General features: G+C 65.9%; 379 protein-coding genes, 4 tRNA genes, 5 pseudogenes and 3 riboswitches (1 of these 391 only partly in view). Of the genes and pseudogenes, 182 read left to right on the forward strand and 206 right to left on the reverse strand.

What is annotated here, in order from left to right:
• Positions 1-131 precede the first annotated feature (131 nt).
• Complete coding sequence (locus EV672_RS06305; protein WP_133607432.1) at positions 132-410, forward strand: hypothetical protein; 279 nt, start codon at positions 132-134, stop codon at positions 408-410.
• Between the two features lie 277 nt (positions 411-687).
• On the opposite strand, the gene EV672_RS06310 is transcribed toward EV672_RS06305, so the two are convergent.
• Positions 688-3,627, reverse strand: coding sequence for a Tn3 family transposase (locus EV672_RS06310; protein ID WP_133607434.1), 2,940 nt, complete (start codon positions 3,625-3,627; stop codon positions 688-690).
• A 149-nt stretch (positions 3,628-3,776) separates the two neighbouring features.
• On the opposite strand from EV672_RS06310, the gene EV672_RS19220 reads away from it, so the two are divergent.
• Positions 3,777-3,908 (forward strand): hypothetical protein, encoded by a 132-nt coding sequence (locus tag EV672_RS19220; RefSeq protein WP_279536171.1) that lies wholly within the window; start codon positions 3,777-3,779, stop codon positions 3,906-3,908.
• On the opposite strand, the gene EV672_RS06315 is transcribed toward EV672_RS19220, so the two are convergent.
• Positions 3,902-4,270, reverse strand: a complete 369-nt coding sequence (locus EV672_RS06315) for a hypothetical protein (protein WP_133607436.1) — start codon at positions 4,268-4,270, stop codon at positions 3,902-3,904. The two genes, EV672_RS19220 and EV672_RS06315, sit on opposite strands and share 7 nt — an antisense overlap.
• A gap of 297 nt (positions 4,271-4,567) precedes the next feature.
• Between EV672_RS06315 and phaR the strand changes: the two genes are divergently transcribed.
• Complete coding sequence (phaR, locus tag EV672_RS06320) at positions 4,568-5,167, forward strand: polyhydroxyalkanoate synthesis repressor PhaR (RefSeq protein WP_133607438.1); 600 nt, start codon at positions 4,568-4,570, stop codon at positions 5,165-5,167.
• A gap of 30 nt (positions 5,168-5,197) precedes the next feature.
• On the opposite strand, the gene EV672_RS06325 is transcribed toward phaR, so the two are convergent.
• Positions 5,198-5,863 (reverse strand): arylesterase, encoded by a 666-nt coding sequence (locus EV672_RS06325; RefSeq protein WP_133607440.1) that lies wholly within the window; start codon positions 5,861-5,863, stop codon positions 5,198-5,200.
• A gap of 10 nt (positions 5,864-5,873) precedes the next feature.
• Here EV672_RS06325 and EV672_RS06330 point away from each other — a divergent pair, with 10 nt between their 5' ends.
• Positions 5,874-6,608 (forward strand): ABC transporter ATP-binding protein, encoded by a 735-nt coding sequence (locus tag EV672_RS06330; RefSeq protein WP_133607442.1) that lies wholly within the window; start codon positions 5,874-5,876, stop codon positions 6,606-6,608.
• A gap of 53 nt (positions 6,609-6,661) precedes the next feature.
• The gene (rlmB, locus tag EV672_RS06335; RefSeq protein WP_133607444.1) at positions 6,662-7,396 is read left to right on the forward strand and encodes a 23S rRNA (guanosine(2251)-2'-O)-methyltransferase RlmB; all 735 of its coding nucleotides are present in this window, start codon (positions 6,662-6,664) and stop codon (positions 7,394-7,396) included.
• 20 nt (positions 7,397-7,416) lie between these two features.
• On the opposite strand, the gene EV672_RS06340 is transcribed toward rlmB, so the two are convergent.
• The 5 genes from EV672_RS06340 to bfr form a co-directional block, all read right to left on the reverse strand.
• On the reverse strand, positions 7,417-8,625 hold the full coding sequence (locus EV672_RS06340; protein WP_243738560.1) for an MFS transporter: 1,209 nt from the start codon (positions 8,623-8,625) through the stop codon (positions 7,417-7,419).
• A 12-nt stretch (positions 8,626-8,637) separates the two neighbouring features.
• Positions 8,638-9,645: a D-2-hydroxyacid dehydrogenase family protein gene (locus EV672_RS06345; RefSeq protein ID WP_133607446.1), complete on the reverse strand. Its 1,008-nt coding sequence runs from the start codon at positions 9,643-9,645 to the stop codon at positions 8,638-8,640.
• Positions 9,646-9,772: 127 nt separating this feature from the next.
• Entirely contained in the window at positions 9,773-10,297 is a 525-nt protein-coding gene (locus EV672_RS06350) for a hypothetical protein (protein ID WP_133607448.1), read from the reverse strand.
• A gap of 133 nt (positions 10,298-10,430) precedes the next feature.
• Entirely contained in the window at positions 10,431-10,667 is a 237-nt protein-coding gene (locus EV672_RS06355) for a (2Fe-2S)-binding protein (protein ID WP_133607450.1), read from the reverse strand.
• 135 nt (positions 10,668-10,802) lie between these two features.
• Complete coding sequence (bfr, locus tag EV672_RS06360; protein ID WP_133607452.1) at positions 10,803-11,282, reverse strand: bacterioferritin; 480 nt, start codon at positions 11,280-11,282, stop codon at positions 10,803-10,805.
• Positions 11,283-11,545: 263 nt separating this feature from the next.
• On the opposite strand from bfr, the gene carA reads away from it, so the two are divergent.
• From carA to EV672_RS06380, 4 genes are all read left to right on the forward strand, one after another.
• Positions 11,546-12,739 (forward strand): glutamine-hydrolyzing carbamoyl-phosphate synthase small subunit, encoded by a 1,194-nt coding sequence (gene carA, locus EV672_RS06365; protein WP_133607454.1) that lies wholly within the window; start codon positions 11,546-11,548, stop codon positions 12,737-12,739.
• Positions 12,732-16,007, forward strand: a complete 3,276-nt coding sequence (gene carB / locus EV672_RS06370) for a carbamoyl-phosphate synthase large subunit (RefSeq protein WP_133607456.1) — start codon at positions 12,732-12,734, stop codon at positions 16,005-16,007. Before carA ends, carB begins: the two co-directional genes overlap by 8 nt.
• Positions 16,008-16,130: 123 nt before the next feature.
• Entirely contained in the window at positions 16,131-16,607 is a 477-nt protein-coding gene (greA, locus tag EV672_RS06375; protein WP_133607458.1) for a transcription elongation factor GreA, read from the forward strand.
• Between the two features lie 17 nt (positions 16,608-16,624).
• Positions 16,625-17,068 (forward strand): DUF4149 domain-containing protein, encoded by a 444-nt coding sequence (locus EV672_RS06380; RefSeq protein WP_133607460.1) that lies wholly within the window; start codon positions 16,625-16,627, stop codon positions 17,066-17,068.
• Positions 17,069-17,167: 99 nt separating this feature from the next.
• Here EV672_RS06380 and EV672_RS06385 read toward each other — a convergent pair whose 3' ends face one another.
• Positions 17,168-17,638 carry a YhbY family RNA-binding protein gene (locus tag EV672_RS06385; protein WP_133607462.1) on the reverse strand — a complete coding sequence of 157 codons (471 nt, stop codon included), beginning with the start codon at positions 17,636-17,638 and terminating at the stop codon, positions 17,168-17,170.
• Between the two features lie 17 nt (positions 17,639-17,655).
• Here EV672_RS06385 and EV672_RS06390 point away from each other — a divergent pair, with 17 nt between their 5' ends.
• From EV672_RS06390 to glmM, 4 genes are all read left to right on the forward strand, one after another.
• Positions 17,656-18,330, forward strand: a complete 675-nt coding sequence (locus tag EV672_RS06390; protein ID WP_133607463.1) for an RlmE family RNA methyltransferase — start codon at positions 17,656-17,658, stop codon at positions 18,328-18,330.
• 229 nt (positions 18,331-18,559) lie between these two features.
• Positions 18,560-20,464 (forward strand): ATP-dependent zinc metalloprotease FtsH, encoded by a 1,905-nt coding sequence (gene ftsH, locus EV672_RS06395; protein WP_133607465.1) that lies wholly within the window; start codon positions 18,560-18,562, stop codon positions 20,462-20,464.
• A 125-nt stretch (positions 20,465-20,589) separates the two neighbouring features.
• The gene (gene folP, locus EV672_RS06400; RefSeq protein WP_133607467.1) at positions 20,590-21,447 is read left to right on the forward strand and encodes a dihydropteroate synthase; all 858 of its coding nucleotides are present in this window, start codon (positions 20,590-20,592) and stop codon (positions 21,445-21,447) included.
• Positions 21,448-21,472: 25 nt separating this feature from the next.
• The gene (gene glmM, locus EV672_RS06405) at positions 21,473-22,810 is read left to right on the forward strand and encodes a phosphoglucosamine mutase (RefSeq protein ID WP_133607469.1); all 1,338 of its coding nucleotides are present in this window, start codon (positions 21,473-21,475) and stop codon (positions 22,808-22,810) included.
• Positions 22,811-22,903: 93 nt separating this feature from the next.
• Here the strand turns inward: glmM and EV672_RS06410 are convergent, their stop codons facing one another.
• A complete protein-coding gene (locus EV672_RS06410) occupies positions 22,904-23,413 on the reverse strand; it encodes a fasciclin domain-containing protein (protein WP_133607471.1) in 510 nt (169 codons plus the stop codon).
• Positions 23,414-23,645: 232 nt separating this feature from the next.
• Between EV672_RS06410 and pstS the strand changes: the two genes are divergently transcribed.
• From pstS to phoR, 7 genes are all read left to right on the forward strand, one after another.
• Positions 23,646-24,680 (forward strand): phosphate ABC transporter substrate-binding protein PstS, encoded by a 1,035-nt coding sequence (gene pstS, locus EV672_RS06415; protein ID WP_133607473.1) that lies wholly within the window; start codon positions 23,646-23,648, stop codon positions 24,678-24,680.
• A gap of 126 nt (positions 24,681-24,806) precedes the next feature.
• Positions 24,807-25,814, forward strand: coding sequence for a phosphate ABC transporter permease PstC (pstC, locus tag EV672_RS06420; protein WP_133608175.1), 1,008 nt, complete (start codon positions 24,807-24,809; stop codon positions 25,812-25,814).
• A complete protein-coding gene (gene pstA / locus EV672_RS06425; protein ID WP_133607475.1) occupies positions 25,811-26,668 on the forward strand; it encodes a phosphate ABC transporter permease PstA in 858 nt (285 codons plus the stop codon). The genes pstC and pstA overlap by 4 nt, the downstream gene beginning before the upstream one ends.
• 34 nt (positions 26,669-26,702) lie before the next feature.
• Positions 26,703-27,488 carry a phosphate ABC transporter ATP-binding protein PstB gene (pstB, locus tag EV672_RS06430; protein ID WP_133607477.1) on the forward strand — a complete coding sequence of 262 codons (786 nt, stop codon included), beginning with the start codon at positions 26,703-26,705 and terminating at the stop codon, positions 27,486-27,488.
• Between the two features lie 51 nt (positions 27,489-27,539).
• On the forward strand, positions 27,540-28,247 hold the full coding sequence (gene phoU / locus EV672_RS06435; RefSeq protein ID WP_133607479.1) for a phosphate signaling complex protein PhoU: 708 nt from the start codon (positions 27,540-27,542) through the stop codon (positions 28,245-28,247).
• Between the two features lie 15 nt (positions 28,248-28,262).
• Positions 28,263-28,964: a phosphate regulon transcriptional regulator PhoB gene (gene phoB / locus EV672_RS06440; RefSeq protein ID WP_133607481.1), complete on the forward strand. Its 702-nt coding sequence runs from the start codon at positions 28,263-28,265 to the stop codon at positions 28,962-28,964.
• Positions 28,965-28,973: 9 nt separating this feature from the next.
• Positions 28,974-30,305, forward strand: coding sequence for a phosphate regulon sensor histidine kinase PhoR (phoR, locus tag EV672_RS06445; RefSeq protein WP_133607483.1), 1,332 nt, complete (start codon positions 28,974-28,976; stop codon positions 30,303-30,305).
• Positions 30,306-30,344: 39 nt separating this feature from the next.
• On the opposite strand, the gene EV672_RS06450 is transcribed toward phoR, so the two are convergent.
• The 4 genes from EV672_RS06450 to trxA form a co-directional block, all read right to left on the reverse strand.
• A complete protein-coding gene (locus EV672_RS06450) occupies positions 30,345-32,039 on the reverse strand; it encodes an ArnT family glycosyltransferase (protein WP_243738562.1) in 1,695 nt (564 codons plus the stop codon).
• Positions 32,040-32,213: 174 nt separating this feature from the next.
• On the reverse strand, positions 32,214-32,471 hold the full coding sequence (locus tag EV672_RS06455) for a type B 50S ribosomal protein L31 (protein WP_133607485.1): 258 nt from the start codon (positions 32,469-32,471) through the stop codon (positions 32,214-32,216).
• A gap of 162 nt (positions 32,472-32,633) precedes the next feature.
• On the reverse strand, positions 32,634-33,899 hold the full coding sequence (gene rho, locus EV672_RS06460) for a transcription termination factor Rho (RefSeq protein ID WP_133607487.1): 1,266 nt from the start codon (positions 33,897-33,899) through the stop codon (positions 32,634-32,636).
• A 292-nt stretch (positions 33,900-34,191) separates the two neighbouring features.
• Positions 34,192-34,521, reverse strand: a complete 330-nt coding sequence (trxA, locus tag EV672_RS06465; protein ID WP_133607489.1) for a thioredoxin TrxA — start codon at positions 34,519-34,521, stop codon at positions 34,192-34,194.
• 169 nt (positions 34,522-34,690) lie between these two features.
• On the opposite strand from trxA, the gene EV672_RS06470 reads away from it, so the two are divergent.
• From EV672_RS06470 to EV672_RS06480, 3 genes are all read left to right on the forward strand, one after another.
• Positions 34,691-37,711 (forward strand): PD-(D/E)XK nuclease family protein, encoded by a 3,021-nt coding sequence (locus EV672_RS06470; protein WP_166643482.1) that lies wholly within the window; start codon positions 34,691-34,693, stop codon positions 37,709-37,711.
• Complete coding sequence (locus EV672_RS06475) at positions 37,701-41,138, forward strand: UvrD-helicase domain-containing protein (protein ID WP_166643483.1); 3,438 nt, start codon at positions 37,701-37,703, stop codon at positions 41,136-41,138. The genes EV672_RS06470 and EV672_RS06475 overlap by 11 nt, the downstream gene beginning before the upstream one ends.
• 174 nt (positions 41,139-41,312) lie before the next feature.
• Positions 41,313-43,103, forward strand: coding sequence for a serine/threonine protein kinase (locus tag EV672_RS06480; protein ID WP_133607495.1), 1,791 nt, complete (start codon positions 41,313-41,315; stop codon positions 43,101-43,103).
• 20 nt (positions 43,104-43,123) lie between these two features.
• On the opposite strand, the gene EV672_RS06485 is transcribed toward EV672_RS06480, so the two are convergent.
• Positions 43,124-44,161: a quinone-dependent dihydroorotate dehydrogenase gene (locus tag EV672_RS06485; RefSeq protein WP_133607497.1), complete on the reverse strand. Its 1,038-nt coding sequence runs from the start codon at positions 44,159-44,161 to the stop codon at positions 43,124-43,126.
• Positions 44,162-44,263: 102 nt separating this feature from the next.
• Between EV672_RS06485 and EV672_RS06490 the strand changes: the two genes are divergently transcribed.
• From EV672_RS06490 to EV672_RS19355, 3 genes are read left to right on the forward strand one after another with little or no spacing between them, the layout of a single operon-like run.
• Positions 44,264-46,687 carry a Tex family protein gene (locus tag EV672_RS06490; RefSeq protein ID WP_133607499.1) on the forward strand — a complete coding sequence of 808 codons (2,424 nt, stop codon included), beginning with the start codon at positions 44,264-44,266 and terminating at the stop codon, positions 46,685-46,687.
• Between the two features lie 33 nt (positions 46,688-46,720).
• A complete protein-coding gene (locus EV672_RS06495) occupies positions 46,721-46,993 on the forward strand; it encodes a DUF2281 domain-containing protein (protein ID WP_243738563.1) in 273 nt (90 codons plus the stop codon).
• Positions 46,994-47,013: 20 nt separating this feature from the next.
• On the forward strand, positions 47,014-47,379 hold the full coding sequence (locus EV672_RS19355) for a putative toxin-antitoxin system toxin component, PIN family (RefSeq protein ID WP_166643484.1): 366 nt from the start codon (positions 47,014-47,016) through the stop codon (positions 47,377-47,379).
• On the opposite strand, the gene EV672_RS06505 is transcribed toward EV672_RS19355, so the two are convergent.
• The 3 genes from EV672_RS06505 to EV672_RS06515 form a co-directional block, all read right to left on the reverse strand.
• Positions 47,315-48,499, reverse strand: coding sequence for a calcium:cation antiporter (locus EV672_RS06505; RefSeq protein ID WP_133607504.1), 1,185 nt, complete (start codon positions 48,497-48,499; stop codon positions 47,315-47,317). The two genes, EV672_RS19355 and EV672_RS06505, sit on opposite strands and share 65 nt — an antisense overlap.
• Positions 48,500-48,528: 29 nt before the next feature.
• Positions 48,529-50,925 (reverse strand): heavy metal translocating P-type ATPase, encoded by a 2,397-nt coding sequence (locus EV672_RS06510; protein WP_133607506.1) that lies wholly within the window; start codon positions 50,923-50,925, stop codon positions 48,529-48,531.
• A 419-nt stretch (positions 50,926-51,344) separates the two neighbouring features.
• Positions 51,345-55,127 (reverse strand): class I SAM-dependent DNA methyltransferase, encoded by a 3,783-nt coding sequence (locus EV672_RS06515; RefSeq protein WP_243738564.1) that lies wholly within the window; start codon positions 55,125-55,127, stop codon positions 51,345-51,347.
• 109 nt (positions 55,128-55,236) lie between these two features.
• Here EV672_RS06515 and EV672_RS06520 point away from each other — a divergent pair, with 109 nt between their 5' ends.
• Genes EV672_RS06520 through paeA form a run of 4 tightly spaced genes read left to right on the forward strand, consistent with a single transcriptional unit; the run spans position 55,237 to position 59,423 of the window.
• Positions 55,237-56,424 carry an AAA family ATPase gene (locus EV672_RS06520; RefSeq protein WP_133607508.1) on the forward strand — a complete coding sequence of 396 codons (1,188 nt, stop codon included), beginning with the start codon at positions 55,237-55,239 and terminating at the stop codon, positions 56,422-56,424.
• Positions 56,421-57,011, forward strand: coding sequence for a DUF4276 family protein (locus EV672_RS06525; RefSeq protein ID WP_133607509.1), 591 nt, complete (start codon positions 56,421-56,423; stop codon positions 57,009-57,011). Before EV672_RS06520 ends, EV672_RS06525 begins: the two co-directional genes overlap by 4 nt.
• Positions 57,008-58,078, forward strand: coding sequence for a patatin-like phospholipase domain-containing protein (locus EV672_RS06530; protein WP_133607511.1), 1,071 nt, complete (start codon positions 57,008-57,010; stop codon positions 58,076-58,078). The genes EV672_RS06525 and EV672_RS06530 overlap by 4 nt, the downstream gene beginning before the upstream one ends.
• Positions 58,079-58,100: 22 nt before the next feature.
• Positions 58,101-59,423 carry a polyamine export protein PaeA gene (gene paeA, locus EV672_RS06535; RefSeq protein WP_133607513.1) on the forward strand — a complete coding sequence of 441 codons (1,323 nt, stop codon included), beginning with the start codon at positions 58,101-58,103 and terminating at the stop codon, positions 59,421-59,423.
• 3 nt (positions 59,424-59,426) lie between these two features.
• Here the strand turns inward: paeA and gbd are convergent, their stop codons facing one another.
• Positions 59,427-60,563, reverse strand: a complete 1,137-nt coding sequence (gene gbd / locus EV672_RS06540; RefSeq protein WP_133607515.1) for a 4-hydroxybutyrate dehydrogenase — start codon at positions 60,561-60,563, stop codon at positions 59,427-59,429.
• 235 nt (positions 60,564-60,798) lie between these two features.
• Between gbd and EV672_RS06545 the strand changes: the two genes are divergently transcribed.
• The 6 genes from EV672_RS06545 (at position 60,799) to EV672_RS06570 (ending at position 67,983) form a co-directional block, all read left to right on the forward strand.
• Entirely contained in the window at positions 60,799-61,542 is a 744-nt protein-coding gene (locus EV672_RS06545) for a TetR/AcrR family transcriptional regulator (protein WP_133607517.1), read from the forward strand.
• Between the two features lie 97 nt (positions 61,543-61,639).
• Positions 61,640-63,049, forward strand: a complete 1,410-nt coding sequence (locus tag EV672_RS06550; RefSeq protein WP_133607519.1) for a 3-oxoacyl-ACP reductase — start codon at positions 61,640-61,642, stop codon at positions 63,047-63,049.
• A gap of 42 nt (positions 63,050-63,091) precedes the next feature.
• Positions 63,092-63,952 carry a MaoC/PaaZ C-terminal domain-containing protein gene (locus EV672_RS06555; RefSeq protein ID WP_133607521.1) on the forward strand — a complete coding sequence of 287 codons (861 nt, stop codon included), beginning with the start codon at positions 63,092-63,094 and terminating at the stop codon, positions 63,950-63,952.
• Positions 63,953-63,983: 31 nt separating this feature from the next.
• Positions 63,984-65,276, forward strand: coding sequence for an acetyl-CoA C-acetyltransferase (locus EV672_RS06560; RefSeq protein ID WP_133607523.1), 1,293 nt, complete (start codon positions 63,984-63,986; stop codon positions 65,274-65,276).
• Between the two features lie 75 nt (positions 65,277-65,351).
• Positions 65,352-67,091 (forward strand): AMP-binding protein, encoded by a 1,740-nt coding sequence (locus EV672_RS06565; RefSeq protein WP_133607525.1) that lies wholly within the window; start codon positions 65,352-65,354, stop codon positions 67,089-67,091.
• A gap of 28 nt (positions 67,092-67,119) precedes the next feature.
• Positions 67,120-67,983: a YbgC/FadM family acyl-CoA thioesterase gene (locus tag EV672_RS06570; protein WP_133607527.1), complete on the forward strand. Its 864-nt coding sequence runs from the start codon at positions 67,120-67,122 to the stop codon at positions 67,981-67,983.
• Positions 67,984-67,998: 15 nt separating this feature from the next.
• On the opposite strand, the gene EV672_RS06575 is transcribed toward EV672_RS06570, so the two are convergent.
• From EV672_RS06575 to ygfZ, 3 genes are all read right to left on the reverse strand, one after another.
• Positions 67,999-68,997 (reverse strand): NRDE family protein, encoded by a 999-nt coding sequence (locus tag EV672_RS06575; protein WP_133607529.1) that lies wholly within the window; start codon positions 68,995-68,997, stop codon positions 67,999-68,001.
• Positions 68,998-69,006: 9 nt separating this feature from the next.
• Entirely contained in the window at positions 69,007-69,390 is a 384-nt protein-coding gene (locus tag EV672_RS06580; protein ID WP_133607531.1) for a DUF4936 family protein, read from the reverse strand.
• Between the two features lie 113 nt (positions 69,391-69,503).
• Positions 69,504-70,574 (reverse strand): CAF17-like 4Fe-4S cluster assembly/insertion protein YgfZ, encoded by a 1,071-nt coding sequence (gene ygfZ, locus EV672_RS06585; protein WP_166643485.1) that lies wholly within the window; start codon positions 70,572-70,574, stop codon positions 69,504-69,506.
• 135 nt (positions 70,575-70,709) lie between these two features.
• Between ygfZ and mltG the strand changes: the two genes are divergently transcribed.
• From mltG to EV672_RS06615, 6 genes are all read left to right on the forward strand, one after another.
• Entirely contained in the window at positions 70,710-71,726 is a 1,017-nt protein-coding gene (gene mltG / locus EV672_RS06590; RefSeq protein ID WP_424923126.1) for an endolytic transglycosylase MltG, read from the forward strand.
• Positions 71,723-72,340, forward strand: a complete 618-nt coding sequence (tmk, locus tag EV672_RS06595; protein WP_133607535.1) for a dTMP kinase — start codon at positions 71,723-71,725, stop codon at positions 72,338-72,340. The genes mltG and tmk overlap by 4 nt, the downstream gene beginning before the upstream one ends.
• 8 nt (positions 72,341-72,348) lie before the next feature.
• On the forward strand, positions 72,349-73,479 hold the full coding sequence (holB, locus tag EV672_RS06600) for a DNA polymerase III subunit delta' (protein ID WP_133607537.1): 1,131 nt from the start codon (positions 72,349-72,351) through the stop codon (positions 73,477-73,479).
• 208 nt (positions 73,480-73,687) lie between these two features.
• Positions 73,688-74,029, forward strand: a complete 342-nt coding sequence (locus EV672_RS06605; protein WP_133608184.1) for a PilZ domain-containing protein — start codon at positions 73,688-73,690, stop codon at positions 74,027-74,029.
• A gap of 48 nt (positions 74,030-74,077) precedes the next feature.
• The gene (locus EV672_RS06610; RefSeq protein ID WP_133607539.1) at positions 74,078-74,863 is read left to right on the forward strand and encodes a TatD family hydrolase; all 786 of its coding nucleotides are present in this window, start codon (positions 74,078-74,080) and stop codon (positions 74,861-74,863) included.
• A gap of 141 nt (positions 74,864-75,004) precedes the next feature.
• Positions 75,005-75,220 carry a hypothetical protein gene (locus tag EV672_RS06615; RefSeq protein WP_133607541.1) on the forward strand — a complete coding sequence of 72 codons (216 nt, stop codon included), beginning with the start codon at positions 75,005-75,007 and terminating at the stop codon, positions 75,218-75,220.
• Between the two features lie 37 nt (positions 75,221-75,257).
• On the opposite strand, the gene EV672_RS06620 is transcribed toward EV672_RS06615, so the two are convergent.
• From EV672_RS06620 to asnB, 8 genes are all read right to left on the reverse strand, one after another.
• Complete coding sequence (locus tag EV672_RS06620) at positions 75,258-76,127, reverse strand: amino acid ABC transporter permease (RefSeq protein WP_133607543.1); 870 nt, start codon at positions 76,125-76,127, stop codon at positions 75,258-75,260.
• Positions 76,124-76,987 carry an ABC transporter permease subunit gene (locus EV672_RS06625; RefSeq protein ID WP_133607544.1) on the reverse strand — a complete coding sequence of 288 codons (864 nt, stop codon included), beginning with the start codon at positions 76,985-76,987 and terminating at the stop codon, positions 76,124-76,126. The genes EV672_RS06620 and EV672_RS06625 overlap by 4 nt, the downstream gene beginning before the upstream one ends.
• 23 nt (positions 76,988-77,010) lie before the next feature.
• The gene (locus EV672_RS06630) at positions 77,011-78,081 is read right to left on the reverse strand and encodes an amino acid ABC transporter substrate-binding protein (protein WP_133607546.1); all 1,071 of its coding nucleotides are present in this window, start codon (positions 78,079-78,081) and stop codon (positions 77,011-77,013) included.
• A gap of 81 nt (positions 78,082-78,162) precedes the next feature.
• Positions 78,163-79,098, reverse strand: a complete 936-nt coding sequence (locus EV672_RS06635; protein WP_243738565.1) for a N5-glutamine methyltransferase family protein — start codon at positions 79,096-79,098, stop codon at positions 78,163-78,165.
• On the reverse strand, positions 79,095-80,117 hold the full coding sequence (gene nadE, locus EV672_RS06640; RefSeq protein WP_133607548.1) for an NAD(+) synthase: 1,023 nt from the start codon (positions 80,115-80,117) through the stop codon (positions 79,095-79,097). The genes EV672_RS06635 and nadE overlap by 4 nt, the downstream gene beginning before the upstream one ends.
• A gap of 1 nt (position 80,118) precedes the next feature.
• Positions 80,119-80,373, reverse strand: coding sequence for an acyl carrier protein (locus EV672_RS06645; protein ID WP_133607550.1), 255 nt, complete (start codon positions 80,371-80,373; stop codon positions 80,119-80,121).
• A gap of 47 nt (positions 80,374-80,420) precedes the next feature.
• Positions 80,421-81,995 carry a class I adenylate-forming enzyme family protein gene (locus tag EV672_RS06650; RefSeq protein ID WP_133607552.1) on the reverse strand — a complete coding sequence of 525 codons (1,575 nt, stop codon included), beginning with the start codon at positions 81,993-81,995 and terminating at the stop codon, positions 80,421-80,423.
• Positions 81,996-82,007: 12 nt separating this feature from the next.
• Positions 82,008-83,960, reverse strand: a complete 1,953-nt coding sequence (asnB, locus tag EV672_RS06655; RefSeq protein WP_133607554.1) for an asparagine synthase (glutamine-hydrolyzing) — start codon at positions 83,958-83,960, stop codon at positions 82,008-82,010.
• Between the two features lie 193 nt (positions 83,961-84,153).
• Between asnB and EV672_RS06660 the strand changes: the two genes are divergently transcribed.
• Positions 84,154-84,609 (forward strand): hypothetical protein, encoded by a 456-nt coding sequence (locus EV672_RS06660; protein ID WP_133607556.1) that lies wholly within the window; start codon positions 84,154-84,156, stop codon positions 84,607-84,609.
• Between the two features lie 30 nt (positions 84,610-84,639).
• On the opposite strand, the gene EV672_RS06665 is transcribed toward EV672_RS06660, so the two are convergent.
• Positions 84,640-85,098, reverse strand: a complete 459-nt coding sequence (locus tag EV672_RS06665; protein WP_133607558.1) for a YeeE/YedE family protein — start codon at positions 85,096-85,098, stop codon at positions 84,640-84,642.
• Between the two features lie 14 nt (positions 85,099-85,112).
• Complete coding sequence (locus tag EV672_RS06670) at positions 85,113-85,544, reverse strand: YeeE/YedE family protein (protein WP_133608188.1); 432 nt, start codon at positions 85,542-85,544, stop codon at positions 85,113-85,115.
• A 278-nt stretch (positions 85,545-85,822) separates the two neighbouring features.
• On the opposite strand from EV672_RS06670, the gene EV672_RS06675 reads away from it, so the two are divergent.
• Positions 85,823-87,094 (forward strand): GGDEF domain-containing protein, encoded by a 1,272-nt coding sequence (locus tag EV672_RS06675; protein ID WP_166643486.1) that lies wholly within the window; start codon positions 85,823-85,825, stop codon positions 87,092-87,094.
• A 2-nt stretch (positions 87,095-87,096) separates the two neighbouring features.
• On the forward strand, positions 87,097-88,371 hold the full coding sequence (locus EV672_RS06680) for a GGDEF domain-containing protein (protein ID WP_133607562.1): 1,275 nt from the start codon (positions 87,097-87,099) through the stop codon (positions 88,369-88,371).
• Here EV672_RS06680 and EV672_RS06685 read toward each other — a convergent pair.
• On the reverse strand, positions 88,361-89,293 hold the full coding sequence (locus EV672_RS06685) for a cation diffusion facilitator family transporter (RefSeq protein WP_133607564.1): 933 nt from the start codon (positions 89,291-89,293) through the stop codon (positions 88,361-88,363). The genes EV672_RS06680 and EV672_RS06685 overlap by 11 nt on opposite strands.
• A gap of 3 nt (positions 89,294-89,296) precedes the next feature.
• Positions 89,297-89,959: a GTP cyclohydrolase II gene (gene ribA / locus EV672_RS06690; RefSeq protein ID WP_133607566.1), complete on the reverse strand. Its 663-nt coding sequence runs from the start codon at positions 89,957-89,959 to the stop codon at positions 89,297-89,299.
• A 130-nt stretch (positions 89,960-90,089) separates the two neighbouring features.
• Between ribA and imuA the strand changes: the two genes are divergently transcribed.
• The 4 genes from imuA to EV672_RS06710 all read left to right on the forward strand — a co-directional run bounded on the left by imuA (position 90,090) and on the right by EV672_RS06710 (position 96,086).
• Positions 90,090-90,878: a translesion DNA synthesis-associated protein ImuA gene (imuA, locus tag EV672_RS06695; protein WP_166643487.1), complete on the forward strand. Its 789-nt coding sequence runs from the start codon at positions 90,090-90,092 to the stop codon at positions 90,876-90,878.
• Positions 90,838-92,244 carry a Y-family DNA polymerase gene (locus tag EV672_RS06700; protein WP_133607570.1) on the forward strand — a complete coding sequence of 469 codons (1,407 nt, stop codon included), beginning with the start codon at positions 90,838-90,840 and terminating at the stop codon, positions 92,242-92,244. The genes imuA and EV672_RS06700 overlap by 41 nt, the downstream gene beginning before the upstream one ends.
• An 11-nt stretch (positions 92,245-92,255) precedes the next feature.
• Complete coding sequence (locus tag EV672_RS06705) at positions 92,256-95,507, forward strand: error-prone DNA polymerase (RefSeq protein ID WP_133607571.1); 3,252 nt, start codon at positions 92,256-92,258, stop codon at positions 95,505-95,507.
• 171 nt (positions 95,508-95,678) lie between these two features.
• Positions 95,679-96,086, forward strand: coding sequence for an MAPEG family protein (locus tag EV672_RS06710; protein WP_133607573.1), 408 nt, complete (start codon positions 95,679-95,681; stop codon positions 96,084-96,086).
• Positions 96,087-96,204: 118 nt separating this feature from the next.
• On the opposite strand, the gene lpdA (EV672_RS06715) is transcribed toward EV672_RS06710, so the two are convergent.
• The 3 genes and pseudogenes from lpdA (EV672_RS06715) to aceE all read right to left on the reverse strand — a co-directional run bounded on the left by lpdA (EV672_RS06715) (position 96,205) and on the right by aceE (position 102,151).
• Positions 96,205-98,070 carry a dihydrolipoyl dehydrogenase gene (lpdA, locus tag EV672_RS06715; protein WP_133607575.1) on the reverse strand — a complete coding sequence of 622 codons (1,866 nt, stop codon included), beginning with the start codon at positions 98,068-98,070 and terminating at the stop codon, positions 96,205-96,207.
• Positions 98,071-98,079: 9 nt separating this feature from the next.
• A pseudogene (gene aceF / locus EV672_RS06720) lies at positions 98,080-99,498 on the reverse strand (dihydrolipoyllysine-residue acetyltransferase); the annotation flags it as partial.
• Complete coding sequence (gene aceE / locus EV672_RS06725; protein ID WP_133607579.1) at positions 99,437-102,151, reverse strand: pyruvate dehydrogenase (acetyl-transferring), homodimeric type; 2,715 nt, start codon at positions 102,149-102,151, stop codon at positions 99,437-99,439. The gene aceE and the pseudogene aceF, both read right to left, overlap by 62 nt.
• 191 nt (positions 102,152-102,342) lie before the next feature.
• Between aceE and EV672_RS06730 the strand changes: the two genes are divergently transcribed.
• From EV672_RS06730 to EV672_RS06760, 7 genes are all read left to right on the forward strand, one after another.
• Positions 102,343-104,928 (forward strand): PAS domain-containing sensor histidine kinase, encoded by a 2,586-nt coding sequence (locus tag EV672_RS06730; RefSeq protein WP_133607581.1) that lies wholly within the window; start codon positions 102,343-102,345, stop codon positions 104,926-104,928.
• Positions 104,925-105,563 (forward strand): response regulator transcription factor, encoded by a 639-nt coding sequence (locus EV672_RS06735; protein ID WP_133607583.1) that lies wholly within the window; start codon positions 104,925-104,927, stop codon positions 105,561-105,563. Before EV672_RS06730 ends, EV672_RS06735 begins: the two co-directional genes overlap by 4 nt.
• Before the next feature lie 97 nt (positions 105,564-105,660).
• Positions 105,661-106,521 (forward strand): bifunctional methylenetetrahydrofolate dehydrogenase/methenyltetrahydrofolate cyclohydrolase FolD, encoded by an 861-nt coding sequence (gene folD / locus EV672_RS06740; protein ID WP_133607585.1) that lies wholly within the window; start codon positions 105,661-105,663, stop codon positions 106,519-106,521.
• Positions 106,518-108,572, forward strand: a complete 2,055-nt coding sequence (locus EV672_RS06745) for a M3 family metallopeptidase (protein WP_133607587.1) — start codon at positions 106,518-106,520, stop codon at positions 108,570-108,572. The genes folD and EV672_RS06745 overlap by 4 nt, the downstream gene beginning before the upstream one ends.
• Before the next feature lie 26 nt (positions 108,573-108,598).
• Complete coding sequence (locus EV672_RS06750) at positions 108,599-109,267, forward strand: glutaredoxin family protein (RefSeq protein WP_133607589.1); 669 nt, start codon at positions 108,599-108,601, stop codon at positions 109,265-109,267.
• A gap of 1 nt (position 109,268) precedes the next feature.
• Positions 109,269-110,585 carry a TIGR03862 family flavoprotein gene (locus EV672_RS06755; protein ID WP_279536173.1) on the forward strand — a complete coding sequence of 439 codons (1,317 nt, stop codon included), beginning with the start codon at positions 109,269-109,271 and terminating at the stop codon, positions 110,583-110,585.
• 91 nt (positions 110,586-110,676) lie between these two features.
• Positions 110,677-111,651, forward strand: a complete 975-nt coding sequence (locus EV672_RS06760; RefSeq protein WP_133607593.1) for an SGNH/GDSL hydrolase family protein — start codon at positions 110,677-110,679, stop codon at positions 111,649-111,651.
• On the opposite strand, the gene rpiA is transcribed toward EV672_RS06760, so the two are convergent.
• Entirely contained in the window at positions 111,652-112,323 is a 672-nt protein-coding gene (gene rpiA, locus EV672_RS06765; RefSeq protein ID WP_133607595.1) for a ribose-5-phosphate isomerase RpiA, read from the reverse strand. It abuts the gene before it with no gap.
• A gap of 44 nt (positions 112,324-112,367) precedes the next feature.
• Positions 112,368-113,231 carry an acetyltransferase domain-containing protein gene (locus tag EV672_RS06770; protein ID WP_133607597.1) on the reverse strand — a complete coding sequence of 288 codons (864 nt, stop codon included), beginning with the start codon at positions 113,229-113,231 and terminating at the stop codon, positions 112,368-112,370.
• An 85-nt stretch (positions 113,232-113,316) separates the two neighbouring features.
• Between EV672_RS06770 and EV672_RS06775 the strand changes: the two genes are divergently transcribed.
• The 3 genes from EV672_RS06775 (at position 113,317) to EV672_RS06785 (ending at position 116,707) form a co-directional block, all read left to right on the forward strand.
• A complete protein-coding gene (locus EV672_RS06775; RefSeq protein ID WP_133607599.1) occupies positions 113,317-115,290 on the forward strand; it encodes a peptidase U32 family protein in 1,974 nt (657 codons plus the stop codon).
• A gap of 85 nt (positions 115,291-115,375) precedes the next feature.
• Entirely contained in the window at positions 115,376-116,272 is an 897-nt protein-coding gene (locus EV672_RS06780) for a UDP-2,3-diacylglucosamine diphosphatase (RefSeq protein ID WP_133607601.1), read from the forward strand.
• Between the two features lie 120 nt (positions 116,273-116,392).
• Positions 116,393-116,707, forward strand: a complete 315-nt coding sequence (locus EV672_RS06785) for a DUF2322 family protein (protein ID WP_133607602.1) — start codon at positions 116,393-116,395, stop codon at positions 116,705-116,707.
• Positions 116,708-116,738: 31 nt separating this feature from the next.
• Here EV672_RS06785 and EV672_RS06790 read toward each other — a convergent pair whose 3' ends face one another.
• Complete coding sequence (locus EV672_RS06790; protein WP_133607604.1) at positions 116,739-117,659, reverse strand: LysR substrate-binding domain-containing protein; 921 nt, start codon at positions 117,657-117,659, stop codon at positions 116,739-116,741.
• Between the two features lie 88 nt (positions 117,660-117,747).
• Here EV672_RS06790 and EV672_RS06795 point away from each other — a divergent pair, with 88 nt between their 5' ends.
• The 3 genes from EV672_RS06795 (at position 117,748) to EV672_RS06805 (ending at position 122,151) form a co-directional block, all read left to right on the forward strand.
• A complete protein-coding gene (locus tag EV672_RS06795; RefSeq protein WP_133607605.1) occupies positions 117,748-118,920 on the forward strand; it encodes an acyl-CoA dehydrogenase family protein in 1,173 nt (390 codons plus the stop codon).
• Positions 118,921-118,932: 12 nt separating this feature from the next.
• Positions 118,933-120,549, forward strand: a complete 1,617-nt coding sequence (locus tag EV672_RS06800; protein WP_133607606.1) for an acyl CoA:acetate/3-ketoacid CoA transferase — start codon at positions 118,933-118,935, stop codon at positions 120,547-120,549.
• A gap of 132 nt (positions 120,550-120,681) precedes the next feature.
• Positions 120,682-122,151, forward strand: coding sequence for a DUF945 family protein (locus EV672_RS06805; protein ID WP_133607608.1), 1,470 nt, complete (start codon positions 120,682-120,684; stop codon positions 122,149-122,151).
• 84 nt (positions 122,152-122,235) lie between these two features.
• On the opposite strand, the gene purL is transcribed toward EV672_RS06805, so the two are convergent.
• Entirely contained in the window at positions 122,236-126,282 is a 4,047-nt protein-coding gene (purL, locus tag EV672_RS06810; protein WP_133607609.1) for a phosphoribosylformylglycinamidine synthase, read from the reverse strand.
• Between the two features lie 168 nt (positions 126,283-126,450).
• Here purL and map point away from each other — a divergent pair, with 168 nt between their 5' ends.
• Positions 126,451-127,296 (forward strand): type I methionyl aminopeptidase, encoded by an 846-nt coding sequence (gene map / locus EV672_RS06815; RefSeq protein ID WP_133607611.1) that lies wholly within the window; start codon positions 126,451-126,453, stop codon positions 127,294-127,296.
• Positions 127,296-129,890 (forward strand): [protein-PII] uridylyltransferase, encoded by a 2,595-nt coding sequence (locus EV672_RS06820; RefSeq protein WP_133607612.1) that lies wholly within the window; start codon positions 127,296-127,298, stop codon positions 129,888-129,890. The genes map and EV672_RS06820 overlap by 1 nt, the downstream gene beginning before the upstream one ends.
• A gap of 19 nt (positions 129,891-129,909) precedes the next feature.
• Here EV672_RS06820 and EV672_RS06825 read toward each other — a convergent pair whose 3' ends face one another.
• Positions 129,910-130,113 (reverse strand): YdcH family protein, encoded by a 204-nt coding sequence (locus EV672_RS06825; protein WP_133607614.1) that lies wholly within the window; start codon positions 130,111-130,113, stop codon positions 129,910-129,912.
• Between the two features lie 119 nt (positions 130,114-130,232).
• Here EV672_RS06825 and EV672_RS06830 point away from each other — a divergent pair, with 119 nt between their 5' ends.
• Entirely contained in the window at positions 130,233-131,000 is a 768-nt protein-coding gene (locus EV672_RS06830; protein ID WP_133607616.1) for a PP2C family protein-serine/threonine phosphatase, read from the forward strand.
• A 25-nt stretch (positions 131,001-131,025) separates the two neighbouring features.
• Here EV672_RS06830 and zapE read toward each other — a convergent pair whose 3' ends face one another.
• From zapE to xseA, 7 genes are all read right to left on the reverse strand, one after another.
• Positions 131,026-132,138, reverse strand: a complete 1,113-nt coding sequence (gene zapE / locus EV672_RS06835; RefSeq protein ID WP_133607618.1) for a cell division protein ZapE — start codon at positions 132,136-132,138, stop codon at positions 131,026-131,028.
• Positions 132,139-132,226: 88 nt separating this feature from the next.
• Entirely contained in the window at positions 132,227-133,666 is a 1,440-nt protein-coding gene (gene lpdA / locus EV672_RS06840) for a dihydrolipoyl dehydrogenase (RefSeq protein ID WP_133607620.1), read from the reverse strand.
• Positions 133,667-133,690: 24 nt separating this feature from the next.
• Positions 133,691-134,017, reverse strand: a complete 327-nt coding sequence (locus tag EV672_RS06845) for a PspC domain-containing protein (RefSeq protein ID WP_133607621.1) — start codon at positions 134,015-134,017, stop codon at positions 133,691-133,693.
• A 78-nt stretch (positions 134,018-134,095) separates the two neighbouring features.
• Entirely contained in the window at positions 134,096-135,364 is a 1,269-nt protein-coding gene (gene odhB, locus EV672_RS06850) for a 2-oxoglutarate dehydrogenase complex dihydrolipoyllysine-residue succinyltransferase (protein ID WP_133607623.1), read from the reverse strand.
• A 107-nt stretch (positions 135,365-135,471) separates the two neighbouring features.
• On the reverse strand, positions 135,472-138,330 hold the full coding sequence (locus tag EV672_RS06855; RefSeq protein WP_133607625.1) for a 2-oxoglutarate dehydrogenase E1 component: 2,859 nt from the start codon (positions 138,328-138,330) through the stop codon (positions 135,472-135,474).
• 391 nt (positions 138,331-138,721) lie between these two features.
• On the reverse strand, positions 138,722-139,303 hold the full coding sequence (locus tag EV672_RS18995; RefSeq protein WP_243738567.1) for a superoxide dismutase: 582 nt from the start codon (positions 139,301-139,303) through the stop codon (positions 138,722-138,724).
• Positions 139,304-139,465: 162 nt separating this feature from the next.
• The gene (gene xseA, locus EV672_RS19000; protein ID WP_243738568.1) at positions 139,466-140,806 is read right to left on the reverse strand and encodes an exodeoxyribonuclease VII large subunit; all 1,341 of its coding nucleotides are present in this window, start codon (positions 140,804-140,806) and stop codon (positions 139,466-139,468) included.
• Between the two features lie 401 nt (positions 140,807-141,207).
• Between xseA and EV672_RS06865 the strand changes: the two genes are divergently transcribed.
• The 11 genes from EV672_RS06865 to hemH all read left to right on the forward strand — a co-directional run bounded on the left by EV672_RS06865 (position 141,208) and on the right by hemH (position 156,026).
• Positions 141,208-141,843 carry a MotA/TolQ/ExbB proton channel family protein gene (locus EV672_RS06865; protein ID WP_133607627.1) on the forward strand — a complete coding sequence of 212 codons (636 nt, stop codon included), beginning with the start codon at positions 141,208-141,210 and terminating at the stop codon, positions 141,841-141,843.
• A 25-nt stretch (positions 141,844-141,868) separates the two neighbouring features.
• Complete coding sequence (locus tag EV672_RS06870; RefSeq protein ID WP_133608190.1) at positions 141,869-142,330, forward strand: ExbD/TolR family protein; 462 nt, start codon at positions 141,869-141,871, stop codon at positions 142,328-142,330.
• The gene (gene lpxK / locus EV672_RS06875; protein ID WP_133607629.1) at positions 142,327-143,424 is read left to right on the forward strand and encodes a tetraacyldisaccharide 4'-kinase; all 1,098 of its coding nucleotides are present in this window, start codon (positions 142,327-142,329) and stop codon (positions 143,422-143,424) included. The genes EV672_RS06870 and lpxK overlap by 4 nt, the downstream gene beginning before the upstream one ends.
• A 21-nt stretch (positions 143,425-143,445) precedes the next feature.
• A complete protein-coding gene (locus tag EV672_RS06880; RefSeq protein WP_133607631.1) occupies positions 143,446-143,673 on the forward strand; it encodes a Trm112 family protein in 228 nt (75 codons plus the stop codon).
• Between the two features lie 3 nt (positions 143,674-143,676).
• Positions 143,677-144,435 (forward strand): 3-deoxy-manno-octulosonate cytidylyltransferase, encoded by a 759-nt coding sequence (gene kdsB, locus EV672_RS06885; RefSeq protein WP_133607633.1) that lies wholly within the window; start codon positions 143,677-143,679, stop codon positions 144,433-144,435.
• A 177-nt stretch (positions 144,436-144,612) separates the two neighbouring features.
• Positions 144,613-145,266 (forward strand): adenylate kinase, encoded by a 654-nt coding sequence (gene adk, locus EV672_RS06890; protein ID WP_133607635.1) that lies wholly within the window; start codon positions 144,613-144,615, stop codon positions 145,264-145,266.
• Positions 145,267-145,401: 135 nt separating this feature from the next.
• The gene (dnaG, locus tag EV672_RS06895) at positions 145,402-147,567 is read left to right on the forward strand and encodes a DNA primase (protein ID WP_133607637.1); all 2,166 of its coding nucleotides are present in this window, start codon (positions 145,402-145,404) and stop codon (positions 147,565-147,567) included.
• A 289-nt stretch (positions 147,568-147,856) separates the two neighbouring features.
• Positions 147,857-150,106, forward strand: a complete 2,250-nt coding sequence (rpoD, locus tag EV672_RS06900; RefSeq protein WP_133607639.1) for an RNA polymerase sigma factor RpoD — start codon at positions 147,857-147,859, stop codon at positions 150,104-150,106.
• A 142-nt stretch (positions 150,107-150,248) separates the two neighbouring features.
• On the forward strand, positions 150,249-151,184 hold the full coding sequence (locus EV672_RS06905) for an adenylate/guanylate cyclase domain-containing protein (protein WP_133607641.1): 936 nt from the start codon (positions 150,249-150,251) through the stop codon (positions 151,182-151,184).
• A 70-nt stretch (positions 151,185-151,254) separates the two neighbouring features.
• A complete protein-coding gene (locus EV672_RS06910; protein WP_133607643.1) occupies positions 151,255-154,932 on the forward strand; it encodes a PAS domain S-box protein in 3,678 nt (1,225 codons plus the stop codon).
• On the forward strand, positions 154,929-156,026 hold the full coding sequence (hemH, locus tag EV672_RS06915; protein WP_133607645.1) for a ferrochelatase: 1,098 nt from the start codon (positions 154,929-154,931) through the stop codon (positions 156,024-156,026). Before EV672_RS06910 ends, hemH begins: the two co-directional genes overlap by 4 nt.
• 33 nt (positions 156,027-156,059) lie before the next feature.
• On the opposite strand, the gene EV672_RS06920 is transcribed toward hemH, so the two are convergent.
• The 5 genes from EV672_RS06920 to EV672_RS06940 form a co-directional block, all read right to left on the reverse strand.
• A complete protein-coding gene (locus EV672_RS06920; RefSeq protein WP_133607647.1) occupies positions 156,060-157,583 on the reverse strand; it encodes a DNA recombination protein RmuC in 1,524 nt (507 codons plus the stop codon).
• An 82-nt stretch (positions 157,584-157,665) separates the two neighbouring features.
• On the reverse strand, positions 157,666-158,298 hold the full coding sequence (locus EV672_RS06925; RefSeq protein WP_133607649.1) for a CoA transferase subunit B: 633 nt from the start codon (positions 158,296-158,298) through the stop codon (positions 157,666-157,668).
• A 3-nt stretch (positions 158,299-158,301) separates the two neighbouring features.
• Complete coding sequence (locus EV672_RS06930; protein ID WP_133607651.1) at positions 158,302-159,012, reverse strand: CoA transferase subunit A; 711 nt, start codon at positions 159,010-159,012, stop codon at positions 158,302-158,304.
• A gap of 180 nt (positions 159,013-159,192) precedes the next feature.
• Entirely contained in the window at positions 159,193-159,663 is a 471-nt protein-coding gene (locus EV672_RS06935) for an acyl-CoA thioesterase (protein ID WP_133607653.1), read from the reverse strand.
• A 13-nt stretch (positions 159,664-159,676) separates the two neighbouring features.
• Positions 159,677-160,462, reverse strand: a complete 786-nt coding sequence (locus EV672_RS06940; protein ID WP_133607655.1) for an SDR family oxidoreductase — start codon at positions 160,460-160,462, stop codon at positions 159,677-159,679.
• Between the two features lie 200 nt (positions 160,463-160,662).
• Between EV672_RS06940 and EV672_RS06945 the strand changes: the two genes are divergently transcribed.
• The gene (locus EV672_RS06945; protein ID WP_133607657.1) at positions 160,663-162,348 is read left to right on the forward strand and encodes an electron transfer flavoprotein-ubiquinone oxidoreductase; all 1,686 of its coding nucleotides are present in this window, start codon (positions 160,663-160,665) and stop codon (positions 162,346-162,348) included.
• 88 nt (positions 162,349-162,436) lie between these two features.
• Here EV672_RS06945 and EV672_RS06950 read toward each other — a convergent pair whose 3' ends face one another.
• Both EV672_RS06950 and tadA read right to left on the reverse strand, forming a co-directional pair.
• On the reverse strand, positions 162,437-165,310 hold the full coding sequence (locus EV672_RS06950) for a C1 family peptidase (protein ID WP_243738569.1): 2,874 nt from the start codon (positions 165,308-165,310) through the stop codon (positions 162,437-162,439).
• A 122-nt stretch (positions 165,311-165,432) separates the two neighbouring features.
• Positions 165,433-166,035 carry a tRNA adenosine(34) deaminase TadA gene (gene tadA / locus EV672_RS06955; RefSeq protein WP_133607661.1) on the reverse strand — a complete coding sequence of 201 codons (603 nt, stop codon included), beginning with the start codon at positions 166,033-166,035 and terminating at the stop codon, positions 165,433-165,435.
• A gap of 101 nt (positions 166,036-166,136) precedes the next feature.
• Between tadA and EV672_RS06960 the strand changes: the two genes are divergently transcribed.
• The 6 genes from EV672_RS06960 to EV672_RS19225 all read left to right on the forward strand — a co-directional run bounded on the left by EV672_RS06960 (position 166,137) and on the right by EV672_RS19225 (position 169,619).
• Entirely contained in the window at positions 166,137-166,595 is a 459-nt protein-coding gene (locus EV672_RS06960) for a ribonuclease HI family protein (protein WP_133607663.1), read from the forward strand.
• Positions 166,596-166,734: 139 nt separating this feature from the next.
• Positions 166,735-167,040: a BufA1 family periplasmic bufferin-type metallophore gene (locus EV672_RS06965; RefSeq protein ID WP_133608192.1), complete on the forward strand. Its 306-nt coding sequence runs from the start codon at positions 166,735-166,737 to the stop codon at positions 167,038-167,040.
• A 7-nt stretch (positions 167,041-167,047) separates the two neighbouring features.
• On the forward strand, positions 167,048-167,905 hold the full coding sequence (gene bufB, locus EV672_RS06970) for an MNIO family bufferin maturase (RefSeq protein WP_133607665.1): 858 nt from the start codon (positions 167,048-167,050) through the stop codon (positions 167,903-167,905).
• The gene (locus EV672_RS06975) at positions 167,902-168,684 is read left to right on the forward strand and encodes an HvfC/BufC N-terminal domain-containing protein (protein ID WP_133607667.1); all 783 of its coding nucleotides are present in this window, start codon (positions 167,902-167,904) and stop codon (positions 168,682-168,684) included. The genes bufB and EV672_RS06975 overlap by 4 nt, the downstream gene beginning before the upstream one ends.
• On the forward strand, positions 168,681-169,214 hold the full coding sequence (locus tag EV672_RS06980; RefSeq protein WP_133607669.1) for a DoxX family protein: 534 nt from the start codon (positions 168,681-168,683) through the stop codon (positions 169,212-169,214). The genes EV672_RS06975 and EV672_RS06980 overlap by 4 nt, the downstream gene beginning before the upstream one ends.
• A 270-nt stretch (positions 169,215-169,484) precedes the next feature.
• Complete coding sequence (locus EV672_RS19225; RefSeq protein WP_279536174.1) at positions 169,485-169,619, forward strand: hypothetical protein; 135 nt, start codon at positions 169,485-169,487, stop codon at positions 169,617-169,619.
• A 92-nt stretch (positions 169,620-169,711) separates the two neighbouring features.
• Here EV672_RS19225 and guaA read toward each other — a convergent pair whose 3' ends face one another.
• The 3 genes from guaA to guaB form a co-directional block, all read right to left on the reverse strand.
• A complete protein-coding gene (gene guaA, locus EV672_RS06985; protein WP_133607671.1) occupies positions 169,712-171,322 on the reverse strand; it encodes a glutamine-hydrolyzing GMP synthase in 1,611 nt (536 codons plus the stop codon).
• A gap of 47 nt (positions 171,323-171,369) precedes the next feature.
• Positions 171,370-172,611, reverse strand: coding sequence for an MFS transporter (locus tag EV672_RS06990; protein ID WP_133607672.1), 1,242 nt, complete (start codon positions 172,609-172,611; stop codon positions 171,370-171,372).
• A gap of 124 nt (positions 172,612-172,735) precedes the next feature.
• Positions 172,736-174,208 carry an IMP dehydrogenase gene (gene guaB, locus EV672_RS06995; RefSeq protein ID WP_133607674.1) on the reverse strand — a complete coding sequence of 491 codons (1,473 nt, stop codon included), beginning with the start codon at positions 174,206-174,208 and terminating at the stop codon, positions 172,736-172,738.
• Between the two features lie 127 nt (positions 174,209-174,335).
• On the opposite strand from guaB, the gene EV672_RS07000 reads away from it, so the two are divergent.
• On the forward strand, positions 174,336-174,866 hold the full coding sequence (locus EV672_RS07000) for a DUF4124 domain-containing protein (RefSeq protein ID WP_133607676.1): 531 nt from the start codon (positions 174,336-174,338) through the stop codon (positions 174,864-174,866).
• Between the two features lie 28 nt (positions 174,867-174,894).
• Here the strand turns inward: EV672_RS07000 and EV672_RS07005 are convergent, their stop codons facing one another.
• The gene (locus tag EV672_RS07005) at positions 174,895-175,260 is read right to left on the reverse strand and encodes an RnfH family protein (protein WP_133607678.1); all 366 of its coding nucleotides are present in this window, start codon (positions 175,258-175,260) and stop codon (positions 174,895-174,897) included.
• The gene (locus EV672_RS07010; RefSeq protein WP_133607680.1) at positions 175,247-175,726 is read right to left on the reverse strand and encodes a type II toxin-antitoxin system RatA family toxin; all 480 of its coding nucleotides are present in this window, start codon (positions 175,724-175,726) and stop codon (positions 175,247-175,249) included. Before EV672_RS07010 ends, EV672_RS07005 begins: the two co-directional genes overlap by 14 nt.
• Before the next feature lie 75 nt (positions 175,727-175,801).
• On the opposite strand from EV672_RS07010, the gene smpB reads away from it, so the two are divergent.
• Positions 175,802-176,266, forward strand: coding sequence for an SsrA-binding protein SmpB (smpB, locus tag EV672_RS07015; protein ID WP_133607682.1), 465 nt, complete (start codon positions 175,802-175,804; stop codon positions 176,264-176,266).
• Here the strand turns inward: smpB and pbpC are convergent.
• The 4 genes from pbpC to rimO form a co-directional block, all read right to left on the reverse strand.
• Complete coding sequence (gene pbpC / locus EV672_RS07020) at positions 176,193-178,472, reverse strand: penicillin-binding protein 1C (RefSeq protein ID WP_133607684.1); 2,280 nt, start codon at positions 178,470-178,472, stop codon at positions 176,193-176,195. The genes smpB and pbpC overlap by 74 nt on opposite strands.
• Positions 178,473-178,519: 47 nt before the next feature.
• The gene (locus EV672_RS07025) at positions 178,520-184,606 is read right to left on the reverse strand and encodes an alpha-2-macroglobulin family protein (RefSeq protein ID WP_133607686.1); all 6,087 of its coding nucleotides are present in this window, start codon (positions 184,604-184,606) and stop codon (positions 178,520-178,522) included.
• 105 nt (positions 184,607-184,711) lie between these two features.
• Entirely contained in the window at positions 184,712-185,923 is a 1,212-nt protein-coding gene (locus EV672_RS07030) for a PLP-dependent transferase (protein ID WP_133607688.1), read from the reverse strand.
• 15 nt (positions 185,924-185,938) lie between these two features.
• Positions 185,939-187,357, reverse strand: coding sequence for a 30S ribosomal protein S12 methylthiotransferase RimO (gene rimO, locus EV672_RS07035; protein WP_133607690.1), 1,419 nt, complete (start codon positions 187,355-187,357; stop codon positions 185,939-185,941).
• Positions 187,358-187,772: 415 nt separating this feature from the next.
• On the opposite strand from rimO, the gene EV672_RS07040 reads away from it, so the two are divergent.
• From EV672_RS07040 to EV672_RS07060, 5 genes are all read left to right on the forward strand, one after another.
• Positions 187,773-188,537: an SIR2 family NAD-dependent protein deacylase gene (locus EV672_RS07040; protein WP_133607692.1), complete on the forward strand. Its 765-nt coding sequence runs from the start codon at positions 187,773-187,775 to the stop codon at positions 188,535-188,537.
• 57 nt (positions 188,538-188,594) lie between these two features.
• Positions 188,595-190,034 carry an alpha/beta fold hydrolase gene (locus EV672_RS07045; RefSeq protein WP_133607694.1) on the forward strand — a complete coding sequence of 480 codons (1,440 nt, stop codon included), beginning with the start codon at positions 188,595-188,597 and terminating at the stop codon, positions 190,032-190,034.
• Between the two features lie 13 nt (positions 190,035-190,047).
• Positions 190,048-190,563 (forward strand): opioid growth factor receptor-related protein, encoded by a 516-nt coding sequence (locus EV672_RS07050; RefSeq protein ID WP_166643489.1) that lies wholly within the window; start codon positions 190,048-190,050, stop codon positions 190,561-190,563.
• Positions 190,564-190,913: 350 nt separating this feature from the next.
• Positions 190,914-192,311 carry a hypothetical protein gene (locus EV672_RS07055; RefSeq protein WP_133607698.1) on the forward strand — a complete coding sequence of 466 codons (1,398 nt, stop codon included), beginning with the start codon at positions 190,914-190,916 and terminating at the stop codon, positions 192,309-192,311.
• Positions 192,312-192,320: 9 nt separating this feature from the next.
• Positions 192,321-192,923 (forward strand): hypothetical protein, encoded by a 603-nt coding sequence (locus EV672_RS07060; RefSeq protein WP_133607700.1) that lies wholly within the window; start codon positions 192,321-192,323, stop codon positions 192,921-192,923.
• 450 nt (positions 192,924-193,373) lie between these two features.
• On the opposite strand, the gene EV672_RS07065 is transcribed toward EV672_RS07060, so the two are convergent.
• On the reverse strand, positions 193,374-194,600 hold the full coding sequence (locus EV672_RS07065) for a serine hydrolase domain-containing protein (protein WP_133607702.1): 1,227 nt from the start codon (positions 194,598-194,600) through the stop codon (positions 193,374-193,376).
• Between the two features lie 89 nt (positions 194,601-194,689).
• The gene (locus tag EV672_RS07070) at positions 194,690-195,400 is read right to left on the reverse strand and encodes an alpha/beta fold hydrolase (RefSeq protein ID WP_166643490.1); all 711 of its coding nucleotides are present in this window, start codon (positions 195,398-195,400) and stop codon (positions 194,690-194,692) included.
• A gap of 248 nt (positions 195,401-195,648) precedes the next feature.
• On the opposite strand from EV672_RS07070, the gene EV672_RS07075 reads away from it, so the two are divergent.
• A complete protein-coding gene (locus tag EV672_RS07075) occupies positions 195,649-196,302 on the forward strand; it encodes a response regulator (RefSeq protein WP_133607706.1) in 654 nt (217 codons plus the stop codon).
• The gene (locus tag EV672_RS07080) at positions 196,299-197,702 is read left to right on the forward strand and encodes an ATP-binding protein (RefSeq protein ID WP_133607708.1); all 1,404 of its coding nucleotides are present in this window, start codon (positions 196,299-196,301) and stop codon (positions 197,700-197,702) included. Before EV672_RS07075 ends, EV672_RS07080 begins: the two co-directional genes overlap by 4 nt.
• A gap of 22 nt (positions 197,703-197,724) precedes the next feature.
• On the opposite strand, the gene EV672_RS07085 is transcribed toward EV672_RS07080, so the two are convergent.
• Positions 197,725-198,567 (reverse strand): PA4780 family RIO1-like protein kinase, encoded by an 843-nt coding sequence (locus EV672_RS07085; RefSeq protein WP_133607710.1) that lies wholly within the window; start codon positions 198,565-198,567, stop codon positions 197,725-197,727.
• A 422-nt stretch (positions 198,568-198,989) separates the two neighbouring features.
• Between EV672_RS07085 and arfB the strand changes: the two genes are divergently transcribed.
• Positions 198,990-199,403, forward strand: a complete 414-nt coding sequence (gene arfB / locus EV672_RS07090; protein ID WP_133607712.1) for an alternative ribosome rescue aminoacyl-tRNA hydrolase ArfB — start codon at positions 198,990-198,992, stop codon at positions 199,401-199,403.
• A gap of 3 nt (positions 199,404-199,406) precedes the next feature.
• Here the strand turns inward: arfB and EV672_RS07095 are convergent, their stop codons facing one another.
• Both EV672_RS07095 and EV672_RS07100 read right to left on the reverse strand, forming a co-directional pair.
• The gene (locus EV672_RS07095) at positions 199,407-200,021 is read right to left on the reverse strand and encodes a response regulator transcription factor (RefSeq protein WP_133607713.1); all 615 of its coding nucleotides are present in this window, start codon (positions 200,019-200,021) and stop codon (positions 199,407-199,409) included.
• Positions 200,018-201,991, reverse strand: coding sequence for a sensor histidine kinase (locus EV672_RS07100; RefSeq protein WP_166643491.1), 1,974 nt, complete (start codon positions 201,989-201,991; stop codon positions 200,018-200,020). Before EV672_RS07100 ends, EV672_RS07095 begins: the two co-directional genes overlap by 4 nt.
• Positions 201,992-202,231: 240 nt before the next feature.
• On the opposite strand from EV672_RS07100, the gene EV672_RS07105 reads away from it, so the two are divergent.
• The 7 genes from EV672_RS07105 (at position 202,232) to EV672_RS07135 (ending at position 213,350) form a co-directional block, all read left to right on the forward strand.
• On the forward strand, positions 202,232-203,272 hold the full coding sequence (locus tag EV672_RS07105; RefSeq protein ID WP_133607717.1) for a TRAP transporter substrate-binding protein: 1,041 nt from the start codon (positions 202,232-202,234) through the stop codon (positions 203,270-203,272).
• 98 nt (positions 203,273-203,370) lie between these two features.
• Positions 203,371-203,976 (forward strand): TRAP transporter small permease, encoded by a 606-nt coding sequence (locus tag EV672_RS07110; protein WP_133607719.1) that lies wholly within the window; start codon positions 203,371-203,373, stop codon positions 203,974-203,976.
• 11 nt (positions 203,977-203,987) lie between these two features.
• Positions 203,988-205,268: a TRAP transporter large permease gene (locus EV672_RS07115; protein WP_133607721.1), complete on the forward strand. Its 1,281-nt coding sequence runs from the start codon at positions 203,988-203,990 to the stop codon at positions 205,266-205,268.
• A gap of 106 nt (positions 205,269-205,374) precedes the next feature.
• A riboswitch (glycine riboswitch) is annotated at positions 205,375-205,516 on the forward strand.
• A gap of 13 nt (positions 205,517-205,529) precedes the next feature.
• A riboswitch (glycine riboswitch) is annotated at positions 205,530-205,664 on the forward strand.
• A gap of 80 nt (positions 205,665-205,744) precedes the next feature.
• Positions 205,745-206,887 (forward strand): glycine cleavage system aminomethyltransferase GcvT, encoded by a 1,143-nt coding sequence (gcvT, locus tag EV672_RS07120; RefSeq protein ID WP_133607723.1) that lies wholly within the window; start codon positions 205,745-205,747, stop codon positions 206,885-206,887.
• Positions 206,888-206,967: 80 nt separating this feature from the next.
• Positions 206,968-207,342 carry a glycine cleavage system protein GcvH gene (gcvH, locus tag EV672_RS07125; RefSeq protein ID WP_133607725.1) on the forward strand — a complete coding sequence of 125 codons (375 nt, stop codon included), beginning with the start codon at positions 206,968-206,970 and terminating at the stop codon, positions 207,340-207,342.
• A 73-nt stretch (positions 207,343-207,415) separates the two neighbouring features.
• Complete coding sequence (gene gcvP / locus EV672_RS07130; protein WP_133607727.1) at positions 207,416-210,337, forward strand: aminomethyl-transferring glycine dehydrogenase; 2,922 nt, start codon at positions 207,416-207,418, stop codon at positions 210,335-210,337.
• Between the two features lie 268 nt (positions 210,338-210,605).
• A complete protein-coding gene (locus tag EV672_RS07135) occupies positions 210,606-213,350 on the forward strand; it encodes a PAS domain-containing hybrid sensor histidine kinase/response regulator (RefSeq protein ID WP_166643493.1) in 2,745 nt (914 codons plus the stop codon).
• Here EV672_RS07135 and ppsR read toward each other — a convergent pair.
• Entirely contained in the window at positions 213,273-214,091 is an 819-nt protein-coding gene (ppsR, locus tag EV672_RS07140) for a posphoenolpyruvate synthetase regulatory kinase/phosphorylase PpsR (protein ID WP_133607731.1), read from the reverse strand. The two genes, EV672_RS07135 and ppsR, sit on opposite strands and share 78 nt — an antisense overlap.
• A gap of 230 nt (positions 214,092-214,321) precedes the next feature.
• Here ppsR and ppsA point away from each other — a divergent pair, with 230 nt between their 5' ends.
• The 6 genes from ppsA (at position 214,322) to dnaB (ending at position 220,132) form a co-directional block, all read left to right on the forward strand.
• Complete coding sequence (ppsA, locus tag EV672_RS07145) at positions 214,322-216,730, forward strand: phosphoenolpyruvate synthase (RefSeq protein ID WP_133607733.1); 2,409 nt, start codon at positions 214,322-214,324, stop codon at positions 216,728-216,730.
• 246 nt (positions 216,731-216,976) lie between these two features.
• Positions 216,977-217,342, forward strand: coding sequence for a 30S ribosomal protein S6 (gene rpsF, locus EV672_RS07150; RefSeq protein WP_133607735.1), 366 nt, complete (start codon positions 216,977-216,979; stop codon positions 217,340-217,342).
• Positions 217,343-217,408: 66 nt separating this feature from the next.
• Positions 217,409-217,720 carry a primosomal replication protein N gene (priB, locus tag EV672_RS07155; protein ID WP_133607737.1) on the forward strand — a complete coding sequence of 104 codons (312 nt, stop codon included), beginning with the start codon at positions 217,409-217,411 and terminating at the stop codon, positions 217,718-217,720.
• A 9-nt stretch (positions 217,721-217,729) separates the two neighbouring features.
• Positions 217,730-218,023 carry a 30S ribosomal protein S18 gene (rpsR, locus tag EV672_RS07160; protein ID WP_133607739.1) on the forward strand — a complete coding sequence of 98 codons (294 nt, stop codon included), beginning with the start codon at positions 217,730-217,732 and terminating at the stop codon, positions 218,021-218,023.
• A 12-nt stretch (positions 218,024-218,035) separates the two neighbouring features.
• A complete protein-coding gene (gene rplI, locus EV672_RS07165) occupies positions 218,036-218,488 on the forward strand; it encodes a 50S ribosomal protein L9 (RefSeq protein WP_133607741.1) in 453 nt (150 codons plus the stop codon).
• Between the two features lie 213 nt (positions 218,489-218,701).
• Positions 218,702-220,132 (forward strand): replicative DNA helicase, encoded by a 1,431-nt coding sequence (gene dnaB / locus EV672_RS07170; RefSeq protein ID WP_133607743.1) that lies wholly within the window; start codon positions 218,702-218,704, stop codon positions 220,130-220,132.
• Between the two features lie 127 nt (positions 220,133-220,259).
• Here the strand turns inward: dnaB and EV672_RS07175 are convergent, their stop codons facing one another.
• From EV672_RS07175 to rnr, 18 genes are all read right to left on the reverse strand, one after another.
• Complete coding sequence (locus EV672_RS07175) at positions 220,260-220,958, reverse strand: Bax inhibitor-1/YccA family protein (RefSeq protein WP_133607745.1); 699 nt, start codon at positions 220,956-220,958, stop codon at positions 220,260-220,262.
• Between the two features lie 54 nt (positions 220,959-221,012).
• The gene (locus EV672_RS07180) at positions 221,013-221,855 is read right to left on the reverse strand and encodes a TrmH family RNA methyltransferase (RefSeq protein ID WP_133607747.1); all 843 of its coding nucleotides are present in this window, start codon (positions 221,853-221,855) and stop codon (positions 221,013-221,015) included.
• Between the two features lie 22 nt (positions 221,856-221,877).
• Entirely contained in the window at positions 221,878-222,483 is a 606-nt protein-coding gene (gene rnhB, locus EV672_RS07185; protein WP_424923127.1) for a ribonuclease HII, read from the reverse strand.
• A gap of 73 nt (positions 222,484-222,556) precedes the next feature.
• Positions 222,557-223,708 (reverse strand): lipid-A-disaccharide synthase, encoded by a 1,152-nt coding sequence (gene lpxB, locus EV672_RS07190; protein ID WP_133607751.1) that lies wholly within the window; start codon positions 223,706-223,708, stop codon positions 222,557-222,559.
• 29 nt (positions 223,709-223,737) lie between these two features.
• Positions 223,738-224,538 carry an acyl-ACP--UDP-N-acetylglucosamine O-acyltransferase gene (lpxA, locus tag EV672_RS07195; protein WP_133607753.1) on the reverse strand — a complete coding sequence of 267 codons (801 nt, stop codon included), beginning with the start codon at positions 224,536-224,538 and terminating at the stop codon, positions 223,738-223,740.
• A 6-nt stretch (positions 224,539-224,544) separates the two neighbouring features.
• On the reverse strand, positions 224,545-224,985 hold the full coding sequence (gene fabZ, locus EV672_RS07200; RefSeq protein WP_133607755.1) for a 3-hydroxyacyl-ACP dehydratase FabZ: 441 nt from the start codon (positions 224,983-224,985) through the stop codon (positions 224,545-224,547).
• A complete protein-coding gene (gene lpxD / locus EV672_RS07205) occupies positions 224,982-226,034 on the reverse strand; it encodes a UDP-3-O-(3-hydroxymyristoyl)glucosamine N-acyltransferase (RefSeq protein ID WP_424923128.1) in 1,053 nt (350 codons plus the stop codon). The genes fabZ and lpxD overlap by 4 nt, the downstream gene beginning before the upstream one ends.
• Before the next feature lie 72 nt (positions 226,035-226,106).
• Positions 226,107-226,616 (reverse strand): OmpH/Skp family outer membrane protein, encoded by a 510-nt coding sequence (locus EV672_RS07210; RefSeq protein WP_422187447.1) that lies wholly within the window; start codon positions 226,614-226,616, stop codon positions 226,107-226,109.
• 2 nt (positions 226,617-226,618) lie between these two features.
• Entirely contained in the window at positions 226,619-228,919 is a 2,301-nt protein-coding gene (gene bamA / locus EV672_RS07215; RefSeq protein ID WP_243738570.1) for an outer membrane protein assembly factor BamA, read from the reverse strand.
• Between the two features lie 8 nt (positions 228,920-228,927).
• Positions 228,928-230,304, reverse strand: a complete 1,377-nt coding sequence (rseP, locus tag EV672_RS07220) for an RIP metalloprotease RseP (protein ID WP_133607761.1) — start codon at positions 230,302-230,304, stop codon at positions 228,928-228,930.
• Positions 230,305-230,368: 64 nt separating this feature from the next.
• On the reverse strand, positions 230,369-231,580 hold the full coding sequence (ispC, locus tag EV672_RS07225) for a 1-deoxy-D-xylulose-5-phosphate reductoisomerase (RefSeq protein WP_133607763.1): 1,212 nt from the start codon (positions 231,578-231,580) through the stop codon (positions 230,369-230,371).
• Positions 231,581-231,602: 22 nt separating this feature from the next.
• Entirely contained in the window at positions 231,603-232,517 is a 915-nt protein-coding gene (locus tag EV672_RS07230; protein WP_133607765.1) for a phosphatidate cytidylyltransferase, read from the reverse strand.
• 1 nt (position 232,518) lies between these two features.
• Positions 232,519-233,280 carry a polyprenyl diphosphate synthase gene (gene uppS / locus EV672_RS07235; protein WP_133607767.1) on the reverse strand — a complete coding sequence of 254 codons (762 nt, stop codon included), beginning with the start codon at positions 233,278-233,280 and terminating at the stop codon, positions 232,519-232,521.
• A 101-nt stretch (positions 233,281-233,381) separates the two neighbouring features.
• Entirely contained in the window at positions 233,382-233,942 is a 561-nt protein-coding gene (gene frr / locus EV672_RS07240; protein ID WP_133607769.1) for a ribosome recycling factor, read from the reverse strand.
• Positions 233,943-234,020: 78 nt separating this feature from the next.
• Complete coding sequence (pyrH, locus tag EV672_RS07245; RefSeq protein WP_133607771.1) at positions 234,021-234,731, reverse strand: UMP kinase; 711 nt, start codon at positions 234,729-234,731, stop codon at positions 234,021-234,023.
• A gap of 135 nt (positions 234,732-234,866) precedes the next feature.
• A complete protein-coding gene (gene tsf / locus EV672_RS07250) occupies positions 234,867-235,751 on the reverse strand; it encodes a translation elongation factor Ts (RefSeq protein WP_133607773.1) in 885 nt (294 codons plus the stop codon).
• Positions 235,752-235,854: 103 nt separating this feature from the next.
• Positions 235,855-236,607: a 30S ribosomal protein S2 gene (rpsB, locus tag EV672_RS07255; protein WP_133607775.1), complete on the reverse strand. Its 753-nt coding sequence runs from the start codon at positions 236,605-236,607 to the stop codon at positions 235,855-235,857.
• Positions 236,608-236,861: 254 nt separating this feature from the next.
• Entirely contained in the window at positions 236,862-239,195 is a 2,334-nt protein-coding gene (rnr, locus tag EV672_RS07260) for a ribonuclease R (protein ID WP_133607777.1), read from the reverse strand.
• 132 nt (positions 239,196-239,327) lie between these two features.
• On the opposite strand from rnr, the gene EV672_RS07265 reads away from it, so the two are divergent.
• A tRNA-Leu gene (locus EV672_RS07265) sits at positions 239,328-239,412 on the forward strand.
• Positions 239,413-239,823: 411 nt separating this feature from the next.
• Positions 239,824-239,908, forward strand: a tRNA-Leu gene (locus EV672_RS07270).
• A gap of 215 nt (positions 239,909-240,123) precedes the next feature.
• Here EV672_RS07270 and EV672_RS07275 read toward each other — a convergent pair.
• The 20 genes from EV672_RS07275 to EV672_RS07370 form a co-directional block, all read right to left on the reverse strand.
• Complete coding sequence (locus tag EV672_RS07275; protein ID WP_133607779.1) at positions 240,124-240,645, reverse strand: phosphoribosyltransferase; 522 nt, start codon at positions 240,643-240,645, stop codon at positions 240,124-240,126.
• A gap of 29 nt (positions 240,646-240,674) precedes the next feature.
• On the reverse strand, positions 240,675-242,039 hold the full coding sequence (locus tag EV672_RS07280; protein ID WP_133607781.1) for an adenylosuccinate synthase: 1,365 nt from the start codon (positions 242,037-242,039) through the stop codon (positions 240,675-240,677).
• Positions 242,040-242,074: 35 nt separating this feature from the next.
• On the reverse strand, positions 242,075-243,292 hold the full coding sequence (locus EV672_RS07285) for an ATP phosphoribosyltransferase regulatory subunit (RefSeq protein WP_133607783.1): 1,218 nt from the start codon (positions 243,290-243,292) through the stop codon (positions 242,075-242,077).
• Between the two features lie 85 nt (positions 243,293-243,377).
• Entirely contained in the window at positions 243,378-243,569 is a 192-nt protein-coding gene (locus EV672_RS07290; RefSeq protein WP_133607785.1) for a DUF2065 domain-containing protein, read from the reverse strand.
• Positions 243,570-243,584: 15 nt separating this feature from the next.
• Positions 243,585-244,478 carry a protease modulator HflC gene (gene hflC, locus EV672_RS07295; protein ID WP_133607787.1) on the reverse strand — a complete coding sequence of 298 codons (894 nt, stop codon included), beginning with the start codon at positions 244,476-244,478 and terminating at the stop codon, positions 243,585-243,587.
• Positions 244,479-244,490: 12 nt separating this feature from the next.
• Positions 244,491-245,837: an FtsH protease activity modulator HflK gene (gene hflK, locus EV672_RS07300; RefSeq protein ID WP_133607789.1), complete on the reverse strand. Its 1,347-nt coding sequence runs from the start codon at positions 245,835-245,837 to the stop codon at positions 244,491-244,493.
• Entirely contained in the window at positions 245,834-247,072 is a 1,239-nt protein-coding gene (gene hflX / locus EV672_RS07305) for a GTPase HflX (protein WP_133608196.1), read from the reverse strand. The genes hflK and hflX overlap by 4 nt, the downstream gene beginning before the upstream one ends.
• A 100-nt stretch (positions 247,073-247,172) precedes the next feature.
• The gene (gene hfq, locus EV672_RS07310) at positions 247,173-247,412 is read right to left on the reverse strand and encodes an RNA chaperone Hfq (protein ID WP_133607791.1); all 240 of its coding nucleotides are present in this window, start codon (positions 247,410-247,412) and stop codon (positions 247,173-247,175) included.
• A gap of 140 nt (positions 247,413-247,552) precedes the next feature.
• A complete protein-coding gene (gene der, locus EV672_RS07315; protein ID WP_133607793.1) occupies positions 247,553-248,890 on the reverse strand; it encodes a ribosome biogenesis GTPase Der in 1,338 nt (445 codons plus the stop codon).
• A 66-nt stretch (positions 248,891-248,956) separates the two neighbouring features.
• Entirely contained in the window at positions 248,957-250,096 is a 1,140-nt protein-coding gene (locus EV672_RS07320) for an outer membrane protein assembly factor BamB (RefSeq protein ID WP_133607795.1), read from the reverse strand.
• Positions 250,097-250,148: 52 nt separating this feature from the next.
• Entirely contained in the window at positions 250,149-250,841 is a 693-nt protein-coding gene (locus EV672_RS07325) for a YfgM family protein (RefSeq protein ID WP_133607797.1), read from the reverse strand.
• Between the two features lie 51 nt (positions 250,842-250,892).
• Positions 250,893-252,185, reverse strand: a complete 1,293-nt coding sequence (hisS, locus tag EV672_RS07330) for a histidine--tRNA ligase (protein ID WP_133607798.1) — start codon at positions 252,183-252,185, stop codon at positions 250,893-250,895.
• A gap of 61 nt (positions 252,186-252,246) precedes the next feature.
• The gene (gene ispG, locus EV672_RS07335) at positions 252,247-253,527 is read right to left on the reverse strand and encodes a flavodoxin-dependent (E)-4-hydroxy-3-methylbut-2-enyl-diphosphate synthase (RefSeq protein WP_133607800.1); all 1,281 of its coding nucleotides are present in this window, start codon (positions 253,525-253,527) and stop codon (positions 252,247-252,249) included.
• Positions 253,524-254,555, reverse strand: a complete 1,032-nt coding sequence (locus EV672_RS07340) for a helix-turn-helix domain-containing protein (RefSeq protein WP_133607802.1) — start codon at positions 254,553-254,555, stop codon at positions 253,524-253,526. Before EV672_RS07340 ends, ispG begins: the two co-directional genes overlap by 4 nt.
• Positions 254,548-255,426 (reverse strand): type IV pilus biogenesis/stability protein PilW, encoded by an 879-nt coding sequence (gene pilW, locus EV672_RS07345; protein WP_243738571.1) that lies wholly within the window; start codon positions 255,424-255,426, stop codon positions 254,548-254,550. The genes EV672_RS07340 and pilW overlap by 8 nt, the downstream gene beginning before the upstream one ends.
• Positions 255,427-255,489: 63 nt before the next feature.
• Positions 255,490-256,623: a dual-specificity RNA methyltransferase RlmN gene (gene rlmN, locus EV672_RS07350; RefSeq protein WP_133607804.1), complete on the reverse strand. Its 1,134-nt coding sequence runs from the start codon at positions 256,621-256,623 to the stop codon at positions 255,490-255,492.
• A gap of 36 nt (positions 256,624-256,659) precedes the next feature.
• The gene (gene ndk, locus EV672_RS07355) at positions 256,660-257,085 is read right to left on the reverse strand and encodes a nucleoside-diphosphate kinase (protein ID WP_133607806.1); all 426 of its coding nucleotides are present in this window, start codon (positions 257,083-257,085) and stop codon (positions 256,660-256,662) included.
• Positions 257,086-257,159: 74 nt separating this feature from the next.
• Positions 257,160-259,298 (reverse strand): 23S rRNA pseudouridine(2605) synthase RluB, encoded by a 2,139-nt coding sequence (rluB, locus tag EV672_RS07360; protein WP_133607808.1) that lies wholly within the window; start codon positions 259,296-259,298, stop codon positions 257,160-257,162.
• Positions 259,295-259,975 carry an SMC-Scp complex subunit ScpB gene (scpB, locus tag EV672_RS07365; protein ID WP_133607810.1) on the reverse strand — a complete coding sequence of 227 codons (681 nt, stop codon included), beginning with the start codon at positions 259,973-259,975 and terminating at the stop codon, positions 259,295-259,297. The genes rluB and scpB overlap by 4 nt, the downstream gene beginning before the upstream one ends.
• Positions 259,976-260,221: 246 nt before the next feature.
• Positions 260,222-261,280, reverse strand: a complete 1,059-nt coding sequence (locus tag EV672_RS07370; protein WP_133607812.1) for an RluA family pseudouridine synthase — start codon at positions 261,278-261,280, stop codon at positions 260,222-260,224.
• Positions 261,281-261,503: 223 nt separating this feature from the next.
• On the opposite strand from EV672_RS07370, the gene EV672_RS07375 reads away from it, so the two are divergent.
• Entirely contained in the window at positions 261,504-262,304 is an 801-nt protein-coding gene (locus EV672_RS07375; RefSeq protein WP_133608200.1) for an outer membrane protein assembly factor BamD, read from the forward strand.
• A gap of 37 nt (positions 262,305-262,341) precedes the next feature.
• Here the strand turns inward: EV672_RS07375 and aceK are convergent, their stop codons facing one another.
• Complete coding sequence (gene aceK, locus EV672_RS07380; protein WP_208110736.1) at positions 262,342-264,237, reverse strand: bifunctional isocitrate dehydrogenase kinase/phosphatase; 1,896 nt, start codon at positions 264,235-264,237, stop codon at positions 262,342-262,344.
• A 2-nt stretch (positions 264,238-264,239) separates the two neighbouring features.
• On the reverse strand, positions 264,240-264,929 hold the full coding sequence (gene can / locus EV672_RS07385; protein WP_133607816.1) for a carbonate dehydratase: 690 nt from the start codon (positions 264,927-264,929) through the stop codon (positions 264,240-264,242).
• Between the two features lie 66 nt (positions 264,930-264,995).
• On the opposite strand from can, the gene EV672_RS07390 reads away from it, so the two are divergent.
• A complete protein-coding gene (locus EV672_RS07390; RefSeq protein WP_133607818.1) occupies positions 264,996-266,099 on the forward strand; it encodes an MBL fold metallo-hydrolase in 1,104 nt (367 codons plus the stop codon).
• Here the strand turns inward: EV672_RS07390 and EV672_RS07395 are convergent.
• The 6 genes from EV672_RS07395 to EV672_RS07420 form a co-directional block, all read right to left on the reverse strand.
• Positions 266,086-267,015, reverse strand: a complete 930-nt coding sequence (locus EV672_RS07395) for a M48 family metallopeptidase (RefSeq protein ID WP_243738572.1) — start codon at positions 267,013-267,015, stop codon at positions 266,086-266,088. The genes EV672_RS07390 and EV672_RS07395 overlap by 14 nt on opposite strands.
• The gene (gene gmhB, locus EV672_RS07400) at positions 267,012-267,620 is read right to left on the reverse strand and encodes a D-glycero-beta-D-manno-heptose 1,7-bisphosphate 7-phosphatase (RefSeq protein WP_133607820.1); all 609 of its coding nucleotides are present in this window, start codon (positions 267,618-267,620) and stop codon (positions 267,012-267,014) included. The genes EV672_RS07395 and gmhB overlap by 4 nt, the downstream gene beginning before the upstream one ends.
• Positions 267,621-267,654: 34 nt before the next feature.
• Positions 267,655-269,883 (reverse strand): glycine--tRNA ligase subunit beta, encoded by a 2,229-nt coding sequence (gene glyS / locus EV672_RS07405; protein ID WP_133607822.1) that lies wholly within the window; start codon positions 269,881-269,883, stop codon positions 267,655-267,657.
• Between the two features lie 3 nt (positions 269,884-269,886).
• Entirely contained in the window at positions 269,887-270,807 is a 921-nt protein-coding gene (glyQ, locus tag EV672_RS07410) for a glycine--tRNA ligase subunit alpha (protein WP_133607824.1), read from the reverse strand.
• A gap of 74 nt (positions 270,808-270,881) precedes the next feature.
• Positions 270,882-272,420, reverse strand: a complete 1,539-nt coding sequence (gene lnt / locus EV672_RS07415) for an apolipoprotein N-acyltransferase (RefSeq protein ID WP_133607826.1) — start codon at positions 272,418-272,420, stop codon at positions 270,882-270,884.
• Between the two features lie 52 nt (positions 272,421-272,472).
• A complete protein-coding gene (locus tag EV672_RS07420) occupies positions 272,473-273,294 on the reverse strand; it encodes a CorC family transporter (protein WP_133608204.1) in 822 nt (273 codons plus the stop codon).
• 260 nt (positions 273,295-273,554) lie between these two features.
• Between EV672_RS07420 and EV672_RS07425 the strand changes: the two genes are divergently transcribed.
• The 3 genes from EV672_RS07425 (at position 273,555) to EV672_RS07435 (ending at position 277,290) form a co-directional block, all read left to right on the forward strand.
• Positions 273,555-274,628: a CobW family GTP-binding protein gene (locus tag EV672_RS07425; RefSeq protein ID WP_133607828.1), complete on the forward strand. Its 1,074-nt coding sequence runs from the start codon at positions 273,555-273,557 to the stop codon at positions 274,626-274,628.
• Positions 274,629-274,812: 184 nt separating this feature from the next.
• Complete coding sequence (gene dksA / locus EV672_RS07430; protein ID WP_166643494.1) at positions 274,813-275,529, forward strand: RNA polymerase-binding protein DksA; 717 nt, start codon at positions 274,813-274,815, stop codon at positions 275,527-275,529.
• A gap of 21 nt (positions 275,530-275,550) precedes the next feature.
• On the forward strand, positions 275,551-277,290 hold the full coding sequence (locus tag EV672_RS07435; protein ID WP_133607830.1) for an STAS domain-containing protein: 1,740 nt from the start codon (positions 275,551-275,553) through the stop codon (positions 277,288-277,290).
• Here EV672_RS07435 and EV672_RS07440 read toward each other — a convergent pair.
• On the reverse strand, positions 277,271-278,059 hold the full coding sequence (locus tag EV672_RS07440; protein WP_133607832.1) for a type III pantothenate kinase: 789 nt from the start codon (positions 278,057-278,059) through the stop codon (positions 277,271-277,273). The two genes, EV672_RS07435 and EV672_RS07440, sit on opposite strands and share 20 nt — an antisense overlap.
• Before the next feature lie 234 nt (positions 278,060-278,293).
• Here EV672_RS07440 and EV672_RS07445 point away from each other — a divergent pair, with 234 nt between their 5' ends.
• Both EV672_RS07445 and EV672_RS07450 read left to right on the forward strand, forming a co-directional pair.
• Entirely contained in the window at positions 278,294-278,884 is a 591-nt protein-coding gene (locus EV672_RS07445) for a chalcone isomerase family protein (protein ID WP_166643495.1), read from the forward strand.
• 118 nt (positions 278,885-279,002) lie between these two features.
• On the forward strand, positions 279,003-279,845 hold the full coding sequence (locus tag EV672_RS07450; RefSeq protein ID WP_133607836.1) for an HDOD domain-containing protein: 843 nt from the start codon (positions 279,003-279,005) through the stop codon (positions 279,843-279,845).
• A gap of 41 nt (positions 279,846-279,886) precedes the next feature.
• Here the strand turns inward: EV672_RS07450 and EV672_RS07455 are convergent, their stop codons facing one another.
• The 4 genes from EV672_RS07455 to EV672_RS07470 all read right to left on the reverse strand — a co-directional run bounded on the left by EV672_RS07455 (position 279,887) and on the right by EV672_RS07470 (position 283,039).
• Positions 279,887-280,846, reverse strand: coding sequence for a S49 family peptidase (locus EV672_RS07455; RefSeq protein WP_133607838.1), 960 nt, complete (start codon positions 280,844-280,846; stop codon positions 279,887-279,889).
• A 17-nt stretch (positions 280,847-280,863) separates the two neighbouring features.
• On the reverse strand, positions 280,864-281,241 hold the full coding sequence (locus EV672_RS07460; RefSeq protein WP_133607840.1) for a Rieske (2Fe-2S) protein: 378 nt from the start codon (positions 281,239-281,241) through the stop codon (positions 280,864-280,866).
• Positions 281,234-281,908, reverse strand: a complete 675-nt coding sequence (locus EV672_RS07465) for an HAD-IA family hydrolase (RefSeq protein WP_133607842.1) — start codon at positions 281,906-281,908, stop codon at positions 281,234-281,236. The genes EV672_RS07460 and EV672_RS07465 overlap by 8 nt, the downstream gene beginning before the upstream one ends.
• A gap of 144 nt (positions 281,909-282,052) precedes the next feature.
• Entirely contained in the window at positions 282,053-283,039 is a 987-nt protein-coding gene (locus EV672_RS07470; protein WP_133608208.1) for an RluA family pseudouridine synthase, read from the reverse strand.
• A gap of 864 nt (positions 283,040-283,903) precedes the next feature.
• On the opposite strand from EV672_RS07470, the gene EV672_RS07475 reads away from it, so the two are divergent.
• Complete coding sequence (locus tag EV672_RS07475) at positions 283,904-286,903, forward strand: Rne/Rng family ribonuclease (protein WP_133607844.1); 3,000 nt, start codon at positions 283,904-283,906, stop codon at positions 286,901-286,903.
• 196 nt (positions 286,904-287,099) lie between these two features.
• A complete protein-coding gene (locus EV672_RS07480) occupies positions 287,100-288,968 on the forward strand; it encodes an AMP-dependent synthetase/ligase (RefSeq protein ID WP_166643496.1) in 1,869 nt (622 codons plus the stop codon).
• A gap of 44 nt (positions 288,969-289,012) precedes the next feature.
• On the opposite strand, the gene nagZ is transcribed toward EV672_RS07480, so the two are convergent.
• The 21 genes from nagZ to EV672_RS07585 form a co-directional block, all read right to left on the reverse strand.
• Entirely contained in the window at positions 289,013-290,131 is a 1,119-nt protein-coding gene (gene nagZ, locus EV672_RS07485) for a beta-N-acetylhexosaminidase (RefSeq protein WP_133607848.1), read from the reverse strand.
• Positions 290,132-290,168: 37 nt separating this feature from the next.
• A complete protein-coding gene (gene acpS / locus EV672_RS07490; protein ID WP_133607850.1) occupies positions 290,169-290,600 on the reverse strand; it encodes a holo-ACP synthase in 432 nt (143 codons plus the stop codon).
• Positions 290,597-291,412: a pyridoxine 5'-phosphate synthase gene (locus EV672_RS07495; protein ID WP_133607852.1), complete on the reverse strand. Its 816-nt coding sequence runs from the start codon at positions 291,410-291,412 to the stop codon at positions 290,597-290,599. The genes acpS and EV672_RS07495 overlap by 4 nt, the downstream gene beginning before the upstream one ends.
• Positions 291,409-292,197: a DNA repair protein RecO gene (recO, locus tag EV672_RS07500; RefSeq protein ID WP_133608210.1), complete on the reverse strand. Its 789-nt coding sequence runs from the start codon at positions 292,195-292,197 to the stop codon at positions 291,409-291,411. Before recO ends, EV672_RS07495 begins: the two co-directional genes overlap by 4 nt.
• 98 nt (positions 292,198-292,295) lie before the next feature.
• On the reverse strand, positions 292,296-293,324 hold the full coding sequence (gene era, locus EV672_RS07505; protein ID WP_133607854.1) for a GTPase Era: 1,029 nt from the start codon (positions 293,322-293,324) through the stop codon (positions 292,296-292,298).
• Positions 293,325-293,389: 65 nt separating this feature from the next.
• The gene (gene rnc, locus EV672_RS07510) at positions 293,390-294,157 is read right to left on the reverse strand and encodes a ribonuclease III (protein ID WP_133608212.1); all 768 of its coding nucleotides are present in this window, start codon (positions 294,155-294,157) and stop codon (positions 293,390-293,392) included.
• 47 nt (positions 294,158-294,204) lie between these two features.
• Positions 294,205-294,588 (reverse strand): DUF4845 domain-containing protein, encoded by a 384-nt coding sequence (locus EV672_RS07515; RefSeq protein WP_243738573.1) that lies wholly within the window; start codon positions 294,586-294,588, stop codon positions 294,205-294,207.
• A gap of 15 nt (positions 294,589-294,603) precedes the next feature.
• On the reverse strand, positions 294,604-295,575 hold the full coding sequence (gene lepB / locus EV672_RS07520) for a signal peptidase I (protein ID WP_133607856.1): 972 nt from the start codon (positions 295,573-295,575) through the stop codon (positions 294,604-294,606).
• A gap of 15 nt (positions 295,576-295,590) precedes the next feature.
• On the reverse strand, positions 295,591-297,399 hold the full coding sequence (gene lepA, locus EV672_RS07525; protein WP_133607858.1) for a translation elongation factor 4: 1,809 nt from the start codon (positions 297,397-297,399) through the stop codon (positions 295,591-295,593).
• 416 nt (positions 297,400-297,815) lie between these two features.
• Complete coding sequence (locus tag EV672_RS07530; RefSeq protein ID WP_424923129.1) at positions 297,816-299,291, reverse strand: DegQ family serine endoprotease; 1,476 nt, start codon at positions 299,289-299,291, stop codon at positions 297,816-297,818.
• A gap of 387 nt (positions 299,292-299,678) precedes the next feature.
• On the reverse strand, positions 299,679-300,383 hold the full coding sequence (locus tag EV672_RS07535; protein ID WP_133607860.1) for a sigma-E factor negative regulatory protein: 705 nt from the start codon (positions 300,381-300,383) through the stop codon (positions 299,679-299,681).
• A 110-nt stretch (positions 300,384-300,493) separates the two neighbouring features.
• A complete protein-coding gene (rpoE, locus tag EV672_RS07540) occupies positions 300,494-301,231 on the reverse strand; it encodes an RNA polymerase sigma factor RpoE (protein WP_133608225.1) in 738 nt (245 codons plus the stop codon).
• Between the two features lie 108 nt (positions 301,232-301,339).
• Complete coding sequence (locus EV672_RS07545; RefSeq protein WP_133607862.1) at positions 301,340-301,867, reverse strand: hypothetical protein; 528 nt, start codon at positions 301,865-301,867, stop codon at positions 301,340-301,342.
• A gap of 38 nt (positions 301,868-301,905) precedes the next feature.
• Positions 301,906-303,150, reverse strand: a complete 1,245-nt coding sequence (fabF, locus tag EV672_RS07550) for a beta-ketoacyl-ACP synthase II (protein ID WP_133607864.1) — start codon at positions 303,148-303,150, stop codon at positions 301,906-301,908.
• A gap of 72 nt (positions 303,151-303,222) precedes the next feature.
• Complete coding sequence (gene acpP / locus EV672_RS07555) at positions 303,223-303,462, reverse strand: acyl carrier protein (RefSeq protein ID WP_133607866.1); 240 nt, start codon at positions 303,460-303,462, stop codon at positions 303,223-303,225.
• A 105-nt stretch (positions 303,463-303,567) separates the two neighbouring features.
• The gene (gene fabG / locus EV672_RS07560) at positions 303,568-304,338 is read right to left on the reverse strand and encodes a 3-oxoacyl-ACP reductase FabG (protein ID WP_133607868.1); all 771 of its coding nucleotides are present in this window, start codon (positions 304,336-304,338) and stop codon (positions 303,568-303,570) included.
• A 34-nt stretch (positions 304,339-304,372) separates the two neighbouring features.
• Positions 304,373-305,311 carry an ACP S-malonyltransferase gene (gene fabD, locus EV672_RS07565; RefSeq protein ID WP_208110737.1) on the reverse strand — a complete coding sequence of 313 codons (939 nt, stop codon included), beginning with the start codon at positions 305,309-305,311 and terminating at the stop codon, positions 304,373-304,375.
• A 78-nt stretch (positions 305,312-305,389) separates the two neighbouring features.
• Complete coding sequence (locus EV672_RS07570; protein ID WP_133607872.1) at positions 305,390-306,466, reverse strand: beta-ketoacyl-ACP synthase III; 1,077 nt, start codon at positions 306,464-306,466, stop codon at positions 305,390-305,392.
• 11 nt (positions 306,467-306,477) lie between these two features.
• The gene (gene plsX, locus EV672_RS07575; protein ID WP_424923130.1) at positions 306,478-307,545 is read right to left on the reverse strand and encodes a phosphate acyltransferase PlsX; all 1,068 of its coding nucleotides are present in this window, start codon (positions 307,543-307,545) and stop codon (positions 306,478-306,480) included.
• A 262-nt stretch (positions 307,546-307,807) separates the two neighbouring features.
• Entirely contained in the window at positions 307,808-307,993 is a 186-nt protein-coding gene (rpmF, locus tag EV672_RS07580) for a 50S ribosomal protein L32 (RefSeq protein ID WP_133607876.1), read from the reverse strand.
• Positions 307,994-308,205: 212 nt separating this feature from the next.
• Positions 308,206-308,823: a YceD family protein gene (locus EV672_RS07585; protein WP_133607878.1), complete on the reverse strand. Its 618-nt coding sequence runs from the start codon at positions 308,821-308,823 to the stop codon at positions 308,206-308,208.
• Between the two features lie 187 nt (positions 308,824-309,010).
• Between EV672_RS07585 and EV672_RS07590 the strand changes: the two genes are divergently transcribed.
• From EV672_RS07590 to EV672_RS07610, 5 genes are all read left to right on the forward strand, one after another.
• Complete coding sequence (locus tag EV672_RS07590; protein WP_133608227.1) at positions 309,011-309,700, forward strand: Maf family nucleotide pyrophosphatase; 690 nt, start codon at positions 309,011-309,013, stop codon at positions 309,698-309,700.
• 91 nt (positions 309,701-309,791) lie between these two features.
• On the forward strand, positions 309,792-310,631 hold the full coding sequence (locus EV672_RS07595; RefSeq protein WP_133607880.1) for an SAM-dependent methyltransferase: 840 nt from the start codon (positions 309,792-309,794) through the stop codon (positions 310,629-310,631).
• Positions 310,632-310,699: 68 nt separating this feature from the next.
• Entirely contained in the window at positions 310,700-311,233 is a 534-nt protein-coding gene (locus EV672_RS07600; RefSeq protein WP_243738574.1) for a DUF3429 domain-containing protein, read from the forward strand.
• A 38-nt stretch (positions 311,234-311,271) separates the two neighbouring features.
• Positions 311,272-313,110 (forward strand): M61 family metallopeptidase, encoded by a 1,839-nt coding sequence (locus tag EV672_RS07605; protein ID WP_133607884.1) that lies wholly within the window; start codon positions 311,272-311,274, stop codon positions 313,108-313,110.
• Positions 313,107-314,321 carry a DUF3108 domain-containing protein gene (locus EV672_RS07610; protein WP_133607886.1) on the forward strand — a complete coding sequence of 405 codons (1,215 nt, stop codon included), beginning with the start codon at positions 313,107-313,109 and terminating at the stop codon, positions 314,319-314,321. The genes EV672_RS07605 and EV672_RS07610 overlap by 4 nt, the downstream gene beginning before the upstream one ends.
• A 15-nt stretch (positions 314,322-314,336) precedes the next feature.
• Here the strand turns inward: EV672_RS07610 and EV672_RS07615 are convergent, their stop codons facing one another.
• Positions 314,337-315,092: a DsbC family protein gene (locus EV672_RS07615; protein WP_133607888.1), complete on the reverse strand. Its 756-nt coding sequence runs from the start codon at positions 315,090-315,092 to the stop codon at positions 314,337-314,339.
• Positions 315,093-315,151: 59 nt separating this feature from the next.
• Entirely contained in the window at positions 315,152-316,420 is a 1,269-nt protein-coding gene (locus EV672_RS07620; RefSeq protein WP_243738575.1) for an FAD-dependent monooxygenase, read from the reverse strand.
• Positions 316,421-317,061: 641 nt separating this feature from the next.
• Here EV672_RS07620 and ychF point away from each other — a divergent pair.
• Positions 317,062-318,156 (forward strand): redox-regulated ATPase YchF, encoded by a 1,095-nt coding sequence (gene ychF / locus EV672_RS07625; RefSeq protein WP_133607890.1) that lies wholly within the window; start codon positions 317,062-317,064, stop codon positions 318,154-318,156.
• Between the two features lie 212 nt (positions 318,157-318,368).
• Positions 318,369-318,884, forward strand: a complete 516-nt coding sequence (locus EV672_RS07630) for a chemotaxis protein CheW (protein WP_243738590.1) — start codon at positions 318,369-318,371, stop codon at positions 318,882-318,884.
• A gap of 50 nt (positions 318,885-318,934) precedes the next feature.
• Here EV672_RS07630 and EV672_RS07635 read toward each other — a convergent pair whose 3' ends face one another.
• Positions 318,935-321,544: an ABC transporter permease gene (locus EV672_RS07635; protein ID WP_133607894.1), complete on the reverse strand. Its 2,610-nt coding sequence runs from the start codon at positions 321,542-321,544 to the stop codon at positions 318,935-318,937.
• A 69-nt stretch (positions 321,545-321,613) separates the two neighbouring features.
• Here EV672_RS07635 and EV672_RS07640 point away from each other — a divergent pair, with 69 nt between their 5' ends.
• Complete coding sequence (locus EV672_RS07640; RefSeq protein WP_133607896.1) at positions 321,614-322,471, forward strand: DODA-type extradiol aromatic ring-opening family dioxygenase; 858 nt, start codon at positions 321,614-321,616, stop codon at positions 322,469-322,471.
• Here the strand turns inward: EV672_RS07640 and EV672_RS07645 are convergent.
• Positions 322,453-323,547 carry an adenosine deaminase gene (locus EV672_RS07645; protein WP_133607898.1) on the reverse strand — a complete coding sequence of 365 codons (1,095 nt, stop codon included), beginning with the start codon at positions 323,545-323,547 and terminating at the stop codon, positions 322,453-322,455. The genes EV672_RS07640 and EV672_RS07645 overlap by 19 nt on opposite strands.
• A 37-nt stretch (positions 323,548-323,584) precedes the next feature.
• A complete protein-coding gene (gene dusA / locus EV672_RS07650; RefSeq protein ID WP_279536177.1) occupies positions 323,585-324,646 on the reverse strand; it encodes a tRNA dihydrouridine(20/20a) synthase DusA in 1,062 nt (353 codons plus the stop codon).
• Positions 324,647-325,036: 390 nt separating this feature from the next.
• Here dusA and EV672_RS07655 point away from each other — a divergent pair, with 390 nt between their 5' ends.
• From EV672_RS07655 to EV672_RS07670, 4 genes are read left to right on the forward strand one after another with little or no spacing between them, the layout of a single operon-like run.
• A complete protein-coding gene (locus EV672_RS07655; protein ID WP_166643497.1) occupies positions 325,037-339,871 on the forward strand; it encodes a non-ribosomal peptide synthetase/type I polyketide synthase in 14,835 nt (4,944 codons plus the stop codon).
• Positions 339,872-339,882: 11 nt separating this feature from the next.
• Complete coding sequence (locus EV672_RS07660; RefSeq protein ID WP_166643498.1) at positions 339,883-340,680, forward strand: serine aminopeptidase domain-containing protein; 798 nt, start codon at positions 339,883-339,885, stop codon at positions 340,678-340,680.
• Positions 340,677-341,516: an alpha/beta hydrolase gene (locus EV672_RS07665; RefSeq protein WP_133607906.1), complete on the forward strand. Its 840-nt coding sequence runs from the start codon at positions 340,677-340,679 to the stop codon at positions 341,514-341,516. Before EV672_RS07660 ends, EV672_RS07665 begins: the two co-directional genes overlap by 4 nt.
• A 12-nt stretch (positions 341,517-341,528) precedes the next feature.
• A complete protein-coding gene (locus tag EV672_RS07670; RefSeq protein ID WP_133607908.1) occupies positions 341,529-342,398 on the forward strand; it encodes a cupin-like domain-containing protein in 870 nt (289 codons plus the stop codon).
• A gap of 9 nt (positions 342,399-342,407) precedes the next feature.
• Here EV672_RS07670 and EV672_RS07675 read toward each other — a convergent pair whose 3' ends face one another.
• A complete protein-coding gene (locus EV672_RS07675) occupies positions 342,408-343,502 on the reverse strand; it encodes an SGNH/GDSL hydrolase family protein (RefSeq protein ID WP_133607910.1) in 1,095 nt (364 codons plus the stop codon).
• Between the two features lie 114 nt (positions 343,503-343,616).
• Here EV672_RS07675 and EV672_RS07680 point away from each other — a divergent pair, with 114 nt between their 5' ends.
• Together EV672_RS07680 and EV672_RS07685 are read left to right on the forward strand one after the other, a co-directional pair.
• Positions 343,617-344,414, forward strand: a complete 798-nt coding sequence (locus EV672_RS07680) for a methyltransferase, TIGR04325 family (protein ID WP_133607912.1) — start codon at positions 343,617-343,619, stop codon at positions 344,412-344,414.
• Positions 344,415-344,461: 47 nt separating this feature from the next.
• Positions 344,462-345,109 carry a 4'-phosphopantetheinyl transferase family protein gene (locus EV672_RS07685; RefSeq protein WP_166643499.1) on the forward strand — a complete coding sequence of 216 codons (648 nt, stop codon included), beginning with the start codon at positions 344,462-344,464 and terminating at the stop codon, positions 345,107-345,109.
• A gap of 20 nt (positions 345,110-345,129) precedes the next feature.
• On the opposite strand, the gene EV672_RS07690 is transcribed toward EV672_RS07685, so the two are convergent.
• The 7 genes from EV672_RS07690 to EV672_RS07720 form a co-directional block, all read right to left on the reverse strand.
• A complete protein-coding gene (locus EV672_RS07690; RefSeq protein ID WP_133607916.1) occupies positions 345,130-346,272 on the reverse strand; it encodes a 3-hydroxyisobutyryl-CoA hydrolase in 1,143 nt (380 codons plus the stop codon).
• 92 nt (positions 346,273-346,364) lie between these two features.
• Positions 346,365-348,191: a translational GTPase TypA gene (gene typA / locus EV672_RS07695; RefSeq protein WP_133607918.1), complete on the reverse strand. Its 1,827-nt coding sequence runs from the start codon at positions 348,189-348,191 to the stop codon at positions 346,365-346,367.
• 21 nt (positions 348,192-348,212) lie between these two features.
• Entirely contained in the window at positions 348,213-349,178 is a 966-nt protein-coding gene (gene truB, locus EV672_RS07700) for a tRNA pseudouridine(55) synthase TruB (protein WP_133608231.1), read from the reverse strand.
• Positions 349,179-349,258: 80 nt separating this feature from the next.
• Positions 349,259-349,654: a 30S ribosome-binding factor RbfA gene (rbfA, locus tag EV672_RS07705; protein WP_133607920.1), complete on the reverse strand. Its 396-nt coding sequence runs from the start codon at positions 349,652-349,654 to the stop codon at positions 349,259-349,261.
• Between the two features lie 116 nt (positions 349,655-349,770).
• Entirely contained in the window at positions 349,771-352,836 is a 3,066-nt protein-coding gene (infB, locus tag EV672_RS07710; RefSeq protein WP_133607921.1) for a translation initiation factor IF-2, read from the reverse strand.
• Positions 352,837-352,905: 69 nt separating this feature from the next.
• Positions 352,906-354,381, reverse strand: a complete 1,476-nt coding sequence (gene nusA, locus EV672_RS07715; protein ID WP_133607923.1) for a transcription termination factor NusA — start codon at positions 354,379-354,381, stop codon at positions 352,906-352,908.
• The gene (locus tag EV672_RS07720; RefSeq protein WP_133607925.1) at positions 354,378-355,031 is read right to left on the reverse strand and encodes an LSm family protein; all 654 of its coding nucleotides are present in this window, start codon (positions 355,029-355,031) and stop codon (positions 354,378-354,380) included. The genes nusA and EV672_RS07720 overlap by 4 nt, the downstream gene beginning before the upstream one ends.
• 368 nt (positions 355,032-355,399) lie before the next feature.
• On the opposite strand from EV672_RS07720, the gene fabI reads away from it, so the two are divergent.
• Positions 355,400-356,191 carry an enoyl-ACP reductase FabI gene (gene fabI, locus EV672_RS07725; RefSeq protein WP_133607927.1) on the forward strand — a complete coding sequence of 264 codons (792 nt, stop codon included), beginning with the start codon at positions 355,400-355,402 and terminating at the stop codon, positions 356,189-356,191.
• Between the two features lie 45 nt (positions 356,192-356,236).
• On the opposite strand, the gene EV672_RS07730 is transcribed toward fabI, so the two are convergent.
• Positions 356,237-357,274, reverse strand: a complete 1,038-nt coding sequence (locus EV672_RS07730) for a GlxA family transcriptional regulator (protein ID WP_133607929.1) — start codon at positions 357,272-357,274, stop codon at positions 356,237-356,239.
• 92 nt (positions 357,275-357,366) lie between these two features.
• Between EV672_RS07730 and EV672_RS07735 the strand changes: the two genes are divergently transcribed.
• The 3 genes from EV672_RS07735 (at position 357,367) to EV672_RS07745 (ending at position 359,437) form a co-directional block, all read left to right on the forward strand.
• Positions 357,367-358,293 carry a glutathione S-transferase family protein gene (locus EV672_RS07735; protein ID WP_133607931.1) on the forward strand — a complete coding sequence of 309 codons (927 nt, stop codon included), beginning with the start codon at positions 357,367-357,369 and terminating at the stop codon, positions 358,291-358,293.
• A 3-nt stretch (positions 358,294-358,296) separates the two neighbouring features.
• Entirely contained in the window at positions 358,297-359,073 is a 777-nt protein-coding gene (locus tag EV672_RS07740) for a glutathione S-transferase family protein (protein ID WP_133607933.1), read from the forward strand.
• Positions 359,074-359,134: 61 nt separating this feature from the next.
• Entirely contained in the window at positions 359,135-359,437 is a 303-nt protein-coding gene (locus tag EV672_RS07745; protein ID WP_166643500.1) for a DUF4404 family protein, read from the forward strand.
• Between the two features lie 27 nt (positions 359,438-359,464).
• On the opposite strand, the gene EV672_RS07750 is transcribed toward EV672_RS07745, so the two are convergent.
• Genes EV672_RS07750 through EV672_RS19230 form a run of 6 tightly spaced genes read right to left on the reverse strand, consistent with a single transcriptional unit; the run spans position 359,465 to position 366,305 of the window.
• Positions 359,465-361,117 carry an ABC transporter ATP-binding protein gene (locus EV672_RS07750; RefSeq protein ID WP_133607937.1) on the reverse strand — a complete coding sequence of 551 codons (1,653 nt, stop codon included), beginning with the start codon at positions 361,115-361,117 and terminating at the stop codon, positions 359,465-359,467.
• Positions 361,114-362,193, reverse strand: coding sequence for an ABC transporter permease (locus EV672_RS07755; protein ID WP_243738576.1), 1,080 nt, complete (start codon positions 362,191-362,193; stop codon positions 361,114-361,116). The genes EV672_RS07750 and EV672_RS07755 overlap by 4 nt, the downstream gene beginning before the upstream one ends.
• Positions 362,194-362,201: 8 nt before the next feature.
• The gene (locus tag EV672_RS07760) at positions 362,202-363,242 is read right to left on the reverse strand and encodes a microcin C ABC transporter permease YejB (protein ID WP_133607941.1); all 1,041 of its coding nucleotides are present in this window, start codon (positions 363,240-363,242) and stop codon (positions 362,202-362,204) included.
• A gap of 1 nt (position 363,243) precedes the next feature.
• Positions 363,244-365,091, reverse strand: coding sequence for an extracellular solute-binding protein (locus EV672_RS07765; RefSeq protein ID WP_133607943.1), 1,848 nt, complete (start codon positions 365,089-365,091; stop codon positions 363,244-363,246).
• Between the two features lie 52 nt (positions 365,092-365,143).
• Positions 365,144-366,163 carry an LD-carboxypeptidase gene (locus EV672_RS07770; RefSeq protein WP_341770460.1) on the reverse strand — a complete coding sequence of 340 codons (1,020 nt, stop codon included), beginning with the start codon at positions 366,161-366,163 and terminating at the stop codon, positions 365,144-365,146.
• A gap of 13 nt (positions 366,164-366,176) precedes the next feature.
• Positions 366,177-366,305 (reverse strand): hypothetical protein, encoded by a 129-nt coding sequence (locus EV672_RS19230; RefSeq protein ID WP_279536175.1) that lies wholly within the window; start codon positions 366,303-366,305, stop codon positions 366,177-366,179.
• Positions 366,306-366,525: 220 nt separating this feature from the next.
• Here EV672_RS19230 and EV672_RS07775 point away from each other — a divergent pair, with 220 nt between their 5' ends.
• A complete protein-coding gene (locus EV672_RS07775) occupies positions 366,526-367,527 on the forward strand; it encodes a M14 family zinc carboxypeptidase (RefSeq protein ID WP_133608235.1) in 1,002 nt (333 codons plus the stop codon).
• An 8-nt stretch (positions 367,528-367,535) separates the two neighbouring features.
• Positions 367,536-368,207: pseudogene (locus EV672_RS07780) on the forward strand (alpha/beta fold hydrolase); the annotation flags it as partial.
• Between the two features lie 22 nt (positions 368,208-368,229).
• Here the strand turns inward: EV672_RS07780 and EV672_RS07785 are convergent.
• The 7 genes from EV672_RS07785 to cysS form a co-directional block, all read right to left on the reverse strand.
• Complete coding sequence (locus EV672_RS07785) at positions 368,230-369,297, reverse strand: recombination-associated protein RdgC (RefSeq protein ID WP_133607944.1); 1,068 nt, start codon at positions 369,295-369,297, stop codon at positions 368,230-368,232.
• 77 nt (positions 369,298-369,374) lie between these two features.
• Positions 369,375-369,465, reverse strand: a tRNA-Ser gene (locus tag EV672_RS07790).
• Positions 369,466-369,559: 94 nt separating this feature from the next.
• Positions 369,560-370,816: an aspartate kinase gene (locus EV672_RS07795; RefSeq protein ID WP_133607946.1), complete on the reverse strand. Its 1,257-nt coding sequence runs from the start codon at positions 370,814-370,816 to the stop codon at positions 369,560-369,562.
• Positions 370,817-370,936: 120 nt separating this feature from the next.
• Complete coding sequence (gene tilS / locus EV672_RS07800; RefSeq protein WP_133607948.1) at positions 370,937-372,373, reverse strand: tRNA lysidine(34) synthetase TilS; 1,437 nt, start codon at positions 372,371-372,373, stop codon at positions 370,937-370,939.
• A gap of 10 nt (positions 372,374-372,383) precedes the next feature.
• The gene (locus tag EV672_RS07805) at positions 372,384-373,355 is read right to left on the reverse strand and encodes an acetyl-CoA carboxylase carboxyltransferase subunit alpha (protein ID WP_133607950.1); all 972 of its coding nucleotides are present in this window, start codon (positions 373,353-373,355) and stop codon (positions 372,384-372,386) included.
• A gap of 72 nt (positions 373,356-373,427) precedes the next feature.
• On the reverse strand, positions 373,428-374,030 hold the full coding sequence (locus EV672_RS07810; protein ID WP_424923131.1) for a DNA-3-methyladenine glycosylase family protein: 603 nt from the start codon (positions 374,028-374,030) through the stop codon (positions 373,428-373,430).
• 125 nt (positions 374,031-374,155) lie between these two features.
• A complete protein-coding gene (gene cysS / locus EV672_RS07815) occupies positions 374,156-375,559 on the reverse strand; it encodes a cysteine--tRNA ligase (protein WP_133607954.1) in 1,404 nt (467 codons plus the stop codon).
• A gap of 274 nt (positions 375,560-375,833) precedes the next feature.
• On the opposite strand from cysS, the gene EV672_RS07820 reads away from it, so the two are divergent.
• Genes EV672_RS07820 through EV672_RS07840 form a run of 5 tightly spaced genes read left to right on the forward strand, consistent with a single transcriptional unit; the run spans position 375,834 to position 380,111 of the window.
• Entirely contained in the window at positions 375,834-376,943 is a 1,110-nt protein-coding gene (locus EV672_RS07820; RefSeq protein WP_133607956.1) for a L,D-transpeptidase Cds6 family protein, read from the forward strand.
• A 5-nt stretch (positions 376,944-376,948) separates the two neighbouring features.
• Positions 376,949-378,253 (forward strand): L,D-transpeptidase family protein, encoded by a 1,305-nt coding sequence (locus tag EV672_RS07825; RefSeq protein ID WP_133607958.1) that lies wholly within the window; start codon positions 376,949-376,951, stop codon positions 378,251-378,253.
• Positions 378,253-378,816, forward strand: coding sequence for a peptidylprolyl isomerase (locus EV672_RS07830; protein WP_133608237.1), 564 nt, complete (start codon positions 378,253-378,255; stop codon positions 378,814-378,816). Before EV672_RS07825 ends, EV672_RS07830 begins: the two co-directional genes overlap by 1 nt.
• A 3-nt stretch (positions 378,817-378,819) precedes the next feature.
• Positions 378,820-379,320: a peptidylprolyl isomerase gene (locus EV672_RS07835; protein ID WP_133607960.1), complete on the forward strand. Its 501-nt coding sequence runs from the start codon at positions 378,820-378,822 to the stop codon at positions 379,318-379,320.
• The gene (locus EV672_RS07840; RefSeq protein WP_133607962.1) at positions 379,320-380,111 is read left to right on the forward strand and encodes a UDP-2,3-diacylglucosamine diphosphatase; all 792 of its coding nucleotides are present in this window, start codon (positions 379,320-379,322) and stop codon (positions 380,109-380,111) included. Before EV672_RS07835 ends, EV672_RS07840 begins: the two co-directional genes overlap by 1 nt.
• Positions 380,112-380,205: 94 nt before the next feature.
• On the opposite strand, the gene clpA is transcribed toward EV672_RS07840, so the two are convergent.
• Positions 380,206-382,524, reverse strand: coding sequence for an ATP-dependent Clp protease ATP-binding subunit ClpA (gene clpA / locus EV672_RS07845; protein WP_133607964.1), 2,319 nt, complete (start codon positions 382,522-382,524; stop codon positions 380,206-380,208).
• The gene (gene clpS, locus EV672_RS07850; protein WP_133607966.1) at positions 382,521-382,874 is read right to left on the reverse strand and encodes an ATP-dependent Clp protease adapter ClpS; all 354 of its coding nucleotides are present in this window, start codon (positions 382,872-382,874) and stop codon (positions 382,521-382,523) included. Before clpS ends, clpA begins: the two co-directional genes overlap by 4 nt.
• A gap of 413 nt (positions 382,875-383,287) precedes the next feature.
• Here clpS and EV672_RS19295 point away from each other — a divergent pair.
• Positions 383,288-383,482, forward strand: a pseudogene (locus EV672_RS19295) (cold-shock protein); the annotation flags it as partial.
• Positions 383,483-383,757: 275 nt separating this feature from the next.
• On the opposite strand, the gene icd reads toward EV672_RS19295, so the two are convergent.
• From icd to hemN, 3 genes are all read right to left on the reverse strand, one after another.
• Positions 383,758-385,011, reverse strand: a complete 1,254-nt coding sequence (gene icd, locus EV672_RS07860) for an NADP-dependent isocitrate dehydrogenase (protein WP_133607970.1) — start codon at positions 385,009-385,011, stop codon at positions 383,758-383,760.
• 163 nt (positions 385,012-385,174) lie between these two features.
• Positions 385,175-386,056 carry a sulfite exporter TauE/SafE family protein gene (locus EV672_RS07865; RefSeq protein WP_133607972.1) on the reverse strand — a complete coding sequence of 294 codons (882 nt, stop codon included), beginning with the start codon at positions 386,054-386,056 and terminating at the stop codon, positions 385,175-385,177.
• A 51-nt stretch (positions 386,057-386,107) separates the two neighbouring features.
• On the reverse strand, positions 386,108-387,547 hold the full coding sequence (hemN, locus tag EV672_RS07870; protein WP_133607974.1) for an oxygen-independent coproporphyrinogen III oxidase: 1,440 nt from the start codon (positions 387,545-387,547) through the stop codon (positions 386,108-386,110).
• A gap of 184 nt (positions 387,548-387,731) precedes the next feature.
• Between hemN and fnr the strand changes: the two genes are divergently transcribed.
• Entirely contained in the window at positions 387,732-388,448 is a 717-nt protein-coding gene (fnr, locus tag EV672_RS07875) for a fumarate/nitrate reduction transcriptional regulator Fnr (protein ID WP_133608239.1), read from the forward strand.
• A 12-nt stretch (positions 388,449-388,460) separates the two neighbouring features.
• Here fnr and EV672_RS18815 read toward each other — a convergent pair whose 3' ends face one another.
• The 9 genes from EV672_RS18815 to EV672_RS07920 all read right to left on the reverse strand — a co-directional run bounded on the left by EV672_RS18815 (position 388,461) and on the right by EV672_RS07920 (position 396,650).
• Positions 388,461-388,811 carry a hypothetical protein gene (locus EV672_RS18815; RefSeq protein ID WP_208110731.1) on the reverse strand — a complete coding sequence of 117 codons (351 nt, stop codon included), beginning with the start codon at positions 388,809-388,811 and terminating at the stop codon, positions 388,461-388,463.
• A gap of 105 nt (positions 388,812-388,916) precedes the next feature.
• On the reverse strand, positions 388,917-389,165 hold the full coding sequence (locus tag EV672_RS07885) for a hypothetical protein (protein WP_133607976.1): 249 nt from the start codon (positions 389,163-389,165) through the stop codon (positions 388,917-388,919).
• Positions 389,166-389,207: 42 nt separating this feature from the next.
• Entirely contained in the window at positions 389,208-390,674 is a 1,467-nt protein-coding gene (ccoG, locus tag EV672_RS07890; protein WP_133607978.1) for a cytochrome c oxidase accessory protein CcoG, read from the reverse strand.
• A 149-nt stretch (positions 390,675-390,823) separates the two neighbouring features.
• The gene (gene ccoP, locus EV672_RS07895; RefSeq protein WP_133607980.1) at positions 390,824-391,759 is read right to left on the reverse strand and encodes a cytochrome-c oxidase, cbb3-type subunit III; all 936 of its coding nucleotides are present in this window, start codon (positions 391,757-391,759) and stop codon (positions 390,824-390,826) included.
• A 14-nt stretch (positions 391,760-391,773) separates the two neighbouring features.
• Positions 391,774-391,911, reverse strand: coding sequence for a cbb3-type cytochrome oxidase subunit 3 (locus EV672_RS07900; RefSeq protein ID WP_133607982.1), 138 nt, complete (start codon positions 391,909-391,911; stop codon positions 391,774-391,776).
• A 12-nt stretch (positions 391,912-391,923) separates the two neighbouring features.
• On the reverse strand, positions 391,924-392,553 hold the full coding sequence (gene ccoO / locus EV672_RS07905) for a cytochrome-c oxidase, cbb3-type subunit II (protein ID WP_133607984.1): 630 nt from the start codon (positions 392,551-392,553) through the stop codon (positions 391,924-391,926).
• A gap of 18 nt (positions 392,554-392,571) precedes the next feature.
• The gene (gene ccoN / locus EV672_RS07910; RefSeq protein WP_133607986.1) at positions 392,572-394,026 is read right to left on the reverse strand and encodes a cytochrome-c oxidase, cbb3-type subunit I; all 1,455 of its coding nucleotides are present in this window, start codon (positions 394,024-394,026) and stop codon (positions 392,572-392,574) included.
• Positions 394,027-394,074: 48 nt separating this feature from the next.
• Positions 394,075-394,251 carry a cbb3-type cytochrome oxidase assembly protein CcoS gene (gene ccoS / locus EV672_RS07915; RefSeq protein WP_133607988.1) on the reverse strand — a complete coding sequence of 59 codons (177 nt, stop codon included), beginning with the start codon at positions 394,249-394,251 and terminating at the stop codon, positions 394,075-394,077.
• Complete coding sequence (locus EV672_RS07920) at positions 394,230-396,650, reverse strand: heavy metal translocating P-type ATPase (protein ID WP_133607990.1); 2,421 nt, start codon at positions 396,648-396,650, stop codon at positions 394,230-394,232. The genes ccoS and EV672_RS07920 overlap by 22 nt, the downstream gene beginning before the upstream one ends.
• Before the next feature lie 92 nt (positions 396,651-396,742).
• Between EV672_RS07920 and EV672_RS07925 the strand changes: the two genes are divergently transcribed.
• A complete protein-coding gene (locus EV672_RS07925; protein WP_243738577.1) occupies positions 396,743-397,195 on the forward strand; it encodes a DUF192 domain-containing protein in 453 nt (150 codons plus the stop codon).
• Between the two features lie 45 nt (positions 397,196-397,240).
• On the opposite strand, the gene EV672_RS07930 is transcribed toward EV672_RS07925, so the two are convergent.
• The gene (locus EV672_RS07930) at positions 397,241-398,191 is read right to left on the reverse strand and encodes a patatin-like phospholipase family protein (protein ID WP_133607994.1); all 951 of its coding nucleotides are present in this window, start codon (positions 398,189-398,191) and stop codon (positions 397,241-397,243) included.
• A gap of 86 nt (positions 398,192-398,277) precedes the next feature.
• Between EV672_RS07930 and EV672_RS07935 the strand changes: the two genes are divergently transcribed.
• The 11 genes from EV672_RS07935 to EV672_RS07985 all read left to right on the forward strand — a co-directional run bounded on the left by EV672_RS07935 (position 398,278) and on the right by EV672_RS07985 (position 409,750).
• Positions 398,278-399,252: a sulfite exporter TauE/SafE family protein gene (locus EV672_RS07935; RefSeq protein ID WP_133607995.1), complete on the forward strand. Its 975-nt coding sequence runs from the start codon at positions 398,278-398,280 to the stop codon at positions 399,250-399,252.
• Positions 399,253-399,318: 66 nt separating this feature from the next.
• Complete coding sequence (locus tag EV672_RS07940; RefSeq protein ID WP_133607997.1) at positions 399,319-401,028, forward strand: nitrite/sulfite reductase; 1,710 nt, start codon at positions 399,319-399,321, stop codon at positions 401,026-401,028.
• Positions 401,029-401,057: 29 nt separating this feature from the next.
• The gene (locus EV672_RS07945) at positions 401,058-401,564 is read left to right on the forward strand and encodes a DUF934 domain-containing protein (protein WP_133607999.1); all 507 of its coding nucleotides are present in this window, start codon (positions 401,058-401,060) and stop codon (positions 401,562-401,564) included.
• Positions 401,565-401,586: 22 nt separating this feature from the next.
• Positions 401,587-402,351 carry a phosphoadenylyl-sulfate reductase gene (locus EV672_RS07950; RefSeq protein ID WP_133608001.1) on the forward strand — a complete coding sequence of 255 codons (765 nt, stop codon included), beginning with the start codon at positions 401,587-401,589 and terminating at the stop codon, positions 402,349-402,351.
• Between the two features lie 19 nt (positions 402,352-402,370).
• On the forward strand, positions 402,371-403,321 hold the full coding sequence (gene cysD / locus EV672_RS07955; RefSeq protein WP_133608003.1) for a sulfate adenylyltransferase subunit CysD: 951 nt from the start codon (positions 402,371-402,373) through the stop codon (positions 403,319-403,321).
• Positions 403,321-404,679, forward strand: coding sequence for a sulfate adenylyltransferase subunit 1 (locus EV672_RS07960; protein ID WP_133608005.1), 1,359 nt, complete (start codon positions 403,321-403,323; stop codon positions 404,677-404,679). Before cysD ends, EV672_RS07960 begins: the two co-directional genes overlap by 1 nt.
• Before the next feature lie 9 nt (positions 404,680-404,688).
• Positions 404,689-405,513, forward strand: coding sequence for a uroporphyrinogen-III C-methyltransferase (cobA, locus tag EV672_RS07965; protein ID WP_133608007.1), 825 nt, complete (start codon positions 404,689-404,691; stop codon positions 405,511-405,513).
• A gap of 55 nt (positions 405,514-405,568) precedes the next feature.
• The gene (gene fdxA / locus EV672_RS07970; protein WP_133608009.1) at positions 405,569-405,892 is read left to right on the forward strand and encodes a ferredoxin FdxA; all 324 of its coding nucleotides are present in this window, start codon (positions 405,569-405,571) and stop codon (positions 405,890-405,892) included.
• A gap of 4 nt (positions 405,893-405,896) precedes the next feature.
• Positions 405,897-406,982 (forward strand): NAD(P)/FAD-dependent oxidoreductase, encoded by a 1,086-nt coding sequence (locus EV672_RS07975; RefSeq protein ID WP_133608011.1) that lies wholly within the window; start codon positions 405,897-405,899, stop codon positions 406,980-406,982.
• A 45-nt stretch (positions 406,983-407,027) separates the two neighbouring features.
• Positions 407,028-407,136, forward strand: a riboswitch (TPP riboswitch).
• A gap of 109 nt (positions 407,137-407,245) precedes the next feature.
• Positions 407,246-409,483 carry a TonB-dependent siderophore receptor gene (locus tag EV672_RS07980; RefSeq protein WP_133608013.1) on the forward strand — a complete coding sequence of 746 codons (2,238 nt, stop codon included), beginning with the start codon at positions 407,246-407,248 and terminating at the stop codon, positions 409,481-409,483.
• A gap of 191 nt (positions 409,484-409,674) precedes the next feature.
• A tRNA-Asn gene (locus EV672_RS07985) sits at positions 409,675-409,750 on the forward strand.
• A 186-nt stretch (positions 409,751-409,936) separates the two neighbouring features.
• Here the strand turns inward: EV672_RS07985 and EV672_RS07990 are convergent.
• Positions 409,937-410,284, reverse strand: coding sequence for a hypothetical protein (locus tag EV672_RS07990; RefSeq protein WP_133608015.1), 348 nt, complete (start codon positions 410,282-410,284; stop codon positions 409,937-409,939).
• Here EV672_RS07990 and EV672_RS07995 point away from each other — a divergent pair.
• A complete protein-coding gene (locus EV672_RS07995; protein WP_133608016.1) occupies positions 410,283-411,740 on the forward strand; it encodes a tyrosine-type recombinase/integrase in 1,458 nt (485 codons plus the stop codon). The genes EV672_RS07990 and EV672_RS07995 overlap by 2 nt on opposite strands.
• A 461-nt stretch (positions 411,741-412,201) precedes the next feature.
• Here EV672_RS07995 and EV672_RS19360 read toward each other — a convergent pair whose 3' ends face one another.
• The 3 genes from EV672_RS19360 to EV672_RS08005 form a co-directional block, all read right to left on the reverse strand.
• Positions 412,202-412,444 (reverse strand): helix-turn-helix transcriptional regulator, encoded by a 243-nt coding sequence (locus EV672_RS19360; protein WP_424923124.1) that lies wholly within the window; start codon positions 412,442-412,444, stop codon positions 412,202-412,204.
• A 297-nt stretch (positions 412,445-412,741) separates the two neighbouring features.
• Entirely contained in the window at positions 412,742-413,074 is a 333-nt protein-coding gene (locus EV672_RS08000) for a hypothetical protein (protein WP_133608017.1), read from the reverse strand.
• Between the two features lie 241 nt (positions 413,075-413,315).
• On the reverse strand, positions 413,316-413,840 hold the full coding sequence (locus EV672_RS08005; protein ID WP_133608018.1) for a hypothetical protein: 525 nt from the start codon (positions 413,838-413,840) through the stop codon (positions 413,316-413,318).
• A gap of 1,215 nt (positions 413,841-415,055) precedes the next feature.
• On the opposite strand from EV672_RS08005, the gene EV672_RS08010 reads away from it, so the two are divergent.
• Positions 415,056-415,541, forward strand: a complete 486-nt coding sequence (locus EV672_RS08010) for a hypothetical protein (RefSeq protein WP_133608019.1) — start codon at positions 415,056-415,058, stop codon at positions 415,539-415,541.
• Positions 415,542-415,632: 91 nt separating this feature from the next.
• Here the strand turns inward: EV672_RS08010 and EV672_RS08015 are convergent, their stop codons facing one another.
• Both EV672_RS08015 and EV672_RS08020 read right to left on the reverse strand, forming a co-directional pair.
• The gene (locus EV672_RS08015; protein WP_243738578.1) at positions 415,633-416,472 is read right to left on the reverse strand and encodes a hypothetical protein; all 840 of its coding nucleotides are present in this window, start codon (positions 416,470-416,472) and stop codon (positions 415,633-415,635) included.
• Entirely contained in the window at positions 416,469-417,224 is a 756-nt protein-coding gene (locus tag EV672_RS08020) for an SOS response-associated peptidase (protein ID WP_133608021.1), read from the reverse strand. Before EV672_RS08020 ends, EV672_RS08015 begins: the two co-directional genes overlap by 4 nt.
• Positions 417,225-417,288: 64 nt before the next feature.
• Here EV672_RS08020 and EV672_RS08025 point away from each other — a divergent pair, with 64 nt between their 5' ends.
• Both EV672_RS08025 and EV672_RS08030 read left to right on the forward strand, forming a co-directional pair.
• Positions 417,289-417,729, forward strand: a complete 441-nt coding sequence (locus EV672_RS08025) for a LexA family protein (protein WP_133608023.1) — start codon at positions 417,289-417,291, stop codon at positions 417,727-417,729.
• Between the two features lie 26 nt (positions 417,730-417,755).
• A pseudogene (locus tag EV672_RS08030) lies at positions 417,756-418,073 on the forward strand (Y-family DNA polymerase); the annotation flags it as partial.
• A gap of 418 nt (positions 418,074-418,491) precedes the next feature.
• Here EV672_RS08030 and EV672_RS08035 read toward each other — a convergent pair.
• Positions 418,492-419,181 carry a hypothetical protein gene (locus EV672_RS08035; RefSeq protein ID WP_133608025.1) on the reverse strand — a complete coding sequence of 230 codons (690 nt, stop codon included), beginning with the start codon at positions 419,179-419,181 and terminating at the stop codon, positions 418,492-418,494.
• Positions 419,182-419,225: 44 nt separating this feature from the next.
• Positions 419,226-420,017, reverse strand: coding sequence for a helix-turn-helix domain-containing protein (locus tag EV672_RS08040; protein ID WP_166643502.1), 792 nt, complete (start codon positions 420,015-420,017; stop codon positions 419,226-419,228).
• A 154-nt stretch (positions 420,018-420,171) separates the two neighbouring features.
• Here EV672_RS08040 and EV672_RS08045 point away from each other — a divergent pair, with 154 nt between their 5' ends.
• The 5 genes from EV672_RS08045 to EV672_RS08065 all read left to right on the forward strand — a co-directional run bounded on the left by EV672_RS08045 (position 420,172) and on the right by EV672_RS08065 (position 424,466).
• The gene (locus EV672_RS08045; RefSeq protein ID WP_133608029.1) at positions 420,172-420,483 is read left to right on the forward strand and encodes a helix-turn-helix domain-containing protein; all 312 of its coding nucleotides are present in this window, start codon (positions 420,172-420,174) and stop codon (positions 420,481-420,483) included.
• A gap of 243 nt (positions 420,484-420,726) precedes the next feature.
• Positions 420,727-422,247 (forward strand): IS21 family transposase, encoded by a 1,521-nt coding sequence (gene istA, locus EV672_RS08050; RefSeq protein ID WP_133608031.1) that lies wholly within the window; start codon positions 420,727-420,729, stop codon positions 422,245-422,247.
• Between the two features lie 76 nt (positions 422,248-422,323).
• Positions 422,324-423,070, forward strand: coding sequence for an IS21-like element helper ATPase IstB (gene istB / locus EV672_RS08055; RefSeq protein WP_133608033.1), 747 nt, complete (start codon positions 422,324-422,326; stop codon positions 423,068-423,070).
• 92 nt (positions 423,071-423,162) lie between these two features.
• Positions 423,163-423,753 (forward strand): archaeosortase/exosortase family protein, encoded by a 591-nt coding sequence (locus EV672_RS08060; RefSeq protein WP_166643504.1) that lies wholly within the window; start codon positions 423,163-423,165, stop codon positions 423,751-423,753.
• The gene (locus EV672_RS08065) at positions 423,750-424,466 is read left to right on the forward strand and encodes a hypothetical protein (protein ID WP_133608037.1); all 717 of its coding nucleotides are present in this window, start codon (positions 423,750-423,752) and stop codon (positions 424,464-424,466) included. Before EV672_RS08060 ends, EV672_RS08065 begins: the two co-directional genes overlap by 4 nt.
• On the opposite strand, the gene EV672_RS08070 is transcribed toward EV672_RS08065, so the two are convergent.
• The gene (locus EV672_RS08070) at positions 424,394-424,933 is read right to left on the reverse strand and encodes a helix-turn-helix transcriptional regulator (protein ID WP_133608039.1); all 540 of its coding nucleotides are present in this window, start codon (positions 424,931-424,933) and stop codon (positions 424,394-424,396) included. The two genes, EV672_RS08065 and EV672_RS08070, sit on opposite strands and share 73 nt — an antisense overlap.
• A gap of 320 nt (positions 424,934-425,253) precedes the next feature.
• Between EV672_RS08070 and EV672_RS08075 the strand changes: the two genes are divergently transcribed.
• The 11 genes from EV672_RS08075 (at position 425,254) to EV672_RS08125 (ending at position 441,803) form a co-directional block, all read left to right on the forward strand.
• Positions 425,254-426,606 carry a hypothetical protein gene (locus EV672_RS08075; RefSeq protein WP_133608041.1) on the forward strand — a complete coding sequence of 451 codons (1,353 nt, stop codon included), beginning with the start codon at positions 425,254-425,256 and terminating at the stop codon, positions 426,604-426,606.
• A gap of 13 nt (positions 426,607-426,619) precedes the next feature.
• Positions 426,620-427,345, forward strand: coding sequence for a hypothetical protein (locus EV672_RS08080; RefSeq protein WP_133608043.1), 726 nt, complete (start codon positions 426,620-426,622; stop codon positions 427,343-427,345).
• A gap of 11 nt (positions 427,346-427,356) precedes the next feature.
• Positions 427,357-430,092 (forward strand): transglutaminase-like domain-containing protein, encoded by a 2,736-nt coding sequence (locus EV672_RS08085; RefSeq protein WP_133608045.1) that lies wholly within the window; start codon positions 427,357-427,359, stop codon positions 430,090-430,092.
• A gap of 4 nt (positions 430,093-430,096) precedes the next feature.
• Entirely contained in the window at positions 430,097-434,809 is a 4,713-nt protein-coding gene (locus EV672_RS08090) for an RHS repeat-associated core domain-containing protein (RefSeq protein ID WP_133608047.1), read from the forward strand.
• A 21-nt stretch (positions 434,810-434,830) separates the two neighbouring features.
• Positions 434,831-435,655 carry a hypothetical protein gene (locus EV672_RS08095; protein ID WP_133608049.1) on the forward strand — a complete coding sequence of 275 codons (825 nt, stop codon included), beginning with the start codon at positions 434,831-434,833 and terminating at the stop codon, positions 435,653-435,655.
• 194 nt (positions 435,656-435,849) lie between these two features.
• Positions 435,850-436,587 (forward strand): SMI1/KNR4 family protein, encoded by a 738-nt coding sequence (locus EV672_RS08100; RefSeq protein ID WP_133608051.1) that lies wholly within the window; start codon positions 435,850-435,852, stop codon positions 436,585-436,587.
• An 808-nt stretch (positions 436,588-437,395) separates the two neighbouring features.
• Entirely contained in the window at positions 437,396-438,181 is a 786-nt protein-coding gene (gene phnC, locus EV672_RS08105; protein ID WP_133608243.1) for a phosphonate ABC transporter ATP-binding protein, read from the forward strand.
• A gap of 35 nt (positions 438,182-438,216) precedes the next feature.
• Positions 438,217-439,077: a phosphate/phosphite/phosphonate ABC transporter substrate-binding protein gene (phnD, locus tag EV672_RS08110; protein ID WP_004629229.1), complete on the forward strand. Its 861-nt coding sequence runs from the start codon at positions 438,217-438,219 to the stop codon at positions 439,075-439,077.
• Positions 439,078-439,089: 12 nt separating this feature from the next.
• The gene (gene phnE, locus EV672_RS08115; protein WP_009238668.1) at positions 439,090-439,887 is read left to right on the forward strand and encodes a phosphonate ABC transporter, permease protein PhnE; all 798 of its coding nucleotides are present in this window, start codon (positions 439,090-439,092) and stop codon (positions 439,885-439,887) included.
• 24 nt (positions 439,888-439,911) lie between these two features.
• The gene (locus EV672_RS08120) at positions 439,912-440,922 is read left to right on the forward strand and encodes a phosphonate dehydrogenase (protein ID WP_009238667.1); all 1,011 of its coding nucleotides are present in this window, start codon (positions 439,912-439,914) and stop codon (positions 440,920-440,922) included.
• 14 nt (positions 440,923-440,936) lie between these two features.
• Positions 440,937-441,803 carry a LysR family transcriptional regulator gene (locus EV672_RS08125; RefSeq protein WP_231108837.1) on the forward strand — a complete coding sequence of 289 codons (867 nt, stop codon included), beginning with the start codon at positions 440,937-440,939 and terminating at the stop codon, positions 441,801-441,803.
• Between the two features lie 217 nt (positions 441,804-442,020).
• Here EV672_RS08125 and EV672_RS08130 read toward each other — a convergent pair whose 3' ends face one another.
• Genes EV672_RS08130 through EV672_RS08140 form a run of 3 tightly spaced genes read right to left on the reverse strand, consistent with a single transcriptional unit; the run spans position 442,021 to position 445,381 of the window.
• Complete coding sequence (locus EV672_RS08130) at positions 442,021-442,503, reverse strand: hypothetical protein (protein WP_094478839.1); 483 nt, start codon at positions 442,501-442,503, stop codon at positions 442,021-442,023.
• Positions 442,500-444,428 carry a hypothetical protein gene (locus EV672_RS08135; RefSeq protein WP_094478837.1) on the reverse strand — a complete coding sequence of 643 codons (1,929 nt, stop codon included), beginning with the start codon at positions 444,426-444,428 and terminating at the stop codon, positions 442,500-442,502. The genes EV672_RS08130 and EV672_RS08135 overlap by 4 nt, the downstream gene beginning before the upstream one ends.
• Positions 444,425-445,381: a tyrosine-type recombinase/integrase gene (locus EV672_RS08140; protein WP_166643505.1), complete on the reverse strand. Its 957-nt coding sequence runs from the start codon at positions 445,379-445,381 to the stop codon at positions 444,425-444,427. Before EV672_RS08140 ends, EV672_RS08135 begins: the two co-directional genes overlap by 4 nt.
• A gap of 140 nt (positions 445,382-445,521) precedes the next feature.
• Between EV672_RS08140 and EV672_RS08145 the strand changes: the two genes are divergently transcribed.
• Positions 445,522-446,235: a UPF0149 family protein gene (locus tag EV672_RS08145; RefSeq protein WP_133608056.1), complete on the forward strand. Its 714-nt coding sequence runs from the start codon at positions 445,522-445,524 to the stop codon at positions 446,233-446,235.
• A 7-nt stretch (positions 446,236-446,242) separates the two neighbouring features.
• On the opposite strand, the gene tnpC is transcribed toward EV672_RS08145, so the two are convergent.
• The 5 genes from tnpC to EV672_RS08170 all read right to left on the reverse strand — a co-directional run bounded on the left by tnpC (position 446,243) and on the right by EV672_RS08170 (position 450,107).
• Positions 446,243-447,862: an IS66 family transposase gene (gene tnpC / locus EV672_RS08150; RefSeq protein WP_133608058.1), complete on the reverse strand. Its 1,620-nt coding sequence runs from the start codon at positions 447,860-447,862 to the stop codon at positions 446,243-446,245.
• Between the two features lie 80 nt (positions 447,863-447,942).
• A complete protein-coding gene (gene tnpB, locus EV672_RS08155; RefSeq protein WP_133608060.1) occupies positions 447,943-448,293 on the reverse strand; it encodes an IS66 family insertion sequence element accessory protein TnpB in 351 nt (116 codons plus the stop codon).
• Positions 448,269-448,709 carry an IS66-like element accessory protein TnpA gene (tnpA, locus tag EV672_RS08160; RefSeq protein WP_133608062.1) on the reverse strand — a complete coding sequence of 147 codons (441 nt, stop codon included), beginning with the start codon at positions 448,707-448,709 and terminating at the stop codon, positions 448,269-448,271. Before tnpA ends, tnpB begins: the two co-directional genes overlap by 25 nt.
• 85 nt (positions 448,710-448,794) lie before the next feature.
• The gene (locus tag EV672_RS08165) at positions 448,795-449,316 is read right to left on the reverse strand and encodes a hypothetical protein (RefSeq protein ID WP_133608064.1); all 522 of its coding nucleotides are present in this window, start codon (positions 449,314-449,316) and stop codon (positions 448,795-448,797) included.
• Entirely contained in the window at positions 449,313-450,107 is a 795-nt protein-coding gene (locus tag EV672_RS08170) for a tyrosine-type recombinase/integrase (RefSeq protein ID WP_208110732.1), read from the reverse strand. The genes EV672_RS08165 and EV672_RS08170 overlap by 4 nt, the downstream gene beginning before the upstream one ends.
• Before the next feature lie 506 nt (positions 450,108-450,613).
• On the opposite strand from EV672_RS08170, the pseudogene EV672_RS19365 reads away from it, so the two are divergent.
• Positions 450,614-450,658 (forward strand): annotated as a pseudogene (locus EV672_RS19365) (hypothetical protein); the annotation flags it as partial.
• 117 nt (positions 450,659-450,775) lie between these two features.
• Positions 450,776-451,585: a DinB/UmuC family translesion DNA polymerase gene (locus tag EV672_RS08175; protein WP_341770461.1), complete on the forward strand. Its 810-nt coding sequence runs from the start codon at positions 450,776-450,778 to the stop codon at positions 451,583-451,585.
• 299 nt (positions 451,586-451,884) lie between these two features.
• Here the strand turns inward: EV672_RS08175 and EV672_RS08180 are convergent, their stop codons facing one another.
• Positions 451,885-452,754, reverse strand: a complete 870-nt coding sequence (locus tag EV672_RS08180; protein ID WP_133608068.1) for a hypothetical protein — start codon at positions 452,752-452,754, stop codon at positions 451,885-451,887.
• A gap of 501 nt (positions 452,755-453,255) precedes the next feature.
• Between EV672_RS08180 and EV672_RS08185 the strand changes: the two genes are divergently transcribed.
• Positions 453,256-453,717, forward strand: a complete 462-nt coding sequence (locus EV672_RS08185) for a hypothetical protein (RefSeq protein ID WP_133608070.1) — start codon at positions 453,256-453,258, stop codon at positions 453,715-453,717.
• A 211-nt stretch (positions 453,718-453,928) separates the two neighbouring features.
• Here the strand turns inward: EV672_RS08185 and EV672_RS08190 are convergent, their stop codons facing one another.
• From EV672_RS08190 to hsdR, 3 genes are read right to left on the reverse strand one after another with little or no spacing between them, the layout of a single operon-like run.
• Positions 453,929-455,272, reverse strand: a complete 1,344-nt coding sequence (locus EV672_RS08190) for a restriction endonuclease subunit S (RefSeq protein WP_166643506.1) — start codon at positions 455,270-455,272, stop codon at positions 453,929-453,931.
• Positions 455,265-456,716, reverse strand: coding sequence for a class I SAM-dependent DNA methyltransferase (locus EV672_RS08195; protein WP_133608074.1), 1,452 nt, complete (start codon positions 456,714-456,716; stop codon positions 455,265-455,267). The genes EV672_RS08190 and EV672_RS08195 overlap by 8 nt, the downstream gene beginning before the upstream one ends.
• 36 nt (positions 456,717-456,752) lie before the next feature.
• Positions 456,753-460,232, reverse strand: a complete 3,480-nt coding sequence (hsdR, locus tag EV672_RS08200; protein ID WP_133608076.1) for a type I restriction-modification system endonuclease — start codon at positions 460,230-460,232, stop codon at positions 456,753-456,755.
• 335 nt (positions 460,233-460,567) lie between these two features.
• On the opposite strand from hsdR, the gene EV672_RS08205 reads away from it, so the two are divergent.
• Both EV672_RS08205 and EV672_RS08210 read left to right on the forward strand, forming a co-directional pair.
• Positions 460,568-461,071, forward strand: coding sequence for a hypothetical protein (locus EV672_RS08205; protein ID WP_166643507.1), 504 nt, complete (start codon positions 460,568-460,570; stop codon positions 461,069-461,071).
• Between the two features lie 138 nt (positions 461,072-461,209).
• Positions 461,210-461,373, forward strand: partial view of a hypothetical protein gene (locus EV672_RS08210; protein ID WP_133608080.1) — the beginning only. It continues 472 nt past the right edge of the window; 164 of the gene's 636 nt are visible here — the first part of the coding sequence; it begins with the start codon at positions 461,210-461,212; its stop codon lies off the right edge, out of view.

Below are 461,373 nucleotides of genomic sequence, written 5' to 3' on the forward strand. Positions count from 1 at the left end.
TCTTGCGTTCAAATCCAGTGGTGCTCAGGCTCATCTGCTTCATGCTGATACTGTCTCACATTCAGGGCTGCATGCGAAGGTTTTGCAGACCTTCCCTAGGGCTTCCATCAACAAGCGAACGGTAGTTCAGCATGAAAACGCCCCTTACCAATACCTGCGATTTGCAGCGAGCCCTTGCTCAATACATCGCCCAGAGGCCGCGCCAGGCGGACAGCCTGGTTCATTTGCCCAGTTTTTTCCATTGCTTCGCCGATGCCATCGCAGGCACATCTGAGCAGGAACTGCGTGACGTGTTTGACGCATTTGTCCGGGATGGCTGGCTCACAGCCGACACGGCGGGCTACCGCATCACACCGGAGGGTTGTCATTGGGCTCGATCTGGCCATCTGCCACCGATACGGCGTACATGACGGCAGCGTTTCTGACGCGTGATCAGCGCTTGTAGCGGGCTTGGCCATGCCCAAGAGTGGTCAGCCAGGCTGCCGTTTCCCGTCCGAGAAACGGCTCTCATCACCAGCAGCCACAACCGGACACCCTCACGGGGATTGGTGCAAAAAACCCCGCTTTCTCCGTGATGGTTCCATATGAATCAACAACTTAGCAAGTTGCAAAAATTGAGCACTCACGGGGATTTGTGCAGAAACTCCCGGTTTCCCATGTTTGCAACACCGCGCACTACGTCCAGCCTCAAGCCCGCTTGAGATCGGCCTGGCGCTTTTGCAGCAAGGTGGCGGCATGCCTGTCGATCCCGAAAGACATGGTGCCCCGGAAGTTGATGTTGCCAAAGTGGACTGGGCCCATCCGCCGGAGCCAGGCATCATCGACAGGGGTCTTGGCCTTTTTCCAGCGGTCCACCACCTCCTGCATTTTCATGGTGTTCCAGGCGATCACGATGTTCGTCAGCAAGGCGTGTGATCCGGAGATGGCGCGCATCTCGTCGCTGCGCCGCCCGCGCTCGGGCATCACTCGACCATGAAACACCGCCCGCTGAAGTTGGTGAACGGATTCACCTCGGTTGAGCAGGGTGTGAATTTCGCGCCGGAAGTCCTCGTTGCTGAAGAAATCACAGAGATACAGGCTGCGCAGCAGCTTGCCCAGGTGATCGGCGGCCTTGTGAAGGGGGTCGCCCTGAGCAGCGCTGCCCATCTTCTCCAGCACGAACTTCGGTGACACCCGTCCAATTCGGATTGAGGCGATCAGGCGCAGCAACTCGTCCCAACCTTTGATGATGGCGCGCTCGGAAATCTCATCCACCGTGGCCACAGCCAAAGCGTCAGGTACTTCCATGCGCCGGGGGACAAACAGACGCCGCTCAGACAGGTTGCGCAACTGCGGGCACAGGTCGAAGCCCAGGAGCTTGGCCACAGCCATGGCGACGTTGGTGTAGCCATGGGTGTCAACGGCCAGCAAAGACAGCCTGATGCCATCTTCCACCGTGGCGTTGTAGCGCTCGACACCCTCGACCGCCGCCCCTGCTTGTCGCTCGTTCAAAACGATGGGCTGATCGTAGATGACGCCGTAGGTGCTCAACACATGGGTGTAGATGCCCACGGCGTAGGTTCTGCGGCGTGGGTCAATCCGGGCATTGAAGAGATGCTTGGATGCATCAAGGGACATCATGTCGGCAGAGGCCTTGTCGCCTTTGCCCCAGTGCTCGGCAATCGGAAAGCGCTTCTGGAAGGCGACGACCCGGTCATTGGCCTTTCGCAGCCGATCCGCTGCCTCCAGTGCCCGCATCGCCGAGGTGACATGCGCCACCTCCAGCCCCGGCACCATGGCGGCAACACCTTTGGCGTCGTTCTCTGTGCCGTGGGCCAGCAGTGCCCCGTAGCAGCCAAGCAGTTCCTGCACGGAGTTGGCTTTGCGGCCAAGCAGCGTTTCGGTGAGGCCGACGTGAACATCAACCTCCACAATCATGTCGCTGAACTGGCACTCCCCGATCACATTGAACATGGCGTCCCGTGCTCGGCGGACTTGATCGTCGCCTTCCAGCGGAAGCAAGGCCGGCAACCGGAACTGGGCCTGATCGTCAATCTCAACCTTGCCGGTTTTCAATGCCTCGGCCAGGCCCGCTAGACCGGCATCTAGGTTGGCTCTGATGACGTCCAGGAGTTTGCGCGGATCCATGACCAGGTTCAAAGCACTGATGAACTGACCGCGTTCCTTCTTCCATTGTTCAGGAGGGATCAGCAGGCCTTCCCGGTTGCGGTAGTCCAGGCTGTGCTCGATCCATAGCCTGCCGCCACGCAGGTCTTTGCGCACAGACATCAATGTGCATGCACGCAGCGCAGCGTGCGCCTTGACACGGTCCTCATCGCGTAACAGGTCATGCCAGACCGGATCTGTGATCGCCAGGTCAAAGTCCGTCGGTAGTTCTTTGACGCCCCTCGCTTTCAAATCGCGCAACACGTCGATCTGCTTGAGCGATGGGACGTTGGCTCGGCCCTGTAGGTCTAGGCCGGTGAGTCCGTTGAGCAGAGCCTGCACGCGGTTGCTGTCCTCCACCAATGCTTGGCGTACCAGGGCGGCGCGACTGTAGCGGGGCTCGACATCGTCCTTGGGCACAAGCTGCTTGAGTGCTTCCAGCTTCTGTTCGGGATCGGGCCCTTCCTCATGAAGAACCTGCCGGATCTGTTCTTGCTTTTCCCGGTAATGAGTCAGGCCACGGGTTTGCTTGCTTTGCACCTTCGTTGACGCTCGCCGCACCAGGTCGCAGACCCGGCGCGCTGCGATGTACAGCGCCACGTCTGTGAGCTCCAGAAGGTTCATGCGCAGGAAACAGATCACTTCAACGGACTGGGTTTCGTGCTTGAGGCGCTTGGTGTCGCTGGGTGGGCGATGCACCACCGCCTGACCATAGGAGCGCAGCCGTGCATTGGGGATGGCATCGAGCGTCCACCGGTCCACGCCAAGATCTTTGAGAAAGGTGATCTTGTCCGTCACCTCGGTCAAGCCCGATGGCCCGTGCTTCCCGGGGGAGCCTTTGAGCCATTCGAGCACGGTGCCACCCGTGCGCCCTCGACGCATCGAGAACATAGCCTTGATGGCTTTGCCGACACCGGGCTCGCCCACCTGTTCTCGAATGGTGTTCAGTGCGGCTTCATCGATGGCAAGGTAGGCTTGCCGAGCCAGATCGCGGAGCACACGATCACCAGGCAGCACCCGGCCTTGATCGAACAACCAGATTTCGGCTTGCTTGACCAGGTCACCAACCGAGGAGGCAGTGCCTGCCAGCCTGCCGAGCGTCTGCGCGCACATGGCAAGCACGTCCGCGTCGACCTCTGTAAAACCACTGGCTTGGCGGGCCCACGCTTGATGCTCGTAGAGGGTGGATTGACGGCTGTAGAGCGCCTTGAGCGATGCGACTGAGGTTTCTTGAATGCCAAGGGCGGCACACAGTGAACGCAACAATGCTCGCGGGACATTGGTCAACCGATCCAGGGGACGGCCTGTCGTCCTGATGACCGTCAATTGAATGGCGGCGGCAAGGCGCCCAGTCGTGCGGAACCGTTTGCGGATTGCGTCCAAGTCGTCCTTGCTCAACTGGAACGACTGCTCCACGTCGAACTCAGTGAGCGACTTTGGCAACTCTGTGGCACCGACGAAGCGCTGACGGAACGTGGTCACGATGCCCCCATGTGGTTGACCGTTGGATGGACTCCAACTATAGGGGATCAGACAGGCTGGATTGACAGTTCACGCCGAACGCCTTCAATCAAGGGTTAACGCCTGGTCGAAGCCGGGAGTTTTTGCACCGGAACCGAGATCACCCCGTGATGGACTCGACCACGCTGACCGATGCCGAGAAGAACGCCAGCCTGCGGCAGTGGGATGGCGAGCGGCAGAAGGTCTATGACCGGGTCAACAAGGCGTGGGCCCAGGCCATCCAGGAGGATGCCGGTCAGTAGTCTGGGCCAGGTCCTGCAGCGATGCAGGACCACACCAGCCACCACCAAAGCAGGGTAACGGCCATGGATGTCCCGATGAATGGCCAGGCCCAGGCATCGGGAATCTTTTCCGCCAGCGATGACAGGGGCCAGGCGGGGGCGAGCAGGACGACCAAGGTGCAGGCGCCCCCGGCGATCAGCGTCAGCGGCGCCATGAGCACCGCCCCGACGTCGCCGATCAGCTCGCTGCCCACCACCCGGCCAGCGATGACCAGCACCACGCCGGCGGCGCACGCCATGGCCAGGCGGGGGAGAATGGTGTCGAACGGGCGCGCGCGCATGGCCGCCAGATTATCAGGATCACCGCATTTGTCATCCGGCACGGCGCCCCGACAAAATGGCATTGGCCGAGCCATTTCGGGTGCGCTGGAATACTTCCCAGGGAAGAATCCGGGGAAAATTCGCACCTTTCAGCACCTCTCAGCACCACCGAATTGAGCAGCATTCCCAGTGCGCCCTGGTGTCCTGCAGGCATTTTGATTGGTTCGAATCCAATAGCGCCTACCAAACACGAAGCCCCAGGTTCTCACGAGCCTGGGGCTTTTCTCGTTGGTGGATCAAGGCGCGCCCACATCCCGCTGGCTGCTCCTACAATGGTTCGAGCAACAGGAGAGTCCAGGATGAGTGCCGCCCCCCGCAAGCCCGCCGCCCAAGCCGCCAGCGACCACACCGAAGGCGCAGAAGACGCCAGCCAAGCTGCCGCACCGGACGCTGAAGCGCCGGCCAAGGTGCCGCCCGGCGTGCGCGCCATCAAGAAGTACCCCAACCGGCGCCTGTACGACACGCGCACCAGCAGCTACATCACGCTGTCTGACGTGAAGGACATGGTCATGTCCTGCGAGCCGTTTGCGGTCGTGGACGCCAAGACCGGCGACGACATCACGCGCAGCATCCTTCTCCAGATCATCCTGGAGGAAGAATCGGCGGGCATGCCCATGTTCACCACCCACGCACTGGCCCAGATCATCCGTTTCTACGGCCACACCATGCAGGGGCTGATGGGCAACTACCTGGAAAAGAACATCCAGTCCTTCATCGACCTGCAAGCCAGCCTGACCGAGAACTCGGTGCTGAAGATGCAGCAGCCGCTGATGCAGAACTTCATGGGTGGCTACATGGAGCAGTCGCGCCAGATGTTCTCGCAGATGCAGGAGCAGATGGCCAAGCAGACCGAGACCCTGATGGGCAACCTCGGCGCCGGCCTCACGCCCAAGAAGTGACGCGGCTGGCTGCGGCTTGGGCGGTTGCACTCACAGCATCGGCTTGAGCCCCGCCCAGATGTGCTCCAGCATGAGCGGATGGGCCTTGGCCAGCGGGTGGATGCGGTCGGCCTGGAACCAGTCCACGGCGTCGGGCCGGTCGGCCACGTCCTTGAGCAGGAAGGGCACCAGGCCGCTGCGCGTGTCACGCGCCACCGCGGCGAACAGCTGGGCAAAGTCTTCCGTGTACTTGCGCCCGTAGTTGGGCGGCACGCGCATGCCCACCACCAGGACCTTGGCACCGGCGTCCTGACAGGCCTTGACCATCGCGCGCAGGTTGTCTTCGGTGCTGCGCAGCGGGAAGCCGCGCAAGGCGTCGTTGGCGCCGAGCTCGATCACCACGTGCGTGGGCTTCTGGCTTTGCAGCAATGCGGGCAGTCGGCTGCGGCCGCCCGAGGTGGTCTCGCCGCTGATGCTGGCGTTGAACACCTGCACCTTGCGGCCCTGCTGGGCCAGCCGCGCCTCCAGCAAAGCGACCCAGCCGGTGCCGCGCGCCAAGCCGTACTCGGCTGAGAGGCTGTCGCCCAGCACGAGCAGGGTGGCAGGGCGATGGGCGCTGGCGGGTGCGCCATGGGCTGCGCCGGCCAAAACGATGGCGCATCCGCTCAAAGCCCATCGCAACACACCGCGCCGCGCGTTGTGGAAAACTTCTGTCATGCTGTCTGCCATGTCGTCTGAATTGCCTGTCTCTGTGCCTGCGGCTTCGTCCGCATCGGCCCCTGTGGTCGCCGCTGCTGCTCCCGCCATCGTTGTGCGAGGGCTCAGCAAGCTGGTGGACGATGCGTCCGGCCCCTTGACCATTCTGAACCACATCAACCTCAGTGTGGCGGCTGGGGACACCCTGGCCATCGTCGGGGCCTCGGGATCGGGCAAGAGCACCTTGCTGTCTCTGCTGGCGGGCCTGGACGTGCCCAGCTCCGGCGAGGTGTGGCTGTGCGGGCAGGGCCTGTTCGAGATGAGCGAAGACGAACGCGCCGCCCACCGCGCCCGCCACGTCGGCTTCGTCTTCCAGAGCTTCCAGCTGATCGCCCACCTCAGCGCGCTGGAAAACGTCATGCTGCCGCTGGAGTTGCGCGGTGTCCGCGACGCCCGCGACCGCGCCACGGCCATGCTCGAGCGCGTCGGTCTGGGCGCCCGCCTGAACCACAAGCCGGTGCTGCTGTCCGGTGGCGAGCAACAGCGTGTGGCATTGGCGCGGGCCTTTGTTGTGCGTCCGGACATCCTCATGGCCGACGAACCCACGGGCAGCCTCGACCATGCCACCGGCCAGGCCGTCATGGACCTGATGTTCGAGCTCAACCGCGAAATCGGCACGACACTCATCCTCGTCACCCACGACGCGCAGATTGCCCAGCGCTGCGCCCACAGCGTGCGCATCCAGGCCGGTCAGATCGCTGCCTGACCACGTAGCCTGACCACGCCGCTTCAGGCACCGCCAGCGGTTACGATGCCGGCATGAGTCAGAAACTGCTGTTCGGCTTCCACGCCGTGTCCGTCCGCCTGAAAGTGGCGCCCAATTCGGTCCGCGAAATCCACGTGGACGCCACCCGGCGCGACCAGCGCATGAAGCAATTCCTGGCCAAGGTCGAGGAAGCGGGCATGCGCGCCATCGACAGCGACGACGATCGCCTGCAGCAGATGGCTGGCACGCACCGCCACCAGGGCGTCGTGGCCCGCGTGGACGCCGTGCAACTGGCGCGCTCGCTCGATGACTTGCTCGACAGCCTCGCCGAGCCGCCCTTGTTGCTCGTCTTGGATGGTGTGACCGACCCGCACAACCTGGGCGCCTGCCTGCGCGTGGCCGATGGCGCCGGCGCGCATGCCGTCATTGCCCCGAAGGACCACGCCGTCGGCATCAACGCCACGGTGGCCAAGGTGGCGAGCGGCGCGGCCGAGACCATGCCGTACTTCATGGTGACCAACCTGGCGCGCACGCTCACCGAACTCAAGGAGCGCGACATCTGGGTCATCGGCACCGCCGACGACGCCCCCCGCAGCCTGTACCAGGCCGATTTCAAGGTGGCCAGCGCGCTGGTGCTGGGCGCCGAAGGCAGCGGCATGCGCCAGCTGACGCGCAAGCATTGCGACGAGCTGGTCAGCATCCCGATGATGGGCGGGGTGTCCAGCCTCAACGTGTCGGTGGCCAGCGGCGTGTGCCTGTACGAGGCGCGCCGCCAGCGCATGGCTTGAGCGCAACAGCCCAGCGCTGTTCAGTCCAGCCCGAGCACTTGCGCTCGGCGCTCTTCCTGGCGCTTCTGAACCCGCTGCGCCCACAGGCTCAGTGCCAGGGCCAGCAGCATCCAGGCCAGCCCTGGCCAGTGCAGCGATGCGTATCCCTGGTGCGCAATCACCCAGCCACCGCCCGATGCGCCCAGCGCATGCCCCATGTAGATGGCCGAGGTGTTGAGGGCCATCAAGGCCGGGGCCAGCCGTGGCGACAGTCCACCCAGCCGAGCCTGCTGGCCTGAGTTCGTGGCAAAACCACTGAGCGCCCAGGGCAACATCACCAGGGCCAGCGCAGGCAGGCTGCCAGCCAGCGGCCACAGCAGCAGGCTCAGCGCCATCATGCCCAGTGTGAGGCTCACGGCGGGCGCGGCGCCAACGCGGTCCACCATGCGGTTGAGCACCACATTGCCCGTCAGGGCCAGGGCGCCGAACCAGCCAAACATCAGGCTGATCTGCTCGGGGCTGGCACCGAAGACCTGGCGGTAGTAGGGTGCGGCGTAGGCCAGCAAGGTGAACTGTCCGGCACTCTGGCAGGCCGTGACCAGCACCAGCGCCATCAACAGCGGCGATTTGAACACCTTGCCCCACAGCCGCAACGACAGCGCTGGCGGCCGGATGCCATGGGGCAGAGACCGGTTCACCAGCACAGCGGCCAGCAAGGCGCCTGCCGCCACGCAGGCCATGGCCACGCGCCAGCCCATGCGCTCACCGATCCAGGCAGACATCGGCATGCCGGCCACCGAGGCGATGGACCAGCCCATGAAAACGAAAGTGATGGCGCGCCCGCGCCGTGCAGGCGTGCTCATGAAGGCGGCGGTGGCCGCGGCCTGAGGCGTGAACACCGCGGCCGACAGCACTGTCAGCGCGCGGATGGGCATCAGCCAGTGGTAATCGGGCGCCAGCGCCGACAACAGGTGGCCTGCCGCGTACCAGAGCATCGCCCAGGTCAGCAGCTTGCGGCGGTCCATCTGGGCCACACGCCAGGCCAGGATGGGGGCGCCGACACCCATCATCATGGCGGCCACGGCAATCAGGCGTCCACCCTCGGTGACGCTCACCTGCAGGTCATGGGTGATGTCGTTGAGCGTGCCGGCCGTGACCATCACGCCACAGCCGATGATGAAATTGCCGAACAGCAGCGACCAACTGGCCGATCTGAGGCTCTGGCGTGACAGCGCGCGTTCCAACTCCATCGCGCGTCTGGCTCAGTGCTGCACGCGCAAGGCTTCGGGGTTGACGATGTGGGTCGGCTGGCCCGCCATGAAATTCAGCAGGTTGTCGAACGCCACGCTGAAGTTCTGCTCGTAACTGTCTTGCTCGACGAAGCCGATGTGCGGGGTGCACACCGCGTTCTCCAGGCGCAGCAGGGGGTGGCCTTGCAAGATGGGCTCGCTCTCGAACACGTCGATCGCCGCCAGGCCTGGGCGGCCGCGGTTGAGTGCCATCACCAGGGCGTTGTCATGGAGGAGCTCTGCGCGCGAGGTGTTGACGAACAGCGCGGTCGGCTTCATGCGGCTGAGGTCTTCCAGCGTGATCATGCCGCGGGTGGTGTCGCTGAGCCGCAGGTGCAGGCTCAACACATCACACGCTTCGAAAAAAGCTTCACGCGAGGGCGCGGGGATGCAGCCGTCGGCTTGGGCCTTGGCGCGCGAGGCCTCGCTGCCCCACACCGTCACGTGCATGCCAAAGGCCTTGCCGTAGCCGGCCACCAACTGGCCCACCTGGCCGTAGCCCCAGATGCCCAGCGTCTTGCCATGCAGTTGCACGCCGAGCCCGAAATTGCTGGGCATGGACGCCGACTTCAAGCCGGACTGCTGCCAGGCGCCATGCTTGAGGTTGCCGATGTACTGTGGCAGGCGCCGCATGGCGGCCATCACGAGGGCCCAGGTCAGCTCGGCCGGTGCCACGGGCGGGCCTTCGCAGTGCGCGACGGCGATGCCCAGGCGGGTGCAGGTGTCGATGTCGATGTGCGGACCCAGGGGGCCGATCTGACAGATCAGGCGCAGCTTGGGCAACTTCTCCAGCAAAGCTTTGGGGAACTGCGTGCGTTCGCGGATGGCGACCAGCACTTCGGCGTCGCGCAGGCGGACGGCCAGCTGGCCGGTGCCTTTGACGGTGTTGGTGAAGACTTTGGCGGACAGGCCGTCGAGCTTGGCGGCGCAGCGCAACTTGCGCACTGCGTCCTGATAGTCGTCCAGGATGATGATGTTCATGGGGCTGTGTGCGATCCAGCTGCCCATTGTGCAACGCTTGCGTGGCCGAACGTGTGCGCCGTGTTGCGCGATGTGAGAATCGGTGTCTGAGCGCCGTGGCCGCGTCGTGCGGCCAGGCCTTCAACGCTCACCAGGTGGTGACCTTGCCGCGCTGGTCGTCGCTGCGCCGCGAGGCGCGCACGGGGAAATGGCTGTCCAGCGCGTCCAGGCGCAACTGGGCCTCCATTTGCCCGCGGTGCACCGAGATGACCTTGAAGACGTCGGCGCGCAGGTGCCACAGCTCCCGCAGCGAGCGGGCCGTGCCAATCTGGTCGCGCACATGGTTGGCGCGCAGCGATTGCAGATCCCACAGCGCAGCGATGAATTCGGACTGGATGCCACGCAGGCCCGAGACGGGTGCCAGCTCACGCGGCGACTCGTCCATGTCCCACAGCCAGCGCCAGAAGCGCTGCACCCAGACCACGCCGACCGGCGCGCTGCGCGCAAAGCGGGAGGGTGGGGTGACTTCATGGCGGCGGGGCGTGGCATCGAGCGCGCCATGGGCGGAGACCGCGTCCGCCGCGTCGTGCTTGACGGACGTCAGCACCGCACGCTTGTGGGCGTGGGTGTCGATGTGCGCGGACTCGTCGTTGGAGAAAAAGAAGGAAGCCATGTCACCCTCGCTGCGCGGTGAGGCCCGCGCTGTCAGCTCTGTCTTGTGGACATCGGCCATCCTAGGCCGAGCTTGAGGGCGCGATCTGCCGAAGAGAGGGGGAAACAGCCAAGGAACGGCTGTCAGCGCAAGCTCAGGCCGTCAGGGCGGGGTGCGAGTGCACGGGATGCGCATCGGTCCTGGCGCTGCCAGAGCGGGCATCCGCCACAACCTGCGCGGCGGCCATCACCTGGCGCGCGCAGTCTTCGCAGCATCCGCAGCACGTGGCCACGCGGGTGGCATCCTGCAGGGCTTCGAAGGAGGTGCAGCCGCCCTGGACTTGGGCGACGATGGCGCGGTCAGAAACGCCGTGGCAAACACACACGATCATGGCGGCACGCGGGGCGGCGGGGCGCCCATGGAACTCACATGCTGCGCATTATGTAATGAGAATGATTCGCATGCAAGTGCCGTCTGAACGCCATGCCACCCCCGTCCCGTGAACAGGGTGCAAGGCTGGCATCCCTCAGCTCGCCACGTCGCCCATGATGGACTGCAGGTAGTTCGCCTCGCCCACCTTGCCCAGCAGGTCGATCTGGGTTTCGAGGAAGTCGATGTGCTCCTCGGTGTCGTCGAGGATGTGCTGCAGCAGGTCGCGCGAAACGTAGTCGCGCACCGATTCACAGTGGGCGATGCCGTCCTTCACCGGGGCTTGCGCAGCGGTTTCCAGTTGCAGGTCGCAGGCCAGGATTTCGGGCACGCTCTCGCCGATCAGCAGCTTGCCCAGCGCCTGCAGGTTGGGCAGGCCGTCGAGCGTGAAGATGCGCTCCATGAGCTTGTCGGCGTGCTTCATCTCGCCGATGGACTCTTCGTACTCTTTCTTGGCCAGCTTGGCGAAACCCCAGTGCTTGAGCATGCGGTAGTGCAGGAAGTACTGGTTGGTGGCGGTCAGCTCGTTCTTCAGCTGGGCATTGAGCAGTTCGATGACCTTGGCGTCGCCTTGCATGGGAGTCCTTCTGTTCGGTGAAACTTGCAACAATTGTGGACCAGCATGACCCGATTGTGAACACCATGACGGTGACAGGACACACGGGCGTAGGCCACATCGGCTATACTCCTAAGGTTTACCCGCAACCACCCCCCGCCCGGTCACACCCCTCGTTTCCTTCACTGGAGTCGATCCTGTCACGCCCCTGCCACGCCTTCGTGCGTCGCGGTTCAGGCTGACAGCAAAGAGCCGGGCGCGCACAACAAACGGAGAATGAACCCGTGCTGCCCGTCCTGCCCCAAGCTCTTCTGGCCCTCGCAGACGGCACGGTCTTTCCAGGCACCTCGATCGGCGCTGCCGGTCACACCGTCGGCGAAGTGGTGTTCAACACCTCGCTCACCGGCTACCAGGAAATCCTCACCGACCCGAGCTACTGCCGTCAGATCGTGACCCTCACGTATCCGCACATCGGCAACTACGGTGTCAACGGTGAAGACGTCGAAGCCTCGAAAGTCCATGCCGCTGGTCTGATCATCAAAGATCTGCCCATCCGCACTTCCAATTTCCGCCAGACGCGCACCCTCTCGCAGTACCTGCAGGACGAAGGCACGGTTGGCATCGCCAACATCGACACCCGCAAGCTGACCCGCCTGCTGCGCAGCAAGGGCGCGCAAAACGGCTGCATCGTGGCCCTGCCGGTGGGCGAGGCCATCACCGATGCCGTGATCGCCGATGCCGTGGCCCGCGCCCAGGCCGCGCCGAGCATGGCGGGCCAGGACCTGGCCCAGGTCGTCACCCGCGCCGACGTCGGCCAGTGGGACGAGACCGAATGGAAGCTGGCCAACGCCGAACTCGGCGGCAAGCCTGGCTTCGGCAAGCAGACCGCCCCGAAGTTCCACGTCGTGGCCTATGACTTCGGCGTCAAGCGCAACATCCTGCGCATGCTGGCCGAGCGCGGCTGCAAGGTCACCGTGGTGCCCGCCAAGACGTCCGCGTCTGAAGTGCTCAAGCACAAGCCCGATGGCATCTTCCTGTCCAACGGCCCAGGCGACCCGGAGCCTTGTGACTACGCCATCGCTGCGGCGAAAGAGCTGATCGAAACCGGCATCCCGACCTTCGGCATTTGCCTGGGTCACCAGATCATGGCCCTGGCCTCGGGCGCCAAGACCTTCAAGATGAAGTTCGGCCACCACGGCGGCAACCACCCCGTCAAGGACCTGGACACCGGCCGCGTCAGCATCACCAGCCAGAACCACGGTTTCGCGGTCGATGAGCAGACGCTGCCGGCCAACCTGCGCGCCACGCACATCTCGCTGTTCGACGGCACGCTGCAAGGCCTGGCCCGCACCGACAAGCCCGCTTTCTGCTTCCAGGGTCACCCGGAAGCCTCGCCCGGTCCGCATGACATCAGCTATTTGTTTGATCGTTTCACCGCGCTCATGACCACTGCCCAGGTGGAGAAGAACAATGCCTAAGCGCACAGACATCAAGAGCATCCTCATCATCGGCGCCGGCCCGATCATCATCGGCCAGGCCTGCGAATTCGACTACTCCGGCGCCCAGGCCTGCAAGGCCCTGCGCGAAGAGGGCTACAAGGTCATCCTGGTCAACAGCAACCCGGCGACCATCATGACGGACCCGAACACGGCGGACGTCACCTACATCGAACCCATCACCTGGCAAGTGGTCGAGCGCATCATCGCCAAGGAGCGTCCTGACGCCATCCTGCCGACCATGGGCGGCCAGACCGCGCTGAACTGCGCGCTCGATCTGCACAAGCACGGCGTGCTGGACAAGTACAAGGTCGAGATGATCGGTGCCAACGAGCACGCCATCGAGAAGGCCGAAGACCGCCTGAAGTTCAAGGACGCGATGACCTCCATCGGCCTGGGCTCGGCCAAGTCGGGCATCGCCCACACGCTGGAAGAGGCCTGGGCGGTGCAAAAGCGCATCCAGGCCGAGATCGGTGGCGCAGGCTTCCCCATGGTGATCCGCCCCAGCTTCACGCTGGGCGGCACGGGTGGTGGCATCGCGTACAACCCCGAAGAGTTCGAAGAGATCTGCAAGCGCGGCATCGACCTGTCGCCCACCAATGAGCTGCTCATTGAAGAGTCGCTGATCGGCTGGAAGGAATACGAGATGGAAGTGGTCCGCGACAAGGCGGACAACTGCATCATCGTGTGCTCCATCGAGAACCTGGACCCGATGGGCATCCACACCGGTGACTCGATCACCGTGGCCCCGGCTCAAACCCTCACCGACCGCGAATACCAGCTGCTGCGCAACGCCTCCATCGCCATCCTGCGCGAAATCGGCGTGGAAACCGGCGGCTCCAACGTGCAGTTCTCGATCAACCCCGTTGACGGCCGCATGGTCGTCATCGAGATGAACCCGCGCGTGTCGCGCTCCAGTGCGCTGGCGTCGAAGGCCACCGGCTTCCCGATCGCCAAGATCGCGGCCAAGCTGTCGGTGGGCTACACGCTCGACGAGCTGAAGAACGACATCACCGGCGGCGCCACGCCCGCATCGTTCGAACCCTCGATCGACTACGTGGTCACCAAGATCCCGCGTTTCGCCTTCGAGAAGTTCCCCGCTGCCGACAGCCGCCTGACCACGCAGATGAAATCCGTGGGCGAGGTGATGGCCATGGGCCGCACGTTCCAGGAGTCCTTCCAGAAGGCCCTGCGTGGCCTGGAAACCGGCATCGACGGCCTGACCGAGCGCAGCACCGACCGCGAGGAGATCGTGCAGGAAATCGGCGAAGCCGGCCCCGAGCGCATCCTCTTCCTGGGTGACGCCTTCCGCATCGGCATGAGCCTGGACGAGGTGTTTGACGAGACCAAGGTTGACCCCTGGTTCCTGGCCCAGATCGAAGACATCGTCAAAACCGAAGCAGACGTCAAGGCCCGCAAGCTGGAAACGCTCACCGCTGCCGAAATGCGCTACCTGAAGCAAAAAGGCTTCTCGGACCGCCGCCTGGCCAAGCTGATGGGCACCAACCAGCACGACGTGCGTCGCACGCGCCACGCCCTGAACGTGCGCCCGGTCTACAAGCGCGTGGACACCTGCGCCGCCGAGTTCGCCACGCAAACCGCCTACATGTACTCGTGCTACGAGACCGAAGGCGGCGAGTGCGAAGCCGAACCCACGGACAAGAAGAAGATCATGGTGCTGGGCGGTGGCCCGAACCGCATCGGCCAGGGCATCGAGTTCGACTACTGCTGCGTCCACGCCGCCCTCGCCATGCGCGAAGACGGCTACGAGACCATCATGGTCAACTGCAACCCCGAGACCGTCTCCACCGACTACGACACCTCCGACCGCCTGTATTTCGAGCCCGTGACGCTGGAAGACGTGCTCGAGATCGTGGACAAGGAAAAGCCGGTCGGCGTGATCGTGCAGTACGGCGGCCAGACCCCATTGAAGCTGGCGCTGGACCTCGAAGCCAACGGCGTGCCCATCATCGGCACCTCGCCCGACAGCATCGACGTCGCCGAAGACCGCGAGCGCTTCCAGGCCCTGCTGCACAAACTGGGCTTGAAGCAGCCTCCCAACCGCACGGCGCGCACCGAAGAAGCGGCCCTGGAACTCGCGCAAGAGATCGGCTACCCGCTGGTCGTGCGCCCCAGCTACGTGCTGGGTGGCCGCGCCATGGAAATCGTCCACGGTGACAAGGACCTGGAACGCTACATGCGCGAAGCCGTGCGCGTGTCCGACAAGTCGCCCGTGCTGCTCGACCGCTTCCTGAACGATGCCGTCGAAGTCGATGTGGACTGCATCTCCGATGGCACCGACGTCATGATCGGCGGCATCATGGAGCACATTGAGCAAGCCGGCGTGCACTCCGGTGACTCCGCCTGCTCTCTGCCGCCTTACACGCTGTCGCAAGAGATCCAGGAAGAGCTGCGTCGCCAGACCGCTCAGATGGCCCTGGCGCTCAACGTGGTCGGCCTGATGAACGTGCAGTTCGCCATCCAGGGCGACGTGACCCAGGGCTTGGCCGATGCCACGGTCTATGTGCTCGAAGTCAACCCGCGTGCCTCGCGCACGGTGCCTTACGTGTCGAAGGCGACCGGTCAGCCCCTGGCCAAGATCGCCGCGCGCTGCATGGCCGGCCAGAAGCTGAACACGCAGAAGTCGCCCGACGGCAAGGCGCCGCGCGAAGTGGTGCCGCCTTACTTCACCGTCAAGGAAGCCGTCTTCCCGTTCAACAAGTTCCCGGGTGTGGACCCCGTCCTCGGCCCTGAAATGCGTTCGACCGGCGAAGTCATGGGCGTGGGCGAGACCTTCGGCGAAGCCATGCTCAAGTCGCAGCTGGGTGCGGGTTCGCGCCTGCCGACCAAGGGCACGGTGTGCATCTCCGTCAAGGACGGCGACAAGCTGCGCGCAGTGGCCGTCGCCCGTGAACTGGTCGCGCTGGGCTTCAGCGTGGTCGCCACCAAGGGCACGGCGGCGGCCATCGCAGCCGCTGGCGTGCCGGTCAAGCCGGTCAACAAGGTCAAGGACGGCCGCCCGCACATCGCGGACGCCATCAAGGCCGGCGAGATCCAGCTGGTGTTCACCACGGTGGACGAAACCCGCACGGCCATCGCCGACTCGCGCAGCATCCGCACGGCCGCCCTGGCCAACCGCATCACCTACTACACCACCATGGCTGGCTGTGAAGCCGCCGTGGAAGCCATGAAGCACCAGGACGACCTGGTGGTGTACTCGGTGCAAGAGCTGCACGCGAAACTGCACTAAACTGGCACGTTCCGGGGCGCATCCAACCGCCCTGGCTTGCTGCACACACGTGGGCCGCACCCGGCCACCCTCAGGGGATGGTCATGGGATGCGGCTCACGTTCATTTCGGAAGACACACAGCCATGTCCACCATCCCCATCACGAAGAACGGCGCAGAAAAGCTCAAAGAAGAACTGCACCGCCTCAAGCACGTTGAGCGTCCTGCCGTCGTGGTTGCCATCGCCGAGGCGCGCGCCCAGGGCGACCTGTCGGAAAACGCCGAGTACGACGCCGCCAAGGACAAGCAGGGCTTCATCGAAGGCCGCATCCAGGAAATCGAAGGCAAGCTGTCGGCCGCCCAGATCATCGACCCGTCCTCGCTGGACGCGGGCGGTCGCGTGGTGTTCGGCGCCACGGTCGAAATGGAGATCGAAGCCACGGGTGACGTCGTGACCTACCAGATCGTCGGCGACGACGAGGCCGACCTCAAGGAAGGCAAGATCTCGATCGGCTCACCCATTTCCCGCGCACTCATCGGCAAAGAAGCCGGTGACGTCGTCACGGTGCAGGCACCGGGTGGTGCGCGCAACTATGAAATCATCGAAGTCCGCTACGTCTGAGCGCTGAGGGCATTGGCATGAACGTCGTGCGTGTGCAATCGCTGCTGTCAGGGCTATGGGCCGGTCTGTTGCTGGCGGTGGGCGGCGTGTCTGCGCCCAGCCTGTTTGCTGTGCTGGAGCGCCAGGCTGCGGGCGCCGGGGCAGGGCAGATCTTCCAGATGGAAGCCCGCATCAGCTTGGGCATGGCCGTTGTGCTGTTCGTGCTCGAACGTCGCCGTGTGCGTGACCTTGTCGAAGAAGGCCAGAGCACCTCGGCCATGAGCGCCACCTTGCTGATGGCCCTGGGTGCGCTGTTCCTGACGGTGTTTGGCGGCTTCGTGCTGCACCCGATGATCCAGGCGGCCAAGGCCGGCCAGCCCACGGCGCTGTCTTTCGGGGCCCTGCATGGCATTTCCGCAGGGCTGTATTGGGCCAAGACGCTGCTGGTGCTGGTCCTGGCCTGGCGCCTTTCCGCGCGCTGAACTTGCACGCTGCACCATAGAAAACGGCACCCGAAGGTGCCGTCATGGAGCAGGGAGCGCTGACGCGCCGAAGGCCAAGAATTCGCGTCAGTCCGGCGATCAGTCCGGCTTTTTGCTGGCCACGCGCTTCTTGGCGCGCTTGATCAGGCCACCTGCGGTCACGCGCTGGTTGCCCATCACCATGACCTTCTTCACCTCGGGGCGACGCAGGCCGCTCTTGGAGAACTTCAAGATCTTGACTTCGCGCGGCGCGGCGCCACGCTTGTCGTCGTCCACGCGTTCGGAGACTTTCTCCGGGATCGGGCGCCAGATCACCAGCAACTTGCCGATGTGCTGGATGGGCGCGGCGTTGAGTTGCTCGCAAATCTGAGCGAGGATGGCTTCGCGCGCGGCGCGGTCATCTCCCAGCACGCGCACCTTGATCAGGCCATGGGCCTTGAGGGCGGAGTCGGTTTCCTTCAGGACGGGTTCGGTCAGGCCGTCGCCACCGATCATCACGACGGGATCCAGGTGGTGTGCGTCGGCGCGAAGTGCGCGACGCTCGGCAGTGTTCAGTTCAATTGCAGGCATCCCTCTATTATCGAGCCATGAAACTCAAAACCAAAAGCAAAAAGATCAACAAGGCTTGGTTGAACGAACATGTGCACGATCCCTACGTGCGCCAGGCCCAAAAAGATGGGTTTCGTTCCCGTGCGGCGTACAAGCTCAAGGAAATCGACGAAGCCTTGAACCTGATCCGCCCTGGTCAGCTGGTGGTGGACCTCGGCGCAGCGCCGGGCGCCTGGAGCCAGTACGTGCGCCGCAAGTTCGCACCGAAGGACACTGGGGCCGGTGGTGCGGCCGTGGGCGAACTCAACGGCACCATCATCGCGCTGGACCTGCTGGAATTCGAGCCCATCGAGGGCGTGCAGTACATCCAAGGGGACTTCCGCGAAGACGAGGTCCTGGCCAAGCTGCAGGAGGCCGTGGGTGGCCGCCCGGTGGACGTCGTGATTTCCGACATGGCGCCCAACCTCAGCGGCATCGACGTCACCGACAGCGCCCGCATCGCCCACCTGATTGAGCTGGCCATCGATTTTTCGCAAAACCACCTGAAAAAGGACGGCGCCCTGGTTTGCAAAGTTTTTCACGGGGCCGGCTACAGCCAGCTGGTGGAATTGTTCAAAGCGCATTTCAGGGTGTGCAAACCCATCAAGCCCAAGGCGTCCCGGGACAAATCCTCTGAGACTTTCCTGGTCGGCATCGGCCTGAAACAGGCGTGACGTTGAACTGACGCGGCCCTGACGCCACAGGAAGCACCGATTTTCCGGCTTTCATGGGGGATCGGGTGCCGGCACAGGGGACTTGACTCGTCTAGAATCATCCCCATGTACCGCGAAGACCGCGCCAATGTTTCACACTGTTGAAACGGTGCCGTTTTTGAACTGCTTTCGGTGTTTGGGTGCATCCAGCACCCGCTGAAGGTGGCGTGTAAGGGTTGAAGGAGCCGCGGTGAACAATCAATGGTTCTCTAAGATTGCAGTCTGGCTGGTTGTTGCCATGGTGTTGTTCACCGTGTTCAAGCAGTTCGACCGCGCCAGCAGTGTGGGCAGCCAGATGGCTTACTCGGAATTCCTGGAGGAAGTCCGTGCCAAGCGCATCCGCAGCGTCACCCTGCAAGAAGGCATGGGCGGCACGGAGATCCTGGCCGTCAGCACCGACGACAAGCGCATCCGCTCCACCGCCACCATCATGGACCGCGGCTTGGTGGGCGACCTGATCAACAACGGCATCAAGTTCGACGTCAAGCCGCGCGAGGAGCAGTCGCTCATCGTCAGCCTCTTGTTGTCCTGGGGCCCCATGCTGCTGCTGATCGGCGTCTGGATCTACTTCATGCGCCAGATGCAAGGCGGCGGCAAGGGCGGTGCTTTCAGCTTCGGCAAGAGCAAGGCCCGCATGCTGGACGAGGCCAACAACAACGTCACCTTCGCCGATGTGGCGGGCTGTGACGAGGCCAAGGAAGAAGTCAAGGAACTGGTGGATTTCCTGCGCGACCCGCAGAAATTCCAGAAACTCGGTGGCCGCATCCCCCGCGGCGTGCTGCTGGTTGGCCCCCCGGGCACCGGCAAGACGCTGCTGGCCAAGTCCATCGCGGGCGAAGCCAAGGTGCCGTTCTTCACCATTTCCGGTTCTGACTTCGTGGAAATGTTCGTCGGCGTGGGCGCAGCCCGTGTGCGCGACATGTTCGACCAGGCCAAGAAAAACGCCCCCTGCATCATCTTCGTGGACGAAATCGACGCCGTCGGTCGCCACCGCGGCGCTGGCTTGGGTGGTGGCAACGACGAGCGCGAGCAGACCCTCAACCAGATGCTGGTCGAGATGGACGGTTTCGAGACCAACCTGGGTGTGATCGTGATCGCCGCGACCAACCGCCCTGACATCCTGGACCCGGCGCTGCTGCGTCCCGGTCGTTTCGACCGCCAGGTCTATGTCACGCTGCCCGACGTCCGTGGCCGCGAGCAGATCCTGAACGTGCACATCCGCAAAGTGCCTGTGAGCCAGGACATCCGCGCCGACATCCTGGCCCGCGGCACGCCTGGTTTCTCCGGTGCCGACCTGGCCAACCTGGTCAATGAAGCCGCGCTGTTCGCCGCCCGCCGCAGTGGCCGCGTCGTCGAGATGCAGGACTTCGAGAAGGCCAAGGACAAGATCATGATGGGCCCTGAGCGCAAGTCCATGGTGATGCCCGAGGAAGAGCGCAAGAACACCGCCTACCATGAGGCGGGCCACGCCCTGGTCGCGCGCATGCTGCCCAAGACCGACCCCGTGCACAAGGTCACCATCATCCCGCGCGGTCGTGCGCTGGGTGTGACGATGCAGCTGCCTGAAGGCGATCGTTACAGCATGGACAAGCTGCGCATGCTGGACACCATCTCGGTGCTGTTCGGTGGCCGCATCGCCGAAGAGGTCTTCATGAACCAGATGACCACAGGCGCGTCGAACGACTTCGAGCGCGCCACGGCCATCGCCCGCGACATGGTCACCCGCTACGGCATGACCGACGAGCTGGGCCCCATGGTCTATGCGGACAACGAGGGTGAAGTCTTCTTGGGGCGCTCGATCACCAAGACCACCAACATGTCCGAAGAGACCATGCAGAAGGTGGACAAGCAGATCCGCAAGATCATCGACGAGCAGTACGCCACCGCGCGCAAGCTCATCGAGGACAACCAGGACAAGATGCACGCCATGGCCAAGGCCCTGCTGGAGTGGGAAACCATCGATGCAGAGCAGATCAACGACATCATGGAAGGCCGCGAGCCCCGTCCTCCGAAGGACTGGAACCCTCCGACCAACAAGCCCAACGGTGGCGCCAAGCCGCCGGTGAGCACAGACGGCGCGCCGGCCGCCGTCTGATCCGCGACCCTTGCGCTCACACACAACGGGGCTTCGGCCCCGTTTGCTTTTTGGGCCCACCCAGGGCGACCTGCACTGCCACGACACCGCCACAACACCGCAACCGCGCGTCACCTCACAGCCCCATGCATCACTGGCAGACCACCCGATTCAGCATCGACCTCAGCCGCCCGCAGATCATGGGCATCGTCAACGTCACGCCCGACTCGTTTTCCGATGGCGGTCAACACGCGAGCACCACGTCGGCCTTGCGCCACGCGGAGCAACTGGTTGCCGAAGGTGCCCACGTCCTGGACATTGGCGGAGAGTCCACGCGCCCCGGTGCTCCCACGGTGCCACCCGCTGAAGAGTGGGCGCGCATCGAAGGCACGGTCAAGGGCGCGTTGGCGCTGGGCGTGCCGGTGTCGGTGGACACGTGCAAAACAGAAGTGATGCAGCGTGCGCTGGACGCCGGCGTGGACATCGTCAACGACATCCGCGCATTGCAGGCTCCCGGCGCACTGGACGTGGTGCGCGACCATGGACGCTGCGGCGTTTGCCTCATGCACATGCAAGGCGCTCCTGACACGATGCAGCAAGCACCGGTCTATGAAGACGTGATGGACGAGGTGCGGCACTTCCTGCTGGCGCGGCTGGCCGCTGTGCGCCAGGCGGGAGTGGCCGATGCGCGCATCACGCTCGACCCCGGCATCGGCTTTGGCAAAACACCTGCGCACAATCTCGCGTTGCTGCGTCGCCAGCGCGAACTCCTGGACCTGGGCTTGCCGCTGCTGCTGGGCTGGTCGCGCAAGTCCACCTTGGGGCAATTGACGGGCCGTCCTGTGGGCGAGCGCCTGGTGGCCAGCGTGACGGCAGCCCTGGCAGCGGTGCAGCACGGCGCCCGCATCGTGCGCGTCCATGACGTTGGCGCAACAGCCGATGCGCTGAGGGTGTGGGAAGCTGCAGGATTGCTCGACGTCGCACAAAACTCGGTCACAATCTGAGCGCCCTTCATTCAGCATCGCAGCCATGTCACGACAATTCTTCGGCACAGACGGCATCCGCGGCACGGTTGGCCAGGACCCCATCACCCCCGATTTCGTGCTCCGCCTGGGGCATGCCGTGGGGCAGGTCTTGCGACGCCACACCCTGGGCCGCCGCCCGACCGTGCTGATTGGCAAGGACACCCGGATCTCGGGCTACATGCTGGAGTCGGCGCTGGAGGCTGGTTTCGCCTCGGCAGGGGTGGACGTGCTGCTGACTGGCCCGCTGCCCACGCCCGGTGTGGCCTACCTGACGCGCGCCCTGCGCCTGAGCCTGGGTGTGGTCATCAGTGCTTCGCACAACCCCTTTGCCGACAACGGCATCAAGTTTTTCTCGGCACGTGGCGAGAAGCTGCCCGATGAGTGGGAGCTCGCCGTGGAGGCCGCCCTGCGCGAACCGCCGCAGTGGGTGGACTCGCCCAACCTGGGCAAGGCCCGCCGCCTGGAAGATGCGCGCGGCCGCTACATCGAGTTCTGCAAAAGCACCTTCTCCTCCAACCTGTCGCTCAAGGGCCTCAAGCTCGTGATCGACGCCGCCCATGGTGCGGCCTACCAGGTGGCGCCCGAGGTGTTCCATGAACTGGGCGCCGAGGTGATCTCGATTGGCTGCTCGCCGGATGGCCTGAACATCAACGATGGCGTGGGTGCCACCCACCCAGAGGCCTTGGTCGAGGCTGTCAAGGCACACCGTGCCGACTACGGCATTGCTCTGGATGGTGATGCCGACCGCTTGCAGTTCGTGGACGCCAAGGGCCGCCTGTTCAATGGCGATGAACTGCTCTACGTGATGGTCGCCGATCGCCTGGACCAAGGCGAAGACATCCAGGGGGCCGTGGGCACGCTCATGACCAACATGGCCGTCGAGCTGGCCCTGCAGAAGCGGGGCATCGAGTTCGTCCGCGCCAAGGTGGGCGACCGCTATGTGCTGGAAGAGCTGGTGCGCAGGGGTTGGCACCTGGGTGGCGAAGGCTCTGGTCATCTCATCGCGCTGGACCGCCACACCACCGGCGACGGCATTGTCAGTGCGCTGCAGGTGTTGAAGGCCGTGGTGCGCAGCGCCTGCACGGTGGGGCAGTGGTTGGAAGGCGTTGAGCTCTTCCCGCAGCGGCTCATCAATGTGCGGCTGCAAGCAGGGCAGGATTGGAAGAGCAACGCAACCCTGCAGACCGTGCAGCAGGAGGTTGAAGGCGAGTTGCTTGGGCGTGGCCGCGTGCTGATCCGTGCCTCGGGCACCGAGCCACTGCTGCGTGTCATGGTGGAAGCGCAGGATCAGGCCTTGGCCGATCGGTGTGCGCAACGTTTGGCGGATGCTGTGAACGCCTGAGACAGCTTACCTGTTGTTGTACCGTGAAAAAGGGCGCCCTCGGGCGCCCTTTGCATTGATGGCGACGGCGGTACTGCGGTTGCCGCCGGCGAATCACTTCTTGGGAGGCGTCAAGACCCGGTCGATGATGTGGACCGCGCCATTGGGGGCGAACAGATCGGCCTTGGTCACCAGGGACTCGTCCACGGTGACAAAACCACCCGCCTTGGAAGCGGTGATCTTGCCGCCGCCCAGCGTGGCCAGGGGTGCGCCACCGGCCAAGATGTCAGAGGACCTGACGGTGCCAGCCACCATGTGGTGCTGCAGCAGGGCCTTGAGTGCTGCGGGGTCCTTGGCCAACTTGTCCAGCGTGGCGGCAGGCACGGCCTTGAAAGCCTCGTCACTGGGGGCGAAGACGGTGACAGGGTTGCTGCCAGACAGCACGTCGCCCAGGCCGGCGCTGGTCACAAGCTTGTTGAACGTGCTCAGCTCGGCCGTGCTGCCCACCACGGATTGCACCGTTGCCGGGCCCATGTTGCCGGTCGTGGCGCAACCAGCGAACTGGAGGAGGGCGCCCAGGGTGGCGGCGGTCAGAACCAGGCGACGGGTGGGGCGAAAAGTCATGAGGAATCTCCAACGGTAGGTGTGCGCCGCAACAATGGCGCTGCCGGCAAGATAGGTGTCAAATGTGACAAATGCATGAATAAAATGTGAAGGCTCGCATGTGTGACATAGGCCAAGCGCATCAATCGTTTGATGACAATCGTGAGTGGATGTGTCACGGTTGCGTCACAGAGGCTCGGTAAAGTGCGCAAGGTAAAAATTCGTTTGTCACATGACAAGGAAAGGCACACACATGAGCTTCAAGATGATTCGGACCGCTGTGGCTGTTTCGCTGGCCCTGATTTCGGGCAGCGTGCTGGCCAATGACGTGACTGGCGCGGGTGCCAGCTTCCCGGCACCCCTGTACTCCAAGTGGGCTGCTGCTTACAGCACCGCCACCAAGGTGCAGGTCAACTACCAGTCCGTCGGCTCCGGCGCCGGCATCAAGCAGATCAAGGCCAAGACGGTGGACTTCGGTGCCTCCGACATGCCCCTGACCGACGAAGAGCTGGCCAAGGACGGCCTGCTGCAGTTCCCCACCGTGATCGGTGGTGTGGTGCCTGTGGTCAACATCAAGGGCATCAACCCTGGCCAGCTGAAGCTGACGGGCGAGTTGCTGGGCAACATCTACTTGGGCAAGATCACCAAGTGGAACGACCCGGCCATCGCCGCCCTGAACCCGGGCGTCCCTTTGCCTGACGCAGCCATCGCACCCGTGCGTCGCGCTGACGGCTCCGGCACCAGCTTCATCTTCACGAACTATCTGTCGAAGGTGAACGCCGAGTGGAAGTCCAAGGTGGGTGAAGGCACCGCCGTGAACTGGCCCACCGGTGCAGGTGGCAAGGGCAACGAGGGCGTGTCGTCTTTCGTGCAGCGCCTGCCGAATTCGATCGGCTACGTGGAATACGCCTACGCCAAGCAGAACAAGATGTCGCACGTTGCCCTGAAGAACGCTGCTGGCAACTTCGTCGAGCCTGACGACCTGACCTTCAAGGCCGCTGCCGCTGCTGCCGAGTGGAACAAGTCGTTCTACCAGGTGCTGACCAATCAGGCTGGCAAGGATGCTTGGCCCCTGACGGGCGCCACTTTCATCCTGATCCACAAGTCGCAGGACAAGCCCGTTCAAGGCGCTGCTGCCCTGAAGTTCTTCGACTGGGCTTACTCTGGCGGTGACAAGGCTGCGGCCGAGTTGGAATACGTGCCGCTGCCCAGCAGCGTCAAGGACCTGGTCCGCAAGCAGTGGGGTTCCGTGGTGGACACCGCTGGCAAGACCGTGTCGTACAAGTGATCGTTTGATCCTTGTCTGAAAAGGCCGGGCGCGTGCGCAGAGCAAGCGCCCGGTTTGTTGTTGAAGAGACTTCGCTTCAGCTGTCTCTGCGATGGAGTTCGCATGACCGCCATTTTGCCCACTGACATGGACGACGCTGGTGCACAGCCGTCCCGTCAAGAAAAGCGCCACCCCATGACCAATCCGCCCTCACGGCGTGTCAATGCCCCGTGGGCAGACGCCGTTTTCGAATGGGCCGCGCGCGCCGCCGCCGTCCTGACCCTGAGCTTGCTGCTGGGCATCATCGGTTCGCTGGTCGTGGGCGCTTGGCCTGCCATCCAGGAATACGGTCTGGGCTTCCTGGTCAGCACGGACTGGGACCCGGTGCAAAACAAATTCGGTGGCCTGGTGATGATCTACGGCACGCTGATGACCTCGTTCATCGCGTTGTTGATCGCCGTGCCCGTGAGCTTCGGCATCGCCGTGTTCCTGACCGAGCTGTCGCCTTCCTGGCTGAAGCGCCCGCTGGGCATCGCCATCGAATTGCTCGCCGCCGTGCCCTCGATCGTGTACGGCATGTGGGGCCTGCTGGTGTTCGGGCCGATCCTGGCCGAGTACGTGCAACAGCCGCTGCAATCCCTCACGCAAGGCATCCCTTACGTGGGCGCCTTCTTCTCCGGTCCTCCTGTGGGCATCGGCATCTTGTCGGCCGGCATCATCCTGGCCATCATGATCATCCCCTTCATCGCGTCGGTGATGCGTGACGTGTTCGAAGTCACGCCGCCCATGCTGAAGGAGTCGGCCTATGGTCTCGGTTCGACCACCTGGGAGGTCGTGTCCAAGGTGGTGTTGCCCTACACCAAGACCGGTGTGGTCGGTGGCGTCATGCTGGGTCTGGGCCGTGCGCTCGGCGAGACCATGGCCGTGACCTTCGTCATCGGCAACATGAACCAGCTGAACTCGCTGTCGGTGTTCGAGGCGGCTAACAGCATCACCTCGGCGCTGGCCAACGAATTTGCGGAAGCCGGCGAAGGCCTGCACCAAGCCTCGCTGATCTACCTGGGTCTGATCCTGTTTTTCATCACCTTCGTGGTACTGGCCTTCTCCAAGGTGTTGCTGGCCCGTCTGAAGAAGTCTGAAGGAGCGCGTTCATGAGCGCAGAACTGCACGCCATCCGCGCCCGCCGACATGCGGGTCGCAAGCGCACCAATTTCATCGCCCTGACCCTGTCGCTGAGCGCCATGCTGTTCGGCCTCGTCTGGCTGGTCTGGATCCTGGTCGAGACGGTGCACCTGGGCCTGGGTGGTCTGGCCCTGGCCACGTTCACCGAGATGACGCCCCCTCCGATGGAGGCCGGCGGCTTGGCCAACGCCTTGATGGGCTCACTCTTGATGGTGGGTCTGGCCACACTGATCGGCACGCCCGTCGGCATCCTGGCAGGCATCTACCTGGCCGAGTACGGTCAGAGCACCTGGCTGGGCAGCGTGACCCGCTTCATCAACGACATCCTGCTGTCGGCGCCTTCCATCGTGGTCGGTCTGTTCATCTACTCGGCCGTGGTGGCACCCACCAAGACCTTCTCGGGTGGTGCCGGTGTGCTGGCTTTGGCGCTGATCGTGGTGCCGGTGGTCATCCGCACCACCGAGAACATGCTGTCGCTGGTGCCAGGTGCGTTGCGTGAGGCGGCTTACGCTCTGGGCACGCCGAAGTGGCGCGTCATCATGACGATCACGCTGAAATCGGCCCGCGCTGGCGTCATCACCGGCATCCTACTGGCCATTGCCCGCGTGTCCGGAGAAACCGCACCGCTGCTGTTCACGGCCCTGTCCAACCAGTTCTGGACGACGGACCTGGGTTCGCCCATGGCCAGCCTGCCGGTGACGATTTTCAAATTCGCGATGAGCCCTTATGAGAACTGGCAGAAGCTTGCCTGGGCAGGCGTCTTCATCATCACCATCGGTGTGCTGGTGCTCAACATCGTCGCTCGAACCTTGTTCCGCCAGCGTTGATCGCTTGGCCCACTGAATTTCGGAGAACCTGATCATGGATGCCAAGGTGCAAACCCAATCTCCCGCGAAGGCCAAACTGGCCGTCAAGAACCTGAACTTTTACTACGGCAAGTTCCACGCGTTGAAGAACGTGAACATGGAGTTGCCCGAGAACAAAGTCACCGCTTTCATTGGCCCGTCGGGCTGCGGCAAGTCCACGCTGCTGCGCACCTTCAACCGCATGTTCGAGCTCTACCCCGAGCAGCGCGCCGAAGGCCAGATTCTGCTGGACGGCCAGGACATCCTGACCACCAAGGAAGACGTGTCGCTGATCCGTGCCAAGGTCGGCATGGTGTTCCAGAAGCCGACGCCGTTCCCGATGTCGATCTACGAGAACATCTCGTTCGGCGTCAAGCTGTTCGAGAACCTCTCGCGCTCCGAAATGGACGAGCGCGTGGAGTGGGCCTTGAAAAAGGCCGCGCTGTGGAACGAAGTCAAGGACAAGCTCAACCAGAGCGGCTCCGGCCTGTCCGGCGGTCAGCAGCAACGTCTGTGCATCGCCCGTGGCATCGCCATCAAGCCCGAAGTGCTGCTGCTGGACGAGCCGTGCTCGGCGCTGGACCCGATCTCCACCGGCAAGATCGAAGAGCTGATCCATGAGCTCAAGGACGACTACACCGTCCTGATCGTGACGCACAACATGCAGCAGGCTGCCCGCTGCTCCGACTTCACGGCCTACATGTACCTGGGCGAGCTGATTGAATTCGGTGCCACCACCGACATCTTCATGAAGCCCAAGCGCACGGAAACCGAGGACTACATCACCGGCCGTTTCGGCTGATGTGTTTTCCTTTGCTTTCGCGCCCAACAGATACACACAAGGAGTCGTCTCATGACGGAAAAACACCTGTCCAGCCAGTTTGACAACGAACTCAGCGGCATTTCCACGCGCGTGCTGGAAATGGGCGGCCTGGTCGAATCCCAGGTGGCCTTGGCCATTGACGCCCTCACGCACTTCAATGGCGAAGTCGCCAGCCAGGTGCTGACCCACGAAGAGCGCGTCAATGCCATGGAAATGTCCATCGATGCGGACCTGTCGGCCATCATCGCGCGCCGCCAGCCGACCGCCCGCGACCTGCGCCTGCTGATCGCCATCTCCAAAACGATTGGCAACCTGGAACGTGTGGGTGACGAAGCCGCGCGCGTGGCCCGCACGGTCCAGCGCCTGATCAACACCGGCGTGTCCAGCCGCCTGCGCCTGCCGGTGAGCGACGTGTCGTTCGAAGCCGGTCTGGCAACGGCCTCGCTGCGCAAGGCCCTGGACGCTTTTGCCCGTCTGGACACCACGACCGCGCTGGAAGTCATCAAGGCCGACAACGAAATCGACGCCGAGTTCGATGGCCTGATGCGCAAGCTGATCACCTACATGATGGAAGACCCGCGCACCATCTCGGCATCGATCGACCTGGTGTTCGTGGCCAAGGCCATCGAGCGCGTGGGCGACCATGCCAAGAACCTGGCCGAGCAGGTGATCTACATCGTCAAGGGCACCGACGTGCGGCATAACACGCCGGAAGCCGTTGAGTCCATCATCAAATAACAGAGGAGCAGCGCGATGAGCCGTGTGCTGGTGGTTGAGGACGAGTTGGCGATCGCGGAGTTGATCGCATTGAACTTGCGTCATTCCGGTTTCGAAGTGGTGCTGGCCCGCGATGGCGACGAGGCACAGCTGGAGATCGACAAGGTGCTGCCCGACCTCGTGCTGCTGGACTGGATGCTGCCAGGCCAGTCGGGCTTGTCGTTGGCCAAGCGCTGGCGCGGTGTGGCGCGCACGCGCGACCTGCCCATCATCATGCTGACCGCCCGTGCGGAAGAGGTGGACAAGGTCGCTGGCCTGGACGCGGGGGCCGACGACTACCTGACCAAGCCTTTTTCGACGCACGAGCTGATGGCCCGTGTGCGTGCGGTGTTGCGTCGCAAGGCACCTCAGGCACTGGATTCGGCCGTGGAGATCGCCGGCCTGCGCCTGGACCCGGCCACCCGCCGTGTCTGCCGTGGCGAGCAGGAAGTGAAGATCGGTCCGACCGAGTTCAAATTGCTGCACTTCTTCATGACCCACCCGGAGCGCGTGCACAGCCGTGCGCAACTGCTGGACCGTGTCTGGGGTGACCATGTCTTCATCGAAGAGCGCACGGTCGATGTGCACGTGAAGCGTCTGCGCGAGGCCTTGTCGCCGGTGCACCGCTCCCAGTTGATCGAGACCGTGCGTGGCGCGGGCTACCGCTTGACCCAACAGGTCGTTGACGCCGCAGCCTGACGGAGCCCTGTGGATTCAAGCAACTCTTGGCTGCTGTCGCGCATCCTGGTCCGTGTGGTGGCCGGCGTGCTGGGCGGCGTGGTGGGCTATTGGCTGGGCTTTCACCTGGGTTACCCGGTGGCTTTGGGCATCTCCCTCGGTGCGGCTTCTGTGCTGGCCTTGTCTGTCAGCGACACGCTCAAAGGCAGCGAGCTGCTGGACTGGCTGCGCACGCCGGAGCAGGCCTCGCCGCACCTGGCGGGTGTCTGGGCAGAGGTCGCGCACCGGGTGCAGCGCTTGGTCCGCACGCACCGGGATGAGGTGGAGGCCGAGCGTGCCCGACTGGACCAGTTCCTGTCGGCCATCGAGGCCTCGCCCAATGGCGTGCTGCTGCTGGACGACACCGACCACATCACCTGGGTGAGTGCAGCTGCGGCCGACCACTTCGGGCTCAACCGCCAGCGCGACCTGCAGCAGCGCGTGACCAACCTGATCCGCCAGCCCGCCTTTGTGCAGTACCTGGCCGTGGGGGACTTCCGGGTGCCGGTCAAGGTGCCGGTGAGCCGTGGATCGCTGACTTGGTTGCAAATCCAGATCCAGGAGTACGGCGAGGGGCTGAAGCTGGTGCTGTCTCAGGACATCACCGAGCGCGAACGCGCCGACACCATGCGCCGGGACTTCGTGGCCAACGTGTCACACGAGATCCGCACGCCACTGACGGTGCTCAATGGCTTCATCGAGACCTTGGGTTCCTTGCCACTGACCGAGGTGGAGCGCAAGCGCGTCATCGCCTTGATGGCGCAGCAGGCAGACCGCATGCAGAGCCTGGTGGCCGATTTGCTGACGCTGGCCCAGATCGAGGGCAGCCCGCGGCCGGCTTCTGACCGATGGATCAGGGCCTCGGCGTTGATGCAGCGCATCGAGAGCGATGCCAGGGGCTTGTCGCGTGAGCGGCATCCCATCACCGTGTTCCTGGACCCGAGCGATCAGGCGGTGGAGGTTTCAGGCATCGAAAGCGAGTGGCTGAGCGCCATGGGCAATTTGGTGTCCAACGCCGTGCGTTACACCCCTGCGGGTCAGCCCATCGAGGTGCGTTGGCAGACCTTGCCGGACGGCACAGGCGAGTTCAGCGTGCGCGACCATGGTGCCGGCATTGACGCTGAGCACATCCCACGCCTCACCGAGCGCTTTTACCGGGTGGACGGCAGCCGTTCGCGGGACACGGGCGGCACAGGCCTGGGCCTGTCCATCGTCAAGCACGTGGTGCAGCGGCACGGCGGTGAGTTGAAAATCACCAGCGAAAAGGGCAAGGGCTCGGTCTTCACACTGCAGATCCCCGCGGTGCGGGTGCGCAAGGCCTGACAGCGAAGTGACGGATCCCCGACCTGGGACTCAGAGCGTTCAAGGTGCCGCGGCGTTGCGGCGGTACACCACGATGAGTTCCGAGTTGCGCGTGCGCTGGTTGTACTGCGCCACCGTGTGCCAGCCTGCCACGCGGGGTGCGCGTGATTTGGGCTGGATGCGCAGCACGAGCGTGCCACAACGCGCGGAAGAGGCGCCATGGCGGCCATCGACGCGGTAGTCGCCGAAGTACTCCATGCCGGTCAACAGGCCGACCGATGCGCCAGGTGCGCACACCAGTTCGCTGCGGGGCATGTGGGGCGCGATGCGGCTCATCAGCAGGCGGTAGCTGCGGGCTTGATCGAGCAAGGGCAGCCACAAGCTCATGAGCAGCAACCAGCACAGGGCCACGCCGCCAGCCGGCAGCACCAGGCTTTTCCACAGGGCATGGCTGCGGCGCGCCGTGCGCCAGCGCACCAGCCACAGCCACAGCAGCGTGCCTGCGGTGCCCACAGCCAAGGTCACCCAAGAGAAGTTCACTTGGGCTCCGGGCACCAGCTTGAGCACGTTGGCTGCGGTTCGTGCCGGCTCACCCGTTTGCACAGCGACGTAACCCAGCCAGATGGCCGCGGCGCACACCGTGAAGAAGCACACCGAGAACCAGTCGATGGCCGCGCCCAGGCTGCGTTGCAGGATGGGCAGACAGAACGCCGCCAGCACGGCCAAAGGGGGCAGGGCGATCAACAGGGCGCGGTCGTTGCCACCCATGGCGATGGCCGACGCCATGCCGACGCTGGCCAGCAGCAGGGGCACGGCGATGTGCCGGCGACGCAGGTGCTGGCGCCAGTGCCAGCAGGTCAGTGCGGCCAGAGGCAAGGTGGGCCAGGTGAACCACACCATCAGCTGCAGGATGGCCGATGGGCGCCACTCCTGGGCGATGCGCCATCCCCAGCCGGGCAGCCCAGCGGCGCTCAAAGCGCCAGCCATGCCCGCGGCCAGGGCCGTGCTGATCAGCACCCAGCGCAGGTGTTCGCGCATGTCGCCTTGCTGGGAGCGCAGGCAGACCAGCACGGCCGCAGCGCCCAACAACATGGCCACCGCCGGGCTGCCACTGGCCGCCAGGATGGGCAGACTGAGCAGCGTGGCAGCGCGGGCTGCGCCGCGGCGGTGCCCCACAGCAGACAAGCCGAACAGCAACAAGACGCTGCCGCTGAGTTGCAGCAACTCGGGCGTGGTTTCATGCCCCAGTTGCAGCAGCCCCAGGGATGCGATCAGCGCGAGCAGCGCACCGTCGGCCACCGCTCTGGCGTAATCCTGCGGGCGGGCTTCGCCACCGAAGGCCAAAGGCAGGGGTTGGGCCGCGTCCGTGCGGGCCAATTCGTAGGTGGCGTACCAGGTCAGGGCCAGGACGCCGGTGAGCAGAGCTGCAAAGGGCAGCCGCGCGGCCACGGCCGGGTCCACCCAGGGGCTCAGCAGGGCGATGGCGCCACCACCCAGCCAGTAAGGCAGGATGCCGCCCGATTGGGGCACAACGCCGCCGACGTGCGGGTGCCACCACGAAGCCTGTCCGAGCGCCAGGCTCCACATGTGGCCGAAGGCGGCGATGTCTTCGTTCTTCCAGGGGTCCCGGCCGAGCAGCCCGGGCAGGACGTAAGCCGCGCAGAACAGCAGCAGCGCCACGCGGGGCAGGCGCTGAGCGGCCCGCTGGGTGACGAGGGCGGGGGAGGCCGGGGGCAGGTGGGAGGCTGGCTTCATGGGCGCGTCACAGCGGATGAGGCGGACCGACGGGTGCCACGGCCGCCAAGGCAGCGAAGGCCTGGCGTGGCTTGGCAATGAAAAAGGGCAGCCTGGGCTGCCCTTTCAACGCTGCGTTGCAACGCATGCGATGAACACGTCCGGACGGCGCACAGGCGCGTCCGGAGGCGGGCATCACTTGCGGAACTGAGCGAACTTGTTGCGGAACTTCTCGACGCGACCGCCCAACGAGTCCACAGACTTCTGCGTGCCGGTGTAAAAAGCGTGCGACTCAGAGGAGGTTTCCAGCTTGAACAGGGGCAGTTCACGGCCGTCTTCCAGCGTGATCTTGTCCTTGGCGGGAGCGCAGGAGCGGGTGACGAACTGGAAGCCGTTGGACTGGTCCAGGAACACGACTTCGCGGTAGTTGGGATGGATACCTTGCTTGGGCATGGGAAACCTCTTGCTGTTTGCAAATTGCATGTTCGGGAGCCACCTGACACCATGCCAGACACTTTCCGACAGCTGGAAAACCGCAGATTATAGCACCACAAACGCAAAACGGCCCAGCGCGGGGCGCGGGGCCGTTGGAAGTCCAGGTTGCCTGCGGGCGGATCAACCGCCGCGACGCATCATGTCGAAGAAATCGTGGTTGTTCTTCGTGGACTTCATCTTGTCGAGCACGAACTCCATCGCCTCGATCTCGTCCATCGGGTAGAGCAGCTTGCGCAGGATCCAGCTCTTTTGCAGGATTTCCGCCTTCAGCAGCAACTCCTCACGGCGCGTGCCCGACTTGTTGATCAGGATGGACGGATAGACGCGCTTTTCGGCCATGCGGCGGTCCAGGTGGACTTCGCAGTTGCCGGTGCCCTTGAACTCTTCGTAGATGACTTCGTCCATGCGGCTGCCGGTGTCAACCAGCGCGGTGCCGATGATGGTCAGCGAGCCGCCTTCTTCGATGTTGCGCGCCGCGCCGAAGAAGCGCTTGGGGCGCTGCAGGGCGTTGGCATCCACACCGCCCGACAGCACCTTGCCCGAGGACGGCAGCACGTTGTTGTACGCGCGGGCCAGTCGGGTGATGGAGTCCAGCAGGATGACCACGTCCTTCTTGAGCTCGACCAGGCGCTTGGCGCGCTCGATCACCATTTCGGCGACCTGCACGTGGCGCTGGGCCGGCTCGTCGAAGGTCGAGCTGATGACTTCGCCGCGCACGGTGCGCTGCATCTCGGTCACTTCCTCGGGGCGCTCGTCCACCAGCAGCACGATGAGGTGCACGTCCGGGTGGTTGGCAACCAGGGCGTGGGCCAGGTTCTTCATCAGCACCGTCTTGCCGCTCTTGGGCGGGGCGACGATCAGGGCGCGCTGGCCTTTGCCGATGGGGGCGATCAGGTCGATGATGCGGCTGCTGACGTTGTCGTCGCTGCGCACGCCGTCGCTTTCGAGCTTGAACTGCTCGTCAGGGAAGAGCGGCGTGAGGTTCTCGAACATCAGCTTGTTCTTGTTCACCTCGGGCGACATGCCGTTGACGCGGTCCACCTTGACCAGCGCGAAGTAGCGTTCGCCATCTTTCGGCACGCGGACTTCGCCTTCGACGAGGTCACCGGTGTGCAGGTTGAAGCGGCGCACCTGGCTGGGCGACAGGTAGATGTCGTCCGTGCTGGCAAGGAAGCTCATGTCGAGGGCGCGCAGGAAGCCGAAGCCGTCTGGCAGGACTTCGAGGACGCCGTCGCCGAAGACTTGCTCGCCGGCTTTGGCGCGCTTCTTCATGATGGCGAACATCAGCTCCTGCTTGCGCATGCGAGAGACGTTTTCGATCTCGAGGCTTTCGGCCATCTCCACGAGTTTGGAGATGTGCAGTGCCTTCAATTCGGAAAGGTGCATGGATGGTGACCCTGAACGAGGCCGCCCGGGCAGGACATGCTCAAGGGCATGCCGTCAGGCAGACAAGATAGTCGTGGGCAAAGGGGGTGGGGGGACGAAGCCTGCAGCGAAGCAGGTCATCGAGCCTGCGCGTTCCGGCAGACACGCCGAGACGGTGCGAGCGGGTGGCGACGTCAACCGACGGCAACCACCACGAAAATCATTATAGGCCTGTTTGCGACAGCATGGCTTGCTGCGCGCCAAGGCGTTCAGGTCGCGCACGGTCTGCCCGTTGCGCGACCCGATGGAGCGCTCAGATGTTCTCGTTGACGAAGGCCGTGAGTTGGGCCTTGGACAGCGCGCCGACCTTGGTGGCAGCCAGTTGGCCGCCCTTGAAGATCATCAGCGTGGGGATGCCACGGATGCCGAACTTGGCCGGGACTTCGCGGTTCTGGTCCACGTTCATCTTGGCGACGTTCAGGCGGCCGTCGTAGTCCTTGGCCACTTCGTCGAGAATCGGGGCGATCATTTTGCAAGGGCCGCACCATTCGGCCCAATAATCCACCAGCACCGGCTGTGTGGCCTTCAGGACGTCGGCATCGAAAGATGCATCGGTGATGTGTTTGATCAGGTCGCTGCTCATGAAACTGTCCTCGTGAGGGCTGGGGAATCCAGGGATTGCGGAACCACGCCAGCCAGGTTGTCGTGATTCTGACACAGAAGGTGCGGGCGCTCAGGCCAGCCGGAAATCATCAAACTCAATCATGCCGATAGTCAGCGCCTTGGGCGATCCTGTGTCCGGAGGTTCTCATGTGGATGTGGCCAATCTGCTGCCCGGCTTGACGCAGCCCTGGGTTTGGGCCCCGGGTGTGGCGCCGCAGCAGGCGTGGCGCGATTGGGCTTTGCAAACGTCGGCCTGGTTGCAGGGGCAGGGCGTTGAGGCGCGCGACGCCTGTGTGGTGCTGCCCGTGGGCGCGGTGCTGTCGCAGGCGCGCCAGGCTTGGGCGCAGGCCGTGGGCGGCTGGTTGCCGCGCATCGACACCATCGCGGGGCTGATCGATGGCCTGGCCTGGTCGCACACGCCGCCGGTCTGGGGCGGGGCCTTGGCCGAGGTGTTCGCGGGGCCGGTGACGCTGGACAGCGTGTGGGACCGGTTGCACGCACGCCACAGTCTGCAGGCGCAGGCATGGGCCAAGCAGTGGTCCCGGCGCGATCCGCGGGGTTTCGAGTTCGCGCTGGACCAGGTGGTGGACGCCGCCCAAGCCTGGACGCGCGCTTTGCAAGGCTGTGCGCCCGAAGCCCGATCGGCGCGGGTGGAGGCCTGGCGGGCGCTGATGTCTGAGGCCCAGGGGCAGGGCGGTGCGTCCCACGGGCCTGGCCACCGCGAGGCCTTGTTGCTGGCCTGGGCCCTGGAATGGGCGGCCGCATCGGCGCAACAGGGCTTTGCCTCTGACGCGGTGTTCGCCTGCGCGGTGGACCGTGCGGGCCCGGCGGCCTGGGTGGCGGTGAATGCCGGCGACACGGTGGCGCCTGGCAGCGAGGGCGCCTTGACCCTGGCCGTGCTGGCCCATGCCGCGGCGCATGGCAAGCCGGTGAGGCGGGTCGTGGCGCGGCCGTCTGCGTTGGCGCCGGCCGATGCCGTGGACGGGGCCTTGGCGGACAGCTCGTTTGATCACTCGTTCGATCGCTCATCCGGCAAGCCGCCCAGCCCGAGCGTGACCCTGCTGGCTTGCGCCGACACGCTGGACGAGGCCCGCCAGGCCGCCGCGGCTGCTTTGCAGGCCGTCAACGCGGTGCGTGCGAACGCCTGTAACGGCGCGGCGCATCCGGTGGCCTTGATCGCGCTGGACCGCGGCGTGGTGCGCCACGCGCGGGCCTTGCTGGAAGAGATGGGCGTGTCCCTGGCTGATGAGACCGGCTGGCGGCTGTCCACGACGCGCGCGGCCACCGTGTGTTCGCGCCTGCTGGCGGCATCGAACCCGCGGGCATCGACCGACGAGGTGTTGGACTGGTTGAAGTCGGGCTGGTTGCGCTGGGATGCTGCACAAGGTGCCACGCAGGGCGGCCCTCACACCCACCTGGACGATGCCGTCGGGCAGCTGGAAGCCTGGTGCCGCCAGCACGGGCTGGTGCAGGCCTGGGGGCTGGGTGCTGTCATGGCGTCGCCTTCGGACCTGGCGCGCTCGCTGCCGGTGGACGGTGCGGCCGTGTGGCGTTGGGCGCAGGCTGCTGTGGCCCCTTTGCAGGCCATGTGGCGCGACCGCCGCGGCAACCTGGCGGGCTGGCTGCAGGCCTTGCACGCGACCATGGCCGCCTGTGGCGCCCAGGCGTCGTTGTGCGAAGACGCGGCGGGCTTGCTGGTCTGGGAGGCGTTGCGCCTCGGCGAGTTCGAAGCCGCACCAGCATCGACGGGGGATGCGTCGGCAGAGGCTGCGCAGGGCAGGGCTCCCGCGTCGGGGTGGCTGGCCGTGTGCCAGCGCACGCGCATGGATGGCGCCGCGCTGCAGCGCTGGGTCCGCGAGGTGCTGGAAGAGGTGACCTTTCGGCCCGCACCGCCTGAAGGCGCGCCCGATGTGGTCATCACGACCCTGGCACGTGCGGTGCTGCGGCCTTTCTCGGCCGTGGTCATGCCCGGTGCCGACGAGCGCCAGCTGGGCGCTTTGCCCAACAGCCCGGGCTGGCTGGGCCAGCGCTTGCGCGAGGCCATGGGTTTGTCCACCGCGGTGCAGTTGCGCGAAGCCCAGTGGGAGGCCCTGGGGTTGCTGCTGACCCAGCCGGAGGTGACTTGCCTGCACCGACGGGCGCAAGGCAGCGAGACGCTGGAGCCCAGCCCCTGGCTGACCCGCTGGGCACAAGGCCGTCCCGACGCCGTGCTGCACGGCACCGACCCCCGCGAAGCCCTGGCCGTGGCGGCCACGCCCGTGGCCATGCCCGCACCCAGCCTGATGGGGGCGCCCGTGGGTTTGCCGGCGCGGGTGTCGGCCACCAGCTACGAGCAATTGCGCCAGTGTCCCTACCGCTTCTTTGCCGCCACGGTGCTGGGTTTGCGCCAGGCGGACGAGCTGGAGGAAGGTCTGGAGGCGTCCGACTACGGCATCTGGCTGCACGAGGTGCTCAGGCGCTTCCACGAAGCGCGCTCGCAGGCGCTGGCTTTCAGTCAGGCTGACGAGGACGTGGCCCAGTGGCTGGCCGTGGCGCGCGAGGTGTCGGTCGATCTGGGCATGGGTGGCGAAGGCCAGCGCGCCCATTTCCTGCCTTTCGCCGCGGCCTTGCCGGCCCTGGCCCGGGCCTACGTGGGCTGGTTGCGCACGCACGAGGCCGACGGTTGGGCCGTGCGCGCCACCGAGCAGTCCATCACCCGGGCCTTGGCCTTGCACGATGGCAGTGCGTTGCAGCTCTACGGGCAGCTGGACCGCATCGACGTGCGCCACGAGCCAGCCGGTGATGGCCAGGCCCGGCGCGAAGTGCGCTGGGTGCTCGATTACAAAACCGGCAACGCCGAGAGCCTGCGCCTGCGCGCCCAGTCGGGCAGCGAAGACACCCAACTCGCTTTCTACGCGGCCCTGGGCGCCGATGCACAGGGTCACACAGGCGATCAGGTCCGCGCAGGCTACGTCCACCTGGACCCCAAGGCCGTGAAGATGCTGGAGCACCCCGATGTGGCCGACAGCGCCGAAGCCCTGCTGCAAGGCCTGGCCAGCGATTGGCAGCGCCTGCGAGAAGGCAGCCCCTTGCCGGCCCTGGGCGAAGGCCCGGTGTGCGGCCACTGCCATGCGCGCGGCCTGTGCCGGCGCGACCACTGGACACCCGAGGAGGCCCACGATGGCCCATGAAGCCTACCAACTCGACGGCCAATGGGTGGACCCCGCTCGTTTCTACGCCGTGGCCTGCGACCCGCAGCGCAGCGTGGTCGTGGAAGCCTGCGCTGGCGCAGGCAAGACGTGGATGCTGGTGTCGCGCATCCTGCGGGCCATGCTCGATGGTGTGCCGCCGCAGCAGGTGCTGGCCATCACGTTCACGCGCAAGGCCGCGGGCGAAATGCGCGAGCGCCTGCACCGCTGGCTGGCCGATTTCGCCCAGGCCTCACCGGCGCAGCGCGAGACCGAATTGCGCCTGCGCGGCGTGCCCGAAGCGCGCTTGGCCGAGCTTTCGCCGCGCCTCGGGGCATTGCACGGGGAGTGGCTGGCCGGTGGCCGCGGCGTGGAAATCCACACCATCCACGGTTGGTTCTCCCGCCTGGTCAAGGCCGCGCCGCTGGACCTGCTGGCCGAGCTGAACCTGCCGCCCGAGCTGCAATTGCTGGAAGACACCGAAGCCATCTGGCCCGAGCTGTGGGCGCGTTGCCTGCGGCGCATCGATGCGCTGGCGGGCGGTCGCCAGCCCGAGGCGTCGGCACCCAAGCAAGATGGGTCGCAGGGCGCCTCCCTCGATGACCCTCTCGACGATGCCTGGCTGGCCTTCCACGCCGTCATCCGCGCAGCCGGCCGCCACAACGCCCAGGCCTGGTTGCTGCAAGCCCTGCACAACCGCCTGGAGGTGTTCCTGGCAGAGCAGGGCGGTGTGCTCGCCGACAGCGTGCCTTCTGCAGCCGATTGGGACGCACAGTGGGCAGGCTTGGACCACCCTCACCAGGCGCTGGCGCGCACATCGGTGAACGACGGCTTCTGGGCGCTGGCACGAGCCCAGGCCACGGCCAAGCCGGGCAGCAAGGCGGTCAAGGCCGGCGAAGCCGTGGCGCTGGCGCTGGCCGAGACCGATCTGGCCCAGCGCATGGACGCCCTCCTGCAAGCCCTGTTCACCAAAGACGGCAAGGGCGACGCGCGCAAGCAGCTCGGCGATGCCCCCGAGCTGGCCTGGGCCCAAGCCTGGCTCCACGACCTGCGCCAGGCCTGTGCCCAGCAAGACGCCCACGCCTTGCACCGCCAGATGGTCACGCTCAGCCGCCTGATGATGGACGAGTACGCCGCCTTCAAGCGCGAACGCGGCCTGGCCGACATGGCCGACTTGGAACTGGCCGCGGCCCGCCTGCTCAGCGACGAGGCCCTGGCCGGCTGGGTGCAGCAACGCCTGGACAGCCAGGTGCGCCAGGTCCTGATGGACGAGTTCCAGGACACCAGCCCGCTGCAGTGGCAGGCCCTGCGCGCCTGGCTGTCGGCCTATGCCGGTGCGGGCGGTGGCGGCAGCGGCCGCGAGCCCTTGCAGGTCTTCCTGGTGGGCGACCCCAAGCAAAGCATCTACCGCTTCCGCCGGGCCGATCCCCGCGTCTTCGAAGCGGCCAAGGACTTCGTCATCGAGGGCCTGGGCGGCCACCTGCTGGCCTGCGACCACACCCGCCGCAACGCCCCTGGCGTGCTGGACTGCCTCAACCGCGTCATGGGCCAGGCCCACGCCGAGGGCGCCTTCCCCGGCTGGCGCACGCACACCACGACCTCGCAGGACGCCGCGCGCATCCGCGTGCTGCCCAGCGTGTCCAAAGACAGTGCTGACAGCACAGGTGTCAACGGTGCCGATGACGGCCAGGCAGATGACACCGGCGAGTCCAGCACCCCCTGGCGCGACACCCTGCGCACCCCGCGCCTGCAGGCCCGCACCACCGTCAAGGCGGTGGAGGCGGCGCAGTTGGCCCAGGCCGTCGCCCACGCCGTGCGCCACGAAGGCGTGCCCGCCGATGAGGTTTTCGTGCTCAGCCGCACCCGCGCGACCCTGGCCCTGGTGGCCGAAGCGCTCGACGCGCTGGGCGTGCCCCACGTGGCGCCCGACAACACCCCGCTGATCGACACCCCCGAGGTGCGCGACCTGGTCGCCGTGGTCGAGGCGCTGGTGTCGCCCCGCCAGAACCTGGCGCTGGCGCATGCGCTCAAGAGCCCGGTGTTCGGCGTGGATGACGCCGGCCTGATGGCCCTGGCGGCGTGGGCCACCAAGCCCCAAGCGTCCACCCCCTGGTGGGACGCCCTGCAAGCCTGGGCCGCCTCCGGCGAAGCCATGCCCGAAGCCCTCGCCCGCGCTGCGCATCTGCTGTCGGCCTGGCGGGGTCTGGCCGCGCAATTGCCCCCGCACGACTTGCTCACGCGCATCGTCACCCAGGGCGAGGTGCGCGAGCGCGTGCTGGCCTGCGTGCCGACCAGCCAGCGCGCCCAGGCGCTGTGGCACATCGACGCCTTGCTGGCCCACACCCTGGAGATGGACGCCGGCCGCGACGCCACGCCTTACCGCTGGATCCGCGCGCTGCGCCAGCAGTCGCCGACCTTGCCGGCGCGTGCCCAGGCCGGCGCCGTGCAGCTGCTGACCATCCACGGCGCCAAGGGCCTGGAGGCCCAGGTCGTGTTCATGCTCGACACCGACCCGCTGCCACCCAAACGCGCCAGCTATGCCCTGTTGGTGGACTGGCCCGACAACGCACCGCACCCCGCCCGCGTGGCCTTCGTCCAGGCTGAAAGCGCGCCGCCGCCCAGCCTGGCCGCGCCGTTGGAGGCCGAGCGCCTGGCCGCCCAGCGCGAGGAGCTCAACGCCCTCTACGTGGCCCTCACCCGGGCGCGCGAACAGCTCGTTTTCAGCCGCAGCGTGCCCAGCCGGGCATCGTCGTCGGGGGCGATGAGCTGGTGGCAGCGCCTGGTGGCGTCCGAAGCCATCGACCCGCAAGGCGAAGCCATGGCAGGGCAGGGCAATGCGCCGGGCCTGCAAACCCCGCGTGCCGCGATGGCCGAACTTGCCGTCCTGCCAGCGCTGCGGCCCAAGCCAGCCGACGACAACCTCGCCGCTGATGCTGAAGCCGACGACCCCCACACCCGCCTGCTGGGCCAGGCCGTGCACCGCGCGCTGGAGGTGCTCACCGTGCAGCCCGTGTCGGCGCGCAGCGAAGCCCTGGTGCGGCAAGCGGTGGTGTCGGCGCTGCGCAGCGTCGGGCTGCCCACCCGATGGCAAGGGGATGCCGAAGCGCGCACCCGCGCCATCCTGTTCGCGCCGGAGTTGCAGCCCTGGCTGGACCCGCAGCGCCTCTTGTGGGCCGGCAACGAGGTGGCGCTGTGCCACGAGGGGCAGACCCTGCGCCTGGACCGCCTGGTCGCTCGCCAGACGGATGCCGGCCGCGAGTGGTGGGTGATCGACTACAAGCTCAACGCCCAGCCCGACGCGCTGCTGTCTCACCGGCAGCAACTGCGGCGCTACATCGCGGCGGTCAGCCACCTGCAGCCGGGCGAGCCGGTGCGGGCGGCTTTCGTCTCCGGCAAGGGGCAGTGGTTGCCGGTGGACGCGCTGGGTTGAGCGCTCCGGTCTGCGCTCTTGAATGCGCGCTTGGATGTGGACCAGACCGTGACAAATGCACGAGGCTGGGAACAAGACGCTGAATCCGTGGCTTTACAGGGTTTTGCCTGACGGCCGGGTGTAGTGCAATCGTCGGTAACAAAGGGACACAGACCCTTCCCCCAAGGATCCGCCTTGCCCCCGCCCACCATGGCCGCTGCCACGCCCCCTCCCACCGCTGCGCCTCGCCTGTTCGGCCGATTCGAGCTGCGACAGATGCTGGGCCGCAGCATGGCCTCCAGCACCTGGCTGGCCTGGGACCCGCGCGCCCAGCAAGACATGCTCTTGTGCGTGCCCCGCGCCCAGCCGGCCAACGCAACCGAGCGGGAAGAGTGGACGCAGGACGTGCTGTCGGCGGCCCGCCTCAAACACCCCCACCTGGCCGAAGCACTGGAAGTTGGCAGCCACGACGGCTGGCCCTTCCTGACAGCGGCCCGCAACGGCGGCATGACCCTGCTGGAGCGCCTGCAGACCAGCCCGCCGCCCACCCCCCTGGAAGTGGCCCACTGGACCTGCGAGCTGCTCGAAGGCCTGGCCTACGCCCACGAAGCCGGCGTGGCCCACCAGGACATCGGCCTGCACACGGTGCTCATCGACAAGGCCGGCCATGCGCTGCTGGTCAGCCTGGGCGCCGGTCTCGTGCCACTGCAGCCGGGCCAGGCGCAACGCACGCCGCGCGGCCGCCAGGAAATCCGCAAAACGACCGAGCGCGACGTGCTGATGGTCGGCCTCTTGCTGCACCGCCTGCTGGCCAACCACCCTGCGCTCGACGACGCCGACATCTACAGCGCCGCCAACCGCGTGGGCGCGGAAATCGTGCGCCTGCCCTGGACCACGCCCCACCCGGTGCCCGAAACGCTGCGCGCCATCGTCAACCGCGCCACCGACCGCCAGCACCGCCAGCGCTACCTCAACGCCCGCACGCTGCTGAGCGCCTTGCAGGGCTGGGTCAAGACCAACGCCACCGACTCCGGCGGGCCGCTGGCCTTGCTGCTCGACCGCCTCAACAGCGTCGGTTCCCTGCCAGGGCGGCCCGACACCGAGCGCGGCTTCATCGCCGCCTTGTCGGCCGATTCCCTGCGCGTGGACGATTTTGTCGATGTGATGGTGAAGAACCCCGCCCTGGTCTGGGAGCTGATGCGCGCGGTCAACACCGCCGGCTACAGCAGCACCTCCAGCGACGATGGCGTCACCACGCTGTCGCGTGCCGTGCTGCTGCTCGGGCAGAAGGGGCTGCGCCAGGTGCAGGCTGCGGTGCGCAGCTGGCCCGGTGTGCTCGCGGCCATGGCCAGCATGTCGGCCGAAGCAGGCCAGGCGGCCATGAAGGCGCTGGAAGATGAGTTGCGCAACACCTGCCTGGCCGGCCACATCGCCCGGCTGATGGCGCCGTTCTCCATCCATGACGAAGAGGCCAGCATCGCGGCCATGTCGCAGCGCCTGAGCTGGTTGCTGGTGCTCTACCACTTCCCCGATGAAGCCTTGCAGATCCAGCGCCTGACGCAGGCCGCACCGCCCAGCGAGCCCGGCGCGCAGCCCACACCCGGCATGAGCCTGGAGGCGGCCGCCGGTGCGGTGCTGGGCATCAACCTCGACGACCTGACGGCCGCGGTCATGCGCCACTGGGGCCTGCACGAGCGCCTGGTCCAGGCGGCTCGGCCCGTGGGCTTGCAACGCGGCGTGCGCCACCCGGCCAACCCCGAAGACATCTTGCGCACCGTGGCCAGCATGGCCAACGAGGTGGTCAACGCCACCGCGCTGCAAGGCCCCAAGTTCCTGGCGGCCATGCAGCAGGTGCATGCGCGCTATGCCCGTCCGCTGGAGCTGGGCCCCAAGGAATGCGGCCAGGCCTTGGAGCGCGCCATCCGATTGGTGGACAACCTGCCCTTGGCCGACGCACCGGTCAGCGGGATGATGTCGCTGGGTTGATGTCGCTGGGTTGAAGGCGCTCAGCCGTGGCGCAGCGCCTCGGCACAGTCCTTCACCAGGCCCGGGCCTTCGTAGATGAGGCCGGTGTAGATCTGCACCAAGTCGGCGCCCGCATCGCGCTTGGCGCGGGCATCGGCGGCGCTCATCACGCCACCCACCCCGATGATTGGGTAACGCGGGCCGAGCGCCGCACGCAGCTGGCGGATCACCTGGTTGCTGGCCTCCAGCACGGGCGCGCCGCTCAGGCCGCCGGTCTCAAGCGCGTGCGGCAGGCCTTGCACGGCCTCGCGGGACACCGTCGTGTTCGTGGCGATCACGCCGTCGATGCCGTTTTTCTGCAGCGTGGCCGCGATCACGCCCACCTGGGTTTCGTCCAGATCGGGGGCGATTTTCACGAACATGGGCACCGTGCGGCCGTGCCGCGCGATCAGCTGCTGGCGGCGTTCCTGCAGGCGGCCCAGCAGCGCGTCCAGGGCCTCGTCGCTTTGCAGCGCGCGCAGGTTCTGCGTGTTCGGGCTGGAGATGTTGACGGTGACGTAGTCGGCGTGCGGGAAGACACCGTCCAGGCCGATCAGGTAGTCATCGACCGCGCTTTCGATGGGCGTGGCCGCGTTCTTGCCGATGTTCAGGCCCAGGATGCCGCCGTTGCGGCGAAAGCTCGCACGCTTGACGTTGGCCAGGAAGCTGTCGAGGCCTTCGTTGTTGAAGCCCAGGCGGTTGATCAGCGCGTTCGCCTCGGGCAGGCGGAACATGCGGGGCTTGGGATTGCCCGGCTGGCCCTTGGGCGTCACGGTGCCCACCTCCACGAAGCCGAAGCCCATGGCGCCCAGGCCGTCGATCACGCGGCCGTTCTTGTCCAGGCCGGCGGCCATGCCCACGCGGTTGGGGAAGGTGATGCCGGCCAGGGTGACCGGGTCCTGCACCCGCTGCTCGGCCCACAGGCAGGCCAGGGGCGTGTTCTGGAAGCGGGCCAGCGCAGCGATGGTCAGGTCGTGGGCGACCTCGGGGTCCAGCTTGAACAGGACGGTTTTCGGGAGGAAGTAGGGGATCAGAGCCATGCCGTGATTGTCCCCGATCCGCGGGTGCCCTGTGGCAAACTGCCCCGCTTCCGACGCCCGCCCCTCTGACGCCCAACCCTCCCAAGCCCAAAGAGAACTGCCTTGGACAAGATCCTGCTGCAACTGGCCGCCGAACTGAAGGTTCGCCCCTCCCAAGTCAAATCCGCCGTGGACCTGCTGGATGGCGGCGCCACCGTGCCCTTCATCGCGCGTTACCGCAAGGAGGCCACCGACGGCCTCGACGACATCCAGCTGCGTGAGCTCGAAGCCCGCCTGGCCTACCTGCGCGAGCTGGAAGACCGCCGCGCCGCCGTGCTCAAAAGCATCGAGGAGCAAGGCAAGCTCACGCCCGAATTGCGCACCGCCATCGAGGCCGCGCCCACGAAGCAGGAGCTGGAAGACCTCTACCTGCCCTACAAGCAAAAGCGCCGCACCAAGGGCATGATCGCCCGCGAAGCCGGCATCGAGCCACTGGCTGAACGGCTCTTCGCCGACCCGACGCTCGACCCACTGGCCGAGGCCACCGCCTTCCACGCTGCCCAGGCAAGCGAAGCTGGCGCCACTTTCACCGACGCCTTCGCCGATGCCTTCGCGGTGCTCGACGGCGTGCGCGACATCCTCTCCGAGCGCTGGGCCGAAGACGCCGAGCTCATCGGCAAGCTGCGCGACTGGCTCTGGGCCGAAGGCCTGTTCCAGTCCAAGCTGATGTCGGGCAAGGACGAGCTCAACGCCGACGTCGCCAAGTTCCGCGACTACTTCGACTACGACGAGCCCATCCGCACCGTGCCCTCGCACCGCGCCCTGGCCGTGTTCCGTGGCCGTGCCAACGAGATCCTCGACGCCAAGCTGGTGCTGGCCGAAGACCTGGACGCGGCGCAAGCCCAGGCCGCTGGTGCCGTGAAAGACGCCAAGGCGCCACGCCCCGTGTCCGCCGCCGAAGCCCGCATTGCCATGCACCTGGGCTGGTCGCACAAGAAGCGCCCGGGCGACGACCTGCTGCGCAAGACCGTGGCCTGGACCTGGAAGGTCAAGCTCTCGCTCAGCCTGGAGCGCGACCTCTTCACCCGCCTGCGTGAATCGGCCGAAGCCACCGCCATCAAGGTGTTCGCCGAGAACCTGCGCGACCTGCTGCTGGCCGCGCCGGCAGGCAAGCGCGTGGTCATGGGCCTGGACCCGGGCATCCGCACCGGCGTGAAGGTGGCCGTGGTGTCCGACACCGGCAAGGTGCTCGACACCAGCACGGTCTATCCGCACGAGCCGCGCAAGGACTGGGAGGGCAGCATCCACACCCTGGCCAAGCTCTGCGCCACGCACGGCGTGAACCTGATCGCCATCGGCAATGGCACGGCCAGCCGCGAAACCGACAAGCTGGCCGCCGACCTCATCAAGCGCCTGCAGCAACTCGCACCCGGTGCCGTCATCGACAAGGTGGTGGTGTCCGAGGCCGGTGCTTCGGTTTATTCGGCGTCTGAGTTCGCCAGCAAGGAACTGCCCGATCTGGACGTGAGCATCCGCGGCGCCGTGTCGATCGCCCGCCGCCTGCAAGACCCGCTGGCCGAGCTCGTGAAGATCGACCCCAAGAGCATTGGCGTGGGCCAGTACCAGCACGACGTCAACCAAAGCGAGCTGGCCAAGACGCTGGACGCCGTGGTGGAAGACTGCGTCAACGGCGTGGGCGTGGACCTCAACACGGCCTCGGCGCCGCTGCTGTCGCGCGTGTCGGGCCTGAGCGCCACCGTGGCCAACAGCATCGTGCGCTGGCGCGACGCCAATGGCGCGTTCAAGAACCGCAAGCAACTCATGGACGTGGCCGGCCTGGGCGCCAAGACCTTCGAGCAGGCCGCGGGCTTTTTGCGCATCCGCGACGGCGACAACCCGCTCGATGTGTCGGGCGTGCACCCCGAAACCTACCCCGTGGTGCAGAAGATGCTGGCCCACACCGGCAAGGCCGCGGCCGAACTGGTGGGCAAGAGCGACGTGCTGCGCACGCTCAAACCCGAGCTGTTCGCCGACGAGAAGTTCGGCGTCATCACGGTGCGCGACATCCTCACCGAGCTGGAAAAGCCAGGCCGCGACCCACGCCCCGACTTCAAGGTGGCCCGCTTCAACGACGGCGTGGACGACATCAAAGACCTGCAAGAAGGCATGGTGCTGGAGGGCACGGTCTCCAACGTGGCGCAGTTCGGCGCCTTCGTGGACCTGGGCGTGCACCAGGACGGCCTGGTGCATGTGAGCCAGCTGGCCAACAAGTTCGTCAGCGACGCGCGCGAGGTGGTCAAGACCGGCGACATCGTCAAGGTGCGCGTGCTGGAAGTGGACATGGCCCGCAAGCGCATCTCACTCACCATGAAGCTGGACAGCGCGCCGGCGCCCAGAGCTTCCGGTGCTGGCGCAGGCAAGGACAACAGCTTCCGCCCGGCCGCGCGCAACGAGCGCATGGGCGGTGGCGGCGGGCGTGGTGCACCTGCACCGGCCAGCCCGGCCAACTCCGCCATGGCCGCGGCGTTCGCCAAGCTCAAGCGCTGAGTTCTCCGCAGGGCGGGGCCTCGTGGAAGTATCATGAAACCCGCCTTGAGAAGGAGTTCTGCAATGACGGCAATCGAACTGCAACTGATGGAACGCCTCAAGAAGCTGTCACCCAGCCGAGTGGCCGAGGTTTTTGACTTCGTGGAGTTTCTGGCCTCGCGTGAAGAGCGCGCCGCAGCCGCCCAGAGGCTCACCGAAGGCATGGCCAGGCTTGACGCCTTGAACCTGCCGCCGGTCTCTGAAGATGAGGTCGAAGCCGAGGTGCAGGCCGCACGGCTGGCGCGCCGCGCTCAGCAGGGCGCTTGAGCCCAAGGCCCGAGCGAACAGTGCGCATCGTCATCGACACCAACTTGCTGGTGTCCGGCGTGATTTCCGACGGGCCACCCCGCCAGTTGCTCAACTCCGCCAAAGCCGGGGAGTTTGAGTTCTGCACCAGCGAGACACTGCTGACCGAACTGCTCGATGTGCTCTCACGCGGCAAGTTCGCGGCGCGGCTCGCCCAGGCCGGGCTGACCTCATCGCCTCGGGCGACAAGCGCGATTTGCTGCCACTTGGCAGCCATCAGGGCATGCCCATCGTCACGGCTGTCGAGGCTTTGCAGCGGATCCAAGGGCACTGAACCAGGGCTCAAGGCACCACGGTCAAGAACAAGAACGCCGCGAACAGCACCAGGTGCACCGCGCCCTGCATGACGGTGGCGCGGCCGCTGCCCAGGGTCAGGGTGGCGGTGATGAGGGTCAGGGCCAGCAGCACGATCTGCATGGGCGGCAGGCCCAGCACGATGGCAAACGGGAACCAGGGCGACAGGCCGGCCACGACCGGGATGGTCAGGCCGATGCTGGCCAGGCCCGAGCCCAGCGCCAGGTTCAGGCTGCTCTGCATGCGGTTGCCTTTGGCCGCGCGGATGGCGGCGCCGGTCTCGGGCAGCAGCACGATGAGGGCGATGACGACGCCGGCCACCGCGTGCGGCAGGCCAGCGGCATCGACACCGGCTTCCAGCGCTGGGGCCAGGGCCTTGGCCAGGCCGACCACGCCCACCAGGGACAACATCAGCAGGCCCAGGCTGGTCCAGGCCACGGCGTTGGAGGGCGGCTCGGCGTGGTGGTGTTCGTCGGGGTGCGCATCGGCGCGTGCGTCCGTGAGGTCGCCGCCCTGGCCGCCCACCGGCAGGAAGTAGTCGCGGTGGCGCACGGTCTGCACGAACACGAACACGCCGTACAAGGCCAGCGAGGCCACGCCGGCGAAGGCCAGTTGCGAGCCGCTGTAGGTCGGGCCTGGCGTGGTCTGGGTGAAGCTGGGCAGCACCAGCGAGAGGCCGGCCATGGCGCCGAGCGCGGCCAATGCCGGGCTCGTGCCCTCGACGCGGTAGGCCAGCACGCCATGGCGCAGGCCGCCCAGCACCAGGCACAGGCCGACGATGCCATTGCTGGCGATCATGACCGCGGCGAACACCGTGTCACGCGCCAGCGAGTTGGCGCTTTCGCCGCCGGCCAGCATCAGCGAGACGATCAAGGCCACCTCGATGATGGTGACGGCCACGGCCAGCACCAGCGTGCCGAAGGGCTCGCCGACGCGGTGGGCCACGACCTCGGCGTGGTGGATGGCGGCCATCACGGCGGCGAACAGGGCCGCGGTCAGCACGGCGCCCAGCCCCAAGCCCAGCGGCCGACCCCAGGCGGCGGCCAGCAGGCCCAAGGCCAGCACTGGCACGGCCAGGCACCATGGGGGCAGGGCGGGGTTGCGCAGCCAGTGGGTGGGCGCGGCAGGGCTGTGGGCGGTGGCGTCGGTGGGGGCGGTGGGGTCCAGGGGCATGGCCTGATCCTAAATGATCCGGCCCGAGGTCATGGCCGCCATCGCAGCAGCCTGAGCCCATTGAAGACGACCAGCAGGCTGGCGCCCATGTCGGCGAACACCGCCATCCACAGCGTGGCCTGGCCGGTGAAGGCCAGCGCGAAGAAGACCACCTTGATGCCCAAGGCGAGTGCGATGTTCTGCCAGAGGATGGCGCCGGTGGCCTGGCTCAGGCGGATGAAGCTGGCCAGCTTGCGGGGGTCGTCGTCCATGATGGCCACGTCGGCGGTTTCCAGCGCGGTGGCGGTGCCGGCCGCGCCCATGGCCAGGCCGATGTCGGCGCGGGCCAGGGCAGGGGCGTCGTTGACGCCGTCGCCCACCATGGCGACGCGGCCATGCGCGGCTTTCAGGGCCTCGATGGCGCTGAGCTTGTCCTGCGGCAGCAGGCCGCCGCGGGCGTCTGCCACACCGAGTTGCGCGGCCACGTGCCGCACGGCCTGGGCGTTGTCGCCGCTCAGCACGGCGGTGTGCACGCCGAGGGCCTGCAGTTCCTGGATGGCCTGGGCCGAGGTGGGCCGCAGCGTGTCGGCCACGCCCAGCACGGCGGCCGGGCCATCGGCGTTGAACAGCACGAAGGCCGTGCGGCCCTGCGCTTCCAGCGCCTGCAGGCGGGCCACGGCCTGGCCCAACTGGCCCAGGTGCGCGCCGCCAGCCTGCTCGGCGGTTTTCTCCTGCAGCCAGCGCGCGTGGCCGAGGCACCAGGCCTGACCATCGACCGTGCCTTGCACGCCGCGGCCCGCTTGCAGGGTGAAGTCATGCACCGGGCTGAGGGTCGCCCCTGCCGTGGCCACCCGCTCGCGCCAGCCGGCCGCCACCGCGCGGGCCACCGGGTGGGTGCTGGCCGCGTCCAGGCTGGCGGCGATGCGCAGGGCCTCGGCGTCGCTCAACGCGGCACCGTGCACCTGCACGCCGGGCAGGGCCTGGCAATCGGTCAGGGCGGGGCGGCCTTCGGTGAGCGTGCCGGTTTTGTCCAGCGCGATGGCGCGCAGGTGGCGCCCGGCCTCCAGGTGCACGCCGCCTTTGACGAGGATGCCCAGGCGCGCCGCCGCGGCCAGGCCACTCACCACCGTCACCGGGGTGGACACCACCAGCGCGCAGGGGCAGGCGATCACCAGCAGCACCAGGGCCTGGTAAGCCCAGGGCTGCCACCCCTCGGAAGGCGTGGCGCTCAGCCAGGGCCCCAGCAGCGCCACACCGAGGGCCAGCAGCACCACGGCGGGCGTGTACCAGCGCGCGAAGGCATCGACAAAGCGCTGCGTGGGCGCGCGCTGCGCCTGGGCTTGCTGGATGGCCGCGGCCATGCGCGCCAGCGTGCCGCCGCTGGCCGTGGCCGTGGTGCGTGCTTCGATCAGGCCGTCGGCCAGCACGCTGCCGGCGAACAGGGCGTCGCCCACGGCCTTGTCCACGGGCAGGCCCTCGCCGGTGATGGCGGCCTCGTTGAGCGCACCCTGGCCCTGCGTGATGTCGGCGTCCAAGGGCACGCGCTCGCCGGCGCGCACGCGGATGCGGCTGCCCACGGCGACCTCGGCCACCGGGCGCTCGGCCCAATCACCCGAACCGTTCGCCTTGGCAGACCACACCCAGGCCACCTCGGGCGCCAGCGCCGACAGCGCCTGCACCGCCTTGCGCGCCCGCTCCAGCGACAGCGCCTCGATGGCTTCGGCCACGGCGAACAGGAACAGCACCATCGCCGCCTCGGACCATTTGCCAATCACCAGCGCACCCAGCACCGCCAGCGACATCAGAAAGTAGATGTTCAGCGTGGCGTGGCGCAGCGCAATCCAGCCTTTCTGAGCGGTCGGGCCGCCCGCCAGGCCCATCGACAGCGCGGCCAGTGCCATCACCGGGAGCGACACCTCCACGCCCGTCGCCCAGGCGGCGGCCTCTGCGCCCACCGCGGCCAGGCCAGAGGCGGCCAGCAGCCAGCGCTGGCGCGTGGGCACAGCCGGCGGCAGGGGCTGCACGGTTTGCCCGGCGGCCAGCACGCGCGGCGCCATGCCGATGTCGGCCAGGGCGGCTTCCAGCGGCAAGGTCGCGTCCAGGGTGTGGTGCACGGTCAGTTCGCGCGACAGCAGGTTGAAATCCAGGCGCGCCACACCGGCCATGGGCGCCAGCTTCTGGCGGATCAGGCCTTCCTCGGTCGGGCAGTCCATCTGCTCGATGCGAAAGCGCACGGGCCGGGTGCCGGGCGGCGCGTCCGCGGCGGCGGGCGGCGGCGTGAGCGTGGAGGTGCAGCAGTCGCCATGGTCGTGGCTGTGGTCGTGGCTGCCTTCGCTGTGACCGCCGTGCTCGCCGTGCGGGTGGCCGTGATCGGCGCTCAGTGCTTCGGGCGGCGCACTCGCCACGCGGATGGGGATGACGGGATGGCGGCGTGGCGGGGTGCTCATGGCGCCCATTGTCCCGCGCTTGCGGCCTTCCTGGCGGCGTGTGGGGGCTTGCGTGCTGCACGTGCCGAGCTTTGTGCTCGGGTCACGCACCTCGGAGGTGCGCGCGCCGAGCTCAGAGCTGCAGTGACGCACCTTTTTGCTGCGTGAGCCGAGCAAAAAGCTCGGCGCGCGGAGATGCGCAGCTCGGCACGCCGAGCTCAGAGCTCCGTGCATGCACCTCAAAGGTGCGCAAGCCGAGCTCTGAGCTCCGCGTGTGTCGTGATTTGCTCGGGCGGTGCAGCAAAAAGCTCGGCGCATGCACCTCGGAGGTGTGCGGGCCGAGCTCAGAGCAGGAAGGCTGGGGAAAAACGCTCAGGCGGCGGTGTGCGCAAGCCGCAAGCGGAGGTGGCCCGCGAAAGGCGGGCAGTTCCGGGCGCGGCTCATGCCCCCCGCCACGCCGCGGCAGCGCCCTGCTGGGTGGCCTGCGCGCGGCCCAGGGCCGTGAGGGTGTCGAGGATCTGCGGCAGGCGCTTTTTCCAGGGGCCGCGCCCGGTGAAGCGGTCGGCGAGCTGGGCTTCGCTCAGCGGCGAGGGGCTGGTTTGCAGGGCGTCGGCCACGGCGCGCATTTGCTCTGGCAGTTCGGCGGGCCAGGGCTGGCGGGCGCGTTGGGCGCCTGCACCTTGCGATGAGGCCGCTGCATCTGTGGCCTCCGCGGCCTCCGACCCTTCCGATGCCTCCAACGCTGCCCCGCCATCGGGCGCGTCGCGGCCGGCGGCATCGCTGCCCGAGCCAGCGGCAGATGGGGCCACGGTGGCCAAGGGCAGAGCGCTTTGCGTGGCCGCTGCGGCGCGCTGCGCCGGGTCCTGGAAGGCGGGGCGCAGCCAGCGCACGGTGCCGTTGGCTTCTTCGGCGGCGCGGCGGGCGTTCAGGGCGACGAGGCGGCCGAGCAGGGCGTCCGTCCAGGCCTGGCGGGCGCTCAACTGGCCCTCGCTGCTGTCGCCGCCCGTGCTGCCCGCGCCGTGGCCCCAGGGCACCTCGCCCAGGTCGGCCCAGCCGTAGGCCTGCAGCACGGCGGCGTCGAGCTCGGTGTGCAGGCTCAGCAGCACGCCGGCCAGGCCGGCATCGTGGTGCTGCTTTTCCTTGGCGCTGAGGGGGCGGCCGGCGCGCAGGGCTTCGAGCACGTTGTAGAGCCCGGTCAGCGTCAGGCCCGCGGCCTGGCCTTCGGTGGATGCGAGCACGCGCTTGCGGTGGGCGTCGATGGCTTCGGCGCGGGCGCGCAGGGTGTTGGCGAGGGGGCTGGCGGGGGCGAAGCCGGTGTCGTCGGCGGGGAAGGGGAAGGTTTCGAAGCAGCGGGTTTTGTTGTAGCGCGGGTCGTTGCCCACGCCGAGGCGGCTGCCGGTGGCCAGGGCCCATTCGCCGTGCACGGTGCTGGACAGCACGGCCAGGGGCAGGGCGTCGTCCAGGGCGATGGCGATCAGCATGTTGTCAGGCAGCACATCGGCATCGAGGAACTGGAAGACGCGGTGCTTGGTGGTTTCGACGGTGGCGATGTAGCGGGGGAGGTTGGCCAGTTGCTGGCGCATGTCTCCACGAAGTCTGCGATGAAGCCACCAACTTTCGCGGACGGATGCCATGCGGTTCACGTCGCGCTCCGGCTTCACCCGGTCGTGCAGCCACTGGTAAATGGCGGGGTAGCGGTTGCGCACGGCATCGGCGTCCAGGCCGAACAGGTCGATCACCATCGACCCGCGCGGCGTGGCTGTCAGGTCTCGGCCATTGCGGTAGGCGCGGATATGGCGCTCCAGCCCCGGCTCGCGGCCCAGGCCCAGCGCAGCGGCCTCGTCCGGCGTGACGATGAAGCCGGCGCTACCCAGTTCATGCCCGCGGTTTGAAATGCCCATGTTGGCCCGCAAGGCCACGGCCCCGGCCACGTTGGCGCCCACGCGCAGGTCGGCATGGACCACACCGGTTTGGCCGGTCAGGGCCACGGCCACCTCGTCGTGCTCGCCGGCGGTTTCGCTGCTCACGCTCAGCAGGCGGCCTTCGCCGGTGCCTGCGGCGCCCACGGTCATGGCAATGCGCACGGCGGCCCCGGCGGCGCTGTCCACCCAGGGGTGGTCGGGCACGGCAAAGCGCAGGTGCAGCGGGGCTTTGCCATCTGACAGGTGGGCCTCGATGACGCGGCGGTTGAAGGTCTGGCGCAGGCTGTTGGTGGTGATGAGGCCAAACTGCCGCACGGCGCCCTGGCGGGTCAGGGTGGCGGCGTGGTCCCACCAGTGCATGACGAAATCGGCGCTGTCGGGCACGCCGGGCCAGGCGGCGCGCAGGGCCTCCACATAGCCATCGCCCAGCGCAGCCCGCATCGTGCTGGCACCAATGAACGGCGGGTTGCCCACGATGTAGTCGGCCTGCGGCCAGGCGGCCGGGCGCGGGTTCAGGTAGCGCCACTGCGGCGTTTGCGCGGCCTCGTCGGGCACGGGCAGGCCCGTCACGGGGTGGGGCTTGTGGGTGACGCCGTCCCAGCGGGTCAGGGCGTGGCCTTGGGCATCGAGGGCGGGCTCCTGGCCATCGCAGGCCAGCACGGCGTCGCGGTGCGCGATGTTGCCGAAGTCGTGCACCACGGGCTCGGCCACGCTGGCGGCGCCCTGGGTGCGGATGTGCCACTGCAAATGCCCGATCCACAGCACCAGCTCGGCCAGGGCGGCGGCGCGCTGGTTGAGCTCGATGCCCAGCAGCTGCTTGGGCGTGACGGTTTCGCCCTCCAGGCCGAGCTTGCTTTGGGTGTCGCCCAGGTCGTGCAGCTGGTTGAGCACCTCGCCTTCCAGGCGCTTGAGGTGTTCCAGCGTCACGTACAGGAAGTTGCCGCTGCCGCAGGCCGGGTCCAGCACGCGCACGGTGCACAGCTGGTGGTGGAACTGGCGCACGGTGGCGCGCGCCTCGTTCATGGCCTTGGCGGCCTGGCTCACCTGCTTGGCCGTGGGGGCCTTCGGCTTGCCTTTGGCATCGAGCGGGTGCTGCAGGGCCTGTGCTTCGCTGGCCAGCAGCAGGGCGGCGGCCTGGGCGTCGGCCCACTGGGCGCGCAAGGGCTCGATCACGGTGGGCAGCACCAGGCGCTCCACGTAGGCGCGCGGCGTGTAGTGGGCGCCGAGGGCGTGGCGCTCGGTGGGGTTGAGGGCGCGCTCCAGCAGGGTGCCGAAGATGGCGGGTTCCACGGCGGTCCAGTCGGCCTGGGCGGCGCGCAGCAGCAGCCTGATCTGCGGCTTGCTCAGGGGCAGCACGTAGCCGTCTTGCGCATGGCCTTTGAAGATCTTGCCGTTGAAGCGCAGCAGTTGCGCGTTGAGCGCGCCGTTGTAGTCGCCCGTGTCCATGTCGCGCCAGAGCACGCGCAACTGGCGCTGCAGCGCGTCGGGCTCGTCGATGTGGCGCTCCAGCAGGGTGCGGAAGCTGTCGCGCGGCAGCAGGGCCACGTCTTCGGCGAACATGCAAAACAGCGCACGCGTCAGGAAGGCCGCGACCTGCTCGGAGGGGTGGCCGGCGTCTTCCAGCGAGCGCGCCACCTCGGCGAGCTTGGCGGCCACATCGCGCGTGACCTCGGCGCTCAAGCGCGCCGGGTCCAGCGACATCGGTGCCATCCAGACCTTGCGCAGGCGCTCGCGCACCTGGGGCTGGGCCAGATCGACCAGCGCGATGCGGTGGCTGCGCGTGTCGGGGAAGGGCGTGTAGGTGCCGCCGCTGCGCGAGAACTCGGCGTAGAGCTCGATGACGTGGCCGACGTCGATGACGATCAGGAAAGGCGGGCGGCCCTCGCTTTGCGGCAGGGCGCGGGCGTAGTTTTCCGCTTGCTGGCGCGCACCGAGCATGGCCGTCTGGAAGCCCTGGGTGTGCGGCGCGGTGCGGATCTTTTTGGCCTCCAGCACGAAGGCATCGCGGCGGTAGCAGTCGAGGAAGCAGCTGGTGTCGTTGCCATCGCCAAAGGCCATGCGCACGCGGCGCTCGAACACATAGGGGTTCTCGCGCTGGTCGTGGTGGGCGGGCTCGGGGCGGGGCACGCCGAGCACGTCGCACAGCTCGGTGATGAACATCTGGTAGTTGGCGCGCTCGCTGCCATCCTTGCCTTGCCATTTGGCGATGAGCGCGAGTGCGGCGGCCTGTGCCTGGGCTTGGGCTTGGGTCTGAGCTTCGGCGCTGGCCGGGTTTCCCTGGGTGTGTGCTTGTGTCGTCATGCGGGGGATTCTGCCAAAGGGGTGTGGCGGCTTGGCGCTGCCCATCCGATACAGTTCGGCAAAGCCCAAGACCACACCACCAACACCCCAGCCTTTGAGAGGGCGTGCCGTGAGAATCGAATCCATCCGACTGAAGAACTACAAGGTGTTCCGCGATGTGCACCTGACCGACATCCCGAACTTCCTGGTCGTGGTGGGCGCCAATGGGGCCGGCAAGTCCACCCTGTTCGATGTGTTCGGCTTCTTGCACGACTGCCTCAAGGGCAATGTGCGGCAGGCCCTGGATGCGCGGGGCCGCTTTCGCGAAGTGTTGAGCCGCGACGCCACCGACCCGACCATCCTCATCGAGATCCAGTACCGCATGCAGATCACGGGTGTGGAGCGGCTGGTGACCTACTCGCTGGAAATCGCGGAGCGTGCGGGCCAACCCATCGTTCAGCGCGAAATCCTGCGCTACAAGCGGGGGCGTTATGGCAGCCCTTACCGCTTCCTGGACTTCACCAACGGCGAGGGCTTTGCCATCACCAACGAGGAAGACTTCCAGAAGGGCGACGAGGAGCTGGATCGGGAGTCGCAGAAGGTGGCGCCCGACACCCTGGCCATCAAGGGCCTGGGGCAGTTTGAGCGCTTCAAGGCGGCCACGGCGTTCAGGCAGCTGATCGAGTCCTGGCACGTGTCGGACTTCCACATCAACGCCGCACGGGGCCGCAAGGAGGCGTCGGGCGAGTCGGAGCACCTGTCCGAAACGGGGGACAACCTGCCGCTGGTGGCGCGCTACCTGTTCGAGCAGCACCCCGAGGCTTTCAAGGAGATGTTGGACGTGATGGCGCGCCGCGTGCCGGGCATCGCGTCGGTCACGCCCGAGTTGATGGCCGATGGCTACCTGACCCTGCGCTTTCAAGATGGCACCTTCAAAACGCCGTTCCTGGACCGCTATGTGTCCGACGGCACGATCAAGATGTTCGCCTACCTCGTGCTGCTGCACGACCCGAAGCCGCACCCGCTGCTGTGTGTGGAGGAGCCGGAAAACCAGCTCTACCCCAAGCTGATGGGCGAGTTGGCCGAGGAGTTCCGGCTGTACGCACAGCGGGGTGGGCAGGTGCTGGTGTCCACGCACTCGCCGGACTTCCTGAACGCGGTCAACCTGGAGGAGGTGTGCTGGCTGGTCAAGCGCGAAGGCGCCACCGAGATCAGGCGTGCCCGCGACGATGCCCAGATCGCTGCCTACATGGCCGAAGGTGACCAGATGGGCTACCTGTGGAAGCAGGGCTTTTTCGAGGGCGCCGACCCGGTATGAAAGAGCTGGTTTTTTTCCTGGAAGAGCCTTCGGCACAGGCCATGTTGCAGGGGCTGTTGCCGCGCATGCTGGCCCCTGACATCCATGTCCGCCTGATTCCTTTCGAGGGCAAGCAGGACCTGGAGAAACAGCTGACCCGGCGCTTGCGTGGCTACCTCAACCCACAGGCCCGTTTCATCGTCTTGCGGGACCAGGACAGCGCGCCTGATTGCACCGTCGTCAAGCACAAGCTGCTGAGGCTTTGCGCAGACGCAGGGCGCGGTGCGGTGTCGCTGGTGCGGGTGGCGTGCAAGGAGCTGGAAACCATTTACTTGGCTGACCTCGCTGCTGTGGAGCGTGCGCTGGGCGTGACTGGGCTGAGCAAGCATCAAGCCAGTGCCAAGTTCAGACAGCCTGACCACCTGGGCAGCCCAAGCGATGAGCTGCGCAAGCTGACGCAAGGGGCTTACCAGAAGGTGGGTGCGTCGCGCTTGATCGGGCCGCACCTGGACCTGGCCAACGAACGCTCGCCCACTTTCAAAAATCTGGTGAAGGGCATCAGGCGCCTGGAAGCCGAGTTGTTGGCCTTGCCTGCCGAAGCGCCATGAAAGCACTGCACATCCACGTCGGCGAGCGCGCCCGCCAGCACATCGCCACCCAGGGCCTGCGCCCGCAGGACATCCGCGTGGTGCCCGCCGCCGCCGGTGGCCCCAAGGGGCTGATGCTCACCCACCTCGACCAGCAGATCTTCGGCCGCTGGCTGCCCATGGGCGGCCACACGGTGCACCTCGTGGGCGCGTCGATTGGCGCCTGGCGCATGGCCACGGCCGCCATGCCCGACCCCATCCGCGCCTTCGCCGAGCTGTCGCACGGCTACATCCACCAGCACATCGAGCCCGAGGCGGGGCGCACATTCCCCTCGGCGGCGCGCATCACCGCCGGCTTCACGCAGACCCTGCAGGACTTCTTCGGCCGCGACACCGCCGCCTTGCTCAACCACCCGCGCTGGCGCCTGCACGTGCTGACCTCCAAGGGCCGGCAGATCCTGCGGCAGAACACCCCGGCGCGCACGGCGGCGGGCTTCGCCGGCCTGGCGCTGACGAATGCGCTCTCGCGCAAGGCCGTGGGCCTGTTCCTGGAGCGCCACGTGTTCTCCTCGCCCGGCGAGCCGCTGCCCGTGCCCCTGCGCGACCTGCCCACGCAGCACGTGGCGCTGACCGAAGCCAACTTCATCCCGGCCATGCTGGCGTCCTGCAGCATCCCCTTCATGCTGGAAGGCGTGCCGCACATCCCCGGCGCGCGGCCCGGCACCCACTGGGACGGCGGCCTGGTGGACTACCACGTGCACTGGCCCTACAACCAGATGAAGCCCGGCCTGGTGCTCTACCCGCACTTCCAGCAACAGGTCGTGCCCGGCTGGCTGGACAAGGGCCTGCGCTGGCGCCACCGCGCCACGCCGGCCTTGAGCAACATGGTGCTGCTGTGCCCCAACCCCGAGTGGGTGCGCACGCTGCCCGGCGGCAAGCTGCCCGACCGCACCGACTTCAAAAGCCTGCCGCCGCAGCAGCGCATGAAGGTCTGGACCGAGGCGGTGGTGCGCTCCGAGCAAATGGCGCAGGAGTGGCAGGCATGGCTGGACGGTGGGTGCCCGGTGGATGTGTTGAGGGCGTTGTGAGGCTGTCGTTACACTCCAAATCATGTCCTCAGACCCGATCGTCGCGCTGTTGCTGATCGCGGCCCTGATTGCCGCCAGCGCTTTCTTCTCCCTGACCGAACTGGCCGTGGCCGCGTCGCGCCGCGTGCGCCTGCGCCAACTGGCCGACCACGGTGACTGGCGCGCCCAGCGCGTGCTGGCTGTCCAGGACGAGCCCGGCGACTTCTTCACCGCCTTGCAGATCGGCATGAACGCCGTGGCCATCCTGGGCGGCGTGGTGGGCGAGGGCGCTTTCTCGCCCATGGCCACGCGCCTGCTGCAGGCCTTGCAGCTCGACGCCGGCTACATCGAGACCAGCGCCTCGGTGCTGTCCTTCGTGCTGGTCACCAGCCTGTTCATCTTGCTGGCCGACCTCTTCCCCAAGCGCCTGGGCATGGTCGCGCCCGAGCAGGTCGCGGTGCGCGTGGTCGGGCCCATGCTGCTGGTGCTGGCGGCGTTCCGCCCGCTGGTGTGGTGCTTCAAGCGCCTGACCGACCTGCTGTTCAAGCTGCTGGGCCTGCCCGAGCGCCGCGACGAGGCCGTCACCTCCGACGACATCCTGGCGATGGCGCAGGCCGGTGCCGATGCCGGCGTGCTGGCGCTGACCGGGCAGCAGGTCATCGAGAACGTGTTCGAGCTCGACACCCGCCTCGTCACCAGCGCCATGACCTCGCGCGACCGCATCGTTCACCTGCTGCTCGACGACAGCGAGGCCCTGATCCGCGCGCGCATCGAGCAGTTCCCGCACTCGACCTACCTGGTCTGCGACGGCGACATCGACCACGTGGTCGGCTATGTCGATTCGAAAGACCTGCTCAGCCGCGTCTTCAACGGCCAGCCGATTTCGCTGCAGGCGCCGGGCCTGATCAAGAAGGTGCTGATCGTGCCGGAGCGCATCAGCCTCTCGGAGGTGCTGCAGCAGTTCCGCCAGGCCTTCGAGGACTTCGCCGTCATCCTCAACGAGTACAGCCTGGTCGTGGGCATCATCACCATCAACGACGTGATGAGCACGGTGATGGGCAGCCTGGTGGCGCCCATGGACGACGACCAGATCGTGCAGCGCGACGCCGATTCCTGGCTGATCGACGGCGCCACGCCCATTCCGGACGTGCTGCGCGCGCTCGACCTCGATCACCTGCCGCAGCAGGACGAGTACGAGACCCTGGCGGGTTTCATGATGGTGATGCTGCGCCGCATCCCGCGCAAGACCGACAAGGTCAGCTGGGGCGGCTGGCGCTTCGAGGTGCTCGACGTGGACAGCTACCGCATCGACCAGGTGATGGTGGCGCGCGAGGTGCCGAGCAGCACCCCGCTGGCGGACGGCTGAAGCTCACATCGACGCTTCGAGCAAGGCGCGGTACTGCTCGGGCGTGGCCACGCGCGGGTTGGTCTTGTGGCAGTGGTCGGCCATCGCGCCGGTGATGACCTTGTCGAACCATTCGCGCTGAACGCCGAGCGCGGCCAGGCCCGTGGGCAGGCCCAGGCGGGCGTTCATGTCCTTGATCGCCGCGGGGATGTCACCCTGCGAGCCCAGGCCCATGGCGTGGGCCATGCGGGCCAGGCGGCGGTCCTTCTGCATGGACTCGGCCTCCGCATTGAAGGCCACCACGGCGGGCAGGAACATGGCGTTCAAGGTGCCGTGGTGCAGCTTGGGGTTCACGCCGCCCAGGCTGTGGCTGAGGCTGTGCACCGCGCCCAGCCCTTTCTGGAAGGCCATGGCGCCCTGCATGGAGGCGCTCATCATGTTCAGGCGGGCCTCGCGGTCGCTGCCGTCTTTCGTGGCGCGCTCGATGTGGGCCCAGGCGCGCTCCAGGCCATCGAGCGCGATGCCATCGGCCGGTGGGTTGAACGCCGCCGACATGAAGGTTTCCATGCAGTGCGCGATGGCGTCCATGCCGGTGGCGGCGGTCAGCATCGGGGGCAGGCCGAGCGTGAGTTCCGGGTCGAGGATGGCGGCCTTGGGCATCAGGTTCCAGGAGTGGAAGCCCAGCTTGCGGCCGTCGTCCACGATGACGATGGCGCCGCGCGCCACCTCCGAGCCCGTGCCCGCGGTGGTCGGCACGGCGATCAGCGGCGCGGCCTGCGGCGTGATCTTGGGCGAACCGCCTTCGATGGTCGCGTAGGTGGTCAGCGGGCCCGGGTGCGTGGCCATGATGGCCAGGCCTTTGGCCAGGTCGATGCTGGAGCCACCGCCCACGGCGATCAGGCCGTCGCAGCCCGAGGCTTGCCACACCTCGTGCGCCGCGCGCACCGAGGCCTCGGTCGGGTTGGGCGGCGTCTGATCGAAGACGGTGACGGGCAGGTCGGCCAGCGCGTCCAGCGCCTTCTGCAGGACGCCGGCGGCGCGCACGCCCGCATCGGTCACGACCAGCGGACGGCGGATGCCGACGCGCTCGCACTCGCTGGCCAGCAGGCGCACGGCGCCGAACTCGAACTGGATCTGGGTCAGGTACAGGATGGTGGACATGGGGGCCTCGCTCTGGATGCCCGGGATCATAGCGAGCGCCGCGCCGGCCCGTCCCTCAGGAAGATCCGCCTTGCACGGCCCCCGTTCACCCCGGACTTGTGGGGAGTGACCCATTTTGTGGGGTCAAAGCGGTGTCAACCGCGGTCGGCTCGACTACCATACGCCCCTGACGATAAAACGGACGTTTGAAACGTCTGTACTGTTGGCCCACCGACAGACACCTGGAGACACCCTCATGGCCACGGCCGCGCCCCGCCTTTCCCCGGCAGACACCAAGACCCGCATCCTGGACGCGGCGGAGGCCCTGTTCATCGGTGGCGGCTTCGATTCCATGTCGATGCGCCAGATCACCAGCACGGCCGGCGTCAACCTGGCCGCGGTGAACTACCACTTCGGCTCCAAGGACGCGCTCATCCACGCCGTGCTGGCACGCCGCCTGGACCCGCTGGACGGCCAGCGCCTGGCCATGCTGGACGCCTTCGAGGCGGCTTACGGCGAGCGCATGAGCTGCGAGCACGTGCTGGTGGCGCTGTTCCTGCCCGCGGTGCGGATTTTCCGCAGCGAGTCGCCCATGGCCGACAGCTTCCTGCACTTCATCGGCCGGGCCTACACCGACCCCTCGCCCGTGGTGCGCGACTTCATCCAGACCAATTACATCCAGACGCTGGGCCGCTTCTTCTTTGCCTTCCAGCGCACCTTGCCCGAGCTCAGTCGCGAAGACCTGGGCTTTCGCCTGAACTTCGCCATGGGCGCGCTGTCCGGCATCCTGGCCGGCGGCAACACCCAGCGCCTGATCCGCGAATTCACCCAGCAGCAAGGTGACCACGAAGCCGTGATCCTGTCGCGCCTGGCCTCCCTGATGGTCGCCGCCCTGAAAGCCCCGCTGCCTGGGCCGGAAGACGCCACCCTGTTCGGCGCCATGGCCAGCATCCCCGGCGTGGCGCAAATCGGCATCGCCCCGCCAGCCAACGCGCCCTGATTCCCCGACGTGGCCTGCCGATGGGGCGGGCCTTTTTGACAACCTGGCCACACCGGACTGTGCACGTCCACCGGCCTTCAGCAATGCGAGCCTCTCCATGAAAGACGGATACATCGATTTCGCCAACTCCAACGTCGGGGCCAAGCTGGTCAATGCTTTGGGCCTGCCCAAGCCGATGCCGCTGGAGCGTTACCAGGCCGGCCAGCCCGTGGTCAAGGGCACGGTGTTGGTGGGCGGCGGCGGTGAACCGCAAATGCTGGAGGCCCTGGCCGGCGTGTTCCAGCGCATCGGTGTGCAGACCCTGGCCCACGAGCGCCTGCCGCAGTGGGTGGCCGTGGCCAACAAGGCCGGCCTGACCACCGGCCGCTGGGGCAACAACGGCCAGCCCGGCGAGAAGGTCAAGGCCCTGGTGTTCGACGCCACCGGCCTGACCGACTCCACCCAGTCCGACGCGCTGTACTGGTTCTTCCACGATGCCGCCCGCTCGCTGCTGCCTTGCGGTCGCGTCGTCGTGCTGGGCCGTCCGCCTGAGGCCTGCACCTCGCCGCGCCAGGCCACCATCCAGCGCGGCCTGGAAGGCCTGACGCGCTCGCTGGGCAAGGAGCTCAAGAAGGGCAGCAACGCCCAGCTGGTCTATGTGGCCGAAGGCGCCGAAAGCCAGGTCGAATCCACCCTGCGCTTCCTGCTGTCGCCGCGCTCGGCCTATGTGTCGGCGCAGGTCATCCGCATCGGCGCGCCAGTGGGCGACAACGTCGCGCCCGCCAACTGGGACCAGCCCCTGGCCGGCAAGAAGGTGCTGGTGACGGGCGCCTCGCGCGGCATCGGTGCCGCCATTGCCGAGTGCATGGCCCGCGACGGTGCCCACGTCATCGCCCTGGACGTGCCCCAGGCCCAGGAAGGCCTCAACGAGGTCGCCAAGCAGATCGGTGGCACGGCGCTGGCGCTGGACATCGGTTCGCCCGAAGCGCCGCAAAAGCTGGTGGATGCCGCCAAGGCCGACGGCGGCTGGGACGTGGTCGTGCACAACGCCGGCATCACCCGCGACAAGACCATCGCCAACATGAAGGAGCACCTCTGGCAGCTCGTCATGAACGTCAACCTGTCCACCCAAGAGCGCATCAACGAGGCCCTCGTTGAAAGTGGCGCGCTGAAGACCGGTGGCCGCATCGTCTGCGTGTCGTCCATTTCGGGCGTCGCCGGCAACATGGGCCAGACCAACTACGCCGTCTCCAAGGCCGGTGTGGTCGGCATGGTGCAGGCCAGCGCGCCGATCTTTGCCGAGAAGGGCATCACCATCAACGCCGTGGCCCCGGGCTTCATCGAAACGGCCATGACGGCCGCCATCCCGTTTGCCATCCGCGAAGCCGGCCGCCGCATGAACTCCATGAGCCAGGGCGGCCAGCCCATCGACGTGGCCGAGGCCATCGGCTGGTTCGCCAGCCCCGCATCGGCCGGCATCACGGGCAACGTGATCCGCGTGTGCGGCCAGAGCCTGATCGGCGCCTGAGTTGCGCACCGACACCACCGGCACTTCACTGGCACAACGCCCATGAAAATCATCGAAGTCAACAAGCTGCCCAGCGCGCTGTCGCTCAACCTGGGCGCCTTGCGCTCCAGCAGCAAGCGTCCCGGCGTGGTCGAGGCCCTGCCCGAGGTGACCTATGTGCGCCCGCGCGTGGTTGTCGATGCCAAGCGCGTGGCGGCCTATGCCAAGGTGTGTGGCTTCAGCAAGGCGCACGGTGTGCCCATGCTGTTCCCGCACCTGGACGCCTTCCCGCTGGCCATGATGCTGTTCGGTTCGCGGCGCTTTCCCTGGCCTGCGATGGGGCTGGTGCACCTGGCCAACAGCGCCCGGCTGCTGCAGCGCATCCATGTGGAAGACGTGCTGCGCATCGAGATGCGCACGGGCGAGCTGATCGCGCACGACAAGGGCCAGGCCTTCACACTGCACGCCCGCGCCCTGCGCGGTGGCGAGGTGGTGTGGGAGAGCACCTGGACGCTGCTGCGCCTGGGCGTGCGCCAGCCCAAGGGCGAGCCCTACACCAGCCAGTTGGTCGATGAGCGTCCGCTGTCGCACCAGGCCGACTTCTTCGCCGGCGCCAGCATCGGCCGCAGCTATGGCCGCGTCTCGGGCGACATCAACCCCATCCACCTCTCGGCGCTCACCGCCAAGTTCCTCGGTTTTCGCAAAGCGATTGCCCACGGCATGTGGACCAAGGCCCGCGCCCTGGCCACGCTGATGCCGCGCGAGGCGGTGGCGCAGGCGGAGGTCATCGTCGAGTTCAAAACCCCGCTGTTCCTGCCCGCGCGCGCTTCTCTGTGGGCCATCCGCAGCGAAGACGGCGCTCTTTTCGAAGTTCGCAACGCCAAGGGCGACAAGCCCCACCTGCGCGGCCGCGTCACCTACTGAACATCCCTGAATCCTTGAAAGGCACCTGCCCATGAACACCACCGTCCGTCGCGTTGCCATCATCGGTGGCAACCGCATCCCGTTTGCTCGCTCCAACTCCGTCTATTCCAACGTCTCCAACCAGGAGATGCTGACCGCCACCCTGCAGGGCCTGGTCGATCGCTTCAACCTGCATGGCAAGCGCCTGGGCGATGTCGCCGCTGGCGCCGTGATGAAGCACAGCCGTGACTTCAACCTGGTGCGCGAGTGCGTGCTGTCCACGACCCTGGCGCCCGAGACCCCCGCCTACGACCTGCAACAGGCCTGCGGCACCGGCCTGGAAGCCATCATGCTGGTGGCCAACAAGATCGCCCTGGGCCACATCGAGTGCGGCATTGGCGGCGGTGTGGACACCACCTCTGATGCGCCCATCGGCATCAACGAAAAGATGCGCAAGATCCTGATGGAGGCCAACCGCGCCAAGGGCACGATGGCCCAGCTCAAGGTGATGTCCCAGATCCGCCCGAGCATGCTGATGAAGCCGGCCATCCCGAAGAACGGCGAGCCGCGCACCGGCTTCTCGATGGGCGAGCACGCCGAGCTGATGGCGCGCGAATGGGGCATCCCCCGCGAGGAGCAGGACCAACTCGCCGTGGCCAGCCACGCCAACCTGGCGCGTGCCTACAAGGACGGTTTCTTCGCCGACCTCATCACCCCCTTCAAGGGCGTGAGCAAGGACAACAACCTGCGCGAAGGCCTGAGCATCGAGAAGCTGCGCTCGCTCAAGCCTTGCTTTGACAAGAAGGTCGCGCCCGGCCAGGGCACGCTGACCCCGGGCAACTCCACGCCCCTGACCGACGGCGCCTCGGCCGTGCTGCTGGGCAGCGAGGCGTGGGCCCAGGCCAACAACCTGCCCGTGCTGGCCTACATCACCTTCAGCGAAGTCGCTGCGGTGGACTTCTTCAACAAGAAGGAAGGCCTGCTGATGGCCCCGGCCTACGCCGTGCCCCGCATGCTGGAGCGCGCCGGCATCAAGCTGCAGGACTTCGATTTCTATGAAATCCACGAAGCCTTCGCCGCGCAGGTGCTGTGCACGCTGAAGGCCTGGGAAGATGGCAAGTACTGCAAGGAACGCCTGGGCCTGGACCAGCCCCTGGGGAGCATCGACCGCAGCAAGCTCAACATCAACGGTTCTTCGCTGGCCGCGGGCCATCCCTTCGCCGCCACCGGTGGCCGCATCGTGGCCTCGCTGGCCAAGATGCTGGCGCAAAAGGGTTCGGGCCGCGGCCTGATCTCGATTTGCGCCGCCGGCGGCCAGGGCGTCGTTGCCATCTTGGAGCGCTGAGCCTGAGCCCTTAAACTGGGCTTTCAAAACCAAGACCAGCCGCGCCCACCGAGGCGACGGCACGAGGAGACACCGATGAGCCAAACCGCAGCCGCCGCCCAGCCTGGGCAGTCCATCGTCAACCCGGACGGTTCCACCAACCGCATCTGGTTGTCGTCGTATGTGAAGGGCGTGGCCCACGACATCGACGTCCACAAGTACCAGTCGCTGACGCAGTACTTCGACGAGTGCGTGGCCAAGTTCCGCGACCGCCCGGGCTTCGTGAGCATCGGCACGGAGATGTCGTTTGCGCGCCTGGACCGCCTGGTCAAGTCCTTCGCGGCCTACCTGCAAAGCCAGGGCGTGAAGAAGGGCGACCGGGTGGCCATCATGCTGCCCAACACCTTCCAGTACCCCGTGTGCCTGTTCGCGGTGCTGCGCATCGGCGCCATCGTGGTCAACGTCAACCCGCTGTACACGGCGCGCGAGCTGAACCACCAGCTCAAGGACTCTGGCGCCGAAACCATCATCGTGATGGAGACCTTCGCCAAGACCCTGCAAGACGCCATGGCGGGCACCCAGGTCAAGCGCGTGGTGCTGACGCAAATTGGCGATTTGCTCTCCGACGGCTTCGTCAACCTCAAGGGCCGCTTGCTGAACTTCGTGCTGCGCAAGGTGCAGAAGATGGTGCCGGCCTACAGCCTGCCCGGCGCCGTGTGGATGCGCGATGCGATCAAGGCCGGTGCCGCCCACAAACTGCAGCCCGTGAAGGTGCAGCCCGACGAACTCGCCTTCCTGCAGTACACCGGTGGCACCACCGGCGTGGCCAAGGGCGCCATGCTGACCCACCGCAATGTGCTGGCCAATTGCCAGCAGGCGCTGGCCTTTGCCGAGGGCCAGCTGACCGGCGAAACCGAGACCGTGGTCACGCTCATCCCGATGTACCACATCTTCTCGCTGACGGTGAACGGCCTGATCTTCATGGGCCTGGGCGGACGCAACATCCTGATCGCCAACCCGCGCGACACCAAGCGCGTGATGATGATGCTCAAGAACGAAAAGTTCTCCGGCATCAGCGGCGTCAACACCTTGTTCGCGTCCTTCCTGGACGATCCGGCCTTCCGCAAGCTGGACTTCTCCAAGCTCAAGCTGCCCATCGCCGGCGGCATGGCCCTGCAACGCAGCGTGGCCGAGCGCTGGAAAGAGGTCACCGGCCAGGCCATCGTCGAGGGCTACGGCCTGACCGAGTGCTCGCCCATCGTGTCGCAAGCCCCGGTGGACATCAGCAAGCCGCGCCCGACCTTCACCGGCTCCATCGGCGTGCCCGTGCCTTCCACCGAGGTGCGCAACCGCCGCGAGGACGGCTCATGGGCCGACATCGGCGAGCCGGGCGAGCTGTGCGTGCGCGGCCCGCAGGTCATGAAGGGCTACTGGAACCGCCCGGACGAAACCGCCAAGGTCATTGACAGCGAAGGCTGGCTGGCCACGGGCGACATCGCCGTGATGGACGAGCAGGGCTTCCTCAAGATCGTGGACCGCAAGAAGGACATGATCCTGGTGTCGGGCTTCAACGTCTATCCGAACGAGATCGAAGACGTGGTCGCCATGCACCCCGACGTCAAGGAAGTGGCGGCCGTGGGCGTGCCCGACGAGGTGGCCGGCGAACGCGTGAAGATCATCGTGGTGCCGCGCAACCCGGGTCTGACCAAGGAAGCCTTGCTGGAGCATTGCCGCAAGAACCTGACGGGCTACAAGATGCCGCGCATCGTCGAGTTCCGCAATGAAGAGTTGCCCAAGACGCCGGTGGGCAAGATCCTGCGCCGCGAATTGCGCTGATCACTGCCTGCCCGTTGGCCCAGCCCGCATGACCCAGCCTGCCGACTTTCGCTTCCACCACCGCCTGCGTGTGCGCTGGGTGGAGGTGGACGCGCAGCAGGTGGTGTTCAACGGCCACTACCTGACTTATCTGGACGTGGCCGTCACCGAGTTCTGGCGGACGGTCGGCCTGCCCTACCCGGACGCGATGCGGCACGTCGGTGGCGACATCTTCGTGCGCCGCAACACGCTGCAATACCACGCGCCGGCGCGCCTGGACGACTGGCTGGACATCGGCATGCGCTGCGAGCGCATCGGCACCTCGTCCATCACCTTGAACTGGGCGGTGTGGTCGCAAGGCCGCTTGCTGGTCACGGGCGAGGTGGTCTATGTGTTCACCGACCTGGCCTCGGGGCGATCGGCCCCGGTGCCCGAGGCGTTGCGCGACCAGTTGGACGCCCACATGCAAGGCGCGCCCGTCACCCAGCTGGTGTGCGGCCCTTGGGACGCGCTGGCCGAGGCGGCGAGGGCCGTGCGCCTGGCCGTGTTCGTCGGTGAGCAGGGCATCCCGGAGTCCGACGAGTGGGATGAAGACGACGCCACCGCGGTGCACGCCGTGGTGCGTAACTTGGCGGGCCTGCCGCTGGCCACGGGGCGCTTGATTTTGTCTGTCGATGCCGGTCACGCCCGCATCGGGCGCATGGCGGTGCTGCGCAGCGCGCGCGGCGTCGGCCTGGGGCGCGAGGTGCTGCAGGCGCTGATCGCTCAGGCGCGTGAGCGGGGTGTGCAGCACATCGGCATCCACGCGCAGTGCAGCGCCATGCCGCTGTACGCCCAGGCGGGCTTCGTGCCCGTGGGCGAGGTGTTCGACGAGGTGGGCATCCCGCACCAGGGCATGACGCTGGCGCTGTGAGGGCTCAGCCCAGGCTCAGGCCTTCACGACGAAGCCCGGTGCGGCCTTGATCAGGCTGCGTGCGCGCTGGCGCCGCTCCTGAACCTCGGCCATGACCTGCTGGTCGTCGTGCTCCGAGATGTCGCTGGCCTCGAAGGCCTCATCGCTGCGCATGTTGGGCGGCGGCAGGGTGGCGTCCAGCCGGGCCACTTCGGCCTGCGCCATGGTGTGGCGCGGCGGCCAGTTTTTCAAGCTCACGCGGCGCAGCAAGGCCAGGCTGGATTGCGCGGCGAAGGTGCGCTCCATCACGTGGGTCACCAGGCGTTTGTTGACGCGCTCGGTGATGACGACGGTGGAACAGCGCGTGCCGTACAGGCGATTGCCCGAGCGGATGAAAGCCGAGGACAGCATCTTCTCCCATTCGGGCGAGACGCCGGTGCGCGGCAAGTGCTCGTCGGGTGCCTGGGCAGGGTCGGCCAGGGCTTCGAAGAGGCTGTGCGCCAGTTCCTCAGCGTCCTGGCTCTCGGGGATGGCGGTTTTCAGGCGGCCCTTGAGCGCCTGCACCTTGGGCCATGGCGTGTTGAGCAAGGCGTTCGACAGGCCGAAGATGCCGCGCTGCAGCCGCTCCGGATAGACGCGTCGGTTGTTGATCCAGTAGCACTCGCCCTGGGCAAAATCCAGCGCGATCATGTTGAAGCCGTTGTGGCCCGACATGGCCAGGCGCGGCCAGAGCATGGACATGTGCAGATCGCCCTTGAGCCATTGCGGCACGATCTGGCCGCGCGAGGGGGCTTGCGGGTCCATGTCGTGGGGGTCGCGGATGTTGGTGACCATGCCAAGGCGCCCCAGGGCGGTGAGGCCCAGCCAGGTGCCACCGGCTTGGAGGTCGCGCCCGCCCAGGATGGCCGGGCCGCCGGCCTCTGGCTCCCACCAGCCCAGGCGCGCGGCGGGCCGGTCGAAGAACTCGTCTCGGTTGGCCGCCATCACGAAGGGGAAGCGGCTGCTTTGGTCAAGGGCGAAGGCAATGAGGCACATGCGGGCTCCTCACGCGGTGGGCGTGGTCAAAGGTGGGTGCAGCGGCAGGGTCAGAGGCTCGAAGGTTTCGACATGACGGACGCCGATCAAGCTGCTGGGCAGCGCACTGGCCTGGGCCGCGATGGCCTGTGCGAGCGCTGCAGAGACCCCCGCGGGATGCGCGTAGGTTTCCATCCAGGTGTCCTCTGCAGCCTCTGTGTGCGCGGTGGCATCGGCACGGCGCATCAGCGTGGCTTGGAGGCCCGGCCACTGCTGCGTCAGCGCCGCTTGCATGGCCTGGACGGCCAGGGCCGCAGCGTGCCTGTTGGCGTGAGGCACCCGGTAGTACACGAATTGGGCGGGCAGGGCGGTGGGACTGGGCATGGGCGTCGGGGTGTCCGGCAGGTCAGACATGCCGATGAGACTGTGCAAAGCGTACCCCAGGCGTCAAGGCCTGACGCCAGCCTGGCGCGTCAGGTGAACCCAAACGCGGCCGAATGCCGTTAAGGATTTGACAGGGCGCGCATTCATGCCGATGGCGCCTCCTGGGGCAGCGCGTAAGGCAGATCCGCCCACTGCAGCAACGGGCCTTCGGCCGAGCCAGCGTGCACCGGCGTTTGCCAGGCCGCGAGCTTGATCTCCACCAGGGCCGAGTGCGCCTCGCTGAGCGCACTGCCGTCGCCGGTCGGGATGGCGGCGGACTGGATCACCAGGCCCGCGGGCTGGCTCGGGTCGCTCTCGGCGAACAGCTCCTGGCCAGGCTGCAAGGCCGCGTCGCTGTGGGCCAGCACGGCCCGGCGTTTGATGGTGCCGCGGTACTGGCTGCGCGCCACGATCTCCTGGCCGGGGTAGCAGCCCTTCTGGAAGTTGACGCCGCCCAGCAGCTCGAAGTTGACCATCTGGGGCACGAACTGGTCGGCCGTGGCGGCCTGGATGCGGGGCACCGCGCTCATCACGTCCAGCCAGGCCCAGGCGGGCGCGGGCAGCACAGGCAAACGGGCTTGCAGGGCGTCGGCCTCGGCGTGTGGGCCGACCCACAGCCAGCGCGGCACGCCCAGCACGGCCGGCAGGCTCACGAGCTGACCACCGTGGCAGGCGCGAACGGGCCAGGGCGCGTCGGGAGGTGGCATGTCGGCAGATGGCGCGTCGGCGGTGGCGGGTGCCGCACTGCCGGACCCGGCGGGGGCCTCATCGGCCAGGAGGGCATGCACCGCGTCGCCGGCCAGGCCCAGCACGCGCAGGGCGGACTGGCCATCGACCAGGCGGGTCTTGGCGCGAAGCACGAACATCGACAGGCGCTTGAGCAAGGGCGGCAACACGCTGGCATCGCACAGCAGCCAGACGGTGTCGGCATCAGGGCGCAGGGCGATGGCGCTGGCCAGCATGCGCCCCTTGGCGGAGCAGTAGGCGGCCAGGCGGGCCTGGGTGGCGTCCAGGTGCTGGATGTCCTGGCTGAGCTGGCCGTGCAGGAAGCTCGCGGTGTCGGGGCCCGTGGCCTGCAGCACGGCGATGTCTTGCAGCGGCAAAGCGCCGCACCAAGCCGCAGGGGAAGGCAGCTGCGGATGCGGAAGGGACGAGGGCGTGAGGAGCGATGTCATGCGGGTCATTATGATCACGCCCTGATGCACCCGCAAAACACTCGGAGGACGACCCTCCAACCAGGCGTCTTTCTCGGCGCCACCCACGTCGCCTGGCCCGACGCTGCCAAGCGCGCCGTGCCCCCGTCCGCTCGCATGAACCGGGCGCGCGGTGGTTTGGTGACGGCTGCGCTGATGCTGGTGGCCGCGCTGGCCCTGGCGGTGTCAGCGGGCGTGTGGTGGTGGCTCAACCAGCCGCTGCGTCTGAACGCACCCACGGTGGAGTTGTCGGTCGAGGCGGGCAGCACGCCGCGCGATGTGGCACGGGCCTGGGCGGCCGCCGGCGTCGAGGCGCCTTCCTGGATGCTGTACGAGTGGTTCCGCTGGTCGGGGCAGTCGCGCCAGATCCGCGCCGGCAGCTACGAGCTGGAAACGGGCGCCACACCGCGCGACCTGCTGCGCATGATGGTGCGGGGCGACGAGCGCCTGACCACGGTCAAGCTCATCGAGGGCTGGACCTTCAAGCGCTTCCGCGCCGAACTGGCGCAAGCCGATGGCCTCAAACCCCTGACCCAGGGCATGGGCGAGGCCGAGCTGATGGCCCAACTCGGTGCCCCTGGCGTGCCAGCCGAAGGCCAGTTCTTCCCCGACACCTACGCCTACGCCAAGGGCAGCACCGACCTGGCCGTGCTGCAGCGTGCCCACCGGGCCTTGCGCAAGCAGCTCGATGCCGTCTGGGCCCAGCGGGCCGCGGGCAGCATGCTGGCCTCGCCGCAGGATGCGCTCGTGCTGGCGTCCATCGTCGAGAAGGAAACCGGCCGCGAGTCCGACCGCCCGATGATCTCGTCGGTGTTCCACAACCGCTTGCGCATCCGCATGCCCCTGCAGACCGACCCCACCGTCATTTACGGCCTGGGCGACGCCTTCGATGGCAACCTGCGGCGCGTGCACCTGCAAACCGACACGCCCTTCAACACCTACACCCGCCCCGGCCTGCCGCCCACGCCCATCGCCATGCCAGGCAAGGCCGCCTTGATGGCCGCGGTGCAGCCGGCCACGTCCAAGGCGCTGTATTTCGTGGCACGCGGCGACGGCAGCAGTGTCTTCAGCGCGACACTGGCTGAGCATAATCGCGCAGTGAACCAGTACCAACGCGCCAGAAAGGGTCCATGAGCACAGGCCGATTCATCTCCTTCGAAGGCATCGACGGGGCGGGCAAAACCACCCACATCGACGCCGTCGAGCAGGCCTGGCGCGCGGCCGGTCACGAAGTTGTGCGCACGCGCGAACCTGGTGGCACGGCCTTGGCCGAGTCGCTGCGCGAACTCGTGCTGCACCAGCCCATGGACGCGCTGACCGAGGCCTTGCTGGTGTTCGCTGCGCGGCGGGACCACGTCCAGCAAGTGATCGCGCCGGCGCTGGCCCGTGGCGCCTGGGTGCTGTGCGACCGCTTCACCGACGCCACCTTCGCCTACCAGGGCGCCGGCCGGGGTTTTGATCTGCAGGTGCTGGCGCAGCTGGAAGGCTGGGTGCAGCAAGGCTTGCAGCCCGAGCTGACCCTGTTGTTCGACCTGCCGCCCGCTGTGGCCGCAGCCCGCCTGCGCGATGCCCGCCAGCCCGACCGCTTCGAGTCCCTGGACGAAGCCTTCTTCGAGCGCGTGCGCGGCGGCTACCTGGCCCGCCAGGCCGCGGACCCGCAGCGCTTCGCCCTGGTCCAGGCCGACGCCGCACCGCAGGCCGTGGCCGCGCAGGTGCGGGCCGCTTTACAGTCACGGGGCCTGGCATGAAGGGGCGCATGCAAGCGGATGAAGGCTGTGCGTCAGAGGCCGCGCCAGACACGCTTTGGCCCTGGCTGCACGCCCCCTTGGCGCAGGCCTTGCAGCAGTTGCACAGCCATGCGGTGCTCCTGCACGGCCCGCAAGGCGTCGGGCAGTTCGAGTTCTCGTTGGCGCTCGCGCGCGCCTGGCTGTGCGAGCAGCCCGTTGGCGATGACGCTGGTAGCGCACCCGTTTTGAAGCCCGCTTGCGGCCAATGCGTGTCTTGCAAGCTGATGAACGCAGGCTCCCACCCTGATTTCCACCTGGTGCTGCCCGAGGCCTTGCAGGGCAGCCTGGGCTTGGGCGGCAGCGAGGGCGGCGCAGACGACGGTGCCGATGGGGGCAACGACGGCGGCAGCGATAAAAGTGGCGAGAAGGGTGGCAAGTCCCGCAAGCCCAGCCAGGAGATCAAGGTCGATGCCATCCGCGCGGTCGTGCAATTCTCTCAAAGCACGGCCTCGCGCGGTCGGGCCAAGGTCGTGATGGTCCACCCGGTGGAGCGCATGAACATGGTCGCGGCCAACACCTTGCTCAAGACGCTGGAAGAGCCGCCCGGTCGGGTGCGCTTCGTGCTGTCGGGTTCGGCCCTGGAGCAGCTGCTGCCCACCGTGCGCAGCCGTTGCCAGGCCTGGCGCCTGAGCCTGCCCGATGCCGATGTGGCCGCCGACTGGCTGGCGCGGCAGTTGAAGCTGAGCCCGGAAGACGCCCGCGTGCTGCTGGCCGCCGCCGGTGGCCAGGCCCTCAATGCCCGCGACCGTTTCGCGCAAGGCCTGGACGCCCGCAGCTGGATGAGCCTGCCCCGTGAGCTGCAGCAAGGCCAGGCGGGCACCCTGTCGCAGTGGCCCTTGCCCTGGATGGTCGAGAGCCTCCAAAAGCTCTGCCACGACCTCGCCCGCACGGCCGTGGGCGCCCAGCCACGCTATTTCCCGGCCGATTGCCTGCCCCCGCCGCCCGAGATGTCGCGCCTGCAGCAATGGTCGCAGGAACTGTCTCGCCTGGCCCGGCATGCCGACCACCCCTGGAACCTGCCCCTGAAGGTCGAGACCCTGGTGCTGCAGGCTCGGGCTGTCATGCGCGTCAAAGCGGTGCGGGGAAGCCCTCAGGCCTGAGCCCGCACAAGCTGTGTCAGAAGGTAAAGCCAGCCGTGTCCCGGGCGGATTTCACGAGTGAGCTTTCAGGCACGGCGCTACACTTCAGCCGATGAGCGAGTTTCATACCACCGCCATGCCCTCGGCGTTCGTGCCCATGATCGGCAAGGCCTCCAGCAGCACCGGCGCCGGCCTGGCAGCGGGTGGTGTTGCGCCCACCACGGGTGCGATGGCCCGCCCCAGCGTCATCCAGCTGGTGTTCCGCGAAAAGGGCGCGCTTTACGCCGCCTACATGCCGGCCTTCACCGACGGCGGTTTGTTCGTGCCCACCACGCGCGACTACACCCTGGGCGACGACATCTACCTGCTGCTGTCCCTGCCCGAAGATCCCCAGCGCTACCCCGTGGCCGGCAAGATCGCCTGGATCACCCCTGCCAACGCCTCCGGCGGCCGCACCCAGGGCGTCGGCGTGCGCTTCCCGGCAGACGACAAAACCCGCCTGCTGCGCGTCAAGATCGAACAGATCCTGGGCACCAACATCTCGTCGAGCAAGCCGACCCAGACCATCTGAGGCATGATCGCAGGTTGCGCATCTGGCGCATCACACCTGCTTTGCATCATGTTCGTTGACTCGCACTGCCACCTCAACTTCCCCGATTACGCCCAGACCCTGGACCAAGTCCGTGCCGACATGGCCGAGGCCCGCGTTGATCGGGCGCTGTGCATCAGCACCACCCTGGAAGAGTTTCCGCAAGTGCAGGCCCTGGCCGCGCGCTTCGACAATTTCTGGGCCACGGTGGGCGTCCATCCCGACAACGAGGGCGTGCAAGAGCCCACGCTCCAAGACCTGGTCGAGCGCAGCCGCCTGCCGCGCGTGGTCGGCATCGGCGAGACAGGGCTCGACTACTACCGCCTGGGCGAGCGCACCGTGGCCGACATGGCCTGGCAGCGCGAGCGCTTCCGCGTGCACATCCGCGCCGCGCGCCAGACCGGCCTGCCATTGGTGATCCACACCCGCGAAGCCAGCGCCGACACCCTGGCCATCCTGCGCGAAGAGGGCGAGGGCCAGGTGCGTGGTGTCTTCCACTGCTTCACCGAAAGCGAGGCCGTGGCCCGTGCCGCCCTGGACCTGGGCTTCTACATTTCGTTCTCCGGCATCCTGACCTTCAAGAACGCCGTCGAGCTGCGCGAGGTGGCCAGCTTCGTGCCGCTCAAGCGCTGCCTGATCGAGACCGACAGCCCCTACCTGGCGCCCACACCGCACCGCGGCAAGACCAACTCCCCGGCCTATGTGGCCTTGGTGGCCCGCCAGCTCGCCGCCATCAAAGGCTGTGACGAAGCCGAAGTGGGGCGCGTCACCAGCGAGAATTTCGAGGATTTGTTCTCGTTGGTGCGCCGCAGCTGAGGGTTTGGCCACGCTGTTTGCCTGACGGCCTGTCAGACAATTTCTGACAGGCGGTATGGTTGTTGGGTGACTACCACCAACCGCCTCTGATCCCTACAGTGAGTCCCATCGCAACGGACATATTTCACGCAGAGGCACCCCATGCAAAAGCAAAGCTTGTACGCCAACCCCTTCGCCCTGATGATGGACCCCCAGGCTGTGTTGGAGGCCATGGAGCGTTCGGAGCGCCTGAACCGCCTGCAAAGCCGCGTGTGCCGTCCGCTGGACAAGCCGCTGATCCCGATGGTGGGCTCGGACGATCAGGAGATCGACGCCAGCGACATCGAGTTGCCGGAAGAAAGCGTCTCGGCCCAGTGAGCCAGACAGCGCGTCGGACGCCCGACGCAGGCGCGGCTCACAGCGCCTGAGGCCAGCGTGCCTCCAGATGTCGCCCCAGGCGCGCCAGCGCCAGGCACATGAGGGCATAGACCAGCCCCACGAACAGGTAGGCCTCGAAGTAGAAGGCCCGCCAGACCGGGTCCCCGCTCAGGCTGAGCGAGAGGCCGCCGGTCAGCTCGTGCAGGCCGATCACCATCACCAGCGAGCTGTCCTTGAGCAGCCCGATGGCATGGCTGGTCAGCGCCGGCAACACGGCCCTCAGGGCCTGTGGCAGCACGATGCGACCTTGTGTCGCCCACCACCCCAAGCCCAGCGTGTGAGCGGCTTCGCTCTGCTCTTTCGGCACCGTCTGCAGGCCGCCTCTGACGATTTCCGCAAGATAGACCGCCGAAAACACGCTGAGCACGGCCGTGGCCCGCCACAACAGCGCGGGGGCTTCGCCCTGTGGCCACAGCAGCGGCAGCAAGAACGCCGCCATGAAGAGCAGGGTGACCACTGGCACGCCGCGCACGCCTTCGATGAAGGCCACGGCCGGCCAGTGCAGCCAGCGCATGCGCGAACGACGCGCCAGCGCCAGGCCGATGGCCAGCGGCCAGGACAGCAGCCAGCTCAGGCCGAACAGCATCAGCGTCAAGGGCAGGCCGGCGGGCTGCCAGGGCTGACCGGGTGCCGACTCGATGACCCGCCCGAGCAGCCACTGCGGCCCTTTTTCGGCCACCACGCCCCAGCATGCGCCCTGGTGCTGCAAGGCCTGGCAGGCGACGGCATCGGCGCGGAACTCGGCCCGCCAGACGGCCCAGCCCAACGCTTGCCACAGCAGCCATGCGACCACGCACAGCCCCAAGCCGCTGGAGACGGCTTTCACCACACGTGCGGCGGACGTCAAGCCTGACCTCCCTGCGCAGCCTGTCGTGCGTTGAAGGCGTTCATGGCGGCCGACGTCAGCAGCGACATCGCCAGGTACAGGGCCATCATCACCGCCACGCACTCCACCGCACGCCCGGTCTGGTTGAGCGTGGTGTTGCCCACCGAGACGAGGTCCGGGTAGCCCACCGCCACGGCCAGGGACGAGTTCTTCACCAGGTTGAGGTACTGGTTGGTGGTGGCCGGCAAGATGGTGCGCAGCGCCTGCGGCAACAGCACCCGGCGGATGACTTGCCAGCGCGTGGCGCCCAGGGTCTCGGCGGCTTCGAGCAGGCTGGCCGACACGGCCTCGATGCCGCTGCGGAACACCTCGGCCAGGAAGGCACCGGTATAGACGCTCAGTGCGAGCATGACGGCCAGGAACTCGGGCGTGACCGCACCACCGCCCTGGACGTTGAAAGCTTCCTGCACCGGCCAGGACCACGCCCATCCCCCATCGGCCATGGCGGGCCAGGGAAAGGCCAGGCCGCCCTTGCTCAGCCACACGCCCGGCAGCAGGGAAAGCGCCGCGTTGGCGTCCGGCAGCCATTCCACCAGCAGCAGGTACCAGATCAGCAGTTGCAGCAGCAGGGGCACGAGGCGCACCGTGTCCACGACGACGCTGCTCAGCAAGCGCCAACTGCGCGAAGACGAGCCACGGCCCAGCGCCAGCAAGAGCCCCAGCACGGTGGCCAGCAGCAGGGCGGGCAGGCTCACGCGCAGGGTGTTGCCCAGGCCGACCATCAAGGCACGCCACACGGGCTGCGTGGCCTCGAAGGCGAACAGCCCGGTTTCGCCGATGTCAAAGCCCGCGGGCTGGAGGAGGAAGTCCCAGGTGGACACGTTGGCGGGGGCTTGCAGTGGGCTCAGCGCACCGGCGGCGCGAAGACCAGGCCGCCCTGGTTCCAGGGTCGGTTGACGCCGCGTGGCAGCTTGAGCGGCGACTGCGCACCGACGTTGCGCTCGAAGATTTCACCGTAATGGCCCACCGCCTTGATCGCGCGCAGCGACCAGGCCTTGTCCAGACCCAGCAGCTTGCCCATGTCTTCGCCCGTGCCCAGCAGGCGCTGGATGGCCGGGTCGTCGGAGGGCTTGGCTGCGGCGGCCTGGGCCTGGGTGATGCCCAGCTCTTCGGCTTCCTGCAGCGCGAACACCGTCCATTTGACGATGGCGAACCACTCGTCGTCGCCACGGCGCACCACGGGGCCCAGCGGCTCTTTGGAGATGAGGTCGGGCAGCACGGCATAGTCGGCGGGGTTGGGGGACTCCTTGCTGCGGATGCTGGCCAGCGCCGACGCGTCGGCCGAGTAGGCCTGGCAACGGCCGGCGAACAAAGCCTTGAAGCCGGCCTCGTAGGTGTCGAACACGATGGGCTTGATGGCCAGCTTGTGGGCGCGGGAGAAGTCCGCGAGGTTCTTCTCGGTGGTGGTGCCCGACTGCACGCACACCTGGGCGCCCTTGAGCTGGTTCGCGCGCGTGACCTTGAGCTTGGTGGGCACGAGGAAGCCCTGGCCGTCGATGTAGGTGATGGCGGTGAAGTGGAAGCCCAGCGAGGCGTCGCGCGTCAGCGTCCAGGAGGTGTTGCGCGAGAGCACGTCGATCTGGCCCGACTGCAGCGCCGCGAAGCGCTGTTGCGCATTCAGCGGCACGAAGTGGACCTTGTCGCCATCGCCCAGCACGGCGGCGGCCACGGCGCGGCAGATGTCCACGTCCAGGCCCGTCCAGCGGCCTTTGGCATCGGGTGCAGAAAAGCCTGCCACGCCGGTGCTGACGCCGCAGTTGATTTGGCCGCGCTGGCGGATGCCATCGAGCGTCTTGCCGGCATGGGCCTGATCGGCTGCGCTCAACGCCAGTGCAGCAAGGATCCACACAGGCAGGATCGCGCGCCAGGCATGCAGGGGGCGGAGCAGACGCAACAGGTGGGGCAGGATGGGCATGGCGCAGGTCACGGGGTTGGCGGCAGGGGCTGTGGGGCCCCAGCGGGCCACGCGCCGCCATTGTGGGTCAAAGCGCGTGGTTCACAGGCGCTGTGCCAGCAAAGACCGCACCTGGCCGTGGTCGTCGAGCACCGTTTGTGGCGCGCCGAACTGGCCCGTGCGCGCCAGCCACTGTTGCACCGCCGGGCCCTGGCCCAGGCCGACTTCCAGCCCCAGCCAGCCGCCCGAGCGCAGGAAACGGGGCGCGTCCTTCATCAGCCTTTGCAGGATGCGGATGCCGAAAGGGCCGCCGTCAAACGCCAGGCTGGGCTCGTGCTGGACGATCTCGGCGGGCATGCTGTCGAGCTTGCCGCTGGAGATGTAGGGCGGGTTGCACAACAGCAGGTCGGTGTGACCGAGGAAGTCGGCAGCATCGCCATGGACGGCGTTGGCCTCGCCGGCGTCAAAAGGCGCGAGCAGGTCGCCGCAGCGCCATTGCACGCGCTCGCTCAGGCCCAGGTGGCGGGCGTTGGCCTCGGCCAGGGCCACGGCCTCGGGCGAGAGGTCCGCACCCCAGACGCGCGCCGTGGGCACGCCCTGGGCCATGGCCAGGGCCAGGTTGCCCGAGCCCGTGCACACGTCGATGACGCGGGGTGAGGCCATCTCGCGCAGGTGCGCCAGGGCGGCGCGGGCCAGCAGCTCGGTCTCGCGGCGGGGGATCAGGGCTTGCGGTCCGGCGAGCATTTCCAGCCCCATGAAGGCCTGCCGGCCGCTCAGGTGCGCCAGGGGGATGCCCGCCAGGCGCTGGGCGATGAGCGCACCGAGTTGGGCGTCCTGCGCGGCGTCCAGCGTGGGCAGGGCCTCATTGGCCAGGTGGCCGGCCGCGTCTGCTGACATCGGCTTTCCAGCGGCCAGGCACCACAGCGCGCGCAAGGTGGCTTCCGGCGTCTCTTCGGGCTTGTCGGGCAGGGTCTGCATGGCCGATCGCAACACGGCCAGGCGTTCGGCGAAGCCTTCTGTGCGCATGCCTGCGCTCATGCCCGCACCTCCAGCACCTCATCGACCAGCGCGGGGCGGGCGTGCAGGTAGGCGGTGGCGCGACGCTTGGCCTCGATGTCCAGGTACACCGCCTGGGCGTGGGCCTCGGTGATGCCCAGGGCCTGGGCCAGTTCGTGCGCCGGACGCCCCTGGTTGTGGGCCCACAGCGCCAGGTCCATCTGCTGGTGGGGCAGGCTGAAGTAGAACTCGTCCTGGCCTTGCGGCAGGCTGTAGGTGTCGGTCGTGGGCGGCGCGCTGCACACCGATTCGGGCAAGCCCAGATGCCGCGCCAGCAGATAGACCTGCGTCTTGTAGAGGTGGGCGATGGGCTTGATGTCGGCCGCACCGTCGCCGTTCTTCACGAAGAAGCCCTGGTCGTACTCCAGGCGGTTGGGCGTGCCGATCACGGCGCGGTTGAGTCGGTCGGCGTGGAAGTACTCGACCGTCTTGCGGATGCGCTGCTTGTGGTTGGTGGCGGCCACGATCTGCAGGTAGGCCTTCAGCGGCAGGCGCGCCTCGTGCATCTGCCCGTCAGGCGACTGCACGATGAGCTTGAAGTAGCTGATGCGGCCTTGTGCTGGCGCTGCGCCCGGCTCACCGGCCTGCGCGATGGCGATCTTGCTTTTCCAGTCCGGGCCGTAGGCAGGGAAGACACTGCGCATGGCCTCGTCGCGCCAGCGGTAGCAACCAATGGCCTCGACCGTCGCACCGATGGGCTCCAGCATCGCCTCGACACCGAGTTGCTCGGCCACTTCGCGGCCCTTGTCTTCGCTGGACAGGCTGGAATCTTTCTCGGGCATGAGCAGGCCCAGCACCTTGTCGGCACCCAGCGCACGCACGGCCAGCGCGGCGCACACGGAGCTGTCCACACCGCCCGACATGCCCAGCACCACGCCACGCTTGTTGAAGCGACGCAGCGAGGCGACCATGTGCTGGCCGATGCGTTGCACCTCGGCTTCGCCGTCGAGCGCGAAAACGTCGGGCGTGATGGGGGGCGTGAGGGAGGGCGCGGTGCTCATGTCAGGCTGCCTTCTTGCGCTGGACGTAAGCCTCGATGGCGCTCAGGCAGTCGAGGTTGTCGGGCACCATCTCGTCCTCCGTGACCTCGATGCCATAGGTTTCCTCCAGGAACATGATCAGCTCCAGGAAGCCGGTGGAGTCAACGATGTGGTGCTCCAGGAAGGAGTCGCCATCGGCGAAACCGGCTTGCTCGCCGCCCATGAGGAAGCTGTCGGTGATGAAGGCGCGGACGGTGTCTTTGATGGCTGCGGTCATGGTGGATCCGTGAGGTTTCTTGTGGGGTCTGTGAAGGGCTTGCGTGTTCAGGCCAGACCGGTTTTCTTGATCTTGCCCGTGTCGGTTTTGGGCAGGGCGTCAACGAACTCGACGTGCTTGGGCGCCATGAAGCTCTCCAGGCGTGCCAGGCATTGTCGGATGACCTCGCGCTCGGTCAGCGTCACCCCGGGCTGGCAGACGACGAAGGCTTTGACGGCCTGGCCCAGCAAATCATCGGGCACGCCGATGACAGCGGCTTCGAACACGCCCTCGATGGCGTACAGCGCGTTCTCGACTTCCTTGGGGCTGACCTTTTCGCCACGGCTTTTGATGATGTCGTCCTTGCGGGCCACGAAGTAGAGGTAGCCCTCGCTGTCGGTGCGGAAGAGGTCGCCGGTGTGAAGCACGGGCGCACCTGCCTGGCCACCGATAGCCGGTCCTGGCCGCAAACGCTGGGCCGTGGCCTCGGGCTTGTCCCAGTAGCCCAGCATGACGTTGCTGCCGCGCACGACCAGCTCGCCCGTGCTGCCATTCGGCAGGCGTTGCCCCGCCTCATCGACCAGCCAGACTTCCTCGTTGGGCATGCCTCGGCCGACGCTGGTGGGGCGCACGTCGAGCTGCTCGGGCGGCAGGTAGGTCACGCGCTTGCACTCGGTCAGGCCGTACATGGAAAACAGCGTGGCCTGCGGGAAGAGCGCACGCAGGCGCTGGATGTGGGCCTCCGACAAGGCCGCGGCGGTGTTGGTGATCATGCGCAGGTGGCCCAGGGCGAAGCTGGGCAAGGTCTGCAGGTTCATCAGCATGGCGAACATGGTCGGTACACCGGGGAAGACGGTGACCCGCTCGCGCACCATCACCTCCAGCACCTTGACGGGGAAGGTGAAGCTGCGCTCCAGCACCAGGGTGGCGCCGACGCGTGCGCACATCAGCAGCTGGTAGAGGCCGTAGTCGAAAGCCAGGGGCAGGGCGCACAGCACGGTGTCGTCGGCACGCAGGCCCAGGTAGGTGCTCACCGAGGTGCAGGCCGAGACCATGTTCAGGTGGCTGAGCATCACGCCCTTCGGGTCACCGGTGGAGCCCGAGGTGTAGATGATGGCGGCGAGGTCCTGGTCGATCAGGCCCCCGTCGATCACACCGACGTGGGCCATGCGGGTGCTGGCGTCGGGCATGAATGCGGGCAGGGCGCGTTCACGGCCGGTGCTGCTGCCATCGTCATGGCCACCGGCACCCTGCAGCCCGCACACCCAGGCCACATCGACCGAGGTGTTCTGCGCCAGCGCCGCATGCCACACGCCACGCAGGTTGTCTTGCGTGATCAGCACGCGGGCGCGCGCGTCGTTGAGCATGTAAGCCAGCTTGTCGGCCTTGGTCAGCGGGTTGATCGGCATGAAGGCCCCACCGGCCTGCAGCACGGCCCACACGGCCACCGCCATCTCGACGCGGTTGTCCAGGAACAGGGCGACCCGGTCACCGCGCTGCAGCCCGATGCCTTGCAGGGCCGATGCCAGTTGCTGCGACCGCTGCAGCAGCTCACCGAAGCTGTGGCGCTGCCCGTCGCTGACCAGGGCGATGTGGTCGGGGCTCTGGGTGGCGCTGTGGACGAAGAAATCGTGGAGGAGCATGGGTGTGATCGGTCAATGTGAACGCACAAAACGCGCGTGCAACAGCATGGTGGACAGCACGCCGACGAGGGCCATGTTGTCGCCGAAACCGATGGCCCGGCCTTGCGCGCACTTGGCCATCAACTTGCCCACGGCCTGAGGCTCGAACAAACCGGCATCGGCCAGGCGCGTGGGGCTGAGCAGCTCGGCCACCCAATCCAGCGCACGCCCCTGATCGAAGAAGCAGGCGCTGTCGGGCGCGCGGTAGGGCTGCTTGGTGCGGGTGCGGATGCCTTCGGGCAGCAGGCCACTCACCGAGCGCTTGAGCAGGTATTTTTCGGTCAGGCCCATGAGCTTGTAGCGCGGCGGCAGGCGGTTGCCGAACTCGATGACGCGGTGGTCCAGGAAGGGGAAACGCCCCTCGATGGACGCGGCCATGGCCATGCGGTCGCCTTGTGAGCTCAGCAGGTAGCCCGACATCAGCGTGTGCGCCTCGATGTACTGGTCGCGCTGCAGCGGTTGCCAGCCCGCGTGCGAGGCCGGCAGGTGGGCTTCGAGCGCGGCCAGGTGGTTCCAGCCCGCCAGCTGCGCGCGCACATCGGGCGAGAAAAACTGCCAGATGCGCTGGGTGGTCTGCCAGCGCGGGTGGTGGCCAAAGTGGGGCTGGTGGGCGTGCTCGGCGCCTTCGGCGAAAAAGCGCTGGGCCAGCACCCGGGCGGCCGCGGGCGAGTGGCGCAGGTAGGGGTAGAGCCGGTCGATGAGCTGCGGCCGCGCCTTCGACTGCGGCTGGCGCGCCATGAAGCGGCGGATGCGCGCTTCTTTGAAGATGTCGTAGCCGCCGAAGACCTCGTCTGCGCCTTCGCCCGTCAGCACGACCTTGAAGCCGGATGCGCGCACATGGCGGGCCAGCAGCATCATCGGCGTGGGAGCCGTGCGCAGCACCGGGGCCTCGGTGTGCCAGACGGTGTCGGCAAAGGCCTCGGCGATGTCGGCGCGGCTGCAGCGCAGGCTGCTGTGCGCGGTGCCCAGGTGCGCAACCAGCTCGGCCTGTTGCGCGCTTTCGTCGAACTCGGCGTCGTCGAAGGTCAGCGAGAAAGTGCGCAGCGGCGTGTCGGTGAAGTGCTTGATGAGCGTGGTGACGATGGACGAGTCCAGGCCACCGCTCAGGTAAGCGCCCACGGGCACGTCGGCGCGCAATTGCAGGCGCACGGCATCGACCAGCAACTCGCGCAGCTCTTCGGCCAAATCTGCACCATCGCGGTGGGCATGGTGGCTGGCAGCGCCATCGCCAAAATCCCAATCCCAGTAGCGCTGCGTGCGTGCGCTGGCGCGCAGGTCGGGCGCTTGCGCGTCCACCACCATCAGGGTGCCAGGGGGCAGGGCGTCGATGCCCTGGAACACGGTGCGGCCGGGCAGGGGGGCCCAGTAGGTGAAGGTTTCGCCGATAGCGCCCACATCCAGCGCACGCGGCACCTCGGGCAGAGCGAACAGCGCTTTGACCTCGGAAGCGAAGGCCAGACCTTCTGGTGTCCAGGTGAAGAACAGGGGGCGGATGCCGGTGCGGTCGCGCGCCAGCACCAGCCTGCGCTGGCGGTCGTCCCACAGGGCGATGGCGAACTGGCCGTTGAGGCGGTCCACGAAGGCCTCGCCGACCTGCTCGTACAGGTGGACGATCACTTCGGTGTCGGAGTGCGTGCGGAAGGTGTGGCCCTGGGCGATCAGCTCGGCACGCAACTCGATGTGGTTGAAAATTTCTCCATTGAAAACGACCTGGATGGCGCCGTCTTCGTTGCCCATCGGCTGGTGGCCACCGGCCAGGTCGATGATGCTCAGGCGGCTGTGGGCCAGGCCGATGCGGCCGTCGGGTCCACCGGCCCAGACGCCTTGACCATCGGGGCCGCGGTGGGCCAGGCGTTGGATCATGGCGGTCAGCAAGCCAGGTTCAACCCGCCTTGCCCGATTCAACAACCCTGCAATGCCGCACATGCCATCCCGTCCCGTGTGATGTCGCCTGCCCGACCGCTTGGGGCTTCGCACATGCGCAGAGTGTAAAAGCCCCGCCATGACAGCCGAGCGGCAACATCTCCAGAATGTCCCCCATCATACTGAGGTCATTGAGCTGATCGCGGACAATGTTGCTCTGCAGCAAAACATGCGGCTCTTTTGACGCAACCGACCGATGCCCATCACCTCCACGCGACGCATCAACGTCGTACAGCAATTCGTTCGCCTGGGGTTCGCCGACCACCTCGACCCCGATGCGCCCTTTTACTCGGGTGATTTCCTCACCCAGGAGCTCACGACGACCGAAGTCCAGGCCGCCATGAGCGTGCTGCCGCGCATCAACACCTTCGTGGGTGTTCAGGTGGCCGGCAGCCTGGACCGTTTTCGCGGCGAGGTGAGGGCGTGGAAATTCGGCCGCTCGGGCACGCCCGTGTTGCACGTGTTGCTGCCGTTCTGGACGCACCAAGTGGAAGAGCGCCACGTGGCCAGCCCGGTGGGCGCGCCTGTCCAAGACGCCGAGCACCGCGCCCTCATCGAACGCCTGCAGCACTGCCTGGTGGACGAGCTGGATGCCTTTGATTTCACCCGGGTGGACGAAACAGACCACGTCTGGCGCGCCCGCTGGCGCTGAGCCTGCGTCGCTTGCCAGTGCCGGTGGATGTCAGTGCCGGTTCGTCTGGCGCTGCAGCCAGGCGCCTGCCAGCATCGCAGGCACGAACACCCAGACTTCGGCATTGCCTGCCAGCAGCGATGTCAGCGCAGGTCCGGGGCAATAGCCTGACAGCCCCCAGCCGATGCCGAACAGCGCGGCGCCCAGCAGCAGGCGCGCATCGATCGCCTTGTTCTGAGGCACGTGGAAAACCGTGCCGCACACCGGCGCCTGGCGGCGCTTGAGCAGCCACTGGAAGCCCAGCAGGCTGACCGCGACCGCCCCGCCCATCACGAAAGCCAGGCTGGGGTCCCAGTGGCCCGCCACGTCCAGGAAGGCTTGCACGGTCAGCGGGTTGCTCATGCCCGACAGCGTCAGCCCCCAGCCAAAGAAGAGCCCGCATCCCAGGGCGATGACGAACCCGTGCCAGGGCGAGCCGGTGCTAGCAGCATTCACATTGCTTTTTGTCATGTCGATGTGCTCCTTCAAAGCGCCAGCAGGTGCCGGCTCACATACACCGTGATGGCGCCGGTCGCCATGAAAGTGAGCACCGCGGCCAGCGATCGCAGCGACAAGCGGCCCAGCCCGCACACGCCATGGCCGCTGGTGCAGCCGCTGCCCAGAGACGTGCCCCAGCCAACAAGCAGCCCGCTGACCACCAGCAGCGGGACGTTTTCGACGCGAGCCGGCGCCAGTGGGGTGTGGGCCGCCTGCGTCCAGAGCCAACCCGCCAGCACGAGGCCGAGCACAAAGCCCACGCGCCAAAGGTTGGCGGCGTTCCAGTTGGGTCGATCCATCAGGCCGAAAGTGATGCCGCTGATGCCAGCGATGCGGCCGAGCCCGATCAGCAGCAGCACGCTGGCGGCGCCGATCATGAGCCCGCCCAGCAGTGGCGGCAGAAACGCTTGGAAGTTCATCACAGACCTCGCTTGTGTGGCGACTTGATACCCTGGGGAGTATATGAAATTCTGGCGATGTGTGCGCGGACCGGCGTCCAGCACCATCGACATCATGAAAACACATTTGCCACGATGTATATTATGTCAACCAAACGATCAGAAAAGACACCGAACTTGGTGTCCGTGGCTTCAGGGTAAGCCATGGGACACGCCCTCCGAGCAGTTAGAGTCTTTCCTTTACGATGGATCGGTGCGACATTGAGCGCTGCGTTAAAGGTGACCCGTTAAGGCCAGGCGTGAGAAAGTTCGAAGCATCCTCCTCATCGCCCATGGTGCCGCCGCCTGCGCCATGGGGGCGGCCGGTGGTGGCCGTGCGTGAATTGCGCCCGCTGATGGTTGACCCGGTCGAGTCACAGGTGCTCGAAGATGTGTTGCGCACGGGCCTGCGGGGGCTGCGCTTCCCGCCCGAACTGGAGACCCGCTTCCAGGAGGAAACCGGCCCGCAGCGCCTGCGCACCTTGCTCGTCAGCAGCGCGCTGGTCAGTGTGCTGTTCAACTGGCTGTTGCTGTCCGACTGGATGATGATCCCGGACGTGTTTGACACGGCCCTTCAATGGCGACTGTTCATTTACACGCCGGCCACCTTGGCGGGGCTTTTCGTCCTCATGCACATGCCCAGCCCGCGGCTGCGCGAAGCCATGATCGTGGTGGCAGGCTGTTGTGCCGCGGCGCTCAACACCTGGTTGTGCATGCGCAGCCAGGACGCTTTGGCGGGGCCTTACCTGGTCAGCGTCACGGTCGTCGTTGTGTACTGCAACACGGTGGCGCGCCTGCGGTTTCGCCCTGCGCTGGTGCTCGACAGCCTGGTCGTGGCGATGTACTTCTACGGATGGTGGCATCTGCCCAACGCGCCCGTCACCATCATGGCGCCGGGAGCGCTGACCCTGATCTCGGCCGTGGTGTTCACTTTGTATGGCGCCTATTCCCAAGAGCACGATGTCCGCGAAAACTGGCTGCGCCTGATGCGCGACCGCGTGTTGCAAGACGAGCTGCGCCAGGCCAACGCCCGACTGGAGGCCGCATCGCGCAGTGACATGCTGACCGAACTGGCCAGCCGGCGGCATTTCGACGCGTCTTTGCTGTCGATGTGGGCCCAGGCCCGCGAAGATGGCCATGAGATATCGCTCATGCTCATCGACATCGACGACTTCAAGGCCTACAACGGGCGGCAAGGCCATCTGCGGGGCGACGCCTGCCTCAAGGCGGTGGCCGGCATCCTCAAGCACCGCTTGCGTCGCCCGGAGGACATGGTCGCCCGCTTCGGCGGCGAGGAGTTCATCGTGGCCATGAGCGACACCTCGCTGCAAACGGCGGTGGGTGCGGCCGAGCGCGTGCGCAAGGGCGTGGAGACGCTGGGCGATGTCACCGTGAGCGTGGGCGTGTCCTGCATGCGGCCCAACTCACCGCACGCGAACATGGCGCAACTGCTGGCCGCGGCCGACGAGGCCTTGCATCTGGCCAAAAAGCGTGGCCGCAACCGCGTCATCGCATTCGGGACCCAGGATTGACCATGAGCACCGCGGCGCAGCCTCCTCTGCAGTCCTTGCCGGAAAGCGACTTCGGCGCTTTCCGCCATCGCACGTCCATGGACCGCATCCACGAATTGCTGGAGCACGGTTTTCCGTGGATGTCCTTTCCCTCTGACATGGAGCAGCAGTTCCAGCGGGATGGTGCAGCGGCCCGTGCGCGGCACTTCCTGATCAGTGGCCTGATTTCGCTGTTCATCTACAACGGTTTTCTGCTGGCCGACTACCTGATGGCCCGCGATGTTTTCTGGCTGGCTGTGGAGCTGCGGCTGCTGGTGTTCACGCCCGTTTCACTGTTGGCGCTTTACAGCTTCCACAGAGGCGCCCTGCCCTGGTTGCGCCAGGCACCGCCCAGCATCGTGGATGTGCTGGCTTTGCTGGGCGGCATCGGTGCAGCCTTCAGTCTGGCCATCATCCTGATGCTGTCACGCAGCCCGTTGATCTATTTCTACCCGGTGGGCTTCATGGTGGTCATCACCTACGGCAACGTGGTGCAGCGGCTGCGGTTCTGGTTCGCGGTGGTGTTCACGGTGGTGTTGCTGGGCACTTTCGTGGTGGGCGTGATGGCCACGCCTGAATACCCTGCCCGCCTGCTGTGGCCCATCAGCTCGATGGTGCTGTCCGTGGCCATGTTCACCCTCAGTGCGAACTACTTCCTGGAGCGCGATGAGCGCCGACGCTACCTCCTGACGCAGCGCGAACGCGGCTTGGTCAGCGAGCTCAGCCTGGCCCACACGCGCTTGCGCGAGGTGTCTGACATCGATGCGCTGACGGGCATGCACAACCGCAGCCACATCCAGGAGCACCTGTCCCTGCTGTGGGAGCGTGCGCGGCGCGATGGCGATCACCTCAGCCTGCTGCTGGTGGACATCGACCACTTCAAGAAATTCAACGAGCGCTATGGCAACCCGGCCGGCGATGTCTGTTTGCAAAAAGTGGCGCGCGTGCTGCAGGACAGCCAACGCCGCACCGGTGACACCGTGGCGCGTTACGGCGGCGAGGAGTTCATGGTGGTGCTGCCACGCACCGATGCCTCATTCGCCGTGGGGGCTGCCGAGCGCATCCGCCAGGCGGTGGAGGCCCTGCAGATCCGCCACGAAAGCTCGACCACAGCCCTGCACCTGACGGCCAGCGTGGGCGTGGTGTCCTGCCAGGCGGGACCGCAGCTGACGGTGGAGCAGGTCATGGCGGTGGCAGAGCAGGCGCTGCAGCAGGCCAAGCTCGAAGGCCGCAACCGGGTGTGTGGTCTCAGCCTCTGAGCGCAAGTGGGTCCAGCTCGACCGGGTCCAGGTGCGTGAGCACGTCCAGCACCGGCAAGGCCTGCATCACACGCTGGCGGGCTTGCACGGCGATGTCATGGCCTTGCTGCACGGTGAGTTGGCCATCGACCTCCAGGTGGGCGTCCACCAGGATCATGTCGCCCATCTTGCGGGTGCGCAGGTCGTGCAGCCCTTGCACGCCAGGCGTCTCGCGGATGAGGTTGCCGATCTGCGCGATCTGGTCTTGCGAGGCTGAGCGGTCCATCAGGTCGTGCAAGGCCTCCCAGCCGAACTCCCAGCCCATCTTGCTGACCATGAAGCCGACGATGAGCGCGGCCACGGGGTCCAGCAGCGGGTAGCCCGCGAGGTTGCCGACGATGCCCAGCGCCACCACCAGCGATGAGGCGGCATCAGAGCGCGCATGCCAGGCGTTGGCCACGAGCATGCTGGAGCGCACGCGCTCGGCCGCGGCCAGCATGTAGCGAAACAGCAATTCCTTGGCAGCGAGCGCGCCGAGCGCGACGTACAGCGCCATCGCCTGCACCTTGGGGATGGTGTCCGGGTCGCTGAGCTTGTGCACGGCGCTCCAGAGCATGCCCACGCCCACCGTGAGCAACAGCATGCCCAGCACCAGGGAGGCTGCCGTTTCGTAGCGTTGGTGGCCGTAGTGGTGGTCTTCGTCGGCCTCCTTGTGGCTGTGCCGGTTGGCCAGCAGCACGACGAAATCGGCGATCAGGTCAGACAGGGAATGGATGCCATCGGCGATCAAGGCCTGGGAGTGCGCGATCACGCCCACCGTCACCTGAACGGCAGTCAGCACCAGGTTCACCACGACGCTGACCAGGGTGCTGCGCTGGGCCACCTGGTGGCGTTCGGGCGAGTCCTGTTCGGGGTCGTCGTGGGGAGCAAGGTCGATGGCCATGCTTCAGCCCAGCCAGTCGATGTGGTGGCCGAGCTTGCGGGCCTTGGTGTCCAGGTAACGCTCGTTTTCGGGCTGGACGTCGCTGCGCACGGGCACGCGTTCTTCGACGGCCACGCCGTGTTCGCGCAGCGTGTCCACCTTGCGCGGGTTGTTGGTCATGAGCTTGACCGAGGAGATGCCCAGCGCGGAGAGGATTTCGACCGCGGCGTCGAACTTGCGCAGGTCAGCCGCAAAGCCCAAGTGTTGGTTGGCCTCGACGGTGTCCATGCCCTGGTCTTGCAACTGGTAGGCACGCAGCTTGTTGGCCAGGCCAATGCCCCGCCCTTCCTGACGCAAGTAAACCACCACGCCGCTGCCGCGCTTGCCGATTTCGTTCATGGCGAAATGGAGCTGCGGGCCGCAGTCGCAGCGCAACGAGCCGAAGACATCGCCGGTCATGCATTCGGAATGCACGCGCACCAGGGCGCTGCCGCGGACGTCGCCCATGACCATGGCCACATGCTCCAGGCCCGTGGCTTTTTCGCGGAACAGCTTCATGGTGAAGCTGCCGTGTTCGGTGGGCACCCGGGCTTCGGCCAGGAACTCGACCAAGGCGTTGGCCACGGGGGTCAGGGGCTCGGCGGGTTGCGGATCGGCAGGTGGGAGGGCGGTGTCTGGGCTGGACATTCAATTTCCTTAGAGGGCCTATTTTGCCAAAGAGCACAGGCTCAGGCCGTCGCAAGGCCAAAGATGGGGTGGCAGCTCATGGACATGGGGTGCTGCCCGGACTATGATGCTGTATATAAACACAGTGATCATGCTTGCCGCCCCCCCTCCCCATCCGAGCCCGCAACCCAAGGCGCAGGCCCTGAACTTGCCGCCGCACCTGGCACAGGCCGTGTGGTCAGGACAGGCTTTGGGGGGCGGGCAAAGCCCCGTGCTGCCCAGTGGCCACGCCGCCTTGGACGCCCATCTGCCCGGCGGTGGCTGGCCGTGCCAGGCCCTGACCGAAGTGCTGCAGGCCCAGGCGGGCCTGGCGGAGTGGCGCCTGCTGCTGCCAGCCCTGGTGCGCCTGGTTCAGCGGGGCGGCCAGGTGCTGCTGGTGGGCGCGCCTTGGCGTCCGCAGCTCACGGCCCTGGCGCGCGAGGGGCTGCCCGAAGACCGCCTGGTCTGCATCGACGCCCGCAGTCCGCTGGAGCGCTTGTGGGCGACCGAGCAGGCCTTGAAAGCCGGTTGCCTGTCGGCCGTGCTCGCCTGGTTGCCGCAGGTGCGCGCCGAGGCCTTGCGGCGCCTGCAAGCCTGTGCGGCCCGGCATGCGGGGCCGGTGTTCATTTTTCGCCCGGAGCATGCGGGGCAAGGGGCTTCGCCCGCGCCTTTGCGCCTGCACCTGGGCCTGGGGCCTTGCCCCCACCCGCTGCAGGTGCGCTTGCTCAAGCGGCGCGGTCCGCAGCACGTGCCAGCCATCGTGCTGCCGCACTGGCCGGTGGGCCTGGCCACACTGTTGCCTGCGGCTGCGCTGCCGGCCACTCATCTTGCTCATCCTGGTTTGTCAGAGGTCGATCGCCATGTGGCACTGGATCGCACTGCTGCCCCCACCGGCGCCTGAGCCAGACATCACTGCGCCCGCCCTGCCCTCGCTGCAACGGCAACTGGGGTGGTGGGCCCTGCAGTTCACACCGCGCGTGGCCTGGCTGGAAGATGCCGTGCTGCTCGAGGTGGCGGCCAGCGAGCGCCTGTTCGGCGGGGCGCAGGCCCTGCGCGAGCGCATCCAGCGCGAGGCTCGCCAGATGGCTTCCGCACAGGGGGAGGCGGATGTGCGCAGCGCGCACGCGCCGACGGCCTTGGGCGCGCTGGCAATGGCACGCGCGCTTGACCATGAGGCACCTTGCACGCTGGATCGCCTGCCTTTGCAGACCGTGAGCGCGGTGGCCCGGCACGCCAGCACCCTGGCGCAACTGGGCTGTCGCACGCTGGGCGATGTGCGCGCCCTGCCGCGAGGCGGACTGAGCCGGCGTTTCGGGGCGGCCTTGCTGCAGGCGCTGGACCAGGCCTGGGGCGAGCAGCCCGAGGTCTTCGAGTGGCTCACCTTGCCGCCCACCTTCGATGAGCAGCTGGAGTTGCCCGCGCGCACCGACACCACCGCGGGACTGCAGCCAGCGTTCGTCCACCTGCTGCGCGCCTTATGCGCCTGGATGAGTGGGCACCAGTCTGGCACCGAGGCGTTGGTGCTGCGCTGGTGCCATGAGTGGTCCCGCCAGGGCCATGCGCCCTGGCAGGGCTGGCCCGTGCGCCTGGCCAGCCCGGTGTGCGATGTCACCAGGCTGGAGCGTCTGGTGGGCGAGCACCTGCAACGCATCACCTTGGCGTCGCCCGTGACCGACATCGGCTTGCAGGTCCACACGCTGGTGCCACGCTCGCCCGACAGCGCCGAGCTGTTCCCATCCGACGCGACCACGGCGCTGGATAACCCCAACGTGGCCGGTTCTCCCGCTGCGCAGCGCGCCCAGCACGAGGCCTGGCTGACCCTGCTGGAGCGCCTCAGCGTGCGCCTGGGGCCGGAGCGCGTGCAACAAGCCCGACGTTGCGCTGACCACCGCCTGTCGCAGTCCCAGCTTTGGGTGCCTGCGCTGTCGGTGCTGAACGCGGCTCGTCGGCCAGACCCTGGTCAGGTGGCGCCCATGCCAGGCGACATCCCCCAACCCACCTGGCTGCTGCCCGAGCCCTTGCCCCTGGCGCTGGACACCCGCAGCGGCCCGCGCGAGCAGCCGCTCTACCAGGGGCCGCTGCAGTTGCTGGCCGGCCCGCACCGCATCGAAGCCGGCTGGTGGGACACCCGAGACAGCGCCGCTGCCGAAGCACGTGACCACTACCTGGCCAGCAGTCCGGGCGCCGGCCTGTTGTGGGTGTTCCGCACCCGCCATGCCCCGCCAGATGCGCGCAGCGCCTGGTTCCTGCTGGGCTTTTTTGCCTGAGTGCCAGGGCCATGTCCACCCCCGAGCGATGGCCGCTGCCCGACGTGGTCGAGTTGCATGCCGTGTCCAACTTCAGCTTCCTGCGCGGCGCCTCGCACCCGGAGGAGCTGGTGCAACGCGCCTTGACCCTGGGCTACCGCGGCCTGGCCCTGACGGACGACTGCAGTCTCGCTGGCGTGGTGCGCGCCCACCTGGCCTTGACGCAAGCCCAGCAGGCGGGTGTGCCTGGCGCCGACACGTTCAAGCTCCTCATCGGCAGCGAATTCGCTGTGCACGAGGGGCCTGATCCGCACGCACCTCCTGCCTTCGAGCTCATCGTCCTGGCTTGCCACCGCCTGGGCTACGGCTTGTTGTGCGAGTTCATCACGCGCTTGCGCCGTGGGGTGGTGGGCAAAGGCCAGGCTCGGCTGCAACGCGCCGAAATCCACCCCGCCGCGCTGGGCGATTGCGTGCTCCTGCTGAGGCCCCGGCGTGGCACCCCCTGGGGCAGCTTGCTGGCCCAGGCTCGGTGGCTCAGGCGGCGCTTTCCCGGGCGCAGCTGGCTGGTGGTGGAGTTGCACCACAGCCTGGACGACGCCCTTTGGCTGCGCACCTTGCGCGCGCTCAGCGAGGCCACCGAGGTGCCTCTGGTGGCCGCGGGCGATGTGCACATGCACGTGCGTTCGCGCCAGCCCTTGCAGGATGTGCTCACGGCCATCCGCCTGGGCCGCCCCCTGAGCGAATGTGGCCTGAACCTGGCCCGTCACGCCGAACGCCACCTGCGCAGCCGCTTGCGCCTGGCCCAACGCTACCCCGCTGATCTGCTGGCCGAAACCCTGCGCGTGGCATCGCACTGTGACTTCAGCCTGAGCGAGCTGCGTTACGAATACCCTGAAGAAATCGTGCCCGCAGGCCACACCCCGATCGACCACCTGCGCCAGCTGACCCTGCAGGGCGCGGTAGATCGCTTCCCCCTGGGCGTGCCCCCCGATGTCCAGGCGCAGATCCACAAGGAACTGGCGCTCATCGCGGAGCTGGACTACGCCAAGTACTTCCTCACCGTCCACGACATCGTCCACTTCGCGCGCTCACGCGGCATCCTATGCCAGGGGCGCGGCAGCGCGGCCAACTCGGCCGTGTGCTACTGCCTGGGCATCACCGAGGTGGACCCGTCGCAAAGCACCTTGCTGTTCGAGCGCTTCATCTCGCGCGAGCGCAAAGAGCCGCCCGACATCGACGTGGACTTCGAGCACGAGCGCCGCGAAGAGGTCATCCAGTACCTCTACGCCAAGTACGGGCGCGACCGCACCGCGCTCACGGCCACCGTCATCAGCTACCGCACCCGCAGCGCCCTGCGCGATGTCGGCAAGGCGCTCGGGTTTTCCGCAGACTGCATCGCGCAGGTCAGCGGCAACCACCAGTGGTGGGACGGCCAGGGCATCCGCCGCGAGTGGCTGATCGAACTGGGTCTGGACCCCGATGAACGCCGCATGCGCCTGTGGCAGGAGCTCAGCCTGACACTGATGGGCTTCCCGCGGCACCTCAGCCAGCACACCGGCGGCTTCGTCATTGCCAAAGGCGCGCTGTGCCGCATGGTGCCCATCGAGAACGCCGCCATGCCCGAGCGCAGCATCATCCAGTGGGACAAGGACGACCTCGACGCCCTCGGCCTGCTCAAGGTCGATGTGCTGGCGCTCGGCATGCTCACGGCCTTGCGCAAAGCGATGGCGTTCATCAGCTTGCGCCGCGGCCATCCTCCTGAGCGGCCTTTCCGCCTGCAGGACATCCCGCGCGAAGACCCCGCCACCTACGACATGGCCTGCGACGCCGACACCATCGGCGTCTTCCAGATCGAAAGCCGCGCGCAGATGAGCATGCTGCCGCGCTTGCGACCGCGCTGCTTTTACGACCTGGTCGTCGAGGTGGCGCTGGTGCGGCCTGGGCCCATCCAGGGCGGCATGGTCCACCCCTACCTGCAACGGCGCGAGCTGCATCGCACCAATCCGAACGCCATCACCTGCCCGCCACGGCTGGAAGCGGCGCTCAAGCGCACCCTGGGCGTGCCCATTTTTCAGGAGCAGGTGATGCAGATCGTGGTGCTCGCCGCCGGCTTCACGGCAGGTGAGGCCGACGAGCTGCGCCGTTCCATGGCCGCCTGGCGACGCAAAGGCGGCGTGCACAAATTCAAGCGCAAGGTGATCGATGGCATGACGGCCAACGGCCACGACCTCGGCTTTGCCGAACAGATCTTCCAGCAGATCGAAGGCTTTGGCGAATACGGTTTCCCGGAATCCCACGCGGCCAGCTTCGCCTTGCTCGTCTATGCCAGCGCCTGGGTCAAGCGCCACGAGCCAGCGGCCTTCCTGGCGGGGCTGCTCAACGCCCAGCCCTTGGGCTTTTACTCGCCCAGCCAGCTCGTGCAAGACGCCCGCCGCCACGGCGTGGTGGTGCTGCCCCCCGATGTGACGCACAGTGGCTGGGATTGCCGCCTGGTGCCGCCCCCTGCCGACCCGGCAGATGCGCTCACGCCCATCGCCGGGCGCATCTCCCAGCATCGCCCACCGGCGGACAGCCCCCAGCCCGCGGTGCGCCTGGGCTTGCGGCTCGTGGCAGGGTTGGGGCTCGACGCCGCGCTGCGCATCGAGAACGCTTTGGCGCAACAGCCTTTCGCCGATGTCGATGACCTGGCCCGCCGCGCGCACCTGGCACAAGACGAACTGCGCGCCCTGGCCGCGGGCGATGCGCTGCGCAGCCTGGCAGGCCACCGCCGCCAGCAGGTCTGGGAAGCCGCGGCCCGCCACCGTGCCCCTGCCCTGCTGCGCGATGCGCCCACCGAAGAAGCTCTGCTCACGCTGCCTGCCGCACCGGAGGGCGAGGCCATCGTCTTCGACCACGCCGCGCTGGGCCTGACCTTGCGCCGCCACCCCCTCGCGCTGCTTCGGCCGCAGTTGTCCGCCCAACGCCTGCTGAGCGCCATGGAACTGCACGAATTCCCCAACGGCCGCCTGGCCCGCGCCTGCGGCATCGTCACCGTGCGACAGCAACCGGGCACGGCCTCGGGCGTGGTCTTCGTCACCCTGGAAGACGAAACCGGCACGGTCAACGTCATCGTCTGGGCGGCCCTCAAGGAGCGCCAGCGGCGCGAACTCGTGCACGCGCGTCTGCTGGCGGTGTACGGCGTGTGGCAGCGCGAAGGCGAGGTCCGCCACCTCATCGCCCACCACCTGCGTGACCTCAGCCCCCTGCTCGGAGGCCTCAGCACGTCCAGCCGCGACTTCCATTGAAAGCGCACATGCCGGCAGGGAAGCCGGGTTTGCCCGGGTCAGACCATGGCGTCCACGCAACGCCAGGCGGCGTCACGCAACAGCATTCAATTCGACAATGCCCATTGTCAAACTTAGAATGCCCCGATGCCAGCACGCCGTTCGCGTGCGGCCCACACCAAGGAGACCTCCATGAGCATCGCCAACACCTGCGTCCTGATCGCCGCCGTCATGCCCATCGTGACCATGGGCCTGGCCAAAGGCGCCACCGCTGGCAAACGCCGCAGCGACGGTGGCTACGACAACAACAACCCGCGCGATTGGGCCGCCCGCCAGGAAGGCTGGAAGGGCCGCGCCGCCGCCGCCCACAGCAACGGCTTCGAGATCCTGCCGATCTTCGTTTTCGCCGTGCTGGCCGCCCAAAGCGCCGGTCTGGAACAAGGTCGCACCGACCAACTGGCCATGGCCTTCATCGCCTCCCGCCTGGTCTATACCGGCCTGTACCTGGCCAACATCGCTGCCCTGCGCAGCGTGATCTGGGCCGTGGGCCTGGGCTGCGCCATCGCCATGTTCTCGCCGACGCTGAACCTGCCTTTCTGACGCCAGCTCGTCGGGCCGCGGCCTGACACCAGCGACAGCCAGACAGCACAACGCCCGACCCGCGGTGTCGCCACCGCAGCGTCGGGCGTTGCCGTGCGTGAGTTGCCTTGCGTGAGCCTCAGCGCTTGCGAACGGGCGGCAAGTCGGTGCAGCTGCCGTGAGCGGCCTCGGCCGCCAGGCCGACACTCTCGCCCAGCGTCGGGTGCGGGTGGATGGACTTGCCGATGTCGATCTCGTCGGCGCCCATCTCGATGGCCAGCACCACTTCACCGATCAGGTCACCCGCGTGCGTGCCCACGATGCCACCGCCGACGATGCGCCCGGTCTCAGCGTCGAACAGCAGCTTGGTGAAACCTTCCGATCGGCCGTTGGCCAGCGCGCGCCCTGAAGCCGCCCAAGGGAACAGCCCCTTGGTGACGGACTTGCCCTGCGCCTTGGCCTGCTCTTCGGTCAGGCCCACCCAGGCGATTTCCGGGTCGGTGTAGGCCACGCTCGGGATGACTGTCGCGTCGAACGAGGCGGACGCCAACTTGGCATCGCCCAGCAACTCGCCAGCCACCACCTCGGCCGCCACGTGGCCCTCGTGCACGGCCTTGTGCGCCAGCATGGGCTGGCCGACCAGGTCGCCGATGGCGAACAGGCTGGGCACGTTGGTGCGCATCTGGCGGTCCACCGGAACGAAGCCGCGCTCGTTGACGTTCAGGCCGGCCTTGTCCCCGCCGAACTTGCGGCCGTTGGGGCTGCGGCCCACGGCTTGCAGCACCAGGTCATAAACGCCGGGCTCGGGTGCGGGCTGACCTTCCTTGGCCGACGCGAAGGACACCTTGATGCCCTCCGGCGTGGCCTCGGCCGCCACGGTCTTGGTGCCCAGCATGACGCGGTCGAAGCGCGGCGCGTTGAGCTTGTCCCAGACCTTGACCAGGTCGCGGTCGGCGCCGGGCATGAGCGTGTCGCTCATCTCGACGACGTCGATCTTCGTGCCCGTTTGCGCGCCCAGCGTCGAGTACACCGTGCCCATCTCCAGGCCGATGATGCCGCCGCCGATGACCAGCATCTTCTGGGGCACATGCGGCAGTTGCAGCGCGCCGGTGGAATCCACCACACGCGGGTCATCGGGCAGGAAAGGCAGGTGCACCGCTTGCGAGCCCGCGGCCAGGATGGCGCGCTTGAACTTCAGCGTGCGGGTTTCGCCAGACTTGTCCTGCGCCGTGCCGGTGGTCAGCTCGACCTGCAGCGTGTGCGCATCGATCAGGCTGCCGTAGCCACGCACCACCTCGACCTTGCGCATCTTGGCCATGCCGGCCAGGCCTTGCGTGAGCTTGCCGGTCACGCCCGATTTGTGGGCGCGCAGCTTGGCCAGGTCCAGCGCCGGTGCACCAAAGCTCACGCCGAGTGCGTCGAAGTGCTTGACCTCGTCCATGACGGCGGCCACGTGCAGCAGCGCCTTCGACGGGATGCAACCCACGTTCAGGCACACGCCACCCAGCTCGGCATAGCGCTCCACCAGGATGACCTTGAGCCCCAGGTCGGCAGCGCGGAATGCGGCGCTGTAGCCACCGGGGCCACCGCCGAGCACGAGGACATCGCAGTCGGTGTCGGTGGGGATGGGGCCCGCGGCGACAGCAGCAGCGGGGGCCGCTGCGGCCGGTACAGGCGATGCCGCAGCGGCTGGTGCCTGCGCAGATGGCGCAGAGGCGGCCGCCGCAGGTGCAGCCACCGCAGCGCCCTCACCTGCCACGTCCAGCGTCAGGATCAGGTGCCCCTGCCCCACGCGGTCGCCCAGCTTGACCAGGATGTCCTTGACCACACCGGCTTGCGGCGTGGGCACTTCCATCGAGGCTTTGTCAGACTCCAGCGTGATCAGGCTTTGCTCGGCCGTCACAGACTGCCCCGGCTTGACCAGGATCTCGATGATGACCGCGTCGGCGATGTCGCCCAGGTCGGGCACGGGGATGTTCACAGTGCGGGTGTGGTTGGTTGTCATGTCAGCCCCTTACACCAACGCACGGCGGAAATCGGCCAGCAAGCTGGCGAGGTAGGCGTTGAACTTCGCCGCCGAGGCGCCGTCGATGACGCGGTGGTCGTAGCTCAAGCTCAGCGGCACCATCAAACGCGGCTGGAAGGCTTGGCCGTCCCACACCGGCTTCATGGCCGAGCGGCACACGCCCAGGATGGCCACTTCCGGCGCGTTGATGATGGGCGTGAAGGTCGTGCCGCCGAAGCCACCCAGCGAGCTGATCGAGAAGCACCCCCCCTGCATGTCGGCCGGCGAGAGCTTGCCGTCGCGGGCCTTGGCGGCCAGCGACGCGGTCTCCAGCGCCAGCTGCGACAGGCTCTTTTGGTCCACGTCGCGGATGACGGGCACCACCAGGCCGTTGGGCGTGTCGGCCGCGAAGCCGATGTGCACGTAGTTCTTCAGCACCAGGTCGTCGCCATCCAGCGAGGCGTTGAACTGCGGGAACTTGCGCAGCGCCACCGCACAGGCTTTCAGCAGGAAGGCCAGCAGCGTGAACTTGGTGCCGGCCTTGGCGTGCTCGCCATTGAGCTGCACGCGGAAGGCCTCCAGCTCGGTGATGTCGGCTTCTTCGTTGTTGGTGACGTGCGGGATGCGCACCCAGTTGCGGTGCAGGTTCGCGCCCGAGATCTTCTGGATGCGCGACAGCGGCTTGCGCTCCACCGGGCCGAACTTGGTGAAGTCCACCGAGGGCCAGGGCAACAGGGTCATGCCGCCCAGGTCAGCGCTGCCCGCGCCTGAAGACGCGGCAGCCGCCGGCGAGGAGGCCTTGGCGATCACGCCCTTGACGAAGTTCTGCACGTCGCCCTGGGTGATGCGGCCTTTGGGTCCGGTGCCGGGCACCTTGGCCACGTCCACGCCCAGCTCGCGCGCGAAACGGCGCACCGAGGGCGAGGCATGGGCCAGCGCGCCGATGACGGCGGGTTCGGCCGGCGGCAGGGCCGCGGTCGGGCTGGTGCGCGGCTGGTCGGCCACCGTGGCGGCCACAGCTGCGGCAGCCGGTGCCACAGCGGGCGCGGCAGCCGCAGGCGCAGGGCTCACCGATGATGCAGCAGGCGCTGCGGCCGGGGATGCCGTCGCGGCACCCTCGGCCGTCTCCAGCACGCCCACGATGCTGCCCTGGCTCACCTTGTCGCCCAGCTTCAGTCGCAGCTCTTTCAGCACACCGCCCACCGAGGCGGGCACCTCCATCGAGGCCTTGTCCGACTCGATGGTGATGAGGCTTTGTTCGGGGCGGATGGTGTCGCCCGGCTTGACGAGCAGTTCGATGACCGCAGCGTCGCTCACGTCCCCGATGTCCGGGACGGTCAGTTCAATCAGTGCCATGTCCAGGTCCTCAGGCGTACAGGGGGTTGATCTTGTCGGCGTCGATGCCGTACTTCTTGATCGCTTCGGCGACCTTGGACACAGGCACCGCACCCTCGTCTGCCAGCGACTTCAAGGCCGCCACCACGATGTAGTGGCGGTTGATCTCGAAGTGCTCACGCAGGCGGAAGCGGAAGTCGCTGCGGCCAAAGCCGTCGGTGCCCAGCACCTTGAAGCTCCTGCCCCTGGGGATGTACGCCCGGATCTGCTCGGGCAAGGCTTTGACATAGTCGGTGGACGCCACGACCGGGCCGCTGGTGCGGTCCAGCTGTTGGGTGACGAAAGACACGCGCGGTGCGTCGGTCGGGTGCAGCAGGTTCCAGCGCTCGACGTCCTGGCCATCGCGGGCCAGCAGGTTGAAGCTAGGGCAGCTCCAGACGTTGGCGCCCACGCCCCACTCGGCTTCCAGCAGTTCCTTGGCGGCCATCGACTCGCGCAGGATGGAGCCCGAACCCAGCAGGTTGACCTGGAGTTTGTGCTTGGCCACCACGCCGGAATCTGCATCCTGCAGCAGGTACATGCCCCGGATGATCTCGGCCTCGGTGCCTTGCTTCAGACCCGGCTGTGCGTAGTTCTCGTTGAGCAGCGTCAGGTAGTAGAAGACGTTTTCTTGGCGTTCGACCATGCGCTTGAGGCCATCCTGGATGATGACGCCCACTTCGTGCGCGAAGCTCGGGTCGTAGCTCAGGCAGTTCGGGATGGTGCCCGCCACCAGCTGGCTGTGGCCGTCTTCGTGCTGCAGGCCTTCGCCGTTCAGCGTGGTGCGCCCGGAGGTGCCGCCCAGCAGGAAGCCGCGCGCCTGCATGTCACCGGCCGCCCAGGCCAGATCGCCAATGCGCTGCAGCCCGAACATCGAGTAGTAGATGTAGAACGGGATCATCACGCGGTTGTTCGTCGAGTACGACGTGGCCGCTGCGATCCACGAGCTCATGCCGCCCGCTTCGTTGATGCCTTCCTGCAGGATCTGGCCGGCCTTGTCTTCGCGGTAGTACATGACCTGGTCCTTGTCCACCGGGGTGTACTTCTGGCCTTCCGGCGCGTAGATGCCGATCTGTCGGAACAGGCCTTCCATGCCGAAGGTGCGGGCCTCGTCCACCAGGATGGGCACCACGCGCGGGCCCAGGTTGGCGTCGCGCAGCAGCGGGGTCAGGCAGCGCACGAAGGCCTGCGTCGTCGAGATCTCACGGCCTTCGGCGGTCGGCTCCAGCACGCTCTGGAAGGCGTCCAGGCCGGGCACGGTCAGCGTCTCTTCGGCCTTGGGGCGGCGCTTGGGCAGGTAGCCGCCCAGGGCCTGGCGGCGCTCATGCAGGTACTTCATTTCCGGCGTGTTTTCGGCCGGTTTGATGAAGGGCAGGTTCGGCAGGTCCTCGTCCGTGACGGGGATGTTGAAGCGGTCGCGGAACAGCTTGATGTCCTCGTCCGTCAGCTTCTTGGTCTGGTGGGCGGTGTTCTTGCCTTCGCCGCTCTTGCCCATGCCGAAGCCCTTGACCGTCTTGATCAACAGCACGGTCGGCTGGCCTTCGTGGTTCACGGCCGCGTTGTAGGCCGCATAGACCTTCTGCGGGTCGTGGCCACCGCGTTGCAGGCGCCAGATGTCGTCGTCGGACAGACGCGCCACCATCTCCAGGGCGCGTGGGTCACGGCCGAAGAAGTGCTGGCGCACAAAGGCGCCGTCGTTGGCCTTGCAGGCCTGGTAGTCGCCGTCCACCATCTCCATCATGATCTTGCGCAGGATGCCGTCCTTGTCGCGCGCCAGCAGCGGGTCCCAGTAGGAGCCCCACAGCAGCTTGATCACGTTCCAGCCGGATCCGCGGAACTCGCCTTCGAGCTCCTGCACGATCTTGCCGTTGCCACGCACCGGGCCGTCCAGGCGCTGCAGGTTGCAGTTCACCACGAAGATCAGGTTGTCGAGCTTTTCGCGCGCGGCCAGACCGATGGCGCCCAGCGATTCGGGCTCGTCCATCTCGCCGTCGCCGCAGAACACCCAGACCTTGCGCTTGGACGTGTCGGCCAGGCCACGGGCATGCAGGTACTTCAGGAAGCGGGCCTGGTAGATGGCCATGATGGGGCCCAGGCCCATCGACACGGTCGGGAACTGCCAGAACTCCGGCATCAGCTTGGGATGCGGGTAGCTGGACAGGCCCTTGCCACCGACTTCCTGGCGGAAGTTGTCGAGCTGTTCGGCGGTGATGCGGCCTTCCAGGAAGGCGCGGGCGTAAATGCCGGGGGCCGAGTGGCCCTGGATGTAGAGCAGGTCACCGCCGTGGTCGGGCGAATCACCGTGCCAGAAATGGTTGAAGCCGATGCCCAGCATCGTGGCCAGCGAGGCAAACGACGAAATGTGGCCGCCCAGGTCGCCGCCATCCGGAGGGTTGTGGCGATTGGCCTTGACCACCATGGCCATGGCGTTCCAGCGCATGTAGGTGCGCAGGCGCTCTTCGATTTCCAGGTTGCCCGGGCAGTGCGCTTCGTCTTCGACCGCGATGGTGTTGACGTAGGCCGTGGTGGCCGAGAAGGGCATGTCGATGCCCGATTGTCGGGCATGGTCGAGCAGCGTTTCGAGCAGATCGTGGGCGCGTCCGCGGCCCTCGGTCTCGATGACCCCGGACAAGGCGTCGAGCCATTCGCGGGTTTCCTGGGGATCCTGGTCCTGCAGGGAGGACAGCACGGGATCGTTTGCAGACATGGGTTCAGTCTCCATTGGATTTGGCATGTGGTCTGAGTGTGACCACTGCCGCCAATCGCTTGCCGTGGATAAACGGGGCGATTTCGGTTGCAACGAGGTGTGCGCGCAACAGGGTGGCGCTGCGGCACCCGCGCACTATAACCAAATCAACCGGGCCTCCAGATGTGGAATCCCGCACCGATAATCCGAGGATGCCTTTTTCCGCTTCCACGCCAACACCCAGCCCGGTGCCGCCACCGCCTCCGGGACAAACCAGCCGCCTGTTCTGGCGCTGGTGGCGCAAACAAACGCCCAGCCAGCAGGACCGCTACGCCACGCTGGGCCCGCTGGTGTCCGTGCTGCTGTTCCTCGTGGCCATCATTGCGGCCTTCTGGTACCTGCGCAACGAGGAAATCGAACGCGAGCAGGAATCCGTCAAACGCGACACCGAAGTCGTGCAGCAGCAAATTCGGATGCGGCTGGTGGAAAACCAGGAGCAATTGCTGCGCATGGCCCGCGAAATTGCCATGAAACCGGCCAGCACCGAGGCATTCACCCGCCAAGCCGGTGATTTTGTGCGGGCACGTCCAGAGGTCACCAGCGTGACCTGGGTGCAGGCCGATGCACGCGTGCGGGCCTACCGCAGCGCCCTGAGTTTGTCCATGGACCCAGACGCCCCTGGCGACGACACCAGCACAGACACCCGGCTGGACTGGCGCGAGCAATTCCCCGGCGGCGAGCCCATGCAGGCCTTCCAGCAGACCCGTGAGCGTGGCTCAGCGGTGTACTCGCGCCCCTACATCAACGCCCAGGGCGCGCGGACCATCCAGCTGCACATGCCCCTGGTGGACCGCCAGGGCTTTGCCGGCACGCTGGTGACCGAGTACGCGCTGGAATCGCTGATGCGCTACCTGGTGCCCCGCGAGATCGCCAGCCGCCACGCCATGAGCCTGGTCGAGGTCAGCGGCGTGGTGCTGACCAGCACGGTGGGTGGGGTCAATGAGCGTTCGGCCAAACCCACCTTCGTGCACGACGTGGTGGTCACCCCGGTGGGCAACGGCCTGATTTTGCGCGGCATGGGCTTTCGCACCTCGTCCAACCTGATCGGCAACACCCTGTTCTGGATGGTCGTGGCGCTTTCGGGCTTCACGCTCTGGACGCTCATGGGCACGCTGCGCCACATGCGCCGCCGCTCGCAGATCCAGAAAACCCTGGTGCAGGAAACCAACTTCCGCCGGGCCATGGAAAATTCCATGCTCACCGGCATGCGCACCATCGACCTCGAAGGCCGCATCACCTACGTGAACCCGGCTTTCTGCGCGATGTCAGGCTTCTCGGAAGAAGAGTTGATCGGCTGCGTGCCGCCCTACCCTTATTGGCCCAAAGACCGCCTCGAAGAATTCAACCGAATGTTCCAGCAGGAATTGCTGGGCCGCAGCCCGATGGGCGGCATCGAGGTCGTCATGCAACGCCGCGACGGCAGCCAGTTCGACGCCCGCATGTACGTTTCGCCGCTGATCGACGCCCAGGGCGACCAGACCGGCTGGATGACCTCGGTCACCAACATCACGGAAGCCAAGCGCGTGCGCGACCAGCTCACGGCAGCGCATGAACGCTTCACCACCGTGCTGGAAGGCCTGGACGCGGCCGTGTCCGTGGTGTCGGTGCAGCGCGGCGAACTGCTGTTCGCCAACCGTTCCTACCGCCTGTGGTTCGGTGCCAACCCCGACGCCCACGTGCAGCTGACCGGGGGCCAGGTCATGCCCGACGAGGTGATCGACGGCGACGAGTCGGTCGATGATTTCGGCGGTCTGCCTGCCCATTCGCTGACCAATGCCGGCAGCGACACCCGCGAAGTCTTCATGGAAGGCGTGCAGAAGTGGTTCGACGTGCGCGCCCGCTACGTGCAATGGACCGACGGCAACCTCGCCCAGATGCTGATCGCCACCGACGTCACCGTGCGCCGCCAGAGCGAAGAGGCCGCCGCCCGTCAGGCCGAGAAGTCCCAGTTCACCAGCCGCCTCATCACCATGGGCGAAATGGCCTCGACCGTGGCCCACGAGCTCAACCAGCCGCTGGCGGCCATCTCCAACTACTGCAGCGGCATGATCAGTCGCGTGCAGGCCGGCAGCATAGACAACGAACAACTCGTCGGCGCGCTGGAAAAGACCTCGCGCCAGGCGCAGCGGGCTGGACAGATCATCCACCGCATCCGCCAGTTCGTGAAGCGCTCCGAGCCGCAACGCCAGCCCTGCCGCGTGCGCGACATCACCGACGCCGTGCTGGAACTCGCCGTTTTCGAGATGAAGCGCCGCCGCGTCACGCTCAACACGGCCGTGGCCAACCGCCTGCCGCAGCTGTCGGCCGACCCCATCCTGATCGAGCAGGTGCTGCTGAACTTGCTGAAAAATGCGGCAGAAGCCATCGATTCGGCACAGATGCCACAGTCGCGTCGCCTGATCGACCTCCGCGTGCAGCTGCGCAAAACCGAGGAGCAAGGCCAGGTCGTCGAGTTCTCCGTGACCGACGGCGGCCCGGGCATGAAAGAGGAGATGCTGGCCCGCTTGTTCGAGGCTTTCCACTCGACCAAGGCCGAGGGCCTAGGGATAGGCCTGAGCCTTTGCCGGTCCATCATCGAGTCCCACCATGGCCGAATCAAGGCAGAGAACATCTACAATGGACCATCGGTGACAGGGTGTCGTTTCACATTCACCCTGCCCGTTGACAACGGCGCCGTGGCCGACTTCGCCGACTCGGGCCTGCCTCCCTCCAACGATTTGCTTGCCGACAACCCATGAGCTTGATCCCCAAAAAAGGCACTGTGTATGTGGTGGATGACGACGAGGCCGTGCGCGACTCGTTGCAATGGCTGCTGGAGGGCAAGGACTACCGCGTGCGCTGCTTCGAATCGGCCGAGTCCTTCCTCGCCCGCTTCGACCCCCGCGAAGTCGCCTGCCTGATCGCCGACATCCGCATGGACGGCATGAGCGGCCTGGAGCTGCAAGACAAGCTGCTGGAGCGCAAGTCCCCGCTGCCCATCGTCTTCATCACCGGTCACGGCGACGTGCCCATGGCCGTGAACACGATGAAGAAAGGCGCAATGGACTTCATCGAGAAGCCTTTCAAGGAAGACGCCCTGGTCGCCCTGGTCGAGCGCATGCTCGATCAAGCCCGCAGCGCCTTCTCGCAATCGCAGGAAGCCGCCAGCCGCGAAGCCCTGCTGTCGCGCCTGACCACCCGCGAAGCCCAGGTGCTGGAGCGCATCGTCGCCGGACGCCTGAACAAGCAGATCGCGGATGACTTGGGCATCTCCATCAAGACGGTGGAAGCCCACCGCGCCAACGTGATGGAAAAGCTCAACGCCAACACCGTGGCCGACCTGCTGAAAATCGCCCTCGGTGCCAACGCCCCGGCGGCCGGCGCCACCAAGTGAATCTGGGTCAGCGCCCTCGGCGCTGCGCACGATGGAAGGCCGCCCACCCGCGGCCTTTTTCCATTCCTGAACCTCAAGCCCCCACGGAGCCCACCCCATGACCGCCCAACTCATCGACGGCAACGCCCTGTCCAAGCAACTGCGTGGCGAAGTCGCCCAGCGCGCCGCCGCGCTCACGGCCAAGGGCACGAAGCCTGGCCTGGCCGTCGTCCTGGTGGGCGACAACCCGGCCAGCCAGGTCTATGTGCGCAACAAGGTCAAGGCCTGCGAGGACGCCGGCTTCAAGTCGGTGCTGGAGAAGTACGAGGCCGGCTTGAGCGAGGCCGAGCTGCTGGCCCGCGTCGAGGCGCTCAACAACGACCCGAGCATCCACGGCATCCTGGTGCAGTTGCCCCTGCCCAAGCACATCGACGACCACAAGGTGATCGAAGCCATCTCGCCGCTGAAGGACGTGGACGGTTTCCACGTCGCCAGCGCCGGCGCCCTGATGGTCGGCGAAGTCGGCTTCAAGGCCTGCACGCCCTACGGCTGCATGAAGATGCTCGAATCCATCGGCATGAAAGACCTGCGCGGCAAGCACGCGGTGGTGATCGGGCGCTCCAACATCGTCGGCAAGCCCATGGCGATGATGCTGCTGGCCGCCAACGCCACCGTCACCGTCACCCACAGCGGCACGGCCGACCTGGGCGCCATGACCCGCCAGGCCGACATCGTGGTCGCCGCCGTGGGCAGGCGCAATGTGCTGACGGCCGACATGGTCAAGCCCGGCGCCGTGGTCATCGACGTGGGCATGAACCGCGACGACGAAGGCAAGCTCTGCGGCGACGTGGACTTCGCTGGCGTGAAGGAAGTGGCAGGCCACATCACCCCCGTGCCCGGCGGGGTCGGCCCCATGACGATTACCATGTTGCTGGTCAACACCATGGAAGCGGCCGAACGTGCCGCTGCCGCAGCATGAGCACCAACCCCCTCCTCGACACCGCCGGCCTGCCTTTGTTCGACCAGATCCAGCCGGCGCACGTCAGCCCGGCCATGGATGCGCTGCTGGCCGAGTCGGAAGCCGCCCTGGCCAAGGTCACCTCGCCCGACGTGGCGGCCAACTACGATGCGCTGTCCCTGCTGCTGGACGTGCCCACCGAGCGCCTGGGCCGTGCCTGGGGCGCCGTGGGGCACCTCAACGCCGTGGCCGACACGCCCGAGTTGCGCGCCGCCTTCAACGAGAACATCCCGCGCCTGACCGAGTTCTACACGCGCCTGGGTGCCGACGAGCAGCTGTACGCCAAGTACAAGGCCATCGACGTGCAAGACCGCGCTGAGGGCGTCCAGCAGCGCAAGCTGACGCCGGCCCGCCGGCGCGCCCTGGACAACGCCCTGCGCGGCTTCGTGCTGGGTGGCGCCGAGTTGCAAGGCGAGGCCAAACAGCGCTTCGCCGAGATCCAGGAGTTGCAGGCGGCCAAGTCGCAGGCCTTTTCCGAGCACGTGATGGACGCCACCGACGCCTTCGCCCACTTCGCGTCCACCGGTGAGCTCGATGGCGTGCCAGACGACGTGAAGGCCGCCACCCGCGCCGCGGCCGAAACCGACGGCAAAGAAGGCCACAAGCTCACCCTGCACATGCCCAGCTACCTGCCGGTCATGCAGTACGCCACGAACCGCGCGCTGCGCGAGGCGATGTACCGCGCCTACGCCACCCGCGCCAGCGAGCTGGGCGCCTCCGAGCGCGACAACACCGTGCTGATGCAGGAAATCGTCGCGCTGCGCCAGGAAGAGGCCCGCCTGCTGGGCTACGCCAACTTCGCCGACGTCTCCCTGGTGCCCAAGATGGCCCAGTCGCACCAGCAGGTCACCGACTTCCTGCGCGACCTGGCCCAACGCGCCCGTCCCTACGCCGAAAAAGACATGGCCGAGCTGCGCGACTTCGCGCGCACCGAATGCGACCTGACCGACCTGCAAGCCTGGGACGTGGCCTTCGTGAGCGAAAAGCTCAAGGAAGCGCGCTACGCTTTCAGCGACCAGGAGGTCAAGCAGTACTTCACCGAGCCGACCGTGCTGCAGGGCCTGTTCGGCCTGATCGAAAAGCTGTTCGACGTCACCATCTCGCCCGACACGGCGCCCGTGTGGCACGCGTCGGTGCGCTTCTTCCGCATCGAGCGCGCCGGCAAGCTGGTGGGCCAGTTCTACCTGGACCCCTACGCCCGCGCCGGCAAGCGCCCCGGCGCCTGGATGGACGACGTGCGCGGCCGCTGGGCCCGCCCTGACAACGGCCAGACGCAAACACCCGTGGCCCACCTCGTGTGCAACTACGCCAAGGGCGTGGGCGACAAGCCCGCCCTGCTCACGCACGACGACGTCACCACCCTCTTCCACGAGTTCGGCCACGGCCTGCACCACATGCTCACCCAGGTCGATGACATCGGCGTGGCCGGCATCAGCGGTGTCGAATGGGACGCGGTCGAGCTGCCCAGCCAGTTCATGGAGAACTTCTGCTGGGAATGGGACGTGGTTCAGAAGCTGACCTCGCACGTGGACACCGGCGCCCACCTGCCGCGTGCCTTGTTCGACAAGATGGTCGCGGCCAAGAACTTCCAGAGCGGCATGCAGACCCTGCGCCAGATCGAGTTCTCGCTCTTCGACATGCGCCTGCACGCCGAGCCGGGCGCTGAAGGCAACATCCAGGCCCTGGTCGATGCCGTCCGCCAGGAAGTGGCCGTGAACATCCCGCCGGCCTTCAACCGTTTCCAGCACAGCTTCTCGCACATCTTCGCGGGCGGCTACGCGGCCGGCTACTACAGCTACAAGTGGGCCGAGGTGCTGTCCGCAGACGCCTACGCCGCCTTCGAAGAAGCCGCCACGCCGCAGGCCGGCGTGCTGAACGCCGAGGTCGGTCGCCGCTACCGCGAGGCCATCCTGGAAGCCGGTGGCAGCCGCTCGGCCATGGAGAACTTCAAGGCCTTCCGTGGCCGCGAACCCAGCATCGACGCCCTGCTGCGCCACCAGGGCATGGCTTGAGCACACGACACCACCGGAGCCCGACCATGCGCCTGCCCCTGTTTCGCCCTGAAACCGTCAACGCACGCCGCGTCGGCGCGGGCGCGCTGCTGGCCCTGCCCGCGTTGTTGGCCGGGTTGCTGGCTTCACTGAGCGGCCCGGCCTGGGCGCTCTACAAGGTCGTAGGGCCCGACGGCCGCGTCACCTACACCGACCGTGCACCGGTGGACAAACCCGCCAAGGCGATCAAGGCCAATGGCGCAAGCGCCCCGGCCGACGCCCTGCCTTACGAGCTGCAGAAGGTCGTCAGCCGCTTCCCGGTCACGCTCTACACAGGCAACAACTGCACGCCCTGCGACACCGCGCGCCAGTTGCTCAAGGCCCGCGGTGTGCCCTTCACCGAAAAAACCGTGACCAGCTCGGAAGACATCCGCCAGTTCCGCAGCCAGGAAGCCACCGACCAACTGCCCACCGTGCGCATCGGTCAAAAGCAGCTGTCCGGCCTGCAGCACAGCGACTGGAACGCCTACCTCGACGCCGCGGGCTACCCTGCGACCTCCGCCTTGCCGCCGGGCTACCAGCACAGCCCACCCACGCCGCTGGTGCCCATCGAACCGAAGCCCGGCAACGCGCCCGGCGCCTCCGATGCGACGCCAGGCACCCCGACCACGCCCGTGGCACCTGCCGGCAACACGCCGGCCGGCATCCGTTTCTGAAGTGAGCCTCCCCCTGCCCTCCTCCCCTGCCCCTTTGACCACCCAGGTCGCCATCGTCGGTGGCGGTCCCGCCGGCCTGATGGCTGCCGAGTGGCTGTCCCAGTCCGGCGTCCAGGTGGACCTGTTCGACACCAAGCCCTCGGTGGGCCGCAAATTCCTGCTGGCAGGCCGTGGCGGCCTCAACCTGACCCACTCCGAGCCCCTGCCGCGCTTCCAGGCGCGTTTCGCCGAGCGCAGCGAGTGGCTGTCGCCGCTGCTGGAGGACTTCAGCCCCGACGCCTTGCGCGCATGGGCCCAGGGCCTGGGCATCGAGACCTTCGTGGGCAGCTCCGGCCGCGTCTTCCCCACAGACCTGAAAGCCGCGCCGCTGCTGCGCGCCTGGCTGCACCGCCTGCGCCAGCAAGGCGTGCGCTTCCACATGCGCCACCGCTGGCTCGGCTGGGCCGATGCGGCCGCCGAAGGTCACAGCCCCGCGCTGCGCATGGCCACGCCGGACGGCGAGCGCCTCGTCCAGGCCCGGGCCACGGTGCTGGCCCTGGGCGGTGGCAGCTGGTCTCGGCTGGGCTCCGACGGCGCCTGGCTGCCCTGGCTGCAGGCCAAGGGCGTCGATGTGGCCCCCTTGCGCGCGGCCAATTGCGGCTTCGACGTGGCACCCACAGGCCTCGACCACACGCATTGGAGCGAGCACCTGCGCAGCCGCTTTGCCGGCCAGCCGGTCAAGCCGGTCAGCCTGAGCTTCACCGACCTGCAAGGCCACACCCGGCAGCAGCAAGGTGAATTCGTGCTGACGGACACCGGCGTCGAAGGCAGCCTGATTTACGCCTTTTCGGCGGCCATCCGCGACCGCATCGCCGCCGAAGGCAGCGCCACCGTGCACCTCAACCTGCTGCCCTCGCACAGCGCCGAGACGGTGCTGACCGAAACCCGCCGCGCCCGTGGCCCGCGCAGCCTGAGCACCCACCTCAAGAGCCGCCTGGGCCTGCAAGGCCTGAAGATGGCGCTGTTGCACGAGCTGCTGACGCCCGAGCAGCTCAACGACCCGCATGCGCTGGCGCTGGCCCTGCAGGCCTTGCCGATCACGCTGTCGGCTGCCCGCCCCATGGACGAGGCCATCAGCACCGCCGGCGGCGTGCGCTTCGAGGCGCTCGACACGCAGCTCATGCTGCGCGCCCTGCCCGGCGTGTTCTGCGCTGGCGAGATGCTCGACTGGGAAGCCCCCACTGGCGGCTACCTGCTCACGGCCAGCCTGGCCACAGGCCGACAAGCGGCCCTGGGTGCGCTGGCCCATCTGAAACTGGCCGAGCCCAAGCACACCTGAACAAGGGGGTTGGCCCCCTCTCCTGAAGATTGCAGTTGTCTTGGCAACGTTCTAAGGTTGCCACTCAATCACATCAAACCAGGAGAGTTCCATGACCCACCGCCACGCCGTGCGGCGCTTGCCCCTGCTCGCCGCTTGCCTGAGCCTGTTCGGCGCCAGCGCCGCATCCGCCCAGTACTCGAAGATGGTCGTGCTCAGCGACAGCATGTCGGACACGCACCGCTATTACGACTTCACCAAAGCCCTTTTCGGCACCGGTGACCCGCGCCCTCCCGCCTTCGACGGCCGCTTCTGCAATGGCCCCGTGGGCGTCGAGGTGCTGGCCAAGGGCATGGACGTGGAGATCGAGAATTACGCGTTCTCGGGCGCACTCAGTGGCTACCTCACACTCATCCCCGGCATCCCGCTGGGTGTGCTGAGCCAGGTCACCGAGCACCTCAACCGCCAATCCCTGGTGCCCTCCCTGCCCACCGTGCCTTTGGTGGGAGGCATCTTCAGCGTGCTGCCCGGCACCGGCCGCGCCGACCCCAAGGCGCTCTACGTGATCTGGACCGGGCCTGACGACTACTACTTCCCCGGTGGCATGAACGCCCTGACCGCCTACAAGGCTGCGGCCAACATCCAGCAGGCCATCACCAGCCTGTACAACACCGGTGCGCGCTACTTTTTCGTACCCACCATGCCGGACCTGGGCATCACGCCACGGGCCCTCCAGCTGGAGAAATCACGGCCCGGCTACATCGCCAACGCCAGCAAATACAGCGTGCAGTTCTCGGACGTGCTGGGCAAAGCCCTGCAAGCCTCCGCACGGCGTTACCCGAAGGCGCACATCATGAGCTTCGACACCCTGGCCTTCCTGAAAACAGAGATGGACAAGGGCCGCGCCGAAGGCAAGAACCTCACGGACGCCTGCCACCCAGGCGGGCTGAACCTGACGCAGTTCGAAACCCGGCCCGTGTGTGCCGACCCGGACAATCACCTGTTCTGGGACGACAACCACCCCACCGCCGAAGCCAACCGGCGTCTGGGCAGCGCCTGGCTGAAGGCGATCACCGCCAAGCCGTGATCAGAAGCTCAGGGTCTTGACGCCCTGGGCCGTGCCCAGCAGGCAGACATCGGCCTTGTTGCGGGCGAACACGCCCACCGTGACAACGCCGGGCCACTGGTTGACATCGGCCTCGAACTGGGCCGGCTGTGTGATCTGCAGACCCTTCACATCGACGATGACGTTGCCATTGTCGGTCGTGACACCTGCGCGCACCTGGGCTTGCCCACCGAGGGCGGCAAAGGCGCGGATGACCTGGGCCGCGGCCATGGGGATGACCTCCACCGGCAGCGGGAAGCGGCCCAGCGCCTCGACCAGCTTGGAGTCGTCGGCGATGCAGACAAAGCGCTCGGCCAGTTCGGCCACGATCTTCTCGCGAGTGAGCGCTGCGCCGCCGCCCTTGACCATGTTCCCGGCGTGATCGATTTCATCGGCGCCGTCGATGTACACGCCCAGGCCGGTCACGGCCTCGGCTTCCAGCACCGGCACGCCGAGGGCTTGCAGGCGTTGCGTGCTGCGCACCGAGCTGGAGACAACCCCGGCCACACGCTGCGGGTTGGCCTTGAGGGCCTCGCCCAGGGCGTCGATGAACTTGTCCACCGTGGAGCCGGTGCCCACGCCCACGATGCTGCCCTCGGGCACGTATTGCAGGGCGGCTTGGCCCACCAGGGTCTTGAGTTCGTCTTGGGTCATGGTCGTCAGGAGGATGGGGGTTCGGGCAGGGGTGTCAGGAGATGCTAAGGGCGGGCATGGCCACTGAGCTGCACCCAGGCCATCAGGCCGCCGATCAGCACCGGCTGGTGCACCATGTAAAACGTCAGGCTCCAGCGGCCCAGGGTGGTCAGCAGCCGCCACACCCGAGGGGAAGGCATCGCCGCACGGGCGACATTGTGGCCCGAAGTGGCGCCCGCGGTGTGCGGCAAACTGCCGCTGCTCAGCCAGTGCCTGCGGTGCGCCAGCAACCAGCGCGTGCCGGCCAGGCCCCACCACATCACGCCCAGCCAGGGCAGCACGGGCACGAAATCTTCGGTGATGGGTTTGTGCGTGACCAGGCCCACCCAGTTGGTGAGCCGCGTGTCGAACAGCGGGTCCGCCACGAGCTGTGGCAGCAACAGCGCCAGCCCGCCCAGCGGCCACAGCCACGCGCCCCAGCCGGCCGTCAGACGCGCGACGATGAGCATCACCGCCATGCCATGCAGCACGCCGAAGGAAATCCAGCTCTGCGGGAACATGAAGGCGCTGCCGGCGCTCACCAGCGCGGCGCAGCCCACGATCTGCGCCCAGCGCCGCCAAAAGCGCGCCCAGCTCTGACCCTGGTCGGTGGCCACGGCCTGACCGGCACCCGCGCACAGCAGGAACAGCGACAGGATGCAGGTGCGCTGCGTGGTCCACAGCAGGTCGGTGTAGAAATTCGCGTCGATCAGGCGCTCGTTGGCCAGGTCGAAGCAGAAATGGAAGGTGGCCATCCAGACCAGGGCGAAGCCGCGCAGGGCGTCGAGCCGGTCCAGACGTGCCTGGAGCGGCTGAGGTGTCCCGCGCGCTTGCCGGGCCGCGCCAAAGTCACCGCTGGGAGAAATTGCCTTGCCATTTCCGGGTCGCATGGCGATAGTATCGGCGCTTTGCCGGCTCGCTCGCGCAACCTTGCCGCGCCCAAGCCGTCTGCCATCGCTCTTGACCTCTGCTGCCATGACCCTGCCCCGTCCCCACCTCGAACTGCTCGCGCCCGCCCGCACCGCCGACATCGGCATCGAAGCGGTTAACCACGGGGCCGATGCCGTGTACATCGGCGGGCCATCTTTCGGCGCGCGCAGCAACGCCAGCAACGAGGTGTCGGACATCGCGCGGCTGGTCCAGCACGCCCACCGCTACCACGCCAAGGTCTTCCCCACGCTCAACACCATCTTGCGTGACGACGAGCTGGAGCCGGCCCGCAAGATGATCTGGGAGCTCTACGACGCCGGCGCCGACGCCCTCATCGTGCAGGACATGGCCTTGCTGGAGATGGACCTGCCCCCCATCCAGCTGCACGCGTCCACCCAGACCGACATCCGCACCGTCGAGAAAGCCAGATTCCTGCAAGACGTCGGCTTCAGCCAGATCGTGCTGGCGCGTGAGCTGACGCTGGAACAAATCAAAGCGATTTCCGATGCCACCGACGTGGCCATCGAGTTCTTCGTGCACGGCGCGCTGTGCGTGGCCTACAGCGGCCAGTGCTTCATCAGCCATGCCCACACCGGCCGCAGCGCCAACCGTGGCGACTGCTCGCAAGCCTGCCGCCTGCCCTACAACGTGCTGGACGGCACGGGCCAGGTCGTGGCCTTTGAGCAGCACGTGCTGTCGATGAAGGACAACGATCAGAGCGCCAACCTCAACGCCCTGATCGACGCCGGCGTGCGCTCCTTCAAAATCGAAGGTCGCTACAAGGACATGGGCTATGTGAAGAACCTCACCGCCCACTACCGTCTGCTGCTCGACGAGGTCCTGGAACAGCGCCCCGAGCTCGCGCGTGCCTCGTCCGGCGAGTGCACCTTCTACTTCCAGCCCGAGCCGGACCGCAACTTCAACCGCGGCAGCACGGACTACTTCGTCAACGGCCGCAAGGAAGACATCGGCGCGTTCGAGTCGCCGAAGCACCTGGGCCTGCCGTTGGGCGAGGTGGCCAAGGTCGGTGACACCTGGTTCGACGTCGCCATCGACGACGTGGCCACGCGCGAAGCCGGCGGCATCCACAACGGCGACGGCCTCAACTACCTGACCCTGACCAAGGACGTGGTCGGCGTGCAGGTCAACACGGCCGAGCCCATCGGCAAGTCCGGCCGCATCTGGCGCGTGCACCCCAACGAGGGCATCGAGGCGCTCAAGGACCTGCAACCCGGCCTGGCCATCAACCGCAACCGCGACCGCGCCTGGGAAAACCTGCTGGGCAAGAAATCGTCCGACCGCCGCATCGGCATGTGGGCCGCTTTGAGCGACACCGCCGACGGTCTGGCGCTGCAGCTGTCCGACGACGACGGCTTCGTGGGCGAGGCCCAGGTGGTGTGCGACAAACAAGCCCCGCAAGACGCCGAACGCGCCGAGGCCACGCTGCGCGAGCAGGTCGGCAAGCTGGGCACGACCATTTTCGAGCCCCGCGAGGTCACGCTGAGCCTGGCCCAGCCCTGGTTCGTGCCGGCCTCGGCGCTCAAGGCCCTGCGCCGCGACGCCGTGGTCGCGCTGGAAGCCGCCCGCGAGGCCGGCCGCGAGCGCCTGCAACGCGCCGCCGCCGTCGAGCCGCCCGTGGCCTATCCGGAAGATGCCTTGAGCTACCTGGCCAACGTCTTCAACCACAAGGCCCGCGATTTCTACGCCAAGCACGGCGTGAAGGTGATCGAGCCGGCCTACGAGAGCCACGAGGAGCTCGGCGAGGTCAGCCTGATGATCACCAAGCACTGCGTGCGCTTCTCCCTGAGCCTGTGCCCCAAGCAGGCCAAGGGCGTGCAAGGCGTGCAGGGCCAAGTCAAAGCCGAGCCGCTGCAGCTCATCAACGGCAAGGAAAAGCTGACCCTGCGCTTCGACTGCAAGCCCTGCGAAATGCACGTGGTGGGCAAGATGAAGAAGTCGGTGCTCAACCAGGTGCCCGCCGCACCGGTGCAGTTCTACAAAACGCGCCCGACAGCCTGAGCCAGATCCCACGCTTTCCCGGGGGTGAGCGAAACCGTCACCCCACCGTCGCGCCGTTGTCACGCGCACTGGCGACCATCGGCGCATGCGGAACTGGATCAACGCCCCACTGCTCAAGGCCTTGACCTCGCCCGCCGGCTTCACCGCCGGCCTGGGGCGCGAACCAGGCCCTTCCAACGCCGACGACCGCGAGGGCCAGTTCAAGGTTCGCACGGCCTGGATTTCCGACGTCCACCTGGGCACGCCGGGCTGCCAGGCCGATGCCTTGCTGGATTTCCTCAAGCGCGTCGAGTGCGACACCCTCTACCTCGTGGGCGACATCATCGACGGCTGGCAGCTGCGCCGCAGCTGGTACTGGCCTCAGGCCCACAACGACGTCGTCCAGAAGCTGCTGCGCAAGGCACGCAAGGGCACACGCGTCATCTTCATCCCGGGCAACCACGATGAGTTCGGCCGCAAGTTCCTCGACCACTCCTTCGGTGGCATCGAGGTGGCCGAGGAATGGATCCACACCACCGCCGACGGCAAGCGCCTGTGGGTCACCCACGGCGACCTCTACGACGGCGTCATCCAGTGCGCGCGCTGGCTGGCCCTGCTGGGCGACTCGCTCTACGAGTTCACGCTCAAGCTCAACCGCCACCTGAATTCTTTCCGCGCCCGCGCCGGCCTGCCGTATTGGTCGCTCTCGAAGTACCTCAAGCTCAAGGTCAAGCGCGCTGTGAGCTACATGGGCGATTTCGAGTCCGCCCTGGCCCGCGAGGCCCGCAAGCGCGGCGTCGATGGCCTGGTCTGCGGCCACATCCACCACGCCGAGATGCGCATGGTGGAAGACATCCTGTACTGCAACGACGGCGATTGGGTGGAGAGCCTGACGGCACTGGTCGAGCACGCCGACGGCCGCCTGGCCATCGTGGACTGGGGCCAGGTCATGGCCGGCCAGGACATGCCTTTCGATGCGCCGTTGGACGTGCAGCCGGTCTGAGCGGTTGGGCACGTGGGTGCAGCGTCTGAGGCAGCACCTGAGCCAGCATCTGAGGCATCGGGCAGGCCAAGCGCCTGGGGCACAATGCGGCCCCTGCAACCCACCTCTGGAGCCCGCCGCATGGCCTTCGCCGACAACCTCAAAGCCCTGCCCGCTGTGGCCCACCTGGCCGCGCTCGAACTGAGCGACGCCACCGGCCAGATCACGGCCCGCATCGAGAACAAACCGGGCCAGGCGGGCTCGCTGGCGGTTTACGCCGCCCTGGCCGCCAAGCACGGCAGCATCAACCCGGCCGCCGCTGCCGAAGGCCTGGCGATCTACGCCGAGCACACGGCCGACGCCCGAGCCAACCCCGGCAAGCACCCCAACATCGACCGCCTGATCGGCATCACCACGCCGGCGCAGACGCTCAGCGTCCGCCTGATCGCGGCCTGATCACGCCCCTTCCCAAGGCTTCAGGCCGGCGTCAGACCGGCTGAAGCAAGGCAAAGGGCCCCTCGGCCAGCTGCTCCTGCAGGTAGCGCACGGCCACGCGCACCTTGGCCGACTGGCTCAGGCGCACCGTGCTGACGGCCCAGATGTCGGCCGGCTGTGACCAGGTCGGCATCAGCGTGCACAAGCGCCCGGCCTGCAGGTCGGCCTCGACGTCCCAGCGCGCCGTCAGCAGGATGCCGTGGCCGTCCATGGCCCAGCCCCGCACGATTTCCGAGTTGTTCGACGACAGCCGCCCGGTCACCTTGACCTTCTCCGGGCCCGCCGGGCCACTGAGCGTCCACACGCCAAAGGGCTGGTAGCGGTCGCGCAGCACCAGGCACTCGTGGCGGCCGAGCTCGGCCACCGTCGCGGGTGTGCCTGCATGCGCCAGGTAGGCCGGCGCGGCGCACAGCACGCGCGGGCTGGCCGCGATCGGGTGGGCCACCAGGTGGGGCTCGTGGACCTCGCCGATGCGCACGTCCAGATCGATGTTCTCGTCGAGCAAATCCACCCGCCGGTCCACCACGTCCAGGGTGATGTCCAGGCCGGGATGGCGCTGAGCCAGCAGCGACAGGATGGGCCCGATGTGCTTGCGCCCCAGGCGGAAGCTGGTCGTCACGCGCAGGGCACCGCGCGGCTCGGCGCGGCCGTCGGTGACGGTGTCGGCCATGTCGTCCACGCCCTGGAAGATCCGCTGCGCCGAGGCATAGACCCGCTCGCCCTCGGCCGTGATGGTGACGCGCCGCGCCGTGCGGTGGAACAGCGTCACGCCCAGCGCGCCCTCCAGCACCGCGATGCGCTTGCTGACGTAGGCCGGTGACATGCCCAGCTCGGCCGCCGTGGCCACGAAACTGGCTTTGCGGGCGGCCATGCAGAACACCTGGAGGTCGTCGAGCTGGAATTTGAGCTTCATGATCCGTGAATCATAAGACCACAGACAGGCCGTTGATCTCCGTTTCGTTCATCCGTAAATTGCCGGCATTCCCTCTGGAGACATGCCCATGGCCATCGCCCTGAACGACGAACAGAAGATGATGATCGAGACCGTGCGTCGCTTCATCCAGACCGAGCTGCAGCCGCTGGAGGAGCGCATCGAGACGGATGGCCAGCTCGACACCGACACGGCCCGCACCGTCTTCGCCAAATCCAGCGCCCTCGGCCTCTACGCCCTGAACATGCCCGCCGAGCACGGCGGCGGCGGCCTCAGCGCGGTGGACCGCATCCTTTGCGAGGAGCAGTTCGGCCACACCAGCGACATCCTCATCCGCCGCGCCTTTGGCAACGTCTACGAGCCGCTGCTGGAGTGCCACGGCGATCAAATCGAGCGCTGGCTGCGGCCCACGGTGCGGGGCGAGCGCACCTGCTCCATCGCCATCACCGAACCCGGCGCGGGCTCGGACGCCCAGGGCATCCGCACCACGGCACGCAGGACCGACAGCGGCTGGGTGCTCAACGGCGGCAAGCACTTCATCAGCGATGGCCTGTGGAGCGACTTCTTCCTGGTCTCCGCCAAAACGGGTGAGCAAGCCGGCAGCAAAGAGATCTCGATGTTCCTGGTGGACAAGGCCCTGCCCGGCCTGACCGTGGGCAAGGACCAGGCCATGATGGGCCTGCGCGGCACGCCCCACGTCGAGCTGTTCTTCGACAACGTGGTGCTGGAGCCCATCGCCCTGCTCGGCCAGGCAGGACAGGGTTTCAAGCTGGCCATGGGCGCGCTCAACGTGGTGCGCCTGGCCCAGGTGGGCGCTCGCGCGGTGGGCAAGGCCTGCCATGTGCTGGAGTTGATGACGGCTTACGCGGCCGAGCGCAAGCAGTTCGGCCAACCCATCGGTGACTTCCAGATGGTGCAGCAGATGCTGGCCGACAGCGTCATCGACATCAACGCGGCGCGCCTGATGGTGCTGCACGCGGCCGAGATGATCGACGCCGGCCAGGACGCTCGCGACTGGATCGCCATGGTCAAGGTGCACGCCTCGGAGATGCTGGGCCGCGTGGTGGACCGCGCCGTGCAGGTCTTCGGGGGCATGGGCTTTTGCAAGGAGCTGCCCATCGAGCGCTACTACCGGGATGCGCGCATCTACCGCATCTTCGACGGCACCTCGGAGATCCACCGCACGGTGATCGCGCGCAGCGTGCTCAAGCGCGGCGCGGCCCTGTTCGACGTGAACCGCTGAGAGGGGCTGGCGATGGCAAACGCGACGAAGCCCTCGGCGGCCTCCAAGTTCATGTCGGCCGACGAAGCCGCGGCGCTGATCCGCAATGGCGACACCGTGGCCCTGATGGGCGGCGGTGGCGGCCTGATGGAAGCCACCTGCCTGTTCCAGGCCGTGGAGCGCCGCTTCCTGGCCACGCAGGCGCCGCGTGACCTGACCGTGGTGCACGCGCTGGGCATCGGCGACAAGGGCTACCGCGGCATGAACTGCTTCGCCCACGAGGGCCTGGTGCGCAAGGTGGTGGGCGGGCACTGGGTGTGGTCGCCGCGCATGCAGCAGCTGGCCCGCGAGGAAAAAATCGCGGCTTACATCCTGCCCGGTGGGGTGTCCTCGCAGCTGCTGCGCGAGATCGGCGGCGCCCGCCCCGGCCTGATCACGCACGTGGGCCTGGGCACGGTCTGCGACCCGCGCCACGGCGGCGGGCGCATGAACGCCAGCGCCACCGAAGACCTCGCCGAGGTCATCACGCTCGATGGCCGCGAGTACCTGCGCTACAAGCCCTACCCTGTGCATGTGGCCCTGGTGCGGGCGTCGGCCGCCGACGAGGACGGCAACATCAGCTTCGAGCACGAGGCCGCCAACCTCGACGCCACGGCCATCGCCCTGGCGGCGCGCAGCAGCGGTGGCCAGGTCATCGTGCAGGTGAAAGAGCGCCTGCCGCGCGGCGCGCTGAAAGCCCGCGAGGTGCGCCTCCCTGCGGCCTGGGTCAGCGCCATCGTGGTGGACCCGACGCAAAGCACCAGCTACGACATCCCCTTCGACGCCAGCCTGTCGGGCGAGCTGACCGGGTCGGATCGCCTGGCCATCGATGCGCAGGAAGCCTGTGCCACCACGGAGGAGCCCATCAACGCGCCGTTCGGCGAGCGCCAGGCCGTGGCCCGCCGCGCCGCCTGCGAGCTGTTCAAGGGCGCGGTGGTGAACTACGGCGTGGGCGTGCCCGACGCGGTGGCCAAGCTGGTGGTGCGCCGCGACGAGCTGGGCCTCATCCACCAGACCATCGAGCACGGCACCTATGGCGGCAGCCTGCTCGACGGCGTGCTGTTCGGCTACGCCCGCAACGCCACGGCCATGCTGGACGCGCCCACCCAGTTCGACTTCTACGCCGGCGGCGGCCTGGACATCGCCTTCCTCGGCTTCGGCGAATTCGACGCCCAGGGCAACGTCAACGTCTCTCGCCTGGGTGGGCTGACGGTGGGCCCGGGAGGCTTCATCGACATCGCCCAGAACGCGCGCAAGGTGGTGTTTTGCGGCACCTTCGCGGCCAAGGGCGTGCAGTTGCACACGGGCGATGGCGAGTTGCGCGTGGCCCGGCAAGGCAGCGTGCGCAAGCTGGTGCAGGCCGTCGAGCAGATCACCTTCAGCGGCCCGCAGGCGCTGGTGCGCGGCCAGCAGGCGCTGTATTTGACCGAGCGAGCGAACTTCCGCCTGACGCCCGAAGGCGTGGAGCTGTTCGAGATCGCCCCGGGCGTGGACCTGCAGCGCGACGTGCTCGACCAGATGGGCTTTGCGCCCCGGCTGGCGCCTGACATCCGCGTGATGCCGCGCTCGCACTTCCTGCGCGAAGACGACAGGTTCGGTGCTTTGTCCTGACGCAAACCGGGCGGAAATGCACGGAGTCCGTGCATTTGCATCGCTCTGCCCGAGTCTGACCCTTTGGCCGATTGATTCCCGGGCGTGCGGGCCCTAGCCTTGCCGCCGGATCCATTGTTTCGGAGTGTGAAGATGTCAGCGGCCGTCAAATACAGCGCCATCGCGCTGGGAGTCATCGCCATCGCCGGGGTCGGCGCCTTGCCTTGGTACAGCTCACGTGCCATGGACCAGCGCCTGGCTGAGATGGCCCAGCAATCCTCACCGCACGAGGACGTCATGCTGCGCAACCTGCAGCACCAGGCGGGCTACCTCACGTCCAAGGGCAGCGTCGATGTCGTGCTGCGCGACCGTTGCCAAACTGGCGGCCAGGGCGGCGGTGAGTCTGCCGACACCACCTTCCACGTCACCTACGAGGCCCAGCACTTCCCCACACCGAGCGCGGCCAACCGCTTCGGCTGGCGCCTGCAGCCCACCGGCGACACCGCCCCCGTGTTCAAGAAGCTGTTCGGCAGCGACACGGCCCTCAGCGGCCAGGGCCAGGTCAGTTGGTCGGGCCTGGTGAGCTCTGATTTGAAGCTGCCCGCCATGGCCTATGCCGCTTCCGGTGGCCGCTTCGAGGCCGACCCCTCGCAAGGCCGCATCGCCATGGGCGGCAAGGCCCTGCAGTTCGACTGGCAGCTGGAGCGCGCCGTGCTGCGCGGTGCCAGCCACGCCATGGAGCTCAAGCAACTCGGCGTCAACCTGAACCTCAGCAACCGCCAGAAGGGCATCGGCGAAGTCGCCTTGCGCATGGGCGCCTTCAGCACGCCGGAAGCATCGGCCGAGGGCTATGTGCTGAAGTCGGTGACGAGCGAGCGCGGCGACAGGCTGGACTCGGTCGTGTCGCAGACGCTGACGCGCGCGCAGTTCGGCGACCAGGAGGTCAAAGACATGGTGCTGGAGGCCTCGTTCAAGGGCCTGCACGCACAGAGCGTGGAAACGCTGACCACGGTGATGGGCTCTTCGTGTGGCCTGGAGACGCTGACCCGCGACGAATCGGCCAAGGTGCGCCAGGCCGTGCAGACGCTGCTGGCCTCCGGCATGAGCGGCGGCATCACCAAGCTCAGCGGCAAGGGCAAGCAAGGCGCCATCGACGGCAAGTTCACGCTGGAGCTGGCCGCCGTGGGCGCAGGCCAGGCCATCAGCTTCGCGCGGCAACTCAGCGCCTCGGGTGAGTTGAACGTGCAGGGCGAGTTGCTGCCCCCGATGCCCCGCCAGATGGCCATCAACAGCGGCTTCGTGCGCGAAGTGGCCAACGGCCTCCAGTCCAGCGCCGTCTTCGAGAAGGGCCTGTTCAAGGTGAACGGCAAGACCATCGACGCCACCGGCGTGCAGAACGCCCTGGCCGCGATGGACGTGGCCGTGATGGCCTACATCAACGACGAGCGCCCGCAGCGCGTGGCCCAAGAAGAGGAAGCCACGGCGCCTTTCGAGATGCCCGAAGCCGAAGCGGTGGCCGAGGCACCCGCCGAAGCCCCGGCCGCAGACGCGCCCTTGTCGCCCGCCATGCCGATGCCCTCACCGGCCCAGGCCATCGCCCCGGCGCAGGCACCGCAGAGGTGATCGCGCTGCGGCTGCAGCCCATCGTGTTCGTGTCATGGAAAAGCCCCGCATGCGGGGCTTTTTGCTTTGTGCCTCAGCCGCTGATCAGCCCACCCACTTGCGCGCGTTGCGGAACATGCGCAGCCAGGGGCTGGCGTCGCCCGCGTTGCCGCTGGTCCAGCTCATCTGGACGTTGCGGAAGACGCGCTCGGGGTGCGGCATCATGGCCGTGAAGCGGCCGTCGGCCGTGGTCACGCCGGTCAGGCCATCCGGTGAGCCGTTCGGGTTGAGCGGATAGACCTCGGTGGGCGCGCCGGTGTGATCGACAAAGCGGACGGCGCGGTGCACCTTGGCGGCATCGCCGCGCTGCGAGAAGTTGGCAAAGCCCTCCCCGTGCGACACGGCGATCGGCATGCGGCTGCCGGCCATCCCCTGGAAGAAGATGGAGGGGCTGTCCAGCACCTCGACCTGGCTCAGGCGCGCCTCGAAGCGCGTGCTCTGGTTGGTGGTGAACTTCGGCCAGTCCTGCGCGCCCGGGATGATGGGGCTCAGCGCGGCCAGCATCTGGCAGCCGTTGCACACGCCCAGGCCAAAGGTGTCCTGGCGCTGCATGAAGGCGGCGAACTGCTCGGCCAGTTGCGGGTTGAACAGGATGGAGCGCGCCCAGCCCTCGCCGGCACCCAGGGTGTCGCCGTAGGAGAAGCCACCGCAGGCCACGAAGCCCTGGAACTGGTCCAGGCGGGCGCGGCCGGCGATCAGGTCGCTCATGTGCACGTCGAAGGTGTCGAAGCCGCCCAGGTGCATGGCGTAGGCCATTTCCACGTGCGAGTTCACGCCCTGCTCGCGCAGGATGGCGACCTTGGGACGCGTCTTGCCGATGAAGGGCGCGGCCACGTCTTCCAACGGGTCGAAGCCCAGCTGCACATGCAGGCCTGTGTTCTCGGGCACGCCGATGGTGGCGTGTTCGCTGTCGGCGCAGGCCGGGTTGTCGCGCAGCTGGGCGATGCGCCAGCTGACCTCGTCCCAGGTCTGGTGCAGCTGTTGCAGCGGGGCCTTGAAGATGTCCTTGGCGTCGCGCCACACCTGCATTTCGCCACGGTTGTTGGGCTTGCCGATGACGTGGCTGTGCTTGCTCAGGCCGTGCTCGCGCAGGGTCTGCATGACGGCGTCGCGCTCGGTGGTGCGCACCTGCAGCACCACGCCCAGCTCTTCGTTGAACAAGGCCTTGAGCGTCAGCTCGTTGCGGCGCTCCCCCACCTGGCCGGCCCAGTTCTTCGAGTCGCCGGTGTCGGCGCGGCTGTCGCTGATGCCATCGCCTTCGGTGACCAGCATGTCCACGTTCAGGCTCACGCCGGTGTGGCCGGCAAAGGCCATCTCGCACACCGTGGCCCACAGGCCGCCGTCGCCGCGGTCGTGGTAGGCCAGCAGCTTGCCTTGGGCGCGCAGGGCGTTCACGGCCTCGACCGTGGCCTTGAGCATGGCGGGGTTGTCCACGTCCGGCACTTCATTGCCGAACTGGTTCAGCACCTGGGCCAGCATGGAGCCGGCCATGCGGCGCTGGCCTTCGCCCAGGTCGATCAGGATCAGGCTGGTGTCCAGCGGCTGGCCGTGCTCGGTGGTGACGAGCTGCGGCGTCAGCGTGGGGCGCACATCGGCGATGGACGCAAAGGCCGTCACGATCAGGGACACGGGTGCCGTGACTTGCTTCGTGGTGCCGTTGTCTTGCCCACCTTCTTTCCATTTCGTGCGCATGGACAGCGAGTCCTTGCCCACGGGGATCGACACGCCGAGCGCCGGGCACAGTTCCATGCCCACGGCGCGCACCGTGTCGTACAGGGCGGCGTCTTCACCGGCTTCGCCGCACGCGGCCATCCAGTTGGCCGACAGCTTCACACGGGAGAGCTCAATCGGAGCTGCCAGCAAGTTGGTGATGGCCTCACCCACGGCCATGCGGCCCGAGGCGGGCGCGTTGACCGAAGCCAGCGGCGTGCGCTCACCCATGGCCATGGCTTCGCCGGCGAAGCCTTGGAAGTCGGCCAGGGTCACGGCCACGTCGGCCACGGGCACCTGCCAGGGGCCGACCATCTGGTCGCGGCTGTTCAAGCCACCCACGGTGCGGTCGCCGATGGTGATGAGGAAGCGCTTGCTGGCCACGGTCGGGTGACGCAGCACGTCGAAGGCGACCTTGTCCAGGGCCACGCCGGTCAAATCCAGCTGGCCGCCGTCCCAGGCCACGCGCTTGACGTCGCGGTGCATCTTGGGCGGCTTGCCCAGCAGCACGTCCATGGGCATATCGACAGGCTTGTCGGCCTCGGGCTGCGTCGTGTCTTCCAGCACCAGGGCCAGGGCCTCGGTGGCCACGCCGATGACGCCGAAGGGGCAGCGCTCGCGCTCGGCCATGGCGGTGAAGATGGGCAGGCTCTCAGGCGCGATGGCCAGGACGTAGCGCTCCTGGCTCTCGTTGCACCAGATTTCCTTCGGCGCCATGCCCGACTCTTCCAGCGGCACCTGGCTCAGGTCGAAGCGCGCACCCTTGCCCGCGCCGTCCACCAGCTCGGGGAAGGCGTTGGAGATGCCGCCCGCGCCCACGTCGTGGATGGCCAGGATGGGGTTGTTCGCGCCCAGGCCCCAGCAGTGGTTGATGACCTCTTGCGCGCGGCGCTCGATTTCAGGGTTGCCGCGCTGCACCGAGTCAAAATCCAGTGCCGCGGAATTGGTGCCCGCCGCCATCGACGACGCCGCAGCGCCCGCCATGCCGATGCGCATGCCCGGGCCGCCCAGCTGGATCAGCAGCGTGCCGGCGTCGAACACGACCTTCTTGGTCTGCTCGGCGCTGATGGTGCCGATGCCCCCGGCGATCATGATGGGCTTGTGGTAGCCACGGCGGATGGCGCCGGCGCCCTCGCCCACCGTCTGCTCGAACACGCGGAAGTAGCCGCCCAGGTTGGCGCGGCCGAATTCGTTGTTGAACGCGGCGCCGCCCAGCGGGCCCTCGACCATGATCTGCAGCGGGCTGGCGATGTGCTCAGGCTTGCCAACGGGGTCTTGCTCCCACGGCTCGTTCGTGCCGGGCAAGTGCAGGTTGGACACCGAAAAGCCCGTCAGGCCCGATTTGGGGCGCGAGCCCCGGCCGGTGGCGCCTTCGTCGCGGATCTCGCCACCCGCGCCGGTCGAGGCGCCGGGGAACGGCGAAATCGCGGTCGGGTGGTTGTGCGTTTCCACCTTCATCAGCACATGGGCCAGCTCGTCGCGGGCCTGGTACTGCGGGGCGTTGGTGTAGCCGGCGGGCATCCATCGCTCGATGGCGTGGCCTTCCATCACGGAGGCGTTGTCGCTGTAAGCCACCACCGTGTGCTGGGGGTTGAGCTTCTCGGTGTTGCGGATCATGCCGAACATCGAGAGGTCTTGCGCCTGGCCGTCGATGGTGAATTGCGCATTGAAGATCTTGTGGCGGCAGTGCTCGGAGTTGGCCTGCGCGAACATGGTCAGCTCGACGTCGGTCGGGTTGCGCTTCAAGCCCGTGAAGGCGTTGACCAGGTACTCGATTTCGTCGTCCGACAAGGCCAGACCGAAGGTGACATTGGCCTCGTCCAGTGCTTTGCGGCCCTGGCCCAGCACATCGACGTGGGCCATCGGGGCGCCCTGCTTCTCGTCGAACAGGTGACGTGCGTCTTCGCGGCTGGGCAGCACGCTTTCGGTCATGCGGTCGTGCAACAAGGCGGCGATGGCCTGGCGGTCCTGCTCGGCCAGGGGCTTGGCGCCACCGCCGAAGCTGCCCATCAAGGCGCCCATGACACCGGCCTTGACCGCGATGCGGTACTCGGTGACGCGCTCGACGCGGCGGATGGCCAAACCACAGTTGTGGGCGATGTCGGTGGCCTTGGAGGCCCAGGGCGAGACCGTGCCCAGGCGGGGCGCCACCACGATCAGCTCCCCCTCGCTGGTGCCGTCACAGGCGTCGCCATAAGTCAGCAGGGCCGCCAGCTTGTCCAGCTCGCCAGGCGGCAGGGCCTGGTCCAGCGCCACCCAGTGGACGAAACGGGCGTGCACGCCGCTGATCCGGGGGTTGATGGCCTGCAGTTGGGGCAACAGGGCTTGGACTTGGTGGGGGGCCAGGGCGTTGCCGCCCTCGAAGTGCATCAGGGTGGACATCGCGGGGGGGGTGCCGGTTGTGGAGCGTGCGGTCACGGCGGAGGGGCGGGAGCCTGCGTCGGAAAAACAGGGATTTTACCGGGGCTTGTCACCGAAACGACAAACTCGGGGCCAATGGCATGCCCACAAGCGCGTCAGGTGGCGCATGAATTACGGATAATCCCCTGCATGAGCTTCACCATCAAATCCGGCGCCGAGATCGACGCCATGCGCGTCGCCTGCCGCCTGGCGTCCGAAGTGCTGGACTACCTCGAGCCCCTGATCCAGCCCGGCATCACCACCAAAGAGATCGACCGCCTGGCGCACGACTACATGGTCAACGTGCAGGGCACCGTGTCGGCCACGCTGAACTACCAGCCGCCGGGCCACGTGCCCTACCCCGCCTCGCTGTGCACCTCGGTCAACGAGGTGGTCTGCCACGGTGTGCCCAACGAGGTGCCGTTGAAGTCGGGCGACATCGTCAACATCGACGTCACCGTCATCAAAGATGGCTGGTACGGCGACAACAGCCGCATGTACCTGATCGGCAAACCCTCGATCGCAGCGGCCCGCCTGTGCCAGGTCACGTACGAATCGATGTGGAAGGGCATCGTCAAGGTCAAGCCGGGCGCGCGCCTGGGCGACATCGGCCATGCCATCCAGACCTTCGCCGAAAGCGCGGGCTTCTCGGTGGTGCGCGAGTACTGCGGCCACGGCATCGGTCAGAAGTTCCACGAAGACCCGCAGATCCTGCACTACGGCCGTCCTGGCACGGGCCTGGAGTTGGTGCCAGGCATGATCTTCACCATCGAGCCCATGATCAACTTGGGCAAGCGCGACATCAAGGAAGGCCGCAAGGGCGGCGTTCCCTACGACGGCTGGACCATCGTCACCAAGGACCGCTCGCTGTCGGCCCAATGGGAGCACACCGTGCTGGTCACCGAGACCGGCTACGAGGTGCTGACCCTGTCGGCAGGCAGCCCCGCGACGCCCGGCTTCGTCACCGCCGTCGCCACCCCCGCCACCCCCGCCTGATGGCCGTGGACGTCGGCACCCTGCGTGCGCAGTTCCGCGCAGACAAGGCCGCCCTGGTCGCGCAGTTCCAGCACAGCCGCCCGAGCACCTCGTCGGCCACGCGCTTGCTGACGCACCTGGCGCGGCTGGTGGACCGCACCCTGCACACCCTGTGGGACGCCCACGCCATGCCCCGCGGCGCCGCCCTGGTGGCGGTCGGCGGCTATGGCCGCGGTGAGCTCTTCCCCTCCTCTGACATCGACGTGCTGCTGCTCATGCCGCTGTCGCCCTCGGTGGCGGGCGACGAGAGCCTGGCGCCGGCACTGGAAAGCTTCATCAGCGCCTGCTGGGACATCGGCCTGGAGATCGGCTCCAGCGTGCGCACCGTCGCGGAGTGCAGCGAAGAGGCCATGCGCGACGTCACGGTGCAGACCTCGCTGCTGGAGTCGCGCTTCCTGTGCGGCTCGCGCGCCCGTTTCGAGGAGCTGGAGCGCGCCACCCGAGAGCACCTCGACGTGCCGGCCTTCGTCACCGCGAAGATGCTGGAAATGCGCCAGCGCCACACCAAGCACGAGGACACGCCCTACGCCCTGGAGCCGAACTGCAAGGAAAGCCCTGGCGGCCTGCGCGACCTGCAGGTGGTGATCTGGCTGGCACGCGCCGCCAAGCTGGGCCGCAGCTGGCACGAGCTGGCCCGCAATGGCCTCATCACCGCCTTCGAAGCCCGCCAGCTGCAGCGCAACGAGGGCACGCTCAAGCTCATCCGCGCCCGCCTGCACCAGATCGCCGGCCGCCGCGAAGACCGCCTGGTGTTCGACCTGCAGACCGCCGTGGCCGAAAGCTTCGGCTACACGAACACGCCGGCCCTGCGCGCCTCCGAGGTGCTGATGCGGCGCTACTACTGGGCCGCCAAGGCGGTGACCCAGCTCAACCAGATCCTCATCCTCAACATCGAAGAACGCGTGCAGGGCAGCACCGACGCGCCCATGCGCCCCATCGACGCGCGCTTCTTCGACCGCGGCGGCTACCTCGAAGTCGCCAGCGACGACCTCTACCAGCGCGACCCGCACGCCATCCTGGCCACCTTCCTGACGCTGCAGGAACAAGACGGTGCGCTCAAGGGCCTGTCAGCCCGCACCCTGCGCGCGCTCTACAACGCCCGCGACCTGATGGACGGCGCCTTCCGCCGCGACCCGGTCAACCGGGCCACCTTCATGTCCATCCTGCAGCAGCCGGCCGGCCAGACCCGCGTGATGCGCCTGCTCAACCAGACCTCGGTGCTGGGCCGCTACCTCTGGGTGTTCCGCCGCATCGTCGGGCAGATGCAGCACGACCTCTTCCACGTCTATACCGTGGACCAGCACATCCTGATGGTGGTGCGCAATGTGCGGCGTTTCTTCATCCCGGAGCACGCCCACGAATACCCCTTCTGCACGCAGCTGGCCGCGCAGTTCGACAAGCCCTGGCTGCTCTACATCGCCGCCCTCTTCCACGACGTGGCCAAGGGTCGCGGCGGCGACCACTCCGACCTGGGCAAGGTCGAGGTGCGGCGCTTCTGCAAAGACCACGGCATCGACAGCGATGACACCAAGCTCGCCGAGTTCCTGGTGGGCGAGCACCTGACCATGTCGCGCGTGGCGCAGAAGGAAGACCTGTCCGACCCGGACGTCATCCAGGCCTTCGCCAAGCGCGTCGGCAACGAGCGCACGCTGACCGCGCTTTACCTGCTGACCGTGGCCGACATCCGCGGCACCAGCCCCAAGGTCTGGAACGCCTGGAAGGGCAAGCTGCTCGAAGACCTGTACCGGCTCACGCTGCGGGCCCTGGGCGGCGCCCGCCCGCACATGGACGCCGAAATCGAATCGCGCAAGCAGCAGGCCCGCCAGAGCCTGGCGCTCTACTACATGCCGCCGAACATCGAGGTGCCGCTGTGGAAGACGCTGGACATCAGCTACTTCGCGCGCCACGATGCGCCAGACATCGCCTGGCACACCCGCATGCTGTGGCGCCATGTGGAAACCGACAAGCCCGTGGTGGCCGCGCGCCTGTCGCCCGTGGGCGAAGGCCTGCAGGTGCTGGTGTACGCGCCCGACCGCCCGGACGTGTTCGCGCGCATTTGCGGCTACTTCGACCGCGCCAGTTTCACCATCCAGGACGCCCGCATCCACACCTCGGTGACCGGCTATGCGCTGGACACCTTCCAGATCCTGGCCTCCGACCCGCTGCGCTTCGAAGGTGTGCACTACCGCGACATGATCGCCCTGGTCGAGAACCAGCTGGCCGAAGCCGTGTCCTCTGACAAACCGCTGCACGAGCCCGCCAAGGGGCGGCAGTCGCGCCGCGTGCGCTCTTTCCCGATCGCGCCGCGCGTCAGCCTGCGCCCCGACGAGCGCGCCCAGCGCTGGCTGCTGACGGTGTCGGCCTCGGACCGCTCCGGCCTGCTCTACGTGATCGCGCGCACCCTGGCCCGCCATGGCGTCAACGTGCAACTGGCCAAGGTCAGCACCCTGGGCGAACGTGTGGAAGACACCTTCCTGGTGACGGGCGATGCCCTGCGCCAGGACAAGCAGCAGCTCACCATCGAGACGGAATTGCTGGACGTGCTGGCGGCCTGAAGCCCGTCCAGAGCCGCGCTCAAGCGGGCTCTTTGGGGTCCAGCAGGAGTTCCAGCGTGGCGATCTGGTCGCGCAGGGCCAGGCGGCGCTTCTTGAGACGGCGCACGGCCAGCTCGTCCAGGGGGCTTTGCTCGGCAGCGCGGTCGATCAGGCTGTCAAGGTCTGCGTGCTCCATCCGCAGTTCGATCAGGCGGCGGTGCGGGGAATGCAGGTTTTCTGTCATCGGGGACGCCTGGGGCCCATGTCATGGTGGTTCTGGAGCGTGAGCCAAGGGGCAAACCCCGGCAGTTCATCTGCTTGCGCGTGGTCAGAACCGGGCTCCGAGGGATTATAGTTTTCTCCATGATCGCAGCACCCTCCCGTTTCCGTCTGGTGGCAGCCACGGGCCTCCACCGCGGAGACCGACCGTACCAGCAGGACCAGGTCGAAGTCATCCCGCACCCCCGCGTGCCGGGTTGCCTGCTGGGCGTGGTGGCCGATGGCATGGGGGGCAAAAGCGGAGGTCGCAAAGCCGCCGACCAGGTCGTGATGACCGCCCGCCAGGTCTTCGACCGCTACATCCCCTCGCAGGAAAGCTCGGAGCAGGCGCTGCGCCAGACGGTGCACGAGGCGCACCTGATGATCAAGCTGACGGCGCTGGCCTTCGAGGAAGAGCCCCACAGCACCGTGGGCGCTTTCATCGTCAACCCCGACCTCTCGGCCTGCCTGGCCCATGCAGGCGACACCCGCATTTACCACTTCCACGGGCCCGAAATGGTCTATCGCACCGAAGACCATTCCTTCGTGCAGCGCCTGGTCAACGAGGGCCAGATCACCGAGGAAGAGGCCAACGTCCACCCGCAGTCCAACCTGCTGACGGGCTGCCTGGGCACCCAGACCGACCCACCGCTGGCCATCAAGCGCATCACGCGCATGGAAATCGGTGACACGCTGATGGCCTGCTCCGACGGCCTGTGGCACTACTTCACGCCCAAGGAGCTGGGCGCCATCGTCCACACCCTGCCCCCGCGTGAAGCGGCGGAAATGCTGGTGGGCAAGGCGCGCTACCGGGCGCGCCAGGGCGGTGACAACCTCTCGCTGGCGCTGGTGCGGGTGGAAGCCCTGGGCTGACGGACCGGGCCAGCGCTGGCCGTCCTCAGGTGATCGACGTGTCCACGATGCGCCGCTCTTCGCCCAGGTACTCCTTGGACTGCATCTCGTTGAGGCGCGAGACCGTGCGCGGGAATTCGTGCGACATCGGGCCCTCCACGTACAACTGCTCTGGAGGCACCGCCGCAGAGATCACCAGCTTGCAGCGGCGGTCGTAGAGCACGTCCACCAGCCAGGTGAAACGCCGCGCCTCGGAGGCCAGGCGCACCGGCATCTCCGGCACGTCGCTGAGCAAGATGGTGTGGAAGCGCGAAGCCAGTTCCAGATAGTCGTTCTGCGAACGCGGTCCGCCGCACAGCGTGTGGAAGTCGAACCAGACCACCCCCCCAGCGCGGCGCTTGGCCTTGAGCACGCGGTGCTCGATGTTCAGGCTCGGGTCTTCGTCGGCCTGCTCCGCCAGGTTGCTGAAGATGGCGTCCATCTCGCGGGTGGTGTCGTCGTTGAGCGGCGACAGGTACAGGCGCGCCAGCTCCAGCGTGCGGCGGCGGTAGTCGTTGCCCGCATCGACGTTGATGACCTCCAGCTGGCCCTTCAGCAGCTCGATGGCCGGCAGGATGCGGTCGCGGTGCAAGCCATTGGGGTAGAGCCCGTCCGGGTGGAAGTTCGAGGTCGTGACGATGCTCATGCGGTTGCGGAACATGGCGTCCAGCAGGCGGTGCAGGATCATTGCGTCGGTCACATCGGCCACGTGGAACTCATCGAAGCAGATCAGGCGGTGCTTGCGCGACATCTTCTTCGCCAGCACGTCCAGCGGGTCCTGCACGCCCTTGAGCTCGTGCAACTGGCGGTGCACTTCGCGCATGAACTCGTGGAAGTGCAGGCGCGTTTTGCGCTCCAGCGGGACGGCGTTGTAGAAGCAGTCCATGATGAAGCTCTTGCCCCGCCCCACGCCGCCGTACATGTACACGCCCTTGGGCAGGTCCGGGTAGCGCAGCATCTTGGTCAGCGCGTTGCTGCGTTTGGCCTTGTAGTTGGCCCACTCGTCCTGGCAGCGTTGCAGGGCCGCGATGCCCTTGCGCTGTGCGTCATCGGCCTTGTAGCCGCGCTCGGCCAGGCTCTGTTCGTAGAGGTCGGTGACGGATTGTGTGTAGGCGGGCATGGTGAAGCGGCTTTGAACCAGGGTGTCGGCGGCCAAAAAGCAAAGGGGCAGCCCAGGCCGCCCCTTCTCACTTTAGCGGAGGAAGACTTCAGAAGTTCAGCGTGCGCTTGTCGATGGCCAGCGCGGCTTCCTTGGTGGCTTCGCTCAGGCTGGGGTGCGCGTGGCAGATGCGGGCGATGTCTTCGGCGCTGGCCTTGAAGGCCATGGCCACCACCGCTTCCGAAATCAACTCGCTGGCGTACGGACCGATGATGTGGACGCCCAGGATCTCGTCGGTGTTGGCATCGGCCAGGAACTTGACGAAGCCGTTGGTGTCACCCAGCGCACGGGCGCGGCCGTTCGCAATGAAGGGGAAGGAACCGGCCTTGTAGGACCGGCCCTCCGCTTTCAGCGCCTGTTCGGTTTTGCCGACCCAGGCGATCTCCGGGCTGGTGTAGATCACCCAGGGGATGATGTCGAAGTCCACGTGGCCATGCTGACCGGCGATCCGCTCGGCCACCGCCACACCCTCTTCTTCTGCCTTGTGCGCCAGCATCGGGCCGCGGACCACATCACCCACCGCCCACACATGGGGCAGGTTGGTCTGGCAGTCGGCGTTCACCACGATGGCGCCACGTTCGTCCAGCTGCAAGCCCACGCCTTCGGCATTCAGGCCGATGGTGTTGGGAACGCGGCCGATGGAGACGATCAGCTTGTCGCACTCCAGGATTTGTTCTGCGCCAGCAGCGTCGGTGTATGCCACGCTGACGCCGGTCGCCTTGCCCTTCTTGGTCGTCTTGATCTCGCCGATCTTCACGCCCAGCTGCAGCTTCAGGCCTTGCTTGGTGAACAGCTTCTGGGCTTCCTTGGCGACCTGCTCGTCCACGCCACCGAGGAAGGTCGGCATGGCTTCGAGCACGGTGACATCGGCACCCAGGCGGCGCCAGACCGAGCCCATCTCCAGGCCGATGACGCCCGAGCCGATCACGCCCAGCTTCTTCGGCGCTTCGCCCAGCGCCAATGCGCCGTCGTTGGACAGGATGAGCTTTTCGTCGAAGGGCACACCGGCCAGCTGGCGGGCGTTCGAACCCGTGGCGATGACCACGTGCTTGGCAGTCAGGGTGTCGGGCTTGTCGCCAGTCACGGCCACTTCGTACTGGCCATCGACCGCCTTGGCGAAAGAGCCTCGGCCATGGAAGAAGCTGACCTTGTTCTTCTTGAACAGGTAAAGGATGCCGTCGTTGTTCTGCTTCACGACGGTGTCCTTGCGGGCGACCATCTTGGCCACGTCGATGGACAGGTTGTCCATCGAGATGCCGTGGTCAGCGAAGTGGTGGGCCGCGTGCTCGTAGTGCTCTGATGACTGCAGCAGCGCCTTGGATGGGATGCAACCCACGTTGGTGCAGGTGCCGCCGGGGGCTGCGCCGCCCTTGGCGTTCTTCCACTCGTCGATGCAGGCGACCTTGAAGCCCAGCTGGGCCGCGCGGATGGCCGCGATGTAGCCGCCGGGGCCGGCGCCGATGACGATGACGTCGAATTGATGGGACATGGTTGTGTGTCTTTCAGGCCGTGGTCACTCTTCGGGCACGAAGATCCACAGCAGGATGTAGAAGATGAGGCCCGTGCCCCACAGCAGGAACAGCAAGGTGAAGGCCAGGCGCACCAGCCAGGACTCGACGCCCAGCATGCGCGCCAGGCCGCCGCACACGCCACCCAGCCAGCGGTCGTCGCGCACGCGGCGCAGCGCCGTGTCGGGCAGCGAGGGCGGTGTCGCGGCAACAGGCACCGTGGGCTCAAAGCCATCCACCAGGCGCGCCTTGAGCTTGAGGAACTCCTCGTGCGTGATCACGCCGCGCTCTTGCAGCGTGCTCAGCTTGTCGAGTTCATCGGCGATGGACATGGCTTGGGGAAGATCCTTGTGGGGCGGGAATGCAAGTCCGAGCGGTCCCTCGTGAGGACCGCCCGGCCGCAAAACTCATCAGATGTCGAACAGCAGGCGGGCCGGATCTTCCAGCGCTTCCTTCATGGCCACCAGGCCCAGCACGGCTTCGCGGCCGTCGATGATGCGGTGGTCATAGGACATCGCCAGGTAGTTGATCGGGCGCACCACCACTTGACCGTTTTCCACCACGGCGCGGTCCTTCGTGGCGTGCACGCCCAGGATGGCCGACTGCGGCGGGTTGATGATCGGCGTGGACAGCATCGAACCGAAGGTGCCGCCGTTGGAGATGGAGAAGGTGCCGCCGGTCAGGTCGTCCAGACCCAGCTTGCCGTCACGGGCCTTGGCACCGAATTCAGCGATCTTCTTCTCGATTTCAGCGAAGGTCATCTGGTCCGCATTGCGCAGCACCGGCACCACCAGGCCACGGGGCGAGCCCACGGCCACGCCGATGTCGAAGTAGCCGTGGTAGACCACGTCGTTGCCATCGACCGAAGCGTTGATCACCGGGTACTTCTTCAGGGCATGCACTGCCGCCTTGACGAAGAAGCTCATGAAGCCCAGCTTGACGCCGTGTTCCTTCTCGAACTTTTCCTGGAACTTCTTGCGCATCTCCATCACCGGGGCCATGTTCACTTCGTTGAACGTGGTCAGGATGGCGTTGGTGGCTTGCGACTGCAGCAGGCGCTCGGCCACACGGGCACGCAGGCGGCTCATCGGCACGCGCTGCTCAGGACGTTCGCCCAGGGTGTTCGGACCGGTGGGGATGCTCACGGCCGGCAGGGCCTTGGTGGGCACACCGGTCGGGATCGCGGCAGCCGCAGGCGCTGCGGCAGGCTTGGCGCCACCGGCCACGGCGGCCAGCACGTCGCCCTTGGTCACGCGGCCGTCCTTGCCGGAACCCGCGACTTGCGCCGTGCTCAGGCCGTTGTCGGCCAGCAGCTTGGCGGCGGCGGGCATGGCCACATCGCCCTTGTTGCCACCGGTGGCGGCAGGTGCGGCAGCCGCAGGGGCCGAAGCAACGGCGGCCACTGGCTTGATTTCCAGCGGGCTGACCGCAGCAGAGCCTTCGGTGTCGATGCGGGCGATGACCTCGTCGCTGGCGACGGTGTCGCCGTCGTTGCGGACGAGTTGTGCGATCACGCCAGCGGCCGGTGCGGGCACTTCCAGCACGACCTTGTCGGTCTCGATTTCAATGATGATTTCGTCCGCAGCGACAGCTTCGCCGGGGCGCTTCTTCCATTGCAGCAGCGTGGCTTCGGCCACGGATTCAGAAAGTTGGGGAACCTTGACGTCAACGATTGCCATGATGTGTATCTCCTGCGGCAGCCGCCTTGCTCGCCACCGTCCGGACCGTCAGGCTGAGCCTGTCCGGGCCGGACCGGTCTGGGCGACGCAAAGCGCCTGCCATGACCTTACTTGGTGAGAACGAAGCCCTTGAGCTTGGCGAAAGCCTGGTCCAGCAAAGCCTTTTGCTGTTCCTGGTGCAAGTGGGCGTAACCCACTGCCGGCGAAGCCGAGGCGGGACGGCCCGCATAACCCAGCTTCTGACCGTCGGCCATGTTCTCGTGGATGTAGTGCTGCACGAAGAACCAGGAGCCCTGGTTCTGAGGCTCGTCCTGACACCAGACCATTTCGGTCAGGTTCGGGTACTTCTTGGCCTCGGCCGCGAAAGCCTTGTGCGGGAAGGGATAGAGCTGCTCGACGCGGATGATGGCCACGTCGGTCGCCTTCTTCTCGGCACGCTTCTTGACCAGGTCGTAATAGACCTTGCCCGAGCAGGCGATCAGGCGCTTGACCTTGCTGTTGTCGATGGCCTCGTCCACCTCACCGATCACGGTGCGGAACTCGCCGCGGGTGAACTCGGTCAGCGGCGAGGTCGCGTCCTTGTTACGCAGCAGCGACTTCGGCGTCATGATGACCAGCGGCTTGCGGAACATGCGCACCATCTGGCGACGCAACACGTGGAAGATCTGCGAGGCCGAGGTCGGCTGCACGATCTGCATGTTGTTGTCGGCGGCCAGCTGCATGAAGCGCTCCAGGCGGGCCGAGCTGTGCTCGGGGCCCTGGCCTTCGTAGCCGTGCGGCAGCATCAGGGTCAGGCCATTGGCACGGCCCCACTTCACTTCGCCTGACGCGATGAACTGGTCGATCACCACCTGGGCGCCGTTGGCGAAGTCGCCGAACTGCGCTTCCCAGATGACCAGGCTGTTGGGGTCGGAGCCGGCATAGCCGTACTCGAAGCCCAGCACGGCCTCTTCGGACAGGATGGAGTCGATGACGACGTACGGGGCCTGGTTGTCGGCCACGTGCTGCAGGGGGACATAGGTGCCCTCGTCGAACTTCTCGCGGTTCTGGTCGTGCAGCACCGAGTGGCGGTGCGTGAAGGTGCCACGACCGCAGTCTTCGCCAGACAGGCGCACCGGGTAGCCCGAAGCCACCAGCGAGGCAAACGCCATGTGCTCGCCCATGCCCCAGTCCACATTGACTTCGCCTCGGCCCATGGCGGCGCGGTCGTCGATGACCTTCTGCACCAGCGGGTGAGGCTTGAAGTTGGCGGGGACGGTGGTGATGCGCTCGGCCAGGCGGCGGAACTCGGCCAGCGGCAGGGCCGTGTCGGCGGAGTCGGTCCACTTCTTGTTCAAGAAGGGCGTCCAGTCAACGGCGTACTTGCTCTTGAAGTTGGTCAGCACCGGGTCCACCGTGTGCTTGCCGGCTTCCATGGCGGCGCGGTAGCCCTTGACCATGTCGTCCGGACCGGTGGGGGGCAGCGTGCCGCCACCGACCAGGCGGTCACCGTACACCTTGCGGGTGCCGGGATGCTGGCCGATCTTCTTGTACATCAGCGGCTGGGTCATCGACGGCGTGTCCTGCTCGTTGTGACCGAGCTTGCGGAAACACACGATGTCAACGACCACGTCTTTGCTGAACTGCTGGCGGTAGTCCAGGGCCAGCTGGGTGGCGAACACCACGGCTTCCGGATCGTCGCCATTGACGTGCAGCACCGGGGCTTCGATCATCTTGACGACGTCGGAGCAGTACAGCGTCGAGCGGGTGTCGCGCGGGTCGGAGGTGGTGAAGCCGATCTGGTTGTTGATGACGATGTGCACCGTGCCGCCCGTGTAGTAACCACGGGTCTGGGCCAGCGCCAGCGTTTCCATCACGACGCCCTGGCCTGCGAAGGCGGCGTCACCGTGCACCTGCACCGGCAGCACTTGCGTGCCCTTGGCGTCGCCACGGCGGTCCATGCGGGCCTTGACCGAGCCTTCGATCACCGGGTTGACGATTTCCAGGTGCGAGGGGTTGAAGGACAGCGAGAGGTGAACCGGGCCGCCAGCGGTGGAGACATCGCTGGAGAAACCCTGGTGGTACTTCACGTCGCCAGCGGGCAGGTTCTCAGGCGCGGTGTGCTCGAACTCGGAGAACAGCTCGGCAGGTTGCTTGCCCAGCGTGTTGACCAACACGTTCAGGCGGCCGCGGTGGGCCATGCCGATGACGATTTCCTGCACGCCCTTTTCGCCGGCGCGCTGGATGAGTTCGTCCATCGAGGCGATGAAGGATTCACCGCCTTCCAGCGAAAAGCGCTTTTGGCCAACGTACTTGGTGTGGAGGAATCGCTCCAGACCTTCGGCTGCAGTCAGTCGCTCGAGAATGTGCTTCTTCTTCTCGGCGCTGAAGGTCGGCTTGGAGCGGGTGCTCTCCAGGCTTTCCTGCCACCAGCGTTTTTCGGTGGGGTCGGTGATGTGCATGTACTCGGCGCCGATGCTGCCGCAGTACGTCTCACGCAAGGCCTGCACGATTTCGCGCAGGGTCATGTGCTCGGCCTTGGTGAAGTAGGTGTTCGTCGCCGAGAAGGTGATGTCCATGTCCGACTCGGTGAAGTCGTAGAAGGACGGTTCAAGCTCGGGGATCTTGGCGCGTTCCTGGCGCTTGAGCGGGTCCAGGTCGGCCCAGCGGGAGCCCAGGAAGCGGTAAGCAGCGATCAGGGACTGGACGTGGACCTGCTTGCGGGCGACAGCGAGGTCGGCCGAACTGGTCTTGATCATGAAGGCGTTGGCCTTCGCACGTTGAGCGAAAGACTCGACCACGGGGGCATGCGCCACATCGCGGTGGTCGGAGCCATCCACAGCAGGAACGTTCTGGAGGGCGTCGAAGTAGGAGCGCCAGTTGTCTGGCACCGAACCGGGGTTGTCGAGGTAAGCCTCGTACAACTCTTCAACGTATGGGGCATTGCCCCCGAACAGGTACGAGTTCGACCTGAACTGCTGCATCATTTTCGCTCACCTTACTCTCAGGTTTCCTGAGACGTTGGCTGGTTGGACAACCTTCCGCGACACGGCTTGACCGGTTGGCGGATTGCGACCCGCCTTGCTGACTGCCGAGAAACAGAGATCCAGCAAGGGCGACGGGAAGGGCTTATTTTGAAACCGACACCACTGTAGCACTGTTGAAGTTGCTTTGCGCTGGAGCTTGTGCAAATGGCGCGCAAACCCTTTTTGTGCCCTGCCTGCGATGGCCTTGTGCGGAAGACGTCTGGGCATTGGACGGGAAACGTTCTGTCCAGGTCCAAGGAAAAGAGCACGAAAAGGGCCTGAAAACGGCATGAAAAAAGCCGGGGCAGGCCCGGCTTGGTGCGCGATGCGGGGTGAACCGCTCAGGCAGACATCAAGCGAAGTTCGCAGCAGCGAAGTCCCAGTTGACCAGCGAGTTCAGGAAGACCTCGACGAACTTGGGACGGGCGTTGCGGTAGTCGATGTAGTAGGCGTGCTCCCAGACGTCAACGGTCAGCAGGGCCTTGTCACCGGTGGTCAGCGGGGTGCCAGCCGGGCCCATGTTGACGATGTCCACGGAGCCATCGGCCTTCTTGACCAGGAAGGTCCAGCCCGAACCGAAGTTGCCCACGGCGGACTTGGTGAAGGCTTCCTTGAAAGCGTCGTAGCTGCCGAACTTGGCGTTGATGGCGTCGGCCAGCGCGCCGGTCGGTGCACCGCCGCCGTTGGGCTTCATGCAGTTCCAGAAGAAGGTGTGATTCCAGATCTGGGCGGCGTTGTTGTAAACACCACCGCTGGACTTCTTGATGATCTCTTCCAGGGCCAGGTTCTCGAACTCGGTGCCGGGGATCAGGTTGTTCAGGTTGGTGACGTACGCCTGGTGGTGCTTGCCGTAGTGGTATTCGAAGGTTTCCTTCGACAGGTGCGGCGCCAGTGCGTCCTGGGCGTACGGCAGTGCGGGAAGGGTGTGTGCCATGGTGCTTTCCTTGGAGGTCCGTTGTGGGGGGAAGGGATCTTTTGGGGAGATTGTAGGCATGCCGCGCACCGGCCCCACGCTTTCAGCCAGATGACCGGCCGCGGCACGGGGCTTGTTCAGCGCCTGGGTGGCGCTTGTGCCGCGCGCCAGTCTCGCCAACGCTCAGGACGCCGGCCCGCGAGGCAAGACGTCGGTGACGCGCATGCGCAACACCCCGTCGGCCAGCACGGCCTGGACAGCCTGCTCGGGCTGGACCGCCGCCGCGCTGAGCACGGGCTGGCCTTCGGCGTTGCTCAGCCAGGCATAGCCTCGCTCCAGCACACGCTGGGGGTCGAGCGCGTGAAGGCGCGTTTCCAGGTGCGCCAGCGATTGTTGGTGGCGCCAGGCCTGCGTCTGCGCGGCGCGCAGCAGGCGGGTCTGCAGCGCGGGCAGCTGTTGGCCGGTGCGCTGCACCTGCATGCTGCAAGCCGCCGGGAGACGGTGGTCGAGCAGCGCGAGTTGCTGGCGGTGCTGGGCCAGCAACTGGGAAGGGCGAGCCAGGCGCAAAGCGGCGCTGTCCTGGCGCTGGCTCAGGGTGTCCAGCCGCTGGTGGACGCGGTGCTGCAGGTGCCGGGCATGGGCAGCGATCTCCGCCAGGGCCGAGGCCTGATCCCGGGCCACCAGTTCCGCCGCCGCCGTGGGCGTGGGCGCGCGCAGGTCGGCGGCGAAATCGGCCAAGGTCACATCGGTTTCGTGCCCGACGCCACTGACCACGGGCACAGGGCAAGCAGCGATGGCACGGACCACACGCTCGTCGTTGAAGGCCCACAGGTCTTCCAGCGCCCCCCCGCCGCGGCAGACGATGGCCGCATCGAAGCGGCAGCCGCCGTGGTGCGCCAACGCCAGCTGGGCCAGCGACTGCACGATCTGGGCGGGGGCCTCCACGCCCTGGACCGAACACGGCAGCAGCACCACTTCGACGTGCGGCGCCCGGCGCGCCAGAGCCGTCAGCACATCGCGCAAGGCCGCGGCCTGCAAGGACGTGACCACCGCCACACGCCCGGGGAAGGCCCGCAGCGGGCGCTTGCGGCCAGCATCGAACAGGCCCTCGGCTTCCAGTTTCGCTTTCAGGCGCAGGAACTGCTCGTACAGCGCACCGGCGCCTGCACGCTGCAGGCCATCGACCACCAGCTGCAACTCGCCGCGGGCTTCGTACACAGCCAATTGCCCGCGCGCCTCGACCAGCATGCCCTCGCCCGGTGAGAACTCGACCTGCGACAAGGCCCGCCGGAACATGGCGCAGCGGATGGCGGCCTGGCCGTGCTCGTCCTTGAGGGTGAAGTAGCCATGGCCACTGGCGGCCCGCGTGAAACCGCTGATCTCGCCACGCACCACGCAGCTGCCAAAACGCGCGGCCAGCGTGTCGCCCACGGCCTGCACCAAAGCGCCGACACCCCAGACCCGGGGCCGCCCCCCAGTGCTTCCCAAAACGCCGCCCGCAGCGTCGTTTCCTGCCTCTACCATGCGCCACCTCGCGAGACAAGTCCACAATTCGCGCCAGCGTGGCTCAAACGCTGCCCCAGCCTGTCACGAAGCCTTAATGACGTCATAAGTGATTGATTTTCAAGGAAAAACAGCTGCTTAAAAATTCAGCAATGTGAGAGCAAGCCAATGTTGATGCGGCTTGCGGGGCCATGCGCAAGGCTTACCCACAAAGTTATCCACAGGATCGGTGGACGACTTCGGCGCGTTGCACGGGGTGCATTGACCAAGTCCGCCGAGCGTTGCAGATGGACACCAGTTGCGACCGCACCCATGGCGCATCTCGCCCAGACTGGGCCAGGATCAGCCCCATAATCATGCGCTGTTCAGGCCTTGTGTCGCCCCAGGCGGCCCAGGCATCGCGCCTTACCAGGGAGTCTGATTTGCTGTCCATCTTACAAGCCGCAGGCTGGCCCATCGTGCCGCTGGTGCTGTGTTCCATCGTGGCACTCGCCCTGGTCATCGAGCGTTTCCTGAGCCTGCGGGAGAGCAGAGTGGCGCCGCCGCGCCTGGTCGATGAGGTGATGTCGGTGACGCGCACCGCCCTGCCCCCGGCCGACACGCTCACCAAGCTGGCCGAGAACTCCATCCTGGGCCTGGTGCTGGCTCAGGGCCTGCGGGCCGCCGCCGCCGAGCAACGCATCACCGAAGCGAACCTGCGCGGCGCCTTCGAGTCGGCCGGCCGCGACGCCGTGCACCGCCTGGAGCGCAACCTCAGCGCGCTGGGCACCATCGCCAGCGCGGCGCCGCTGCTGGGCCTGCTCGGCACCGTGATCGGCATGATCGAGATCTTCGGCGCCTCCGGCCCGCAAGCCAGCGCAGGCACCAACCCCGCCGACCTGGCCCACGGCATTTCGGTGGCGCTCTACAACACGGCGTTTGGCCTGATAGTGGCCATTCCCTCGCTGATCGCCTACCGCCATTTCCGCGCCCGCATCGAGGGCTACACCCTGGCGCTGGAGCAGTCTGCCGACCGCATGGTGCCGCACATCCTGCGCCTGAGCACGCCGCGCCGCTGACGCCCGGACGGACACCGCCATGCCGATGAATTTTCGCAAGCGACACGCGCCCGAGGAACCCGAGATCAACCTGATCCCGTTCATCGACGTGCTGCTGGTGGTGCTGATTTTCCTGATGCTCACCACCACCTACTCGCGCATGACCGAGCTGAAGATCAACCTGCCCGCGGCCAACGCGCAGGCAGCGTCGGTGCGGCCCAAGGAGTTGCAGGTGCTGGTGGCCTCCGACGGGCGCTACATGGTCAACCAGCGCACGCTGGAAGGCCGCAACGTGGAAGCCCTGGCCGCAGGCCTGAGCGCCGAAGCCGGCACCTCGCGGGACGTGGTGGTCGTGGTGAAGGCCGATGCCGCTGCCACCCACCAGAGCGTGATCAACGTGATGGACGCCGCGCGCCGTGTGGGCTTGACCCAGCTGACGTTTGCCACGCAAGGGCAAAGCGGGGCGCCCGCTGCCCCGACTGCACCCACAGCAGCCACCGCACAGTGAGCAGCCTGGCCAGCACCCTGCAGCGCGCCTGGTTGCGTCGCGGGCCGCTGGCCTGTGCGCTGTGGCCTGTGTCCTGCCTGATGGGCATGGTCGTCGCGCTGCGTCGCCTGGCCAGCGCGCGGGGGTGGCTGCACGCTGACAAACTGCCCGTGCCCGTGCTGGTGGTGGGCAACCGCATCGTCGGTGGGGCGGGCAAGACGCCGGTCACCATCGCCATCCTCCAACACCTGCAGGCACGTGGCCTGACGCCCGGTGTGCTCAGCCGAGGCTACGGCGTAACGATCGACCCCGCCCAGCCGCGCTTGCTGGACCGCGACAGCGTCAGCACCTGGAGCGCGCGCGACACCGGCGACGAGCCCTGGCTGATTTTCCGGCGCACGGGCGTGCCCGTCATGGTGGGACCGAAGCGCGCCGTCGATGGCCGCGCGCTGCTGCGGGCGCACCCCGACATCGACATCCTGGTGTGTGACGACGGCCTGCAGCACCTGGCGCTGCAGCGCGACATCGAGGTCGTGGTGTTCGACGAACGCGGCGCTGGCAACGGCTGGCTGCTGCCGGCGGGCCCATTGCGCGAACCCCTGGACACCGCGGCAGGCCCGGGCGTGACCGCGCCGCCCCTGGTGCTCTACAACGCGGCGCGGCCCAGCACGCCCCTGCCCGGCCATGTCGGCGTGCGCGAACTTGGCGATGTGCGCGCCCTGGCGGACTGGTGGGCCGGCACCCAAACGACCCCAGCGCCCTCGCCCCAGGCCACACCGGGCGCCTGGGCCTTGGCCGGCATCGCCCACCCGGACCGGTTTTTCGACGCCTTGCGAGCCCAAGGCTGGCAGCTGCAGACTTGTCCTTTGCCCGACCACCACGGCTTCGCCACCCTGCCCTGGCCTGCCGAGGTGCGCGACCTCATCGTCACCGAAAAAGACGCCGTCAAGCTGGACCCGCAACGGCTCGCGCTGGAGCGCCCGAACACGCGGGTCTGGGTCTCGGTCTTAGACTTCCGCCCTGAGCCTGCGTTCTGGACAGCCCTGGACGCGGCCATCGACGCGGTCGTGTGTGCCGCGCAGCCCCCTCGACGCCCCAACACAGTTCAACCCTGAGCCCCACCGAGCCCCACTGCCATGGACACCCGACTGATCGAACTGCTGGTCTGCCCCGTCTGCAAAGGCCCGCTGCAACGCGCGCCCCACCACGCCCAGGGTGACCTGCTGGTGTGCACGGCAGACCGCCTGGGCTACCCCATCCGCGACGGCATCCCCGTGATGCTGGAAAACGAGGCCGTGGCACTCGATGCCTTCCCGGAAGAGCCCGTGAACCCGCTGAGCCAGCCCCCGGCGGCCGGGGCTTGAGCCATGGGGTTCACCGTGCTGATCCCGGCGCGGCTGGCGTCCACGCGCCTGCCCGACAAGCCCCTGGCCGACATCGCCGGCCTGCCCATGGTGGTACGCGTGGCGCAGCGTGCGGCCTTGAGCCAGGCGTCGCGCGTGGTCGTGGCCACGGACAGCGAGCGCATCCTGCAAACCTGCCAGCAACATGGCGTGCAGGCCGTGCTGACACGCGCCGACCACCCCACGGGCAGCGACCGCCTGGCCGAAGCCTGTGCCCTGCTGGGCCTGGACGGCCAGGACCGCATCGTCAACGTGCAGGGCGATGAGCCGCTGATCGACCCCGCCCTGATCAACGCCTGCGCCGACGTCCTGGACGCCCGCAGCGACTGCGTCATGAGCACCGCCGCCCACGCCATCGACAGCGCGGCCGACTTCGCCAACCCGAACGTGGTGAAGGTCGTGACCGACGCGCAAGGACGCGCCCTGTATTTCTCCCGCGCGCCGATCCCCTGGTGGCGCGATGCCCCCGCGCCAGCCACGCCGGCCACGGGTGCTGGCACGCCGCTGCGCCACATCGGCATCTACGGCTACCGCGCCGGCTTCCTGCGCCGATTCCCGCAACTCGCGGTCAGCCCGTTGGAGACGGTCGAGTCGCTGGAGCAACTGCGCGTTCTGTGGCATGGCGAGCGCATCGCTGTCCACCTGGCCACACAAGCGCCCGGCGCAGGCGTGGACACCCCCGAGGACCTGGCGCGCGTGCGCCGCCTGCTCGGTGCCGATTGAGGCCTGTCTGGGGCATGTCTGGGGCCTTTCTCGAGGCTGGTATCGAATTGTTGCGACGTCACCTTGACGCCGCGATGCTGGGACATACCCATGCTCGGATCAGGGGGGTGACATGCTATCCTCCCGCAGTTGTAGCCGGGTGACATGCCCGGCACCATCCGGACACCAAGGACAACCATGAGACTCATCCTGTTGGGCGCACCTGGCGCCGGCAAGGGCACGCAAGCCGCATTCCTCTGCCAGAAGTTTGGCATCCCCCAGATCTCGACCGGCGACATGTTGCGCGCTGCGGTCAAGGCGGGCACCGAGCTGGGTCTGGCGGCCAAGAAGGTCATGGACTCCGGCGGTCTGGTCAGCGACGACATCATCATCGGCCTGGTCAAGGAACGCATCGCCCAAGCCGATTGCGCCAACGGCTTCCTGTTCGACGGTTTTCCCCGCACCATCCCCCAGGCCGAAGCCATGAAGGCTGCCGCCGTGAAGATCGACGTCGTGCTGGAAATCGACGTGCCCGACAGCGCCATCATCGAGCGCATGAGCGGTCGCCGCGTGCACGTGGCCTCGGGTCGCACCTACCACGTCGTCTTCAACGCGCCCAAGGTGGCTGGCAAGGACGACGCCACCGGCGAAGACCTGATCCAGCGCGAGGACGACAAGGAAGAAACCGTGCGCAAACGCCTGGAGGTCTATCACCAACAGACCCGCCCACTGGTGGACTACTACAGCCAATGGGCCGCCACCGGCGATGCCGCTGCGCCCAAGTGCCGCAAGATCAGCGGCGTGGGCTCGGTGGACGACATCACCGCCGCTGCGCTGGCCGCCCTGGCTTGACGCGCGCGACACACGCGATGCCCTGAGTTCCTGCCAGCGCTTGCCCGCGCGGGCTGACAGAACGACACTCGCATCAGCGATCTCAACGGCCCCGCCGCCATTGCGCGCCGGGGCTGTTTCATTCTTGTTGACACCGTGATCCCACCGTCGTTCATCCAGGACCTGCTCGCCCGCACCGACATCGCCGATGTCGTGGGCAAGTACGTCACGCTGAAGAAGGCGGGCATCAACTACAAGGGCCTGTGCCCCTTCCACGGGGAAAAGTCGCCGTCCTTCATCGTCAGCCCCTCACGCCAGACCTACCACTGCTTCGGCTGCGGCGTGCACGGCAATGCGGTGGGCTTCATCATGGAGTTCGGCGGCATGGGCTTTGTCGATGCCGTCAAGGACCTGGCACAGATGCAGGGCATGCCGGTGCCCGACGACAACCTCCGCCCCGAAGAGCGCGAACGGCAGAAGCAGGTCAAGGCCCGGCAACTCGCCTTGACCGACGTGATGGCGCAGGCGACCAAGCACTGGAAGCAGCAGCTCAAAAAATCGCCTCGCGCGGTGGCCTACCTGAAGGGGCGCGGCCTGACCGGCGAGATCGCTGCGCACTTCGCCTTGGGTTACGCCCCTGACAGCTGGCGCGGCCTGGCCAGCGCCTTCCCCGACTACAACGAGCCCTTGCTGGTCGAGTCGGGCCTGGTGATCGCACACGAGGCCGAGGGCGACAACGAAGCCAAGCGCTACGACCGCTTCCGCGACCGCATCATGTTCCCCATCCGCAACCCGCAAGGCGAGGTCATCGGCTTCGGCGGGCGGGTGCTGGACAAAGGCGAACCCAAGTACCTGAACTCGCCGGAGACGCCCGTCTTCGTCAAAGGGAGGGAGCTCTACGGCCTGTACGAAGGCCGCGCCGCCTTGCGCAACAAGGGCTACGCCATCGTCACCGAAGGCTACATGGACGTGGTCGCGCTGGCGCAATGGGGCTTCGGCAACGCGGTGGCCACGCTGGGCACGGCCTGCTCGCACGAGCACGTGCAAAAGCTCTTCCGCTTCACCGAGCACATCGTGTTCAGCTTCGACGGCGATGCCGCTGGCCGCCGGGCTGCCGGCCGCGCCCTGGAAGCAGCCCTGCCCTTTGCCACCGACACGCGCCGCCTGAGCTTCCTGTTCCTGCCGGCCGAGCACGACCCCGACAGCTACATCCGCGAGCATGGCGCCGAAGGTTTCGAGGCCTGCGTGAAGAAGGCCGTGCCGCTGTCGCGCCAGCTCATCGAGCATGCCAGCGCCGACTGCGACCTCGACAGCGCCGAGGGCCGCGCCCGCTTGCTCACCCAGGCGATCCCGCTGATCGCGCAACTGCCGGAAGGCGCGCTGCGAGGCTTGATTGCCGACGACCTGGCCCAGACCGCGCGCACGGCCGCCGAGGAAGTGCGACGGCGGCTCGACGAGCGCCTGACCGAGCGCCAACAGGCCGCCGAGCGAGGCACGGAGCGCGGCCCAGGACGCCGCCCAGGCCAGCACGGGGCACAGACAGCGCACGGGGACGGCGGCCACCCAGGCCCGGACGGCATCCCCACCTTCGAGCCCGATGGCCACGACGCCTCGGGCGCCTCGTCCGAGCCCTTCTGGGAGCCCGAGAGCGCCTACGGCGCCGACCCCTACGCCGGCCAGAGCACCGATTGGAAAAGCAAGGGCAAATGGCAAGGCAAGTGGCAGGACAAGGGTGAAGGCAAGTGGCAAGGCAAAGGCGGCGCCGGCGGGCGCTGGCAAAGCCGCGGGCGCGTGCCCGAACGCCGCCCCCTGCCGCGCACGGCCACGCCGCTGGACCGCATCGTCTGGGTGCTGGTGTCCCACAGCGCCGCCTGGGAACAGCTGCCCGTGGCCGCCCACGACCTGCTGTGCGACCAGCCCGCGCCCTACGGCCTCTTTTTCCGCTGGCTGGACCGCCTCGTGCACGACCAGGGTGCCCTGAGCGGGGACGAAGTGCTGGTCCAGATGCGCGCGACCGCCGCCGACGCGTCCAACCCGCCCGGTGCAGCGCCGCACCCGGGCGACGATGGCGATGCCGCCCTGGCCGACCTGGCGCAGCGCATCCAGCGCCTGCACGACATCGACACCCTGCCCGACCCGGTCGCCGACCTGATCCAGCTGGTGCGGCCCCTGGAGCTCGACGCCCTGCGCGAGGAACTGGACTTGCTGCTGCAGTCCGGAGAGCTCTCCGATGCCGCCGAGGCCCGCAAACTGGAACTCCTGCGCCTGACCCGGGATTTGAAACTTGAAATCAGCCAAGGGCGCCCCATCTCTGGCAGATGACGGGCAAAATGCCATGCGGCGCGTTCATTTCATGAATTTGGCGCCGCCTTTCCCTCACGCGCCAACACTTGCGCGATAATGGAAGGTTCTCCGAGGTTCATTTGCCACCTTGCGGCATGTCCCTGAGTCAGGTCGTTGCGACACCCGCGCCAGATCGCGCACCGTGCACCATGCACACCACGCACACCTCGCCAGGGGCCCTGCATCGGGCGCAGCGCACGCAGCGCATGGCACAGCGAGCCCTCCGGATGATTTCCGCACCCGACCCCGCACCCAACAGAGGAAGTGCATGACCGCGAAAAAAGCCGCCAAGCCCGGTGTGAAGACCGCCGCAGCTGCCGACGCAGCCGACGCCAACGAGAAGAAAGCCTCCAAGGCGCGCGCCACCCCGGCCGCGGAAGTCGAGTCCACCGTCGCTGAAGCCGCAGCCGAGCCCAAAAAGCGCGGCCGCAAGCCCAAGGCTGCCACCGCTGCCAGCCCTGCTGCTGCCCCCAAAGCCGCTGCCAAAGCCTCTTTCGACGAAGACGACGTCGCCGACATCGAAGCCGACCTCGAAGGCGAGCCGGTCGAAGGCAGTGAAGCCGAGGTCGAAGACACCGGTGGTGACAAGCCCAAGGCCAAGCCCCTGCGCATGAAGGTGTCGCGTGCCAAAGAGCGCGCGCTGATGCGCGAATTCGGCATCGACGAAACCGCCCTGTCCGAAGAGGAAGTCGCCAAGCGCCGCCAGGAGCTCAAGACCCTCATCAAGATGGGCAAGACACGTGGTTTCCTGACGCACCAGGAAATCAACGACCACCTGCCCGAAAAGCTGGTCGAAGCCGAAATCCTCGAAGCCATCATCTCCATGTTGAACGACATGGGCGTGGCGGTCTATGAGCAGGCACCCGATGCGGCCACGCTGCTGATCTCCGGCAGCGCGCAGACGCAAGCCACCGAAGAAGAAGCCGAGGAAGCCGCCGAAGCCGCCCTGTCCACCGTGGACTCGGAATTCGGCCGCACCACCGACCCGGTGCGCATGTACATGCGCGAAATGGGCACGGTCGAGCTGCTGACGCGCGAAGGCGAAATCGAAATCGCCAAGCGCATCGAAGGTGGCCTGCAGGCCATGATGCTGGCCATCTCGGCCTCGCCCACCACCATCGCCGAAATCCTGTCGCTGTCCGACAAGATCCGCGCTGGTGAGATGACCATCTCCGAGGTGGTCGATGGTTTCGTTGCTGCCAACGAGGCCGACGACTACGTGGCCGAAGAAGACTTCGACGAGTTCGACGAAGAAGAAGACGACGACGGCAACGGTGGCTCCAAGGCCCTGACCAAGAAGCTCGAAGAGATGAAGGCCCAGGCCATGGAGAAGTTCGACGCCCTGCGCTCGAACTTCGACAAGATGGCCAAGTCCTTCGAGAAGGACGGCTACAAGTCCGCGCCTTACAACAAGGCCCAGGAAGCCATCAGCCACGAGCTGATGACCATCCGCTTCACCGTCAAGATCATCGAGCGCCTGTGCGGCGTGCTGCGCTCCCAGGTCGATGACGTGCGCCGCTACGAGCGCGAACTGCGCAAGATCGTGGTGGACCGCTGCGGCATGCCGCAGGACCAGTTCATCAAGACCTTCCCGCCCAACATCCTGAACCTGGAATGGGCGGTCAAGGAAGCCAGCGCTGGCAAGCCTTACAGCGCCGTCATGACCCGCAGCCTGCCCTCCATCCAGGAGCTGCAGCAAAAGCTGATCGACCTGCAGGCCAAGGCGGTGGTGCCCATCGACGACCTCAAGAAGATCAACAAGCGCATGAACGAGGGCGAGAAGGCCTCGCGCGATGCGAAGAAGGAAATGATCGAGGCCAACCTGCGCCTGGTCATCTCGATCGCGAAGAAGTACACCAACCGCGGCCTGCAGTTCCTCGACCTGATCCAGGAAGGCAACATCGGCCTGATGAAGGCAGTGGACAAGTTCGAATACCGCCGCGGCTACAAGTTCTCGACGTATGCGACGTGGTGGATCCGTCAGGCCATCACCCGCTCGATCGCCGACCAGGCCCGCACCATCCGCATCCCGGTTCACATGATCGAAACGATCAACAAAATGAACCGCATCTCGCGCCAGCACCTGCAGGAATTCGGCTTCGAGCCCGATGCCCCGACGCTGGCCGCCAAGATGGAAATGCCGGAGGACAAGGTCCGCAAGATCATGAAGATCGCCAAAGAGCCGATCTCCATGGAAACGCCGATCGGTGACGACGACGACAGCCACCTGGGCGACTTCATCGAGGACACCAACAACACCGCGCCCATCGAAGCCGCCATGCAGGCCGGCTTGCGCGATGTGGTCAAGGACATCCTCGACAGCCTCACCCCGAGGGAGGCCAAGGTGCTGCGCATGCGCTTTGGCATCGAGATGTCCACGGACCACACGCTGGAAGAAGTCGGCAAGCAGTTCGACGTCACCCGCGAGCGCATCCGCCAGATCGAGGCCAAGGCCATCCGCAAGCTCAAGCACCCGAGCCGCTCGGACAAGCTGCGCACGTACCTGGACAATCTCTGATCGTCCCGGCGACGCTGCTGATCCAACCCGGCCATGCGCCGGGTTTTTTCATGGCCGCAGCAGGCAAGGCTGGCGAATTGCCCGCAAACTCCGTGCAATTCATCACGCTGCCCGAGCCCGAATCCGGTCAAGATCACGCGCCATGGGGACCACGAAGGAACGCGCCATCCTGTTTGCCGACTTGCGCGGCAGCACGGCGCTGTATCTCAAACTCGGGAACACGGAGGCGGCCACGGTCGTCACGCAAAGCCTGTCCTTGCTCGGCCAGATCGTGGCCAAGGGCGGTGGCCGTGTGGTCAAAACGCTCGGCGATGGCCTTATGGCGGTGTTCGATCAGGCCGATCCTGCCGTGGAGGTGGCCGTCAGCCTGCACGACTCCCTGGAGCGCTTGGCGCCCATCGCCCAGCACCAGGCCGCACGCCACGGCGCCATCCGCCTGAAAGTGGCCATCGCCTGGGGCGAGATGGTCGAGGTCGATGGCGATTGTTTCGGCGATGCCGTCAACGTGGCGGCGCGCCTGCTCGACCTGGCCGGTGACCACGAAACGCTCACCACCGGCCCGCTGCTGCGCGAGTTGCCCTCCGACCAGCAGGAGCGCTTTCGCAGCATCGACAAACTCCACCTGCGCGGCCGCAAGGAACCGGTGCCTGTGCTGCGCATGGAGGCCCGCCGCTTCGGGGACACGCTCTCCACCGTCATCATGGACGCGCAAGAAACCGACATGCCCGACGGCATCCGCCTGAACTGGCTGGGCACCGAGCGCGTGTTCTCCACGGCCAGCATGCCCCTGGTGCTGGGCCGCAGCCCGCAGGCTTCGTTTTGCGTGAGCGATTCGAGGGTGTCGCGCTCGCACGCCCGCATCGAGTCACACAGCGGTCACATCTACCTCAGCGACTTGAGCTACAACGGCACACACGTTCGCTTCGATGGCGACGACCAGGCCCTGACCCTGCGCCGCGGCACCTGCACCCTGCACGGCAGCGGCGTCATCAGCCTGGGCGCGCCTTCGACGGACCCCACCAGCACGCAGATCCGCTTCGATGTGCTGAGCTTCTCGGACACGCTGCCTCAGTGTTGATCGGGAGCGACGCCCGACGTTGACTGCGCTACATTCGACGACACGGCCAGTTGCCGAGAAGTCTTTCTGCATGACCTTCAGCGCAGTCCACCCGGATGAAGCGGAGCGCCTGGCGCTGCTCCACAGCACCCATTTGCTCCAAGCCCAGGGCTCAGAGAGCGCCCAAGCCTTCCAGGCCCTGGCCAGGATGCTGTCCCGGCTCCTGCAGGTGCCCACCACCGCGATCAACCTGATCGACAGCCACCGCGTGCAAGCGCTGGCGCGCACTGGCCTGAACCTGCCGCCCCTGGCACGCAGTGACGCCCCCTGCACCCACCTGCTGCAAACGCCACAGCCTGTGTGCGTGCGTGACCTGCGCGACGACAGCCGCTTCCAGCACCTCGCCGCCAACACCGCCTTGCAAGGCATGGTGGCTTATGCTGGCGTGCCCTTGTGGGTCGATGGCCAGGTGCTGGGCACCGTCTGCGCCTTCGATGCCCAAGCCCGTGACTGGAGCGACGAAGCGCTGGCGCATTTGCAGGATGTGGCCACGGCGGCCTCCGCGATGCTGCTTGGGGCCGTGACCGCCCACCGCGCACAACACGCCGAAGAGCGCGTGCGCACCGCCAGCCTGGCGGGCAGCGACTGGCTGTGGGAGACCGATGTCAACGGTCAGCTGACCTGGGTGTCTGCCGGGCTGCTGCAACACACGGGCCTGGAGCCGGAGACCGAAATCGGCATGAAGGTCACCAGCGTCATCTCGCCACGCGACGATGACACACGCGCCAGCTGGGACAGCTACCAGCAAGCCCGCGCCCGACACGCGCCTTTTCAGGACCTGATCGCCGACCGCAACACCCCGCGCGGCCGCATCACCGTGAGCATCAGCGGCACGCCCATCCTCGATGCGCAAGGCGAGTGCCAGGGCTACCGTGGGGCCAGCCGCGACATCACGCGCCAGCTGAGCGCCGAGCAGGCCGCACGACGCGCCGACCAGCTGCTGCGCAAGGCCATCGAGACCTTCCACATGAGCGTGGTCATCACCGACCGCGAGGGCATGATCGTGCTGGCCAACCGCCACTGGCGGCAGTCCATGGGCGCGGCATACGAGCCTGGCCAGAAGCACTGGCCCAGCATCCTGCGGCAGCTGACCCTCAGCGGCGACTACCCCGAAGCCGTGGGCCGCGAAGAGGAATTCCTCCACTGGCGCCTCGGCCTGCACCACCAGGACCGCGCGCACGAAATTCGTTTCCGCGACCGCTGGCTGCTGGTGCGGGACGAGACCCTGGACGACGGCAGCACGGTGCACTTCGCGATGGACGTCACGCAGACCCGCGAGAACGCCGAATTGCTCACCACCCAGCGACAGGCCTTGCACGACAGCGAAGCGCGCCTGAGCGCCGTGTTGCGCGCCCTGCCCGACCTGTGGTTCGTCATCGATGCCGACGACCGCTACGTGGACGGTCACATGGACCACCCGCAGCTGCTCGGCGAGATGCCGAAGATGATCGGCCAGCTCATGGGCGCTCATCTGCCGGATGACATCGGCCAACGCCAGCGCGATGCCGTGGCCCTGGCACGCGCCAGCGGCCAGCCGCGGACGCTGAACTACGATCTGCGTGGTCACGACCAGGTGCTGAGGCACTTCGAAGCTCGGATCACGCCCATGCCGGCCGGCCAGCTGCTCTACCTGACGGCGGACATCACCGAGCGCAAGAACGCCGCAGAGAAGCTGCGCGTCAGCGAGGAGCTCTACCGCTCGGTGGCCGCCACCATCAGCGACGGCCTGATCATCATCGACCTCGATGGCCGTGTGGTGGCGCTGAACCCAGCGGCCTGCCGCATCCTCGGTTTGCCCGCGGGGTTGCCGTCCCTGAACGAAGCGGTGGGCAGCGCCTTTGACCTGCTCGAAGACGACCTCGTCACGCCCCTGCCCCGCGAGCGCTGGCCCTTGAGCGAAACGATGCGCACAGGCCTGCGGGTGACCGACCGTGTGGTGCCGGCCCGCCGGGCCGACCACGAAATCGTCTGGCTGCAGATGTCGGCCAACCTCATCCGCGTGGACCGAGACACCCCGCCTTTCGCGGCCATGGCGACCTTCCGCGACATCACCCGCGAGCGCCTGACCGTGCAGGACCTGGCCCTCAGCGAAGAACGCTGGAAATTCGCCCTGGAAGGCGCCGGCGATGGCGTGTGGGACTGGGACATGCCCAGCGGCTGCATGTACTACTCGACCCGCTGGAAACAGATGCTGGGCTACGAGGACCACGAAATCACCGACACGCCCGAAGAGTATTTCCTGCGCGTGCACCCCGAGGACCGCGATGCCGTGGCCCACAGCACCATGCGCTTCGTCACCGAGAGCGTCGGTGTTCAGCAAGTGGAGTTCCGCCTGCGCCACCGCCAGGGCCACTACCTGCACATCCTCTCGCGCGGCAAGGTGGTGAGCCATTCGCGCGACGGCAAGCCGCTGCGGGTGGTGGGCACGCACTCCGACATCTCTGTGCTCAAGCAGGCCGAACAGGCCGAGCGCCAGCGCGAGTTCGCCGAGGCGGCCAGCGCGGCCAAGAGCGAGTTCCTCTCGCGCATGAGCCACGAAATCCGCACGCCGCTCAACGCCATCACGGGCTTTGCGCAGCTCATGCGCCTGCAGATGGGGCAAGGCAGTGGCGACAACCCGCTGCGCAACTACATCGAGCAGATCCTGCATGCGGGCCGCCACCTCTCGGGCCTGGTCAACGACGTGCTGGACCTGCAGCAGGTCGAGGCTGGCATCGTCAAGCTCAAACCCGAGCCCATCACGCTGGCAGACGAGCTGGTGCAGTGCCTGTCCATGCTGCTGCCCATGGCCGAGCAGCGCGAGATTTCCATGAGCTCCTACATCGAGCCCGATGCGACCGTACTGGCCGACCGCCAGCGCCTGCGCCAGGTGCTGATGAACATCGGCTCCAACGCCATCAAGTACAACCGCGATGGCGGCTCGGTCGTGGTGCGGGCGGAGCGACAGGCCGACGACACCGTGCTGCTCAGCCTGCAGGACACGGGCACAGGCATGACGGCCGCGCAACTGGCCAGGCTCTACCAGCCCTTCGAGCGCCTCGGGCGGGAAACCTCGAGCGTGGCAGGCACAGGGCTGGGCCTTATCATCACCCGATCGCTCGTGGAATCCATGGGAGGCCACATGGACATCGTCAGTCAACCCGGGGCCGGGACCCGGGTCAGCGTCACCTTGCCGGGTGCCCACACCGTGGGGCCGCAGGACGAGGTGGCCGAGCTACGCGAAACACCGGCTGCAGTCACCCCGGAAGACGGCAGCCCCGACTGGATGACTGTGCCTGCCACCCCGATGTCGGCCTCTGCCGATCTGCCTGCCTTGCGTGTGCTCTACGTCGAAGACAACCGCATCAACGCCCTGCTCTTTGCCGAAGCCCTGCGGCCTTACGCCGAGATCGCGCTCGACATCGCCGAAGACGGTGACATCGCCATGAGCATGGCGCGCGAGAACCCGCCGCACGTGCTCGTGCTGGACGCCCACCTGCCCGGCATGTCGGGCTTCGAGGTGCTGGAGGCCATGCGACAGCTGCCACCCCTGGCCGATGCCCCAGCCTTCATGTGCTCGGCCGATGCCATGCCCGAAGACCTGGCCCGCGCCAAGCAGGCAGGCTTCACCGGTTACTGGACCAAGCCCATCGACATCGTGGCAGTGACGACAGAGTTGTGTCGCCTGGCGCAAACACTGCCCCGGGTGGCCCACAATGCCACGCCATGAGCGTCGCCAAAGAACCACCCTTCCAGCACGGCCAGGTGCCCCGCACCGGCATCCTCCTCGTCAACCTCGGCACCCCTGAAGCCGCCACGGCCCCCGCGCTGCGCCGCTACCTGGGGCAGTTCCTGTGGGACCCGCGCGTGGTCGAGATCCCGCGCGCGGTGTGGTGGCCCATCCTGCACGGCATCATCCTGCGCGTGCGCCCGGCCAAGTCGGCCGCGAAGTACGCGAGCATCTGGACGCCGCAGGGCTCGCCGCTGCGCGTCTGGACAGAAAAGCTCACCACCTTGCTGCAAGGCTTCATGGGCGAGCAAGGCCACCAGGTCCGCGTGCGCCACGCCATGCGCTATGGCCAGCCGAGCGTGTCGTCAGAACTCGACGCATTCAAGGCCGAGGGCGTGACCCGCGTGCTGGTGGTGCCGCTGTACCCGCAGTACTCCGGCGCGACCACGGCCAGCGTGATGGACGAAGTCTTTGACTGGGGCCGCAACACCCGCCTGCTGCCCGAACTGCGCCACATCAACCATTTTCACGACGACCCCGGCTACATCGCCGCCCTGGCCGCCAGCGTGCGCGAGCACTGGGCGCGCGAAGGCCGCCCCGACAAGCTGGTGATGAGCTTCCACGGCATGCCGCACCGCACCTTGCTGCTGGGCGACCCCTACCACTGCGAATGCCTGAAAACAGGCCGTCTGCTGGCCGAAGCCCTGGCGCTGACGAAAGACCAGTACGTGGTGACCTTCCAGAGCCGCTTCGGCAAAGCCAAGTGGCTGGAGCCCTACACCGAACCCACGCTGCGCGCGCTGGGCAAGGCTGGCACCAAGCGCGTGGACGTCGTCTGCCCCGCCTTTGTGGCCGATTGCATCGAGACACTGGAAGAAATCGCCATGGAGGGCAAGGAGGCCTTCCTCGAAAGCGGCGGCCAAGCTTTCCATTACATACCCTGCCTGAACGACCGCCTGGACTGGGTGCGCGCCTTCAGCCAGATCGTCACGCAGCACCTGCAAGGCTGGCCCACGCTGGCCGAGCAGCAGCCCTCGGCAGAAGAACTGCGCGCGCGCCAGCAACGCGCCAAAGAGCTCGGCGCGAAGGCTTGAGCCTCCTCGTCGCCCGGACGGTCGCCAGGGCGCTCAGACCAGCGGATCGGCGTCGGCCTCGTCAAGGGCCGATTCTTGGCCAGGCAGCAAAGCCTGCGCCTGTTTGTCCGGCAGGGCCACCACATCCCGCAGCGCCTTGGTCATGACGCGGGCACGCCGGTCGGCGTCGTCCATGACCCGGCTGGCCTCGTCGAGCTTCTTGCGCGTCTTGGCCAGCACGTCACCGAACTTGGCGAACTCGGTCTTGACGGCACCCAGCACCTGCCAGACCTCGGTGGAGCGCTTCTCCAGGGCCAGTGTGCGAAAGCCCATCTGCAGGCTGTTGAGCGTGGCCAGCAAGGTGGTGGGCCCGGCCAGCACCACGCGGTGCTCGCGCTGCAACGCTTCCATCAGGCCGGGGCGGCGCAAGAGCTCGGCGTACAGGCCCTCCGTGGGCAAAAACAGGATGGCGAAATCGGTGGTGTGTGGCGGCGCCAGGTACTTGGTGGCGATGGTCTTGGCCTCGGCGCGGATGCGCAACTCCAACGCCTTGCCCGCGGCTTCGGCCTCGACGCGGTCTGCGCGGTCTTGGGCGTCCAGCAGGCGCTCGTAGTCCTCGCGGGGGAACTTGGCGTCCATCGGCAGCCAGACGGGTTCGCCCGAATCCTGGCGCCCCGGCAGCTTGATGGCGAACTCGACGCGCTCGTTGCTGCCGGGCACGGTGGCCACGTTCACCGCGTACTGCTCGATGGTGAAGACCTGCTCCAGCAGCCCCGCCAGCTGCACCTCGCCAAACACGCCGCGCGACTTCACATTGGTCAGCACGCGTTTGAGGTCACCCACGCCTTGCGCCAAGCCCTGCATCTCGCCCAGGCCCTTGTGGACCTGCTCCAGGCGGTCGGCCACTTGCTTGAAGCTCTCGCCCAGGCGGGCTTCCAGCGTGGCGTGCAGCTTCTCATCGACGGTCTGGCGCATCTGCTCCAGCTTCTTCTCGTTGTCGGCCTGCAGGGCCTGCAGGCGCGTCTCGACCGTGGTGCGGACCTCGCCCAAGCGGCGGTCGTTGGACTCGGACAGCGCGCGCAGCTGCTCACCCATGGCGTCCGACAGGCGCTTGAGCGAAGCCTCCTGCGCCTCGGTGAAGCGCGCCAGGGCCAGGGCTTGGGCCTCGCGCTGCGCCGAAGCCTGCAAGCCGGCCTGGTGGCTGCTGTCGCGCAACGCATCGGCCAGGGCCTGCTGCATGGCGGCCAGCTGCACGCGGAAGCTGTCGAGCTGTTCGTTTTGCGTGCGCGTGGCATCGCCCTGCTGGCCCAGCACCGTCTGCTGGAACAGGCCAATCGCCTGCCCCAGGGACTGCGTCAGCTCCTGGCGCGTGCCGCTGGCACTGCGCTGCAGCTCTTCGCGCACCTCGCGCAGGTCGCGCTCGGTCTGGGCTTGCCGAGCATCGGCATGCGACTGGAGCTCTTGCGACAAAAGCGCCAGGGCCTGATCGGGTGAGGAGACCGGCCGCTTCAGCAGCCACACCAAAAGAAGCAGGTTGATGACCAGCAAGGCCACCACGACGAGGAGGGTCAAGTTCATGCGCTCGATTCTCTCAGACGTGAAAAAGCCGCCTGAGCGGCGGCTTGGGTGGATGGGGCGGCTTGGGTGAGATGCGCTGTGGTCAGGCGAACTCGACGTGCGCGCCCGTCTTGGTGCGCACCTCGTCCTGGGTCACACCGGGTGCGATCTCGACGCACTTGAAGCCCGCGGGCGTCACGTCCAGCACGCACAGCTCGGTGATGACGCGGTCCACCACGCCCAGCCCCGTCAAAGGCAGCGTGCAGGCCTGCAGCAACTTGTGCTCGCCGTTCTTGGCCGCGTGCTCCATGAGCACGACCACGCGCTTGACGCCGGCCACCAGGTCCATGGCGCCGCCCATGCCCTTGACCATCTTGCCCGGAATCATCCAGTTGGCCAGGTCACCGTGCTCGGACACCTGCATGGCGCCCAGGATGGACAGGTTGATCTTGCCGCCGCGGATCATGGCAAAGCTGTCGTGGCTGCCGAAGATGGACGAGCCCGGCAGCACCGTCACGGTCTGCTTGCCCGCGTTGATCAGGTCGGCATCGACTTCGTTCTCGTTGGGGAAAGGGCCGATGCCCAGCATGCCGTTCTCGGACTGCAGCCAGACATCGATGTCCGGGCTGACGTGGTTGGCCACCAAAGTGGGCAGGCCGATGCCGAGGTTCACATAGAAGCCGTCCTGCAGCTCCTGAGCGGCGCGCGCCGCCATTTCATCGTGGGTCCAGGGCATGGGTCAGGCTCCCTTCGGATTCTGTTGGGTGGTGCGCTTCTCGATGCGCTTCTCGGGCGTGGCGTTCAGCACGATGCGATGCACGTAGATGCCGGGCAGGTGCACGGCGTCCGGGTCCAGGCTGCCGGTCTCGACGACCTCCTCGACCTCGACCACCGTGAGCTTGCCGGCCATGGCCGCGGCCGGGTTGAAGTTGCGCGCGGTGCGACGGAACACCAGGTTGCCGCTCTTGTCGGCCTTCCAAGCCTTGACCAGGGCCACGTCGGGCACCAGGGCGCGCTCCATCACATAGACCTCACCGTCGAACTCGCGGGTTTCCTTGCCCTCGGCCACGATGGTGCCCACGCCCGTCTTGGTGAAGAAGGCCGGGATGCCCGCGCCACCGGCACGCAGCTTCTCGGCCAGCGTGCCTTGCGGCGTGAACTCCAGCTGCAACTCGCCGGCCAGGTACTGGCGCTCGAACTCCTTGTTCTCGCCCACGTAGCTGGAGATCATCTTCGTGATCTGGCGGGTGTTGAGCAGCTTGCCCAGGCCGAAGCCATCGACACCGGCGTTGTTGGAGATCACCGTGAGGTCCCGGACCCCGCTGGCCTGCAGCGCGTCGATCAGCGCCTCAGGGATCCCACACAGGCCGAAGCCGCCCACGGCGAGCAATTGCCCGTCCTTCACAATCCCTGCCAACGCGCTGGCGGCGTCGGGATAGACCTTGTTCATCCAATCACTCCTTGGCTCAGGGGAATCTCGATGGAAGCCTCACGCGTGTTGCAGTGCAGCGTGACACAGCGTACACCCAGCCCTCGTGGAAAATCCAGAGGACACGGCTCGCCAGGGCGAAAAAAAACGCGCCCGTGGCGACAGGCGCGTGCGGTGTTGCGAGGCCGCCAAACCCTTGGCTCACCTGCTCGGCAAGGCGGGTGGCACCTCGCCACCGGGCAGCGCAGGCGTGGGTGCCTTGAGCGCGCGGAAAGCCTCGGGCAAAGGCGTGGGCCGACCGGTGCCGTGGTTGACCCAGACCAGCGTGGCGCCGCCCGCGGCATGGGGCGCGCCGGGCTCGTCGCTGCGCTCCACCGTCACGAAGGTGTCGATGCTGGTGCGGCCGGGGTCGGCCACGTACAACTTGATCGTCACCGTGCCGGGGAACACCACCGGGCGGTAGAAGTTGAAGAAGGCGTTGGCGATGACCGGGCCCTCGCCCTCACCGCCCACCGAGCCGCTGATGGCCTGGATCCAGCTCACGCGGGCCTGCTCCATGTAGCGGAAATAGACGGTGTTGTTGACGTGGCCCAGGGCGTCCATGTCGCCCCAGAGGATGGGCAACTCCAGCTGGTGGACCAGGATCTTGTGTTCGGGAATCTCAAGGCGCATGGTGTCTTCCAGTTCAGCTTGCGGCCATGCCATCGTCGGCCGAGATGACCGCACCGTTGATGAAGTCGCTCTGCGCCGAGCACAGCATCACCACCAGGGCGTCCAGGTCCTTGGGGCTTCCCACGCGCTTGCGCGGCAGCATGTTGACCAGCTTCTGGCCCGATTCGGTGGACCAGTGGTGGTGGTTGATTTCCGTGTCGATGTAGCCCGGGCACACCGCGTTGGTGGTGATGCCAAAGCGCCCCCACTCGGCAGCCATGACCTTGGTCATGTGGATGACGGCGGCCTTGCTCATGCAATAGACGCCGATTTGAGGCAGCGTGCGCAGACCCGCGGCCGAGGCGATGTTGACGATGCGCCCGCCCGTGTAGGTTCCCGGCGCCGAGCCCTTGGCCCGTGCCAGCATGCGCTTGGCGACTTCCTGGGCGACGAAGAACGAACCGCGCGTGTTGGTGTCGAAAACGAAGTCGTAGCTGTCTTCGGTGACATCGACCAGGCGCTCGGTGGTGCTCACACCCGAATTGTTGATCAGGATGTCGATGGGGCCGACCTCGGTCTCGGCATGGGCCACGGCCGAGCGGATGCTGGCCACGTCGGTCACGTCCACGCCCACCACGTGCGCATCCCCGCCTTCGGCTTCGATTTCTGCGCGCAAGGTTTTGAGCAACTCGACGCGGCGACCGGCCAGCACGACGGCCGCACCGGCCTGCGCCAGCGTCAGCGCGAACTGCTTGCCCAGGCCGCTGGAAGCGCCGGTGATCAGGGCCACGCGGCCGGAAAGGTCCAGGGTGTAACTCATGCGGGGTGCTCCTCAAACAGGCCACAAACCATAGCATGACGGCAGGGGCCGACCGGCCACAGCCATCGCCCCACCCATGCGGGGGAGATTTTCGAACGATCGTGCTTTTTTGTGCAGAATAGCGAACGTGTCTGCAATTAGAATCGCGGGCTTGATCCAAGAACAACCCGGCCTGTTTTGTCCGAACAGAAGGAAGCACGATGACGCCCCAGGAAATCCTTGAGCAGTTTGGTCCCCGAGAATCGATGGAGTACGACGTCGTCATCGTCGGTGCGGGCCCCGCTGGTTTGTCCACCGCCATCCGCCTCAAGCAACTGGCCGAAAAGGCTGGCAAGGAAGTCAACGTCGTCGTGCTGGAAAAGGGCTCCGAGCCTGGCGCGCACATCTTGTCGGGCGCCGTGATGGACCCGATCTCGATGAACGAGCTGTTCCCGAACTGGAAGGAACTCGGCGCACCGCTGAACCAGCCCGTCACCGCCGACGAAGTGCTGGTGCTGAGCGAGACCGGCGCCACCGCCACGCCGCAAGCCCTGATCCCCAACAACTTCCACAACCACGGCAACTACGTCATCAGCCTGGGCAACGTCACCCGCTGGCTGGGCCAGCAGGCCGAGGCGCTGGGCGTCGAGATCTTCCCTGGCTTCGCGGCCGCCGAGGTGCTCTACAACGACGATGGCTCCGTCAAGGGCGTGGCCACCGGCAACATGGGCATCGACAAATCGGGCGAGCCCACCGGTGACTTCCAGCTGGGCATGGAGCTGCTGGGCAAGTACACCATCTTCGCCGAAGGCGCGCGCGGCCACCTGGGCAAGCAGCTGATCGCCAAGTTCAAGCTCGACGAGGGCAAGGACCCGCAAAGCTACGCCATCGGCATCAAGGAACTGTGGGAAATCGACCCCGCCAAGGCCAAGCCCGGCCTGGTGGTGCACACCGCCGGCTGGCCCATGGACACCGCCACCTACGGCGGCGGCTTCCTCTACCACCTCGAAGACAACAAGGTGACGCTGGGCTTCGTGACCGGCCTGGACTACCAGAACCCCTGGCTGAGCCCCTTCGAAGAAATGCAGCGCTGGAAGACCCACCCCAGCATCAAGCAGTACCTGGAAGGCGCCAAGCGCCTGAGCTACGGTGCCCGCGCCATCACGGCCGGTGGCATCCTGTCGTTGCCCAAGTTCGTGTTCCCCGGTGGTGCGCTGGTCGGCTGTGACGCCGGCTTCCTCAACGCCGCTCGCATCAAAGGCTCGCACGCCGCCATGAAGACCGGCATGCTGTGCGCCGAGGCCATCTTCGAGGCCCTGGGCGCCGACCGCCAGCACGACGAGCTGAGCGCCTACCCCGCGTCCTTCGAGAAGAGCTGGCTCAAGGAAGAGCTGGACTCGTCCAAGAACTTCAAGCAGTGGTTCAAGAAGGGCATGTACGTGGGCATGCTGATGACCGGCATCGAGCAGTGGCTGCTGCCCCGCCTGGGCATGAAGGTCGCGCCCTGGACCATCCACCGCACGGAAGCCGATCACACCCGCCTGCTGCCCGCCGCACAGTGCGCCAAGATCGACTACCCGAAGCCGGACGGCAAGATCACCTTCGACCGCCTGAGCTCGGTGTTCGTCTCGAACACCAACCACACCGAGCACCAGCCGGCCCACCTGACGCTGAAGAACGCGTCGGTGCCCGTGCAGGTCAACCTGGCCAAGTTCGCCGGCCCCGAGTCGCGCTACTGCCCGGCCGGTGTGTACGAGTTCGTCAAGACCGACGACAACCAGGACAAGCTGGTGATCAACGCGCAGAACTGCGTGCACTGCAAGACCTGCGACATCAAGGACCCGACCCAGAACATCGTCTGGATCACGCCCGAAGGCGGCGGTGGCCCGAACTACGCCGGCATGTGACCAGGCTGGGGGCGCTGCAACAGCCGTCCCTCTCGTCAACGCCAAAAGGAGCCCCGAGGGGCTCCTTTTTTCATGCCATCGGCAGAACTCAGAACCCCCGGAGGTCGGTCACGGGCTCCAGCAGATCGCCGCCCCGGATGAGTTGGAGGGTGGCGGTCAGGACATCGATGTCGTTGTCGAAACTGCCGTGGGCCGCCGGGATGGTGGCGTCCAGGGCGGTGCGCACCTTGTCGTTCTGGATGACGGTCAAGCGCTTGTCGAGCTTGGCCTCGGCGGCAGCGCGCCGCCAAGCCCTCAGGGTCTCGCCCGTGGACGAAGCCCCATCCCAGGCGCGAGCGCTCTCGCGTTCGTCGAAAACCTTGTGCAAACCCAGGATGGGCGTGCGGGGGTCGGGCTCCAGGGCGTTGGACACCAGGTACAGCAGCGACTTGCGGTACATCTGCGCGGTGTTGTCGTCGAGCTCCAGCTTGTCGCTCAGCAGGGCGATGTGCGTGCGCGGCAGCACGCCCGCGGCGGCGTAGTGCTCGTTGGCGAACTGCACCGTGCAAGCGGGCGCGTAGAGGTGCACGCCAGGCACCCAGTCCAGCACGGGTTTGTTGCCATCGGCCTGGGTGCGCTGCAAGCGGCCAATGAGGTGGCCCAGCCAGATGCTGCCCGCCGAGTGGCCGACCAGGTGGATCTCCAGCTGATCGCCCCACAGGCGGATGAGGTCGCTCAGGGCGCGCACCAACAGGTCACCCGCACGGCTGGGGCCATGCGCCAGTTCGGCGTTCTCCTTCATCTCTGACCAGATGGGCTTGGCCAGCTTGCGCCCGACGGTGGATTCGATGAGCGCGTCGCTGCGCTCGGTCAACCAGTCGCCCAAGCCCGTGGCTGCGGGCTGCTTGCGCCGCCAGTCGGAGAAGATGTCGCCCATGCTTTCCAGCAAGCCCGTCTTCCAGACAACGAACAAGGGATAGCAGCCGTTGGCGTCAAAGGTGCGCCCCAGCGCCTGGGCACGCTTGAGGCCCGCGTCTTCGCTGTTGAGCCCGCCGTGCACGTACAGCAGCAAGCGCTTTTTCTCATCGGCCGGGCGGCTGCGGAACCAGCGATCGGGCAGCACGGTCACCTGATGCGACAGGGTGCGGGTGCGTTCGTCTTCCGTGAGGTAGCTGTGCACACGCCCATCGTTGCCCAGGATGACGCTGTGCTCGCGGGCCTGAGCCTCGGACCACCAACGCCCCTTGCTGCCAGCCTTGGCACGTGCAGCAGCGACGGTGCTGCTGGCCCGGCCGGACAGGATGCCAGGCACGCCCATGGCCACCACCCAAGCGTCCATGGCATGGGCCAACCAGTCTTCGTAGGTGATGACGGCAAAGCCGTGCGCACCCCAGTCTGGCCCCCAGGAGTTCTGCAGGATGAAGCCCTGGGTGTTGAAGCCCACCAGGGCATAGGCATGGCCGGCTTCCTGGCGAACCGTGCCATCGAAATCAATGACGGGCAGGTCCGCGTGGCCGCCGGGCAGTTTGCGCACCTGCGGCACGCCATCCCAGCCCGGGTGAACGTAACTGGACACATAGACCGCCCCGACCGCCTGGATCGCTGCCTGCAAATCGGTGATGGCCTGGGGCTTGATGCGGTAGTACACCCCGAGGGTGTGCGCCCGCGCCCGTTCTGCGTAGCCAAAGCGTGGCTGCCGGCGGGTGTCGCTGCTGTAAGGCCAGTCCTCCTCCAGGCAGACGCCATGGGAGAACCATCCCTTGATGGCACCCCGGCAACTGGATCCCTCGTAGTTCTCGCCACCGTACTCGTCGTGACGCCGGGCCATGTTGTAAAGCATGCGAGGGCTGACCGACGGGATCACGGCAGGCATGCCCTGCTGCACCCAACGCAGGTGGTTCACCACGCCGGCCAAACCAAAGCCTGTGCACGCGCCTTCCTGCCCCTGGTCCAGGATGAGGCCTGCCTTGGCGTAGTTGGGCAACCACTGGCGCAGGTGCTCGGTGAGCGGCCATTCAGGGTGCAGGCTCACAGGGGGTGGCAGGTACTCGCGGTCGCGCAAATCAGGGGCATCCTTGCGCGTGTTGAGCACGCGGGGAGTCACCGGCTTGGCCGTTGCGGCCGTCCTGGTCTTGGCTTTGCGCAGCTTGCCTTGCTTCGTGGTGGCCAGCTTGGGCTGCGCAGCAGGCCAGACGGCATCGGCCAAGGCGAACACGCTGCTGAAGCGGTCGAAGCCGTGGGCGCCACCGTTGACGACTTTGCGCGCAGCACGCAGGTCCTGAGCGTCCAGCGCCGTCTCCAGACGGGCCAGGTGGTCATGCAGGAACGCGGCCAGCAGGGCAGCCGCCACCTCGGGTGCATTGGCCAGGTCCGGCTGGGCCACCAGGTCGATGCCGAGTGCATCCCGGTAGGTTTCGTAGTTGGCGCGCCCGGTCAGTTGCACGAAGCCACGTCCACGGAAACGCGCGCCCTCCCCCTTGCCATTGCCCAGCTTGCCGTCGTAGAGCGCAAAAGGCGCGCCGCCCGGTGCGGTGTTGTACTTGGACGGGTACTCCGAAATCGGCACGAAGCCTTCGGTTTCGGCTCGGATGGTGCCCAGCGCGGTCAGCAGCAGTTCGCGGCGGCGCAAGCCAAAAGCCTGCAGCGATGCGACCACGTACTGCAGGTAGCGCGAAATGTTGACGGGCTTGGTGTCCGGGAACAGGGGCTGGACGTTGGTCGAGTTCAAGGACATGTCCAGTGCAGGCCAATCGACCAAGCCCAAAGCCAGCAGGTTGCAGGGTCCCACGATGCCATCGGCCATGAGGCCCGAGCCAGACTGCCACTGTCGCAAGGCCGCGTCCATGGGCGCATCGAAGGTGTCGCCGCCCGTGGCCAGGCCCGGGTAGAGCGCCGCCAAAGGGCCCAGTTCGTTGACCAGGGCCTTGCGGATGCGGCGCACCATGTCGCCCTTGCTGCCTTGCAGGAAAAGAAGTGCGTTCACGTGGCCTCCCTTGGTGATGCGTGATGCAAGCACCATGTTGGAAGGCTTTTCATCCGGCGGCAAGGGGCGCAGGGCAAGCCCCCCACGTTCAAAGCGCCGTCAGTGGCTGGGCAACGACAGGATCAGGACGACTGCAGGGGCTCATCCCCGTCAATCACCAGGGGCAGCGGCATCGGCTCGTGCTGAGGGTCTGGCTCGATCACCTCCAGCCCGTGCAAGGCCTGGCGCGACATGGCCGCCTGCCGGGCATCGCGCTGCGCCTTGATTTGCGCACGGCGCTCGGCGAAGAACTGCTTGAGCAAGGCGCTGGCAGGCTCGGCCAGCACGCCACCGACGATCTGTGTGTGGTGGTTGAGTTGCCGGTTGGCGAACAGGTCCATGACCGATCCGGCCACGCCCGTTTTGGGGTCGGTCGCGGCAAACACGACCCGCTTGAAGCGCGCGTGCATCAAGGCCATCGCGCACATGGCGCAGGGCTCCAGCGTCACGTAGAGCTCGCACTCGGGCAGGCGGTAGTTGGCCTGCAGCAAGGCCGCATGGCGCAATGCCACGATCTCGGCGTGCGCGGTGGGGTCGTGCGTGGTGATGGGCCGGTTGTAGCCGGTGGCGATCACCTGCCCCGCCCGCACGATGACGGCACCCACCGGCACCTCGCCCGCCAACCAGGCGTTGTGGGCCTGGTCGAGCGCGATGCGCATGGCGTGTTCGTCGAACGACTCGGTCATGGGGCTCACAGATGGGAAAGCAGGTGGGAAGGCTGGGGCAGCAAGCGCCTTATTATCTTTGGGTATCCACGTTCAGGCGCAGCCTTCCCTCGCCCATCTCCATGTCCGATGTGTCTCTCTGGCAACTGGCTTGCGATGGCAGCGCCGTGCCCAACCCGGGGCGCCAGGGCCTGGCGGCGGTGCTGCGTTCGCCCAGCGGAGAGCGCCACGCGCAGGCCCTGGCCTGGCCCAGCAGCGGCTGCAACAACGAGGCGGAACTGCGCGCCTTGATGCTCGGCCTGGCGATGGCGCAAGCGCATGGCGCGCGGCAGTTGCAGATCCAGACCGATAGCAGCGTGCTGGTGGACCAGCTGGCCGATGGCCGCATTCCCACCATCCAGCGCCTGCTGCCCTTGCTGCAGGAGGCGCTGAACGCACTGGCTGGCTTCGACCAAATCCAGTGGCTGTGGGTGCCCCGGCACCGCAATGCCGAGGCCGATGCGCTCGCCCGCGGGGTGCATGGCCTGGGGCCCAAGCCAGGCCGAGCGGTGGGTTCGAAAAAAAAGCGCCGGAAACTGTAAACACCCGCGGGTCTCGCACGACGAAGCTGCAGCGACATCCAGCAAGAAGGCTGAGGTGTCGCACTCCTCCAGCCCCGGTGGCGTCAGCGCGCCGGGTGCACCACAACTGCACCACAGCTTCACCACGAGAGAAAACGCCATGACCCGCACCCACACCCCCTTGTCCACCCTGGCCCTGACGATCGCGCTTGGCACCGCCTTCGCGACCTTGCCGGCCGCAGCCGCAGAGGCCAGCGCCAAAGAGAAGTGCTACGGCGTGGCCCTCAAGGGCAAGAACGACTGCGCGGCCGGCCCCGGCACCAGCTGCGCTGGCACCTCCAAAACCGACCACCAGAGCGATGCCTGGAAGTTCGTGCCCAAGGGCACCTGCGAGAAGTTGGCCTCCAAGACGTCGCCCAGCGGCTTCGGGCAACTGGCCGAGTTCAAGGCTGGCAAGAAGTCCTGAGCCAGCCATGGCAACCTCCACGCGCCCTGCGCCCCTGCCAGCGCGTGCGGGGCTGGGGCTCAAACCTCAGCATTTCAAGGACGTGCTGGCGCAATGCCCCGACATCGGCTTCTTCGAGGTGCATGCCGAAAACCACATGGTTGACGGCGGGCCCTTGCCGCACTTCCTGGCACGCATCCGCGAGCGCTACCCGCTGTCGCTGCACGGCGTGGGATTGTCGATGGGCGGCGAAGCCCCGCTGGACGAAGCCCACCTGCAGCGCCTCAGCGATCTGATCGAACGCTGCGAGCCCGCGGTGTTCTCAGAGCACCTGGCCTGGTCCAGCCATGGCGGGCACAGCCTCAACGACTTGCTGCCACTGCCTTATGACGGTGACACGCTGCACCGCGTCTGCCGCCACATCGACCAGGTCCAGTCCCGCCTGCGGCGCCAGATCCTGCTGGAGAACCCGGCCACGTACCTGGCCTTTGCATCGTCCACCTTCAGCGAAACCGACTTCCTCGGCGAGGTGGTGCGACGCACCGGGTGCGGCCTGCTGCTGGACCTCAACAACGTCCACGTGTCCTGCACCAACCATGGGCTGGATGCAGACGCCTACATCGACGCCCTGCCGCTCCATGCGGTGGGCGAGGTGCACCTGGCCGGCCATGCCATGGACGAGGACGCCGCCGGCGCACCTTTGCTGATCGACCACCACGGCAGCCCGGTGGACGAGTTTGTGTGGCGCCTGCACGAGCGCCTCATTGCGCGCCTGGGGCCTCTGCCCACCCTGCTGGAGCGCGACAACGACGTGCCCAGCCTGGCCGCCCTGTTGACCGAAGCCAGCCGGGCCGAGCGCACCTTGGCGCGCTGGAGTGCCGCATGAACCAGGCCTCTTTCGCCGCCGCCTTGCTGGACCCCGACCTGCCCTGCCCCGCAGGCCTCACGGTCTGGAATGGGTCGGACCCGACGCGCCGCCTGGCGGTGCACCGCAACAACGTCGTGGTGTCGCTGGTCGATGCCCTGGCCGACACCTTCCCTGTCACGCAACAACTGGTGGGCGAAGACTTCTTCCGCGCGATGGCACGCGCTTTCGTGCTGCAGTCGCCGCCCACATCGCCCGTCATGGTGTTCTATGGCGAAGCTCTGCCGGATTTCATTGCCGACTTCGGGCCGGCACAGGCACTCCCCTGCCTGGCCGACATGGCCCGGCTGGAAATGGCCAGGGTGCGGGCCTGCCACGCGGCCGACGCGCCCCTGTTGACCCAGGCTGGCATCGACATGGCCCTGTCCCACGCTGGTCGCGTGGACGAACTGCGGCTGGTGTGCCACCCCTCTGTCGCACTGTGCCAATCGCGGCACGCCGTGGTGTCGCTGTGGGCAGCCCACCAGGACGAGGCCCAGCTCGACCAGCTGGCCTCGCTGGACCTGGCGCAGCCCGAATCGGCGCTGGTCCTGCGCCAGGCGCTCGACGTGGTGGTGGTGCCCGTGCCTCATGGCGCCGCCCAGTTCACACAGGCCCTGCTGGCGCATCAGGGCCTGGCGCAGGCCGCAGCACACGCAGTGGCGGCCGACGCGCACTTCAACCTCACCGAGACCTTGCGCCTGTTGCTGGCGCAGGGCGCGATCACATCCATCTTCCAGCCCCCAGGGGACGCACCATGAACACGCCATCGATGAAACACACCTCGCAAGCCGCCCCACTGGCTTGGCCCGTCCGCACGACCCAGGCCCTCATCGGCGCGTGCGAACGCTTTCCGCACAGCCTGCTGGCCTTGCTCGCACGCTTCTCGATCGCGGCGGTGTTCTGGAGCTCAGGCCAGACCAAGGTCGAGGGCTTCGTGCTGAACATCGTCAGCGGCGAGTTCGTGTTGGGCTGGCCGAGGCTGTCGGACGGCGCGCTGGCGCTGTTCCAGGAAGAGTACCGATTGCCCTTCCTGCCCCCGGAGATCGCCGCACCGATGGCCGCAACGGCCGAGCACCTGTTGCCGATGCTCATCCTGATCGGCCTGGGCACGCGCTTTTCGGCCTTGGGGCTGCTGGGCATGACGGCGGTGATCCAGCTTTTCGTGTATCCCGGCGCCTACGCAACCCACGGCACCTGGGCGGCGGTGTTGCTGGGCCTGATCGTGCGAGGCCCAGGCGTGCTGTCCCTGGACCACCTGCTGGCGCGCCACTTCCAGCGGCCGGTCTGAGGTAAATTGCAGCCATGTCCCGCGTGTTCGCCATCGCCATTGCCCTGCTGCTTGTCTTGCACACGGCATGGGCGGCTGCGCGACCGGTCCACACTTGCTGTGAAGGCGCGAGTTGCCCAGACATCGCCATGTGCCTGGGCACAGGCTGCCATCCCGGTGACAGTCAGGCCGTTCTGGTTGACGGTGGCGTGCTTCCTGCCCATGCGCCCGCCACCCATGCGGCACGCCTTGTGATCTCGCCTGCCTGAACCCTTCCATTGGAGAAACCCCATGACATCCAGATTCACCAAGATCACCGTGGCCCTCGCCCTGTTCAGCGCATCCGCTGCGGCATGGGCGTCCAACGTGTGCTGCGGCGACATCGCCTGCTGCCTCCAGCAGATGATGGATTGCTGCCTGCACTGACCTCGGCTTGCGTGCGAACGGCCCATTGAAGGGCCGCAGCGTGGCGGGGCGGCTCCTCAAGGGGCCGCCCCTTTTTCATGGGCTGGCCGGCCTCACTCCCACTCGATGGTCGCAGGCGGCTTGGAGCTCACGTCATAGGCCACGCGGTTGATGCCACGGACCTCGTTGATGATGCGGCTAGACACTTTTTTCAGCAGGCTGTAGGGCAGCTCGGCCGAGTCGGCTGTCATGAAGTCGCTTGTTTCGACGGCGCGCAGCGACACCACGTACTCGTAGGTGCGGCCGTCGCCCATCACGCCCACGCTCTTGACCGGCAGGAACACCGTGAAAGCCTGCGACGTCAGGTCGTACCAGCTCTTGCCCGTGGCCGGGTCGATGGTTTTGCGCAGTTCTTCGATGAAGATGGCGTCGGCGCGTTGCAGCAGCGACACGTACTCCGGCTTGACCTCGCCCAGCACGCGCACGCCCAGGCCCGGACCCGGGAAGGGGTGGCGATAGACCATGTCGGCAGGCAGGCCCAGCGCCACGCCCAGCTCGCGGACCTCGTCCTTGAACAGCTCGCGCAGGGGCTCCAGCAGCTTCAGTCCCAGCGTCTCGGGCAGGCCACCGACGTTGTGGTGGCTCTTGATGGTCGCCTTCTTGCCCTTGGTGCCGCCGCTCTCGACCACGTCGGGGTAGATGGTGCCTTGGGCCAGCCACTTAGCGCCCTTGTTGCTGCCTTGGGATGTGTTTTGGCCCTTGAGCTTCTGGGCCTCGGCCTGGAAGACCTCGACGAACTCGCGCCCGATGATCTTGCGCTTCTGCTCGGGGTCGGTCACGCCTTGGAGGTGGCCCATGAACTGGTCTTGCGCCTGCACGTGCACGACCTTGGCGTGCAAGCGGCCAGCGAACATGTCCATCACCATCTGGCCTTCGTTGAGGCGCAGCAGGCCGTGGTCCACGAACACGCAGGTCAGCTGGTCGCCGATGGCGCGGTGGATCAGGGCCGCAGCCACCGAAGAATCGACACCACCCGACAGGCCGAGGATGACCTCCTCGTCGCCCACCTGCTCGCGGATCCTGGCCACGGCCTCGGCGATGTAGTCACCCATGATCCAGTCGCCGGCGCAGCCGCTGATGTCGCGCACGAAACGCATCAGCATGGCGTGGCCCTGCACGGTGTGCGTCACTTCCGGGTGGAACTGCACGGCGTAGTAGTGCTTTTCTTCGTTGGCCATACCGGCGATGGGGCAGCTGGGTGTGGAGGCCATCAGCTTGAAGCCCTCGGGCAACTTCGTGACCTTGTCGCCATGGCTCATCCAGACCTTGAGCATGCCGTGGCCTTCGGGCGTGGTGAAGTCGGCGATGCCGTCCAGCAGCTTCGTGTGGCCGTGGGCGCGCACCTCGGCGTAGCCGAACTCGCGGTGGTCAGACCAGCTCACCTCGCCGCCGAGCTGCACGGCCATGGTCTGCATGCCGTAGCAGATGCCAAGCACGGGCACGCCCAGATCCCACACGGCCTGCGGCGCGCGCAGCTGGTGGTCTTCGTAGGTGGAGGCGTGGCTGCCCGACAGGATGATGCCCTTGGGCGCGAACGACTGGATGAAGTCGTCGGAGACGTCGTTGGGGTGGATCTCGCAATAGACATGGGCCTCACGCACGCGACGGGCGATCAGCTGGGTGACCTGGGAGCCGAAATCGAGGATGAGGATCTTGTCGTGCATGGGGGTGTCTCGAAGGAAGTTCGCAATCTGAATGGAGCCTGGGGGACTCAGGCGGCCGGCGCACTGGCGCGCAGGTTGCCAGCGCGGCCCAGGTAACGCAAGCCCAGCCAGGCGGCCACGGCCTGGATGGCGGCACACAGGTAGAAGGGCGCGCCAATGCGCCAGTCACCTTGCGGGAAGTGGCTGACCGTGGCCAGCAGCGGCGAGCCCATCAAGGGCCCCAGCACCGCGGCCACGCTGTTGATGGACGACACGGCGCCCATGCTCTCGCCCTGGCGGGTCGGGTCCACCGCATTGGCCACCAGGCTTTGCAGGCCGGGCTGCACCATGTAGCCAAACACATTGGCGGCGATGATGACGTACATCATCCAGCCCTCTGGCACCAGGCCCCAGGCGGCGAACGCGATGGTGGACGACACCAGGCCGATGCGCACCAGCTTGTCGGTGGGCATGATTTTTTGGAACTGGCGCAGCAAACCGCCCTGCACCAGCACGGCCATCATGCCGACGGCGAACAGCGACAGGCCGTTGTCCTTGGGCGTCCAGCCGAACTTGAACTCGGTGTAGAGGAACCAGCTGGTGTGCAGGCAGAACTGCGCCAGGATGGACAGGCCCATGACCCACAGCAGCATCTCCACGCCCTTGAGCTGGCGCAGCTGGGCCAATGCAGTGAACGGATTGGCGCGGGCCAGCGTGAACTCGCGGCGGCGCTCCAGCGGCAGCGACTCGGGCAGCACGAAGTAGCCGTAAACACAGTTCAACAGCGTGAGTGTGCCTGCCAGCAGGAAGGGCCAATGGACGTTGTGGTCGCCCAGGATGCCGCCCATGACCGGCCCCAGGATGAAGCCCACGCCGAACATCGCGCCCAGCAGGCCGTAGTTCTTGGCGCGGTCATGCGGCTCGGTGATGTCGGCCACGTAGGCATTGGCCACGGCGATGTTGGCGCAGACCGCACCGCCCATCACGCGCACGGCCAGCAGCATCCAGAACTCGGTGGCCAGGGCCGTGACGAAGAAGTTGACGGCCATGCCCAGCAGGCCCAGCAGCAGCACCGGACGGCGGCCGTGCTTGTCCGACAGGCCACCCAGCAAAGGCGCGCTGAAGAACTGAGCGATGGCGAAGGCGGCCTGCGCCAGGCCATACGCCACCGAGGTGCCCGCGCCGGAATCCATGAAGGTCCCGATCAGCTTGGGCAGCACGGGCGCGATGATGCCGATCGACATCATGTCGAGCAGCACCGTGATCATGATGAACGGCATGGCCGCCTGGCGGCCGCGGGTCGAAGCCATCGGAAGGAATCCGGGTCGGTGGTCAGAAAAAACGGCACCGGCCGAAGCCGGTGTCGCGGGATGTGCAAGGGTCAGGCGGGGCGGACCACCGCGGTCATCGAACGGCGCCCCGACCTGCGGCGCGTCACTCCATGCGGTAGTTCGGCGCTTCCTTGGTGATCTGCACGTCGTGCACGTGGCTCTCGCGGATGCCCGCGGACGTGATCTCGACGAACTCGGCCTTGCTGTGCATCTCGTCGATGGTGGCGCAACCGCAGTAACCCATCGAGGCCTTCAGGCCACCGGCCATCTGGTACAGGATCGTGATGACCGAGCCCTTGTAAGGCACGCGACCTTCGATGCCCTCGGGCACGAGCTTGTCGGCGTTCGGGTTGGTGGTCTCGTCGTTTTCCTGGAAGTAGCGGTCGGCCGAACCGTCCTTCATGGCGCCGATCGAGCCCATGCCGCGGTAGCTCTTGTAGCTGCGGCCCTGGAACAGGATGACTTCGCCAGGTGCTTCTTCGGTGCCGGCGAACATGCCGCCCATCATCACGGTGCTGGCACCGGCGGCCACGGCCTTGGCGATGTCGCCCGAGTAGCGGATGCCGCCGTCGGCGATCAGGGGCACGCCCGTGCCTTGCAGCGCGGTGGCCACGTTGTCGATGGCCATGATCTGGGGCACGCCCACACCGGCGACGATGCGCGTGGTGCAGATGGAGCCCGGGCCGATGCCGACCTTGACGCCGTCGGCGCCGGCCTCGACCAGGGCCAGCGCAGCCGCACCGGTGGCGATGTTGCCGCCGATGACATCGACCTGCGGGAAGTTTTTCTTGACCCAGCGCACGCGCTCGATCACGCCATGGCTGTGGCCGTGGGCGGTGTCCACCACCAGGGCATCGACGCCGGCCTTGACCAGCAGCTCAACGCGCTCTTCGGTGCCATCGCCCACACCCACCGCCGCACCGACGCGCAGCTTGCCGTGGGCATCGCGGGCGGCGTTGGGGAAGGTGTTCTGTTTGGTGATGTCCTTGACGGTGAAGACGCCACGCAGCTCATTGCTGTCGTTGATCATCAACACGCGTTCCAGCTTGTGCTGGTGCATCAGGGCCTTGGCTTCGGCCTGGCTGGCGCCGTCCTTGACGGTGATCAGGCGCTCACGGGGCGTCATGATCTCGCGCACCGGGGCGTCCAGGCGGGTCTCGAAGCGCAGGTCACGGCCGGTGACGATGCCCACGACCTTGCCGCCGTCCACGACCGGGAAGCCGGAGATGCCGTGCTGCTGAGACAGCGCCATCACGTCGCGGACTTGGACGTCCGAGGAGATGGTGATCGGGTCACGCAGCACGCCCGATTCGTAGCGCTTGACGCGCGCCACTTCGGCGGCCTGCTGCTTCGGGCTGAGGTTTTTGTGGATGATCCCGATGCCACCTTCTTGCGCGATGGCGATGGCCAGGCGCGCTTCTGTCACGGTGTCCATGGCGGCGGACACAAGTGGCAGATTCAGTTGGATGTTGCGGGACAGACGGGTGGCCAGCGAGGTGTCGCGAGGCAACACCTGGGAATATGCGGGCACGAGCAACACGTCGTCGAACGTGAGGGCTTTACCAAGCAGGCGCATGAACGGGCTCCAGACGCAAAAGTGGATTATACGCGCAGCCGTGCCCCTGTTTGGGCCAGGGCATCCCGAGGAGGAATGCGCGATTTCCACAGCCGCGCGACGCGAGCCCGCCGCTACACTGCACAGCATGAAAATCCAGACCTCTGCAGCTTCTGGCTTGGCCTGCGCCGGTCTGCTGGTGCTGGCCCTGGCGGCTTCCCCCGCACAGGCCGGCATGCAGTGGAAATGGCGCGATGCCAACGGTGCGACCCAATACAGCGACCGCCCGCCCCCGCCTGGCACGCCGGACAGCGCCATCCTGGCCCGCCCGACGCCCTCATCGGCCCGTCAGGTGCGCGTGGTGGAACCCGCTTCTGCCGCCAGTGGCGCCGCGGGCAATGCCCCGGCCGCCGCCAAGACCGCCGACCCGGAGCTGGAGGTGCGGCGCAAGAAGTCCGAGGAAGAGCGCGTGGCGCGCCAGAAGGTCGAGGAAGAGAAACAGGCCAAGGTGCGCGCCGACAACTGCGAACGCGCCCGCGGCTACGAGCGTTCGCTGAAAGATGGCATGCGCATTGCGCGCACGAACGAGAAGGGCGAGCGCGAAATCCTCGACGACAAGGCGCGCAGCGAAGAGCTGCAGCGCACGCAGGAAACCATCCAGTCGAACTGCGGCAAGTGAGCCAGCAGGGGCTGCGCCACAGAGGGCTTCAGCCCCGAGCCGCCCTGCCCTGTGCCCGGTAGCGCACGCGCCGGGCCTCTTTCGGGTCCACCTGCAGGCCGCGCACCACCTCGATGCGGTCGCGGTCGCGCAGCACATGACCGGGGCGCTCTTTGCGGCCCCACACCCCCACGGTCCACGCCCCTGAGGCCAGGGCGTCTTCGTTGAGGCCGCTCACGGGGTTCACCGCCGCGCCCGCCCCAGTGCCCAGGAAACCGCTCAGGCGCAAGGCATCGCGCACGGTGCTGCCCTCGGGCACGCTCAGGGACACGACGCGGACTTCGCGCGGCGCCACGCCGACAGCCACCTGCACACAGATGAGCTCACGGGCGTCGCCGTCCTCAACGGGGGCCATGGACCTGCTCCGCCCGCTTCACGAAGGCCTCGACGAAGGTGTTGGCGATGCGGTCAAACACGGGGCTGACCACCAGCGACAGCGTCTTGCTGGCAAAGGCGTAGTGCAGCGAGAACTCGACCTTGCAAGCCGGCGCATCGAGGGGCGAGCGCCCTTCCACCGCGGGCTCGCCTGGCTTTTGCAGCGGCAGGAAGCGCCAGGTGCCTTCGAGCTTGGAGAACGGCCCGTCGATGAGGCTCATGACCACGCTGTGGCCATCGACCTGCACATTGCGTGTGGTGAAAGCCTGGTGCACACCGGCGAATGCGATGTGCAGGCGCGCGGTGACGCCGTCGTCATGCGTTTGCAAAACTTCGGCGCGGTCGCACCAGGGCAGGAATTGGGGGTAGTCTTGGATGGCGGTCACCAGCCCGTACATTTCACGGGGTGAGTACCAGAGCAAAACGGACTTGTGCACGTGCTTCATAGAATGTCGGTATTTTAAGGACGCCTGCGGGCGTTGCCTTGTTTCCTTTGTCCAGTTCCTTCGTTCCCGCAGCCCATGTCCATCGCAGAAAATCGCAAAGCGCTCTTCAACTACCACATCGAGGAACGCTTCGAAGCGGGCGTCGTGCTGGAAGGCTGGGAGGTCAAGGCCATCCGCGATGGCCAGGTGCAGATGACCGATGGCTACGTGGTCATCAAGGATGGCGAGATGTACCTGATCGGCCTGCGCATCAACGCGCTGCGCTCCGCGTCCACCCACGTCACGCCAGACGCCGACCGCACCAAGAAGCTGCTGATGCACCGCGAGCAGATCCGCCGCCTGGTCGGCAAGACAGAGCAAAAAGGCTACACCATCGTGCCGCTGAACCTGCACTGGAAAGGCGGTCGCGTGAAGGCGGACATCGCCTTGGCCAAGGGCAAGGCCGAGCACGACAAGCGCAACACCATCAAGGACCGCGATTGGGAGCGGGAGAAGGGCCGACTGATGCGGCACAAGGTGTCCTCGCCTGGCAAGGAGTGAGGCTTGCGCCACGCACCTCGAAGCGGACCTCGTCGAGCACCTGGCCCTGCTGACGCAGGCTGAGCACGTGTCGCCCCGGCATGGGCAGCCAGTCGTGCCGCGCGCCCGTGGCCAGGCGGCGGCCGTCGAGCCACCATGCCAGCGCGGGTTGAACAGGCTGACCTGTCTGACCTGGTTGCGCGGCCTGGCTGCGCAGCGTCACGCGCTGAGCCCGAGGCGGGATGTCCGGGTCGAGCGCGAAGATGGCGCCATCCTGCGGGCTGACGATGGCGCGCCCCGGGCGTGCTGCGGTCCCTGATGTGGCCGCGACATCGAGCCGCCAGGTGGCTTGTTCGGTGCCTTCGATGAAGCGCTCGAGTCGGTCCACGTCCACCATCGAAGCGCCTGCGCTGGCCTCGAAGTGGATGCGCTGCTGGCGCACCCCGGGGGGCAAGTCGGGCGCACGCGATGGGCGTTCGCGGTGCAGGGCTTGCACGAGGCTGGCCCACACGGGCGCCGCGCCCGCCACCCCGCTGACGTCGTGCATGGGGCTGCCGCTGGCGTTGCCCACCCACACGCCCACGGTGTAGCGGTCGGTGTAGCCGATGCACCAGTTGTCGCGCATGTCCTTGCTGGTGCCGGTCTTGACGGCCGCGAAGCCGCGCGTGGCCAGGGCGCTGTGCAGGCCGAAGCTCAAGGCGCGCGCGCCGTTGTCGGCGAGGATGTCGGTGACGAGGTGGGCGGCGGCTGGGCTGATGGGGCTGACTTGGCTCGGTGTGGCGGTGCCATGGGCGCCAGCCTGGTCACGCTTTGCATCCCGTTTTGCATCCCGTTTTGCATCACCCACCTGCCAGCGCAGGGGCGACCAGCGACCGCCGTTGGCCAAGGCCCGGTAGGCGTTGCTGAGGTCGCGCAAGGTGACCTCGGCGCTGCCCAGGGCCAGGCCAGGGCCGTAGAAACCGCCGGGCTCTTTCAAGGCCAGACCGAAGCCGCGCAGGCCCTCGGCCAGGGCGTCGGCGCCCAGCATGGCGCCCGCGCGCACGGCCGGCACGTTCAGGCTGTTGCCCAAGGCGGTGCGAACGCTGACCCAGCCCCGAAAGCGCCGATCGTAGTTCTGGGGGATGTAGAGGCCGGCACCGGTGGGCAGCTGCACTGGCTCATCTTGCAGGAGGCTGGCGGGGGTCAGCAGACGCCGCTCGAACGCCAACCCATAGACGAAGGGCTTGAGCGTGGAGCCGGGTTGGCGCAGCGCGAGCACCGCGTCAACCTGCGCCGCCTGTGACAGGGTGCCGCTGCCACCCACCCAGGCGAGGACCTCGCCACGCGCGTTGTCGATGACGATGACGGCGCCGTCTTCGACCTGCCGGTGGGCCAACTCAAGCAGGTGGCGCTGCAGGGTCTCCTGGGCCAGGCGCTGCAGGTGGCCGTCGAGGGTGCTGCGCACGCTGGGCGCGTCCGCGGGGGCCTGCGCCATGAGCAGGCGAGCCAGGTGCGGTGCGCTTTGTTCGCCCAGGGCGGGACCGCCTTTGCGCGCCAGCGCTTGCGTGACGACCAGGTCGATGCCAGTGCAGGGCCGTTGCTGCAGCGCGAGCACCTGGCAGGCGCGCCGGGCCACGGCATCGGCGCGCGCATTGGGGCCGCGCACCAGGGCCGCGGCGATGGCCGATTCCTGCGCGTCCAGGCCAGAGGGGTGCTTGCCGAACAGGGTCTGGCTCAGGGCCGGCAAGCCCACCAGTTCACCGCGGAAGGGAACGTGGTTGAGGTAGGCCTCCAGGACCTCGGTCTTGCGCCAGCGGGCTTCGAGCTGGCGCGCGGCCCAGGCTTGCGTGGCCTTCTGGCCCCAGTTGCGGCCGCCAGCGGGTCGGGCGCCACGCTTATCGAGCAAACCGGCCAGTTGCATTGTCAGGGTGGAGGCGCCGCGCGTGCGCTCGTTCCAGAGGTTGGACCAGGCGCTGGCGGCCACGCCCTGCCAGTCGATGCCGCTGTGTTGCCAGAAGCGCTGGTCTTCCGACAGGACGATGGCGGTGCGCATGGCGGGCGAGACCTCGTCGAGCGTGACCCAGGGCAGGCGGCGCACGCGGGGGTCGCGGCGCAGGGTCTGCAGGGGCTGGCCATCGCGGTCGAGCAGGGTGAAGTCGCTGGGCAGGTGGCTGGCGCGGACCTGCTGGAAGGTGGGCAGGCCCGCTGCCTGTGCAGCGGACGTGGCCAGGTACCCGATGCCGGTCATGCCAGCGAGCCCGCAGGCAAGGAGTCGCTGCCTCAGTCGCCAGCTCATCAAGGCGCGACCTCCACGCTGGGCTGCGGTGACTCGCCGAAGCTGTCGGGCGCGTACATGGCCTCCACGCGGGTGGGCGGCACGGTGAAGCGGCCAGGGTTGTTCAGGCGCACGGTGTAGTCCACCCGGTGGCGGCCCTTGGGCAGGAAGGCGTAGTACGCGCGCCAGGCGTCCTGGGCCCGCTCGACGTGGCTGGGCCAGGCGCCGGCGGTCTGCTCGCCACGCGTGGCCTGCTGCGAATCGCGCCCCAGGCCGCTGCCCAGCAAGGTCGCCCCACCGGGGATGGGGTCCTGCACGGCGACCCAGTTCATGTCGGCCTGGGCGTCGATTTCCAGCGTGACGCGCAGCACGGTGCCGCGGGCGTAGGGGGCGCCGCGCTCGGAGGGGCGCGCGGAATTGGGCGCATCCACCACACTGACGGTGCGGCGCACGGTGTAGCCGGCCTGCACGGGTGCCTTCAGCGGCACGGCGCTGAGCGCCTGCACTGTGGCCCAGGGGGCGCCGGTGCCGTCCTGGCGCAGTTGCAGGGGTTGCGATGCGGGCGCGCCCCCCTTCACGGCCTGCACCGGCCAAGGCAGCGCCAGCACCTGGCCGGTGGGCGCGCTGGCCCAGTCCAGCGTGGCCTCGGCGGCAGCCAGCTTCACCACCGAGCGACCCGAAATGGGCGTGCGCTCGGTTTGTTGCCCGAAGCGCTCCAGCGCCAGCGTGCCCCAGGCGTTGGCGGGGGTCGTCAGCCAGGCGCCGTTGCGCTGTCTGCCCAGGGCGCCCACGACCAGGCGAGGCAGCTCGTCTTTCCAGGCGGGCAGCTGGCGCACGGCCAGGATCAGGCGGGCGGCGTTGGCGTCGGCGCTGTCCATGGTCCACCACCAGAAGTCCTGCGCCTCGGTGGCAAAGCGCAAGGTGGTGCCGCTGTAGGTGAGGCGGCTGCGCAAGGTCTGCTCGGCCTCTTTCATGCGGGCCTCGCGCGAAGGCGCCGCGGGCAGGCGCTGCAGCACCTGCCACCACTGGATGACGGCCGAGGTGGGCCAGTCGCCCAGCGTCGGTGAGACGGTGTCGAGCATGCGGGCGTCGGCGCGACCGTGACGCGTCAGCGCATCAAGGGCGCTGACGCGCTGCACGTCGTTGACCACTGCCTGAGCCACGCCCGACGGTGCCCAGGTGCTGCGCCGGGTGCGGCCTTGCACGACGTCGCTCAGGCCGGTCAGCAGGCGCTCGCGCGCTTCGTCTGGCAGGCGCCAACCGGCTTCGTGCGAGATCGACAGCAGGTAGGCCGTGAGCGCCACGCTGCCTTGTGGGCCCGCGCCCTCTTGCAGTGGGAAGTAGGCCGCGAGGCCGTCGCCGTCGAGGTGGGTGGGGAGTTGCTGCATCAGCTCGTCCCAGCGTTGGGCGTCGCGCAGGCCGATGGCGCGCGAGGCTTGTTGCTCCAGGCAGGTGTGCGGGTAGCGCTCGAAGAAGCGTTTGACACCCGGCAGGCCACCGCCCAGCGTGGGTTGCAGGGCGATGCGCAAGCCGCCCTGGGCGCGGCTGGCGCCGGGCGGGCCGCTGAGCACGGCCTCAGGCGGTGGCGCCACCGCCAGGCTGAGGGGCGCGGCGCCCAGTTGGACCAAGGTGGACTGGCGCACCTGGATAGGCACGGCGGGCTGGACGGACTGGGTGACAAGCACGCGGTCGCGCGCGGCGGCTGCACCGGCCACACCCGCCTTGCCCTGGGCCTCCTCCACCGACAAGGTCCAGCGCAGCGTGGCCACGCCCTGAGGCACCTCCACCGGCCAGCGCACCTCGCGGGCGCCATCGGGCGGGATGTCAAGCTGCTGCGCGGGCAGCTTCAGCGCCACGGGGGCGACGCCGGTTTCTGCCGCGGCGCCCTGCCCCACCAGGCTGGCCGACACCTTCATGGCCCGCGCGGTGGTGTTGCGCAAGGTGGCGATGGCCTCGAAGCGGTCGCCCTCGCGCACCAGCGGGGGCAAGCCGGGCAAGGCTTGCAGGTCCTGCGTGACGCGGATGCTGGCGCTGCCGGTGCCGTAGCGCGACAAGCCCGACGTGGCGACGGCGACCAGCTTGAAGCGGGTCAGCGCGTCGTTGATGGGCACCTTGACCACGGCCTCGCCGCGTGCGTCCAGCGGCACGCTGCCTCGCCAGATCAGCAAGGTGTCGAGCAGCTCGCGCGTGGCGCCCTGCCCGCCCCCGCCGCCCGCGGCCACGGCCTTGCGACCGAAGTGCCGCCTGCCGATGATTTCGTTTTGCGCCGTGCTGGTCTCCACGCCCCAGGGCCGCGGCTGGAAGAAAGCGTCGAGCACCTGCCAGGATGCGTTGTCGGACAGGGCCAGCAGGCCTTCGTCCACCGCCGCGAAAGCGATGTCGCCCTGCACGGGCCGCCCGCCCTGCGTGACGCGCACCCGCGCCGTGGCCGTCTGGCGCACGCTGTATTGCGGCTGGTCGGGCAGCACCTCCACCTTCAAGGCGTGGTCGGCCACACCAACCTGCAGCGACGCCACGCCCAGCTTGCAGGCCGGGCGGGACAGGTCCACCAGCGCGGTGGGCGCCTGGTATTCGCGACCCTCGTACCAGAAGGCCTTGGCCCAGGCCCAGGGCTCGCGCCAGCCCCAGGTGAAGAGGCTGTACCAGGGCACGTCGCGCAGGCGGCCGCGCACGGCCATCACGCTGACATAGACATTGGGCGCCCAGCTCTGCACCTCGCCATCCGCGCCCTTGCGGCCCTTGGGGATGGGCAGCTCGATGACCGGGTCTTTGCCGCTGAGCGACATCACCCGCGTGTCGATGATGCCCTCGCGCTCGATGGTGACCCAGGCCGTGGCCTCGCGGAAGGGCATGCGCACTTGCAGGCGCGCGGTCTGGCCGGGCTCGACGCTGCCTTGCTCGGGCAGCACGTCCATGCGGTCGTCGTTGTCCTGGCCGAACCAGACCTCGCCCTGGCGCGTGACCCACACGCTGGCGGCAGCCTGGGCTCGGCGCGATTGGCTGTCCTGAGACTGCGCGACCAGCTCGACCTCACCGGCTTGCGCAAAGCGCGTCTCGCACAGCAGCAGGCCGCGTGCGTCCGTCTGACCGGCGCAGACCTCGCCCAGCTCGGTGATGTCCTCGCGGTTGTCGTAGGCGTAAAAGCCGCCGACGATGCGTTTGCGGTGGCTGAGCGTCTGCACCACGCGGGCCTGCACGGCGACCTTCTGTTGGGCCAGAGGCCGGCCTTGTGTGTCGAGCGCGACCACCTGAAAGCGCATGGCGCCCGCCTCGCCTCGGCCGCTGCCCACCCAGCTGGGCGTGCGCAGGCCCAGCACCACGGCGCTCGGCCACAGTGGCACGGTGCGCGCCACGGTCTGCACCTCGCCATTGGGGTCGGTGTAGCTGAGCTCAGCGTGCAAGTCCGAGGGCACGCGCACCGGGGGCAGCTTGGCGAGCGTCACCGTGGCAGCACCTTCGCGGTCGGTCGCCACCGGCAGCTTGTCCGCGACCATGCGGTCGGCCCAACGGGAGGGCTGCGCCTCGCCATCGCCCGAAGACCCGTCCGCAGCGTCTGAACCTTGTGCACCCCGCACCGCAGGCGCATCGAAGCGGTACGCCTCGTAGCCCGGGAAGCTGGGCGTGCGCTCGCGCATCACGGCCGTCAGCCGGGCGCCCGACTGGGCCATGCCGCCGCCTGACAGGTAGCGCAGCTGCACCCCCAGGGCGACTTCGCGCGGTGCGATCTGCACGCCCTTGGGCGCCATCAGGCGGGCGTCCACCAGGGGCACGCGGAAGGCCTCGACGCGGAAGCTGCCGCTGTTCAGCATGCGCCGCCCAGCGGGACTGGGGCCTTCCAGGTCGATGTCGTACTGGCCCAGGCGGGCGTCCTTCGGGATCGTCCAGTTGGACAGCGCCTGCTGGCGGTCCGACCAGCTCAGTGCCTGCGTGAACTGCGTGCCCGAGCCCAGGTGGGTGACGATGAGCTTGTCAGGCCACTGCGCGCGCGGCACGGCGCCCAGTCCGCGGGCGGTCTCGGCACGCAACAAGTGCTTCATGGACAAGGTTTCGCCGGCGCGCAGCAAGCTGCGGTCCAGCACCGTGTGGGCCCGCACGGACACAGGCACCCCCTCCTCGCCCGGCGACTGCGTGGGGTGGTTGAAGCGCCAGGGCTCGATGCCTTTTTGCCAGTCGGTGAACACGAAGGCCAGGTCAGTTTGGCCTTTGAAAGGCCCCTCGCCCAAGGCGTGGCGGGCCGTGACGAACAGGCCCTCGCTGACCAGGCATTGCGCGTCGCGCCGCACCACCAGGCGCTGCTCGATGCGGGCCAGGCCCTGCGCATCGGTGCGCCCCGACCACAAGCGCGTGCCAGTGCAATCGCTCACGCCAACATCGGCATCGCGCACAGGCTTGCCCTTGTCGAGCGAGGTCACCCACACCAGGGCGTTGTCGCGCCCCAGCTTGGCGTGCACCGACAGGTTGCTCACCAGCACGCCGGTGCGCACGTACATGGGCGCGGGCTGGGCCAGCAAGGCCGCTCCCAGCCTGGGTGAGCTGACCTCGACCACGTGGTAGCCCGGGCCGCTCAGCGGGATGCCCACCACCTCGAAGGGGCGGGGGTCTTTGGCATCGGCCGATGGCACGGTCAGTGTCTGGGACGCCTTCACGCCATCCAACAAGGACAGCTCCCGCGAGCCAATGCGCCGCTCACGCTGCACGCGCTTGGGCCCACCTTCTTCGTCGGTCACCGTGTCCATCACCCACTCCAGCCACTCGGCTTTCGGGCGACCGAGTTCCCTGGCGCTGAAGGAGCTTTCGTGGTGGCGCTGCACCTTGGCCATCCACTGCAGGATCTCGCGGTCACCACGGTCGGCCGTCACGGCTTGCGACTTCACCCCCAGCGGGCCGCTGCCCTTGACCTGCAATTGCCGCTCGACGTGGCGCACGGTCAGGGGCACGAGCGGCGGCTGGCCTGGCTCGCCCAGCAGCTCGACCACGCCAAACGGCGCAGCGGCGAACTTGGCCAGCGGTGGCATCTCGGCCGTGGCCACTTTCAGGGGGAAGGACCCGGCATTGGCCAGCTCACGGCCATCGACATCGCGCAGGGCTTTGGGCAAAACGAGCGTGAAGGCCGTGCTTTCGGGCAGGGGCGCCTTGAAGCGCAGTTGCGAGACCTCGGTCTCGCGGTCATCGGGGGCGAAAAAAGGCGCGATGGCCTCGCCCGATGCAGGCTTGAGGCGCACCTGCTCGGCCAGCTTGCGCGGCACCTCGGCCGAAAAGTTCAGCAGCAAGGGCCGCAGCGGCATGCAGGGCTTCTGGGCGCGCTCGCGCTCGCAGCTGAACTCGGCGGTGAAGGCCGCCCGCACGGTGAAATCAAAGACCTGGTCCTGCCGGCTGAGCACCGGGTGTGCACCCTGCGAGGCAATGCCCTGCCCCCACACCAGGCGCATGCGCGCACCCGGAGGCAAGGGGCGCTGGCAAGCCAGCAGCAAGGTGCGCTCGGCATCTGCCGGGGCCACATGCTGCTGCTTGAGCACGGCCTCGCGCACCGCGCCGCCCAGCAACTGCACGGGGATGCGCTCGCCAATGCCTTCGACCTCGCAGCGCGCGTGCGAGCGTACCGAGGCCTCATCGACGCGGCCATTGAGACGCAGCAGGAAGGTCGCGTCCTCGTGGACGGTGCCGCGCGCCGGCGTGCTGCGCAGCACCGCGGGGCCGCCGGTCTGGAAGCGCACGGGCTGGCCACGCCAGCCTGGCATGGGCTCGGCCACGCAGCGCACGCCCGGGCCCACATCGGCCTCGAAGTTGTAGGTCCAGGTGCGCTCGTTCGCCCAGCGCCCGGTGCCCGCGGGGGCATCGCCCTGACAAGTCACCTTGAACGGCGCCGCCGCCGCGCCATCGCCCAAGGGCACCGCGGCCTGGTCGAAGGTGACGCTGAACTGGCGCAACTGGCGCACCTCGCCCTGCGGGTTGGCACGCAGCACGGTGGCGGCGTGGGCGCTGGCGGCGCTCAGGCACAGGGCGGCCAATGCCCCGGTCAAGCCAGGCCACCGGGAGCGCTGTGCCACAACGGCGTCGGCTCCGTGTGCGTCGGCGGCATGGACGGCGGTTCCCTGGGCGGTGTGCATGGCGGCTTCCTCTGACCTGTTTGTCTGACGCAGCCCCTGTGCGCGGGGCCGGTTCAGCAAACAGTCTAGCGGCCCGAAGTGGCGCCCAGGCAGGCAGCGCCGAACTCAGCCCAGCGCGTCAAAAGCCTGGGCCAGGTCGGCGACCAAGGCGCCCGTGTCTTCCAGGCCCACGGCCAAGCGCACCAGCGTGCCCGGCTGGCCCGCCAGGGGGCCAAAGCGCCGCATGCCCTGCAAACCGTAGGGCATGACCAGGCTGAGCGGGCCGCCCCAGGAATAGCCGATCTTGAACAGGCGCAGCGCGTCCACGAAGGCGTCCACCTGTGCCGACGTGAGGCGCGCGCCATCGAACACCACGGACACCAAGCCCGCCGCACCGCTGCAACTGGCCTGCCAGTGCGCATGGCCGGGCGAGCCGGGCAGCGCCGGGTGCAGCACCTGGGCCACCTCCGGCCGCGCCTGCAGCCAGGCCGCGATCTGGCGGGTCGAGGCGTCGTGCGCGGCGTAGCGCAGCGCCATGCTGGGCAAACCGCGCAGCACCAGTTCGACATCGTTGAGGCCCACGCCCAGGCCCAGGCGCATGTGGGTGAGCTTGAGGCGCAGGTGCAAGGCCTCGTCGCGCGTGACGACCGCGCCCATCAGCACATCGCCGCCGCCCGAGGGGTACTTGGTCAGTGCGTGGATGGTGAGGTCCACGCCGCCTCCCACCTCAAAGGGGTTGAAGGCCAGCCCCGCGCCCCAGGTGTTGTCCAGCGCGGCCACCACCTGCGGATGCTGGCGGATCACACCCAGCAAGCCGGCCAGGTCAGGGAACTCCAGCGTGACCGAGCCCGCCGCTTCAAGCCACACAAGGCGCGTCGCGGGCGTGAGGGCCGCGGCCAGAGAGGCCGGGTCCATCGGGTCGTAGAAGCCGGTGGTGATGCCCCACTGCGCCAGCTCGTGGCGCGCGAAATCGCGGCTCGGGCCATAGACGTTGTCGGGCAGCAGCAGGTGCTCACCCGCCTTCAACAGCGACTGGCCCACCAGCGCGATGGCCGCCAGGCCCGACGGCACCAGCAGCGTCTGCCGACCGCCTTCCAGCGTGGCCAGGCGCTCTTCCAGCACGAAGGTGGTGGGCGTGCCGTGCAGGCCGTAGGTGTAGCCCGTCTTGTCCTTCCACTCGCGGCTGCGCAGGGCGGCCGTGTTCTCGAAAATCACGGTGGACGCCTTGAACACCCCCGGCTGCACCGACTGGAAGCCCCCGGGGGCCTCGTAGGGGTGGTGGATGAGCGCAGTGGCGGCCTCGCTCAAGCTGCGAGCCGGCTCGCGCGGGGACGACATGCCGCCCTCCCCGGCTCAGATCGGCAGGCCGATCAGGTCATGGCCCTCGACGGCCACGATGCGGGTGCGCGTGAACTCGCCCACCTTCAGCGTCTTGCTGGCCTTCTCGGGCGGCAGCAGGCGCACGGTGCCGTCGATCTCGGGCGCATCGGCGTAGGTGCGGCCCACACCGCCCTTGCGGCCCAGGGCCGGGGCGCTGTCCACCAGCACCTGCATGGTCGCGCCCACACGGCGCTGCAGCTTGGCAATCGACACCGCCTCGGCCACGGCCATGAAGCGGGCGCGGCGTTCCTCGCGAACCTCATCGGGCAAAGCGCCATCGAGCAGGTTGGCCGGTGCGCCCTCGATGGGCGAGTAGGCGAAGCAACCGGCGCGGTCGATCTCGGCTTCTTTCAGGAAATCGAGCAGGTGTTCGAACTCGGCTTCGGTCTCACCGGGGAAGCCGGCGATGAAGGTCGAGCGCACCACGATCTCGGGGCAAATCTCGCGCCAGCGGCGCAGGCGGTCGAGGTTCTTCTCGCCATTGGCCGGGCGCTTCATGCGCTTGAGCACGTCGGGGTGCGAGTGCTGGAACGGCACGTCCAGGTAAGGCAGCACCAGGCCCTCGGCCATCAACGGGATGACTTCGTCCACGTGCGGGTAGGGGTAGACGTAGTGCAGGCGCACCCAGGCGCCGTGGGCCTTGGCCAACTCGCCCAGCTGGGCGACCAGGTCGAGCATGCGCGTCTTGACCGGCTTGCCGTCCCAGAAGCCCGTGACGTACTTGACGTCCACGCCGTAGGCGCTGGTGTCCTGGCTGATGACGAGCAGCTCTTTCACGCCCGATTCGAACAGCGCGCGGGCCTCGTTGAGCACCTCGCCGATCGGGCGCGAGACCAAATCGCCGCGCATGCTGGGGATGATGCAGAAGCTGCAGCGGTGGTTGCAGCCTTCGGAAATCTTCAGGTAGGCGAAGTGCTTGGGCGTGAGCTTGATGCCTGCAATGCCACGCGCCTCGGGCACCAGGTCGATGAAGGGGTCGTGCGGCTTGGGCACGTGCAGGTGCACCGCGTCCATCACCTCTTGCGTGGCGTGGGGGCCCGTGACGGCCAGCACGCTGGGGTGCACGTCCTTCACCAGGTTGCTGCCCTCGCCTGCACCGGCCTTGGCGCCCAGGCAACCCGTGACGATGACCTTGCCGTTTTCGGCCAGGGCCTCACCGATGGTGTCCAGGCTTTCCTTGACGGCGTCGTCGATGAAGCCGCAGGTGTTGACGATGACCAGGTCGGCGCCCGCGAAGGTCTTGCTGGTTTCGTAGCCCTCAGCGCGGAGCTGGGTCAGGATCAGTTCGGAGTCCGTCAGGGCCTTTGGGCACCCAAGGCTCACGAAGCCGATTTTGGGGACGGGGCCGGCGGCCGCTGCGGTGCCGCTGGTGGGGGTGTGTTCGCTGCTCATGGGGCAGGATTGTCCGGCAAATCGGGGGCGGGGTGGTGAGCGGGTTGGGTTGGTGGGTGAGCTTGGGCTGGGGTGGGCGGGGAATGCGTTGAATCGGGTGACTGGTTTGCAGCGTGAGCGGCCGGTCAACCCTGTACGGTCGCGCCGTAGCTTGGTCGCCGCGTTGGAAGCCGCGCAGCGGTCATTCGAGAGCGCCGGCGATCGACCCACTCCAGCCATCGATAGCACCCGACCAATCTCCCCAAAGCTGTCGTTTGCTCTGTAGGCGGGCGAAGACGGCCAAAACATGCTTCCGAACCATCTGTCGCTGTGAACATCTGAAGACGCCCAAACGTACAGCATCTCGCCGACCACAAAAGGCAAAGAATCTCTTTACACTGGGTTCAATCTCTGGAGCAAGTTTCAAAGACGTGCGATGACCTCTGCTGATTTCCAACCCAAGATGGTTACAGCGCTGCGAGAAGCGAAAAAAAAAACCGTGCTGACTGGTGCAGGTGTCTCCGCTGAAAGCGGCATTCCGACATTTCGCGATGCTTTGACAGGCCTTTGGCAGCATTTCGATGCAGAGAGGCTCGCGACGCCCGAGGCATTCCAGCGCGATCCTGCCTTGGTGTGGGGCTGGTATGAATGGCGGCGCATGAAGGTCCTTGCGGCGCAGCCCAATGCTGTCCACCTGGCCATTTCCGCGTTGGCCGATCGGGTGTCGCACCTGTCTCTGTTCACCCAAAACGTCGATGATCTGCATGAGCGAGCCGGAAGCACCGATGTTCAGCACCTCCACGGCAGCCTTCTTCATCCGCGTTGTTTCGAATGCGGGAATCCATTCACGCTACCGGATGGCATTCCTGAGGAGCCTCACGCTGGACGGCGCTTGTCGCCTCCAAAGTGTCAGGCATGCGGGGGCCTGGTCCGGCCGGGCGTCGTGTGGTTCAACGAGGCGCTGCCTGCGCATATCCTCAGTAGCGCAATGGAATCGGCCAGGTCATGTGACCTGCTGATCGTGTTGGGTACTTCGGGTGTGGTCTATCCCGTAGCCCATCTCCCCGAAGTGGCGCGGAGTTCAGGTCGAAAAATCATTCAGATCAATTCAGCTCCAAGCGAACTGGACAGCATCTGCACTTGGAATGTGAGGGGACGTGCCGGGCAACTGTTTCCAACATTGCTCAGTCGTGCATTCTGAAAGCTGGCTAACTTGTGAAATGAGGGAAACACAGTGAAAGGGCAATGGATCCGTGAAATGGGCGAGACGGCATCGCCGATTGCCGTGGTGTTCGTGCATGGTATTTTGTCCGATGGTGAAACTTGTTGGCGTCATCCGAATGGCGCTTACTGGCCAGGCATGCTCGCCAATCATGATGCCTTCGGGAACATGGGCATCTATACATTCACATACCACACCGGCGTCTTCAGCGGCTCCTACGACCTTGGCGACATTGTCGATTCTCTGAAGGAATGCCTGCACCTCGATGGTGTCAATCGGGCGCGCAAGATTGTCTTCGTTGCTCACAGCATGGGGGGAATTGTTGTTCGGCGCTACGTCGTCCAGTGTTGCGATGAATTGGTGGAGCGAGGCGTAGAGCTGGGGCTTTTTCTCATTGCATCACCTTCCTTGGGCTCGCCCTATGCAAACTGGCTGAGTCCCCTCGCAAAATTCATGGGGCATACGCAAGGTCAGGCGCTGGAGTTTTGCCAAAGCAATGCCTGGCTCAATGATCTGAACAGTGACTTCCGCAATGTGCTCGCACGCGGCAAGTTGGTGATTCAAGGCCGAGAACTGGTGGAAGACCAGTTCGTGGTCCTCAAGCGCTTCCATTGGTTCAAGCAGGTCGTGCCCCCATTCAGCGGCATCGCCTATTTCGGCAATTCACTCAAGGTGCCCTTGTCGGATCACTTCTCCATCGCCAAGCCGATGGACACTCAGGCACTCCAGCACCGCGCACTATGCAGCTTCATTGAAAATCTCGCGAAGCAGCAGAGCACCGCCGACAGTGTCTGGGAATGTGCGGGAAGCCACCGGGCCAGCGTGGGAGCCAGTGAAATCACCATCGTTGCGGGACGAATCGAAGAGTACCCGCTTGGTTCCGCAGCATTGGTGCTGCCCTGCAATGAGTACTTTGAAGATCGCTGCACCAGCGATACCAGGACCGCGTTAGGCGTATACATCAGCAAGCATTGCGCTGGCGCGACATCCGATTTCTCGGATGCGGTCAAGCAACATTGTCAGACAAGGTTCGGTCCCGGGACAACGCAGCAAAAGACGATGGATGAGTCGGGTGAAAGCTATGGCCCAGGCCGAGCTATCCTTGTCGAGGATCCGTCGCAGAGGGCCGCCGCCATTGTGTTGGTTTCCACGACAACGCAGCGAGCCGGGCGAGGGCTGGCCGCAAGGATGTCCTATGTGTTCGATGGTGTGCGGGAGCTTTTCGAGTTGCTGGCGGACCATCGCATCAACGAAGTGGTGATGCCGGTGCTCGGGGCCGGGCATGGCGGAATCGATCCGCAACTGGCGCTCGGGGGACTGGTGCTGGCGCTTGCGGAAGCCATCCGGTATGGACCCGACCGGCAGCAGCGCAAAAAAATCACCATCGTAGTTTTCCAGCGAGAAAAAAGTGCGCCTCCAGATGTGGCGCCAAGCGGTGTCCGCAAGGCGCTGGAACTCGTGGCCAACAAAACGTAGTGGAGACCCATCCATGACGCAATCGATGGAATCCATTCGGAACTATCTGGGCTATGGGGGCACGGATCACCGGCAACGCACATTGGATGAGGCTCTTGGCTGGGATGATGCGATGCTGGAAAGCACACACGATTTTGTTCAGTGGTGGTTTCCCCTGGCTGAGCCCAGTGCCTTTAGCCACCATGCGCCGATGGCGAGCCTGTCCGAATTCGAAATACTTGGGAATGACGAACGTGTGAGAGTCGGGGTTGAGCGAGCGATGCACCGCATGCTGCGCTTTTACGGTTTGCGCTTGAACGCATCAGGTGTGATTGAGAAGACGGATCAGTGGGATGTACGCAGCCGAAACTGGGCGTGCAGGCATACCCACAACGACTTGCGGCTGACACGCATGCTGAAGTCCCTGAGTCTGCTGGGCCAGCGGGCGCATGCCAGAGTTCTGCTTGCAGCATTGGAACAAATCGTCAACGAGGAGCGTGCTTCGAGTGAAGCTACGCCGTTGCGGTTTTGGCGTGAAGCGCTGCTTTGACGTGTTGTAGCGGTCGTTCGCCAATGGCAGCTTCTGGCCGGATGCGGGTGCCGCCCCGGCTAACTTCATCACCCTAGAGCAGTCGCTCAGGGGGCACGTCCTGTCCGGCCGGTTTAAGGCGAGCAATCCGGAGAGCTGACGGGCTCGACCCGGCCAGGAACTGACGTTCGCAATGGGCGGCTTTGAAGAAGCGCATAAACGTTGGCTTCCAGCACAACTAATCTCCGCACTCGGCGACGGGCACAAAGATTTGTAACATCCATCCTCCCTCTTGATGAGGCCCTTAGATCTCAATGCTGCTATAACACCGTAATCTACATATCGGCGCCAAGACGAGAGAGGAGGCAAGCGTGAACACTCGACTTCGCACGCGGTACCGTTATGCCTCCAGAGGCAAAACGTGGTCGCTGGTCCTCTTGTTGTTTGTTTTGCTGGGACAGAGCCTTGACGTCGCAGCTCAACGAGGAAGGCCCTATCGGCCACCAACAAGGCCCGTTACATCGATCGAGCGGGACATCTATCGTGCACCAACAAGCCAACTGAAGGACGAGGCGTTCAGCGGAGTCCGCAGTCCAGGTGGCCCACCGGTCTCGCGGTTCAATCCTGAAGGCTCGAAACGTGCTGCCTTTTGGCAGGCAGCCACAAATAGCTTCGGCCGACCAACGGCGAGCCTGGGAGAGGCATTTGTCCTCTTGAGGGTGTTCGACAAAGGCGTGGCCATTACGACCAATTTCCTTCAAGGTGGTGCTGCAGATGCACCTGTGCTGGTGCTGCCTCACGAGCAGGTAGCTGATGCATCACAGATGTCCGTTGCCCTAAAAACGTTGTTAGGCACTGACACAATTCTTGAGTCCACGCGACTCAAGTTGGTTTTCGACCGCGATCCCGCGCTGCCCGAGTTTTCAGCTCTATTCAGCAAAGAAGATCAATCTTTTATAATTCCGACAAACTCCTTTGCACATGCTGACCTGTACTTGAAAGACAAGTCACTTGTCTACTCTATTGATCGCATCGATCGCCCTAGTCCACCACCTCGTTGGGCTGCAAAACTCAATGATTGCTGCGTCAAGACTGGAGTCCCACCTGACTTAGACGGATGGGCCAGGCTAGGCAGTGTTCCATTCAATAAAGGAAAGGCGCAGCTAGTTTCGCTGTTCAGCGACTCCCAAACCTCTGACAAGTTTTCGTCGCTGCCGCGCTCCTCAAACATTCGAAGTCCGCTTGAACTGAAAGGCGACGCACTGAGAGCCATTGAGTCGCTGATCAACTCGGGAGACCCCGGTTCACCTGTAATAGTGGTAGGACACACAGAGAACTCTGGTTTCCGGGTTGAACGACCAGGGGGTGAACACATCTCGTTTGACGAGCTCACGCGAATTGCGATTGCTGCAGATCGCCCCGTCTTTTTTGTCGGCTGCTATACCGCCGACCACTTTCACTCGATGGCAGACAAGAGCTTCATTCGTGACTACATAGTTTCAGGCACTCTCAACTCCCTGCATCCTCGTGAAGTTGCCCCGAAGGTCCTGGATGCCATCAACTCATCTGCGTCACTGAAAGAGTTCACCGAAAGACTTTCGGATGAAACGCTGAACGTGTGGATCTCGAACAACTTTCTGCGAAGCGTAGCCGAGGGCACTGCCCGAACTATCCGCGCGCCGATATACAAGAAGACCTCTGACGGGCGGGCCTCAATTGTGGGCTTCATCTTCGTCTATCTGCCCTGCAAATTCTTTGGTGGATGCTAGGATTTGGCAATGTCACGCAGAGTTCTCTTTAATGAGCTTGCAACTCTTTTGGGCCACCTGAATAGGCCAGCCCTTGCAGCACTCATCGCGAGGTTTCCCGAATTCGGGCCTGAAATTGCACGCGGACCGCATGCGGGGCCCGACGACGAAGACAGGAAGCACCAAGTCGATCGTGCGATGTTTTCCCTGGCTCTGTCGGAGCAGATCGTGGCCGAAGCGCGGGCGCTTAGTGAGAGAACAATTGCGCGGACTGCATCGCTGTCGTCCTCCAAGCTGGCAGTCGCCCTAATCGCGGGCCTCGGCGGGGTGGGAACTCTGGGCGCAATCGGCCTGGGCAAGGAAGACATCGGCCGAATTGGTGGAATTGTGACAGCGGCGATAGCCGTACTAAATGCAGCACTGGATGCAATGTCTAAACGCTACTCGGGAGCAGAGGCCACAAAGGCGATCGAACTTGGAACCGCAGCATTGACACTCAGCAACTTGAGGAATGATCTGTTGCTGTTGATCAAGAACGAGCGCCCGATTGATGACATCGCAGTCGCGGCGGACAGGTGCAACGATTTGGCATTGCAATTGAATGCCAAGAAGGATCAACTTCGCTTAGTTTGACATCCCCCCAGGATCCACCCAACCGTTCTGTCAGTGTGCTCGAAGGAACTGCATTCGTTGGAGACTCGGCCCACAAGGCTGAACATCAGAAGTCCAGCGAGCCATAGACCTAGACTCGAACAGAGTATCCGGGACCGCCGCCGAATCGTCCATGGGCCGTCCGGGCGGCAGGTTCAAGGCAGGCGGATGAGATCAGTGGATGTCGGCATCGGGTCGATCGCCGGCCCTGGTGAATGACTGCTGATCGGCATCAGACCCAGCGCTCTTATCGTGACTAGGTCGACGAGTGGTAACCGGCTGCTCCCAGCCTGATCAGGTCGTTCGACCAGCGAGAAAGCAGACAAACCATGGGACGCATTTCAGCACATGCCATCCGCCGGCAAAACCGCGCTGATTGCACACTTTGACGCTTGATGACTTGTTCGGCGCCCACCCACTGACGCCGAGCGATCAAAGCGCAATCGACTGCCGCTTCAACACCTCGGCCATTGCTTGGTCGATGCGTTTCAAGACCCAACTGGTGCCGTCTTCGGCGACGTAGCCTGTGTTGCTCAGACCGAATGCGGCGAACTCACCTGCCCTGTCCACCACCACCTCGGCCATGAAGCCGGGCACGTGGCCTGTGTGGGTCAGCAACTTGCGCCCGGGCGTGGCCGTGGCTTCCCAGCCCCATGTGTAGTGGCCATCAGACACCGTGCGCAGGTCGTTCACATAGGTCTGCGGCAGCGGCGTGAGCTGCCCACGCAGCGCCAGCACATGCCAGCGCAACCACTGCGCGTAGGCCGCGCCGGTACAGGCCCAGTGACCGTCTGGCGCCATGATGTCCAGCCAGTCCTTGGTGGCAATGTCCTCTTCGGTGGCCTCGACCACAGCCAAGGCACCGGCCGCACCCTCGTGCCCCCACAGCAGGTCAGTGGGACTGGGCACAGGCGAACGCCAGGCACCTTGCAGTGCCAGCGGCTGTGCGAGCACTTCGTCGAACAGGGTTTCGAAGGCTTTGCCCGTGTGCGCCTCGACGATGGCGGCGGCCAGCACGTAGCCGGCGTTCGAGTAGTGGAAGTCTCGTCCTGGCACGATGCCTTCAACGGGCGGCTGGGCCAGCAGCCAGCGGGCGAAGTAAGCGCGACGACCTTCCATGGTCTCGGGCAAGGGGCGGGGGTCGGCCTGAACAGCTGCGATGAAGGCGTCCTCTTCCGGGCCGCTGCCATTGAACGCCGGCAAGCCGCCGCGGTGGTGCAGCAAGTCGGCCAGAGTCACCTGAGCAAGGTCGGGGTGGATGTCGCCAGCCCATTCTGTGAAGGCTTGCGGCAACGTCAGTGAAAGGGCTGGGCCCCCGAGATCGGCCAGCGCCACGATGGCGGCGCAGGTCATGGCCTTGGTGTTCGAGCCGATGGCGAAGCGGTCCTGCGGGGCCACCGGGGCGCCCTCGCCAAGGCGCCGCTTGCCCGCCACTGCCACGGTGAAGGACTTGTCGGTCACCTGGCCCAGCGCTACCCCAACCAAGCCCGAATCGACGGCGGCATCGGCCTGAGTTCTGAGCGGGGCCGCAGCCTGATCCTGTTCAGGCTCATCCGATCCACCACCGCACGCTGCCAGGCTCAGGCCCAATCCGGCAGACAGGAACAGTTGCAGTACCGAACGGCGGCTCAAAGTTGAATCGATGGGGTGCTTGGACATGCTGGAATCTTGAAGTTGCGATGCCTGGCACTGTGCGAGGCGGCACCCAAAGAGAAGCCAAAGTCCGCGTGTTCGCCGCCCTCTGCGCGTCACCGACGAGGCGGCATGGCTGCTGCGTCCAACAGATGGTCGAGCGCCTGCACCACACGCTCGGGCGCATCTCGATGGAGGTAGTGCCCTGATGTCGATACGGTCTCTGCGGGCGCCCCCAGGCGTTGCTGCCAGTCCAGACGCAGCCGAGCCAGGGTCCGTTGGTACTCGTCGGTCTCCAGCGGGCCGAAGCGGCCCGAAAACACCAGCCTGGCAGGCACCGTGGATGGCCATGGCGGCAACGCGTCGAGGCATTGCGCCTGGGCGTCGAACTCGGCGCGCATGGTGGACGTGAAGACCGTGCTGCGCAGGCCGCTCAGCAGCGCGGCCGTCTTTGGCGCATCGCGCTGCAGCGTGGCCCAGTGCTCGGGATGGGTGGGGTCCAGCAGCAGCAGTCCAGCGGTCTCTTGCGGGTACAGCCTTGCGAAGGCGACCTGGTACAGGCCACCCAAGGAATGGCCCACCAGCAGGTATGGCGGCGGAACATCGGCATCGCGAAGTGCGGCGTGCAATTCACGCGCGGCGTGACAGGGGTCTCGTGGCGCCGATGTCGAAGCGCTGTCGCCATAGCCAGGACGATCCAACGCGAAGACGCGGTGACGTGCGGTCAGCTCGGGCCAGACAGTGCGCCAGGTCTGGCGGCCGTCGCCCAGGCCGCTTTGCAGCACGACGACAGGCATCTTCTGCGGGCCATCCAGTGCGTACGCCATGGCGCCGGAAGATGCCGACGTGTAGCCCTGGCGCGGAACCTGCGCGCAAGCGGTCAACAGGAGCGTGCCGACAAGCGCCGCCATCCAACGGCAACGCGCATGCGATGGTGCAAGATGGGGATGCATGAGGGTCGAGTGTTGAAGTTTCAGGCGCAAGACTGTGGGCTTTTCTTGCCGCACAAATGGCCCACAGTATCGCGTCGGCAAGCTTTGGCTTTCCCAAAGGTTGGGGCGCTATAGTCAATTTCATGCACATCCTTCTGGTGGAAGACGACCTTGATCTTGGCCCCGCGCTGTTGGCCGCCTTGAAGGCAGATGGCATGAGCGCGCAATGGGTGCGCCGCGCCGCCGATGCCCGTGCCGCGCTCTCGCCCGAGGTGGATCTGGTGCTGCTGGATCGCGCCCTGGCCGGTCAGGAAGGGCTGGACCTGTTGCGGCACTGGCGAAAGAAGCGCATCAGGACGCCGGTGATCGTCATCACCGCACGGTCCGCGCTGACGGATCGGCTCGAAGGCCTGGACGATGGTGCCGATGACTACCTCGTCAAGCCCTTCGAGATACCGGAGTTGCTGTCGCGCGTGAGGGCCGTGCACCGCCGCCATCGGCAACAAGCCAGCGAGCTGTGGGAGCTGGGCGAGATGACGGTGTCGCCGCGCTCGCACCAGGCCTGGCTGAAGGGCGAACTGCTGGCCTTGTCGGCACGCGAATTCCAGCTGCTGCTGGCCCTGGCCAAGGACATCGGTGCGGTGGTGCCCAAGCAGGTGCTAGGACATTTGCTGGAACCACTGGGTGAGCCGGTGGATGCGGCCACCGTGGAAGTGCACCTGTCCAACTTGCGCCGCAAGATCGGCGCCGAGCGCATCCGCACCGTGCGCGGCGTGGGCTACCAGCTCAGGCCATGAGCAGGCAAGCGTCGCTGCAAGGACGGCTGGTGCGCGTGCTGCTGCTGGCGGTGGTGCTGGTCTCTGCCGTGCTGGTGGGCCTGGACTACCTGGCGTTCAGATCTGGCATTTCCGATCGTGTGGCCCAACGCTCTGCGGCCGAGGCCTTGGGCGAGGCGCTGGCCGATGTGGATGAATCCGTCGCCGCAGCCATCGTGCGCGCCACCGAGCTTCAATTCAATCGATCGCGGCGTGCTGCCGGTTTGCCCGACATCGAAGACCTGGCCTTCGAGCTCCAGACCCACGAAGGGGCGCAGGTCTACGCTGCCGCAGCACTGAAGGAACAGCCGCCGCTGACGCTGCAGCAGGCGAGGCAGAAAGTCTTACAGGTACGGGGGCGCGACTACTGGCCCTGCCTGCACGAAACCGCTCGCTGGCGCGTCATCCTTCTTGAGCCGGTGGTGGAGGACAGCCTCTTGCTGCGCTGGCTCAGCGGTGGACTGCTGCCCTCTGTCCTGGTGGCCATTCCCCTGCTGGGGCTGCCACTGTGGTGGGCTGTTCGAACCGGGCTTGCGCCCCTGCGCCGATTGGTCACGGCCCTGGCTCAGCGGGATGCCGCCACACTGACGCCCTTGCAGCTCGATCTGCGGTATGCCGAACTTCAGCCCATCGTGGGCGCCATCGATGGCCTGCTGGCGCGCGCGCGCCAGCATCTGGATCACGAGCGCACGTTGACGCACAACACCGCGCACGAGCTGCGCACCCCGCTGGCGGTGGTCGCAGCCCATGCCCATGCCCTGGCCACCACGTCCGACGGCGCTGCTGCAGAGGTGGCCCGAGAGGGCATCGCTCGCGGCGTGCAACGCACATCGCATCTGGTGGAGCAGTTGCTGACCTTGGCCGGGCTGGAGTCCCCCGGTGCACCGCGGGCCACCGAGCCCATTGACCTGGTGGCGCTGTGCCGCCAGCACCTGATCGACCTGACGCCAATGGCCGATGCCCGCGGCATCGAGATGGCCCTGCTGTCACCGGAACAGTGTCAGGCCACGGTGCTCGTACCGGCCATCCACTCCATCATCGACAACCTCTTGCGCAATGCCCTCAACCACTGTCCACCAGGCGCTCAGGTGGAACTGCGGCTCACGCGTCAGGATGGTGAGTTACGCATCGAAGTGCAAGACAACGGCCCGGGCATGCCGTCCGAGGTGCGCGCACGCGCCTTTGAGCGATTTTTCCGAGGTCAAGGGGCCGGCCCCGGCTCGGGCTTGGGACTGACAATCGTGAACGAAGCGGCCCGGCTGCTGGGAGCTCGTGTGTCCCTGGCAGACAGGGACGAAGGGACAGGACTTCGAGTGACCGTCGTGTGGCGCGATGGCTGCAACCAGCCTGAACCGATCACCCTGCCCAGCTTGCGGTGCTGAGCCTCATGACCTGGCCGCCCCTTCACTCCTGCATCCGCAAGCGCCGCTGGGCTTCTTCCTCTTGCGCATCGTCGATCTCGCGTATCACCGCACCCAGGTCCACCGGCCCCTCGGCGTGTTTGAACTGGCCCGTCAGCACGGTGTCGGGCGTCAGGGCGCCTTGCTCGTACAGCGCCCAGATCTCGGGCCCGTGGTCGGTGCCCAGCAGGTCGGGGGCGAAGGCGCCGAAGAAGTCGCGCAGGTTGCCCACGTCGCGCAGCAGCATGCGCTTGGCGTGGTTGTTGCCAGCCGCGTCCACGGCCTGCGGCAGGTCGATGATGACCGGGCCGTCTTGCGCCAGCAGGATGTTGAATTCAGACAGGTCGCCGTGCACCACCCCGGCACACAGCATGCGAACCACTTCGGTCAGCAGGGTCGCGTGGTGGGCGCGCGCTTCTTCGGGCGTGAAGGCCACGTCGTTGAGGCGTGGCGCGGCGTCGCCTTCGGCATCGGCCACCAGCTCCATCAGCAAGACGCCATCGAGGAAGTTGTAGGGCTGGGGCACGCGCACACCGGCTGCGGCCAGTCGGTACAGGGCATCGACTTCGGCGCTTTGCCATGCCGCTTCCTGCGCCTGCCGCCCAAAGCGGGTGCCCTTGGCCATGGCCCGGGCTTGGCGCGTGTTCTTGGTTTTGCGGTTCTCGGTGTAGTCCACCGCCTGGCGGAAGCTGCGGTTGGTCGCCTCTTTGTAGATCTTGGCGCACAGCGTTTGCTCGCCACGCCTGACCACGTACACCATGGCCTCCTTGCCGCTCATGAGTTGGCGCACGACGGTGTCGATCAAACCCTCTTCGACAAGGGACTGCAGTCTGGGAGGTGTTTTCATCAGGGGGCGGTTGGCGCCGGTGCATGGAGGTAGCGGCGCATGCTAACCCACTGCACAGCACTGCTCGGCACCCCTCCCAAACCGCGGCCCTCCGCACACAAACCGCGACCTTCCGCACCCAAAGTGCCATGCGTGCCGCTCAAACTGCGGCGCTCGGCGCAAAAAGCGCCGCGCATGGCACGCGCGATCTCATCCCGACACATCGCGCAGTGCCATCGTCCGCACTTTTTGCGACAAGGTCGGCGCTGAAAGTGGCAGCGTCCGCGCTTTTCGCGACAGCCTTGCCGCTGCAAGTGCCGTCGATGGCACTCGGTGACGCAAAAGATGACTCGGCGTGTGCGGCGCTTCGCACTCCGAGTGCCAACGCTGCCACTGTCCGACCGAAGGCCGCGCCCGGCCATGCCATGCACAATGCGCGCACCATGGCCACCGCCCCTTTCAGCCCCACCCTCCGCGAAGACGAGGTCGAGATCACCGCCGTGCGTGCCCAGGGCGCCGGGGGTCAGAACGTCAACAAGGTGTCCAGCGCCATCCACCTGCGCTTCGACATCAGCGCTTCCTCTTTGCCCGAGGACATCAAGGCGCGCTTGCTCTGCCTGAGCGACCGCCGCATCACCGCTCTGGGCGTGGTGGTGCTGAAGGCGCAAACGCACCGCAGCCAGGACATGAACCGCAGCGAGGCCTTGGCCCGCCTGCAGGAACTCATCGACAGCGTGGCCAGCGTGCCGCCCGAGCGCCGCGCCACCAAACCGACGCGCGCTTCGCAGCGTCGCCGCGTCGAGGGCAAGCGCCAGCGCAGCGAGGTCAAAACCCTGCGCGGGCGGGTCAGCGACTGAGCGCTAGCCCCCGGCCAGCCAGCCCGCCAGTTCCGCCGCCGACTTCACGCCCAGCTTGGCGAACACCCGTGCGCGGTGCACCTCCACCGTCCGCACGGCGATGTGCAGCTCGTCGCCGATCACCTTGTTGAGCTTGCCCGCGGCCACGCGCTGCATGACCTCGCGTTCGCGCTCGCTCAGGCTGTCCAGGCGGGCCTGGCGTTCCAGGGCGGCGGCGTTGTCGGCCACCGAGGCGGCTTCCACGGCCAGCGCCTGCGCGATGCGGTCCGCCAGGGTGTTGTCGCTGTAAGGCTTTTCCAGGAAGTCGAAAGCGCCTTTCTTGAGCGCCTCGACCACCATGGGGATGTCGCCGTGGCCGCTCAGGAACAGCACCGGGTTGCGCAGGCCGAGTTCGATCAGCGCCTCGTGCAACTGCAGCCCGGACATCTGCGGCATGCGCACGTCCAGCACGAACACGCCGCGCACCGGGCGGCGCAGCTGCTGGCGCTGGTGCGCCAGCGCGTCCAGCAGGGCCTGGCCGCTGTCGTAGGTCTGCACCAGCAGCCCGCGCGAGCCCAGCAGGAAGGCCAGCGCGTCGCGCACCACGGCCTCGTCGTCCACCAGATAGACCGTCGTCATGCCAATTCCTCTCTTGTGTCATCGCAGGCTTCATCGCCCTCCCTGCGCGTCGGCAGGGTGAACGAAAACACCGCGCCGCCCTCGGGCGCATCGTGGGCCTCCAGCGCACCGTAATGCAACTCGACGATGGAGCGGCAAATCGCCAGGCCCATGCCCATGCCTTCGCTCTTGGTCGTGAAAAAAGGCTCGCACAGGCTGGCCGCACTCTGCCCGCCCAGGCCCGGCCCGTTGTCGGCCACCTCCACGCGCACCGTGCCCGGCCCGACCGACCCACCCGGCCCACCCGGTGCCACCGAGATGCGCACGCGCCGCGGCTGAGGCTGGTGCGAGAGCGCATCGCAGGCATTGCGCACGAGGTTGGCCACCACCTGCTCGATGAGCACGGCATCGGCCACCACGGGCGGCAGGTGGTCGTCGGTCACGTGGACGATCTCGACCTGGTGGCGCTCGATGTCGCGCTTGAGCAGGCTGAGTGCAGACGCGATCACGGCGTGCAGGTCGCACAGCTCGCGCTGGGGCTCGCGCCGCGTCAGGAAATCGCGGATGCGCTTGACGATGCGGGCCGCTGCCCCGGCCTGCTCACCCTGGCGCTGCAGGGCCTTGAGGATGGGCTCGGGCACGTCGCTGCGGCCCGACAAGGCGTTGAGGATGCCCGCGTTGTAGCTGGTGATGGCCGACAGCGGCTGGTTGAGTTCGTGCGCCAGGGTCGAGGCCACCTCGCCCAGCATGGTCAGGCGCGCGTGGTGGGCCATGGCCTCCATCTGGCGGCGCTCGCGCTCTTCGAGGTGCTTGCGCTCGGTGATGTTCACCACCGAGGCCATCCAGCCGATCTGCACGCCCTGGGCGTCCACCAGTGGCGCTTCATAGACCATCACCTCGACGATGCGCCCATCGGCATGCTGCCAGCGCGACTCGTACCCCCCGCGCGGGGCCTGACCGGCCATGTTGCGCAGGTGGCGCGTCATGCTCTGGTCCATCTCCTCGGGCACCCAGTAGGGCATGGGGGGCAGCAGGCCGACCAGTTCTTCCGGCTGGCGCCCCACCATGTCGGCCATGGTCTTGTTGACATAGACGAGGCGGCCTTCGAGGTCGCGGGCGCGGATGCCCACGGCCAGGGAGTCTTCCATCGCGGTGCGCCAGGCCGCTTCGGTGCGCCAGGCCTCTTCGGCCCGCGTGACGCTGCGCATTTGCTTGCGCAGCATGACCGAGGCCAGGCCGATCAGGCACAGGAAGCCGCCCATCAGGGCCATCGGCAAGGTGCGCCACCAGGGCGTGACGCGGTCGCGCGCCGACAGCTCCAGCCAGGCATTGGGCAAGGTCGCGCCCAGGCTGACGCGGTACCAGGCCTGGCGTGGGTCGCGCGGGCCGTCCACCGTGGCCGCGATCACCGTGTCGGACACATCGACCAGGCGGATGTCGTACTTGCTGGCCAGCCACCAGGGCACCTTCTGGCGCAGCAACGCGGCAGCCGAGTAGCGCGCCACCAGCAAGCCGGCGGCATGTTCGCCATGGCCGTTCAACGAGGCCGACAGGTGCCCGGCCAGCCCACCCTCGTCACCGATGCGCCGGGACAGGTCGTTGGCGGGGATGCTGTCGTCAGGCACGTGGCCCATGATGCGGCCGGCCTCGCCCAACCAGGTCACGCTGACCCAGAAGCGGCGCAGGCCGTCGAGCACGAAGGGGTGGCCGTTGAACTGTGCGGGCGTCACCCTGCCGGCGTCGATGGCCTCGGCCAGGCGGCGCAACTGGGTCAGCTCGCCGTCCAGGCGGCCGGTGATCTGGGCTTCGAGCGACAGGGCGTCGGAAATCATCGCGGCGCGCTGGGTGTCGAGGTCGTTGAGCTCCTGGGCGCGCAGCCAGGCCATCACGCCCAGGACCACGACCAGGGACAGCACCAGCGGCCAGGCCCACAAAGAGGTCAGCGTGCCAAAGCGGGAGCCAAACAGCCGCAGGCGCGGACGCGGCGGCACCGAAAGGGCCGGACGAGGGGGGGCACTGACGCGGGGGTTCACGGCGTCAAGCGTAACGGCAAGCGCCAGCGGATGGGGATGAACGACAGACAAGGGTTTACGCGCAGCCAAAGCGCCGGCAGTGTAGGCCGCAAGCCGCATTCCGGCACACCCGCAGGCGCGGAATGTGGATCCCCACAATGGCCGCCCGCTGGGGCCACAGAAACAATCGTTCACATCACCCCACACGGAGATCGCCCCATGTCGTACAGCCTGAGCCCCCGTTCCGTTCGCCGCAGCTTGCTGACCCTGACGGCCGCCGCGGCCGCCACCCTGGCCCTGCTGCCTGCGGCCTTCGCGCAGAGCCCCATCGTCATCAAGTTCAGCCACGTGGTGGCCATCGACACGCCCAAGGGCAAGGCCGCCGAGTTCTTCGCCAAGCGCGCCGGCGAGCTGACCAAGGGCAAGGTCAAGGTCGAGGTCTATCCGAACAGCCAGCTCTACAAAGACAAGGAAGAGATGGAAGCGCTGCAACTGGGCTCGGTCCAGATGCTGGCGCCCTCGCTGTCGAAGTTCGCGCCCCTGGGCGTGAAGGAATTCGAAGCCTTCGACCTGCCCTTCATCTTCGACGACTACAGCGACCTGCACGCCGTCACGCAAGGCCCCGTCGGCGCCAAGATGCTCAAGAAGCTGGAGTCGCGCGGCATCACGGGCCTGGCCTTCTGGGACAACGGCTTCAAGGTGATGTCGGCCAACAAGCCGCTCAGGGCCGTCGAGGACTACAAGGGCCTGAAGATGCGCATCCAGTCCTCCAAGGTGCTGGACGCGCAGATGCGCTCGGTCGGCGCCCTGCCACAGGTGCTGGCCTTCTCCGAGACCTACCAGGCCCTGCAGACCGGCGTGGTGGACGGCACCGAGAACCCGCCGTCCAACCTCTACACCCAGAAGATGCACGAGGTGCAGAAGAACGTCACCATGACCAACCACGGCTACCTGGGCTACGCGGTGGTGGTGAACAAGAAGTTCTGGGACGGCCTGCCCGCCGATGTCCGCACCGCCCTGGGCAAGGCCATGGCCGAAGCCACCGTGGTGGCCAACGACGTGGCCAAGAAGGACAACGAAGAAGCCCTGGAAAAGGTCCGCACCTGGGGCAAAACCGCGGTTTACAAGCCTTCCCTCGCGGAGCGCTTCCTGCTGAAGAAGGCCATGGTGCCGGTGCACAAGCAAATGGCCTCGCGCATCGGCCAGGAAACGCTGGACGAGATCTACAAGGTCACGAACTTCGATCCGGCCAAGCTGTGATCCAAGGGTGATCCATCGGTGATCACCCCGCGGGCCTGAGCGAGAACGCTGCCGGGCCCGCCCCCCACACCTTCTCAACCTCATCCAAGGAGAGCGCCATGAAATGGCTCGATCACCTGGAGGAGTGGATCATCGCGTCCTTCATGGGCGCCGCCACCCTCATCATTTTCGCGTCGGTCATGCACCGCTACGCAGTGGGCGTGCAGTCGCCCCTGCAGGACTGGCTCATCAGCCTGGACTTCGCCTGGGCCCAGGAAGCCACCATCTACCTGTTCGTGTGGATGGCCAAGTTCGGTGCCGCCTATGGCGTGCGCACCGGCATCCACGTGGGTGTGGACGTGCTCATCAACCAGCTGGCGCCCCACAACCGCAAAAAATTCGTGCTGTTTGGCTTGCTGGCGGGCGCCCTGTTCACCGGCGCGGTCGCCACCATGGGTGCGGGCTTCGTCTGGCACAACGGTGCCAACTGGGCTTTCCACAACGCCCTCGGCCTGGACATGACGGACCTGATCGAAGGCCCGACCACGCCCGACCTGGAGTGGCCGACCTGGATCATCTACTGCGCCATCCCGCTGGGCTCGTCGCTGATGTGCTTGCGCTTCCTCCAAGTGGCGTGGAACTTCATGCGCACCGGTGAGCTGCCCCATCACGACCACGGTCACGTGGACGGCCTCGACGAAGAACTCGAACAAGCCAAGGCCTGAAGGAGACATCCATGAGTGGCATCATCATTTTCACCCTGCTGCTGGTCCTCATGCTGACCGGCATGCCGATCTCCATCTCGCTGGGCCTGACCGTCCTGACCTTCATCTTCGGGTTCACCAACGTGCCCGTGGAGTCGGTGGCGCTCAAGCTGTTCACCGGCATCGAGAAGTTCGAGATCATGGCGATCCCGTTCTTCATCCTGGCGGGCAACTTCCTCACCCACGGCGGTGTGGCCAAGCGCATGATCAACTTCGCCACCAGCATGGTCGGCCACCATCACGGTGGCCTGGGCCTGGCGGGTGTGTTGGCGTGCGCGCTGTTCGCCGCGGTGTCGGGCTCCTCGCCCGCCACGGTGGTGGCCATCGGCTCCATCCTGCTGCCGGCGATGGTCAAGGCGGGCTTTCCCAAGCAGTTCGGCGCCGGCATCATCACGACCTCGGGCGCACTCGGCATCCTGATCCCGCCGTCCATCGTGATGGTGATGTACTCGGTCTCCACCAACACCTCGGTGGGCGCCCTGTTCATGGCAGGCGTCGTGCCCGGCGCCATGCTGGCCTTCCTGCTGGGTCTGACCTCCTGGTGGCGCGCACGCAAGTTCGGCTACCCGCGCCTGCCCAAAGCCACCTTCGCCGAGCGCATGAAGGCGCTGCGCGAATCGGGCTGGGGCTTGCTGCTGATCGTCATCGTGATGGGCGGCATCTACACCGGCTTCTTCACCCCGACCGAAGCCGCGGCCATGGCCGCCGTGTACGCCTTCATCATCGCCGTGTTCGTCTATAAGGACATGAGCCTGAAAGACGTGCCGCGCGTGCTGCTGGCGTCGGCCAACATGAGCGCGATGCTGCTCTACATCATCACCAACGCGGTGCTGTTCAGCTTCGTGCTGGCCAACGAGAACATCCCGCAGACACTGGCCGACTGGCTGGTGGGCATGGGCTTGGGTCCGATCGCTTTCCTGCTGGTGGTCAACATCCTGCTGCTGGTGGCCGGCAACTTCATGGAGCCCTCGTCCATCGTGCTGATCATGGCGCCCATCCTGTTCCCGGTGGCCATGAAGCTGGGCATTGACCCGGTGCACTTTGGCATCCTGATCGTGGTGAACATGGAGGTGGGGATGTGCCACCCGCCGGTCGGCCTGAACCTGTACGTCGCTTCTGGCATCACCAAAATGGGCATCACCGAGCTGACGGTGGCTGTGTGGCCGTGGCTGCTGACCATGCTGGGCTTCCTGGTGCTGGTCACCTACTACCCGCCGCTGTCGCTGTGGCTGCCCAACCTGTTGATGAAGTGACCCCCTGAACCAGCCGCGCCCCAAAAGGGCTCGGCCCCGGTTGCCGCGCAGATTCACCGTCTGCGCGGCATTTTTCTTGGCGGGTGCGGCTTCGCGCTGCTACACTGCCGCCCTGTCAGGAGAGCGTTGGCTCGTGCCGGTTCGGTGCGAAGGTCGGCCGCCGAAGGCGCAGGTCTGGGAGCTGCAGGAGCGATGTCTCAGGCAGCCGACGGGTCCGAACGCTCAGGCAAAAGGACTGGCAAACACGGTCTGTGATGGGCCGTGATCCTCACTGGAGAGAGTCCGGAGGCGTTGCAAGCAGCGCGAGACGGGCCACCGAAGGGGCAAGCCTCATCCGCCGCGTCACACACGCGGCGAGGGGTCAATCTCTCAGGTAAAGCGGACAGCGAGGGCAAGCGGACGTTCATCGGGTGCCGTCGTGGCACGAGGTGGGCGCACCTACACCCTGCCCTCCCGGCCTCTGGCCGGCACTTGCCATGTCCGACACCGCTGCCACTTCTTCGACCCTGCTGACCACCCCGCTGCACGCCCTGCACATCGAACTCGGCGCCAAGATGGTGCCTTTCGGTGGCTACGACATGCCTGTGCAGTACGCCACGGGCATCCTGGCCGAGCACCGCCACACGCGCAGCGCGGCCGGCCTGTTCGACGTCTCCCACATGGGCCAGGTGCTGCTGAAAGGCGATGATGCCGCCGCAGCGCTCGAAACCCTGGTGCCCGTGGACATCCTCGACCTGGGGCCGTTCAAGCAGCGCTACGCCCTGTTCACCAACGCCCAAGGCGGCATCCTCGATGACCTGATGGTGACGCGCCGCGCCGACGACCTCTTCGTGGTGGTCAATGCCGCCTGCAAGGCGCAAGACATCACCCACCTGCAGCAGCACATCGGCAACCGCTGCACCGTGCAGCCCTTGCCCGAGCAGGCCCTGCTGGCCCTGCAAGGCCCGCAGGCCGTGACCGCCCTGGCCCGCCTCAACCCCGAGGTGCAAAAGCTGGTGTTCATGACCGGTGGCCACTTCGCGCTGGACGGCATCGACTGCTTCGTGACGCGGTCCGGCTACACCGGCGAAGACGGCTTCGAGATCTCCGTGCCGGGTGCTCAGGCCACGCAACTGGCCCGCGCCCTGCTGGCCCAGCCGGAAGTGTTGCCCATCGGCCTGGGTGCACGCGACACCCTGCGCCTGGAAGCCGGACTGTGTCTCTACGGCCATGACATCGACACCACGACCACGCCGGTCGAAGGCGCGCTGACCTGGGCGATCCAGAAGGTGCGACGCGCAGGCGGTGCGCGTGCCGGCGGCTACCCCGGTGCCGAGGTCATCGACGCGCAACTGTCGCAGGGCGCGCAGGGCGTCTTGCGCAAGCGCGTCGGCCTGATCAGCACCGAGCGCATGCCGGTGCGCGAAGGCGCGCAGGTGGTGGACGCCGCCGGCGCCCCCATCGGTCGCGTCACCAGCGGCTCGCTGGGCCCCAGCATCAACCAGCCGGTGGCACTGGCCTACCTGGCCGCGGCCCACACCGCCATCGGCACCGAGGTGTTCGCCGTGGTGCGCGACAAGCGCGTGGCCATGAGCGTCACCGCCCTGCCCTTCGTGCCCAACGGTTACTTCCGCGGTTGAGTCGCCAGCCAGCGCCTCAGACACTGCGAGAATCACGCCCGTTCGGCTCACTCGAATCCCAAACTCCCAAGGACGTCACCATGACCCTCAAGTACACGCCCGACCACGAATGGCTGCTCATCGACGCTGACGGCACCGCCACCGTCGGCATCACCCACCACGCGCAAGACGCCCTGGGCGATGTGGTCTTCGTGGACCTGCCCGCCGTGGGCACCACCTTCGCGCCCAAGGACGTGGCCGGCGTGGTCGAGTCCGTCAAGGCCGCCGCCGACGTTTACATGCCCGTCACCGGCGAGATCGTCGAAGTCAACGAAGCCCTGCGCGACGACCCCGCCCTGGCCAACACCGACCCGACCGGCGCTGGCTGGTTCTTCAAGGTCAAGCTCAGCAACCCCGCCGAGCTCGACGCCCTGATGGACAAGACCGCTTACGACGACCTGCTCAAGAACACCTGAGCGCAGACGCGCCACCGTTCACCGGGGCGGCCCTGAGCCCGCCGCCCCCGACCGCCCACCGATGCCGAACACCATGACACACGCTGCCCTGACCTCCCTCGCCCCCCTGTCGCAACTGGAAAACGCGACCGAATTCCAGGCCCGCCACCTGGGGCCGTGGGACGAGGAGCAGGCGCACATGCTGAACGTCATCGGGGCGGCTTCGCGCGAGGCGCTGATGCAGGCCATCGTGCCCGACAGCATCCGCCGCAACGCGCCGATGGACCTGCCCGCACCGCTCACCGAGGCCCAGGCCCTGGCCGAGCTCAAGGCCATCGCGCAGCAGAACCAGGTGATGCGCAACTGCATCGGCCAGGGCTATTACGGCACGCTCACGCCCGGCGTCATCTTGCGCAACATCCTGGAGAACCCCGCCTGGTACACGGCTTACACGCCGTACCAGGCCGAGATCTCGCAAGGCCGCATGGAGGCCCTGCTCAACTTCCAGACGATGGTCACCGACCTGACCGGCATGGCGATTGCCAATGCCTCGATGCTCGACGAGGCCACCGCCGCCGCCGAAGCCATGACCCTGGCCGCCCGCGTGGGCAAGTCCAAGTCGCTGCGCTTCGTGGTCTGCCACGACGTGTTCCCGCAGACGCTGGAAGTGGTGCAGACCCGCGCCAAGCCGCTGGGCATCACCGTCGATGTGGTCCACGCCGCGCAACTGGCCGAGCACCTGCAAACCCACGACTGCTTCGCCGCCCTGATGCAGTACCCCGGCGTCAACGGCCAGGTGCGCGACCTGCAACCGCTGATCGAAGCCCTGCACGCCCAAGGCGCCATGGCCATCGTCGCGGCCGACCTGCTGGCGCTGACGCTGCTGAAGTCACCCGGCGAGTTGGGCGCCGACATCGCCTGCGGCACCACCCAGCGCTTCGGCATGCCCATGGGCAACGGCGGCCCGCACGCCGCCTACCTGGCCACGCAAGACGCCTTCAAGCGCTCGCTGCCCGGCCGCCTGGTCGGCATCAGCATCGACAGCCACGGCAACCCGGCCTACCGCCTGGCCCTGCAAACCCGCGAGCAACACATCCGCCGCGAAAAGGCCACGTCCAACATCTGCACGGCCCAGGTGCTGCCGGCCGTCATCGCCAGCATGTACGCCGTCTATCACGGCCCCGAGGGCTTGAAGCGCATCGCCCAGCGCGTGGCCGCCTACGCCAGCATCCTCCACGCCGGGCTGAAGCAGTTGGGCCGCCAGACCGTGCACACCACTTGGTTCGACACCGTGCAAGTGCTGTGCGGTGACACCGCCGGGCGAGATGCCGTGCTGGCCGCCGCCGTGGCCAAGGGCATCAACCTGCGCAGCGCCAGCGACGACGCTGTGAGCATCGCCCTGGACGAGACCACCACCCGCGCCGACCTGATCGACCTGCTGGGCGTGTTCGCCAACGGCCAGGCGCTGCCCGACATCGACGCCCTGGCCGCCACCGCCACCCTCGGCCTGCCCGAGAACCTGCGCCGCACCAGCGCCTTCCTGACGCACCCGGTCTTCAACAGCCACCACTCCGAAACGAACATGCTGCGCTACATCCGCGCCCTGTCCGACAAGGACCTGGCCCTGGACCGCACCATGATCCCGCTGGGCTCGTGCACCATGAAGCTCAACGCCACCAGCGAGATGATCCCCATCACCTGGCCGGAGTTCGCCCACATCCACCCCTTCGCACCGCGCGACCAACTCAAGGGCTACGAACTGCTCGACCAGCAGCTGTGCGCCTGGCTGTCGCAGGCCACGGGTTACGCCGGCATCAGCCTGCAGCCCAATGCCGGCTCGCAAGGTGAGTACGCCGGCCTGCTGGTCATCAAGGCCTGGCACGCCTCGCGCGGCGAAGGCCACCGCGACATCTGCCTGATCCCTGAAAGCGCCCACGGCACCAACCCGGCCAGCGCGCAGATGGTCGGCATGAAGGTCGTGGTCACGAAGTGCGATGCCAGCGGCAACGTGGACCTCGACGACCTGCGCGCCAAGTGCGAGCAGCACAGCGCCAACCTGGCCGCGGTGATGATCACCTACCCGTCCACCTACGGCGTGTTCGAAACGCGCGTCACCGAGCTGTGCAAGCTGGTGCACGAACACGGCGGCCGCGTTTATGTCGATGGCGCCAACATGAACGCGCTGGTCGGCCTGGCCGCCCCCGGCCAGTTCGGCGGCGACGTCAGCCACCTCAACCTGCACAAGACCTTTTGCATCCCCCACGGCGGTGGCGGCCCCGGTGTCGGCCCCGTCTGCGTGGTCGATGACCTGGTTCCCTTCCTGCCCGCACACCGCTCGGCTGGCATCGGCACCGAGGCCCAGGTCGGCGCCGTGAGTGCCGCCCCATTGGGCAACGCGGCCGTGCTGCCCATCAGCTGGATGTACATCCGCATGATGGGCGCCGAAGGCCTGAAGGCCGCCACCGAGGTGGCCATCCTCAACGCCAACTACGTGGCCGCCCGCCTGGCCGACCACTACGACATCCACTTCAGCGGCGGCAGCGACAAGCTCAAGGGCGGTGGCGTGGCCCACGAGTGCATCCTCGACCTGCGTCCGCTCAAGGACAGCAGCGGCGTGAGTGCCGAGGACGTGGCCAAGCGCCTGATCGATTACGGCTTCCACGCGCCCACCCTGAGCTTCCCCGTGGCCGGCACCCTCATGGTCGAGCCGACCGAGAGCGAATCCCAGGCCGAGCTCGACCGCTTCTGCGACGCCATGATCGCCATCCGCGAAGAGATCCGCGCCGTGGAGCAAGGCCGCCTGCCCCAGGACGACAACCCGCTGAAGAACGCGCCCCACACTGCCGCCAGCCTGCTGGGCAGCGACTGGGCCCGCGCCTACAGCCGCGAGCAGGCCGCCTACCCCGTGGCCAGCCTGAAGCTCAACAAGTACTGGTCGCCCGTGGGCCGCGTGGACAACGTGCACGGCGACCGCAACCTGTTCTGCAGCTGCCTGCCAGTGGACGCCTGGCGCTGAGCGCTGAACCCTGAGGCCTGAGCCCGAAAATCAACCGCCCAGGGGTGAAATCAGATATCCTCGGCGGGCACGGGGTTTCGGCCCTGTGATGCAGTCGTCGATCGGGCTCAGTCGTCCGCATGCGCTGCTCGCGCTGGATTGACCGCGAGCCCCCTTTCTTGTCGAGGGTCTGAGCTGGTGCCCAGGCCCCGTCGCATCGGGAGGCAGCATGGGCTCAGCGGACGCACAGGGTGTCGGTCCCCGTCGGTTCTTGCCGTCGCAGGAAGGCGTGTCCCTGGCCTTGAGCGCAGCGCGCGCGGGTCTGTGGGAATGGGACATCCACACCAACGAGAACCGCTGGTCCGAAGAGGTTTACCCCCTCTACCACCTGGACCCTGCCTGCCACACACCAAGCTACGAAGACTGGTGCCTGAGCGTGCACCCCGAAGACCGCGACCGCGTCTGCGAGGCCATCTCTGCGGCGGTTGCCGAACAGCAGCCGTTCGAAGTCGAGTGGCGCACCAACCCGGCGCGAGGGCCTGAGCGCTGGCTGCTCAGCCGGGGCCAGCCGGGCGTCTGCCGCGGCGACCACGTGCAAACCTACGTCGGCATCGTCATGGACATCAGCCAGCGCAAGCAGGCCGAAGAATCCCTCCAAACGCTCAACGAAGCCCTGGCACAACGGGTGCAGGAACGCACCCAGGCCCTCGACGACCAACAGCGCCTGCTGCAAACCATCCTGGACGGCGTGCCCGGCCTGGTCGGCTACTGGGACACCCAACTGCACAACCGGTTCGCCAACCGTGCTTACCGCGAATGGTTTGGCGTCACACCGGATGACATCCAGGGTCGGCACATCCGCGAACTGCTCGGCCCCCAACTCTACGAACTCAACCGCGGCCACTTGGAGCGCGCCCTGCGCGGTGAGCGGCAATGCTTCATCCGCGACATCCCCGTGCCCGGTCAGCCCGGCACGGTGCGCATCAGCGAAACGCACTACCTGCCCGACATCGACCACGGCGAAGTCCGCGGCTTCCTTGTCATGGTGTTCGACGTCACCCAAGTGACCCAGGCCGAACGCCAGGCCCGCGCCGCCAGCCAGGCCAAATCCGAGTTCCTGGCCAACGTCAGCCACGAGCTGCGCACCCCGCTCAACGCCATGTTCGGCCTGGCCCAGATCGGCGCACGCGACACCGCAGGCACGCCCAGCGCGCGCACCTTCCAGCAGATCCTGGCTTCGGGTCAGCACCTGCTGGACCTCATCAACGACGTGCTGGATTTCTCCAAGATCGAGGCCGGCAAGCTGCTGCTGCAGCCCCAGCCCATGGCCCTGGCCCAGGTGATGGAACACGTCGTGGCCATGACGGCCTTGCGCGCCGAGGCCAAGGGCTTGCCCCTGCTGCTCGATGAAAGCCCGCGCGTGCCCCAGGGCGCCGTGGGCGACGCCACCCGCCTGGCGCAAATCCTCGTCAACCTGGTGGCCAACGCCATCAAATTCACCGACCAGGGAGAGGTGCGCATGCGTTTCGACGTCGATGGCGGCGACTTGGTGGTCGAGGTCACCGACACCGGCATCGGCATCGAGCCCCAGCACATCGACCAGCTCTTCCAGCCCTTCGTGCAGGCCCACGACGGCATGCGCGGCCAGGGTGGCACCGGGCTGGGTCTGGCCATCTGCAAACGCCTGACACAGCTCATGCAGGGCCAGATCGGCGTGCGCAGCGAGCCCGGCAAAGGCAGTTGCTTCACGCTGCGCGTGCCTTTGGCGCAATCCAACCCGGGTGACTTCACGACCCTGTCAGACGTCTTGCTCGTCGGCTTTCCTGCCGCGGCACAAACCTGCTTGGTGCGTGACCTGACCGCCCGCCACAGCCGCTGCCAGGTGGCCGACGACCTCCCCGCCAACCTGCGTCACGGCCAGGTGCTGGTCGTGCACGAACAGCTGTTGGCCCACCTGGACACCACCACCCTCAACCGCTGGCTGGACGAGGGGCGCCATGTGGTGATTTCCGTGCGCGTGGCCCCCTCCACCCCGCTCTGCCCCGCCGGCATCTCCCTGCTGGGTGCGGCTTTGGTGGTGGCCGGCCCGCTCAGCCCGCTGCGCCTGCTGCATGCACTCCAGCACCGACCGTCCACCGCCAAGCGCAGTGCACGCAACCGCTTGCAAGGCCTGCGCATCCTCGCCGCGGAAGACAACCCGGTGAACCGCCTGATCCTGGCCCAGATGCTCGAAGGCGAAGGCGCCAGCGTGCAGTTCGCCTTCGATGGTGCGCAGGCCGTCGCGCTGGCCCAGCGTCTGGGCACCGATGCCATCGACCTGGTCCTGTGCGACATACAGATGCCAGTGATGGACGGCTACGCGGCCACGCGTGAACTGCTCCGCCTGGACCCGACCCTGCCCATCGTCGGGCTGACCGCACACGCCTTCAACCAGGCCCGCCAGCAAGCCGAGGAAGCGGGCATGCGCGACTACGTGACCAAACCCTATCTGCTGGATACACTCACCGACGTCATCCGCCGCCACGCACGCCATTCGGCCCACACCGTGAACGACGCACACACACCTTCAGGGCACACGCCAGAGCCGACGTCCGACTGGGCGTCCATGCAGCACCACTTCCAAGGCCAGCCGGCCCTCTTCGACAGGCTGGTGGACGTGGCTTTGCAGTCCTTGCCGGGCGTGCTCGGTGAACTCGACCGCGCGCGTGCCGTGGGCGACGTGCCCGCGCTGGCCAAAATCGCCCATGAAATCAAGGGCACGGCCTTGAACCTGAGGGCATCGCGCCTGGCTGGCATCGGTGCCACCACGCAGGACCTGGCCCGCCAGGGCGCGCCGGGCTGTCACGCCAGCGCCAGCGAACTGTCGGCCGGCCTGCAAGCCTTCCTGGAAGACCTGCGCGGCCACGGCCACGGCAGCGCGCAGGACACCCAGCCCGGCGCGCTCGACGCCCTGGGCTCAGTAAATCAGGCGATCCGGGCGGAGGTCGCGCAAGATGGTCGTGGCGATCTCCTCAATGGACTTGTGCGTCGATGACAGCCACGCGATGCCTTCCCGGCGCATCATCGCCTCGGCAGAGCTGACCTCGGCCCGGCAGTTCTCCAGGCTGGCATAGCGGCTGTTGGGGCGGCGCTCGTTGCGGATCTGGCTCAGGCGCTCCGGGTCGATCGTCAGGCCGAAGCACTTCTTCTTGTACGGCTTGAGCATCGACGGCAGGAAGCCGCGATCGAAGTCCTCCGGGATCAGCGGCACATTGGCCGCCTTGATGCCGTGCTGCATCGCCAGGTACAGCGAGGTTGGCGTCTTGCCGCTGCGGCTCACGCCCACCAGCACCACATCGGCCGATTCCAGGTTGCGGGACGACTGCCCGTCGTCGTGCTCCAGAGAAAAGTGGATGGCGTCGATGCGGTTGTTGTACTCGCCGTCCACGCTGGGGTCGCTGAAGCGGCCCACCCGGTGGTTGGACTTCATGTTGAACTCTTCTTCCAGCGGCTCCACGAAGGTCTTGATCACGTCAAAGACCTTGCCCTGGCAGGTTTTCAGGATGTCCAGCACATCGTCGTTGGCCAGCGTGGTGAACACGATGGGCTTTTTGCCCTCGCGCTCGCCCGCCGTGTTGATTTCGCGCACCACCTGAAAGGCCTTGTCCACCGTGTCGATGAAGGGCCGGCGGATGTGCCGCGGCTTGATGGCGAACTGCGCCAGGATGGAGTTGCCCATGGTTTCGGCGGTGATGCCCGTGCCATCGGACACGAAGAAGACGCTGCGATCAGACATAGAGGACGGCGGGGGTGGAGGACTCTGTGCGGTGTTCACGCCACAAAGCCCGTGTGTCAAGGGGAATGCGCCAGGAAGCAGACCGGATCATAGGCCTGACCCTACAATCTGACCAAATGCCGTCCATGACAGGTGTGTTGCGCTAGCTTGGCTCCATAACAACCACAAGACAGCCAGGCCGGGCCCACACACCGGGCGCCCAAGGTTTTTTTCACCATCCTGGAGTTTGTATGACCAACCGCTTTGAGCCAACCGATCTGGTTGTGCCCTTCGAGCAACTGCGCATGTCCGACGTCGAAGTCGTCGGCGGCAAGAACGCGTCACTGGGCGAGATGATCTCCCAGCTGCCCAACGGCGTGCGCGTGCCCACCGGCTTCGCCACCACGGCCCACGCCTTCCGCGAATTCCTCAAGCACGGCGGCCTGACCGAGCGCATCAGCCAGCGCCTGGCCACGCTCGACACCGAAGACGTGCGCGCCCTGGCCGTCGCTGGCGCTGAAATCCGTGGCTGGATCGAAGCCCAGCCCTTCCCCGCCGACCTGGAAGCCGCCATCCGTGGCGCCTTCGCGAAGCTGGCAGGCGACAACCTGCAGGCCTCCTTCGCCGTGCGCTCCTCGGCCACCGCCGAAGACCTGCCCGACGCCTCCTTTGCCGGCCAGCAGGAAACCTTCCTGAACGTGGTGGGCATCGAAGACGTCCTGCACAAGATGAAGGAAGTGTTCGCCTCGCTCTACAACGACCGCGCCATCTCCTACCGCGTGCACAAGGGCTTCGCCCATGACGTCGTCGCCCTGTCGGCCGGTGTGCAGCGCATGGTGCGCTCTGACCTGGGCGCTGCCGGCGTGATGTTCACCATCGACACCGAATCCGGCTTCTCCGACGTCGTGTTCGTCACCTCCAGCTATGGCCTGGGTGAAACCGTGGTGCAAGGCGCCGTCAACCCCGACGAGTTCTACGTGCACAAGCCGGCCCTGAAGGCTGGCAAGCAGGCCGTCATCCGCCGCAACCTGGGCTCCAAGCTGATCAAGATGGAGTTCGCCACGCCCGAGGAAAAAGCCGCCAGCGGCAAGCTGGTGCGCACCGTGGACACCACCGTCGAGGCCCGCAACCGCTACAGCCTGACGAACGAAGACGTGACCGAGCTGGCCCGCTACGCCGTCATCATCGAAGAGCACTACGGCCGCCCGATGGACATCGAGTGGGGCAAGGACGGCACCGACGGCCACCTGTACATCCTGCAGGCCCGCCCTGAAACCGTGAAAAGCCAGCAGCAAGGCAAGGCCGAGCAGCGCTACAAGCTCAAGGGCACTGGCACCGTGCTGGCCGAAGGCCGCGCCATCGGTCAGAAGATCGGCACCGGCCCCGTGCGCATCGTGCACAACATCTCCGAGATGGACACCGTCAAGCCGGGCGACATCCTCGTCACCGACATGACCGACCCCAACTGGGAACCCGTGATGAAGCGCGCCAGCGCCATCGTGACCAACCGCGGCGGCCGCACCTGCCACGCCGCCATCATCGCGCGTGAGCTGGGCATCCCGGCCGTGGTCGGTTGCGGCAACGCCACCGAGCGCCTGAGCAACGGCACCCTGGTGACCGTGGCCTGCTCCGAGGGCGACACCGGCTACATCTACGAAGGCCTGCTGGAAACCGAAGTCACCGAAGTGACCCGCGGCGAGATGCCCCACATCGGCCTGAAGATCATGATGAACGTGGGCAACCCGCAGCTGGCCTTCGACTTCTGCCAGATGCCCAACAGCGGCGTCGGCCTGGCCCGCCTCGAGTTCATCATCAACAACAACATCGGCGTCCACCCCAAGGCCATCCTCGACTACCCGAACATCGACTCCGACCTGAAGAAGGCCGTGGAATCGGTGGCCCGTGGCCACGCCTCGCCGCGCGCTTTCTACGTGGACAAGCTCGCCGAAGGCATTGCCACCATCGCCGCGGCTTTTTGGCCCAAGCCCGTCATCGTGCGCCTGTCGGACTTCAAGTCCAACGAGTACAAGAAGCTGATCGGCGGCAGCCGCTACGAGCCGGAAGAAGAAAACCCGATGCTGGGCTTCCGCGGCGCCTCGCGCTACATCTCGGCCGAATTCGGCGAGGCCTTCGCCATGGAATGCGAGGCGCTCAAGCGCGTGCGCAATGACATGGGCCTGAGCAACATCGAAATCATGGTGCCCTTCGTGCGCACCTTGAAGCAAGCCGAGCGCGTCACGGGCATGCTGGCCGACCACGGCCTGGTGCGCGAATCTCAGGGTGGCAAGGACGGCCTGCGCATCATCATGATGTGCGAGGTGCCCTCCAACGCCATCCTGGCCGAGCAGTTCCTGGCGTACTTCGACGGCATGTCGATCGGCTCCAACGACCTGACCCAGCTCACCCTGGGCCTGGACCGCGACTCCGGCCTGGAGTTGCTGGCCCACGACTTCGACGAGCGCGACCCGGCCGTCAAGGCCATGATCTCGCGTGCCATCGCCGCCTGCCGCGCCCAGGGCAAGTACATCGGCATCTGCGGTCAAGGCCCGTCCGACCACCCGGATTTCGCCGAATGGCTGGCCGACGAAGGCATCGTGTCCATCTCGCTGAACCCGGACACGGTCGTGGACACCTGGCAGCGCTTGGCCGCCCGCGGCTGAAGACGCGCCGGCACTGGCCGGAGCTGACACAAACGCCACCTCCGGGTGGCGTTTTTTCTGCTATAGTCTCAGGTTTTCCGAATTCCGAATTGCCTTTTGGCGCACCGCAACGTGCCCCAAGCAGGTGACAAGGAACCTTGCCGCACGCGGGTTTGACGCTTCGCTGCGGCTTCCCACCCGGGCCACTTGCCAATTCACGTGCCAATTCACGTCGGCAGCTGGAGCGGGAATCCACAAGGAGTTCTCATGCGTCACTATGAAATCATCGTGCTGATCCACCCGGATCAAAGCGAACAAGTTCCGGCCATGCTGGAGCGCTACAAGACCCTGATCACCACCAATGGTGGCCAGGTGCACCGCTTCGAAGACTGGGGCCGCCGTCAACTGGCGTACCAGATCAACAAGCTGGCCAAGGCGCATTACCTGTGCCTGAACGTCGAAATCAGCAAGGAAACCCTGGCTGAAATCGAAACCGGCTTCAAGTTCAACGATGCCGTGCTGCGTCACCTGACCGTGCTGAAGGACAAGGCCGAGACCTCTCCTTCCGTGATGATGAAGCAGGTTGAGCGTGAAGAGGCCCGCAAGGCCCAGCAGGAGCCCGCCGCTGCCTGATGCCAGCCGCAAGGCTGCCAGGCTGCACCCGTCTGCAAACGCTGAACTGAGCGCAGTTTTCCCGGCATGAACCAGGTTCTGCTGTCTGCCCAGATCATCGAACGCAAGGCGCTGAGATACACCCCCGCCGGCCTGCCCGCCCTGGACCTCGTGCTTCAACACGAATCCACGGTGAGCGAGAACCAGCAAAGCCGCAAGGTCAAGCTGGACATCAAGGCCGTGGCCATCGGTCCGATCGCAGATCGGCTGAGCAAGCAGGCCATCGGCGAAGCTTTCGGGCTCGCTGGTTTCCTGGGGGCTCCGCGTCACGGACGGGGCGTGCTGCTGCACATCACCGAACTCACCGACATCGTCTCCACACATTCAACGGATAATTGAGAGGTCAACATGGTTGCTCCCCGCTCCAAGAACGGCAAGTTCTCCAAAGACCGCAAGGGCAAGCGCAACACGCAGTCCCTGCTGTTCCGCCGCAAGCGCTTCTGCCGCTTCACCGTCGCCAACGTCGAACAGATCGACTACAAGGACGTTGACACCCTGCGCGATTTCATCGCTGAAAACGGCAAGATCATCCCCGCACGCCTGACCGGCACCCGCGCGATCTACCAGCGTCAGCTGACCACCGCCATCAAGCGCGCTCGCTTCCTGGCCCTGCTGCCTTACAGCGACCAGCACCGCGTCTAAGGAGTCCCTGTCATGCAAATCATCCTCCTCGAAAAAGTCGCCAACCTGGGCAACCTGGGTGATGTGGTCAAGGTCAAGGACGGCTACGCCCGTAACTTCCTGATCCCGACCGGTCAAGCCCGTCGCGCCACTGAAAAGGCCGTCGCCGAATTCGAAGCTCGTCGCGTCGAGCTGGAAAAGGCATCGGCTGAGAAGCTGGCCGCCGCACAAGCCGTGGGCGACAAGCTCACCGGCAAGACCATCACCGTCAGCCAGAAGGCTGGCGTGGACGGCCGCCTGTTCGGTTCGGTCACCAACCACGACATCGCCGACGGCCTGAAGGCCGCTGGTTTCGACGTGGCCAAGCAGCAGGTTCGCCTGCCCAACGGCCCGCTGAAGACCGTGGGGGAGCACGCCGTGTCGGTGTCCCTGCACACCGACGTGGTGGTGGACGTCACCATCGCTGTGGTCGCTGCCAACGACTGATCCCACCAGATCGGTCTCCTCGGGGTCTGCCCACGCAGGCCCTGCGGACAGCCCCTCAAAGCCGGCGCAAGCCGGCTTTGTCGTTTCCGGGCATCCCCCATGTGGGCGCGGCAGACTTGTCCACCGCCTTCCCCAGCATGTCCCCTGCATTTCCCAAGGCTGCCCACAGCTTTATCCACAGGCTGCACCCACGCACGCCCGTATCATCGACCCATGGCCGCAGTCTTCCCCACCCCCCTGTCTTTCAAGAATCCTGGCGATGCGCCCAGCAGCGACGACATCGCTCGCCTGCGCGTGCCGCCGCACTCCATCGAGGGTGAGCAAAGCGTGCTGGGTGGCCTGCTGCTGGACAACAGCGCCTGGGACCGCGCCGCCGACCTGCTCAACGAGAGCGACTTCTACCGCTACGAGCACCAACTCATCTTCGCGGCCATCCAGCAGCTGGTGTCGGCCTCCAAGCCAGCCGACGTCATCACGGTGTTCGAGCAACTGCAGATGCAGGGCAAGGCGCAGGACGTCGGTGGCCTGACCTACCTCAACGCCCTGGCGCAGTCGGTGCCAAGTGCGGCCAACATGCGCCGCTACGCCGAAATCGTCCGGGAGCGCGCGGTGCTGCGCAAGCTGGTGACGGCCTCCGACGAGATCGCCACCAACGCCTTCAGCCCGCAGGGCAAGTCGGTGTCGGACATCCTCGACGAGGCCGAAGCCAAGATCATGAAGATCGGCGAAGAAGGCAGCCGCAACAAGCAGGGCTTCTTCGCCATGGACGGCCTGGTGGTGGACCTGCTGGACCGCGTGCAGGAGCTGGCCGACAACGGCGCCGAGGACGTCACCGGTGTGCGCACCGGTTTCATCGACATGGACAAGATGACGGCGGGCCTGCAAAAAGGCGACCTCATCATCCTGGCGGCGCGCCCCTCGATGGGCAAAACCGCCTTCGCGCTGAACATCGGCGAGAACGTGGCCGTCAACGAGGGCCTGCCGGTGGCGGTGTTCTCGATGGAAATGGGCGCATCTCAGTTGGCCTTGCGGATGGTGGGCTCCATCGGCCGCATCAACCAGCAAAACCTGCGCACCGGGCGCCTGTCCGACGACGAATGGGGACGGTTGAGCGAAACCGTGGAAAAGCTGCGCCACGCCAACGTCTTCATCGACGAAACGCCGGGCCTCTCCCCCAACGAGCTGCGCGCCCGTTCGCGGCGCCTGGCGCGCCAGTTCGGTGGCACGCTCGGCCTGATCATCGTGGACTACCTGCAGCTGATGAGCGGCTCGGGCAGCAACGAGGAAAACCGCGCCACCGTGATCGGTGAAATCTCGCGGGGTCTGAAGGCGCTGGCCAAGGAGTTGCAGTGCCCGGTGATCGCGCTGTCGCAGCTCAACCGTTCGGTGGAAACGCGGCCCGACAAGCGCCCCATGATGTCCGACCTGCGCGAATCCGGCGCCATCGAGCAGGACGCCGACGTCATCATGTTCATTTACCGCGACGAGTACTACAACAAGGAATCGAAGATCCCGGGTGTGGCCGAAATCATCATCGGCAAGCAGCGTAACGGCCCGGTTGGCAGCATCCACCTGGGCTTCATCAAGTCCAACACCCGCTTCGAGAACCTGGCACCGGGCAGTTACGGCGGTGACGAGTACTGAGCCCAGCAGCGCATCCTGAGCCCATCCAGCGCGCCCTGCACGACGTCATGCGCCAACAAAAAGGGAGCCCGAAGGCTCCCTTTGTTTTGGACGCGCTGCCTGTCACGGTCAGCGTGCGCGCGAGGGCTCAGTCGTCGCTGGCACCGCCCAGCGCCATCAGCAACTGCAGCAGCGAGGTGAAGACGTTGTAAACGCTGAGGTACACCGCCAGCGTGGCAGAAACGTAGTTGGTTTCACCGCCGTCGATGATGCGCTTGAGGTCATAGAGGATGAAGGCCGAAAAGATCAGCACGGACATGGCGGAGACCGCCAGCATCAACGCGGGCATCTGCAGCCAGATGTTGGCCAGACCGGCGACGATCATGACCAGCATGCCCATGAACAACCACTTGCCCATGCTGGAGAGATCGCGCTTGACGGTGTTGGCCAGAGCGGCCATGCCCACGAACACCGTCGCCGTGCCGCCAAAGGCCAGGGAGACGAGCTGCACGCCGTTCGACAGGCCCAGCGCGAAGCCGAGCAGGCGCGACAGCATCAGGCCCATGAAGAAGGTGAATGCCAGCAGCAGGACCACGCCCATGCCGGTGTGCTTGGTCTTCTCGATGCCGTAGAAGAAGGCGAAGGCGATGCCCAGGAACAGCAAAGCGCTGATCAGCGGGCTGCCGGGCAGCAGGCTGAAGCCAAAGGCCACGCCGACCCAGGCGCCGAGCACGGTGGGCACCATGGACAGCGCGAGCAGCGCATACGTGTTGCGCAGCACGCGCGAGCGGTCAGCGCCCAGCGAGCCGCCGTAAACGACGTCCAGGGGTTTGAGGGAACGGTCCATGCATCCTCCAAAGGAAAAACGGCGCGGGAGAACCCGCAAGCCAACACCCGTATATTAGGACAAAACGGCGCGCTGCCGCAGCGATTCGTAGAGGCAGATGGCGGTGGCCGCCGCCACATTCAAGGACTCCTCGCCACCGGGCTGGGGAATCGTCACGGTGAGGGCACAGCGGGCCTGCAGGGCCTCGCTGACACCCTGCCCTTCGTGTCCCATCACCCAGGCGCACGGGTCGGGCAGTTGCACCCTGGACACCACGTGCTCGGTGTGCGAGCTGGTGGCCACCAGGGGCACTTGCAGCGCGGCCAGGTCGTCGGCATCCAGCTGTTCGACGAGGTTCAGCGCGAAATGCGCGCCCATGCCGGCGCGCAGCACCTTGGGGCTCCACAGACCGGCCGTGCCCTTGAGCGCCAGCACCTGCTGCACGCCCAGGGCCGCCGCGCTGCGCAGGATGCTGCCGACGTTGCCGGCGTCTTGCAGGCGGTCCAGCACAACGGTGCGGGCCGTGGCGTGGATGGCTTGTGCACTGCATTCGGCGCTGCCGGCATGCGCCGCCAGCGGCAGCAGGTAGCCAATGCGCGCAGGCGACTCCAGGCCGGTGAAGGCCTTCCACAGCGCCTCGGGCACCACGATGACCTTGTCGGCAGCCCGCGCCAGGCGGCTGGCCAGGGCGGCCCGCTCGTCATCGCCCGTGGCCGTGCCGTGCTCGCCGATCCAGGCGCTGTCGGCCACGATCGCCACTGGCACCGGCACGCCGCGCGCCAGGCAGGCCGAGCAGAGGTGATCGCCTTCCAGCCAGACCTCGCCTTGCTTGCGGTAGGCCAGGGCGTCCTGGGCCAGGCGGCGCAGGCGCTGGATCAGTGCGTTCTCGCGGGAGGTGATCGACTGGATGAGGGGCATGGCGCAGGGCTCGGCAAGGCGTTCAGCGGCGCACGGCAGGCACCGGCAGGCTCGGGTCGGGCACCAGACCCAGCACCACCTTCACCGGGCCGAAGCTGCGCCGATGGTGGGGCGTGGCGCCATGCTGGCGCAGCGCGGCGATGTGGTCGGCCGTGGGGTAGCCCTTGTGGCCATCGAAGCCGTACTGCGGGAAGGCCTGGTGCAACTCGTCGCACAGGCGGTCGCGGTGCACCTTGGCCAGGATGGACGCCGCCGAGATGGCCTGCACCTTGGCATCGCCCTGAACGATGGCCTGGGCCGGCACGGCCAGCGGTGGCACGCGGTTGCCATCCACCTGGACCAGGGAGGGCTTCAGCCGAAGGCCTTCAACGGCCCGGCGCATGGCCAGCATGGTGGCGTGCAGGATGTTGAGCTGGTCGATTTCCTCGACCGAGGCCAGCGCGATGCTGCAGCACAGGGCCTTGGCACGGATCTCATCGAACAGGCGTTCGCGTTGGCGGGCACTGAGCTTCTTGGAGTCGGCCAGGCCGGCGATGGGGTTGAGTTCGTCGAGGATGACGGCCGCCGCCACCACCGGGCCGGCCAGCGGGCCGCGACCGGCCTCGTCCACCCCGGCCAGCAAGCCCATGGGCGAGACGGGGCAGAGCAGGTCCAGCTGTTGCTCGGCGGCCAAGGGCGGCACCACGGCCACTTGGACGCGTTCAGCGCGCTTCGAGGACTTGGGCGATGGCATCGGAGGCTGCGCGGGCGGTGTCACGCCGCAGCAGGTGGTGCATGTCGAGGAAACGCTGCTGCACCGAGGCGCAGCGCGCAGGGTCGTCCAGCCAGGCCAGCACATCCGCGGCCAGCTGCGTCGGGTTGGCGTCGTGCTGCAGGCGCTCGGGCACGACGAAATCGCGCGCCAGGATGTTGGGCAGCCCCACCCAGGGCAGGTAGCCCATGCGCTTCATGATCTGCCAGCTCATGGGGCTGAGCTGGTAGGCGATCACCATGGGGCGCTTGAACAAGGCGGCCTCCAGCGTGGCGGTGCCGCTGGCGATCAGGGTGACGTCGCAGGCGGCCAGGGCCTCGTGGGATTGGCCATCGAGCAAGGTCAGTGGCGCGTCAGGCGCATGCGCGTGCACCAGGGGCTCGACCAGCTCGCGCAGGCCAGGCACCACGGGCAGCACGAAGCGCAGGTCGGGGCGTTGCCGAGCCAAGCTGGCCACGGTTTGCAGGAAAACGGGCGCGATGTGGCTGATCTCACCGCGGCGGCTGCCGGGCAGCACGGCCAGCAGGGGCACGCCGTCGGCCAGGCCCAGCTTCTGGCGGGCGGCCGCACGCGGCACCTCCAGCGGGATGGTGTCGGCCAAGGGGTGGCCCACGTAGCTCGCGGCGATGCCAGCGTTCTGGTAGATCTGCGGTTCGAAGGGGAAGAGGCAGAGCATGTGGTCCACCGATCGGTGGATCTTGTGGATGCGCCCTCCCCGCCAAGCCCAGATCGAGGGGCTGACGAAGTGCACGGTCTTGACGCCCTCGGCCTTCAGCCGCGCTTCGAGGCCCAGGTTGAAGTCGGGTGCGTCCACGCCGATGAACAGGTCTGGCTTGTCGGCCAGCAGGCGGTCGCCCAGGCGTCGGCGGATGGTCCAGATCTCACGGAAACGCCGCAGCACTTCCATGTTGAAGCCATGCACCGCGAGCTTGTCGTGCGGCCACCAGGCCTCGAAGCCCTGGGCGGCCATCTTCGGCCCGCCGATGCCCTGGGCCGTGAGCTCGGGCCAGCGCGATTTCATGCCGCCGAGCAGCAGCCCGGCCAGCAAGTCGCCCGAGGTCTCGCCAGCGACCATCGCCAGCCGAGGCGCGGAGGTGCTCATGCGGTGTGCATCCAGCGTCTGGGCCGAGCTCAGCGGACGATGCCGCGCTGGGCACCGGCCAGGAAGGCCAGCATCTTGTCGATGTCGCCCAGCGCCCCGTCCGCCTGCGCCTCGGGCGTGGCCTTCAGCGCGGTGATCTCATCGACCGAAGCGGCCAGCGTCAGGCCCTTGCGGTAGAGCAGCTTGTACATCTGCTTGAGCAGGCTCAGGCGCTCCACGCTGTAACCACGGCGACGTGGCCCCTCCTGGTGCACGTTCTGGGCTTCGGCGGGGTTGCCCGCGGCCACCACGAAAGGCGGGAGGTCCTGCGACAGGCGCGTCTGGAAGCCCAGCATGGCGAAGTCGCCGATGCGCACGAACTGGTGGATGCCGCTGATGCCACCGATCAGGGTGAAGTCGCCCACCGTGACGTGGCCGGCGAACTGCACCGAGTTGGCGATCACGTTGTGGCTGCCGATGACGCAGTCGTGCGCCACGTGCACATAGGCCATGATCCAGTTGTCGTCACCGATCTGCGTGATGCCCTTGTCCTGCACCGTGCCGGTGTTGAAGGTCGTGAACTCGCGGATGGTGTTGCCGTTGCCGATGACGAGGCGCGTGGGCTCGCCCGCGTACTTCTTGTCTTGCGGGTCGGCGCCCAGAGACGCGAACTGAAAGATGCGGTTGTCGCGGCCAATCGTGGTGTGGCCCTCGATGACCGCGTGCGCGCCGATCGTCGTGCCCTCGCCGATCTCAACGTTCGGGCCGATCACGGTGTAGGGGCCCACGCTCACGCCATCGGCCAGGCGGGCTTGGGGGTCAACGAGGGCCGTCGGGTGGATGCTCGCCATCGTCGATCAGCTCACCTTGCGCTTGGTGCACATCAGCTCGGCCGACACGGCCAACTCGCCGTCCACCAGGCCTTGCGCCGTGAACTTGTAAATGCCGCTCTTGACGCGGTCCAGCGTCACGTCGAGGATGAGCTGGTCACCCGGCTCGACCGGGCGCTTGAATCGCGCGCCGTCGATGCCGACGAAGTAAATCACCATGTTCTCGTCCACGCCGTCGCCGGTGCTCTCGAAAGCCAGCAGGGCCGCGGCTTGGGCCAGGGCTTCCAGCATCAGCACGCCCGGCATGACCGGGCGGTGGGGGAAGTGGCCCTGGAAATAGGGTTCGTTGATGGAAACGTTCTTCAGCGCACGGATGCGCTTGTTCAACTCCAGCTCCAGCACGCGGTCCACCAGGAGGAAGGGGTAGCGGTGCGGGAGTTTTTCCAGGATCTTGTGGATGTCCATCAGCTTTTCACTTGCTTCTCTAAGGTGCGGATGCGGTCGCGCAGGGCGTGAAGCTGCCGCAGCGTGGCGGCGTTCTTCTCCCAGCTGGCGTTCTCGTCGAACGGAAAAACGCCGCTGTACTGGCCCGGTTGGTGGATGGACCGCGATATCAGGGTGCCGGAGGACACGTGCACATTGTCCGCCAGCGTGAGGTGTCCGAGGATCATGCCGGCGCCGCCCACCGTGCAGTGCTTGCCGATGCGGGCGCTGCCGGCCACGCCGACGCAGCCGGCCATGGCCGTGTGTTCGCCGATGTGCACGTTGTGCGCGATCTGCACGAGGTTGTCGAGTTTGACGCCATCCTCGATGACGGTGTCGTCAAGGGCGCCGCGGTCCACGCAGGTGTTGGCGCCGAGCTCGACGTCATCGCCGATGCGCACGGCACCGAGCTGTTCGATTTTTTCCCAGCGGCCCTGGTGCGGCGCAAAGCCGAAGCCATCGGCGCCAATGACGACGCCGCTGTGGAAGATGCAGCGCTCGCCGACCACGCAGTCGAAGCCGATCACCACCTGGGGCGCCAGGCGGGTGTGGGCGCCGATGCGGGCGCGTTCGCCGACGCTGCACTGCGCGCCGATGGTGGCGTGGTCACCGATGACGGCACCGGCCTCCACCACGGCCAGCGGGCCGATGCTCACGCCCTGGCCGATGACGGCATCGGACGACACCACCGCGCTGGGGTGAATGCCCGCAGGTGGACGAGGTCGGACCTGGGCACCCCACCAGCGCGTCAGCGCGGCGAAGTAGCGGTAGGGGTCGGCGGTGACGATGCAGGCCGGCAGAGCCACGACATCGTCCAGCACCGCCGGGCTCAGGATCACACAGGAAGCCTGGGTGCCAGCCAACTGGCTGCGGTACTTGGGGTTGGCCAGGAATGCGAGGGTGCCCGGCTGCGCGGTTTCCAGCGGCCCGATGCGCTGGATGGTGGAGGCGGCGTCGCCGCGCAACTCGGCGCTCAGGCCGCCATGCTCGGGCAGCGCCAGGGCGGCCACCACCTGCCCCAGCGTGACGCTCAGCGTCGGTGCGTTGGGGGTGGCGGGATGTGCATGTGCGGTGGTCACTGGGCGATCACTTGCCGTCACTTGCCGTCACTTGCCTGACCCGGCGTTCATCGCCTTGATGACCTTGTCCGTGATGTCCACCTTGGGGCTCGCGAACACGGCTTCCTGGACGATCAGATCGAACTTTTCCTGGTCGAAGATCTGTTTGACCACGCGGTTGGCCCGGTCAAGCACCGCGGACAACTCTTCGTTTTTGCGCTGGTTGAGGTCTTCCTGGAACTCCCGGCGCTTGCGCTGCAGGTCGCGGTCCTGCTCAACCAACTCGCGCTGGCGGCGCAGGCGTTCGGTCTCACCCAAGGTGGCGGCGTCTTTTTCGAGACGGTCAGAAGCCGTCTTCAGGCGACCCTCGCCGTCGCTGAGCTCTTTCTCGCGGCGGGTGAATTCGCTCTCCAGCTTGGCCTGGGCCGTCTTCGCCGCGGCCGCATCACGCAGCACGCGGTCCAGATTGACAAAGCCGATCTTGATTTCCTGGGCTTGTGCTGCGAGCGCGCTTGCCAGCAAAGCCACGGCCACCAGGGTCTTGTGCATCGAGGTCATGGTCAGAAAGCCGTGCCGATCTGGAACTGAAGTGACTGGATTTTATCTTGATCGAAGGACTTCACCGGCTTGCCGTAGCTCAGCTTGAGCGGCCCCACAGGCGATACCCAGCTCACGCCCAAGCCCACCGAGGCGCGGAGCTCGCGGAACTTCATGGTTTGCTGCTCGCCCCACACGTTGCCCACGTCCATGTAGCCGAACAGGCGCAGGGTTCGGTCGTTGCCCGCACCAGGGAAAGGCACGTACATTTCGGCATTCACATTCACGCGCTTGTTGCCGCCGATGTAAGCGCCCTCGATGTCCACCGGACCCAGTGAGTTCTGCTCGAAGCCTCGCACCGAACCCAGGCCACCGCCGTAGAAGTTCTTGAACACAGGATAGGGCTTGCCTTGCAGGCCACGGCCATAGCCAAACTCACCGTTGATGCCCAGGGTGTAGCCCTTGGTGATCGGGAAGTACTGCTGGACCTGGAAGTCACTGCGCAGGTAACGGGTGTCACCCAGGAGGCCGTTTTCCAGGTTCACACGCAGGTAGCGACCATTGCTGGGCGCGATGGTGCTGTCGCGGGAGTCGCGGGCCCAGCCTGCCGTCAGAGGGATCGAGACCACGCGGTCGCCGAAATTCTCGCGGAACAGGCGATAGCTGACGGGCAGGCCGGTCGAGCCCTTGATGGCGGTGGACTCAGCGCCCAGACCAAAGAACACCGTGTCGAACTCGGTGAAGGGCACGCCGAAACGGATCGCACCGCCGGCCGTTTCGATGCGGTAGTTGCCACCCTGCGTGTTCAACGGTCGCGAGGTGCGGAAGAACACGTCATACGAACGCGACACGCCGGAATCGGTGAAATACGGGTCCACGGTGCTGAGCACCAGGGTCCGGTTGAACTTGCCCGTATTGACTTCCACGCCGAGGTAGTTGCCGGTGCCGAAGACGTTGTCCTGCTTGATGGACGCCGACAGGGTGAGCTTTTCGGCCGACGAGAAGCCCGCACCCAGCATCAGGTTGCCGGTGGGCTTTTCCTCGACGGCGACGGTGAGGTCCACCTGGTCCACGGTGCCAGGCACCTCCGTCGTGTCCACGCCCACGTTCTTGAAATAGCCGAGGCGGTCAACCCGGTCGCGGGAGAGCTTGATCTTCTGGCCGTCGTACCAGGCCGACTCGAACTGGCGGAACTCACGGCGGATGACTTCATCGCGGGTGCGCGAGTTGCCGGCCACGTTGACGCGGCGAACGTACACGCGGCGCTGCGGCTGGGCCACCAAGGTGATGAGCGCCTGGCCCTTCTCTCGGTTGAGCTCCGGGCGGACATCCACCCGCGCAAATGCGTAGCCATAGGTCGCGAAGCGGTCGGTGAAGGCCTTGTTGGTGGCCGCCACGGTATCGGCCTGGTAGGGCTCACCCACCTTGATGCCGATCAGCTTGCGGAAGGTGGCCTCCTTGCCCAGGTACTCGCCTTCGAGCTTGACGCCGGTGACGGTGTAGAGCGGGCCTTCGATGACGTTGATGACCAGTGAGATGTCTTGCTTGTCTGGCGAGATGGCCACCTGGGCAGACTCGATGCGGAATTCGAGGTAACCGCGGTTGAGGTAGTAAGACTTCAGCGTTTCCAGGTCGGCATTGAGCTTGGAGCGTGCGTACTGGTCGGACTTGGTGTACCAGCTCAACCAGCCGCCAGAGGTCAGGTCCAGCTGCGACAGCAGCGTGCTCTCGGAGAATGCCTTGCTGCCCGTGATGCGGATGTTCTTGATCTTGGTGACCTCGCCTTCGGTGACGGTGAAGGTCACGTTGACGCGGTTGCGCTCGGCCGGGGTGATCGTGGTGACCACCTCGGCACCGTACAGGCTGCGCGTGAGGTACTGTCGCTTGAGCTCTTGCTCGGCTCGGTCGGCCAGGGCACGGTCGAAAGGCTGGCCTTCGGCGATGCCGACGTCCTTCAGGGCCTTGACCAGCGCGTCCTTGTCGAACTCCTTGGTGCCGACGAATTCGACACGGGCGATGGCCGGACGCTCCTCCACGACCACCACAATGACGTTGCCATCGACCTCGATGCGCACGTCCTTGAACAAACCCGTGGCGAACAGCGCGCGCAGGCCTGCGGCACCCTTGTCATCGGTGTAGGTGTCGCCCACACGGAAAGGCAGCGAGGCGAACACCGTGCCGGCGTCGGCGCGCTGCAAGCCTTCCACACGGATGTCCCGCAGGACAAAGGGCTCGACCGCCCAAGCGGCCTGGAACACGGAAGACGCCAGCAAGGCGGCGAGCAAGGTCGGCTTGAGGCGGACGGTCATGGAAGGGATGTGCATGTGAAAGATCATGGCGCGCCCAGCAGGCGCGCGAAGTCGTTGTACAGGGCCAGGGACATCATCAACAACATGATGGCAACCCCACCCCGCTGCAGACGTTCAAGCCAGCGATCGGAGACAGGCCGGCCCGTGACACTTTCAAAAAGATAATACATGAGGTGCCCGCCATCCAAGACGGGCAGCGGCAGCAGGTTGAGCACGCCCAGGCTCACGCTGACCAGCGCCAGAAAGCCCACGTAATAGACCCAGCCCAGTTGCGCCGACTTGCCCGCGTAATCGGCGATGGTGATCGGGCCACTGAGGTTCTTGATGGACGCCTCGCCCACGAGCATCTTGCCCAGCATGTCCAGGCTGAGCGTGGCGACGTCCCAGGTTTTGGCGACCGCACGGGTGAGGCCTTCGACAGCACCGTAGCGCACTTCGGTCACGGCCACCGGCCCGCCCAAGCCTGCCTCGATGCGGGGCAGCAACTTGCCTTGCACGTCCTTCATCACGGGCTGCAGCGTCACCTCTTGCACCCGGCCAGCGCGCTCGATGCGCACCAGCAAGGGCTGGGGCTTGCCCTGCACGGCGCTGTCGCGGATGGCCTGGCGCAGCTGGCCAGCGTCATAGACGATCTGGCCATTGACCAGCAGGACGCGGTCGCCCTGGCGCAGGCCACCCTTCTCGGCCGGGCCACCGGGCACGACCTGGGCCACGACGGGGTCGGCGTAGGGGCCGCTGAAGCCGAGGCGCTCCAGCAAGCCGTTGTCCACCTCGGATGCGGGCACCGAGGACAGCGCCAGCGACACCGTGCGCTGCGCACCCAGTGCGGCACTGTCCGTGGCGCGTGCGGCCACCTTCAGCTGCACATCCTGGCCCTTGACGGCGGCGCGGGTGAACAGCCATTGCAATTCGGTCATGGAGCGCACGGGCACCCAGTCGTCCGACTGGGCGGCGCGCAGCGCCACGACCTCGTCGCGCGAGGCCAGGCCCGCACGCGCAACCATGCTGTCGGCACGCGGCTGGGCCATCCAGGGGCGCACTTCCTGCACACCCGCCCAGTTGACACAGGCGTACAGCACCACGGCCAGGACCAGGTTGGCCAGCGGACCAGCCGCCACCACAAAGGCGCGCTGGCGCAGCGGCTTGCGGTTGAAAGCGCGGTGGCGCTCAGCCGGGTCCACGGTGCCTTCGCGCTCGTCGAGCATCTTCACGTAGCCGCCCAGCGGCAAGGCCGAGAGCACGAATTCGGTCTCGCCCCGGGTGTGCGACCACAGCACGCGGCCAAAGCCCAGCGAAAACCGCAGCACCTTCACGTCGCAGGCCACCGCAGCGCGGTAGTGACCGTACTCGTGGATCAGCACAAGCACGCCGATGGTCACGAGGAAAGCGATCACGGTCATGGGTTTACTCCTTCAGGCCAGCCCTGGGGGCGGGGAATGCTCACACTGCGCAGACAGGCTGCCATCAGGCCGGGCCACCACACCCTGCGGCCACGCCTTGCGCCACGCGCCGGGCATCGGCGTCCAGCGCCAGCAGGTTCGCCACCGATTCTGCCGCGCCTGCGGGCACCCGACAGTCTGACAGGGTCTGGGCATTGACTTGGTGGATCTGGTCGAAACGGATGCGGCCTTGCAGGAAGGCTTCCACCGCGACCTCGTTCGCCGCGTTCAGCACACAGGTGTGCCCCGGCGCGGCCAGCAGCGTCTCCCAGGCGAGTTGCAGCCCCGGGTATCGGCGGGCATCCGGGGTGTCGAAGGTCAAGGCCTTGAGCTGGGTGAAGTCCAGCAGGTCGGCACCCGATTCGATGCGCTGCGGCCAGGACAAGCCATAGGCGATCGGCACCCGCATGTCGGGCGTGCCCAGTTGCGCCAGCACGGAGCGGTCACGGCACACCACCATGGAGTGGACGATGCTTTGCGGGTGCAGCACGACCTTGATCTGCTGCGGCGTCAGGCCGAACAGCCAGCGCGCCTCGATGACCTCCAGCGCCTTGTTCATCATCGTGGCCGAATCCACCGAGATCTTGCGTCCCATGACCCAGTTGGGATGGGCGCAGGCCTGGTCGGGCGTGATGCTGGCGAACGTGGCCGGGTCGCGGTCGCGGAACGGGCCGCCCGAGGCGGTCAGCACGATGTGATCGACGCGTTGCGCCCAGGTCCTGGGGTCTTCCGGCAGGCACTGGAAGATGGCCGAGTGCTCGCTGTCGATGGGCACCAGCGTGGCGCCGCCCTCGGCCACGGCCTGCATGAACAGGCCACCGCCCACCACCAAGGCTTCCTTGTTGGCCAGCAGCAGGCGCTTGCCCGCACGGGCTGCCGCCAGGCATGGGGCCAGACCGGCAGCACCCACGATGGCGCCCATGACGACGTCCACATCGGCGTGCGACGCCACATCGCACAGCGCTTGCTCGCCTTCCAGCACCTCGGTGGGCAGGCCAGCCGCCCTCACCTGCTGACGCAGCTCGGCGGCCTTGGCCACATCGGGCATGACGGCAAAGCGCGGGCGCCACTGCAGGCACTGCGCGAACAGCTCCGGCACCCGGCTGGCACCGCTGATCGCCCAGACCTCGAAGCGGTCGGGGTGGCGCGAGATCACGTCCAGCGTGTTGACCCCGATGGAGCCCGTGGCCCCCAGGATGCACACGCGCTGGCGGCGGTCGTTCAGAGTCGCAGTCATCGGCACAATCATTGGCACAGCGTCAACCATGGCACAGCGTCATCAGGGCAAGGGAAACGGGCAACACGGGCAAGAGTGCATCGATGCGGTCCAGCACGCCACCATGGCCAGGCAGCAACTGGCTGCTGTCCTTGGCGCCGGCCTGCCGCTTGATCAAGGATTCGAACAGGTCACCGACCACGCTCAAGCCAGCCAGGGCCAGCAAGGCCAGCACCATGCCCGGCACGCCCAGGCCCCATTGCAAACGGCTGTAAAGGCTCGGGGAATCGACGGCCCATTGCTGGTCGACCACCAGCCAGCCAGCGGCCAGCAGCAGCACGGCAGCCATGCCGGCCACCACCCCCTCCCGGCTCTTGCCGGGGCTGATGCTGGGCGCCAGCTTGTGCTTGCCGAAAGCGCGGCCACCAAAGTAGGCACCGATGTCGGCGCCCCACACCAGGCAGAACACCGACAGCAGGTAGTTCAGGCCCTGCGCTCTGCTTTCGACCAGCGCCATCCAGGCCAGCACCAGCAAGGCCAGGCCCAGCAAGCGGCGCACGCCTTGCGGCACCTGCAGCCAGTGCGTCGGGCCCCAGCGCAAGGCCAGCGCACCACCCACCACCCACAACAAGGTCGAACCCAGCCACACCTCGGCCGGGGCAATGAAGCCCACCAGCGCATGGCCGGCCGCGTGGACGTGTGGCGTCACGCCTTGGGCAACGTTGCCCCACAGCGGCAGGTGGAAAGCATGGGCCACGTACACGCAGGCACCGGCCACCGCAGCCCCCAGCAGCCACGCACGGGCGCCTGGCGCCTCGTTCAAGCGCGACCACTCCCAGCCCGCCGCCGAGATGAACACCAGGGTCAGCAGCGCAAAGGGCCAGGCGGCCTCCGCCAGCAAGGTCGGCAGGAGGATGGCCAACAGGATCAGGCCCGTGATCACACGTTGTTTGAGCATGTCACTCCTTGGGGATGAGGTCGGCGCCAATGGCACCCTCGCCTTCGCCCGAACTGCCCACATCGCCAAAACGGCGCTCACGGCGGGCAAATGCGGCGATGGCGCGGTCCAGCTCGGTCGCATCGAAATCGGGCCAGAGGCAGTCGGTGAAGACCAGCTCGGCATAAGCACTCTGCCACAGCAGGAAGTTGGAGAGCCGAACTTCACCGCCCGTGCGGATGAACAAGTCGGGGTCCGGCGCATACGCCATGGCCATGTGGCGAGACAAGGCCTCTTCCGTCAGTTGCGCTGGCGACAAACCCGCCGCCACGGCCTTCTGGCAGGCCTGCACAATGTCCCAACGTCCGCCGTAATTGAAGGCCACCGTGAGCGTCAGGCGGCTGTTGTCCACCGTGTTCGCCTGGGCGTCCAGCAAAGCATTGCGAACCTTCTCGGACACACTGTCCAGATCGCCCACGATGCGGATGCGCACACCATCGGCCTTCAGCCGCGTGAGGTGTTTGGACAGCGCCACCAGCAGCAAGCCCATCAGGCCGGACACCTCTTCCTCGGGCCGCTTCCAGTTCTCCGATGAGAACGCGAACACCGTGAGGAAACCCACGCCCCGGTCGGCCGCCGCCTGCACCACCTTGACCAGCGCATCCACGCCCGCCTTGTGGCCAACCCCGCGGGGCATGAAGCGTTTGCGCGCCCAGCGGCCATTGCCGTCCATGACGATGGCGATGTGGCGGGGGATCGGGTCCGGCGTGCGTGCGTCTGCCATCGGCTTACAGGGTGTCAGTGCGTGCGAGGGCCACCTGGAAGGCGGCCCACAAAAACAGCGAGGCGGTCATGCCGCCCCGAGAATCTGAGAACCAGGCCGCGTCAGACGGCCATGATCTCGGCTTCTTTGACCTGAACCAGCTTGTCCACTTCCGCGATGGTCTTGTCCGTCAGCTTCTGGATGTCGTCCTGCGAACGGCGGTCGTCGTCTTCGGTGATTTCCTTGTCCTTGAGCAGGCGCTTGGCGTGGTCGTTGGCGTCGCGGCGCAGGTTGCGGATGGCGACCTTCGCGTCTTCGCCCTCGCCCTTGACGAGCTTGGTGAGTTCGCGGCGGCGCTCTTCCGTCAGGGCGGGCATCGGCACACGGATCAGGTCACCCTGCGCAGCGGGGTTCAGGCCCAGGTCGGATTCGCGGATGGCCTTCTCGATCTTGGCGCCCATGCCTTTTTCCCACGGCTGCACACCGATGGTGCGCGCGTCGATCAGGGTCAGGTTGGCGACCTGGCTGATGGGCACCAGGGAGCCGTAGTAATCGATCTGGACCTGGTCGAGGATGCCAGGGTGAGCGCGGCCGGTGCGGACCTTGGCCAGTTCGCTCTTGAAAGCCTCGATGGACTTGAGCATTTTCTGCTCGGCGTTTTTCTTGATGTCAGCGATGCTCATGGGAAGCTCCGTGCGTGGTGCGATGCGCTCTCACCAACGCGTGAGACAGTAAACAGGAGGACAGGAGCTGCCAGGTGCTCAGACGTGCACCAGCGTGCCCTCATCCTCGCCTTGCACAACGCGCTTGAGCGCGCCCGGCTTGAAGATGGAGAACACCTTCAAGGGCAGGTTCTGATCGCGGCACAGCGCGAAGGCCGTGGCGTCCAGCACCTGCAGGTTCTTGATCAAGGCCTCGTCGAAGGTGATGCTGGCGTAACGGGTGGCCGACGGGTCCTTCTTGGGGTCGGCCGTGTACACGCCATCCACCTTCGTGGCCTTGAGCATGATCTCGGCACCGATTTCGGCGCCACGCAGAGCGGCGGCCGTGTCGGTCGTGAAGAAGGGGTTGCCGGTGCCGGCGGCGAACACCACCACCTTGCCTTCTTCGAGGTATTGCAGCGCCTTGGGGCGCACATAAGGCTCGACCACCTGGTCGATGCTGATGGCGGACATGACGCGGGCGGTCATGCCTTCCTGGCGCATGGTGTCGGCCAGGGCCAGCGAATTCATCACCGTGGCCAGCATGCCCATGTAGTCGGCGGTGGCGCGGTCCATGCCGACGGAACCTCCCGCGACACCGCGGAAGATGTTGCCGCCGCCGATGACCACGGCCACCTGCGTGCCCAGCTCCGTCACTTCCTGGATCTCGCGGACCATGCGCACGATGGTGGCACGGTTGATGCCATAGGCATCTTCGCCCATCAGGGCCTCACCGGAGAGTTTCAGAAGGATGCGCTTGTAAGCGGGCATGGGCGGGTGTCCTGGACGTGTTCGATTTTGTATGGCGTGGAAGGGTGCCAAGCGCAAGGACTGTAACGCAAGTCCAGCCCTGTGCACGGCACCATCCAGAAGGGGGCCGAAGCCCCCTTGGATGTTTGCCTGACTTTACTGAGCCTTGGCAGCGGCCAGCGTCGCGGCCACTTCGGCGGCGAAGTCTTCCTGCTTCTTCTCGATGCCTTCACCCACGGTGAACATCGTGAAGCCCTTGACTTCGGTGTTGGCCGACTTCAGGTAAGCCTCGACGGTCTGCTTGCCGTCAGCGGCCTTCACGAAGACCTGGTTGAACAGGGACACTTCCTTGAGGTACTTCTGCACAGCGCCTTCGATCATCTTGGCGGCGATGTCGGCGGGCTTGCCGGACTCGGTGGCCTTGGCGGTGGCCACGCTGCGCTCGATCTCGATCAAGGCGGCGGGCACATCGTTCGACGACAGCGACACAGGCTTCATGGCGGCCACGTGCATGGCGACGTCCTTGGCGGCCACGTCGCTGCCGGTGAACTCGACCACCACACCGATGCGCGAACCGTGCAGGTAGGCGGCCAGCTGGTTGGCGCCCGAGAAGCGCTTGAAGCGGCGGATCGTCATGTTCTCGCCGATCTTGCCGATCAGGGCGGAACGGGTGGCTTCCACGGTGGCGCCGTTCAGCTCCAGGGCCGACAGGGCTTCCACGTCAGCGGGGTTCTGCTTGGCGATCAGCTCGGCCACGGCCTTGCCGAAGCCCAGGAAGTCGTCGTTCTTCGAGACGAAATCGGTTTCGCAGTTGATCTCGACCAGGGCGCCGGTGGTGCCGTCGATGAAGGCAGAAACGATGCCTTCGGCGGTCACGCGGGTGGCGGCCTTAGACGCCTTGCTGCCCAGCTTGACGCGCAGGATTTCTTCGGCCTTGGCGAAGTCGCCCTCGGCCTCGGTCAGGGCCTTCTTGCACTCCATCATGGGGGCGTCGGTCTTGGCGCGCAGTTCGGCGACCATGCTGGCGGTGATTGCAGCCATATCTTTCTCCGTTTGGTTCAGGGGCGGTGTCATCACCGCCTCACACAAAATCTTGCTGAAAAAAAGGGGCTGAATCAGCCCCTTTGGTCTGGGTGAAGTCGCGTCAGACGGCTTCTTCGTTGACTTCCACGAACTCGTCGTCGCCAGCGGAGGCGGCAGCAGCCACCACTTCATTGATCGCGTTGGCCTTGCCGTCCAGGATGGCGTCAGCGACAGCCTTGGCGTACAGGGCGACCGCCTTGGAGGAGTCGTCGTTGCCGGGGATGACGTAGTCGATGCCTTCGGGCGAGTGGTTGGTGTCAACCACGCCGATCACGGGGATGCCCAGCTTCTTGGCTTCCAGGATGGCGATCTTGTGGTAGCCGACGTCGATGACGAACAGGGCGTCAGGCAGCGCGCCCATGTCCTGGATGCCGCCGATGTCTTTTTCCAGCTTGTTCAGCTCGCGTTGGAACAGCAGGCCTTCCTTCTTCTTCAGGTTGTCCAGGCCGGCTTCCACTTGGACTTGCATGTCCTTGAGCTTCTTCAGCGAACCCTTGACGGTCTTGAAGTTGGTCAGCATGCCGCCCAGCCAGCGCTGGTTCACGAAGGGGACGCCAGCGCGTTCGGCTTCCAGGGCGATCACGTCGCGGGCTTGGCGCTTGGTGCCGATCATCATCACGGTGCCGCGGCGGGCCGACAGCTGCTTGATGAACTTCAGGGCGTCTTCGAACGCGGGCTGAGTCTTCTCAAGGTTGATGATGTGGATCTTGTTGCGATGGCCGAAGATGTACGGGGCCATCTTGGGGTTCCAGAAGCGGGTTTGGTGGCCGAAATGGACACCGGCTTCCAGCATGTCGCGCATGGACACAGTCATTGTGTAGCTCCAGAGGTTGAGTCTTGAATCCGGCTGAAACCGCTCTGGCGTCAAAATCACCAGAGCGGCACCTTGGAATGCCGCGATTCGCGTTTCTCGATCAAACAAAGGCGGCCGCAGTGCCGCCGCATCGTTGTTCCCTGGCAAAACCAGGAAAACTCTGGGATTCTAGCATGGAACATGCACCCCAGACAAACCCTCGACGCCAGGCGAGGCGGGCAGGCTCACCTCCCGCGAGCCCGCCTCCCGCACGCTCAGCGTTTGCCGCTGGTGCGCGGCCGCCCTGCCGCCTTCTTGCTGGCCGCCTTGCTGCCCCGCGCCCCACTCACGGTGGCCGCCACCGAGACGCGGTCGCGCCCCTTGGATGCCGGCTTGCCCCCGCCCCCCTTGGCCGCCTTGCCACCGCGCTTGACCTCGCGGTCCAGCTCGCGGATCTCGGCCAATTCGTCCTGCGCCGACACCTCGGCACCGGCATCGGCCGCGCGCCCCTTGCGCCGCGTTCCAGCCGCGGAAGGCTGGCGAGGCTCGGCACCTTCGCGCACCATGCGGAAATCGATCTTGCGGGAGTCCAGGTCCACGCGGCTGACCTGCACGCGCACGCGAGTGCCCACGCCGTAGCGCACACCGCTGCGCTCACCGCGCAGCTCCTGGCGGGCCTCGTCAAACCGGTAGTACTCGCCACCGAGCTCGGTGATGTGGATCAGGCCCTCGACGTACAAACCATCGAGCTGCACGAACAAGCCAAAGGAGGTCGCCGCACTCACCGTGCCACCGTATTCCTCGCCGAGGCGCTCGCGCATGAACATGCACTTCAACCAGGCCTCGACGTCGCGCGAGGCCTCGTCCGCGCGGCGCTCGTTGGCGCTGCAATGGATGCCCGCCGTCTCCCAAGCCGCCAACTCGGCCGGCGGCAGCTTGATGCGTGCCGACGTTTTCACTGGCGCTGCGGGCAACCCTTTTTGCGGCACGCCCTTGCCACCCGGCTTGCGCTTGAAGTTGCTCACCGAAGACACGACGTTCGCCGGCAGCACCAGGCCGTATCGGCCACTGCCCAGCAGCGACTTGATGACGCGGTGCACCAGCAAGTCAGGGTAACGGCGGATCGGGCTGGTGAAGTGGGTGTAAGCCTCGTAAGCCAGGCCGAAGTGCCCGCTGTTGGCCGGCGTGTAGATCGCCTGCTGCATCGAACGCAGCAGCATGGTGTGGATCTGCATCGCGTCCGGGCGGTCCTTGGTGGCTTGCGCGATGGCCTGGAAATCGCCCGGCTTGGGCTCGTCGCCGATGCTCAGGCCCAAGCCCAGCGCCTTCAGGTAGTTTTTCAGCAGGCTGCGCTTTTCGGGCGTCGGGCCTTCGTGCACGCGGTACAGCGAGGGGTGCTTGGCACGCATGATGAAATCGGCCGAGCACACATTGGCCGCCAGCATGCACTCTTCGATCAGGCGGTGCGCATCGGTGCGCACGCGCGGCACGATCTTGGCAATGCGCCCGTTGTCGTCGCACACGATCTGCGTTTCGGTGGTCTCGAAGTCCACCGCGCCGCGGGTGGCGCGGGCCTTCAGCAGCGCACGGTACACCTCGTGCAGGTGCAGCAGGTGCGGCACGAGCTCGGCGCGTCGCTGCGCCTCCGGGCCACGCGTGTTGCCCAGCACAGCTGCGACTTCGGTGTAGGTCAGGCGCGCATGGGAATTGATGACCGCCGGGTAGAACTGGTAGGCGTGCAATTCGCCTTCGGCCGTGACCAGCATGTCGCACACCATGGACAGGCGCTCGACCTCGGGGTTGAGCGAGCACAGGCCATTCGAAAGCTTCTCCGGCAGCATCGGGATGACACGGCGCGGGAAGTACACCGAGGTGGCGCGCTCGTAGGCATCGCTGTCCAGCGGCTCGCCCGGCTTGACGTAATGGCTGACGTCCGCAATGGCCACGATCAGGCGCCAGGCATTGGGCGCTTTGCTGCGGCCAATGGTGTCAGGCTGGCAATACACCGCGTCGTCGAAGTCGCGGGCGTCTTCGCCGTCGATGGTGACGAGCGGCACATCGGTCAGGTCGATGCGGCCTTTCTTGTCCGTGGCTCGCACCTTCTCAGGCAACTTGGCGGCCTGCGCCAGCACGTCGTCATGGAAGCGGTGCGGCACTTCGTACTTGCGCACGGCGATCTCGATTTCCATGCCCGGATCGTCGATGCCGCCCAGCACCTCCACGACCTTGCCGATGGGCTGCGCGGTCAGCGAGGGGGCTTCGGTCAGCTCGACCGACACCACCTGCCCGGGCTCGGCGCCTGCGGTGGCCTTGGCCGGGATGAGGATGTCCTGCCCGAAGCGGCGGTCCTCTGGCGCCACCAGCCAGGCGCCGCCCTCGTGCAGCAAGCGCCCGATGATGGGTGTTTTGCGCCGCTCGACGATCTCCAGCACCAGGCCCTCGGGGCGCCCTTTGCGATCGAAGCGGACGACGCGCACCTTGACGCGGTCGCGGTGCATCACGGCGCGCATTTCTTGCGGCGGCAAGAAGATGCTGGCGTCGCCCTCCTCCGCCAGAACGAAGCCATGGCCATCTCGGTGGCCTTGCACCGTGCCGGTGACTTCGCTCATCAAATTCACAAACGTGGGGGTGGGTGTTGTCATGTACTGAATTTTGATGCTAGAATTTATGTCTTCGCTGATGCAGGCAACAAATTTGTTGAACAAACAAATTTTGATGTCCGTGGAAGCAAACAGCTACCTGCCCAGGTGGCGGAATTGGTAGACGCACTAGTTTCAGGTACTAGCGGGTAACTCCGTGGAGGTTCGAGTCCTCTCCTGGGCACCATTTGAGAAGCCGCTTGGTTCATCGCCAAGCGGCTTTTTCTTTGCGCCAAGCCAGGCGCCTTCGGGCTTGCCGCCTTCGTCGCTCTCAGCACAGACGCAGCGCAAGCCACCATCAGCGACGCGCCTCCAAGCACGATCGCTCGCGTGGGCGCCCGTGCTGGCATGGGCGAAACGGTGATGGCATGTGGCTTCACTCCGCTCAGGGTACACCATGCCCATGCGCGACCAGGGCCACAGAAGCCCGCACGCGTCCAGTGACACACAGGCCGCCAACCGCGGTGTCGCGCGCTTGTCACACTCACCACAATTTGACGCACGCGCCGAGCTCGGCTGGACATCGCTGCACTTTCCATGCTAGACTGTCAGTCTTGATTCGTTGCAGCGTGAGTTGCATCAAGTCAAGAAAGCACCTGCCCAGGTGGCGGAATTGGTAGACGCACTAGTTTCAGGTACTAGCGGGTAACTCCGTGGAGGTTCGAGTCCTCTCCTGGGCACCAAATGCAAGAAGCCGTCTGAGCAATCAGACGGCTTTTCGCTTTTCTGAGCCGCAATCCGCCTGCAGCACTGAGCAGCCCAGCCCACCAGGCTCGGTCCGCCGACTCAACCAGACCCACGCCCGCCTGACGCGCAGCAAAAAGGGCCCGAAGGCCCTTTTGCATGTTCTCTGCATCCAGGCAGCGCCCGGACAGCGCCAAGATAGCGCCAGTTGCGCTCAGCCCTTGTGACGCTTGAGCAGGTCCGCAGGGCGCAAGGTGTCGTAGGCCTCGAAGGGCTGGTGGATCCAGGGGCTGGTCGGCAGTGTCTCCACGTGGAAGTCGGGGGCGTAACTGGACGCACCCTTCACCCAGATCACCGCAGAGCGCAACTCCACGATTGCCGGCATCGCGCGCAAGCGGTCCACCACGGCCCGCAGGGTCACGCCGGAGTCGGCCAGGTCATCGACCAGCAGCACACGGCCGGCCAACTCGCCCTTGGGCATGGTGATGTACTGCGCCATGTCGAGGCGGCCTTGCAAGGTGCCACCATCGTCGCGGTAGGACGAGGTGGACATGATGCCCAGCGGCCGGTCGAAAATGCGCGACAGCATGTCGCCAGGGCGCATGCCCCCACGGGCCAGGCACAGGATCTGGTCGAACTCCCAACCCGAAGCGTGCACCTTCAGCGCCAGTCGCTCGATGAGATGGTGGTAGTCATCCCAGGAGACATACAGGTGCTTGCCATCGTCGGTGAGCATGGGGACTTCCTTGTCAAGATTGCGCACGCTCAGCCCTTGTAGGGGTGGCGCAGCAGGATGGTGTGGTCGCGGTCGGGTCCGGTGGACACCATGTGGATGGGCGCACCGATCAGCTGCTGCACGCACTCCAGGTAAGCGCGGGCATTGGCAGGCAGTTGTTCCCAGGTGGTCAGACCGAAGGTGGTGCCCTCCCAGCCAGGGAAGGTTTCGTAGATGGGCTCGCAAGCCACGATGTCATCGGCGTCCAGGGGCAGGATGTCGATGGTTTCGCCACGCAGCTTGTAGCCCGTGCAGACCTTGATTTCGCTCAGGCCGTCGAGCACGTCCAGCTTGGTCAGGCAGATGCCGGAAATGCCATTGATCAGCACCGAGCGCTTGAGCGCCGCCGCATCCAGCCAGCCGCAACGGCGTGCACGGCCGGTGACGGTGCCGCGCTCCTGGCCCACCGTGGACAGGTGGTAACCCACGGTGCCCGGCGCTTCCCAGTCAAGTTCGGTCGGGAAAGGGCCGCTGCCCACGCGGGTGGTGTAGGCCTTGGTGATGCCCAGGATGTAGTGCAGCTTGTCCGGCCCCACGCCCGAGCCGGCAGCGGCATTGCCGGCCACGCAGTTCGAGGAGGTCACGTAAGGGTAGGTGCCGTGGTCGATGTCCAGCAGCGTGCCTTGCGCGCCTTCGAACAGCACCGAGCCACCGGCCACGGTGTGGGCGTGGATGCGCACACCGACGTCGGCCAGCATGGGCAGGATCTGTTCGGCAGCCTTCATGGCGGCGTCGTAGATGGGCTGGAATGCGAGGGCTTGGCCCTTGAGGTAACCCGACAGGGCGAAGTTGTGCAGCTCCAGCAGTTCGGCCAGTTTCTTGGCGAAACGCTCGGGGTGCTTGAGGTCCTGCACGCGCAGGGCACGGCGGGCAACCTTGTCTTCGTAAGCGGGCCCGATGCCCTTGCCGGTGGTGCCGATCTTGCCGGAACCGCTGGTCTCGCGCAGAGCCTCGCGGGCCTTGTCCACTTCGACGTGGAAAGGCAGGATCAGCGGACAGGATTCGCTGATGAACAGGCGCGAACGCACGTTCAGGCCAGCCGCTTCCAGGCGCTCGATTTCGGACAACAAGTGGGTGGGGTCCACCACCACGCCGTTGCCGATGTAGCAAGCCACGCCTTCGCGCATGATGCCCGAGGGGATCAGCTGCAGGGCCGTCTTCTTGCCGTTGATGACCAGGGTGTGGCCGGCGTTGTGGCCACCCTGGAAGCGCACCACGGCGGCGGCGTGGTCGGTCAGCCAGTCCACGACCTTGCCCTTGCCCTCGTCACCCCATTGGGTGCCGACGACGACAACGTTGCGGGCCGCAGTGACAGCGGCAGAGTCGGCGCGCGCCGACGCGGAAATGCTTTGCATGGCAGATTCCTGTGTCTCAAATGGGATGGGCCCGCTCAGAGCGAGCGCACCGACCAACGTCCGTCGACCAGCGCCAATTCGCGGTCGCAGTCGAATTCCTGAACGTCGTGTTCGTGTCCAGGCAGCATGCACACCACGGTGTAGCCCTGCCCTCTCAGATCGCGCACAGCCTGGCGCAAGGTGGTGTCATCGCTCCAGGGCGCACGGATGGCCGCACGCACCTGTGCGTCGTCGCGGCCAGCCAGCACATCGCCCAGCACCTTGAGGTCCAGGCTGAAGCCCACGGCCGGACGGCGGCGGCCAAAAACGGCACCGACCTCGTCGTAGCGGCCACCGCGAACGAGGGCATCGGCATGGCCCGCGCCATACACCGCGAACCGAGTGCCGCTGTAATAAGCGTAGCCACTGAGGTCGGACAGATCGAAGCCCAGCTGCACGCCAGGACGGCTGCGGCGCAGGTGACCTGCCAGCCAGGCCAGATCGGACAGGGCTTGCTCGATCAGGGGATGGGCGGGCAGCACCTCGCGGGCCTGTGCCAAGGCCTCATCGCCACCATAGCAGCGGGTCAGGCCGACCAGCGCCGCCGCGGCGCCGGGCACCGTGGACAGGCAACCCTGCCCCGCCAGTTGGCGCAGCGTACCGACGTCCTTGGCGGACAAAGCCGCGACCACCGCGTCGTGCTCGGCCTGATGTTCGGGTGTCAGCAGGGCCGGCAGACCCAGGCCGAGGAACATGCCTCGCACCAGGCGCACATCGGCCAGGTCCATGACGAGGCCGCTGGCGTCGCCCGCGAAACCACTGGCTTGAAGGCCATCCAAGGCCAGCTCGGCGGCTTCCAGGTCGGCTTCCAGGCCGGCGTGGCCGTAGATTTCCGCGCCGAGTTGCATGGGCTCGCGGCTGGCGTGCGGGCTGGCGGGGCGCGTGTGCAGCACGGGGCCGCAGTAGCACAGGCGCGTCACGCCCTGGCGGTTGAGCAAATGGGCGTCGATGCGGGCCACCTGGGGGGTGCTGTCGGCGCGCACGCCAAGGGTGCGGCCGCTGAGCTGGTCCACCAGCTTGAAGGTTTTGAGGTCGAGCGCATGCCCCGTGCCAGACAGCAGGGACTCCAGGTGCTCCAGCAGGGGTGGCATCACCAGCTCGAAGCCGTAGGTGCGGGCGACGTCCAGCCAGACGCGACGCAGCTCTTCCAGCCGACGGGCCTGCGAAGGCAAGACATCGGCAATGTGCTCTGGCAACAGCCAAGCAGACGACATAGAAAACCGTGAGGGGATTAAAACGAAGATTCTACCGGCTCACGACGACAGAAACACGCCCGAAACGTTTGTCGGGGTGGTTTTCTCAGGTGCCCTGGAGCACCCAGAGCAGCACCAGGCCTGCCAGCATGCTGACCAGCCCGACCGCGCGGATCTGGTGGTCCTGCAGGCCCAGGATCTGCTCGAACATGCGCCGCCAGCCACCCGGGTTGATGGCCGGCATCAGGCCTTCCAGCACCAGCAACAAAGCCAGTGCGAGCCACAACGCATCAGACATGCAGGCTACGCACGATCACTTCTTGCCAGCGGGGGCCGCGCCGGAACCACTGCCGCGCATGGTCTTGAAGAAGTCGCTGCTGGGGTCCAGCACCATCACGTCCGACTTGTTGCGGAAGGTGGCGCGGTAGGCTTCCAGGCTGCGGTAGAACTGGGCAAACTGGGGGTCACGACCGAAGGATTCGGCGTACAGGGCCGAGGCCTTGGCGTCGCCCTCACCCTTGATCTTCTGCGCGTCGCGGTAGGCTTCGGCCACAATGATTTCACGCTGGCGGTCGGCATCGGCGCGGATCTTTTCGCTGTCTGCGCCACCGGTCGAGCGCAGCTCGTTGGCCACGCGCTTGCGCTCGGACTCCATGCGGCGATAGACCGACTCGGTGATGTTGGCGGAGAAGTCCACGCGCTTGATGCGCACGTCCACCACCTCGATGCCGAAGGACTGGGCGTCATCGGCCAGGCGCTTGATCACGCCCTGCACCACCTTTTCACGCTCGGCCGACAGCATCGAGGCCACGGTGCGCTTGGTGACTTCCTCGTTGACCGCTGCCTGCACGATGGGCGAGAGCTTGTTTTCGAGGTTGCGCGTGTCCACGCCGCTGTTGCGGATGAACTGCTTGGGGTCGCTCACGCGCCACTTGACCAGCCAGTCGATGACCAGGCTCTTCTTCTCGGCGGTGAAGATGGGGCGCGACTCGGGGCTGTCCAGCGTCTGGATGCGGCGGTCGAGGAAAACCACGTTCTGCAGCGGCGCGGGCAGTTTGAACTTCAGCCCAGGCTCGTTGATGACTTCCTTGATCTCGCCCAGCGCGTACACGACAGCGAACTGGCGCTGATCGACGACGAACAAGGTGGACGAAGCCAGGATGAAGGCCAGCAAGACGCCGACCAGGATGGTGCCAATGCGGTTCATGTGTCAGGTCCTTCAGCGGGCGTCGCGGTCACGGGTGCGCAGGCCATCGCGCGAGCGCGGGTCCACGGCATTGCCACTGGCCAGGGGGGCGGACGGCTCGGCAGGCTGGCTGCTGCTGGCAGCGGGAGAGGCGGCCGCGGCAGGCAGGCCGTTGCCACCGCTTTGCTGCAGGAGCTTGTCCAGCGGCAGGTACAGCAGGTTCGAGCCTTGGCGCGAATCCACCATCACCTTGGTGACATTGCTGTACACCTGCTGCATGGTGTCGATGTAGAGGCGGTCGCGCGTGACGGCCGGTGCCTTCTGGTACTCGGTCAGCACGGACTTGAAGCGTTGCGCATCACCCTCGGCCTGGGCCACCACACGGGCGGAGTAACCGGCGGCTTCCTCACGCAGGCGGGCTGCGGTGCCCTGCGCCTTGGGGATGACGTCGTTGGCGTAGGCCTGGCCTTCGTTCTTCAGGCGCTCGCGGTCGGCGCCTGCCTTGAAGGCATCGTCGAACGCAGCCTGCACCTGCTCGGGCGCCTGCACGCTTTGCACGTTGACGTTGGTGACCACCACGCCAGCCTTGACCTTCTTGATCTGAGACTGGATGGAGCCGATCAGCTTCTCGGCGATGGCGTCGCGCTGCTCATAGAGCACCGAATCCATGGTGCTGCTGCCGACGATTTCCCGCACGGCCGATTCGGCGGCCTGCTGCACGGCCTCGTCGGAGTTACGGTTCTCGAACAGGTACTGGCGCGCGTCCGACAGGCGGTACTGCACGGTGAAGCGGATGTCCACGATGTTCTCGTCGCGGGTGAGCATGGACGAGTCGCGCAGGCCGGTGGCTTGCATGACCGAGTTGCTGCCCACATCGACCGAACGCAGCTGCGTCAGGTTGACGATTTCGTGGCTCTGGAAGGGGTACGGGGCGCGCCACTGGAAGCCGGCGTCCACCGTGTGGCTGAAGCGGCCGAACGACATCACCACGGCCTGCTGGCCTTCCTGGACGATGAAGAAGCCACTGCCCAGCCAGACCAGGGCCACGAGGCCCAGAATCAGACCAGCGCCAATGCCGGCGCCGGTGGGGTCGGGCGTGATGTTGCCGCCGGGACCGTCTCCGCTGCCACCCTTGCCTGAAAACAGGCCACTGAGCTTGCGGTTGAAGTCGCGCCAGAGCTCGTCGAGGTCAGGCGGGCCTTCGTGGCGGCCGTTGTGCATGACGGGCAGTTGCAGCGCGCGCGCGACGCGCCAGGCACCGCGCTGGCCAGCACCATGCAGCAGGGCCGCAGACGCCGCAGCCAGGCGGCTGAGCTTGTGAGGGACCGTGGACACACGGGCATCGGGCGCAGAGCCCGCATCCAGAGAAGGCATGTTCATGATCGGACGGTAGGACCAGTACAAGGAGAGGCTTCGACGTCCAGAGACGGCGGGGCGTCAGGTGCATTGTGCATGTCGAAACGGGGATCGACGGGGCGATGAGCAGCCGAATCCGCGTCCAGACCGTTCATCGCCGCTTCAGCGAGCACGTCACGCAACACATCGAGGCCCTGCCCCGTGAGCGCACTGACGAAAACGCGGGTGCAACGGCGGCCTGAAGGCAGCTGGTAGATGTCGCGGCTGTGGTGCGGCTGTTGGTGCTCGGGCAGGCAGTCGCATTTGTTGAAAACCAGCACCTGGGGCAGCTGGCCCGCGCCGATGCTGTCCAGCACGCGCAGGACCTCGTCGATCTGCTCGTGCACGGCCGGGCTGGCGGCGTCCACCACGTGCAGCAACACGTCCGCTTCAGCGGCTTCCTGCAAGGTGGCTTCGAAGGACTTCACCAGGCTGTGCGGCAGGTCGCGGATGAAACCCACCGTGTCAGACAGCGTCACGCTGCGCTGGGCCTGGGCCAGGTACATCTGGCGCGTGGTGGTGTCCAGCGTGGCAAACAGCTGGTTGGCCGCGTAGGTGCCGGCCTTGGTGAAGGCGTTGAACAGCGTGGATTTGCCCGCGTTGGTGTAGCCCACCAGCGACACGCGAAAGGTCTCGGCACGCTCACGCGAACGGCGCTGGGTGTTGCGCTGCTTCTTGACCTTGGCCAGGCGCTCCTTGAGCGACTTGATCTTCTGGTCGATCATGCGGCGGTCCAGCTCGATCTGGGTTTCGCCAGGGCCACCGCGGTGGCCCACACCGCCGCGCTGGCGCTCCAGGTGGGACCAGCGGCGCACCAGGCGCGTGGACAGGTACTGCAGGCGCGCCAGTTCGACCTGCAGCTTGCCCTCGTGGCTGCGCGCGCGGGCGCCGAAGATTTCGAGGATGAGGCCGATGCGGTCCAGCACCTCCACCCCCAGGTGGCGCTCCAGGTTGCGCTGCTGCGCTGGCGACAGGGCCTGATCGAAGATCACGGCCTGGGCCTGGTAGAGGGTGACGATGGATTTGATCTCGTCGGCCTTGCCGGAGCCGACGAACAGCGCCGCATCGGGCGCTTTGCGCTTGGCCGTGACCTTGGCCACGGGCGCATCCCCCGCTGACTCGGCCAGCAAGGCGAGTTCGTCCAGCGTGGGATCGAAAGAAGAGCCGGGGCCGAAATCGACCCCGACGAGGACAACCCGCGGGTCTCCCGGCGCGAACAGCTTGGGATTGTCGCCTTGGAAGGCGTCAAAGGGGGCGTCGGTCAGGGTGGGAGAAGCGGGTGTCAAGGGCGATGCGTCAGGCAGCGGCGAAACAGGCTGATCAACCTTCTTCGCCTTCGTTGGCGCTGAAGTTCACTGCGCGGCCAGGCACGACGGTGGAGATGGCGTGCTTGTAAACCATTTGCGTGACCGTGTTGCGCAGCAGGACCACGTACTGATCGAAAGATTCGATGTGGCCTTGGAGCTTGATGCCGTTGACCAAGTAAATGGACACTGGCACGTGCTCACGACGCAGCAGGTTCAGGAAGGGGTCTTGTAGGAGTTGCCCTTTGTTGCTCACGATATGCTCCGTGTTAAAACGATGTACGACGATGATGTCTGAGTGATTACCTTAACACAGTCCTTGGCACCTGACGTCAAGCGGGTGTCTTTCAGGCGTGTGACGGCATGGCGCGAAATGGCGCACAGGGTCAAGCCGCTTCAATCTTTGTCGTTGAAGGGGTTTTGCGAGGACTTCATCTCGATGCGCAAGGGCGTGCCGGTGAGCTTGAAGTGCTCGCGGAAGCGGCTTTCCAGGAAGCGCTTGTACACGTCGGTGACGTGCTCCAGCGAGTTGCCGTGGATGATGATGACCGGCGGGTTCATGCCGCCCTGGTGGGCGTAGCGCAGCTTCGGACGGAAGGCCCCTGCCCGCTTGGGCTGCTGGAACTGCACCGCCTCGCCCAGCAGGCGCGTGAGCACCGGCGTGGGCATCTTGCGGTTGGCCGAGGCGTGGGCGTCGGCGATGGCCTTCCAGACCGGGCCCAGGCCCTGGCGCTTGATGGCCGAGATGTAGAGCACCGGCGCGAACTTCAGGAAGGCCAGGCGGTGCTCGATGGAGCGCTGCAGCATCTCGCGCTGGTAGCTGTCGATGGCGTCCCATTTGTTGACGGCGATGACCACAGCGCGGCCCGACTCGAGCACGAAGCCCGCGATGTGGGCGTCCTGCTCGGTCACGCCCTGGGTGGCGTCCACCAGCAGCAGCACGACGTTGGCGTCAGAGATGGCTTGCAGTGTCTTGACCACCGAGAATTTCTCGATGGCTTCGAACACCTTGCCCTTGCGGCGCAGACCGGCGGTGTCGATGAGTTCGAACTTCTGGCCGTTGCGCTCGAAGGGCACGCTGATGGCGTCGCGCGTGGTGCCCGGCATGTCGAAGGCCACCAGGCGCTCTTCGCCCAGCCAGGTGTTGATCAGCGTGGACTTGCCCACGTTGGGGCGGCCGGCCACGGTCAGGCGGATGGGGCGGTCTTCGGCGGGCGTCTCGTCTTCGTCGGCATCGGGGTCGATGAAGTCTTCGAGCGCGAGGTCGATCATGTCGCGCATGCCCTGGCCGTGCGCGGCCGACACCGGCATCGGCTCGCCCAGGCCCAGCTCGTAGAACTCGGCCAGTTGGGGCGCGGTCTGCATGCCTTCGGCCTTGTTGGCCACGAGCAGCACCTTCTTGTTGGCGGTGCGCAGGAACTTGGCGATGTCGTGGTCTTGCGCGGACAGGCCGTTGCGGGCATCGACCACGAAGATCACGGCATCGGCCTCGGCAACGGCCTGGCGGGTCTGCTTGGCCATCTCCTTGAAGATGCCGGACTTGCACTCGGGCTCGAAGCCGCCGGTGTCGATGGCGATGAAGGCGTGCGGACCCAGGCGGCCTTCGCCGTAGTGGCGGTCGCGCGTCAGGCCGGCGAAGTCGGCAACGATGGCGTCGCGGGACTTCGTGAGTCGATTGAACAAGGTCGATTTGCCGACGTTGGGTCGTCCGACCAGTGCAATGACAGGTTTCATGGAATCAGGTGCGAGAGATCAGCGGGTGATCGTGGAAAAACAGGCGCGGCCAGGGGCGCTCGGCGCTCAGTTGCCGGAGAAGGCGTAAACGGTGCCCTTGCGGGTGACAAGCAGCAGCTTGCCCTGCACCACGAGCGGCGCACCGGCGACGGGGGCGTCCAGTTCGGTGCGGGTCAGGGTGCGGCCGTCGGCCTGGGACAGGATGTGCAGGTAGCCTTGCGCGTCGGCCACGGCGATGCGATCGCCCCACAGGGCCGGTGCGCTCAGGCCACGGTTGACGAAGCGGTCGATGCGCCAGACGCTGTCGCCGTTCTCGACCTTCCATGCGCTCAGGCGGTCGGTGCTGTCCGCACCCACCACGAGCTGCAGGTTGGCGGCCACGGCCTGGGTGCCGGCTTGCGGACGGCTCCAGCGCACGCTGCCGCGGTTGAGCTCCAGGCAAGCCACGGAGAACTGGAAAGCGCGCACGCAGGCTTCGTCATCGACGCGGGCCAGCGGGCCGACCAGATCGGCCAGGCGCTCGACCTCGTTGGTGCCGCGCGGCGTGCCGACGCTGACATCGAAGCGCGGCGTGCCCTTGACGGGGTCCAGGCCGACCATGCGGTTGCCCTGGCCGACCAGGAGGGTGTCGCGGAAGGCTTCGATGACGCTGCGGGTGGCCAGGGCCAGGGGCTCGGCGCCGGGGCGCTGGTAGAGCCACAGGTAGCGGCCGTCCAGGGCGTCGTAGGCGCGCACGCTGCGGTCCAGGGCTTGCACGAACACGCGTTCGCCGGCCACCACGGGGGCGGTGAGCACGCGACCGGGTTGGCGCTCGGTCCAGAGCAGCTTGCCCTGGTCGAACAGCATCAGGTCGTTGTTGGCGCTGACCACGGCGGCATAGCGGCCATCCGAGCCGACAGCGGCCGATAGCTCGGTCTTGGCCTGGGCGCGCCAGCGTTCGCGGCCGGTTTGCAGGTCCAGCGAGACGATGCTGCCATCGACGTTGGCCACGGCCACGGCGTCGGCAGACACCGCCAAGGCGAAGGTCGGGGCCACTTCACCCACGCGCACCGACCAGGCCGGGGCCAGCCGGGTGGCGTTGCTCAGGGATTCCAGCGGCGCGGGCTTGGGCTTGCTGGCGCCACATGCCGACAGGCCGAGGGCCAGGGCGAGGCTCAGGCCGAGGACCGACAGGCGGGTCGTGCGGGAAACAGGGGAAAAGGTCATGGCAGCTCGTGGGGCTCAGAACGTGGCGTGGAGGCTCAGTGCGCGGGCGCCATCAAGGGGCCGAGGATGCTGTTGCGGCTGTTGTGGCCTTGGTTGCCTGAGGGGGCGCCGCGGGTGCTTCGCCCAGCGCGGTCAGCTTGCCTTCGATGAAGCGGCGGTAGTCCACGGTGGCATCGAGCTTGTCCCAGGCCGCCTTGTACGCCTTGGCGGCTTCGGCCTTCTTGCCTTGGGCCAGGTAGATGTCGCCGCGGCGGTCATCGGCCAGGGGCTTGAATTCGTCGGACACGCCGGCATCGAGGGTCTTGAGGGCCTCATCGTACTGCTTGGCGTCCATCTGCATGCCGGCCAGGCGCAGGCGGGCGACGCCCACCAAGCTGGTGTTCTTGCCGTTCTCGGCCAGCCATTGCAGGGCCGCGCGGGCCTGATCTGCCTTGGTGTCGGCGGCGACCTTGGCGGCCATCAAAGCGCCCTGCTCCGCCAACGCGGTGCCGGCGTAGTTGCCCTTGAGGTCCGAGAAGATCTGCAACACGCGATCGGCATTGCCCGAGGCGGCAGCACGGTCGAGCTCTTCGTACAGGCCGGTGGCGGCAATGGCGCGCTTTTGCTGCCAGTACAGGTAACCCGTCCAGGCGGCGTAAGCGCCCAGGGCCAGCACCAGCACCCAGGTGATCAGGTTGCCGTATTGCTTCCAGAAGTGCTTGACCTGGTCAAGTTGCTCCTGCTGTTCGAGGTCGTAGGTCGCCATGGTGTCTCGGGGTGGTGGATCTGCGGATTATGACTGGGCCAACGGACTTGTTCAGCGGGGCAGCAAGGTGGCGGCCCATTGGGCGATGTGGACCATCTGGCGGATCTGCTGTTCGCCGCCCTCACGGAGCGGCTTGACGGCCACTTCACCGCGGGCGACCTCGTCCGGCCCGAACACCAGGGCGAAACGCGCGCCACTGGCATCGGCCTTCTTGAACTGGGACTTGGGGCTGGCCGGGCCGTCTTTGCCGGCTGGGTTCAGCACGACGCTGACGCCCTGGGCGCGCAAGGCTTCGAGCGCCACCATGACCGTTGGCAGGGGCACGCCGGGGAAGACCACGGCGAAGGCATCGGGCTGCGCCGGGCCAGGCAACTGACCGACTTCCTCCAGCAAGAGCAGGAGGCGCTCCATGCCCAGGCCCCAGCCGACAGCCGGGTTGGGCTTGCCGCCCAGCTGCTCGATCAGGCCGTCGTAACGGCCACCACCGCACACCGTGCCTTGGGAGCCCAGGCGCGTGGTGACCCACTCGAACACGGTCAGGTTGTAGTAGTCCATGCCGCGCACCAGGCGCGGGTTGACCTCGTAAGGCAGGCCCGCGGCGTCCAGCACGGCGCGCACGGCGTTGAAGTGCGCCAGCGACGCCTCGCCGAGGAAGTCGATGAGCTTGGGGGCGGCTTCGACCACCGGCTGCATGGCCGGGTTCTTGGTGTCCAGGATGCGCAGCGGATTGCTGTGCAGGCGGCGCTTGGCCTCGTCGTCCAGCAGCTCGGCATGGGCCTCCAGGTGGGCGATCAAGGCCTCGCGGTGGGCCTGGCGCTCTTCGGGCTGGCCGAGGCTGTTGAGCTGCAACTGGACGTCTTCGCCCACGCTCAGGCCCAGGTCGCACCACAGCGAGGCCGTCATCAGGATCAGCTCGGCATCGACGTCGGGGCCGGCAAAGCCCAGCACCTCGGCACCGACCTGGTGGAACTGGCGATAGCGGCCTTTTTGCGGGCGCTCGTGGCGGAACATCGGGCCGATGTAGTAGAGGCGCTTGCCGCCTTCGTACAGGAAGCTGTGCTCGTTGATGGCGCGCACCGCGCCGGCCGTGCCTTCGGGGCGCAGCGTGAGCTTGTCGCCGTTGAGGCTGTCTTCGAAGGAGTACATCTCCTTCTCGACGATGTCGGTGACCTCGCCCAGGCCGCGCACGAACAGGGCCGTGGGCTCGACGATGGGCGTGCGCATGTTGAGGTAGCCGTAGCGGCGCATCAGCGCACGGACCTTGTCTTCGAGCCATTCCCAGCGCGCCGAGTCCGGCGGCAGGATGTCGTTCATGCCTTTGATGGCTTTGAGCTGTTCGGCCATGGGGAGATCAGGAAAATGTTGTTCTTGTGGAGGATGCTGGCGAGCGCGCGCGTCGGATGGCTCAGACGCCAGACGCCGCCGCGGCCGCGCCATAACGGCGTTCGATGTAGTCCTGCACCAGCTGCTGGAACTCTTCGGCGATGCGCTCGCCACGCAGGGTCAGGGCTTTTTCGCCATCGATGAACACAGGCGCTGCTGGCGCCTCGCCATTGCCCGGCAGGCTGATGCCGATGTCGGCGTGCTTGCTCTCGCCCGGACCGTTGACGATGCAGCCCATCACGGCCACCTTCATGTTCTCAACGCCCGGGTACTGTTCGCGCCAGACGGGCATCTGCGCGCGCAGGTGATCGTCAATCTGCTTGGCCAGCTCCTGGAAGGTGGTGCTGGTGGTGCGGCCACAGCCCGGGCAGGCGGTGACGCTGGGCACGAAATGGCGCAAGCCCAGCGCCTGCAGGATCTCCAGCGCCACCACGACTTCCTGCGTGCGGGCTTCGCCCGGCTGGGGCGTGAGCGAGACGCGGATGGTGTCGCCAATGCCTTCTTGCAGCAGGATGGACAGGGCGGCGGCCGAAGCCACCGTGCCCTTGGTGCCCATGCCGGCTTCGGTCAGGCCCAGGTGCAGCGGATGGTCGCAACGCGCAGCCAGGCCGCGGTAAACGCTGATGAGGTCCTGCACGCCGCTGACCTTGCACGACAAGATGATCTGCTCAGGTGCCATGCCCAGCTCGCGCGCGAACGCGGCCGACTGCAGGGCCGAGCTGATGAGGGCCTGGTACATCACCTGCTGGGCGTCCCAGGGGGCGGCACTGCGGGCGTTTTCGTCCATCATCGAGGCGAGCAGGTCCTGGTCGAGGCTGCCCCAGTTCACGCCGATGCGCACGGGCTTGTCGAAGCGCATGGCGGCTTCGATCATCTGTGCGAACTGGCGGTCCTTCTTGTCGCCCTTGCCGACGTTGCCGGGGTTGATGCGGTACTTGGACAGCGCTTCGGCGCAGGCCGGGTGCTCGGTCAGCAGGCGGTGGCCGTTGTAGTGGAAGTCACCCACCAGCGGCACGTCGATGCCCATGCGGTCGAGCTGCTCGCGGATGTGCGGCACGGCCTCGGCCGCCTCGGGCGTGTTGACGGTGATGCGCACCATCTCGGAGCCGGCCAGCGCCAGCTCCTTGACCTGGATGGCCGTGCCGATGACGTCCACCGTGTCGGTGTTGGTCATGGACTGCACGCGCACTGGGGCGTCGCCACCGATCGTCACCACGCGAGAACCCCAGACCACACGGGCCTGGCGCGAACGGCGGGCGGCAGGCTGGGCAGGCGGGATGAAGGTGCAGTTCGCCAGCGTCATTTCAGCTCCAGGCGTGCGATGTTGTTGCGGTTGTAGGGGGTGAGGTCCACGGGCTGCCCACGCAGCGTGACCTGCACACCGTTCACGTTGCCGATGCGCAGATTCCATGGCGGCACGCCGCCCATGGACAGCGTCTCTCCGGCCTTGACCAGGCGGGACAGGCGCTTGGTGCCTGTGCCATCGGTCACTTCCATCCAAGCGTCTTCGGTCGCACGCAGCACGACCGCGCCAGAGGCTGGGTCGGCCAACGATGCGCCAGTGACCGCCGGCTGTGGTGCTGGTGCTGGTGCTGGTGCTGGTGCTGGTGCGGCTTGCGAGGCCGCGACGGCTGACACCACAGGCTGCGATGGCACAGCCGACGCCGATGGCGCCTGGGCCGCAGCATCCGGGATGCCCAAGGCACCCGAAGCACCGAACAAGGGCTCCGAGGCGGCCTGCGCCACCGAGGCCTCGCCCAGCGCGACGCCCACCGCCGCTTCGGGCTCGGAGGCTGCGGCATCGACCGAGGAAGCCGCAGACGCCGCATCGGCCGCGCTCAAGGCACCTGCGCGCTGCATCCACCCTGGCAAAGTCACGGATTCGGGCAGGAAATAGACCACCGCGGCGGCCAGCAGCAAGGCCAGCGGCGCCAGCCACTTGAGGCTGAGCACGGCCGACAGGTCCATGCCGCCGTCGCGGTCGAACATGTGCGGCGCCAGCCGGGTCTCCTTGAAGGGCTGGTTGAGCGGCGGCTTGTCGCTGCCCAGAGGCGCAGGGCGCGCCGCGGGCAAGGCCGCCAGCACCGGTGCCCCATCCACCTTGAGGTAGCGGCACACGGTCTGCGCCAGGGCGCGCGCGAAGTTGGCGTCGGGCAGTTGGTCCAGGCGCCCTTCCTCCAGCGCCGCCAGCTTGGCAGGCGTCACCTTGAGCACCATGGCCAGGGCGTCCAGGCTCAAGCCCTGGGCCTCGCGCGCCAGGCGCAGCATCTCGCCCGCGCCACGGTTGCCCGCATCGGGCGTGTTGAGTTGGATCGGTGGCGTGTCACTCATCGTAGCGACCCAGTTCCAGTGCAGTGGCCTCGCGGCTGCCAATGAAGCGCCTGCGCAACTGCGCGGCCAGCTCGTCGCGGCCCGAGAAGTTGCCAAGGCGGTGCTCGATGCGGATCGCCAGCCAGAGGGATTCGGCGGTCGTTTGATCGGGCGTGTTGTTGATGCGGCGCACGTAAAAACGCGCACGTTCCAGCTCACCCCTGCGCATCAGCACCGAGGCCAGGTTGTAGCCGGTGGCCGGGCTGGCGGGGTCGATTTCATAGGCCTTGACCAGCGACTTCTCACCCTCGGCGTACAGGCCGGCGCGCACCTGACAAACGCCCCGGGCCAGGTGGGTCTTTGACACCGGGATGGCCTGCGACGGCGGCAGCGTCACGGCGCGGGCGAACAAGGCGTCCGCCTCGGCGTACTGTCCGCGGCGGCACAGCGACCAGGCATGGTTGTGCAGCACGCTGACGTTCGCCGTGTCCAGCGACAGGGCCTGGCGGAAGCTCGCATCGGCGCGATCGGTGTCGCCCATGGCGTCGTAGATCAGGCCGCGCATCTCGTGCGCCGCGGGCAGGCTGGGGTCGATGGACACGGCCTGCTTGAGCTCGTCCAGCGCGGTGTTGTACTGCCCTTGGGCGTAATAGGTCGTCGCCAACTCCAGGCGGATGCGGGCGCGGCGACGCACATCGCCCTCGTCCGAGGCCGTGACGATGTCGGCGCGGGCATCTGCAGCGTTGCCTGCTTGTGCACGCTGCTGCGCCGAGGGCAGGCCTGCACAGCCGGCCAGCAGCACAGACAGGCCCAGCACGGCCGCGGCACAGCCACGCGCCCCACCCCACAGGTGGCGACGCCCGGCCAGGCGGATCACGGATCGCATCCTCATGCAGCTATCTCCTTGTTCGGGCACAGAGTGTAGGGGCTTGAGGCGCCCGCCGATGCCGGGCACTCAATGCCCATGCGTCTTCTGGCTGCTCACCGCGTGGATGACGATGGGCTGGCGCAACATGCGCTCGTCGGCCCGGGTGCGGTCCTGCACCTCGCCAGCAAGCTGACCGCAAGCGGCATCAATGTCATCACCCCGCGTCTTGCGCACGGTGGTGACGATGCCGGCATCGGCCAGGATGCGCGCAAAGGCCTGCACGCGCTCGTTCTGAGAACGGTGCAGCCCCGAGGCCGGGAAAGGATTGAAGGGGATCAGGTTGAATTTGCAATGGATGCGGTTGCGCACCAAGGCAATCAGCTGATGGGCGTGCTCGTCGGTGTCATTGACGCCATCGAGCATGCAGTACTCGAACGTGATGAAGTCGCGCGGTGCGGCCTGCAGGTACGCCTGACAAGCGCTCAGCAACTCGTCGATGGGGTATTTGCGGTTCAGCGGCACGAGCTGGTCGCGCAGTGCGTCGTTCGGGGCGTGCAGCGACACGGCCAGCGCCACAGGACAATCCTGCTGCAGGCGCTCGATCATGGGCACGACACCCGAGGTGGACACCGTCACGCGGCGGCGCGACAGGCCATAGCCGTGGTCGTCGAGCATGGTGCGCAGGGCCGGCACCAGGGCGCCGTAGTTCTGCAGCGGCTCGCCCATGCCCATCATCACCACGTTGCTGATGACCCGCTCAGAGGTGTTCTGGCGCTTGCGCAAGGCGTGCTCGGCATGCCAGAGCTGCGCGGTGATTTCGCCTGTGCTCAGGTTGCGGCTGAAGCCCTGGTGCCCGGTCGAGCAGAAGCGGCAGCCCACGGCACAACCCGCTTGCGAGGACACGCACAGCGTGCCACGGTCATCCTCAGGGATGAAAACGGTTTCGACGGCATTGCCCTGTCCGACATCGAACAGCCACTTGATGGTGCCGTCGGCAGACACATGCTCGCTGATGATGCTCAGCGGCTGGATGTGGGCCACGCCTTGCAGCTTGCTGCGCAGGGACTTGGCCAGGTCGGTCATCTGATCGAAATCAGACGCGCCTTTTTGATGGATCCAGCGGAACAGCTGGGTGGCGCGGAAGCGCTTTTCACCCAGTTGCTCGCAGTAGGCCGCCAAGCCGTCGAGGTCGAAATCCAGCAGATTGACAAGAGCGCTCATGGGATTTCAGGCCAGACGGCAGCAGGCAGCAGCCGATCAGCGGCTGTAAACGTTCAGGCCGGGGAAGAAGAAAGCGATTTCCACGGCGGCGGTCTCAGGAGCGTCAGAGCCGTGCACGGCGTTGGCGTCGATCGACTCGGCGAAGTCGGCGCGGATGGTGCCTGCAGCGGCCTTCTTGGGGTCGGTGGCGCCCATCAGGTCACGGTTCTTGGCGATGGCGCCTTCGCCTTCGAGCACCTGGATGAACACGGGGCCGGAGACCATGAAGTCAACCAGGTCCTTGAAGAAAGGACGGGCGGCGTGCACAGCGTAGAACTGCTCGGCTTCGGCGCGCGACAGTTGCACCAGCTTGGCAGCGGCGACCTTCAGGCCAGCGCCTTCAAAGCGGGCGACGATTTGGCCGATGACGTTCTTGGCAACGGCGTCGGGCTTGATGATCGAGAGGGTGCGTTCGACGGTCATGAATGGATCTCCTGAATCAGCGAAATGGACAAAACCTGGGATTGTATCGTTCGAATGTGGCAAGTGCCTGTCGCTCAACGGCGACCACGACCACCGCCGCCACCTCCGCCGCCGCCACTGCCACCACGGCGGTTGCCGCCAGAGCGTCCGCCGCCAAAGTAGGCATCGGCGCCGATGTAGCCCACCGCGGTCTGCAAGGGGTCAGGTTGTTTGGGGCCCTTGGCCTTGGCGCCGCCGTCACGGCCATGGTCCTGGTCGGGACGACCGAAACCGGAGGTGATGCGCTTGGAGCCCTTGACGAAGCGCTTGTCGAAGGTCTGCTCCAGCGGGTTGGGGATGGGGCCGATGTGATCGAAATCGTCGTCCGCATCGCGGGCACCCTGAGGCGCCTGGCTCGACATCTGGGCGCGCTCATGGTTGCCCTGCTGGCCCTGGCCACGCGGGCCTTGGCCGCGCTGGCCGCCCTGGCCGAACTGGCCGCCACCCTGCTGCGGACGACCACCCTGGCCACCACGTCCGTCACGACCATCGCGCCCGTCACGCCCTTGCTGGCCTTGGCCGCGCTGACCTTGCTGGCCACGCTGACCGGGCTGTTGCCCGTTGGGGCCCTGCCCTGCGCGCTGACCACCCTGCTGGCCACCTTGTTGGCCGCCACCTCGCTGACCTTCGGCCTGCTGACCGCGCTGAGGCTGCGGCTTGCCGCCCTTGCCGCGACCCTGCTGCTGGTCGGCTTCCTGGCGGTCCATGCCAGCCAGCGACTTCACGGCGCGGACGTCGGACTCGCCCAGCTCGGCCCACACGCCACGGCGCAGGCCGCGCGGCAGCACGATGGCGCCATAGCGCACGCGGATCAGGCGGTTGACGGTCAGGCCCACGGCGTCGAACAGCTTGCGCACTTCGCGGTTGCGGCCTTCGGTGATGACCACGCGGTACCACTGGTTCACACCCTCGCCCAGGCCATTGCTGATGGACACGAACGAGGCGGCTTGGCCTTCGATGTCCACGCCGGCCAGCAGGCGCTCGCGCGACGGCTCGTCCAGGCTGCCCAGCACGCGCACAGCGTACTCGCGCTCCACGCCAAAGCGCGGGTGCATGAGCTGGTTGGCCAGTTCGCCGGAGTTGGTGAACAGCAGCAGGCCTTCGGTGTTCAGATCGAGGCGACCCACCGACATCCACTTGCCATTCTGCAAACGCGGCAGGCGGCGAAACACGGTGGGCCGGCCTTGCGGGTCGTCATGGGTGACGACCTCGCCCACAGGCTTGTGGTAGGCCAGGATGCGCGCGGCAGGCGGCGCGATGCGGATCCGGATCGGCTTGCCGGCGACCTTGACGCGGTCACCGTGCGAGATGCGCTGGCCGATGTGGGCCACCTGGTCGTTCACCTCGATGCGGCCTTCTTCGATCATCTGCTCGATGTCGCGGCGCGAACCGACGCCTGCCTGTGCCAGCACCTTTTGCAGCTTGGGCGCATCGGGCTCTGGGCGCAGGACGCGCTTGTAGGGACCGGCAGGCTCCGCGCTCGCCGCATCTTCGGATTCTTCTTCGTGGGCCTTGTCGAAATCACCCGACAACAGCTCCGCGAAGACCTCGGCAGCTTGCTGCTGGGCCATCGCGGCGCGGCGGGCGCCACGGAACTCGGTGGGATCCTCGCCCGGCGACTGGGCACCCGGAGCGCCCTCGCTGGCCGATGCCTCCGACAGATCGCCGTCTTCCGCGACCGGTGCAGCCCGGCCTGCGGATGCCTTGGGCGCCACAGCGGTCACAGCAGCATCGGCCACCACGTTGGCCTCGCCCATCGCTGCGGGCGCAACGGCTTCTGTCTGAGCCACAGCCGCGGGCTTGCGACGCGGCGCGCGCTTCGGGGCAGCAGCCACCGGTGCATCGACCTCGTCCGCAGCGGCGGGAGCGGCAAGCTCGACCGCCACCGCCACCGCCGCCGCCACCACCTCCGTCACCTCAGCCGCTTGCGGCGCGGGCGCCTCTTCCACGGTCTTGCGGCGACGCGGCGCCCGCTTGGCCGCGACGGGCGCTACAGCCTCGGCAGCCGCTGCCGGCACAACGGCCTCGGTCGCCTCTGGCGCGCTGGAGGCCTCGCTCACATCGACCGCCTTGGGGCGGCGCGTGCGCTTGGGCTTGACCGCCGCTTCGGTGGCGGCCTCAACGGGGGGCTGGTTGTCCTGAGGATCTTGCATGGGCGCGGAGTCGGTGGTCATGGGGCGTGTGGTGCGGAATCGGGTGCGTGGAGTGCGTTACGGGCGTCGGGGGCGTCGGGGGCTGACGATTCGTGGGCTTCATCGGCCGCGGCGGCGCCCAGGGCGGCATCGGCTGCCAGCTCATCTTCAAGCCCGGGCAAGAGGGCCTGCCCCACAGGCAAGCCTTCCAGCGTGGGCAGCTGAGACAAGGAGGCCAGCCCGAGGTCGTCGAGGAACTGGCGGGTGGTGGCGAACAAGGCGGGACGGCCTGGCGCGTCGCGGTGGCCGATCACCTCGACCCAGCCGCGGTCTTCGAGCTGCTTGACGATGTTGGCGCTCACGGTCACGCCGCGGATGTCTTCGATGTCACCCCGCGTGACGGGCTGCTTGTAGGCAATGATGGCCAGCGTCTCCATCGTGGCGCGGGAATACTTGGGCGGCTTTTCCGGGTGGAGCCGGCCCAGGTGGACTTGCACGTCCGCCCGGGTCTGGAAGCGCCAGCCCGAAGCCACTTCGCACAGCATCACGCCCTTGCCTTGCCATTGCGCCTGAATGCGCGCGAGCATGCCGCGCACCGTGTCGGCCGAGACGGTGTCGTCGAACAGGGCACGCATCTCTCGCACCGGCATGGGGTGAGGCGCGCACAACAAGGCGGCTTCGAGGATGCGTTCGGCATCCTGGGATTGGAGGACTTCCATCGCGTCGATCGTGAGCGGGGCGGCAGCACCGGTCGGCAAAAACCACAGCGCGGCACAGCAACACGCTGTGCGGGCGCACCGACGTTGTGCTCAACCGCGAGGCAGCCAACGGGCGTTCAAACTGGACTGTGTGGAGGGGCCCCACAAGGGAGGCGACATTCAGACGGCGTTCCACGCCATCTTCTTCACGGCCGGCCGGTGGGGCGTGGGTTCACGCCCGGGGCTCGATGCCAAATCACGAACTGACTATACACCAGATTGTGAATCTGCTGTGGCAGCAGACGCCAGGGCCGCCCAGGCTTGCGCCATGTCGTCGGGCAACGGGGCCTCGAAAGCCAGCGCCTCGCCCGTGATGGGGTGCTTGAAAGACAGCTTTGCGGCGTGCAGGGCCTGGCGACGCATGCCCAAGGCCAGCGTGCCGCCGTAGAGCGCATCGGCCACCAGCGGGTGTTTGCGGCTGCTCAGGTGCACACGGATCTGGTGGGTGCGGCCGGTGTGCAGGGTGCACAGCACGCCGCTGTAGGCCCGTGGCGGCAAATCGGCGGCAGGGTCTTGCCACTGCCCACACAGCAGGCGCTGCACATCGGTGCGGGCGGCCTTGCCCGCAGGCACCACGGCCATCTTGACGCGGGTGACGGGGTCGCGCCCGATGGACGACATCACCGAGAAGGCCTCGTCCACCGTGCCGTGCGCCAGGGCCAGGTACTGGCGGCTGACCTCGCGTGCGGCGATGGCGCGGCTCAAGGCCGTGACAGCCTCCAGCGTCTTGCCCACCACCATCAGGCCGCTGGTGTCCTTGTCCAGCCGGTGCACGATGCCGGCGCGCGGCAGATCCACCGCGCCCGCATGGTGGGCCAGCAACCCGTTCATCAAGGTGCCCTGCCAGTTGCCGGCCGCCGGGTGCACGACCATGCCAGCGGGCTTGTTGATCACCATCAGGTGCGCATCTTCGAACACGATCGCCAGGTCCATGGGCTCGGCGACGAAGGCCAGGCTCTGCGCGGTGGGCCGCAAGCGCACCACCAGGCGCTGCCCCTGCGCCACCTTGCGCGAGGGTGTCGTGAGGGCTTGCCCATCGACGGTCACACAGCCATCCTCGATCAATGACTTGAGGTGGTTGCGCGAGAACGCCGTGATCTGCGCACCCAGGAAGGCGTCCAGCCGCTGGCCATGCGACGAGGCCGGCACGGTCAGCGATGCCACGCGCTCCTCGGCAGGCGCTGCGGCGGCGGGCTCGGCACCGATGTCATCGGCGAAATCTTCGCTCAGGTCTTCTGCGCCCTCCTCCAGGGAAGCTTCGGGCATGTCTGCCAGCAACTGCTCTGGCGACACGGATGCAACGCCACGACGGGGAGACGGGCGAACGGATGGGGCTGGCTGGCGTGGGGGCATCGAATCGGACGATCTCGCTTCTATACTGTGGGCTCTGACGCTGCAGGCGGCGCGGCATGCGGAATCCTCCGCGGCCTGACCGCCCCAATCCAACGTGAAATTTGTGAAGACCACCTTCCGTGGCTCGCGGTCCGGCATGCATGCTGGCTGGCTGGCCCTGTTCCTGAGCGTCGCGCTGACGGCTTGCGGCTCCACGCCCAAAGACGAGTTCGCCACCACCCCGCCGGACAAATTGTACGCAGACGCCAAGGACGACGCGGCCGAAGGCAATTACGAGTCGGCATTGAAGAAGCTGGAGAAGGTCGAAGCGCGCGCCTCCGGCACCTTGCTGTCGCAGCAAGCCCAGATTGACTTGGCCTACGCGTACTTCCGCACCGGTGAAAAAGCCCAGGCGCTGGCCAAGCTGGACCGCTTCATCCGCCTGCACCCGACCAGCCCCGCGATGGACTATGTCTATTACCTGCAAGGGCTGATCAACTTCAACGAGAACCTGGGCTTGTTCGGCCGCGTGGCCAACCAGGACCTCTCCGAGCGTGACCAACAGGCTTCGCGCGATGCCTACGAGTCCTTCAAGCAGGTGGTGGACCGCTTTCCCACCTCGAAGTACGCCGAAGACGCGCGCCTGCGCATGAACCACATCGTCAATTCGCTGGCTGCAGGCGAAGTGCATGTGGCGCGTTACTACCTGCGACGTGGCGCCTATGTGGCCGCAGCCAACCGCGCACAGGCCGCCGTGACGGAGTACCGCCAGTCACCGGCCATCGAGGAAGGCCTCTACATCCTGGCCCAAAGCTACGACAAGCTGGGGCTGGAGCCTTTGCGGGACGACGCACTGCGCATCCTCAAGCAAAGCTTTCCCAACAGCCGCTTCCTTGATGGCAGCGTGGCGGCCCGCGGCACGGTGCCCGCCAAGAAGCCCTGGTACCAGTTCTGGTGACCCTGCCAGGGCTCAGTCGGGCTCAGGGGCCAGGGGCTCAGTCTCCGCTGCCCGCAGAGCCGGTGCTGAAGCCAGACAGCACCCCCTGATCGTGGACGGCCGGGCCCAGGGGCTGGATGTCCACAGGCTCCTCCACCGGCGCATCGTCGGGCGATGCCAGCGCGGTGCCAGGTTGGATTTTGTGCACGAAGCGGCGTCCCCGGTCGTAGGGGAAAACGTCGTGCACATAGCCCGCCTTGATGCGCTCCTTGTGCTGCTGCCAGTACTCGGGCTCCAGCAGGTCGGCGTGGTGCTGCATGAAAATGGCGCGCACGCGCGGGTCGCCCAGCAGGAAGGGCCCGAAGGTCTCGGGGAAGACATCGTGCTTGCCCACGGTGTACCAGACCTCGCCTGACATTTCCTCTTCCTCGTTGCGCGGCTCGGGCACCTTGCGGAAATTGCAGTCGGTGATGTATTCGATTTCATCGTAGTCGTAGAACACGACCTTGCCGTTGCGCGTCACGCCGAAGTTCTTCCACAGCATGTCGCCGGGGAAGATGTTGGCAGCCACCAGATCCTTCAAGGCATTGCCGTACTCGATGACGGCGTGCTCCAGCGACTCGCCCTGCGCCTCCTGGATGTAGATGTTGAGCGGCACCATGCGGCGCTCGATGTAGAGGTGCTTGAGGATGAGCACGCTGGGGTCCTCGTCGTCCTCTTCCATCACGCTGGGGGCGAACTTCTTCAGCTCGGCGATCAGCTCTTCGTCAAAGCGGTGACGCGGGAACGCGACGTTGGTGAACTCCAGCGAGTCGGCCATGCGGCCGACGCGGTCGTGCTGCTTCACGAGCTGGTACTTGCCCATGATCATCTCGCGCGTGGTTTCCTTTTGCGGCGGGAAGTAGTCCTTGATGACCTTGAACACGAAGGGGTAGGACGGCAGGTCGAACACCAGCATGACCATGCCCTTGATGCCCGGTGCGATGCGGAACTTGTCGCTGGAATGGCGCAGGTGAAAGAGGAAGTCGCGGTAGAACAGGTTCTTGCCGTGCTTCTGCAGGCCGATGGCGCTGTAGATTTCGCCCCGCGGCTTGCGTGGCATCAGCGTGCGCAGGAACTGCACGTAGGCCGATGGCACGCGCATGTCCACCATGAAGTAAGCGCGCGCGAAACTGAACAGGGCCAGCAGGTCGTCTTCGCCGAACAGGGCCGCGTCGATGTAGAGCCGGTTCTTGGAGTTGTGCAGGATGGGGATGGCGAACGGCAGGCTGCGGAAGCCATTGATCACCTTGCCAACGATGTAGGCCCCCTTGTTGCGGAAGAACAGGGACGACAGCACCTGGATCTGGAAATTGGTGCGCAGGCGCACGTTGCCGACCTGCTCCAGCAACGCCTCATAGACGAAGTCGATGTCGCGGTCCAGGTCGTCGAAAGGCTGCTGGAGCTCGTAGCCTTGCACCACCGCCTTGAGCATCTCGCGCAGGTTCTCGCGCACCGGGTAGTAGGCGCGGAAGGTGGCGCCGGTGGCCTCGTCCTCGTCGTCGATGTACTCGGTGGACACCGCCGGACGCACGAAGATGAAGTCGTTGCGGTAGTACTTGCGGTGCAGGATCTTGATGGTGACCGAGTTGAAGAAGGTCTCTGCCAGCTCCGGCTGTTTGTGACCCGTCAGCAGGCCGATGTAAAACAGCTTGATCTGGTGCCAGACCTCCATCGGCAGGGAACTGGCTTCGTGGTCGTGTTCCAGCCGCTCTACCGCCTCGTCCACGCGCAGGTCGTAGAACTCGATGCGGACCCGCTGCGCCAGTTGCTGGCCGTGCCAATCCGCCTTCTCGAAGCGCTTTTTGGCGTCCGCGCTGGTCTCCGAGAAGATTTTGTAGTGGCGGTCAAAGCCATCGAGCAGGGCGCGCGCGATGTCGAACACCCGGGGGTCGGTGAGCTGCTGGGGGAACATCGTCATGGGGTGGGCTCGGTGTGGGTCTGGACATGGGGGGCATAGCGCTGCTTCAGCTCGCTCAGCGCCTGCTCGAAAGCGGTTTGCACTTCCTGCAAGGACGACACGGACATCTTCAAGTCCTTGATGAGGCCGTTGTTGAGGCCGTACACCCAGCCGTGCACCACCACCTCCTGGCCGCGCGTCCAGGCATCGTGCACCACCGTTGTTTCGCACACATGGCTGCACTGAACCAGCACATTGAGCTCGCACAAGGCATCGTGGCGCACGGGCCCATCGGGCAGGGTCTGGAGCCAGTCGCGGTGCTGGTTGCGCACATCCTTGACGTGGCGCAGCCAGTTGTCGGCCAAGCCGATGCGCACGTCGTTCATCGCGGCATGCACCCCGCTGCAGCCATAGTGTCCCACCACCATGATGTGTTTGACCTTGAGCGAATCGATGGCGAATTCCATCACCGACAGGCAATTCAGGTCGGTGTGGACGACGACGTTCGCCACGTTGCGGTGCACGAACATCTCGCCGGGCAGGACCCCGCAGATTTCATTGGCCGGCACGCGGCTGTCGCTGCAACCGATCCAGAGGTAGTCTGGGGTCTGCTGCTTTTGCAGGCGGGTGAAAAACCCCGGAGTGCGTTGCTCGATGTCGCGCGCCCAGGCACGGTTGCTGTCGAAGAGGTGGGATAGGGTCGTCATGCCCTCCAGTGTAGACAAGGCTGGAGGCTGCGGCCGCAGATTCATCCCGCAGGCACAATGGTCGGCATGACCCAGCTCGCCCCCACCGTCACGGCCGCGCCGCCCGCCATCACCTACCCCTGGGGCGAGGCCATGCCTGCCACCGGCGAGCGCCTGGACCTGCGCCGCGGCCTGCACTGGGTGCGCATGCCCATGCCCTTCGCGCTCAACCACATCAACCTGTGGGTGCTGGACGACCACGATGCGGACGGCGCGGGCACGCAGCCCACCTGGACGATCGTGGACGCTGGTGTGGCAACGGAGACCATCCGCTCGGCCTGGCAAACGCTGTTCGCGGGCCCACTGGCGGAGCGCCCGCTGTCGCGCATGCTGGTCACGCACATGCACCCGGACCACGTGGGCAATGCCCAGTGGCTGATCGACCATTTCAGCGCACCCCAGCAGCCCGCCCGCCTGTGGATGAGCGCCACCGACCACTTCGCGGCGCAACTGGCCTGCCAGTCCACCACCGGCTTTGGTGGCGAACGCGCAGCGGCGTTCTTCATGAGCCACGGCCTGCGTCAGCCCGATGACGTGGCCAAGATCCGCGCGCGCACCGGCTATTTTTCCTCGCTGGTGCCCGAGGTGCCGCACGCCTACCGCCGCCTGATGGACGGCATGACGGTGCACATTGGGGAGCGCGACTGGCAATGCATGGCGGGCCACGGCCACAGCCCCGAGCACATCGCCCTGTTCAACGAACGCGATGGCCTGCTGATTTCGGGCGACATGCTGCTGCCCAAGATCTCGACCAACGTCAGCGTGCTGGACCTCGAACCCGAGGCCGACGCACTGGGCTTGTTCCTGGCCTCGCTGGACCGCATGCGCGCCCTGCCCGATGACACGCTCGCCCTGCCCTCGCACGGCCTGCCCTTCACCGGCATCCACACCCGCATCCAGCAGCTGCACGACCACCATGCCGAGCGCCTCGACGAGGTGCTGGCCGCGTGCGCAGCCAAGCCGTCATCGGCTGCCGAGATGCTGCCCGTGCTCTTCAAACGCCAGCTCGACCTGCACCAGACGACGTTCGCGATGGGCGAGTCGGTGGCGCACCTGAACCACCTGTGGCACCAGGGCGCGCTGAAACGGGAGATAGACGGAGAAGGCGTCTGGCGCTTCAGTCCGGGATGACGACGCGGCGCAGCTGATCGCGCGCGGCATCGAACTCGGGCATGACCGAGCGGACCACGTCCCAAAAGCGCGGGCTGTGGTTCATCTCGCGCAGGTGGGCCAGTTCGTGCGCCACCACGTAGTCGATGACGCTGTGGCTGAAGTGCATGAGGCGCCAGTGCAGGCGGATGGAACCGTCGGCGCTGGCACTGCCCCATCGGGTGCGCGCCGATGACAGCGCGATGCGCGTGACCTGCACGCCCAGTTGCACGGCGAAGTGCTGCACACGCTGGGCGAACAGATCGCGGGCCTCGCGTTGCACCCAGGCCTGGACTGCATCGCGAATCTGGTCAGGGTCGGCCTGGTGCGGCAGGCCCAGGCGCAGCGTGTGGCGGCAGGGTGCGGCGTCCAGCGAGGCGGGCTGGAAGCGGGCGCCGGAGACCATGGGGTCGAGCACGACGGTGACCGGCTCGCCCAGGTAGGGGAACTGGCACCCAGCGCGCCAGTCGATCTGGGCCGAGACCCGCTTGCGGGCGCGCTCGCGCTGGTCCAGCAGCTTGGCGCAGATCCAGCGTTCCTTGGCGCGCAGGGCGATCTCGATGTCCGACCAGGACACCCACGTCGGCGCGCGCACCGACAAACCCTCGTCGCTGACCACCATGCCGATGCTGCGGCGGCGCACGCGCTTGCACTCGTAGCCCACCAGCGCCTTGCCCAGGCGGATTTCACGTTCCGCACGCGGGTGGCGGAACACCGGCATGCTGCCCAGCAAAGCCGCCTCGGGCACCGTGGTGCGGGCTTCGGCCAACTGTGAGGCCGCCAGGTTCCCGGCGGACGGCACCACAGCCGCCCCGCCAAGCCCCCCTTCGCGCGCACCGGCCGAGGCTTGCCCCTCGTCGGTCCACAGGCTGAGCTGATCGGCGGGCGGCAGGCTCAACCCAGCTCTCCCATGTGGGTGGCCACGGGCTCGTCTTCGCCATGGCTGCGGCGCTCGCGCAGCACGATGAAATCGGCGAAGGCCGACAGGTCGGGGTGGATGGTCAGGTCGGGCACGCGCTGGCGCAAATCGAGCAACTCGGCCTCGGTCATCGTCGCGGCCTGGCCGGTGCGCACCAGATGGGGCTCACAACCCACCGATTGCGCGGCCAGCACATCGCGCGGCAGGTCGCCCACCATCGGCACGCCCTCCAGGCTGCAGCCGAAGCGCTGGCCGATCGTCTGGAACAGGCCCGGCAGCGGTTTGCGACAGGTGCAGTTGTCCTCGGGCGTGTGCGGGCAGAAGAACACCGCCTCGATGCGGCCGCCCACGCGCGACAGCATCTGGTTCATCTTGGCGTGCATGGCATTGAGCGCGACCATGTCGAACAGGCCACGGCCGATGCCCGATTGGTTGGTCGCCACCACCACGTGCCAGCCGGCATGGTTGAGCCGGGCGATGGCCTCCAGCGCCCCGGGCAGCGGCACCCACTCGTCGCTGGACTTGATGTAGTCCTCGCGTTCGTGGTTGATGGTGCCGTCGCGGTCGAGGATGACGAGCTTCATCGCCTCTCCGGGGTGGTGGGGTCTGGACAACATGTCAGGCTGCCAGTCGGGAGATGTCGGCCACGCGGTTCATCGCAGCGTGGAGCGTCGCCAGCAGCCCCAGGCGGTTCGCCTTCAGCGCGGCGTCGTCGGCATTGACCATGACGCCATCGAAGAACGCATCCACCGGGGCCCGCAGCACGGCCAAGGCCTGCAAAGACGCAGTGTAGTCGCCCTGCTCGAACGCGGCCTGTGCTTTTGGCACGACCGCCTGCAAAGCCTCGTACAGGGCGCCCTCGGCGGGCTCCTTGAACAGCGCAGCGTCCACCTGGGCCTCGACCGCGGCTTCGGCCTTCTTCAGGATGTTGCTCACGCGCTTGTTGGCGGCCGCCAGCGATTCGGCCTCGGGCAGGGCCGCGAAGGCGCGCACCGCCGCCAGACGGCGCGGGATGTCACCCAGGCGCGGCGGCTGCAGGGCCAGCACGGCATCGACTTCCTGGGCGCTGTAGCCCTGCTCGCGCAAGGACACGGCCAGGCGGTCATAGAAGAAATTGGATACTTTTGTTCGGACGTTCGGCGCGTCCCCGCCAAAAGACTCGTCTTTAGTGAGGCTCAGGTCATCCGCACCAATGTCAAAGAAGGCACCAGTCGCACCCGCCAAAAGCTCGGGCAGTGCCAGCGGCAGGTTCTTCTCGATGAGGATGCGGATCACGCCCAGGGCATGGCGGCGCAATGCAAAGGGGTCGCGGTCGCCAGTGGGCAGCTGGCCGATGCCGAACAGGCCGACCAGGGTTTCGAGCTTGTCGGCCAGGGCCACGACGGTGCCGGTGTGGTTGCGCGGCAGCGCGTCACCCGCGAAGCGCGGCTTGTAGTGGTCTTCGATGGCGATGGCCACGCCGTCGCGCAGGCCTTCGTGGCGGGCGTAGTAGCCGCCCATGATGCCTTGAAGCTCCGGGAACTCGCCCACCATGTCGGTCAGCAGGTCGGTCTTGGCCAGCAGCGCGGCCTGCTGGGCCTTGCTGTCGAGCACGTCGAAGTGGTCCTTGTCGTCCACCGTGAAGGGCAGCGTGGCCATGCGCAGCTGGTTGACGATGGCATGCGCGATGGCACGCACGCGCTCGGAACGCTCGCCCTGCGTGCCCAGCTTGTTGTGATAGACCACCTTGGCCAGGCCCGGCACGCGGGAGGCCAGCGTCTTCTTGCGGTCCTGGTCGAAGAAGAACTTGGCATCGGCCAGGCGCGGACGCACCACTCGCTCGTTGCCGCCGATGATGGCGCTGGCGTCGGACGGCGAAATGTTGCTCACCACCAGGAACTGGTGGGTCAGCTTGCCCTCGGTGTCCAGCAGCGGGAAGTACTTCTGGTTGGCCTTCATGGTCAGGATCAGGCACTCCTGGGGCACGGCCAGGAAGGCCTCCTCGAAGCGACCGATCAGCACATTGGGGCGCTCCACCAGCGCGCAGACCTCGTCCAGCAAGGCCTCGTCCTCGATGGGCTTGAGGTGCTGCCCCGCACGGCCGGCGGCAGCCTCGAGCTGCGAGACGATCTCGGCGCGGCGCTCGGCGAAGCTGGCGATCACGGCACCCTCTTCGCGCAGCTGCGCGGCGTAGCTGTCGGCGTCGCGCAGCACCACGGGCGAGACCCTGGCCTCGAAACGGTGGCCCTGGGTGCCGCGGCCAGCCTTGAGGCCCAACGTGGCCACAGGCACTACCTTTTCACCGTGCAGCGCCACCAGGCCATGCGCCGGACGCACGAAGTTCACGCTGGTCCAGCCGGGCTGGAAGCCTTCGCCCTCGCCCTCTTGCAGCTGGTAGGTCATCACCTTCGGAATCGGCAGCTTGGCCAGCGATTCTTCCAGGGCTTTTTGCAGGCCATCGGCCAGCGTGGCACCGGGCTTGACGGTGTCGATGAACAAGGCCTCGGCCTTGCCGTCGGGCAGTTTCTTGAGCGACGCCACCACCTCGGCGCCCAGGCCCAGCGAACCCAGTTTCTTGAGCAAGGCCGGCGTGGCCTGGCCCTCGGCGTTCAGCCCCACGCTCACGGGCATCAGCTTGTGCTGCACGGGCTGGTCGGCGGCCTTGTCGGCCACGGCGCTCACGTGCACGGCCAGGCGCCGCGGCGAGGCATAGGGCGTGACGGCGGCATCGGCAGCGGCCAGGCCCTGGGCCTTGAGGCTGTCGGCCAGCACGGTGGCAAAGGACTCGCCCAGCTTCTTCAGCGCCTTCGGGGGCAGCTCTTCAACGAACAGTTCAACCAGCAGGTTGGCGGTGCGGGACGTGGACATGCTTCAGGCCGCCTTCTTGTGGTTCAGTTGTTCGATGACTTCGTCGGCCCAGGCCTTCGGCGCCATGGGGAAGCCCAGGCGGGCGCGGCTGTCGAGGTAGCTGGCCGCCACCGCGCGCGCCAGGTTGCGGATGCGGCCGATGTAGCCGGCGCGCTCGGTCACGGAGATGGCACCACGCGCATCCAGCAGGTTGAAGGTGTGCGCCGCCTTGAGGATCTGCTCGTAGGCCGGCAGGGCCAGTTGCTGCTGCATCAGGTACTGGGCCTGGGTTTCGTAGTTCGTGAAGGCGCCCAACAGGAACTCGACGTTGCTGTGCTCGAAGTTGTAGGTGGACTGCTCGACCTCGTTCTGGTGGAACACATCGCCGTACTTCACCCCCGGCGCATACACCAGGTCATAGACGCTTTCCACGCCTTGCAGGTACATGGCCAGGCGCTCCAGGCCGTAGGTGATTTCGCCCGTGATGGGCTTGCAGTCGATGCCGCCGACCTGCTGGAAATAGGTGAACTGCGTCACCTCCATGCCATTGAGCCAGACCTCCCAGCCCAAGCCCCAGGCGCCCAGCGTGGGGTTCTCCCAGTCGTCTTCGACAAAGCGGATGTCGTTCTTCTTGAGGTCGAAGCCCAGCGCCTCCAGCGAGCCCAGATAAAGCTCCAGGATGTTGGCCGGCGCCGGCTTGAGCACGACCTGGTACTGGTAGTAGTGCTGCAGGCGGTTGGGGTTCTCGCCATAGCGGCCATCCTTGGGGCGACGGCTGGGCTGCACATACGCGGCCTTCCAGGGCTCCGGCCCCAGGGCGCGCAGGAAGGTGCCCGTGTGGCTGGTGCCGGCACCGACTTCCATGTCATAGGGTTGCAGCAGCGCGCAGCCTTGGGCGTCCCAGTAGCTTTGCAGTCGGAGGATCAGTTGCTGGAAGGTCAGCATGGTCAAACCTGGTTGGACGGGAGGGCCGCGCAAGAGGGGCGGCAAACCCTGGATTCTAGTGAAAGGCGATGGCCTCAGCCGACGGGTGTCGGCGGCGCTGAGGCGGAAAGTCTGTGGCGCCCTGCCCCGGCCACCGCCAGCAACAGGCCCAAGGCCACCAAGGGCCACACGCCGAAGCGGCCGGCCCACCAGGCGAAGGGCGTCTGCCCGGCGAAACCTTGCACCTGGGTGTTCAGCACGCCACGCGTCTGCGTCGGCATGCGGTCGGTGACGCGTCCGAACGCGTCGATCACCACGGTGGCACCCGTGTTGGTGGCGCGGATGCTGGGCACCTGGAACTCCAGCGAGCGCATGCGCGCGATCTGCACATGCTGCGCAATGGCGACCGTGTCACCGAACCAGGCGAGGTTGCTGACGTTGGCCAGCACGGTGGGCGACCTCGCCTTGTCGGTGAAACGCGAAGCCAGCTCTTCGCCGAACAAGTCTTCGTAGCAGATGTTGGGCGCGATGCGCTGGCCGCGCACGGTGAAAGACGGCGCGTCCAGCGGCCCGCGGCTGAAGTCGCCCAGGGGCATGTTCATCAAGGCCACGAACCAGTGAAAGCCTGCGGGGATGAACTCGCCAAAGGGCACCAGGTGGTGCTTGTCGTAGCGGTAAGGATCGGCCTGGCCGGCCTTCAGCCCCACCACCGAGTTGCTGTAGCCTTGCTCGAAGCTGCCCAAGGGCACGCCGATCAGCGCCGCCCGCCCAGAGCCTTCGCCGAACATCGCCACCAGGGCGTCCCAGTAACCCTCGGGCAACTGCGCCGGCAGCAGCGGGATGGCCGTCTCAGGGGCCATGACGAGGTCCGCATCGGCCGCCTTGAGCTGCGCCGCGTGCCAGAGCAGCATGCCCACGATGCGCTCGTTGGCGAATTTTTCGTCCTGTGGCACATTGCCTTGCAACAGCGCCACGCGCAAGGGCTGACCATGCATCTGCGTGAACCGCGCCGAGGGCAGCCAGGCCAAGGCCAGCACCCAGGCCAGCAAGGGCACAGGCGCCGTCCAGCGCCGTCCACCGCAAGCCAGACAGGCCACGCACCAAGCCCACACCGCGCCCAGGCCGTACACGCCCAGCCAGGGCGCCAGCCGGTCCAGCGGGCTGTCGATCAGGCCATAGCCGCTTGCGCCCCAGGGAAAGCCAGTGAAGATCAGCGCCCGCGCCAACTCGGCCAGCAGCCACAAGCCCGCGAACATGCCGGCATCGCGCCACCACACGCCGCTGCGCCAGCGCACCCAGGCCCAGCCCACAGCCGCCAGGTAGCCCGACAGGGCCGCGCTGAGCAGCAGCACCGCCGCCCCGGCGATCGGGGCGGGCATGCCGCCGAAGTGGTGCAGGCTGACGTAAATCCAGCCGGTGGCGCCGATCAGCCAGGCCGTGCCGTACAGCCAGGCCCGTCGTGCGCCCTGCCTGGGCGCCTCGGCCCGCAACAGCAGCCTCAACAGCGCCCACAGGGCCAGCGTCTGCATGAGCGCAGGCAGCATGGCGTGCAAGCCAGAGGCCCAGGGCGACAAGGCCAGCGCGTGCACCGCACCCGCCAGCACCGAAAAGCCGTCGGCAGCGCGTGGCGCCATCGGTGCGCGCGATCCGCGTGATGCCCACCCAGCGCGAACGCTCATGCCAGCGTCACCCCTGCTGGACACCGTCGGCCGCATGGCGCACCGCCGTGACCTTGAACCAGCGCACGGACCCACCGCGCGCCAGCATCACCACGAAGCGCAAACCGCCCAACTCCAGGGCCTCGCCCCGGCGCGGCACACGGCCCAACTCGTGGGCCACCAAGCCACCGATGGTGTCGAAGTCTTCCTCGGGCAACTGCACCTGGAAGGCGTCGTTCACGTCGGAGATCAAGGTATCGCCCGCCACGCGCTGGCTGCCATCGGCCAGGGTGAAGATGCTGGACTGGCCGTCGTCGTCGTCGAACTCGTCCTCGATCTCGCCCACGATTTCTTCCAGCACGTCCTCGATGGTGATGAGGCCAGCGGTCTTGCCGAACTCATCGATCGCGATGGCCAGGTGGCTGCGGTGGGCGCGGAACTCGCGCAACAATTCGTTGAGCCCCTTGGATTCGGGCACGAAGAAAGGCGCGCGCAGCAAGGTGCGCAGGTTCAGGTCCGGCGAACGCTGCAGCTTCAGCAGGTCCTTGGCCAGCAAGATGCCGATGATGTTGTCGCGGCTGTCCTCGAACACCGGGAAGCGCGAGTGGCCCGTGGTGATCACGGTGGCCAGCAATGCCTCGTAAGGGGCATCGATGTCGAGCATGTCCATGCGCCGCACCGCGACCATGACGTCGCCGGCGCTCATGCTGGCCATGCGGATCACGCCTTCCAGCATCACCCGGGATTCCGGTTCGATGAGTTCGCGGTGCTCGGCGTCGGCCAGCGTCTGGATCAGCTCGGCGGTGGAGTCCGGCCCGGGCGAGAGGAACTCGACCAGGCGCACAAACATGCTGCGGGGGTCGCGCTCACGGCGTGGACGCCCGCCATGGGCGCGATCGTGTGAACGGTCTTGCGAGCGATCGTTGGACCGGTCGCTGGAGCGCTCATGCGAACGCTCTCGGGGGGTGTCGGCCTTGGAAGATCGACTGGGGGCGGTGTCGGACACGGCAGGGGTGTCTTTGTGGATGAGCTGCAAGAATACCCCATGCCTGCGACAGTTCCTCTGCGCCAGCGCGAGGCGAGGGGCGCCGAGGGGGCTACACTCACCCCATGAGCCTGATTCCTGTCACCATCCTCACCGGTTTTCTCGGCAGCGGCAAGACCACGCTGCTCAAGCGCCTGCTCACCGAAGCACACGGCCAGAAAATCGCCGTCATCGAAAACGAATTCGGTGAAGAAAACATCGACAACGAGATCCTCGTCGCCGACACCGAAGAGCACATCGTCCAGATGAGCAACGGCTGCGTCTGCTGCACCATCCGCGAGGACCTGCGCGAGACCCTGGCCGACCTGGTCAAGCAAAAGAAGGCCGGCACGCTGAATTTCGAGCGCGTCGTCATCGAGACCACCGGCGTGGCCGACCCGGGCCCCGTCGCCCAGACCTTCTTCATGGACGACGAGATCGCCGAAAGCTACCTGCTCGACGCCATCGTCACCCTGGTGGACGCCAAGCATGGCAACCAGCAGCTCGACGCCCGCCAGGAAGCGCGCCGCCAGGTCGGTTTCGCCGACCTGATCTTCATGAGCAAGACCGACCTGGTCTCGGGCGACGAAGCCGACGCCCTGGCCCACCGCATCAAGCACATGAACCCGCGTGCGCCGCAAAAGCGCGTGCATTTCGGCGAGGTGCCGCTCAAAGAGGTGTTCGACCTCAAGGGCTTCAACCTCAACGCCAAGCTCGACATCGACCCCGAGTTCCTCAAGGACGACAACCACGGCCACAAACACGGCCATGGTCACCAGCACGGCCCCGATTGCGGGCATGACCACGGCCATGACCACGCCCACGGCGAGCACTGCGATCACCCGCACCACCATGCGCACGACGACGACGTGAAGTCCTTCGTGTACAAGTCGGCCAAGCCGTTTGACGCCACCAAGCTGGAAGATTTCCTGGGTTCGATGGTGCAGATTTACGGCCCGCGCATGCTGCGCTACAAAGGTGTGCTGCACGTCAAGGGCATGGACCGCAAAGTGGTATTCCAGGGCGTGCACCAGCTCATGGGCAGCGACATGGGCCCCAAATGGGCCGCGGGCGAAACCAAGGTCAGCAAGCTGGTGTTCATCGGCATCGAGCTGCCGCAAGACCTCTTCCAGGCCGGCCTGGATCAATGTCTGGCGTGATCCAAGGGATATTCTGATGAGAACCGCCTCGAAGCATGGCTACAATCCGCGCGCTTCCTGGCCGGCCCAGCAACTGGCCGGGGAGTGGCTTCGAATGTGAACAAGGCGGTGACCAGAAACGGGTCGTTCGCGTTGCTGACCGTGCCCAAGTCCTTGGATCACGCAATGAGGGAAGGAAGATCCTGTGACGAAATCCACCGCCGCGTCGTCCAAGTCGGTCGCAGCCAAAACCGCCAAACCGGCCGCCAAATCGGCCAAACCGGTCGCCAACATCGACGCTGAACCTGTCGCGAAATCTGCCGGCAAGACAGCGCCTTCTCCTCTTCCCGCTCAAGCCAAGGCCACCAAGGCCGAAGCTGACGCCAAGGGCGCCTCGGCACCCTCGGGACGTTCGCCCTCCAAGACTTCCAGTACCGCACCCGACAACATGCCCTCTCCTGCCACCAAGGTTGACTCCAAACTCGCCAACGCCTGGAAAAACAAAACCGGTCGTGAACTGACCGAAGCCGAGCTCCTGGCCATGCCCGAAGCGGAGTACATGAGCGACAAGCAACTGGACTTCTTCCGCCACGTCCTGGAAGTCCAGAAGGAAGATTTGCTGTCCAACGCCGGCGAAACGACCGAGCACCTGCGTGAAGACACCTCCATCGTCCCCGACCCGGCCGACCGCGCCACCATCGAGGAAGAGCACGCCCTGGAACTGCGCACCCGCGACCGCGAACGCAAGCTGCTCAAGAAGATCTCGCAAGCCCTGGTCCGCATCGACTCGGGCGAGTACGGTTTCTGCGACGAAACCGGTGAGCCCATCGGCCTGGGTCGCCTGCTGGCCCGCCCGACCGCCACGCTGTCGCTGGAAGCCCAGCAGCGCCGCGAGCTCAAGCAAAAGATGTTCGGGGACTGAGCCCCCAGCCACGAGCAAGGCATGAGCAAGGACTCCAGCAGCTTCCTGCGCAAGGTTGTGCGCTTCGTCGCCAATCCCACCACGGATTGGTCGGAGCTGGACGCGCCCAACTCGGACGCCGGCGAGAGCGAGTACGCCAAAACCGAGATCAAGGCGATGATCGAGCGCAAGCGGCGCAACGACTTCGTGCGCAAGCGCGAACTCGACATGCTGCGCAAGATCCGCCGCGAAGGCTTGAGCCCCGACCAGGCCTTGCTGCTGGGCAGCGCGTCCAACCTGGATCCGGACTCCCGCCCGCAAAGCGGCACGCGCTCGGACAGCACCGTCAAGGCCAAGATCGACGAGATCGAGCTGCAAATGGTCGGCCAGGGCATGCGGCCCGCCGCCCAACCTTCGCAGGCGGGCCAGTTGTCCACCCTGCCAAGCCCCCTGGACTTGCCGCCCACGGCCCCAGCGACGCTGGCCCTGGCACCCACGCTCGATGACGTGCCCGAGGTCTCGCAAGCGGTGGTGCAAGCTGCGCGCAATTCGGCCCCCCGCATGCCCGGTCAGGAAGCTTCGCCGTCGCCAAGCCACGCGTTCGGCGTGCAGGTGGTGGAGATGGCCCACGATCCCGAGCTGGACGAGGCCGTGATCGCCTTTGCGAACGCCGACTTCGACCAGTGCGAGGCCTGCCTGATGGCCCTGGTGCACCCGGGTGCCAGCCGCCACCACCACATGGAGACCTGGCTGGTCCTGTTCGACCTGTTCCGCGCGCTGGACATGCCGCACAAGTTCGACCAGCTGGCCGTCTCCTTCGCGCAGCAATTCGGCGTGTCGGCACCCCAGTGGTACTCCTTGCCGCGCCGCGTGGCGGACTTCCTCGAGCGCAAGGGCTCGGCAGCCACGCCTGCCACGGTGCCCCCAGATGCCTCGGCCGATGCCAGCAGCGCCGACCCCGACCACGGTCCCGCCACCGAGCCTGGCGAAGCGCCACCGGCCCTGCCCGGCTGGGTCGCGCCCACCGTGCTGGACCAGGATGCCGTGGCGCAACTGCGCGTGGCCATCCTGCAGCTGCCACGCCCCTGGCGCATGGATTTCTCGGGGCTGCAGCTGATCACACCCGAAGGCGCACACCATTTCAGCGGTTTGCTGCAGGCCTGGGCCCGCGAGCCCATGGCCTTGACCTGGGCGGGTGCGGCCCGTCTGCTCGCGCTGCTGGAAGAGTCCACCCCGACGGGCAACCGCGATGCCGACCCGGCGTTCTGGATGCTCCGCCTCGACGTGCTGCGCCTGGTCAATCAGCCCGTGGCCTTCGACGAGGTTGCCATCGACTATTGCGTCACGTACGAGCGCTCGCCGCCCTCGTGGGAGCACAGCGCCTGCCTCATCAAGCAGCAAGATGGCGCCGTGAGTGCGCACGCAGGGCCCATCTCGCACGTCAGCGAGGTGACGACCAGCTTCGTGGAATCCCAGGTGCACCAGGAAGTCGAGTTCGTGCAGATCGCCAACCTCGACCTCTCAGGCCAGCTGGTGGGCGACATCGGCCGCATCCTTCAGCACCTCGATGACCAGCTCGGTGCCAGCATCTCGCTGGACATCGACTGCCGCCACCTGCTGCGGGTGGACTTCATCGCAGCCGGCGACCTGCTCAACTGGGTGCTGGCGCGCCGTGCCGAGGAGCGCCAAGTTCAGTTCATCAACCCGCACCGCCTCGTGGCCCTGTTTTTCGGGGCCATGGGCATCAACGAGCACGCCACCGTCAAGCTGCAGACCGTTTGACCGGCTCCGAGGCCAGCGTCAGCAGGCCTTCGAAGATGAGGTTTTCGGCCACCGTGGCCTCGAACTCTTCGACATGGCTCAGCCGTGACACGGCCCCGCCCGACATGATCAGCAAGGGCTCGCGCCCCGTTTGCACGCGCAAACGGCGCAGGCTGCGCTCGATGGCGCCCGCGATCGCATCGGTGCCGCCACTCATCAACGCGTCGCTGGTGTTGGTCGGGAAGTCACTCACCTCGCCGGTGGGCACCTTCAGGCCCGCGGTGCCACTCTCCAGGGCCCGGTACATCAGACCGAAGCCCGGCAGAATCAACCCGCCAAGGAAGCGCCCGCTGGCGTCCACGGCATCGACCGTCACGGCCGTGCCCACCATCACGGCCAGCACCGGCGGCGGCTTGGCCGCATCGTGCTGCACCGCGCGCCTGCGCGCACCGATGATGGCCGCCCAACGGTCCGAACCCAGCCGCTGCGGGTGCTCGTAGCCATTGACCACCCCGCCCGCCTGGGCACTGGACGACACCCAATGCGCCGCCAAGCCCCAGCCCTGCATGAGCTGCTCTTCCACACGGCGTTTGATGGCTTCTCCAGCCACCACGCAACCTAGCATGGCGGCCGGGCGGGTCGGCAAGGCGCGCCAGTGGCGTTGCCAGAGCCCATCGATGTCCTCCAGCACCACGGCGCCATGGGCCAGCAGTTGGGCATCGGGTGTCGGCTCCGCGTACAGGCCCCACTTCAGTCGGGTGTTGCCAATGTCAATGACCAGGAAGGGCATGTCTGATTCGGGTGAGTCGCCACCCTGGGAACCGCAAGACTTGTCATTTTGCTGCAAGAACCGCTCGCCACCGGTGATGCGCTCTGGCAACGGTGCGGCGCACCACGGGATAAAGCACGGGCGATCCGGTCAGGCACTCCCCGAACGCGGGACTGCCACGTCCCAGCTTTCACGATATGGTGCGCCTCGCACAGCACCTTTCACGGAGTGGTCAAGATGTCCCGGTTCTCCCGCATGCCTCAGTTCCCAAGCCTGGCTGGCCTGTTGCTGGCCCTGACTTGCCTGGCCTCGACCCCTGCCTGGGCAGCGCGCGAGGTGCGCGGCGTCAAGTTCGCCGACAGCAGCCCGCTGGGCGGCCAGGTCCTGCAACTCAACGGCGTGGGCGTTCGCGTCAAGGTCGTGTTGGACATCTATGCCGCGGGCCTTTACTTGCCTCGCAAAGAGGCGGCGGTGGCCAGCATCCTCGACATGCCTGGCCCCAAGAGCATGCACATCGTGCTGCTGCGCGATCTGACCGGCGAGGACTTCGCCGACGCCATGGTCAAGGGCTTCCGCAAGAACAACTCCGACAGCGACAACGCCAAGTACCTGCCCCGCATCGAAGCCATCCGCGACACGATGCTCACCTTCGGCAACGTCAAAAAGGGCACGTCCATCCACATCGACTTCGTCCCCGGTGCGGGCACGCGCGCTCTGATTGGCGGTGTGCAGAAGGGCAATGACATCCCCGGTGAGGACTTCTACGCCGCACTGCTCAAGATCTGGCTGGGCAACCACCCGGTGGACACCAGCCTCAAGGAGGACCTGCTGGGCGGCGCGCGCTGAAGCGTCCAACCTGGTACCTGGGGGAATTGCACCGGGAACCCCGTGCTTTCCAGTGCGTGGCCGTGACAGCGCAGGTGTACCCTGAGCGCATCTTCCGCTGCCGCCCCGCCCGTGCGCCATGATCCAACAGCCCTTGCCATCGCTGAACGCCTGGGCCGACGCATTCTGTGATGCCGAGATCCCCGTGCTGGCCACCACCGTGGCCGATGTGGTCCAGCTGCTGGCCATCGAGGAAGCGCGCGGCACGATGGACGCCCACACCCTGGCAGAAGCCATCGCACCTGACCCGCTGATGGTGCTGAGGGTGCTGACGCACGTCTCGCGCTACTGCACCCAACTCAGTGTGGAACCGCCGGAAACCCTGGTGGGCGCCATCGTCATGCAAGGCATCGGCCCGTTCTTTGCCGCGCACGCTGGCTTGCGCGATGTCGAGACCCACCTGTCAGACGAGGTTGGCGCACTGGACGGCCTGCACCGCGTCATGACCCGCGCGCGCCGGGCCGCACACTTCGCCATGGGCTTCGCCCTCAAGCGACAAGACCAAGATGCTGTCGTCATCCAGGAAGCCGCGCTGCTGCACGACTTCGCCGAGATGCTGTTGTGGTGCCACGCGCCCGCGCTCGCGCTGGACATCGCGCAGCGCCTGCAAGCAGACCACACGCTGCGCTCGGTGGAGGCGCAACGCAAGGTGCTGGGCGTCCAGCTGGGCGACCTGGCGCAAGAGCTGATGCACCGTTGGCAGCTGCCCGACCTGCTGATCCGCTGCACCGACGACCGCAAGGCGCAAGACCCCAAAGTGCGCACCACCATGCTCGGCGTGCGCATCGCGCGGCACACCCAGCATGGCTGGGACGTGCCCCACGCCCTGGCCGCCCTGCCCGACGACGCCGCCGACGTGGGCAAGCTGCTGACCATCTCGCCGGACGCCGCCTTGCGGCTCATCCAGGGGATGGACCAGTGACGCCCCGCTGCACTGCGCGCCGACGTCGCTGACGAAACCGATCAGCGCACGCTGACCGCGCTGCGCATCGCCTGCACCGCACCGCCACCGATGGCCGCGCCGAAACGCTTGGCCAGGCGCTCGGCCAGGTTTTCCTTCTCGGTGTAGTCCACGATGTCTTCGGCCTTGACCACGTCACGCGCGATGTGGTCCAGGCTGCCCAGGTGATCGGCCAGGCCCAGCTTGATGGCCTGCTCGCCGTTCCAGAACAGGCCGGAGAAGGTCTCTGGCGCCTCCTTCAGCGCCTTGCCACGGCCTTGCCGCACCACCGCGATGAACTGCTGGTGGATCTGGTCGAGCATGGCATGGGCATAGGCCTCGTGCTGCGGGTTCAGCGGCGAGAAGGGGTCGAGCATGGCCTTGTTGGTGCCCGCCGTCAGCAGGCGACGCTCCACACCGAGCTTTTCCATGGTACCGACGAAGCCGAAGCCATCCATCAGGACGCCGATGGAGCCGACGATGGAGGCCTTGTCCACATAGACCTGGTCGGCCGAGACCGCGATGTAGTACGCCGCCGAGGCGCACATCTCTTCGCAGACCGCATAGACCTTCTTTTTGTGCAGGGCCTTCAGGCGGCGCACTTCGTCGTTGACCAGGCCGGCCTGCACCGGGCTGCCGCCCGGCGAATTGATGCGCAAGACCACGGCCTGCGCGCCGGCGTCTTCGAAGGCCGAGCGCAAGGCCGTCATGAGATTGTCGGCACTGGCGGCGGTCTCGGCACCGATTTCGCCGCGCACCTCGACCAGCGCCGTGTGGGGCGTCACCGGTGTGTGGGTGGCCGGCACCGAATTCCAGGCCGCCCAAACGAAACTGACGGCCACGCCCAGCCAGACCAGCCGCCAGAAGGTGCGCCAGCGGCGCTGGCGGCGCTGCTCGTCCAGATAGACACGGGCCATCTCCTGCATCAGGGCAGCCTGGGCTTGCTGGGTGGGGTCGGTCGAAGGAAGGTCAACGGCGCTCATGCACGGCTTTCGTCAGGTCAGGACACGGGGTGGAAGCGTTCGCAAGGATACCAATACACCTGGCCGCCCTCCTCTTTCAGCTCGATGCGGTGCAAGCGGGCGCCCCAGCACGGGCCACCCACGCACTGCCCACTGGGCGGATCGTAAAGCGCGCCATGCACCGAGCAGATGATGTGGCGCTTGTCTTGGTCCCAGAATTTGCCCGGCTGCCAGTCCATCTCGGTGGGCACGTGGGCACAGCGATTGAGGTAGGCGACGGCCACCTGGTCAAAGCGCAGCGCAAAGGCCTGCACGGTGCGGCCGAACTCGATCACGTCGAAGGTGACGGCGTCGCCGCCCTCCTGCAGGTCGGACGAGGCGCACAGCGCCAGGGCTGGCCGCGTCGGCTCAGGCATGGCGGGACAACCAATCGTGCAGCTCGGGCGTCGAGTGCGCCACGAAACGCGTGGGGAAATCGCCAAAGGCCGTGGGCTCGTGGGCGCCATAGCTGACGGCCACGCTGTGCGCACCGGCATTGAGGGCCAGTTGCAGGTCGTGGGTGGTGTCGCCGATCATCAACGTGCGCTCGGGGTCGGTGCCGAACTCGCGCATCAGCTCCAGCAGCATCCGCGGGTGGGGCTTGGAGACGGTTTCGTCGGCCGTGCGGGTGCCGTCGAACACGCCGTGGAGGTCCATGTGCGACAAGGCCTCGTTCAGTCCCGCGCGCGACTTGCCCGTGGCGACGGCCAGCCAGTGGTGGCGCGCCTTCAGCGTCTGCAGCATGGGCAGCACGCCTTCGAACAGGCTGAGTTCGTGCTGGCGGTGCAGGTAATGGTGGCGGTAGCGCACACCAAGCTCGGGCACGCGTTCGGGCGACAGCGTCGGCGCCACGTGCGCCAGGGCGTCGTGCAGGCCCAGGCCAATCACGTAGGCCGCAGCCTCGCGCGCGGGCACGGGCAACCCCAGGTCGGCACAAGCGGCCTGGATGCTGCGCACGATGAGCGCGGTCGAGTCATACAGCGTGCCGTCCCAATCGAAGACGATGAGGTCGTAGGCGCGGGGGCGCAGGCCGGTGTCGGTCATGGTGCGGTGCGGGTGAGGTGCGGGTGAGGTGTGTCGGGTGCCGGTCCGCGGTCACGCGGCAAGGCGGTTCACAGCCACCACTCTAATCTGTGGGCCGTGACAGCGTGCGCACAGGACCGGTCAGCGTCAGGCATCAGGCCCCGCTCATACAGCCGCAGGCACCAGCGCCGCCAGCAGGCTTAGGCATTCGGGTGGCAGGGGCGCCTCGAAGGTCAACTCGGCCCCGCTGACGGGGTGCGGGATGCGCAGGTAGCGCGCGTGCAGGAACATGCGCTCGAAGCGGCCGTCGGGCAGGCGATGGCGGTCCACGCCCGGCACCGCGCCTTCCCCCGAGGGCCGGGACAGCGCCTTGTTCAGGGCGAAGTCGCCGTACTTGTCGTCACCGACGATGCCATGCCCCTCGTGCGAGAGGTGCACCCGGATCTGGTGGGTGCGCCCGGTCTTGATGGTCACGTCCAGCAGGCTGAAGGCCGCGTAGTGCTGCACCACGTGCACCAGGGAGATGGAGCGTCGCCCCTCGTCGTCGTCCCCACGCACGGCCTTGACGCGCCGCTCGCCCTCGGCGGTCAGGAATTTGTGCAAGGCCACGTCGATGACCTTCTTGCGATCGGGCCAGGCCCCGCTGACCAGGGCCGCGTAGGTCTTGTGCGCCTGGCGGTGGCGGAAGACGTCCTGCAAGGCGGTGAGTGCGCTGCGCTTCTTGGCAATCACCAGCACGCCCGAGGTTTCCTTGTCCAGCCGGTGCACCAACTCCAGGAAGCGCGCCTCGGGTCGGGCGCGTCGCAATTGTTCGATGACGCCAAAACTCACGCCGCTGCCACCGTGCACGGCCACACCGGCGGGCTTGTTGATGACGAGCATGACCTCGTCTTCGAAAATCACGGGGAACTCGCGCGCCGGCACGGCCGCCTCGCTCTCGGCGGATTTTTCCGCCAGGCGCAACGGGGGCACGCGGACCTCGTCGCCCAGGGCCAGGCGGGTGTCGGCCGACGCCCTGCCCTTGTTGACCCGCACTTCACCGCTGCGGATGATGCGATAGACCAGGGTTTTGGGCGCCCCCTTGAGCACCTTGATGAGGAAATTGTCCAGGCGTTGGTCAACGCTGCCCTCGTCGATGACCAGGCGTTGCACCGCAGGCGGTGTCACGGACGACGAAGGTGCTGTCGCGGAAGACGGCACCGAAGCACCGGTCTTTTTCGCGGGCAAGCCCGATCGGCGGGATGCGGTTTTCGCACCTATAATGGGTTGAGCCACGTTGTGTGTATTTTTGTGTGGTTGTGTGCGGAAGTGCTCTGAGCGTTCAGAGAGAAGCCTGAGCAAGTCGCCCGCAACCCCATTCCGCACCAGTGCACATTTTAACGATGCACTGCCTGTGAGAGGGCACACGATGTGGTCAGGCGGGGAGCCCCGCCAAAATTGATGGCAATGCAGCAGTCGTCTGCGTCCGGAGAAAGCCGCCCAAGGCGTGGCTTTGCTGGATACCGCGCCTGTCAGAGCCAACGTCGATCGAACCACGATTCAAGGTTGATGGGTTTCAGCGTTTTGTGTGATCTGCCTTTTGTTTTTCCCGCAGATGGCGCATCGGCTGAAACCTGTGTCGAGTGAAGCACACGTGTCCCGGCCTGTTCCGCATTTCGTCCACACCGCCTGCACACAGGCCGACACGCCCATGATGGCGATCGGTGACCTGTCTGCATCGCTGTCGGCGACGCCATGCGACCGGCCCGCCAATCCCCTGACCCTGCCCTGCACGCGCGCCCTTCGGGCACCGCGGCGCGGGCCTGCGTCCGCCTGGCGAAACACACGTGTTCCGATCCCGTCACGCGCGCCCCTGACCTCAGCCCGCCTCTCGCGGGCCTGACGTCCCAGGCAATTCCTTCTCGGTTCAGCGTCGTTGCTCGTGCATGAAGGCAGTCACCCGCCGCAAGGCAGGTGGCCACTGGAGGTCATTCCGGCGCCATCCCGGAGTGCCTCTGATTGCACCGAGGAGACACCATGAAGCGCATGCTGATCAATGCCACGCAGCCGGAAGAACGGCGCCTGGCCATCGTTGACGGGCAGAAATTGCTCGACTTCGAAACCGAAATCGAAGGCCGCGAACAACGCAAGGGCAACATCTACAAGGCCGTCGTCACCCGCGTCGAGCCTTCCCTGGAAGCCTGTTTCGTCGATTACGGCGAGGAACGCCACGGCTTCCTGCCGTTCAAGGAAATTTCGCGCCAGTATTTCAAGGACGGCGTCGAAGTCCGCTCCGCCCGCATCCAGGACGTGATCAAGGAAGGGCAGGAACTGCTCGTCCAGGTCGAAAAGGAAGAGCGCGGCAACAAAGGCGCGGCCCTGACGACCTTCGTGTCGCTGGCCGGCCGCTACCTGGTCCTGATGCCCAACAACCCGCGTGGCGGTGGCGTGAGCCGTCGCATCGAGGGCGATGAGCGCGAAGAGCTCAAGGAGGCGATGGACCAGCTGGAGTACCCGAAGGGCATGAGCCTGATCGCCCGCACCGCTGGCATCGGCCGCACCGCTGCCGAGCTGCAGTGGGACCTGAACTACATGCTCAAGCTGTGGACGGCCATCGACGAGGCCTCCGGTGCCGGCAAGGGCGCCTACCTGATCTACCAGGAATCGTCGCTGGTCATCCGCGCCATCCGCGACTACTTCACCAACGACATCGGCGAAATCCTGATCGACACGGACGACATCTACGAGCAGGCCAAGCAGTTCATGCTGCACGTCATGCCCGACCAGTCGAACCGGGTCAAGCGCTACCGCGACGACGCCGCCCTGTTCGCGCGCTTCCAGATCGAGCACCAGATCGAGACGGCCTTCAGCCGCACGGTGAACCTGCCTTCCGGCGGCGCCATCGTGATCGACCACACCGAGGCCCTGGTGTCGGTGGACGTGAACTCGGCGCGCGCCACCCGTGGCAGCGACATCGAGGAAACCGCCTTCCGCACCAACCTGGAAGCGGCCGACGAAATCGCCCGCCAGATGCGCCTGCGCGATCTGGGTGGCCTGATCGTCATGGACTTCATCGACATGGAGGACAACAAGAACCGCCGCGAGGTCGAGCAGCGTCTGCGTGACGCCCTGCGCTTCGACCGCGCCCGCGTGCAGTTCAGCGCCATCAGCAAGTTCGGTTTGCTGGAGATGTCGCGCCAACGCCTGCGCCCCGCGCTGAGCGAAGGCAGCCACATCACCTGCCCGCGTTGCAATGGCACCGGCCACATCCGCGACACCGAATCGTCGGCGCTGCAGATCCTGCGCATCATCCAGGAAGAGTCCATGAAGGACAACACCTCGGCCGTGCACGTGCAAGTGCCGGTGGAAGTGACGTCCTTCCTGCTCAACGAGAAGCGCACCGAGATCACCAAGATCGAGCTCAAGCAGCGCGTGACCGTGCTGCTGGTGCCCAACAAGCACCTCGAAACGCCGAACTACAAGCTGGAGCGCCTGCGCCACGACGACCCGCGGCTGGAAAACATCCAGGCCAGCTACACGATGATCGAGGAGCCGGACGACGAGGTGGGCATCACCCGCCGCGAAAAGAGCGCCAAGCCCAAGCAGGAGCCGATCATCAAGGGCGTGCTGCCCGATCAGCCCGCACCCGTGGCGCCCCCGAAGGACGAGCCGGTGATCACCGCCGCGCCCGCTGCCAGCCTGCCCGCCCCCGTGCAAGCCGGTGCAGCGGCTGCAGCCCCGGCCAAATCGGGCGGCTTCTTCGGCTTCATCAAGCGCCTGTTCGGTGTGGGCGAGAGCCCCGCTGCGCCGGCACCGGTGGTGGCCGAGCCGGCCGTGACCACGCCTGCCGAACCCGCCAAGGAAGACAAGGGCCGTGGCCGCCGCGACGGCCAGCGCCGCGGTGGTCGTGGTGATCGTGGTGAGCGCAACGAGCGTTCGGAGCGCGGTGAGCGTGCAGACAAGTCGGACCGCGCTGACAGGGGTGCGGACAAGGCCGCCGACAAAGACCGTGGCGAAGCCCGGGGTCGCCGTCAGGGCCCGCGCGAAGACCGTCCGGAGGGCGATGCCGCTCAGGCGGGCCGCGAGGGTGCGCGTGAAGGTGGCCGAGACAGTGGCCGTGAAGGCGGCCGCGGTGGCCGTGGCCGTGGTGGCCGCGGTGCCGATCAGGGCGAGCGCCCGGTGATCAACCGTGAAGCCATTGCCGCAGAGGCACAAGCCCTGGGCCTGGCCGCTGCCGAAGGCGGTGCGCCGGAGCTGTCCGCCGCAGCGGAAGGCGAACGCGAAGGTGGCCGCCGCCGCCGTCGCGGTGGCCGTGGTCGCGGTGAGCGCGAAGAAGGCACGGGCCAGCCATCGCTGGTGGACGCCGCCGAAGCCGATGGCCAGGTGGAGCGCCAGGATGACGCCGAAGCCGCTGCATCGGCCGATGCGCAAGACGCGCAAGATGGTCAGGGCGAGGGCCAGGATGGCCGCCGCCGTGGTGGTCGCGGTCGCAACCGCCGTGGCGAACGCCGCGACGAGCGGCCGGCAGACGACACCGCCACTGGCGCGGAAGTGAACGCCGCCGTGCCGCAAGACCTGGCTTTCGCAGAGACGCAGCCCTCCCCGCTGTCCGAGGCCGAAGCGCATGTGCTGTCCGATGTGCTGACGGGCGCCTCTGCCGAGAGCAGCACCGAAGCGCCTGCCGCAATACCTGCCGAAGTACAGGCAGCACCGACCCCGCCGGTCGCAGCGGCAGCCCCTGTGGCGCCTGCCCAGGCCGTGGCCGAGCCCGCGCCAATCGCCGCCGTGAAGGCCGCACCGTTCGTGCTGCCCATGGACGAGTTGGAGGCCATTGCCCAATCGGCCGGTCTGCAGTGGGTCAACTCCGACGCAGAACGCATCCGCCAGGTGCAGGAAGCGATCGCGCAAGAGCCCAAGGCCGTGCATGTGCCGCGCGAGCGCAAGCCCGTGGTGGTGCTGGACGAAGGCCCGCTGGTGCTGGTCGAGACCCGCAAGGACCTCGCCCAAGTCACCCTGCCCTTCGAGCACAAGGCCTGATGCCTCGGATGCCTGGCTGACGCCCCCTCCACCATGGCGCGCCAACGAAAGCGCGCCATGCACACACAGCCCGGCTTTGGCCGGGCTTTTTCATGGGCGCGCCATGGCTTGATGCACCCAAGGGTTCTACCCAAGCGGCCACCAATTGACGTTAACGTCATAAAGGTCTGTAATCCTGACAACTTCAGGAGCGACCTTGGCCACTGCACACGCCCATGCCCATGCCCTGTCTGCGGCACCCTCTGCCGCCGCGCCCCCTCTCGCGGCTTACGCTGGCTTCGTGTCACCGCCGCAGCTCTTGCTGGACACCGCCCAGCGCCTGGGGGCCCACCCGGCCTACTGCGTTCGCACGGAATCGGGTTGGCAAGCCACCTCCTGGGAGGAACACGGGCGCCAGGTGCGCGACGCGGGCAAGGCACTCATCGGCCTGGGGGTGAAGCGCGGCGATGCCGTCGCCATCCTGAGTTTCAACACCCCCCAGTGGGTCACGCTGGCCTTCGCTGCCATGGCCATTGGCGCCACGCCGGTGGGCATCTACTGGACCAGTTCGCCACAAGACATCGCCTACATCCTCAACCACTGCAAGGCGTCCGTGCTGATGGTGGACGAGGCCTCGCGCCTGCAGGCTGTGCACGCTTGCGAAGACGAACTGCCCCACCTGCGCCACATCGTGATGCTGCGCGACAGCGACTCGGCACAAGCGCGCAAGCCCGTGATGTCCTGGGACGCGTTCATGAAGCTGGGCGAGGCGGCGCTAGCGCAGGAGTTCGAGCAACGCCTGCAGGCCCTGAGCGCCGATGACATCGGCACGCTGATCTACACCTCGGGCACGACCGGCCCCGCCAAGGCCGTGGCGCTCAGCCAGGGCAACCTCTGGTGGGTGGGCCACACGATGCGGCAACTCTTCGATGTGGACGAGCGCGACCGTGTCATCTCCTACCTGCCGCTGGCCCACATCGCCGAGCAGATGAACTCCATGCACAACCAGGTGCACTCGGGCTTCACCGTGTACTACGCGCGCAGCATGGAGGAGTTGGGAGATCACCTCAAGGAGGTTCGTCCGACCATTTTCTTCGGTGTGCCGCGGGTGTGGGAGAAGATGCAGTCGGGCATCGAGGCCAAGCTGGCGCAGGCCACCGGCGTGAAGGCAGCGCTGGCGCGCTGGGCCATGTCGGTCGGGCAACGCTGGCATGCACTGGACCACGCCGGGCAGCCCGCAGGCCCCTGGTTGACGTTGCAAAAGCAGCTGGCGCATCGGCTGGTGCACCGCAAGGTCAAGGAAGCGCTGGGGCTGGACCAGGCCCGTCTGCTGAGCTCAGGCGCTGCGCCCATCGCGCCGGAAAAGCTGCGCTTCTTCGCCGGGCTGGACGTGGTGGTGCGCGAGCTGTACGGGCAGTCCGAGGTGACGGGGCCGTCCACGCTGTCGCTGCCGGGCAGCACGCGCGTGGGCTCGGTCGGCAAACCCCTGCCGGGCACCGAGATCATGGTGGCCGAGGACGGCGAACTGCGGGTGCGCGGGCCGCACCTCTTCCAGTGCTACATGGGCTCGCCACAGGCCACGGCCGACAGCTTCTCGGGCGAGTGGTTGCTCACGGGTGACCTGGGCCACATCGACGAAGACGGCTACGTCTTCATCACCGGGCGCAAGAAGGACCTGATCATCACCTCGGGCGGCAAGAACATCTCGCCGTCCAACATCGAGACGACACTGATGGACGCCCACCTGGTCGAGCACGCCGTGGTGTGTGGCGATGGCCGCAACTACCTGGTCGCCCTGCTCACGCTGGACCCGGTGGCGCTGGCTGCGTTTGCGAGCCAGCATGGCCTGCTCGACGAGCCGCACTTGCACGAGCACCCGCTGGTGCTGCAGACGCTGCAGGCGGACATCGACCACGTCAACGCCTCACAGGCGCGCGTGGCCCAGGTGCGCAAGTTCGCGGTGCTGCCGCAATCGCTGAGCGTGGCCTCGGGTGAGCTGACGCCGACCTTGAAGGTCAAGCGCAAGGTGGTGCTGGAGCGCAACCAAGCGCTGATTGAACTGCTGTACCGCAACGGCACGCACTGATCGCACGCTGAGCGCCCACTGAGCCCGCCCAGCTGCACCGACGTTCAAGCTGGCAAGCGCGACAAGGCCTGCTGGTACTGCGGCTGGTGCATCAGCTCGTCCCAGGTCAGCGGCGCGGTTTGCGGCAGCAGGTCCAGGCGACGCGCTTCGCTGTCCGGGCTCGCCTGCCATTCGCCGCGCTGCAAGGCCTGCTGCAGGCCATCCAGCAGGGCGTCCACCGCCGCGCCATCGCCCAAGGACTGGTTGCACAGCAGCACCATGTCGCAACCGGCGTTCAAGGCCGCGACCGCGCCCTGGGTGTGGCTGCCGGCCACGCTGGCGCCTTCCATGCTGAGGTCGTCGCTGAAGATGGCACCGGTGAAGCCGAGCTGTCCACGCAAGATGTCTTGCAGCCAACGCGACGAGAAGCCCGCAGGCGCCGCATCCACCTTCGGGTAGATGACATGGGCCGGCATCACGCTGGTCAGCGAGGTGCTCAGCCACTCGTAGGGCTTGGCATCGTCGGCCAGGATGGCCTTGAGGCTGCGCTTGTCCACGGGGATGTCCACGTGCGAATCGGCCTTGACGAAACCGTGGCCGGGGAAGTGCTTCCCGCAATTGGCCATGCCGGCCAGCAGCAGGCCGTGCATCACGCTCTTGGCCAGCACCGTGGCCACGCGGGCATCGCTGTGGAAGGCGCGGTCACCGATGACGCCGCTCTCGCCCCAGTCCAGGTCCAGCACGGGCGTGAAGGTCAGGTCCACGCCGCAGGCGCGCAGCTCGCTGGCCAGCACGTAGCCGCAGGCCGTGGCGGCATCGGTGGCCGCCATGGCACCGGTGCCCTCCCCGCCCTTGCCATCTTTGAGCCACATCTCGCCCAAGCGGCGCATCGGCGGCACGTGGGTGAAGCCATCGGTCTTGAAGCGCTGCACGCGGCCGCCCTCGTGGTCCACGCAGATCAGCACGTCCGGGCGGATGGCCTTGATCTCGGTGCACAAGGTCGTGACCTGGGCGCGGTCCTGCCAGTTGCGCGCGAACAGGATCAGGCCACCGGTGAGCGGGTGGGCCAGGCGGCGGCGGTCGTCGTCGCTGAGGGTCAGGCCGGCGATGTCGAGCACCACGGGTGCGTGCTGGATGGGGTCGGCGGCGTGGCCGATGGGGCTGGCGGTGCGCTTGGAAGACATGGCGGCGGATGGGTTCAGGTTGGGGGATGCGGGCGTTTCAGGGTTGGCCGGCAGCGGCAGGCACAGGCGATCGCGCAGGGTCGGTTTCGACAACGACAAAAGCCTGGGCCAGATCGCCCTCGTCGGTGACGGTGACATGGGCCTGCCAGTGGCGGGCGGCAAACCAGTCGGCCAGCTCACCGTTGAGCACGATCTGCGGCTGGCCACTCTCGGCATTGAGGATTTCGCAGCGCCGCCACGCCATGGGCATGTGGATGCCCAGGCCAATGGCCTTGGAGAAGGCTTCCTTGGCCGCAAAGCGGGTGGCCAGGTAGCGCAAGCCACGCACCGGCGAACGGGCCGTGCGGGCTCGCCAGACGGCCATTTCGCGCTCACCCAGCACCTTTTCGGCGAAGCGGTCGCCGCGGCGGTCCAGGGCCTCGCGGATGCGGCGCACATCGCACAGGTCCGTGCCGATGCCGACGATCATGCACGGGCCTCGCGTCGGGCGCGGACGGCCTCGGCCTGGAAATCGGCAATCGCCTGGCGCAGCCCCACGAAGATGGCGTGGCCGATCAAGGCATGGCCGATGTGGAGCTCTTGCACCTCGGGCAAGGCCGCCACGAGGGCTGTGCTGCTGGGCGCATCGCGGCCTTGCGCCTCGGGCTGGCACAGGGCCAGGCCGTGGCCCGCGTGGGTGCGCAGGCCCAGGCTGCCCGCATGGCGCAGGCCGGCTTTCAGGCGTGCCAACTCGGCCTGCAGGGCCGCGGCATCGCCGTCCCACCAGGCATTGGCCAGGGCGCCGGTGTGCAGCTCCACACAGGGCGCACCGGCCTTGGCCGCGGCATCGATCTGGGCGAAGTCCGCGCCGATGAACAGGGACACGCGCGAACCCGCCTCGGCCAGCCGACCACAGGCGTCTTTGACGCGGTCGAACTGCCCGACCACGTCCAGGCCGCCCTCGGTCGTGACCTCCTGGCGTCGTTCTGGCACCAGGCAAACGTGGGCGGGGGCCGTGCGCTCGATGATGTTCAGCATCTCGTCGGTCACCGCGGCTTCGAAGTTCAGCGGCGCGTGCACCAGCGCTTTCAGCCGGGCGACATCGTCATCGCGGATGTGGCGGCGGTCTTCGCGCAGGTGGAAGGTGACGATGTCCGCGCCGGCCTCCACGGCCAGCAGCGCCGCGGCCACCGGGTCGGGGAAGCGCCCGCCGCGCGCATTGCGCACCGTGGCAACGTGGTCGATGTTGATGCCCAGCAAGGGGGCGTCGTGGGCGGTGAGGTGCAGGCCGGAGAAGGTCATGGTTGCTGGAGTTCGATCATGAGCTGGCGTGTTCGCAAGGTGTGCGACCCCAGATGATAGTGAAGGAGCGTGCGCGTGATCGCCTTGAGGTCAGACATCGCGCTTGACCCCGCGGTGACGCAGGCGGCCATCACCCCAGGCACCACCGACTGGCCCGCCGCCACAGGCCGCACCAAGGCGGCCTCCAGGGCCAGCAGCACGGTGCCATCCAGTTGCGCAGGGCCGTCGCCTCGCACGCCCGGCTCGCTCGCCTCCACCTGCCAGGGCGTGGCCCGCACGCCCAGCTCGGGGTGCAAGGTGTGGCCCTGCCCTGCCTGCACGGGCGCGGCGCCCACGGTCTCGACCGACAGCTCCGGCAACAGGCCCAGCTGGCGCAGCAGCACGAGCTCGAAGGCGCGCAAGGCCGCCGTCAGCAGGCTGGGCTGGGTCAGGCCCTGCAAGGCATCGGCATAGGCATCGAACAGCTCGGGATGGGGATCGTGGCGCGCCAACAAGCGCATCAACAACTCGTTGAGGTAAAAGCCCGGCAACAAGGCCGCGCCCCCAGGCCAGGCCGGTCCGCCCGCCCACTCGGCCTGGCGCAAGAGCCAGACCTCGGCCTCGTCGGCCCGCTTGGCACCAAAACCCACGTGGATGCGCTGGAACGGCATCAGCACCGGCCGCAACTGCGAGTACGGGCGCTTGGCGCCCTTGGCCACGGCCATCACCTTGCCCTGCTCGCGGCAGAACAGCTCCAGGATCAGGCTGGACTCGCTCCAATCGTGGCTGTGCAGCACATAGGCCAGCGAGCCGGCGCGCGCCGATGGCGCACGCCCAGACGCGGCCCGCGCAGGGGCAGCCGTGGTGGACCGCGAAGCCGACTTGGCCACCTGCCCTCAGCGGCTCACTCGTAGCCGTAGGTGCGCAGGCGGGCGTCGTCATCGGCCCAACCCGAACGCACCTTCACCCAGATCTCCAGGAAGACCTTGCGGCCCATCAGGCGCTCCAGCTCGGTGCGGGCCTCGGTGCCGATGCGCTTGAGGCGCTCGCCTTTGTCGCCAATCACCATGCCCTTGTGCTGCTCGCGCTCCACGATGATGGTCGCCGCGATGCGCACCATGCCGGTGGACTTGGCGTTGCCGGGCTGGGGCGGCTCGTCGGTGTACTGGTCGATGACCACCGTCGAGGTGTAGGGCAGCTCGTCACCGGTCAGGCGGAAGAGCTTCTCCCGGACCATCTCGCTGGCCAGAAAGCGGTCGGATCGGTCGGTCAGAGCATCTGCGTCGTACCACCAGGCCTGCTCGGGCAGGTAGGGGCGCACGATGTCCAACAGGCGGCGTGTGTCGTCTTCCTTCTTGGCCGACAGCGGCACGAACTGCGTGAACGGGTGGCGCTCCTGCATGGCCTGCAGCCAGGGGAAGAGGTCCTCGCGGCGGTGGATGAGGTCCAGCTTGTTGGCCACCAGCAGCACCGGGCGGTCGGTCGGCAACAGCGCCAAGACCTGGGCGTCGTCCGGACCGAATCGACCGGCCTCGACCAGGAACAGCACCACCGCCACGTCAGACAGTGTGGCCTGCACGGTCTTGTTCAGGTTGCGGTTGAGCGCTGCCGTGCCGCGCACCGTGTGGCGCGTCTGGAAGCCCGGCGTGTCCACGAACACAAATTGCGCATCGCCATGGCTGCAGATGCCGGTGATGCGGTGGCGCGTGGTCTGGGCCTTGCGCGAGGTGATCGACACCTTCTGCCCCACCAGGGCATTGAGCAGCGTGGACTTGCCCACGTTGGGCCGACCCACGATGGCGATCAGGCCACAGCGCTGCTGCGCAGCAGGCACTGCCGCGTCCCCAGCGGCATCGCCATGGCGGGCCATGGTCAGCTTGGACAGCATCTGGTCCAGCGAGGGGTTCACATCATCGGCGGGGGACTTGGGCATGGCTCAGCGGGGCAAACAGGCAGCAAAAACAAAGGAAACATCGACGCAACGCAGGAACGCCCGCCTCAAGGCCCGGCGTCGTCCAGCTTGCGCTTGGGCGCTTTGCGCAACACCACGGGCGGTGCGGCGGCACCCGCCTTGGCGCCCTTCAAATCGGCAGGCGCCAGCGCCATCACGCGCTCCAGGGCCACCTGGGCCGCGGCCTGCTCGGCAGCGCGGCGCGACAAGCCTTCACCGCTGGCAGACAGCTGCAACTCGGGCATCTCGCACACCACCACGAACACCTGCTCGTGGGCTTTGCCACGGGTGGCCTCGATGCGGTATTGGGGCACCGGCATCTTGCGCCCCTGCAGCCATTCCTGCAAGGCCGTCTTGGCGTCCTTGCTCCAACGCTCTTCCTGGGTTTCGGCCAGCACCGGCTCGAACAAACGCACCACCAGCGCGCGGGCGGTGTCGAAGCCGGCATCCAGGTACACCGCGCCGATGATCGCCTCCAGCGCATCGGCCAGGATGGACGGCCGCTGCGCGCCACCGCCCTTGGCCTCGCCCTCGCTCAGGCGCAGCACGCTGGGCAGGCCCAACTGCACCGCCAGGTGGTGCAGCATGTCCTGTCGCACCAGGTGGGCCCGCACGCGCGTCAGATCGCCTTCGGCGCTGCGGTCGAAGCGGGTGTAGAGCAGGTCAGAAATGCCCAGGTCCAGCACCGCGTCGCCCAGGAACTCCAGGCGCTCGTAGTGGTCCTGCCCGAAACTCTTGTGGGTCACGGCACGCCGCAGCAGCTCCGGCTGACCAAAGGTGTGGTCCAGGCGCTGCTGCAGTGTTTTCAAATCCATGGCCGGCGTGCCCAGCGCCGAAGCCACCGCCTCGGCGGGGGGCTGCTTCACTTCGACTGGCCCTTGAACTTGATGACCAGGTAAACCGGGTCCACCAGCGCGATTTCCTTGTCGTACGCAAAGCGGATGACGATCTTGTCGTCTTCCTTGGCGACGTCCAGGTCACGCCCAGACCGGATGGCCTCCACGCCGTACTCGATCTGCAGGTAGCGGTCATAGGCCGCACGGATCTCGGGCACGGTGCTGCCGCCCTCACGGGCCGCCTTGTTGACCATGCTCTGGATGGTGCGGAACTCCGACAGCGCCGGCGCCACCTTCATCACCAGCAGCGCCAGCATGGAGATGACGACCGCCCAGAAAATCAGGCCGATGAGGGTGAAGCCCTGCTGAGCGCGTGCGGGCCCAGTGGCGTGACGTGGCATCAGGTTCATCGTGTCGGTCCTTGCTCAGTGGAAGGTGCCAAAGCGCTTGATGTCGCCGAAATTCATCCAGATGACGAAAGCCTTGCCGACCAGATTGCGGTCAGGCACGAAGCCCCAGAAGCGCGAGTCTTGCGAGTTGTCGCGGTTGTCGCCCATCACGAAGTAGTGGCCGGGCGGCACCTTGCAGACCACGCCTTCGCCACTGTATCGGCAGTTTTCCTTGAAAGGAAAGTCTTCCACGGCCTGCGGCGGCACGAAGGGGGGGCGGTCCTTGTCCACCAGGATGCGGTGCTCGCGGCCCATCAGCTGCTCGCTGAACTGGAAGGAGTAACGCAGGCTGTCGGCGTCGTAGTACTCGGCCAGCGGCGTCTGCTCGATCGGCGTGCCATTGATGGTCAGGCGCTTGTTGAGGTAAGCCACCGTGTCGCCCGGCAAACCGACCACGCGCTTGATGTAGTCCAGGTCCGTGTTGACCGGGTAGCGGAACACCATCACATCGCCCCGCTGCGGTTCGTTGTTGTCGATGATCTTCTTGTTGATCACCGGCAGGCGGATGCCGTAGTGGAATTTGTTGACCAGGATGAGGTCACCCACCACCAAGGTGGGGATCATCGAGCCCGACGGGATCTTGAAGGGCTCGAACAGGAAGGAGCGCATCAGGAAGACCGCGCAAATCACCGGGAACAGGCCCGCGGTCCAATCCAGCCACCAGGGCTGCATCAGCAGCTTGTCGCGCGCGGCGGCCACATTGCCGTCCACCTCGTTGATGCCTTGCATGGCCAGCGTCGCACGGCGCGCCTGGTCTTGCTGCACCAGTTGCGCTGCGGCCGCTTCACGCTCCGGGCGGAACTTGTAGCGCTCGGCCAGCCAGTAAGCCAGCGTGATCACCGACATGACAAAGAGCAACAGCGAGAAATTGCCGTGCCAGCGACCGGTGTACCAGCCTCCCAGGTACACGGCCAGGACCGCATAAAACAAACCAGTGATCAGACTCATCAATCTTCCAGGGTGTCAGTCATCAACTTGCAGGATGGCCAGGAATGCTTCTTGAGGCACCTCGACCGAGCCCACCTGCTTCATGCGTTTCTTGCCGGCTTTCTGCTTTTCGAGCAGCTTCTTCTTGCGGGTGATGTCGCCGCCGTAGCATTTTGCCAGCACGTTCTTGCGCAGCGCCTTGATGTTCTCGCGGGCGATGATGTTGCCGCCGATGGCCGCCTGGATGGCCACGTCGTACATCTGGCGCGGGATGTGCTCGCGCATCTTGGCCGCCACACCGCGACCGCGGTACGCGCTCTGCGCGCGGTGCACGATCAGGGACAAGGCATCCACCCGGTCACCGTTGATCAGGATGTCCACCTTCACCACGTCGGAGGCGCGGTACTCCTTGAACTCATAGTCCATGGAGGCATAGCCGCGCGACACGGATTTGAGCTTGTCGAAGAAGTCCAGCACGATCTCGGCCAGCGGCATCTCGTAGGTCAGCATGACCTGGCGACCGTGGTAGGCCATGTTCAACTGCACGCCGCGCTTGAGGTTGGCCAGCGTCATCACCGGGCCGACATAGTCTTGCGGCATGAACAGGTGCACGGTGACGATGGGCTCGCGGATCTCGTGGATGCGCGCCACTTCCGGCATCTTCGAAGGGTTCTCCACCTCGATGACTTCGCCGCCGTTCAGCTCCACCTCATAGACCACGCTGGGCGCGGTGGTGATGAGGTCCTGGTCGAACTCGCGCTCCAGGCGCTCCTGCACGATCTCCATGTGCAGCAGGCCCAGGAAGCCGCAGCGGAAGCCAAAGCCCAGCGCCTGCGACACCTCGGGCTCGTAGCGCAGCGAGCTGTCGTTGAGCTTGAGCTTTTCCAGTGCGTCGCGCAGCTGTTCGTACTCGCTGGCTTCGGTCGGGTACAGGCCCGCGAACACCTGCGGCTGGATTTCCTTGAAACCCGGCAGCGCCTCGGTCGCGGGGCCCGCGTTGTTGGGCAGCTTCTTCTCAAGCGTGACGGTGTCGCCCACCTTGGCGGCAGCAAGCTCCTTGATGCCCGCGATGATGAAGCCCACCTCACCGGCACGCAGTTCTTCGCGCGGCGTGGACTTGGGCGTGAACACGCCCAGGTGCTCGGCCGGATAGACCGTGTTGGTGGCCATCATGCGGATGCGTTCACCGCGCTTGAGCACGCCGTCCACCACGCGCACCAGCATCACCACGCCGACGTAGTTGTCGAACCAGGCGTCGATGATCATGGCGCGCAGGGGGCCGTCCGGGTCGCCCTTCGGGGGCGGCATGCGGGCCACCACGGCTTCCAGGATCTCGTCGATGCCCATGCCGGTTTTGGCCGAGCAAGGGATGCCATCGGACGCGTCGATGCCGATGACGTCTTCGATCTCTTCCTTCGCGCGCTCGGGGTCAGCAGACGGCAGGTCCATCTTGTTCAGCACCGCCACCACCTCGACACCCAGGTCGAGGGCGGTGTAGCAGTTGGCCACCGTCTGGGCTTCGACGCCTTGCGAGGCGTCCACCACCAGCAGCGCGCCCTCACAGGCCGACAGCGAGCGACTGACTTCATAAGAGAAGTCCACGTGGCCGGGCGTGTCGATCAGGTTGAGGTTGTAAACCTGGCCATCCTTGGCCTTGTAGCTGAGCGCTGCGGTCTGTGCCTTGATGGTGATGCCGCGCTCTTTCTCGATGTCCATCGAGTCCAGCACCTGGGCTTCCATCTCACGGTCGCTCAGGCCACCACAACGCTGAATGATGCGATCGGCCAGCGTGGACTTGCCATGGTCGATGTGCGCAATGATCGAGAAATTACGGATGTGGTTCATAAAAAAAAGGCACGTCAAAAGGAGTGACGCGCCTTCCAACAAAAACGTATGGCAACTGCTTGTTGGACCTCCATTGTACAGAAGGAGCCCTCAAGACAGGCTGATCACGGGCGATCAAAGGGGTCGTTGCGCTGCCCTCACGCCAGTTATCCACAGGATTTCAACAGCACCTTGTGGGCAACTTGGGCCAGGTCCGGGCCACCGGAAAGGACCCCGTGCGAGGCGACGAGAGCCGCGATTGTAGCCGCGTTCCCGGGCGCTTTCGGGGCCAGATCGGAGTTATCAACAGCGCAAAGCCTCGGCAAACGGGTGTCGAACACAGCCAACAACCCTGCAAATTGCTCGGATTTGCCCCGGGCAGCGCCTTGGGCCAGGCGCCAGCGCGCGGCCCAAGACCCTCGGCCCGGCGCCCGGACTCACTTGCCAGGGCGGATCACGGCGTACTGTGCCCACTCGCCGCGGCGCACCAGCACGTTGACGGCACGGCCCTTCTCCAGCTTGGCGAGCACGGCCTCGAACTCCTTGGCCGAGCCGATCTGCACATTCGCCACCGACAGGATGATGTCGCCTGCACGCAGCCCCGCGCGCGCGGCAGGACCCTGGGCTTCGTTCACCAACACGCCACCGGTCTGGCGCAGTTCGCGCTTCTGGTCCGCCGTCAGGTCGATCACGTTCAGGCCCAACGCTGCGGCCGACGCCATCGGCTGTGCGGCATCCTCCTTGCCAGAGCCAAGCTTGGCCTTCGGGGTGTCCATCTCAGCGACGGTCACGGTCAGCTCTTTGTAAGCGCCGCGCCGGAAAACCTGCAGCGTGCTCTTGGTGCCAGGCTTGGTCGCGGCCACCAGGCGAGGCAGGTCGGGCGCCTTGTCGATGGTCTGGCCGTTGAACTTGGTGATGATGTCACCGGCCTCGACGCCCGCCTTGTCGGCCGGGGTGCCAGGCTCGACGGCCTGCACCAGCGCGCCCTGCGCCTTGCCCAGGCCGATGGCCTCGGCCACGTCCTTCGACACCGGCGCGATCGACACCCCGATGCGACCGCGGACGACCTTGCCCCCCGAGCGCAACTGATCGGCCACCTTCATGGCGTCGTCGATGGGGATGGACAGCGAGATGCCCATGAAACCACCCGAGCGGCTGAGGATCTGTGAGTTGATGCCCACGACCTCGCCACGCATGTTGATCAGCGGCCCGCCCGAGTTGCCCGGGTTGACGGCCACGTCGGTCTGGATGAAGCGGATTTCCTCGCCCGTGTCGCGCGCCTTGGCGCTCACGATGCCGGCCGTCACGGTGTTCTCCAGGCCGAAGGGCGTGCCGATGGCCATGACCCACTCGCCCACCTTCACGCGGCTCACCTCGCCCACGGCCACGGCGGGCAGCTGCTTGGCGTCGATCTTGAGCACAGCCACGTCGGTGCGCTTGTCAGCGCCCACGACCTTGGCCTTGAACTCGCGCTTGTCGGTCAGGTTGACGTAAACCTCGTCGGCACCCTCAACCACGTGGGCATTGGTCATCACATAGCCATCGGGGCTGAGGATGAAACCGGAGCCCACGCCACGCGGACGCTCTTCGCCCTGCTCGCCGCCCCGCTTGGGGGTGTTCGGCGTGTTGGGCACCCCGGGCGTGCCGCGACGCTGGTCCGGCATGGGCACACCGAAGAAGCGTTTGAAGAACTCGCGCATCTGGGCATCGGCCTCATCGCCATCGCCGCCCTCTTCCGCCACACGCTGCGTGGTCCGGATGCTGACCACGGAAGGGCCGACCTTCTCGACCAACTCGGTGAAGTCCGGCAGGCCCTTGACGAGGACCGGCGCCGCCGAGTTGGCCGCAGGCGGCGACGCCGGCGCCATCACGGCCGCAGCCGGCTGCTGCGCCTGCGAGGCATGGGGGAACAGGCTGGAACTGAGCACCAGCCCGACGGCGGACACCACCGCGCTCACCACCAAGGTGCGGCGGATGACAGACGGCGTGGAAGTGGCAGTCACGGGAGACGACATGTGCATGAACCTCTTTGGCGAAGTGACAAGGTCAGAACGGGTATGTTGAAGCAAGTGCCATGAAAACACGACGACAGGATCGTCATGTGCTTGTGCTTTTGGCGACTGGGCGTCTGAGCCGCATCTTCGGGCGACACTTCAATCGGCCAGGAGCCTGCAAGGGTAAAACTCGGTAAACCCACCCAAGCCGTTGCCGCCGTCGGCTGAAACAACGCCGCCGCGGCGGGCTCAACAGCCCCACCGCGGCGGAGATGGGTGCCGAGCACCCGGATTTCAAGGGCCTTGTCAGGGTGCGGTGTGACCCACGGTGTGCGACAAGCCAGGTTCAGAGAAGGTCGCCGCAGGCGGGTCGATGACCATGGGGCGCTGCAGGCTGAGCAGCGGCTCGACACGGGGGTCACGGATCAACACGCCTTCGGTCTGGTCGGTGCTGTCAAAAGAGGCCCCCATGGACTGGGCTGCCTGCAAACGGGTGCCGCTTGGCACGTGGGTGGGCGCGTTGAAAGACGACACCACCAAGCTGTTGCCGACGCGCATGTCCTGAACATCCCAGGCCGCGCCCTGCGCAGACGCCAGCGTGTCTGTGCGCGCCGAGCCGTCCTGCCCCAGTCCCGACAGGTTCGAGGCCATCAGGCCGACCAGCAACACGAAGCTGGCAGCCACGGCCGCAGGCCCTGCCCAGGGACGGCGCTTGAGTGGCGCCACCGGCAAAGCTGATGCAGGGCTGTGTGGCTCGGTGCGCGCAGCGTGCGAGGCTTGCTGCGGCGCCAGGACCACCGGCTCTTGCGCCAGGCGCGCACGGAAGCCCTGAAGGAACGCAGAGCCTTCGCTGGCCTGCAGCAACTCGGGCGAGCGCAAAGCATCGCCGATGAGCTGGTAGCGGTGCCAGGAAGCACGCGCCTGAGGATCGTCGCGCCAGGCCGCGCTGGCGCGGGCGACTTCTTCCGGGGTGGCCTGGCCGTCGCTCAGGGCCGAAAGGATCTCAGACATGCGTGAGCACTCCTGTCACTGAAGTTGACCACGGGCAGCGCCATGGCATCGCCCCTGATGGACCGCCCCCGGGCCCGAAAGTTCCACCGATGTGTGCAGCCCGCGAAAAATCACCAGCGTTCGCCCTCGCGGGTGTCCAGCAAGGGGCGCAAGCGCGTCGCGATGGCCTCCCGGGCGCGGTAAATGCGCGAGCGCACCGTGCCGATCGGGCAGTTCATCATCTCGGCGATTTCTTCGTAACTCAGGCCTTCGATTTCCCGCAGGGTGATGGCCTGGCGCAGGTCCTCCGACAGCGCGGCCACCGCGGCATTGACGGCCTCGGCGATCTGGCGGCTGGCCAAGGTCGATTCCGGCGTTTCACCGTCGGTGAGGTCGCGGTCCACGGCGGGGTTGTCGTCATCGTCGTCACCGCCGCCCCCCATCGCCGCCTCCGTCAGCAAGGGGTCGCGTTTGAGCCCGATCATCGCCTTCTTGGCCGTGTTGACCGCGATGCGGTAGAGCCAGGTGTAGAAAGCACTGTCGCCGCGGAAACCCGGCAAGGCCCGGTAGGCGCGGATGAAGGTTTCCTGGGCGATGTCTTCGACCAAGTCCACATCGCGGATCATGCGCGCGATCAGCCGCTCGATGCGGCGCTGGTACTTGACCACCAGCATCTCGAAGGCGCGCTGGTCGCCGCGCTGCACGCGGGCCACCAACTCGGCGTCCACATCCACCAGGGGTTCACTCAAGGCAGGCAAATGGGCAGGCGAATGGGCGGTCGTGTGCGTGCCCGAAGCATCGCCAGCCGCGCCCTGCCCCGTCAACGGCACCCCAGCGCCGGGCGCCGGAGACAACACGGGACGCTGCATGCCAGGGTCATCGCCCTGATCCTGAGGCATCACGACGGCTCCTTGCGGGGGCTGGAAAACGGTGACATTGGCTGCGGCCCTGTGCAATTTTTGGCAGTTCAAGCCGGATCATGCCACGGGCGCCTCAGGCGTGGCCGGTGGCACGCCCAGCAAGGTGCGCAAACGGTGGATGTCGCGCCCGCCATCGTCCCGGACCCACAACCAGGCTTGCCCGGCGCCATCTGCAGCGCGCAGGTGCAAGAGAAAAGCCGCTTGACCGTCCCACGCTGTGCGCACGTGCACCGGGCACTCACCCCACTCGGCCACCTGCCAGGCGCCCAAGGGTTGCGATTGCCAGGACAGCAGCAACGTTCGCGGGGGCCGGCCCCAGGCGCGCCACAGGCGAGCGACGTGCCATGTCCAGCCCACGGCGAAAGCCAGGGGCCAGACAGAAGCCATCGCAGCCAGGCCCCACACCCAGGCCATCAAGGCGCTGAGGCCCATCAGCACCTGCGCAGCACGGCGCACGAGCGGAACGGCAGACGCCCCCGTGGGCAGCTGCCACTGCGCCGTCCGCATTGCAGGTGCGAGGAAGGCCGCACGCAAGGCTTGTTGCGTGGGCTGTTGCACGGGTGGGCGGGCCGAGGTGCTGGACATGTGTCGCGCCCCTCGGCCGCCAGTCTCGCTCAAGCCACTCAGAAGCGCTTGAAAACCAACGAGCCGTTGGTGCCGCCGAAGCCGAAGTTGTTCTTCAGCGCGGCGTCGATCTTCATCTCACGCGCCGTGTTGGCGCAGTAGTCCAGGTCGCAAGCGGGGTCCTGGTTGAAGATGTTCATCGTGGGCGGCGAGATCTGGTTGTGGATGGCCAGCACCGTGAAGACCGACTCGATGCCGCCCGCGCCGCCCAGCAAGTGGCCGGTCATGGACTTGGTCGAGTTGACCACCAGCTTCTTGGCATCGTCGCCAAAGGCCAGCTTGATGGCGTTGGTCTCGTTGGCATCGCCCAGCGGGGTGGAGGTGCCGTGCGCGTTGAGGTACTGGACCTCGTCGGTGTTCAAACCTGCATTGCGCAAGGCGTTGAGCATCGAGCGCTTGGGGCCGTCCACGTCAGGCGCGGTCATGTGGTGGGCATCGCCACTCATGCCGAAGCCGACCAGCTCGGCGTAGATCTTGGCACCGCGGGCCTGGGCGCTTTCCAGCGACTCCAGCACCATGACGCCCGCACCTTCGCCCAGCACGAAGCCGTCGCGGTCCTTGTCGAAAGGACGCGAGGCCGTGGCCGGATCGTCGTTGCGTGTGGACAGCGCGCGGGAGGCGGCAAACCCGCCCACGCCCAGTGGCGACACGGTGGCTTCGGCACCGCCGGCCACCATGATGTCGGCATCACCGCACTCGATCAAACGCGCAGCCAGACCGATGGCGTGCAAGCCCGTGGTGCAGGCCGTGACAACGCCCAGGTTGGGGCCGCGGAAGCCGTGGTAAATCGAGACGTGCCCCGAGATCATGTTGATGATCGAGGCGGGCACGAAGAAGGGCGAGATGCGACGGGGGCCGCGCTCGGTGTAGTCCTTGTGGGTCTGCTCGATCATCGGCAAGCCGCCGATGCCCGAGCCCACCAGCACGCCGATGCGGTCGGCCAGCTCGGGGGCCAGGGCCTCGCCCGTGGGCAGGCCCGCATCACGGATGGCCTGCATGCTCGCAGCCAGCCCGTAATGGATGAAGGTGTCCATGTGCCGGGCTTCTTTGGCGGGGATGTAATCCTCGATGTTGAAGCCCTTGACTTCGCCTGCGAACTGGCAGGCGAACGACGAGGCGTCGAATTTCGTGATGGTCTGGATGCCAGTGCGGCCTGCGACGAGGTTGTCCCAGGAGTCCTGAACGTGGTTGCCCAGAGGCGTGACCAGCCCCAGGCCTGTGATGACGACGCGACGACGGGTCATGCTTGCCTATGCAAAAAATTGGAGTTCCATGCAAACAAGGCCCCGAAGGGCCTTGAGCATTGCGCAGTGGGATCAGGCCTTGGTGTGGGCCTTGGCGTAGTCGATCGCCAGCTGCACCGTGGTGATCTTTTCAGCCTCTTCGTCGGGGATCTCGATGCCGAACTCGTCTTCGAGGGCCATCACCAGCTCAACGGTGTCCAGGGAGTCGGCACCCAGGTCGGCCACAAATGCCTTTTCGGGGCTGACTTCAGACTCGGCAACACCGAGTTGCTCTGCAATGATCTTCTTGACGCGTGCTTCGATATCGCTCATGACTCCTCCAGGAGGGGTTGCAAACAAACCGGGGATTTTACTGGTTCAGCGTGTCATTATGCTGACTGCCAAACGAAATTGAGATTCCCCTGCAAGATCTCAAACTCAGTTCATGAACATGCCGCCATTGACGTGCAATTCCACGCCAGTGATGTAAGCGGCTTGCGGAGAGGCCAGAAAGGCCACGGCCTCCGCGATGTCCTCAGGCTTGCCCAGGCGCCCCAGCGGGATCTGCGCCTTGAGCGTGGCCTGTTGTTCTTCCGACAGCGCCTTGGTCATGTCGGTGTCGATGAAACCGGGTGCCACGCAATTGACAGTGACGTTGCGGCTGCCCAGTTCGCGCGCCAGGGCCCTCGTCATGCCGGCCACACCGGCCTTGGATGCCGCGTAGTTGGCTTGGCCCGGGTTGCCGCTGGCACCCACCACCGAGGTGATGTTGATGATGCGGCCATGACGCTGCTTCATCATGGGGCGCATGACGGCCCGGCTGAGGCGGAACACCGACTTGAGGTTGGTGTCGATGACGGCGTCCCAATCGTCGTCCTTCATGCGCATGGACAGGTTGTCGCGGGTGATGCCGGCGTTGTTGACCAGCACGTGCAGTGCACCGTGCTCCTTGACGATGGCGTCGATGGCGGCGTCCGAGGCTGCGGCATCGGTGACGTTCAGCACGATGCCCTTGCTGCCGGCGTAGGCCGACAGGCCTTCGGAAATGCCCTGTGCACCGGATTCGCTCGTGGCCGTGCCGATGACCTTGAAGCCGCGCTGGGCCAGGGCCACAGCGATGGCGCGACCGATGCCGCGGCTGGCGCCGGTGACCAATGCGATCTGGCCTTGGGTGCTGGCGTTCGGGCTGGCTTGGGTTTCAGTGCTCATGGTGATGTTCGGTGGCGTGCAATGGTCTTGGCGCTCAGGCCAGCAGGGCCCGGGCTTCGGCCAGAGAGGCGGGATCGTAAACGGTCGCGCTGGTCAATTCGGCGTCGATCCGCTTGACCATGCCGGACAACACCTTGCCGGGTCCGCATTCGATGACATGGGTCAAGCCGCGCGCCTTCAGCGCATGGATCGTTTCCACCCAGCGCACCGGACCGAAGGCCTGACGGTACAGGGCATCGCGGATGGCGTCCACATCGGTGACCACGGCCACGTCGATGTTGTTGACCACGGCGATTTGCGGCGCAGCGAAAACGGTGACCGCGAGTTTCTCACGCAAACGCTCGGCCGCGGGCTTCATCAGGCTGCTGTGGAAGGGCGCCGACACGGGCAGCGACAGCGCGCGCTTGGCGCCAGCGGCCTTGAGGACCTCGCAGGCCTTCTCGACACCGGCTTTGCTGCCGGCGATGACCGTCTGCTTGGGGTCGTTGAAATTCACGGCCTCGACGGCCTGGCCCGATTCGGCAGCGGCTTGTGCGCAACCCGCCTTCACGGCATCGGCGTCCAGGCCCAGGATCGCGGCCATGCCGCCCACACCCACAGGCACGGCTTCCTGCATGGCCTGGGCACGGAAGCGCACCAGGGGCAAGGCATCTTTGAGCGTCAAGGCGCCCGCGGCCACCAGGGCGGTGTACTCGCCAAGGGAGTGACCGGCCACGGCCGTCGGCATCAAGCCGGTTTCTGCCAGCCAGGCACGCCAGCACGCCACACCGGCCGTCAGCATGACGGGCTGGGTGTTGGTGGTGAGGTCCAGGGATTCCTTGGGGCCTTCGGCGATCAGCTTGGCGATGTCTTCGCCCAATGCATCGGAGGCTTCGGCCAGGGTCTCTCGCACGGCAGCGTGGTCGCCCCAGGCGTCGAGCATGCCGACGGCTTGCGAGCCTTGGCCGGGGAACACGAAGGCCAGGTGGTTCAAGGAAATGCTCATGGCGTGTCGTCCTTTGTTCTTGTGGTGTCAGGTGGCAGATGCGGGGGTGGCTGCGCGCAGTGTCGCTCAGTAATCCACCAGCACGGCGCCCCAGGTGAAGCCGCCGCCCACGCCTTCGAGCAGGAGGGTCTGCCCGCGCTGGACCTGGCCAGAACGCACGCCGTGGTCCAGCGCCAGCGGGATGGACGCGGCCGAGGTGTTGCCGTGTTGGTCCACCGTGACCACGATCTTGTCATGCGGAAGTTTCAATTTCTTGGCAGTGCCCTGCATGATGCGCAAATTGGCCTGGTGCGGGATCAGCCAGTCGATGCATTCGGGGCCACGCCCGGCCGCATCCAGCACTTCATGGGCTGCTTTGTCCAGCACGCTGACGGCCAGCTTGAACACGGATTGGCCATCCATTTTCAAGGTGACATCGCCCAGCACTTCGCCGCCCGAGACATGGCCCGGCACGTTCAACAAGCCCACGTACTGGCCATCGGCATGCAGTCGCGAAGCCACGATGCCAGGGGTGTCGGAGGCTTCGAGCACCACCGCGCCGGCGCCATCGCCGAACAGCACGCAGGTGGTGCGGTCCTTGAAGTCCAGCAGGCGGGAGAACACCTCGGCGCCCACCACCAGCGCACGCTGGGCCGCGCCGGTGCGGATCAGCGCGTCGGCCACGGTCAATGCGTACACGAAGCCGGAGCACACCGCCTGCACGTCGAAAGCCGGGCAGCCATGGATGCCCAATTCGCGCTGGATCAGGCAGGCCGTGGACGGGAAGACCATGTCCGGCGTGGACGTGGCGCAGACGATGAGGTCGATGTCGGCGGGTTGCAGCCCAGCCGCGTCGAGCGCACGCCGGCAGGCCTGAACGCCCAGCTGGCTGGACGTCACATCGGGCGCCGCAAAGTGGCGCGCGCGGATGCCCGTGCGTTCCACGATCCAGTCGTCGGACGTTTGAAGGCCGTCACGCGCAAGGCGATCGACCAGCTCCTGATTGCTCACCCGGTGGGGTGGCAGGAAGCTGCCGGTGCCGGCGATGCGAGAGAACTTGTTCTGCGTCGCGCCTTTGTGGGGCGCTTGGTGCGGGTCTTGGGCCGGGTGTGGCTTGTGGACCTCGCTGGGGGTGGATGGTTGATCCGTATGTCGTTCTGACATTGAAAATGGGATCAGGCCGCTTGTCCCACATCGGCCACGGCTGCAGACTCTGCCGTGGTGGGCAGGCTGACAAGCGTGGCTGCGATCTGGTCGTGGACCCGTTCCAGCAGTCGGTGACGGGCCGCATCATAAGCGCGATTCAAGGCGACTTCAAAAGCAAGTGCATCCGAAGAACCGTGGCTCTTGAACACCAGCCCGCGCAGGCCGAGCAGGGCCGCGCCGCTGTAGCGACGGTGGTCAACGCGCCTTTTGAAGCGATTTAGCACCGGCATCGCGACCAATGCCACCATTTTGGTGAGGATGTTGCGCGTGAACTCTTGCTTGATGAAGGACGCGAACATGCCCGCCAGGCCCTCGGCGGTCTTCAAGGCGACGTTGCCGACGAAGCCATCGCAGACCACGATGTCGGAGGTGCCCTTGAAAATGTCGTTGCCTTCGACGTTGCCGTGGAAGTTGATGAGGCCGCGTTCGTGCGCCTGGCGGAGCAATTCGCCCGCCTGCTTGATCACTTCGCTGCCCTTGATGACCTCTTCGCCGATGTTGAGCAGGCCCACGCTGGGCGAGGGCTTGCCATCGACGGCCGACACCAGGGCCGAGCCCATGACGGCGAACTGGAGCAGGTGCTCGGCGGTGCAGTCCACGTTGGCGCCGAGGTCCAGCACGGTGGTGAAGCCGTCGTGCTGGTTGGGCATGACGGTGGCCAGCGCCGGGCGGTCGATGCCTTCGACGGTCTTGAGCAGGTAGCGCGCCAGGGCCATCAGGGCGCCGGTGTTGCCCGCAGAGACGCAGGCGTGCGCGGCAGCGGGCTGATCGGCCGTGGACTTGACCTGGCCGATGGCCACGCGCATGGACGAATCCTTCTTGCGGCGCAGCGCGACTTCCACCGGGTCGTCCATGGTGACGACTTCGCTGGCCTCGACGATGCGGCAACGCGGCCAATCACGGGCCACGGACAAGGCCTCGGCCTGCCCCACCAGCAGCAACTCGGCTTCGGGGTGCGCCGCCAGGAAGGCCTGGCAGGCCGGCAGCGTCACCGAGGGGCCGTGGTCGCCACCCATGCAGTCCACCGAGATGCGCACGGGCGACAGGACGCTGCGGTCCGCCCCCCGAGTGGCACCCGCGACCGAAGACGCGTCCTGGGAGGGGTGGGGCTGGGTGGGAACTGCAAGTGTCATGGATGGGCAACAACGATGCGCCGACAAGGCAGCCGGCAAAAGACAAGGGCCGGCAAACCTGTGTCAGCAGGTTGTCCAGCCCCAATGGCAAGTGTGTCTTGCACCTTGGCTGAGCGTGGTGCGCCCGTTGTCACGGGCGAGGACCACGGTCAGTGGTTGTGTTGGATCAGGAGGCGTCGGCCTTCGTTTTCAGCACCTTGCGACCACGGTAGAAACCGGTGGCGCTGATGTGGTGACGCAGGTGCACTTCACCCGTGGTGGCTTCCACGGCGGTGCCGGGGGTGACCAAAGCGTTGTGCGAGCGGTGCATGCCACGCTTGGAGGGCGACTTCTTGTTTTGCTGAACGGCCATGTTGGACTCCGGGGCAATCTTGCCAGGGATCTGCTGCGCACATCGCCAGCCGCAGGCTGCCGTGAGCGTCGATCAGGGTTGCGATGAAAGTAAGAGCCGGACGGCTATTTTGCCAATCTGAAAGCTTGCAAGAGCTGCAATTGGCTGTCACACATCCGGAAAACTCGCGATTCTAGCACAAGCACTGCCGGAATATCAATTTCTGCCACCCGTCAAGCTTTGGGCGGCTTCTTGAGTGCGGCCAATGCCGCGAAAGGATGCGGCTTCTGCCTGGCGGGCTCCGGGGTGTCCGCCGCTTCGGCTTGCGTGGACGTCGGGGCGGGCGCACCCGGCACGGGGGTTTCGCGCTCATCGCACATCAGCGCCTCGACGTCGGTAGGGCACACGTCATGGCGCGGCACCAGCGGCTGCGCCATGATCAGCTCGTCTTCCAGCAAATCAAGCAAATTGATGTGGCGCGCCAGGGGCAGCACGTCCTCGTCGGACTCGGCGTCCAGGCGGGCGGCCTCGGCCTCGTCACGGGCAAAGCGGATCTGCAGGTCGATGACCAGGGGCTCGCGCACGCCGTGCAGGCAGCGCTGGCACTCCCATTCCAGCTCGGCTTCGGCTTGCAGATCGAGCCAGAGCTGGGGGCCGCCCACGCGCTGCGGCACCACCCTGCCCTGCGCCGACCAGCGCACGGCGGGCAGGTGACCCAGGTCGAGGCCAGGCATCAAGCCGGCCGCCACACGCGTCAAGGCTGCGACGGGCAACTCGCCACTCAAGGCGGCGCCTTCTTCGATGAAGGCCTGGATGTCGAGCTTTTCAGGAACAAAACTGCGCGGTTTCATGCCGCCAGTGTAGTGGGCGCAGCGCGCAGGCCCGCGCCAGCCGGTGCAGCGAGCACGGCTTCGCACCGCCAGAACCCGGAGACAATGCAGCATGCGCGACACCCGCCAGACACCCGACCACCCCAACGCCCAGCAGCACCAGCCGCACCAGCCCCCTGGCGCCGCCGCCGTGCCGCTGCCCCCACCGATGTCCCCAAAGATGCCCGCCCTGGTGTTGGCCTCGACATCGGTCTACCGCCGCGACTTGCTGGCCCGGTTGGGCTTGCCGTTCACCGCCGTCGCGCCACAGACCGACGAAACACCGCTGCCCGACGAAGCCCCCCGCGATCTGGCCTTGCGGCTGGCGCGGGCCAAAGCTGGTGCGGTGGCGCAGGCAGTCACGCACCCAGTCACGCACCCAGTCACGCAGACGAAGGCACCCGACGGGTCTGCTCACAGCGCTGCAGCCCACACAGAGGACACCGTCGTCATCGGCTCGGACCAGGTGGCCGATCTGGACGGGGTGCCACTGGGCAAGCCGGGCACGCACGAACGCGCCGTGGCGCAGCTGCGCGCGATGCGCGGACGCACCGTGCACTTCCACACGGCCGTGTGCGTGCTGCGGCCGCGCACCGGCTTCGACGTGTGCGCGGTGGACAGCGTGGCCGTGACTTTCCGCGACCTGAGCGACGAAGACATCGACACCTACCTGCGGCTGGAGCAGCCCTATGACTGCGCAGGCAGCGCGAAGTGCGAAGGCCTGGGCATCGGCCTGCTGGCGCGCATCGCGTCGGACGACCCGACCTCGCTGATCGGCCTGCCCCTCATCCTCACGACGCGGCTGCTGCGCGAGGCCGGGCTGGACGTGCTCGCAGCGCTGCGGGCGATGCCGCGCTGAAACGGCAGCCCCATCCAGCCAGGCAAGCCCGCGGCACACCGTGACCGCATCCCGACAAACGCATCCCGACAGATCGCCCCCGAACGCCGCCATGCCCGACCACACCCCTGAGCCCACGATCCCCCCCCGCCCTGGCCGCCTGCTGCTCATCCCCAACACGCTGGACCTGGGCTGCATCGCGCCGGACGCCCCCGCGCCCGACCTGCGCGACGTGCTGCCGGTGGGCGCCATCCGCGCCGCCGCCCGGCTGACGCACTGGGTGGCCGAGAACGCCAAAAGCACGCGGGCCTTCCTCAAGCGGGTGGCCGAGGTCGAAGCGCTGGCCGCCCCGCTGCAAGCCATGCACATCGCCGAATTGCCCAGGCCGACCAAGGGCGGGGCCAAAGCCGGTGCCAAGGGCGACTGCCAGCCAGACGCTGCGACCACCGCGCGCGCGCTGGCCACGCTGCTGGCGCCTGCCGTGCAAGGCCATGACATCGGGTTGATGTCCGAGGCCGGCCTGCCGGGCGTGGCCGACCCGGGCGCGGCCGTGGTGCGCGCTGCCCACCAACTGGGCCTGCAGGTGGTGCCGATGTCGGGGCCGAGCTCGCTGGTGCTGGCGCTGGCGGCCAGCGGCTTGCAGGGCCAGAGCTTCGCCTTCGTCGGCTACCTGCCGGTGGATGGCAGCCAGCGGGCGCAGCGCATCCGTGAGTTGGAGTTGGCCTCGCGCAAGGCGCAACAAACGCAGCTGGTGATCGAGACGCCCTACCGCAACCCCGCGCTGTGGCAGGCCCTGCTGGCCCATTTGCAGCCGCAGACCTGGCTGAGCGTGAGCTGCGGCCTGACGCTGGACGGCGGCTTCAGCCACACCGACACCGTGGCGCACTGGCGCAACCGGCCCCTGGATTTGCCCACGGATGTGCCTGCCGTGTTTTCCTGGCTGGCCGTCTGATGGCGGCGCATGCGCTGGCCCTGGACTTGAAGCATGTGAATGACACCACTTCTTGACACAATCACGGCATGCTCGCCGATGCCCCTGCCCCCAACCCCAAAGCCCCCATGACCGCCCACCACGCCGTGCCCGCCGCGGCCCACCACCCTGAACCGAGCGAGCTGGCCCTGCGCCTGGGCTATGCCGGCCTGATCCCCTTCGCGGCCGGTGCCGTGTTCGTGTGGCTGCTGGTCGGGCGCATCGACGACGAACCCTTTGCTTTCGTCGTGCGCGCACTGGCCAGCTATGGCGCGCTGATCGTGTCCTTCCTGGGCGGCATGCGCTGGGGCCTGGTCATGGGCAGCTCCGAAGCCGGTGCGCTCTCGCCGGGCTACCAGCGCCGCGCCCTGTGGACAGGCATCGCGTTCTCGCTGGCCGCCTGGCTGGCCTTGCTGATGCCGCCGCACGCTGGCCTGGTCGTGATGGGCGCCCTGCTCATCGCCTGCTACCTGCTGGACCGCAAGCACTACCTGGAGCTGGGCGTGTCGGGCTGGCTGACGCTGCGCTTTCGCCTGACGGTGGTGGCCAGCCTGAGCTGCTTCCTGGCCGCCGCGCAAATCTGAGCCCCAAGCCGCACATCCTTCCCCCCGAAAAGCCCTGCATGATCGAATTCCGCGTCGAGGTGGCCGATGTCCACAGCCACCGTTTCCTGGTCACGATGCGGGTGGCCAAGCCCGCGGCTTACCAGCGCCTGCGCCTGCCCGCGTGGATCCCTGGCAGCTACCTGATCCGGGAGTTTGTCCGCCACCTGTCGCCACTGAGCGCCGAGCAAGGCGGTCAAGCGCGCCCGGTGATGCAGATGGACAAGGCCACCTGGGAGGTCGCCACGGAAGGCCGCGGCGCGCTCACGGTGCGCTACGAGGTCCATGCTTTCGACACCTCGGTGCGCGCGGCCTTCCTGGACGCGCAACGCGGCTTCTTCAACGGCACCAGCGTCTTCCTGCAGGCCGAGGGCTTCGAAGACCAGCCCCAGCGCGTGACGCTGGCGGGCCTGCCGCGCGGCTGGCAAGTGGCCACGGCGCTGCCGGCGATCAAGGTCAATGCGCAAGGCGCGGGCGTGTACGAAGCGCCCGACTACGACGCCCTCATCGACCACCCGGTCGAGATGGGCACCTTCTGGCGCGGCGAGTTCACCGTGCGCGGCGTGCGCCACGAGTTCGTGGTGTCGGGCGCCAGCGCGGATCTGGATGGCGAGCGCCTGCTGGCCGACACCCGTCGCATCTGCGAAGCGCAGATCCTGTTCTGGCACGGCCGGCGCAAGCCCGACTTCGACCACTACGTCTTCATGCTCAACGCCGTGGAAGATGGCTACGGTGGCCTGGAGCACCGCCAGAGCACCGCGCTGATCTGCGCGCGCAAGGACCTGCCCCGCCAAGGCCGCCCGGTGCCCACCGACGCCTACACGACGCTGCTGGGCCTCATCAGCCACGAGTACTTCCACACCTGGAACGTCAAGCGGCTCAAGCCCACGGCCTTCGCGCCCTATGACCTCACCACCGAGAACCACACGCGCATGCTGTGGTTCTTCGAAGGCTTCACGTCCTATTACGACGACCAGTTCCTGCTGCGCACCGGCCTCATCGACGGCCCCACCTACCTGAAGCTGGTCACCAAGGCGATCAACCAGGTGCGGACCACGCCCGGGCGCTTCAGCCACAGCGTGGGCCAGGCCAGCTTCGACGCCTGGACGCGCTACTACCGCCCCGACGAGAACACCGCCAACGCGACGGTCAGCTACTACACCAAGGGCGCCTTGGTCGGTCTGGCGCTGGACCTCAGCCTGCGCCTGCTGCCCGCCACCGAAGCGGGCCAGCCCTCGCTCGATGGCGTGATGAAGGCCTTGTGGGCCTTGCGCCGCCCCATCACCGAAGCCGATGTGGCCCAGGCCCTGAGCGACGTGGCCGGCCGGCCGCCGGACACCGACGCCTTGCAGAACGCCGATGCCGCCGCCGACAGCTGGCAGGCCCTGTTGCACCGCTGGACCGAGGGGTGCGACGAGCTGCCCCTGCCCCGCCTGCTGGCCGCCCACGGCGTGCAATGGCTGAGCAAGGCCGCACCGCTGCCGCAGCGCCTGGGCGTGCGCTTGTCCGAAGCGCAGGGCGTGCTCAAGGTGCAAGCCGTGATGCGCGGGGGCCTGGCCGAAGCCGCCGGCATGAGCGCAGGCGACGAGTGCCTGGCCCTGGACGGCTGGCGCCTGCGCCGCATCGACGACCTGGTGCAGTGGCACGACGCCGCGCGCGCGCAAACCCTGCTGGTCTGCCGAGACCAGCGCCTGCTGACCTTGCCCCTGAAAGCGCTGGGCGCGCCCGTGGCCGCGAAGGCCTCTGACGCGCCGCTGTGCGCGGCCGATGTCGTCGGGCTGACCCTGGCCGATGTCTCGGTCGCCAGCGCAGGCGCAGACACGGCCAAGCGCCGCGAAGCGTGGTTGGGCCGCCGATGAACGACAAACGCAAGCGGCCATTGAGCAGCCGCGCAGGCGTGGTCGCACTGCTGGCCGCCGCCGTGGTGCTGGCCCACGTGCTGCTGACGGGCGCGGTGCTGCAGGAGATGCAAGGCCTCAAGCCGGCCGATGCCAGCATCAAGCGCATGGACGCCACCTACGTCAGCGAAGTTCGCCTGACCGAGCCGCCCGCCGCCCCACCCGCGCCGGCCATGGTGCAAGCCGCAGCGCCCCAGGCTGCCGCCGCCGCGCCGAAGAAGGCAAAACCCAAGCCCACCAAGCCCCCCAAGGTGGCCAAGGCGGCCTCACAGCCTGACGAGGCCGCCTCCAAGCCCGAGGTGCTGGCCGACGCCGCCAGCGCGACACAGCCCTCGCCCGAGCCTGCCGCATCCGCCGCCGCAACATCGGCACTGGCGGCATCGGCATCCGCCAACGCACCCGCCAGCACAGCCAACAGCGCGGTGGCCGCGGCCAGCGTCCCCAGCATGGGCGCCAGCGGTCCGAACAGCGGCCGCGCCTTCGTCTGGCCCCAGGCCACCAAGGTCAGCTACAAGCTGGAGGGCTACTTCCGCGGCCCCGTGTCGGGCCAGGCCTCGGTGGAATGGGTGCGCCAGGACAGCCGCTACCAGGTCCACATCGACGCCAGCATCGGCCCCAGCTTCGCGCCACTGGGCTCCTGGCGCCTGACCAGCGAGGGCGAGATCCAGCCGCAGGGCCTGCACCCCAAGCTGTACGAGAACACCAACCGCCTGCTGATCAAGACGTCCGCCCCGCGGCTCATCAAGCTGGAGGAAGACGAGGTCACCCACCCCGACGGCAAACGCTACCCGCGCCCGCCCGAGGTGCAGGACCCGGCCAGCTTCATGATCCAGCTGGCCTACCAGTTCACGCTCCGCCCCGACCTGCTCAAGCCGGGCAGCAGCTTCGCGCTGAACGTGGTCACGCTGCGCAAGCTGGAGCAGCTGACCTTCGACGTGGTCGGCAACGACGTGGTGCGCACCCCGATTGGCGACGTGCCGACGGTGCATGTGCGGCCGCGCAAGACCGTCACCGATGGCGGCGCCCTGCCTGCCGACGTGTGGTTCGCGCCCGGCCTGCAGTACCTGCCGGTGCGCATCTACATCAAGATGAGCGACGACGTGTACATGGACATGCAGATGAACCGCGCGCCCCAGCAGGCGCCGGGAGAAGGCGCCCCGCCCGCGCCGTGAGTCGGTGATCCGGGCTCAGCCGCCGGTCTTGGCGCTGGCCTTGACCATGCGCTGCTCCAGCGTGGCCGCGTTGGCGGCACCGGGCAGTCGGCTGCCATCCTCGAAGAAGATGGCCGGCGTGCCATTGACGCGCAGCTTTTGCGCCAGCGCCAGGTTGCGCTGGCCCGGCGAACCGCAGGCGCCCATGGCCTTGGGTGGCGTCACGCCTTGCAGCATCCAGTCCAGCCAGGCCTGGGTGCGGTCGCGCGAGCACCAGAGGTTGTCAACCTTGGCGCGCGAATCCTCGCCCAGGATGCCGATCAGGTAGGTGTGGACGGTCACGTCCTTGAGCTTCTGGACATCGCGCTCCAGCTGCTTGCAGTAACCGCAGTTCGGGTCGGCGAAGATCACCAGGCGGCGCTTGCCCGTGCCCGACTTCCACACGATCGCGTCCTTGACCGGCATGCTGGCCACGTCCACGCGGTTGATCTCGTCCAGGCGCTCTTCGGTGAGGTTGCGCTGGCTGCGCGTCTCGATGAGGTGGCCCTCGATCAGGTACTCGCCGGCGGCATCGGCGTAGAACACATTGCTGCCGGCCTTGAGCTCGACCAGGCCGTTGATGGGCGAGGTGCGGGCCGAGTCCACCGGGGGCAGATCGGGCAGGCGCTGCGCCAGCTTTTGTTTGATGGCGGCCAGTTGCGCGGCAGACAGCTCGCCCGACTGGGCATCGGCCACGCCCAGCAGGCTCAGGCAGAGCCCGGCGGCCAGCAGGCTTCGGAAAATCGGTTTCATGCGGGATCCTGAAGGAGGAGTGAAAAGGGAAATCAGGCAGGCATCGGCACAGGCGAGCATCAGCCGCCCAGCGCCCGGCCCACCAGCCAGGTTTTGATGGGGCCCAGCTGTTCGACCAGGCGCATGCCGGTGTTGCGCACCGCCTTGAGCGGCCCGCGCTCGTCGGCGAACAGTTGCAGCATGCCATCGGTGAGGGTGGCCATGCTGCGCGTGGGCCATTCGCGGCGGCGGGCGTAGCGGCGCAGGGTGCGTTCGTCGCCGGCCGTGCGCCAGGGCTCCTGCAGGCGGGCATCGCGCAGCACCGACACCAGGGTATCGACATCGGCCAGGCCCAGGTTGAGGCCCTGTCCGGCCAGCGGGTGCATCTGGTGGGCCGCATCGCCCAGCAAAACCCACCCCGGCCCCGTCCAGCGCTCGGCCTGGGCCAGGGCCAGCGGCCACGAGGCCACCTCGGAGGCCAGGCTCAGTTCGCCCACCTGCGCCAGGGCCTCGGGCTGGGACTGCGCAATGGCTTCGCGCAAGGCCGCTTCGAAAGCAGCGGGCGGCAGGTCCAGCAGCTCGCTGGCGCGGGCCTCGGGCACCGACCAGACCAGGCCGTAAGACGCCTCGGGCTCGGGCTGGTTGAAGGGCAGCAGGGCCAGCACGTCGGGCGCGCGGAACCACTGGCGCGCCACGCCCTGGTGCGGGCGGCTGGCGCGCAGGCGGGCGGCGACGCCCCAGTGGCCATAGTCCTGGCGGTCGAACGACACGCCGAGCGCGCGGCGGGTGTCGGAGTGCTTGCCTTCGCAGATGGCCAGCAGGTCGCAGGGCACGGGCGCGCGGCCGTCTTGCAAGGGCGGCACCACCGTGACGCGCGGGGCGTAGCGCAGGGCCTCGCTCAAGAGGCGCTCCAGGGCGCCGGCATCGGCGATCCAGGCCAGCTCGGTCAGGTGCTGCTGCCAGGCGGAAAAGGCCAGGGCGCCGCCGTCGTCACCGCGGATCTGCATGTCGAAGACCGGAGCCGACCACTCGCGCAAGGCCGGCCAAACCCGCAGGCGGGTCAGCAGCGCGATGGCCCTGGCGTTGAGCGCGTAGGTGCGCACGTCGGCCGAATGCTGTGCGGCGAAGGCTTCGGCGCGCGCCCAGGCCACCGAGAAGCCTTCGGCCGACAAGGCCAGGGCGAGGGCCATGGCCACGGCGCCGGAGCCGCTCACGCAGACATCGGCGCGGCCGGATGCGGATGTCGCGGACGTGGCGAACGTCAATGCACGCGAGGAGGTGGGCACAGGCGGGGTCGATGGGGTCACGGCGGGCGGGGCGGGCAAGGCAACAGGGGCGAACAGGGTCACGGCGCGGCGGGCAAGGCAAGCGGCAAGCTCGGGCGGCCACGCAAACCGGTGTTCCGGGGCAGCCGTTAATCTAACGCGCTTTCCAGTCTGGGCGGCGCGGCGCCCGAGCGCGACCACCGCTGGCGCGGATTTCCTGGGACATCGGCCGTTGTGGGCCGCCCGCAAGCCGTGGGGTGCCGCCGGCCACCCCTTGTCAGCGACACGCCGAGTTCACCGCCCTTGCGCCCGACCCACATCGGCTGGCGCGCGACCGACATCGGCTTGCGCCCGAGTCATTCCGCGACACACGCCGCCCACATCGGCCCGCGCCTGCAGCGCCACAGCCTGGCGCGCCACCCGGGTCGGCTCGCGCATGCACCTCGGTGGGGCACGCGCCACACGGAACGCCTTGCGCGCAACCCAAGTCGGCCGGCGCACCGCTGTGCACCGCTTGCGCACCCCTCGCCCAGCCTTGCACGCGAGGGTTTGGCCGCTGCATCGCCGGGGTCATTACAATCACCACCTGCAAACCGGGGCCCAACGGGTCGCCACGACACCGCGTCGTCGCCTTGTCCACCCGGCCTCCCAACACCCGGATCAGGCACGTCCGCCACGCAGGGGCCTCCAGGCCCCGTCCGCGACCGATCCACAAGGAAATTTCCATGAGCCTCCAATGCGGCATCGTGGGCCTGCCCAACGTCGGCAAGTCCACCCTCTTCAACGCGCTGACCAAGGCCGGCATCGCGGCTGAAAACTACCCCTTCTGCACCATCGAGCCCAACGTCGGCGTGGTGGAAGTGCCCGACCCGCGCCTGCAGCAGCTGGCCGAGATCATCAGCCCCGAGCGCATCGTGCCGGCCATCGTCGAGTTCGTGGACATCGCCGGCCTGGTGGCGGGCGCCTCCCAGGGCGAAGGCCTGGGCAACCAGTTCCTCAGCCACATCCGCGAAACCGACGCCATCGTCAACGTGGTGCGCTGCTTCGAAGACGACAACGTGATCCACGTGGCCGGCAAGGTGGACCCCATCGCCGACATCGAGGTCATCCAGACCGAGCTGTGCCTGGCCGACCTGGGCACCGTGGAAAAAAGCCTGCACCGCTACAACAAGGCCGCGCGCTCGGGCAACGACAAGGAAGCCGCCGCCCTGGTGAAGGTGCTGGAGAAGTGCCAGGCGGCCCTGGACCAGGCCCAGCCGGTGCGCTCCATCGACTTCAGCAAGGAAGAGCTGGTCATCCTCAAGCCGCTGTGCCTGATCACGGCCAAGCCGGCCATGTTCGTGGGCAATGTGTCGGAGACCGGCTTCGAGAACAACCCCTTCCTGGACCGCCTGCGCGAATACGCCGCGGCGCAAAAGGGCGAGGTCGTGGCGATTTGCGCCAAGACCGAGGCCGAGCTGTCCGAGATGGAAGACGAAGACCGCGCCATGTTCCTGGCCGAAATGGGCCAGACCGAACCCGGCCTGAACCGCCTGATCCGCGCGGGCTTCAAGCTGCTCGGCCTGCAGACCTACTTCACCGCGGGCGTCAAGGAAGTGCGCGCCTGGACCGTGCCCATCGGCGCCACCGCCCCGCAAGCGGCCGGCGTGATCCACACCGACTTCGAGAAGGGCTTCATCCGCGCCCAGACCATCGCCTTCGACGATTTCATCCAGTACAAGGGCGAAGCCGGTGCCAAGGACGCGGGCAAGATGCGCGCCGAAGGCAAGGAATACATCGTCAAGGACGGCGACGTGTTGAACTTCCTGTTCAACGTCTGAGACAGATTGGCACCACCAGGGGGGCGGCTTCGCGGCATGCGGGGTCGCCCCCTTCAGTTTTCCGGCAGGTCGGCCGATATGGCACGTGAGACCACTTTGTGGCCCCCCTCACCACCCCACAGAGGACCGACATGGACACCCTGCAAGCCGTCGCACCCCAGACCGCCACGCCCGCGCGCGCCGACAGCGCCTCCGCCCCGTCCGGTTTCGGCATGCGCCAGAACACCGCGCGCCAGGTGCGCCACGTGCCCGCAGGCCGTGAATACCTCACGTTCCGCCTGGGCACTGAAGAGTACGGCATCGACATCCTGAAGGTTCAGGAGATCCGCTCCTACGAGCAGCCCACCAAGATCGCCAACGCGCCCGCCTACCTCAAGGGCGTGGTCAACCTGCGCGGCGTGATCGTCCCGATCGTGGACCTGCGCGTGAAGTTCAACTGCGTCAACGACGACGGCCAGACCGACATCAACAGCTTCACCGTGGTGATCGTGCTGAACGTCAAGGGCCGCGTGGTCGGTGCCGTGGTGGATTCGGTCAGCGACGTGATGCAGCTGTCGGAGCAGATGATCCAGCCGGCGCCCGAGATGAGCGCGTCCATCGTGGACACGACCTACATCACCGGCATCGCCAACGTGAGCGACCGACTGCTGATCCTGATGGACATCGAGTCGCTGATGGGCAGCGCCGAGATGGGCCTGATCAACAGCCTGACGCCCACCCCGCAGTGACATCGCGCTGACCTCGCCTTGCCCGTGAGGCCAAGGCGTCAGTCAGTCAGTCAGTCCAGTTGGCGCAAGGTCTGCGCCACCGGGCGTCCCAGCACGCCCCGCAGCGTCCACCAGCCGGCCACCCAGGCCAGCACGGCGCCCACCGCGGCCCCGATCAAGGGCCACACCAGCGGGGGCTGCCAGGGAAAATCGAAGACCTTGGACGACAAGGCCCAGCCCACGCCCAAGGCCGCCACCGAAGCCAGCGTGCCCGCCAGCGCGCCCAGGCCGATCAGCTCGAAGCGCTGCACCTGGGCCAGCAGCTTTTGCGTCGCCCCCAATGAGCGCAAGATGGCCCACTCCCGGGCGCGGCGTTCGCGCGAGGTCATCAGCCCGGCCATCAGCACGATGAGGCCCGCGGCCAGGGTGAAGACGAAGAGGAACTCGACTGCCGTGATCACCTGCGTCAGCACCGACTGCAGCTGCGCCAGCGTGGCCGAGACGTCCACCACCGTGACGTTGGGGAACTGCTGCACCAGCAGGCTGTCCAGCTTGGCGCCAGGCGGCATGCGGAAGGCCGTGATGTAGCTCACGGGCCACTCGGGCATCTGGCGGGACGGCGCCATCACGAAGAAATTGACGCGCATGGACGACCAGTCCACCTTGCGCAGGCTGGTGATGCGGCCCTCTTCGACGTGGCCGGCCATGTCAAAGCGCAGGCGGTCGCCCAGCTTCAGGCCCAGGGTCTTGGCCAGGCCTTCCTCGACGCTGTAGGCGCCGGGCTCTTCGGGCAGGTAGCGGCCCGACACCACCGTGTTGTGGCTGGGCGCGCGGGCCGCATGGCTGAGGTTGAACTCGCGGTCCAGCAGGCGCTGGGCGCGCTCTTCGGTGTGGTCCTTGGGCTGGACGGCCTTGCCATTGATGGCCACCAGGCGCGCGCGGCTCATGGGGTACCAGTCGAAACCCGCCACACCGGCTTCGCGCAGGGTGCGCTGGAAGGCCTCGACCTGGTCGGGCTGGATGTTGATGACGAAACGGTTGGGGGCGTCGGGCGGGGTCGCCGAACGCCAGCTGGCGATCAGGTCGGTGCGGATGAGCACCAGCAGCATCAGCGCCAGCAGGCCCACGCCCAGGGCACAGACCTGCACGATGGTGTGCCCCGGCTGGGCCGTGAGCTGGCGCGTGCCCAAGGTCCACCAGGTGGGCATGCGCCCGGCCAGGCGCTGGGCCAGCATGCGCAAGGCCTGCACGGCCAGGCCGCCCAGCACCGCGAAGGCCAGCATGGCGCCGGCGAAACCGCCCAGGGCGATGCCACCGAGCTGGATGTCGCGCGCCACGGCCATGAGCAGGCCCAGCAGGGCCGCCCCACCGAGCACGCCCATGCCCAGCGACAAGGGCCGCAAAGCGCCCAGCTCGCGGCGCAGGACACGCAGCGGCGGCACACGCGCCAGTTGCAGCACGGGCGGCAGGCCAAAGCCCACGGTCAGCAAGACGCCCACGCCCAGCCCCAAGGCCACGGGCTGCAGACCGGCCGCAGGCAGGGCCACCCCCACCAGACCGGCCAGCAGGTCAACGAACACCAGGTGGAAGGCCCAGCCCAGACCCAGGCCCAGCACGCTGGCCAGCACGCCCATGAACAGGAACTGCCAGGTGTAGGCCCAGGCCATGGTGCGCTGGGGCACGCCCAGCACGCGCAGCAAGGCGCAGTCGTCCAGGCGGCGCTGGGCGAAATCGCGGGACACCAGCGCCACCGCCACCGCCGACAGCAAGGCCGCCAGCAGGGCCACCAGGCGCAGGAACAGGCCGGCGCGGTCGAGGGTGGCGCGCATTTCGGGGCGGCCCTGCTCCAGCGTCTCGACGCGCACACCGCGGGCGCTGCGGGCCAGGGCCTGGCTGTCGCTCACGAAGCGTGCCAGCAGGGGCGCCTCGGTGCGTGCCACATCGCGCGAGGGGCGGTCGGCACCCGCCACCAGCAGGCGGTAGGTCACGCGGCTGGCCGGCTGGACGAGCTGGGTGGCCGGCAGGTCGGCCTCGCGGACCATCACGCGCGGCGAAAAATTCATGAATCCGGCGCCACGGTCGGGCTCCGAGGCGATGACGGCATCGATCACGAAACTCGCCTCGCCCAGCCAAACGCGGTCGCCCACCTTCAGCCTGAGCCCCAGCAAGAGCCCCGGGTCCACCCAGGCGTGACCAGGCGGCGGCCCACCGATGGCGCCAGGGCCGGTCGCTTGCACACTGCCATCGGCCGACAGGCGACCCAGGGTGAGCCGACCGCGCAGCGGGTGCCCGGGGCTGACCGCCTTGATGGCAGCGAGCTTGGCCTCGCCGCCTTGCTCGTCTGGCGCGCGCGCCATGCTGGCGAACACCGCCGTGCGGGCCGTGCGCAAACCCGCTGCGATGGCGCGCTTGGCGAACTCGTCCGGCACGGGCTGGTCGGCCACCACCACGGCATCGCCACCCAGCAGCTGGGCCGCGTCCCGGCTCAGGCCCCGCTCGATGCGGTCTGCGAAGAAGGCCACCGCCGTCAGCGCAGCCACCGCGAGCACCACGGCCAGCAAGAGGAAGCGCATGCTGCCGGCCCGCAGGTCGCGCCGGGTCTGGACCAGGGCCCAGCGCCAGGCAGACACAGAGACAGCGGCAGAGGTGGCTGGCAAGGAGGGACTGGGCGATACCGGCATGTGGACCAAGGCGAGGGGACTTGCGCAAAGGGGAGGCACATGATGGCAGCTTTCGCGCACACTTGCCGCATGACCGCCGCTTCGCCATCCACCCCGCTGCCCACGCTGTTCCTGTCCCATGGCTCTCCGATGATCGCCGTGGAGCCCCGGGAGGCCGGCCTCTTCATGCAAAGCCTGGGACAGCACATCGACGCGCTGCACGGCAGGCCGCGCGCCATCGTGGCGATGTCACCGCACACCGCCACCCGCACGCCCTTCGTGCTGGGCGCGCCGGCCCACCAGGCCATCCATGACTTCGGTGGCTTCCCCGAAGCCTTGTATGCCTTGCGCTACGACGTCCCTGGCGACGCGGTGCTGTCCAAGGACGTGGCCAAGCGGCTCCAGCAAGCGGGCATCGGTGCCACCTGGACGGAGCAAGGCGGGCTCGACCATGGCATCTGGACCCCGCTGATGCACCTCTACCCGCAGGCCGATGTGCCGGTGGTGCCTGTGTCCCTGACGCCGCACGCCAGCCCGCAGCAGGTGTTCGAGACAGGCCGGGCGCTGGCCTCCTTGCGCCACGAGGGCGTGCTGGTCATCGGTTCGGGCAGCCTGACCCACAACCTGCAGCGCTTCTTCCAGCGGCCCAGCCCCGCGGGTGCGGCCGAAGCGCCCGATTGCGCCGAGTTCCGCGCCTGGGTGCAGCGCACGGCCGAAGGCGGCCTGTGGCCCGAGCTGCTGGACTACCGCCGCCTGGCGCCACACGCCGTCGCCATGCACCCGACCGACGAGCACTGGCTGCCCTTCTACTTCGCGGCCGGTGCCGCCAGCGAGAGCGATCAACCCTGGCCCGTGGCCACGCGCCTGCACGGCAGCGTCACCCACGGCCACCTGGCCATGGACGCCTACGGCTTCGGCGCGGGCGCGGCTCAGTTGGCCGAGGCCTGAGCGAACGCGCGAAACACCCGGTTGAGGTCGTCCACCCACGCGGCCTTGCGCGCCTCGCTGACGAAGCTGGCCTCCAGGCTGTTGCGCGCCAGGGTGTAGGCCGCGACCACATCGAGCTTCAGTGCGGCGAAGGTGTCCAGGTAGTTCTGGTTGATGTAGCCGCCGAAGTAGGCCGGATCGTCCGAGTTGAGCGTCACCTTCAAGCCGGCGGCCAACAACGCCTTCAGGTTGTGATGCGCCAGGTCCGGGAACACGCAAAGCTTGACGTTGGACAGCGGGCAGACCGTCAGCGGCACACCGTCGCGGGCCAGGCGCGCCACCAGGGCCGGATCTTCCAGGCAACGCACGCCATGGTCGATGCGCTCGACGCGGAGCACATCCAGCGCGCTCTCGATGTAGGCAGGGGGCCCTTCCTCGCCCGCATGGGCCACGAGGTGCAGGCCCAGCTCGCGGCAACGCGCGAAGACCCGGGCGAACTTCTCGGGCGGGTGGCCGCGCTCGCTGGAATCCAGGCCGACGCCGATGAACATTTCACGGAAGGGCAAGGCCTCGTCCAGCGTCCGCGAGGCATCGTCTCCGCTGAGGTGGCGCAGGAAGCACATGATCAGCGCTGCGCTGACGCCCAGCTCGCGCTCGGCACGGTCACAGGCCGACTTCAGCCCGCGGATGACGACCTCGAAGGGCACGCCCCGCGCGGTGTGCGTCTGCGGGTCGAAGAACACCTCGACGTGCACCACGTGGTCGGCCTGCGCCTTGATCAGGTAGTCCCAGGCCATGTCGTGGAAGTCCTGCTCGGTGAGCAGCACCGACGCGCCGGCGTAGTAGATGTCCAGGAAGCTTTGCAGGTCGGTGAAGGCGCAGGCCGCGCGCAGGGCCTCGACGCTGGGGTAAGGCAGGCTGACGCCGTTGCGCTGCGCCAGCGCGAAGATGCGCTCGGGCTCCAGCGAGCCTTCGATGTGCAGGTGCAACTCGGCTTTGGGCATGGCCTGCAGCAGCGCCGGGATGCGCTCGGCGGGGATGGCGGCGAGCTGTGCAGGGGTGGGCGCTGGGGTCGGGGCTGGGGTCGGTGCGGTCATGGGCAAATCTCAGTTGGGTGACGAACCGGGAACCGACTCAGGCCGCCTCAGGCGCGCGCTCGGGCCGCTGGTGCGCCAGGCGCATCACCTCGGACGGCAGATGGTGTTTGAGCGTGTGGTCGGACCACACCTGGCGCCAGCGCCGCGCGCCGGGCAGGCCGTTGTAAAGCCCCAGAATGTGGCGGATCACCTGGTGCCAGCGCACCTCGCCGTGCGCCCAGCCTTGGGTGCGTGCCATCTCGCGCTCGACGTAGGCGACCATCTCGGCCTCGACGGCCTCGCGCGTGAGCGCCTCGCTGCGGGCCGGCTGGCCGAAGAAGAGCTCGTCCCACTCCGACAGGATCCAGGGCGTGTGGTACGCCGCGCGGCCCACCATGACGCCATCCAGCGCCACGCCGTCGAGCACGGCGCCGGGCTGCAGTTGCGCCAGGCTGGCGGCGTTGTCGGCCAGACCGCCGTTGAGCACGATGGTCAGCTGCGGGAAGTCCTGCTTGAGGCGGTGCACCACGTCGTAGCGCAAGGGCGGGATCTCGCGGTTTTCCTTGGGGCTCAGGCCCTTGAGCCAGGCATTGCGCGCGTGCACGATGAAGACATGGCAGCCGACATCGGCCACCGTGCCCACGAAGTCGCGCACAAAATCGTAAGACTCGCCCTGGTCGATGCCGATGCGGTGCTTGACCGTGATGGGCACCTTCGGGTCGCCACCGACGGCATCGATCATGGCCTTGACGCAGTCGGCCACCAAGGTGGCCTCGTTCATCAGGCAGGCGCCAAAGGCACCCCGCTGCACCCGCTCGCTGGGGCAGCCGCAATTGAGGTTGACCTCGTCATACCCCCATTGCTGGGCCAGTTTCGCGCAGTGGGCCAGGTCGGCGGGCTCGCTGCCACCGAGTTGCAAGGCGACGGGGTGCTCGCGCTCGTCGTAATCCAGGAAACGGTGCATGCCGCCGTGCACGATGGCACCGGTGGTCAACATCTCGGTGTAGAGCCGCGCGTGCGGGCTCAGCAGGCGGTGGAAGTAGCGACAGTGTCTGTCAGTCCAGTCGAGCATGGGTGCCACGCAGGCGCGCCAGGGTGACAAGGTTTCTTCAGGGGGCAAAACAACAGACACGGGCAAGCAAACTTGGGAATATCGGATAACCGAGCTTAAGACAAATCAGCAACACTCGGCTGGAAAATGAGGGCACCTTCAAACTGGGGGCTGATACACGAAGTTACTACCCTCACAATGACATCAAAAGGGAGATGCCGATGGCGTGCGTATGTATCAATGTGCAATTTTCACATATTAGCAAAACGCACGACAAGGCGTCATCGTCCCTGCAGCGTGGGCATCCTTGCGCTGCACCCATTCAAGCGCAGCCCGATCTGGCCGAAATGAACACGGAGAGCCTGCCCACTTTGCGCCTCGCGCAAAAGCGCGTCCGATTCACCCTGGCGGTTCGGATGCGGGGGCAGTGAAATGACCTCCATTCAACATTTGCCAGGCATGCCACCCGCCGCACATTCCACAAACCCTCTGCCGTTTTGCCAGATTCGCCAGGCACTGCGCCAGACTGCCGCTCGCCAGCCCGACGCCATCGCACTGGAAGGGCTGGGGGTGTGCTGGACGTACCAGGCCCTGGCAGCGCATGTTTCGCAAAGGCACGATGCCTGGTTGGCGGCAGGATTGCGCCCCGGCCAGCGCCTGGGCATCGCGGCCACCCGCAGTGCGGACACCATCGTGTCCATCCTGGCGGCCATCGAAGCCGGCCTGGCTTATGTTCCGCTGGATCTGAGCTACCCCGCCGAGCGCCTGCAAGCCATGTTGCAAGATGCCCAGGTGCGCGCCGTGGTGGGCGAAGCGAGCGCCTTGCAAAGCTTGCGGGCGCTCGTGCCCGACCTGCCCACCCTGGCCGCCCCCGCGCCGGTGAGCGTCCCGCCTCATGCCGACACGGGTGATCTGGCCTATGTGCTGTTCACTTCGGGCTCCACAGGGCGCCCCAAAGGCGTGGCCATGGGCTGCCAACCGCTGGCGCACCTGATTGGCTGGCACGTGGCACACCCACGTCTGGGCCAGGCCGCCCGCACTTTGCAGTTCGCCCCGCTGTCCTTCGACGTCCACTTCCAGGAAATCGCCTCGACCGTGGCCACCGGCGGCACGCTGGTGCTGGTGTCCGACGAAGCGCGGCGCGACCCGGCCCGGCTGCACCAGGCCCTGGCCGAGATGCAGGTGTCGCGCCTCTACCTGCCCTACGTGGCCCTGCAGATGCTGGCCCAGGCCGATGCAGAGGCCGTGGCCAGCACCGACGGCGCCCCCCTTCATCTGCAGGACGTCGTGAGCGCCGGCGAGCAATTGCAGATCACCCCCGACATCCGCGCCCTGTTCGCCCGGCAGCACGGTGCCGTGCTGCACAACCATTACGGCCCGACCGAAAGCCACGTCGTCACCGCCCACGAGCTGGCGGGCGATCCGCAGGCCTGGCCGGACATCCCACCCATCGGGCAAGCGCTGCCACACGTCGCGGTGTGGCTGCGCCCGGTGGCCGACAACAACGGCACCGGTGAAGACGCCAAGCAGGCCGCCGCCGCGCAAGCAAACACTGTGCAGAACGGCGGCGCCGCGACCGAAGGCGAGCTGCTGCTCGGTGGCGACTGCCTGGCCGCAGGCTACCTGGGCCGCGCCGACCTCAGCGGCGAGCGCTTCCTCGACGCCGTGGACGACCACCCCGGCCGCTGGTACGTCACCGGCGACCTGGTGCGCATGGACGCATCTGGCGTGTTGACCTACCTCGGCCGCGCCGACCAGCAGCTCAAGGTGGACGGCTTTCGCATCGAACCCGGCGACATCGAACTGGCCCTGATGGCCCACCCCACGCTTCAGGATGCCGTGGTCACGGCCCCGCAGGATGCCGATGGCAGCCGCGTTCTCACGGCACACGTGGTGCTGCGCCCCGGCGCTCAGGCCGATGCCAGCGCACCGCCGGTGGCCGAATGGCGCCACTGGCTGCGCAGCCGTGTGCCCGAGTACATGATCCCGGTGCGCTTCGCCGTGCTGGCGCGCCTGCCCACCACACCGAGCGGCAAGATCGACCGGCGCGGGCTGCCGCCGGTGGCCCTGAACACGCATGCCGGCACGCAAGCAGGCACCTCGCTGCCGCAGAGCGCCAATGCGGCGGGCCGCCCTGGCGACGTGATCCGCGCCGTCTGGCAAGAACTGCTGGGCCTGCCCCAGCTGGACGACGACGCGCAGCTGTTCGACTTGGGCGCGCGCTCCCTGATGGTGATGCGCTTTGTGGCCCGCATGAAAGAAGCTGGCATCAAGCTCAGCGTGGCCGACGTCTATGACCGACCCAGCGTCTCAGGCCTGACCGCGCTGGCCACGCGCGGATCTGGCCCCAGCGCTGCAACGCGCAAGGCGGGCGGACAGGTGGGCGGACAAGCGGGCGGACACACCGGCGAAGGCATGGCCATCGTCGGCATGGCCGTGCGCGTGGACGATGCGCATGACCTCGACACCTTCTGGCAGCACCTGCTGGACGGCAAGGAGGCCATCCGCCGTTTCCGCTCTGAAGACATCGACCCCTCGGTGCCCGAAGCCTTGCGCAGCCAGCCGAACTTCGTGGCGGCGCGCGGTGTGTTGTCGGATGCGGATTGCTTCGACGCCGGCTTCTTCGGCATCTCCGCCCGAGAAGCCCGCCTGCTGGACCCGCAGCAGCGCATCTTCCTGGAGCTGTGCTGGACGGGCCTGGAGCACGCTGGCATCGACCCCACGCGCTCGGCCGACCGCGTCGGCGTGTACGCGGGCGTGGCCAACAACGGCTACCTGCCGGCCATGCGCGCCGAGGACCCGGGCCTGATCGCCCAGGCCGGCGAGTTCACCACCATGCTGGCCAACGAGAAGGACTACGTGGCCACGCGGGTGGCGCACCGGCTGAACTTCCACGGCCCGGCCGTGGCCGTGCACACGGCGTGCTCGACCTCGCTGGTGGCCGTGGCCCAGGCCTGGCACGCGCTGGCGCAAGGTCAGTGCGATGTGGCGCTGGCCGGCGGCGTCACCGTGATCGTGCCGCAAGCCGGTGGCTACCTCCACGTGGAAGGCGGCATGGAATCGGCCGACGGCCGCTGCCGTCCGTTCGACGCGCAGGCCTCGGGCACGGTGTTCGGCAGCGGCGGTGGCGTGGTGGTGCTCAAGCGCCTGTCGCAGGCCCTGGCCGATGGCGACACGGTGTATGGCGTCATCCAGGGCGTGGGCCTCAACAACGATGGCGGCGACAAGGCCAGCTTCACGGCCCCCAGCGTGAGCGGTCAGGCCCAGGCCATCCGCATGGCACTGGCACACGCCGAGGTCGATGCGCGCAGCATCGGCTACGTCGAAGCGCATGGCACGGGCACGGCCCTGGGCGACCCCATCGAGGTGGCGGCGCTCACGCGGGCCTGGTCCGAGGACACGGCCGACACCGGCTTTTGCCTGCTGGGCTCGGTCAAGGGCCATGTCGGTCACCTGGTGGCCGCCGCAGGCGTGCTGGGCCTGATCAAGGCCACGATGGCGCTGCACCGCGAGTGCGTGCCGGGCACCCTGCACTTCGAGCAGCCCAACCCGCAGATCGATTTCGCCAGCACGCCGTTCCACGTCAGCGCACAGGCGCAGGCCTGGCCACGGGCAGACGCAGGCGATGCGTCTGGCGCGACGCCGCGCCGGGCCGCCGTGAGCTCCTTCGGGGTGGGCGGCACCAACGCCCATGTGATCGTGCAGGAAGCGCCTGCGGCCGCCTTGCGCAATGTGCAGGCGCCAGCTGAAACCGATCAGCCCGATCAACCCGCATCGCTGCAGCTGCTGCCGCTGTCGGCCAAGCACCCGGACGCCTTGCGCCAGCGTGCCGCGGACCTCGCTCGCCACCTGCAAGAGGTGCAACACCGCCAGCCAGCGCTGACGTTGAGCGCGGTGGCGGCCACCCTGATGCGCGGTCGCCAGGCCATGCCGCTGCGGACATCCGTGGTGGCGTCCACCGTGGCCGAGGCCATTGAAGCGCTGCAGAAGGTGCAAGGGCACAGCACCAGCCTGCGCACGCCGCGGCTGGTCTTCCTGTTCCCGGGCCAGGGCTCGCAGCACCCCGGCATGGCCCGCGGCCTGTGCGAAGCCTTGCCGGCCTTCCAGGAAGCCTTTGAGCAATGCCTGGCCGCAGCGCCCGAGGCTTTGGCACAAACGCTGCGCCACTTGCTCACGCAGGCCAGCCCGGACGATGCCCAGGCAGCGGAGGCGCTGGCCGAAACCCGCCATGCGCAGCCGGCCTTGTTCGCCGTGTCCTACGCGCTGGGCGCCTGGCTGGACAGCCTGGGCTTGAAGCCACAGGCCATGATCGGCCACAGCATCGGTGAATATGCCGCGGCTTGCCATGCCGGCGTGATGGATGTGGGCGATGCCATGCGGGCCGTCATCGCCCGCGGTGAAGCCATGTTCGCGCAACCGGGCGGCGCGATGCTGGCCGTTCGCACGGACGCCAACACCCTGACAGCCTTGCTGCCCGCCACGGTGGACATCGCCGCGCTGAACGCGCCGCAGCTCACGGTGATCGCTGGGCCGCATGCCGACATCGCGGCAGTGGCCACCACGCTGGAAGCGCGCGACATCGGCGTGACGCGCCTGAAGGTCTCCCATGCCTTCCACAGCGCGTCCATGGACGGCGCACTGCCGCGCGTGCACGCCGCACTGGCCCAGGCACGCTTGCAGCCGCCCCAGGTCACGGTGTATTCGTGCATCAGCGGCGCGCCTTTGCGTGCGGACGAAGCCATCGATCCTGGCTACTGGGCCCGCCAGGTGCGCGCCCCCGTGGCCTTCAGCCGCGCCGTGCTGGCCGAGCAGGCTCAGGGCCAGACGGTGTTCGTCGAGGTCGGCCCCGGCCAGGCCCTCACGGCCCTGCTGCGGCAACACCGCGATGGCAGCGCCCCCCCCTCGCCCACCGTGCCGCTGCTGAGCTCGGCCCAAGCGGCGGTCCAGAGCACCACCCAGGGCACCGTCCGAAGCACCCACGAGCCGGCTCGCCATGCCATGCAGGCGCTGGGCCAGTTGTGGGCCATCGGCGCCGACATCGCCTGGCCTGTGCCAGCGCAAAGCCCCCGCCTGGCTTTGCCAAGCTACCCCTTCCGACGCGACGTGCACTGGTTCACCCGCAGTGCCGCCGCCACAGCACACATCTCCCCATCCTCCAGCCCCTCTCTGCCGCTTGCCATGAACAGACTGCCCCGCATCGAGCAAGAAATCGCCCGCATCCTCAGTGAGGTGGCCGGCCTGCCGCCGGAGTCCGCCCAGCGCGACGCCACCTTCGTGGACCTGGGGCTGGATTCGCTGTCACTGACCCAGGCAACCCTGGAGTTCGAAAAGACCTTCGGCATCAAGCTGCGCTTCCGCCGCCTGCTGGAAGACCTGGACACCCTGGCCAAGCTGGCCACTTTCTTCGATGGCCAGTTGCCTGCGGACCGGTTCGCGCCGCCAGCTGCGGTGGCCTTCACAGCACCCGCGGCACCTTTGGCACCTGTGCCTGTCGCTGCGGCCATGCCTGCGGCCGGCGACAACGCTTTGCAGCAGCTGATTCAGCAGCAAATGCAGCTCATGTCGCAGCAGCTGGCCTTGATGTCTGGGCAAGCTGCCGTGCAGCCTCATACCGCAGTACCTGCCCCAGTGCCTGCCACCTTGGCCCAGGCCGCCCCCCCGGCGCTTGTCGCGCCAGCCCACGCTGAGCAACCCGGCAAGAACGCCCTGCTGGAGAAGCCCTTCGGCGCATCTGCACGCATCGTGCTGAGCGCGCAGAACGATGTCACGCCCGCACAGCAGCAATGGATCGATGACTTCATCCAGCGCTACAACGCGCGCACCGGCCGCTCCAAGGCCTTCAGCCAGGCGCACCGCAAGGTGATGTCCGACCCGCGCGTGGTGACCGGCTTCAACCCGCTGTGGAAGGACCTGGTCTATCCCATCGTGGCCGACCGCTCCGAGGGCGCCCGCATCTGGGACATCGATGGCAACGCGTACATCGACCTGCTGTCCTGCTTCGGCGCGAACCTGCTGGGCTACAAGCCCGCCGAGGTCACGCAGGCCATGATCGAGCAGCTACAGCGCGGCATCGAAGTGGGCCCGCAGCACCCCATGGCCGCCGAGGTGGCCCAGCTCATCTCCGACCTGACCGGCATGGAGCGCGTGGCCTTCTGCAACACCGGCTCCGAAGCCGTGATGGGCGCCATGCGCATGGCCCGCACGGTCACGGGTCGCAAGAAGATCGCCATTTTCAACAACAGCTACCACGGCATCTTTGACGAGGTCATCGTGCGCGGCACCAAGCAGCTGCGCTCGCTGTCGGCCGCACCCGGCATCCTGGCCAACGCGGTGGAAAACATCCTGGTGCTGGACTACGACAGCACCGAATCGCTGGAGGTGCTGCGCCAATGTGCACACGAGCTGGCGGCCATCATGATCGAGCCGATCCAGAACAAATACCCGACGCTGCAGCCCACCGCGTTCGTCAAGCAACTGCGCGAAATCGCCACGCAAGGCGGCGCGGCGCTGATCTTCGACGAGGTGGTGACGGGCTTCCGCGTGGCCCCGGGCGGCGCCCAGGAGTTCTACGGCGTGCGCGCCGACATCGCCACCTACGGCAAGATCATCGGTGGTGGCCTGCCCTTCGCCGCAATCGCCGGTGGCAGCCTGTGGATGGACGCGCTGGACGGCGGCCACTGGCAGTACGGCGACGACTCCTACCCCGAAGCGGGCGTGACCTACTTCGCCGGCACCTTCGTGCGCCACCCGCTGGCCCTGGCCGCGGCACGCGCCACGCTGCAGCACCTGAAACGCGGCGGGCATGCGCTGTACCAGACGCTCAACGCACGCACACAGCGCATGGCCGACAAGCTGAATGCCGCGTTCGCTGCACGCAACGCGCCGGTCAAGGCCGTGCACTGTGCCACGCTGTGGCGGCTGTCCTGGGACGACAACACCCGCCACATCAGCCTGTTCTATTACCTGGCGCGGTTCCACGGCCTGCACCTGTACGAGCAATTCGGCCACTTCGTGACCGAGGCGATGAGCGACGCCGACACCGACCTCATCGCCGACACCTTCATCCGCGTGCTCGACGAGTTGATGGCGCAGGGCTTGATCGCAGCCCGCGAGGGTGGCGTCCCGCTGGCGCACACTTCGACTTCGACTTCGATCTCGACCTCGGCCTCGGCCACATCCTCGGCCCTGGCGCCAGGGCAGACCGAGCGCTGGCTGGCCGCCATGTACGACCCGGCGGCACGCCTGGCCCTCAATGAATCTTTCTGCGTGACCTTGAAAGGCCAGGTGAATGCCGCGGCGCTCAAGCAAGCACTGCAGGACGTGCTGCAACGCCACGATGCCTTCAAGCTGAGTTTCGACCTGGACCAGCCCCGCCAGACGCGCCATGCAGACACCCAGGTGCCCATTGCCGAAATCGATCTGCGGGCCTGGCCCGACGGCGATCAGGCCCTTGACCAGCACGCCTGGCAGGCCAGCGCCACCGACTTCCCCCTCGACCAGGCGCCGCTGGCGCGCGCCAGCATCCTGAGCCTGGCCGATGGTCGCGTGGTGGTGCACGTCGTGGCCAGCCACCTGGTCTTCGATGGCTGGGCCTCCAGCGTGTTCAATGCCGAATTGGCCCAGGCCTACCGCGCCCGCAGCCAAGGCCAAGCGCCACAATGGTCACCCGCCGCATCGCCTCTGCAGTTCGCCGACGCCGAGCATGCCCGCTTTGCTGGTGCCGATGGCCAAGCCAGTGTGAGCCACTGGAAACAGGTGCTCCAGGACTTGCCACCCGCCGTGGCGCTGGGCGACCGGGCTCCGACCGGGCCGCGCACCTTCGCAGCCGACACCGTTCGCGCCCGCATTGACGGGACTGCGCTGCTGCAACTCAAGGCACAGGCCAAGGCCCACGACGCCACTTTGTTCCAGTGGCTGCTGCAATCCGTGGCGGACTTCATCGCCCAGGAAAGCGGCCAAAGGGACATCGTGGTCAGCATCCCATATGCCGCCCAAAGCCTGGCGCGCCATGCCCCGCTGCTGGCCGATGGGGTGCTGGACCTGCCATTGCGCCTGCAGACGCGTGAGGGCGAATCCGTCAGCGAGCGCGTGCGCCGCACCAAAGGCGCGCTGATGGACGCCATGGACCACCCGCTGATGACGCAAGGCACAGCCGCCCGTGCGCTCGGTCTGCAAGCCGAGGGCAGCCGCCCGGCCCTCACGTCGATCTACTTCAATCTCAACCCCAAGGTCGATCTGTCGGCCTGGGCGCCCCTGGAAGCGACCATGCACGAAGGCCGCAAACGCGGCCTGCTGAGCGAGGTTTTCTTCAATTTCTATGAGCAGCCCGATGCGCTGACACTCGACCTGCACCACAGCACCGAGTACCTGAGCCCGGCCCGCGCACAGGCACTGGTGGACCGGCTGATGGACCTGCTGGCACCGGCAAACGCCAGCCCTCAGATGGCGCTGGATGCACGCTTGCGCGCATGGAACCAGACCGACCGCGCGCTGGCGAGCCCCGCCCGTGTGGAGGCCTGGTTGTCGCACCAGGCGCAGCGCTCGCCATCGTCCACCGCCATCGTGACCCACGAAGGCAGCCTCAGCCACCAGGCGCTGGCGTCACAGTCCAACCGCATCGGGCGCATGCTGCAGAGCCTCGGTGTGGGGCCTGGCCACCGTGTGGGCATCAGCCTGCCACGCGGTCGCCACCTGCTGCCCGCGCTGCTCGGCGTGCTCAAGTCCGGCGCGGCCTACGTCCCGATGGACCCGGGCTTTCCGGCCGAACGCCTGCAGATGATGGCGCAAGACGCCGCGCTGAGCCGGGTCATCACCCACTCGTCCTGCGCCCACGCCAGTGGCTTGCCCGACGCCATGCAATTGCAGCTCGACCGCGACGCTGCGCTGCTGGACGCCCTCAGCGACGCCCCGCTGCCCCCACAGACCGACGCGGAGGCCCCCGCCTACGTGATCTACACCTCTGGCTCGACCGGGCGCCCCAAGGGCGTGGCCGTGCCTCACCGCGCGGTGTGCAATTTCCTGGCGTCGATGGCGCGTGAGCCGGGCCTGCAAGCGTCCGACCGCCTGCTCGCTGTCACCACCTTGAGCTTCGACATCGCTGTGCTGGAGCTGTTGCTGCCGCTGCATGTCGGTGGCACCGTGGTGCTGGCCACACGTGACCAGGCCATGGATGGCGAAGCCTTGATGGCCCTGGCTGCGCAGCAAGGCGTCACCGTCATGCAGGCCACACCCACCACCTGGCACCTCCTGCTGGACGCAGGCTGGCAGCCACCCCGTGGCTTCCGAGCCCTGGTGGGCGGCGAACCCTTGCCCGCTGCACTGGCTGCGGCCTTGCTGGCCAAGGGCTGCGACGTCTGGAACATGTACGGCCCGACGGAAACCACCGTGTGGTCCACGCTCTCGCACGTGACCGACCCGGCGGCCAAGATCTGCATCGGACGCCCGATCGACAACACCCAGGTCTGGGTCCTTGACGAGGCGCTGCGGCCACTGCCGATCGGCGCCGAGGGCGAGCTCTGCATTGGCGGCGAGGGCGTCGCACTGGGCTACGACGGGCGCCCGGACCTCACCGCCGAACGCTTCGTGACGCTGCCCTGGGCCCCCGGTGCGAGCCGCCCGGTTTACCGCACCGGCGACCTCGGCCGCTGGCGCGAGGACGGTCAACTCGAGCACCTGGGCCGCATGGACTTCCAGGTCAAGATCCGCGGCTACCGCATCGAGCTGGGCGAAATCGAGGCTCAGCTGGAGCAGCTCGCCGGCGTCTCGCGCGCCGTGGTGGTGGCCCTTGAAATCACACCCGGCGACATGGCCCTGGTCGGCTATGTCGTGCCTCAGGCTGGCGCGGCACTGGACACCGCCGCGCTGCGCTCGGCCTTGCGCCAGACGCTGCCCGACTACATGGTGCCGCGCACCGTGCTGGCCCTGCCGACATTGCCCTTGTTGCCCAACAACAAGATCGACCGCAAAGCACTGCCCGTGCCCGCTGCGGCGATTGCGGTCACGGCGGCCGCTGAACCCACACCGGCGGCCACCGCAAGCACACCGGCCTCGGCCTCGACCTCGACACCGGGCCCGGCTGCGCAAGCCATCGACACGGTCGCCCGTGAGATGGGGCAACTGCTCGGTCGTGAGCGCCTGGCCGACACGGACCACTTCTTCGAGCAAGGCGGGCACTCGCTGATGGCCGCCAAGCTGTCGGCTTCGCTGGCCAAGGCCCTGGGACAGCGCCCCGGCCTGCGCCTGATCTTCGACAACCCCACCCCGCGCCAGCTGGGCCAGGCCCTGTGGCAGATGACAGCGTTCCAGCCTGCGGTCACATCGACCGGCCCGGACACCGCCGACACCATCCCCATCCGGGCAGACCAGTCCACCGCGCCGCTGTCGCAGATGCAAGAGCGCGTCTGGTTCCTCGAGAACCTCACGCCGGGCACCGTCGTTCACAGCATCCCCACCGGACACCGCCTCCTGGGACCTCTGAATGTGGAAGCCTTCAACCGGGCCTGGCAGCTGCTGGTGCAACGCCAGAGTGTGTTGCGCACCGTGGTCGAACGGGGGCCTGAGGGCGATGTGCAGCGCATCCTGCCCGAGCTGCCCTTCAGCCTCATCCCCTTCGACGACTTCAGCCAGCTGCCGCCCGACGAGCGCAAGCCCGCGATGAACAAGGTCATCGCCCAGCTGGTCGAGACGCCCTATGACCTGGAGAAGGGGCCCCTCTTCACCGCCAGGCTGTTCCGCCTCTCCCCGGATGAGCACGGCCTGCTGTTCCAGGCGCACCACCTGGTCTGGGACGCGTGGTCCTTCGACCTCTTGTACGTGGACCTGCCCGAGCTCTACAGCGCCTGCCTGGAAGGCCGCGAGCCACACCTGCCGCCCTTGACCGTGAGTTACGGGGACTTCGCCGCCTGGCACAACGCCTGGATGGCCGGCCCCGAACTGCAGCGCCAGCTGGGCTACTGGCGCGAGCAGCTCACACCCCTGCCGCCACCACTGGCATTCCCGATCGACCACCCGCGGCCGCCCGTGATGTCGGGCCGTGGCGGATCCTTCCAGTTCAACCTGGCCAAGGACATCACCGACGCACTGCGCGCCCAAGCCCAGCAGAACGGACGCACGCTCTACATCACCTTGCTGGCCGCCTACGCCCTGGCCCTGCACCGCGTGAGCAAGCAGGACGACTTCGTCATCGGCACCCCCGTGCGCGGCCGTGAACAGCCCGCCCTGGAACACCTGATGGGCTTCTTCGTCAACATGCTGCCCTTGCGCATGCAGCCGCGTGCCGACATGACGCTGGCCGACTGGCTCGCTGCCGTGCACCGCCAGGTGGTCGATGCGTTCTCCTACCCCGACGTGCCTTTCGACCACCTCGTGCATGTGATGCAGGTGCCGCGCGACCGCAGCCGCCCGCCCATCCACCAGGTCAGCTTCTCCTACCAGGACGTGCGCGAACGCACCACCCGCTGGGGCAACGTCGATCACCAGCGCATGCCCACCCCGATGCTGGGCGCAGCCCAGGACCTGGCGCTGTGGTGCGTTGAAACGCGCAACCACGTCGAGTTCGTCTTCACCTTCAACGCCGATGTGCTGGAGACCGCTTCGGTGGGTCACTTCGCCAAGAGCCTGGAGCAGCTCCTGCGCGATGTCGTGACCGACCCCGACCGCCCGCTGTCGGGCTACGATTTTTCACCCGGCTCGGTGCAGACCGATGCCACGCCAGCGCTGAACGCCCCCCCGACCGCACCTGCAGCGGCCGCATCGCCCGCAGCCAAGGGCAGCAGCCTGGAGGAGACGATCGCCGAGGTCTGGCGTGGCCTGCTGGGCTTGCCACAGTTCCTGCTGGACGACGACTTCTTCGACCGCGGTGGCCACTCCCTGCTCGTGATGCGGGCGGTGACCCAGATCCGCGCCCGCACCGGCCAGTCGGTGACGGTCCACACCATCTTCGACAACCCCACGCCCCGAAAGCTGGCACAAGCCCTGGGCGGGCACGCCGGCGTTTTGCCGACCCCGCCGTCGGACCCAGGCCCGGTGATTCCGCACCGGCCAGAGCAGGACACGGCCCCGCTGTCGCAGATGCAGCAGCGCGTCTGGTACCTGGAGAACCTGAACCCCCACGGCGTAGCCCACAACATCCCGTCCGCCCACCGGCTGATCGGCCCCCTGGACACCGACGCGCTGAATCAGGCCTGGCAACAGCTGGTGACGCGGCAGGCCGCCTTGCGCACGGTGATCGAGCGCACACCCACCGGCGACCGCCAACGCATCCTGCCCGCACAGGGCGCATCCGCCATCGCGCTGGAAGACTTGAGCGCACTGAGCCAGCATGAACGTGAGGCCGCCCTGAACGCTCGGATCGCGGCGCTTTCGCGCGAGCCCTTCGACCTCGAAAAAGGCCCCCTGGTCGCCCTGCGCCTCTTCAAGCTGGGCACGCAAGACCACGTGCTCTTCCTGCTCGTCCACCACCTGATCTGGGACGGCTGGTCCTTCCAGGTCTTCAACGACGAGCTCTCCGAGCTCTACGCCGCCGCGCTGGCGGGCCGCCCAGCCGAACTGCCCGCCTTGCCGGTCAGCCACGGTGACTTCGCTGCGTGGCACCAGCAATGGATGAGCGGGGAAGAACTGCAACGCCAGACCGCTTTCTGGCGGGAGCAGTTGACCCCGCTGCCCGCGCCGCTGGCCCTGCCCACCGACCATGTCCGCCCCGCGGTGATGTTGGGTCAAGGTGCTTCGCTCGTGTTCCGCCTGGACCCTCAGACCACCCAGACGCTCAGGGCTGCAGCGCAAGGCACAGGGCGCACCCTCTTCAGCACCCTGCTGGGCGCCTTCGGCCTGTTGCTGCACAAACTCACGGGGCAGGACGACCTGGTGATTGGCACCCCGGTCCGCGGTCGTGACCACCCCGAACTGGAGTCGCTGATCGGCTTCTTCGTCAACACGCTGCCCGTGAGGCTGCGCCCTCGCGCCGACGCGACGGTCGGCGAATGGCTTGCGCAGGTGCAGCGCCATGTGATCGACGCCCTGTCGCACCCGGACGTCCCCATGGACCACCTGGTCCGCACACTGCGCCCCCCCCGCGACACCAGCCGTTCGCCGCTGTACCAGGCCCTGTTTTCGTACCAGGACGCCCGCGAGCGCAGCGCCGCGTGGGGCAACTTGACCCACCAGCGCCACGACACCCCCATGGTCGGTGCCGCCCAGGATCTGGGCCTGTGGTGCGTTGAAACGCCAGACGACATCGAGTTCACGCTCAGCTACGACACCGGCCTGTTCAGCGAAGCCAGCATCCAGCTCTTTGCCGAGCGCCTGTCAGACCTGCTGCACCGCCTGGGCAGCCTGACCGACACCCGCGTGCTGCACGTGTCCTTGTCGTCCCAGCGCGAGCTTCAAGCCCTGCGGCAGTGGAACGACACCGCCACCGTGTGGCCCGAAGCCACCAACCTGGTGGACCTGCTGATGCAGCAACAGCACGCCCACAGCAACGACATCGCCCTGAGCCAAGCCGGCGAACGCCCACTCTCCCACGCGGAGCTCTGGGCCCGCGCCCAGCAGATCGCCCACCACCTGCGCGCGCAAGGCCTGGGCCGCGGCGACCTGGTTGGCGTCTGCATGCCCCGGTGCCCCGACTTGCTGACCAGCTTGCTGGGTGTGCTGCTGGCCGGAGCCGCCTACGTGCCGCTGGACCCCCACTACCCGGCAGAGCGCCTGGCCCACATGGCCGAAGATGCCCGTCTGGCCTGGGTCATCAGCCGCTCAGACGCCGTGCACGCCCTGACATGGCCCCGCGACAAGACCCTGCTGACCGACCTCGACGACCTGCGCATCCAGCAGCAACCCACCACCGCTGGCGCACCCGATGCTCAGCGCGATGCCACCCTGGTCGATCCCGCCTACGTGATCTACACCTCCGGCTCCACCGGCAAGCCCAAGGGCGTGGTGGTGCCGCATGGCGCCGTGGTGAACTTCCTGCGCAGCATGGCGCGCGAACCCGGGCTGCAAGCCCGCCAGCGCCTGTTGGCCATCACCACACTGAGCTTCGACATCTCGGTCCTGGAACTGCTTCTGCCCTTGATGGTGGGCGCCGAAGTGGTGCTGTGCCGTACCGAGGACACCCGGGCCCCCTTCCTGCTCAAGGCCCTGCTCGAAGACAACATCGACGTCATGCAGGCCACCCCCAGCACCTGGCATGCCTTGATCGATGCGGGCTGGCGTGGCCACGCCGGCTTCACGGCCCTGGTCGGTGGGGAAGCACTGTCGGCTCGGCTGGCATCGGACCTGCTGACCCGCAGCCAAGCCGTCTGGAACATGTACGGCCCCACGGAAACCACGGTGTGGTCCACCTGCTGGCAGGTCAAAAGCCCCGAGCAAGGCGTGCGGATTGGCCAGCCCATTGCCAACACGCAAGTCCACATCCTCGACGCGATGGGCCAGCCTTGCCCCATCGGCTGCCCGGGCGAGCTCTGCATCGGCGGCGATGGCGTGACCTTGGGCTACCTCTACCGCCCAGAACTCACCGCCGAACGCTTTGTGCAAGACCCGTTCCAGTCGAAGCCAGGCGCCCGCCTCTACCGCACGGGCGATCTGGCCCGCTGGTGTGCCGACGGCGAACTCGAGCACCTGGGGCGCCTGGACCACCAGGTCAAGGTCCGCGGCCACCGCATCGAACTCGGGGAAATCGAAGCGGCGCTGCTTGCCATCCCCGCCCTGTCGCAAGCCGTGGCAGTGACACGCGAGGACCATCCGGGCGATGTCCGCCTGGTGGCTTACGCCGTGCCCACCGACCGGCAGGCACCCCCTGCAGACACGCAGACCCTGAAGGCGCAGCTCGCCCTGACCCTGCCGGACCACATGCTGCCCCAGCACATCGTGCTGCTGGACGCGCTGCCCCTGCTGCCCAACGGCAAGGTGGACCGCGCAGCGTTGCCGCGCCCAGCGGCAGCCCCCGCCAACCACCCGGCGACCGCCGAGTCCAAACGCCATCCAACCACCCCGCTGGCCCAGGCCATGGCCAGCATCTGGCGGGAATTGCTCGACACCGAAGACGTCGGCCTGGACGACAACTTCTTCAACCTGGGCGGCCATTCCTTGCTGGCCATGCGGGCCGTGACCGAGATCAAGCACCGCACCGGCGTGACGATCAACGTGCGGCGCTTGATCTTCGAAACCCTTGGACAACTGGCCGCCACCGATGCCCCCGCCACCCTGGCTGATGCGCCAGCTGCGCGCCAGCCCGAAGCGCCGAGCAGCCCAGCCCGCAGCACCGCCCGAGAAGGCTGGCTCAGCCGATGGCTGGGCCGATGAGCGCGTTTGACATGACACCCTTTTTTTTCGGCCCCACGGAGCGTCGGCTCTATGGTGTGTACCACCCGCCCGCCCCCGCCCAACGCACAGCACAGCAAGTGCTCCTGTGCCCGCCCTTCGGCCAAGAGGCCGTCCGGGTCCAGCTGCTGCACCGTTTGCTGGCGGATCAACTCGCACGCCAAGGCATCCACGTGATGCGCTTTGACTACCACGGCACGGGAGAGTCAGCGGGTGCCGACGCCGATGCCACCCTGACCGAGTGGTGCGATGACATCCTCACGGCCCACGACGAACTGAGCCGGCGCACCCGTGCGCACAGCACCACCTGGCTGGGCAGCCGCCTCGGGGGCACCCTGGCCATGATGGCATCCAGCATGGGCAAGGGCACACCAGAGCGCATCGTGCTGTGGGAGCCCATCCTGGACGGCCCACGCTACCTCCATGAATTGGGCAAGGCCCACGCTCAACACAGCTTTTCACCGTTCATCCATGCCCAACGTCCTGCCGAGCAGGTGAAAGACGAAGTCCTGGGCTTCGCGGTCAGCGAAACATGGATCCGGCAACTGCAAGCCGTGGGAGCGGCGCAGCTGAACCCGACCTGCGCCGAGGTCTGCGTGCACATTGCCTCACAGGAGGGTGCAGTCACCCTGGGCCTGGCCAAGCGCTTGCAAGCCCGAGGCGTGGCGTGGCAGCACCTGAACACGCCGACCCGCATCGACTGGTTCCAGGAGGAAGCCAGGGGAAGCACTGTCGCACCACCTGAACTGCTGCGCCTGCTCGCATTTGCTGCCACGGGAGCTGCGGCATGACCGAACACATCCTGAGCTTCGGCCCCGCCAACCGCCTGGTGGGCACGCTCATCCAACCGACCGGAGAGCCCCGCGCCACAGCCATCCTGCTGCTCAATGCGGGCGTGATCCCGCGCATGGGACCACACCGCATCAACGTCAAACTGGCACGCGAACTGGCATCGCAGGGCTTCACCGTGCTGCGCATGGACCTGTCAGGGCTGGGTGACAGCCTGCCCAGCGATGCGGCGCTCACCTTCGAGCAACAGGCCGTGTCCGACCTGAAGGCCGCCATGGACCACTTGCAGCGCCTCACATCCGTCCAGCAATTTGCGCTGGCCGGCATTTGCTCTGGAGCCCACCACGGCATTGCCGCGGCCATTGCCGACGAGCGCCTCAAGGCCCTGTGGCTCATGGACACCCATGCCTACCCGACGCGCAAAACACTGTGGGTGCGCGCGCGCCGCCAGTTGCAGCTGGATTTCACCGGCACCCTGGCACGCTGGACAAAGAAGGCTGCGCAGTTGCTCACCTCGCGCCTGCGCCCTGCCCCCACGGCACAGCGTGAGCAGGCTTTGCTCAACGACAATGCCTACCCCACGCCACCCAAAGCCGAGTTCGCACAGCGCATCCAGGCGCTGATCGACCGGCAGGTTCGCCTGCAACTGGTGTACTCCGGCGACATGTTCTGGCGCTACAACCACGACAGCCAGTGGCGGGATGCGTTCCGCGGCCACGGCGCCGTCGCCACGGTGCCCTGCGACCTCTTGCCCGACATGGACCACACAGCCACGACCCTGCATGCACAACGCCGATTGATCGGGTCGGTGACCCGGTTTGCCGCCCTCCTCGCCTGACGCTCAGCCACCATGACACCCTGCTTCGCCGACGACCTCCAAAGCGCGCTGCTGGACCGGCAGCCGTTCAAGTTCCACCACAAGCTGCTGGGTCACCCTGCCTTGGCGCTGGACAACCTCTCGCGCGTGCTGCCCAAGCTGCCGCCGCAGCAAGTGATGTACTCGAAAGGCCTGCTCGATGTGGAAGCGGACTTCGAATCCACCTTCCGCAAAAAGCCCCAAGACCGCTCGCTGGAAGAAACCATCGAGTCCATCCGGACCCGTGACTCCTACATCATGGTGCGCTCCCCCGAGACCGACCCATCCTTCCTTGACCTGTACCAGTCGCTGTGCTCCGAGGTGTCATCCCTGATGAAATCGCGCGGGGTCGGTGACATGCCCGTGGGCGCGCAGCTCTACCTGTTCATCGCCTCGCCGAACAGCGTGACGCCCTTCCACATCGACCGTTACTCGACCTTCCTGATGCAGTTCCGCGGCAGCAAGACGGTGACCGTCGCCCAGCCCTGGGATGACCGCGTGGTCTCGCAGCCAGACCGCGAGGCCTACGTCGTGCGCCAGAACACCAAGCTGCCGTGGTCACCACAAACCGACCAGATCTCCACCGCCTTCGAATTCAGCCCCGGTGAGGCGCTTCACATCCCCTTCGTGGCCGGCCACCATGTGCGCAACGGCCCCGAAGACGTGTCGATTTCCATGTCCATCATCTTCAACACCCGCGAGAGCATCCGCTGGCGCGATGCCCTGTCCTTCAACCACGTGATGCGCAAGCAGCTGCAACGCGTGCGCATGGGGCCCGGCAAAGTGGGCCAGTCGGCCTGGCAGGACGCCCTCAAATCGCGCATGTGGCACGGCTATTTGAAGGCACGCGGCTTCGAAGACTGAGCCCTGGGCTCACTGCATGTCGAAGCGACCGTCCGGGTCCACGAAGCGAACCAGCTCATCGGTCTCCAGCGGTGGGATGCCCAAGCCCCAGCGCTGGTTGAGCAAATTCACCAGCGCCTGCGCCCACAAGGCGTTCCATGCGCTGCCGGCGTGGCCATCGCTCAAGGTGGCATGCTGAGGCTCGTCGCCACCGGTGTTGCTGACCTCGAAATGACGGCCAAAGCGCACCTTGCGGTAATCGGGCACCCCCGAGACGCGGCGAGACCCCCAGCGCTCGGCAAACCAGGCCTGATCGTCGAAAAAGGCCATGTTCGCATCCCCCTGCACGATCGCCTTGAGGCCAGCATCGAAGCGCGCCATGCCCTGGTGGATGTTGGCCTGGGCTTGTGCGGATTGCCATCGCGCGTGGAATTTCTCCCACTCCGCGTTGTTGAAGATGCCAACCAGCACGATGCGCAGATCCGGCCAGGCTGCCCGCAAACTCTGCACGGAGCGTCCGATGTGCTGCACGCAAGCGTCGATGCGCGCCACGGTCGGGGCATCTCCAGGGTCACGCGACAAAGCGTCCAGGCTCTCCAGATTTCCGAAATCGTTGGTGCCGATGCGGATCAGCACCACGCCATGCTGCCAGCGCTCAGGCGCTTCCTGCATCAAGGTCAGCAGGCGAGCCGTCTGGTTCTGAGGGGTTTCGGTGAGGGTGGCGCAAACCGACCCGGAGTACGCCAGGTTGAAGCGGTGGTCCTGCTTGGCCGGGAAGCGGCCGTCCAGGCCCAGGGCATCCCGCAAGGACGACAGGCGGCGATAGCGCGTGCCCCACTCGCCCCACGGACCGGGGTCCAACTGCTCGGCCCGCAAGTGGGCCAGCACCTCGGTCCATTGCCAGCTCCGATGGCGCAATGCACCGCCGCGGGCTTCGGGCCGACGGCCGAAGCTCAGGTCATCGTGGTAGGCGTGGCTGTCGGAATCGCCCAGCACGGCAAAGCGAACAGCCTGGCTTTTGGCAGGCGGCAGCATCGCCAGCCGCAAGCGCTCGTCCAGGCGCAAGAGGATGAACAAAACCGAGAGCAGGAGCACCCCCAGCGTCAGCAAGAAGACCTTTTTCACGACGTCCTGGCCCCATATCTGTGCCGTTGCGCCCCCGCCCTCAGGGTGCGCAGCGCGCGTTTCGGGTGTATCTTATCTCCCGCCCAAGCACCTCCGCGAGCCCCCTGATCGACCATGCCACTGGCCCTCATCAAACGACTGCCGCTGATCAGAAGCTGGTTGCACCGCCGTGCCATCCGCAAGTACTTCTCACCTCGCGGCAGCGGCTGCCACAGCGGTCATTTCAGTTCGTTCGCTCAAGCGCGCGCCTGGCTGCCCCCGTCACCCGAATTCAGCCACGACAAGTTCACCGACGAATACGTCCATGAACGCTCCCGGCGCATCTGGGCCTTCGACTACCCGGTGCTTTTCTGGCTGCGCGAGGCATTTGCAGGTGGCAGCAGCACGGTACTCGACATCGGGGGCTCCATCGGCAACCAGTACTACGCATACCAGCGCTACCTGCGTTACCCAGAGGCGCTGCAGTGGCGCGTCCAGGAACTCAGCGCCTTCATCGGACAAGGTCGCGAACTGGCCCAACAGCGGGGTGCCGCGGCACTGTCCTTCTCGGATGCATGGCCTGCCGAATGGCTGGACAGCGAGGTCTGGCTGGCCGCGGGCGTGCTTGAGTTCATGGAGTCCCAGGATCTCCCATCGTTGCTGGCACGCTGTGCACGCAAGCCACGTCACATCCTGCTCAACAAGCTGCCGCTGAGCGAGTCCCCCGCGTTTGTCTCCAGCCAGAACATCGGTTTCGGCTCCTACGTGCCTCACCATGTGTTCAACCGCCGGGACTTCATCGGCGCCATTGAGTCCCTCGGCTACGAACTCGTGGACACCTGGGACGTTCCGGAGCGCAGCTTCCAGTCGCTGGGCTTTGACGAGGATGCGTTCGATGTTTACAGCGGCTTGTATTTCCGTGCGACGCACTGATGTGGGACGTCCACCGCGCCCGTGTCCACTGGCCACGTCTGACGCCCATGCCTCTTGCGCAGGTCTGGCTTGTCCGGCTGCCTGACGACGACCAGGTCGTCAGCGCCGAGACCGAGGCTTGCCTGAGCCAGGAAGAGATCCAGCGCGCACGCCGATTCACGCAGCCGCGCCACGCCCAACGCTACATCGCCGCCCACGCGGCACTGCGGACGCTGCTGGCCGAGACCCTTCGCTGCGCTCCGCACGAACTCGCTTGGCAGACAGATGCCGACGGCAAGCCACACTTGTCGCAACACCCGCTGCAGTTCAACCTCTCCCACAGCGATGTCTGGGCCCTGGTGGCCACCCACCCCACCCTGGCCCTGGGGGTGGACCTGGAAACACACCAACCTTGGCAAGACATGGACGGCCTCGCTCTCGCCATCTTTCACCCAGACGAGGCATCGGCATGGCGACAGCTGCCCAAGGCGACTCGGGCCCGGGCCCTGCATGTCGCCTGGACGCGCAAAGAAGCCTGCCTCAAGGCCCTGGGCACAGGCCTGCGCCTTGCGCCAGAACAGGTGTGGGTCGGCATGGCTGACGCCCCCAGGCAGGGCCGTTGGCGCCGGGACGGTGGTCACACCGTTGACTGGTGTGACCTGCTCCTGCCCCTGCCCACACCCCACTCGGCGTGCCTGGCCTGGGTCCAGCCCTGACAGGTCGTCAGGGCGAAACCTCAGAGGTCTCGCAAGGGATGCGCCGCGGGGGGCCAGACCTGATGGAAGAACCCCTCGACCTCGGCAGCATCCACATCCGCGATCCGTGCGGGATGCCACAGTGCCGCACGCCCCTTGTCAACGACCAGTGCCTGCACGCCCTCCAGCACCTCGGCACACCGGACCTGCCCACCTGTGTCGCGCGGCTTGAAGGCGTTGCGCACCAGCGTGCGCTCCATGCGGAAGACGTCGGCCAGCGGCATGCTGCGAGCCCGACGAACCTGCGCCAAGGTCACCGCCATCATCAGCGGCGAATTGCCCGCCATGTGGCTCAGGGTGGCACGCGCCCAATCGCTGTTGTCGGCCTGCAGAGATGCGTGGACGTCAACCAGGGTGTGCAAGCTGAAATGCCGATCGATGGCTTCCAGGCGCGCTGTCACGGTCGCCGCAGGCAGTTGGTCCAGTCCGTGCGCAGCCACATGCGCCTGCACGCGCGCCATCAAGGCATCGCCCGACGCCACCGGGTTGCCCCGCAAGCCCTGCAGCAAGTCCGACAAGGACGCCGCCCGAGCATGAACATCGGCCAGGCCAACGCTCAGTGCATCCGTCACATGCAGGTGCGGCCCCACCACCCCCAGGTATTCGCCCAGAGCGCCAGCACAGCGCGACAGGAAATAGCCGCCACCCACGTCCGGGAACAGGCCGATGCGGGTCTCCGGCATGGCCATGCGCAGTGTCTCGGTGGCCACACGCAGACGGCATCCTTGTGCCAGGCCCATGCCGCCCCCCATGGTCACGCCCTCCATCCAGGCAATGGTGGGTTTGGGGTGTGCGTGGATGAGGTGGTCCAGCGCATATTCCTCCGTGAAGAAATCCTCGACTTCGGGGTTGCCAGCCCGGGCCGCCTCCAGCATGAAACGGATGTCGCCCCCTGCGCAGAAATGCGTCACCGGGTGCTTGCCAGCCCCGGGCTCACGGGCAGAGCCACGCAGCAGCACGCCATGGACAGCCCTGTCCTGCGCCCAGCCGCGCAGCACCACCGTGAGCTCACGGACCATCTCCAGCGACAAGGCGTTGAGCGCTTGCGGACGGTGGAGGGTGATGACACCCAGCCCCCCGACCACCTCGGTGAGGATGGGAGATGAAACACCAACTGGGGACATGCTGCACCTTGGTTTTCAGGCCTTGAGGGCCATTCGGTTTGTGGGGACAGGCGAAAAAAAGGGCCGACAGTGCGGCCCTTTCATGGAGGGGATCAACCCCCCTTGTTCGCACGCTTGCGGTCGTGCTCTTTCAGGAATCGCTTGCGCACCCGGATGCTCTTGGGCGTGATCTCGACGAGTTCGTCGTCGTCGATGAAGTCCACGCCGTATTCCAGCGTCAGGTCGATCGGCGGCGTGATCTTGACGGCGTCTTCCTTGCCCGAGACGCGGAAGTTGGTCAGCTGCTTGGTGCGGGTGGCGTTCACCACCAGGTCGTTGTCTCGGCTGTGGATGCCGACGATCATGCCTTCGTACACCGGGTCGTTCGGCTTGACGAACATGCGGCCGCGGTCGTCCAGCTTGCCCAGGGCGTAGGTGAAGATTTCACCGTCGTCCATGGAGATCAGCACGCCGTTCTTGCGGCCACCGATCTCGCCCTTGTGCGGCTCGTAGCCGTCGAAGATCGAAGCGATCAGGCCCGAACCACGGGTCAGGTTCATGAATTCGTTGCTGAAGCCAATCAGGCCACGCGCAGGGATGCGGTATTCCAGGCGCACACGGCCATGGCCGTCCGGCTCCATGTTGACCATTTCGCCCTTGCGCAGCCCCAGGGCCTGCATCACGCCGCCCTGGTGATCTTCTTCGACGTCGGCGGTCACCAGCTCCATCGGCTCGCACTTCTCGCCGTCGATGTCCTTGAACATCACGCGGGGCTTGGACACGGCCAGCTCATAGCCTTCGCGGCGCATGTTTTCCAGCAGGATGGTCAGGTGCAATTCGCCACGACCGCAGACCTCGAAGATGCCGTCTTCGTCGGTTTCCTTCACGCGCAGGGCGACGTTGTGCTGCAGTTCCTTTTGCAGGCGGTCCCAGATCTGGCGGCTGGTCACGAACTTGCCTTCACGACCGGCCAGCGGCGAGTTGTTCACGCAGAAGTTCATGGTCAGCGTGGGCTCGTCCACCTTCAGCATCGGCAGCGGGGCCGGGTTGGTCGGGTCGGTCACGGTCACGCCGATGTTGACGTCCTCGATGCCGTTGATCAGCACGATGTTGCCCGGGCCGGCTTCGGTGACCTGCACGCGGTCCAGGCCCTGGAAGGTCAGCACCTGGTTGATGCGACCCTTGATGGGCTTGCCCTCGGGGCCTTCCATCACGACCACGTCCTGGCCGGGCTTGGCCGTGCCCTGGCTGATGCGGCCCACGCCGATGCGGCCCACGAACGTGGAGAAGTCCAGTGCGGAAATCTGCAGCTGCAACGGCGCCTTGGGGTCGCCCGTCTGCGCAGGCACGTGCTTGAGCACGGTGTTGAACAGGGCCGACATGTCGTTGCCCCACTTCTCACCCGGCTTGCCTTCTTCCAGCGAGGTCCAGCCGTTGATGCCGGATGCGTACACCACGGGGAAGTCCAGCTGCTCGTCGGTGGCGCCCAGCTTGTCGAACAGGTCGAAAGCAGCGTTCACGACGGCGTCCGGCTTGGCGCCGGGCTTGTCCACCTTGTTGACCACGACGATGGGCTTGAGGCCCAGGGCCAGCGCCTTCTTGGTCACGAAGCGCGTTTGCGGCATCGGGCCTTCTTGCGCGTCGATCAGCAGCACCACGCCGTCCACCATGGACAGGGCGCGCTCGACTTCACCGCCGAAGTCCGCGTGGCCCGGGGTGTCAACGATGTTGATGTGCGTGCCTTCCCAGCTCACGGCGCAGTTCTTGGCCAGGATGGTGATGCCGCGCTCACGTTCGATGGCGTTGTTGTCCATCACGGTATCGACGACCTTTTCGTGGTCGGCGAAGGTGCCGGATTGGCGCAGAAGTTGGTCCACCATGGTTGTTTTGCCATGGTCAACGTGGGCGATGATCGCGATGTTGCGAATAGGGGTGGTCATGGGAATCTCACTCGTCAGAAATCAAATCGGGTGGTCAGGCGGGGTGGCCTGATCCAGCATGCCCTGCACTTCCAGGGGGCTGAGCAGGCGGGTGGGGATGAGTTCGCCGCCTTGGATGCGGGCACTGCCCAGCAACACGTGGCGGCCGGCAGAGGCAGAGGCAGGTACAGGGCCATAGACGCGCACTTGCGGTGCATCGCCCAGGGTCACGCGGCGGCGCAGGCCGGTCAGGAAACGCGCGGCATCTTCTGCTGGCAGCTGCACCTCTGGCCAGTCGGACAGCAGCACGTCGGCGGGCAACAGGTGGGCGTCACGCTCACTTTCGGTCATGGCCTGGAGCGCCTCCAGCGTCACGGCGCCCTGCAGGCTCACGCCGCCACTGCCGGTGCGGCGCAGGCCGATGAGGTGGGCGCCACAGCCGAGCTGCTCGCCGATGTCCTGCGCCAGGGTGCGGATGTAGGTGCCTTTGCTGCAGCGCACGTCGATCTCCAGCACATCACCTTGCACGCGCAGGATGTCAATGCCGTGAATCGTGACCCGGCGTGGCGCACGCTCGATCTCGATGCCTTCGCGGGCGTACTCGTACAGCGCACGTCCCTGGTGCTTGAGCGCCGAATGCATGGGCGGGATCTGGTCGATCTCGCCGGTGAAGGCGTCGCAGGCCGCGCGCAGGCGCTCGGGCGCCGTCATCTCTGGCGTGACCTCGCGGGTGCGCAGCACCTCGCCTTCGGCATCGCCCGTGGCGGTGGTCTGACCCAGCAAGACAGTGGCGGTGTAGCGCTTGTCAGCGTCCAGCGAGACTTGCGAAAACTTGGTGGCCGCGCCAAAGCACAGCGGCAGCAGGCCGGTGGCGAGCGGGTCCAGCGTGCCCGTGTGGCCGGCTTTCTCGGCACGCAGCAGCCACTTGACCTTCTGCAGCGCGTCATTGCTAGAGAGGCCCAGCGGCTTGTCCAGCAGGATCACGCCGTGCAGGTGGCGGCGCGGCATCTTCGGTGCCCTGGGCGCACGCGGGCCGCGCGCCTCGCGGCGCACCTCGGCAGTGTCCTCGCGCTGAACCAACAGATCGCTCACGGTTTCGTGGCCTCCGGACCGGCTTCATCGGCGTCCTTGGCCTTGTCGGCCACGGCGCGGTTGATCAAGGCGCTGAGTTCCGCCGCACGCTCGGTGGTGCGGTCGAAGTGGAAATGCAGCGTCGGCACGGTGTGGATCTGCAGGCGCTTGAACAGGCCATTGCGCAAGAAACCCGCGGCCTCGTTCAAGCCGGCCTCGCACTCGGTCGGGTCACCGATGAGCAGCGAGAAAAACACCTTGGCATGGGCGTAGTCGGGCGTCACTTCCACGTTCTGGATGGTGACCATGCCGATGCGCGGGTCCTTCAGGTCGCGGATGAGCTCGGCCACATCGCGCTGGATCTGGTCAGAGACGCGGTTGCTGCGGTTGGGGGCGGAACGTTTGTGGCGCATGGTGCGGTGTCGTGTCGGTGGGCGGCCCCTCAAGCGCAAACCCCGCCTGGGCTTCAGGCGGGGATGCAGGCCGGGCTGGCGTCAACCAAGCCCTGCTCAGGGGGAGCATCTGCAAATTACAGCGTGCGAGCCACTTCCTTGATTTCGAAGAACTCGAGGACGTCGCCTTCCTTGATGTCGTTGTAGTTCTTGATGCTGAGGCCACACTCGAAGCCTTCCTTGACTTCCTTGGCGTCGTCCTTGAAGCGCTTGAGGCCTTCGAGTTCGCCGGTGTAGATGACCACGTTCTCGCGCAGCAGGCGCAGCTTGGCAGTGCGACGCACCACGCCGTCGGTGACCATGCAACCCGCGATCGTGCCGATCTTCGAGGCCACGAAGACCTGACGGATCTCGGCAGAACCGATGACTTCTTCGCGCTGCTCGGGCGCCAGCATGCCGCCCATCGCTGCCTTCACATCGTCCACGGCGTCGTAAATGATGTTGTAGTAGCGCAGGTCCACGCCATTGTGCTCGGCCACCTTGCGGGCATTGGCGTCCGCACGGGTGTTGAAGCCAATGATGACGGCCTTCGAAGCGATCGCCAGGTTGACGTCCGACTCGGAGATGCCACCCACGGCGGCGTGCACGATCTGCACCCGAACCTCGGGCGTTGACAGCTTGAGCAGCGAAGCGGCCAGCGCCTCCTGCGAGCCTTGCACGTCGGCCTTGATGATCAGCGCCAGGGTCTGGACGTCGCCGCCTTGACCCATTTGCTCGAACATGTTCTCCAGCTTGGCGGCTTGTTGCTTGGCCAGCTTGACGTCGCGGTACTTGCCTTGGCGGAAGGTGGCGATTTCGCGGGCACGGCGCTCGTCCGACAGCACCATGAACTCGTCACCAGCGCGCGGCACTTCGGTCAGGCCCTGGATTTCCACAGGGATCGACGGGCCAGCCTCGTTGGCGGCCTTGCCGTCCTCGTCCAGCATGGCGCGAACACGGCCGTACGACGCACCTGCCAGCACGACGTCGCCGCGCTTGAGGGTGCCCGACTGCACCAGCACGGTGGCCACAGGGCCGCGGCCCTTGTCCAGACGCGCTTCGATCACCAGGCCCTTGGCCATGGCTTCCTTCGGTGCTTTCAGTTCCAGCACTTCGGCTTGCAGCAGCACCTGCTCCAGCAGTTCATCGATGCCCTGACCCATCTTGGCCGACACAGGCACGAAGGGCGAATCACCGCCGTAGGCTTCCGGCACCACCTGTTCGCCGACCAGTTCCTGCGTCACGCGTTCGGTGCTGGCGCCGGGCTTGTCGATCTTGTTGATGGCGACCACGATGGGCACGCCAGCCGCCTTCGCGTGGTGGATGGCTTCCTTCGTTTGCGGCATGACACCGTCGTCGGCTGCCACCACCAGGATGACGATGTCGGTGGCCTTGGCACCACGGGCACGCATGGCCGTGAAGGCCTCGTGACCCGGGGTGTCGAGGAAGGTGATCATGCCGCGCGGGGTGTCCACGTGGTACGCACCGATGTGCTGCGTGATGCCGCCGGCTTCGCCTGCCGCCACACGCGAGGTGCGGATGTAGTCCAGCAGCGAGGTCTTGCCGTGGTCCACGTGGCCCATGACGGTGACCACGGGGGCACGGGGGAAGGCCTCGGCCGTCTGTTCGGCGTGTTCTTCCTCGAGGAAGGCATCGGGGTCGTCCAGCTTGGCGGCGAGCGCCTTGTGGCCCATTTCTTCCACCACGATCATGGCGGTTTCCTGGTCCAGCTGCTGGTTGATGGTGACCATCTGACCGAGCTTCATCATCTGCTTGATGACCTCGGAGGCCTTCACCGACATCTTGTGGGCCAGATCGGCCACCGAGATGGTCTCGGGGATGTGGACCTCGATGATCTGCGGTTCGGTCGGTGCCACGAAGGTGGACTGGTTGTCGCCACGGTCGCCACCACGGCGACCGCCGCGGCCACCCGGGGCCTTCCAGCTGTTGCTGCGTGCGCCATCGCTGCGGCCCTTGCCGGCCGGTGCGCCACGCTTTTTGTCGTCGCCCGCCCAGCTGGAAGACAGCTTCTCGGACTTGATCGACTTCTTGTCACCCGGCTTGGCGGCCGTGCTGCCCGGTGCCGCGGGGGCACCCGGTGCGCCCTTGGGCTTGTGGATGGTGCCCTTGATGCCTGCGGCATCGGCGGCCGGCTTGACCTCTTCGGGCTTCTTGGCCGTCAGCACCTTCTTGGGCGCGTTCATCATCGCGCGGATGGCGGCGGCTTCGGCCTCGGCGGCCTTGCGGCGGTTGGCCAGATCGGCCAGGCGCTTTTGCTCTTCGGCTTCGATGTCGGCGGCCTTGACCACGCGCACGGCCGGTGCCTTGGGGGCTTCGACGGCAGGCGCAGCGGGAGGCTGCACCGCGGCAGGTGCTGCGGCTGGCACGGCGGCTTCAGCGGCGGCCTGGGCCACCGGCTCGGCAGGCTTGTCGGCAGCGGCCTTGGTTGCACCGCTGCGGGCACCGCGGGCGCCACGCTGGGCAGCGGCCGTCAGTGCAGCGGCTTCGGCGCGCGCCACTTCCTGGGCAGCAGCGCGCTTGGCAGCGGCAGCTTCTTTGACCGCCGCGGCGTCGGGGGCAGCGCCCTCGGCGGCGGGTTCGGCCGTCGTGGCTTGTGCCGCAGCGGCTTCGCGGGCGGCCTGCTCGCGCGCTGCGGCTTCGGCAGCGGCCTGGCGGGCAGCGGCTTCAGCGGCGGCGGCTTCGCGGGCTTCGCGCTCGGCACGTTCCTGCGCTTCACGTTGGCGGCGGGCTTCGGCCAGCTGTTCTTCCTGAGCGCGCAAGGCATCGGCCTGGGCACGCGCTTCTTCTTCGCGGCGGGCCAGCTCGATCTCGGCTTCGTTGACCTCTTCCGGGCCGCCCGCCTCGTCGCGCTTGACGAACACACGCTTCTTCTTGACTTCGACCTGGATGGTGCGCGCCTTGCCGGAGGCATCGGCTTGCTTGATTTCGGTGGTCGACTTGCGGGTCAGCGTGATTTTCTTGCGGTCGGCCCCGGTCGAGCCGTGGGCGGTGCGCAGGTGATCGAGCAGACGCTCTTTGTCGGCCTCCGTCAGCACGTCGTCGGTTGCCGCCTTGGGCACGCCGGCAGACTGAAGCTGTTCCAGCAGTGTCGCAGCCGGGCGATTCAGCTCCGCGGCGAGTTGTGCGACGGTGGTCACGGCCATTGTGTAGATCCTTGCGATGAGCTTGCTTGAGTGGTGTCGGATGCGGTGGTCGGGCGGGTTCTGGCTGCGTCAAGCAAACCAGTGTTCGCGGGCCTTGATGATGAGCGCGCGCGCCTGATCCTCGGACACTCCGGTGATCTCGGTCAGCTCGTCCACTGCGAGGTCGGCCAGGTCGTCACGGGTGTGGATACCAGCATCGGCCAGGCTGGCGATCAGCTCCGGCGTCAGGCCTTCCAGACCCTTGAGGCTTTCCGACAAGGCTTCGACTTCTTCTTCCTTGGCGATTTCCATGGTCAGCAGCGCATCCTTGGCTCGGGTGCGCAGTTCGTTGACCGTGTCTTCGTCGAAAGAGGCAATCTCCAGCATTTCCTGCAGCGGCACGTAGGCCACTTCTTCCAGGCTGGAGAAACCTTCTGCGATCAGGATGTCGGCAACTTCCGCGTCCACGTCGAGCTTGTCAACGAAGATCTTGCGGATGGAGTCGGATTCGACAGCCTGCTTCTGTGCCGACTCTTCAGCCGACATGATGTTGATGCGCCAGCCGGTCAGCTCGGCCGCCAGGCGGACGTTCTGACCGCCACGGCCGATGGCGATGGCGAGGTTTTCCTCGTCCACCACCACGTCCATGCCGTGCTGTTCTTCATCGACAAAAATGGATTGCACATTGGCCGGAGCCAGGGCGCCAATCACGAACTGGGCGGGGTCTTCCGACCACAGCACGATGTCCACGCGCTCGCCGGCGAGCTCGTTGGTCACGGCGGTGACGCGCGAACCACGCACGCCGACGCAGGTGCCGATCGGGTCAACACGCTTGTCGTGCGACAGCACGGCGATCTTGGCGCGCGAGCCGGAGTCCCGGGCGCAGCTCTTGATCTCCAGCAGGCCTTGCTCGATTTCGGGCACTTCCTGGCGGAACAGCTCGATCATGAAGTCGGGCGAGGAGCGCGACAGCATGATCTGGGGGCCACGCTGGGTCGGGTCCACGCCCAGGATGAAAGCGCGCACGCGGTCACCGGAGCGCAGGTTTTCCTTGGGGATCATCTCGCCGCGCTTGAGGCGGCCTTCGACGCGGCCCGACTCGACGATGATGTCGCCCTTGTCCAGGCGCTTGACGGTGCCCACGAAGATCCGCTCGCCGCGCGAGAGGAAATCGTTGAGCAACTGTTCGCGCTCGGCGTCACGGATCTTTTGCAGGATGACCTGCTTGGCAGCTTGCGCACCGATGCGGCCGATGGGCACGGACTCGATCGACTCTTCGATGTAGTCACCGACTTCGATGTCGGCGATGCGGTCGATGGCGTCCGACAGGATTTCTTCGGCTTCGGGGTTCTGCAGACCGGCCTCGTCGGGCACGACCAGCCAGCGGCGGAAGGTCTCGTACACGCCGCTTTCGCGGTCGATGGCGACGCGGATGTCCACCTCACCCTGGTAGAGCTTCTTGGTGGCAGAGGCCAGGGCGGATTCGACCGCGCCAAACACCACGTCACGGTCCACGCTCTTCTCACGGGAGATGGCGTCCACCAACATCAACAGTTCACGATTCATTTGTTCTGACCTCCGAGTTCTTGCGCCTCATCGACGGCAACGTCTGCCGGGGTTGCCGCCCGGCGCACACGACCCTTGAAACTCACTTCCGGCACCAGACGGGCCTCGCGGATTTCATCGAGCGTGAAACCTAAAACTTCATACACATCCTGCGGTGCAGCAATGCCCGCGGCTTGATCTTTGGCCAGCTTCTTGGCGGCCGTTTTCGACAGCGGCTTGTCGGCATCGGCCGGCTTGAGCACCAGCCCCCACGCCTGGCCCGAGGCGATGCTGGCTTCGTCGCCGTCCTGCGAGGTGCACAGCACGCCGCTGTATTTCTTGCGGCCCTTGAACGGGGCCTTCAACGAGATCTCGACCTGCTCGCCCAGGAAACGCTCGAAATGCGCCGGCGTTTTCAGCGGGCGGTCCACGCCGGGGGAGGACACCTCCAGGCGGCTGTAATCGGCATCCACCGTTTCCAGGGCGTACTGCAACTGGCGGTTGACCTTTTCGCAGTCGTCCACGGTCACCAGCTCACCCGGCAGGTCGTAGGCTTGCTCGGGCAGGCGGTCGATGTAGACGCGCAGCAGCCCATGCGTACTGCGCTCGCAGTCCACAAGCTCGTAACCCAAACCGGTCACGGTGGTTTCAACGACATTCAGCCAGGTCATCCGATCCAGGGGCTTCCAACAAAAAACGCCAGCAACATGCCAGCAAAAACGGTCAAGCAAAAAAAAAGGGCTGGAGTGATCCGCCCATTCTGAAGTCTGCCGACCCAACGCCACACCCGGAGACGCCGATCGAAGACCCGCACCGCCCGGTGCCACACCAGGTGACCAACACGAGACGAACCGCCCCCGACACGCCCGCACTGGATGTTCACGGGTGAACAGGGCCAATGCAAGGCGCCACCAAAAGCAGCCAATCTCGGATTTTACCCCGATGAAGGCGCCTCAGCAAGGCTTGTGCCCGAAATTCTGTTGAAGGCCGTGTCCGTGCCAGAATCCTGCCCTGGTAATGACCTCATTTGGAGCCCCCCATGGGATTTCTCGCCGGCAAACGCCTGTTGATCACGGGCCTGCTGTCCAACCGTTCCATCGCCTACGGCATTGCCAAAGCATGCCAGCGCGAAGGTGCCGAACTCGCCTTCAGCTATGTGGGCGAGCGTTTCAAGGACCGAATCACCGAGTTCGCCAAGGAGTTCAACTCCGAGCTGATCTTCGATTGTGACGTGGGCAGCGACGAGCAGATCGCCGCCATGTTCGCCGACCTGGCCAAAACCTGGCCGACCTTCGACGGCTTCGTGCACTCCATCGGCTTCGCCCCGCGCGAAGCCATCGCGGGTGACTTCCTGGAAGGCCTGTCGCGCGAAGGCTTCCGCATCGCCCACGACATCTCGGCCTACAGCTTCCCGGCCATGGCCAAGGCCGCCCTGCCCTACCTGAACCCGCAGGCCGCCTTGCTGACGCTGTCCTACCTGGGCGCCGAGCGCATCGTGCCGGCTTACAACACCATGGGCCTGGCCAAGGCTTCGCTGGAAGCCAGCGTGCGCTACACCGCCGCCAGCCTGGGCCCCAAGGGCATCCGCGTCAACGGCATCTCGGCCGGGCCGATCAAGACGCTGGCCGCATCCGGCATCAAGGGCTTCGGCAAGATCCTGAGCGTGGTCGAGCAGAACGCCCCGCTGCGCCGCAACGTCACCGTCGAGGACGTGGGCAACGTGGCCGCCTTCATGCTGTCGGACCTGGCAGCCGGCGTGACCGCCGAGATCACCTACGTGGACGGCGGCTTCAGCCACGTCATGGGTGGCTTGGGCGACCTCGCCGAGTGAGCGCTTGCTGAAGCAGCACGCACCAGGGGCCTTCAGGCCCCTTTTTCATGGCTGGCCGTGACCGCGGTCGTGGCTGACGGTGTGCCGCTGCCGCCAGGCCGCCGGCGTCATGCCCGCGTGCTTCTTGAACAGGCGCCCGAAGGCCACGCGGTCGTGGTAACCCACGGCCTCGGCGACCTCGGCCACCTGCAGCCGGGCTGTTTCGAGCAGGTCCTGGGCACGCGCCAGCCGCAGCGCTTGCTGGTACTGGAGGGGCGTGGTGCCCGTGGCGGCCAGGAAGCGCCGCTGCAAGGTGCGCACGCTGACGTGGATGGCCTCGGCCAGTGCTTGCAGCGACAAGGGCGTGGCGACGTCGGCCTCGATGCGGTCCTGCAGCCGACGGATGTCGGCATCGGTGTGGCGGCGCCAGCCCGGTGGCGGCATGTAGAGCGATTGCGGCCCGCGGTCGAGCTCGGTGACCAGCATGCGGGCCAGTGCCCGTGCGGTGTCACGGTCGGCCAAGGTCTGCACCGCACGCAAGCAGGCATCGACACCGGCCAGCGAACCGCCGGAACACACGATCCCATCGGCCTGGGTGAGGTTGCTGTCGGGCTGGACCTGCACGCCGGGGTGGCGGGCCTGAAGCTCATCGGCCAGCATCCAGTGCGTGGTGGCCACCTGGCCGTCCAGGCGCCCCGTCGCGGCCAGCAGGTACACGCCCGAACACAGCGTGGCCACGCGCACGCCCGCGGGCAAGGCGCCCAGAGCCGCGATCACCTTCGGGTGCGAGGCCGCCGCTTCGGGCCCTTGCGTCCACAGTGAGGGGATGACGACCAGCTCGGCCTCCTGCAGGCGCTCCGGTCCGCCTTCGACCGCCAGCAGACCATCCGGGTGCGGCACACCGAGGCCGTCCTCGCTGACGCGGATCAGCTCGAAGCGGTGGGCACCCGGCAGCTGGTTGCCCATGCGGAAGACGTCCAGCACCAGGCCGACGCTGCCCAGGCTGTGCTGCGGGCACACCACCACGGCCACGCGGTGGACCTGGCGGGGCGGCCTGGCATTGGCCGCTGGGCGCGCGGGGATGGGTGACAGCAACTTGTCCATATCAGCCTCAAAGATGTCTTTGACGACAATAGCATGCGCCGAACCCGCCGCACAGAATCGTTCACATCCCCATCCTTGCCCTGGAGTTCGATGTGAACGAGTTGATCCTGCACCACTACAACGAATCACCCTACGCCGAGAAGGTGCGCGTCTTGCTCGGGCACAAAGGCCTGGCCTGGCGCTCGGTGAAGGTGCCGCGCGTGGCGCCCAAGCCGGACCTCGTCACGCTGACCGGCGGCTACCGCAAGGTGCCGGTGCTGCAAATCGGTGCCGACGTCTATTGCGACACCCACCTCATCGCCGAGGTGCTGGAGGCTCGCCACCCTGAGCCCAGCATCCGCACCGAGCCCGGCCGCTTCACCGACATCGTTGAGCACTGGGTGGACACCAACCTGTTCGCCCGCGCCGTGGGCTACACCTTCGGCGCTTTGGCCGACTTCCTGCCCGATGCCCTGCTGGCCGACCGCGCTGCGCTGCGTGGCGCACCGCTGGAGCGTGAAGCGCTGAAAGCCGCCCTGCCCCTGGCCACGCAAGAGCTGCACACCCAGCTGACCTGGCTGGAAACGGCCCTGTCGGCGGCGCACACGGACGGCACCCCCTTCGTGAATGGCGCGCGCCCCGGTGGCGGTGATTTCACGCTCTATTCGACGCTGTGGTTCCTGGCCAATGGCCGCTTTGACTTCTCCGGGCTGCCCTCGGTGGCCGCGTGGATGGCCCGCATGGCCGCCTTCGGCCACGGCAAGCCGGAAGATTGCAGCGCAGAAGCGTCCTTGCTGGAGGCCGCGGCGGCCCTGCCTGCTCCCCTGCCCACCGACAGTGTCTCGCCCGACCCCAGCGGTGTGGCACTCGGCCAGCAGGTGCAGATCACCCCCGAGCAACTCGGCCACGGCACCAGCGTGCAGGGCGAATTGGTCGCCATCAACGCACGCCGCCTGACGCTGCGCCTGCACACCGACCGCTGCGGCGAGGTGCACGTGCACTTCCCCCGCCTGGGCTACCGACTGCGCACCGCGGGCTGAACCATGGCAAAGACGATGCCCCCACTGACGCTGTACACCTTCGCCATGTCGCACTACAGCGAGAAGGTCCGCTGGACGCTGGACACGAGCGACATCCCCTACCGCGAAGTCTGTCTGAGCCCGGCCTTCCACATCGCACCGGCCCTGCGCATGGGGCGACGCGGCCAGACGACGCTGCCGATCCTGCAAGCAGGCCAGGAAGCCATCCAGGACAGCCCGCGCATCCTGGCCTGGCTGCAGCAGCACCGCGGCCCGCTGCCGGTGATGCCCGTGGCCGTGACGCGGCCCATGCGCGAGGTGGAGCAACGCTTCGACGCCATCGGCAAGGACGTCGCCCGCTACCTTTACGCCCACAGCTTCGGCAGCGCGGACGCCCACATCGTCAAGCTCTGGACCGACCACGCCTCGCCCTGGCAAGCCGCCATCATCCGCGCCACCTACCCGCTGATGCGCTGGGTGTTCAAGCAAAAGCTGCACATCCGCCCGGCGCGCGTGGCCTTGGCCGAAGACCGCATCCGCCTGGCCATGGACTGGCTGGACCGCGAAATCGCCGATGGCCGACATTACCTGGTGGGCGATCGCCTCACCGTGGCCGACATCACCGCCGCTGCGCTGCTGGCGCCCCTGGCCTGCCCGAGCCAGCACCCGGTGTATGGCGATGCCGCTTACCGCGAAGGCATGAAGCAAGCCGTGGCACCCTGGCGCCAGCGCCCGGCGATGGCCTGGGTGAGGTGGATGTACGACAACCACCGCGGACCCATGAAGGGTGGCGTGTTCTGACCACGGCGCGCTTGGCTTCTCAGGCGGTGCTGGCAGAATGGACCGAAAGGAGACTTCTGCCATGAACCGTCAGGAACTGAACGCGCTGCTGGAAAAACTGCACGCCGAACTGGCCGCGAGCCCGCAGGTGGACGATGCCTTGAAGCAATCCTTGCAGGCACTGGACCAGGACATCCAACGGGTGCTGAGCCAGGCACCCACCGAGGCCGCCGCCACCGCATCTGCCGAAACCACCGAACCCGGCGATGAGCCCGACATCAACGCCCTGGCGCAGGCCCTGGAGGCCAAGCTCGAAGCCGGCCACCCCTATCTGGTGAACACCTTGCGCGAGCTGATGGACCGCCTGGGCAAGATGGGCATCTGAGCCCTTCGCTCCGTCCACATCAGTCCATCAGATCAGGTCTGCCACCAGGCTGGCCGAGATCAGCCCCTGCGTGTACGGGTGCTTTGGCGCACCCAGAACCTGCTGGGCACTGCCGTGTTCGACGATTTCGCCAGCCTTCATCACGATGACCTCGTGCGCCATGGCCGCGACCACCTCCACGTCGTGGGTGATGAGCAGGTAGCTCAGGCCACGCTCGCGCTGCAGCCGTTGCAGCAAGCCCAGGATCTGCTTCTGGATGGTGACGTCGAGCGCGCTGGTGGGCTCGTCGAGCACCAGCACCTGGGGCTCCAGCACGAGCGCGCGCGCCATGGCCAGGCGCTGGCGCTGCCCGCCCGAGAAGGCGTGCGGGTAGCGCTGCAGCAGGCCCGGGAACTGCGCCTCGCTCAAACCGACCTCGTCCAGCACGGCGATGACCCGCGCCTGGCGCTGCGCCGCCGTCAAGCCGGGCTGGTGGACCTCCAGGCCCTCGCCAACGATTTCTTCCACCGTCATGCGCGGTGACAGCGACGAGAACGGGTCCTGGAACACCACCTGCACGGCGCGGCGCAAGGGGCGATCGGCCTTGGCGCGGAACTGCCATTGGCCGCCGGCCACGCTGAGTTCGCCTTCGAACGGCTGCAGGCCGAGCGCGGCCAGGGCCAGCGTCGATTTGCCCGAGCCCGACTCGCCGATCACACCCAGCGTGCGCCCGGCCGGCACCTCGAAGGAGGCGCCCTTGACCGCGTCGAACCAGGCGCGGCCGAACCAGCCCGCCAGGCCCGGCTTGGGCACGGGGTAGCGCACGTTCAGCTTGCGCCCGGCGATGACCGGCGGCGCAGGGTTGTCGGGCAGTGGCTGCGGGTCGCGCTGCGGGCGGCTGTCCAGCAGCTTGCGGGTGTAGGCGTGCTGCGGCTTGGCAAACACCTCGGCCACCGGCCCGGTCTCGACGATCACACCGTGTTCCATCACGGCCACGCGGTCCGCGAAGCGGCGCACGAGGTGCAGGTCGTGGGTGATCATCAGCACGGCCATGCCATGCGTGCGTTGCAGGTCGCTCAGCAGGCCCAGGATCTGGCCGCGCACGGTCACGTCCAGCGCGGTCGTGGGCTCGTCGGCCAGCAGGATCTGGGGTTGGCAGGCCAGGGCCATGGCGATCATGGCGCGTTGCCGCTGCCCACCTGAAAGCTGATGCGGGAAGCTGCGCGCGCGGCGTTCTGGCTCGGGGATGCCCGTGGTGGCCAGCAGCGTCACGGCCTTCGCCCAGGCCTGGGCCCGCGGCACGGCCTGGTGCAACTCGATGACCTCGGCGATCTGGTCGCCGATGGAGAACAGCGGGTTGAGCGCCGTCATGGGCTCCTGGAAAATGACGGCGATGTCGCGGCCACGCACGCCGCGCAGCTCGCGCTCGGGCAGGGTCAGCAGGTCGCGGGGGCCCGGTGTGGCGCCATCGGCGCTGTCCTTGCCGTGGAACATGGCGCGGCCGCTGACGCGGGCATCGGCCACCAGGCGCAAGAGGCTCATGGCCGTGATGGACTTGCCCGAGCCGGACTCGCCCACCAGCGCCAGTTTCTCGCCACGGGCCAGGCTCAGACTCACGCCGTGCACGACTTCGCGGTCGCCGAAAGCGATGCGCAAGTCCTGCACATCGAGCAGCAAGGCGTCGGTGTTGCGCTCACTCATCGTGCTTCTTCCTTGCGCGGGTCGAGCGCATCGCGCAGGGCGTCGCCCATGAAGGTCAGCAACAGCAGCGACAGCACCAGCACGGCGAAGGTGGACAGCGAAATCCACCAGGCGTCGAGGTTGTTCTTGCCTTGCAGCAAAAGCTCGCCCAGGCTGGGCGTGTCGGACGGCACCCCCAGGCCGAGGAAGTCCAGCGAGGTCAGCGCCAGGATGGCCGCGCTCATGCGGAAAGGCAGGAAGGTGACGACCGGCGTCATGCTGTTGGGCAGGATGTGACGGCGGATGATTTGCCAGTTGCTCTGGCCCATGGCGCGGGCGGCGCGCACGTGGTCGAGCTGGCGGTTGCGCAGGAACTCGGCGCGCACATAGTCAGACAGGCCGATCCAGCCGAACAGGCTCAGCAGCACCAGCAGCAGCCAGATGCTGGGCGTGAACACCGCCGAGAAGATGATCAGCAGGTAAAGCTCGGGCATGGAGCTCCAGACCTCGATGAAGCGCTGGAAGAACAGGTCGGTGCGCCCACCGTGAAAGCCCTGCACCGCCCCGGTCAGCACACCAACCACCACACCGATGAGCGTGAGCGCCAGGCCGAACAGCACCGAGACGCGAAAGCCATACAGCAGGCGGGCGAACACATCGCGGCCGCGGTCGTCCGTGCCGAGCCAGTTGTCGGCCGACGGTGGCGCCGGGTTGGGCGACTTGGCAAAATAATTGATGGTGCGGTGGTGCGAGCGGTTGACCGGGTAGATGGCGAAATTGCCCGGCCGCTTGAACTGCGCGGCGATGAAGGGGTCGAGGTAGTCGGTGGGGCTGTCGAAGTCGCCACCGAACACCGTCTCGGGCACGTTTTCCACGATGGGGAAGTACCAGTGGCCCTGGTAGCGCGCCACCAGGGGCTTGTCGTTGGAGACCAGCTCGGCGCACAGGCTCAGCACCATCAGCACCGTGAACAGCAGCAGGCTCCAGTAACCCAGGCGCTGCTGTCGGAAGCGCAACCAGGCGCGGCGCGATGGCGATGGCGATGGCGAAGCTGCAGCCACTTGAGGCGTGGCCGGTGCGCCAGATGCGGGGGACATCTCTTGGCTCATGCGTCCAGCCTCACGCGCGGGTCCACCCAGACGTAGCACAGGTCGCTGATGAGTTTGGTCACCAGGCCGATGAGTGTGAAGAGGTAAAGCGTGCCCAGCACAACGGGGTAGTCGCGGCGCATGACGGACTCGTAGCTCAAGAGGCCCAGGCCATCGAGCGAAAAGAGCGTCTCGATCAGCAGCGAGCCCGTGAAGAAGGCACCGATGAAAGCGGCAGGGAAGCCCGTCACCAGCGGGATGAGGGCATTGCGCATGACGTGCTTCCACAGCACCTTGCGCTCGTCCAGGCCCTTGGCCCGGGCGGTCAGCACGTACTGCTTGCGGATTTCGTCGAGGAAGGCGTTCTTCGTGAGCATGGTGACCACGGCGAAGCTGCCCAGCACGCTGGCCGTGACCGGCAAGGCGATGTGCCAGAGGTAGTCCGTGATTTTCGCGGCCCAGCTGAGCTCATCCCAGTTCGGCGAGGTCAGGCCGCGCAGCGGGAACCATTGCAGGAAGCTGCCGCCGCCGAACAGCACCAGCAGCGCCACGCCCAGCACGAAGCCAGGGATGGCATAGCCCACCAGCACGAGCAGGCTGGTGACCATGTCGAAGCGCGAGCCCGCACGCACCGCCTTCGCGATGCCCAGCGGCACCGAGACCAGGTAGCTCAGGAAGAAGGTCCACAGCCCCAGGCTGATGGAAACGGGCAGTTTCTCCTGGATGAGCGCCCACACCGACTTGTGGTGCACGAAGCTTTCACCCAGATCGAAGCGCGCGTAGGACGTCAGCATGGCCAGGAAGCGCTCAGGCGCGGGCTTGTCGAAGCCATAGAGCTTCTTGAGCTCCTCGACCTGCGCCGGGTCCACGCCCTGGCGGCCACGGTAGCTGGCGTCCGGACCGGCCCGCTCGCCACCGCTGGTGCGGTTGCTGAGCTGCGACATCGCCTGCTCCACCGGCCCGCCCGGCACGAACTGGATGACCGCGAAGGTCAGCAGCAGCACGCCCAGCAGGGTCGGCACCATCAGCAACACGCGCTTGAGGATGTACACCCACATGTCAGCGACTCCACCAGCAACGCAAGGCCCATTGCTCGGGGCGATAGAAACTGGGCGTTTCCGGCAGCACGAAGCGCCCACCCCGGTAGGCCACGCGGAAGGTGCCCGAGTACCAGTGCGGCACGGCGTAGTGGCTGTGGCGCAGCACGCGGTCCAGCGCCCGCACGGCCGTGACCAGCTCGGGCCGCGTCTTGGCCGCCGACACCTTCTCGATGAGTGCGTCCACCGCCGGGTCGCTCACGCCATTGAGGTTGTCCGCCCCCTCCACCTGGGCCAGCGAGGAATGGTAGAACTGGCGCAACTCGGAGCCCGGCACCAGGCGCCCGGGCAAGGCCAGGCTCATCATCTCGAACTCGTAGCGCTTGACGCGCTTTTCGTACACGGCGTAATCGACCACGCGGTAGTTGGCCGCGATGCCCAGCTTCTCCAGGTTGCGCAGCAGCGGCGTCACCACGCGGCCCATGCTCGGCGAGTTGTCGAGGAACTCGATGGTCATGCGCTCGCCATGGGCATTGCGCAGCTGGCCGTCTTTCAGGGTCCAGCCAGCTTGCTGCAACAAGTCCCGCGCCAGGCGCAGGTTGTCGCGCAGCGAGCCGGGCGGCGTGGTCGTGGGCGGCACGGGCACAGGCTGCGTCAGCACCGCGGGCGCGAGCTTGTCGCGCAGGGGCGTCAGCAGGGCCAGCTCGGCCGCATCGGGCAGGCCCTTGGCCTCGTACTCGGAGTTGGTGAAGTAGCTGCCCACGCGTTTGTAGATGCCGTAGAAGAGCTGGCGGTTCATCCACTCGAAGTCCATGGCCAGGCCAATGGCGCGGCGCACGCGGGCGTCCTGGAACTTGTTCAGGCGGGTGTTGAAGATGAAGCCCTGGAAATTGGCCGAGTTGCGGTGCGGCAGCGTGGCTTTGATCAGCTCGCCCGAATCGAACTTGCGGCCCCGGTACTGGCGCACCCAGTCCTTGGAGATGTAGGACTCGATGAAATCGAACTCACCGGCCTTGAAGCCCTCGAAGGCGGTGACGTTGTCCAGGTACATCCGGTAGGTGATGCGGTCGAAGTTGAACTGACCGCGGCGCACATTGAGGTCGGCGCCCCAGTAGGCCCTGTCGCGCTCGTAGGTGATGTCGCGCCCGGGCGTGACCTTGCCGATGCGGTAAGGGCCGGAGGCAATCGGGTGTTCGGTGACGATCTGATCGAAGGGCTTGGCCTTGCCGCTGACCATGCCCCATTGGCGGCTGAACACGGGCAGCTTGCCCACTTGCAGTGGCAGTTCGGCGTCGGGCTGGCGGAAGTCGAAGCGGATGCTGCGCTCGCCCAGCACCGTGACTTTGCTGACGGCCGAGAAAAAAGCCGGGTATTGCGGCGCAGCCTGTTTGCTCGTCAGCACCTCGAACGAATGCTTGACGTCGGCGGCCAGCACCGGGTCACCATTGTGGAAACGCGCTTTGGGGTGGAGGCGGAAGGTCACCGACATGCCATCCGGCGCCACGCTCACGTCTTCGGCCAGCAGGCCATAGGCGGTGGCGGGCTCGTCGAAGTTGCCCTCCAGCAGGGTCTCGAAGACCAGCGTTTCCAGGCCAGGCGGCGCCGTGCCCTTGAGCGTGAAAGGGTTGTACTTGTCGAAGCTGCTGGCCTGCGTGGGCGCCACCAGCGAGAAGTTGCCGCCCTTGGGCGCCTTCGGGTTGACGTAGTCGAAGTGGTCAAAACCCGCCGGGTACTTGATGTCGCCGAACTGGGCGTAAGCGTGGGCGGCCCAGGACGGGCTGGCGCACATGGCGGCCGCAACGGCCGCCGTCGCGGCGGCCAGCACCCTGGCCCAGCCAGTCCATCTCCCCCAGCTCACCGTGAGGTGCATGCCCAATCCTTGCTCCGTGATCCCACGCATCGTTGCAACAGCGTGCTGCAGGTTACCAGAGCATGAACGCGTCACGCGCTTGCACCGACAGCGTCACCTTGCGTCCCACCGGCAGGCACACCTTGGTCGGCACATGGCCGAAAGGCAGGCCCGTCAGGATGGGCGTGGTGGTGAGGCTGCGCAGGTGCGCGATCGCGGTCTTGAGCGTGTAGCCACGGTCCAGCGGGGACTTGCGGTACTCGGTGAAGGCGCCCAGCACGATGGCCTTCTGTTGCGACAGCACGCCCGCCTGGTGGAGCTGCAGCAAGGCGCGCTCGACGCGGTAGGGGTGCTCGTTGACGTCCTCCAGGAAGAGGATGCCGTTGCGCACCTTGGGGAAATGCGGCGTGCCCAGCAGCGCCTGCAACACGGCCAGGTTGCCGCCCCACAGCCGGCCGGACACCTCGACGCCATCGAAGCCCTGCTCGGTGCGGAAGCCCACGGCCTCCAGCTTGCCGGTCACGGCCTCCACGAAGCATTCCTGGGTGACATCGTCACCGCCCTCGGGGGAGTCGGCACGACCGAAGTCGTCGCAGGCCATCGGACCGGCCCAGAAGCCGGCGCTCACGCCCTCGCCGGGCTGGGCGGGGCCTGCCGCGCCATGGGCCAGCGCGGCCAGTTGCAATGCGGTGACGTCGCTGTAGCCCACCCAGGCGGTGCCGCGCTCCACGCTGCGGGCCAGCAGCGCCCAGTCGAGCTGGTCGAGCAGGCGGGTCAGGCCATAGCCGCCGCGGGTGGCCAGGGCCACATCGGGCGCGGCCTCGGCCACGCGGTGCAGCGCGTTCAAGCGGGTGGCATCGTCCCCGGCGAAGCGCTGGTGGCGGGTCAGTGCAGAGGCATCGACCTCAGGGGCAAAGCCCAGGGCCTGGAGGCGCTTGGCGGCCTTGCGAACAGGTGCGACCACGGGCACGATGCCCGCAGGGCTGTGGATGATGAGGGAGGGAGCGGCTTCGGTCATGGCGACATTGTCACCGACGCCAGCCGTGCCCTGGGCCTGGCCAGCGCAGACGCCGAGCGCTGCACTCAGCGGCATCAGCTTGGCAGGCTCAGCGCGGCAGGAAATGCAGGCGCAAGCGCGCGCGCCACAGCGCCACGCACTCGCTCAGGCCGGTGAGCAAGGCCAAGCTGAGCGCGGCGAGCCTGAAAGCCGCATGACCGGCGCGAATCCGTTGCATCTGTGGGTCTTGGAAAGGGTGTGAAGTTGTCACACTAAGTGGATGTCATGACATTTCCGTGACGAATGACCTGAGCCCGCTGTCGCGCCTCTGACATGCTGTGCGGCTACCTTGCCAGCAGCCTGGTGGCCTGCAGCCCCTTCCAACCCGCACCGTGGATGCCACTTTGACCGAACGCTCCTCCCTGCCAGAACTGGACGAGTTGCACCGGCTGATCGAGATGGGCGGGGAGCACCTGCGGGTGCGCACCCTGGGCAAGGTCGATGCCAGCGGCCGCAGCTTCGACCTGCTGTCCATCGCCATGGGCAACCCCTCGCCCGATGCTCCGGCCATCGGCTACTTCGGCGGCGTGCACGGGCTGGAGCGCATTGGCGCGGAAGTCGTCATCGCCTACCTGGGCAACCTCGTGCAGCGCCTGAAGTGGGACAGCGTCCTGCACCACCAGCTCGCCAGCGTGCGCATGGTCTTCATGCCCATGGTCAACCCCGGCGGCATGTGGCTGAACACGCGCGCCAACCCCCAAGGCATCGACCTGATGCGCAACGCGCCGCTGTGCTCGCAGGAGTCGGTGCCCTTCCTGCTGGGCGGCCAGCGCCTGAGCCCCGCCCTGCCCTGGTACCGCGGCGCTGAAGGCCAACCCATGCAGGACGAGGCCCAGGCCCTGTGCGACGTGGTCATGGACGAACTCTGCAGCCGCAGCTTCAGCATGGCGCTGGACTGCCACTCCGGCTTCGGCGTGCAAGACCGCCTCTGGTTCCCCTTCGCGCACACCGCGCAACCCCTGCACCACCTGGCCGAAATCCACGCCCTGCACCGCGTCTTCGGCCAGACGCACGCGCACCACAACTACGTGATCGAGCCGCAAAGCCTGCAGTACCTGACGCACGGCGACCTCTGGGACCACCTCTACCTGCAATGCCGCGAGCGCCACCCGCAGCACGTCTTCCTGCCCCTGACGCTGGAGATGGGCTCCTGGATGTGGGTGAAGAAGAACCCGCGTCAGCTGTTCAGCCGCCACGGCATCTTCAACCCCTTGATCGCGCACCGGCAACAGCGCGTGCTGCGCCGTCACATGGCCTTGCTCGATTTCGTCGGGCGCGCGGCCGCCAGCCAGGCCCGCTGGATGCCCGAGCCCTCCGAACGCGCCTTGCACGAGCGCCAGGCCCGCGCACGCTGGTACCCCGAGCTGCCCCGCCCGACGCGGGTCTCCGTGCCGGCATGAGCCAGGCCATGGCCACAGTGCCGGTCACAGCACCATCGACCTGGGTCCTGCTGCGCGGCCTGACACGCGAGCAAGGCCACTGGGGCGACTTCCCCGCCCAGCTGCAAGCCGCCCTGCCCCCGGGCAGCCAGGTGATCACGCCCGACCTGCCCGGCAACGGCGCCTTGTGGCGAACGCGCAGCCCGGCCAAGGTGCCCGAGATGGTCGATGCCTTGCGACAGCAGCTGCAGGGCCTGGGCGCCCGCGGGCCATGCCATGTGCTGGCGATGTCGCTCGGCGCGATGGTCACGGTGGACTGGATGCACCGCCATCCCGAAGAAGTGGCCGACGCGGTGCTCATCAACACCAGCCTGCGCCCCTACAGCCCACCGTGGCGGCGCCTGCAACCGAGGCACTACCCGACCATCCTGCGGCTGCTGTTGACGCAGGCGAAGGCCAGGGACTGGGAAAACGCCATCTTGCAGATGACGACCCGGCACCCCGCGGTGGCCACCGAGGCCTTGCTGAGCCACTGGCTGCAACTGCGCCAGCAGCACCCTGTGGCCACGGCCAACGGCTTGCGCCAGCTCTGGGCGGCCACCCGCTACCAGGCGCCGCGCAGCGCGCCGCCCGTGCCCGTGCTGCTGCTCAATGGCGAGGGCGACCGCCTGGTCCACCCCTCGTGTTCAAGCGTGCTGGCGGCCAGCTGGGGTGCGCCCCTGCTCAGACATCCCACGGCGGGGCATGATCTGCCGCTGGATGCGGGGCCGTGGGTGGTGCAGCAGGTGCTGCAGTGGCGGGCGATCCGACAGCCGCCGCAGGCACCGATGCCGATGCAGATGCCGATGCCACCGGCTTGAGCGTGCCCGCCGACGCCATCGTCAGCGACTCGCCGCCCAGCGCCTCCAGCAGGTCCGGGATCATCTGCACCAACTCGCCCGTCGAGATGGCCACATCGGCCTCGAAAGCCTCGGCCTTGTCGGCCTTGCTGCCGGCAGATTTCGACGCCTCGCCTTCGAACACCACGTCCAGGAAAGCGAGCTTTTTGATTTGCAGCGACTCGGTCAGCACCAGGGACACGCGGTCGCGCCAGGTCATGGCCACGCGCGTGGGCACCTTGCCGGCCTGGATGTGCTGCTTGACCTCGTCGGTGTCCAGCGGGTGGCGGGCGTAGCGCACCACCGACTTCATCTCGTCCGGGGATTTGAGCTCGCACTCGCGGTCGATGCTGAACTGGTAAGGTGGCTCGCCCGTGCCCAGCCAGTGCGCCATGGCCACGGCCGGCGACATCTCGGTCTGGATCAGGCTCAGCGCCAGGCCATCGAGCGCCTTGACCAGCAACGTGACCACCTCGTCGGCACGGGCCTGGCTGCCGCAGTCCAGCACCAGCAGGCGGGACTTCGGCGAGATCCACACCCAGGTCGCGCCCTGCTTGGTGAAGGCCATGGGCAGCAGCTCCAGCAGCGCCTGCTCCTTGAGCTCCTTCGTCTGCTTCTTGCCGGGCTTGCGGCCGGTCTGCTGTTCGATTTGCTCGGCGATTTCCTCGGTGCGTCGCTTGACCACCGAGCCCGGCACCACGCGCTGCTCGCTCATGAGCTTGAGCACCCACTGGCCACCCACCACCTCGACCATCGGGGCGTGGGCCTCGCCACGGGGCTCGGTCCAGCCCACAGACTTCTGCTGCGTGGCGCCACAGGGCACGAAGCGGGCCTTGGCCAGCTCGGATTCCAGCTGCGCGGGTTGGGCCGACCAGCCTTCGCCGATGCGGTAGACGATGAGGTTCTTGAACATGGTTGAGGCTGTGCAACTACGATACAAAACTGAAAAGAAAAACCCCTGCAAGCAGAACTTGCAGGGGCTTCCTGTTTTGGCGGAAACGGAGGGATTCGAACCCTCGATGCGCTTTTGGCGCATACTCCCTTAGCAGGGGAGCACCTTCGGCCACTCGGTCACGTTTCCAGCAGCAATTCGAATTGTAGTCCAGAAAGACCGGGCCACAGCGCGTGTTGTTCAAAACAACACGCCCGATCACACGCCCAGCTTCGCGACAAGGTCAGGCCTTGACCTCGTCCAGACCGAAGGCCTTGTGCAACGCGCGCACGGCCAGCTCCAGGTACTTCTCGTCGATCACGACCGAGGTCTTGATTTCCGAGGTCGTGATCATCTGGATGTTGATGCCTTCGTCCGACAGCGTCTTGAACATCGTGGACGCGATGCCCACGTGGCTGCGCATGCCGATGCCGACGATGCTGACCTTGGCGATCTTGGCGTCACCCACCACTTCACGCGCGCCCAGCGCCGGCACGACCTGCGTCTTCAGCAGCTCCATGGCGCGGGCATGGTCGCCACGCGGCACGGTGAAGGAGAAGTCGGTCTTGCCATCGTGCGAGACGTTCTGGATGATGACGTCCACGTCGATGTTGGCCTCGGCCACTTTGCCCACGATCTGGTAGGCGATGCCGGGGGTGTCGGGCACGCCGACCACGGTGATCTTGGCTTCGTCGCGGGTGAATGCGATGCCAGAAACGACGGCTTGTTCCATTTTCTCGTCTTCCTCAAAACTGATGAGCGTGCCCGACTTGGCTTCCACGTCCAGGTCGATGTCCCAGGGCGTGAAGCTGGACAGCACGCGCAAGGGCACACGGTATTTGCCGGCGAATTCCACCGAGCGGATCTGCAGGACCTTGGAGCCCAGCGAGGCCATCTCCAGCATCTCTTCGAAGCTGATGGCGTTCAGGCGGCGGGCTTCGGGCACCACGCGGGGGTCGGTCGTGTAAACGCCGTCCACGTCCGTGTAGATCAGGCACTCGTCGGCCTTCATGGCGGCCGCCACGGCCACGGCCGAGGTGTCGGAGCCGCCACGGCCCAGGGTGGTGATGTGACCGTTCGGGTCCACGCCCTGGAAGCCGGTGATGACCACCACCTTGCCGGCGGCCAGATCGGCGCGCACACGGGCATCGTCGATGCTCTCGATGCGGGCTTTGGCGAAGGCCGAATTCGTCTTGATGGGCACCTGCCAGCCGGCGTAGCTGACCGACTCCAGGCCCTCGGCCTGCAGCGCGATGGCCAGCAAGCCCGACGAGACCTGCTCGCCAGTGGCGGCGATCATATCGAGCTCGCGGGCGCTGGGGTCCGGGGAGAGTTCCTTGGCCAGGCCGAGCAGGCGGTTGGTTTCACCGCTCATGGCCGAGGGCACGACCACGAGTTGGTGACCCGCACGCACCCACTTGGCCACCCGCTTGGCGACGTTGCGGATGCGCTCGGTGGAGCCCATCGACGTGCCGCCGTATTTGTGAACGATCAGTGCCATGTCAGATGTTGTTGGAGGCCATCGCGCGCCCTGTGCGGCCACAAAAGCCAACGCAACAACGCAGGCCTTGGCGACCGCACCTGCCCCGTCACCCAGGATGGTGGCGGGTTCGGCGCGCGATCAAACCTCGCATTTTAGCGCCGCCGCTGGCTCGGCGTCGAGCCGATGCCAACTCATCGCCCATTGGGGCATGCCCGGGGGCGCCCAGCAGCGGGCGTCCAGGCCCAGTCCGGGCACGAACAGCAGCCGATCACCCGCCCAGAACAAGGGCGCACCGCGCTCCCAGGCCGGCACACCCAGCATCTGGAACTGTTTTTTCAACGCGCGAGGTGGGCGGCCGGGCCCTGCTTGGAAGCGCTCGCCACCGGTGCGCGACGCCACGGTCATGTCCAGCAGGTGCTCGGGTGCCACGCCGCCTTGGGTGCAGGGCAGCACACGCAGCATGCCGCCCCACGCGGGCAAGGGCCAGTCGCCAGGTGCGTCGATGCAGACAGGCTGCGCCGCGGCGGCAACGCCCTCGCCCTCACCCTCGCCTTCCCGTCGAGCCGGCTGCGCAGCAGGCGCCCATCGCAATCGACCCCGGTAGAGGCCCAAGCCGAGTGCTGGCCACACGCCACACGCATCCTCCAGCTTGGGCGCATGGGCCAGCATGCGCGGCAACTCGTCGGCCAGCCGCAGCGTCCACTGGGCCGACAAAGCCTGGCCGCTGACCGAAGCGAACCAATGCCGCAAGGACTCTCGCCGCTCGGCCGGCGTCCAGCGCGCCCACAGGCCCACGTTCATCGCAGCCACGTCATCGGGCGCCTGCAGCACCGCCAGCGCCTGGGACTGCCAACTGCGCAGGGGTACCAGGGCGTCTGCCAACCGGGCCGCCGACGCCGCCAGCGCCACCTCGGCCTGCGGGAAAGCTGCCTGCAAAGCGGGCCACACCGCCAAGCGCAAGCGGTTGCGGGCGAAGCGCAGGTCGCTGTTGCTCTCGTCGTCAATGTGGCTCAGGCCATGCGCCGCCACGTAGGCCTCGATCGCCTCGCGCGGGTGGTCCAGCCAGGGGCGCACCCAGCGCACGCCATTGCGCCAATCGTCTTGGGGCATCGCGGCCAGGCCGGCCAAGCCGCCGCCACGCAGGGCTTGCAGCAGCAGGGTCTCCGCCTGGTCACGGCGGTGGTGGGCCAGCAAAAGCATGTCGGCACCGGCCTCGACGGCCATCTCGTGCAGGGCCTGGTGGCGCAGCGCGCGGGCCTCGGCCTCCACGCCCTGCCCCGCATCGGCTGCCAAGCGGACATGGCGCGCCACCAGGCGCACAGGCAGGCCATCGGCGGCCCAGGCGTCGCAGGCGGCCTGCGCATGGGCCAGCCAGGCATCGGCATGCGGGCTCAGGCCGTGGTGGACGTGCAGGGCCACGACGCACAGGGCCCCGCCCCCGAGCGGCGCAACGCCGGCATGGCCTGGCGGGTTGGCCAGCATCTCGCGGTTTGCCTCGCGTGCCGCACACGCCGCGGCGTGCAGCAAGGCGGTGGAGTCACGCCCGCCGCTGTAGGCCACGGCCACGCAAGGCATGGGCGGCCGCTCAGTGCTCGGTCGTGTCGTTGAAGCGGCCCATGGCCTGCAGGCGCTCGTAGCGTTGCTGCAGCAGGTCTTTGACCTTGATGTCGCTGACCTGGCGCACGGCGTCCGTCAGGCCGCGCTTGAGGTTGGCAGCCGCTTGCTTGTGGTCGCGGTGTGCGCCACCGACGGGCTCGGAGATGATCTTGTCGATCAGGCCCAGGGCCTTGAGGCGGTGGGCCGTGATGCCAAGGGCTTCGGCCGCATCGGAGGCCTTGTCCGAGGTCTTCCACAGGATGGAGGCACAGCCTTCCGGCGAGATCACCGAATACACCGAGTACTGCATCATCAGGACCTGGTCGGCCACGCTGATGGCCAGCGCACCGCCCGAGCCGCCCTCGCCAATGATGGTGGTGATGATGGGCACTTCCAGCTTGGCCATCTCGAAGATGTTGCGGCCAATGGCCTCGGACTGGTTGCGCTCTTCGGCACCGATGCCGGGGTAGGCGCCCGGGGTGTCCACGAAGGTGAAAACGGGCAAGCTGAACTTCTGCGCGGTTTCCATCAGGCGCAGGGCCTTGCGGTAGCCCTCGGGGCGCGACATGCCGAAGTTGCGGGCGGCGCGCTCCTTGGTGTCGCGGCCCTTCTGGTGGCCCAGGACCATGCAGGGCATGCCGTTGAAGCGCGCCAGGCCACCGACGATGGAGAGGTCGTCGGCGAAATGGCGGTCACCGTGCATTTCCTGGAAATCGGTGAACAGCTCGTTGACGTAGTCCAGCGTGTAGGGGCGCTGCGGGTGGCGCGCGATCTGCGTGACCTGCCACGGCGACAGCGTGGCATAGATGTCTTTGGTCAGCTGCTGGCTCTTCTTGCTCAGCCGGTCGATCTCTTCGGAGATGTCCACCGCCGATTCGCTCTGCACATAGCGCAGTTCTTCGATCTTGGATTCGAGCTCCGCGATGGGCTGCTCGAATTCGAGGAAGTGTCGTTTGCTCATGGCTGGTTTCCTTTGTGTCAGCGTGGCCGCCAGGCGCTTCAGGCTCGTGACCTGCGCCTGGCCATCGAGAAATCAATAGGCCACGGGAAGGGGGTCGAGGCTGCGCCACAGGTACCAGGTGCCCACCGTTCGGAAGGGCGACCAGGCTTCGGCCACGTCGCGCGCCTCGGCACGCGAGACGGGCTCACCGCTGAAATAGCTCTGGCTGATGCCTTTGATGAGGCCGAGGTCGTCGAGCGGCAGCACGTTGGGCCGCATCAGGTGAAAGATGAGGAACATCTCGGCCGTCCAGCGACCGATGCCGCGGATGTCCACCAGTTCGTCGATGATGGCTTCGTCTTCCCAAGCCTGCCACTGCGCCACGTGGACGCGCTCTTCGGCGAAATGGCGGGCCAGGTCGAGCATGTACTCGACCTTTCGCGCAGACAAGCCCGCCTGGCGAAGTTGCTCAGGCGTTTTGGTCAGGAGTTCGGTGGCGCTCAGCGGGCCGCGGTCACTGCCAGGGCTGCTGCCCTCGACACCTGGCAGGCCCAGCACGGCCAGCAGGCGCTCCCAGACCGACTGCGCCGACTTGACCGAGATTTGCTGGCCCACGATGGAGCGCGCCAGGGTGGTGAAGGCGTCACCCCGACTTTCCAGGCGCGCCGAGCCGTGGTCTGCGATCAGCTTGCGCATGACGCGGTCGCGCTTGCTCAGGTGCTTGCAGGCCTCGTCCCAATACGCTGGCGTGACCAGGTTCGCGGCGAGCCCGGCGTTGGCAAGCAGCACCGGCTTGGGTGCGGAAGATTTGGACGCGCCCATCAGGCCTTCACCCAGCTCGTGCCTTGCTGGCCATCTTTGAGCACCACGCCCTGCGCGGCCAGTTCATCGCGGATGCGGTCGGACTCGGCGAAGTTGCGCGCTTTCTTGGCCTCGGTGCGCGCCGCGATCAAAGCCTCGATGCCGGCCACGTCCAGGCCGCCGGCCGAGGCCGCATCCCCTTGCAGGTAGGCCTGAGGCGGCTGCTGCAAGATGCCGACCACACCGCCCAGCGCCTTCAGCAGGCGCGCCACGGCGAGCGAGCCACTGCGGTTGAGTTCCGCCGCCAGCTCGAACAACACGGCCAGCGCGAGCGGCGTGTTGAAGTCTTCGTCCATGGCGGCCTTGAAGCGCTCGGCGTGTGGCTGAGACCAGTCGATGTCGGCCAGCGACACCTTGCCCAAGGCACCCTGATCCACGCCATTCAAGGCCGTGTACAGACGGCGCAATCCGCTGCGCGCGTCGTCCAGACCGGCATCGCTGTGATTGAAAGGGCTGCGGTACTGCGTGCGCAGCATGAAGAAACGCACCGTTTCGCCATCGTGGTGCTTGAGCACATCGCGGATGGTGAAGAAGTTGCCCAGCGACTTGGACATCTTCTCGTTGTCCACGTTCACGAAGCCGTTGTGCAGCCAGTAATTGACGAAGCGCTTGCCGCTGGCACCTTCGCTTTGCGCGATCTCGTTTTCGTGGTGCGGGAACTGCAGGTCGAGGCCACCGCCGTGGATGTCGAACTGCTCGCCCAGCAGCGCGCACGCCATGGCCGAGCACTCGATGTGCCAGCCAGGACGGCCGTCACCGTAAGTCGATCCGTACTTGGCGTCGGTCGGCTCTTCCGGCTTGGCGGCCTTCCACAGCACGAAGTCCAGCGGGTCCTGCTTGCCGTCATCGACCGCCACGCGCTCGCCTGCTCGCAGCTGGTCCAGGCTCTTGCCCGACAGCTTGCCGTAGCCCTGGAACTTGCGCACGGCATAGTTCACATCGCCGTTCGCAGCGCGGTAGGCCAGGCCCTTGCCTTCCAGCTTGCCGATGAGGTCCAGCATCTGCCCCACGTACTCGGTGGCGCGGGGTTCGTGCGTGGGCGGCTCGATGCCGAGTGCGGCAATGTCCTGGTGCATGGCCAGCGTCATCTCGTCGGTGAGCTGGCGGATGGTGATGCCGCGCTCCACCGCACGTCGGATGATCTTGTCATCGATGTCCGTGATGTTGCGCACGTAGGTCACGCCGTAGCCGCTGGCCTTGAGCCAGCGCTGCACCACGTCAAACGCCATCATCATGCGGGCATGGCCGACGTGGCAAAGGTCGTAAATGGTCATGCCGCACACGTACATGCGGACCTGACCGGGCGTCAACGGAACGAAGGGCTCGACCTGGCGTGACAGGCTGTTGAAGAGGCGCAGACTCATGGGCACACGACAGGGGGACGGGCAAACGGGGAATAGAACCAGACACGCAGTGCAGCGTGCCTTCACGCGCAGATCCAGCAGCCGTCGCAGGGCCCAGGCCGCGGACAGCGCTCAGATACAATCAGGCAAGTATAACGGCGCCCCCAACACGAGGGTGAACAGGCAGACGCCCCAGGGCACCGGACTGCTATCCTCTCCCGCGACATCGCCGATGACCGTGATTGCCATCGCACCGATGCCCCGCCGTACCACAACCCCTCTGACACGACCTTCCATGCAGACTGCTGTGCCCCACTTCGGACTCCGCCTGACGTCCATCGCCGCCCAATGCCTCGCCGTCGCCGCACTGTCCCTGAGCGCTTTCTGTGCGCGTGCCGACGATGTGGCCGATGTGCAGAAGCTGCTGGCCGCCGGCAAGAACGTGGAAGCCCTGCAAAAGGCAGATCAATTCCTCTCCAGCAAACCCCGCGACCCGATGATGCGCTTCCTGCGTGGCATCAGCCTGTCGCAAGCCGGTCGCGCGCCTGAAGCCATCACCGCCTTCACCAAGCTGACCGAGGACTACCCCGAGTTGCCCGAGCCTTTCAACAACCTCGCGGTGCTGCACGCGCAGCAAGGTCAGTACGACAAGGCACGCAACGCGCTGGAAATGGCCATCCGCACCAACCCCAGCTACGCCACCGCCTACGAAAACCTTGGCGATGTCTATGCCAAGCTGGCCAGCCAGGCTTATTCGAAGGCGCTGCAGATCGACACCCGCTCGGCCGTCGCGCCGAAGCTGGCCATGATCCGCGACCTCTTCCCCAAGGAGCGCAACAGCATCGTGACGGCCTCGGCCAGCACGGTGACGCCCGCACCGACCCCATCGCCCGCACCAGCACTCTCTCCTGCGCCTGCGCCGAAGCCTGTGCCCGCCCCCGTCCCAGTGCCAGCACCGGCACCCGCACCGGTTGCGCCCAAGCCTGTGGAAACCAAGCCCGCGGAAACCAAGCCCGCAGAGACGAAGCCGGCTGAAGCCAAACCCAGCAAGGCCGAAGCAGACGAAAGCGCCCGCGAGCGCGATGTCGCCAACGCCGTGCGCGCCTGGGCCGATGCCTGGAGCCGCAAGGACATGGACGGCTACATCTCGTCCTACAGCAAGGACTTCAACGGCGGCAAGACGCGCAAAGCCTGGGAGCAGGACCGAAAGGAACGCATCCTGGGCAAGCGCAGCATTTCCGTCAAAGTCTCCAGTCTGAAGATCACGGTCAATGGCAACAAGGCCATCGCGCAGTTCAAGCAGGACTACCACGCAGACAGCCTGAGCGTCAGCAGCGGCAAGCGCCTGGAACTGGTTCGCAGTGGCGGCTCCTGGGTGATCGCCAAGGAAAGCACCGGCTCCTGAATCCGATGAACCGATCGATGCACGGTCGCCTGGCCCAGCTGACACTGGGTCTCGCGATCTCTCTGAGCCATGCACATGCCGCTCCGCACAAGGCACCACGCCCCCCTGCAGAGCAGCAGGTCGCCCCTGCCGGCAACAAAGCCGCAGACAAGCCCAGCGAGGCGGGCAGTCGCGATGCGCAACCGCCCCTGGCGCGGCAGTCACCCTCGGCCGAAGCGCGGCTGCTGGAAATCTACCGCCTCATCGGCAAAGGCCAATCGCGCCAGGCGCTCGCCCAGGCCCAGACGCTGGCGCGGGACGTGCCCAATTTCCAGCTGGCCCAACTCGTGTACGGCGACCTCCTTCTGGCCCAGACACGCGCCCTGCCCACCATGGGCAATGCCCCAGGCGACCTGGCCACCAAAGCCCCCGCCCGCCTCGACCAGCTCCGCGAAGAGGCCGAAAGGCGCCTGGGTGCCCTGCGCGAGCGCCCGCCCGCAGGCACCGTGCCGGCCCAGTTCATCGAACTGCCGCCCACCACGCGCCACGCCATCGCGGTCGATGCCAGCCGTTCACGCCTGTACCTGTTCGAGAACGGTCCCAATGGCCTGCAGTTGGTGGCCGACCACTACGCCTCCATCGGACGCCTGGGCTTCGAGAAAAGCGCCGAAGGCGACCAGCGCACGCCGCTGGGCGTTTATTTCATCACCAGCCGCCTCGACGCCCGCCAGCTCACCGACTTCTACGGCGTGGGCGCCCTCTCGCTGAACTACCCCAACGAGTACGACCGCCGCCAGGGCCGCACCGGCAGCGGCATCTGGCTGCACGGCGTGCCCAGTGACAGCTACGCCCGCAGCCCGCACAGCACCGACGGCTGCGTGGCCTTGGCCAACCCCGAATTGCGCGACATCATCGAACGTGTCGCACCTCGCTCCACCCCGGTGGTGATCGCCAAGAACCTGCAATGGGTGCCGCCCGCAGTCAAGGAGCCGGAGCGTCGCAGCCTGAACAACCTCATCGAAGGTTGGCGCGTGGCCCGCGCCAGCGGTGACCTCAACCGCCTCATGGCTTTCTACTCGCACCAGTTCGCCAGCGGCAGCAAGGATCTGGCACAGTGGCGCCAGTTGATCGAGAAGGACCTCTCGCAAGCGCGTGGCCGCCCCCTGCAACTCAAAGACGTGTCCATCCTCGGCTGGCGCGACAAAAGCGACATCCTCGTCGTGACCTTCGGTGAAATCGCGGAAGGTCAACGCACTGGCGCCATCAAACGTCAATACTGGGGCAAAGAGGGTGGCCTCTGGAAAATCTTCTATGAAGGAGTGATCGGATGATGATTCGCAAACTGATGGTGGCTGCGGCCACCGCCGCCGTGGCACTGAGCGCCTCGATCGCCCAGGCACAAAACGTGCGCCTGAGCACCAGCCAGGGCGACATCGTGGTGCAGCTCGATGCGGCCAAGGCCCCCAAGACCGTTGACAACTTCCTGCAGTACGTCAAGTCGGGCCACTACAGCGGCACGATCTTCCACCGCGTGATCGACGGCTTCATGGTCCAGGGCGGCGGCATGACGCCCGACATGCGTGAGAAGCCCACACGCCCGGCAATCCCGCTGGAAAGCCGCAACGGCCTGACCAACGTGCGCGGCACCATCGCCATGGCGCGCACCAGCGTGCCTGACTCGGCCACGGCGCAATTCTTCGTCAACCTCAAGGACAACGCCTTCCTCGACGCCGCACGCTCGCCGGACGGCAATGGCTACGCAGTGTTCGGCAAGGTCGTCGAGGGCATGGACGTCGTTGACAAGATCCGCAAGGTCCAGACAGGCTCCAAAGGCATGCACCAGGATGTGCCCGTCGAGCCCGTGATCATCAAACAAGCCACCATCGAGAAGTGAACCATGAGCAAAACCGTTGAACTCCAAACCACCGCTGGCGTGATCCGACTGGAACTGGACGACGCCAAGGCGCCCGTGACCGTCGCCAACTTCCTGGCATACGTCAACGCCGGTCACTACGACGGCACCGTCTTCCACCGCGTCATCAAGGGCTTCATGGTCCAGGGCGGCGGCTTCGAAGCCGGCATGAAGCAAAAGCCCACCCAGGGCGAGATCCAGAACGAGGCCAACAACGGCCTGAAGAACGACAAGTACACCGTTGCCATGGCCCGCACCAGCGCGCCCCACTCGGCATCGGCCCAGTTCTTCATCAACGCGACGAACAACGATTTCCTGAACTTCAAGTCCGAGACCGCCCAAGGCTGGGGCTATGCCGTGTTCGGCAAGGTCGTCGCTGGCACCGAAGTGGTCGATGCCATCGAGAAGGTCAAGACCGGCCGCAAGGGCTTCCACGACGACGTGCCGCTGGAAGATGTGCTCATCACCAAGGCCACCGAGGTCTGATGGCGTCAGACGTCCTGGGGAAACCAGCTTTCCCCGGCGCCCGCACCCTGACGGCACCGCCCTCGTGGCGGTGCATTGATTTCATCTCGGACATACACCTGCACGAAGGCCTGCCGCACACCACAGCGGCGCTGCAGCGCCACCTGTCAACCACCGCGGCAGACGCCATCTTCGTGCTGGGCGACCTGTTCGAAGCCTGGGTTGGCGACGACATGCGCACCGAGCCCTTCGAGGCCGACTGCCTGCACATGTTGCGCCAAGCCGCGCAAGCGCGCCCCCTGTTCATCATGGCGGGCAACCGCGACTTCCTGCTGGGCGAGGCCTTCATGAGCGATTGCGGCGCCACCGCCCTGCCCGACCCCACCGTGCTGCTCGCCTTCGGGCAACGCGCCCTGCTGGTCCACGGCGACGAACTCTGCCTGGCCGACACGGGCTACCTGCGCTTTCGCGCCCAAGTGCGTCAAGCCGCCTGGCAGCACGCCTTCCTGGCCCATCCACTGGCCGCGCGCCTTGCGCAGGCCCGCCAGATGCGTGCCGCCAGCCAACAGCACCAGCAAGCCCAGGCTGCAGCCGCGGGCTACGCCGATGTCGATGAGGACTGCGCACGCGATTGGATGCAGGCTGCGCAAGCCGAATTGCTCATCCACGGCCACACGCACCGGCCAGCGTCCGAAGCCTTTGGCGGTGGCACGCGGCATGTGCTGAGCGACTGGGACCTCGACCATGGCCAGCCCCGCGCCCAGGTGCTGCGCTGGCAAGCCGATGGCTTCAGTCGCGTTGAGGTTCGCTGAAGCCCTGAAGCCTCTCACCCAGTCACTCAGAAAAAAGGCCCGCTGCGTGCGGGCCTTTTGCTTGGCAGAGGCGGGCTGAACCAGCCCGGGCGGGTCACTCGGCCGTGGCCGCCTCCGGTTTGGTCTTGTCGCTCTTCTTGTTCGGCTGGATGTCCAGCTTCACCTCGGGCTCGCCCTTGTCGTTGTCCACGACGTCCACCGTCAGGCGACCGCCGTCCACCAGGCTGCCAAACAGCAGCTCGTCGGCCAGCGCCTTGCGGATGGTGTCCTGGATCAGGCGTTGCATGGGCCGCGCGCCCATGAGTGGATCGAAGCCACGCTTGCCCAGGTGACGGCGCAGGGCGTCCGTGAACGTGACCTCCACCTTCTTCTCAGCCAGTTGACCTTCCAGCTGCAGCAGGAACTTGTCCACCACCCGCAGGATGACCTCTTCGTCCAACGGCTTGAAGCCCACGATGGCGTCCAGGCGGTTGCGGAACTCGGGCGTGAACAGGCGCTTGATGTCGGCCATCTCGTCGCCCAGCTCGCGCGGATTGGTGAAACCGATGGTGGCCTTCTGCAGCGTCTCTGCACCCGCGTTGGTCGTCATCACGATCAGCACGTTGCGGAAATCGGCCTTGCGCCCGTTGTTGTCCGTCAGCGTGCCGTGGTCCATGACCTGCAGCAGGATGTTGAAAACGTCCGGATGGGCCTTCTCGATTTCGTCGAGCAACAGCACCGCATGCGGCTTCTTCGACACCGCCTCGGTCAGCAGACCGCCCTGGTCGAAGCCCACATAGCCCGGAGGCGCGCCGATCAGGCGACTGACCGCGTGGCGCTCCATGTACTCGGACATGTCGAAGCGGATCAGCTCGATGCCCAGGATGTAGGCCAGCTGCCGAGCGACTTCCGTCTTGCCCACGCCGGTCGGGCCACTGAACAGGAAGGAGCCGATCGGCTTGTCCGGCTTGCCCAGACCCGAGCGCGCCATCTTGATGGCCGAGGCCAGCGCGTCGATGGCGTTGTCCTGACCGAAGACCACGCTCTTGAGGTCGCGGTCCAGGGTCTTGAGCTTGCTGCGGTCGTCGTTGGACACGCTGGTCGAAGGCACCCGCGCGATCTTGGCCACGATCTCTTCGACCTCGGCCCGCGTGATGGTCTTCTTCTGCTTGCTCTTGGGCAGGATGCGTTGCGCAGCGCCAGCCTCGTCGATCACGTCGATGGCCTTGTCAGGCAGGTGACGGTCATTGATGAACTTCGCCGACAACTCTGCCGCAGCCTGCAAAGCGCCCAGCGCGTACTTGACGCTGTGGTGCTCCTCGAAGCGCGACTTCAAGCCCTTGAGGATTTCGATGGTCTGCTCGACCGAAGGCTCGGCCACTTCGACCTTCTGGAAGCGACGCGACAGGGCCGCGTCCTTCTCGAAGATGCCGCGGTACTCGGTGAAGGTGGTCGCGCCGATGCACTTGAGCTGGCCCGAGCTCAGCGCAGGCTTGAGCAGGTTGGACGCGTCCAGCGTGCCGCCCGACGCCGCACCGGCCCCGATCAGCGTGTGGATCTCGTCGATGAACAGCACGGCGCCCGGCTGCTCCTTGAGCTGCTTGATGACGGCCTTCAGGCGCTGCTCGAAGTCACCGCGGTACTTGGTGCCGGCCAGCAATGCGCCCATGTCGAGGGCAAACACCTCGGCGTCGGCCAGCACGTCGGGCACATCCTTCTGCGTGATGCGCCAGGCCAAACCTTCGGCGATGGCGGTCTTGCCCACGCCGGCCTCACCCACCAGCAGCGGGTTGTTCTTGCGGCGGCGGCACAGCACCTGGATGACGCGCTCAACCTCGGTGTCCCGACCGATGAGCGGGTCGATCTTGCCCTCGCGCGCCATCTGGTTGAGGTTCTGGGTGTACTGCTCCAGCGGCGAGGCCTTGCCTTCGGCCTCTTCCTTCTCGGGCTCGATCTGACCCTGCTCGGACGACGGCTTGCTCGCCTCGGGCGGGTCGGCCTTGCGGATGCCGTGCGCGATGAAGTTCACCACGTCCAGACGGGTCACACCCTGCTGGTGCAAGTAGTACACCGCGTGCGAGTCCTTCTCGCCAAAGATGGCCACCAGCACATTGGCGCCAGTGACTTCCTTCTTGCCACTGCCAGACGACTGCACATGCATGATCGCGCGCTGGATGACGCGCTGGAAACCCAGCGTGGGTTGGGTGTCCACCTCGTCGGTGCCACCCACGGTCGGCGTGTTGTCACGCACGAACTGGTCGAGGTTCTTGCGCAGCTCGTCCAGGTTCGCAGCACAGGCCTTCAGCACCTCGGAAGCAGAGGGGTTGTCGATCAGGGCCAGCAACAGGTGTTCCACGGTGATGAACTCGTGGCGTTGCTGACGGGCCTCGACGAAGGCCATGTGCAGACTCACTTCCAATTCTTGCGCAATCATGCGGTCTCCAGAATGCACTGCAGGGGGTGCCCGGCTTGGCGGGCGGCGGCAAGAACGAGTTCGACCTTCGTGGCCGCGACGTCTTTGGTGTAGACCCCGCACACACCACGGCCTTCGTGGTGGATTTTCAGCATGATTTGCGTGGCCGAATCGATGTCGTGTCGGAAATGCTCCTGCAGGACAAACACGACAAACTCCATCGGCGTGAAATCGTCATTCAGCATGACGACTTGGTAAAGCCTTGGCGGCTCCAGGGCCAACTCTTCCTTCTCGGCCACAACGGATCCCTGCCCGTCTTCGGCAGGACCGCCAGGCAAAGCCGACAGTTGGTGATGCAAGGGTCTGATCATGGAACGATTCTAAGAGAGGCGCCTTGCTCATGTGTTGGCATCTTGGGGTCTCCCGACATTCTTCAAGGTCAGGAAATTCACGGCCGCAGACAGACTATTCCGCAGACCAAGGCCATGCCGTCCGCGCGCGGGTGGTTGGCACACATGACTTTGCAAAAATCCGCCGGCATCAAAGCACCCACGGCTCAGGGCAAACCATGCACCCAGACAGCCAGATTCGTGCCAAATCTGCCTTTTCGATCAAACCAGATCAAGCTTGCGCGCGATTGCAGGCCAATGCGACAGAAATCTCGCGTAGGCCCCCCTCAGGACGAAACATTTGTGCACAAGTGCACGCGTGTCGGGCATCCAACGCGGCTTGACAGCCCACATTGCCGGACACAGAATGCGGACAAATTAACAGGAGGGACAGCATGGCCACCGGCACTGTCAAATGGTTCAACGATGCCAAAGGGTTTGGCTTCATCGAACCCGATCAAGGCGGGGGCGATGTCTTCGCCCATTTCTCGGCCATCCAGATGGATGGCTTTCGCACACTGAAGCAAGGCTCCAAGGTTCGTTATGAGCTCGTCGCAGGCCCCAAAGGCATGTTGGCGCAGAACATCCAGCCTGTGGATGCCGACGCACAAGGCGAGCACCGCGGGCACAATGCATTGGGCAGCATGGACGATGCCAGCGGCATGGGCGACCTGAGCGATCTGCACTACCGTGACGTGCCCGGTGCGGGGCAACGTTTGCCGCACTGAAGCCTGAGCTGGGCCTTGCGTCCCAGCACAAGCAAGCAAAAGCCCGCTCTTGGCGGGCTTTTTTGTGCCCACCAAGAGCGGGCTCGATCAGCTCAGCAGCGGGGGCCGGACAGGCCAGCCCTCTGCTCATTGCTGCATCACATCTGGTCGATCATGACCTGACCGAAACCGGAGCACGACACCTGGGTGGCGCCGTCCATCAGGCGGGCAAAGTCATAGGTGACCTTCTTGCTCTGGATGGCCTTGTTCATCGCGGTGATGACCAGGTCAGCCGCTTCGGTCCAGCCCATGTGGCGCAGCATCATTTCGGCCGACAGGATCTCGGAACCGGGGTTCACGTAGTCCTTGCCAGCGTACTTCGGTGCGGTGCCGTGGGTGGCTTCGAACATGGCCACGCTGTCCGACAGGTTGGCGCCCGGGGCGATGCCGATGCCACCGACCTGCGCTGCCAGCGCGTCAGAGATGTAGTCGCCGTTCAGGTTCAACGTGGCGATCACGCTGTACTCGGCCGGGCGCAGCAGGATCTGCTGCAGGAAGGCGTCGGCGATGGCGTCCTTGACGATGATGTCCTTGCCCGTCTTCGGGTTCTTGAACTTGCACCACGGGCCGCCGTCGATCAACTCGGCACCAAACTCGCTTTGCGCCAGGCCATAGCCCCAGTCGCGGAAGCCGCCTTCGGTGTACTTCATGATGTTGCCCTTGTGCACGATGGTCACGCTGGGCTTGTCATTGTCGATGGCGTACTGCAGGGCCTTGCGCACCAGGCGCTCGGTGCCTTCCTTGGACACAGGCTTGATGCCGATGCCCGAGGTTTCGGGGAAGCGGATCTTCTTGACGCCGAACTCGTCCTGCAGGAACTTGATCAGCTTCTTGGCCTTGTCGCTCTGGGCTTCGAATTCGATGCCGGCGTAGATGTCTTCCGAGTTCTCGCGGAAGATGACCATGTCGATCTTCTGGGGTTCCTTCACAGGCGACGGCACGCCCTTGAAGTAGGTCACCGGGCGCAGGCAGACGTAGAGGTCGAGTTCCTGGCGCAAGGCCACGTTCAGCGAACGGATGCCACCGCCCACGGGGGTGGTCAGCGGGCCCTTGATCGACACGACGTAGTCCCGGAGGACCTGCAGGGTCTCTTCGGGCAGCCAGACGTCGGGGCCGTAAACACGGGTGGACTTCTCACCGGCGTAGATTTCCATCCAGTGGATCTGGCGCTGACCGCCGTAGGACTTGGCCACCGCTGCGTCCACCACCTTGATCATCACGGGGGTGATGTCGAAACCGGTGCCGTCACCCTCGATGTAGGGAATGATGGGGTTGTTGGGAACGTTGAGGGAGAAGTCCGGGTTGACCGTGATCTTCTGCCCACCTTCGGGCACCTGGATGTGCTGGTACATGTGTGTGGTCTCCGCGTTTGGCGTGTCCGAGAAAACATTGCCATGGATGTCGGCAAGGTGACTTCATTCTACGCGAGCCCCCGAATCAGGGGCGCGACCAGGGCCAGGGATTGCCGCAATGCGTGGTCAATTCGCCCCGATTCCGCCGTGCATGTAGCGCATTTCAGGCACACCAGGCCTGCCACTGCGCGACCAGTTGGTGCCACACTGACCAGACACCCATGACGACCAGGCTCAGGCCCGACACGCGCACGGCCCATCGGGGGTCCACCAGGGGCTCGCCAAGCCTCAGCGCTGCAGCCCCGGAGGCTGACGGCTGCGGCTGCGGCTGCGAACGAGAAGGCTCGCCAACAGGCCTCATCCAGATCACGGGCACTGTGGCCAGACCAGCGGCCGTGCTGGCTGGCAGCCTGGCGGCAGGCTCAGCCGGGATGCCCGCACCTGTGGCATCCGAGCGCCGAAGCCACATCGACCATCGGCGCACCACCCAAGGCGCCACCCACACGCCGACAGAACTGGGCACACCGAAGGCCAGCATGACCAGCGTCCCACCCCATGCATCGGGCGCCAAGGCCGCGACCATCAGGGCCGCGTACAACAAACCGCACGGCAACAAGGCCCAGCTCAGGCCGCCCAGCAACGGCCAAGCCGCCTGCCACAGGCCACGCCAGAACGGCGGCAGCGCAGCCGGCCAGGCCGCCATGCGGGTGCGCCAGCCATCGTAAGCCGCGCGTCCGGCCCCGTCCAACCAAGCCGGCATGCGGCCGCGAACCAACAAGTGCATGCCCAGGATCACGACAGCGACCTGCGCCATCACCCACAAAGGTTTGAGCATGGCGACTTCGCGCCCCCACCGGGACACCAAACCCGCACTCACCGCCGCCACGCCGCCCAAAGCGGCATAGCCCAGCAAGCGACCCAGCCACGTGGTCACGGGCAAGCCGCGCGGGAAGGCCACGGCACAGGCAGCACCACACATCGCGGTGCAATGGGGGATGCCGCCCAACCCCATCAGGAAGGCGGTGAGCAAAAGGCCGATCAACATGTGCGAGGGCGCCCTCCGGTCAGGAAGGCGGCAAAAACAAGGACGAACGCCTCAGATGATGCGGGAAAAGCGCTCGGCCGTTTTGTCTGCCTGGAGATGTCGGTCAAACGGCATGGCAATGGCGCGCACGAAATGCCAGCCCAGCGGCGTGACGCGGATGCCATCCGACTCCATCTGCACCAGCCCGGACTCGACGAGCGGCTCCAGCAGGCGCATTTCCGACGCAAAGTATTGCCGGAAATCGACCAGGTAAGCCAGCTCGATGGACTCGAAGTCCACGCGCCCCTGGCACATGATGGCCATGATGACGGCCCGGCGCACCAGGTCGTCCCGCGTGAGGGTCAGGCCCCGAACGATGGGCAGCTGCCCTCGGCGCAAAGCGTCGTAATAATCGTCCAGCGTCTTGGCGTTCTGGCTGTAATGCGCGCCCACGCGCCCAATGGCAGACACCCCCAGGCCGATGATGTCGCAGTCGGGGTGGGTGCTGTAGCCCTGGAAGTTGCGGTGCAGCCGCCCCTGCCGCTTGGCCACCGCCAGGCTGTCGTGGCGCAGGGCGAAGTGGTCCATGCCGATGTAGTCGTAGCCCGCCGCCGAGAAGGTGTCGATGGCCATGGCCAGCATGGCGACCTTGTCGTCGGGTGCGGGCAAGGCGCTGCTGTCGATGCGGCGCTGCGGCTTGAAGCGCTGCGGCAGGTGGGCGTAGGCGTACAAGGCGATGCGGTCCGGCCTCAACTCGGCCACCTGCGACAAGGTCGTCTGGAAACTCGTCAGGGTCTGCTTGGGCAGGCCGTAGATCAGGTCCATGTTGAGGGACTCGAACCCCTCCGCACGGGCGCTGTCCACCAGGGCAGCCACCTGCTCGCGCGGCTGCACGCGGTGAACCGCCTGCTGCACCTGCGGGTCGAAGTCCTGGACACCAAAACTCAGCCGGTTGAAGCCCATGGCCGCCAACCGGTGCAGGCGCTCGGCGCTGACCGTGCGCGGGTCGATCTCGATGGCGTACTCACCGCCCGGCACGAAACGGAATGCCGTTTGCAGGGTGCCCAGCAGCCCTTCCAGTTGGTCGTCGGTCAGGAAAGTCGGCGTGCCGCCCCCGAAGTGCAGCTGCGACAGCGTCTGGCCGCGTCCCAGTTGCGCGCAGACCAGGTCGATTTCCATGCGCAGGGCATCCAGGTACTCGACCGCCCGTTCGTGGTGTTTCGTGATGACCTTGTTGCAGGCACAGTAGTAGCACACCGATTCGCAAAACGGGATGTGCACATAGACCGACAACGCACTGGCGCCGCCCGTGAGCGCGCCCACACCGTGGCCACGCTGCTGCAGCGCCTGCTGGTACTGCTCGGCGCCGAAGGCCTCCACGAACCGGTCTGCCGTGGGATAAGAGGTGTAGCGGGGCCCGCTGACGTCCAGCCGCGAAAGCAACTCGCGCGACACGATCGGAGCCGCGGGACGGGATGATGCGGGCGAGACGCCGAGGGCTGGTTCACTCATTGGGCAGACTGTGCCAAACTCATGTTTCCCAGTGTTGATCTGCCTCAAGGGCGCGCGCCGGAATCCGGCAACAATGAACCATCTATTGAGGTTGCGCATGCTGAATCCCAACGCCCCCACGTCCGACACCGCTCCGCAAGACGCCCTGCTCCGCCCTGCCAGCGAGCGCCGCGACCCCATCCCGATGAAGATCGACGCCTTCAAGGTCGCCTGCTCCAGCTGCAACCTGCGCGAGCTGTGCCTGCCTGTGGGCCTGAGCCAGCCGCAACTGACGCAGCTGGACACGCTGGTGGGTGCGCGCAAATCGGTCAAGCGCGGTGACGCCCTCTTCCACACGGGCGATTCGTTCAAGTCGGTGTATGCCGTGCGCACGGGCTTTTTCAAGACGCGGATTTCGTCCGAGGACGGCCGCGACCAGGTCACCGGCTTCCAGATGGCGGGCGAGTTGCTGGGTCTGGATGGCATCAGCACCGACCGCCACGCCTGTGACGCGATCGCCCTGGAAGACTCACAAGTTTGTGTGATCCCCTACAGCCAGTTGGAGGAGCTCTCGCGCGAGTTCTCCGACTTGCAGCACCAGTTCCACAAGATCATGAGCCGCGAGATCGTGCGCGACCATGGCGTGATGCTGCTGCTGGGCAGCATGCGTGCCGAAGAGCGCTTGGCGGCCTTCCTGCTGAACCTGACGCAACGCCTGCATGCGCGCGGCTTCTCCGCCTCGGCCCTGGTGCTGCGCATGACCCGCGAGGAAATCGGCAGCTACCTCGGTTTGAAGCTGGAAACCGTCAGCCGCACCTTCTCCAAGTTCCAGGACGAAGGCTTGCTGGAAGTGAAGCAACGCGACATCCGCATCACGGACGAGCCCGGACTGAAAGCACTGGTCAACAGCGTGCGCTGCTGACTGACCTCGGGCTCAGTGTTGGTGCGAATGCTGGGACGGCAAGCCGCCATGATGGCTGCCCTGATGGCCCCCCTCATGACGCAATTGTCGGCGGTGGCGCCGAGCCACCAGGCCCTGGGCCAGGGCGTGGCGCGTGCCATGGGCATCGTCGCGCATCATCAGGTGACTGAGCGCCCCTGACACCGACAGAACGCCCCAGAACACGAGGAAGGCCGCGCTGTAAACAGTGCGGGCGTCAGGCTCCCAGGTGCCGATGTGGATCAGGCTGGGATCGAGCACAGAAAACACCATCATTTCCAGCACACCTGCCATGAAGAAGGCAGGCCAGAGGATTTGTGCGACGTGCAGCGTGCGACGTGACATGCGGTTCTCCTTGCATTGGAAGTGCACACCTCGGATGTTGTGCCTGAGTCACCGCTTCTCAACGAGGACTTACCCCTGAATCAAGGGCCAGCCCCGAGGACGCCATCACTTGTCGGCAGGCGCACGGGCATCGGCGTTGGCAGCGTGGTTGCGCGCCTGGACTGCAGGCATGTCGATGACGCCCTTGACCTCGCCCTTGGAGATGTCCAGTACCGGGTCCACGTGCTTGATGGCGATGCCAGCGGTGACGATGGAGGCGACCACCACGATGGCGGGCCCACCGATGACCATCCAGACGATGGGCAGGCGCCACCAAGGTGTGTTTTCCGGCTGCGGGGTCGAAACGTGGGTCATGACATGTCCTTGCAAAAATTCTGACGTGCGTGCCAACAGGCCTCAGCGGGGCACCATGAACGTGGTGGGCTCACGCACATCGACCTGGGCCTGGTCGCCGCGGCGCAGCTGCTCGACGAACAGCGTGATGCCATGCGCCCCGGAGCCCATCCGCGCAGCGACATCAGGCGGCACCCGCACGGCCACGGGCACCCAGCGCGCCTCGGCCGGGCCCAGTTCGATGTCGCGTCCGGCGTCCACCACGGCTTGGCTGAGTTGCTCCACACCCAGGCGATAGCGCTGCGTGGCTTCGCTGGCGTTCATGATCTGGATGCGGTAAACGTTTTCGACAAAGCCGTCGTCCACAACCCGGGCCAGCGCACCGCGGTCACGCAAGATGTCCACGCGGAACGGCGGACGGCTGTAGAGGCTGACCAGGAAGGCCACGACGATCGCCACCAGGATGCCGGTGTAAAGCAGCACGCGGGGCCGCGTCACACGCGCCCACATCTCGCGACGCCCCCAGCCATTCTCCATGCTGTTCTGCGTCGCGTAGCGGATCAGGCCGCGCGGTGAACCCACCTTGTCCATGACCGAGTCGCAAACGTCGATGCAGGCCGCACAGCCGATGCACTCGTACTGCAGCCCTTTGCGGATGTCGATGCCGGTTGGGCAGACCTGCACACACAGCGTGCAGTCGATGCAGTCGCCCTGCCCCAGCCCTTGCGCATCGGTGCCGCGCTTGCGAGACCCACGGGGCTCGCCGCGCTTGGCGTCGTAGCTGATGATGAGCGTGTCACGGTCGAACATGGCGCTCTGGAAGCGCGCATAGGGGCACATGTACTTGCAGACCTGCTCGCGCATGTAGCCGGCGTTGCCGTAAGTCGCGAACCCATAGAAGCACACCCAGAAGATTTCCCAGGGGCCCATGCTCAGGGTGAGGACCTCGTCGGCCAGCACGCGGATGGGCGTGAAGTAGCCCACGAAGGTGTAACCCGTCCACAGTGCCACGGAGATCCAGGCCAACTGCTTGGCGGTTTTGCGCGCGAGCTTTTCCAGGCCCCAGGGCGACTTGTCCAGCTTCATGCGGCGTGTGCGATCCCCTTCGATCTTGCGCTCGATCCACATGAACATCTCGGTGTAAACCGATTGCGGACAGGCAAAACCGCACCACAAGCGCCCCGCCACCGCGGTGAACAGGAAGAGGCCGTACGCCGAGATCACCAGCAGGGCGGTGAGGTAGATGAAATCCTGCGGGTACAGGACCAGGTTGAAGAGGTAGAAGCGCCGCGTGGTGAGATCGAACAGGATGGCCTGGCGGTCGTGCCACTGCAGCCATGGGGACAGATAGAACACTATCTGCGTGAGCCACACGAACACCCAACGCCACTTGGTGAACCAGCCCTTGACCTCGCGGGCGTAGATCTTTTCGCCCTTCTGGTACAGAGACACCACCTCTTCCCGCGCGCCGACGGCCTGGATGGGGATGACCCGCTGGGGGGCGTTGCTGGGTGAGGTGGGATCGCTCATGGTGTTCTGAATGGACTTGCGGCAGGCAGGCCGGATACCCCCTAAGGTATCACACCCTCACCTGCCGCAATTTGAGTATCGACTCAATTTTGATCGGCATCAACCCGCTTGGGTGGGTTGATGCCAGTGGCGCGGTCAGTGGCCTGACCTCACTGCGCTTGTGCCGTCTTGGTGGTGTGAGACAAGCCCCACACGTAGGACGCCACCAGGCGGATCTGGTCGTCCGACAGGCGCGCGTTCTGGGCGGGCATGACGTTGACCTTGCCTTTGTTGACCATGTTGATGATGGCCTCTTCGCCCCAGCCGTGCAGCCAGACCTTGTCGGCCAGGTTGGGTGCACCGATGGCCTGGTTGCCCTTGCCGTCAGCGCCATGGCAGGCGGCGCACACCTGCTTGAACTTGGCCTTGCCCAGTTCGGCCAGGATGGAGTTGTGTCCCGAACCCGACAGGCTCAGCACATAGTTGGCCACCTGGCGAACTTCCTCGGGCGAACCGACTGCAGCAGCCATCGGAGGCATCTGACCACGACGACCGCCGATGATGGTCTCGACGATTTTGTCGGGCGCACCGCCGTGGATCCAGTCGTTGTCGGTCAGGTTCGGAAAGCCCTTGGCACCCTTGGCATCGGAGCCGTGGCAAGCTGCGCAGTTGTTCAGGAACAAACGCTGGCCGATGTCATGGGCCTGCGGGTCGCGGGAGAGGTCCTCCACCGACGCGTTCTTGAACTTGGCGAAGATCTTGTCCTGCTCCAGCTTGGCCTTGGCCATCTCGGTTTCCAGCTGGCCCTTGGAGGTCCAGCCCAGCTTGCCAGGGCTGTTGCCCAGGCCTGGGTACAGGCTGAGGTAGGCGCCGGCAAACACCAGGGTGATGATGAACAGGAACAGCCACCAGCGCGGCAGCGGGTTGTTCAACTCGCGCAGGTCCGAGTCCCAGACGTGCCCCGTGGTCTTGTCCACATTGCCCTGTGCGTCATAGACGACCTTGTGCTTGGCCGCACCGATCAGCACGAACGCGCAATACACCAGACCAAACACCACGATCGCGACGACGTACCACGACCAGCCATTGTTAATGAAGTCGCTCATGTCTGAGCCTCCAGTCAATCTTCTGAAAGAGGCAGACGACCTGCCTCTTCAAACTGAGCCTTGTTGCCGCGCTTGAACGCCCAAGCAACGATGCCCACGAAAACGCACAGACACACCAATGTGAAGATGCTTCTCACCAAGATCATGTCCATGTGCGCCACTCCTTATTTCACGGCGGTGCCAAGCACCTGCAGGTAAGCGATCACGGCTTCCATCTCGGTCTTGTCCTTGACCTCGTCGGCTGCGGCCTTGATCTCGGCGTCCGTGTAGGGCACGCCGACCTTGCGCAGGGCGTCCATGCGTGCACCGACGGTCGCGCTGTCTGCCTTGTTGGCCAGCAGCCACGGGTAGGCAGGCATGTTCGACTCGGGCACCACGTCACGCGGGTTGTTCAGGTGAGCCGTGTGCCATTCGTCGGAGTACTTGCCACCCACGCGCTGCAGGTCGGGACCGGTGCGCTTGGAGCCCCACTGGAAGGGGTGGTCATAGACGAACTCACCGGCCATCGAGTAGTGACCGTAACGCAAGGTCTCGGCGCGGAAGGGGCGGATCATCTGCGAGTGGCAGCCGTAGCAGCCTTCACGGACGTAGATGTCGCGGCCCACGACTTGCAGCGCGGTGTAGGGCTTGAGGCCCGGCACCGGCTCGGTCGTGCTGTGCTGGAAGAACAGCGGCACGATTTCGACCAGAGCGCCGAAAGAGATGACGATCAGCGTCAGCACGATCATCAGGAAGTTGCTGGTCTCGATCTTCTCGTGCGAGAAGAGCGCAGGCTTGTGGTTGTTGTCAGCCATGTTGTTCTCCTTCTAGGCTCAGGCGTGAGCCGGCTGCGCCGAACCCTGCGGGATGGGCGCATCGACAGCGCGGCCCGCGGTCACGGTCATGATGGTGTTCCACAGCATCAGGATCATGCCACCCAGGTAGAGCAGGCCACCGGCGACGCGGATGACGTAGAAGTCATGCGAGGACTTGACGCTCTCGACGAAGCTATAGACCAGGGTGCCGTCGGGGTTGACCGCACGCCACATCAGGCCCTGCATCACGCCGGCGATCCACATGGAAGCGATGTACAGCACGATGCCGATGGTCGCTGCCCAGAAGTGCACGGAGATGGCTTGCACCGAGTACATCGTGGTGCGGCCGAACATGCGCGGGATCAGGTAGTACAGCGAGCCCATCGAAATCAGACCCACCCAGCCCAAGGCGCCAGAGTGCACGTGGCCCACGGTCCAGTCGGTGTAGTGGGACAGCGAGTTCACGGTCTTGATCGACATCATCGGACCTTCGAAGGTGGACATGCCGTAGAAGGACAGGGCCACGATCAGGAACTTCAGGATGGCGTCATCGCGCAGCTTGTACCAGGCACCCGACAGCGTCATGATGCCGTTGATCATGCCGCCCCACGAAGGCGCCAGCAGGATCAGCGAGAACACCATGCCCACCGATTGGGTCCAGTCAGGCAGCGCGGTGTAGTGCAGGTGGTGAGGGCCCGCCCACATGTAGGTGAAAATCAGGGCCCAGAAGTGCACGATCGACAGGCGATACGAGTACACGGGCATGCCAGCCTGCTTGGGGATGTAGTAGTACATCATGCCCAGGAAGCCCGCGGTCAGGAAGAAGCCAACGGCATTGTGGCCGTACCACCATTGCACCATGGCGTCTTGCACGCCGGCATAGACCGAGTAGGACTTGGGCGCCAGGATGCCACTGGCCAGCACAGGCATTTCGGCGCTGTTGACCACGTGCAGCAGGGCCACGGCGATGATGAAGGCGCCGTAGAACCAGTTGGCCACGTAGATGTGACGCACTTTGCGGATGCCGATGGTGCCGAAGAACACCAGTGCGTAGGACACCCACACGACGGTGATCAGCAGGTCGATCGGCCACTCCAGCTCGGCGTATTCCTTGCCGGTGGTGTAACCCAGGGGCAGAGAAATGGCGGCCAACAGGATGACCAGTTGCCAGCCCCAGAACGTGAAGGACGCCAGGGGGCCTGCGAACAGGCGGGTCTGGCAGGTGCGTTGCACCACGTGGTAAGACGTGGCAAACAGGGCACAACCGCCAAAGGCGAAAATCACTGCGTTGGTGTGCAGTGGACGCAGGCGACCATAGGTCAGCCAGGGAATGCCGAAATTCAGTTCCGGCCACGCGAGCTGGGACGCGATCAGGACGCCGACGGCCATGCCGACGACACCCCAAACGACCGCCGCGACGGCGAACTGCCTGACAACGGTGTCGTTGTAGGTGGCAGAGTGGGAGTTTGCCATCTGTTGTTCTCCAAAGTTACAAAGCGAATTGTGAGGGCAAACCATGAGTCACTTTTGATGCCGCTCAACGTTATCCTGAGAATTCTGATCTCCTGCTTGCAGGATGCGCAGTGCTTCCTGGTCGATGTCCTCAAACTGTCCGCTGTGGATCGCCCAGCCGAGAACGGCCAGGATGGCCAGCACCAGCAAAACGGACACGGGGATCAGGACGTAGAGGATTTCCATGGTGTGGCGCCCAGTCGCAGGGAATTGAGCACGACAAGCAGCGAACTGGCCGCCATGCCAAGCCCGGCGGCCCACGGTGGCAGCAGGCCCATCAGTGCAAGTGGAATGCAGCTGAAATTGTAGACCGCGGCCCACGCCAGGTTCTGCCGAACGATGCGCATGGCACGGCGGCTTTGCAACACGGCCTCGGGCAAACCGGTCAGGCGGCCGTTCAGAACGATCAGGTCGGCCTGGGATTGCGCCAGCGCGGCGCCTTGGTCGAGCGCCACGGACACGTCCGCTTGGGCCAGCACCGGGGCGTCGTTGATGCCATCCCCCACCACGGCGACGCGCGCGCCCTGCTGCTGCGCTGCGGCAATCACGGCAAGCTTGTCCTCCGGGCTGGACTGGGCGCCGGCCACGTCGGTGCCCAGGTGACGGGCGGCTTCATGGACGCGGTCGGCGTGGTCACCAGACAACAATGACGCCGTGCAACCCAGCGCGCGCAACTGCTGCACGGCGGGCATGGCCTCGGCCCGGAAGACTTCGTCCATGCGCAGCCCCAGGGCCGTGGCGGGCAGGCAGTGGCCGTCACGCCAGGCCGCCAGCCAGACGCGCGGGGCGTCGGCGGCCTCCAGGTCTCCCTCACCTGGACCCAGCACCCAGTCGCTGCGGCCCAAACGCCAGGTCAGGCCTTCGGCGTCTTGCGCTTCGACGCCTTTGCCGGCCAGTTCCTTCACATCCAACCAATGACCGGGTGACACGGCCTGGCCTGCGTCGCGCGCGGCCTGCACCACCGAGCGTGACAAGGGGTGCTGAGAGTGGGCCGCCAGCGACACCGCCTGCTGCCACTGCGCGGCCACCGCCTCGGGCAAGGTCTCTTGCAAGCGGTGTGATGCACCGCCCGACACCAAGGCCACCACCGAGAGCTCGCCCTCGGTGAGGGTGCCGGTCTTGTCGAAATACACCTGCCGCACGGTGGCCAGCGCCTCCAGCGCGTCCAGGCGGCGCACCAGCACGCCGCGCTTGGCCATGGCGCCTGCGGCCGACAGCAGGGCCGAGGGCGCCGCCAGCGAGAGCGCACACGGGCACGTCACCACCAGCACCGACACGGCCACCCAGACGGCCCGCGCCGGATCGATCCATTGCCAGGCGACATAACCGCCCGCGGCAAGCGCCAGCACACCCCACAAAAAGGGGCCGGCGATGCGGTCGGCCGAGCGCATCCAGCCGGGCTTTTCGGTCATGGCCTGGTGCACGAGCGAAACGATCTGCTGGAAGCGGGTGTCAGGGCCCAGGCGCTCCACGGACATCCACACCGGGGCGCCCAGGTTGAGGCTGCCAGCCACCACGGTCTGTCCGGGCGCGCGCGGCACGGCACGGGACTCGCCCGTCAGCAGTGCCTCGTCCACCTCGGTCTGGCCAAGCAGGATCAAGCCGTCGGCTGGGAAGGCCTGGCCCACGGCCACGCGCACGCGGTCGCCATGGCGCAGCGAGGACAGCGGCACCGAGGCCACGGCCACAGTGCCAAGTTCGGCATCGGACACCTCGTCCACCGCGCGCTCGACGGCCTCGGGCAAACGCACGCACAGCGCTTCGAGCGACTGCGTGACGCGCTCCCGCGCTCGGCTTTCCAGCCAGCGGCCGGCCAGCAGGAAGGTGACGAACATGGTCAACGAGTCGAAATAAGCCTCGTGACCGAACACGTCCTGGGCACCAAAGCTGACGCCCGTGCTGACGATGAAGGTGGCGGCGATCCCGATGGCCACCGGCGTGTCCATGGCGATGCGGCCCTGGCGCGCGGCACGCCAGGCACCTGTGAAGAAGGGCCCGCAGGAAAACAACAGCACCGGCAGGCTGAGCACCCAGTTGGCCCAGTTCATCAGGTTCCAGATGTCTTCGGGAATCTCACGCGACCCCGCCACGTACTGCGGCACCGCGATCATCATCACCTGCATCATGCAGAACGCCGCCACGGACAGACGCCAGACCAGCACGCGGCGCTCGCGCAGGCGCTCGTGGCCGGCACGCGCGGCCGCATCGGGCCAAGCCCGGTAGCCCACGCGCTGCACCGCCGACACCATGGCCGACAGGCTGACCTGTGCCGGGTCCACCAGGATGCGGGCGCGCTGCGATGCCGCCTGCACCTGCACCTCGCGCACACCGGGCACCTTGAGCAGCGCATCTTCGATGGTGATGGCGCAGGCCGCGCAGTACATGCCCGACAGGCCCAGCCCGATGCGGCGCAGGCTGCTGCCCAGGGGGATGTCCACCACGCACTGGGCGAGCAGATCGGGGTCGTCCAGGCCGGCCGCCTGGGCGGGCGACAACTCGGGCAAGGGCGGCAGCGGCGCCTGGGGGGCGAGAGGGATCGGCTGAGCCGGCGCGGCAGGCGTGGCCAAGGGAGAGGCGGAGGTCATGGCGCTCGCTGATAAAGTCAGTGCCACAGGATCATTCGGACCGAGACACACGCATGGCAAAGATCGGAATTGTGAGTCAAACCCGCCGGGGCATGGCAATGGCGTGGGCGGGCGTCGTCGTCCTGTCGTCGGTGTGCACCTTGGCAGCGGCCCAGGACGCGCCGCAACGCCTGCAAAACCGCACCACCCTGGGCGCGGGCATGTACAACATGCAAGTCGAGGTGGCGCTGACGCCCCAGGAGCACGCCATCGGCCTGATGCACCGCACCAGCATGGGCGCCAACGAGGGCATGCTCTTCGTGTTCGACCGCCCGGGCGTGCAGTGCTTCTGGATGAAAAACACCCTCATCCCGCTGGCCGTGGCCTTCGTGGCCGACGATGGGACCATCGTCAACCTGGACGAGATGAAGCCGCAGACGCTGGACTCTCACTGCTCGACGCAACCCGTGCGCTACGTGCTGGAGATGAACACCGGCTGGTTCAAGAAAAAAGGCGTCAAGCCTGGCCAGAAACTCAGCGGCGCCCCCTTCGGCGCACCGCGCTGAGCCCACCCCGCCCCGCCCCACCCCGACTCGGAAGCCTCACCGCGCTCAACGTGTGCGGGCCGCGAGGCGTTCGCGCAGTTGCGGCATCACCGTCAGCATCGCTTCACGCCCCGCCAGAATGGAAAGGCGACGCGCGCTGAAATCTGCGCTGCCCACACCCTGCAACTTGGGCCGCACCACCACATCGGCATCGGCCATTTCATGCTGGCTGATGGCGTGGCCCATGATGTTGAAGGTCTGCAGGAGGATGTCCACCGCGCCTTTGGTGGGCTGGCCCTCGGGGATGGCCGAGATGTCCACCGCGATGATGAGCTCGGCGCCCATCTGGCGGGCAAAGCGCACCGGCACGGGCGACACCGCCCCGCCGTCGATGTACTCGCGCCCTTCCATCTTCACCGGCTCGAACACGGCCGGCACCGCACTGGACGCCCGCACCGCCGTGCCCGGATCGCCCCGGCGGAACAGGACGGCCTGACCGCTCTTGAGATCGGCGGCGACGATGCCCAGCGGCAGGCGCATGGCCTCGATGGGCTTGCCCGCCGTCTGGACGCGGATGAACTTGGCCAGGGCCTCGCCCTTGAGGAAAGAGCGCCCCGGGAAGACCCAGTCGGTGATGCTGGATTCGTCCAGCGTCATGGCCATGCTGCCCAACTCGGTCGGTGTCTTGCCCGCTGCGTACAGCGCCGCCACGACGCTGCCCGCCGACGTGCCCACGACCAGATCAGGCTTGATGCCGTTTTCTTCGAGCACCTGCAGCACGCCGATGTGGGCAAAGCCGCGCGCCGCACCGCCGCCCAGGGCCAGGCCGATGCGGGGCGGCTTCGGCGGCGGTTTGGGTGTGACGACCTGGGCCACCGGGGGCACCGGCACCGGTGGTGTCGGCTCATTGACGAGGCTGCTGCAGGCGCTCAGACAGGCCAGCAGCACCCCAGCCAGGAGGCTGCGCCAAGCGCGCACCCCGCCGACATATGCCAAATGGCTATAAATAACTTCCATAAATGTTCTTCTCATACATATGAACGGTGGATAGCATCCACGCTTCCCCGATTGTCACGTCGCCTGCCCACGTTTTTCCGGCCTCCATGAAGATCCGCAACCTCGACCTCACCGACAACGCGATCAACGCGGAGCACACGGCGCTGGGCCTGCCGCCGGTTGAAGACGACGTCAGCCACCCGTCCGACCACCCCGTGTTGCGCATCGCCGTGTGGGCGGTGGGCTTCATGCTGGTCGCCGTGGTGGCCTACCTGGCGTCCAAGCTGTTCAACGGCCAACACGAGCAAACGGGCCTGCAGCTCATCGTCGCGACCGTGACCGGCGACGCCTTCTGGAAGGCCGTGCTGGTTGGCCTGCTGGCACAGACGGTCGATGGCGCGCTGGGCATGGCCTACGGCATCACCTCGACGTCTTTTTTGCTCGCAACCGGCTCGTCGCCGGCGGTCGCCTCCGCCAGCGTGCACATCGCCGAGGTTTTCACGACGGGTGTTTCCGGCATTTCCCACGTCAAATTGGGCAACGTCAACAAATCCCTTTTCCTGCGCCTTTTGATTCCCGGCATCCTGGGTGCCAGCGCTGGCGCCTGGGTGGTTTCCAGCGTGGATTCCAGCGTCATCAAGCCGGTGGTTTCCGCCTACCTTTTCCTGATGGGTTTGTACATTGTCAGCAAGGTTTTCAAGAAAATCACGCCGCGCAAGGAAACCCCCAAGCACGTGGCCAAGCTGGGCCTGTTTGGCGGCTTCGTGGACGCCGTGGGCGGCGGCGGCTGGGGCCCGGTCGTGACCACCACGCTGGTGGGCACCGGGCAGGATCCGCGCACCACGATCGGCTCCGTCAACCTGGCAGAGTTTTTCCTGACCTTCACCAGCGCGGCGGTGTTCGCCGGCCTGGTCGAAGAGGGGCCCTGGCCCACGGTGGCTGGCCTGGTCGTGGGCGGTTTGTTCGCCGCGCCGTTTGCGGCCCTGCTGACCCGGCGCCTCAACACCAAGACCCTGCTGGTGCTGGTGGGCGGCGTCATCTCCTTCATCAGCCTCTACAATCTGCACCGGGCTCTCGGTTGACCTGAACATCCCAGCGCGCCAGCCATCATCGCGCAAATCCATATTCATTTTCTTTCGCTGCGCACCATGTACCAATATTCTGAATTCGACAAACAGTTTGTCCGCCAGCGCGCTGCCCAATTCCGCGACCAGCTGGAGCGCAACCTCGCCGGCAAGCTCGGTGACGAGGAATTCCGCCCGCTGCGCCTGCAGAACGGCTGGTATGTGCAACGCCACGCACCCATGCTACGCGTGGCCGTGCCTTACGGCGAGATGTCGTCGAAGCAGATCCGCCAACTGGCCAGGATCGCCCGCGAATTCGACCGCGGCTACGCACACTTCACCACGCGCCAGAACGTCCAGTACAACTGGATCCCGCTGAGCCAGGCCGCCGACGTGATGGACCTGCTGGCCGAAGTGAACATGCACGGCATCCAGACCTCGGGCAACTGCATCCGCAACATCACGGCCGACGCCATGGTGGGCGTGGCAGAAGACGAAATCATCGACGCCCGCCCCTACTGCGAGGTGCTGCGCCAGTGGTCCACCCTGCACCCTGAATTCGCCTTCCTGCCACGCAAGTTCAAGATCGCCGTCAGCGGTGCCAAGGAAGACCGCGCCGCCACGGCCTGGCACGACATCGGCCTGCACCTGGTGAAGAACGACGCTGGCGAGGTCGGTTTCCGCGTGCTGGTGGGCGGTGGCATGGGCCGCACCCCGATCACGGGCACCGAAATCAACGCCTTCGTGCCCTGGCAGCAGATCCTCGTTTACATCGAGGCCATCGTGCGGGTCTATAACCGCTATGGTCGCCGCGACAACATGTACAAGGCGCGCATCAAGATCCTGGTGAAGGCCGAAGGCCAGAAGTTCTTCGACCAGGTCAACGCCGAGTTCCAGAACATCATCGAGCGCGATGCCGACGGCGCGGCCCACCTGATCCCACAGGCGGAGTTCGACCGCGTCAACGCGAGCTTCGCCTTCCCGGCCGCTGTCCAGGCGCACACCGCCAGCGGCAATGGCCTGCCCGCCGATGCCTCGGACGCCGACCAGGCCCAGTTCGCCAAGTGGCTGGAGCGCAACGTCGCCGGCCACAAGGTGCAGGGCTACAAGAACGTGCAGCTGTCGGTCAAGCGCGTGGGCCAGGCCCCGGGCGATGCCACCGATGCACAAATGGACGCCATCGCCGACATCGCAGACCAGTTCAGCTGCGGCGAGTTGCGCGTCACGCACGACCAGAACGTGCTGTTGCCCTTCGTGCGCGAGGAAGACCTGTTCGCCGTGTGGCAAGCCGCCAAGGCCGCCAGCTTCGCCTCGCCCAACATCGGCCTGCTGAGCGACATGATCGCCTGCCCGGGTGGCGACTTCTGCGCGCTGGCCAATGCGCGCTCCATCCCGATTGCCAACGACCTGATCGCCCGCTACCAGGACCTCGACGAGCTCTACGACATCGGCGACATCGACCTGCACATCTCCGGCTGCATCAACTCCTGCGGCCACCACCACAGCGGCCACATCGGCATCCTGGGCGTGGACAAGGACGGCAGCGAGTGGTACCAGGTGACCCTGGGCGGCTCGGACGGCTCCAACCACGCGCCCGCCTCGGTGGCTGGCAAGGTGATCGGCCCCTCGTTCGCAGCCGATGAGGTCACCGACGTGATCGAAGCCGTCATCGACACCTACCGCGCGCAGCGCGCCGCGAACGAGAAGTTCATCGACACCGTGCAGCGCGTGGGCCTTGACCCGTTCAAGACGGCCGCGAATGCCGTCCGCCGCACGACGGCCAAAGCCGCCTGACCGCCCGCGCCCCCGAGAGGAACGACCCCATGAAATTCATCGACACCCCTCGCGACCAGTGGCACACCGTCGGCGGTGAAGACGGCCCGATGTCGCACCCACCCATCAAATCGCACAGCCTGCTGACGCTGGGCCAGTGGCACGCCGTGCGCGAGCAGTGGCCAGCCAAAGGCAGCGAAGCTCACAAGCCGGTGGGCGTGATCCTGCCCAACGACAGCGACATCGAGGTGCTGGAGCAAGACCTCGCCAAGCTGGACCTCGTCGTGCTGCACTTCCCCAAGTGGACCGACGGCCGCGCCTACAGCCAGGCCCGCATCCTGCGCGCCCGCTACCGCTTCGGCGGCGAAGTGCGCGCCACCGGCGACGTGCTCGTGGACATGATGCCCCTGCTGGCCCGCACCGGCTTCGACGCCGTGGCCCTGCGCGGTGACCAGGACCGCGCCACGGCAGAACGCACGCTGGGTTTCTTCGCAGCACGTGGCCACTACCAGGGCGATGTGCAGGAGCACCAGCCCGTGTTCGGCCGCACAGCCTGATCTTCGCAAGAAGGAGCACGCCATGAGCGAAGTTTCAACCCTGTTCGGCGGTCCTGCCCCCGCCGGGTCGGCCATCACGCTGTACGCCCACGCCAGCCCCGATTACGCCGCCAAGGTGCACGCGACCATCGAGCTGCTCAAGGCCGCAGCCTTCGAGCACGCCGGCAAGGTCGTGCAGGCCACCAGCCTGGGCGTGGAAGACATGGTCGTGACCGACCTGATCGCGCGCCACCGCCTGCCGATTGCCATCGGCACGCTGGAAACCGGCATGCTGAACCCCGAGACGGCCTCGCTGATCGGCACCATCGAGACGCACTACGCCGACGCCGGCGTCCACGTCGAGGTGTACAAGCCGGTGGCCGATGCCGTGATCGAGTTCGTGCAGAAGAACGGCGAGAAGGCCATGTACGAAAGCATCGAGCTGCGCAAGGCCTGCTGCGGCATCCGCAAGCTCGAACCCTTGAGCCGCATGCTGGCCGAACGCAGCGCCTGGATCACCGGACTGCGCCGTGAACAATCCAACAACCGCGGCGACATGGCTGCGCGCGAATCGGACGACAAGGGCCGCGCCAAGTTCAACCCCATGATCGACTGGACCTGGGGCGATGTGTGGCACTACGTGTCGGTGAACCACGTGCCCTACAACCCACTGCACGACCAGTTCATGCCCAGCATCGGTTGCGCACCCTGCACCCGCGCCATCGCGGTGGGCGAGGACTTCCGCGCCGGCCGCTGGTGGTGGGAAGACGAAAAGGCCAAGGAATGCGGCCTGCACGTCCACAAGTGAATTCAAGAGTGAGAAAACAATGAGTGATGTGAACCAACTGCTGGCGGATGTGGACCACCGCCACCTGGATGCGCTGGAAGAAGAAGCGATCTTCATCCTGCGCGAAGTCGCGGCCAGCTTCGAGCGCCCGGGCCTGCTGTTTTCCAGCGGCAAGGACTCCTGCGTGGTGCTGCACCTGGCCGAGAAGGCCTTCAAGATGAAGAACGCCGATGGCAAGCTGGAAGGCAAGCTGCCCTTCCCGCTGGTCCACGTGGACACCGGCCACAACTTCCCCGAAGTGATCGAGTTCCGCGAAAAGCGCGTGGCCGAAATCGGTGAGCGCCTGATCGTGGCGCACATGGACGAGTCCATCAAGAAGGGCACCGTGCGCCTGGCGCACCCGCTGGAGTCGCGCAACGGCCACCAGACCGTGACCCTGCTCGAAGCCATCGAAGACAACCGCTTCGATTGCCTGATCGGCGGCGCCCGCCGCGACGAAGAGAAGGCCCGCGCCAAGGAGCGCATCTTTTCGCACCGCGACAGCTTCGGCCAGTGGCAGCCCAAGGAGCAGCGCCCCGAGCTGTGGAACCTGTTCAACACCCGCATCAAGCCGGGCGAGCACTTCCGCGCCTTCCCCATCAGCAACTGGACCGAACTCGACGTGTGGCTCTACATCGCCCGCGAAGGCATCCCGCTGCCCAACATCTACTTCAAGCACGCCCGCCAGGTGATCCGCCGCAAGGGCCTGCTGGTGCCGCTGACCGAGGTCACGCCGGCACTTGAAGGCGAAACCGTCGAGACCGTGGACGTGCGCTTTCGCACCGTGGGCGACATGACCTGCACCTGCCCGGTCGAATCCGACGCGGCCAGCCCGGCCGACATCGTCGCCGAGACCCTGCACGTGACCGTGAGCGAACGTGGCGCCACCCGCATGGACGACCGCACGTCCGAGGCCTCGATGGAGCGCCGCAAGAAGGAAGGTTATTTCTGATGAGCAACCAAGAACAAGTCCAAGTGACGGCCCACGTGACACATTGCGAAGCTGGCGAAGAAATCGCGCACAAGGCCCTGCGTTTCCTGACCGCGGGCAGTGTTGACGACGGCAAGAGCACCCTGATCGGCCGCCTGCTGTTCGACAGCCGCGCCATCCTGGCCGACCAGCTCGATGCGCTGGAAAAGCGCGCCGCTGGTGCGCCCATCGACCTCTCGCTGCTGACCGACGGCCTGGAAGCCGAGCGCGAGCAAGGCATCACCATCGACGTGGCCTATCGCTACTTCGCCACCAAGACGCGCAAGTTCATCATCGCCGACGCCCCTGGCCACGAGCAGTACACCCGCAACATGGTGACGGCTGCCGCCGGCTCTGACGCCGCCGTGGTGCTGGTGGACATCACCAAGATCGACTGGAAGGCATCGCCCGTTCCGCTGCTGGCCCAGACCCGCCGTCACAGCCTGCTGGCGCACCTGCTGCGCGTGCCGAACATCGTGTTCGCCATCAACAAGCTGGACGCCATCGAGCAGGACACCGACGTGGCTTTCGCCAATGTCAAGGCTTCGCTGGAAGGCTTTGCTGCGCAAGCGGGCATCGAGGTCAAGGGGGTGATCCCGGTGTCGGCCCTGCGCGGCGACAACGTCACCACCCCATCGGCCAACTGGCCCTGGTACCAAGGCCCCACCCTGCTGCAGGTGCTGGAAGCTTTGCCGGCCTCCGACGAACGCCACGACGGCGCCCTGCTGCACCCCGTGCAGTACGTGACGCGTGACAGCGTCGGTAACGTTGCAGGCGAGGGTGAAGCCACGGCCTCCGGCACCGGCCACCAATCCCGCGCGTTCTGGGGCCGCATTGCCCATGGCGCGGTGAAGGCCGGCGACGAGGTGCAGATCTTCCCAAGCGGCCAGACCGCGCTGGTGGCCGAAGTGCGCCACTCGGCCCTGGTCGTGGACCAATGCGAAGCGGGCCAGTCGGCCGGCATCGTGCTGGACCGCCAGGTGGACATCTCGCGCGGCGACTGGATCCACACGCCGGGCTCGATCAAGCCGACCGACACCTTCAGCGGCACGCTGGCCTGGCTGGACACCGAACCCGCCGTGGTCGGCCGCAAGTACTGGGTGCGCCATGGCAACCGCTGGGTGCAGGCCCGCATCAGCAGCATCGACAGCCGCCTGGACATCCACTCGCTGGAAGACCGCGAAGCCGGTGAGCTGGCCGTCAACGAGATCGGTCGCGTGCAGATCCAGACGCAGCAGCCGCTGCCGGTCGAGGCCTACCTGGACAACCGCATCAGCGGCGCCCTGATCGTCGTGGACCCGACCACCAACCGCACCAGCGGCGCCCTGCTGGTGAAGTGAGCCCACGGCATGGCTGACACGCCCACCACCCCGGCGGCCCGCATCGTTTTCATCGGTGCCGGCCCGGGCGAGGCCGACCTGATCACGGTGCGTGGCGCGCGCCTGCTGGCGCAAGCCAAGGTCGTGCTGTTCGACGCGCTGGCCGACCCGGATCTGCGCGATCTGGCCCCTTTGGCCGAGTGGGTGGACGTGGGCAAACGCGGCTTTTCCGGCAAGGAAGGCAGCGACTTCAACGGCCAGACGCGCATCAACCGATTGCTGGTGGCGCAAGCCCGCGGCGTCGGCGCACAGCACGGCCAGCAAGCCATCGTGGCGCGCCTCAAGGGCGGTGACCCCAGCCTGTTCGGCCGCCTGGAAGAAGAGCTGCACGCCCTGCGCGAGGCCGGCATCGACAGCGAAGTCGTGCCCGGCGTGACCTCGGCCCTGGCCGCCGCGGCCGCCACGCAACGCCCGCTCACGCGGCGAGGCAGTGGCCGCAGCGTGAGCTTCACCACCGCCATGACCCGCACGGGCGACCTGCAATGCGGCATGGGCCCAGGCCAACGGGCGGACACCGAAGTGTTCTACATGGCCGGACGGCAGTTGGCACCCTTGTCCAAGGGCTTGCTGGACGCCGGCTGGGCCGCGAGCACCGAGGTCAGCGTGGTGTCGCGCGCTGGCTGGCCCGACATGCGCCACACCGTGCACACGGTGGGCAGCCTGGACGACGCCAGCGCCATCCATGCCGGCCGCCCCACCCTGGTCATCGTCGGCGCAGGCGCCACCGAGATTCCTGACCATCCTTTGACCCACATCGCCCTGTGCGGAGAAGGCTCGCCGAACAGCGAAGCCTGAGCGACCGGTAAAATCCGGGCAGTTCCCTCAACTTTGAACACCAAAGAGACCTGACATGACCCACGTTGTCACCGAAGCCTGCATCCGCTGCAAATACACAGACTGTGTGGACGTGTGCCCGGTGGACTGCTTCCGCGAGGGCCCCAACTTCCTGGTCATCGACCCCGACGAGTGCATCGACTGCGCCGTCTGCATCCCCGAGTGCCCGGTCAACGCCATCGTCCCCGAGGAAGATGTGCCGGGCAACCAGCAGCAGTACATCCAGATCAACGCCGACCTCGCCAAGAACTGGCCGAGCATCACCAAGCGCAAGGCCGCGCTGCCCGATGCCGACGAGTGGAAGGACAAGACCGGCAAGCTGGACCAGCTGATCCGCTGAACCCATGATCCACACCGACGCCCTGGTCATCGGGGCGGGCCCGGTGGGCCTGTTCCAGGCCTTCCAGCTGGGCCTGCTCGGCCTGAGCGTCGAGGTGGTGGACGCCCTGCCCTTCGCGGGCGGCCAGTGCATGGCGCTCTACCCCGACAAGCCCATTTACGACGTGCCCGGTGTGCCCATGTGCACCGGGCGCGAGCTGACGCAGTCGCTCCTGAAACAGGCCGCACCCTTCCTGCCGGCCACCGAAGGCGAAGGCCCTCACGCACATCGGCACCTGCACCTGGGGCATCTGGTGCAGGGCATGGCCAACGCGGCCGATGGCGCCTGGACGGTCACCACCGACCGCGGCCTCACCTTCCAGGCCCAATCGGTGCTCATCGCCGCGGGCGCCGGGGCCTTCCTGCCGCGCGGCCTGGGCGTGGCCGAGCTGGACGGCGCCCCCAACGTCCACCACCACCTGCCTGAAGACGACAGCGTGGCACCGCCCTGGGCCGGCCAGCACCTCGTGGTGGCGGGTGGTGGCGACGAGGCCTTGTCTGCCGTGCTCACGATCGCACAGACGGCCCAACCCGCACACCGCCCATCGCGGCTGACCTTGCTGCACCGCCGAGATGTCTTCCAGGCAGACGCTGCGCTGGAGACCGCTCTGCGCGAGCTCATCGCCCAAGGCAGCGTGCAGCTGGAGATCGGTCTGCCGCAATCGGCCGAACGCGAAAGTGCCACCGACGGCGACGCGGTTCGCGCCCTGAACCTGCTCGGCGCCGACGGCCAGACGCGCAGCCTGCCGCTGGACCACCTGCTCGTGCGCCTGGGCCTGAGCCCCAAGCTGGGCCCGCTGAGCACCTGGGGCATGGCGCTGGAGCGCAAACAGATCAGCGTGTCCACGGCGAGCTTCGCCACCTCGCTGCCCAGGGTGCATGCCGTGGGCGACATCAACACCTACCCGGGCAAAAAGCGCCTGCTGCTGTGCGGCTTCCACGAAGCCACGCTGGCCGCACACGCGCTGGCCTTGGCGTTGCGGCCCGACGCGCCCTCCCACCTGCTCTACACGACCACCAGCCCGGTGCTGCACCAGCGCCTGGGAGTGTGAAAGGCTTCGGCGCGCCGCCCTGAGGCGCGTCTGCGCTTTACAATCCGTGCTTGCTAGGGGTGCGGGCCCACGCCATGTGCGTGTTGCTCGCTGAGAGAGTCCCTTCGAACCTGACCGAGATCATCCTCGCGTAGGGAAGCCAGCCAAGACGCCGCCATGTGCCCGCCATGCCTTTGTGCATGGCCACCCGGTTTGCACGCGCCCTTCCTTGCGCGAGCCCCACTCCCTGACCGGGGGTGCGCTCACTGCGATGGAGTTTTTGCATGCGCCGTTCTTTGCCCCGCGACCTGTCCCGTCAGGCCTTCGCCCACCCGCTTCCCACGCGCCCCACCGTCCCCACCGCGCTGGCCTGTGCCGCCGCCGCTTGCGCCGCTTTGTCGGCCCTTTCAGCCCAGTCGGCCCACGCCCAAGAGGCGCCCAAGGACACCAGCGCCAGCCTGCCCGCCATCACCGTCACCGCGCCGGCCGAGCGCCAGGGCCGTGCCAGCATCAGCGGCCTGGGTGACGCCCCGGCCTGGCAAGCGCCTGTGCAGGCCAGCACTTTCAGCCGCGAGGCCTTGCAGAATGCCCAGGTCACGCGCTTGGCAGATCTGACCAAGCTCGACGCCAGCACCACAGATTCGTACAACGCGGTCGGCTACTGGGACTCACTCAGCATCCGCGGCTTCACGCTGAGCAACGCCTACAACTGGCGCCGCGAGGGACTGCCGATCAACGCCGAGACCCGCATCGCGCTGGACAACAAATCCGCCGTCGAGCTGTTCAAGGGCACCAGCGGCATGCAGGCCGGCGTCAGCTCGCCGGGCGGCCTGGTGAACCTGCTGGTCAAGCGCCCGGAAGGCCGCGTGCGCAGCGCGCTGTTCAGCGTGCAGGACTCGGGCGCCATCCTCGGTGCCGTGGACCTCAGCGAGCGCTTCGGTTCGCCACAGGCACCCCAAGCGTTTGGCCTGCGCATCAACGCCGCGGCCGAGCGCCTGGCCACCTCCATCGACCAGACCCGCGGCCGCCGCCAGTTGCTGGCCGTGGCGGGCGATTGGACCGTGTCCCCGGACACCAAAATCGAAGCCGAATTCGAACGCAGCACACACAGCCAACCCAGCGCACCAGGCTTCAGCCTGCTGGGCGACCGGCTGCCGTCGGCCAAGGCCATCGACCCTGGCATCAACCTCAACCGGCAGCCCTGGACGCAGCCCGTGGTGTTCCGCGGCGACACCGCCACGCTGCGCTGGACCCAGGCTTTGACCGCCGGCTGGCGCAGCACCGTGACCTATGGCGAGCAACGACTGAAGACCGATGACAGGGCGGCGTTTCCGTATGGTTGTGGTACCGGCGGATCCAACGGCGACTTCACACGCTTCTGTGGCGACGGCACGTTTGACATCTACGACTACCGCTCCAATGGCGAGCGCCGCACCACACGATCACTGCTGGCCCAGGTCGATGGACAGCTGGACACGGCCGGTGTGCGCCATGCCCTGAGCTTCAGTGTGTTGCGCAATCTGCATGCGACCCGCGTGGGCAACTATGCTTTCAACCTCACGCCAGCGTCCGGCAACATCACCGGCAACTTTGCGCCGGTCGATCCCGCGCCAGAGTTGAACTCTGCCGCCGCCACCCGCCGCGAACAAGCCACCGAATTCAGCGCCCGCGACAGTCTGACGCTGAGCGAAGCCACCCGCGCCTGGGTGGGCCTGCGCCACACCCGTCTGCACCGCGGCCTGACGCCGACCGACGGCAGCACCGGCGCCCGCCTGAACGACAACGTGACCACGCCCTGGGTGGCGCTGGGCCACACCATCGCGCCACAGACGCAGGCCTACATCAGCTGGGGCGAAGGCGTCGAGCTCGTGTCGGTGCCCTTCTTCTTCGGCTACGCCAACCAGGGCGCACCGCTGCCGCTGTCCAAGAGCCGGCAGACGGACATCGGCGTCAAGGGGCAAGGCAACTGGTCCGGCTGGAACCTGCAGTGGGGCGTGAACGCCTTCCGCATCACCCGCCCGCAAGAGGCTGATGTCAACGGCGACTACGTGATCGACGGCAGCGCCCGCCACCAGGGCATCGAGGCCAGTTGGCAAGGCCGCCAGGGCGCCTGGGGCCTGTTCGGCAGCGCGATGGTGCTCGACGCCACGCGGCGCGGCAGCACGCAAGCCGGCGTGAACGGCCAGAGCCCCATCAACGTGCCCGACAGCGTGCTCAAGGCCTCGGGCAGCTACGCCTTCACGGCACCCGTGGCCGTGGTGGCCCAGCTCGATGTCATCCACGAAGGCCGCCGCTGGGTGGACGCGGCCAACACCGTGCGCCTGCCCTCCTGGACGCGCGCCGACCTGAGCCTGCGCCACACGCAGAACGTGGCGACCGGCCAGGCCGTGACCTGGCGCCTGGGCGTGCGCAACCTGTTCGACGTGCAAGCCTGGCGCGAGGCATCGACCAGTGGCGGCCACACCTACCTGTTCCCGCTGATGGCGCGCACGGTGACGGTGTCCGCGCAGCTGGATTTCTGAGCGCACTGGCCTGTGGGCTGGCACCTCGGACAACTCCGAGTGCAGGCCCTGTTGCAGAGTCCCTACACGCGGTTGCGCGGCGCACAAAATGGCCGCCGACTTGATCAGTCACTGAAAACGATGCTATAGTTGAGGTCTTGGTTGATGACGACAACGCAGCAGCGAAGTCAGAGGCAAACAAACCGACATATTCCTCGATAGCTCAGTCGGTAGAGCGCCGGACTGTTAATCCGTAGGTCCCTGGTTCGAGCCCAGGTCGAGGAGCCAACTTAAGTAGTTGAATTCAAAGGCTTTCTTCGGAAAGCCTTTGTCTTTTCTGGCCCGAGAGCAGGGTTTGATAGCGCAAGTGATAGCGCTGCGAAGGCGCGGCCTGCATGGCTGCGGTGTGACCTGCTCAGGGGCCAAGGATGCGCCCGGGACGCCCATGACACACATGTGTGCGGTCCCGTTCGCTCAACGGCGCATGACAGGCCCCTGCTGCGGACCAATGCGCCGCGACTTCGCACGAAACGCCTGCGCTGAGGTGAAGTTCGGTGTGTGACGCCCCAAAAGGCTAAACACGCTGGCTTCACACGTCACCTCAACCAAGGAGATGACGTCATGCCCCCTCGCCCACGCCAATTCGACAAGGTCGCCACGACCGCCGAAATCGCCAAATTCGCAAGAGTCGCCAAAGCCGACAAAACCGACAAAGTCGACATAAGCGCCAGGCTCGACCAAGTCAGCGAAATCGCGCAAATCAGCAAAGACGCCGACACCGCTGCGGCCACCACGGTCTCCTCTGCCAAGGAGGTGTGCCATGGCTAAGTCTCTGCCCAAGCCGTTCAAGTACCGCGGCCGCTGGCGCGCCCAGGTGACGCTCAAGAGTGGCAGCCGGCCTCACGCGGACTTCGATGACCATGCCAGCGCGTGCGCCTGGATTTGCCAGATGCTGTCGAACGCTAACACGGAGCACCAGGCGGAGCTGGGCGGCCCCACCCAAGCCACACTGGCTCAGGCGCTCAATCACTACGCGGCGCTCTACAGCGTCAACAAAGGCGGTGTCGACAGCGAGCTCAACCGCATCAACCACTACCTGGCAGGGGCCGGGCTCAAGCTGCTGCGCAAGACCAAAAACGAGAAGGGGCAGATCGCGCTCGAGCACTATGAGCCTAAAGCCCAGCCGCAAGGCTGGCAGGAGCACAACGACATCCGGCGTGCCAAGCGCAGCGAGACCTATGCGGCCATCGCGGCCCTGGCTCGCAAGCGCTGCAGCGTCATCAACACAGCTGACATCCGGCGCTTGATGGGCACGATGAAAGCGGAAGGGTTGTCCGACAGCACGATTCAAAAGGAGATCGCACTGTTGCGCCACATGTTCAACGTCGCAGCAAAAGAGTGGCAATGGAAAGGCTTCGAGAACCCCACCGAAGGCCTCAAGCTGGGCACCTCGCAAAGGCGCTTCGTGTACATCACGAAAGAGCAAGAGGCCGCGCTTTGGGAGGCCATTGCCGAGTGCGACAACCCCTACTTCTGGCCGTTGATCGCTTGTGCCATGGAGACCACCATGCGCCGCGGCAGCCTGTTGGCCATGCGCTGGGACAAGACCGACCTCGAAGGCCGGATTGCGCAGGTGCCCTCGAAAACGGGTGAGATCAACGTGCCGCTGTCGCAGCATGCGGTGCGTGTGCTCTCAGAGATGCCCCGCCACCCGTCTGGGCGGGTGTTTCCGATGACCGCCAACGCGGTCGAAATGGCCTGGGATGGCGTCAGGGTCAAGGCAGGGGTGCCTGAGCTGCAATTCAAGGACATCCGGCACCTTGGCGCCACCGCTTACGCGCGCCGGGGCCTGAACGCCCACCAACTCAAGGCCATCTTGGGCCACAAAACCACGTTCATGGCTCAGGTCTACGTGAACCTCGTCGCCCAGGACGTGCTCGACGCGATGGACGCTACCGCACCCGTGACTCCGGTCACGCAGGTCCCGCCACCCGCGGTGGGCAGCGCAGAAAGCATCGTTCAAGGCCGGCGGGCCGCTCGGCTGAATGACCCAGTCAAAAAGCGACCGCAGGACAATGATCTGAGCGTCACAGCAACGCCAACAGGGCTCCTCCCCCGCGAGGAAGCTCAGTCCGCTCAATCTGCTCGCGAAGATCGGCCGCAGACACCACAGCGGGCTGCTGGGCAGCAGGAGCAGCAGCAGGAACAGATCAGCGCCGAGCCGACCTGGCTGGGCGACAACGTGGTGATGTTGCGGCCCCGCACACGGGCAGCCTGAGCGCGTTCAGGCACTGGTCCGTCGCCAACGCGCCGACAAAGTGCCGCCCCGCCGTCGAACAACGGCTGGGCGGCTGGGTGGCTGGGTGGCTCGTAGCACGATCTCCGCAGTGCGCCTGCGAGCAATGGCATGTGTGCTCAGGTGGCGCCGCCTCTGTCGCGTCCGCCTCTACGACGGGCGCCAGCTGTCGCATGAAGGTCAGCTACCGCGCAGGCGGGAGCCCAAGTGTCGCGGCGGCCACTTCAAGCCGTGGCCATGAAGCTGGCCTCAGCCCCAACCGGCAGCGAGCAGGCCGAAAACGCACGAGAGCCCTGGTTCAGCGTCTGAGAAAACCTTACAGACGTGCCAAAGCGCGCCAAAGAGTGCGAGAACCCGCACCAGCATGCAAAGCAGACGCGGCGGCCTTGAGCTCGGCGGAGGATTCACCCGTCCTGTCAGCAACCCGTGCTGCCCCGGTGACGTCAGCTTCTAGCGGCTGAGCGCCCTGCCCGCTTGGGCGGCTCCCACTTCGTCTGAGGCTCCAATTGGAGCTCCAGCCACTTCAGCACCACATCCTCTGCCCAGCGCGCATGTTTGCCCAAGCGAAGAGGCGGCGGGAACTGACGCGCCTTGACAAGCTTTTCTAGCGTGCGGTCTGAAACACCGAGCACGTCCATGACGGCGAGTTTGCTGAGCAGCTTGGGCGGGGATGGAGCGACTGACATGAGAAACCTCAGGGGCACAGGTTCCACGTGTAAGGAGGTCTTTTAGCCTGGGTCGGGACAAGGCATAGGTGCGGCATGGGCCAAGGCGCCATGGGAGAAACGGCAAATGGGCGAAAGGGCCACCCACCAGCCACGCCTGATCATGCCCCTGCGGGCGGGGCCGCAGGCCGCTGGCACCACGTGTGCGCTGCCGCCTGCGAGCTGGACGAAGCCCGCTCGTTGTTCCAGTGCTTCACTCGACCGACATGGTGAGAAAGAGGCCCGGCAAAGCCTGGCCACACGGTCAGACGAATCGATTCAGCACCGAGCGGCGGCTGCAACCAAGCGATCAAAGCGCTCATGGGTCACCAGCTGGAACAGCTTGTCATTTGTGACCACATCGGCGGGTCGGTACGCGTAGTTTGTGACCTGCCCAAGGCAAAGCGAATCGCTACCGTCGGATTCGATCGACTTGGTGATGAAGGCATCCTTTCTGAGGATCGCAGGCTCACCGCGGCGGGCGTCCATCAAACGCACGAGCAAGACGCCAGCTTGGGGACCCTCATAAACCTCGGCATGGACGCCTGCGCGAGGGCCATAGGTTTTCAGCAAGGTCGGCGAAGTACGGATGAAGTTTGCAAGGAGAGTCATTTCGGATGAAAGAGATAAGGAGGGTTGATGAGTGCAGGGCACACGCACTGCTCATGCACCATGTAGAGCTCGCTTTTAAATGTGAGCATGCTGCATGTGACTTTTCTTTTGCCAGCCTGACGTGTGAAAGCTCAGAGGAACTGGCGACGTGTCAAGGCAGATTGTTGAACCCTGGCCGCTGGGCATGGCCCACGGCCGGGGTACATGGGGCCGCGGTCGGCGCGGGCCGCGGCTCGCGGGCTCACTTGAATGAAATTCCAAGCTCCTCGACCGTGTCGAAGAATTGCCCAAAAGGACCGGAGTGCCAGCCGACCTCGATGGCGTCTGACAAAGCAGCGCTTTGCGACGCAGTCAAAGCAAGCAAGCGCTTGAGGAGGCTCGCGTGCTCAGATTCTTCAAGATGTTCAAAATCGATTTGCAGCTCCGTGCAAATGCCTGCCGCATAGTCGTAGCCAGATCTGGTCGCGTTGAATTCGCCTTGGACATGATGAGCCAAAAGCGCAAACTCTTCCCTGGAGAACAAACCGGAAATCTGCTCGCGGGCCTCGTCGAGCATCCACTCCAGACGGGCCAACGCATGCTGTGTTTGGGACTGCTTGACATCCTCACCAGCGCCCAAAGACGCAAAGTGGTGTGCACCGAGATAGCTCTGCCAGTACACCGAACGCTGGCGCAGCGACTCTTTAAGCTGGAACAAGCCCCAATAAGAGGAATGCTCAATGGCATCGGCAGCGGATTGAGCCGAGGATTTTTTATTCAATTTCATTTTGATCCTAAAAACTTTGAATTTATCCTGTGCGTGCAAAACACACGGGAATGGGTTATTTTTACCTAGCGACATACTGCGCTAAGCGGTTTGGTTTGCAGCCGAGCGCCGGGCCCTGGTGCCAGGAGGGGGTACCGGTTCGATGGGCTGCTAGCAAGTTTTTAAAGAGCGGTCGCGAACCGGAAGCCCGGAGGGCGCGACTTGAAGCGAAGGGATCGCTTCGAAGATTTTTTCTGCGTGGGGATGATGGAAACCTTGATGGTCACCGCGTCATAGACGATGCGAAATCGTTTTGACGAACGGCGGCAACGAAACCTTTTGCAAGGTTTGTCGGCCGTGGATGAGAGCGCCGCCGAGTCGGGCGCCTCTCGTTTGAGTTCAGATAATTTACGGCAGAGAAACAGTCTGTGCAACCGGTCGGCGCTGCCCAGTTGTGCAGTAATTCACGCAGGCCACTGCCCCAATTGGTCCGCGATAAGAACCAAGCATCGCAAACAGGAAAAACTGCACAGATCGCAGAACTCAGAGGCGATGATTCGGCGCCTGGCGCGAAATGGCCAGACAGTTCAAGTTCAAAGGTGACGAGGGCCACAGATGGATCTCCACAGAATGCCAGCGGGCGGCTGCTGTGGGCGGCTGGCTGTGGGTCTAGTGCGCCGCTTCTTCCTTTTCCATGTGATGCATGCTCAAAGCCAAGAGCAACGATCCCTGCGCGTCGATGTGGACGGTCCAGCGCTGGCCTCCAAGCGGTCCGCTGGGTAACTGGACACCACGCGGTTGATGTCGACGAAGCCCCAGCTGGTGCGGGCGGCAACGAGCCACTAGGTAAGAGGCCTGACAGCCGCCCCTAGAAGCTCGACCCCGCTCCGGACGCCAGTGAGGGGCAGATCCCGGAGTGAGGCCCACGGCAGCAGTTCCTCCTCATTTAAATCACCAGCCAACGGGGCGACCCTCGCGTCGCCTCCGCTTTTGTGACGCTGGGCGTCCGGAGGGCGCAATGCCTACTGTCCAAAATTGCCCACCGGAACCATGAAGAGGAATGATCTGACCAGGGAGGGGGAAGTCATTCCTGTCGAATCGTTTGAGGAAATAAAAACGCGATCTAGACGTACCAGCTGACAACGCTTCGCCATGTCAGCTAACGCGAAAGGATGCGCCTGAACTAGCTTCAGGCCATCACAACGATCCCTCAAACTTTTCTTGAAAGACTTCAACATGACCAACGCCTCCAACACGTTCGACTCTGGCTCTGTCTACGCACTTCTGAACTCCGCCGATGAGGCCATTTCTTACCTCAGCCCACATGACGAATACGTGACTGATCGGGTCATGAACGCCCTGGAAAACCGCATGAATGACCATCAGGGCATCCCGCGCGAGGTTCCGATGGCACAAGCAGGCGCACGTTTCTTCGCTCTGTTGGACAACGCGACAGCGGACATGAAAGGCCGCTTTTCTCCTGCTGACTTCACCCTTTTGCTCAACTCGGAATGCTCTCCCATCTGGAATTGGGAGCCCAGCCGATCTCTGGCGGGCCAGGTGGCTGACGACCACGGGGTCGATGACTTGAACGACCTGGACACCGACTGTCCGGTACGCATCCTGATCGAACGCTTGATGACCTTGTCGCCCCTGGAAAACGCAGTTTTGGTTGATGCCTGTGAACAAGTCTGGCGCGGACACCCCAACCCTCTGCTCTGACCTCATTTCCCCCTGTGACAAGTGCGGCCCTGATGGCCGCACTTTCATTTGTCTGCTACTAAACCGGTACTGCACTTCAGTGACGCCGAGGTCAACGGATGTCTACATGCGACAGCTCTGCCTGCGCCTGTACCAAGGGCGTTCGAACGGGGCTCGCGTTGGCCATGGTCATCCACACATAGAAGGGAATAGTGCACGGCGCATGCCGTGCGGGCCGCAGCATCTCCAGCTGGCCGGTGTCGATGTCGCCATGGATCACCCAAACCCCCAGCTCCTCGGGCAGCTCCTGGGGTTCTGCCAGACCATGCGGAAAGACGTAGTGGCACTCGCTGCACAGCCACTGGTACGAGGCGCGCTTGGCCGCGTGGCGCAGGTCGGACAGCAGGTCAGCGCGGCTGACCTTGACTTCATGAACCATAGATTGCAGGTAGGCAGGGTTGCTGGTGCGGCGTACAGAGAACAGGTCTGGGCGGGCCATGCGCCAGCGGTGAGCCTGGAAGGCCTCTGGTGCTTCGCCAATTTCGCAGTCGTTGCTGTCCGCCTCAAGCGGGACGTCAGCCCACAACGTGCTCAGTTCACCGGGGATCGCGGCAGGCTTGCTTTCATGCGCTGGTGCGTCTGCCTCGACCTTGGCGCGCAGGGACAACTCACGCCACACCAGACGTCCAGAGGCCATCAGCAGGTCCGCCATGCGCAGTGCGAGCTTGTCGTGGTCGCTCTCCGCCCGGCGCTGCGCTTGGCGACTTTGCGCCAGGACGGCGATGCCCGCATCGGTCAATCTCAGACACTCCTGTGCAGGGTGGTCACCAACCAGGCTGACCCAGCCTGCCGCCAGCACGTCGATGTCGATCGGGTCACGGCTGGGCCAACCCGCAGAGCGCCAAATCTTCATCAGGCGCGTCAGGTGCGCGCGGGTCGGCTTCAGGCTCACAACAAGGATCCCTGCGCATCATCTGCGGGACGCTGACGTGGTTCTGCCTTGGCCCTGAGCTTGTCGCTACGCGTCGACGTGGGAGGCGCAGCACTGGCCACCAAGCGATCCGCTGGGTACGGATGCATGAAGTCCATGCTGCGCTGCAGCGGTGCTGCCAGCCAGTCTGCGTAGGCCGCTTCGGGAAGGATCACCACCATGCGCTTCTCATCGGTCGGCTGATGGAAGCGTTTCATCAGCTCATGCGTGTCCGCGTTGATGGTCAACATGGTGAAGCTGTGCACCACCATGCCGTCCGCTTGCTTCCAGCGATCCCACAGCCCTGCGATGCCCATGGGGTGGCCGTCAGCTCTGGAGATGCGCGTCGGGACAGGCCTGCCGCTCCGCCAGTCAGGCTCGTAAATGGCGTCTGCCGGGATGATGCAGTGCCGGGTCTGGCGCCAAGCACCCCGGAAGCTGGGCTTGCTGGCCACGGTCTCGGTGCGGGCGTTGTAAGTGTTGCGCGCCAGCTTGAGGTCACTGGCCCAGTGAGGTACCAGCCCGAAGACGCCGGGCACGGCCTCGCGCTCAGGGACGGCCTCGTCGCTGCTATCAGCCTCGGCAGGCGTGCGGATGAACAGGCCCACGTAGCCTGGCCACAGGTCTGCCCGAGGGCTCAGCGCGTGCCCGCTTGGGGTTGTCGCAGGCACGGTCGCACTGAAGTGCTCACGTAGGCGGGTGGGGTCCACGACCCCTTCGAAATGGGCACACATGCGGCTAGCTTACGAGTCGCGCATGGACTCGACAAGGTGGGATGCAAGTTCTTATACTGTATGAATGTACAGTAAAAATACATTTGATCAACCGGTGCTGCTCTCCGACGCCGAGGCGCTGCTGCCTCTGGCGGGCGACCGGGTGCAGGCGGGGTTCCCCTCGCCTGCAGAAGACTTTGCAGTCAAGCGCATCGACCTGACCGAGGTCCTAGTCACCCATCCTCAGGCAACCTTCTTACTGCGTGTCAGCGGCGAGTCAATGCGCGATGCTGGCATCTTCGACGGCGACATGCTGGTGGTGGACAAGGCCATCAAGCCGCGCCATGGGCACATCGTGGTGGCGGTGGTGGACGGTGAGTTCACCGTCAAGTACCTCCACATGCGGGCAGGCCGCGTCAAGCTCAAGCCTGCCAACGCCACCTTCCCGGAGATCTTGCCCAAAGAGGGTCAGACGCTGGAGGTATGGGGCGTGGTGACCAGCGCGATCAAGCGCTTCGTCTGCTGACACCCTCGGCAGTACCGGAGAGGCTTGTGTACGCATTGGTCGATGGCAACAACTTTTATGTGAGCTGCGAACGCGTCTTCAGGCCCAGCCTGCAAGGCCGCCCTGTGGTCGTGCTCTCAAACAACGACGGCTGTGCGATCGCCAGGTCAAACGAGGCAAAAGACTTGGGCATCAAGATGGGCGCGCCCTGGTTCCAGATCAAGCACCTCGAGGATGAGGCCGGCCTGGTTGCACTTTCTGCCAACTTCACCTTGTACGGTGACATGAGCGACAGAATGATGAGCCTGGCTGCTGGCCTGGGGCCCACGCAGGAGATCTACAGCATCGACCTAAGTGCACCAGGCTACTGTTGCGTTTCCTTTGAGAAGGAAGTCGTTGACTGGTGTTGCGATTAACCGAGTAGGGCTGTTGCGTTTCATTGGCAGTGGCGACCATTGCCCGGAAGCCAAGTGGGCACCCGGATGAGTATTTTGGAGCAAACCCACTAGGCGTTCGCACAACAAGCCCTCCACCGATTTCCATCCCAAACTCATCTGCGTATTCTCACCAAATCCCCCACCTGTTCTGATTCAACCCCTACCACCTGTTCCGTTCCGAGCCCTACCACCTGTTCTGTTTGGAGTCCCCCACTGAAGGCAAGGGGTATTCATGAACACCCACCTCGATCTGTGGATAACTCATTTTTTCGCCTCGGTTGTGGATAACTTTGGGTGGCCGACTTGACCAGTTCATGGCCATGCCCTTGCCACCCATCAACGCGGCTTACAGTGGTTGAGCGTCTGCGTCGTCAGACGAGCGGCTGTCATCCTTCGTGGCACGGAACTGTCGAATGCGTTGCTTGATCAACTGCCATGGGCCGATCATGCGTGTGCTCGTGTACCAGATCACACCCACCCAAAGCATGCCAATCATGACGATGGCAAACACCTTGCGGCTTTCAGGCGCATCGCGCAGTGTCACGTCGATCAACCATGACAAGCAAAAGGCAGTGATCATCACAAGGTAGACGCCGCCAGCAAATGGAGCAACCATGTCGGGGGCTACCAGAACGGTCTGATCCTTGGGGCGAATTGCCATTTGCCCGCCCTTGCGCAAAGTCGTCACTTCGGCATCGGTGAGGTCGTATTGGTGCTGCAGCGCAATGATCTGGCGCCGAACAGCCTTGCCACCCCTGAATCCGTAGCGGGCCTCGAACATTCGTTCGTTGTCCAGCGCCATCTTGTCCAACTGCGCCGTGGGCGTGACCATCAAGATCGTCTTGACGGAATCCGGCACGCTGACTTCCATGTAGTCGCGTGCTGCGTTGCGTGACTGCGCCCCAAGGTTCAACTGGATGACTTTGCCCGACGATTCCGACGGCAATGCCTCAGGTGAGGCGTGTTCTTGTTCCCGTGCTGGTAGTTGCACCTCATCTTGGTGAGCGGTGTCAGTGTTTTGGTGGTTCAGGTTCATGGCGGAGTCCTTGAGTTTGAAGACTCACCGCTGTGACCTATTCATCAGCGGCGAGTCTTGTCCCCAATGTGGAGGTCTCTACCGGCGTTGCGCTGCTGTCGCCCGGTATTGATCTGCAAAGTCACGGTCGATGCGCTGGCGGCACCGGCCACACCCTTATCGCCCTTCACACCTTTTGCAGCATTGGAGGCCTTTGCCTCAGGTGCGCTGGCCTGGCCCGTGACAGCCGCCACCAGGTCTTTGGGCTTGCGGGCTTCAAAGTGAGCGACCACGGCAGCCAGCAGGTTGCGTCTTTGGGCAATGGGGTCTGCTCCCCACAAGTGCCCGTTGTACAGCTCGACTGCCAACCGTTGGTCTTCTTGGGAAATCGGCTCTTGCGCCATGCGACCCAGCATCTGAGAAAACGACTGATCCGCAGATGCCGCATGCAAAAGCCCCTCCTGAATCAGGATCATCAGCGCACGCGCCTTGGGGTCATCTTGCAAGACAGCAGCCCTGACCACGGCAATTTGCAGCCCGATGGCCTCGAACAACTCTTGGCGGATGCCAGAGCCCCCCGTCATGCTGCCTTGCCCGGTCATCAGCCAGTCGATTGAGATGCCCAGCAAGTCCCTCAGGCCAATGAAGAAATCCGTGCCTGGGCGTTTGACGCCACGGGCGATTTCCGACATGAAGCCAATGGACAGACCCAGGCGACGCGCCAGATCTGTCTGGTTGACGGCAGCAAATGACAGCACCTGCTGCAGGCGCTGCGTGAAGCCCTCCCAGGCCGCAATCTGTGCAGCCTGCGCGGCTTGTCCGTTTTGTGGTTCTGTGCTCATGAGGATGGACGACAAGCATGGTGAGGCGCACATCTCATTTGCATCATTTATTCAATCTGATACGATGCGCTGTGCTTGTCAAGTAAAAGCACTTTAACCCCAAATTCCGCGCCTGACTTCGTGCTTCATCGACCTGTGTTGATGGCGCCTGTTGCCGCCTCACCGTTGCATGCGATCAACCACCATGGACGCACTGGAAATCACCTACCGCCTCAAGCGCCTGGGGCTGACCCAATCTGGCATTTCCAGGCAGTTGGGTGTCTCCACCAGCGTGGTGGGCAATGTCATCCATGACCGGGTGACGGCGTACGACATTGCGAGCCACATCGCCCAGCTCCTGGGCGAAGAAGTCAGCGCCCTCTGGCCGAATCGCTATTGCTTCAAACCCAGGGGCAGCATGGCCCAGCGTAAGGCTCGGACAGCTCAGCGCCCTGAGTCGCCACCTGCCGAAGCCTCGCCCCTGCCAGGAGGTGAGCCATGACCTGATCCAGCACCGTTGTATTGGGTCGCCATGGTGTCCATGACTGCGCCCAGATTCATCAACGGCCCTGGCAAAAGCAAACGCCCCACAGCGGGAACTGTGGGGCGTCAAGAGAGGTTTGACTTGCAAGGGTCAATCCGATTGTGCTTGCCCAGATGGCGGCTGTCAAGACCGTGCGACCCAAGTGGGACGTCGGTGGGATAGCTGTCGGCCGTCTATTCATGCCAATCGGAGAACGACCCCATGGGACGAATACGACAAGTGCGGCAAGTGCTCAGGCTTGCGCACGAAGCTTGCCTGGGCCAGCGCGCCATTGCGACGAGCCTGGGCATAACACGAGATGCCGTGCGCAAGTGCCTTCAGCGCGCCCAGGCTGCCGGGCTCGGCTGGCCGCTGCCCCCTGACCTCGATGACGAACAGCTGGAAGCACGGTTGTTTCCCAAGAGAGGCACACCGGCCTTGCGCGCTGCTGTGCACATTGATTGGGTCGAAGTCCATCAAGAAATGCGGCGCAAGGGCGCCACCCTGCAACAGTTGCATCTTGAGCATCTGGAAAGCCACCCAGGCAGCATCTGCTACAGCCAGTACTGCAGGCGATACAAGGCATGGGCCAAACAGCTCAAGACCTACATGCGCCAAATCCACCCACCAGGGGAGAAGGCGTTTGTGGACTATGCGGGCAAGACCATGGTCATCGTGGACCCCTCAACTGGTCAGGAACGAACAGCACAAATTTTTGTAGGTGTCATGGGGGCCTCCAGCCTGACTTACGCCGAAGCCCACTGGTCACAACAGCTGCCTGACTGGATCGCCGCCCACATCCGCATGGTCGAGTTCTTTGGAGCTGCGCCCAGGGTGCTGGTGTGCGACAACCTCAAGTCCGGAGTGACCAAGGTCTGCCGGGTCGATCCAGTGGTCAATGCCACCTACCAACACATGGCCGAGCACTACGGCATGGTGGTGATCCCGGCGCGCAGCCGCCGCCCGAAGGACAAATCCAAGGTGGAAAACGCAGTTGGCGTCATCACGCGGTTGATCTTATTTGTCCTGCGCAAGCGCGTCTTTCATGGCCTGGGTGAGCTCAACACTGCGATTCGAGAACTGCTCAACGACCTCAATGCACGCCCCTTCCAAAAGCTGGTGGGATCGCGGCGAAGTGCGTTTGATGAGATCGACAGGCCAGCCATGCAGGCCCTGCCGAGCAGCCCCTACGTCTATGCCGAGTTCCACAAAGCCCGCGTGGGCCTGGACAAGAGCGTGATCGTCAATGACCGCCCCTACAGTGTGCCGCCTCACCTGGTCGGCAAGGAAGTAGAACTGCGGCTCACTGCATCCACTGTGGAAGTGCTGCATGGTGGCAAGCGGGTCACCTGCCATGAACGTGGGCCAGGCATGGAGCCCGCCATCCATCCCGAGCACCTCACCCCAGCACAACGGCACTACCTCATGTGGAGTCCCGAAGATGCCTTGGCCTGGGGGCTGACGGTGGGGCCCCAGGTACAAGCCTTTTTGCTGGCCCGCCTTCCACAGGTGCTCTACAAGGAGCGAGGCTACCGCATGACCAATGGGCTCAAGAAGTTGGTGCGTGAGTTTGGAGAGCAGCGGCTGGACGCCGCATGCGGACGAGCCCTGCAATTGGGCACCACCTCGCTGAGCAGCCTGCGCTCAATCCTGAGCCACCGTCTGGAAGGCCTAGACACAGCGCAACCAGACGAAGCCGCATTCGATCACGGCAACGTGCGGGGATCAGGTTACTACCACTGACCATCACTGATTTCCCCAGGTCGTCTCCGTCCACGCCCAACCCTCCCTCACACGCACTTTCTGAAAGCCTCACATCATGATGATGAACCACACCATCGACAAGCTGCATGACCTCAAACTTGAGGGCATGGCACGCGCCCTGGACGAGCAGCTCAGCACCGCCGCCAGCAGCCCACTGAGTTTTGAGGAGCGCGTCACCTTGCTCGTAGACGCCGAGGCCACGTTCAGGGACAACAAGCGCCTACAGCGCTTGCTGGCCAATGCCAAGTTGCGCGAATCCGCTTGCGTCGAAGACATCGACTACCGTGCGTCGCGCAAGCTGGATCGCTCGCTCATGGCCACGTTGGCGCAGTGCACCTGGATGAACCACGGCCTCAACGTGATCCTGACTGGCCCGACGGGCAGCGGCAAAACCTGGCTGGCGTGCGCCCTTGGCAACCAGGCGTGCCGACACGGGCTGAGTGTCAAGTTCATGCGGGTGCCGCTGCTGCTTGACGAGCTGGCGATTTCGCACGGGGACGGCAGCTTTCGCAAAAAGCTGATGATGTGGGCCAAGCTGGATTTGCTGATCCTGGACGATGTGGGCATCAACACACTCACCGCCACAGGCCGTAGCGACCTGCTGGAACTCATCGAGCAGCGCAGCGGTAGCAAGTCCACCATCGTGACCAGTCAGTTGCCTCTGAGCAAATGGCACGACTACCTGAGTGGAGGCAATCCCACCGTGGGCGACGCCATCATGGACAGGCTGGTCAATGGGGCGCATCGCATCGACTTGGTCGGCGAGTCTTTGCGCAGGCGTAAGGCCGCCAATGGCGCTTGACGGAATGAGGTCGGTGCGTGCACCCAGAAGGCTTCATGCAAACGTCACGACAATGCCGTAACTTGGGGCCTAGTACAGGAACGCAAATCAAGATGACCAGGGAAATGAACGGGGTGCAGTCTGACGGCTTAACTCAAGAGCCACAAGGCCATACTCCAGCGCGAAAACATTCAACGCTTTGGCGTGCGGCCATTTTCATAGCCCTGTTCGCCTTGCTGCAGGGCTTATACGGCGCAGCCAAGGGCAGTTGGGTCGAGCGCCTGGTGGTTGATCACGCGACTGTGCAAACGGCTGCTTGGCTAATCGACGCAGTCGATCCTTCTGTTGGGGTTACACCTGCCGGGCCACGATTGCGCGCGCCGGGCGGCGGCATCAACATCCTCAATGGCTGCGAGGGCATCGAAGCGGCGTTCATGATGGTGGCCGCCATGCTCGTGGCACCCCTGCCGCTGCGCACCCGCGTGAGCGGCATGCTGGTGGGCTCCATGTTGGTGTTTGTGTTGAACCAGGCGCGCGTGGTGGCCCTGTTCTATGCCTTTCGAGCCGACAAGGCCCTCTTCGACATGTTGCACGGCATTGTGGCCCCCATGCTACTCATCATCGGGGCCGCCGCCTTCTTTGTGATCTGGCTCAACCGCTACGCAATCACCCCCGACGTCGAGTCCAAGCCGCAGCCCGTATGAAAGCCGCACCCCTGATCAGCCGTCAAGGCTTGGGCATGCCGGTTCACGTTCTGCTGCGTCTGACGCTTGCGGCGGCCGTGTTGCTACCTTTGGCCGTGCTCTATGGCGAGGTATTGGTGAGCAGTTGGCTATCAGCCTACCGAGTCGTCTTCTCGTGGGTGGCAGACGACTTCAAGCTCTTGACCCTCTACATCGATCACGAGGGGGCAGATCGGGTGCTGCGTGCTCGGGTCATGTGGCGGCACATCGTCTTCATTGGCGGCAAGGTGATCTACCCTGATCCGCGCGGCACAGCCAATGCATCGACCTTGCTGGCACACGCACTGCAGGGCCCGCTGGTGGCGGTACTGGTGGCCATCGCCTGGCCAACCTGGGCACCATCTGCCACCGACAAGCCGATGCGGCCCTGGCTGGAGTGGGTTGCACGCGCCGTGGTGCTGCCGCCATTGCTGGCAGTACTGGTGCTCATCGACATGCCTGTCGTGCTGGCCGGAGAGTTGTGGGGCATGGCACTGGACGCATTAGAGCCTGGTGCGATCTCAGCCCTGGTCATCTGGAAGCAGTTCATGCAAGGTGGAGGGCGCTATGCCTTGGGTTTGACGGCCGGGGTACTGGCCGTTCTGGCAGCGCGTCGGCTCTGTCAGTTCATCGGCCGGTGTTTGCCAGCCGGATCATCGGCGGTATCGGTCTTGACCACGTCCTCCTCAACATAGTGCGTTGCGACGAAGCCCACATCCGCGCCTGCATCACCTTCGATCATCTCCCCTTGCGTGGCGAGGACACGACTGAGGTCTGCGCCATCCTTGGCAGGCCGTTTTCGTGGCCGCCCCACCTTACGTTGGCGCACAAAGGCCACCGCCGATTCAAGCAGATTGACGACCAGCACACGCTCATCCAAATCCAGGGGCTCGATCATGGCCTCGACGCGCTCGATCTCGTCCGAGCGCGTGGGGGCCTTCTCATCGAGCAGTTGCGCGACCGAGCAATGCAGGGTGTGCGCCAAGCGCTCCAGCGTGACCAGCGAGGGCAAAGCTGCCGCCGTCTCGTAGCGCGAGATGGTGGCGATTTCCACATCGATGCGGTAGGCCAGTTGTTCTTGTGTGAGCGCGGCACGACGCCGATAGGCCGCAATGTTGCGACCCAGCCGCCGAGCCATCGCCGAGTGGTAGCGTTTGACCATGAAATAGGAACAGCAAATAGCCGTTCATGGTCAAGGCCTCGCGTCACTCTGGTAAGGGCTCAATATAGACAATCAAAGAACAACATATAAGCGCAACACGTGAGACCGATCTTCTATGTCATTCCTATGGTGGGATGAGCAATGCATTGGGTTTTTATGAGCATCAAAATTCATATGACTAGACCCGGAATGCAACAACTGTCATCAGCCACCGCTAGCCTCTTCCGTCATGAAGTGGTCAGGAGGAAGAAAAAAGCAGTAGCCGCGCCAAGTCGGCAGTCCTCCTTGTGACCTGTGTGTCGAAATTGCAAGGAGGTGTCATGATGCGTTCGCTGCGAGCGGTTCAACCGCCCATTTCTTCGGCCGATCAGGCCGTTCGTCGTTTTACGTCGCCAAATGCGGGCTGGTTGCGTTGCACAGGCTGGCTCGCAGTCACTTTGGTCGCCGCGCTGCCACAAATTGCGCACGCAGGTGTCTACGCCAGCGCCAATCAACGCGCCGCGCAATGGCTCGAAGCCCAGCAAGACAGCAGCGACGGCAGTTGGCGCGATACCTCCGAGGCACGCACGTTCCTGCAAACCACCGAAGCCGTGCTGGCACTGCATCAGGCCAATCGCCGTCAAGCTGCCTACTACGCAGGCCAGACTTGGATCGAGAACCATGACCCCAAGAACCTGGACGCCCGTGCGCGACGCTTGCTTGTGCTGCGCGCCACGCAGTCCAGCTCCCAGGCAGACATCGACGCTTTGCTGGCCGCAGTCTCCACCCCCGCTGCCGGGCAGTCAGGCTGGGGACTGGCCAAGCGGTATCGGGCTGCGCCGCTGGACACCGCCCTCGCGCTCGACGCCTTGCGCACAGTCGGTGCAACTTTTTCCAGCGGCCAAGCCATCGCCTACCTGAAGGCCACCCAACTCAGCCCCGCCAATGACCAGGGATGGCCTACGGCGGCTGGCAGCACGACGGACGCCTACACCACCGCCCGCGTCGTGCAGGCGCTCGCCGCCTACAAGGGCTCGGACGCCACGCTCACCACGCCCCTGGCCAACGCAGTAGCCACACTCAAAGCCAAGGTCACAACTTCTTCTGCGCCACATGTGCGCGCCGCCACTGCCTTGGCCTACCTGCGCATGGACCCGGCCTCCAATGACGCCAAGACCCTGCTCAACTCGCTCACTGCCATTCAGCGCGTCGACGGCGGTTTCGATGCGGGCATCTTCGCCACCGGCCTGATCGCCCAGGCATTCTCGGCCGCCGAAGGAGCAGATGCCACCAACAGCCGCGCGCGCGTCGATGTGACCGACGCCGCCTTGCGCGCCGCCATCAACGAAGCGCTGGGGCGCGGCTCGATGGATCAACTCAATCAGGGCGAGTTGTCGCAACTGACCACACTCGATATCTCCAATCGGGGCGTGACCAGCTTGAACGGTCTGCAATATGCCAGCAACCTCACCACACTCAACGCCGCCAACAACGCGATCAGCGATACCGCGCCGATTGCCAGCCTCACCAACCTGTCCGTTGACCTGAACGGCAACCCTTGTCCGGGTTGCAACACGCAAGTGGCTGCCAATGACGGCGATGCACCACTTCCACTTTGGGCTCTGGTCATGCTTGGTGCAGGCCTGATGGGCGCAGTCGGTCGGGCCGGTCGCAGTGGTCGTCAGGACGCATAAGGGAGAACACGCCATGAACAAGCAGCAGACACACATCTTGGCCGCGTTGCTGGCATCGCTCAGCTTGGTGCCGCCCGTTCACGCAGCAGAGCGCGCCGGGCAAACCTCGGCTGCGGCCGCCAGCGAAGCGCGCACCCTTACGCCAGCCCAACTCACTGCCATTCGCGGCATCAGCCGCAACGTGCTAACCGCCAAGAAGAGTGGGGCACAAGATGGCGCGGATGCCGCGCAACTGGCCAACCTGCGCGCCAGCCTTGATCAGTTGATCGCCGCCGACCTCGACCCCAGTAACCGCGATCTCATCACCGTGCAGGGCCAAGACAGTGGCGAGCAGCCCAAAACGCGCGAGAAAACAGCCAGCCTGCGCGATGTAGCACGCGCGGGCGCCCGCGCTGTGGCCGAGCAACTGCGTCAGCGGGGCGAGCTCAAAGCCGCCCGCGCACGCGGCATGCCCGAAGAAGACACCCACTCGGCGGGCCTGCCCATCGGCGAGCAGCGAGCACGCCTGTTCGAGCGCTGGGCACAACAACTCGATGCGGCGCAGGCCGAGGGCAATGTGGATCGAACCACGGAGTTACACGCCTTGCGCGAACAACTGCGTGCCACTCACGGCAGCTTGCGCGACGCACCGGCCACCCACGGCACGCCGACGCTGCAAGCCATGCCTGCTGGCTTCGTGCCGCCCAAGAATAACGGCGATAACAGCACCAGCACCAGCGGTGCAGCAGCCAAGCAATAAGGGAGATAACGATGCCAACCTACCCTATCCAGAGCTTGTGCCGCACGCTGAGCACACGTGTTTTAGCACTGGCCACGCTCACCTGTCTGAGCGTGGTGAGCCTGAGCGTCCAAGCCCAGGTCGTCACCGAATCGCCTGAGGTCGTGTACTCGGGTGCCGATGCTCAATTGCTGCGCGACAAGGCAACTCAGCTCGGCACCGCCGTAGCCATCTACGAGTACGTCCACAACACCATCGAACACTCGCCTTACCACGGCTCGCGCTCGGGTTCCGTGAACACATTCTTGGGGCGGCGCGGTAGCGATGTGGACATCGCCTCGGCGCTCATTGCCATGCTGCGCTCACAGAACATCCCGGCGCGCTACGCCGTGGGCACAGTGCGCATTCCGTCCGCGCAACTGACCAACTGGATGGGCATCCCGCAACTGGACACTGCCGTCGAGGTGCTCAGGTCCCAGGGCATCCAGGGCGTAACGCTGGCCGCTGACCGCAGCACGGTGGATTTTGAACATGCATGGGCCGAAGCCTTCCTGCCTTTCGACCAATACCGGGGCATCAACACCGTCAGCCCCGCCATCGATTGCAGCCAAACCGCCAACGTTTCTCGATGCACCTGGGTGGCGCTGGACGCCAGCTTCAAGCAAAAGACCTACAACGGCCTGAACCTCGACCCCTACAACGCGATCACGTTCGATTACACCGCCTACTACAACGCCATCAAGAACAATGACGCAACCCGGCGCGACAAAAACCCGCTGACGATTTTGGAAGACCAGATCGGCGCCTGGCTGCGCACCAACTATGCGGGCAAAACGCTGGAGGATGTCGAAGATGCAGGGCAAGTCATTGCATTGCGCGAGGGGCTGCTGCCTGCATCGCTGCCGTATCAGGTTGTTGGCAACATCCGCCGCTACGACACGATTGATGGTCATGACGCCGCAGTACCGGGGGCCGAACCCAAGAAATGGGCGAAATTCCTCACGGCAACCCCCTATTTCAACGGCGCGCCATCTCCCCTGAATGGTGCTGGCGTAAAAGTTCGACTTACAGATCTTGCTACGAAAAGGCTCACCTATTCTTTCTCATCGTTGAACGGTACATCAAGCCAGGCATTCAGACTTGGCGGAGACGAGCTGGGATTTGCGCTCACGGTTTCGGCTGGCACCTATACGATCAACGGCGTGGTGATTCAGCTAGGCGCTCCATTTGATCTTGTCGTGACCATGGACGGCGCCCCCGGAGTTGTCAGCGGCGCTGCCGACCGCACCATCACCGCCAGCTACTCAGGCATCATTGGCGGCTATTACTTGGTGGCCACCGGAGGTGAGTCCTCCAACTGGTCTCAGGTGCACCGCGCTGCCGATCAGCTGCTGGCAGCCAACGACCAGTACAAGGTCGTGTTTATGCCCGGTGAAGCAGGATGTCTGGCAGACGGCACCAACTGCACACCCTATGTCGATGCCAACAGCAATGGCTGGGATAGCTCGGACACGAAGTTGCTGGTGAACAAACCCGCGCTTGACGCCCTGACCGGCGGCCTGCTCTACGTGGGCGCCACACAGTACTACGCCAAACTGCGTGAGCAGTTTGAGAGGACCGACCGCCTGATGAAGACCAAAACCCCAGTGCTCGGCTTCTTGGGCGTGGTCAGTTCAGTCTATGAAGCTGAGTATGTCGATGGCACAGCGTTCTCGATCCTGCCTGGTGGCCTGCTCATCGACATGAAGGGCATCACCATCGGGGGCGCCTACCGCACCAATGAAACGGCGCTGAGCTATTCAAACCGGCAGTTCGAGTTCCTGGCCCACATTGGGTCGTCTCTGGAGCATGAAATTTGGCAGGAGCTCACCGGCTACGACGCGGTATCCACTGTGCGCGGTATTCAAATGGCATTGGCCAATGGCGCAACCCTGCTGAATCCCAAGAAGAACGCTACCAACGACACGCTCCCAGGCTTATACGCAAGCTTTGGCTTCGGCACCAGCGTTCCTTCTGGCTTCACCTATGCTCCGTACTCGGTATTCGCGACAGCGCCATCGACCTGGTCACACGGCACTTCGGGGGCCAGCTACGACACCTTCCTGTCCACCGTCAGTACATCGACCGATGCAACGCAACGCCTGTTGGGTACCTACACCTATGCCCCGTCCAACGGCTTGTACGGTTGGACAAAATGCGTTGCCGACCAAGTGAGCGCAGTGAACTCGTACCCTGCAACGACTACGTTGAACGGAAGCACTTGCGACGGCACACCGTTTTCCGGCACCAAGGCTACGGTGTTGTCGGTGATCAGCAGTGATTGGTCGAACACCATCATTCCCAGCTACATCGGGCAGACCTACTTCAACTACTTTGACCGCAACAAGGGCTTCAGCACCACCGGGCGGGTGTTCCGCGCCTATCCTCCCGCGATCGATGCTCAGGACGCTTTGACGATTGCCAGCATTCGCAACAACCTGTACCTGCGTGACACAGCACAGACCTGGGTCGAATACTTGATCCCCTCCAAGCTCACAACCGGGGCCACCTACCGCTTCTCGGTGGATGTGCGCAAGACCTACGACACCGTCAAGGGGGAGCTCATCGACATCAGCATGGAAATCGCCAACGGCAGCCTGATCGCCGGTGGCGGCTATGTGGGATTGGACAGCGGATCAACCACTGCCGACAAGCGCCAAGCTGAAGCCGCCCAAGCCGTTCAATCGGCTGCTGTAGAGGCTGAACAGAACACCAAGCAAGGGAACTGACATCATGCGCCGACTCACTACTCCGACTGCCGCACCCACAGCGTCCTCGCCCTTCCTGGTGCGCCATCGCCGCAGCCTCTCGGCTTTCACTCTGGCCTGCTTCACGCTCACCAGTGTGAGTCCCGCCTTCGCTGGTGGCTATGTCGATGGCACCGTGGTGCTGAACCCAGCCAAGGCCATCAACACTGGGGCTGTCTCGGTCACTCCCACCTTCAACAACGACCAGTTCAACGACAAGCTGTTGGTGGGTACGGTCAACAACGACCCCATCCGCACCCCCAGCACCGCAGACCCGGTGTCCACAGTCAGCGGCAACAATTACCACGACGAAACCGATTTCGTGCTTCGTGGCCGCAATAGCCTGAACACCGTCTTCACGCGCACCTACAACAGCGCGCCGTCTTCCACCAAGGTGGATCGCGGCCTGGGCTATGGCTGGGTTCACAGCTACATGATGCGGCTGAAGTCCAACGACTTCGGCGACTGCCCCAACTGCACCAGTACGCAAAGGCCCGAGAACGCCAACAGCAAGACCAGCTCCATCACCTACACGGATGAGCGCGGTGGCGAGCAGAATTTCTTGGTCAACGAGACGACCTTTGCCGTCACGGCCCCCAAGGGTGTCTACGACACCTTGACACTGGACAGCCCCAGCGTGGGCCAGCACACCTTGGCCTTTCGCAACGGCGTCAAGTACATCTTTGAAGCGCCAACTGGCACGCTCAAGTCGGCGCCCAATGTGGTCGCACGCCTGAAGTACATCGACAACGCCTGGGGTGACCGCCTCACGCTCACCTATGACACCAATGGCCGCCTGTCCACCGTCACCGACAACCTGGGCATCTCTGGGCGTACCGGCATTACGCTGACCTACGACGCCAATGGCCGTTTGAAGGATGTCAGCGATTGGACAGCCCGCAAATGGAGTTACGGCTATGACGCCTCGGGCAACCTGCAAACGCTGACCAACCCACTCACCCAGGTACTGACCTACGCCTACGACGCCCCCAAGCACTTGCTGACCAGCATCACCAAGCCTGTTCAGCGCGATGGAAAATCAGTGCAGACCAAGTTCAAGTACTACGAGAACGGCCGCACCTTCCAGCAGACCAACAGCTTCGACGTGGGCGACACGCTGGACTACGACCTGTACCGCAAGAGCACCCGTGTGACCGACGCGCGAGGCTTTGTGCGCGAGTACTACTACGACGCTGACGGCCGCATGAGCAAGCTCATTGAGCCTGACGGCGCCGTGCTGCTGTTTGAGAACCAGGGCGACGCCATCCGCAGCAAGAAGTACGACGCACTGGGTTACGCCACCACCTACAGCTACCGTGCTGACAAAGCCTTCGCGGGCACATCCGACCAGTTCGGCAACGTCACGCGCGAGCAAGATGCCTTGAGCCGCACCGTTGACATGGCCTATGGCGCCTTGGACCAGGTGACGACCACGAAGGACAAGCGCGGCACCACCTCGACCACCAGCTACGCCAGCGCCACCACGGCCACGGCCAGCGCATGTGGCGACTACATCAACCGCCCCAAGGAATCACGCCTGAGCGCCTTGACATCGGCGGGCACCACCAACACCAACGTGCTGCTGGCCAGCCTGTGCTGGAACAACGACGCCACGTTGAGCTACAGCCGCAGCTACCTGGACGCGACGCGTTACCGCGAAACCCGCCTCACGTACGAGGCTGGCAGCAAAGGCCTGAACGTCAGCCAGGAGCAGATCGTTGGCATGCCTGCCAACATCAGCGTCACCAAAACCTACACCTACGACAGCCTAGGCCGCAAGAAAACAGAAGCCCTCAAGCGCCGCACCAGCCCGACCAACGCCGCGCTGATCGACCTGACCACGAGCTACGACTACGACGCGCTGGATCGCATCATCAAAGCGACCGACAGTCTGAGCAACGAAGTCATCAATAACTATGACAACAACGGGCAGCTCTGGAAGGTGACGCACCGCTACAAAAGGCCCGATGGGAGCTACGACGTGCGCGACGTCATCACCCGCACCTTCGACGCCGCTGATCGCGTCAAGACCGAGACGGATGCCGAAGGCAATGTCACCACCTATTCATACGACGACGCGGGCAACGTGATCGCCGTGTTGGACGCCGAAGGCCACACCACGCGTTTTGAGTACGACGCGATGAACCGCAAGACGGCGGTGATCGACGCCACCGGCTACCGCACAGAAACCATGCTCACGCTGCGTGGCGATGTGGTGGGCATCAAGAATGCCAACGACGAGAAGGTGACATTCGAGATCGACGCGTTGGGCCGCAAGACCGCAGCCATCGATGCCAAGGGCTACCGCAGCGAGTTTCAATATGATGAAAACGGCAACCTCACCTGCACCATCGACGCCAATGCGCAAGCGGGCTTGCAGCCCAAGAACACGTTGGGTTGCAGCGAAAGCCGCGCCTATGACGAACTCAACCGCGTCACCAAGATCACCGATGCGTTGAATGGCGAAACCAGTTTTACCTATGACCTCGCAGGCAACCGCCTGACGGTGAAGGATGCAGAGGCAAAGACCTGGAGCTTTGCGTATGACGACCTGGGGCGCCTGACCAGCGAGACCGACCACAGTGCGAAGGTCATCAGCTACAAGCCCGATGAGGCAGGCAACATCTACGAGAAAACCAACCGCCTGAACGAAGTCACCCGCTATAGCTTCGACAACGACAACCGCCTGACCCGAGTCGATTACTTGAAGGACAGCACGGCAGAGACCTTCGGCTATGACGCCGCAGGCAATCGCAATGCTGCCACCAACGCCAACGTCAGCTACGCCTTCAACTGGGATCGATTGAACCGCCTGACCAGCAAGACGGACAGCCGGGGTAAAAACATGGCCTTCACCTTTGATAAGGTAGGCAACATCCTGACCAAGACCACCTACCAAGGTAGCACCACCAGCTACGTCTACAACGCCGCCAACCGGCTGGTGATGTTGCGCAACCCCGACTACACGCAGGTGGATTATCAGTATGACCCGGCCGGGCGATTGCTCAGCCGCGTGAGCGCTGCTGGGGCACGTGCCAGCTACCAATACGATGCCAATGGTTGGCTCACACGTCTGGCGCAGTACGACGCGGCCAATGCGCCGATCTCGGACACGAGCTACACCAGAGACCGTGCGGGCAACATCCTGACGCAGGTCGATGCCACAACCACCACCACCTTTACGATGGATGCCTTGTATCGCCTCCAGACAGCCGATTACCGTGGGTTGAGCAACGATGAGCTGTTCACCTACGATAAGGTGGGCAACCGCAAGACCTATACGAAGGGCAGCCTCACGGCCAACACCGACACGCGGTACTACAACTACACAGCGGGCACGAATCGGCTGGCCGAAGTTCGCATCGGCAGCGCCAGCGGCACGCTAGAGAGCAGCTTCACGAATGACTTCGAAGGCCGCCTGACCGCGCAGTCCGGCATCGGCGCGAAGACCCTGACCTGGGATGCCAAAGGACGGGTGAAGACCGTGGGCGGTGAGACCTACAGCTATGACCCGATGGACTACCGCATTGGGCGCAGTGGCGGCACCTTGGGCAACCGTAGTTACTTCTTGGAAGGCGAGCATCTGGAGTCCGAATACTCGGGCGCCCAACTTCAAGCCAAGTATTTCCGGGGCTCCAGCGTGGATGAACTCGTCGCAGCCTGGATGTATGACACCGACAGCAAGCTGAAGCCCTATTTGTACCACCAAGACCAAGTGACGAGCACCACGGCGGTAAGCGGTCACAACGGCGGCACCACTCAGAGCGTGAAGTACGCGGCGTTCGGCACGGTGCAATCGAGCACTGGTAGCAGCCCGAATCGGCAGCAATACACAGGAAGAGAAGCTGACGGTACCGGCTTGATGTACTACCGCTCCCGGATGTATGACCCTGTAATTGGGAGGTTCATTTCGGAAGACCCCATAGGTTTTAGTTCGGATGATATCAATTTTTATCAATACACGTCAAACAACCCTATAAATGCAAATGACCCAACCGGCAATTGCCCGTCATGTATTGGCGCAGGGGTCAGTGTTTTGACTGGTGGTGTTATTCGCGGAATCATTGGATATTACCAAGGGGGGTGGTCTGGGGCGGCAAACGCTGCCTTAAATGTGAAGTCGATAGCTGTAGATGCCGCGCTTGGCGCAGTCGGCGCAGGGCTTGCAAATAAATTCAGCACTCTCAGTCAGCTGTCGAAGGTTAACAGTGCCGCAGTTCCTGGCAACAAACTTGGTCAAATCGGTGAGGCGTTAGCTGGCATCGCACCAACAGGCAAGACAGCGATTCCATCAATATCCGGAACTGCTACGCGACGGTTCCCCGATGCGATAGACAGCCTCAAAAATATTGTTGAGGTAAAGAATGTTGCGAAAATTAGTTCGCGGGATGCCGCCCAGATAACCGACTCTGTTCTTTATTCCCAAAGTTATGGTGGAACCACAACGCTCTTGACGCGCGGGGCGGCCACAGATATATCCGCCGTACAAGGCCTTGTTGATGACGGTTTGCTCGCTCTTGGAAAAATACCTAGCATAAACTCATTTGGTGTGGCAAATCTATCGGCATCAACATCCGCTGGCATTGGGTTCGGCTTCGGCACCTTTGGCAACGGAGCCAACTATCTCGCTGGCGGCGGCTTCCTCCTGTACCCGAACAAGATCAACTCAAACACTATGGAGTCTGTTTATTCGAAATAAACCGGGCCGCAGACTTCAGCCATGAAAAATATTTTCAATTATCTTCGTGGCGCGATGTCTAAACGACAGCGCGCGGAGAAGTCGTCGACAAAAGAATCGTCCTTAACTCGTGCGCAGGCTAGGAAGATGCTTATTGATTTTATTGAGCCGACCCTCTTGAGGGAAGGATTCAACCAAAGAAAAGGGAGTACGTTTTGGCGCGTTACCGAATTAAAATCGGACGTTATTGAAGTAAGACTCTCAACCCCTCAAGAGGCTGATCGAGCTTGCATTCCAGAGTCCTCTTTCTCCATCTGGGCGGGCAGCTATTTTAGCTTTATGCCAAATATATACGACGAATCTTCACTGCACAAAATCGATGACCTCCTCACACCAGAGGAGGCATTTTGTCACTTTAGGGTGACGGTGCAACGAGGAATAAAACAAGCTCGAAAAACTGCTGGTGAAAACATGTGGTGCCTAACTGGCGTGATGTCCACCGACGAAGTCGAGCTAAACGATGCGTTGAGTCAAGTAGAAAAAACCATAATTCCTGAGCTGAATAACTTATACTCTTTGCAAAATTGGATTGATCTTCTCGCGAGTGAAAAAATAAATATCGGATTTGGTGCACCGGATTCTAGTAATAGAAATTTATTTCTAGGTTGCGCATTTTTGCGCGCCAACAATTTAGATGGCGCGCTCGAATATCTAAAGAGAGCCCAAGTGCAGTCACAGGAATTTATAGAGCGGATGACGTCGGCTGTGCGTATCGAGAAAAATTCCCCCCTTTTCAGGGAGCAGGAGTTCCTCAGGGAAACTGTTTCTCGTCTGGCATCAAACGAACAAAGCACTGGTGCTAAGTGACCGCATATTGGTGACCAAACAACCAGAAAAACCATTGACGTCAACAAGTACTGGCGGCTATAGCAATGGCGTCTGCAGCGACATGGTCAATTGGAAAAAATGGGTCCAACTTCATCCTACAGTCCGGCAGGAGGAGGGTTCCTTTTGTATCCCAATAAGGCCAATTCAAACATGATGCAATCGGTGTATTCGAAATGATCGATATAAAAGATAGTGGAGAATCGCTCACCGAAGCAGATATTGCGAGCTTCGAGCAGGGCATGGGGTGCTCGCTACCAAATGAATATCGGGAATTTTTGGTAGGACACAATGGCGGAAGGCCGGTGCCATATTGGTTTTCCTACATTGATGAAAGTGGCCAAGAAGATACTGATGGAGTGAGCAGCTTGTATGGTCTTGGCTTTTGGGTGCCCGACTACCGTAACTTGCAAATAGTGCATCAGCGCTTCAGTGGACGCATTCCGCCTGAAATATTGGCAATTGGTGATGACCCTTGTGGAAATCAAATTTGCATCGCAACTCAAGGAGAACGGCAAGGCCAATTGTTCTTGTGGAATCATGAAGATGAGCACACTCCGCCGACTTACAGGAATGTAATATTCTTGGCAGATACATTTAATCATTTCATCAATGGTTTGCATGAATCTCAAAATAACGGGATAACCTCACTCAACATCGCTATCCAGAAGGACAATGTAGCCGACTTGGAAAAACTCCTCGCCAAAGACGCCGATCTAGAAGAGACGGATCAATTTGGGCGCACGATGCTTGAGAACGCCGCGATTGCAAATGCTCTTCGCGCTTTTGAATGGTTGTATTCGCGAGGGGCAAATCCCAGAAACTCCCTTAGCCTTGCCCAGGAGAATGCCCGGTTTTTTCCAGAACATGAGCGCATGGTTAAACTAATTGCTCACCTCACACAACACCAGTGAAACTGATCGATCACAAGTTTCGGACGTTTCGAGTGGAACGTCTTTGTTGCACAAACTCGCACGTCCCAGTGGTAGTCTGCATCTGATGCAGGAAGACAATAAGGTGCGAAAGACATACCGCACGACAAACTGGGCGGAATACACCGTGTCACTGAAGGCCCGCGGCATTGACGGTGTGACTGGACGTAGTGATGCAGTGGTTGACCGAGCCCAATGGCAAGCCGCTCCAAACTTTCTCACACTCCGTCTTTCAGTTCTGCCCGAGCATCAAGTGCTTGTTTGGTCCATGGCGAAGAACGCCAAAGCCAAGACTTGGAGTCTTTGCCTACGATGATCTGAAGCGGCTGACGGCCAAAACCACAGCACCAAGTTCATCAGCCAGGAAGTTATCCACAGGCATGATCAGTCAACTGAAAAGACCCTTGCCGTCAGTGGGGGACTCCAGACAGAACAGGTGGTAGAGCTCGAAGCGGAACAGGTGGGGGACTTCAACCAGAACGGGTGGGGGTTTTGATGGCCAATACGCACTCATCAACGATTTGCATTCAATCCCGCCACCTTCACCACGCAGAACTTATCTAACAGGTCAAAGCTAAAGGGGCTCAATGTCGCAAATCGACCCATAGCAGACGTCTATATTTGGCATAGGTAGCACAACTTATTTCCCTCACAGGCACCCGCGACCATGCCACAAAAATGACATCAACGAGTCATCAGGGTGTCATATCACGACATTACCATCGCTGCAATTCAGATTCGTAATCAGGTCATCATTTTTGATTACGAATTCAAATCTGCCGGAGGTGTCATGATCGAACTACAGAATGTCTCAGTCAGTTATGGTGATGCGATTGCACTGTATCCCACCACTCTCAAACTCCATCAGGGACAGTTCACCGTATTGCTCGGATCTTCCGGCGCTGGAAAATCCACGCTACTTCGCTGTATTAATTCGCTGCATGCGTCGCAGCGCGGCACCACCATTGTCGCCGGCTTAGGAAATTTGGCGAACTCGCGTGCATTGCGCATGCATCGCCGACAGACTGGCATGGTGTTTCAACAGCATCAATTGATTGGCCGACTGACGGCTTTGCAAAACGTTTCGATGGGCCGAATGGGCTACCACACGGCATTACGCAGTCTATTCCCCCTCCCGGCGAAGGATCAATCCATATGCTTGCAAAGTCTGGACCGAGTCGGCTTATTGCACAAAGCCTTAAGCCGTGTCGACGCATTGAGCGGCGGCCAGCAGCAACGCATCGGTATTGCCCGGGCTCTGGCTCAGCAACCTAAACTGGTGTTGGCTGATGAACCGGTAGCCAGCCTCGATCCTGCTACTGCAGAGCGAGTGCTAAGTCTGCTGCACCGCATTTGTAAAGAGGACGGGATTTCGGCGGTCGTCAGCCTGCATCAGGTAGACCTCGCTCAACGTTATGCCGACCGTATTATTGGCCTGTCCCATGGCCGAGTCATTTTTGATGCCGCCCCGCAGACTTTGGATCAAGCCAGTTACGACACGCTGTATGAACAAGTACCCCGTTCTTCTTTGAGCGTTCCACAAGACGCTCGAGAGGAACGGCTTATCGATACTTAATTTCCCATGCAATTTGCTACCGTAAAGGATTGATTATGAAAAAACTCGCATCCGCATTAATGTCTGTCTTGCTTGCCGCCGTCTGCAGCATTGGCCATGCATCATCCAATCCCGATCCAGAAACGCTCAAAGTTGCGCTGCTGCCGGACGAAAACGCATCGACCGTAATTAAAAACAACAAGCCGCTCGAAATCTATCTGGAAAAAGAGCTGGGAAAGAAAATTGAGCTGGTGGTTACCACTGATTACTCGTCAATGATCGAAGCCATGCGTCACGGCCGTATCGACATGGCATATTTTGGCCCCTTGTCGTATGTGCTGGCTAAGCAAAAGAGCGACATCGAGCCATTCGCAGCGATGAAGCAAAAGGGTAGCACTACCTACCAGTCCGTATTGATCGCCAATACTGGCGCCGGCATCGCCAAAATCAGTGATATCGTCAACAAGAATGTCGCTTACGGTGATAAGGCATCCACCTCCAGCCATTTGATTCCGAAGTCGATATTGGCGGAAAACGGTTTGAAAGCCGGCGAAAACTATCGCGAACACTTTGCCGGTGCGCATGACGCGGTGGCCATGGCCGTGCAAAACGGTCACGCGCAGGCTGGCGGCTTGAGTAAGCCGATTTTTGAATCCCTGGTTCAGCGCGGACTGGTCGATCCCAACAAAGTAAAAGTTCTTGCCGAATCGAAGCCATATCCGCAATACCCGTGGACCATGCGCAGCAATCTGAAGCCGGAACTGAAGGAAAAGATCCGTGCAGCCTTCTTGAATCTCAAAGATCCGGAAGTCCTGAAACCTTTCAAAGCCGATGGTTTCGGCCCGATCAGCGACAAAGACTATGACGTGGTGCGCAGCCTTGGCACACTGCTCAAGCTCGATCTGTCGAAGTTCTAAGTGAGCGACAGCATGCAAGCTGATTTTGGTTTGATTCTGGCCGAGCGCCAGCGCGTATGGAACCGCACGATACTGCAGTTTGCCGTTGTGCTGGCGATTGTGATCGGTTGCTGGTATTACGTCGGCCTATTTGATGCCGAGCGATTGAAGGATGGCATGCCAAGCCTGGTAAAAATTGCCGGCGAGATGTTCCCACCGAACTTCTCGCAGGCTGGCACCTGGGTCAAACCGGTACTGGATACCTTGGCCATGAGTATCGCCGGCACGGCAATCGCGGTATTGCTATCCATTCCCTTAGGAGTGCTCGCCGCGCGGAATACTAGCCCTCATCCACTCGTGTATCAAGCCACACGCGGCCTGTTAAACGCTTTGCGATCGATACCCGAACTGATCATGGGCATCCTGTTCGTGGCAGCCGTTGGCTTCGGCGCATTGCCGGGTGTTTTAGCCCTAGGCTTACATTCGGTTGGCATGATCGCCAAATTTTTTTCGGAATCGATCGAACATGCCGATCCGGCACCGGTAGAAGCCGCGCATGCAGCGGGCTGCACGCCATTGCAGGTGATTTTTCATGGGATCTTTCCCCAAGTGCTTCCGCAAATGGCCGATACCGCGATCTATCGATGGGAATACAACTTCCGTGCTTCGACCGTGATGGGCATGGTCGGCGCCGGTGGAATCGGGTTCGAGCTGATGGGCTCTCTGCGCATCATGCAATACCAGGATGTCTCGGCTATTTTGCTGGTTATTTTAGGCATGGTTACCCTCGTCGACGCCTTCAGCTCCTTCCTGCGTCGCAAGTTCAAATAACTCCCAAAGCTTACAAAGGTTTTTATGAAGCCCAAAGTCGTCCTCACCCACTGGGTGCACCCGGAAATCATCGAATTGTTGTCCGCTAGCGCCGATGTTATCCCCAACACCACACGGGAAACCTTGCCGCGTTCTGAGGTAATTGCGCGAGCCAAAGATGCGGATGCACTCATGGCTTTCATGCCGGACAGCATCGACAGCGCGTTTCTCGAGGAATGTCCAAAGCTGCGTGTCATCGGCGCCGCGCTTAAAGGCTATGATAACTTCGATGTCAACGCCTGCACACGCCACGGTGTATGGCTTACGATTGTGCCGGATTTGCTTACGATCCCGACCGCTGAACTGACTATCGGCCTTCTTCTCGGTTTGACAAGGCATATGCTGGAAGGCGATAGGCAAATCCGTAGCGGACACTTCCAAGGCTGGCGGCCGACACTATATGGCTCTGGTTTGACAGGAAAAACGCTTGGCATCATTGGTATGGGGGCGGTCGGCCGTGCAATCGCCCAGCGCTTGGCTGGCTTTGAAATGAATCTCTTGTATTGCGATCCGATTCCGCTCAATGCCGAACAAGAAAAGGCTTGGCACGTACAGCGCGTCACGCTCGATGAACTGCTCGAAAAATGTGATTATGTCGTGCCGATGGTTCCGATGGCCGCAGAGACACTGCATCTAATCGATGCCACCGCGTTGGCCAAGATGAAAACCGGTAGCTACCTGATCAATGCATGTCGCGGCTCGGTCGTGGATGAGAATGCGGTGATAGCAGCACTGGCGTCTGGAAAACTAGCTGGATATGCAGCCGATGTCTTCGAGATGGAAGAATGGATACGCGCTGATCGCCCGCAGGCTATCCCCAAGGCGCTGCTCGACAATACGGCACAAACGTTTTTTACGCCGCATTTGGGATCGGCGGTCAAGGAAGTTCGGCTTGAAATCGAGCGGCAGGCAGCGATGAACATCATCCAGGCACTCGCTGGTGAAAAACCGATGGGCGCGATTAATCAGCCGTATCCGGGAGTAAAGGCGGCGTGATAGATCTGGAGCGTGTGGCGACGTTCATTGCCGTCGTCAAATGCGGGGGCTTTCGCGAAGCGGCGAAGCAAACTGGATTGTCCCAGCCAACAGTAACGCAGCATATCAAGCGGCTGGAGCAGTCTTTGCAGGCCCGGCTGATTGACCGCGCAACAATGCCGCAAAGCCTGACATTGGAGGGAAAGATTTTTTTCCCCTATGCGGAACAATTGCTCCGTACTAGCCATAAGGCTACGGCAGCCCTCCACAATAAAAGCCTGGTCGTTGGTGCAAGCTCCAATATCGGCATTTATCTTTTACAACCCTATATCAAGGCGCTCCAAGATAAATTAGCAAACAAGATCGATGTGAGGATCGGCAAAAATATCGAGATTGCCGCTTTGCTGGAAACGCTTGAAGTGGATGTAGCGGTAATGGAGTGGTGGGACTCACGTCCTGGGTTCGTCTCAACAGTATGGCGGCGCGAGAGGATGGTTGTCATTGTTCGCCCCGGCCATCCTTGGGCTGCCGAGTCGACCATTCCACTTAAGTGGTTAAAATCCCAGAACTTGCTTGGAGGCGAAGCGGCTACCGGAACTGGGCGCCTACTACAACAATATGCCGGTGCCGACTCGGCAGAGTTCACAGTGGGTATGCAGTTAGGTAGCACCGAGGCGGTCAAACACGCGGTCCACGCAGGGCTAGGAATCTCGCTTGTGATGGAAAGCGCGGTCAAGCATGAACAGGCAAGCGGATGGTTACATGCAATTCCGATTGAAGAAGATGTTTACAAAGATCTTTATCTCGTACATCGCTCAGAAACTTCGTTAAGCGGTCCGGTGGCAAGCCTTGCAGATTTGATTCTCCATTCTCCGGATTTAGGCTCAATAGAATATAAATAGCAAAACGAATGTCTGCTTCTGGCCGATAGCTGCCATCACAGGAACACCAACACAGTTGCGCTGGCGCTAGCTTTCTTCGGCTACATCAGCGCTCATTGCTGTTGCCACTGCGCGATTAGGTGGTGGATTGGCGACGCGAATCAGTGGAGGTTTTGTTATGCGAACGCATTGTGGATTTGCTGCAAAAACTCAACCCAGGCAGGTCGGCTCCGACCTTTCAATCTGCCGTTCCGTCTGACATCTTGACGACGCGCAAGGGCAGATGCGTTACTGGACGCTCGGCGTTGGCTGCTGAAAGGCTGTGTACCGCGTCGCCCACCGCCTTGTAGTCTCGCCAGAACCGCTCAAGTGCAGGCCCGCCTCCGGCCATTTGAACCGCGCGGATGAGGCCGGCGTGGGCTGCCACCATATGCGTGAGCTGGGCTTCCAGCCGCTTGATGTCCTGCCGGTAGCCTGCGGCCTGGTCTTGCAGACTGCCGGCGCCTCCACCTCCGGCGACGATTTTGCGTACTCCTTGCTGCTGTGCCTGGGCCGCAGCGATGAGCGCGCTTCTAGCCTCATTGCGCGTGAACGCTGAAGGGTTCTTCAACGTGCTGTGGCGCCGTGCCACCTCCCGCGCTGTGATGTCGATGTTGTCGGTGAGTAGCGTGTTGAGGATGTCGGCCAGCTCCTCGTTCTTGGGGTCTAAGAGCAGCCTCATTTGAAGATGTCCTCTTTCAGGGTGGAATGGTCGATGCCGTCTGCGAAGACGGATTGGTTCGGTTGGGCGTGAAGCGCAGCCGACACACCAGCAATCAGCCGCTCGGCATGGGCAATCTGGTTCTTGCGCCCCACGGTGGTGGCCGGCTTGCAACGAGCCGCGTCCCGCATCGCCACGAGCTTCGAGCGAAGGTCTTCAAGAGTCACCCGGTGCTCAGCGACCCCGCTGGCCGTAAAGTGCTTGCACTGGTCGAAGCACTTGAGGTGTCGAGTGCAGGGATTGACAGAGAAGCTGTTGGTGCAGAAACCGTACGGCGTGACGTGGAAGCCATCTGCGTTGGCCGCCAAGTAGATGAAGGCTGCTTCATCACCGCTCTCGTGCTGGATGCGCTTAAACGATTGCCCCAAATGGCTTTGCAGCGCCATACCACTGACGACCATCTTGCCCACCAATTCCTTGGCGCTTCCTGCGGGAAGGACCTTGGACGCTGCAGGCGGCAGTTTGACGAAGCTCAACTTCTCTGCGAGGTTGCGATGGTCATACTCGTAGCTCTGAGCGACGGTCCGTCGACCGAACTGGTGCGTAATGATGGTGTCAGGCACATTCTTACGGAACATCTCTGTGTTCATGAGATGCCGAAGACTGTGCGGCTTGATTGACATCAACTTCGACTCAGGCGACCGTCCGTACACACTGAACATCGACCGGCCTGCATGACGTCCTAGCGCGATGAGCATTCCCGGGTACAGCATCGGCTTGATTTCTGTGTCCTCTTGAAGGGGAAGCTGGAGCGGGTAAGTTCGTCCTGCCGTGCTCCGCCCCAGGCTCAGAAATAGGCGGTCGCTAGTCCAAACTGGCCTCCCGGAGGAGGTACGAAAAATCCGGCAATCCGAGTCAGGAAATCGGCTGGGGTTCTGCTGTTGCAGGCGCAGCAGCTCTCGGACGGGGCCGACAATCTCTACCATCTCAGTGACCGTTGAGACCACAACATCTTCGAACATCGCGGGCACATGCTGGTGTGCCTCAACAAGCAGATTTGGGGCGCCGTCGATGTGCTTCTCGGCGTAATAGTGCAGTCGCAAGGAGCGTGAGACGCCGCCCACCGTTCCGGCCGGGCGGCCGGTGACTATGTCGAGGTGTTCATCCCAAACCAAGCAGTCGGCGGGTATCGTCAGCACCTCCTCGATTCGCAGTCCCGTGAACAGAGCCAGTTTCACGACACCGAAGCGAACTGCGTCCATGTAGGTCTGGGGCGTCTCCTGGAAGACGATTCGCGTCAGTTCAAGTAGCGCGGAAAGGTCCGGTAGCTTCTCGGCGTGCTGGCGTTCCTGCAGCGAGCCGAGCAACGCTGACGACTCCTTCCTTTTTAGTTCCGGGCGGACTGGGCAATGAACGGAGATGAGGTTCTCGTCGATGTACCTCGCGACCGTTGAGAAGTCGCGCGCCGGCTTGTCGGACCAGGCCTTAAGGCCCAAGACGGCGTCAAAGTTTTCACGTGAAAGCTCCCACGGCGGGCATCGAACCAGAGAGAAGAGGCGACGAGCAGCTCTGGCTATTTGTTGTGTGTCGCCGGTCGAGCGGCCGCTGCTGCAGTGCTCGACGATTAGGGCTTTGATGAAGTCCTGCACGTCTTCACCGAGCACCGCGCCTTCCGGCAATTGGCTGGGGTGCCATCCAGTTGAGGCCGCCATCGCGGTCAGGTCGCGCGACACCGCAAAGCCACAACTTCCAGGGACGTGGAGGTCATGGCTTTTGTTCAACTTGCGTAAGTCCCAGTCCGTGTTAGACGTGGCGGCGCCGTTGCTGTCGAGTTCGATGTGCCAGTCAAGTCCGTGCGATGAAGCGACACGACGCATCCGGTCGATGAAGCTCAGATAGGCCTGCGGCGGTGGCGTCAGTTGAGGCGAGAGGATGTGGATGGTCATCCGTGGTTCTTGGGTCGGTCATCAATCAGGGTTAACGCCTGCTGCGCCCCCGCCAGCGCGCGCGTGAGTTGCCGGTAGGCCGGCGTCTCATCGGAGATTCCCTGCTTTAGGTACAGGCGGACTTGGTCGCGCATCCCTTCGATAGCTTCGACGTGGGATTCCCGGTCTAGGGATGGCATGAACTTCGGACAGCCATAGCAAGACGTCACCGGGTTGTAGGCGCAGCTGCTCTGACCCGCTTTGCACAGTCCCACGCCAGCAACCAGCCGATACCCCACCACAGCGCCAATCTGCTGGTCCTCAGGAGCCAGCTGTATCTCGTCGGCTGAGACGAAACTGCCGGTCGATATGTCCAAGAGGCTGTTGTAGAGTTTCGACGCACCGAGCGCCGTGTTGATGAGCTCGGCTTGCTTGAAGCTTGCCCGGATGTAGTGCGACGCGGCCTCTGCGCTCTTGTGGCCGAGGAACGCTTGGATGCTAGCCCTATCATGCCCCGCATCGGCGAGCGTTTGCGCCCCGGTGTGACGGAGCGAGCGCGCCGTGCTGTCCAGTTGCACGGAGAACCGCTTACAGAGAACCACTGCCCTGTCCCAGAAGGTAATTGGTCCGGTTGCGTTGAATAGCCGCTGCCGCCCGTGAGCGAGCGCCGTCGCGTGCAGCCTCGCGACGAGCGGAACCCACTCCGGTTTGACTTGGCGTAGCAACTCGAATTCGTTGCCTGGTGTTTGCTTTGCAGCATGGAACGAGAGCACGCAAGCAAGGTCGTCGCTTGCATCACGGAAGAAGCGGACATGCGTCACGTCGAGGCACAGCGCCTGAACTGGTCGCATACCGTGTTGGTAGGTGATAAGCAGTGCGACAGCGCCCTCCACCTGTCTGTCGGTCAAGTCGTCCTCGCTCGCCGCCGCATCCAGAACTCGAACAATAGCTGCCTGGGCGTCAACGGAAGCCACACGCTCTCTCTTGCCTATGCTTCGCTTGTAAGCGGTCAATAGACCACACCCCTTGCGGCCCATGCCCATCGTGATGGGCACGTCGCACCGGTGATGGGCGAGCGAGAATCACGGTCGTTGCCGTATCCCGCATTCAATCGATGACCAATCCATTTGCCCCGCTATCCGAGGAAGAGTTCGACGAGCTTGACCAGTTCCTGCTCTACGACGTCGATACGGACGAGGTCATGATGTCGGACATCATGGATGGGTTCCTGCATGCCATTGCGGTCGGCCCGACGACGCTGCATCCAAAGCAGTGGCTGCCAAAGATCTGGGGCACTGAGGACATGATGCCGCCGATGGATTCAATCGAAGAGTTGAACCACATATTGGGGCTGGTCATGCGCCACTTCAACAGCATCATTGCCGGGCTGGAAGCAGACCCCAGGGAGATCAGCCCTTGCTGGTCAACGATGAAGTACGACAACGACGAGCGAGAGTATGACGACGCTGAAGGCTGGGCCTACGGCTTTGTTGAGGGGATGAGGCTTTGCTGGAATGACTGGCTGCCCTTGCTATCGACGCCCCAAGGGCAAGCCTGGTTCAGGCCGATCGCCTTGCTCGGCGAAGATGACTTCTCCGTGGATCAAGACGCGCTTACCAAGACGCCAGCCATGCGGGCGGAGCTGGCCCTTGAGATCCCGCAGGCCGTCCTGGACATGCATGCTCACTGGCTACCGCTGAGACTGGCTGTCTACGAGCGCCAAGTGGCCAAGTCGATGCAACCCAAGGTGGGCCGCAATGAGCCTTGCCCTTGTGGTAGCGGCAAGAAGTTCAAGAAGTGCTGTGGCGCGGCAGCTGACCTGCATTGAGCCCGGTTCACAGCGTCGTCAGACGCCATGGCAACAGTGCCGCGTAGTCATCGACCGTCCTGGCTTGTGGGAGCGCGACCAGCAAGGCGCGCAAGTAACGCCAGGAGTCAATGCCGTTGACCTGACAGGTCTGCAGCAGCGAATACAAGTTGGCGCTGGCGTGCGCACCGTCCACGGTGTCAGCAAACAGCCAGTTGCGCCGCCCGACGCAAAATGGCCGTATTGCATTTTCCTGGGCGTTGTTGTCCAGGCTGTAGCGCCCGTCTTCGACGAAGCGTTTGAGCTTGGGCCACTGCGAGGCCAGGTAGTGCAGCGCCTTGCCCAGCAGGCTGGCGGGCAGCACAGCATGCAGGTTGGCCAACAACAGTGCCTCGATGTCGCCCAGCACTGGCGCGCTGTGCTCTTGTCGGCGGCGACCTCGCTCCAGGGTATCGACGCCATCGCGCGTGGCCTGCGCTTCGATATGGTAGAGCTTGCCAATGAGCGCGATGAAGCGCGCACTCAACTGCTCGGGGCCGCGTTTGTCCTTTGGCAGAGCCTGCAGCGCGTCGTAAAAATATCGCCTGCAATGAACCCAACAGGCCAAGTGGACGAGGCGATGCTCATCGGCAATGGCGTTGTAGGCATCGTAGCCATCGCTCATGAGCACCGCGCCTTGGCGGATGCCAGCGTACAGCTCCCTTGCTGTCTTGGTCGATCGACTGGGTGCATAGGCGAACAGCCGAATCGGCGGGCCCTTCCCATCGCTGCCAGAGCCATCGGTCATCTGCGCCCACATATAGCTCTTGGCCTGGGCGCGGCGGCCTGGCTCCTTGAGCACTTGCAACTCGGTCTCGTCGCCGAAGATCAGCAGCGAGTCCAGTAATTCGTCTCGCATCAAGTTGATGACAGGCTGCGCGGCCTGGCCGATGCGCACGATGGAGGCGGCCAGCGTGTTGCGGGAGATGTCGGTGCCGCCAAAGCGCCCCAGCAAAACGGCCTGGCGATACAGCGGCAGGCCATCGAGGTACTTGGACGTGGCGATCCAAGCCAGCGCGCTCTCGGTTAACAGCCCTTTGGGGATCACCTGCGCTGGACGAGCAGCCAGGCGGATCGTACCGTCACAGCACGGGCAGGCGTACTTCACGCGTTCGTGGCGGATGACGCGTACCTGCTGCGGGATGATGTCGAGTTGCTCGCTGGCCTCGACACCGATCTCGCGCAGCTGTTGCCCATCATGCGGACAGACGCGCTGATCCTGGGGCAGCTCGTGGCGCACGACTTCACGAGGCAGTGCGGGATCAAGGGGCTTGCGTCCGCGCTTGGCTTTGCGCGTGTGCGCGCCCACGACGGTGGTCTGCTCGTCTGCAGGCTCTTCGCTGGGCGGCTCAGCCTTCGCAGCCAGCCCCTCGGCCTCGTTGAAGAACAGATCCTTCTGAGGTGTGGTGCCCGCTTCGCTTTGGGCTGCAAACAGTCGGCGTGTGATCTGGTTGAGCTTCTCTTGCAACAGGTCGCGCTCGGTGCGCACCACACGCAACTGGCCACTCAGGCTTTGAACTTGCTGCGTGGCTTGCTCTGCTTGGCGAAGTGCCTCAGCCAGCGCCGCCTGCAAGGCGGCAACTTCAGCGGAGGGAGGGATTTGAGCCATCGCCGACTATTGTCGGCGTTGAGGTCGGCCAAGAGAACCCCCCTGCGGGCAACGGGCTGTAAGAGGCTTGAGCAAACCTCTCAGCTCACCTTGGCATACAGGCGTTGCGGGTGGCGCTGCATCACGGCCACATCAATGCCTTGCAGCAGCCAGTGCAGTTGCTCGGGCGTCAGCGTCGGCACCCTGGCCTCATCGGGCCAGATGAAGCGGTCCTGCTCTAGCCGCTTGAGCAGCAACCAGTAGCCATTGCGATCCCACAGCAAGATCTTGACGCGATCACGTCGGCGGTTGCCAAAGACGTACACCGCCTTGGCAAAGGGATCGAGCCCAAGCGATTGCTCCACCATCACGGCCAGGCTGTTGATGCCCGCACGAAAGTCAATAGGCGCACGGTGCAGATAGACCGTCAGCCCTTCGTCGAAGCGGAACACCGCAGCCTCCCCAGTGTCTCGATGAGCGTGGCTATGTGCTGCGCATCGGTGCCTTGCAGTTCAAGCGACACCCCATTGGGCAGCCGCGCTTGCAGCGTCATCGGTGGCACGCAGGGCTGGGTGGGCTGAACGGGCTCGCGCGCCACCGGCACCATCGGCACGGCAATGAAGGCCGCTGCCTGGGGATCTGCGCCAACGTCGACCACATCGGCCAGTATTGCCTCGCGCTTCCTCAACCAGGTCGCCACCAGGTTGGCATTGATCCCACATTCACGGGCCAGTTTAGCCACCGAGGCGCCAGGGCGTCGGCAGATATCCACCAACTCTTGCTTGGCGCTGGGATCGTAGACCCCGCGTCCATCGCGCTTGCGGCCAACCACCAGTCGCCGCGCCAGATCTTCAATATCGAATTCCATTGATGCTACATGCCCATGTACCTTACGTGTGCACGTAGCCTCTCAGGTAAGGCCACCTCTCACAAGGACGCAGTCAATTGATCGCTTACCTTCGCTTGTTCTGCCGGAGGCCTTCCTTCACGAAGGTGTCCAAGCTCTTCACGAGAGGCATGTGAACTGCTCGCCAGTGGCCGGCGCCAGCCTTGCAAGCTAGCTTCAACACGGCCTTCGCGACGTTCGTCTCCAGCGGGTGGCTCAGCACAGTGGTCCAGGTCTCTCGCAGCTTTTCCGCAGGGGTGGCGAGCAGTTCCAAGATGGCTGGCCATTTGGCTATGAGGACGTTGGCGAAGGTCCGGAATGGTGCTGGGGAGGACGCCCGTCGTGTCAGCAGAACAAGCGCTCGCTGTAATTCGCCAACTTGACCCTCGGCGAACTCCAGCCGTACCGTGCTGCCAGCTGCAAAGACCTCCCAGTGACGGTCCGCCAACCTCACCACCGACTCCCGTCCGGAATACTTGTCGAAAAGGGTCATCAACGCGGGGGCAGCGGGCCACTTCCAGTCCAAGGGAGATTTCCCACCATGCTCGGACTGAGGTTGCGGGAGGGCGATTTCAATGGCGTGGTTCACGCAGAAATCCCCCGCATAAGACTAGTCTTTTCAGCAAACAGTGTGTTCCATGCTTGCATCAAGTCGTCCTGAATCGCCGCACGTGCGTAGTGCTCAGGCATGGCTGACCTCGCTGACCATCCGAAGAACGCCCGCATCCGTTGGATTGCCAACTCGCGGTCGGGGTTCAGCTCCATAAACATCGTGTATCTGGCCGTGGCGCAGGTGTGTCGCAGGTCGTGAGGCGAAATGTTCGTCTTGCCGCCAGATCTATCGAAGAGGCTTTGGATTGCCTCGGGTGCCAGGGCATCCGTCAGTTTCCTGAAGACCTTACTTAGTGCCTCGGCAGAGAGCGGGGCCCCCGCCTTGGTGGTCAGTAGGAAACCATGTCCGGCATCGGTAGGTCGATGCTCGGCGGCGAAGTGCTGGTAGAGCAGAGCTAAGTCCTCTGACACCGGAATTTGCCTGTGGGATTCCAGAGTTTTGATGCGTGGCGTGGTCGACCTCGGATCGTTCTCGAACACCGTGGTGATGTCAAGCCAACGAACCACCTCTCCTGACTCCGGGTCCACGTCTTCCTTCAAGGAGTCACAGGCCAACAGCAGTGCTTCGCCACGACGGAGCCCAGCCAGCAGCATTAGGTTGACGATGAGCCAGTTCCGCACGCGCGTTTGATACCCCTTGAAAGGATTTCGAGGCGAGCTGGGATGCGCTACCTCAAGGAGGTCCAGCAGCGTTGTTTTCGGCAGCGCACGAATGAAGCGGAAGCCACCGAGACGGGGGGCGCGCATCCTGCCCATGGCTGCCAGCATAGAAGCAGCTGCGGCCCACTCTGGGTTACTAGGCGCTAAGCGTTTGGCCAGCGATTGCACGAATGCTCTGACTACGCCCCACCGCTGAACATCAGTCGTGTTGTAGGCCGGGTCGGAGGTTGTCGTTAGATAGAACGACTCCACCATGAGCATCACGCCCTCAGCGTCCCGAGTGCTCATACCCTCGTCGAAGGCGTCGGCACCGAAGCGTTCGTCACAGTACCGATAAAAGCTGTCCAGATGCTGGAGGTACAGCTTTCGCGTGCTGGTCGCCTGAGAACTACTCGTGAGGCCTAGGGACCACGCCGTGGACCATAGTCTTGGCATGTGTCTCACGGGGTCAACGATGACATGTTCAGGAACTGCTTGAGTACGGACGAGCACTGGAGATAACGGTTGGGGATACCTCTACGTACAGAGCTTTCCCTCTAAGTGAAATGCAACACTAGCCATGGTACCTCTTAATCGACGAGTCATTCATCTGCCTGGACGGCGTAAGAGGCGACTTGACGGAGCGTGCGCGCAAAATCCGGGCGCGCATCAACCAGTGGGTGGGTTTGCCTTGCGGCATTGGGATCGCACCGACCAAGACCCTCGCCAAGCTGGCGAACCACATCGCAAAGACGGCAGAACGCAAGCCAGGCAGCTACCCATCCGACCTGGCACAGGTGTGCAACCTGGCTGCGTTGCCGGCCTCGGACCTGGATGCAGTCCTGGCAGCCACGGATGTCGGCGAGGTCTGGGGCGTTGGGCCGCGCATCGGCAAACAGCTCAAGGCCGCGGGCATCCACAGCGTGCTCGACCTGCGGCAACTCAGCGCCAGCACGGTGAGGGCCAACTGGAGCGTGGTGTTGGAGCGCACGGTGCGCGAGCTGCAGGGGCAGCCCTGCATCGGCTTGGACGACGCGCCGTCTGCCAAGAAGCAGATCGCCTGCACGCGCAGCTTTGGTGGGCCCGTGACCGGTGAGTTGCCGCTGATCGAGGCGGTCAGCGAGTTTGCGTCGCGGGCCGCGTTCAAGCTGCGCAAGCAGAGCAGCTTGGCCAGCGAGGTGCTGGTGTTCGCGCGGACGTCTCCGTTCAGGGACACGCCTCAGTACAACCGCAGCATCGTCGTGCCCCTGGTGCGACCCACGGCCAACACCTCAGAGCTGACGGCGGCAGCGGTGCAGGGCTTGCGGCACATCTACAAGCCTGGGTTCCAGTTCGCGAAGGCTGGGGTCATGCTGCTGGACCTGATTCCTGACAACCAGCACCAAGCGGAGTTGGTCTTTAACGAGCCGGGCGTCGGTGTGTGCTCGGACGGTCGCGAGCGCTTGATGAGCGCGATGGACATGATCAACGAGCGGTTCGGCCGGAGCACAGTGCATGTCGCCAGCACTGGCGCAGAGCGCAGCGTCAAGGAGTGGACGATGAAGCAGGAACGGCGGACGCCTGCGTACACAACCTCCTGGAGCCAGGTGGCAGTAGCACGCGCGTGAGGAAGCCTGGGTAGCCATAGCCGTGACGCCACCAGGCCCCAGGGGACGACTGGTTTACCCCCACCGCTCCCCTTGATCCGGAAGAACAGCGTCAACTGACCAAGCCGGTGGTACTTCATGACGCAAGCGATGCTGACAACGTGTGTTCAGGGACACCATGGATGTCGCCCAAACGACCACGTACCTCAACCACACGGCTGCGCTTGCACGTCGTCAAGTGTGCAACGCAAGCAAGGAAATAGGGCTCGTTTGGCGCCTTGTGGGGGAGCAAGCTGATGAACGCGCGTAGTCGGAACCCGTCAAGATACAGAATTGACAAGGTCTTCGTCCGCAAAGGATGGAACATCTCTTGGCGACTCTTCAATGTGTCGCATCAAGTCGCCCAGTGTTGCTCGCTGAAACTTGAAGTACTTAGGCGTTGCCATATTAGTGAAGCCTTGCGGCTCCTCGTCGAACCATTCGACATTAAACCAGCCGCGCATAAAGCGGTCGCGCATAAACCCAACAGCGAAGAAAACTGGATTTGCGTTGTCGTCCAGCCGCAGCGCATCCATTGCTGTACGCGTCAGCCCCGCCAAACGTCCGCTCTCTTTCATTCTGGAAATCAAGTCAAGGCCTGACGAAATGTCCGCCCGGGGCCACCGGTATAGACCGAGGAAGTCCCTGTACGTGTCATGTGCCCTCAATAGGTTAAGGGCGTAGGTGATCCGATCCTGCAAGGAGTCAGCCTCAGTCGTAGCGTGGTAGACGGCTGCGGAGCCCGGGGCCATGCCTGCTTCAACATAGCCCAGCAAATCACCCAAGCTAACGTCGCAAATCTCGCCGTGGCCTGGGTCGCGGGAAAGCCATCTTGCAGTCCCATTGTGGCGATAAAACGTTCTGATGTTGGGGTCCACGATGCCGGAATCGTCGTGACCCACAGCAGAGTAGTCTTCCACAAAGCAGCGATTAGTCTCAGCCTCCAGATCCAGTTCGTCGAAATCGGTAGTTGTGTAGCTGTGCCAGCGCTCATGTCGAAGCTCGCGCAGCAGCCAAACGGCACCCAGCAACGCAAGCCCTCGGGATGTATTCTTGAAGCGGGGAAGTCGTTCCAGACTCAGGGCGTAGTCGATTCGGGCGCTTACGCTGTCCGCAGGTGTAGTGGGTCGAATGGTAGCTTTAATGTTCATGGTTAGCTTTAAGGGGGGGGGTTAGGACTCAGCTCGCTGGTTCTGCACATACCTTGCGTAACAATCGACTCAACACATCAAGAGCCTCGGGGGCGAAATGATGGGCCGGGGCTTAAGGGGCAGAATCGAGTGCAAAAACACCCTCAGCGTAATGAGCAACTAGTGGGAAGCTGGGTATCTCCAGGACTCCCTGGCAGTCAGTAAAGAGCAGCGTTTTAGCCTTTCAAAATCCATGCGCAGTACAAGGCTCGCTGCCTAAAGCAGTGTTTCGTTATGAAGTCGGAGACAAGGATGCTCTTCACATTTGCTGGCTGAAGAAGGCGATGCGCCCGTCACTGCATAACTGATGGCTGCCCCGCTGACCTAGACATAGCTGACTCCGTCCCCGGCAGGAAGTCCAAAGCAGAGGGCCGAGGTAAGCAGCGCAGCAGAAGGGTGTGCGCTTTTTTGTAACAATCAGGGCCCACAACTGGGAAGCTTTTGGGGCTGCGGAGCAAGCATGTGACAGCGCAAATCCCCGAAATACTTCACTACCAACGTAGAAAGCACGAGCTGCACACCGAGCCGCTGGCGTCCTACCTCGAGCAAACTGGCCGAGCGCTTCCTTCCAGCGGAGGTCTGTGCTCTGCCCTCTGGCGCGACTACGTCGGCGAGTGGCGAGTGGTCCGCAAGCGGCTCTACCTGCAAGCGCTGTACCTTGGCATGGGAGGTCAGCCGCTGGACCTGGCTCCGCTGTTTCCTGACCATGCACATGACAGGTTTGGCCGAATCTTTGCCAACTGGTACACGGGCGTGCTCAGGTCGCCGCTCGGCGCGTTGACAGACTACGAGCACATCGGCTGGGGCGGAACGTACGAACGGTACCTCGTGATGCAAGTCGTTGACGGGGTCATAGCTCAAGTGGCCGACGTGGGCGCCGACTCATTACCCAGGGGGCTTCCATGGGAGCTTGACAAGGGTTGACACGCCACTGACCGGATAAGGGCCTTCATCCGGACGCCGCTCGGCGCAAAGGCGGAAACCGCCACCAGCCGCTAGCTGCCCGTGCGGGCGCCAGCCCTGTGGTTTTGACAGTCCTCCTTGCAGACCGCCGGGGACGCCAGCAGCTCGCGGGCATGCTCACACTCAGACTCCAAAAAGAACTGCCGAGCGTCCGGTGGTCAAGACAGTGATTTCAGCTAGCCTGCTTGGCCCGGGTTCTCTTCGCTGGGGTGGAGCTGCGGGCTGCCAGACGGCGCAGCAGCTCGGCAGCGGGCTCGTCGGCTGGGTCTTGCGGCACCAGCTCGCCGCGGAAGGCCTTGGCCAGCAGCGTGGGCGTGAGGCGCGACGCAGCTGTCCGCGCGGCCTGCAGGCGGACTTCAAGGCGATCGGCGAAGGCAAAGAGGATGTCTAAGCGGCGGACGATTTCGTATTGTTCCTCAATGCTCGGCATTGGGAAATCGACCTGCGTGAGTGCGACGCCGGTCAGGTGCTTGATGGTGGTGCCGGTGAACAGATCATCCAATGCTGCCGAATCACAAAGCGACTTCAGTGCGTAAGCGATCCACGTTGGCAAAGCTTTCGTCGAGTCGACACGCACCCGATGAAGTGCCTTCTGAAAAACGATGTCTGTTGATCCCTTGTTCCACACGGCACAGCGGCCAGGTTCGCCTCCTTCGCAGATAAGTAAGTCACCATCCACGATCTGAAGGGTTTCGCGCTCGTGGGGTTCGATCCTGATGTTCTGCAGGTCTGACAAGTCAAAGCCGAACCAGCGCACGTTCACGTTTCGCAGGTATCGGGTCTCGATGCCGGTGTTCTTTTGTTTGTCCAACATCTTGCCCAGCCGGGCTGAACCAAACTCCGCAAGTCGTCTCTTTGGATACACGGCGAACGCATCGGCGCCTCGCCAATCAGCGGTCAAGCGCCCCGACGTGGCCGCTGCCAGCACCGACTGACGGAAGCGCTTGAGCAGGGGCGCGACGCGGGCCAGGCGGTCGTTCACCGCATCGACGCGGGCCAGCACGGTGTCGAGTTTGTCAGCAATGCGTTGTTGCTCGGGCAGCGGTGCCAGCGGCACGTCGGCATTGCGGATGTCATCTAGGCCCAAGCCGACCTTTGTGCCGCCCCTGCCCATGTCTCTGAGCGCCTTCTTGCCATCGGCATCAGACGCGAAGTACCAAGCCACGAACTTGGCATGGATGTCTGGGCGTGGTCGAGCCAGCGCAATATGCTGGTTGATGTAAGCCTCGCCAAAGCCCGCAGGCACAACGCCAACCATGCCGAGTTCGGCCGTGATGGAGATCAGCACGTCGTTTGGGCGCAGTCTCGTCCGCTCGCCTTCTGCGCCACTGGGTGGGTTCACGTGCTGAACGTCTCGCAGATCCAACGTGATCGAGCCGTGGTCGAGGTTGCCGATGCGGATGAACTTGGCTCCGGTGGACGCGTAGTGCTGAGCCCAGCCGCGCGAGCCACTGGTGACGAACTCGAAAACGGTGGTGCCCTTGGTCGTCACCCAGTGAGACGGGAAATTACTCATCCCCCAGTTCCCCCAGGATGCTTTCCAACTCTCCCAACGCCCCATTCAACTCGTCCACGATCTCCCGCGCCAGCACGGCCGGTTCAGGCAAATCAGCGGCGTCTTCCGCGCTGTCGTCCTTCAGCCAGGCAATGTCCAGGCTGTCGCCCTTTTCCTTCGCAATCCACTCGCGGCTGAAGCAGCGCCAGCGGCCCTGCTCGCCCTGGTCCACGCGGAGGCTCCGGCCATTTGAGTCATCGCCATAGGCGGCCTTGAACTCGTCGAAGTGCTTGTGCAGCAGCGGCGTGCGCTTGCCGAACTTGGGCGCGTTGGCACGCATGTCGTACACCCACACGGCGTCTGTGCTGCCAGTTGCCGCCTGGCTGATTTTCTGGAAAAACAGCACGTTGGTTTTCACGCCCTGAGCGTAAAAAATGCCCGTCGGCAGCCGCAGGATGGTGTGCAGACGGCACTTGTCCATCAAGTCGCGGCGAACGTCGGCCCCCACTCCCGCCTCAAACAACACGTTGTCAGGAAGCACCGCAGCCGCGCGGCCACCGTCCTTGAGGTGCCGCACGATGTGCTGCAGGAAGGCAAGCTGCTTGTTGCCGGTGGCAAACGTAAGATCGTCGCGGGTCGGGCCGCCGCCGCCGCGGGCGGTACCAAATGGCGGGTTGCTCAGGCTCACGTCGCACTTGGGCAGGGCGCTGCCGGCGCTGCCCAGCGTGTTGCCCAGGTGCACCACGCCCTCGTCGTCGCCCTCCATGCCATGCAGCAGGCAGTTCATCAAAGCCAGGCGGCGGGTGCTGGTCACCAGCTCCATGCCGAGGAAGGCCCTGTTTCGCTGGAATGCCTGAGCCTTCGCATCCAGGTCGTACAACTCGTCAGTCTGCTGCTTGATGTAGCGGTCGGCCGCGATCAAAAAGCCTCCCGTGCCCGCGGCCGGGTCCTGGATTGTTTCGCCGGCCTTGGGCTGGATCACTTCCACAATGGCGTCGATGAGCGGGCGTGGCGTGAAGTACTGGCCAGCGCCGCTCTTTGACTCGGTGGAGTTCTTCTCCAACAGACCCTCGTACAGGTCACCCAGGCCGTCTTGCTCTGCGCTGAACCAGTCGATGGCGTCCAGGCTCTTGATGAGCTGCTCCAGGTGGCGGGGCTCTTTGAGGCTGGTCTGGGCGTCGGCGTAGATCGCCGCGATGAGCGGGTCCTCGCTCTGCGACAACTGCAGCAGGGTCGATTTGTAGTGCGTCAGCAGGTTCAGGCCGCTGCGGCTGGTCAGTTCCTTCCAGCGTCCGTAGTCTGGGAGGCGGTGCTTCTGCAGCAAGCCGCTTTGCGTGCTTTCATGCTCCATCTTGATGAACAGCAGCAACACCAGCTCGGTCACGTAGTCGCTGTAGTTGATGCCGTCGTCTTTGAGGACGTCGCAAAGGTTCCAGAGCTTCTGGACAATGTCGGAAGTGGTCATTGGGGGCGGGGGTACTGCTAGAGAGCGGGGCTCAGGTCACGCGGCATTCGGCCACAGTGAATCGGCCAAAGCGGACATGACCGGGGCCAGTTGGCCACCCAGTACTTTATCGAGTCCGCGGGCGCCGCCAGTGTCGGTGAAAGTCTGGTTGACGAACGCTTCGTCGACCACCAGTTCGTGGGTCAGCTGCTTGGCCAAGCGTTCCAGCCACTTGCGCTGGACAGGGCTCCAGGCGTGCAAGGTCATGACCTTCTGCATGGCCTGATCAACGCGTTGTTGGAAGGGCAGCAGCGCCTCACCCAGGGCGGCCTGCCGGATGTAGGCGATCACTCCCGCGGCGATGTCCTGGTTGCTCTTGTTGCGCCAGGCCGCCTTCAGGCTGGCTTCCTTGAAGCCCGCGCCGTCCAGGAGCATGCGCACTTCTTTGAGCTGGGCACGGGTGAGGTCCCTGGGGCGCTGAACGACCACGGCCATGGCCGCCGACTGGTTGACCTGCTCACGCACAAAGCGGCTGAAACTGTCGAGGTAGTCTTCAGGCTTGCTGTACTCGCCCCAGCTCTGGTCGCGGGCAACCAAGGCGTCTTGGTGAGTCGAGATGATGGGCTTGTAGACGGTGCCCAGCAGCTCTTGCACCTCCGTCAGCTGCACCAGCAAACGCGTGTGGTTGTGCAGGAAGTCGGCCGCGGCCCTGGGCCCCTGCGCTTGCCCTAACTCGTGAAGGTGGCGGTGCAGTTCATGGGGTGGGACTCCCCACTGCTGCTCCAGCTCAGCCAGGCGATCGCGCAGCGCCGGCTGCTTTTCTGCCTTGTGCTGGGCGCTGCGCAGCACGCGCATGAGCTTTTGGTTGAGCTGGTTCAGCACGTCGTGTGCGTGGCTCTGGCCCGCGGCGCTGCCGGGGGCAGCGTAGCTCTGTGGGTCGTTGAGCTCTTGGACCAACTGCTCGATCGTCACGTTCGGGTTCTTGACCAGCGGCTGCATCGTGTTGACAGCCTGAAGCGACGCGTACAGATCCACCGGGTCGTAGATTTTGAACACCGTTTTGCCGATGTCGTCACAACGCCGAGTCGCCCGCCCGATCATTTGCTCGTAAAGGATGCGCGACTTGACGCGGCGCATGAATACGAGGTGGCAGATGGGAGGAACATCGATACCCGTCGTGAGCAGGTCGACCGTGATGGCAATGTTGGGCAGGCGCTCGTTCTTGAATCGACGGATGAGCTGATCCACCTTGTCAGAGGCGCCCGTGATCTTTTCGACGGCAGCTTGGTTGTACTGGTCACCGTAGACATTTTTGAAAGCTTCACCCAACAGGCGTTTGACCATGTCCGCATGCGCGTCGGTGGCGCAAAAGATCATGGTTTTCTCTTCGCCCATCGGGTCCAGCTCGTGCGCCAGCTGCTCGCAAATGACGCGGTTGAACTGCTCGTTGATGACCCGCTTGTTGAAGCTCTCCAGCTCGAAGGTCAACTCGTCCTCGAGCTCAGCCACCTCGATTTCACCCGTCGCCTGGTTGATGGCCTCCACCTGCTCACCCGCCTCGAAATGAATGCCCTGTTGGCTGAGGAGGGTCTGGTACCGGATGGGTGGCTCATGGTCAATCAGCCAGTCGTCGGCCACGGCCTCGCGGTAAGAGTAGGTGTAGACCGGCTTGCCGAAAATCTCGGTGGTGTGGCGCGCGGGCGTGGCCGTCAGGCCCACCTTCACGGCGTCGAAGTAGTCCAGCACGCGGCGGTAGCTTGAGAGGTACTGCGCCTGGTCTCGGACAGCCAGCTCGCCCTCGGTCATCTCCTGGTCGAGGGTGTAGCCGCGGTGGGCCTCGTCAACGATGATGCAGTCATAAGCATCGACGGGCGGGGGCGAGTCACTGCCGAACACCCGCTTGACCATCGCCTGCACCGTGGCGACCTGCACACGCGTTTCCGCTTCGGCGGCCATGTCACCCATGTCTGCCACGTTGTAGATCTTGCTCAGGGTCTGGTTCTGCTCAAGTGGAGCTTCGTTGAAAGCGTCCAGGGCTTGATCGCCGAGGGCAGTTCGGTCAACCAGGAACAAGATGCGCTTGAAGCGCTCGGCCTTGAGGAACCGGTACATCAGGCCAATGATGGTGCGGGTCTTGCCCGTGCCTGTGGCCATGGCCAGCAGGCAGTTCTGTTGCCCCTGGGCCAGGGCGGCTTCCACGGAGGAAATCGCCTTCTGCTGGTAGTCACGCAGCCTGAGGTAGCCGAAGCCTTCGGACTGAAGCCTTTCTTCGGCTGCAGACTTGCTGCGCTGGAGGATGTCCAGCAGGCCATCGGGGGAGTGAAAGCCTTGGAGAGGCTTGGCGAGATTGGACGGGTGCCGCACGTCTCGGTGCCACGTGCCGCTGGCCTCAGCACTTTGCTTGACAAGCGGACGCCCGTTGCAAGAGTAGACAAACGGCACTTGGAAGAAACCGCCTTGTCCGTCGGGCCAGGGTCCCGACCGGCCCTCAAGCTGCCAAGCGGCCGAGTGCTCAGCGTCGACCTGCAGGCCGGACGCGTAGCGCTCAGCCTGAGCGATCTTGCCAGCGACGTTCACGTTCAGGCGTTTGGCCTCCACAGCGGCCACGGGCGTCAGCCCACAGAACAGCATGTAGTCGGCGCTCTGTTTGCCTTTGGTTGGCCACTCTGCAATGGCCCTGTTCTTGTTGCGCTCTGGGCGAGCCCCACCCGCATGCGTCAGTCGAACGGTGTCGGCCTCCCACCCTGCATCCAAGAGCATCTGGTCGATGATGAGGCGGGTGGAGGCCTCGTCCATCGTGACCTTTTGAGCGGCTTGGTTGGCGCGCTCGGTAAATGTCTTGATTTCCCTGGCGTTGGTGGTGTCGGGTTGAGCGTTTGCTTCTTTGACTTTGGCGTCGAATGCCGTCTTCAGCTCTGCATAACGAGCGCTGGCTTCCTCGGCCAAGGTTTCGTAAATGCCGCGCTCATCCACCGCCCGTTGGGCCATCTCGCGCTCTTGCAGAGCCTGAGCTTCAAGCAGTCGCGCCATCTCTGCTTGTTCTGCCTGCGCACCTTGCGCTTGCTGGAGGTGGTCTTGCAACGCGGCAATTTGCTGCTGCAGTGCTGCGAGCTTCTGACTCGGGTCATCTGGCAGCACAAAAGCGCCAGGCTTGAAATCTGGTTTGCCACCAAAGGTCCGGTGGAACCAAAGCGCCACCTCCCGAGCCACTTTCAGGGCCTCAAGGCCCTCGCGGTACCCGATGCTGTGTTCGAGCACATGCGCCGCCTGGTTACCGCGGTTGCGCAGCAGGTGGAACATCTGCCGCACTTGAGGGTCCAGGCTGAGGCGCTGGTCCACTGCTCGCAGCAACTCGGCCTGTGTGGGTTGCTGCAGTCGGACACCGATGCGGGCCGCCACGTCCTGGGTCAGCGCCTCAGCCAGGAGCCTGAGCTTGAGAACGCAGCTGGCTGGGTCGAAGGGGTACAGCTTTTCTGCGGTCGCACCCAAATCCGCCAAGAGTGGCGAATGCTCTGACAGAAAAGCGAAGTTTCCCATTCCTCGTCTCGTTCATTGTTCGCACTGATTCTAGGTGCCTAGAAGCATCAACCAAATGACCGATGGCAGCAGGATGCTGCCAGGCCCGCCCGCCCACCACTGCATCCAGCCGGAAGGCACAAAGACCGCCAAGCAGTGGCTGTCCGGCGAGGTAGCGAGAACAGCCGATGTTCGGCCCGGACATGCATGCAGTCTTTCCCGCTGGGTGTCTTCAGTCGCTGACTTGGTTTGCAGACAGGCGCTGTGTCAATGACGAGCACCAGAATAAAAAGGCCGCCTACACGTTGTTGAGCCGCTCGCCGAGCGGACACCCTCCCCTCAACAACGGAGAAACCATGAAGAGATTTGTCATCGTCACGCCCCGGCCTGGGCGCACAACCGTGTCTCTTGTCGCATACCAATACAACGAAGAGACCAAGCGTACCAAAACCGTTTATGCAGGTAGCTTTCCCTTGTCGTTGGACCCCGCCTTGCTGAAAGAGGCCACCTTGCTTGCGCCGGGTCAGTCCCGTCATGGACTGCGCCTCAGCGAGAGATCCCCCATCTCGCTGAACCAGGATGAGATCGCTGTCATTCGCCGGTGGCTCGAGGTTCATGGCTCCGTGGCCGCTCTGGCTCGACTGCAGGAAGAAGAGACCGCAAAGAAGGCAAGTGAGCGCGCCAACCTGCGGGCAGTGCTCACCTCCGAAGTGAAGGCAGAGCTGCTCGCCAGCATCAGGGTGCGAGATGTCCTGGGCATCCGCCTGAAGGCCCTGCGTGAGAAGCTGGTGCGAGCCTGGCAGATCGTCCTCCGCAAAGGGGCTCGTGACTCTCAACAGGCAAAAAGCCGCGAGGGCTGAGCAAGCGCTCGAGGTTTTGACGCGGTTGTGGTTTTGACCCGTTTTGGTCCCAAAACAGAACAAAACCACGACCGCTCAAACGACGAACTGGTGGTGACTACACACGGTGTGCCGCATGGCATGCACACAGGACACCCCATGACGACCCACTTCACCCCTCCCCTGATTCAAACGCCCGCGCTGAGCCTTCACGAAGCGCGTATTGCCCTGCCTGAGGATCCCGCCCGATGGCTGAGCATGGGCAGATTCACCCGCCCCCTGCCGCTGCAAGTTTCGTTGCTGCACGCTGACAGCATGTCCAT

The sequence above is a fragment of the Aquabacterium commune genome, from assembly GCF_004362855.1.
Taxonomy (GTDB): domain Bacteria; phylum Pseudomonadota; class Gammaproteobacteria; order Burkholderiales; family Burkholderiaceae_C; genus Aquabacterium; species Aquabacterium commune.

What these genes read in the sequence shown, in the direction of transcription:
- bfr (WP_133607452.1), bottom strand. Translation starts at nt 11,282, where the DNA reads ATGCAAGGCGACGCCAAGGTCATCGAACTGCTCAATGCCCAGCTGAAG.
- EV672_RS06945 (WP_133607657.1), top strand. Translation starts at nt 160,663, where the DNA reads ATGACGCCCCAGGAAATCCTTGAGCAGTTTGGTCCCCGAGAATCGATG.
- EV672_RS07390 (WP_133607818.1), top strand. Translation starts at nt 264,996, where the DNA reads ATGACCCAGCTCGCCCCCACCGTCACGGCCGCGCCGCCCGCCATCACC.
- tsf (WP_133607773.1), bottom strand. Translation starts at nt 235,751, where the DNA reads ATGGCTGCAATCACCGCCAGCATGGTCGCCGAACTGCGCGCCAAGACC.
- EV672_RS06965 (WP_133608192.1), top strand. Translation starts at nt 166,735, where the DNA reads ATGACCCGCACCCACACCCCCTTGTCCACCCTGGCCCTGACGATCGCG.
- EV672_RS07930 (WP_133607994.1), bottom strand. Translation starts at nt 398,191, where the DNA reads ATGGAAGTTATTTATAGCCATTTGGCATATGTCGGCGGGGTGCGCGCT.
- EV672_RS07810 (WP_424923131.1), bottom strand. Translation starts at nt 374,030, where the DNA reads ATGCGCAAGCTGATCGCAGACCACGGCTCGGCGCGCCTGGAAAGTCGG.
- hflC (WP_133607787.1), bottom strand. Translation starts at nt 244,478, where the DNA reads ATGAACCGCATTGGCACCATCCTGGTCGGCGTCTTGCTGGCCTTCATC.
- mltG (WP_424923126.1), top strand. Translation starts at nt 70,710, where the DNA reads ATGAACCGGGCGCGCGGTGGTTTGGTGACGGCTGCGCTGATGCTGGTG.
- rpoD (WP_133607639.1), top strand. Translation starts at nt 147,857, where the DNA reads ATGACCGCGAAAAAAGCCGCCAAGCCCGGTGTGAAGACCGCCGCAGCT.
- ccoG (WP_133607978.1), bottom strand. Translation starts at nt 390,674, where the DNA reads ATGAGCGATCCCACCTCACCCAGCAACGCCCCCCAGCGGGTCATCCCC.
- EV672_RS06975 (WP_133607667.1), top strand. Translation starts at nt 167,902, where the DNA reads ATGAACCAGGCCTCTTTCGCCGCCGCCTTGCTGGACCCCGACCTGCCC.
- EV672_RS08005 (WP_133608018.1), bottom strand. Translation starts at nt 413,840, where the DNA reads ATGAAATTGAATAAAAAATCCTCGGCTCAATCCGCTGCCGATGCCATT.
- EV672_RS06560 (WP_133607523.1), top strand. Translation starts at nt 63,984, where the DNA reads ATGAACACCACCGTCCGTCGCGTTGCCATCATCGGTGGCAACCGCATC.
- EV672_RS06870 (WP_133608190.1), top strand. Translation starts at nt 141,869, where the DNA reads ATGAATTTTCGCAAGCGACACGCGCCCGAGGAACCCGAGATCAACCTG.
- EV672_RS07425 (WP_133607828.1), top strand. Translation starts at nt 273,555, where the DNA reads ATGAGCCTGATTCCTGTCACCATCCTCACCGGTTTTCTCGGCAGCGGC.
- gbd (WP_133607515.1), bottom strand. Translation starts at nt 60,563, where the DNA reads ATGTCCACCATCCTGTACCTGACCCAGATCCAGTTCGAGTTCGGCGCC.
- ndk (WP_133607806.1), bottom strand. Translation starts at nt 257,085, where the DNA reads ATGACCGTCGAACGCACCCTCTCGATCATCAAGCCCGACGCCGTTGCC.
- rho (WP_133607487.1), bottom strand. Translation starts at nt 33,899, where the DNA reads ATGCACCTTTCCGAATTGAAGGCACTGCACATCTCCAAACTCGTGGAG.
- EV672_RS07830 (WP_133608237.1), top strand. Translation starts at nt 378,253, where the DNA reads ATGATTCGCAAACTGATGGTGGCTGCGGCCACCGCCGCCGTGGCACTG.
- kdsB (WP_133607633.1), top strand. Translation starts at nt 143,677, where the DNA reads ATGGGGTTCACCGTGCTGATCCCGGCGCGGCTGGCGTCCACGCGCCTG.
- rpsB (WP_133607775.1), bottom strand. Translation starts at nt 236,607, where the DNA reads ATGACTGTGTCCATGCGCGACATGCTGGAAGCCGGTGTCCATTTCGGC.
- EV672_RS08070 (WP_133608039.1), bottom strand. Translation starts at nt 424,933, where the DNA reads ATGGTCAAACGCTACCACTCGGCGATGGCTCGGCGGCTGGGTCGCAAC.
- ychF (WP_133607890.1), top strand. Translation starts at nt 317,062, where the DNA reads ATGAGCCTCCAATGCGGCATCGTGGGCCTGCCCAACGTCGGCAAGTCC.
- EV672_RS07670 (WP_133607908.1), top strand. Translation starts at nt 341,529, where the DNA reads ATGACACCCTGCTTCGCCGACGACCTCCAAAGCGCGCTGCTGGACCGG.
- EV672_RS07920 (WP_133607990.1), bottom strand. Translation starts at nt 396,650, where the DNA reads ATGACCTCCGCCTCTCCCTTGGCCACGCCTGCCGCGCCGGCTCAGCCG.
- phnD (WP_004629229.1), top strand. Translation starts at nt 438,217, where the DNA reads ATGAAAAAACTCGCATCCGCATTAATGTCTGTCTTGCTTGCCGCCGTC.
- EV672_RS07775 (WP_133608235.1), top strand. Translation starts at nt 366,526, where the DNA reads ATGGGCGGGGAGCACCTGCGGGTGCGCACCCTGGGCAAGGTCGATGCC.
- EV672_RS07495 (WP_133607852.1), bottom strand. Translation starts at nt 291,412, where the DNA reads ATGACCTTCTCCGGCCTGCACCTCACCGCCCACGACGCCCCCTTGCTG.
- EV672_RS07105 (WP_133607717.1), top strand. Translation starts at nt 202,232, where the DNA reads ATGTCGTACAGCCTGAGCCCCCGTTCCGTTCGCCGCAGCTTGCTGACC.
- phnE (WP_009238668.1), top strand. Translation starts at nt 439,090, where the DNA reads ATGCAAGCTGATTTTGGTTTGATTCTGGCCGAGCGCCAGCGCGTATGG.
- EV672_RS07275 (WP_133607779.1), bottom strand. Translation starts at nt 240,645, where the DNA reads ATGCTCACCGACGATGGCAAGCACCTGTATGTCTCCTGGGATGACTAC.
- EV672_RS07080 (WP_133607708.1), top strand. Translation starts at nt 196,299, where the DNA reads ATGAGCAGGCAAGCGTCGCTGCAAGGACGGCTGGTGCGCGTGCTGCTG.
- EV672_RS07640 (WP_133607896.1), top strand. Translation starts at nt 321,614, where the DNA reads ATGACCGCCGCTTCGCCATCCACCCCGCTGCCCACGCTGTTCCTGTCC.
- EV672_RS07900 (WP_133607982.1), bottom strand. Translation starts at nt 391,911, where the DNA reads ATGGACATGATCTTGGTGAGAAGCATCTTCACATTGGTGTGTCTGTGC.
- EV672_RS06745 (WP_133607587.1), top strand. Translation starts at nt 106,518, where the DNA reads ATGAGCACCAACCCCCTCCTCGACACCGCCGGCCTGCCTTTGTTCGAC.
- can (WP_133607816.1), bottom strand. Translation starts at nt 264,929, where the DNA reads ATGACGACCCTATCCCACCTCTTCGACAGCAACCGTGCCTGGGCGCGC.
- holB (WP_133607537.1), top strand. Translation starts at nt 72,349, where the DNA reads ATGCAAGCGGATGAAGGCTGTGCGTCAGAGGCCGCGCCAGACACGCTT.
- EV672_RS06795 (WP_133607605.1), top strand. Translation starts at nt 117,748, where the DNA reads ATGGCCATCGCCCTGAACGACGAACAGAAGATGATGATCGAGACCGTG.
- purL (WP_133607609.1), bottom strand. Translation starts at nt 126,282, where the DNA reads ATGTCCACCCTGATGCACTTCGAGGGCGGCAACGCCCTGGCCCCCCAC.
- EV672_RS07085 (WP_133607710.1), bottom strand. Translation starts at nt 198,567, where the DNA reads ATGAAAACACCTCCCAGACTGCAGTCCCTTGTCGAAGAGGGTTTGATC.
- guaB (WP_133607674.1), bottom strand. Translation starts at nt 174,208, where the DNA reads ATGCGCCTGCTTGGTAAAGCCCTCACGTTCGACGACGTGTTGCTCGTG.
- map (WP_133607611.1), top strand. Translation starts at nt 126,451, where the DNA reads ATGAGCTTCACCATCAAATCCGGCGCCGAGATCGACGCCATGCGCGTC.
- EV672_RS06610 (WP_133607539.1), top strand. Translation starts at nt 74,078, where the DNA reads ATGTTCGTTGACTCGCACTGCCACCTCAACTTCCCCGATTACGCCCAG.
- EV672_RS08000 (WP_133608017.1), bottom strand. Translation starts at nt 413,074, where the DNA reads ATGACTCTCCTTGCAAACTTCATCCGTACTTCGCCGACCTTGCTGAAA.
- EV672_RS07110 (WP_133607719.1), top strand. Translation starts at nt 203,371, where the DNA reads ATGAAATGGCTCGATCACCTGGAGGAGTGGATCATCGCGTCCTTCATG.
- nusA (WP_133607923.1), bottom strand. Translation starts at nt 354,381, where the DNA reads ATGAATCGTGAACTGTTGATGTTGGTGGACGCCATCTCCCGTGAGAAG.
- EV672_RS08075 (WP_133608041.1), top strand. Translation starts at nt 425,254, where the DNA reads ATGATGCGTTCGCTGCGAGCGGTTCAACCGCCCATTTCTTCGGCCGAT.
- EV672_RS06450 (WP_243738562.1), bottom strand. Translation starts at nt 32,039, where the DNA reads ATGAAGCCAGCCTCCCACCTGCCCCCGGCCTCCCCCGCCCTCGTCACC.
- rnc (WP_133608212.1), bottom strand. Translation starts at nt 294,157, where the DNA reads ATGGATTTGAAAACACTGCAGCAGCGCCTGGACCACACCTTTGGTCAG.
- hsdR (WP_133608076.1), bottom strand. Translation starts at nt 460,232, where the DNA reads ATGGGAAACTTCGCTTTTCTGTCAGAGCATTCGCCACTCTTGGCGGAT.
- EV672_RS06880 (WP_133607631.1), top strand. Translation starts at nt 143,446, where the DNA reads ATGGACACCCGACTGATCGAACTGCTGGTCTGCCCCGTCTGCAAAGGC.
- lepA (WP_133607858.1), bottom strand. Translation starts at nt 297,399, where the DNA reads ATGAACCACATCCGTAATTTCTCGATCATTGCGCACATCGACCATGGC.
- EV672_RS07320 (WP_133607795.1), bottom strand. Translation starts at nt 250,096, where the DNA reads ATGACCTTTTCCCCTGTTTCCCGCACGACCCGCCTGTCGGTCCTCGGC.
- lpdA (WP_133607575.1), bottom strand. Translation starts at nt 98,070, where the DNA reads ATGACAACCAACCACACCCGCACTGTGAACATCCCCGTGCCCGACCTG.
- adk (WP_133607635.1), top strand. Translation starts at nt 144,613, where the DNA reads ATGAGACTCATCCTGTTGGGCGCACCTGGCGCCGGCAAGGGCACGCAA.
- carB (WP_133607456.1), top strand. Translation starts at nt 12,732, where the DNA reads ATGCCTAAGCGCACAGACATCAAGAGCATCCTCATCATCGGCGCCGGC.
- ispG (WP_133607800.1), bottom strand. Translation starts at nt 253,527, where the DNA reads ATGACGCTGGCGAACTGCACCTTCATCCCGCCTGCCCAGCCTGCCGCC.
- rbfA (WP_133607920.1), bottom strand. Translation starts at nt 349,654, where the DNA reads ATGCGCCACAAACGTTCCGCCCCCAACCGCAGCAACCGCGTCTCTGAC.
- truB (WP_133608231.1), bottom strand. Translation starts at nt 349,178, where the DNA reads ATGCCGCGCCGCCACCTGCACGGCGTGATCCTGCTGGACAAGCCGCTG.
- acpP (WP_133607866.1), bottom strand. Translation starts at nt 303,462, where the DNA reads ATGAGCGATATCGAAGCACGCGTCAAGAAGATCATTGCAGAGCAACTC.
- gcvH (WP_133607725.1), top strand. Translation starts at nt 206,968, where the DNA reads ATGACCCTCAAGTACACGCCCGACCACGAATGGCTGCTCATCGACGCT.
- EV672_RS07655 (WP_166643497.1), top strand. Translation starts at nt 325,037, where the DNA reads ATGCCACCCGCCGCACATTCCACAAACCCTCTGCCGTTTTGCCAGATT.
- EV672_RS07600 (WP_243738574.1), top strand. Translation starts at nt 310,700, where the DNA reads ATGCTCGCCGATGCCCCTGCCCCCAACCCCAAAGCCCCCATGACCGCC.
- EV672_RS08010 (WP_133608019.1), top strand. Translation starts at nt 415,056, where the DNA reads ATGACCAACGCCTCCAACACGTTCGACTCTGGCTCTGTCTACGCACTT.
- EV672_RS07865 (WP_133607972.1), bottom strand. Translation starts at nt 386,056, where the DNA reads ATGTTGATCGGCCTTTTGCTCACCGCCTTCCTGATGGGGTTGGGCGGC.
- rnr (WP_133607777.1), bottom strand. Translation starts at nt 239,195, where the DNA reads ATGAGCGAAGTCACCGGCACGGTGCAAGGCCACCGAGATGGCCATGGC.
- cysS (WP_133607954.1), bottom strand. Translation starts at nt 375,559, where the DNA reads ATGAGTCTGCGCCTCTTCAACAGCCTGTCACGCCAGGTCGAGCCCTTC.
- guaA (WP_133607671.1), bottom strand. Translation starts at nt 171,322, where the DNA reads ATGCACGACAAGATCCTCATCCTCGATTTCGGCTCCCAGGTCACCCAG.
- EV672_RS06510 (WP_133607506.1), bottom strand. Translation starts at nt 50,925, where the DNA reads ATGAGCACCCCGCCACGCCGCCATCCCGTCATCCCCATCCGCGTGGCG.
- phoB (WP_133607481.1), top strand. Translation starts at nt 28,263, where the DNA reads ATGAGCCGTGTGCTGGTGGTTGAGGACGAGTTGGCGATCGCGGAGTTG.
- lpdA (WP_133607620.1), bottom strand. Translation starts at nt 133,666, where the DNA reads ATGTCCCATCAATTCGACGTCATCGTCATCGGCGCCGGCCCCGGCGGC.
- EV672_RS07745 (WP_166643500.1), top strand. Translation starts at nt 359,135, where the DNA reads ATGAACCGTCAGGAACTGAACGCGCTGCTGGAAAAACTGCACGCCGAA.
- EV672_RS07175 (WP_133607745.1), bottom strand. Translation starts at nt 220,958, where the DNA reads ATGGACCGTTCCCTCAAACCCCTGGACGTCGTTTACGGCGGCTCGCTG.
- EV672_RS07740 (WP_133607933.1), top strand. Translation starts at nt 358,297, where the DNA reads ATGGCAAAGACGATGCCCCCACTGACGCTGTACACCTTCGCCATGTCG.
- EV672_RS07690 (WP_133607916.1), bottom strand. Translation starts at nt 346,272, where the DNA reads ATGTCCCCAGTTGGTGTTTCATCTCCCATCCTCACCGAGGTGGTCGGG.
- EV672_RS06730 (WP_133607581.1), top strand. Translation starts at nt 102,343, where the DNA reads ATGCCTTTTTCCGCTTCCACGCCAACACCCAGCCCGGTGCCGCCACCG.
- bufB (WP_133607665.1), top strand. Translation starts at nt 167,048, where the DNA reads ATGGCAACCTCCACGCGCCCTGCGCCCCTGCCAGCGCGTGCGGGGCTG.
- ccoS (WP_133607988.1), bottom strand. Translation starts at nt 394,251, where the DNA reads ATGGAAATCCTCTACGTCCTGATCCCCGTGTCCGTTTTGCTGGTGCTG.
- EV672_RS06830 (WP_133607616.1), top strand. Translation starts at nt 130,233, where the DNA reads ATGATCGCAGCACCCTCCCGTTTCCGTCTGGTGGCAGCCACGGGCCTC.
- fabF (WP_133607864.1), bottom strand. Translation starts at nt 303,150, where the DNA reads ATGACCCGTCGTCGCGTCGTCATCACAGGCCTGGGGCTGGTCACGCCT.
- fabG (WP_133607868.1), bottom strand. Translation starts at nt 304,338, where the DNA reads ATGAGCACTGAAACCCAAGCCAGCCCGAACGCCAGCACCCAAGGCCAG.
- EV672_RS06680 (WP_133607562.1), top strand. Translation starts at nt 87,097, where the DNA reads ATGAGCACCGCGGCGCAGCCTCCTCTGCAGTCCTTGCCGGAAAGCGAC.
- EV672_RS08060 (WP_166643504.1), top strand. Translation starts at nt 423,163, where the DNA reads ATGACCAGGGAAATGAACGGGGTGCAGTCTGACGGCTTAACTCAAGAG.
- paeA (WP_133607513.1), top strand. Translation starts at nt 58,101, where the DNA reads ATGTCCTCAGACCCGATCGTCGCGCTGTTGCTGATCGCGGCCCTGATT.
- EV672_RS06575 (WP_133607529.1), bottom strand. Translation starts at nt 68,997, where the DNA reads ATGTGCCTCATTGCCTTCGCCCTTGACCAAAGCAGCCGCTTCCCCTTC.
- EV672_RS06820 (WP_133607612.1), top strand. Translation starts at nt 127,296, where the DNA reads ATGGCCGTGGACGTCGGCACCCTGCGTGCGCAGTTCCGCGCAGACAAG.
- tnpA (WP_133608062.1), bottom strand. Translation starts at nt 448,709, where the DNA reads ATGGAATTCGATATTGAAGATCTGGCGCGGCGACTGGTGGTTGGCCGC.
- EV672_RS06790 (WP_133607604.1), bottom strand. Translation starts at nt 117,659, where the DNA reads ATGAAGCTCAAATTCCAGCTCGACGACCTCCAGGTGTTCTGCATGGCC.
- EV672_RS06615 (WP_133607541.1), top strand. Translation starts at nt 75,005, where the DNA reads ATGCAAAAGCAAAGCTTGTACGCCAACCCCTTCGCCCTGATGATGGAC.
- xseA (WP_243738568.1), bottom strand. Translation starts at nt 140,806, where the DNA reads ATGGTAGAGGCAGGAAACGACGCTGCGGGCGGCGTTTTGGGAAGCACT.
- phoU (WP_133607479.1), top strand. Translation starts at nt 27,540, where the DNA reads ATGACGGAAAAACACCTGTCCAGCCAGTTTGACAACGAACTCAGCGGC.
- EV672_RS07825 (WP_133607958.1), top strand. Translation starts at nt 376,949, where the DNA reads ATGAACCGATCGATGCACGGTCGCCTGGCCCAGCTGACACTGGGTCTC.
- EV672_RS07075 (WP_133607706.1), top strand. Translation starts at nt 195,649, where the DNA reads ATGCACATCCTTCTGGTGGAAGACGACCTTGATCTTGGCCCCGCGCTG.
- EV672_RS07180 (WP_133607747.1), bottom strand. Translation starts at nt 221,855, where the DNA reads ATGCCCCTCATCCAGTCGATCACCTCCCGCGAGAACGCACTGATCCAG.
- EV672_RS06935 (WP_133607653.1), bottom strand. Translation starts at nt 159,663, where the DNA reads ATGCGCCTTGAGATTCCCGAACACAAGATCCTGGTCCACCAGCTGGAG.
- EV672_RS07795 (WP_133607946.1), bottom strand. Translation starts at nt 370,816, where the DNA reads ATGGCACTGATCGTTCACAAATACGGCGGCACGTCGATGGGCTCCACC.
- cysD (WP_133608003.1), top strand. Translation starts at nt 402,371, where the DNA reads ATGAGTGATGTGAACCAACTGCTGGCGGATGTGGACCACCGCCACCTG.
- EV672_RS06505 (WP_133607504.1), bottom strand. Translation starts at nt 48,499, where the DNA reads ATGCCCCTGGACCCCACCGCCCCCACCGACGCCACCGCCCACAGCCCT.
- uppS (WP_133607767.1), bottom strand. Translation starts at nt 233,280, where the DNA reads ATGGCAGACGCACGCACGCCGGACCCGATCCCCCGCCACATCGCCATC.
- EV672_RS07475 (WP_133607844.1), top strand. Translation starts at nt 283,904, where the DNA reads ATGAAGCGCATGCTGATCAATGCCACGCAGCCGGAAGAACGGCGCCTG.
- EV672_RS08025 (WP_133608023.1), top strand. Translation starts at nt 417,289, where the DNA reads ATGTACAGTAAAAATACATTTGATCAACCGGTGCTGCTCTCCGACGCC.
- tnpC (WP_133608058.1), bottom strand. Translation starts at nt 447,862, where the DNA reads ATGGCTCAAATCCCTCCCTCCGCTGAAGTTGCCGCCTTGCAGGCGGCG.
- EV672_RS06650 (WP_133607552.1), bottom strand. Translation starts at nt 81,995, where the DNA reads ATGCTCCTCCACGATTTCTTCGTCCACAGCGCCACCCAGAGCCCCGAC.
- EV672_RS07770 (WP_341770460.1), bottom strand. Translation starts at nt 366,163, where the DNA reads ATGCCGCTGAGTGCAGCGCTCGGCGTCTGCGCTGGCCAGGCCCAGGGC.
- odhB (WP_133607623.1), bottom strand. Translation starts at nt 135,364, where the DNA reads ATGGCAATCGTTGACGTCAAGGTTCCCCAACTTTCTGAATCCGTGGCC.
- bamA (WP_243738570.1), bottom strand. Translation starts at nt 228,919, where the DNA reads ATGCACATCCCTTCCATGACCGTCCGCCTCAAGCCGACCTTGCTCGCC.
- EV672_RS07375 (WP_133608200.1), top strand. Translation starts at nt 261,504, where the DNA reads ATGCATGCTGGCTGGCTGGCCCTGTTCCTGAGCGTCGCGCTGACGGCT.
- EV672_RS08085 (WP_133608045.1), top strand. Translation starts at nt 427,357, where the DNA reads ATGCCAACCTACCCTATCCAGAGCTTGTGCCGCACGCTGAGCACACGT.
- EV672_RS07685 (WP_166643499.1), top strand. Translation starts at nt 344,462, where the DNA reads ATGCCTCTTGCGCAGGTCTGGCTTGTCCGGCTGCCTGACGACGACCAG.
- clpS (WP_133607966.1), bottom strand. Translation starts at nt 382,874, where the DNA reads ATGATCAGACCCTTGCATCACCAACTGTCGGCTTTGCCTGGCGGTCCT.
- EV672_RS19230 (WP_279536175.1), bottom strand. Translation starts at nt 366,305, where the DNA reads ATGCAACGGATTCGCGCCGGTCATGCGGCTTTCAGGCTCGCCGCGCTC.
- EV672_RS06920 (WP_133607647.1), bottom strand. Translation starts at nt 157,583, where the DNA reads ATGAACTTGACCCTCCTCGTCGTGGTGGCCTTGCTGGTCATCAACCTG.
- EV672_RS07760 (WP_133607941.1), bottom strand. Translation starts at nt 363,242, where the DNA reads ATGTGGGTGTACATCCTCAAGCGCGTGTTGCTGATGGTGCCGACCCTG.
- ppsA (WP_133607733.1), top strand. Translation starts at nt 214,322, where the DNA reads ATGACCAACCGCTTTGAGCCAACCGATCTGGTTGTGCCCTTCGAGCAA.
- ispC (WP_133607763.1), bottom strand. Translation starts at nt 231,580, where the DNA reads ATGACTGCGACTCTGAACGACCGCCGCCAGCGCGTGTGCATCCTGGGG.
- EV672_RS08120 (WP_009238667.1), top strand. Translation starts at nt 439,912, where the DNA reads ATGAAGCCCAAAGTCGTCCTCACCCACTGGGTGCACCCGGAAATCATC.
- rpsF (WP_133607735.1), top strand. Translation starts at nt 216,977, where the DNA reads ATGCGTCACTATGAAATCATCGTGCTGATCCACCCGGATCAAAGCGAA.
- EV672_RS07730 (WP_133607929.1), bottom strand. Translation starts at nt 357,274, where the DNA reads ATGGACAAGTTGCTGTCACCCATCCCCGCGCGCCCAGCGGCCAATGCC.
- EV672_RS06735 (WP_133607583.1), top strand. Translation starts at nt 104,925, where the DNA reads ATGAGCTTGATCCCCAAAAAAGGCACTGTGTATGTGGTGGATGACGAC.
- EV672_RS08180 (WP_133608068.1), bottom strand. Translation starts at nt 452,754, where the DNA reads ATGAACATTAAAGCTACCATTCGACCCACTACACCTGCGGACAGCGTA.
- EV672_RS07785 (WP_133607944.1), bottom strand. Translation starts at nt 369,297, where the DNA reads ATGTTCAAGAACCTCATCGTCTACCGCATCGGCGAAGGCTGGTCGGCC.
- EV672_RS07230 (WP_133607765.1), bottom strand. Translation starts at nt 232,517, where the DNA reads ATGCTCAAACAACGTGTGATCACGGGCCTGATCCTGTTGGCCATCCTC.
- EV672_RS19225 (WP_279536174.1), top strand. Translation starts at nt 169,485, where the DNA reads ATGACATCCAGATTCACCAAGATCACCGTGGCCCTCGCCCTGTTCAGC.
- hflK (WP_133607789.1), bottom strand. Translation starts at nt 245,837, where the DNA reads ATGAACATGCCTTCTCTGGATGCGGGCTCTGCGCCCGATGCCCGTGTG.
- pilW (WP_243738571.1), bottom strand. Translation starts at nt 255,426, where the DNA reads ATGAGGATGCGATCCGTGATCCGCCTGGCCGGGCGTCGCCACCTGTGG.
- EV672_RS06530 (WP_133607511.1), top strand. Translation starts at nt 57,008, where the DNA reads ATGAAAGCACTGCACATCCACGTCGGCGAGCGCGCCCGCCAGCACATC.
- EV672_RS07115 (WP_133607721.1), top strand. Translation starts at nt 203,988, where the DNA reads ATGAGTGGCATCATCATTTTCACCCTGCTGCTGGTCCTCATGCTGACC.
- aceK (WP_208110736.1), bottom strand. Translation starts at nt 264,237, where the DNA reads ATGTTCCCCCAGCAGCTCACCGACCCCCGGGTGTTCGACATCGCGCGC.
- ccoO (WP_133607984.1), bottom strand. Translation starts at nt 392,553, where the DNA reads ATGGCTGACAACAACCACAAGCCTGCGCTCTTCTCGCACGAGAAGATC.
- ccoN (WP_133607986.1), bottom strand. Translation starts at nt 394,026, where the DNA reads ATGGCAAACTCCCACTCTGCCACCTACAACGACACCGTTGTCAGGCAG.
- EV672_RS07585 (WP_133607878.1), bottom strand. Translation starts at nt 308,823, where the DNA reads ATGAAACCGCGCAGTTTTGTTCCTGAAAAGCTCGACATCCAGGCCTTC.
- EV672_RS07060 (WP_133607700.1), top strand. Translation starts at nt 192,321, where the DNA reads ATGTCACGCAGAGTTCTCTTTAATGAGCTTGCAACTCTTTTGGGCCAC.
- pbpC (WP_133607684.1), bottom strand. Translation starts at nt 178,472, where the DNA reads ATGACCGGCATCGGGTACCTGGCCACGTCCGCTGCACAGGCAGCGGGC.
- lnt (WP_133607826.1), bottom strand. Translation starts at nt 272,420, where the DNA reads ATGGCGCCACGCGCTGCCGACGGCTTTTCGGTGCTGGCGGGTGCGGTG.
- EV672_RS06340 (WP_243738560.1), bottom strand. Translation starts at nt 8,625, where the DNA reads ATGGAGTTGGAACGCGCGCTGTCACGCCAGAGCCTCAGATCGGCCAGT.
- EV672_RS06380 (WP_133607460.1), top strand. Translation starts at nt 16,625, where the DNA reads ATGAACGTCGTGCGTGTGCAATCGCTGCTGTCAGGGCTATGGGCCGGT.
- EV672_RS06525 (WP_133607509.1), top strand. Translation starts at nt 56,421, where the DNA reads ATGAAAGAGCTGGTTTTTTTCCTGGAAGAGCCTTCGGCACAGGCCATG.
- EV672_RS06910 (WP_133607643.1), top strand. Translation starts at nt 151,255, where the DNA reads ATGACCTTCAGCGCAGTCCACCCGGATGAAGCGGAGCGCCTGGCGCTG.
- EV672_RS07450 (WP_133607836.1), top strand. Translation starts at nt 279,003, where the DNA reads ATGATCCAACAGCCCTTGCCATCGCTGAACGCCTGGGCCGACGCATTC.
- EV672_RS06545 (WP_133607517.1), top strand. Translation starts at nt 60,799, where the DNA reads ATGGCCACGGCCGCGCCCCGCCTTTCCCCGGCAGACACCAAGACCCGC.
- EV672_RS07960 (WP_133608005.1), top strand. Translation starts at nt 403,321, where the DNA reads ATGAGCAACCAAGAACAAGTCCAAGTGACGGCCCACGTGACACATTGC.
- EV672_RS06660 (WP_133607556.1), top strand. Translation starts at nt 84,154, where the DNA reads ATGCCCATCACCTCCACGCGACGCATCAACGTCGTACAGCAATTCGTT.
- EV672_RS07950 (WP_133608001.1), top strand. Translation starts at nt 401,587, where the DNA reads ATGAGCGAAGTTTCAACCCTGTTCGGCGGTCCTGCCCCCGCCGGGTCG.
- lpxA (WP_133607753.1), bottom strand. Translation starts at nt 224,538, where the DNA reads ATGGCGAGCATCCACCCGACGGCCCTCGTTGACCCCCAAGCCCGCCTG.
- pstB (WP_133607477.1), top strand. Translation starts at nt 26,703, where the DNA reads ATGGATGCCAAGGTGCAAACCCAATCTCCCGCGAAGGCCAAACTGGCC.
- EV672_RS07435 (WP_133607830.1), top strand. Translation starts at nt 275,551, where the DNA reads ATGAGCAAGGACTCCAGCAGCTTCCTGCGCAAGGTTGTGCGCTTCGTC.
- rpsR (WP_133607739.1), top strand. Translation starts at nt 217,730, where the DNA reads ATGGTTGCTCCCCGCTCCAAGAACGGCAAGTTCTCCAAAGACCGCAAG.
- arfB (WP_133607712.1), top strand. Translation starts at nt 198,990, where the DNA reads ATGGCCACCGCCCCTTTCAGCCCCACCCTCCGCGAAGACGAGGTCGAG.
- EV672_RS06605 (WP_133608184.1), top strand. Translation starts at nt 73,688, where the DNA reads ATGGCCCGCCCCAGCGTCATCCAGCTGGTGTTCCGCGAAAAGGGCGCG.
- EV672_RS07840 (WP_133607962.1), top strand. Translation starts at nt 379,320, where the DNA reads ATGGCGTCAGACGTCCTGGGGAAACCAGCTTTCCCCGGCGCCCGCACC.
- EV672_RS06670 (WP_133608188.1), bottom strand. Translation starts at nt 85,544, where the DNA reads ATGAACTTCCAAGCGTTTCTGCCGCCACTGCTGGGCGGGCTCATGATC.
- EV672_RS06355 (WP_133607450.1), bottom strand. Translation starts at nt 10,667, where the DNA reads ATGATCGTGTGTGTTTGCCACGGCGTTTCTGACCGCGCCATCGTCGCC.
- istB (WP_133608033.1), top strand. Translation starts at nt 422,324, where the DNA reads ATGATGATGAACCACACCATCGACAAGCTGCATGACCTCAAACTTGAG.
- rpmF (WP_133607876.1), bottom strand. Translation starts at nt 307,993, where the DNA reads ATGGCCGTTCAGCAAAACAAGAAGTCGCCCTCCAAGCGTGGCATGCAC.
- EV672_RS06345 (WP_133607446.1), bottom strand. Translation starts at nt 9,645, where the DNA reads ATGAACATCATCATCCTGGACGACTATCAGGACGCAGTGCGCAAGTTG.
- fabI (WP_133607927.1), top strand. Translation starts at nt 355,400, where the DNA reads ATGGGATTTCTCGCCGGCAAACGCCTGTTGATCACGGGCCTGCTGTCC.
- smpB (WP_133607682.1), top strand. Translation starts at nt 175,802, where the DNA reads ATGTCCATCGCAGAAAATCGCAAAGCGCTCTTCAACTACCACATCGAG.
- rseP (WP_133607761.1), bottom strand. Translation starts at nt 230,304, where the DNA reads ATGACCGTGATCGCTTTCCTCGTGACCATCGGCGTGCTTGTGCTGATC.
- gmhB (WP_133607820.1), bottom strand. Translation starts at nt 267,620, where the DNA reads ATGAAGCTCGTCATCCTCGACCGCGACGGCACCATCAACCACGAACGC.
- EV672_RS07545 (WP_133607862.1), bottom strand. Translation starts at nt 301,867, where the DNA reads ATGTCCAGCACCTCGGCCCGCCCACCCGTGCAACAGCCCACGCAACAA.
- EV672_RS07645 (WP_133607898.1), bottom strand. Translation starts at nt 323,547, where the DNA reads ATGACCGCACCGACCCCAGCCCCGACCCCAGCGCCCACCCCTGCACAG.
- EV672_RS07515 (WP_243738573.1), bottom strand. Translation starts at nt 294,588, where the DNA reads ATGAACCTGATGCCACGTCACGCCACTGGGCCCGCACGCGCTCAGCAG.
- EV672_RS07935 (WP_133607995.1), top strand. Translation starts at nt 398,278, where the DNA reads ATGAAGATCCGCAACCTCGACCTCACCGACAACGCGATCAACGCGGAG.
- EV672_RS07340 (WP_133607802.1), bottom strand. Translation starts at nt 254,555, where the DNA reads ATGAGTGACACGCCACCGATCCAACTCAACACGCCCGATGCGGGCAAC.
- EV672_RS06855 (WP_133607625.1), bottom strand. Translation starts at nt 138,330, where the DNA reads ATGATGCAGCAGTTCAGGTCGAACTCGTACCTGTTCGGGGGCAATGCC.
- EV672_RS06710 (WP_133607573.1), top strand. Translation starts at nt 95,679, where the DNA reads ATGAGCATCGCCAACACCTGCGTCCTGATCGCCGCCGTCATGCCCATC.
- EV672_RS07285 (WP_133607783.1), bottom strand. Translation starts at nt 243,292, where the DNA reads ATGTCGTCTGCTTGGCTGTTGCCAGAGCACATTGCCGATGTCTTGCCT.
- EV672_RS06350 (WP_133607448.1), bottom strand. Translation starts at nt 10,297, where the DNA reads ATGGCTTCCTTCTTTTTCTCCAACGACGAGTCCGCGCACATCGACACC.
- EV672_RS06940 (WP_133607655.1), bottom strand. Translation starts at nt 160,462, where the DNA reads ATGAGTTACACCCTGGACCTTTCCGGCCGCGTGGCCCTGATCACCGGC.
- clpA (WP_133607964.1), bottom strand. Translation starts at nt 382,524, where the DNA reads ATGATTGCGCAAGAATTGGAAGTGAGTCTGCACATGGCCTTCGTCGAG.
- EV672_RS07630 (WP_243738590.1), top strand. Translation starts at nt 318,369, where the DNA reads ATGCGCCAGAACACCGCGCGCCAGGTGCGCCACGTGCCCGCAGGCCGT.
- era (WP_133607854.1), bottom strand. Translation starts at nt 293,324, where the DNA reads ATGCCCAAGTCCCCCGCCGATGATGTGAACCCCTCGCTGGACCAGATG.
- EV672_RS06630 (WP_133607546.1), bottom strand. Translation starts at nt 78,081, where the DNA reads ATGCCCATCCTGCCCCACCTGTTGCGTCTGCTCCGCCCCCTGCATGCC.
- EV672_RS07605 (WP_133607884.1), top strand. Translation starts at nt 311,272, where the DNA reads ATGATCGAATTCCGCGTCGAGGTGGCCGATGTCCACAGCCACCGTTTC.
- rimO (WP_133607690.1), bottom strand. Translation starts at nt 187,357, where the DNA reads ATGAGCAGCGAACACACCCCCACCAGCGGCACCGCAGCGGCCGCCGGC.
- EV672_RS06555 (WP_133607521.1), top strand. Translation starts at nt 63,092, where the DNA reads ATGAAAATCATCGAAGTCAACAAGCTGCCCAGCGCGCTGTCGCTCAAC.
- EV672_RS06905 (WP_133607641.1), top strand. Translation starts at nt 150,249, where the DNA reads ATGGGGACCACGAAGGAACGCGCCATCCTGTTTGCCGACTTGCGCGGC.
- EV672_RS07680 (WP_133607912.1), top strand. Translation starts at nt 343,617, where the DNA reads ATGCCACTGGCCCTCATCAAACGACTGCCGCTGATCAGAAGCTGGTTG.
- EV672_RS06515 (WP_243738564.1), bottom strand. Translation starts at nt 55,127, where the DNA reads ATGACGACACAAGCACACACCCAGGGAAACCCGGCCAGCGCCGAAGCT.
- EV672_RS08065 (WP_133608037.1), top strand. Translation starts at nt 423,750, where the DNA reads ATGAAAGCCGCACCCCTGATCAGCCGTCAAGGCTTGGGCATGCCGGTT.
- EV672_RS06845 (WP_133607621.1), bottom strand. Translation starts at nt 134,017, where the DNA reads ATGTCCATCGCCGATGAACTCGACAAGCTGAGCACGCTGCAAGAGCGC.
- EV672_RS06960 (WP_133607663.1), top strand. Translation starts at nt 166,137, where the DNA reads ATGTCCGATGTGTCTCTCTGGCAACTGGCTTGCGATGGCAGCGCCGTG.
- EV672_RS07455 (WP_133607838.1), bottom strand. Translation starts at nt 280,846, where the DNA reads ATGAGCGCCGTTGACCTTCCTTCGACCGACCCCACCCAGCAAGCCCAG.
- EV672_RS07325 (WP_133607797.1), bottom strand. Translation starts at nt 250,841, where the DNA reads ATGGCGACCTACGACCTCGAACAGCAGGAGCAACTTGACCAGGTCAAG.
- EV672_RS07370 (WP_133607812.1), bottom strand. Translation starts at nt 261,280, where the DNA reads ATGCCCGAAGCTTCCCTGGAGGAGGGCGCAGAAGACCTGAGCGAAGAT.
- tmk (WP_133607535.1), top strand. Translation starts at nt 71,723, where the DNA reads ATGAGCACAGGCCGATTCATCTCCTTCGAAGGCATCGACGGGGCGGGC.
- EV672_RS07045 (WP_133607694.1), top strand. Translation starts at nt 188,595, where the DNA reads ATGGGCGAGACGGCATCGCCGATTGCCGTGGTGTTCGTGCATGGTATT.
- EV672_RS07755 (WP_243738576.1), bottom strand. Translation starts at nt 362,193, where the DNA reads ATGTCCCCCGCATCTGGCGCACCGGCCACGCCTCAAGTGGCTGCAGCT.
- EV672_RS06410 (WP_133607471.1), bottom strand. Translation starts at nt 23,413, where the DNA reads ATGACTTTTCGCCCCACCCGTCGCCTGGTTCTGACCGCCGCCACCCTG.
- EV672_RS07535 (WP_133607860.1), bottom strand. Translation starts at nt 300,383, where the DNA reads ATGTCTGAGATCCTTTCGGCCCTGAGCGACGGCCAGGCCACCCCGGAA.
- EV672_RS07005 (WP_133607678.1), bottom strand. Translation starts at nt 175,260, where the DNA reads ATGGCCCCCGTTGAGGACGGCGACGCCCGTGAGCTCATCTGTGTGCAG.
- rplI (WP_133607741.1), top strand. Translation starts at nt 218,036, where the DNA reads ATGCAAATCATCCTCCTCGAAAAAGTCGCCAACCTGGGCAACCTGGGT.
- imuA (WP_166643487.1), top strand. Translation starts at nt 90,090, where the DNA reads ATGCTTGCCGCCCCCCCTCCCCATCCGAGCCCGCAACCCAAGGCGCAG.
- EV672_RS07595 (WP_133607880.1), top strand. Translation starts at nt 309,792, where the DNA reads ATGCCCGACCACACCCCTGAGCCCACGATCCCCCCCCGCCCTGGCCGC.
- glyS (WP_133607822.1), bottom strand. Translation starts at nt 269,883, where the DNA reads ATGTCCACGTCCCGCACCGCCAACCTGCTGGTTGAACTGTTCGTTGAA.
- EV672_RS06925 (WP_133607649.1), bottom strand. Translation starts at nt 158,298, where the DNA reads ATGCCCTGGACCCACGATGAAATGGCGGCGCGCGCCGCTCAGGAGCTG.
- ppsR (WP_133607731.1), bottom strand. Translation starts at nt 214,091, where the DNA reads ATGTCTGATCGCAGCGTCTTCTTCGTGTCCGATGGCACGGGCATCACC.
- EV672_RS07030 (WP_133607688.1), bottom strand. Translation starts at nt 185,923, where the DNA reads ATGTCGTCCCCGCGCGAGCCGGCTCGCAGCTTGAGCGAGGCCGCCACT.
- EV672_RS07070 (WP_166643490.1), bottom strand. Translation starts at nt 195,400, where the DNA reads ATGGCGTACGCACTGGATGGCCCGCAGAAGATGCCTGTCGTCGTGCTG.
- EV672_RS07025 (WP_133607686.1), bottom strand. Translation starts at nt 184,606, where the DNA reads ATGCACACCGCCCAGGGAACCGCCGTCCATGCCGCCGACGCACACGGA.
- EV672_RS06550 (WP_133607519.1), top strand. Translation starts at nt 61,640, where the DNA reads ATGAAAGACGGATACATCGATTTCGCCAACTCCAACGTCGGGGCCAAG.
- tadA (WP_133607661.1), bottom strand. Translation starts at nt 166,035, where the DNA reads ATGACCGAGTCGTTCGACGAACACGCCATGCGCATCGCGCTCGACCAG.
- EV672_RS06495 (WP_243738563.1), top strand. Translation starts at nt 46,721, where the DNA reads ATGAAACCCGCCTTGAGAAGGAGTTCTGCAATGACGGCAATCGAACTG.
- EV672_RS06800 (WP_133607606.1), top strand. Translation starts at nt 118,933, where the DNA reads ATGGCAAACGCGACGAAGCCCTCGGCGGCCTCCAAGTTCATGTCGGCC.
- pyrH (WP_133607771.1), bottom strand. Translation starts at nt 234,731, where the DNA reads ATGCCCGCTTACAAGCGCATCCTTCTGAAACTCTCCGGTGAGGCCCTG.
- EV672_RS06785 (WP_133607602.1), top strand. Translation starts at nt 116,393, where the DNA reads ATGGCCTTCGCCGACAACCTCAAAGCCCTGCCCGCTGTGGCCCACCTG.
- EV672_RS08020 (WP_133608021.1), bottom strand. Translation starts at nt 417,224, where the DNA reads ATGTGTGCCCATTTCGAAGGGGTCGTGGACCCCACCCGCCTACGTGAG.
- nagZ (WP_133607848.1), bottom strand. Translation starts at nt 290,131, where the DNA reads ATGTCTTCCAAGCGCACCGCCAGCCCCATCGGCCACGCCGCCGACCCC.
- EV672_RS06325 (WP_133607440.1), bottom strand. Translation starts at nt 5,863, where the DNA reads ATGACAGAAGTTTTCCACAACGCGCGGCGCGGTGTGTTGCGATGGGCT.
- EV672_RS07590 (WP_133608227.1), top strand. Translation starts at nt 309,011, where the DNA reads ATGTCCCCAAAGATGCCCGCCCTGGTGTTGGCCTCGACATCGGTCTAC.
- asnB (WP_133607554.1), bottom strand. Translation starts at nt 83,960, where the DNA reads ATGTGCGGCATTGCAGGGTTGTTGAATCGGGCAAGGCGGGTTGAACCT.
- EV672_RS08080 (WP_133608043.1), top strand. Translation starts at nt 426,620, where the DNA reads ATGAACAAGCAGCAGACACACATCTTGGCCGCGTTGCTGGCATCGCTC.
- tilS (WP_133607948.1), bottom strand. Translation starts at nt 372,373, where the DNA reads ATGCCTTGCGTGGCCGTGGCCTACAGCGGCGGGCGTGACTCCACCGCC.
- hemN (WP_133607974.1), bottom strand. Translation starts at nt 387,547, where the DNA reads ATGAGTGAACCAGCCCTCGGCGTCTCGCCCGCATCATCCCGTCCCGCG.
- EV672_RS06390 (WP_133607463.1), top strand. Translation starts at nt 17,656, where the DNA reads ATGAAACTCAAAACCAAAAGCAAAAAGATCAACAAGGCTTGGTTGAAC.
- EV672_RS08130 (WP_094478839.1), bottom strand. Translation starts at nt 442,503, where the DNA reads ATGAGGCTGCTCTTAGACCCCAAGAACGAGGAGCTGGCCGACATCCTC.
- folD (WP_133607585.1), top strand. Translation starts at nt 105,661, where the DNA reads ATGACCGCCCAACTCATCGACGGCAACGCCCTGTCCAAGCAACTGCGT.
- EV672_RS06750 (WP_133607589.1), top strand. Translation starts at nt 108,599, where the DNA reads ATGCGCCTGCCCCTGTTTCGCCCTGAAACCGTCAACGCACGCCGCGTC.
- EV672_RS07040 (WP_133607692.1), top strand. Translation starts at nt 187,773, where the DNA reads ATGACCTCTGCTGATTTCCAACCCAAGATGGTTACAGCGCTGCGAGAA.
- EV672_RS07660 (WP_166643498.1), top strand. Translation starts at nt 339,883, where the DNA reads ATGACACCCTTTTTTTTCGGCCCCACGGAGCGTCGGCTCTATGGTGTG.
- nadE (WP_133607548.1), bottom strand. Translation starts at nt 80,117, where the DNA reads ATGAGCACCGCGCCCTCCCTCACGCCCCCCATCACGCCCGACGTTTTC.
- EV672_RS06760 (WP_133607593.1), top strand. Translation starts at nt 110,677, where the DNA reads ATGACCCACCGCCACGCCGTGCGGCGCTTGCCCCTGCTCGCCGCTTGC.
- EV672_RS08205 (WP_166643507.1), top strand. Translation starts at nt 460,568, where the DNA reads ATGAAGAGATTTGTCATCGTCACGCCCCGGCCTGGGCGCACAACCGTG.
- EV672_RS08135 (WP_094478837.1), bottom strand. Translation starts at nt 444,428, where the DNA reads ATGACCATCCACATCCTCTCGCCTCAACTGACGCCACCGCCGCAGGCC.
- EV672_RS08095 (WP_133608049.1), top strand. Translation starts at nt 434,831, where the DNA reads ATGAAAAATATTTTCAATTATCTTCGTGGCGCGATGTCTAAACGACAG.
- EV672_RS06570 (WP_133607527.1), top strand. Translation starts at nt 67,120, where the DNA reads ATGACCCAGCCTGCCGACTTTCGCTTCCACCACCGCCTGCGTGTGCGC.
- EV672_RS07720 (WP_133607925.1), bottom strand. Translation starts at nt 355,031, where the DNA reads ATGACCTGGCTGAATGTCGTTGAAACCACCGTGACCGGTTTGGGTTAC.
- EV672_RS07980 (WP_133608013.1), top strand. Translation starts at nt 407,246, where the DNA reads ATGCGCCGTTCTTTGCCCCGCGACCTGTCCCGTCAGGCCTTCGCCCAC.
- EV672_RS07945 (WP_133607999.1), top strand. Translation starts at nt 401,058, where the DNA reads ATGAAATTCATCGACACCCCTCGCGACCAGTGGCACACCGTCGGCGGT.
- EV672_RS06775 (WP_133607599.1), top strand. Translation starts at nt 113,317, where the DNA reads ATGACCCTGCCCCGTCCCCACCTCGAACTGCTCGCGCCCGCCCGCACC.
- EV672_RS07095 (WP_133607713.1), bottom strand. Translation starts at nt 200,021, where the DNA reads ATGACGACGGTCTATCTGGTGGACGACGAGGCCGTGGTGCGCGACGCG.
- EV672_RS06635 (WP_243738565.1), bottom strand. Translation starts at nt 79,098, where the DNA reads ATGAGCGCAGGCATGCGCACAGAAGGCTTCGCCGAACGCCTGGCCGTG.
- EV672_RS07990 (WP_133608015.1), bottom strand. Translation starts at nt 410,284, where the DNA reads ATGGCACACCTCCTTGGCAGAGGAGACCGTGGTGGCCGCAGCGGTGTC.
- dnaB (WP_133607743.1), top strand. Translation starts at nt 218,702, where the DNA reads ATGGCCGCAGTCTTCCCCACCCCCCTGTCTTTCAAGAATCCTGGCGAT.
- pstS (WP_133607473.1), top strand. Translation starts at nt 23,646, where the DNA reads ATGAGCTTCAAGATGATTCGGACCGCTGTGGCTGTTTCGCTGGCCCTG.
- EV672_RS06455 (WP_133607485.1), bottom strand. Translation starts at nt 32,471, where the DNA reads ATGCCCAAGCAAGGTATCCATCCCAACTACCGCGAAGTCGTGTTCCTG.
- trxA (WP_133607489.1), bottom strand. Translation starts at nt 34,521, where the DNA reads ATGAGCAGCGACCTGATCAAACACATCACCGATGCATCTTTCGATGCC.
- EV672_RS06580 (WP_133607531.1), bottom strand. Translation starts at nt 69,390, where the DNA reads ATGTCTGACCTGCCGGACACCCCGACGCCCATGCCCAGTCCCACCGCC.
- EV672_RS07975 (WP_133608011.1), top strand. Translation starts at nt 405,897, where the DNA reads ATGATCCACACCGACGCCCTGGTCATCGGGGCGGGCCCGGTGGGCCTG.
- EV672_RS07635 (WP_133607894.1), bottom strand. Translation starts at nt 321,544, where the DNA reads ATGCCGGTATCGCCCAGTCCCTCCTTGCCAGCCACCTCTGCCGCTGTC.
- EV672_RS18815 (WP_208110731.1), bottom strand. Translation starts at nt 388,811, where the DNA reads ATGTCACGTCGCACGCTGCACGTCGCACAAATCCTCTGGCCTGCCTTC.
- EV672_RS18995 (WP_243738567.1), bottom strand. Translation starts at nt 139,303, where the DNA reads ATGGCACACACCCTTCCCGCACTGCCGTACGCCCAGGACGCACTGGCG.
- EV672_RS07570 (WP_133607872.1), bottom strand. Translation starts at nt 306,466, where the DNA reads ATGTCAGAACGACATACGGATCAACCATCCACCCCCAGCGAGGTCCAC.
- EV672_RS06645 (WP_133607550.1), bottom strand. Translation starts at nt 80,373, where the DNA reads ATGACCGCAGCCATCAAAGACACCGTCCGCGCCTTCATCACCGACAGC.
- EV672_RS06330 (WP_133607442.1), top strand. Translation starts at nt 5,874, where the DNA reads ATGTCGTCTGAATTGCCTGTCTCTGTGCCTGCGGCTTCGTCCGCATCG.
- EV672_RS06990 (WP_133607672.1), bottom strand. Translation starts at nt 172,611, where the DNA reads ATGGCTTCGACCCGCGGCCGCCAGGCGGCCATGCCGTTCATCATGATC.
- EV672_RS08090 (WP_133608047.1), top strand. Translation starts at nt 430,097, where the DNA reads ATGCGCCGACTCACTACTCCGACTGCCGCACCCACAGCGTCCTCGCCC.
- fdxA (WP_133608009.1), top strand. Translation starts at nt 405,569, where the DNA reads ATGACCCACGTTGTCACCGAAGCCTGCATCCGCTGCAAATACACAGAC.
- acpS (WP_133607850.1), bottom strand. Translation starts at nt 290,600, where the DNA reads ATGATCGTCGGCATCGGCACGGACCTGTGCGATGTGCGCCGCATCCGC.
- EV672_RS06705 (WP_133607571.1), top strand. Translation starts at nt 92,256, where the DNA reads ATGTCCACCCCCGAGCGATGGCCGCTGCCCGACGTGGTCGAGTTGCAT.
- EV672_RS07280 (WP_133607781.1), bottom strand. Translation starts at nt 242,039, where the DNA reads ATGCAAAGCATTTCCGCGTCGGCGCGCGCCGACTCTGCCGCTGTCACT.
- lepB (WP_133607856.1), bottom strand. Translation starts at nt 295,575, where the DNA reads ATGAGTCTGATCACTGGTTTGTTTTATGCGGTCCTGGCCGTGTACCTG.
- hemH (WP_133607645.1), top strand. Translation starts at nt 154,929, where the DNA reads ATGAGCGTCGCCAAAGAACCACCCTTCCAGCACGGCCAGGTGCCCCGC.
- EV672_RS07820 (WP_133607956.1), top strand. Translation starts at nt 375,834, where the DNA reads ATGCAGACTGCTGTGCCCCACTTCGGACTCCGCCTGACGTCCATCGCC.
- ygfZ (WP_166643485.1), bottom strand. Translation starts at nt 70,574, where the DNA reads ATGACATCGCTCCTCACGCCCTCGTCCCTTCCGCATCCGCAGCTGCCT.
- EV672_RS06305 (WP_133607432.1), top strand. Translation starts at nt 132, where the DNA reads ATGAAAACGCCCCTTACCAATACCTGCGATTTGCAGCGAGCCCTTGCT.
- rluB (WP_133607808.1), bottom strand. Translation starts at nt 259,298, where the DNA reads ATGACCACCGACTCCGCGCCCATGCAAGATCCTCAGGACAACCAGCCC.
- EV672_RS07940 (WP_133607997.1), top strand. Translation starts at nt 399,319, where the DNA reads ATGTACCAATATTCTGAATTCGACAAACAGTTTGTCCGCCAGCGCGCT.
- rpoE (WP_133608225.1), bottom strand. Translation starts at nt 301,231, where the DNA reads ATGCAGCGTCCCGTGTTGTCTCCGGCGCCCGGCGCTGGGGTGCCGTTG.
- EV672_RS07445 (WP_166643495.1), top strand. Translation starts at nt 278,294, where the DNA reads ATGCCTCAGTTCCCAAGCCTGGCTGGCCTGTTGCTGGCCCTGACTTGC.
- typA (WP_133607918.1), bottom strand. Translation starts at nt 348,191, where the DNA reads ATGACCACCCCTATTCGCAACATCGCGATCATCGCCCACGTTGACCAT.
- EV672_RS07065 (WP_133607702.1), bottom strand. Translation starts at nt 194,600, where the DNA reads ATGTCCAAGCACCCCATCGATTCAACTTTGAGCCGCCGTTCGGTACTG.
- gcvT (WP_133607723.1), top strand. Translation starts at nt 205,745, where the DNA reads ATGTCCGACACCGCTGCCACTTCTTCGACCCTGCTGACCACCCCGCTG.
- EV672_RS06930 (WP_133607651.1), bottom strand. Translation starts at nt 159,012, where the DNA reads ATGAACAAGGTCTATCCCGACGCCGCCAGCGCGTTGGCAGGGATTGTG.
- EV672_RS07750 (WP_133607937.1), bottom strand. Translation starts at nt 361,117, where the DNA reads ATGAGTGAGCGCAACACCGACGCCTTGCTGCTCGATGTGCAGGACTTG.
- pstA (WP_133607475.1), top strand. Translation starts at nt 25,811, where the DNA reads ATGAGCGCAGAACTGCACGCCATCCGCGCCCGCCGACATGCGGGTCGC.
- frr (WP_133607769.1), bottom strand. Translation starts at nt 233,942, where the DNA reads ATGAGCATCGCTGACATCAAGAAAAACGCCGAGCAGAAAATGCTCAAG.
- EV672_RS06385 (WP_133607462.1), bottom strand. Translation starts at nt 17,638, where the DNA reads ATGCCTGCAATTGAACTGAACACTGCCGAGCGTCGCGCACTTCGCGCC.
- phaR (WP_133607438.1), top strand. Translation starts at nt 4,568, where the DNA reads ATGAGTGCCGCCCCCCGCAAGCCCGCCGCCCAAGCCGCCAGCGACCAC.
- EV672_RS07835 (WP_133607960.1), top strand. Translation starts at nt 378,820, where the DNA reads ATGAGCAAAACCGTTGAACTCCAAACCACCGCTGGCGTGATCCGACTG.
- EV672_RS06565 (WP_133607525.1), top strand. Translation starts at nt 65,352, where the DNA reads ATGAGCCAAACCGCAGCCGCCGCCCAGCCTGGGCAGTCCATCGTCAAC.
- EV672_RS07925 (WP_243738577.1), top strand. Translation starts at nt 396,743, where the DNA reads ATGGCAATGGCGTGGGCGGGCGTCGTCGTCCTGTCGTCGGTGTGCACC.
- EV672_RS07465 (WP_133607842.1), bottom strand. Translation starts at nt 281,908, where the DNA reads ATGACCGACACCGGCCTGCGCCCCCGCGCCTACGACCTCATCGTCTTC.
- EV672_RS07610 (WP_133607886.1), top strand. Translation starts at nt 313,107, where the DNA reads ATGAACGACAAACGCAAGCGGCCATTGAGCAGCCGCGCAGGCGTGGTC.
- greA (WP_133607458.1), top strand. Translation starts at nt 16,131, where the DNA reads ATGTCCACCATCCCCATCACGAAGAACGGCGCAGAAAAGCTCAAAGAA.
- EV672_RS08035 (WP_133608025.1), bottom strand. Translation starts at nt 419,181, where the DNA reads ATGAACCTGAACCACCAAAACACTGACACCGCTCACCAAGATGAGGTG.
- EV672_RS07805 (WP_133607950.1), bottom strand. Translation starts at nt 373,355, where the DNA reads ATGAGCAAACGACACTTCCTCGAATTCGAGCAGCCCATCGCGGAGCTC.
- rpiA (WP_133607595.1), bottom strand. Translation starts at nt 112,323, where the DNA reads ATGACCCAAGACGAACTCAAGACCCTGGTGGGCCAAGCCGCCCTGCAA.
- EV672_RS06770 (WP_133607597.1), bottom strand. Translation starts at nt 113,231, where the DNA reads ATGCGACCCGGAAATGGCAAGGCAATTTCTCCCAGCGGTGACTTTGGC.
- ccoP (WP_133607980.1), bottom strand. Translation starts at nt 391,759, where the DNA reads ATGAGCGACTTCATTAACAATGGCTGGTCGTGGTACGTCGTCGCGATC.
- EV672_RS07440 (WP_133607832.1), bottom strand. Translation starts at nt 278,059, where the DNA reads ATGCCCTTCCTGGTCATTGACATTGGCAACACCCGACTGAAGTGGGGC.
- ribA (WP_133607566.1), bottom strand. Translation starts at nt 89,959, where the DNA reads ATGTCCAGCCCAGACACCGCCCTCCCACCTGCCGATCCGCAACCCGCC.
- EV672_RS07420 (WP_133608204.1), bottom strand. Translation starts at nt 273,294, where the DNA reads ATGTTTGTGCGCCTGGTCGAGTTCCTCTCGCCCGGGCCGGACTCCACC.
- rlmB (WP_133607444.1), top strand. Translation starts at nt 6,662, where the DNA reads ATGAGTCAGAAACTGCTGTTCGGCTTCCACGCCGTGTCCGTCCGCCTG.
- EV672_RS08145 (WP_133608056.1), top strand. Translation starts at nt 445,522, where the DNA reads ATGACCAATCCATTTGCCCCGCTATCCGAGGAAGAGTTCGACGAGCTT.
- hisS (WP_133607798.1), bottom strand. Translation starts at nt 252,185, where the DNA reads ATGGCCGAACAGCTCAAAGCCATCAAAGGCATGAACGACATCCTGCCG.
- EV672_RS08170 (WP_208110732.1), bottom strand. Translation starts at nt 450,107, where the DNA reads ATGCTGGCAGCCATGGGCAGGATGCGCGCCCCCCGTCTCGGTGGCTTC.
- EV672_RS19220 (WP_279536171.1), top strand. Translation starts at nt 3,777, where the DNA reads ATGGACTCGACCACGCTGACCGATGCCGAGAAGAACGCCAGCCTGCGG.
- EV672_RS07615 (WP_133607888.1), bottom strand. Translation starts at nt 315,092, where the DNA reads ATGAAACCGATTTTCCGAAGCCTGCTGGCCGCCGGGCTCTGCCTGAGC.
- EV672_RS06780 (WP_133607601.1), top strand. Translation starts at nt 115,376, where the DNA reads ATGCGGAACTGGATCAACGCCCCACTGCTCAAGGCCTTGACCTCGCCC.
- aceE (WP_133607579.1), bottom strand. Translation starts at nt 102,151, where the DNA reads ATGTCTGCAAACGATCCCGTGCTGTCCTCCCTGCAGGACCAGGATCCC.
- EV672_RS06485 (WP_133607497.1), bottom strand. Translation starts at nt 44,161, where the DNA reads ATGGCTCTGATCCCCTACTTCCTCCCGAAAACCGTCCTGTTCAAGCTG.
- EV672_RS07665 (WP_133607906.1), top strand. Translation starts at nt 340,677, where the DNA reads ATGACCGAACACATCCTGAGCTTCGGCCCCGCCAACCGCCTGGTGGGC.
- phnC (WP_133608243.1), top strand. Translation starts at nt 437,396, where the DNA reads ATGATCGAACTACAGAATGTCTCAGTCAGTTATGGTGATGCGATTGCA.
- EV672_RS06825 (WP_133607614.1), bottom strand. Translation starts at nt 130,113, where the DNA reads ATGACAGAAAACCTGCATTCCCCGCACCGCCGCCTGATCGAACTGCGG.
- priB (WP_133607737.1), top strand. Translation starts at nt 217,409, where the DNA reads ATGAACCAGGTTCTGCTGTCTGCCCAGATCATCGAACGCAAGGCGCTG.
- zapE (WP_133607618.1), bottom strand. Translation starts at nt 132,138, where the DNA reads ATGCCCGCCTACACACAATCCGTCACCGACCTCTACGAACAGAGCCTG.
- glmM (WP_133607469.1), top strand. Translation starts at nt 21,473, where the DNA reads ATGTCACGACAATTCTTCGGCACAGACGGCATCCGCGGCACGGTTGGC.
- EV672_RS06980 (WP_133607669.1), top strand. Translation starts at nt 168,681, where the DNA reads ATGAACACGCCATCGATGAAACACACCTCGCAAGCCGCCCCACTGGCT.
- istA (WP_133608031.1), top strand. Translation starts at nt 420,727, where the DNA reads ATGGGACGAATACGACAAGTGCGGCAAGTGCTCAGGCTTGCGCACGAA.
- EV672_RS08100 (WP_133608051.1), top strand. Translation starts at nt 435,850, where the DNA reads ATGATCGATATAAAAGATAGTGGAGAATCGCTCACCGAAGCAGATATT.
- gcvP (WP_133607727.1), top strand. Translation starts at nt 207,416, where the DNA reads ATGACACACGCTGCCCTGACCTCCCTCGCCCCCCTGTCGCAACTGGAA.
- glyQ (WP_133607824.1), bottom strand. Translation starts at nt 270,807, where the DNA reads ATGCTGACCTTCCAGCAACTGATCCTCCGACTGCAAAGCTACTGGGAC.
- EV672_RS07010 (WP_133607680.1), bottom strand. Translation starts at nt 175,726, where the DNA reads ATGAAGCACGTGCACAAGTCCGTTTTGCTCTGGTACTCACCCCGTGAA.
- EV672_RS19360 (WP_424923124.1), bottom strand. Translation starts at nt 412,444, where the DNA reads ATGTCAGTCGCTCCATCCCCGCCCAAGCTGCTCAGCAAACTCGCCGTC.
- EV672_RS07210 (WP_422187447.1), bottom strand. Translation starts at nt 226,616, where the DNA reads ATGACCTCGATGCACAAGACCCTGGTGGCCGTGGCTTTGCTGGCAAGC.
- infB (WP_133607921.1), bottom strand. Translation starts at nt 352,836, where the DNA reads ATGGCCGTGACCACCGTCGCACAACTCGCCGCGGAGCTGAATCGCCCG.
- EV672_RS07765 (WP_133607943.1), bottom strand. Translation starts at nt 365,091, where the DNA reads ATGCACCTCACGGTGAGCTGGGGGAGATGGACTGGCTGGGCCAGGGTG.
- EV672_RS07885 (WP_133607976.1), bottom strand. Translation starts at nt 389,165, where the DNA reads ATGACCCACGTTTCGACCCCGCAGCCGGAAAACACACCTTGGTGGCGC.
- EV672_RS07000 (WP_133607676.1), top strand. Translation starts at nt 174,336, where the DNA reads ATGAAAATCCAGACCTCTGCAGCTTCTGGCTTGGCCTGCGCCGGTCTG.
- EV672_RS07460 (WP_133607840.1), bottom strand. Translation starts at nt 281,241, where the DNA reads ATGCCTGAGCCGACGCGGCCAGCCCTGGCGCTGTGCGCCTCGTCCGAC.
- EV672_RS08045 (WP_133608029.1), top strand. Translation starts at nt 420,172, where the DNA reads ATGCGATCAACCACCATGGACGCACTGGAAATCACCTACCGCCTCAAG.
- EV672_RS08195 (WP_133608074.1), bottom strand. Translation starts at nt 456,716, where the DNA reads ATGACCACTTCCGACATTGTCCAGAAGCTCTGGAACCTTTGCGACGTC.
- scpB (WP_133607810.1), bottom strand. Translation starts at nt 259,975, where the DNA reads ATGGAAGTCCTCCAATCCCAGGATGCCGAACGCATCCTCGAAGCCGCC.
- icd (WP_133607970.1), bottom strand. Translation starts at nt 385,011, where the DNA reads ATGTACCAGCACATCCAGGTGCCCGAAGGTGGGCAGAAGATCACGGTC.
- fnr (WP_133608239.1), top strand. Translation starts at nt 387,732, where the DNA reads ATGAAGATCGACGCCTTCAAGGTCGCCTGCTCCAGCTGCAACCTGCGC.
- EV672_RS08190 (WP_166643506.1), bottom strand. Translation starts at nt 455,272, where the DNA reads ATGAGTAATTTCCCGTCTCACTGGGTGACGACCAAGGGCACCACCGTT.
- der (WP_133607793.1), bottom strand. Translation starts at nt 248,890, where the DNA reads ATGAAACCTGTCATTGCACTGGTCGGACGACCCAACGTCGGCAAATCG.
- EV672_RS06700 (WP_133607570.1), top strand. Translation starts at nt 90,838, where the DNA reads ATGTGGCACTGGATCGCACTGCTGCCCCCACCGGCGCCTGAGCCAGAC.
- folP (WP_133607467.1), top strand. Translation starts at nt 20,590, where the DNA reads ATGCATCACTGGCAGACCACCCGATTCAGCATCGACCTCAGCCGCCCG.
- EV672_RS07050 (WP_166643489.1), top strand. Translation starts at nt 190,048, where the DNA reads ATGACGCAATCGATGGAATCCATTCGGAACTATCTGGGCTATGGGGGC.
- rlmN (WP_133607804.1), bottom strand. Translation starts at nt 256,623, where the DNA reads ATGAGCGCTCTTGTCAATCTGCTGGATTTCGACCTCGACGGCTTGGCG.
- EV672_RS07995 (WP_133608016.1), top strand. Translation starts at nt 410,283, where the DNA reads ATGGCTAAGTCTCTGCCCAAGCCGTTCAAGTACCGCGGCCGCTGGCGC.
- cobA (WP_133608007.1), top strand. Translation starts at nt 404,689, where the DNA reads ATGGCTGACACGCCCACCACCCCGGCGGCCCGCATCGTTTTCATCGGT.
- EV672_RS06475 (WP_166643483.1), top strand. Translation starts at nt 37,701, where the DNA reads ATGGCCCATGAAGCCTACCAACTCGACGGCCAATGGGTGGACCCCGCT.
- pstC (WP_133608175.1), top strand. Translation starts at nt 24,807, where the DNA reads ATGGACGACGCTGGTGCACAGCCGTCCCGTCAAGAAAAGCGCCACCCC.
- EV672_RS07290 (WP_133607785.1), bottom strand. Translation starts at nt 243,569, where the DNA reads ATGTCTGATGCGTTGTGGCTCGCACTGGCTTTGTTGCTGGTGCTGGAA.
- lpxB (WP_133607751.1), bottom strand. Translation starts at nt 223,708, where the DNA reads ATGAGCACCTCCGCGCCTCGGCTGGCGATGGTCGCTGGCGAGACCTCG.
- EV672_RS06665 (WP_133607558.1), bottom strand. Translation starts at nt 85,098, where the DNA reads ATGACAAAAAGCAATGTGAATGCTGCTAGCACCGGCTCGCCCTGGCAC.
- rnhB (WP_424923127.1), bottom strand. Translation starts at nt 222,483, where the DNA reads ATGGGCTTGCTGGCCGGGGTGGACGAGGCCGGTCGCGGCCCGCTGGCC.
- EV672_RS06685 (WP_133607564.1), bottom strand. Translation starts at nt 89,293, where the DNA reads ATGGCCATCGACCTTGCTCCCCACGACGACCCCGAACAGGACTCGCCC.
- EV672_RS06805 (WP_133607608.1), top strand. Translation starts at nt 120,682, where the DNA reads ATGTCAGCGGCCGTCAAATACAGCGCCATCGCGCTGGGAGTCATCGCC.